Genomic DNA, 406,442 nt, shown 5'->3' on the forward strand with positions numbered 1-406,442 from the left:
GTGGCCCCCACGGGAGTGGGGGCCACCGCCCTGCGGTGTCTTACGCTCGTGCGATCGGCTCCGCTGAAAAGAATCCGCCGCAACGGCGCGCAGCCGCAACGTTGCGGACCGGCGGTGCCGTACCCGCACGAGCCGTAAATCCGCACGACAAGCGTCAGTGATCTCCGTACCGTGCGCAGGATGAGCGATCATCCGCGACCGGGCGTCGTCGAGCGCCTGAGCAGCACCCCTACCGAAGCCGAGACCGACGCCTGGCACGCCGTCGTCACCGCCGCCCACCGCCACGACATGCCGGCGGGGGTGCCCGGGCCGGGGCGGGTGGAGACGGCCGGGCAGCTGCGGGTGCCCGCGGCACGCAGCCGGATCGTCAAGCTGGCCGTCCCGTCACTGGACGGGGACGGCCCCGGATACGCCGGCGTCGCCCTCCTCCGGCTCTTCGACGACGAGGTGAACCGCAGGACCGCCTGGATCGGGCGGTTCGCCGTCCGGCCCGACCAGCGGCGCCGCGGCGTCGGAACCCTGCTGTGGCGGGAGATACAGGCGGTCCTGGAGCGCGAGCAGCGGGAGTCGGTGAGCCTGGAGCTGGAAATCGGCAGCGTGGGCGAGCAGTTCGCCAAGGACCGCGGGTTCACGTGCGGGCTGCAGCTCGTGCTGTACGTCCAGCGGATCGCCGACGAGACCGCCGCGCCCGAGCTCCCCGCCGGCTACCGCTTCGTGGCGTGGACCGGGGCCGTTCCCGCCGCCAACGCCGCCCTCTTCGCCGGGGTCCGCAACGCCATGGCCGACGCCCCCATGGGCGAACTCGACCAGCAGCCCATGCGGTGGGACGCGGAGAGCATCGCCGCCGCCCAGCGCGGGTTCGTGGAGCGCGGCGGGTTGCTGTACACCGTCACGGTCGCCGCGCCCGACGGCACGTACGCCGCCCTCACCGAGGTGGGCGTGCGCTCGCCCGGCGACCTGCGCGCCCAGCAGTACGAGACCGCCGTGGCCCCCGCCCACCGCGGCCTCGGCCTCGGACGGGCCGTCAAGCTCCGCATGCTGCAGCTGCTGCGCGCGCAGGAGGAGCCCGTACGGGAGATCTGCACGCACGTCGCCGACGACAACGGCCCGATGCGGTCGGTCAACAAGCTGCTCGGCTACCGGCCGGAGCGGTCCGTGGGGATCTTCCAGGCGCGGATGCCGTAGTTCCGGGTTTCCGGCACGGATGCCGTAGGAGCGCCTTCAGGCGCCGCGCGGGGCGGGCCCCGTGCCGAACGGGTTGTCCACGACGTAGCGCCAGCGGCCGTCCGGCCCGCGGCGCGCGATGTCCGTGGCCGTGGCCGCGACGCGCAGCGGCTGCCCGTCGGGGCCGGTGCCGTCGATCTCCCAGTCCACGACGAGCAGGGCGATGTCGCCGGCCGCGTAGACGTGGCGCGGCCGGACCGTGATCGGCAGGCCGAGGCCGAGGAAGCGGGCGTTGGCGCGGGCGATGCCCTCCGCCGTGGTCACCGGGCCGCCGGGCTCCGGAACGAACGTCGCGCCCCGTTCGTACACCTCTTGGACGGCCGCGGCGTCGCGCCCGTTGAAGCGCGCCGCGAAGACGTGCGGCAGCCGGTCGGGAGTGGTGGGGAGCGGTGGGTGGCTGCGGTCGGCGGTCGTGATCATGTGCGGGGTCGCCTCCTGGGTGGGCCGGTGATCCGGTGACGACCGTAGGAGACGCCTCCGTGACTCACCGAACGGAAAGCCGCGGGGCGGCCGCGCCCCGGCCCGGGCTGCCGGACGCGCCCCTGGCCGCCGTCACCGAGCCCACGCCCGGCTGCCCCGTGGAGATCGCCCTGGACGCCCTGCGCGGCCGCTGGACCACCCTCGTCGTCCGCGAGCTGCTGCGCGGCCCCGGGCCCCGCAGCTACTCCGAGCTCGCCGCCGCCCTCCCCGCGCTCTCCGACAAGGTCCTCGCCGACCGGCTGGCCCGCCTCGTGGACCGCGGAGTCGCCGAGCGGATCCGTACGGGCGGGTGGCCGCCGGCCGTCCGGTACGAACTCACGGCGCGCGGGTGGGCGCTGGGCCCGGTGCTGCAGGCCCTGTGGGACTGGGGTGAGGGATCGTGCCGGGAGGCGCCCGGGAGCTCCGCCCAAGGTTCGTCCGGAGGTTCCTCCGGGGGTTCGTCCGGAGGCTCCCCCCGACAGCCCGCGGAATGGTAGCCTCCGCCCGCTGACCTGGGCGGTAACCCCTGGTGCAGCAGGCGTCACGGACAATGGACCGTACCGGCGCCGCACCGGCACCGCATCGCGGTGATCCCGTCCGACGCGGTGATCCGTCATGCGTCATGCAAGGAAGAGAGTCCCGTGGCCGAACGCAGCAATCAGCAGAGCCGCCGGCAGGACCGGCAGGATCAGCAGGTCCGGCACGAGGACGCCGCCCTGCTGGAGACCGTCGAGGAGGCGCTCGCCTCCCTCCGCGCGCACGGCCCGGACACCCTCGACGACGCCCTCTACGCCGCCGCCTCCGCCCTGGCCGCCGCGCCCGCCGGCTGGGAGTCCCTCAGCCGCGCCGTCGTGCGCACCGCCTCGGCGACCGTACGGGGCTGCTGGGAGCGCGGCTGGCAGCCCGCCGACGTCATCCGGCTCGCCCGGCGGGAACTCGGCCCCGCCGAGGTGCGGTTCGCCGTCGCGGCGGTGGCCGCCGAGGCACGGCGGTACGCCTCCGACACCCTCGGCGCGCGCTGGACCGCGCAGCTGCGCGACCTCCAGGCGCGGGTGTGGTGGGACGACGACGAGGCCTTCCTGGAGGGCTTCGCGCAGCGCGAGCGCCTCAGCCGCTTCGAGACGGTCGCGTGCGCGCTCGCGGCACTGCGGCTGGCCGCCCGGCTGCCCCGGACGGGCGCGGTCGGGCCCCTGCCCGGCGCCGCGTACGCCCGGCCCGGCGCGCACGTCGAGCCGCGCGTCCTGGGCCGGATCCGCGGGCTGCTGGCCAAGGCCGAGTCCACGGACTTCCCCGAGGAGGCCGAGGCCCTCTCCGCCAAGGCCCAGGAGCTCATGGCCCGCCACTCCATGGACGAGGCGCTGCTGGCCGCCCACGCGGACGGGGCCGTCGGCGACGGGCCCGGAGCCTGCCGGATCGGCGTCGAGGGTCCGTACGAGTCGGCGAAGGCGCTGCTGCTGGACGCGGTGGCCGGTGCGAACCACTGCCAGGCGGTCTGGTCCGCCGACCACTGCTTCTCCACCGTCGTCGGCTTCGACGCCGACCTGGAGCTGGTGGAGCTCATGTACACGTCCCTGCTGGTCCAGGCCACCACCGCGATGAACCGGGCCGCCGACGCGCACCACGCGGGCGGGCGCTCGCGCCGCACCCGCGACTTCCGCGAGTCCTTCCTGATCGCCTACGCGTCCCGGATCAGCGAACGGCTCGCGGCGGCGGTGCGGGACGCGACCGCGGAGGCCGTCGCGCAGGAGGCGCGGCCCGAGGTGCTGCCGGTGCTCGCCGCGCGCGACCTCGCGGTCGGCGAGACCGCCGAGCGGCTCTTCCCGGAGACCACGTCGCACCGGCTGAGGGGGCGCGACGCGGACGGCTGGGCGCGGGGTGCGGAGGCGGCGGACGCGGCGGAGCTGGGCTGACGGGCGGAGCGGGGCTGACGGGGCGGGGGCCGGGCGGACGGGGCCGGGCTGACACCGGTTCACGGCCGGGGTTCCGCGGGCTTACGGCCGGGGTCCCGCCGGTTCACGGTTGGGGTTCCGCGGGGGCGAAGTAGGTGCCCGGCGGGACGCCCACGCCCCTGCGGAAGGCGGCCACGAACGCGCTCGGCGACCCGTAGCCGACGCGCCGCGCCACCGCCGAGACCGTCGCGCCCGCCGCCAGCATCGGCATCGCCGCCTGCAGCCGCAGCTGCGTGCGCCACTGCCCGAACGTCATGCCCGTACCGGCGGTGAAGGCCCGCGCGAGCGTCCGCGCGCTCGCGCCCACGACCGCGCCCCACTCCGCGAGCGTGCGCCCGTCCGAGGGGTCCGTACGGAGGGCCTCCGCGATGCGGCGGGCGCGGGGGTCGGCGGGCAGCGGCGCGCGGACGGTCGTCACGGAGACCGGGCGGAGGAGGTCGAGGACGACGTCCTCGGCGCGCTGCCGGGGCTCCGCGGTGAGGGAGGCGGTGTCCTGCGCCAGGTAGTTGATCAGCTCCCGCAAGAGGCCGGAGACGGGCACGACTTGGGGCTCGTCCCAGCTCAACGGGCAGCGTTCCGGCCAGAAGTAGAGGCTGCGCAGAAGCGCGGACGAGGTCGCGCCGGTGGAGTGCGGGAGGCCCGCCGGGATCCAGAGCGCGACCGTGGACGGCAGCACCCACGTACGGCCGGAGGCACGTACGGCGAGGACGCCGTGGGGCGCCCAGGCGAGCTGGTGGGCCGCGTGCTCGTGACGGCCGAACCACTCGCCGTCGTCGAGGGCGAAGCTGGCGACGGCGACGGCGGCGCCGGGAGGGGAGACGAGGTGGGGGAGCGGCCCTCGCCCCGCGAGCGGTCCGTTCCGCCGACCGCTCGGCTGTCTGCTCTCCTGCCCGTTCTTCTGTCCGTTCGGCGACATGAGTTGACCTCCTGGCCCGTATACGACACCACCACCCCCTTCCTAGCCTCGGTGCATGCCGATGAACCTCATCCACCGCCGCCTCTGCTCCTCCGACCGATGGTTCCGCGCGATCCGGGACGAACTCCTGCCCTGGGTCCTGGAGAACGTCCCGCTGGGCGAGGACTGCCTGGAGATCGGGCCGGGTTACGGGGCGACCACGCGGGTCCTGGTGCGCAAGGTGGAGAAGCTGAGCGTCGTGGAGTCGGACGCGTCGTACGCGGCCCGGCTGCGGCTGCTGTTCGGCGACCGCGTCGACGTCGTCTACGGGGACGGCGCCGACATCCCGCTGCCGGACGGGCGCTTCGACTCGGTCGCCTGCTTCACGATGCTCCACCACGTCCCGACGCTCACCGCACAGGACCGCCTCTTCGCCGAGGCCCACCGCGTGCTGCGCCCCGGCGGCGTCTTCACCGGCAGCGACGCCCTCAGCAACTGGGGCTTCCGGCTGATCCACGTCGGTGACACGTGCGTCCCGGTGCCGCCGGAGACGCTGGAGGCGCGGCTGCGGATGGCGGGGTTCGAGGAGTGCACGGTGACGGTGGGGAAGGGGAGTTTCCGCTTCGTGGCGCGGAAGTGAGGCGGCTGCGGGGCTAAGGTCGGTACGTGAGCGCCGCCATAGCCGCCATGGTCACCGCTGTCGTCGGTGTCCTCGGCACCCTCTTCGCCCCCTTGCTGTCCCAGCGGCTGGCGGAGCGTCAGCGCCACGTGGAGGCCGTGGCCGAGGCGGAGCGGCGCCGCTTCGAGGAGCGCCGGGCCGCTTACACGGCCATGAACCGCGCCTCACGGCAGTTCCACACCCTCCTCAAGGACACGCTGCACCGCCTGCGCGACGGCGTCTACGCCGACCAGGACCGCGCTCAACTGGAAGATGCCCGGCTCGACCACCGCGACCGGTACGCCGAGGCGCTGATGATCGTCCCGGAAGCGGTCATGATCGCGTCGCGCGACGTCAACCGCGTCCTCGCGGCGGCGGATGCGGCGGCGAAGCGGATCGACCGCGGCCGCGCCCTGGAGGGCGAGACTCCGGACAGTGTCCTCGTCGCGCTCAAGGAGGCGAAGCCCCGGCTGACGGAGATGCAGCAGGTGATGAGGCGGGACTTGGGCGTGGAGGACTGAGGACGATGACCTGCCGGGTGGTCGACGGGGGCGGGCGGAGACCGTAGAGCCGGCTCATGAGCTGCCCTGCGCGTGCCGCACAGGGGACGGCGCGCGCAGGGCCGCTGGTGGGGGGCTGCGGATGGGAGGCCACACTGGCGGGATGCCTCATGACGCCGACTTCGCCGCCCGCCTGACCGCCGCCACCGACTGGCTGGACGCCGCGATAGGGGCCCAGCAGGACGGCGACTGGAAGATGGACGACACGGAGCGGCGCGTCCTCGCCGACCTGATCGCCGCGACCAACGCGCTGCACGGCGGCAGCCTGCCGCCCCACACCGGGGACTCCCTGTACGTCCGCATCGGCCGCATCACCAACTGGGCCGGAGCCCTCCGCCTCGCCGCACGCGCCGGCGGCTGGGAGCTCTCCCCGGTGACGGGCCGGGACCCGTCGGCCCTCACCCGCCCCGCCGGCATGGCCGACCTGCTGTCCGGCATCTACGCGCTCGCCGAACAGGGCGAACGGTGGCAGGAACTCCTCCTGACCACGGTGCGCACCCTGCAGCGGGGGCAGCCGCTGATGCAGGAGATCAGGTCACGTCACCCGCGCCTTGAGAGCGAACTGGCGGCGGCCGAGGCCTTCTTCACGGGCCCGGGCTCGCTGGAGGACCTGCACCTCTTCTTCTACTGATTCTTCTCCTGATTCTTCTCCTGACTTCTCCTGAGCACGTCGTAAGGTTCCCGATCATGAACAACCTCACCTTCCGCCGCGCGGACGAGGACGACCTGACCGAACTGACCCGCCTCCGCGACGACGCCGCACGCTGGCAGATCGGCCGCGGCATCGACCAGTGGAAGCCGGGACAGCTCGGCGAGGACCACTTCCGGGCGCGCCTGGAGGACGGCGAGGTCTGGATGGCCACCGACGGCCCCGGCGGCCCCGTCGCCGGAGCGTGGGAGCTGTGGTGGGACGACCCGGCGGCCTGGGGTCCCCAGCCCCCGGTCGCCGGCTACGTCCACCGCCTCATGACCGACCGCCGCACCGCCCCGCCCGGCACCGGCCGCCACCTGCTCACCGAGGCCGAACGCCGCATCGCCGCCGCCGGCCGGGCCCTGTGCCGGCTGGACTGCCTGAGCAGCAACGCGCGGCTGCGCGACTACTACGAGGCGGCGGGCTACACGGTCGTCGGCGAACAGCGGGCGAAGAACGGCGGCCCGGGCAGCCCGTACGCGGTCACCCTCCTGGAGAAGCAGCTCTAGCCTGCGGCCGAGGACGGTCCGCCTGCCGCCTCCAGCACCCGCGTGCCGGGAGCGCACCGCCGGCGGAGCGCGGCGAGTTCAGCGGGCGGGAGCCGCAGCGAGGCGCCCCGGAGGCTTCCGTCGAGCATCGCGCACCCCGTGTCCAGCCATTGCGGCAGCGGCTCGACGCCGAAGAACGCCGCAATGCGGCTCAGCTGCCGGCGCGGTGCGTCGAGCAGCTCCTCGTACGCGAGCGGAATCCACTGTTCCTGGGGCAACCGGCCGAGGTGCGCCGCCGCCTCGGTGACGATCTGCGACCACAGGGCGCCGAACTCCACCACGGGAAGGGGCCGGTCCAGGACCAGCGCCGGATCGAACGGGACGCTCAGCAGGCCCGCCAGCTCCGGGGGCAGGGACCGCACCTGCTCCTCGGTCAGCACGTCGTCGGCATGCGCCGCACCCGTACGGGCCTGGATCTCGCGCCGCAGGAGGATGAGCCGGAAGCCCGGATGCCGGCTCATGGACAGCGCGCAGTCCGGCCCGTCGCGGAACATGTGCACGAACTTCGCCGCGGGGAACGCGGCGTGCAACTGCGGCACCCTGTGCCCCGAATAGCCGGAACGCTCGACCACGGCCGTCCGGCCGAACCGCGCGCACAGCACGTCGAACAACTCCTCATGGTGCTCGGGGGCCGTACGGCGCGGCCACGTGACGACCACCCCCTTGAGCTCCTCGAACAACCCGTCCGGGTCGTCCGTGAGATGAGGCAGCACCATGAGCGACAGCGCGGGGATCCCCGCGCCCTCATCCCGCCTCGCCGCGCGCGGGTGCAGGAACTCGGCCATCGGCATCCCGCTGCGGACCATGGAGTCGAAGGCGGGATGCGGATCCGCGACCAGCCGCCAGAACTCCGCCCCGTCGACGGGCCGGCCGGGCAACGCCCGTGTGCCGACCGACGCCCAGAACTCGTTGAGGCTGAGCACGTCCGGATGAGCCCGCACGATCCGGGACAGGACGGTGGAACCACTCCGCCCCGAACCGACGACAAACGTCACGCTGCGCATACCCCCGCCTACCCCCGATCCTCTCCGGGCACACGCCTGCCGGTCCTCGACCCCACCAGCGACCTGAGCCTCCTCCGCTGCCACTGACCGCCGGGGCGTCAGCGTCAGCGGCAGCCTTCTTGCGGTGGCGTTGCCTCCGCCGAGAGCGCAGTGCTGCGTTCAGCCAGAAGCTCGACACACTCCCGGAGCCCGGGTACCGGCGTGCCGGCGAGCTCCCGCATCGACACGATCGCCTGAATGTTCCGGCAACTGGTGATCAAGTCGTCGACCTCGGCACGCGCTTCGTCCGAGAGCCTGCCCCACAGAGATTCCGTCATCCCCGGATTGAACCAGCCGCCTCACCTCGGGCGCCGAACGGGGACAGGCGGGGTGCGGTTCCACTAGTCGAACTGCGCTGCCGGCGGGAGGCCGGACGCCGTACTGCCGCCGTCACGGATGCGCGAGCGTGAGGAGACCGTATCCGTAGACCGGGGGCCGCGTGAGAGCGGGCGACCGCCGTGACGCGGCTGAGCCAAGTGTCCGGCCGGCCCCGGTCGGTGGCGTCGCGGGCGCGGTCGAGACCGCGTACGGCAATCGGTCCACCGCATGGCGCAGGACCGCGTCGTCCCAGTACGAGCAGCAGCTCGGCACCCGGCTCAAGAAGACGGCCCCGGTCATTGCGGCCGGAGGGACGGGAACCGGTTGCCATCGCCGGGCGTTCCGCCGGCACGGTGATCCCGGCACCGGTGACGCCCTGTCCGAGAACGCCCAGGATCGTCCAAAAGGCTCCTCGCCCCATGCCGGACCATCCGGGACTTTGGCACCGGAGACCGCAGCCGGTCTCTCCGAGCACCACACCATGGGCATCAGCGAAGGAGCATCACATCATGGCGCGGAATCACGGCAAGCGTCTGTCCGCTCTCGCGGTCGGCGTCGTCTTCCTCATCGGGGGCGGCCTCGCAACGGCCGTCCCGGCCGAGGCCGAAGCCAGGCCCGGCGGCCAGTCCCTTGCCGCGAGCGGTGGCTACTTCGTCAACGTGGACAGCGCCAAGTGCCTGGACGCCGTGTGGAGCCACAGCAACGGCACCTCCGTGACCCAGTGGGACTGCTACGGCGGCGCGACCCAGCAATGGAGATGGAACGGCCAGGAGATAGTGAACATCGACAGCGGCAAGTGCCTGGACGCCGTGTGGAGCCACAACAACGGCACTGCCGTGACCCAGTGGGACTGCTACGGCGGCGCGACCCAGCTGTGGACGCTGCGGCAGGTGAACAACGGGTACGAAGTCGTGAACGTGGACAGCGGCAAGTGCCTGGACGCCGTGTGGAGCCGCACCAACGGCACCGTCGTGAACCAGTGGGACTGCTACGGCGGTGCCACCCAGCTCTGGCACGGCTGAAAATCCGCGTAGCGGCCGCCACCGGCCTGCAACCGGTGACGGCCGCCGCACGTGTCGCCCGACCCGGCCGTCACCTCTCCACCCCAGGAGCCGGCGGTGCCGAACCGGGCGTGCGGGTCGGCGAGGTGCCGTACGGGGAGGTCAGCCTTCGGCCTTCGCCACGCCGATCGGGCACGAGACGCCCGTGCCGCCGATGCCGCAGTAGCCCGACGGGTTCTTGTCCAAGTACTGCTGGTGGTAGGGCTCCGCAAAGTGGAACGGGCCCGCCGGGAGGATTTCCGTGGTGATGGGGCCGTAGCCCGAGCCCGTCAGGACCTGCTGGTAGGCGTCCCGGGAGGACTCGGCCGCCGACTGCTGGGCGGCGGAGTGGGTGTAGATCGCCGAGCGGTACTGCGTTCCGCGGTCGTTGCCCTGGCGGAAGCCCTGGGTGGGGTTGTGGGATTCCCAGAAGAGCTTCAGGAGCGTTCCGTACGAGACCTTCGCCGGGTCGAAGACCACGCGGACGGCCTCCGTGTGGCCCGTCAGGCCGCTGCAGACCTCCTCGTACGACGGGTGCGGCGTGTGGCCGCCCTGGTAGCCGACGAGGGTGGTCCAGACGCCCTCCGTCTGCCAGAACTTGCGTTCCGCGCCCCAGAAGCAGCCCAGGGCGAAGTCCGCCACCTCCAGGCCCGCGGGGTAGGGGCCGCCCAGGGGCGTGCCCAGGACCGTGTGGCGTTCCTGGAGGGGGAATTCCGGCTCCGGGCGGCCCTTCAGGGCCTCCTCCGGCGTGGGGAGGCGGGGTTCTCGGGTGGGGAAGAGCATGTTCAGGCCTCCGAATGTCGGTAGCAGCGCGGTTTTACAGCCAACGGTTCGCCGCTCCCGGCGATTCCCCGCCCGCCAGCGCCACCGCCCGGTACGCCGCGTACGCCGCGACCGGATCCGCCTCGTACGACCACGGGACCGCCCCGATGTGCCCGTCCACCCGGCGGAGCTGCTCGATCGCCTCCGGGTAGCGCTCGGCGTTGACCAGGAACCACACGAGCAGGTGGCGCACGTGCGGCAGGACGGGGTGGTCGGACGGGGCGTGGACGGCGGCGAACTGGGCCGCCTCGATCGCCCGGGTGACCACCTCGCTGCGGTAGAGGCCCTGGACGAGGTTCACGTCGGGCAGGTGGTCGTGGACGGCGAACAGCGGCAGCGCCGGCAGCAGGCTGCCCTTCGCCGCGCCCGCGGCCGCCCGCTGCGCGAAGGCGTCGGCCTGCTCGCGGGAGCCGTGCCACTTCGCGCTCCAGTAGCGCAGCGCGGCCAGGTGGGCGCCCATGTGCTGGGGGGCGCGGGAGGCGACCCGCTCCCACGCCGACTGGAACTCGGCCGCTCCCACGCCCATGCCGCGCGCCACGCCCAGCTCGACGATCAGCGGCACCACGTCCTCCGGGGCCAGCCGGGCGGCCTCCGCGCAGACCGTACGGGCCTCCTCCAGGATCATGCGGTAGTCCTGCGAGGACGGGTCGCGCAGGGCCTGCTGGACCAGGAACTCGGCCTGCACGGCCGCGCCGCCCGCGTCCTCCGGGGCGACCACCCGCCAGTGCCGCAGCCACAGGCCGCCCGTGCCCGGCGCGTCGGCCAGCTCGCGGACCGCCGCGCCCGCCAGCGTCTGCACGCGCTGCCAGCGCTGCTCCGGGTCGCGGGTGCGGGAGAGCAGCTCGGCGGCGGGCTTCCAGTCCTGCGTGCGGCGGGCCTCCTCGACGGCGCCCAGCAGCTCGGGGTCGGGGCCGGGCAGGCGGACGTCCAGCTGCTCGGGCGGCAGGAAGCCGTACGCGGCGGCAGCGTCGGCCGGGCCGGGGCCGGCAGGTCCGCCGGCCGGCACGGCGCGCGCCCGCCGGCGGCGCAGCGCGGGCCCGGCGAGGACGGCGCCGATCGCGACGACGGCCAGCATGATGAGCAGAAACTCCATGAGCGGTCCTGAACGTGGATGGGGCAGCGTACGGCTATGTGAGGAACAACGCGCGGGATCCGCGGATCGTTCATCCTGCGGTTACAAGTGAACACGGGTGTTCGGGTGTGCGGAGTACTAGGCTCGGGAAAATGAGCGATCAGCATGCCTTCGAAACCCTGGCCATCCACGCCGGGCAGGAGCCGGACCCGCTGACCGGGGCCGTCGTGCCGCCGATCTACCAGGTGTCCACGTACAAGCAGGACGGGGTCGGCGGCCTGCGCGGCGGCTACGAGTACAGCCGCAGCGCCAACCCGACCCGTACCGCTCTCGAGGAGAACCTGGCGGCGCTGGAGGGCGGTGTCCGCGGCCTGGCGTTCGCGTCCGGCCTGGCCGCCGAGGACACCCTGCTGCGTACGCTCCTGGCGCCCGGTGACCACGTGGTCATCCCGAACGACGCCTACGGCGGCACGTTCCGCCTCTTCGCCAAGGTGATCAGCCGCTGGGGCGTGGAGTGGTCGGTCGCCGACACCTCCGACCCGGCCGCCGTGCGCGCGGCCCTGCGGCCCTCGACCAAGGCGATCTGGGTCGAGACCCCGTCGAACCCGCTGCTGGGCATCAGCGACATCGCCGCCCTCGCCGAGGTCGCGCACTCGGCCGGGGTCCGCCTGGTCATCGACAACACCTTCGCGAGCCCGTACCTGCAGCAGCCGCTCGCGCTCGGCGCGGACGTCGTCGTGCACTCCACGACCAAGTACATGGGCGGCCACTCCGACGTCGTGGGCGGCGCGCTGATCACCGCGGACGCGGGCCTCGCCGAGGAGCTCGCCTACCACCAGAACGCGATGGGCGCCGTCGCCGGCCCCTTCGACTCCTGGCTGACGCTGCGCGGCATCAAGACCCTCGCCGTGCGCATGGACCGGCACAGCGCCAACGCCGAGCGCGTGGCCGAGCTGCTCGTCTCCCACCCCAAGGTCACCCAGGTCTACTACCCGGGCCTGCCCGAGCACCCGCTGCACGAGGTCGCCGCCAAGCAGATGAAGGCCTTCGGCGGCATGGTGTCGTTCCGCGTGGCCGGCGGCCAGGAGCAGGCCGTCGAGATCTGCAACCGCACCGAGGTGTTCACCCTCGGCGAGTCCCTCGGCGGCGTGGAGTCGCTGATCGAGCACCCGGGCCTGATGACGCACGCGTCGACCGCCGGGTCCCAGCTGGAGGTCCCCGCGGACCTGGTCCGCCTGTCGGTGGGCATCGAGTCCGTCGACGACCTGCTCGCCGACCTCACGCAGGCGCTGGGCTAGCCGCCAGCCCTTCGCTTTTCCCCTGCGCCGGGCAGGCCGCATATCGCGGCCCGCCCGGCGCAGTGCGTTTCAGTGCGTTTCAGCCGTTTCGGTGCCTGCGGTCAGGCCGTCGGCGTCACCGGCGGCAGGGCGTTGTGCACCTCGGACAGCGCGGTGTTGAAGCGCGTGAGCAGCGAGCAGAACGCGTCCCGCTCGTCCTCGCTCCAGCCGTCCGTCACCAGCGCCATCAGCGCGCGCCGCGAGGCCCGCACCTCCTCCAGGCGCGCCTTGCCGCGCGGGGAGAGCTGGAGGACCACGGCACGGCCGTCCTCGGGGTGCGAGGTGCGCTTGACCAGGCCGGTGTCGACCAGCGGCGCCACCTGGCGGGTGACGGTCGAGGAGTCGATGCCCATGCCGGCGGCGAGCGCCTTGACGCCCATCGGGCCTTCCTGGTCGAGGCGGTTGAGCAGCAGATAAGCGGCGCGGTCCATCGAGTTGCGGACCTGTCCCACGCCGCCGAGCCGCGTCTGCTCGGCGCGGCGTGCGAAGACGGCAACCTGGTGCTGGAGCGCGTCGAGGACACCTGGGGCGATGTCGGTCGTCATGTCCGAAGGGGTGGGCATGGCCTGGGGCTCACTTCGTGCGTCGGGCAGGGAAGATTGGGGGACAGAGTACGCGGCCCGGAGGGCCCCTGGGCCGGTGGCGGACAATCCGCTGGAGCGGTGCCTGACAATCCGCTCGGTATGCATGGATATGCACTGCGATGCGCACCGGAATCGGCCGGACGATATGCGTCGGCCACGACGGTCGTTACGTAAGGTCGTTACGTAAACGAGCCGCAAGCGAGCTGAAACCGGGTCCGAGGCGATCTCCGCAACGAGCCGCGGAGGCCCGGTGGAGCCGGGCGCCCGGGGCCGTACGCGGGCCGCCCGCCCGGCTGCCACACTGGCCTCATGGCCGTACGCGCGGCGGACCGGCCCGTCCTGCCCGCCGTCCCCGCTGTCACCCTCGACGACGTCCTGCGCGCCCGGAAGGTCCTCGCGGGCGTCACCCGCGTCACGGCCCTGGAAGGCAGCCGCCACCTCTCCGGCCTGATCGGCGCCCCCGTCCACCTCAAGTGCGAGAACCTCCAGCGGACCGGTTCCTTCAAGGTCCGCGGCGCGTACACCCGCATCGCCGGGCTGCCGGAGGGGGAGCGCGCGGCGGGGGTCGTGGCCGCCAGCGCGGGCAACCATGCGCAGGGCGTGGCCCTGGCGGCCGCGCTCCTGGGCGTGCGCGCCACGGTGTTCATGCCGGTGAGCGCGCCCCTGCCGAAGGCCGCCGCGACCCGCGCGTACGGCGCCGAGGTGCGCCTGCACGGGCAGGTCCTGGACGAGGCGCTGTCCGCGGCCCGGCAGTACGCCCGCGCGACGGGCGCGGTCTTCGTTCACCCTTTCGACCACCCGGACGTCATCGCCGGTCAGGGCACCGTCGGCCTGGAGATCCTGGAGCAGTGCCCCGAGGTGCGCACGATCGTGGTGGCCATGGGCGGCGGCGGGCTCGCGGCCGGGATCGCGACCGCGGTCAAGGCGCTGCGGCCGGACGTCCGGATCGTGGGCGTGCAGGCGGCGGGCGCGGCCGCGTACCCGCCGTCGCTGGCCGCCGGCCGGCCCGTGGCGGTCGCGGAGCCGGTGACGATGGCCGACGGCATCCGGGTAGGCCGCCCCGGGGACGTGCCCTTCGGCATCGTCCGGGAGCTGGTCGAGGGGGTCCGTACGGTCTCCGAGGACGCCCTCGCCGGGGCGCTGCTGCTCTGCCTGGAGCGGGCCAAGATGGTCGTGGAACCGGCCGGCGCGGGCCCGGTGGCGGCGCTGCTGAGCGAACCCGACTCGTTCGAGGGACCCCTGGTCGCCGTGTTGTCGGGCGGCAACGTCGACCCTCTGCTGCTGCAGCGCGTCCTGCGGCACGGGATGGCGGCGGCGGGCCGCTACCTGAGCCTGCGGCTGCGGCTGACCGACCGGCCGGGGGCGCTCGCCGCGCTGCTGGAAGTGCTCTCCGCGGCCGACGCGAACGTGCTGGACGTCGGCCACGTCCGCACCGACCCGAGGCTCGGCCTGGCCGAGGCGGAGGTGGAGCTGCACCTGGAGACGAAGGGGCCCGCGCACTGCGACGAGGTGGCGGCGGCGCTGCGGGAGGCGGGGTACCGGGTGGCCGGGTGAGAGTGCTGCGCCGCCACCGGCTTCGACGGCCCTACGCGGTTCGACTGCCCCGCGGGAAAAGGGGGTTGCCTTTCCGTGCCCTGCGCGAATTGACTGCCTTGCCCGTGTTTCCCTCCACAAGTGGGGAACCGCATTCACAGGGCGGGATCACACCACCGAACGTAAAATCAGGTAATACGTCACCCAGCGGGGAGAACTTCCATGCCAGGCGCCATTTACGCCGAAGGCCTGGTGAAGACCTTCGGCGACGTCAGAGCTCTGGACGGCGTCGATCTCGACGTACCGGAAGGAACCGTTCTAGGACTGCTCGGCCCCAACGGCGCCGGCAAGACCACGGCGGTACGCGTCCTCACCACGCTCATCAAACCCGACAGCGGCTCCGCCTCCGTGGCGGGCATCGACGTCCTCAGAAAGCCCGACGAGGTCCGGCGCTCCATCGGCCTCTCGGGGCAGTTCGCCGCCGTCGACGAATACCTGACGGGGCGTGAGAACCTGCGGATGGTCGGCCAGCTCTACCAGATGTCCGCCCGTGACGCGAAGGCGCGGGCCGGCGAGCTGCTGGAGCGCTTCGACCTCGCCGACGCCGCCGACCGCATCGCCAAGACCTACTCCGGCGGCATGCGCCGCCGCCTCGACCTCGCCGCCGCCCTCGTCGTCAGCCCGCCCGTGATGTTCATGGACGAGCCCACCACCGGCCTCGACCCGCGCAACCGGCAGGCCCTGTGGGAGGTCATCCAGGAGCTGGTGGCCGGCGGCACCACCCTCCTGCTCACCACGCAGTACCTGGAGGAGGCCGACCACCTCGCGCACGACATCTGCGTGGTCGACCACGGCCGGGTCATCGCCCGCGGCACCTCCGACCAGCTCAAGGCCCGCACGGGCGGCGAGCGCGTCGAGGTCGTCGTGCGCAGCCCCGAGCACATCGCCTCCGCCGACGCGGTCCTGCGCGGCTTCGGCAAGGGCGCGTCCTCGGTCGAGCAGCACACCCGCAGGGTGACCGTGCCGGTCTCCGGCGGCGCGAAGCTGCTCGCCGAGGTCATCCGGGAGCTCGACGGCCGCGGGATCGAGATCGACGACATCGCCCTGCGCCGCCCGACCCTGGACGACGTCTTCATCTCGCTCACCGGGCACGCCGCGGAGGCGGGCGCCGACGAGGCGGCCGGGCCGGCCGGGGAATCCGGCGCGCAGCAGGAGGTCACGGCATGAGCGTCATCGGAAGCCCCGCCTCCAGGGCCGCCGCCCTCCGTGTCCACGGCGGCATCGGCCGCTCCGTGCGCGACTCCCTCGTGGTCGCCAAGCGCAACCTGATCCGGATGATCCGCATCCCCGAGGTGGTCATCTTCGGGCTGATCCAGCCGATCATGTTCGTGGTGCTGTTCAGCTACGTCTTCGGCGGCTCGATCACCGTCGGCGGCAGCACGGACCCGAGCACCTACCGCGAGTTCCTGATGGCGGGCATCTTCGCCCAGACGGTCACCTTCGCCACGGCCGGCGCCGGGGCGGGCATCGCCGACGACATGCACAAGGGGCTCATCGACCGCTTCCGGTCCCTGCCCATGGCCCGCGGCGCCGTCCTCACCGGCCGCACGCTCGCCGACCTCGTCCAGACCACGCTCACGCTCGTGGTGCTGGCGATCGTGGCCGTGATCGTCGGCTGGCGGATCCACGAGGGCGTCCTGGCGGCCCTCGGCGGCTTCGCGCTGCTGCTCCTGCTCGGCTACGCCTTCTCCTGGATCGGCGCGCTGATCGGGCTGTCGGTGCGCACCCCGGAGGCGGCCACCTCGGGCGGGCTGATCTGGCTCTTCCCGCTCACCTTCATCTCCAACGCCTTCGTGCCCGCTGACAACATGCCCACCGTGCTGCGCACCATCGCCGAGTGGAACCCCTTCAGCGCGACCGTGCAGGCGGCCCGGGAGCTCTTCGGCAACCTGCCGGCGGGCTATCCCGTGCCGTCGGCGTGGCCGATGCAGCACCCGGTGTGGGCGTCGCTGATCTGGTCGGTGCTGATCATCGGGCTGTTCCGGACGCTGGCGGTGCGGAAGTTCCGGTCGGCGACGGCCTGAGCGCGGCGGACGGCCCCGGGCACGGCGAAGGCCCTCCCGCCCCTGGAGAGGGGCGGGAGGGCCTTCGTGCGGCGCGTGCGGCGCGACCCGGCCGGTCAGCCTCCGAAGCTGGCCGTGAAGCCGCCCGTGAAGCCGGTCAGCCGGTGTACGGCTTGGCCTCCAGGATGCGGACCATGGCCTTCTTGCCGTTCGGCAGCTCGTACTCGGCGTCCTCGCCGATCTTCTTGCCGTTGACGCCGGAGCCCAGCGGGGACTGCGGCGAGTACGTCTCGATGTCCGAGCTGGCGTACTCGCGGGAGGCGAGGAGGAAGTCCAGGGTGTCGTCCACGTCGCCGTCGAAGGCGATGGTCACGACCATGCCGGGCGCGACGACGCCGGTGGCCGCCGGGGCCTCGCCGACCTTCGCGTTCTCCAGCAGCTGGGTGAGCTGGCGCACGCGGAGCTCCTGCTTGCCCTGCTCCTCCTTGGCCGCGTGGTACCCGCCGTTCTCTCGCAGGTCACCCTCCTCGCGGGCGGCCGCGATCTTGGCCGCGATCTCGGTGCGAGCGGGACCAGACAGGTACTCCAGCTCGGCCTTGAGCTGGTCGTACGCCTCCTGAGTCAGCCAGGTGACGTTGTCGCTGGTCTGGGTCACAGGTGCTCCTCGTCGGTACTGGGGGAATGCTTGGGGATACATCGCGATAACAAATGAACGCCCTACTCAGAAGGGTGCACCTTCAAAGCGGGGCGAAACCACGAGCCTAACAATTGGGTCCGGAGAGGGGGAAGAAGTAAACGGGAGAAATCACGCAAGAATCGCGTCAATGCAGGTCAGGCAGGTGACTGCATGGCGTATCCGATCAGCTGCGGCGCGTGGCGCCCGGCCTTGCGGAACCCCCGCTTCAGGGCACCCGCGCCGCCCGTGCGGTGTCAGCGCCCCGCGGCCCGTGCCTGTCAGCGCCCCGACGCCGCCCGGCAGCCTTCGAGCTCCGTGGCCGCCGCGTGCTGCGTCGTCCGCATGACGATGAACTCGGTGAAGTGCTCCTCGCGGCGGTCCACCGTGACGTCCTTGCGGCCGACCTCGGAGCCGTCCGCGCCGAGCGAGCGCAGCGTGCACACGCCGGTCTGGTCCTTGCCCTTGCGGATCTCCACGACGGCCTGCACGGTGTCGTCCGAGACCGGCTGCGAGCGGAGGAGCTGGCCGGTCACGTCCGACTTGGTGATGTAGTGGATCCCGGACCAGGCGACCACGCCGAGCAGTCCGGCGCCCAGCACCGCACCGACGATCTTGAGCTTGCGGTCCGCGCGTGCGTCCGCCGAGCGGCCGTAGCGACCCTCGGGCAGCCCTTCGCGTGCCGCAGCCATGATCTTTCCTCCGGGTCGGTGCCGCTCGGGAGAACAGGAATGAAACGCCCTCCCGCTTCGGTCACTATAGGAGGCGCCCCGACACACCGATAAGACGGGCCATGACCAGTGACTGAGGATCGAGCCTTGACTGAGCAGCTGCGACTGATGGCCGTGCATGCCCACCCCGACGACGAGTCGAGCAAGGGCGCGGCCACGATGGCCAAGTACGTGTCCGAGGGGGTGGACGTGCTGGTGGCCACCTGCACGGGCGGCGAGCGCGGCTCCATCCTCAACCCCAAGCTCCAGGGCGACCCCTACATCGAGGAGCACATCCACGAGGTCCGCGCCAAGGAGATGGCCGAGGCGCGCGACATCCTGGGCGTCAAGCAGGAGTGGCTGGGCTTCGTCGACTCCGGCCTGCCGGAGGGCGACCCGCTGCCGCCGCTGCCGGAGGGCTGCTTCGCCCTGCAGGACGTGGAGGAGGCGGCCGGGCGGCTGGTGAAGCTCATCCGCGAGTTCCGTCCGCACGTGGTCACCACGTACGACGAGAACGGCGGCTACCCGCACCCCGACCACATCATGACGCACAAGATCTCGATGGTGGCCTTCGAGGCGGCCGGCGACGCGTCCCGCTACCCCGAGGCCGGCGAGCCGTGGCAGCCGCTGAAGCTCTACTACAACCAGGGCTTCAACCGGCCGCGCACCCAGGCGCTGCACGACGCGCTGCTGGAGCGCGGCATGGAGTCCCCGTACGGGGAGTGGCTGGAGCGCTGGCACACCATGGGCCGCGAGCGCACCCTGACCACCTACGTGCCCTGCGGCGACTTCTTCGAGATCCGCGACAAGGCGCTGATCGCGCACGCCACGCAGATCGACCCGGACGGCGGCTGGTTCCGCGTCCCGCTGGACCTCCAGCGGGAGGTCTGGCCGACGGAGGAGTACGAGCTGGCGAAGTCTCTCGTCGGCACGTCCCTCCCCGAGGACGACCTCTTCGCGGGCATCCGCAACAATTGACCCCATGATGAGCTCCCTCGCCGCCACGCAGCTGGTGCCGCTCGCCGAAGAACTCGACAAGAACAAGGTCACCCCCGGTGTCCTCGGCTTCATCGTCTTCGCCGTCATCGGCGTGGCGGTGTGGTTCCTGATGAAGAGCATGAACCGGCACATGAAGCGGGTGGACTTCGTCGAGGATCCGGCGGCCGACGCGGCGCCGGCGTCCTCGGCTCAGGCGCCGAAGACGTCCTGACGGCGAAGACTTCCTGACGGCTCAGGCCGGTCCGGCACCGCCGGGACGCACCGCTGCGGCTGTTCTCCGCCGCGGAGAAGAGGGTGCGCGCTCGCATGCCTTTCCGCCGCAGCGGTGCGCAGCCACTGACCGGCCGGTCCGGCGGTGCCGGACCGCGCCTGCCACCGGATGGTGCACCGGGCCCACCCGGCCGCACGGCGGACGCCCGCGCCGGGCCGCCCAGCCCTGCCCGGCCGCACCGCCGCCGGCCCGTGCCGGGCCGGCCGGGCCTCACCGCGGGCCGGACACGGCCCCGCGGCCACCCGCCCGGGAGGGCGCCCCGTGCGCAAGGATGGGCCCATGCCCAACCGCCTGGCGCACGAGACGTCCCCCTACCTCCTCCAGCACGCCGAGAACCCGGTCGACTGGTGGCCGTGGTCGGCCGAGGCCTTCGCCGAGGCCCGGCGCCGGAACGTGCCGGTGCTGCTGAGCGTCGGCTATTCCAGCTGCCACTGGTGCCACGTGATGGCGCACGAGTCCTTCGAGGACGAGGGCACGGCCGCGCTCCTCAACGAGCACTTCGTCGCCGTCAAGGTCGACCGCGAGGAGCGGCCCGACGTCGACGCCGTGTACATGGAGGCCGTCCAGGCCGCGACCGGCCAGGGCGGCTGGCCCATGACGGTGTTCCTCACGCCCGAGGCCGAGCCGTTCTACTTCGGCACGTACTTCCCGCCCGCGCCCCGGCACGGCATGCCCGGCTTCCCGCAGGTCCTGGAGGGCGTGCGGGCGGCGTGGCGGGACCGCCGCGACGAGGTCGGGCAGGTCGCGGGCCGCATCGTGCGCGACCTCTCCGAGCGCACGCTCGCCCTCGGCGTCCCGGCGGAGAAGGACGCGCCCGCGCAGCCGCCCAGTGCCGCGGACCTGGGCGCCGCCCTGCTGGGGCTGACCCGCGAGTTCGACGCGGTGCGCGGAGGCTTCGGCGGGGCCCCGAAGTTCCCGCCGTCCATGACGCTGGAGTTCCTGCTGCGCCACCACGCCCGCACGGGCTCCGAGGGCGCCCTGGAGATGGCGCAGGCGACCTGCGAGGCGATGGCCCGGGGCGGCATCTACGACCAGCTGGGCGGCGGCTTCGCGCGCTACTCCGTCGACGCGGAGTGGGTGGTGCCGCACTTCGAGAAGATGCTCTACGACAACGCCCTGCTGTGCCGCGCCTACGCGCACCTGTGGCGGGCCACGGGCTCCGAGCTCGCCCGCCGCATCGCGCTGGAGACGGCGGACTTCCTGGTCCGCGAGCTGCGCACCGACCAGGGCGGCTTCGCCTCGGCCCTGGACGCGGACAGCGACGACGGGAGCGGCCGGCACGTGGAGGGCGCCTACTACGTGTGGACGCCGCAGCAGCTGCGCGAGGTGCTCGGCGAGGAGGACGCGCTGCTCGCGGCGGCCCACTTCGGCGTCACCGAGGAGGGCACCTTCGAGGAGGGCGCCTCCGTCCTCCAGCTCCCCGACTCCGAGCGGCTCCTGGACGCCGGCAAGCTCGACTCGGTGCGCCGCAGGCTCCTCGCGGCGCGCGAGCAGCGGCCCGGGCCCGGCCGCGACGACAAGGTGGTGGCCGCCTGGAACGGCCTGGCGATCGCCGCGCTGGCCGAGACGGGCGCCTACTTCGACCGGCCGGACCTCGTCCAGGCCGCCACCGACGCCGCCGACCTGCTCGTCCGTACGCACATGGACTGGCACGCCCGGCTCTTCCGCACCTCCCTCGACGGCACGGCCGGCGCCCACGCGGGCGTCCTGGAGGACTACGCGGACGTCGCCGAGGGCTTCCTCGCGCTCGGCGCCGTCACCGGCGAGGGCGTGTGGGTGGACTTCGCGGGCCTCCTCCTGGACACCGTCCTCGCCCGCTTCACCGGCCCGGACGGCGCCCTCTTCGACACCGCCGACGACGCCGAGACCCTCATCCGGCGCCCCCAGGACCCGACGGACAACGCCACGCCGTCGGGCTGGACCGCCGCGTGCGGCGCGCTGCTGACGTACGCCGCGTACACCGGCAGCACCGTGCACCGCGAGGCCGCCGAGCGGGCGCTCGGCGTGGTCCGCGCGCTGGGCCCGCGGGCGCCGCGCTTCATCAGCTGGGGCCTGGCGGTGGCCGAGGCGCTGCTCGACGGGCCGCGCGAGGTCGCGGTCGTCGGCCTGCCCGACGACCCGGCCACGGCCGCCCTCCACCGCACGGCCCTGCTGTCCACGGCACCCGGCCTCGCCGTCGCCGTCGGCGCGCCGCCGCCGGAGGGCGAGCCCACCGCCGTGGAGGTGCCCCTGCTGGCGAACCGGCCCCTGGCGGACGGCCGCGCGGTCGCGTACGTCTGCCGGGGCTTCGTCTGCGACGCCCCGACGACGGACCCGGGAACGCTCACGCTGCGCTTGAGCTGAGTGAATCCCGTACGGGCCGAGGTGAGTCCGGCACCGCCGGATACCGCCGTCCGGGCCGGTCGCCGCCGCGGCGGAAGGAAGGGTAGGGCTGGTTCGCGGCGCCCCCGGATGGGTCAAGGGCTCGCCGGCCCCTGAATCCGCCGCCGCGGTGAGCAACCACGACCATGGAGTCCGGCGGTGCCGTGCGGGCCGTGGGCGGCAGGCCGCAAGGCCGTGGGTGGTGCGCACGAAAACGGCCGCGACCTTGCGGTCGCGGCCGTCCTGTGCGGCGGGGCGGGGTCAGGCGTGGGAGTACGCCACCAGCGAGATGCCGACGTAGTGCACGATGAACGCCGCCAGCGTGAGCGAGTGGAAGACCTCGTGGAAGCCGAACCAGCGCGGTGACGGGTTCGGCCGCTTGATGCCGTAGATGACGCCGCCCGCGCTGTAGAGCAGCCCGCCGATGACCACCAGGACGAGGACGGCGATGCCGCCCTTGCGCAGGAAGTCGGGCAGGAAGAACACCGCGGCCCAGCCCATCGCGATGTAGCACGGGGTGTAGAGCCAGCGCGGGGCTCCCACCCAGAAGACGCGGAAGGCGATGCCCGCCGCCGCGGCCGCCCATACGGCCCACAGGAGCACCTGCCCCCGGCCGCCGGGGATCAGCAGCATCGTCAGCGGAGTGTACGTACCGGCGATGATCAGAAAGATGTTCGCGTGGTCGAGGCGGCGCAGCACGGCGTTGACGCGCGGGCTCCAGTCGCCCCGGTGGTAGAGGGCGCTGATGCCGAAGAGGGACCCCGCGGTGAGGACGTAGACCGCGCAGGCGATCCGGCCGCGGGTGCTGTCGGCGAGGGCGGTCAGGAAGACGCCGGCGATCAGCACGGCGGGGAACATCCCCGCGTGCAGCCAGCCGCGCAGGCGCGGTTTGGCCGGGATCGGCGGCTCGGCGAGCGGGGTGGCGGCGGAGTGGGCAGCATCGGTGGGGAGGGCAGCTGCGGCCGCGGCGCCGGCGGGCGCGGGGAGCGCGGGAGGCGCTGCGTCGGGCGCGGGAGTCATGGCCGACATGCTACCTACGCCACCGTAAGTTACGGATCAGTATCACGTGGCGATGGTCACGGGAGCGCCCCCTGGACAGAATGTAAACGGAGTCGGATGATCAAATGAGTGCGGGCGGCACCGGATGAGCGGTCACGAAGCGTCTGGGTCGCAGCCCCCAAGGGGCAGACAACGACGAAGCGGGCTTCCTGGTGCGCCGAGCGCCGGGCAGGCCCGTTCAACCCTCAAATCTCTACGCCGGGGCAGCGTGGTTTCCGGCGGGACGGAGCGATCGTGGCGCGCATCAGTGCGGCTCCCACCACCCCCACCCAGCACCAGGAGCTGATCTCCTGGGTCGACGAGATCGCCGCCCTCACCCAGCCGGACCGCGTGGTCTGGTGCGACGGCTCCGAGGCCGAGTACGAGCGCCTGTGCGAGGAGCTCGTCGCCAAGGGCACCTTCAGGAAACTCGACCCGGTCAAGCGCCCCAACTCGTACTACGCGGCCTCCGACCCCAGCGACGTGGCGCGCGTCGAGGACCGCACGTTCATCTGTTCCGAGAAGGAGGAGGACGCCGGCCCGACCAACCACTGGAAGGCCCCCGCCGAGATGCGGGAGGTCTTCCGGGGCAAGGACGACGAGGGCGGCATCTTCCGCGGCTCCATGCGCGGCCGCACCATGTACGTCGTGCCCTTCTGCATGGGCCCGGTCGGCTCCCCGCTGTCCGCCATCGGCGTCGAGATCACCGACTCGGCCTACGTCGCCGTCTCCATGCGCACCATGACCCGCATGGGTCAGGCCGTCCTCGACGAGCTCGGCACCGACGGCTTCTTCGTCAAGGCCGTCCACACCCTCGGCGCGCCGCTCGCCGAGGGCGAGGCCGACGTCCCCTGGCCCTGCAACACCACCAAGTACATCTCGCACTTCCCCGAGGACCGCGAGATCTGGTCCTACGGCTCCGGCTACGGCGGCAACGCCCTGCTCGGCAAGAAGTGCTACGCCCTGCGCATCGCGTCCGTGATGGCCCGCGACGAGGGCTGGCTCGCCGAGCACATGCTCATCCTGAAGCTCACCCCGCCCCAGGGCGATTCCAAGTACGTCGCCGCCGCCTTCCCGTCCGCCTGCGGCAAGACCAACCTCGCCATGCTGGAGCCCACCGTCTCCGGCTGGACCGTCGAGACCATCGGCGACGACATCGCCTGGATGCGCTTCGGCGAGGACGGCCGCCTCTACGCCATCAACCCCGAGGCCGGCTTCTTCGGCGTCGCCCCCGGCACCGGCGAGCACACCAACGCCAACGCCATGAAGACCCTCTGGGGCAACTCCGTCTTCACCAACGTCGCCCTCACCGACGACGGCGACGTGTGGTGGGAGGGCATGACCGAGGAGCAGCCCGCCCACCTCACGGACTGGAAGGGCAACGACTGGACCCCGGCCTCGGAGACCCCGGCCGCCCACCCGAACGCCCGCTTCACCGTGCCCGCCTCGCAGTGCCCGATCATCGCGCCCGAGTGGGAGGACCCCAAGGGCGTGCCGATCTCGGCGATCCTCTTCGGCGGCCGCCGCGCCTCCGCCGTCCCGCTGGTGACCGAGTCCTTCGACTGGCAGCACGGCGTCTTCCTCGGCGCCAACGTCGCCTCCGAGAAGACCGCCGCCGCCGAGGGCAAGGTCGGCGAGCTGCGCCGCGACCCCTTCGCCATGCTGCCGTTCTGCGGCTACAACATGGGCGACTACATGGGCCACTGGATCAAGGTCGGTCAGGGTCGCGACCAGTCCGCGCTCCCGAAGATCTTCTACGTCAACTGGTTCCGCAAGGACGCGGACGGCCGGTTCGTGTGGCCGGGCTTCGGCGACAACAGCCGCGTCCTGAAGTGGATCGTCGACCGCCTCGACGGCCGCGCCGAGGGCGTCGAGACCCCCATCGGCATCCTGCCGACCCGCGAGGCGCTCGACACCCGGGGTCTGGACATCTCCGACGACGACCTCGACCTGCTGCTCACGGTCGACGAGGAGGTGTGGCGCGAGGAGGCCGCGCTCATCCCCGGGCACCTGGACACCTTCGGCGAGCACACGCCGAAGGAGCTGTGGGACGAGTACCGGGCGCTGGTGCGGCGCCTCGGATGACGGAGGACGGCCCCCGGCTTCGGTCCGGGGGCCGTGCGTGGACGCTCCCGCTGGTGAACGCTTCCGCTAGGGGGCGGGAACGATGCCCTGCGGGTACGTGAACAGCCTGTCGGGGTCGACGGTCCTCTTGACCCTCTGCAGCCCCGCGTAGTTCCGGCCGTAGTAGGCGGCCTGCCAGCCCTGGAGATCGGGATCGGGGAAGTTCTGGTAGGCGCCGGTGCCGAGCGGGGCGCTGAGCATGCCGTAGAGCCGCTGGAGCGCCTGCTTGTTGCCGGCGGCCGCCTGGTCCGGGTCCCCGTCCGACCAGTACGTGGCCAGGTCCACGATGAACGTGGCGTCACGGTGGACGTACGCCGTATCGGTGGGGCGCAGCGCCGTGTCCGCGCCTCCCATGGCGAAGAAGGACACGGTCGCCCGGGAGGCGGGAGTGACGGACTTCCAGCCGCTGAACGCGTCAACCAGCTGTTCGATCACAGGGGTGGCGAGATTTTGCTTGGCCACGATCGAACCGGACGCGTAGGGGTCGCCCGACGAGGTCTCGTAGAAGCGGCTCATGCCCTCCCAGACACCGGCCCGCTTGACGGCCCGGCTCTTCGGCCTCGGCAGCCGGCCGATGAGCGACATCAGCGTCTCCTGGGGGCCGAAGTACAGCCCCTGGGCGTAGACCCGTGCGTTGCCGCTGGTGCGGAGGCCGAACTGGCAGGCGAGGGTCTTTCGGTGACGGGACTCCGCGATCAGGCCCGCGAGCGCCTTCAGAGCGGACTTCGCGTCCTTCCAGTCCCATGACAGGTCGTAGGTCACGACCCCTTGGACCCGGTGCAGGCGGAACGTGTAGGAGGTGTTGATGCCGAAGTTGCCGCCCGCGCCTCCACGGCACGCCCAGAACAGCTCGGAGTTGCTGTTCTCGTGGCAGGTGGCGGTGTAGCCGTCGGCCAGGACGGCGGTCGTTCCCGTGAGGCTGTCGCAGGTGAGTCCGAGGTTCCGGGTGGCCAGGCCGATGCCACCGCCCAGTACCAGGCCGCTGACGCCGACGTCCGGACAGCGTCCACCGGGCAGCAGCAGATCGGTGTCCTTGAGCGCCGCGTACACGTCGGCGTTGCGGGCGCCGGCCCCTACCGTGAGGGTCGTGCCGTTCACCTTCACGTCGCGCATGCCGCCCAGGTGGACCAGGAGCCCCCCGTCGGTCGTGGAGTAGCCCGCGTAGTTGTGCCCGCCGCTCCTCGGGACGACTTTGACGCCGTTCTCCCCGGCCCAGTTGACGGCCGTGGCCACGTCGTCGGGGGTCTGCGGGTAGGCGATTCCTCCCGGGACCCGGTCTGCGTAGAAGGGGTTGGCCGGCAGGTTCAGGGGCCAGAACTGCCGGTCACCCGGGCGGAACAGCCGGCCACCGAGCAGCTTCTTCAGGCCTGCCCAGTCGGCGTCTTTCCGTGCCGCCGCCGCTTGCCCCACCGGCGCCCACAACCCCGCCGCGAGCCCCGCCCCCGCTCCCGCGCGCAGCACGGTGCGTCTGTCCATGGCCTTCACGATCGTGCCCCTCTCGTGTTGGAGACGGGGCAGCACCGTACGCATGCGGAAAGAGGGCCGGAAGGTGGATTTCCGGCCCCCGACCGCCTTTTGGTCAGCGGGAGTTGACCGGGACGGTCCTAGTGGCCGGGCCCGGCGATGCCCAGTGCCGCCGCGTGTGCGGCCAGCCGCTCCGCGGCGAGGTCCTCGCCCGCCGTGTCCCCGGCGGTGGTCGCGACGACGAGCGCCTGCCCGGCCAGTTGGTGGGCGCGCTGGTGGAGGGCGGTGATGTGGGCGGGCGTGGCGCGGCCCGCCGTGGGGGCCGCGCGGAGCGGGGCGTGGCCGCGCATGCGGGTGATGCGGTCGGCGAGCCGGTCCGCCGCGTCGTCCAGGGCGCGGGACGGCGTGAGGGCGCGGAGCTCGTCGGTCATGGTCAGCAGGGCGGTGAGGTGCCCCGCGAGCCGGATGTCCAGCTCTTCCCCGCGGGAGCGGTGCAGGCCGCGCATGCTGCAGGTCTGTGCGGCCATGGTGTGGACCGATTGCGTCCGGATCGGCTCGTACATGGATGGCCTCCTGGGAATGCCTCAGAAGGCCATCCTAACTTAGACGGCGTCTAAAGTTGTCCTGTCTACAGGGATGGTCGGTCAGGTCGGTGCGTCAGGCCGGTGCGCCTACGGCTGGCCGTAGCCGTCCAGGAAGTTCCCGATGCGCGTCACCGCGTCCGCCAGGTCCTTGGCGCCGGGCAGTGTGACCAGGCGGAAGTGGTCCGGCTCCGGCCAGTTGAAGCCCGTGCCGTGGACGACCATGATCTTCTCGGCGCGGAGCAGGTCCAGCACCATCTGCCGGTCGTCCTTGATCTTGTAGACCTTGGGGTCGAGGCGCGGGAAGGCGTACAGCGCGCCCTTGGGCTTCACGCAGCTCACGCCCGGGATCTGCGTCAGCAGCTCGTGCGCGACGTCGCGCTGCTCCAGCAGCCGGCCGCCCGGCAGCACCAGGTCGTTGATCGACTGCCGGCCGCCGAGGGCGGTGGCCACCGCGTACTGCGCCGGCATGTTGGCGCACAGGCGCATGTTGGCGAGGATCGTCAGGCCCTCGATGTAGCTGTCGGCGTGGGCCTTGGGGCCGCAGACCGCCATCCAGCCGCTGCGGTAGCCGGCCACCCGGTAGGCCTTGGAGAGGCCGTTGAAGGTGAGCGTCAGCAGGTCGGGGGCGATGGCGGCGGTCGGGGTGTGCGTGACGCCGTCGTAGAGGATCTTGTCGTAGATCTCGTCGGAGCAGACGATCAGGTTGTGGCGGCGGGCGATCTCGGTCAGGCCGCGCAGCATCTCGTCGTCGTAGACCGCACCCGTGGGGTTGTTCGGGTTGATGATGACGAGGGCCTTGGTGCGGTCGGTGACCTTGCGCTCGATGTCGGCGAGGTCCGGCATCCAGTCCGACTGCTCGTCGCAGCGGTAGTGCACGGCGGTGCCGCCGGCGAGGGAGACCGAGGCCGTCCACAGCGGGTAGTCCGGCGCGGGGACGAGCACCTCGTCGCCGTCGTCGAGCAGCGCCTGCATCGACATCTGGATCAGCTCGGAGACGCCGTTGCCGAGGTAGACGTCCTCGACGGACAGCTCGACGCCCTTCGTCTCGTAGTGCTGGACCACCGCGCGGCGGGCGGAGAGCAGGCCCTTGGCGTCGCCGTAGCCGTGCGCGTCGCCGACGTTGCGCACCATGTCCTCGAGGATCTCCGGCGGGCACTCGAAGCCGAAGATCGCCGGGTTGCCGGTGTTCAGCTTGAGGATGCGCTCACCCGCCGCCTCCAGCCGCATGGCCTCCTCGAGCACCGGGCCACGGATTTCGTAGCAGACGTTGGCGAGCTTCGTTGACTGGATCACCTGCATGACGGCCACCATACGGGGGTGCGGGACGGGGTGCGCGCCGATTGCGCAGGCGCCGGCGCCGCCGCGAAGCCGCTGATCACGGCCGTGCGGAGCGCCGGACGGACCGGCCGGCGAGGACGGCCGTCCGGCGGCCGTCTTCCATCACAAAGCGTCCGGCAATCAGGACATAAGGAATGCCGGTCGGAAGGGTTCGCGGGGCTTCGAAAGTGGCACCGGCGGCCACCGTCTCCGGATCGAAGAGGACGAGGTCCGCACGGTGCCCGACCCGTACGAGACCCCGGTCGGGGAGCCTCAGCCGGGCCGCGGGGCGGGACGTGAGATGCGCCACGCACTCCTCCAGGGAGAGCACGCCCAGCTCGCGCACGTACCGGCCGAGGTAGTGCGGGAACGTTCCGTGGGCGCGCGGATGGGGCTTCGCGCCCTGCAGGATGCCGTCGCTGCCGCCCGTGTGCACCCGGTGCCGCATGATCGTGCGGACGTTCTCCTCGTGGCCCACGTGCTGCAGGATCGCCGTCCCCAGCCGGTCCGCGATCAGCAGGCGGCGGGCCGTCGCCCACGGCTCCTCGCCGCGCTCGCGGGCCGCGCGGGCGATCGTCCTGCCGACGTGGGAGGAGGCGAGGGCCGGATCGGCCACGCCCGAGACCTCGATCGCCTCCCAGTCGATCGGCACGCCGTGGCAGCCGTCCGCGCCCTCGGTCTCCATTGCGTACCGGATGCGCCCGGCCGTCGCGTCGTCGCGCAGGCGCGCCAGCACCGCCTCCGGGCCGCCCTCGCCCGCCCAGCTCGGCAGCATCGCGGCGAGCGTCGTGCAGCCGGGGGTGTACGGGTACGTGTCGAGGGAGATGTCCGCGCCCGCGGCGAGCGCCGCGTCGAGCAGGGCCAGCAGCTCGGGGGCGCGGCCCTCGTTCACCCCGAAGTTCATGGTGGCGTGGGCCAGGTGCAGGGCGCAGCCGGCGCGGCGGGTCAGGGCGATCATCTCCTCGTACGCGGCGAGGGCGCCCTTCCCGTACGAACGGTGGTGCGGGCAGTAGTAGCCGCCGTACGCGGCGACGACGCGGCAGAGCTCCGTGAGCTCGGCGTCGGTCGCGTACATGCCGGGGGTGTACGTGAGCCCGGAGGACAGGCCGACGGCGCCCTGCTCCAAGCCGTCGGCGACGAGTCGCCTCATCCGCTGCGTCTCGGCCGGTGTCGCCGGCCGGTCCTCCCAGCCGACGGCCAGCGCGCGGATCGTTCCCTGGGGGAGGAGGTAGGCGGCGTTGACGGCGATTCCCTCGCCGGCGAAGCCGTGGTCGAGGCGGTCCAGGTACTCGCCGGTGGTCCGCCAGGTGAAGTCGATGGACGCGTCTTCGGGGGCGCCGCCGTTCCAGCCCGCGATCTGGGTGCGGACGCCGGCGAGGGTGCGGTCGTCGACCGGCGCGTACGACAGGCCGTCCTGGCCGATGACCTCCAGGGTGACGCCCTGGGCGGCCTTCGCGGTGTGGGCGGGGTCGCGGAGGAGGGCGAGGTCGCTGTGCGCGTGCATGTCGATGAAGCCGGGGGAGAGGGCGAGGCCGCTCGCCTCCACGACGCGGCGGGCGGTGGGGCGGGGGCCGGTGCCGGGGCGCCGGATCTCGGCGATGCGGCCTCCGGCCAGGGCGACGTCGGCCCGGTAGGAGGGCCCGCCGGAGCCGTCGATGACGCGGGCGTCGCGGAACACGGTGTCCATTGACTGCACTCCCGGAGTCGAGGACGGCCCGGCACCGCCGGGTGCGTCCGGTGGGGGTTGCGCGCCGCCGCGGCGGGGTCTTTCTGCCCGGTGGCGGGCTGTGTCGAGAGGCCGGGCCTCTCACTCCCGCCGCGGCGGGAGTCAGCCAGGGCGGTGCGCTCCGGCGGTTGCCGTACGGGCCTTGGCCGGGTCGGGCACCGCCGGTTTCCGCCGTCGGGGTTGCTCGCCGTTGCGGCGGGAGGTTACGCCTGACGGCGGGGCATGTGGAGAGGCCGGGCCTCCGGACTCCGCCGCGGGGCCGGGGCCACCGCCGTGGCGGGATCCGTCCGCCTGACGGCGGGCTGTGTCGAGAGGCTGAGCCTCTCACCCCCGCCGCCGCGGCGATCCGCCACGACGGCGCGCTCCGGCGGTGCCGTACAAGCCGTCTTGGTGGCCGCCGCGGCCCGCTCGTGGCGCGGGACCCGTCGCCGGGCGGCCGGCCGTCAGAAGAACGTGCGGATGTAATCCGTGACCGTGCCGTCCTCCGCGGCCAGCGGAATCAGCTGCCACTTGTCGAACACCGTGCACGGGTGCGACAGGCCCAGGCCCACCCAGTCGCCGACCTCGATCTCCGTGCCCTCCGCGAGCTCCACGAACGCGTGCTGGTCGGCGAGGCCGATCACGGTCATGCCGTCGCCGCCCCGCACGGAGCCGTCCCGTGCCGACCGCACGGCCCGTACGACCGGCAGGTCCAGGTCGTACGGCACGTCCCGCTTGCCGGCGTTGAGGTAGGCGCGGCCCGGTTCCGGGCGGGAGACGACCTGGGCCCAGAGGCGGAACGCGGGGCGGAGTTCGCCCTCCTCGGGGTGGCGGTTGAAGGGGGTCTTCTTCCGGTACGCCCCGTCGTCGTGGGTGATGTACGCACCCGACCGCAGCAGCTTCAGCACCGGCACCGACAGCGCCGGCAGTTCCGCGAAGACCTCGGCGACCGCGTCGAACCACGCGCTGCCGCCCGCGCTGACGACGACCTCCTCCACACCGGCGAACCGGCCCTCCTCGTCGAACCCGGCGGCCAGCGCGGTCAGCCGGCGCAGCCACGCGCGGACGAGCTCGCCGTCCGCGCCCGGGATCTCCGCCTCGTAGCCGCCGACGCCCGCCAGCCGCAGGGTGCTCACGGCGGCCACCGCGTCGGCCACGGCCGTGCAGTCGGCTTCGGTGCGGGCGCCGGTACGGCCGCCCGCGGCGCCCAGTTCGACGACGACGTCGAGGGGGCGGCGGGCCCCGGCCGCGCGCAGGGCGGCGTCCATCAGCTCGACGCCGCGGACGGAGTCGACGTAGGTGAAGAGCCGGAAGTCCGGGTCGGCGTCCAGCTCGGCGGCGAGCCAGCGCAGGGCCGCGGCGTCCACGACCTCGTTGGCGAGGAAGACGCGGCGGATCCCGTGGGCGCGGTAGACGCGGACCTGGGAGACGGTCGCCGCGGTGATCCCCCACGCGCCGTGCGCGATCTGCCGCTCCAGCAGCTGCGGCGCCATCGTGGTCTTGCCGTGCGGGGCGAAGGCCAGGCCGTGCCCGGCGGACCAGCGCTCCATGAGGGCGAGGTTGTGGTCGAGCGCCTCCGCCGACAGGGCGAGCACAGGCGTGGTGAAGCCGCCCGTGAAGAGCGAGCGGCGCTCGGCGGCCAGGGCGCCGACGGTCAGGCCGTCGGCGTCCGGGGGCAGGCCCTTGAAGCGGTGGTCGACGCGGGTGTCCGCGAGCCGGGCGACGGCATCGGCGGTCCTGTCGGTGCCGGCGATGCCGGCGGTGCCGGTGGTCGCGTCGGCGGTGGCCATGAAGCCTCCCGGGGTGTCTGAAGTGTGGCGCCGTTGCGCTCTGTGCAACAGCCGTTGCGCATTGCGCTGAATGCTGTCTAACATCCCGCCAAGTACCGGGTCAACGGTCGTCTCACGCCCCGGCCGCGACCGTGACAGGACGCGTACAAACCCCGACCGAGGAGCGAGGGCCGACCGTGACCGCAGCCGACCCGAGCACCCCGGACGCCGCCCCCGCCCCCGGCCCCGCCCCCGAGGCCGTGTGCCTCGGCGAGTCGATGGTCGCCTTCCGCCCGGCGGCGGAGCGCGCGCCGCTCGCCGACGCGGCGACCTTCGCCCGGGGCATCGGCGGCGCCGAGTCCAACGTCGCCTGCGCCCTGGCCGCCGCCGGGCACCGTACGCAATGGGTCGGCCGCGTCGGCGCGGACGCCTTCGGCGACCACCTGGTGGCCGCGATCGCCGCGTACGGCGTGGACGTCTCCGCCGTCCAGCGCGACCCCGGCCGGCCGACGGGCGTGTACTTCCGCACGGCCGGGGAGCGGTCCGTGGGCCTCCCCGCCCCGCCCGGCCCCTTTGGGCCGCCCCTCTCCGAAGTCCTCTACTACCGCGCCGGATCCGCCGCCTCCGCCATGTCGCCGGACCTGGTCCCCCGCGCCACCGCCTGGTCCGGCCGCGTCCTGCACCTCACCGGCATCACCGCCGCCCTCTCCGCCGGCTGCCTCGCCCTCCTCCGCGCCCTCACCGAGCCCCGCCCCGGCCGCCCCCTCGTCTCCTTCGACGTCAACTACCGCGTGGCGCTGTGGCGGAACGCCCCCGACGGGCCCGCCGTCCTGGCCTCCCTCGCCCGCCGCAGCGACATCGTCTTCGTCGGCGAGGACGAGGCCCGGGCCGCCTGGGGCCTCCACGGCGCCGCCGCGATCCGCTCCGCCCTGCCCGAGCCGCGGGTCCTCGTCGTGAAGCGGGGCGCGGCGGGGGCGACGGTGTACGTGCGCGCTGCCGCGGACGGGTCCGGGACGGGGGCCGTGCTCGCCGCCGCGGGCGGGCCGGCTACGGACGACGCACTCGCCGCCGCGGACCGGCCCGACCGCCGCCTCCGTGCCGGCCTCCCGCCCGGCGGGCCTGCGCCCGGCGGTGCCTCAGGCACCGTCGGTGCCCCGGACGCCGCCCCCGCCCCCGCCCCCCTCGCCGACGCCGTCGTCTCCGTCCCCGCCCTCTCCGTCGACGTCGTCGCCCCCGTCGGCGCCGGAGACGCCTTCGCCGCCGGCTTCCTCTCCGGCACGCTCCGCGGGCTGACCCCCGGACAGTGCCTGCGCCACGGCCACCTCATGGCCGCCGCCGCCCTCACCGCCCCCGGCGACCTCGCCGCCCCGCCCCGCCGCGACCACGCCGACCGGCTCGCCGCCCTCGGCCCCGAGGCGTGGGGGAGACTGCGACTCGGCCCCGGCTGGACCACGGACCCCGCCCCCGGCACGGGAAACCCCACGGACCCCGCCCCCGCCAGCGCGAAGGAACGCACCCCATGAGCCAGACCGTCGACCGCGCCCTGCGGATCCTGCCGCTCCTCGCCGAGGGGCCGGCCAACCTGGAGCAGGTGGCGGCCCGCCTCGGCGTCCACAAGTCGACCGCGCTGCGCCTGCTGCGCACCCTCCACGAGCACGGCATGGTCTACCGGCAGCAGGACCAGCGCTACCGCCTCGGCACCCGCCTGTTCGCCCTCGCCCAGCAGGCCGCCGAGAACCTCGACGTCCGCGAGATCGCCCACCCGCACCTCGCCGCGCTCAACGAGCGCTGCGGGCACACCGTGCACCTCGCCGTGTACGAGGACGGCGAGGTCCTCTACATCGACAAGGTCGAGAGCCGCTACCCCGTACGGATGTACTCGCGCATCGGCAAGCCCGTCGCGATCACCGTCGCCGCCGTCGCCAAGCTGCTCCTCGCCGACCTGCCCGAACCCGAGCGGCGCGCCGTAGCCGAGCGGCTCGACTACCCCGCCTACACGGCCCGTTCGACGCCGAACGCCGCCGCGTACCTCGACGAGCTCGCGACCGTGCGGGAACAGGGCTGGGCCACCGACTTCGGCGGCCACGAGGAGTCCATCAACTGCATCGGCGCGCCCGTCCGCGGCACCGACGGCCGCACCGTCGCCGCCTGCTCGGTCTCCGCGCCGAACGTCGTCGTCGGCACGTCCGAGCTCCTCGAACTCCTCCCGCTGCTGCGCCGCACCGCGGACGCCATCAGCGCGGAGTACTCCGGTACGACACCGCCACCCGCGCAGAAAGCGAAGCCATGACCGAGAAGACCGCCGTCACGCCGCCCACCCACACCACCCCGCCCGCGAAGTTCTCGCACGGCGTGAAGAAGGGCAACATCCTGCAGGTCGCCGGGCAGGTCGGCTTCCTGCCGGCGGTGGAGGGACAGCCGCCGACGCCCGCCGGGGACACCCTGCGCGCCCAGACCCTGCAGACCCTCGCCAACGTCGCGGCGGTCCTTGAGGAGGGCGGCGCCGCCTGGGAGGACGTGATCATGATGCGGATCTACCTCACCGACACCGCCCACTTCGCCGAGTTCAACGAGATCTACGACGCCTACTTCGCCGATCTGAAGTCCGTCCCCGCCGCCCGTACGACCGTCTACGTCGGCCTGCCCGCCGGCCTGCTCGTCGAGATCGACGCGCTCGCCGTCCTCGGCTGACGGCCGTCCCGGGGCCGGGGGTGGACGTCGTGTCCGGCGTGCCCGTCGCATCCGTCGCATCCGTCACGTACGCGGCCGAGCGCCGCACCGGAGGGCTGCTCGCCCTCGTCCCGGGCACCGGCGGTCTGCTGACCGTCGCCGCCCTCGGAATCGCCCTGCTCCTCTTCCTCATCATCAAGGCCCGGCTGCAGCCCTTCGTGGCCTTGCTGGCCGTCTCCGTCGCCGTCGGCCTCGGCGCCGGGCTGCCGGTGACCGAGCTCTTCGGCACGGTCCAGAAGTCCGGCGCCGTCTCGCTCGTCGAGGCCGGCATGGGCGGCACCCTCGGCCACATCGCCGTCATCGTCGGGCTCGGCACGATGCTCGGCTCGGTCCTGGAGGTCTCCGGCGGCGCGGAGGCCCTCAGCGGCCGGCTCCTCGCCCTCTTCGGCGAGCGGCGCGAACCCCTCGCGATGGGCGTGACCGGTGTGCTCTTCGGGATACCGGTCTTCTTCGACGTCGGCATCTTCGTCCTGGCGCCGATCGTGTACGCGGCCGCCCGGCGCAGTGGGAAATCGATTCTGCTGTACGCGCTGCCGCTGCTGGCCGGCCTCTCCATGACCCATGCCTTCCTGCCGCCGCACCCGGGCCCGGTGGCCGCGGCCGGGCTGCTGCACGTGGACCTCGGCCGGGTGATCCTCATGGGCGCCGCGGCCGGCCTGCCGGCGGTCCTGGCGGCGTGGGCGTACGCGGCCTGGATCGGCCGCCGCGTCTTCGTCCCCGTCCCCGAGGAGATGGCGGCCGCGGCAGAGGAGGCGAAACGGGCCCAGGAGGTGAAGCGGGCCGAGGAGGTGAAGCGGGCCGAGGAGGCGGAGCGGGCGGCGACGGCGCCGCAGGGCCCGGCCCCGGAGAAGCCGGTGGCGCTCGGCACCCTCCTCGCCGTCATCGGCACGCCCCTGCTGCTCATCCTCCTCGCGACGTTCTCCTCGGTGGCGTTCGCGCCGAGCACGGGCCGCTCGGTGGCGGAGTTCTTCGGTCACCCGTTCGTGGCCCTGACGATCGCCCTGCTGCTGGCGTACTGGCTGCTGGGCGTGCGGCGCGGCTGGTCCCGCGCGTCGCTGGAGGCCGTCTCGACCGCCTCGCTCAAGCCCGTCGGCAACATCCTGCTCGTCGTCGGCGCGGGCGGCGTCTTCGGCGCGGTCCTCAAGGGCAGCGGGGTGGCCCGGGCGCTGGCCGACGCGTTCGCCGGCGCCGGGCTGCCGGTCATCGTCCTGGCGTGGCTGATCGCGGTCGCCCTGCGGGTGGCGCAGGGCTCGGCGACGGTCGCGATCGTGACGACGGCGGGCATCGTCTCCCCGCTGCTGGCCGGCGGCGGCCACTCGCAGACGCAACTGGCCCTGGTCGTCGTGGCGGTCTCGGCGGGCTCGGTCTTCGCCTCGCACGTCAACGACGGCGGCTTCTGGATGGTGGCCACGTACTTCGGCATCCCGGAGCGGGAGACGCTGGCGTCGTGGACGGTCCTGGAGTCGGTGCTGTCGGTGACGGGGTTCGCGGTGGCGGCGGCCCTGAGCGCGGTGGTCCCGTGAGGCGGTCCCGGCGGCTCTCCGCCGGGACCGCTCGTGCGGCGGGCTACTGCTGCTTGCAGTACTGCGCGCGGACTACTGCTGCTTGCAGTACTGCGCCTCCTTGCCGATGACCCGGTACATGCAGTCCGAGGCCTCCAGCAGCTGCAGCACCGCGTCGCGGTTGCGCGCGGTCTCCCGGTCGATCACCTCGTCGGGCGGGTAGAAGCCGCCGCCGGAGCCGCTCTCGTTCGGGTACATCTCGAAGGTGTACGAGAAGATGCGCTGGTCGCCCCAGAGCCAGTCGTCGATGGTCCCGTCGGTGGTGTAGAGGTCGCTCGACTGCTCGGGCTTGTAGCCGTTGCTGGCGGCCATGGACTTGCCGAGGGTCGCGTAGACGTCGTGCTCGTCCTGGCTCATCCCGGGGCCGGTGTCGTCGTAGGTGTAGCCGAAGGGCCACAGGACCAGCTCGCTGTACGTGTGGAAGTCGATGCCCGACTTGATCTGCTGCTTGCCGCCGACGATCCGGCTGCGGACGAAGTCGGCGACGACCTTCACCTCGGGCGCGGACTCGCCCGCCGCGCCGCGGTAGGTCTCGGAGCCCGGGCTGCCGGAGGAGCCGCCGCAGCAGCCCCACTTGTAGTTCCAGTTGCGGTTGAGGTCGGTGCCGCGGTAGGCGGAGTTCGCGTTGGGCTGGCGGTTCTTGCGCCAGCTGCGGTACGAGCCGGTGGCGATGTCGTATTCGCCGCCGTCGGGGTTGACGTCGGGCACGACCCAGATCTCGCGGGAGTCGACCATCTTGGTGACGCGCGGGTCGGTGCCGTACGTGGAGCCGAACTCCTTGAGCAGGTAGAGGGCCATCTCGACGGTGAGGTGCTCGCGCGCGTGCTGGTGCGCGGTGAAGAGGACCTCGGGCTCGTCCTCGTCCGTGCCGACGTTGTCGCTGATCTTGACGGCGACGATGTCGCGGCCCTCGAAGGACTTGCCGATGACCTTCTTGCTCATGATGGCCGGGTGGGCGGCCACGTCGGCGTCGATCTCCGCCATGGCCTCCTTGTAGTTGTGGTACTTCGCGTCCTCCGGCGGGAAGTCGTACGGCTCGGTGGCCCGGCCGCCCGAGCGGTCCGGCGGGCCGGGCAGCCGGCTGACCTTGTAGCCCATCCGGCGGATGCGCTCGGCCTGGGCCGTGTCGCCCGTGACGACGATCGAGCCGCCGCGCACGGCGTCGACGGAGACGCCGGTCGCGGCGACGGCGGTGCGCTGGGCGGCGGTACGAGGGCCGGTGACCTCGTACTCGTGGGTGGTCCCACGGGCCTCCTCGGCGCCGCGGGAGGCGGCGGGGACGGCCAGGGCCAGGGTGAGCGCGGCGGCGAGGGCGGTGGTCGCCCATCTGCCGCGCGAACGGGGTCGCATGCGGTCTCCTGGGGGGTTCCGGTCGTGCGACGGGTGGGGGGTGTCGCGGGGGGTGGTATAGCCGTTGCGTGGCCAGTGTCGAGCGCTGTCATGAACGGGTCAACGTAAGAGAGGAGAGGGATTCCGGCCAAGTTGCCCTTCACTCCGGCGACTTCGGTCCGGCTGATTGCGCCCACTCCCACCGGCACCAACAATGCGCATGTCAAAACCGAACAGGGCTTCGGCTCGGCTCAGAGAGGAACCACCCCCCATGAGAAGACCTCTCGTCGGTGCGCTCGCCACGCTGCTCCTCACGGGAGCGACCGTGGCCGGTGCGGGCACTGCCACCGCGGCTTCCCCGGACGGCGCCGCGGGCGCCAAGGCCGGACCCAAGGGCGGATCCAAGGCGGTCGACTTCGCGGGCACCGTGGCGCTCAGCAACTGTTCAGGCTCCCTGATCCGCTTCCCGGGCTCGTCGGACAACGACCCCGGCCTCGTCATGACCAACGGCCACTGCCTGGAGACCGGCATGCCGGGGCCCGGTGAGGTCATCACCGACCGGCCGTCCACCCGGACCTTCAGCCTGCTGAACTCCAGTGCGGGCAAGGTTGCCACACTGCGCGCCACAAAAGTCTCATACGCCACGATGACGGACACGGATGTCACCCTCTACGAGCTGAACACGACGTACGCGCAGATCAAGCTGCGCTACAAGATCGACGCGCTGAGCCTCTCCCCGGACCACCCGGTGGCCGGCACGCCCATCAAGGTCGTCTCCGGCTTCTGGAAGAAGATCTACAGCTGCAACGCCGACGGGTTCGTCTACCGCCTCCGCGAGGCCGACTGGACCTGGAAGGACTCGCTCCGCTACACCTCGTCGTGCAACACGATAGGCGGCACCTCCGGCTCCCCGGTGGTCGACGCGAACACCGGCAAGGTCGTCGCGATCAACAACACCGGCAACGAGAGCGGCGAGCAGTGCACGATGAACAACCCGTGCGAGGTCGACGAGAACGGCCAGGTGACCGTGCGGCAGGGCATCAACTACGCCCAGGAGACGTACGGCATAGCCAAGTGCTTCACCACCGGCAACAAGCTGGACCTGGGTCTCCCGGACTGTGAGCTGCCCAAGCCGTGAGGCTTCCCCGCCCCGCCCCGCCTCGCTGCCGGACCGGCCGGAAGGAAGGCCGGCCCGGCAGCGGGCGATGGGGTGACGGGCGCGGGGCGGCCCTGCGGCGGCCCTACGGCAGCCCGTGCACGTGCGGCCCGACCGCACCCGACCAGGAACTGCCGCTCGCGGCGTCCCAGTTCGTCGACCACGTCATCGCGCCGCGGATCCCGGGATACGTCCGCGGCGGCTTGAAGGAGCCGCAGCCGGTGCCCTTCGCCAGGCAGTCCAGCGCGCTGTTGACCACCGAGGGGGACACGTAGCCGCTGCCCGCCGCCCGCGGCGAGGCCGGCAGACCCAGGCCGACCTGCGAGGGGTCGAGCCCGCCTTCGAGCTGGATGCAGGCGAGCGCGGTGAGGAAGTCGACCGACCCCTGCGCGTACACCTTTCCGTCACAGCCGTTCATGGAACCCGAGTTGTAATACTGCATGTTGACGACCGTCAGGATGTCCTTGATGTTGAGCGCGGTCTTGAAGTAGCCCGCCGACGCCGACTGCATGTCGATCGTCTGCGGCGCCATGGTGATGACGAGCTTGCTGCCGGCCTTCGCCGACAGGGCGCGCAGCGCCTGCGTCATGTACGTCGGGTTCAGCCCGTTCTCCAGGTCGATGTCGACGCCGTCGAACCCGTACTTCTGCATCAGGGCGTAGACGCTGTCCGCGAAGTGCGCCGCGGAGGAGGCGTCGTTGACGGCGACCGTGCCGCGCTCACCGCCGATGGAGATGACGACACTCTTTCCGGCCGCCCGTTTGGCGGCTATGTCGGTTGTGAACTGCGCTTCGGTGTAGTTCAGGGCCGGGTCGAGCCGGAAGTCGACCGCGCCGGGTGTCGCGGTGGCGTCGGCGAAGGCGACGGCGATGATGTCGTACTGGCTCTGCACGTCGCTGATCTTCTGGACCGTGGCGCCGTTGTCGAAATTCTGCCAGTAGCCCGTCACCGCGTGCTTGGGCACCGACGGGCCGGGTCCCGGATCGCCGCCGGGGCCCGTCGTGGCCGTCACCGCCGCCGACTTCGGGGACTCGCCGGCGGCGTTGGTGGCCGTGACCTCGAAGCGGTACGAGGCCGAGGCCGCGAGGCCGGTCACGGTCGCCGAAGGACCCTCCGCCGAGAGTGCCTTGGCGCCGTCGCGGTAGACGTTGTAGCCCGTGGCGCCGGGCACCGCGTCCCAGGTCAGGGCCACGGACGAGGCGGTCACGGCCCCTGCCGTGAGCCCGCCCGGAGCGCCGGGCACCGGCTCCCCGGGGTCACCGCCGCCCGGCCCCGTCAGGGTGACGTCGTCGGCGAAGTAGGCGGGCTGCCCGTACCACCCATGGGTGTAGATGGTGACGGAGGTGGTGCCGGGGCCCGTGGTGAAGGTGGTGGTGAGCTGCTGCCATGCCGTCGCGGACGGCGTCCAGGTGGAGACGTCCGTCGTCCCCGTGCCGTCGGCGCCGAGGTGGACGTACGAGCCCTGCACCCACGCGCTCAGCGTGTACGAGGAGCCGGGCCGCACGGTGACGGTCTGCGCGCACCGGGCGTTGTCCGCTCCGGCGGGTGCCGCCTTGAGCGCGCCGCTCCCGGTGCGCACGGGAGAGGGGACGACGGCGCCGCTGCCGCCGGAACACGTCCAGCCGGCCAGGCCCGACTCGAAGCCGGGATTCCTGGCCAGGTTGCCGTCGGAGACCGTCCGGGCCGGAGCCCCGCCGCCGGCCGCGTGCGCGGCGGGCCCGGAACCCAGGGCGGGGAGCGCGGCCAGGGCGAGGCAGGCCGCGGCGAGGGCGGGGATGCGGCGTCTGCCGCGGTGAAGTGCGGGTTGCCGATGGGGAATCACTGCTTCCTCCGGTGGGTCGTCGGGTTTCGGGGAAACCCGGAGAGGCCTCTGGTGGGAGAGGAGTTGAAGCCGTGCCGGTGGGTAGGGATGGGGGGTACGGAAGCCACCGTGTGGCGTAAAGATGGTCTAGGCCAATACATCCGTCAAGGGTTCTCCGCGGTTCGGTTCTCAGCCGCTCCGTTCATGGATAAAGTGCGGAGGCGCCGGCACAGGGCAGCCAGTGTCGAGCTGCATCCGCCGCAGCCCCGCGGCACCGGAGGGAACGGGAAGCCGACGTGCCCCTTGCGATAGCAGTCACCAGCCCCGACCTGGTGATCTCACCGACCGACGGGCCGGTTCCCGACGCCGCCGTCCTCCGGCCGCCCGCCGAGGAGCCGCTGGAGACCGCCGTCGCCCGGGCGTCCGTCCTGCTCGACCGGTGCGGCCACGTCGTCGTCCTCTACCCCGACTCGCTCCCCGCGCCCTACGTGCGGCGGCTGCACGCCGTGCGGGCCGTGCTGGAGAGCGAGCGGATCGCACTGCTGCCCGTCGCGCTGCCGCCGCTCGCCGTGGGGGTACTGGCCCGGCAGTTACGGCAGTTGTCGGTGTCCGACCTCAGCCCCGGCGTGCTCGCCTCCGCCGCCCGGCTGCTCGCCCACTACATCCACGCGGGCGCCCTCCTCTCCAGCGTCACCCGGCTCGACCGCGTCGAGGTGGGGCTCGGCGCGCACGTCGCGTCCGCGCTGCCCGGCGCGCGGTTCGCCGTCTTCCTCAACCCCGGCCCGCGGCTCGTCCGCGTCGGCGGGGGCGAGGTCCCGGCCGGCCCCGGCTTCGCCACGTGGATGACCGTCGCCCGCGGCAAGCCCGTCCGCGGGGACGACTGGGTGCTGGGCACCCTCGCCCCCCGCTGGCAGGTCCGGGGCGCCCAGGAGACCGTGCTGCCCGAGGAGTCCCGGCGCTGGTGGGGCACCTGGCGGGCCGTCGAGTTCGCGGCGGCGATCCCGGACCCGTCCGTGCTCTACCAGCTCGTGGCGTCCGTCAGGCGGGAGGAGTGCCACTGGTGCGGTCTCGAACTCATCGGCGACCGCTGCGCGTTCTGCACCGGGCCCCTGCCGCGCGCCGACGGCGGCGGCCGGGGGCAGGCCCCGCCGCCACCGGGCCGCGCCCGCCCGGCGGCCTCCGCCGTCCCGGCCCGCCGCTGAGCACCGTCCTCGGCGCCGCCCGGTCCGCCGCGCCCGCCCGGTCACGTCCCCGAACGAGGTTCGCCGCCCCATGAATTCACGTCAGCGACGCGGGATCATCCTCCTGCTCCTGTCGGTGCTCTGCGCCCTCGGCGCGTTCGCCGGAGTCTTCGCGGTCGTCCACGACGCCGAGTCCAAGCTCGGCCCCGAGGCCACCGCGTACCGGCTGAAGGCCGACATCCCGGCCTACCAGCACCTGGAGGACGCCAAGGACCGCTTCGAGAAGGTCTCGATGCCCCGCCGCTGGCTGCCGTCCACGGCCGTCACCGACCTGCGCTACCTCGACGGCAAGATTTCCGTCACTCCCCTCCGCAGGGGATCGCTGCTCCAGCAGGACATGGCCGTCGCCCGGCCGGCGCTGCGGCCCGGCCAGCAGGAGATCGCCATCATGATCGACGCGGCGACGGGCGTCGCGGGCAAGATCTACGCCGGAGCGAAGGTCAACGTCTACGCCACCTTCGACGGCAAGGACCAGGGCGGCAAGCCGGTCTCCAAGGTGATCGTCACCAACGCCCAGGTCATCCAGGTCGGCAAGCTGACCCCCTTCGACCGCGACAGCGGCAGCGGCACGGCCGGTGTGCGGCGCGGCGGGGAGGCCGTGCCGATCACCTTCGCGCTGGACACCAAGGACGCCCAGCGGGTGGCGTACGCGGAGTCCTTCGCCTCCCACGTCCGGCTCGCGCTGGTCGCCCCCGGCGGCGACGACGCGGTCAGCGGCAGCGACCGCACCTACACGCTCGACGGCGACAAGTAGAGCAGGGGAGAACGGTGACCATCAGGATCCTCCCGGCCGTCGGCGACCCGGACGCCGCCCGCGCCATCGGCGGCCTGCTCGGCCAGCTGCCCGGCGTCGAACCGCTGCAGCCCGTCGGGGACTCGGCCCGCCTGCTCGACACGCTCGCCGTGCTGGCGGCGGCCTCCGTGGACGAGCTCCCCGAGGTCGTGCTCGTCCACGAGCGGCTCGGCCCCCTGCCCGCGCTGGAGGTCATCCGCGAAGTGGCCCTGCGCTTCCCGGCGACCGGCGTCGTGCTCGTGACCGCCGACCAGGGGCCCGCGCTCTACGCCGCGGCCATGGACGTGGGCGCGCGCGGCCTCGCCGGGCTGCCGCTGTCGTACGAGGAGGTCGGCGCCCGCGTCCAGGCCGCCGCCCACTGGGCGACCGGCGTCCGCCGCCACCTGGGCAGCGGCGGCGAGGGGTCCGGCGGCGGGCCGGGCGGGACGCTCCTCGCGGTGGTCGGCGCCAAGGGCGGCGTCGGGACGACCGTCACCGCCGTCCAGCTCGCCCTCGCCGCGTGCGCCGCCGGGCGGAGCGTGGCACTGGTCGACCTGGACCTGCAGTCGGGCGACATCGCCTCGTACCTGGACGTGCAGTTCCGCCGGTCGATCGCCGACCTGGCGGGCATCAGCGACATCTCGCCGCGGGTCCTGCAGGACGCCGTCTTCCCGCACCCCACGGGCCTCGGGCTGCTGCTGGCGCCCGCCGAGGGGGAGCGCGGCGAGGAGGTCGGCGACCTCGCCGCCCGGCAGATCGCGGCCGCGCTGCGCAGCCGCTACGAGCTGGTCATCGCCGACTGCGGCACGCAGATGACGGCCGCGGGCGCCGCCGTCGTGGAGACGGCCGACGTGGCGCTGCTGGTGACGACGCCGGACGTGGTGTCCGTACGGGCCGCGAAGCGGATGGTGCGGCTGTGGGACCGGCTGCAGGTCCGCAAGGCCGCCGACACCGTGACCGTCCTCAACCGGCACACCCGGCACAGCGAGATCCAGCCCGCCCTGGTGGAGCGGACGACGGGCACGCGGGCCGCCCGGACGACGGTCCCGGCGGGCTACAAGGAGCTGCAGCCCGCCGTCGACTCGGGGCGGATGCAGGACCTCGACGCCCGCTCGGGGGTGCGGCAGGCCCTGTGGGCCCTCGCGGGGGAGCTCGGCCTGATCACCGCCCCGGGCGCGGGTGCCGGGCCCTTACGCGGCGCCGCCGCCCATGCGAGCCGGTCGCTCACCGGTGGCGCACGGCGCAGGCGGGCCATAGGGAGCGGCGGCGGTACCGGGGCGGATCAGCTCTCCCCCGTGCCGATGGGCCGCTTCCGGCGGCGCGGGGGCGGCGACCGGGGGCAGGTCGCCGTGGAGTTCCTGGGCATCCTGCCGCTGATCCTCGTGGTGCTGGCGGTGGTGTGGCAGTGCGTGCTGGTCGGCTACACGTACGCGCTCGCGGGGAACGCGGCGGACAAGGGCGCGCGGGCGGCCGCGGCCGGGGGCGACTGCGCGGCGGCCGCGCGGGCGGACCTGCCGGGAGCGTGGCGCGGCGGCCCGGAGTGCGGCGGGCGCGGCACGGGCGTCGTCCGCGCGGAGGTCTCCCTGCAGGTGCCCGCCCTGTTCCCGGGCCTGGTGAACTGGCCGTGGACGGTGACGGGTTCGGCGGGCGCGGCGGAGGAGGAGCGGTGAGCCTGGCGCGGCGCGCGGGACGCGACGCGAGGGGCCGGATCGCGGCCGGGCGGGCTGTGGCGGGGCCTGCGGCGGCCGGGCGGCGTGCTGCAGGGCGGGCCGGGGCGGCGCGTCCTTCCGGTGTCGTCCGCCGCCGTGACCGCGGGTCGATGTCCATCGAGCTCATCGGGTTCCTGCCGGTGCTCCTGCTCGTCGGGCTCGCCGCGATCCAGCTGGGGCTCGCCGCGTACGCCGCGCAGCAGGCCGGCAGCGCGGCCCGGGCGGCGGCGCGGACCGCGTCGCTGGACGACCCGCGCGTGTCGCCGGCCGCGGCCGGGCGGGCCGCCATGAGCGGGTGGCTGCGGACGTCCGGGGCGCCGGCCGCGGCGCCGTGCGGGGGCGGCGCCCCGCAGACCACGGCCGAGGTCACGGTCGTGATCCCGGCCGTACTGCCGCTGCTCGGCGAGCGGTCCGTGACGCGCCGGGCCACGATGCCCTGCCCGGCGGCCCCCGGCGCCGGCACCTACCCGCCCCCGAGGAGCGCGCCATGAGCCTGCGGGCCCGCATCACCGCCCCCGAACCGGCCGCCGAAGGCCGGGAGCCGGGCCATCTCGTCCCCGTCTACCGGGCCAAGCTGCTCGAAGAGATCGACCTGGCCGAGATGTCGGCGCTCGCCGCCTCCGAGCGCCGCACGCGGCTGGAGCGCGTCCTGGGCCACATCATCAGCCGCGAGGGCCCGGTCCTGTCCACCGCGGAGCGGGACCGGCTCATCCGCCGCGTCGTCGACGAGGCGCTCGGCCTAGGCGTCCTCGAACCGCTCCTGGAGGACCCCTCCATCACCGAGATCATGGTCAACGGGCCCGACCAGATCTTCATCGAGCGCGCGGGCCGCGTCGAGCCCGTACCCGTGCGCTTCGCGTCGAACGAACAGCTGATGCAGACCATCGAGCGCATCGTCTCCACCGTCAACCGCCGCGTGGACGAGTCGAACCCGATGGTCGACGCCCGGCTGCCCAGCGGCGAGCGCGTCAACGTCATCATCCCGCCGCTGGCCCTCAACGGCGCGACGCTGACCATCCGCCGCTTCCCGCGCGCGTACACCCTGACCGAGCTCATCGGCATGGGCACGCTGGACGAGCGGATGCTGATGCTGCTCTCCGCGCTCGTCCGGGCGAAGTTCAACGTGGTGGTGTCGGGCCCGACCGGCTCCGGCAAGACGACGCTGCTCAACGCCCTCTCGGGGCTGATCCCGGAGGGGGAGCGCATCATCACCGTCGAGGACGCCGCCGAACTGCAGCTGCAGCAGGCGCACGTCATCCGCCTCGAATCGCGGCCGCCCAACGTGGAGGGCAAGGGCCGGATCACCATCCGCGACCTCGTGCGCAACTCGCTGCGCATGCGCCCCGACCGCATCATCGTCGGCGAGGTGCGCGGCGGCGAGACCCTCGACATGCTCCAGGCGATGTCCACCGGCCACGACGGCTCCCTCGCCACCGTGCACGCCAACAGCGCGGAGGACGCGCTGATGCGGCTCCAGACGCTCGCCTCGATGTCGGAGGTCAAGGTCCCCTACGAGGCGCTGCGCGACCAGATCAACAGCGCCGTGGACTGCGTCATCCAGCTCACCCGGCAGGCCGACGGCTCCCGCCGCGTCGCGGAGGTCGCCCTGCTCGACTCCCGCGGCCACGAGGACTACCGCCTGGCCACCGTCAGCCGCTTCGAGGCCCTGCCGGTGGACGCGGACAGGGTCGTGCGCGGCGCCTTCCGCTGCTTCCCGGTGCCGGAGCGGGTCGCGGACCGGCTGCGGCTCGCCGGGGAGTCCGTGCCGCCGGCCTTCGGCGTCGCCGCGTTCCCCGCCGAGCTGACGGTCCGCGAAGCGGGACAGAGGTAGGGGGAGGGGGACCATGGACGATCTCGGGCAGCTCGTCGCGCTGACCGTCGGGGCCACCCTGCTGGCCGGGGTCCTGGGCATCGCGGGCCTGCAGCTGTACGCGTCGGGGAAGGCGCAGCGCCGCGCCCTGGCCGAGCGGCTCGCCGACGCGCCCGCCCTGCCGCCGGCCGGGCGCCCCCGGCGCTTCGCGCGCCTGGACCGGCGGCTGCGCGCCACGCGGGCGGGGCGCCGGCTGGAGCGCCGGCTCGCCGCGACCGGCCTGGACGTCACCCCCGCCGAGTTCGCCGCCGGCACGCTGGGCGCGGCGGCCGGGCTGTGGCTGGTCGCGGCCGGCGCCCTCGCGCCGTTCTTCGGGCCCCTGGCCGCCGCGGTCACCGTCTGGAGCGCGTCCGGCTTCCTCGCCCGCCAGCGCCGCAAACGCATCGAGAAGTTCATCAACCAGCTCCCCGAGCTCTCGCGCATCCTCGCCAACGCCACCCAGGCCGGGCTCGCGCTGCGCACCGCCCTCGGCATGGCCGCCGAGGAGATGGACGCCCCGGCCGGCGAGGAGCTCGGCAAGGTCGCCGACCGGCTCGCCGTCGGGCACTCGGTCGACGACGCCCTCGGCGAGCTGGCCGACCGGCTGCCCTCCCGCGAGCTGGTCGTGCTCGTGACCACCCTCGTGCTGTCCAACCGGGCCGGCGGCACGGTCGTCAGCTCGCTGCGCAACCTCACGCGGACGCTGGAGGAGCGCAAGGAGACCCGGCGCGAGGTCCGCACCCAGCTGTCCCAGGTGACCGTCACGGCGTACGTCGTCCCGCTGATGGGCCTCGGCACGCTGCTGCTCACGGACCGCATCGCGCCCGGCTCGATCGACCGGATGACCTCGTCGTTCCTGGGCCAGGCGGCCGTGGTCACCGCCTTCGTGCTCTACGGGCTCGGGTTCTTCGTCATCCGCCGCCTGTCCAGGATCGACGTCTGAGGAGCGGGGCGCAACGGACATGGGACTGCTGGGAATCCTGCTGGGCCTGCTGGCCGCGCTGTCCGTGGCGGGCGTCGTTGCGGGCGTCGTCCTCTGCCGCAGCGAGGCCAGGCTGCCGGACGACCTGGCGCTGGCCCTGGAGGTCGGCTCGACCCGTACGACGGTCGTCGGCTCGGCCGTGGACCGGCTCGGGATGCGCTACGCGCCGCTGGTGCTGCGGATGATGGGCGGCAAGCGGGTGGCGAGGGTCCGCAGCCGGATCGACCGGGCGGGCAACCCCGGCGGCCTCACCGTCGACCGGTACGCGGCCCGCCGGGCCGTCTACGGCGCCCTCGGCTTCGGCGGCGCGCTGGTGATGGCCGCGGACGGGCAGCTCCTCCTCGCCCTCCTGCTCGTGGCCTTCGGGCTCTTCTGGAACGAGGTCGGCATCTGGGCGGCCGTCCGCGAGCGCAAGGCCGCGATCGACCGCACGCTGCCGGACTTCCTCGACGTCCTCGCGGTGGTGGTCAGCGCCGGCCTCGGGTTCCGGCAGGCCCTGGAACGCGTCGCCGAGCGCTACGAGGGGCCCTGGGCGGACGAACTGCGCATCACGCTGCGCCAGATGGACATGGGTGTGAGCCGCCGGCAGGCGTTCGAGGAGCTGCGCCGGCGCAACGACTCGGAGCAGGTGGCCCAGTTCGTCACGGCGCTGCAGCAGGGCGAGGAGCTGGGCGCCCCCATCGTCGACACCCTGATCGCCATCGCCGGCGACATGCGCCGCGTCGACGCCCAGCTGGCCCGCCGCCGCGCGGCGCGCGCGGTGCCGAAGGCGACCGTGGTGATCACGACGTTCATGGTCCCGGCCACGATGATCCTCCTGGTGGCGGGGTTCTTCCTGGGGTCGGGCACGGACCTCGGGGACCTGGTGGGGAGGTGACCTCGGTGCGGGTGGGGCTGCAGGGGCTGCGGCGGGGGGTGCTGCGGAGGTTGCGGCAGGGGTTGCCGCAGGGGTCTCAACTCCCTTTAACAGAGGGTGAATGGTGGCGGATGGTCTGTTCCGCTACGGCTGTTCCGGCGTACTTTTCTTGTGCTCGCCCGCCTGCCCGTACGGGGCCGGCCGCCGACGGAGGGAAACGTGATGGGAAAGCGCTTCTTGGGAAACGACCGGGGGCAGACCGCGATCGAGTACCTCGGCATCATCGCCGTGGTGGTGGCGATCGTCCTGGTGCTGACCCGGACGGACTTCGGGAGCGCGATCGCGAGCGCCATCTCCGACAAGATCACCGAGGTGACGGGCGGCTGACCGGGGAGCCGGTCCGGGGGCTGACGAGGCGGCGGTCCGGGGTGCGGGCGGGGCGGTGGCCCCGGGTGTCCGCGGGCCGGTCGGCCCGGGTGCCGGCCGGGCGGTGGAGCGGCTGCGGGCGCGACCGGGGGCAGGCGTTCCCTATCTACCTCACCGCCGTGGCCGCGCTCCTCTTCCTCGCCCTGGCGTTCTTCGCCGTCGGCCGGGCGGGTGCCACGAAGAACGGCGCCCAGACCGCCGCCGACGCCGCGGCCCTGGCCGCCGCGCAGACGTACCGGGACCAGCTCCGTACGGGCCTGCTGACGGCCGTCGGCACGGGCGGCCCGTGGGCCGACTGGCTGGCCGGCCGCCTGGGCGATCCGGAGGCGGCCTGCGGCCGGGCCGAGCCCTACGCCCAGGCCAACGGAGCGCACGTCCAAGGGCGTTGCACGGCCTCCGGGGGCCCGCTTCCGGCCTCGTTCACGGTCACGGTCGAGTCCGCCGCCGCGGTCGGGAAGTCCGTCGTCCCGGGGACGGAGGACCGGCACGCGACCGCGACGGCGCGGGCCGTCGTCGAGCCGCGCTGCTGGGGGCCGCCGCCCGCCCCGCAGACCCCGCCCGCCCCGTCGCCCTCCGGCGGCCCGCAGCCGTCCGCGAGCCCGGGCACCGGAGCGCCGGCGCAGGGGAAGCCCGCCGTCGAGATCGTCTGCGACGGCGAGACCGTACGCATCGAGCCCGACCGGCCCGGAGCCCTGGTGAGGGCGGCGACGCTCTTCACCGTACGGCTGGCGGACGGCGCGTGAACCCGGCGACCGGAGCCGGCCCGGTCCGGGCCCGCCCGACGAACGGGAGCCGGGCCGACCGGAGCCCGCCCGACGAACGAAGGATCACGACCATGAGGATGCGGCACACGACGAAGGCCCGCAGGGGCGCCGCGGCGGCCGTGCTCGCGGCCGTCATGGCCCTGACCGCGGCGGGCTGCGGGGACGACGGCGGAGGGGGCGGGAAGGCGGACGGCGACGGGGCCGGTGCCCGCGCCTCCGGGAAGGCGTCCGCGCAGCGCGGCGAGGCCAAGAACCGCCCCCGGGACCAGGCGCCGTCCGACGCCGTCGGGGAGATGAAGGGACCGGACGGGATAGCCCTGGCCATCACCTCCGTCGTCCGGGACGAGGGCGGCTTCGTGACGGTCAACGGCACGCTCACCAACCGCGGTTCCCGGTCGTTCAACGCGATCCACTGGCTGTCGAAGGAGACGGAGATGAAGTCCCGCTCCTCCATTTCGGGCGCCTCGCTCGTCGACGCCTCGGGCAAGAAGCGCTACCTGGTGCTCCGCGACACCGACGGCGAGTGCCTGTGCAGCACGGGCCTGACCAACATCAAGCCCAGCGAGAGCCGCCCGGTCTTCGCGCAGTTCCCCGCGCCCCCGGCCGAGGTCACCGAGGTGGACTTCCAGCTGCCCACGATGCCGTCCGTCCACGTGAAGATCTCGGGGTGAGCGCGCCGTGCCGACGCTCCGGGCCCGCTGCGCCACCGTTCTGGCCGCCGCGCTGACCGTGCTCCTCGCGGTGGCCTCGCCGCCCGCCGCCCCGCCCGCGGCCGCCCAGGGGCGCTCCGGTCCCGGCGGCCCGGCGAACACCACCCCGCCCGTGAAGATCAACGGCGCCGACCCGGACCTGAAGCTGCGCTCCGGCGCGAAGCTCGCCGCCGGGCGGGTCCTCGACATCAAGTCCGTGGTCGAGACGGAGGGCGGCGACGAGCGGCGCGAGGACACCAACGTGGACGTCACCTTCGCCCTCCAGGCCGAGGTCCTCTTCGACAAGGACAGCGCGCGGCTCAGCCGCGAGGCCGGCAAGCGCATCAGCGCGATCGCGGCGGAGGCGAAGAAGCAGAAGGCGGGCACCCTGCGCGTCTTCGGCTTCACCGACAACCTCGGCTCCGCCGAGCACGGCCTCGCTCTGTCGAAGGAGCGGGCCGACGCGGTGCAGCGTCAGCTCGCCGAGGAGATCGGCTCGTCCTCGGTCGCGTACCAGATCCGGGGGTACGGCGAGCAGTTCCCGATCGCGGACAACTCCACGGAGGAAGGGCGCACGAAGAACCGGAGGGTGGAGGTCAGCTTCCCGCGGCGGGGGTAGCGGCGGGAGCAGTGGCGGGAGTGGCGGCGGGGGTGGGGGATACGGGACCCACCGGTCTTCCGGCCTCGCCGCCGGGTTATCCACAGGGGTCGCCGTACGGGCGGTGATCGGCTGTCCTTGATGCATGAAGGCCGATGACCGATGCGTGAAGTCCGACCATCCGCGCATGAAGGGCGATCACCGATGCGTGAAGGCTGACCACCCGCGCGCTTGCGGGGCCCAACCGCGCCCGCACGGTCCTCACGCGCGCCTGCGTGAACTGGCCGCCGTGCAGGGCGGAGTCGTGCTGACGTCGCAGGCCGTGGCCGTCGGCCTCTCCCGCGGTGCGGCCGCCCGCTCGCTGCGCCGGGCGGGCTGGTCCCGGCTGCACGCGGGCGCGTGGGCGGAGCCGGGCCGGGAGGCCGGTCTGCGGCTGCGCCTGCGGGCCGCGCAGCTGCACCACCCCGAGCTGGTCGCCAGCCACAGCGCTGCCGCCGCCGCGCACGGGATCGTGCTGATACGGCCGTGCAGGCCCGAGTTCACGTCCGTCCGGGGGCGCAAGCGCGGGGCCGGGGCCGTCGTCCACCGGATCCCGCTCGCGGACAGCGAGGTCACCATCGTCTCGGGCGTCCGCGTCACCACGGCCGTGCGGACGCTGTGCGACCTGCTGCGGGCCCTGCCCGAGGACGAGGCCGTCATCGCCGCCGACTCCGCGCTCTCCCGCGGCCTGGTGCACCGCGAGGAGGTCGCGCGGGCACTGGAGGAGGCGCCGCGCCGGCCGGGCACCCGGGCGGCACGGCGGGCGCTCGCCCTCGCCGACCCGGCCAGCGGCTCCCCGGCGGAGACCAAGGCCCGCCTGGAGATGGCCGCGGCGGGCCTGCGCCCGGAGTCCCAGGCGGAAGTGACGACGGACCGCGGGCGTACGGCGCGGCTGGACTTCCTCTTCCGGGCGGAGGGCCTCGGCATCGAGATCGAGGGCTTCACCTGGCACGGCACGAGGGCCGCCCACCAGAACGACACGATGCGCTTCAACGACCTCGCGGGCTGCGCCGGGATCCGCCGCATCCTCCGCTTCACCAGGGACGACGTCTTCCACCGCCCCCGGCTCATGGTCCGCACCGTCCGGCGGGCGCTCGACGACCTGCGCGGGTGGGACCGGACGGTCGCGAACTCCCGGGCGGGCACGGCAGGATGGGGCGGCGCGGATGCCGGGGGAGTGGTGAGGGAGGCGTGGGATGAGGGGCCGCGGGAAGGCGAGGGGCGGGGTCGTCGGGGTGACGGTGCTGGGGCTGCTGATGGCGGTGACCGGAAGGGCGGGGGCGGCCGGCGAGGCCGGGGCCCTCACCGGGTACGCGATGGCCCCGGGCGCCCAGGTGATCGAAGGAGCGCTCGCCAGGGACGGCGGGCCGTTGCTGAGACCGGGCCCGCACACCTACAAGGACTCCGTCCGGCCCGGTGAGCGCAAGCACTACACGGTCGAGCTGGACGGCACGTCGAACGCGTACGTCTCCGCCGTGGCCGCCCCGAAGCCCGGCAGTGCCATGGGGCCCAGGGACGGCATCGACGTGACCCTGGAGACGCCGGACGGGACGCCGTGCGGCGCGGGCCGGCACCGCACGTTCCTGTCGGCCGGGGGCGCCTACCCCGTCGCCGACTACGCGGAGCGCGTGCCCCGGGCGGGCAGCGCCTGCGCGGCCGCGGGCACGTACCGGTTCGTGCTGGAGCGGGGTGACGCGGCGGGCGGTGACGGCGCGGCGGTGCCGGTGGAGCTGCAGTACGTCACGGCTCCGCCGGGGGAGGAGGACCCGGGCGGTCAGGGCGGCCCGTCGTCCCAGGGCGGCACCTGGGCCTCGCAGGCGCCGCGGATGCCGGACGGGCCGGGCAAGGCCGTCACCGGCGGGTCCGGCTTCAACGACGCGGCGGAGGTGGGCGCAGGCTCCTGGAAGGACGAGCTCCGCCCCGGCGAGACCCGCTTCTACCGCGTCGCCGTCACGGCGGGCCGCCAGCTCTTCGCCCGCGCCCGGTTCGGCGCGGCCCCGAGCGGCGGCGCATCCCCGTACGTGTCCGGCGGGGTCCGCCTCGGGCTGAACAACACCGCGCGGGGCTACGTGATGAACCGGACCACCGGGTACCAGGGCAAGGCCGCGGTGGTCTCCCTGGCCACGCCCCCGGCCGCGTACGGCGGCGGCGTGGCGGTGGGGGACGCCGTGCGCGGCATGCGGTTCGCCGGGTGGTACTACCTCCAGGCCAGCCTGAGCCCCAGGGCGGGCTCGGGAACGGGGGCGTCCGCGGCGGCGGCCGTGCCCGTGACGCTCGACGTCGACGTGGCCGCGGCCCGGCCGGCCGCCCTCGCCCCGAAGCCGGTCTCCGGCGGCGTCCCGGCCGGGGAAAAGGGGCGGGACGTGCGGCTGCGCGTCATCGGCTACACGGGCGTGGGCACGGGCTCGGCCCTCCTGGCCGGCCTGGCGGGCTGGACGCTGGTGGCCCGGCGGCGGTCGCGTCGGCAGGGGGAGTGACGTACGGCTCGTCCCCTCCTCTTCTTTCCGCCGCAGCGGTGATCCGCCACGGCGGCGCAGCCCCGGCGGTGCCGGACCCGCATCAGGCCGTCGCGTCCTCGAAGCGCCCCCGCCTCAGGCCGAGGCGTCCTCGAAGCGCGCGCCCCCCTGCCTCAGGCTGACGCGTCCTCGAAAAGAACCCTCGCGCCGGGGCGCAGGCCCCAGCCCTCCATGGAGCCCGCCGCGGACTCCAGCACGTGCCGCGCGCGGAGCCGCGGCAGGCCGAGCCGGCCCGGCCGCATGGTGCGGACCGCGAGGACCGTCAAGTGGCGGTCCAGATAGGCCACGTCGATGGCGAAGCGCATCCGGAACGTGTGCACGCTCGCGGCCGGTGTGAGGAGCAGGGCGCCGTCGACGGCGTCGCGGCCCAGGAGCCCCCGGGTGCGGGCGCGGTAGGACGCGGCGATCTCCAGGGGGACCGGCGGGCCTTCCGGGACGCGCAGCCGGGCCGTGCCGTCCTGTCTGCGGGGCATGCCCGGACTTTATCCACAGGCCCGGGCGGGGACGTGCGGATGTCCGTAATCTCGGGGCATGGATCTCGGGGGCGGGGAAGGGCTGTTGACCGGGGCCGCGGTCGTCTACGGGGCCGTGGCCGGGCAGTTGGTGCCCCGCGCCGGGTACAGGCTGAGCGTGGAGCCCGAGGAGCCCTGGCGGTCGGCGGGCCCGTGCGGGCACGCGGTCGCGGGGTGGCTGGGCCGGGCGCGGTGCGGGGTGTGCGAGGAGGGGTACGGCCCGGGGGCGCTGCTGCCCGTGGTGGTGACGGCCCTGGTGTGCGGGGCGCTCGCGGCGGCGGTCGGGGCCCGGCCCGAGCTCGCGGTGTGGCTGCTGGCCGCGCCGGTGGCCGTACTGCTGGCCGTGGTCGACCGCTCGGTGCGGCGGCTGCCGGACGTCCTGACGCTGCCGCTGGCCGCGGGGACGGCGGTCCTGCTCGGCGCGGCCGCCCTCATACCCGGCGCGGCCGGGTCGTGGCCGGGGGCGCTGCTCGGCGGGGCGGCCCTGGGCGGCGGGTACTTCACGCTGTTCCTGATCCACCCGGCCGGGATGGGGTTCGGTGACGTGAAGCTGGCGGTGGGGCTCGGCTGCGCGCTGGGCTGGTACGGCTGGCAGGTGCTGTTCCTGGGGGCCTTCGCGGGACTGCTGCTGGGGTCCTTGTACGGGGTGGCGCTGCTGGCGGCCCGGCGGGCGGGGAGCGGGACGGCGCTGGCCTTCGGGCCGTTCATGATCGCGGGTGCGTGGCTGGGGGTGCTGACCGGAGGGGCGGCGGCCGGCTGAGGGGGCGAGATGCGGCGGATACGGACGCAGCAGATGCAGACGCAGCGGATACGGACGCAGCAGATACATCAAGTACGACCCCGCCCGAACTATTGGATCGATCAATCCAAAACTGCTACGGTCGGATCATGGCCCGACCGAGGAAGTTCGACGAGGAGCGGGCGGTCGACGCCGCGCTTGAGGCGTTCTGGACCGCCGGGTACGAGGCGACCTCGACCCAGGACCTGTGCGAGGCCACGGGCCTGGGCCGGAGCAGCATCTACAACACCTTCAAGAGCAAGCACGACCTCTTCCGGCGCGCCCTGCTCCGCTATATGGAGCGCAAGAACGCGAACATCGACGCCGTCCTGGAGAGCGGGCTGCCCGCCCGGGAGAAGCTCCGGGCGCTCCTCGACGTCATCGTCGAGGAGGAGGGGCTCTACGCGGAGGACGGCCGAGGCTGTCTGGTCGTCAACTCCTGCGTCGAGCTCGCGGCCAGGGACGCCGAGGTGGCCCGGGTGCTGGAGCGCGACTACCGGCGGCGGTTCGAGGCGCTGAAGGCCGCGATCGAGTCCGGGCAGCGGGACGGCGACATCGACCGGGCCAAGGACGCCGGCGCGCTCGCGCACTTCGTCATCGCGGCCATCGGCGGCATGCGCGTCTCGGCGCGGGCCGGTGTCGGGCGCGAGGCGCTGGAGGGCATCGTGCGCACGACGCTCGACGCCGTCTGACGGCTTCCCCGCTCCGGGTGACACCCGTTCGGCACTCGGGTGCGCCTTTGCGTGCCCCAATTTTGTACCGATCAATCCAAAACCAGCTGATCCAAACCAGCTGATCCAAACCAGCCGACCCAAAACCGGCCGAGCCAAACCGGCCGGTCCATCCCCCTGCAAGGAGCACCCCACCATGCCCCGCGCCGTCCACCTCCTGGCCCTCGGCATCTTCGCCATGGTGACCAGCGAATTCGTCGTAGCCGGACTGATGCCGCAGATGGCCGAAGGGCTCGGCGCCACCATCCCGGAGATCGGCTACCTCATCACCGCCTTCGCGCTCGCCATGGCCTTCGGCGGCCCCGTCCTGACCGTGGCCGTGATGCGGCTGCGGCCGAAGACCGCGCTGCTGGTGCTGTTCGCCGTCTTCCTCGCCGGCAACGTGCTGGCCGCGACCGCGACCACGTACGGAGCCATGCTGGCGGCGCGGATCGTCACGGGGGTCGCCTCGCAGGCCTTCTTCGGCGTCGCCCTGTCCCTGTGCGCCCAGCTCACCCGCCCCGAGCTGCGCGGCCGGGCCGCCGCCGTCGCCCTGAACGGCCTGATGCTCGGCACGCTGCTGGGCCTCCCGCTGTCCACGCTGGTCGGCGAGCGCTTCGGCTGGCGCGCCGCCTTCTGGGCCATCTCCGCGCTCGCCGCCCTCGCCGCGCTGTGCACCGCCGCCGGCATTCCTGCCGTGGAGCGCGCCGCCGAGGGCGGGAGCCTCCGCAAGGAACTGGCCGTCTTCAAGCGCCGCAAGCTCTGGCTCGCGCTCTCGACCAGCACGTTCGTGATCGGGGCGACGTTCTCCGCGTTCAGCTACCTCAACCCGGTCCTCACCGGGCTCACCGGCTTCTCCACGGGCGCCGTCCCCCTGCTGCTCATCGCCTACGGGGCCGCCACCGTCGCCGGCAACTGGGTCGTGGGCCGCCTCGCCGACCGCCACGCCGTCCCCGTCCTGCTGTGCGGACTGGCGCTCAACGCCCTCTTCCTCGCGGGCTTCGCCCTGACCGCGCACCTGCCCGTCCCGGCGGTGGCGTTCACGGTGGGCATGGGGCTGGTCGGCGTCACCATGAACCCGGCGATGGTCACCCGCGTCCAGCGCGCCGGCAACGCCCGCCCGCTGGTCAACACCATCCACTCCTCCTGCATCACCCTCGGGATCGTCATCGGCTCGTCGGCCGGCGGCCTGGCCGTCGACGCCTCCGGCCTGCGCGCCCCGCTGTGGCTCGGCGCCGCCCTGGCCGTCGTGGGGCTCCTCACCCTCGTCCCCGAGCTCACCCGCGCCCGCCGGAAGCCGGCCGCGGCCGGCCCGGCTCCCGCGGCCGCCCCCGTCGCTGCCGCCGCCCCGGAGTCCCCGGCCGCGTCCCCCGAACGGCTCTCCGACGCGCCCGGGACCGTCGCCGCGTCAAGTCGGCCGTGATTTTTCCGGACGTTATCGAAGTGTGCCCAAGAGGCTGCCGGGGTTGTCCGCGGAATGGCTGGTTCTACGCCGTAGGCCCAGTACTGGCGGGCCCCCGGGGCCTCCGGCCGCACCGGGCCGGACCCGCCCATCCATGATCAAAAAGTCACCGAGTGTCAGCATCCCGAGGGTCGTCACCCTTGTCGGTGCAACGAGCACGGCCTCAGACCGGTTAAGGTGGAAACCCCCCCTCGGGCCGGTCCGTATCCCCCCCACGGACCGGCCCGTTTTCTTTCCCCGTCATCACCCTGGGTGACGATCCGTGCGACCCGGGCCCTCCGGACCCGGGGTCAGCCGCGGCGGGCCCAGATGTTGACGCCCTCGGTGCTCACCGCGAGGGCATCGATCTCGGCCAGCTCTCTTTCGGTCAGCTTCGGCGCCCCCAGCGCGGCCACGTTCGCCTCCAGCTGGGCCACGCTCGACGCGCCGATCAGCGCCGAGGTCATCCGCGGGTCGCGCAGCACCCAGCTCAGGGCGAGCTGCGCGAGCGACTGCCCGCGCCGCCCGGCGATCTCGTTCAGGCCCCGCAGCCGGCCCACCACGTCCTCGGTCAGCAGCGCCGGGTCCAGGGACTTGCCCTGCGAGGCGCGCGAGCCCTCCGGGACGCCGTGCAGGTACTTGTCGGTCAGCAGGCCCTGCGCCAGCGGCGCGAAGGCGATGCAGCCCATGCCCTCCGCCTCCAGCGCGTCCAGGAGGGCGTCGTCCTCGGTCCAGCGGTTGATCATCGAGTACGACGGCTGGTGGATGAGGGCCGGCACGCCCATCTCGCGCAGCAGCCGGGCCGCCTCGGCGGTCTGCTCGGCGCTGTAGGAGGACACGCCCGCGTAGAGCGCCTTGCCCTGCCGGACGGCGGACGCGAGCGCGCCCATCGTCTCCTCCAGCGGGGTCTCCGGGTCGAACCGGTGCGAATAGAAGATGTCGACATAGTCGACACCCATCCGGCGCAGCGACGCGTCCAGCGAGGACAGCAGGTATTTCCGCGAGCCCCACTCGCCGTACGGCCCGGGGTGCATCAGATAGCCCGCCTTCGTCGAGACGAGGATCTCGTCGCGGTACGGCCGGAAGTCCTGTGCGAAGATCTTGCCGAAGTTCAGCTCGGCGGAGCCGGGCGGCGGGCCGTAGTTGTTGGCCAGGTCGAAGTGCGTGATCCCGAGGTCGAAGGCGCGGCGCAGAATGGCGCGCTGCGACTCCAGGCTGCGGTCGTCACCGAAGTTGTGCCACAGTCCCAGGGAGATGGCCGGCAGCTTCAGGCCGCTGCGGCCCGTGCGCCGGTACTCCATCGTGTCGTAGCGGTTATCGGCCGCTCGATAGTGAGCGGAATGTGTGGAATCGGTCATGTGCATCTGACTATCACGGTCTTGTGACAGACCGAGTTGGGTTCCCGTGACACGCGGGCAGTAATGTGGCGCCCTCGGGGCGACCGCCGTGGCTTGGAGGGGCTGGAAACGTGAAGTTGCGCGACCTGGTGTACAGGCTCTACGCACGCCGGGTGGAAGGCCGCCTCGACCATGCGCAGGTGCCCAAGCACATCGGTGTCATCCTCGACGGCAACCGCCGCTGGGCGCGGGCCGACGGCCGCACGACCGAGCAGGGCCATCAGGCGGGCGCCGACAAGATCTCGGAGCTGCTCGGCTGGTGCGCCGAGACCGACGTCGAGGTCGTCACCCTCTGGATGCTCTCCACCGACAACCTCGACCGCCCGGCCGTGGAGCTCAACCCGCTGCTCGGCATCATCGAGAACACGGTGCGCGGCCTGGCCGCGGACGGCCGCTGGCGCGTCCACCACGTGGGCACGATGGACCTGCTGCCGGCCCGTACGCAGCAGGTGCTCAAGGAGGCCGAGCAGGACACGATCGGCACCCGCGGAATACTGGTCAACGTGGCCGTCGGCTACGGCGGCCGGCAGGAGATCGCGGACGCGGTGCGGTCGCTGGTGCTCGAAGCGGCCGAAAACGGCACGTCCTACGAGGAACTGGCCGAGCAGGTCGACGTCGACCACATCACCAAGCACCTCTACACGCGCGGCCAGCCCGACCCGGACCTCATCATCCGCACCAGCGGTGAACAGCGCCTGTCCGGGTTCATGCTCTGGCAGAGCGCGCACTCGGAGTATTACTTCTGCGAAGTCTTCTGGCCGGCTTTCCGGAAGGTCGACTTCCTGCGCGCATTGCGGGATTACGCGGCGCGGCACCGGCGGTACGGTTCCTGAGGCGTTTGCTGCGCGAACGGATCCGGCTGGGGGCGCGGGGGTTATCCCCCGCATGGCGCTGTGCGGCGCGGCACCGGCGGTACGGTTCCCGACCTTTGCGGCCGTAGGGCTCCCGGAGCCGTACCACAGTAGGTTCCGGCACCACGGGTACGGCTCCTGACGGACCGGCGGCTCACCACGCCGCCGCATATGCCGTTGCATGGTCAAGCGGTCCAGCGGGAATATCCCCTCCAGGCCGACGGTCTGTCCTAAGACCGTCGCTCTGCCAGCGGGCGGCATGGGGCCGCCCGCCCGGGAGGCCCTTTGCACACGGACGACGACCGTGCGGACCGAGCGGCCCTGTCAGGCCGCGCGGCCGCCCGCGGAGGGCCGCAGCCGGGCCCTCGAAGGGCTCCGATCCCGGCCCATTCCCCGGCGACGCCGTCGCGCCCCGACCTCCCTGAGGGGGTTCGTCCACCCGTGGTGACCAGCAAGAAGCGCCGTGAGAACGACCGGCGCACCTATGTCCTCGACACCAGCGTCCTGCTGGCCGATCCAGGCGCCATGTCCCGCTTCGAGGAGCACGAGGTCGTGCTGCCCGTGGTGGTGGTCACGGAGTTGGAGGCCAAGAGGCACCATCCGGAGCTCGGTTACTTCGCGCGGCAGGCGCTGCGTCTGCTGGACGCGTACCGGGTGCAATTCGGCCGACTGGATTCCCCGATTCCGATCGGTGATCTGGGCGGGACGCTCAGGGTCGAGCTCAACCACTCGGATACGGGCATACTGCCCGCCGGCTTCCGCCTCGGCGACAACGACTCGCGCATCCTCGCGGTCGCCCGCAACCTCCAGGCCGAGGGGTACGACGTCACGGTCGTCTCCAAGGACCTGCCGCTGCGGATCAAGGCGTCGGCGGTCGGCCTGCTCGCGGAGGAGTACCGCGCGGAGCTCGCCATCACCGACTCCGGGTGGACCGGCATGGCGGAGCTCACCATCACCGCCGAGCAGGTCGACGAGCTCTACGCCGCCGAGCTCATCCACGTCGCGGAGGCGGCGGAACTGCCCGTGCACACCGGCCTGGTGCTGCAGTCCGAGCGCGGCAAGGCCCTCGGGCGGGTGGGCGCCGACGGCTCGGTGCGCCTGGTGCGCGGCGACCGCGAGGCGTTCGGCATCCACGGCCGCAGCGCCGAGCAGCGCGTGGCGCTCGACCTGCTGCTCGACCCCGAGATCGGGATCGTGTCGATGGGCGGCCGGGCCGGCACGGGCAAGTCCGCGCTGGCGCTGTGCGCCGGCCTGGAGGCCGTCCTGGAGCGCCGGCAGCACCGCAAGGTGATGGTCTTCCGGCCGCTGTACGCGGTCGGCGGGCAGGAGTTGGGCTATCTGCCGGGCAGCGAGGCGGAGAAGATGAGCCCGTGGGCCCAGGCCGTCTTCGACACCCTCTCGGCGGTGACGAGCTCCGAGGTCATCGACGAGGTCGTCGAGCGCGGCATGCTGGAGGTGCTGCCGCTCACCCACATCCGCGGCCGCTCCCTCCACGACGCCTTCGTGATCGTGGACGAGGCGCAGTCGCTCGAACGGAACGTGCTGCTGACCGTTCTGTCCCGGATCGGCGCCAACTCCCGGGTGGTGCTCACCCATGACGTGGCCCAGCGCGACAACCTGCGCGTGGGGCGGTACGACGGCGTGGTCGCCGTCGTCGAGAAGCTGAAGGGGCACCCGCTCTTCTCGCACGTCACGCTCACGCGTTCGGAGCGTTCGCCCATTGCGGCGCTGGTGACCGAAATGCTGGAGGACGGAAGGATCTGACGCCTTCCGTTCCCTCGCGGCGGCGCGCGGCAAAGCCAAGGAGCCTAGCCCCGCGCCGCTGTTGTGCGCCGGGCTTTCCGTAAATGCCCGGCCATAAACGAGGTGTGACCTTTCCCACGTAACCCGGAATTGCCTCGGGGCATCCCGTTCGGGCAGAGTCTGCTTCCTGTCAGGCCCCGCATACGGCACTTCGGCCCCTCGTGGGTCAGTGCACCACCAGCTCGAAGAACTGAACAGCGCCGCCGTATGCCGCCCGAGCGTCACGCGGACCTCCCTCGCGGGAGGCCCCACGGGCCCGTGCCTCCCGTGACCGTTACGGAGGCCAGCGCCAGGGGCACGATCGCGCTCGCGTAGGTCACCCGTGCGGGCGATGCTGGAAGGAAAACGTGTGAGCCGGATTTCGGTCCGGGGATTCGCCGTGGCATCCGCCACCGCGGTCACCACCGTCGGCGCCGTCGTAGGTGTCGCTGCAGGCCATGACCAGGGCGCGACCGACCGGGTCGAGGCGACCGCAGCGGACACGACGCTCCTCGCGGACATCCCCGCAGGACAGAACGTCCGGGCACAGGCCGCTTCCCTGACCCAGCAGGCGGACACGCAGTCCGAGGCCGCCGAGACCGCCGCCAAGAAGGGTGCCGAGGAGGCCGCGCGCAAGCAGGCCGCCGAGGACGCCACGGCGAAGAAGGAAGCCGCGGACGAGGCCGCCAAGAAGAAGGAGGCCGAGGAGAAGGCCAAGGAGCGCGAGAAGGAGGAGAAGGAGCAGATCAGCTCCCGCTCCGCCACCCGCGACGCCTCGTCCTTCCCCGCCAAGAGCTCCTACTCCGTCGCCGAGGTCCAGGCGATGGCCCGCTCCATGGTCCCCGGCGACCAGTTCCAGTGCTTCAGCAACATCGTGAACAACGAGAGCACCTGGGACTACACCGCGACCAACGCCTCCTCCGGCGCCTACGGTCTCGTCCAGGCGCTGCCCGGCACGAAGATGGCCTCGGCCGGCGCCGACTGGCGGACCAACCCCGCCACCCAGATCAAGTGGGGCCTCGGCTACATGAACGAGCGCTACGGCAGCCCCTGCGGCGCCTGGTCGTTCTGGCAGGCCAACCAGTGGTACTAGGGCGCGGCGACCAGCGGTAACGCCGGTCACTTCCCCGTACGGACGAGCCCCCGGTCTCAACCAGACCGGGGGCTCGCGCCGTCTTCCCCGGCAACGCGGCCCGGGTAACGTTCACCCTGGCCACGGGGGAGTGGGGGTAGAGGAAGAGAAATGTCCAGATTGCCACGATGGGTCGGTGGTGCGGGGGCGGGTCTGACCCGCCTCGCCCGTCGGCTCGAGGAGCGCTCGGCCGAGGCGGACGCCTCCGGCGCTCCCGGGACCGACGCCGCCGGCCCCGCACGCACCTCCCCGCCGAATCGTTCCGGCTGGTCCGGGGCGGCGTCCGCCCCGGACCCGGAAACCGCCGGAGGATTGTCCTCCGCCGCGCCTCCCGCAGGCGACCCCGCATCCGCCGGCGGTCCCGCGGACGACGCGGCCGGCAGCCGCGCTCACAGCGGCCCGCCCGCCGTGGGCGACCACGTGCCGCCGCCGCCCGGCTACGCACCGGCCGTCCCGGCGCGGCCCGACCCCGTCGCCGCCGTCCCCTGGGGCGTGCGGGTCGCGGCCGAGGTCGCCTGGCGGCTGCTGATCCTGGCCGGCAGCCTCTGGGTGCTGATGCGGGTGATCAGCTCCGTCCGCCTGGTGGTGCTGTCCTTCGTCGTCGGCCTGCTGATCACCGCCCTGCTGCAGCCCACCGTCGCCTGGCTGAAGAGACGCGGCGTGCCCCGGGGGCTCGCCACGGTCATGACCTTCATCTCCGGCTTCGTCGTCATGGGCCTGGTCGGCTGGTTCGTGGTGTGGCAGGTGACGGACAACCTCGACGACCTGTCCGGGCAGGTGCAGCAGGGCATCAAGGACCTGAAGCACTGGCTGCTGACCAGCCCGTTCCACGTCACCGAGAAGCAGATCAACAACATCGCCGACAACCTCAGCACGGCCATCGGCGCCAACACCAAGGACATCACCTCCGCCGGCATAGAGGGCGTACAGGTGATCCTGGAGGTGCTGACCGGCATCCTGCTGGCGATGTTCAGCACGCTGTTCCTGCTCTACGACGGGCCGCGCATCTGGGAGTGGCTGCTGAAGCTGTTCCCGGCGGCGGCGCGCGAGGGCGTGGCGGGCGCGGGTCCGCGGGCGTGGGCGACGCTGACGGCCTACGTGCGGGGCACGGTGATAGTGGCCCTGATCGACGCGATCTTCATCGGCATAGGGCTGTTCTTCCTGAAGGTGCCGCTCGCGGTGCCGCTGGCCGTCTTCATCTTCCTGTTCGCCTTCGTCCCGCTCGTCGGCGCCGTGGTCTCCGGCGCGCTCGCGGTGGTCGTGGCGCTGGTGACGAAGGACGTGTTCACGGCCCTGATGGTGCTGATCGTGGTGCTCGCGGTGCAGCAGATCGAGGGCCACGTCCTGCAGCCGTTCATCCTCGGCCGCGCCGTGCGCGTCCACCCGCTCGCGGTGGTCCTGTCGGTGGTCGCGGGCTCCCTGATCGCGGGCATCGGCGGTGCCGTGGTCGCCGTCCCGCTGGTCGCCGTCACCAACACCGTCGTCGGCTACCTCCGCGCCTACACCAGGGACAAGGCCCTGGCCGCGGCGCCGCCGGACGGGCCGCCGCCCCCGGGAGAACCGGGAAGCTGAGCACAGACGAGTGGGGCCCCGGCGGCGGGGGGGGGGGGGGGCCCCCGGCGGGGGGTCCGGGCCGGGCCCCACTCGTCGTGCGAGGTGCGGATCAGGCGTTGTCCGCCAGGACCTGCTCGGCGTCCAGGGTGGCGCCGGCGGCCTGCAGGACCGCGGCGATCTTGAACGCCTCCTGGATCGTCTCGCGCGAGACGCCCGCCTTGCGGAGGACCTGCTCGTGCGAGTCGAGGCACAGGCCGCAGCCGTTGATGGCCGAGACGGCCAGCGACCACAGCTCGAAGTCGACCTTCTCCACGCCCGGGTTGCCGATGACGTTCATCCGCAGGCCCGCGCGCAGGTTGCCGTACTCCGGGTCCGACAGCAGGTGCCGGGTGCGGTAGTAGACGTTGTTCATCGCCATGATCGCGGCGGCGGCCTTGGCGGCCGTGTACGCCTCGGGCGACAGGTTGGCCTTGGCGACCGGCTCCAGCTCGCGCAGCACGATCGGCGAGCGGGTCGCGATCGCGCAGGAGAGGACGGTGCCCCACAGCTGCTGCTGCGGCAGGTCGGAGTTGCCGATGACCGAGCCGAGGTTCAGCTTCAGGTCCTTGGCGTAGTCCGGTATGGCGGACTTCAGTTCATCGAGCGCCATGGGAGATCAGCTCACTCGCCCGCGAGGAGCTTGACGGCGTCGAGGGTCTCCTCGCCCTTCGACCAGTTGCAGGGGCACAGCTCGTCCGTCTGCAGGGCGTCGAGGACCCGGAGGACCTCCTTGGGGTTACGGCCGACGGAGCCGGCGGTCACCATGACGAACTGGATCTCGTTGTTCGGGTCCACGATGAAGACGGCGCGCTGGGCGTAGCCGTCCTCGCCCTCGACGCCGCAGGCCTGCATGAGCTCGTGCTTGGCGTCGGCCAGCATCGGGAAGGGCAGGTCGCGGAGGTCCTTGTGGTCCTTGCGCCAGGCGTGGTGGACGAACTCGGAGTCGCCGGAGACGCCGAGGATCTGGGCGTCACGGTCGGCGAACTCGTCGTTCAGCTGGCCGAACGCGGCGATCTCGGTCGGGCAGACGAAGGTGAAGTCCTTGGGCCAGAAGAAGACGACCTTCCACTTGCCCTCGTGGGTCTTGTTGTCGATCTGCGCGAAGGCCTTGTCCGCGTCGAGGTCCACACAAGCGGTCAGGTCGAACTCGGGGAACTTGTCACCAACAGTGAGCACGCGCTCTCCTTGCAGCGAGCAGGAAGCTCCGTGACAGGAGTTTCCTTCGGGGTTGGACATGAGCAACCCTGCCACAGGAGCCATTGATAACGGAAATAGCTAGACTGGGTGATGTTGATCGGAGGTGCTTATCAAATGTCATCCGCACCGGCAGTCGCTGCCGCCATGGGCCCGGGGAGCGGGCGTCCCCGCCAGCCCAGCATCGCCCAGCTCCGGGCCTTCGCCGCCGTCGCCGAGCACCTGCACTTCCGCGACGCCGCCACGGCCCTCGGCATGAGCCAGCCCGCGCTCTCCGGGGCCGTCTCCGCCCTGGAGGAGATCCTCGACGTCCAGCTCGTCGAGCGTACGACGAGGAAAGTGCTGCTCAGTCCCGCGGGCGAGCGGCTCGCCGTCCGCGCCCGCACCGTCCTCGACGCCGTCGCCGCGCTCATGGAGGAGGCCGACGCGGCCCGCGCGCCCTTCACCGGCGTCCTGCGCCTCGGGGTGATCCCGACCGTCGCGCCGTACCTCCTGCCGACCGTCCTGCGCCTGGTCCACGACGCCTACCCGGACCTCGACCTGCAGGTCCACGAGGAGCAGACGTCCTCGCTGCTCGACGGGCTCACCCAGGGCCGGCTCGACCTGCTGCTGCTCGCCGTGCCGCTCGGTGTGCCCGGCATCACCGAACTGCCCCTCTTCGACGAGGACTTCGTGCTCGTCATGCCCCGCGACCACTGGCTGGCCGGACGCGGTGACATCCCGCGCGAGGCGCTGCGCGAGCTCGACCTGCTCCTCCTCGACGAGGGCCACTGCCTGCGCGACCAGGCCCTCGACATCTGCCGCGAAGTGGGCCGCACGCCCGGCGCGTTGGGCACGACCAGTGCGGCCGGGCTGTCCACGCTCGTCCAGCTCGTCGGCGGCGGCATGGGCGTCACCCTGCTGCCGCGCACGGCCCTGCGTGTGGAGACCGAGCGCAACGCCCAGCTCGCCACGGGCTCGTTCGCGGATCCGGTGCCCTCGCGCAGGATCGCCCTGGCGATGCGGGCGGGCGCCGCGCGGCAGGAGGAGTTCGGGCAGTTCGCGGAGGCGCTCCGCAAGGCGCTGCGGAAACTGCCGGTGCGCGTCACGGCGCAGTGAACGGGCGGCCCCCGGGGCCCGGTTGAGTGCCGGGCCCCGGGGGAGGCGGGGGGCTATTCCGTCCGCAGGCCCTCCGGCCGCGTCAGCCGCCACAGCGCGGGCAGGCACGCCACGGTGACCAGGACGATCATGCCCGCTCCCGCGCCGATCAGGGGGACGAACGCGAACCAGTCCCGTACCCGCTCGCCGAGCAGGGCGAGCAGCAGCCGCCCCAGACCGAGGCCGAACCCGACGGCCAGTGCCATGCCCAGTGCCACGGGGACCGCGGTCTGCCACAGCACCGACCAGCCGATCGTCGCGCGGCCGGTCCCGCAGGCGACGAGCACGGACAACGCGCGCCTGCGCTCGCGCAGTTGCTCCAGTGTACCGACGAGCATGCTCAGCGCGATCAGCGCGAGCACGCAGAAGGCGCCGATCGTCAGACCCTCCTCGACGGCCGCGAGGTGGTTCTCCTTGACCACGCCGCCCAGGCGCCACACCCGCATGCCCGGGTCGATGGCGGCGGCGGTGTTGCGGAACCGCTCGACGGAGTCGTCGCGGTCACCGGGGTCGACCCGGGCCAGCACGGTCGTCCTGGCGTCCGGGATCGCCCGGACGTCGATGGCGGAGGGGGTGGCCAGCACGCCGTACTGGTGGTCGCCGGTAGGCCCGGGGCGCGTCTCCACGACCCGCGCGGACGCCGGAACCGTCCACCGGTAGGCGGGAGTTCCCCGCTCCTTCGCCCGCTCGAAGCCGTCCATCTCCAGCGCGGTTCCCGGCGGGAAGCGCCCCGCGGTGTTGACCTCTCCGTCCTTCTCCGTGGCCACGAAGACGTCGCCCTCGCGGCACGAGTCGATCCTGGCCAGCGTGCGCAGCACGGAGCAGTCGGCGACGTGCACCGTGGTGACGTCGTGCTCCTTGCCCGGGACGGTCGCGTACTGCTCCACGAACGCGACGGCGTCCCGCACGCCCGGCGTGGCCCGGAACGCCTTCGTGTACGCGACGATCTCCTCGGGCGAGCCCGGGCGGTACGAGGCCTTCACGTGGGACCAGCTCGCTTCGCTCCCGCCGGGCCTGTCGTGACCGCTCTGCATGCCGGAGAGCACCATCTGCACGGCGATCGCCCCGGCCACGGCGACGGTGATGCCGCTGACCGCCCGCGCGGCCGTGCCGCTGCCGGCCTGCAGCCGCCGCGTCGCCAGCTGCCAGGGCAGCGGCCCGCCCCGGAGCCGGGCGACGCACGCCTCGACCAGCCACGGCAGGACCGCGGCGACGCCGATCAGCAGCAGCGCCGCGCCCGCGGCCACCATGGCCGTCTCCACCGGCCCGTAGAAGGGGCTCCGGACGACCGCCACCGTGCTCGGGACCAGCAGCGCCAGGCCCACGGCGGGGATCAGCAGCCGCCACCACAGCCTGCGCCGCCGGGTGGGCGCGCCGCGGACGACCCCGAGCGGCTCGATGGCGACGCGGCGCAGCGCGGACAGGGTCACCACGACGGTCAGTACGGGCACGGCGACGGCGATCAGCGCGGCCGGCGCGGGGCCCGGGGTGACGTCCGACGGGAAGAGGGTGACGTCGCGGACCGTGACGTGCGGGGCGAACCCGCGGGCGAAGAGGAAGATCCCGGCGCCGGCGAGCAGGCCGGGCAGCGCGCCGCACAGGGCCTCGCCGGCCGCGATCCGCCGGGCCGTGGCGCCGTCCGCGCCGACCAGCCGCAGGGCCGCGAGCCTCCGGTCCCGGACCTCGCCGCCGAACCGGACGGCGGCCGAGATGAAGACGCCGGCCGGCAGCAGCAGGATCACGCACCCGAGCGTGATCAGGACGACCAGCGCGCCGTCCGCGGGCAGGCCGGGCTCGTCGCCGCCGAAGCGGTCGATGCGCACCGCGCCGTCGCCCGGTGCGAGCCGGCCGTCGCCCGCGTAGAAGAAGAGCTCGCTGGGGCCGATGAGGCCCGCGGGCGCGATGGTGCCCACGGTCCGGTAGGGGAGCCGCTCGCGCAGGAGCTTGCCGGCCTCGGAGTCCAGGAGCCTGCCGAGGGCGGGGGAGACGACCATCTCGCCCGGCCGGGGCAGGGCCGTCACGCCGGGCGGCACCGGGGCGCCGTCCCCTTCGGGGCGCAGCAGCGCGCCGCCGACCTTCTTGTCGCGGAAGTCGGTGCCGGCGTCGCGGTACACGAGGGTGCTGCCGCTCCTGCGCAGTTCGTGGCCCGGCTGCTCGAACTCCAGCGGCGTGTCCACCTGCCGGGCCGCGGCGCGCCGGTCGCGCTCGTCCAGCAGCGTCGGCACGGACGCCGCGATCGCCAGGACGGCCACGCCGAGGCCGACGGCCAGCGCGGTGAGCGCCGCGCGCAGCAGCCCCTCGCGGCCGCCGGCGACCGCGAAGCGCGCGCCCATGCGCAGGTCGCGGAGCCAGGCGGCGGCGCCGGTGGGCCCGGCGGGCCGGTCGGCGGGGCCGCGGCCGGGGCGGGGGGCGCCGTGCTCGTCGTTCCGTGCGGTCACGAGCGCCCCACCCCCGCCATGTCGCGCGCCCGCCCGTCCCGTACGACGACCTCGCGGTCCGAGTACGCGGCGACGCGCGCCTCGTGGGTGACCAGGACGACCGCGGCGCGGGTCTCACGCGCGGCCTCGGTCAGCAGCCGCATGACGCGCTCGCCGTTGAGGGAGTCCAGGGCGCCGGTCGGCTCGTCCGCGAAGATCACGCGCGGGGTGGTCACCAGGGCGCGGGCCACGGCGACGCGCTGGCTCTGGCCGCCGGATATCTCGCCGGGCCGCTTGCCGCGGGCGTCGGCGACCTCCAGCTGCTCCAGCCGGTGCAGGGCCCGCTGCTCGGCCTCCTTGCGCTTGACGCCGTTCAGCCGGAGCGGCAGCGCCGCGTTCTCCAGGCAGGTCAGCTCCGGCACCAGCCGGCCGAACTGGAAGACGAAGCCGAACTCGGTGCGCCGCAGGGCGCTGCGCTCGGCGTCCGGAAGCTCCGACAGGTCGCGCGCGCCGTAGCGGACCGTGCCGGCGTCGGGGCGGACGATTCCGGCCAGGCAGTGCAGCAGGGTCGACTTGCCGGAGCCCGACGGGCCCATGACGGCGACGACTTCGCCCGGGTGGATCGAGAAGTCCGCGCCGGCCAGTGCGGTCGTGGGGCCGTACGCCTTGTGCAGCCCGGCCGCGGCGAGCAGGGAGCCGGACGGGGCTGCGGGGGAGCGGTTCACGACCGCACCGTTTCGGCCAGCTGGTCCAGGCGGGCGGCGGTGATTTCCAGCCACCGCAGATCGGCCTCCAGATGGAAGAGGGCGTGGTCGCAGATCAGCTGGTCCGCGAGGTCGCCGCTCACCTTGCGCCGGGTGAGCTCGCGCATCAGCCGCAGGTGCTCGGTGCGCTGGGCGTCCAGCAGGGAGTCCGCGTCGCGCCCGGTCAGCAGGGCCACGACGACCTTGGTGTAGAGGACGGACTGCAGGTACGGCTCGGGCTTCTCGGGTTCGGAGAGCCAGCGCCCCACGTCGGTGATGCCGGCGTCCGTGATGGCGTAGCGCTTGCGCTCGGGACCGTCGCCGTGCTCGATCCCGTCGACCTCCACGAGGCCGTTCTTCAGCAGGCGCGACATGGTCGCGTACACCTGGCCGTAGTGGAGCGGGCGGTCGTGGCCGAAACGGGCGTCGAAGGCGCGCTTGAGGTCGTAGCCGTGGCGCGGGCCGGACTCCAGGAGCGCGAGCAGAGTGTGACCGATGGACATGCCGGGACTGTACATCGTGCGTATACATCGTGTGTATACCTACGGTGTACAGATGGCGTGATCTTGATGGAACCGGCGCCCTGTACGGTTTCCCGCACTGCGCCGCGCCCGGTTCCCGCCAGCCGGGGTGCTGTATGTCACGTGCCCCAAAGCCTTGATCAATGGGCGTTTGGTGACAGTTGCGGTGTTAGCTTCATGAGCTGGGTTGGGGGCGGAAAGACTGGAGCTACGGGAGAGATGGGCCGAGCGGAAGCGCGACGGGCGCAGAAGAGCACCCGCACAGCAAAGGGCAAGAAAGCCAAGAAGAGCGGCATACGACGCTTCTTCACGTGGAAGAAGCTGCTCGCCTACTTCGTGGCGCTCATCGCTCTCGGGGCGGCGGCCTGTGTGGCGCTCTACATGTACGTGGACGTGCCCAAGGGCAACAGCCAGGCCAAGCTGCAGAGCAACGTCTTCAAGGACGCCGACGGCAAGATCATCGCGCGTAGCGGTGACGTCAACCGCCAGGAAGTCCCGATCGACAAGATCCCGCTCGACGTCCAGCACGCCGTCGTCGCCGCCGAGAACAAGAACTTCTACACGGACCCCGGCGTCGACCTCATGGGCACCGCCCGAGGCATCTTCAACACCGTCATGGGCCGCGGCAAGCAGGGTGGTTCGACCATCACCCAGCAGTACGTGAAGAACTACTACCTGGACCAGCGGCAGACCGTCACCCGCAAGGTCAAGGAACTCGTCATCTCCCTCAAGGTGCAGAAGGAGACCGACAAGAACGAGATCCTCGCGGGCTACCTCAACACCAGCTTCTACGGCCGCGGCGCCTACGGCATCCAGGCCGCCTCCCGCGCGTACTACAACAAGGACGTCGACAAGCTCACCCTGGAGGAGGGCGCCTACCTCGCCGCGCTGCTCCAGGCCCCCAGCCAGTACGACTGGTCGGTGGCCACCCCGGCGGGCAAGGAGAACGCCAAGGCCCGCTGGAACTACGTCCTGGACAAGATGGTCGAGCAGAAGTGGCTCGACAAGGACAAGCGCGCCGGCATGCAGTTCAAGGAGCCCGGCAAGCCGCCCGCCCAGAAGGGCCTCACCGGCCAGAACGGCTACCTGGTCGAGGCCGCCAAGGCCGAGATGCGCCGGAAGCTGATCAAGGACGGCCGTCCCGAGAGCGACCTCGACGCCGGCGGCTGGACGATCACCCTCAGCGTCGACAACAAGAAGCAGAAGGCCCTGGAGAAGGCCGTCAAGGACAAGCTCCTCGACGACCTCGACCCCAAGGCCCGCGCGGTCGACAAGAACGTCCAGGTCGGCGCCGCCTCCGTCGACCCCAAGACCGGCAAGGTCGTCGCCCTCTACGGCGGCACCGACGCCCTCCAGCACTGGACGAACAACGCCACCCGCGAGGACTACCAGGTCGCCTCGACCTTCAAGCCGCTGATCTTCGCGTCGGCGCTGGAGAACAAGTCCACCACCCAGAACAAGGTGCGCATCAACGCCGGCACCCTGTACGACTCCACCTCCGAGCGCCCCGTCACCGGCACCGAGGAGCACTTCGCCCCGGAGAACGAGGACGGCTACTCGCACGGCATGATCCCCGTGCAGAAGGCCATGAACGACTCGGTCAACTCCGTCTTCGCGCAGATGGCCATCGACGTCGGCCTGCCCGAGGTCAAGAAGACCGCCGTCGACATGGGCATGAACGGCAAGGTCAAGGACTTCGTGGAGAAGCCCGCCATGTCGCTCGGCTCCATGGGCAACAGCCCGCTGCACATGGCCGGCGTCTACGCGACCCTCGCCCACCACGGCAAGAAGGTCACGCCCTCGATCATCAAGTCGGCCTCCCAGAACGGCAAGGAGCTGTCGCTCGACAACCCCATCGGCGGCGACGCGATCTCGCGCAACACCGCCGACGGCGTCACCACCGTCCTCAAGGGCGTGGTCGACGACGGTACGGCCTCCGTCGTGCAGAGCGTCGGCCGCCAGGTCGCGGGCAAGACCGGCACCTCCGACGACAACAAGTCCGCCTGGTTCACCGGCTACACCCCCGACCTGGTCACCGCCGTCGGCCTGTTCGGCGAGGGCGAGGGCGGCAAGCAGGTCACCCTCAAGGGCACCGGCGGCAACGGCCGCGTCAACGGTGGCACCTACCCGGCGCGGATCTGGGCGGCCTACACCGCCGACGCGCTCCAGGGCTCGGACGCCGAGGAGTTCGACCTCGACACCAACATGAGCACGACGGTCCCGGCGATCCCCGGCCCGCCCGCCTCGGCCACCCCCTCCGCGCCCGCGTCGCACAGCCCGTCGCCGTCGCCCTCGCGGCCCTCGCAGTCGCCGGCGCCCTCGACCTCGCGGAGCCCGTCCCGCGAGCCGTCGTCGCCGCCCCCGTCCTCGCGGCCGCCGGTCCCGCCGGTCACCCCGAGCAGCAAGCCGCCGTCCCCGCCGGTCCCGCCGACCGGCGGCGGCGGGCTCCAGCCCAACGGCAGCCGCGCACCGCTCCGCGACTGAGGACCCGTCAGCCCCGCGCCCCGGCCGCTCACCCTCTGTGTAGGGTGAGCGGCCGGGGTTTCTGGTACCTCGGTACCTGAGTTGTCCGGGGGGACTCGAAGCATGGCCGTGCTGGAACCGCTGCGGGAGACGACGCCGCCGCGGATCGGACCCTACGAGCTCCTCGCCCGGCTCGGCTCCGGCGGCATGGGCGAGGTCCACCTCGCCCGCGGCCCCGAGGGCACCGTCGCCCTCAAGACCGTCCGCGCCGCCCTCGCCGGCGAACCCGGCTTCCGCGCCCGCTTCCGGCGCGAGATCGCCGTCGCCCGCGCCGTCGACAGCCCCCACGTCGCCCGGCTGACCGGCGGCGACGCCGACGCCGACCCGCCGTGGCTCGCCACCGAGTACGTGCCAGGCCCCACGCTCGCCGAAGCCGTACGCCTCGCCGGGCCCCTCCCCGCCGAGACCGTCCGGGCCCTGGGCGCCCACCTCGTACGGGCCCTCCACGCCGTCCACGCCGCGCCCGCGCTCCACCGCGACCTCAAGCCCGCCAACGTCCTGCTGGCCGCCGACGGCCCCCGCCTCATCGACTTCGGCGTCGCCCGCGCCCCCGACGCCACCACCCTCACCGGCACCGGGCTGATGGTCGGCACGCCCGGCTTCATGTCCCCCGAGCACCTCAGGGGCGGCCGGCACGTCGTCGCCGCCTCCGACGTCTTCTGCCTCGCCTCCGTGCTCTGCTACGCCGCGACCGGCGAGGACCCCTTCGGCGACGGGCCCCTCGCCGCCGTCCTCCACCGCGTCTCGCAGGCGAAGGCCGACCTGTCGTCCGTCCCGGACCCCCTCCGCGGCATCCTCGCGGACTGCCTCCGCCCCGACCCCGCCGAACGCCCCGGCACGGAGGCGCTGACGGCCCGCTTCGGCACCCCGCGCGAGGGCGCCTTCGGCTGGCCGCGCACGATCCGCGACCGCATCGCGAGCGATCGCGCGGCGGCGGAGTTCACGACGGCACGGGGCCTCGCGGCGGCGCGGGGGCCTGCGGCGGCGCCGGGCACTTCCTCCCGCCGCGACGGCGATCAGCCCCTGCCGGGGTATCCGGCGGTGCCGGGCGGGCCTGATGTGCGTACGGCACCGCCGGGCTCCGCCGCGGGGGTTGAGCGCCGTGGCGGCGGGCTTGAGGCGGCGGACCTTGCAGGGTCGGCGCCGGCGCCGGGCGGGCCTGATCGGCGTACGGTGCAGCTGGGCTCGGCTGCCGGGGGTGCGGGCCATGGCGGCGCACATGGATCGGCGGGGTCCGCCACCTCCCCCCGCCGCGACGGCGATCAGCCCCTGCCGGCGTATCCGGCGGTGCCCGCCGGGCGCGGGGCGGGTGCCGTACCGCCGGTGCCCGCCGCGGCGTACCCGTACGACCTGCCCACGATGGGCGGCGCCCCGCACCCCCGTGCGGCCCAGGCGTCGCCCTCAAGCCGCCCCCGTGCCGCGGTCAAGCTCGGGCTCGCCGGGCTGGCCGCCTGTGCCGTCGGTGCCGCGGTCGTTTTCGGGGTCTACCAGGGCACCCGCTCCGACGACGGCGGGACCGGCGGGAAGCCGGACGCCGCCACCGCCGGCAAGGCCCCCGCGGCCGGGCCGGACGGTGTCGACGAGGAGGGCGGCCCCGACAGGGCGGGCACGCTCCCGGGGCCGGACGGCGCCGCCCGCCCCGCGGGCTGGCACGCGTGGTCCGGCAACCTGTCCAAGGGCCCGCTCGGCTGCGCCGCCGACGCCACGGCCCTCGTCTGCCAGCTCGTGGACGGCTCCTACGAGGCCGTCGCGGTCAAGGACGGCAAGCAGCTCTGGCGGTACGACCCCGTCGAGAGGCCGGAGGAGAAGGGGACCACGGCCATGATCAGCCCCACCGGCCTGGTCATGATCCCCGCCGGCGGCCTGCCGCCCGCAGTGGGCAGCGGCACGGCCGTCGTCGCGGCCGGGGGCCGGATCCAGGCCCGGGACGCGGCGAGCGGCAAGGTGCGCTGGGAGAAGAGCCCTGAAGGCGCCGGCGCCTTCAGAGGCAAGCCCCTCGTCGTGGACGGCCGTGCCTTCGTCGGCGCGGAAGTCTCCGGCCAGGGCTACGACCTGCACGCCTACGACCTCTCCGACGGCCGCGAACTGTGGCACAAGCGCCTCGCCAGCGTGCAGCTCGCCCGCGCCTTCCGGCAGGACTTCGCACCCGTCGCCGCCAAGGACGGGATCGTCTACGCCCGCTCCGAGCGCGGCGTGAGCGCCTACGACGCGGCGACCGGCGCCGAGCGCGGTGAGAGCGAGCCCGTCGCGGGCGGTTGCAGCGAGATCCTCGTCCAGGGCGGCTCCGTGCTGTGCGGCGAGCACGACGGCGGCCACCTGACCATGCACCGCCTCGACGCCCGCACGCTCGCCCCGGGCGCGGACACGCCCCTGAAGGGCGTGACCAGCGCGCAGGCCCTGCACGTCACGGCGGTGAACGACAAGGTGTTCGTCGGGACGGACGACAAGGGTCCGGCAGTGGTCGTCAACGACCGCACCGGCGGCGCCCTGACCGCGTTCCGCCCGGTCCCGGTGTCGCCGGGGCTGCCCGCCAGGGTCCTGGTGTCCGCGCCGCTGATCGTGGGCGACCAGCTGCTGTACGCCTCCAACGACGCCCTCCACCAGTTGCCCTTCGGTGGCAAGAAGGTGCTCAGGACACCGGTCGAGGGAGCCCCCGGCGACCGTTCCGAGCCCGCCTACGACAAGAAGAACGGCATCGACATCGCCAAGTCCGTCCGGGCCCCCATCGCCCTGCCCGCCGGCGGCGTCGTCCACATCGTCTACGACCAGGGCGCCGTCCGCTCGGTCGAGCTGCCGCACTAGGGGAAGACCGTGCTGGAACCACTCTCCGGGCCGCCGCGCACGGCGGGCCCGTACCGCCTGCTGGGCATGCTGGGCGCGGGAGGCATGGGCGAGGTGTACCTCGCGCGCCGCACGGACGCCGCCGCCTCCGGGCTCGTCGCCGTCAAGACGGTCCGTCAGGACCTCGATCTGACGGCGGAGTTCCGGACCCGCTTCCGCCGGGAGATCGACGCGGCACGGTCCGTCCGCAGCCCGTACGCGGCCGCCCTCGTGGACGGCGACGCCGGCGCCGCCCTGCCCTGGCTCGCGACCGAGTACGTCGCGGGCCCCTCGCTGGCCGAGGCCGTCGCCCGGACGGGCCCGCTCCCCGCCGGCGCCGTGCGCGCCCTGGGCGCCGGCCTCGCGCAGGCGCTGGCCGACGTGCACACCGCCCGCGTCCTGCACCGCGACCTCAAGCCGGGCAACGTCCTGCTCGCCGCGGACGGCCCCCGGCTCATCGACTTCGGCATCGCCCAGGCCTTCGACGCCACCGCCCTGACCACTACCGGGCTCGTCGTCGGCACGCCGGGCTTCATGGCACCCGAACACCTCGAAGGCAGCCGCGCCGTGGTCGCCGCGACCGACGTCTTCTGCCTCGGCGCCGTGCTGTGCTTCGCCGCGACGGGCCGCGGCCCGTTCGACGACGACGAGCTCGGCGCCGTCATCTACCGCATCTCGCGCGCCGAGGCCGACCCGGCCACGCTCGCGGCCCTCCCCGGCGGCCTGCGCGAAACCGTCACCGCCTGCCTCGCCCTCGACCCCGCCGACCGGCCCGCGCCGCAGGAGCTGATCGGACGGCTGTCCGGCGGGCCCTGCGTGTGGCCGGACGGCGTACGGGCCCTGATCGCCGGACACGAGAACGCGGCGGCCGCTGCCGTACGGGCCGAGGCGGGTTCGGCACCGCCGGAGACCGGCAGCCCGGGCCCCGGGGCCCGGGCTGCCGGAGCCCCGTCCGCAGGCGCCGCGCCCTCCACGCCGCAGCGGCCCGCGCACCCGCCGGCCGTCCCGCACGTTCCCACCCAGCTGGGGCACGCGTCCGCCGCGCCCGTGCGGCCCGCTCCCCGGCGCTCACGCCGCAAGGCCGTGTGGGCAGGTGCGGCCGTGTTCCTCGCTGCCGCGGCGATCGGGGCGGCGGTGGCGTTTCCCCGGCTCACCGGGGGTAAGAGCGCTTCCGGGGACGCCGCGGCGGCGGAGGCCGCCCCGGCCGCTCCGGGGGCGAAGGCCGCGCGCGTCGTCCCGGCCTACGGCAACGCCGGGCACAGCGGCGAGTTCGGCCGGGCCGCGCAGGACCGGTCGGCCCGGCCGGCCGGGTGGGCGCCGTGGAACACCCGGCTGGACGTGGGGGCGACCGCCTGCGCCCTCAGCGGCCCCGTCCTGGTCTGCGGCACCGCCGCCGGCGGCGCCGCGGGGCTGGACGCGGCGACGGGCAAGCGGCTGTGGAGCATCCCCGCCGAGGGAGGGGCGAAGGGCGCGATGCCCGCTCCCGCCGTCGCCGACGGCATCGCGTACGTTCCCCAGGGCCGCGGCGTCACCGCCGTCGACGCCGCCGGCGGCCGGCCGCGCTGGACGATCGCGGCACCGGCCGGCACCTTCCTCAGCACCATGGAGCTGTCGGGCGGCGTCCTCTACGCCGTCTGGAGCGCCGACGGCGACGAGCCCGGCACCCGCATGACGGCCCACCGCGCCGACGCCGGCCACCAGCAGCTGTGGCAGACGGAGCAGAAGACCGATCTCGGGGGCACCCTGCTCGTGCACGGCGACAGGCTCTACCTGTCGTCGACCACCACCACGTACGCCTTCGCCACCCGCGACGGGAAGGAAGCCGCCCGCCGCCCGGGCCTCATGTGCGCCATGTCCCTCGCGCACAAGGACGCCCTGCTCTGTTCCCTCAACGGCGACCTCGGCGTGAAGGTCCTCGACGCGCGCACCCTGGAGCCGCGCACGGTGCTGGCCCCCGGCGTCCGCGTCTCCGCGGCCCCCGCGGTCGGGGACCGCGGTGTGCTCGTCGTCCAGGGCGACCGGGAACTCGCCGGCTACGACCTCGCCTCCGGGGAGCGGCTGTGGTCCGACGCCTTCAAGGGCGGCCGGCCGGTGCTCGGCGGGGACCGCGCCCTGATCGTCACGGACGACGAGCTCTACCCGCACGGCCTCGACGGCGGGGCGCAGCTCGGGGAGGGCAAGAGGTACGGCGGCCACGACTGGTCGAAGGCCCGGCAGGTGCCGCAGGCCCTGGCCGTGGGGCAGGCGGTCTTCCTGGCCTACCCCGACGGCACCGTCGTCTCCGGCTACGCCCCCTAGTCCGCGGGCCGGTCAGCCGCCGTTGACCTTGGTGGCGATGCGGTCGCCGACCTCCTTGTCGATGTTGCGCCAGTACTGCAGGGCCCGTTCCCGCACCGGCGCGCTCACGCCGTTGCTGACGTGGCCGGCCACGTTGGAGACGAGGCGGTCGCGCGCGGCGTCGTCGAGGACCTTGCGGACCATCGTGCCCGCCTGGCCCCAGTCGTCGTCCTCGCGGTGCAGCTTGTAGGCCTCGCGGACCATCTCGCCCGCCGCGTACCAGCCAGCGACGTCGCCGAAGCGCTGCGTGTCGGCCGCCGGGCCGCCGTAGGAGTTGGGGGCGTACGGGCGGGCGACGTTCGCCGCCTCGTAGCGCATCGGGCCGTCCTTCGCGTACGAGCGGACGGACGAGTGGGCGCGGTTCGGCGGGAGCTGCGCGTAGTTCGGGCCGATGCGGTAGCGGTGCGTGTCGGGGTAGGAGAAGAGCCGGCCCAGCAGCATCTTGTCGGGCGACGGTCCGATGCCCGGCACCAGGTTCGACGGCTCGAAGGCGGCCTGCTCGATGTGGACGAAGAAGTCGTCGGGGTTGCGGTCGAGCGTCATCCGGCCGACCTCGATCAGCGGGTAGTCGCCGTGCGGCCACACCTTCGTGAGGTCGAAGGGGTTGAAGCGGTAGTCCGCGGCGTCGTCGAACGGCATCACCTGGACGTACATCGTCCACGTCGGCGCGTTGCCGCCCCTGATCGCGTCGAAGAGGTCGCGCCGGTGGAAGTCGGCGTCCTCGGCCGCCATCCGGTCGGCCTCCGCCTGGGTGAAGAACTCGATGCCCTGGTCCGTCTTGATGTGGTACTTGATCCAGAACTTCTCGCCGCCGCCGTTGACCCACAGGTAGGTGTGCGAGCCGTAGCCGTTCATGTGCCGCCAGGTGCGCGGGACGCCGCGGTCACCCATCAGCCAGGTGACCATGTGGGCGGACTCGGGGGAGAGGGTCCAGAAGTCCCACTGCATGTCGTTGTCGCGGAGGCCGTTGTCGGGGCGGCGCTTCTGCGAGCGGATGAAGTCCTGGAACTTCTGCGGGTCGCGGACGAAGAAGACCGGGGTGTTGTTGCCGACCAGGTCGTAGTTGCCGTGCTCGGTGTAGAACTTCAGGGCGAAGCCGCGCGGGTCGCGCCAGGTGTCGGGGCTGCCCTGCTCGCCCGCGACCGTGGAGAAGCGGGCCAGCATCTCCGTGCTGCGGCCCGGCTGGAAGAGGTCCGCCTTGGTGAACTGGCTGACGTCGTTGGTCACGCGGAAGGTGCCGTACGCGCCGCCGCCCTTGGCGTGGACCACCCGTTCGGGGACCCGCTCCCGGTTGAACTGGGCCATCTTCTCGATCAGATAGTGATCCTGGAGCAGGATGGGGCCGGTGTCACCGATGGTGAGCGAGTGCTCGTCGCTCTCCACGGGGATGCCGGAGTTGTTCGTGGTGTACGGGGTCTGCTGCGCCGAATCGGTCATGGGACGCCTCCCGGTACGGGGATGGTGAGGGCGCGCGGCAGTGCTGCCCTCCACCTCGCCAGTCAACTCCGCCGACGTGGCGTCGGCAACAGCAGTCTGGACACTGTCCAGATTTTCACGGCGTACGAGTGACGCCCCGGGCGAATCGCCGAGGCGTCACCGGAGGGCGTCGCGCGGTGTCACCGCGCGTGCGACGGCAGCGCCAGCTCGAACCACACCACCTTGCCCGTGCTCAGCCGGGTCGCGCCCCACCGCCGGGCCAGCCGGTTGACCAGGTACAGCCCGCGGCCGCCCTCGTCCGACGGCCGGGCCTGGCGCAGCCGCGGCAGCTGCGGCACGTCGTCGCCGACCTCGCAGCGCAGCACGTCCGTGCGCAGCAGGCGCAGCGTGATCGGCCGCTCGGCGTACCGCACGGCGTTCGTGATCACCTCGCTGACCAGCAGCTCCACGGCGTCCGTGAGCTCCTCCAAGCCCCAGCGGGTCAGCGCGCGGCGGGCCAGTCGGCGCGCCTGGCGGGCCGTCTGCGGGCGCGGGTCCAGGAACCAGTACGCGACGTCGCTGGGTGCGATGCCCTCGAAGCGGGCCGCGAGCAGGGCGATGTCGTCGTCCCGGTCGCCCGGGCCGAGCATGCCCAGCACCTCGTCGCACAGGGGCTCCAGGGGCGGCGGGTTCGGGCCGGTCAGCCGGGCGGTCTCGATCAGCCGCTCGCGCAGCTGCTCTATGCCCGTCCACACGTCCCGCAGCCGCGACTCCACCAGGCCGTCCGTGTAGAGCAGCAGCGTCGCCCCGGCGGGGGCGTCCAGCTCCACGGCCTCGAAGTCGACCCCGCCCACGCCGATCGGCGCGCCCGGCGGGACGCGCAGGACCTCCGCGCGGCCGCCGCGGTGCAGCAGTATCGGCGGCGGATGCCCCGCGTTGGCGATCACGATGCGGTGCGCGACCGGGTCGTACACCGCGTACATGCAGGTGGCCATGCGGTCCGAGCCGAGGCGCTGGGCCTGCTCGTCCAGGTGGTGCAGCACCTCGGCCGGGGGCAGGTCCAGGCCCGCCAGGGTCTGCGCGGTCGTGCGCAGCTGGCCCATGATCGCGGCGGAGGTCATGGAGTGGCCCATGACGTCGCCGACGACGAGGGCGACGCGGTTGCCCGGCAGGGGGATCGCGTCGTACCAGTCGCCGCCGACGCGGGCGGTCTCGGCGGCCGGCAGGTAGCGGCTGGCGAGCCGGACGCCGGTCGGCTGGGGGAGGGAGTCGGGCAGCATCGTGCGCTGCAGCTCGTCCGCGATGTACACCTCGCGGCCGTAGAGCACGGCTTTGTCGACTCCCAGGGCGGTGTGGGTGGCCAGCTGCGCCGCCACCAGGAGGTCGTCGTTCTCGAACGCGGCCCGGTCCGGGCGGCGGACGAACACCGCGGCGCCGATCACCCGGCGCCGCCCCCGCAGCGGCGCCAGGATCGTGCGGTGCCGGTCCGGGACCGGACGCTCGTCGCCCAGCAGCTCGGGAAGGGCCGCCCGCGCGGCGGAGGAGTCCCCGAAGACGGGTCTGACGCCCCGCAGCACTTCCGCGAGCGGCCCCCCTATGCGCACCTCGCACCGCTCGGCGGCACAGCCGGCGAGATCCGGTACGGGCTCGGGGCGCTCGGCGCCGGGGTCCGCGGCGTCGCCCTCGCCCGCGCCGCGGACGTGCTCGGGCAGCTGGTCGGTGCGGCGCAGCCGCAGCACGACGGGGCCGACGGGCCGCTCGTCGCCGACCGGCAGCGGGTCGCGCAGGTAGACGAGGATGGCGTCGGCGAACGTCGGCACGGTGGCCCGGCACAGGCCGAGCACGATCTCGTCCAGGTCGATCCCGCGGGCGATCCGCCGCGTGGCGGCCCCGACGAACCGCAGCCGCTCGCCTCCGGCGGGGTGGCCGGCGCCCTCGGGCCCTGCCGGGACCGGGTGACCGGCGGCCTCCGTGGCCGGGTGGTGAGCGGTGTCCGTGGTGGCGGGGGAGGTGCCCTTCGACCGCGGGTCCGGGCCGCTTCCGCCGTCCGGGCCGCCGGCCGTGACGGCTGGGCGGCCGGTGGCTTCCGCCGGCGCGGTGGCCCGCGCACCGGTGCCCTCCCGCCCCGGGTGACCGGCGGCCTCGGCGTCCGGGCCGCTCGCCGCGGCGGCCGACGCGCCGCCGGTGCCTTCCGGCCCGGCCCGGTGAGCGGTGGGCGCGGTGGCCGGGGCACCGTCGTCGCTGTTCGCGGCTCCGGCGGCTCCTTCCGGCTGCGGGGCGCCTGCGGCGGGCTCGCGGGCATCGTTGTCAGAGGCCACCGCGGGCGCGCGCTCGGCCGTGGCGGCGGGCAGCGCAGCGGAGGCCGCCTCGGGCGTACGGGCACGGGATCCGCCGCCGCGGGGGCCTGCGGCCGGGACCGCACCGGCCTGAGGCCGGGTGGCCCGCGACCCGTCGGGCAGCGACTCTTCGGCCGGGGATCCGGCGGCCCGCGAACGGGTGCCCCGGCGGGACCGGGCGGCCTGAGGCTCCTCGGCCCCGGACCCGGCGGCCCGCGACCTGCTGGTGCGGGATCCGGCGGGCCGGGGCTCTCCGGCCGGTGAGCCGGTGGTCCCGGAGGCCGGGGCGGGGGACCGGGTGGCCCCGGGCTGCGCGGCCTCGGACCCGGTGCTCCGGGATCCCGTGGGCGCGGGCGCCGGGCCCGGCGCCACCGGGGCGCCCCCGTCCGGGAGGCCCTCCGGCTCCGGGTGCGAGCTCGCGCGTGTGCGGGCGCGGTCGGCAGGGCCGCCCGCCGGGTCGTCCGCGGCCGGGCGCGTGCCCGCGTGGGCGTCCTCGCGCCGCTGGGGCGGCACGCCCTGCGGCCCCGGCCCGGAGGCCGGTCGCGGACGACCCGGTTCCGGATCCGGGGCAGAGGCAGCGGCGGGTGCGGCGGCCTGCCGCACCGCGGCGATCCGCTGGTTTCCGTGGGAGTCGGTGTGCTCCGTCACGCGTGGGGTTCCATCCGTCGGGGCCGTGCGCCCGCTCGCGCGGGTGCACCGTGGGTCAGGCGCGTCGCAGATTGAGGAAGAGCTGGATCTCGGGTGGCACGTCCGTACTCGCCGGGGCGTACGCCAGCGAGTGCTCCCCGGCGACTTCGAAACCCGCTTCGCGCACGACCTGGCGCAGTTCGTCCCGCAGGTATCCGGATACCCGGATCGTGTTGCCCAGGAACGGGATCGCGTAGTCGTCCACGTCGGCCTCGACCATCGACAGGGCGAGCAACCCGCCGGGTCTCAGCAGCCCGTGGAGCATCCGCAGCGCGTGCGGGATCTCCGCGCGGGGCAGCATCAGCAGCGAGAAGAACGCGGCCACGCCGTCGAAGACGCCGAGGCGGCCGTCCCGCAGCTCCGCGAGGTCCGCCTGGTGGAACTCGGCCTTGGGGACGTTGTCCCGGGCCAGTTCCAGCATGCCGGGCGAGAGGTCGACGCCCACGACGCGGTGGCCCGCGTCGGCCAGCTGCCGCGCGGTCGGCAGTCCGGTGCCGCAGCCGACGTCCAGGACGCGGGAGCCGGGCGGCAGGGCGGCCGCGAGCCAGGCGCCCGCGCCGAGCTGGCCCTCCTTGTGCGGGAAGGCCTCGTCGTAGCGGTGGCCGATCGCGTCGAACGCCTCCGCCTGCCCGCTCCGGTCGAGCCCCGGGCGGGCGTAGCCGTCGTAGTCCTGCCGGTTCCCGTCACCGCTCACGGCGCCCGCCCTCCCTGTGACCGTTGACCGTATTCCCTGAACAAGCGTCACATGCCGTGCTCTGTTCGTGCCGTGCTCGTGCCGTGCTGCTGTGCAGTACCGCGGAGGCCGATCCTACGGTTGCCCGGCGGGCCGGTGCCAAGCGGTTGGCCGCCTTGCCGTCGAATCCGTGCGGATCATGCCCGGATCCGGGCCGGAGAACGGTCCCAGTCGGCTGGCAGGGCGGGTACGGGCCAGGCCGGGTCCGGCCGCCAGTCCTCCCAGCCCGCGGCGAACGGCGCGGCCCAGGCCTCGATCCGCTCGACCGCGGACCGGCCTGCGGCGCGCACCCGCTCGGCCTGCCCGGCGGACATCAGGCCCGCCTGCTGCGCCTGCGCGAACTCGTCCTCGTCCTTCCACTGCCAGCTGCGGTCCGGGTAGACGGCGATGTCGAGGAAGTGGTCCTCGGAGTCCACGCCGCCCGCCCAGCGGGTCAGCGGCTCCTCGAGGTTGACGTACCAGTTCTTGAAGCGCCAGTCACGGTCCCAGAACAGCCAGACGGACCACGGCTCGCCGGGCCGGGCGAGCTTCAGCACCCCGGTGCCGGACCACGGGGCGACCTGCGTGGTGCGGGGCTTGGTGTAGCGCGTGGCGAGGGGCTCCTGGTGGACCGGGGTGCCGTCGGCGAGCAGCGGCCGCACGCACGCGGTGCCCGGAGCGACCCAGACGGCGAGCAGGTCGGCGGTGTCCTGCACGACGGTGACGGGGCGGCAGATGTGGACGCGGTCGGTGGCATTGCCCCGGTAGCGCCAGAGGATCTGTTCCCCCGGCGCCCAGGAAGGTGCGCTTCCGCTCGCGCTTGCCGTCTCGACCGTCTCCGCGTCCGCATCCGCTGTCATGCGGAGATCCTAGGTGGCGGTGGTGAGGGCGCGCCGTGATGTGTGCCATGCCCTTCGGCCGGACTGCCCTTCGGCACGTGGTCGCGCCCGCCGGCCCTTCCCCCGGACCCTCGCCGCGGGGGTTTCCCGCCGCGGCGGCGGAGCAGTTCAGCCGGTGGCCGGCGTCTCCTCCCGCCGCGACGGCGCGGCACCACGACGTGGCGCACCGGCGGTGCCGTGCAGGGCCGCGGCCCGGATGACGCCCGCCGCACGGACGGCGGCTACGGCCGCGTCATCCGCAGCACGTCCAGCGCCTCGTCCAGCTGCTCCAAGGTCAGCAGACCCCGCTCCACGTACCCCGATTCGAGAACGACCTGGCGGATCGTCTTCCGCTCCGCAAGGGACTTCTTCGCCACCTTCGCCGCCTCCTCGTAGCCGATGTAGCGGTTGAGGGGCGTGACGACGGACGGGGACGACTCCGCGTACTCGCGGGCGCGCTCCACGTCGGCGGTGATGCCGTCGACCGTGCGGTCGGCCAGCAGCCGGGAGGCGTTGGCGAGCAGCCGCACCGACTCCAGGACGTTCTTCGCCATGACCGGGAGCATCACGTTGAGCTCGAAGTTCCCGGCGGCGCCCGCGGTCGCGACCGTCGCGTCGTTGCCGGTGACCTGGGCGGCCACCATCAGCACGGCCTCGCAGATGACCGGGTTGACCTTGCCCGGCATGATCGAGGAGCCGGGCTGCAGGTCCGGCAGGCTGATCTCGGCCAGCCCGGCCCGCGGGCCCGAGCCCATCCAGCGCAGATCGTTGGCGATCTTGGTGAGGCCGACGGCGATCGTGCGCAGCTGGCCGCTGGTCTCCACCAGACCGTCGCGGGCGCCCTGCGCCTCGAAGTGGTTCCGGGCCTCGGTCAGCGGCAGCCCGGTCGTGCGGGCGACCTCGGCGATGACGGCTCCGGAGAAGCCGGGCGGCGTGTTGATGCCGGTGCCGACCGCCGTGCCGCCCAGGGGGAGTTCGGCCAGGCGCGGCAGGGAGGCGCGCAGCCGCTCGACGCCGTAGCGGACCTGCGCGGCGTAGCCGCCGAACTCCTGGCCCAGCGTCACCGGTGTGGCGTCCATCAGGTGCGTACGGCCGGACTTGACGACCTCGGCGAACTCCTCCGCCTTGCGCTCCAGGGCCGCCGCGAGGTGCTCCAGCGCGGGGACGAGGTCGCCGGTGACGGCGGCCGTCGCCGCGATGTGGATGCTGGACGGGAAGACGTCGTTGGAGCTCTGCGACGCGTTCACGTGGTCGTTGGGGTGCACCGGGCTGCCCAGGCGCTCGCTCGCCAGGGTGGCGATGACCTCGTTGGCGTTCATGTTGGAGGAGGTGCCGGAGCCGGTCTGGAAGACGTCCACGGGGAAGTGGTCGTCCCAGCGCCCCTCGGCGACCTCGCCCGCCGCGGCCTCGATCGCCTCGGCCACGTCCTTGCCGACCACGCCGAGCTCGGCGTTGACCCTGGCCGCGGCGGCCTTGATCCGGGCCAGCGCCTCGATGTGCGCCCGCTCCAGCCGCTGCCCGCTCACCGGGAAGTTCTCCACCGCGCGCTGGGTCTGCGCCCGCCACTTGGCGTCCGCCGGCACCCGCACCTCGCCCATCGAGTCGTGCTCGATCCGGTACTGCTCACCATCGGTCATCGTCACTTACCTCCTGACAGAGCAAGCGTTTGTCCGGTTCACCGTGTTCCCAAAGGGCACTACCGCCTAGTAAATACCGCGGGTAACAACTGAAATCGGGGAGGCCACCTTGACACGCAGACCCACCCTGCGCTGTTCACTCGCCGCCGTCGCCGCGCTCGCCGCGGCGTTCGGCGGCCTTGCCGTCACCGGACCCGCCGCCCACGCGGCCCACGCCCCGCACGCACCCCACCCCGCGGCCCGTACCGCCGCCGCGGCGCCCCTGTCGCCCGAGCTGGAGAAGATCCGCGCCGCCGAGGCCGTCAAGCTCTACGGTGACGCCGCCGTGCGGCCCCTGGAGCAGCGCAAGTCCGCACTGCTCTCGCTCGGCGACAGCGAGATCTCCGGCGAGGGCGTCGGCAGCTACGAGCCGGGCACCAACGGCCCGGACAACTGGTGCCACCGCTCGCCCGACGCCGCCATCCACCGCACCGGCATCCCCGCGGACGTCACCTACAACGTCGCCTGCTCCGGGGCCTACACGGGCAACATCCGCATCGGCGGCTCCAAGCAGTACGCGGACGAGCTCGTCCAGAGCGACAGCCTCGCGATCAAGGCCCGCAACACCCGCGTGAAGCTGGTCCTGCTCGTCGCCGGCGCCAACGACGACCTGCAGTTCGGGCCCGTCATCACCGACTGCGTCACCCGCTACCTGACCCTCCAGGGCGCCTGTCAGCCCAAGTACGCGCCCGGCTGGCAGGCCCGCGTCGACGGCCTCGTGCCCAAGGTCGAGCAGACCGTACGGGACCTGCGCACGGTCATGAAGGACGCCGGCTACGCCGACGGCGACTACAAACTCGTCCTCATGGGCTACCCCAGCCCCATCGGCCCCGACTTCGAGGACAACCCGTCCTTCCCCGGCAAGCTCCCCGGCGGCTGCGTCGGCTACACCTCCGACGCCGCGTGGGGCCGCAACGCCGCCGTGCCCGCCTTCGAGCGCGGCATGCGCAGGGCCGCCCGCGACACCGGAGCCCTCTACCTCGACAACTCCCGCCTCTTCCACGGCCACGAGGTGTGCACGGACAACACCTGGGCCCGCGGGCTCTACGTCGACGTGACCAACCCCTTCCCGCCGAACGAGAACTCCGTCCGGCAGTCCTTCCACCCCAACCAGCGCGGCCACGGCGCGTTCGCGTCCTGCCTGACCCAGCTCTACCGCTCCGGCTGGCAGGAGGCCGGCTGCGCCGACCCCGCGAGCACGGGCACGCCGGTGCTGACCAAGGGCGCGTGGGACGACGCCTTCCGGCCCCTGAAGAACGAGGCCACGGGCACGTGCGTCGACGCCTACGCGGCAAGCAGCCGCAACGGCACCACCGTCGGCGGCTGGGACTGCACGGGCAACCGCAACCAGGAGTGGGCCTACGACTCCGGCACCAAGGCGCTGCGGACGGCGCTGTCGCACGACCGGTGCGTGGACGTTCCCGGCGGGAAGTACGCGGCGGGGACGGCCGTGGTGTTGTGGGACTGCCACGGGGGTGCGAACCAGCAGTTCGTACGGAACGGTGCCACGGTGCGGCCCGTCGCGGCGGGTGGGCTGTGCCTGACGCTGGGGGCGGCCAAGGACCCGGTGCGGCTGCAGGCGTGTGACGGGTCGGGGTCACAGCGGTTCGCGTAGCGGCTGACCCGCCGTGGGGCCGGGTTGTGCCCACCCGTTCCGCCCTGCGGAACGACTGCCCACAACCCGGCTTGCGGGACTACTTCGTACGGACCGGAATGCTGGTGAACGTCGGCGCCGGGGCCGGGTCGACGAAGAAGTCGTTGCCCTTGTCGTCCACGACGATGAACGCCGGGAAGTCCTCGACCTCGATCTTCCAGACCGCCTCCATGCCGAGCTCCTCGTACTCCAGGACCTCGACCTTCTTGATGCAGTCCTGCGCGAGGCGGGCCGCCGGGCCGCCGATCGAGCCGAGGTAGAAGCCGCCGTGGCTGCCGCACGCGTCGGTGACCTGCTTGCTGCGGTTGCCCTTGGCGAGCATCACCTTGGAGCCGCCCGCGGCCTGGAACTGCTCGACGTAGGAGTCCATGCGGCCGGCCGTCGTCGGGCCGAAGGAGCCGGACGCGTAGCCCTCGGGGGTCTTGGCCGGGCCGGCGTAGTAGACCGGGTGGTCCTTGAGGTACTGCGGCATCTCCTCGCCCGCGTCCAGCCGCTCCTTGATCTTCGCATGTGCGATGTCGCGGGCCACGACGAGCGGTCCGGTCAGCGAGAGCCGGGTCTTCACGGGGTACTTGGTCAGCTCCGCGAGGATCTCGTCCATGGGGCGGTTGAGGTCGATCCGGACGACGTCGCCCTCGGACTCGAGGTGCTCGTCGGTGGTCTCGGGGAGGAAGCGCGCCGGGTCGGTCTCCAGCTGCTCCAGGAAGACGCCTTCGGGCGTGATCTTCGCGAGCGCCTGGCGGTCGGCGGAGCAGGAGACGGCGATGGCGACCGGGCAGGACGCGCCGTGCCGCGGCAGGCGGACGACGCGCACGTCGTGGCAGAAGTACTTGCCGCCGAACTGGGCGCCGATGCCGATCTTCTGCGTCAGCTCGAAGACCTTGTCCTCCAGCTCCTTGTCGCGGAAGCCGTGGCCGAGCGCGGAGCCCTCCTCCGGCAGCTCGTCCAGGTAGTGCGCGGAGGCGTACTTGGCGGTCTTCAGCGCGTACTCGGCGGAGGTGCCGCCGACGACGATCGCCAGGTGGTACGGGGGGCAGGCCGCCGTGCCGAGCGAGCGGATCTTCTCCTCCAGGAACTTCATCATGCTCGCCTCGTTGAGCACGGCCTTCGTCTCCTGGAAGAGGAAGGACTTGTTGGCCGAGCCGCCGCCCTTGGCCATGAAGAGGAACTTGTAGGCGCCGCCGTCGGTCGCGTACAGCTCGATCTGCGCGGGCAGGTTGGAGCCGGTGTTCTTCTCGTCCCACATGGTCAGCGGGGCCATCTGCGAATAGCGCAGGTTGAGCTCGGTGTAGGCGTCGAAGATGCCGTGCGAGAGGGCCTTCTCGTCCTCGCCCCCGGTCAGCACGTTCTGACCGCGCTTGCCCATGACGATGGCCGTGCCGGTGTCCTGGCACATCGGCAGCACGCCGGCCGCGGCGATGTTGGCGTTCTTGAGCAGGTCGAGGGCGACGAAGCGGTCGTTGGGGGACGCCTCCGGGTCGTCGAGGATCTTCCGCAGCTGCGCGAGGTGGGCCGGGCGCAGGTAGTGGGAGATGTCGTGCATCGCCTCGGCGGCCAGCTTGCGCAGCGCCTCGGGCTCCACCTTGAGGAAGGTGCGGCCGTCGGCCTCGAAGGTCGACACGCCCTCGGAGGTGACCAGGCGGTACGGAGTGGTGTCCTCGCCCAGGGGCAGGAGGTCCGTATAGGCGAACTCAGAGGCAGACATGTGCGGCACGTTCCTCACTCGGCAGGCAGTGGTGGCTGGCGTCCTCGACAGCGCCTACCAGCGTAGGCCGCGCGCGGGGGAGTGGTCTTGTGAGGTAAGGCTCACCCGCGCTCCGTCCACCCTCTATCGCGATCTATCGCGATTGGCTACCCTGCTTGCCGTGGAAGAGCCATCGTTCGAAAAGCACTCCCTTGAGAAGCGCCCCCAGCAGGGGGCGCCCGCGCCCGCTCCGGCCCCCGCGCCGCCCGCGCTGCGCGCCTCCGACGCCGACCGCGACCGGTTCGCGGACATCCTGCGCAATGCCATGGCGGAGGGGCGGATCACCGCCGAGGAGCACTCCGAGCGGATCGGCGAGGTCTACCGCGCCAAGACGCTCGGCGAGCTGGAGCCGCTGGTGAGCGACCTGCCGGAGGCCGGCCGGGCCGGGCCGGCGGCGCCCGCGCGCCCCTACGAGGCCTCGGCGTACTCCCCCGGCGCGGCCCCCGCCGAGAACCTCGTCGCGGTCTTCGGCGGCGCGGCGCGCAAGGGGCGCTGGCGGGTGAGCCGGCGCACGAACGCGTTCGCGCTCTTCGGCGGCATCGAGATCGACCTGACCGAGGCGGTCTTCGAGCAGCAGGAGATCGTCATCAACGCCACCGCCGTCTTCGGCGGCATCGAGATCAGGGTCCCGGAGAACGTGACCCTGCGCTCCACGGGCACCGGGATCTTCGGCGGCTTCGACGTGACGGCGGTCGAGGCGCCGGACTCCGACGCACCGGTCGTCTCCCTCACCGGGTTCGCGGTCTTCGGCGGTGTGGACGCGAAGCCGAAGCGGGGCAAGCGGCTCAAGAACCTTCGCGCGGGCGGCTGATGGCGGTCCGCGCGGCGGCCTCTCGGGGGCCCCGCGCGGCCTGTTGCCGGAAACTTACTGCGGGTTACCGCGTTCCGCTCATGGCAACGGTGTGAATAAGCACGCGCACAGCGGGTAAAGCTTGGTGCATCGTCTCTCGTACGGCTGCCGGTGCGAATGGCCGTGCGCAGTGGAGGCGGGCAAGGGTGACTCAACCGGCCAAGCAAAAGCCGTCGTCAGGAGTAGACCGTGCTGCTACCGCATCAGCCCCTGCAGGAAGCCGCCGTACCGTCCCCGCGGATTTCTTCCGCGCGGGATCAGGCCGGCCCCTGGCATTCGGAGGCGGTGTGCCGCCGGGATGAAGCCGGGCTCTTCTTCGCACCATCCAAGGAACCGACGGCTGCCCGGTTGTCGCGCGAAGAGGCGGCCAAGCGCGTGTGCGCGCGATGCCCCGTGATGGTCGAGTGCCGTGAGCACGCCTTGCTGCAGCCGGAGCCTTACGGGGTGTGGGGCGGTCTCACCGCCGCCGAGCGCCGGGTGGTGCTGGCCCGCCGGCGCCGCCGCGAGGCGGAGCTGGCCCGCGCCACGCGGGTCGCCGCGGCGGGCTGAAGCGCACCCCTCGGCCGCGGGGCGGTCTCCGCTGGGCGCCCGCCCCGCGGCCGAGGGGTTCTCGGGCCGAAGGCCCGGGAAGCCCTAGCTGGGGCGCTCGAAGTCCACCGTGCTGTAGGCGCGAAGCTTCGACAGGCGGTGCGTCGAGTCGATCTGCCGGATCGTGCCCGACTTCGACCGCATCACCAGCGACTGCGTGGTCGCCGTCTCCGCGCGGTACCGCACCCCGCGCAGCAGCTCGCCGTCGGTGATGCCGGTCGCCACGAAGAACACGTTCTCGCCGCTGACCAGGTCGTCCGTCTGCAGGACGCGGTCGAGGTCGTGGCCCGCGTCGATCGCGCGCTGCCGCTCCTCGTCGTCCTTCGGCCACAGCCGGGCCTGGATGGTGCCGCCCATGCACTTCATCGCGCAGGCCGCGATGATGCCCTCCGGCGTGCCGCCGACGCCCAGCAGCAGGTCCACGCCGGTGCCCTCGCGGGCCGCCATGATCGCGCCGGCGACGTCGCCGTCGGCGATGAACTTGATGCGGGCGCCCGCCTCGCGGATCTCCTTGACCAGGCCGTCGTGGCGGGGGCGGTCCAGGACGACGACGGTGACGTCCTCGGGCGAGGAGTGCTTCGCCTTGGCGATCCGGCGGATGTTGACCGCGACCGGCGCGGTGATGTCGACGAAGTCCGCCGCCTCGGGGCCGGTGACCAGCTTGTCCATGTAGAACACGGCGGACGGGTCGAACATGGTGCCGCGGTCGGCGACGGCCATCACGGACACGGCGTTGGCCATGCCCTTGGCGGTGAGGGTCGTGCCGTCCACCGGGTCGACGGCGACGTCGCACTCGGCACCGGTGCCGTCGCCCACGCGCTCGCCGTTGTAGAGCATGGGGGCGTTGTCCTTCTCGCCCTCGCCGATGACGACGACGCCGTTCATCGAGACGGTGCCGATCAGCGCGCGCATGGCCTTGACCGCGGCGCCGTCCGCGCCGTTCTTGTCACCCCGGCCGACCCAGCGGCCCGATGCCATGGCGCCTGCCTCGGTGACCCGGACGAGCTCCAGGGCGAGGTTGCGGTCGGGGGCCTCGGGGCTGACCTCGAGCTGGGACGGCAGATGATGCTCGGTCATCGGAGCGCAACCTTTCTGTACGGCGACGGCCGCAGGGACCCCTCTCCCCCGAAAGGGGCAGAAGGTGAGGGTGCTGATGACTTTATCTGCTCACTGCGAGTGTGAGCAGGGGGCCCCACGCATGAGCGGCGTCAAGGTCTCCCGGAGGGGCCGCGGGAAGATCGGTCCGGCCATGGGGGACGATGGGGGCGTGGCAGGTAGGAATCCCAAGGCGCAGACCGTCCGGAACATGGTGCTCGCGATGGCGGCGGTGATCCCCGTGGCCTTCGTCAGCTATGTCTTCATCCCGCACGACGACAGCAAGGACCCGGTGCGCACCGTCGACTACCGCGTCGAGCTCGACACGGCGCGGCGCGCGGCGCCGTACCCGGTCGCGGCCCCCGACGGGCTCGGCGGCGACTGGCGCGCCACCTCCGTCTCCTACAAGGCGGGCGGCAAGGACGGTTCCGTCTGGCACCTGGGCTTCCTCGACCCGGACACCGAGTACGTGGCCGTGGAGCAGAGCGACGGGCCGGCCGGGGCCTTCATCGACGACGCGAGCCGGCGCGCGGTGAAGACGCCGAAGACGCAGCGCGTCGGCGACGTCACGTGGCGGCAGTACGAGGGCCAGAAGTACAACGCGCTCGTGCGGGAGGAGAAGGGTGTGACCACGGTCGTCACCGGGACCGCCTCGCACGAGCGGCTCATGCAGATGGCCGCCGCGCTCAAGGCCGAGAAGGGCGCCGTGAAGGGCGCCGGGAACGGCTAGAGCGCGACGGCCGGGTGCCGCCGGTGTCCCGTGCGGGACCGGGCGCGGGGCTCAGACGGTGGTGACGACCTGCTCGTAGGACAGGCGCGGCGAGCGCGGGCGGTAGGAGCCCTCCTCGGCCGGCTTGCCGATGTTGACGATCATCAGCGGGGTGTGGTCGTCGTCCAGGAACTCCTTCTGGACGCCCGCGAAGTCGAAGCCGGTCATCGGGCCGGCGGCCAGGCCGGCGGCGCGGATGCCGAGGATGAAGTAGGCGGCCTGGAGGGCGCCGTTGGACGCGGCGGACTTCTCCCGGACCGGGCGCTCCGCGAAGAAGACGTCCTTGGCCTGCGGGAAGGCCGGGAACAGCGTCGGCAGCTCCTCGTGGAACTCGTTGTCCGCGGCGAGGATCGCGACGAGCGGGGCGCTCACGGTCTTGTCGCGGTTGCCCTCGGCCATGAGGGGCGCGAGGCGCTCACGGGCCTCCTCCGAGCGGATCAGCACGATGCGCAGCGGCGACTGGTTGAACGCGGTGGGGGCGTACTTCACCAGGTCGTAGATCGCCTGGATCTGCTCGTCGGTCACCGGCTCGGCGGAGAAGGCGTTGGCCGTGTGGGCCTCGCGGAAGAGCAGGTCCTGGGCGGCGGAGTCGAGGGCGAGGGACATGGGGCACCTACTTGCGTGTGAAACGGGGGAGGCTTGCGCTACCCACTGTACGACAAGTGGATGAAAATTCAACTGAAACTTCAACAAGCGATGCCGGGCGCGGCCGGGCCCGCCTGCTCCTGGTGACGTACGGCCTGGTCAGGCCCGCTCTTCGGAGCCCTCCGGGCCGCCCTCGGCCGCTGCTGCCGCTGCTGCCTCTTCCGAATCCTCCGAGGCCAGCGCCGCGTCCAGCCGGGCCCGCGCGCCCTCCAGCCAGCGCCGGCACGTCTTTGCCAGCTCCTCGCCGCGCTCCCACAGGGCCAGCGACTCCTCCAGCGTCGTGCCGCCCGCCTCCAGGCGGCGCACGACCTCGATCAGCTCGTCGCGAGCCTGCTCGTACCCCAGCGCGTTCGCCGCCGCATCCGTTGTCGTCGCCATGGTCACCAGCCTATGCGGGGGGTCCGACAGCGGGCCCCGCGACGGAGCCGGGGACGGGCCGCACCGCGAACTCGCCCTCCGCGACCCGGGCCCGCAGCTCCTCCTCCGCGCTCACCTCCGCCGCGGCCCGCACCACCGAGCCGTCCGCGTGCTGCAGCACGGCATAGCCCCGGCGCAGCGTCGCCGCCGGGGAGAGGGCCACCACGCGCGCGTGGGTGTGCGACAGCTCCGAGTCGGCGCGGTCCAGCAGGTGGCCGAGGGTGCGGCGGGCCCGGTCGGTGAGCGCCTCGACCTGCGCCTCGCGCTCCTCCACCATCCGCTGCGGGCGCTGCACGCACGGCCGGGCCCGCACGGACGCCAGGCCGCGCTCCTCGCGGTCCAGGTGCGCGGTGACGCAGCGCAGGGCCCGCTCGCGCAGCTGGCGGACCCGGGCCAGCTCCTCGCCGACGTCCGGCACGACGCGCTTCGCCGCGTCCGTCGGCGTCGACGCGCGCAGGTCGGCGACCAGGTCCAGCAGCGGCGAGTCCGGCTCGTGGCCGATCGCCGACACCACCGGGGTGCGGCACGCGGCCACGGACCGCACCAGGCGCTCGTCCGAGAACGGCAGCAGGTCCTCCACGCTGCCGCCGCCGCGCGCCACGATGATCACGTCCACGTCCGGGGCCTTGTCGAGCTCCTCGACGGCCTCGATGACGCGCGGCACCGCGTGCACGCCCTGCACGGGCACGTTGCGGATCTCGAAGCGGACCGCGGGCCAGCGGTGCCGGGCGTTCTCCAGGACGTCCCGCTCGGCGGCCGAGGCCCGGCCGCAGACCAGGCCGATCAGCTGCGGCAGGAACGGCAGCGGCCGCTTGCGGTCCGCCGCGAACAGGCCCTCCGCGGTGAGGGACCGCTTCAGCTGCTCCAGCCGCGCCAGCAGCTCCCCGACGCCCACCGGCCGGATCTCCGCCGCCCGCAGGGACAGCTGACCGCGCGGCGCGTACCACTCCGGCTTGGCGTGCACGACGACGCGCGCGCCCTCCGCGACGACGTCGGCCACCCGGTCGAAGACCGCGCGGTAGCAGGTGACGGACAGCGAGATGTCGTGCGCCGGGTCGCGCAGCGTCAGGAAGACGACGCCGGCGCCCGGGCGGCGGGAGATCTGCGTGATCTGTCCCTCGACCCACACCGCGCCGAGCCGGTCGATCCAGCCGCCGATGAGCCGCGACACCTGCCCCACGGGGACGGGGGCTTCGGGGGACGTGTTGAGGGCCATGGAGCCGAGCGTAGTGGTGGGGGCTGACACGTACGGGTCGCGGTCGCCGCGTATCCGCCGGACCCTCGCCGCGGGGGCGTGCCGCCGTTGCGGCGGTCATGAGAGGCGCGGCCTCTCGACCGGTGAGACCGGCGCGCTGGAGAACGCCGGGCTGCTCAAGAAGAGCCCGCCGCCGCGGCGTGCAACCACCGCGGCGCGGTCCGGCGGTGCCGGGATCCGCTCGGCCCCGCACTGGCGATCCCGGCGGTTCGGCGGTGCCGGAATCCGCCGGCTCCGGTCGCCGCGCATTCCGCTGGGCCCTCGCCGCGGTGGTCGCTCGCCGCTGTGGCGGGCGCTTTCCTGAGAGGCGCGGCCTCTCGACCGGTGAGACCGGCGCGCTGGAGAATGCCGGGCTGCTCAGGAAGGGCCCGCCGCCATGGCGTGCAACCACCGCGGCGCGGCTCGGCGGTGCCGGGATCCGCGCAGGACCGGTCCTACGCCGGGCCCCTGCGGAGCACCTCCGCTCCGAGCACCCCCAGCCCCGCCACCAGCCACAGCCCGCCCACGAGCTGGGCCGTGGGCGACGCCTTGACGATCACTGCGACGACCACCGCCAGCCCCAGCAGGGGCGCCACCACATGCCGTACGGGCTTCAGCTCCCGGCCCCGTCTGCGGACCGCGAACCAGCCGATCACCGACAGGTGCAGCAGCGCGAAGGCCACCAGCGCCCCCACGTCCACGACCGACACCAGCCGGTCCAGGCCGTCGTCCCGCCGTGCCGCCCACACCGCCGCCACCAGGTTGACCACCGCCGCCCCCAGCACCGCGACGCGCGGGACGCCGGATCCCCGGTCCACCTTCGACAGCACGCCCGGCAGCCTCCGGTCGCGCGCCATCGCGAACAGCAGCCGCCCCGACGCGGCCTGCCCGGCCAGCGCCGCGAACGCCGCCCCGACGGCCTTGCTGACCGCCACCAGGTCGTGCAGCCAGGGGCCCGTCGCCGAGTCCACCGTGTCGTAGAACGCCGAGCCCTGCGCGGCCGGCTTCGCCGCCAGCTCCGCCGGCGACATGGGGGCCAGCAGCGCCGCCAGGTACGTCTGGACGACGAAGAGCACGCCCGCCACCGCCAGGCACGTCACCACCGCCCGCGCCACCCGCTCCGACCCTCCGGCCGCCTCCTCCGCGAAGGCGGCGATCGCGTCGAAGCCCAGGTACGACAGCACCGCCACCGACACCGCCGCGACCACCGCCCCCGTGGTGAAGCCGGCCTCGCCGGTCAGCGGCGACAGCCAGCCCCGCTGCGCGCCCCGGTCCGAGAGCGCGAAGATCGCGCACGCCACGAAGACCAGCAGGACGGCGATCTCCATCGCCAGCACCAGGAAGCCGACGAGGGCGGCCGTCCGCACGCCCGCGAGGTTCAGCGCGGTCGTCACCGCCACCGCGACGGCCGTCCACACCCACTGCGAGACCGACGGCACCAGCGCGTGCAGGGCGATGCCCGAGAAGAGGTAGGCCACCGCCGGGATCAGGAGGTAGTCCAGCAGCGCCATCCAGCCCGCGATGAACCCGGGGCCCTCACCCAGGCCCACGCGCGCGTAGGTGTAGACCGACCCGGCCTGCGGGGCGACCCGCACCATCTGCGCGTACGAGAAGGCCGTGAAGGCCATCGCGACGGTCGCGACGACGTAGACCAGCGCCACCGCCCCGTGCGACTTCGTGTCCAGCGTGCCGAAGATGCCCACCGGCGCCATGGGGGCGATGAAGAGCATCCCGTAGACGACCAGGTCGCGGAGGGTGAGGGTGCGATGGAGCTTTCCGCCGGTGCCGCCGGGGGCTGCGGTCACGGGTGCGGTCATGGGCTGCCCCCAGGGCTGACGGGATCCGGAGCCGGTGGAGCCGACGGATCCGGAGTGTGCGGAATCGCGGCTTCCGTCATCGTGCCCCAACCGGCCGCCCGCCGCCGGTCGGCACCGCGGGCCCTTACGATGGACGGCATGACTGCACCCACCGCCCGCAAGGTCCTCCTCGCCGCCCCCCGTGGCTACTGCGCGGGTGTGGACCGCGCCGTCATCGCCGTCGAGAAGGCCCTGGAGCAGTACGGCGCCCCCGTCTACGTGCGTCATGAGATCGTCCACAACAAATACGTGGTGAAGACCCTGGAGAAGAAGGGCGCGATCTTCGTCGACGAGACGGCGGAGGTGCCCGAGGGCAACATCGTCATCTTCTCCGCGCACGGCGTCGCCCCGGTCGTGCACGAGGAGGCCGAGCGCGGCAAGCTCGCCACGATCGACGCCACGTGCCCGCTGGTCACCAAGGTCCACAAGGAAGCCGTCCGCTTCGCCAAGGAGGACTACGACATCCTCCTGATCGGCCACGAGGGCCACGAGGAGGTCATCGGCACCAGCGGCGAGGCGCCCGAGCACATCACCCTGGTCGACGGCCCCGGCGACGTGGCGGGCGTCGAGGTGCGCGACCCGGACAAGGTCGTCTGGCTCTCCCAGACCACCCTCTCGGTCGACGAGACCATGGAGACCGTCGGCGCGCTGCAGCAGAAGTTCCCCAACCTGCTCTCCCCGCCGTCGGACGACATCTGCTACGCCACGCAGAACCGGCAGACCGCGGTCAAGCAGATGGGCGCCGACGCCGACCTGGTGATCGTCGTCGGCTCGAAGAACTCCTCGAACTCCGTCCGCCTGGTCGAGGTCGCCCTCGGCGCCGGCGCCAAGGACGCCCACCTCGTGGACTACGCCGACGAGATCGACGAGGCGTGGCTGGACGGCGTCTCCACGGTCGGCGTGACCTCGGGCGCCTCCGTCCCGGAGATCCTCGTCGAGGGCGTCCTGGAGTGGCTCGCCCAGCGCGGCTACGGCGACGTCGAGACCATCACCTCCGCCCAGGAGAGCATCACCTTCTCCCTGCCCAAGGAGCTGCGCCGCGACCTGCGCGCGGAGGCGGCTGCGAAGACGGCAGGGGACGACCGGGCCTGAGCCCCGGTCGACGGACGGAGTCCGGCGCAGCCGTCCGAAGCCTGCGAGGCCCTCCGGGGCCGAGCAGTGCGAGGGCGGCGTTCGGGATGGTGCGCATCACCTTCTCCCTGCCCAAGGAGCTGCGCCGCGACCTGCGCGCGGAGGCGGCCGGGAAGCTGGCCGGGGGCGAGTCCGCCTAGGAACTCCGCTCGGGGCCCCTGCCCGGGCCCCGCTCGAAGACCCCACCGCACGCCCGCGCAGGGACCCCTGCGCACATGGCCACCACGCCGTAGCGTGGTGGCCATGAACGTATTCGGCGTGGACATCGGCGGATCGGGCATCAAGGGCGCGCCGGTCGACGTGACGCGGGGCGAGCTCATCGAGGAGCGCTTCAAGGTGCTCACCCCCCGCCCGGCCACCCCGGACGCGGTCGCGGCCTGCGTCCGGCAGGTCGTGGAGCACTTCGGGCAGCCCTCCGGGACGGTCGGGGCGACGTTCCCCGGCGTGGTCGTCGGCGGTACGACCCGCACGGCCGCCAACGTCGACAAGGCCTGGGTCGGCTGGGACGCCGCCTGGCTGCTCGGCGAGCAGCTCGGCGTTCCGGTCACCGTGATCAACGACGCCGACGCGGCCGGGCTGGCGGAGATGACCCACGGCGCCGGCCGGGGCCGCAAGGGCACCGTGATCATGCTGACCTTCGGGACCGGCATCGGCAGCGCCGTCTTCAGCGACGGCAAGCTCGTGCCCAACACCGAGCTGGGCCACCTGGAGCTGCAGGGCCACGACGCGGAGACCCGCGCCTCGACCCGGGCCAAGGAGGAGGAGGGCCTGAAGTGGCACCACTGGGCCCGGCGCGTGGAGCGCTACCTCGCCCACGTGGAGATGCTGTTCTCGCCCGAGCTGTTCATCATCGGCGGCGGGGTGAGCCGCAAGGCGAACAAGTTCCTGCCGCTGATCGAGGGCGTCAGCGCCGAGATCGTGCCTGCTGAGCTGGAGAACAACGCGGGGATCGTGGGTGCCGCGATGGCCGCTGCCGCTGCAGCCGGCGCAGCCGTGCCGCTCTCCGCCGCCTGACGAGCGCGATCCGGCGGGCGAGCGCGACGAGCGCGGTCAGCAGCGTGCCCGCGTAGAGCCAGCCCGCGTTGAGCGACAGCAGGGTGACCAGGCCCATGACCCTGCTGCCCGCGCCGCCCCCGGCGTCCACCAGGGGCACCGCCCCCACCGCGAAGGCGATGGGGGCGGCGACGGGCGCGGTGGCCAGGTCGGCCGGGCGCACCCACAGGGCGCACACCGTGCCCGCCAGCAGGAAGCAGACCCCGTAGAAGGCGGGGGAGCCGCCCGCCCGGGAGTCCAGCCAGCCGGTCGCGAGCATCCACACGGTGGTCAGCAGACCGCTGCCGAGCCCGGTCAGCCGGGGCGCCGGCAGCCGCCCCAGGCCCCGCAGCTGCGGGCCGGAGGGCCCGCCGCGGGGCCGGCGGAGGCCGGCGGCCCCGCCCTGTCCCACGGGTGCCGCCGGCCGCGGCACGGGAGGGACACGGCGGGCCTTGCCCCGGGGCGTGCGCGTGCTGGGTTGCTCCACCCGACCAAATTAGGTCGGCGGGCGGGAGGAATCCGGCGCGGGACACGCGGTTTGAGCCACCTTGGCCGTGCGTTCGACTGATAGTCCGCACGGGGCCGCCGGGCGGGTGGACCCGTAGACTGGATGACCGGCCCGGCAGTGGGCCATGACCGGCCCCCACCGGGGCGCGGACCCTTTGGAACCTACGGGAAGTCGCCACGTGTCGCTCACGATCGGAATCGTCGGTCTGCCGAATGTCGGCAAGTCGACCCTGTTTAACGCCCTGACCAAGAACGACGTGCTGGCGGCCAACTACCCGTTCGCCACCATCGAGCCGAACGTGGGCGTCGTCGGCGTCCCCGACGCCCGGCTGCAGAAGCTGGCGGAGATCTTCGGCTCGCAGAAGATCCTGCCCGCCACGGTCGACTTCGTCGACATCGCGGGCATCGTCCGCGGCGCCTCCGAGGGCGAGGGCCTGGGCAACAAGTTCCTCGCGAACATCCGTGAGTCCGATGCGATCTGCCAGGTCATCCGCGCCTTCAAGGACGAGAACGTCGTCCACGTCGACGGCAAGGTCTCGCCCAAGGACGACATCGAGACGATCAACACCGAGCTGATCCTCGCCGACCTGCAGACCATCGAGAAGGTCCTGCCGCGCCTGGTGAAGGAGTCGCGGATCAAGAAGGACGTCGCGCCCAAGGTCGCGGCGGTCGAGGCGGCGAAGGAGATCCTGGAGCGGGGCGAGACGCTCTTCTCGGCGGGCATCGTCCAGGGCTCGGGCAAGGAGGAGCTGCTGCACGACCTCCACCTGCTCACCACCAAGCCCTTCCTCTACGTCTTCAACGTCGACGAGGACGAGCTGACCGACGACGCCTTCAAGGACGCGCAGCGCGCCCTGGTCGCCCCGGCCGAGGCCATCTTCCTCAACGCCAAGCTGGAGGCCGACCTGGCCGAGCTGGACGAGGAGGACGCCATGGAGCTCCTCGCGTCCGTCGGCGCCGAGGAGCCGGGCCTGGCCACCCTCGCCCGCGTCGGCTTCGACACCCTGGGCCTGCAGACCTACCTGACGGCCGGTCCCAAGGAGTCCCGCGCCTGGACGATCAAGAAGGGCGCCACGGCCCCCGAGGCGGCCGGTGTCATTCACACCGACTTCCAGAAGGGCTTCATCAAGGCCGAGGTGATCTCCTTCGCCGACCTGGTCGAGACCGGCTCGGTCGCCGACGCCCGCGCCGCCGGCAAGGCGCGCATGGAGGGCAAGGAGTACGTGATGGTGGACGGCGATGTCGTTGAATTCAGGTTCAATGTCTGATCTGTCCTAATTTGCCCCACTCTCAAAAGAGGCCGGCCCCGCGGGGCCGGCCTCTTTCGTTGCCAATTTGAGTAACGCAGAGTGTTTTGCCGCGCGGCCTGGGTATGCATCGCCCGGTGCATATTTGCGGATGTGCCGGGGGGTAGTGCTCGCCGCATGTGTGGGTGCCGCCGCCAACTAAGCGTCCCTGAGCTGCAATTCACTACATCTAGTGAATCCATGGCCTTGAGTTGCGGATCGCAACCATGGGTTGCCAAGCTGTTGCGGACTGTCAACCTGTTGGGAGTGGCCGTGGCCTTCGGTGACCAGCCCGCGTACCTTCGAGTGGCCGGCGATCTGCGTCAGAAGATCGTCGCCGGCGAGTTGCCGCCGCATACCCGGCTGCCCTCCCAGGCGCGCATCCGGGAGCAGTACGGCGTCTCGGACACCGTGGCCCTGGAGGCCCGCAAGGTGCTGATGGCGGAGGGCCTGGTGGAGGGCCGGTCCGGTTCCGGCACCTACGTGCGCGAGCAGCCCGTCCCGCGCACCCTCGTCCGCACGGGGTACCGCCCGGCCGGCGAGTCGACGCCCTTCCGCCAGGAGCAGGCGGACAGCCGGGTCAAGGGCACCTGGGAGTCGCGCAGCGAGCAGGTCCCGGCGGATGCCGTCGTGGCCCGCCGCCTCCGCATCGCCACGGGCGACCGCACGATGCGCACCGACTACGTCTTCCGGGCCCAGGGGGAGCCCGTCATGCTCTCCACCTCCTGGGAGCCCCTGTCCGTCACCGGGCGCACGCCGGTGATGCTCCCCGAGGAGGGGCCGCTGGCCGGCCGCGGCGTGGTCGAGCGCATGGCCGCCATCGACCTCGTCGTGGACAACGTCGCGGAGGAGGTCAGCGCCCGGCCGGGGCTCGCGGAGGAGGTCCTGGCGCTGGGCGGGGTCCCCGGCCACTGCGTCGTCGTCGTCACGCGGACGTTCTTCGCGGGGGGCTGCCCCGTCGAGACGGCCGAGATCGTCGTCCTGGCCGATCGCTACCGCGTCGCGTACCACCTGCCGGTGAAGTAGCCGTGACGGGACTGTGAAGCCGTCATGACGCGGCTGTGACGTACGGACGGTGCCGTTGTCCCGGCGCCGTCCGTACGTTCTTTACTCGCGGGTAAGTAGCGCATGGTATGTCCAACTTTGACCCGGTTACTCCGGGTCAATTTTTGTGTTGCAAAACTCACATACGCCCAGGTCAGAGGCTTTTCGCGGAATCAAGACGTCCAAATCGCTCGTACGATGGCGCGGTTTGTGTCCTGCCGTGGGGGAGTAGAGAGAAAAGGAGATCCGGGGCTTGAGTACCGAACAGGGTTCCCACTCGAATTACCGCCGGACCTTGGGCACGACGGCCCTGACGGCCGTCGGTCTCGGGTCGATCATCGGCTCCGGCTGGCTTTTCGGTGCCGAGCGCGCCGCCGTTCTGGCCGGGCCGGCTGCCATCTTCGCCTGGGTCATCGGTGCCGTCGTGGCGCTGACCATCGCCCTCACCTACACCGAGCTCGGCTCGATGTTCCCGAAGGCCGGCGGCATGGTGCGCTACGGCCAGTACTCGCACGGCTCGCTGGCCGGCTACATGGCGGCCTGGGCCAACTGGATCGCCATCGTCTCCGTGATCCCGGGTGAGGCGACCGCCTCGATCCAGTACATGAGCTCGTGGAAGTTCGACTGGGCGGGCAAGCTCTTCGACGGCAAGGAGCTCACGGGCACCGGCCTCGCCGCCGCCAGCGTCCTGGTCGTCTTCTACTTCTTCCTGAACTGGTTCGCGATCACCCTGTTCGCCAAGACGAACAACGCGATCACCGTGTTCAAGGTCGTGGTGCCGGCGCTGACCGCGGGCGCGCTGATCTTCGCGCACTTCGACACCAGCAACGTCGGCTCCGCCCACGGCGGCTTCGCCCCCAACGGCTGGAGCGCCGTCTTCAGCGCCGTCGCCGTCGCGGGCATCGTCTGGGCCTTCAACGGCTTCCAGTCGCCGCTGAACATGGCCGCCGAGGCCCGTAACCCCGGCAAGTCGCTGCCCAAGGCCGTCGTCGGCTCCATCCTGATCGCGCTGGTCATCTACATCGCGCTGCAGGTCGCCTTCCTGATGGCCGTCCCGGCCGCGGACCTCTCCGGTGGCTGGAACACGCTGGCCTACAAGTCGCCGCTGGCCGACCTCTCCATCACCTGGGGCCTGAACTGGCTCGCGCTGCTGCTGTACGCGGACGCCTTCATCTCCCCGTCCGGCACCGGCATGATCTACGCGGCCACCACCTCGCGCATGATCAACGGTGTCCAGGAGAACGGCCACCTGCCGAAGGTCTTCGGCAAGGTCGACCCCAAGACCGGTGTGCCGAAGCCGGCCCTGCTGCTCAACCTCGTGATCTCCTTCGTCTTCCTGGCCGTCTTCCGCGGCTGGGGCTCGATCGCCGAGATCGTCGGTGTCGCCACGGTCATCTCGTACATCACCGGCCCCGTCGCCGTGATGTCGCTGCGCCGCATCGCGCCGGACATGAAGCGCCCGGTCAAGCTGAAGGCCATGCCGGTCATCGCCCCCATCGCGATGATCTTCGGCTCCCTGGTCATGTACTGGGCCCGCTGGCCGCTGACGGGCAAGGTCATCTTCATCATGGCCATCGGTCTGCCGATCTGGGCCTGGTACGAGCTGCGCAAGCCGTGGGCCGAGCTCAAGCCGCACCTGCAGGCCGGTGCCTGGATGGTCACGTACCTGCTGGTCATGGCCTTCGTCTCGTGGGCCGGCGGCACCGAGTTCGGCGGCAAGGGCTACCTGGCCGAGGGCTGGGACATCGTGGTCGTCGTCCTGATCGCGCTCGCCTTCTACGCCTGGGGTGTGAACAGCGCCTGGCGCAACCCGACCCTCGTCGCGACCGAGAAGGAGATGGCCGCCGCGGAGGCCGCCGAGGCCGCTGCGGGCTCGGGCGACGCGGAGGGGTCCTCCGAGCCCTCCATGGCGAAGTCGTAGCCGGTACGACCTTCCGTGCCGCGCAGGGGCGGCCGAGGGCCCGCAAGGGTCCCCGGCCGCCCCTTCTCGCATCCGCGCCCCCGGGACCCGGTGGCCGAATGCGTGCCTCTTCGTAAAAAACCGTATCCGCTGCGTAAAGGTCGGGCGTACGCTCGGGCATATGCGTACTGCGGTTTCTCCGGGAAAAGCCAAGGGGTGTGCGCCGGCGCTCGTGGCGGCGGGAAGGCAGGGGCGATGACAGACAGCGGACCGGTCCTGCCGTGGCTGGTGATCCGCCAGGACGAGAACGGCAACCGCTACCGCGTGGGCCGCTACGCGACCAGGACCGAGGCGGAGAAGGTCGTCGGCCGCCTGGACGGCGACGGCGGCCGCCGCCGGCTCTACATAGTCGAACGGGTGGGACGCGCGGCGTCCTGACGGCGGGCCCTGACGGCCGGCGTGCCGGTTCGCCCGACCGGGCATTCCGCCGGGCCCGCGCGGTCGCCCTCCCGCTCCGGGGCTGCGGACCTTCGTGCCGGTTCTGGTAACCAGGCATTCCGCCGGACCCTCGCCGTCGTGGTCCCTCGCCGTGACGGCGGACCCTGGGGCTGCGGACCGGCGGTGCCGCGCCGTGTCCGGAGCAGCCGGAAGCACTGCCCGTCGCGGGGGCATCGCACCATTGTGGCGAGGTGATTCCTCCGGCCGCCGCGGCAGGTGGTCCCGCCGTAGCGGCGAAGTGCCGCGATGCTGCGGACCGGCCGCCGTACTGCGCGCCGGCCCGGTGCCGCGCCGCCGCAGGCGCCCCGCGCCAAACGCCCCCGGTGAAGCGCCCGCCGCGAGGCGCCTACGCTGCTCTGCATGACGAACGTACGCGTAGTGGTGGGAGCGGCCCTGCTCCACGAGGGCCGCCTGCTCGCCGCACGGCGGAGCGCTCCGCCCGAGCTCGCCGGCCGCTGGGAGCTGCCCGGCGGCAAGCTGGAGCCCGGCGAGAGCGCCGAGCAGGCGCTCGTCCGCGAGCTGCGCGAGGAGCTCGGCGTGGAGGCCGAGCCGCTGGAGCGCGTCGGCGGCGAGTGGCCGCTGCGCCCGCCGTACGTGCTGCACGTGTGGACGGCCCGGCTGCTCGCGGGCGAGGCGCGCCCGCTCCAGGACCACGACGAGCTGCGCTGGCTCGCCCCCGACGAGGTCGGCGACGTGGACTGGCTCGATCAGGACCGCCCCGCCGTGGCGCTCGCGGCGGGGCTGCTCCGGCGCGCGGAGACGTGAGCGGGGCGCACTCCGCTACGCCATCTGCCGCACTGGTGACCAGCTCGGACCGCCGGAGAAGGTAGTCACCACCCCATACCGGGTATGTGCTGATTATTCACCCTGAACCGGGTAAACCCGGCGGGTCCGCAGCGGTCTGGGAAGTGGTCGGCGTGAATGACAGCGCAGGGACCTTGGCGTCGACGCCCGGCTTCGCCGAATGGAGCTTCCCTGCCGAGCCCGGGGCCGTCCGCACCGCCCGCACCCTCGTCCGCGACACCCTGCACGACTGGGGCATGGACGGCGTCAAGGACGTGACGGTGCTGCTGGTCAGCGAGCTCGTCACCAACTCCCTGCGGTACGCGAGCGGACCGATCGGGGTAAGGATGTACTCCCACGCGGGGCCCACCCTTCTGGTGGAGGTCTCCGACCCGCTCCCCGACCCGCCCCGCGAGCGCGTGGCCGACCCCGACGACGAGGGCGGACGCGGTCTGCAGCTCGTTGCATGCGCCTCCCGCCGGTGGGGAACCCGACGGGGCAGGACCGGCAAGACCGTATGGTTCGAACTGGGCTTGCCCGGCCACCCGCACGGGGATGACCCCTAGCGGGTTGAGACCGTGCTGTGATCGTGAAGTCCGTGTTCCGAAGGGCCCCTGTGCTGGATACTCGGCCTTCTGATGCCGGTGCGAGCACAAGAGCCGGAGGGGACGGGCACGTGAGCGAAAAGCCAGCGGGTGCGGCGGGTGGTTCGGCGCAGGGATCGCGCGCCGCGGAGATGTGGCAGAACAACCCGCCCGGATCCCTCTACGACTACATCCGCGTCGCCTCCTTCTCCCTCGGGCCCGACGGACGGATCGAGCAGTGGAGCGAGCGCGCGGCCGAGCTCTTCGGGATAACGGCCCGGCACGCCGTCGGCAAGGACCCGCTGGAGGTGCTGGCCCCGGCCGGAGCGCACGGCCGCGGCCGGCGCCCCACCGCGCCCTTCATCGCCGAGGGCGGTCTCGACGGGCGCGAGTGGACGGGCCTGATCCCGTATCAGCGGGGCGGCGGTCACGACGCCCATGACGGGCAGTCAGCGCACGGCGCCGGTGAACCGTCCGGGTCCGGCCTCGCCGAGATCTACGTGATGCCCACGCAGAACGAGCGCGGGGAGCGCGCCGCGCTCTGCGTCGCCGTCGACGTCCGGGCGCTGCGCGGAATAGAGACCGACATCGCGGCCTCCGAAGCCGTTTTCGGCCAATCTCCGCTGGGATTCTTCTTCTTCGGCACCGACCTCACGCTGCTGCGCGTCAACGAGAGCTTCGCCCAGACCTTCGGCCGCCCCGCTGACTGGCACCGCGGCCGCACCCCGCACGACTTCCTGCCCCGCGGCGAGGCCGAGCGGCTCACCGCCGCACTGCGCCAAGTCCTCGACACCGGAAAGCCGGTGTCGGACCTTCAGCTGGTCGGGCCCGTGCCCGGGCACGCCGAGCGCCGCCGCTGGTCGGTCTCGCTCTACCGGTTGCACAGCGGCAGCGGGCGCCCCATCGGCGTCGCCGCGCTCGCCACCGACGTCACCGGCCGCCGCCGCGCCGAGCGCGAGGCCGCCGGCGTCCGCCGCAACCTGGCCCTGCTCAACGAGGCCGGCGCCCGCATCGGCAACTCCCTGGACTTGGAGACCACCGCCCGCGAGCTGCTGGACGTCGCCGTCCCCCAGTTCTGCGACCTCGCCTCCGTCGACCTCTACCAGGGCCTCCTCGCCGGCGACGAGGCCCCGCCCGGCCTCGCCGACGGCAGCGCCGAGCTGCGCCGCGTCGCCTACGCCAGCGCGGTCTCCGGGGCGCCCGTGGCCGGCGGCGAGAAGCCCGTCCAGGTCGGCGAGGTGCACCGCTACGCCTTCCACTCGCCGTGCGCCGCCGCGCTGCGCACCGCGCAGGTGCAGGTCATCCCGCGGCAGGAGGGCGAGGACGGCCCCGAGCTCGGCGCCGTCGTGCAGTCCACCCTCGCCGTGCCGATGGTCGCCCGCGACACGGTGGTGGGGCTCGCGCAGTTCTCCCGCACGAAGGGCAGCGAGCCGTTCGGCGAACGCGACACCGCCCTCGCCGTCGAGCTGGCCGCCCGCGCAGCCGTCTGCATCGACAACGCCCGCCTCTACCGGCGCGAGCACGAGCGCGCCGTCATCCTCCAGCGCAGCCTGCTGCCCCCCGGCGACCCCGAGGCCGCCGGCCTGGAGATCGCCTGCCGCTACCTGCCCGCCAACGCCGCCACCGAGGTCGGCGGCGACTGGTTCGACGTCATCGAGCTGCCCGGGCACCGCACGGCCCTGGTCGTCGGCGACGTCATGGGCCGCGGCCTGCGCGCCGCCGTCGCCATGGGCGAGCTGCGCACCGCCGTCCGCACCCTGGCCATGCTCGACCTGGAGCCTGCCGAGGTCCTCTCCGCCCTCGACGAGATCGCCCACGGCCTCGGCCGCCCCGGCGGCGGGCAGTCCTCCACGCGCGGCGTACGCGGCGGGGTGCGGGCCGCCGACCTCTCCGAGGTCTACCTGGCCACCTGCGTCTACGCCGTCTACGACCCCGTCACCCGGCGCTGCACCATCGCCAACGCCGGCCACCTGCCGCCCGTCCTCGTCCAGGCCGGCCGCCCCGCCGAGCTGCTCGACGTCCAGCCCGGCATGCCGCTCGGCGTCGGCGGCGAGCTCTTCGAGGAAACGGTCGTCGAACTGCCCGACGGCGCGCTGCTGGCCCTCTACACGGACGGCCTCGTCGAATCCCGCGAGCACGCCCTGGACGAGGGCCTGGAAGCCTTCCGCGAGGCCCTCACGGGCCCCTCCCGCCCCCTGGAGGAGGTCTGCGAGCACGTCCTCGGCGCGCTCGACACCCACCACGGCGAGGACGACATCGCCCTCCTCATGGCCCGCCTGCGCGGCCTCCCCGACGAGAACGTCGGCGACTGGACCCTCCCCGCCGAACCCCGCTCCGTCGCCCGCGCCCGCGAACTCGCCCGCGAACAGCTCCCGCAATGGGGCCTGGACAACCTCGTCGACACCACCGAACTGCTGGTCAGCGAGCTCGTCACCAACGCCCTCCGCTACGGCGAGGGAGAAATCCGGCTGCGGTTGCTGCTGGACCGCACCCTCGTCTGCGAGGTCTGGGACGGCGGCCTCGTCCAGCCCCGGCGGCGGCGCGCCCGCGACACCGACGAGGGCGGGCGGGGCCTGCAGCTCGTCGGCATGCTCAGCGCGGCGTGGGGCAGCCGCCGCACCCCCCACGGCAAGACGGTGTGGTTCGAGCTGGCCCTCCCGGACGGCGAGTTCCCGGCCCCGGACGCGGTGGAGGCGCTGCTGAGCCTGTACTGACGGGTGAGTTCGTACCGGCCGGGGCGTGATGGGATGACGAGGTGAACCGCACCGCCGCCGAAGACAGCAACCGCCGCATGCTGCGGGCCCGGGACGCGATGGACCGCGCGTACGCGCAGCCGCTGGACGTCCCGGCCCTGGCCCGCATCGCCCACGTCTCGGAGGCGCACTTCACCCGCACCTTCCGGGCCGTGTTCGGCGAGACCCCGCACCGGTACCTGCAGCGCCGCCGCGTCGAGCGGGCCATGTTCCTGCTGCGCGAGACCGACCGCAGCGTGACGGACATCTGCTTCGAGGTCGGCTTCGGCAGCCCGGGGACCTTCAGCCGCACGTTCCGCGACATCGTCGGCCGGTCGCCGAGGACGTACCGCAAGGAGGCGGTGTCCGCGGCCGTACCGACGTGCTTCGCGATGGCGTGGACGCGGCCGGCCGAGCGCTTGACCGCCGGCTGAGCAGTTTCGGATAAGTTTCCGGGGCGGTCCGTCGGTAGCGTGATCCCCATGTTCAACGCCATCACGCAATCGCAGATATACGTCCTCGACCAGGACGAGGCCCTCGACTTCTACGTCGGCAAGCTCGGCCTGGAGGTCGCCGCCGACGTCGAGCTGGGCTTCATGCGCTGGCTGACCGTCAGCGTCCCCGGTCACCCGGAGCGGCAGATCCTGCTGGAGAAGCCGGGAGCCCCGGCGATGTCCGAGGAGACGGCGCGGCAGGTCCGCGAACTGGTGACCAAGGGCGCGATGGGCGGCTGGCTCATCCTCACCACGGACGACTGCCGCGGCACGTACGAGACGCTGGTGGCCCGGGGCGTCGAGTTCACCGAGGAGCCGACCGAGCGCCCGTACGGCATCGACTGCGGCCTCCGCGACCCCTTCGGCAACCGCATCCGCTTCACGCAGCCGCGCGCCGCCTAGCGGCGCTTAGCAGCGCCGGGGAGGGGGAGGCGGGCCCAGACCCGGGTGCCCTCGGTGGCGGCGCCGCTCTTGCTGATGCCCCAGCTGCCGCCGCACTCGTGGACGAGTGCGGCGAGGAGGAGCAGGGTGCGCTTGCGCTGCGCTGTGCAGACGGCGGCTTGGTGGGGGTCGGAGTGGGCGTGGTGGGCGTCCCAGTTGACGATGCGGAGTGCGCCGTCGCACCAGCGGAGGGAGTGGTAGAGGTCCTGTCCGGGTGCGAACTGTGTGGCGCAGGCGACGAGTTCTCCTGCGATGGAGAGGGCGGGTTCTTCGATCGCGGTGAGGCCGTGGGCGCGCAGGACGGTGCGGGTGGTGGTCCGTACGACGGTGGCGGAGAGCGGGTCGCCGGGGACGGTGAAGCTGTAGGAGAGGGCGGAGGGGTCGGAGGAGCGGGGGTTGTAGGCGGGGCGGTGGGTGGTGGCGAGGGTGGAGGGGTTGGCGGGGGTGGGGGTGATGAGGGGGCAGAGGGCGTCGGGGGTGGTGTCGGTGGAGGGCAGCATGGGGCGGCTCCCGGGTGGGGTGTAGGGGTGCGAGCCGGTGGCCTGTCTCAGGGCAGGGGCTGTACGTCGCCCGTCCGATGCGCTTCCGGCTGCGGCGCGGTTGGCACTGAAGCTAGCCACGCGATGGCACCTGTGCCACATCATGCGTGGCTATTGCCTCGAACGGGTGAAGTGTGGCCAGCGCTTTATGAACGGGCCACGCGGAAGCGGTAGGAAGGGGCGCATGCCACCCAGGACAACGCCCAGCGAACGGCAGAAACGGCTCGGTGCCGAGCTGCGCAAGATGCGCTTAGCAGCAGGGGTTACGACCGAGCACGCCGCCGGGCTGCTCGGTATCGACCGCACGAAGATCTCCAACATCGAGTCCGGCGTCCGCGTCATCACGCCCGACCGGCTCCGTACCCTGGCATGCCACTACGCGTGCGCGGACGCCGACTACGTCGACGCGCTCGCCGCCATGGCCGAGAAGCGCGAGCGCGGCTGGTGGGAGCAGTTCCGGGGGACCCTCCCCGTAGGGCTGCTGGACATCGCGGAGTTGGAGTGGCACGCGACCCGGCTGCGCACTACACAGGTGTTGCACCTCCCAGGGCTTCTCCAGACGGAGGAGTATGCCCGTGCGATCTTCGCTGGAGCGCTTCCCACACTGCCCCGGCTGGAAGTTGAGCTCCGGGTGGCGCACCGGATGCAACGTCAGCAAGTCCTCGACGGGGCCGAGCCTCTGGAATACACAGGGTTCATCCACGAGGCCGCCCTGCGCATGCAGTTCGGTGGCAGTGTGGTGATGCGGGAACAGCTCGAACATCTTCTGCTCATGTCCGAGCGCGAGAACGTTGTGTTGCGGGTAGTACCTGTGGAAACCGGGGTGTTTCCCGGTGCAGGGAACACGATGGCATACGCCGAAGGGCCGGTACCTCAACTCGACACCGTGCAACTCGATGTGGCGGGTGGGCCGATCTTCCTGTCCGCGGAGGCGCAGATCGCCCGCTACCGCGCCCACCTGGACTGGATGGAACAATCTGCCCTCGACGTAGAGCAATCGCGTGCCTTCATCCACACAATCGCATCCGATCTCTGAAAGAAGGCAGCCATGTCGCACATCCACTGGGAAGACCCGTTCTGCGGCGACGGAAACAACTGCTTCCGAATAGGCACCGACTCCGCCGGCAACGCCTACATCGCCGTGAGCGGCGCCGAGGACCAGTACGTCACCGACACCCGTGACGCCTTGCGCGCGCTGATCCTGGACATCAAGGCCGGCAAGGCCGATCACCTGCTCTGACCGCGGCCGACTGTCCCTTCGTAGGTGCGGAGGTCAAGACAGGCTGGCGGCAGGGGAGGGGTGGGGCGGCCGCCGTACTCGCGCCGTCACGGATGCGGGCGCGTAAGGAGACCTCCCCATCAGCCCGGACTGATGGGGAGCGGGCTGCTGCCGCGATGTGGTTTCTCCCGTCGTGGGCGTTCCACTAGGCGCGCCTACGTTGTGGCCGTGCGGTCGGCTGACCCATGGAGGGGGGTTGCTCAATGGGGCCGTTGAGGCGCGCGGCTGGCGTCCTTGGCGCACTTGCACGCCGCGCAGCCCGGTCGGCCGGTGGATTTCCGCGCTGAGAGGGCACTAACCCCCGTGGACCTGCACCTGACCTCTGAAGGAGGGCACTATGTCTCACATCCGCTGGGAAGAGCCGTTCTGCGGCGCAGGAAACAACTGCTTCCGAATAGGCACCGACTCCGTCGGCAACGCGTACATCGCCGTGAGCGGCGCCGAGGACCAGTACGTCGCCGACACCCGCGAAGCACTCCGCGCGCTGATCCTGGACATCAAGGCCGGCAAGGCCGATCACCTCCTCTGACCGCGGCCGACTGCCCACCCCGCGGAGCGAAGAGGCGCCGCGCCGCCGCTTGAGTGCGGGGGCGCGGCGTCGGGCTGGTGCACGTGAAAATGAGAAGCGAAATGGTTGCTAAAAGAAATCAGCCGGCCAACGGATGCCGTTTTCAATTCCAATTCGAGCGGTCGGTTTCGGGCCTGCGGGGGTTCCCTTTTTCTGGCGTGACAAGGGTCACGCCGCGGGCGATGGAAGGCGATAATTGATAGGCATACGATCGTGGCGTCGCCGGGGCCGTTAATTTCCTGCCCGGCGGAGTCAATCGGAAAGTCGCAGGGGGCGGGGACGTGCCGTGCCGGATCAGGTGTGGAAATCTCTCCGGCACGTAATGAGGCCCCGCCCCCCTTGCGCGCGAACGCAAGGAAGAATTGTACGTGAACCGCAATGCGATGCGCATCAGCGCCGCCACGATCATTGCCGCCGTCGCCGTCGGAGTCGCCGGAACCGCCGCTGACGCCGCGACCTCCACGCCCGAGGCGCCCCGGGCGGGTGCCGCCGCCCTCTCCGAGCGCGCGGCCGCCCAGCTCCTCGCCGGAAACCTCCTGAAGTACGAGGGCAGCCGCTTCAACGCCCAGGACAAGGCGGAACTCCAGGCCATCGCATCGGGCGAATTCGCGGAGACGAGGGGTGCGCTCGGCGCCCTGGTCAAGGCCCTGAAGAAGGTGAAGGGCTTCTCCGGGGCCGTCGCCAAGAGCTACGGCGAGTTCAAGAAGTGGGCGGACGGCCTGCCCTGGTACATCAAGGGTCCGCTGGCCGCCGCCGGCCTCTACAGCAACCTCAACGACGTCTGGCAGCTGTTTCACTGACCCGTTCGGGCCGGCAACGTCCTGACCTGAGCCTGCCCCCGACGTACCCGCGCCGGGGGCTTCGGCCGAGACGACCTGGGAGTCATCATGACGCCTTCCGCGAGCGGTACACAGAAATCGAAGATCCCGGTTCTGCCGATCTGGGTCATGATGCCCGTCAGTTTTGCTGTGGCCTTTTATCTGGGCGAATCGTATGGCTTCGTGTGGTGGCAACGCGCACTCGGCGTCGGGATCGTTGCCTTTGTTCTTGAAGCGGCCAACCAGGCCGTACGGCGCGTAGCACGACGCAGCGGCAAGGCCGATCACCTGCTCTGACCAATCGTGGGCGCCCGGGCCCAAAAAATCTTGGGCGGCGATGTCGAGAAGCCGCGCCCCGCTCCGTCCCCGGGGTGAACGCGGCCACAATGGGTCGCACCCGCACCGAGGAGACGCACCATGGCCAAGTACCTGCTGCTCAAGCACTACCGCGGCGCCCCGGCTCCGGTGAACGACGTGCCCATGGATCAGTGGACGCCGGAGGAGGTCTCGGCGCACGTGCAGTACATGAACGACTTCGCGGCCCGGCTGGAGAAGAGCGGCGAGTTCGTCGACGGGCAGGCGCTCGCCCCCGAGGGAGCGTGGGTCCGGTACGACGGTGAGGGACGGCCGCCGGTCACCGACGGGCCGTTCGCCGAGACCAAGGACCTGATCGCCGGCTGGATGATCATCGACGTCGACAGTTACGAGCGCGCCGTCGAGCTGGCCGGGGAGCTGTCGGCCGCCCCCGGGGCGGGCGGGAAGCCGATCCACGAGTGGCTGGAGGTGCGCCCGTTCCTGGCCTGCCCGCCCACCATCACGGAGTGACCCCGTCCATGGACGAGGCCCTGCTCCGGAGCCTCACGCCGAGCGTGCTCGGCATCCTCGTCCGCCGCGGAGCCGACTTCGCGGCGGCCGAGGACGCCGTACAGGAGGCGCTGGTCGAGGCGGTCCGCGTCTGGCCGACGGACATACCGAGGGACCCCAAGGGCTGGCTCGTCACCGTGGCCTGGCGGCGGTTCCTCGACGCGGCCCGGGCGGACGCCTCCCGCCGCCGGCGGGAGGACCTCGTCGACGAGGAGCCCGCGCCCGGGCCCGCGCCCGCCGTGGACGACACGCTGCAGCTCTACTTCCTGTGCGCCCACCCCTCGCTGACGCCCTCGTCCGCCGTCGCGCTCACGCTGCGCGCCGTCGGCGGGCTCACCACCCGCCAGATCGCGCGGGCCTACCTGGTGCCCGAGGCGACCATGGCGCAAAGGATCAGCCGGGCCAAGCGCACGGTCTCGGGCGTTCGCCTCGACCGGCCCGGTGACGTCGCCACCGTGCTGCGCGTCCTCTACCTGGTCTTCAACGAGGGCTACTCCGGCGACGTCGACCTCGCCGCCGAGGCCATCCGGCTCACCCGGCAGCTCGCGGCCGTGATCGACCACCCCGAGGTGGCGGGGCTGCTCGCCCTCATGCTGCTCCACCACGCCCGGCGCGCCACCCGGACCGCGCCGGACGGCAGCCTGGTGCCGCTCGCCGAGCAGGACCGCGGCCGGTGGGACACGGCGCTGATCGCCGAGGGCGTCGGGATCCTGCAGGCGGCCCTCGCCCGCGACCGGCTGGGCGAGTTCCAGGCCCAGGCCGCCATCGCGGCCCTCCACGCCGACGCGCCCACCGCCGCGGAGACCGACTGGGCGCAGATCGTCGAGTGGTACGACGAGCTCGTGCGCCTGACCGGCAGCCCGGTCGTCCGGCTCAACCGCGCGGTGGCCGTCTGCGAGGCCGACGGCCCGCGCGCCGGGCTGGCCGCGCTCGCGGAACTGGACGACGCGAAGCCCGGCTCGAAGCCCGGCTCACTGCCCCGCCGCGCCGCGGTGGCCGCCTACCTCCATGAGCGCAACGGCGACCTGGCGACCGCGGCGCGGCTGTACGCCGAGGCCGCCCGCGAAGCACCCAGCCTCGCGGAGCGCGACCACCTGACGCGTCAGGCCGCCCGGCTCAACGCCCGCCGGTCCCGCTGACGGGTCCCCCGAACGGGCCGGCTCACTTACGCCGGAACCCGATGTCCTGGTAGCGCGGCGTCGCCAGACCGAACGCGCCGGCGTTGACCACCGTCTTCCTCGCCGCCACCAGCTGGGGGCGCTGGTACAGGGGGATCGAGCCGGCCAGGGACCAGATGCGGGCGTCCGCGCGGCTCGCCAGGTCGCGGGAGGCCTCCTCGTCGAGTTCCGTGGAGGCCTGGTCGAAGAGCTGGTCGATGCGGTCCGTGCCGACGCGGGTGTAGTTCTGCTCCACCACAAGAGAGCCGTCGGCCGCGGGCTGGGGCTTGGCGTAGAGGGGGCGGGCGTCGGTTGCGGGGTAGGGGGTGGCGGGCCAGGAGTAGAGGGCGAGGTCGTAGCTGCCGGCGGCGATGTGGTCCTTGAAGAAGCCGGCGTCGCCGACCTTGGTCACTTCGGTGCCGATGCCGACCGCGTCGAGGCGGCGGGCGATGCGGTCGGCCACGGACCGCAGCGAGTCCGTGCCGGCGCTCACCGGCACCACGAAGCGGAGGGTGAGCTTCTTGCCGTTCTTCATGCGGACCGGGGCGGCGGCCGCGCGGTTGCCGTCGGCGGCGGGCTTGCCGTCGGGGCCGGTGCCGTCGTCCAGGCTGTCGTCGGCGGCGAACGCCGCGTCGTCGGCGAGGGAGTCGGCGGCCTCCTCCGGGTCCGCGGAGTCGTCCGAGGGCACCGGGCCCGCCGCCGGCCCGGGCCGCAGCCCCAGCGTCCGGCCCGCCCCGGGCCGTCCGTCCGCCGCCGTCTTGCGGCCGTCGCCCTCGGCGCGCTTCCAGCCCGCCTCGGCGAGGAGGGCCTGGGCGGCCTTGGGGTCGGGGCCGCCGATGGCGTCGCTGTTGTCCTCGTAGCCCTCCTGGCCGGAGAGGAAGAGGTGGCTGCCGAGCGGGTCGACGGGCAGGCCCAGCGGGCCGAGGACGGACTTGGCGATGGCGCGGCGGTCGATGGCCCGGGCGACGGCCCGGCGGACGCGCTCGTCGGCGAGCGGGCCGCTCGCGCCGTTGAGGGCGAGCTGGGTGTACGCGGGCTCCAGGGACTTGCGGACGACGATGCCGCGCAGCGCGGCCGGGCGGGCGGCCGCGGCGGCCGGCGGCTTGTCGCCCCTGTCCTGCTTCGCGGGCTTGTTGGCGCTGGCGATGCGGCCGGCGTCGGCCGCGCCCACGTCGGCGAGGTCGAGCTTGCCGGCGGCCAGGGCCGCGGCCCGCTCGGTGCGCGGCAGGGCCCGGAGCACGAGCCGGTCGAGCTTGGCGGGCTCGCCCCACCACTTGGGGGAGCGGGCGAGGGTGAGCGTGCCCTGCTTCTCGTCGCGGTCGGCGACGCGGAAGGGGCCCGCGGAGAGCTTGAGGTCGTTGCGGGCGCCGTCGTTGAAGTCGTCCGCGCTGCCCGTGACGGCCTTGGGGTAGAGCGGGGTGAAGAGGGCGGGCCAGTCGGCGCAGCCGCGGGCGAAGGTGACCTTGACCTCGTGGTCGTCGGCGCCGCGCTCGACGTGGTCGATGCGGTCGTAGCCGGTGTTGTGGGCCGCCCAGTAGGCGCTGTCCTTGCCGCGCAGGGCCTTCCACTGGGCCTCGAAGTCGGCGGCGGTCAGCGGTTTGCCGTTGCTCCAGACGGCCCTGGGGTTGAGCTTGTAGACGACGACCTGGTGGGGCTCGCGCTGGACGACCTCGGCGGAGCGCAGGTAGTCGGGGTTGCGCTGCGGGCGGCCGCGCCCGTCGGTGGTGAAGAGGGAGGGCAGGACGGCCCCGGTGACCCGCTGCGTGGCGGAGTCGGCGTCGGTCTGGAAGGCGTTGAGGGTGCTGGGCAGGGCGTCGACGGCCCAGGTGAGGGTGCCGCCGTCGGCGACCCGGGGGCGGGCGGCGGCGCCGATGTCCTGCGGGGTGATGCGGCCGCCGCCGTCGTGGTCGCCGCCGCAGCCGCCGAGGAGGGGCAGCGGGAGCAGGAGCCCGGCGGCCAGCAGGGCGGCACGGCGGCGCGTACGGGACCGCGTGGGAGTGAGAGGGGCCATGCTGCTACCTCCGCAGGACTCACCGGACTCGTTCGGCGTAATGAGCCGCTGATCGCATCTACTGCTCACCACTGAATGCGACAGTCGGTCCGGCCGCGCGCCGACACGGCGCCGCCCGGGTGTACGCCACCCGCGTGGACGAACGATTCCGCGGCCCCCGGGCGGGCGGGCCGATTCCCGCGACCCTCATGAACGAACGTTTCTGCAGCCCCGCGGCGCGCGCCGCACCCGTTCCGGCGAAGGCGCGATCGCTATCTTCCCCCGGAGGGGTGTGACGCGCGACACTCTTGAGTCGCATCACCGTCGCCACCCGCAACCGCCGACTGCGGAAGTGAGGGTCAGACAGACATGTCCCTGCAAGACGAAGTGACCGCGGTCCAGCGCTGCCTGGACGATCTCGGCCGGGCGCTCGCACGGCTGGAGAAGCACCTGGGCAGCCAGGACCTCGAACTGCGCCGGGTGCGCACGGACGCCGCCCACCTGCGCGAGAGCGTCACCCTCCTGCGCTCCGTCCACCCCGGGGACCGGCTGCCCCCCGAGACGGTGCCGGTGCCCGACGCCCCGTACGACGCGTCCCTGTGGAAGGACGTTGACGACGAGGGGCTCGGCGCGCGGGACCGGCACGCGCCCTGACCGGCCCGGGCAGCGCGACAGCACCGGCTTCCTCCCCCTCCGTTCCTTCCGCTCCTCCCCGGAGTCCCTCTTGGCCACTGGTACCGACCCCCGATCCGCGACCGCCGCCGGGGTGCCCGCCCAGGGCGGGGTCCATCACCCCTCCCGGGCCGCGATCCCCGCACGCCACCTGCGCGCCGACCGCTGGTGGCTCGCGCCCGCGGCGACCGCCGCAGGCCTGTTCGCCTTCGTCGTCTACTCCACCTGGCGGGCCTTCGCGGGCGACGACTACTACGCGGCGCCCTACGTCTCCCCGTTCTACTCGCCCTGCATCGCGCAGAACTGCGTCCCGATGAAGGGCGGCGCCGACTGGCACGTCTTCGGCGCCTGGTGGGGCCTCTCGCCGGCCCTGCTGATCCTGATCTTCCCGCTGGGCTTCCGGCTGACCTGCTACTACTACCGCAAGGCCTACTACCGGGGCTTCTGGGCCTCGCCCCCGGCCTGCGCCGTCGCCGAGCCGCACGCGAAGTACACCGGCGAGACGCGCTTCCCGCTGATCCTGCAGAACATCCACCGCTACTTCTTCTACTTCGCGGTGATCGTCGCGGGCATCCTCACGTACGACACGGCGCTCGGCTTCCGCAACGCCCGCGGAGAATGGGGCCACATGGGCCTCGGCACCCTGGTGCTCCTCGCGAACATCGCGCTGATCTGGGCGTACACCCTCTCCTGCCACTCGTGCCGGCACATCGTCGGCGGCCGGATCCGCACCTTCTCCCGGCATCCCGTGCGCTACCGCATGTGGGGCTGGGTCAGTGCGCTCAACGCCCGCCACATGCAGCTCGCCTGGGCCTCGCTGATCAGCGTGGCGGCCGCCGACTTCTACGTCTACCTGGTGGCGAGCGGCGTGTTCGACGACCCGCGGTTCTTCTAGCCGGCCCGCTCCACCCCACGCCTTCACGCTCAAAAGGAGAGGTGCTTTCTGATGTCGCGTACGGCCCGAGAAGCCTGGGACGTGGTCGTGGTCGGCGCCGGCGGCGCCGGGCTGCGTGCCGCCATCGAGGCCCGCGAGCGGGGCATGCGCTGTGCGGTGATCTGCAAGTCGCTCTTCGGCAAGGCCCACACCGTGATGGCGGAGGGCGGCATCGCCGCGAGCATGGGCAACGTCAACGAGGGCGACAACTGGCAGGTCCACTTCCGCGACACCATGCGCGGCGGCAAGTTCCTCAACCACTGGCGGATGGCCGAGCTGCACGCCCGCGAGGCCCCCGACCGCGTCTGGGAGCTGGAGACCTGGGGCGCCGTCTTCGACCGCACCCGGGACGGGAAGATCTCGCAGCGCAACTTCGGCGGCCACGAGTACCCGCGGCTGGCGCACGTCGGCGACCGCACCGGCCTGGAGCTGATCCGCACCCTCCAGCAGAAGGTCGTCTCGCTGCAGCAGGAGGACCACCGCGAGACCGGCGACTACGAGTCCCGGCTCAAGGTCTTCCAGGAGTGCACGGTCACCCGCCTCCTGAAAGACGGCGACCGCATCGCGGGCGTCTTCGGCTACGACCGCGAGTCCGGCCGGTTCTTCGCCATGGAGTCCCCGGCCGTCGTGCTGGCCACCGGCGGGATCGGCAAGTCCTTCAAGGTGACGTCGAACTCCTGGGAGTACACCGGCGACGGGCACGCCCTCGCGCTGCTCGCCGGGGCGTCCCTGATCAACATGGAGTTCGTGCAGTTCCACCCGACGGGCATGGTCTGGCCGCCGTCCGTCAAGGGCATCCTGGTCACCGAGTCCGTCCGCGGCGACGGCGGCGTGCTGCGCAACAGCGACGGCCGGCGGTTCATGTTCGACTACGTCCCGGACGTCTTCAAGGAGAAGTACGCCGAGTCCGAGGCCGAGGGCGACCGCTGGTACCGGGACCCCGACAACAACCGCCGCCCGCCCGAGCTGCTCCCGCGCGACGAGGTCGCCCGCGCCATCAACTCCGAGGTCAAGGCGGGCCGCGGCTCCCCGCACGGCGGGGTCTTCCTCGACGTCTCGACCCGCCTCCCCGCCGAGGACATCAAGCGCAAACTGCCCTCCATGCACCACCAGTTCAAGGAGCTGGCGGACGTCGACATCACGGCCGAGCCGATGGAGGTCGGCCCCACCTGCCACTACGTGATGGGCGGCGTCGACGTCGACCCGGACACGGCCGCGGCGGTGGGCGTCCCCGGGCTGTTCGCGGCGGGCGAGGTCGCGGGCGGCATGCACGGCTCGAACCGGCTCGGCGGCAACTCCCTCTCCGACCTGCTCGTCTTCGGCCGGCGGGCCGGGCTGTACGCGGCCGAGCACGCCGCCTCCTTCCCCGGCGCGGGCCGGCCCGTCGTCTCCGAGGCCGACCTGGAGGCGGCGGAGGCGGAGGCGCTGCGCCCGTTCGGCGCGGAGGGCGGCGACACGGCCGTCTCCGAGGGGCCGGCCGAGAATCCGTACGCCCTGCACCAAGAGCTCCAGCAGGCCATGAACGACCTGGTCGGCATCATCCGCAAGGGCCCGGAGATGGAGGAGGCGCTGCGCCGGCTGACCGAGCTGCGGGCCCGCTCCCGGCGGGCCGGGGTGGAGGGCCACCGGCAGTTCAACCCCGGCTGGCACCTGGCGCTCGACCTGCGGAACATGCTGCTGGTCAGCGAGTGCGTGGCCCGGGCGGCGCTGGAGCGCACCGAGAGCCGCGGCGGCCACACCCGCGACGACCACCCGGCGATGGACCGGCGGTGGCGCCGGCTGAACCTGGTGTGCCGGCTCAACGGGGACAGCACGGAACCGGGCGCGGACCCGCTGCTGGGCCGGGTGCGCCTGGAGCGGCGCGAGATGCCGCCGATCCGTGACGACCTGCTCGCGCTCTTCGACAAGGAGGAGCTGGTGAAGTACCTGACGGACGAGGAGCTGACCTCTTGAGTTACGAGGCCCACTTCAAGGTGTGGCGGGGCGATGCGGACGGCGGCTCCCTCGTCGACTACACCGTGACCGTCAACGAGGGCGAGGTCGTCCTCGACATCATCCACCGGCTCCAGGCCACCGAGGCCGCCGATCTCGCCGTGCGCTGGAACTGCAAGGCGGGCAAGTGCGGTTCGTGCAGCGCGGAGATCAACGGCAGGCCGCGGCTGATGTGCATGACGCGGATGTCGCTGCTCGACCCGGCCGAGCCCGTCGTGGTCACCCCGATGCGGGCGTTCCCCGTGGTGCGGGACCTGGTGACGGACGTGTCCTTCAACTACGCCAAGGCCCGCGAGGTCCCCTCGTTCGTCCCGCCGGCCGGGGTCGGGCCCGGGGAGTACCGGATGCAGCAGGAGGACGTGGGGCGCTCCCAGGAGTTCCGCAAGTGCATCGAGTGCTTCCTGTGCCAGAACACCTGCCACGTGGTGCGGGACCACGAGGAGAACAAGCCGGTCTTCGCCGGGCCCCGCTTCCTGATGCGCGTGGCCGAGCTGGACATGCACCCGCTGGACGGGGCAGCCGAGGCGGGCATCGACCGCAAGCGCGGCGCGCAGGAGGAGCACGGGCTCGGCTACTGCAACATCACCAAGTGCTGCACGGAGGTCTGCCCGGAGCACATCAAGATCACCGACAATGCGCTGATCCCGCTGAAGGAGCGGGCCGTGGACCGGAAATACGATCCGCTGGTCTGGCTCGGGAGCAAGATCCGGCGCCGGACGTGAGCACCCCGCCCGGCGCGCGCCGGGCGCACGACGGAGCGTGAACACGCTCCGTATTCAACTCCTTGCTCCCAGTAGCGGAACGGGCATTGCCGCCATACGCTCACAAGTGTGACGCGGCTTTCGAGGCGGTACGGGACGGGGGCGCCGGGCTGGGCCATCGCCGGCGCCCTCCTCGCGCTGTGCGCCCTGCTGCTCCCGCTGCTTCCCGCGCCCCCCTCCCGCGCGGACACCCCCCTCGACCTCGACGCCGGCGGCCGCATCACCGACACCGTCGGCGCGCTCGGCCAGCGCCGCGCGCAGGTGATCACCGCGATCGAGCGCCTGCGCACCACCCAGCGCGTCCAGCTGTACGTCACCTACGTACGGGACTTCTCCGGCCGCTCCGGCCGCGCCTGGGCCGACGCCACCGCCGACCGCAACGGCCTCGGCGAGCGCGACGTCCTCCTCGCCGTCGCCACCCACGGCCGGCAGTACGCCGTCTCCGCCGACAAGCTCTCCGGCTTCCGCGCCGACCAGCTCAAGGCCGTCGCCGCCACCGCGATCGCGCCCGCCGTCGCCCAGCACGACTGGGCCGGGGCGGCCATCGGCGCCGCCGACGGCTACGGAGCCGTCCTCCGCGGCGAGCCCGTACGGCCCCCCGCGATCTCGCCCGGCAGTCCCGACCCCGGCGGCGAGGGCCTCGTCCCCGGCCACCGCCGGGTCTGGGCGCCCGTCGCCATGGGCGGCGCGCTCTGCCTCCTCGGCCTCTACCTGTGCGCCCGGCGCGCCTCCCGCAGGCGGCGCGCCGCGATGGCGCCCTCGCCGGAGCACGGGCCCGCGGCGGGCGCCCCGCCCGGCCCCGCGCGCATGGCCAGGCCCCTGACCCCGCTCCCCGAGCTCGACGCCGAGGCCGCCCGGGCCCTCGTCGAGACCGACGACGCCGTCCGCACCAGTGCCGAGGAACTCCACCTCGCCGCCGCCCAGTTGGGCGACGCCGCCGTCCGGCCCTTCGCCGAGGCCGTCGCCTACGCCCGAGGAGAGCTCGCGAACGCCTTCCGGCTGCGCCAGGCCCTCGACGACGCGCCCTACGAGGACGAGGAGATCCGCCGCCGCACGCTCGACGAGATCTGCTCGCACTGCACCAGCGCCAACCGGCGCCTCGACGCCGAATCCGAGTCCTTCGACGTGCTGCGCGGCCTCAGGACCAACGCGGCGGGCATCCTGGCCCGGGCCGAGGCCGCCGCGGAGGACCTCGCCCCGCGCGTCACCACCGCCGAGGGAGCGCTGCACGTCCTCGCCGGGCACTGCACCGCGACCGCCCTCGCCGCCGTCGCCCGCCACCCCGCCGAGGCCCGCGACCGGCTCTCCTTCGCCACGGCCGCCCTCGCCGAGGCCCGCCGCGCCCTCGCCGCCGGGGACGGCGACGCCGCCGCGATCTCGCTGCGCGCGGGCGAGGCCGCCCTGTCCCAGGCCCGGGTCCTCACCCTCGCCGCCCTGCGCCGCGCCCATGAGCTCAGCGGCGCCACCGCACGGCTGCCCGTCGCCCTCGCCGACGCCGAGGCGCGCGCCCCGCGCGGCAGTCCGCAGGCCCGCGCCCTCGCCTGCGCCCGCCGGGAGGTCGAGAGCGGGCGGTACGACCCGCGGGCCGTCCTGCGGCACGTGGAGGAGACGGCCGCGGCCCTGGACGCCGCGCCCGCCGCCGGCTCCGACGCCGGCCACGAGGACCGGGCCCGGGCGCGCGCCGAGCGGGCCCTGCGGCGGGTGCGGGGCGAGGTGGCCGCCGCGCGGGACTTCGTCACCACCCACCGGGGGGCCGTCGGGTGCCGGGCCCGCACGCGCCTCGCCGAGGCCGAACGGCACCTGGGGCTCGCGCGCGGCGCCCGCGACCTGCGCACCCTGCGCTCCGAGACCGGGCACGCGGACTCCCTGGCCCGGCAGGCCCGCGCCCTCGCCGAACACGACGTGGGCACGTACGGCACCCGGTACGACCCGGGCACCCCGCCCCCCACCCGTGCCCTCGGCGGCGCGCTCCTCGGCGGCATCATCCTGGCCGGCCTGCTGCCGGCGCGGTTCGGAGGCGGCGCGACCCGCGGCCGTCTGGCCGCGGGCTGAGCACGTACGGCTCCCCGTACCGGGGTCTTCCGCCGGACCCTCGGCGCGGGGGTTGCTCCCCCAGCTACCGCTCGGAGGTGCCCCAGCCGTGGCGGCGGGCTCAATTCCGGTTTCCGGCGAGTGCCGGCGCTCGTCTCCGCCGCCGCGGCGGGCACTTTGTGGCGGGCGTCGGCCCCTTTCTCCGCCGCCTGGGGGCACCTCCCGGCGGTAGCTGGGGGAGATCGCCGCCGCGGCGGGCATTTTCTGGCGGGCGCCGACCCCGCTCTTCTCCGCCGCCGCGGCGCGCGGCCACCGTGGCGGAATCCGGCGGTGCCCGGCCCGCAGGAGGCCGTCCGGCGCCGCCGGGCTCCCCGTCAGGGGTTCTCGCCGCCACCGCGGCGATCGGCCCTGCCACGGCAGGATCTCCCCCCGCCCGGAAGGGTAAAAGCCCAGGTCAGCGCCCCCACCACAGGCCTGCGGCAGCCGAACGCGGCGCGGGCCCGTACCATGGAAGTGGCCGCGGCGTGATTCTGCCCGGCGGGCGCGCGTGCCGGACCGTACGCGCCGCCATCCACGATTCCGGGAGAAGCGCCGCAAGTATGCCCACCCGCCACGACATTCGTAACGTCGCCATCGTCGCCCACGTCGACCACGGCAAGACGACCATCGTCGACGCCATGCTCAAGCAGGCCGGCGCCTTCGCCGCGCACCAGCTCGACTCCGTCGACGACCGCGTCATGGACTCGAACGACCTGGAGCGTGAGAAGGGCATCACGATCCTCGCCAAGAACACGGCGGTGAAGTACCACCCCAAGGACGGCGGGGACCCGATCACGATCAACATCATCGACACCCCCGGCCACGCCGACTTCGGTGGCGAGGTCGAGCGCGGTCTGTCGATGGTGGACGCGGTCGTGCTGCTGGTGGACGCCTCCGAGGGCCCGCTGCCGCAGACCCGCTTCGTGCTCCGCAAGGCGCTCCAGCAGCGGAAGCCGGTCATCCTCTGCATCAACAAGACGGACCGCCCGGACTCCCGCATCGACGAGGTCGTCAACGAGACGTACGACCTCTTCCTGGACCTGGACGCGGACGAGGACCAGATCGAGTTCCCGATCGTCTACGCCTGCGGCCGTGACGGCATCGCCTCGCTGACCAAGCCGGAGGACGGCACCGTCCCCGCGGACAGCACCAACCTGGAGCCGTTCTTCTCCACGATCCTGGAGCACGTCCCGGCCCCGTCGTACGAGGAGGACGCGCCGCTCCAGGCCCACGTCACCAACCTCGACGCCGACAACTTCCTCGGCCGCATCGCGCTGCTCCGCGTCGAGCAGGGCGAGCTGCGCAAGGGCCAGACGGTCGCGTGGATCAAGCGCGACGGTTCGATCTCCAACGTCCGCATCACCGAGCTGATGATGACCGAGGCGCTCACCCGCAAGCCCGCCGAGGTCGCCGGCCCCGGTGACATCTGCGCCGTCGCCGGCATCCCCGACATCATGATCGGCGAGACCCTGGCCGACCCGGAGAACCCGGTCGCGCTGCCCCTGATCACGGTCGACGAGCCCGCGATCTCCATGACCATCGGCACCAACACCTCGCCGCTGGTCGGCCGCGGCGGCACGGGCAAGGGCGCGGACGCCAAGTCCGCGGTCAAGGACCGCAAGGTCACCGCCCGCCAGGTCAAGGACCGTCTGGACCGCGAGCTGGTCGGTAACGTCTCGCTGCGCGTCCTGGACACCGAGCGCCCCGACGCCTGGGAGGTGCAGGGCCGCGGTGAGCTGGCGCTGGCCATCCTGGTCGAGCAGATGCGCCGCGAGGGCTTCGAGATGACCATCGGCAAGCCGCAGGTCGTCACGAAGGAGGTCGACGGCAAGACCCACGAGCCGGTCGAGCGCCTCACGGTCGACGTGCCCGAGGAGCACATGGGCGCGGTCACGCAGCTCATGGGCACCCGCAAGGGCCGCATGGACAACATGTCCAACCACGGCTCCGGCTGGGTCCGCATGGAGTTCGTCGTCCCGTCCCGCGGTCTGATCGGCTTCCGCACGGAGTTCCTGACGAACACCCGCGGCACCGGCATCGCCCACTCCATCCACGAGGGCCACGAGCCGTGGTTCGGCGAGCTGAAGACCCGTAACAACGGCTCCCTGGTCGCCGACCGCGCCGGTGCCGTCACCGCCTTCGCGATGACGAACCTGCAGGAGCGCGGTGTGCTCTTCACGGACCCGGGCACCGAGGTGTACGAGGGCATGATCGTCGGCGAGAACTCGCGCGCCGACGACATGGACGTGAACATCACCAAGGAGAAGAAGCTCACCAACATGCGCTCCTCCTCCGCCGACTCCTTCGAGGCGATCGTCCCGCCGCGCAAGCTGTCGCTGGAGCAGTCCCTGGAGTTCTGCCGCGACGACGAGTGCGTCGAGGTGACCCCGGAGGCCGTGCGCATCCGCAAGGTCGTCCTGGACCAGAAGGAGCGCGGCCGCACGGCTTCCCGTGCGAAGCGCTAAGCGCTGAGGGCTGACCACCCAAAAGCCCGAAGAATCCGAGAGGCCCGGTTCCGCCGCAGTTTTCCTGCGGCGGAACCGGGCCTCCGGCGTTTCCGAGTGACGCGGAATCAGTCAGTCCGTATTGATGCACGCCTGCAAAGGTTGTCCGGATAGCGGCCGGTGGACGCCGGAAGTTGTGTTAACAGTCCGTTTCGCGCCTGTCTGTCTGTGCTGGCTTTGTCCGGTTTTCGAACCTCTGAGGGGGCTCGATGTGACCAAAGCGAGACCCTTTAAGTGTGGTTTACAAGGCGGACGTACTTAATAGTTGGGTTCATTGAGCTCGGGTCAATGGGTCACGCGCTGTGGGGAGCGCCGACTCACGAGCACACTCGAGGTGCCGGTTCCGTCTCCGCTGTCAGGGGTGTCAGCGTGGGGCCGGCGCCTCTCTCGTAGTGAAAAGTGGACTCTTGAGGAGGCATACCCATGCGCGGTGCCAAGAGCGCCAAGTGGGTCGTGGGCGCGATAGTCGTGGCGATGGCCGCGACCGCCTGTGGCGGCGGCAGCAACGACAGCGGTAAGGGAGGCGGCGCGACCTTCCGGCTCGGCATCACCGAGCCGAAGTCGATCGATCCCGTCAACGCCCAGGAGTCCGAGGGCACGCTGGTGGCCCGTCAGCTCTTCGTGGGCCTCTACGACGTGAAGGACGACGGCACCCTCGCGCCGAAGCTGGCGGAGTCCGCCAAGCCGAACGACGCCGGTGACGAGTGGACCTTCCAGATCAAGAAGGACACCAAGTTCTCCAACGGCGAGCCGGTGAACGCCGAGGCGTTCATCCGCGGCTGGACCCGCGTCGCCACCAAGGCGTCCGCCTCCGACGTGGCCTACCACATGAACGGCATCGCCGGTTACAAGGAGCTCAACGGCGGTTCGAGCGACAAGTTCTCCGGCCTGTCCGCCGAGGGTGACTACACGCTCAAGGTCAAGCTCTCCGCCCCGGACTTCGAGTTCGACAAGAAGACCGCCCACCCGGCCTTCAGCCCGATGCCGAAGGTCGCCGGCGCCGGTGACAACAAGTCGTTCAACGACGCCCCCATCGGCAACGGCCCCTTCAAGATGTCGGGTTCGTGGGAGCACAACAAGAAGATCACCCTCGTCCGCAACGACGACTACGGTCTGACCAAGGCCAAGCTGGACAAGGTCGAGCTGTCGATCCTCAACCCGGCCAACGGCGTGACCCTGGAGTACAAGGGCTTCGAGTCGGGCCAGTTCGACTGGGCCCGCATGCCCGTCCCGCAGATGCCGGGCGCCAAGAAGAAGTACGAGCCCCAGGGCGAGTGGGTCAAGGCCGACGTCGCCGGCATCAACTACATCTCGCCGTTCAACGAGACCAGCCCGATGAACTCGGCCGACGCCCGTAAGGCCATCTCCTACGCGATCGACCGCGCGGAGATCGCCAAGGGTGTCTTCCAGGGTCTGCAGGAGCCGGCGACGGCCCTGCTGCCGCCGAACTTCAAGGAGGTCTACAAGGCCGACGTGTGCTCCTCCTGCGCCAAGCAGGACAAGGCGAAGGCCAAGGAGTACGCGGAGAAGGCCGGCCTCAAGCCGGGCGACACCCTCGACTTCGGCTACAACACCGGTGCCGGGCACGAGGAGTGGGTGCAGGCCGTCGCCAAGCAGGTCGAGGACGTGCTCGGTGTGAAGGTCAAGCTCAACGGCCTGCCGTTCAAGGAGGCCCTGGAGAAGCAGCAGGAGAAGGGCGCCAAGGGCATCTGGCGTCAGGCGTGGTCCGCCGACTACCCGACCGCCGACAACTTCTTCTCGCCGCTGCTCTCCACCGGCGGCATCAACCCGGACGCCAACGGCAAGGCGCTGGGCGACAACCGCGGCCGTTACAGCAACCCGAAGTTCGACGAGCTGCTGGTGAAGGCCCGTCAGACCAAGGACGCCGCCGAGCGCGCCAAGATCTACAACGAGGCCGAGAAGCTCGCGATCGACGAGGACCAGGCCGTCATCCCGACCTGGAAGCGCACCCAGTACCGCCTGGTGAACACCAAGAAGTTCACCGACGCGAAAATCGACTTCTACGAGGACCCGAACCTCGCCGAGATCGGCGTCAAGTAACCATCACCCTCCAGCCAGTCCCGTGAAGACCGTGGAGCCCCGAGCGACGGCTTGAGGCTCCGCGGCCTTCGCCTGCGGCACGTCCCGGCCCGTGCGGCCGGGGCGTGCGCGGCCGCCTCCCCACCTTCCCCCCTGGCGAGGCGACGGCGAACGCCCCACGGCGGCAGTAAGTCAAGGAGACATCGTGGGCAAATATGTGATCCGGCGGATCGGGCAGATGGTGGTCGTCCTCTTCGGCGCGACGCTCATCCTCTTCGCCTGTCTGTTCGTCCTCCCCGGAGACCCGGTCGGCTCGCTGGGCGGCGACAAGGCGCGTGACCCCGCCGTCGTCGAGCAACTGCGCGAGCGCTACGGCCTGGACAAGCCCCTTGCCGTGCAGTACGGCAACTACGTGACCAATCTGGTCAAGGGCGATCTCGGCGAGGACTACACCCAGCGGCGCCAGGTGACGGAGGTGCTCGGCCCGAAGCTGGGCAACACCGCCAAGCTGGCCGTGGCGGCGATCCTCATCGACGTGGTGATCGGCGTCCTCGCGGGCCTGGTGGCGGCCCTGTTCAGATACTCGTTCTGGGACGTCTTGGTCACCTTGCTCACGACCTTCGCCATCGGCTTCCCCAGCTTCGTCATCGGCATGGTCCTGCAGAGCACCTTCTCGGTGAACCTCGGCTGGTTCCCGCTGATCTCCGACGGCTCGTTCAACTCGATGATCATGCCGGCGTTCACGCTGGCCATCATCGACGCGGCCCTCGTCGCGCGGCTGATGCGCGGCACGATGCTGGAGGTGCTGCGCGCGGACTACGTCAAGACGGCCATCGCCAAGGGCCTTCCGCGCCGCACGGTGCTCCTCAAGCACGTCATGCGCAACTCGATCATCCCCGTGGTCACCTACATCGGCATCTCCTTCGGCGGCCTGCTCGGCGGCGCCCTCATCACCGAGGCGATCTTCAACTGGGACGGCATGGGCTACGCGCTGGTCACCTCGATCCAGCAGGGCAACAACCCGATCATCGTCGGCGTGGTCACCTACGGCGTCGCCGTCTTCGTCGTGCTCAACCTGCTGGTCGATCTGCTCTACGCGGTGCTCGACCCGCGGATCCGCCTCAGCTGACCGCCAGGTCACACCCGTTCTAGGAGTCACCCATGACTGAGCTCGCTAAGAGCGCCAAGGGGCCGGACGCCGCGACCGCACCGACCGCCGCCGCGAACAACACCGCCGAGCCCGCACCGGCCCGCATCACCCAGTGGGGCGAGATCCGCCACCGCTTCATGGCCAACAAGCTGGCCGTGGTCGGCCTCGTGCTGGTCGCCCTGCTCTTCATCGTCGCCGCCGCGGCGCCCCTGATCGCGACCCACGACCCGTACGCGCAGAACCTGTCCAACACGCTGCAGGAGCCCAGCGGCGAGCACTGGTTCGGCACCGACGCCCTGGGCCGCGACCAGTTCTCCCGCATCATCTACGGCAGCCGCATCGCCGTGATCGTCGGCCTGGCCTCGATCTTCCTGGCCTGTGTGATCGGCTGCATCCTCGGCGCCCTGTCCGGCTACTTCGGCAAGGCCGTCGACAGCGTCATCATGCGCATCGCCGACATCTTCTTCGCCTTCCCGCTGCTCATCGGCGCGATCGTGATCATCCTGGTGATGGGCCGCGGCGTGCTGCCCGTCATCGTCTCGCTGGCCGTCTTCAGCTGGGCCACGGTCGCCCGCCTGCTGCGCTCCAGCATCCTGTCCGTCCGCGAGATGGACTACGTGACGGCCGCGAAGGCCCTGGGCGCGAGCACCACCCGCATCATCCTGCGGCACATCATGCCCAACTCGATCGCGGCCGTGATGTCGTACGTGTCCTTCAGCGTCGGCACCGCCGTCGTGGCCGAGGCGTCGCTGTCCTTCCTCGGCATCGGCGTGAGCCCCGAGGTGCCGGAGTGGGGCAACATGATCTCCGCCGGCAAGGACTCCCTCGGCGTCAGCGACTTCCTGTGGGTCTACCCCAGCTCCGCGATCGTGCTGACGGTGCTCGGATTTGTCTTTGTCGGTGACGGGCTGCGCGACGCCCTCGACCCGAAGCTGCGTTGAGGAGAACGTCCCGATGACCACGATCGAAAAGACCGAAGGGGCGGCCGGTTCCGCGCCGCAGGACGCCAAGCAGTCCGCGCCCCTGCTCGACGTGCGCGACCTGCACGTCGAGTTCAAGACCCGCGACGGCATCGCCAAGGCCGTCAACGGTGTCAGCTACAGCGTCAACGCCGGCGAGACCCTCGCCGTGCTCGGCGAGTCGGGCTCCGGCAAGTCCGTCACCGCCCAGGCCATCATGGGCATCCTGGACTCGCCCCCCGGCCGGGTGGCCGGCGGTGAGATCCTCTTCCACGGCCAGGACATCCTGAAGCTGCCGGAGAGCGAGCGGCGCAAGCTGCGCGGCCCGAAGATGGCGATGATCTTCCAGGACGCGCTGTCCGCCCTCAACCCCGTCTTCTCCGTCGGCAACCAGCTCGGCGAGATGTTCCGGGTGCACCAGGGCCTGTCGAAGAAGGACGCCAAGGCCAAGGCGATCGAGCTGATGGACCGGGTGCGCATCCCGGCCGCCAAGCAGCGCGTGGGCGACTACCCGCACCAGTTCTCGGGCGGCATGCGCCAGCGCATCATGATCGCGATGGCGATGGCCCTGGAGCCGGACCTGATCATCGCCGACGAGCCGACCACGGCCCTCGACGTGACCGTCCAGGCCCAGGTCATGGACCTGCTCGCGGAGCTGCAGCGCGAGTACAACATGGGCCTGATCCTCATCACCCACGACCTGGGCGTCGTCGCGGACGTCGCCGACAAGATCGCCGTGATGTACGCGGGCCGGATCGTGGAGACCGCGCCCGTGCACGAGCTCTACAAGCGCCCCGCCCACCCGTACACCCGAGGCCTGCTGGATTCGATCCCGCGCCTGGACCACAAGGGCCAGGAGCTCTACGCGATCAAGGGTCTGCCGCCCAACCTCCTGCGGATCCCCACCGGCTGCGCCTTCAACCCGCGCTGCCCCAAGGCGCAGGACGTCTGCCGCGCGGACATCCCCGCCCTCCTCCCGGTGACGGAGCAGGACGGCACCGAGCTCGACGGCCGCGGCAGCGCGTGCCACTTCTGGAAGGAAACGATCCATGGCTGACCTGAGCAAGCAGGCCGGGGCGGCCGGTCAGCGGGAGCCGATCCTCCAGGTGCGCAACCTCGTCAAGCACTTCCCGCTGACGCAGGGCCTGGTCCTCAAGAAGCAGGTCGGCGCGGTCAAGGCCGTGGACGGGATCTCCTTCGACCTCTACCAGGGCGAGACGCTGGGCATCGTCGGCGAGTCCGGCTGCGGCAAGTCCACGGTCGCCAAGCTGCTGATGACCCTGGAGACGGCCACCTCCGGCGAGGTCCTCTACAAGGGCCAGGACATCACCAAGCTGTCCGGGCGCGCGCTGAAGGCCGTCCGCCGCAACATCCAGATGGTCTTCCAGGACCCGTACACCTCGCTGAACCCGCGGATGACGGTCGGCGACATCATCGGCGAGCCCTTCGAGATCCACCCCGAGGTGGCGCCCAAGGGCGACCGGCGCAAGCGCGTCCAGGAGCTGCTGGACGTCGTCGGCCTCAACCCGGAGTACGTCAACCGCTACCCGCACCAGTTCTCCGGCGGTCAGCGGCAGCGCATCGGCATCGCCCGCGGCCTGGCGCTCAACCCCGAGATCATCATCTGCGACGAGCCGGTCTCGGCGCTGGACGTCTCGGTGCAGGCGCAGGTCATCAACCTGATGGAGCGGCTCCAGGACGAGTTCAACCTCTCCTACGTCTTCATCGCGCACGACCTGTCCATCGTCCGGCACATCTCCGACCGCGTCGGCGTGATGTACCTGGGCAAGATGGCGGAGATCGGCACGGACGCCGAGATCTACGAGCACCCGACGCACCCGTACACGCAGGCGCTGCTGTCGGCCGTCCCGGTGCCCGACCCGGAGGCCCGCGAGGGCCGCGAGCGCATCATCCTCACCGGTGACGTGCCCTCCCCGGCCAACCCGCCGTCCGGCTGCCGCTTCCGCACCCGCTGCTGGAAGGCGGAGGACAAGTGCGCCGAGGAGGTGCCGCTGCTGGCCGTGCCCACGCTCTACCAGGGCAAGGACACCCCGGCGGCGCACGCGTCGGCGTGCCACTTCGCGGAGGAGAAGCCGAGCGTGGTGGGTGCGGGGGCCTAGCCGGCCGACCGCTCGCACGGAAGGGCTCCCCCGGTGATCCGGGGGAGCCCTTTCGTGTGGTTCGTGCGGGGGAGGCCTCGCGGAGGCGCCGTGTGCGGCCATATCGGGTGTTATCTGGTCCTAAGTGATACTTAGGACCAGGAGGCACTCCATGCGTGGAGCCACGCGCGCCAGGTGGGCCGTCTGCGCCCTGTCGGCGGCGCTCGTCGCGGCTGCGGCCGGGTGCGGCGGTGGTGGCGGCGGCTCCGGCGTCGTCCGCGCCTCCTGGGGCGACCCGCAGAACCAGCTGGAGCCCGCCAACACCAACGAGGTCCAGGGCGGCAAGGTGCTCGCGATGATCTTCCGCGGGCTCAAGCGCTACGACCCCCGCAGCGGCGCCGCCGAGAACATGCTGGCCGACAAGATCGAGACCTCCGACCAGCAGAACTTCACCATCACCCTCAAGGACGGCTGGACCTTCTCCAACGGCGAGAAGGTCACCTCCAAGTCCTTCGTGGACGCCTGGAACTACGCGGCCCTCGTCGACAACAAGCAGAAGAACGCCTCCTTCTTCGAATACGTCGACGGCTACGACAAGGTCCACCCGTCCAGCGGACGCGCCACCGCCAAGACCCTCTCCGGGCTCGCCGTCAAGGACGACAAGACCTTCACGGTCAGGCTGCGCACCAAGTTCTCCACGTGGCCCGACACCCTCGGCTACGCCGCCTACGCCCCGCTGCCCCGCGCCTTCTTCGACGACCACGCGGCCTGGCTGCGCAAGCCGGTGGGCAACGGCCCGTACACGGTCGACTCGTACGCCAAGGGCTCGGCGATGAAGCTCACCCGCTGGGACGGCTACCCGGGTGACGACAAGGCCCGGAACAGCGGCGTGGAGCTGCGGGTCTACACCGACAACAACACCGCGTACACCGACCTGCAGGCCGGCAACCTCGACCTCGTCGACGACATCCCGAGCGCCCAGCTCAAGAACGCCAAGACCGACCTCGGCGACCGCTACATCAACCAGCCGGCCGGCATCATCCAGACCCTCGTCTTCCCCATGTACGACCCGAACTGGTCGAAGAGCGGCATGGAGAAGGTCCGCCGCGGCCTGTCCATGGCCATCAACCGCCAGCAGATCACCGACCAGATCTACCAGAAGACCCGCACCCCGGCCACGGACTGGACCTCACCGGCCCTCGGCGACCAGGGCGGCTACAAGGCCGGCCTGTGCGGCGACGCGTGCACCTTCGACGCCGCCTCCGCCAAGGCGCTCATCCAGGACGGCGGCGGCCTGCCCGGCGGCCGGATCACCCTCACCTCGAACGTGGACACCGGCTCCCACCGGGTGTGGATGGACGCCGTCTGCAACAGCATCAACAGCGCCCTCGGCAACGACAACGCCTGCGTCGTCAACCCGGTCGGCACCTTCGCGGACTTCCGCAACCAGATCACCGAGCAGCGCCTCAGCAACCCCTTCCGTTCCGGCTGGCAGATGGACTACCCGCTGATCCAGAACTTCCTCCAGCCGCTCTACTACACGGACGCCTCCTCCAACTACGGCAAGTTCAGCGACCCGCAGTTCGACAAGCTGGTCGACGAGGCCAACGCCGAGGGCTCCCAGAACGCGGCCAACGCCAAGTTCCACGACGCGGAGAGGATCCTCGCCCGCGAGATGCCCGCCATCCCGCTCTGGTACCAGAACGGCAGCGCCGGCTACTCCGAGCGGGTCTCCGACGTCACGCTCAACCCCTTCAGCGTGCCCGTCTACGAGCAGATCAAGGTCGGCTGACGCGTCCATGGGACGGTACGTGATCCGGCGCCTGCTCCAGATGGTCCCGGTGTTCATCGGCAGCACGTTCCTGATCTTCTTCATGGTCTACGCCCTGGGCGACCCCGTGGCCGCCCTCTTCGGCGACAAGGCGCCCGACCCCGCGACCGCCGCCCGCATCCGCCAGGAGCTCTACCTCGACGAGCCCCTGTGGAAGCAGTACGGGCACTACATGGGGCAGATCCTCTCGGGCGAGTTCGGCACGGCCTTCAACGGTCAGCCGGTCACCGAGCTGATGGCCGACGCCTTCCCGGTCACCCTGCGCCTCACCCTCGTCGCGATCCTCTTCGAGATCGTCTTCGGCATCACCCTCGGCGTCCTCAGCGGGCTGCGCCGCGGCCGCTCGATCGACACCACCGTGCTCCTGCTGACCCTGATCGTCGTCTCCATCCCGACCTTCGTCAGCGGCTACGTGCTGCAGTACCTCTTCGGCGTCAAATGGGGGATCGTCTCGCCGTCCGTGTCCCCCGAGGCCCCCTTCGACGAGCTGCTGCTGCCCGGCATCGTCCTCGCCCTCACCTCCCTCGCCTACGTCACCCGCCTCTCGCGCACCTCCATCGCCGAGAACTCCCGCGCCGACTACGTCCGCACGGCCGTGGCCAAAGGCCTGCCGCGCCGCCGCGTCGTCACCCGGCACCTGCTGCGCAACTCCCTCATCCCCGTCGTCACCTTCATCGGCACGGACATCGGCGCGCTCATGGGCGGCGCCATCGTCACCGAGCGGATCTTCAACATCCACGGCGTCGGCTACCAGCTCTACCAGGGCATCCTGCGGCAGAACTCGCCCACCGTCGTCGGCTTCGTGACCATCCTCGTCATCGTCTTCCTGCTGGCGAACCTGCTCGTCGACCTCCTCTACGCCGTGCTCGACCCGAGGATCCGCTATGCCTGAGCTCGATCCTTCCGACCCCGACGCGGCCGTCGTGCCCGCCGACGGCGCCGCGTCGTCCCTGGCCACCAGCGACGCGGCGACGCTCGAAGGCGGCCCGCTCCCCGGTGTCCCCACCAGCGGCAAGGCCCGCAGCCTGTGGTCCGACGCCTGGCACGACCTGCGCCGCAACCCCGTCTTCGTGGTCTCCGCGCTGATCATCCTCTTCCTGGTCCTGATCGCCCTGTGGCCCGGCCTGATCGCGAGCGGGAACCCGCTCCAGTGCGACCTCGCCAAGGCCCAGGAGGGCTCCCAGCCCGGCCACCCCTTCGGCTTCGACACCCAGGGCTGCGACGTCTACACCCGCACCGTCCACGGCGCCCGCGCCTCCATCACCGTCGGCATCTGCGCCACCGCCGGCGCCGCCCTCCTCGGCAGCGTGCTCGGCGGGCTGGCCGGCTTCTTCGGCGGCTGGTGGGACGCCCTGCTCTCACGGATCGCCGACGTCTTCTTCGGCATCCCCATCATCCTGGGCGGCCTCGTCTTCCTCTCCGTCGTCACCGGCGGCTCCCTGTGGCCCGTCGTCGGCTTCATCGTGCTGCTCGGCTGGCCGCAGATCTCCCGCATCGCCCGCGGCTCCGTCGTCACCGCCCGGCAGCACGACTACGTGCAGGCCGCGCGGGCCCTCGGCGCGGGCAACACCCGGCTGCTGCTGCGGCACATCGCCCCCAACGCCGTCGCCCCCGTCATCGTCGTCGCGACCATCGCCCTCGGCACGTACATCGCCCTGGAGGCCACGCTGTCCTTCCTGGGCGTCGGCCTCAAACCGCCCACCGTGTCCTGGGGCATCGACATCTCCAACGCCTCCACCCAGATCCGCAACGCCCCCCACATGCTGCTGTGGCCCGCGGGCGCCCTGAGCATCACGGTGCTGGCGTTCATCATGCTCGGCGACGCGGTCCGCGACGCCCTCGACCCCAAACTGCGCTGAGGAGCGGGCGGATGCACGAGGCACAGGAGGCGACGGCCGCCGCCGCACCCCTGCTGGACGTACGCGACCTGCACGTGGAGTTCCGCACCCGGGACGGCGTCGCCAAGGCCGTCAACGGCGTCAGCTACAGCGTCCGCGCCGGGGAGACGCTCGCCGTGCTCGGCGAGTCCGGCTCCGGCAAGTCCGTCACCGCCCAGGCCGTCATGGGCATCCTCGACTCCCCGCCCGGCCACGTCACCGGCGGCGAAGTGCTCTTCCGCGGGCAGGACCTGCTCACCATGGGCGGCGAGCGGCGCCGCCGGCTCCGCGGCGCCAAACTCTCCATGATCTTCCAGGACGCGCTGTCCGCCCTCAACCCCGTGATGAGCGTCGGCGCCCAGCTCGGCGAGATGTTCTCCGTCCACGACGGCATGACCCGCCAGGACTCCCGGGCCAAGGCCGTCCAGATGATGGAACGCGTCCGCATCCCCGCCGCCAAGGAGCGCGCCGGCGACTACCCCCACCAGTTCTCCGGCGGCATGCGCCAGCGCATCATGATCGCCATGGCGCTGGCGCTCGAACCCGACCTCGTCATCGCCGACGAACCCACGACGGCCCTCGACGTCACCGTCCAGGCCCAGGTCATGGACCTCCTCGCCGAACTGCAGCGCGAGTACCACATGGGCCTGATCCTCATCACCCACGACCTGGGCGTCGTCGCGGACGTCGCCGACAGGATCGCCGTCATGTACGCCGGGCGGATCGTCGAGACCGCACCCGTCCACGACCTCTACGCCGCGCCCGCCCACCCGTACACCGCCGGCCTGCTCGGCTCCATCCCCCGCCTCGACCACAAGGGCAAGGAACTCCACGCCATCAAGGGCCTGCCGCCCAGCCTCACCGACATCCCCGCCGGCTGCCCCTTCAACCCGCGCTGCCCGCGCGCCCAGGCGATCTGCCGCACCGACCGGCCGCCCCTCTTCGACGTCGCGCCCGGCCGCGCCAGCGCCTGCCACTTCTGGAAGGAGACCCTCGACGATGCCGGGTAACGGCGAGGCCATTCTGGAAGTGCGGGACCTGGTCAAGCACTACCCCCTCACCCAGGGAATCCTCTTCAAGAAGCAGATCGGGGCCGTGCACGCCGTCGACGGCGTCTCCTTCGACCTGCACCGCGGCGAGACGCTCGGCATCGTGGGCGAGTCCGGGTGCGGCAAGTCGACGGTGGCCAAGCTGTTGGTCCATCTGGAGCGGCCCACGTCCGGCCGGATCCTGTACAAGGGCGAGGACATCACGAGACTGTCGGGACGGGCGCTCAAGGCCGTCCGCCGCAACATCCAGATGGTCTTCCAGGACCCCTACACCTCGCTCAACCCGCGGATGACCGTCGGCGACATCATCGGCGAGCCCTACGACATCCACCCCGAGGTCGCGCCCAAAGGCGACCGGCGCGCCAGGGTCCGCGAGCTCCTCGACGTCGTCGGCCTCAACCCCGAACACATCAACCGCTACCCGCACCAGTTCTCCGGCGGGCAGCGGCAGCGGATCGGCATCGCGCGGGGGCTCGCCCTGCGGCCCGAGATCATCGTCGCCGACGAGCCGGTCTCCGCGCTCGACGTCTCCGTCCAGGCCCAGGTCGTCAACCTGATGGAGCGGCTCCAGGACGAGTTCGACCTCGCGTACGTCTTCATCGCCCACGACCTGTCGGTCGTCCGGCACATCTCCGACCGGGTGGCGGTCATGTACCTCGGGCGGTTCGCCGAAGCGGGCACGGACACCCAGATCTACGAACACGCCACGCACCCCTACACGCAGGCCCTGCTCTCCGCCGTGCCGGTCCCGGACCCGCGGGCGCGGGAGGCCCGCGACCGGATCATCCTGACGGGGGACGTGCCCTCACCGGCACACCCGCCGTCGGGGTGCCGGTTCCGCACGCGGTGCTGGAAGGCGCGGGAGAAGTGCGCCCGGGTGGTGCCGCCGCTGGAGATCCCGGACTGGTTCCTGGAGGGCGGCGGCCCGGAGGCGCACGCGTCGGCGTGCCATTACGCGGTGGAACGGCCGTCACCTGAGTGACGGCCGTTCCGGCACGGCCGGGGGTGCGCCTTGCCTGCGGCAGAGTGGCCGGGGCTCGCGCCTTCGTGGTTGCCTCGCGACAGCCCTCCGCCGCGGCGGGATTGTCCTGCCTGCGGCAGGAAGGCCGGGGGCTCGCGTCTTGGTCGTCGCTCGCGACAACCCTCCGCCGCGGTGGCGCTCAGCCCCCACCGGGGTGTCCGGCGGTGCCGTACGGCCTGGGCCGGCCGGGCACCGCCGGGCTGAGCCGTTGTGGCTGATCGCCGTCGCGGCGGGATTGCTTTGCCTGCGGCAGGAAGGCCGGGCGCTCGCGCCTTCGTCGTCGCCCGGCGACAAGCCTCCGCCGCGGTGGCGCTCAGTCCCCGCCGGGCTGCGTCGTTGTGGCTGATCGCCGTCGCGGCGGGGACTACTTACGGGCTGCCGTCGTCGGCGGCTCCGGGAAGTGGCATGCCGACAGGTGTCCTTCCCGCGAGCCGTCCGCACGGACGAGCGCGGGCGGCTCGGTCGCGCACTTCTCCCGCGCCTTCCAGCAGCGGGTGCGGAACCGGCACCCCGACGGCGGGGCGATCGGCGACGGAACGTCCCCGGTGAGCCGGATGCTCCCCCAGCTACCGCTGGGAGGTGCCCCCACGCGCGGCGGCGCCGAGCCGTCGCTCAGGACCGGCTCCGGCACCGCCGACAGCAGCGCGTGGGTGTACGGATGCCGCGGCCGCCCGTAGATGTCGTCCCGCGTGCCGGTCTCCACGATCCTGCCGAGGTACATGACCGCGACCCGGTGCGAGACGTGCCGGACGACCGCCAGGTCGTGGGCGATGAAGAGGAAGGCGATCCCCAGCTCCCGCTGCAGTCGCTGCAGCAGGTTGACGACCTGGGCCTGGATGGAGACGTCCAGCGCGGACACCGGCTCGTCGGCGACGACGACCTTCGGTTCGAGGGCGAGGGCCCGCGCGATGCCGATCCGCTGCCGCTGCCCGCCGGAGAACTCGTGCGGGAAGCGGTTGTAGTGCTCGGGGTTCAGGCCCACGGTCTCCAGGAGCTCCCGCACGCGCGCCTCGCGCCCGCCCCGCGGTTCGATGCCGTTGATCTCCATGGGCCCGGAGACGATCCGCCCGACGGTCTGCCGGGGGTTCAGCGACGAGTACGGGTCCTGGAAGATCATCTGGATCTCGGAGCGGACGGGGGCGAGCTGCTTGCGGCCGGCGCGGGTGATGTCCCGGCCCCGGTAGAGGATCCGCCCGGCGGACGGTTCCAGGAGCCGGGTGAGCAGCCGCCCCGTCGTGGACTTGCCGCAGCCGGACTCGCCGACGAGGCCGAAGCTCTCCCCGGCCCGTACGGTCAGGTCGATGCCGTCGACGGCCCGGACGGCGCCGACGGTCCTCCGGACGGGGAATCCGCCGCGCAGCGGGAAGTGCTTGGCGAGGCCCTCGGCGACGAGCAGCGGCTCGCCGGTCGCCCCGGCCTCGCGCGGGCCGGGCGGGGAAACCTTGTCGCTCATGCTGATGCCCTCTCCTCCGTGCCTCCGTGCCTCCGTCGTCCCGGGCGCCCGGGGGTGCCCGGGGCCCGCCCGTGCCGGGCGGACCCGCCCGGCGCTCAGCCCAGCCGGGGGCGGACCCGTTCCGCGAACAGGCTCCGCTGCCGTTCCTCCGGGAGGTGGCAGGCGGCTCCCCGCCCCGGCGGCAGCCCGGGCCGTTCCGTGCCGCACCGGTCCCCGCCCACGTCGGAGACGTACCCGCATCGCGGGTGGAAGGGGCAGCCCGGCGGCGGGGCGAGCAGGCTCGGAGGCGTGCCCGGGATGGGGGTGAGCGGCTCGTCGACGGAGGCGGAGAGCCGTGGCACGGAGCCCAGCAGCCCCCAGGTGTACGGGTGCCGGGGCGCCCGCAGGACCTCCCGTACGGGGCCCTGTTCGACGGCCCTCCCCGCGTACATCACGAGCAGGTCGTCGACGGTGCCGGCGACGACGCCCAGGTCGTGGGTGATGAGGATGATCGCCGCGCCGGTCTCCTGCTGGAGCTCCCCCAGCAGGTCGAGGATCTGCGCCTGCACGGTGACGTCGAGCGCGGTGGTCGGCTCGTCGGCTATGAGGAGTTCGGGGTCGCAGACCAGCGCCATCGCGATCATCGCCCGCTGCCGCATGCCGCCGGAGAACTGGTGCGGGTAGTCGTCCACGCGCAGCTCCGGCTGCGGGATGCCGACCCGCCGCAGCATCTCGACGGCCCGCAGCCGGGCCTCCCGGCGGGACGCGCCGGTGTGCTTGCGGTACGGCTCGGCGATCTGCCGGCCGACCGTGTAGTAGGGGGAGAGTGCGGTGAGGGAGTCCTGGAAGACCATCGCCGCCTTGTTCCCGCGCAGCTTCTCCAGGACGGACTCGGGCGCGCCGGTCAGCTCCTGCCCGTCCAGCAGGATCTCGCCGTCGATCTCGGTGGTGCGCGGGTCGTGCAGGCCGAGCACGGCGAGGTTGGCGACGGACTTCCCGGAGCCGGACTCGCCGACGATGCCGAGCGTGCGGCCGCGCTCCAGGGTGAAGGACAGGCCGTCGACGGCCCGTACGGTGCCGTCCTCGGTGGAGAAGCGGACGCTCAGGTCCCGTACGGAGAGAAATGCGGTCACGTCAGTCCCCCTAGGCGAGCCGCACGCGCGGGTCGATGACGGCGTACGCGGCGTCCACCACGATGTTGGCGACGACGATCGCCGTGCAGCCGACGAGCATCACGGCCATCAGCGTGGGCAGGTCGGTCTCGCTCACCGAGGACACCGCGAGCCGCCCCAGCCCGTGCAGGCTGAAGGTGAACTCGGTGATGATCGCCCCGCCGAACAGCGACCCGAGGTCGATGCCGAAGATGGTGACGATGGGCGCGAGCGCGCCCCGCCACGCGTAGCGGAAGAAGACCGTGCGCCGCCCGAGCCCCTTGGCGCGGGCGGTGCGCACGTGGTCCTCGCCGAGCTGTTCGATCATCTGGGAGCGCGTCATCCGGCTGTAGTTGGCGATGAAGATGATCGACAGCACCAGCCAGGGGATGAGCATCCCGGTGAACCACTTCACGGGGTTCTCGGTGATCGGGTAGTAGGCCGGGTTGTCCATCCAGTGCAGCCCGCTGACGAGCACGGCCAGCGCGATGACGCCGACGAAGTAGATCTGCAGGGAGTTGCCGACGAGCGACAGGGAGCTGAAGAACTTGTCGATCCAGGTGCCCCGGAAGGCCGCGGCGGTCATGCCGATGCCCACGCCGACGACGAGGAAGACGACGGCGCCGCCGAGCGTGATGGACAGGGTGGTGGGGAAGCGGTCCACGATGGTGCCCCAGACCGGCTGCTGGTTGGAGAAGGAGTAGCCGAAGCAGGGGGCCGGGCAGTGGCCGACGGTGAAGTCGCGGCCGGTGAAGATGCCCGCCATGTAGTGCCAGTACTGCACGGGGACGGGCTGGTCGAGGCCCAGGTTCTTGTTGATCAGGGCGACGGCGTCCGGGGTGCAGTTCTTGCCGCAGGACATCAGGGCCGGCTGGGAGGGCAGCGCGAAGAAGAGGGCGAAGGTGATCGCGCTGATGAGCACGATGATGACGAGGGCGCCGAGCGAGCGGCGGGCGAGGAAGCGCAGCACGGCCGGCTACTTCACGTAGACGCCGGTCGGGTCGACCGTCCCGTAGACCGGCTGGTAGCGGATGCCGCCCAGGTTCGAGCCCCACAGGGAGAACTGGGTGTTGTAGAAGGTCGGCACGCCCGGCACGTCCTCGGTGAAGATCTTGTCGGCGAGCTTCTGCCACTCGGGGGCGGCCTTCTTCACGTCCGGGATCGCGCTGATGCGGTCGATCTCGGTGTTGACGGCGGGGTTGTTGAGGTGGCCGTAGTTCTGGGCGCCGTCGGCGATCTGCCGGCCGTCGAACAGCGGCGGCACGACGGTCGAGGAGACGGGCCAGTCCGCGCCCCACGAGGTGCGGTAGATGTCGAACTTGTTCTTGACCTCGGCGATCGCGGTCCGCCAGGTGTTGGCGTCGATCTCCTTCTTCTGCACCTTGAAGCCGGCCCGCTCCAGGGCCTGGGTGACGACCACGGAGACCTTCTGCTGGAGGTCGGTGTTGGGGTAGGCGTAGACGATCTCCTGGCCCTCCTTGCCGGCCTGCCCCAGCAGCTCGCGGGCCTTGTCGGGGTCGCCGGCGGGCTTGGCCTTCTTCCCGAACGGGTCGGTCGGCCGGTAGCCGTCCATGGCGGGGGAGAGGTAGTTGGTGGCGAGCACCCCGGCGGTGGCGCCGCCCATCTGCTGGAGGATCTGCCCGTTGGGCATCGCGTACGCGAGGGCCTTGCGGACGCTGACGTCCTTGATCCGGTCCATGTTGAAGCTGATGTAGTCCACGTACGGCTGGATCTCCACGAACCGGCGCGCCTTGGTGCCGGCCTGGCCGAGGACCTTCTCGGTCATCTCCGGGGCGACGGCGTTGGTGAACGAGAGGGTGTTCTTGTCGGCGCCCTGGTCGGCGAGGAAGCGCCGGGTGGAGTCCGCGTACTGGTGGCCGAAGCTGATCTCGAACCGGTCGGCGTACTGGTGCCGGATGGGGTCCGTCTTGGCGTCCCAGTTCTCGTTGCGGACGAGAGTGAGGGATTTGCCCACCTTGTAGTCGCCGACCTTGTAGGGGCCGGAGGAGAAGGGGGCGTTGTCGTACTTGCGCTGGGTGTCCTTCTCGGCCTTGACGGGCCCGATGTTCGGCATGGCGGTCGCGAACGGGGCGTCGGCGTGCGGCTGGCGGAAGTGGAAGACGATCGTCTTGTCGTCCGGGGTGTCCAGCACGGACGCCGGCAGGTGGGCGCCCTTGTACGGGCCGTCGGGCAGCGCCTTGCGGAAGTCGGTGCCGTCGCCGGAGAGCCACTGGGGGACGTACAGCGGGCCGTCGGTCTCGAAGGCCGCGTACAGCCGCTCGACGCCCCAGCGCACGTCCTTGGACGTGATCGGCGAGCCGTCCTCGAACTTCAGCCCGTCCTTGAGGGTGAACTTCCAGGTCTTCCCGCCGTCGGAGGCGGTGCCCGCGTCGGTCGCGAGGTCGCCGACGACCTTGGCGCGGCCCTTGTCGTCCATCTTGTACGAGGTGAGCGTGCGGTTGTAGAGCAGCTGGTTGGCGAGCATGTCGCTGTAGTAGATCTGCCCGGGGTCCAGGTGCACGAAGGCGTCGCGCTGCAGGACGCCGACCGTGCCGCCCTTCTTCGCACCCGGCACCTCGGGGGCGGGCCCGGCCGAGTCCTCCTTGGTGCCGATCGAGTAGTTGGAGGAGGTGGTCTTGTCCTTGCCGGGGCCCTCGCTCTTGTCCCCGCTCCCGCCCCCGCCGCCTCCGCTGCTGCACGCGGAGAGCACGAGGGCGCCGGCGGCGAGGGCGGCGGCGGAGGCGGCGAGCCGGCCTCTGCTCCTGTGGGATCGCGTCGTGGGCTTCATGGCTCGATGCACCTGCCTGTCCGTCGCTAGCCGGTTCTTGTGTGCACGTCCTCAGCGTCCGGTCCGCGGGTCGAAGGCGTCCCGGACCGAGTCCCCGAGCAGGTTGAAGGCGACCACGAAAACGATCATGGCGAGGCCGGGGAAGAAGATGTAGGTGATGTCGCTCTCGTAGTAGTGGGCGCCGTTGGCGAACATCCGGCCCCAGTCGGGCGTGGGCTCCACGATGCCGACGCCGATGAAGGACAGCCCCGCCTCGACGGTCACGAAGCCCGGGAGCATCAGCGTGGACTGCACCAGGATCGGCGTCCAGAGGTTGGGCAGCAGCTCCTTGGTGATGATCCGCCAGGGAGAGGCGCCCGTGACCTTGGCCGCCTCGACGAACTCCCGCTCCCGCAGGCTCAGCACCTGCCCGCGCAGCAGTCGCGCCAGCCCCATCCAGCCCAGCACCCACAGCACGAGAATCAGCGTCAGGACCCGGAGATAGGTGGGCGTCTCCTTCTCCGGGCTCACGAAGAGGGAGTAGACGACCGGAGTGAAGGCGATGAACGACAGCTGGCTGGGGAAGGCCAGCAGCAAGTCGATGAAGCGGCCGAGCAGATAATCGGTCCGGCCGCCCAGATAGCCGGCCGTCACCCCGATGAGCACGCCCGTCACCACGCACAGGACGGTGGCCGCCGCGGCGATGAGCAGCGAGGTACGGATGCCGTAGACGAGCTGCGTCAGGACGTCCCGGCCGAGGGTGGGTTCGAGACCGAACCAGAAGCTCCCGGACATCCCCCCGTTGGGCTTGACCGGATAGCCGTACTCGTTGAGCAGACCGGGCTCGTCGAGCCCGTACGTCTCCGTCGGGTTCTTCCCGTAGAGCTTCGAGATGAGCGGCGCCGCCAGGGCGACGAGGAAGAAGAACGTCACCACGTAGGCCGACACGACACCCGGACGGTCGCGTTTGAAGCGCCGCCACATCAGCTGTCCGGGTGATCTGCCGGCCGGCCCCGGTGGTGCCACCGGGGCCGGGGAAGGACTCGTCATCGCGTTCGATCCCCCGCACTGTCGTCGTGTCGATCCCTCGCGGATGCCGTTCCCGCGCGGAGGGTTGAGCGGACTTTGACAACGGATTCGGGGTCGGGTCAAGAGGGCTGCGCGACAGCGGCCGGGCGGGCCGCACTTCTTGAGCGAACGATGAGCGGATCGACGACGCGGCGTGCTTGACAGGGAGCCGGGCACGCCGCGCGGAGTCACTTCATGCGGGGGCGTTCCGCGTAGGGGTCACTCCATGCCGAGGGACCGCTTCAGGAAGGCGACCTGGAGCAGCAGGAGGTTCTCGGCGACCTGCTCCTGCGGGGTCATGTGCGTCACGCCCGACAGCGGCAGCACCTCGTGCGGCCGGCCCGCCGCGAGGAGCGCCGACGACAGCCGCAGGGTGTGCGCCGCGACCACGTTGTCGTCGGCCAGGCCGTGCACGATCATCAGCGGGCGGACCTGGTCCGCCGCCTCCGCCAGCCCCTCCGCGGTGACCAGCGAGTTGCGGTCGTACACCTTCGGGTGCTCTTCCGGGTGGCCGAGGTAGCGCTCGGTGTAGTGCGTGTCGTACAGCCGCCAGTCGGTCACCGGGGCGCCCGCGACGCCCGCGTGGAAGACGTCCGGGCGGCGGAGCACGGCGAGCGCCGCGAGGTAGCCGCCGTAGGACCAGCCCCGGATGCCGACCCGGCCCAGGTCCAGCGGGAACTCCCCGGCCAGCGCTTGCAGGGCCTCGACCTGGTCGTCCAGGGTGACGCCCGCGAAGTCGTGGTGGACCGACTTCTCCCAGGCGGGGGAGCGGTGCGGGGTGCCCCGGCCGTCGGCGACGACCACGGCGAAGCCCTGGTCGGCGAACCACTGCGAGGTCAGGTGGGCGTTGTGCCCGGCCACCACGCGCGGGCCGTGCGGACCGCCGTAGGGGTCCATCAGCACCGGAAGCGGACCGTCACCCTCCTGGTAGTGCGTCGGCAGGACGACGGCGCACGGGATCCGGCGCGCGCCCGCCTCGGTGAGCCGTGCGCGCGAGGTGAGCACCGGCGCTTCGGCATACGAGGCCACGACCGCCGCTTCCGCGCCGTCGCGCAGGACCCGGGCGGTGGACCCGGCGCGCTCCGGTACCGCCGACACCAGGACGGAGACCGCCCCCGAGCGCACGGCCGAGTGCCAGCCGCGCCCCTGCGAGACGCGCTCGGCGCCCTGCTCGTCCACGCGGTAGACGTGCGCTTCTCCCGTCTCCGGAGCGGTCGCGTCCGGCCCTGCGGAGGCGGAGACCAGCACGTCGCCGTCGCCCACGTCGAGCACGGCGCGCACATGCAGCCGGCCGTCGGTCAGCTTCCGGTCGCCCACGACCAGCACCCGGGCGCCGTCCTCGTCGGCGATGCGCACCAGGCGCCCGTCCGGGGTCCAGGCGGGAACACCGGGGAACAATTCAAGCCACTTTGCGTCGTCCTCTTCATGGAGCACGCTCGTGGCACCGGTCTCCGTGTCCACGGACAGATACGCCTGATGACGCTGGTCGCGCGACTGCACCAGCAGCAGCGGCGGACCGCCCGCCGACCAGTGCGCCTGCGCGAGATACGGGTAGCGCCCGCGGTCCCACCGGACGTCCGTGCGGCTGCCGTCCAGACCCAGGAGGGCCAGCGTCACCTCGGCGTTCGGGGTGCCCGCCGCCGGGTAGGCCACCTCGGCCGGCTGCCGGTCGGGGTTGGCCGGGTCGGCGATCCACCAGCGCTGCACCGGCGCCTCGTCCACCCGCGCGGCCAGCAGCGACTCGCCGTCCGGCGCCCACCAGAACCCGCGGTGGCGGTGCATCTCCTCGGCCGCGATGAACTCCGCGAGACCCCAGGTCACCGACGGGCCGTCGGGCTCGGCCAGGGCCCGGTCGGCGGTCTCCCCCGCCGCCGCTCCGGCCGCCGGCTCCACATCGGCCACCCGCAGCGCGCCGCCCGCGACATAGGCCACCCGGCGGCCGTCGGGGGAGGGGCGCGGGTCGACCACGGGGCCGGGAACCGCCAGTTCACGGGCGGTGCCGCCGCGCAGCTCCGCCACGAACAGCCGCCCGGAGAGCGCGAACGCCGCCAACTCCGCCGCGCCGTCCACGGCGTACGCGACGACGCCCGCGGAACCCTCGCGCAGCCGCTCGCGGCGCGCCCGCTCCTCGGCCGACAGCTCCTCGGCGGCGCCGGACAGCAGCACGGCCGGGTCGGCGGCCGGGAACTCCCCTCCGCCGGCGGGGTCGAGGACCCACAGGACACCCGTGCGATCGGTTCCGGAACGGGAGCGGAGGAAGACGACACGGGTTCCGTCAGGTGACACCGTGAACGCACGCGGCGCGCCGAGCGAGAACCGTTGCGTACGGGCGTACTGTCGCGGGAACGAGACTTGTCTGGTCATGGCGCCGAGCCTACGGCGGAGCGGCGAGAATCCGCCGTGCGCCCCGGAATTGCCCCCGTGCACCCAGTGCCGGTCACGCTCCGGAAAGTTATGATCACGGACGCATAGCCGATAAGTCCCGCGTGTCATCCGTCAACCGTCATTCCGTCTCATGCGTCTCAACCGCGCGTATCTGGAGGTGAACCGCCGTGGCACTCTCGATTTCGGCGGTGGTGCTGCTGGCGATCGTCGTCTTCATGCTGTGCCGGAAGTCCGGACTGAAGGCCGGCCACGCCGCGGTCTGCGTCCTGCTGGGCTTCTATCTGGCGAGCTCGTCACTCGGGCCGACGATCCACCAGGTGACCAAGAGCGCCACCGATGTGATCAGCAACATCAAGTTCTGAGGGTGTGCGCCCCGGGTCCGCGGGCGGGGGTCCGCCGGGCCCGCAGGACTCGTAGGCTGGTCCCATGACCGACAGCTCCTTCCTGCCGGGCCGCCGGCTCCTCCTGGTGCACGCGCACCCGGACGACGAATCCATCAACAACGGCGCGACCATGGCCAAGTACGCGGCCGAAGGGGCCCACGTCACCCTCGTGACCTGCACACTCGGCGAAGAGGGCGAGGTGATCCCCGCGGAGCTGGCGCACCTCACGGCCGACCGGGACGACCGCCTGGGCCCCTTCCGCGCCGGGGAGCTCGCCGCCGCCATGAAGGAGCTCGGCGTCACCGACCACCGCCTCCTGGGCGGCGCGGGCCGCTACCGCGACTCGGGGATGATGGGCGCCCCCCAGAACGACCGCCCCGACTGCTTCTGGCGCGCCGACGTGGACGAGGCCGCCGCGTCCCTCGTTGAGGTGATTCGCGAGGTGCGTCCGCAGGTGCTCGTCACCTACGACCCGAACGGCGGCTACGGCCACCCCGACCACATCCAGGCGCACCGCGTCGCCATGCGCGCCGCCGAGCTCGCCGGCGAGCCCGCCTTCCGCCGCGACCTCGGCGATCCCCACGAGATCGCGAAGGTCTACTGGAACTGCGTGCCCCTGTCCGTCGTCGAGGAGGGCTTCGCGCGGCTGCGCGCCGCGGGCCGCGAGATCCCGTTCCCGGGCATCGCCTCCGCGGCCGACGTCCCGGGCGTCGTCCCCGACGACGAGGTCACCGCGGCCGTCCCGACCGCCGGCCACGCGGAGGCCAAGGCCGCGGCGATGCGTGCCCACGCCACGCAGATCGCCGTGGACGGCCCGTTCTTCGCGCTCTCCAACGACCTGGGGCAGCCGATCCTCGCCGACGAGTACTACAAGCTGGTCCGCGGTCAGGCCGCCGCCCCGCGCGAGGACGACCTGTTCGCCGGGGTGGACGCATGAGCGGCATGACCACCCCCGTGACCGTCGCGCGCCTCGCCGCGTACCTCGGCCTGTTCGTCCTCGGTGCCGCCACCGGCTTCGCCGGGGCGCTCACCCAGGGCGGCTGGTTCCCCGGCGGCCTGTCGCTCGCCCTGCTCGCCGTCGCGGGCCTCAGCTACGGCGCGGTGGCCGCCACGGGCACCCGCACCGGCGGTGCCGTGGCCGCCGGCGGCTGGCTCGTCGCGGTCATGCTGATGACCTCCAGCCGCCCCGAGGGCGACTTCTTCTTCGGCGCCGGAATCAGCTCGTGGGTCTTCCTGCTGGGCGGGATGGCCCTCGCTGTGATGTGCGCCACTGTCCCGAAACTGCCGCAACCGGACGGACCTTCGGTCCGACTTGGCAAGTGACGTGACGATTTCCGCCTGAGTGTCGTCCGGCCCGTGCGCAGGTCAACCGGCTTCTGCCGGACTTGTCCCGTGACGGGCCGACGGCGTGCGGGCACGCAGCGCGCTCCCTCCCGCCGGTGCGAACCGGCGGTCGTCAAGTGCGTGTGCGCGGTGCCCAGTATGGTGGTGCGCGCCGCCGAGCCGCCCGAGCGAGGTCATGACGGGCGGCGGAGCTAACCGGGAGAACCTGCTTTGAGCCGTGAATCTGACAGTTCGTCCTCCGGGCCCCAGGGCCGCGGTGGCGCCGCCTACCCGTCCGGGAACCCTCCGTACGGCAGTGAGGACCAGGCCCGTGGGGCCGCGGCCTCCAGGCCCGAAGAGCCCAAGACCGAGACCACGCTGACGACGCGGATCCGCATCAACATCCCGGGCTCGCGGCCCATCCCGCCGGTCATCATGCGCACGCCCGTCGACGGCGAGGCCGCCCCCGCGAGCGCGCCCGGCACCGGGTCCGCGTCCGGGGCCGCCTCCGCGCCCGCCAAGCAGCCTCCGGCCGCGGGCGGCGGCGCGCCGTCCGGCGAGCGCAAGGCCCAACTGCCGCGCCGCCCCGCCGCGACGACGCCCCCCGGCCGCAAGCAGCAGGGCCAGCCCGGCTCCACGGAGCAGGGCGGCGGCAAGGGCGAGAAGGCCAGCGACTGGTTCGCGCCCCGCAAGGCGGGCGGTCCCACGCCTCCTCCGGCAGGCGCGCGCAAGGCCGAACTGCCGCGCCGTGCGCCGGGCGCCGGTGCCGCGGGCGCGGGTGCCCCGCAGCACTCCGGCCCCCGCGACGCTCCTCCGGCCCCCTCCGCGGGGCAGACCATGGGCGGTGCGCCGTGGCCGGGCGATGCCCATGCCACCGGCGCCGGCCCCGTGCCGCAGCCGTCCCGCACGCCCAACCCGGGCAACGGCTGGCAGCGCGACACCACGCACGGCGCCGCCGCCCCGCAGGCGGGCGCCGCGGCGCCGCGGCGCGGCGCCGCGGACGACTGGCCCGGCGGCTCCTCGACCACGGGTGCCCCCCCGTGGGACGCGGGTATGAACGCGGGTATGAACGACATTCCGGGCGCCGGTGTGCCCGGTGGCGGGCCCGGCAGCGGCGCCCCCGCCGGCGGCGCGGCGCAGCGGCGCGGCGCGCAGGACGACTGGCCGGGCGGCCCGTCGGCCTCCGCCGCCCCCTCGGCCCCGGGCGCGCCCGTGGACGACTGGCCCGGCAGCCCCTCCACCACGGCCTCGACGCCGTGGCCGGGCGACCCCTCGACGACCGGCTCGATGCCGCAGCCGCCCGCCCCGGGCGGCGGCGCGCCCTGGCCCGACGACCCGATGAGCACCGGGTCCATGGGCATCATGCAGCCCCCGGCGCCGGGTGCGCCCGTGGGCGGTGGCGCGCAGTGGACCGAGCCGGAGAGCACCCAGCAGTTCCCCGCGCCCGCCATGGGCGGCGCCGCGGATCCGTTCGCCCCCGCCGGCGGCGCGTTCGGCCGCACGGACACCCCGCACGAAGGCGTGCCCCGCGTGCCCGCGCCGCCCGCCGGCGCGCAGTCCGCCGCGGCCGCCGCTCCTCCGGCGGCGCCCGGCAAGGCCCCCCAGCAGCCCAAGGGCGGCAAGGGAGCCAAGGGCGCGAAGGGCGGCAAGAAGGGCGGGGCCAAGGCCCCCGCCGCCGGTGCCCAGGCCGCCGGTGAGACGCTCGTCAGCGGCGGCGTGCCCGTCGTGCCGCCGCCCGGCCCGGGCGCCCCCCAGGCCGGGAAGCCCGTGGACAGCGGCGCGCCGCGCATCGCCGTGCCCAAGCCCAAGGTGCCCGGGCCCGGCGCGGTGCCCCCGCCGCCGGCCAAGGGTGCGCCCGCGGGCGCCGCGAAGGGCGCGCCGAAGAGCGCGCCCGCGAAGGCGCAGCCCAAGAAGAAGGGCCGTTCCAAGGTCGTCCTGCTGGGCGGCGCGGTCGTCGGCCTCGTCGGCGCCGCGTACGTGGCCGGGCTGGTGCTCGACCACGCGGACGTGCCGAACGGCACCACCGTCCTCGGCGTCAACATCGGCGGCTCCTCCAAGGAGCAGGCCGTCCAGAAGCTCGACTCCGCGCTCGGCGACCGGGCGACCAAGCCGCTCAAGGTCTCCATCGGCGGCAAGGAAGCCGAGCTCAAGCCGTCCGTGGCGGGCCTGTCCATCGACACCCAGGCCACGGTGCGCGGCGCGGCCGGCCGCGACTACAACCCGCTGACCGTCATCCCCTCGCTCATCGGCGGCACCCGCACGGCCGAGCCCGTGATCGTCGCCGACGAGGAGAAGATCGCGAACGCGCTCAAGACGCTGGCGGGCGAGTCGGGCGGGGCCAAGGACGGCACGATCAAGTTCGAGCCGGGCAAGGCCGTACCCGTCTACGGCAAGCCGTACCAGGGCATCGACGGCGACAAGGGCGTCGCCGCCGTCGCCAAGGCGTACAAGGACCGCGCCGCCACCGGCCAGGAGACCCCGGTCGAGCTGCCGAGCGCGAGCCAGCAGCCGAAGGTGACCAACGCCGAGGTCGACCGGATGATGAAGGAGTTCGCGCAGCCCGCGATGTCCGGTCTCGTCACCGTGCAGACCGACCCGCTCCACAAGATCCAGTTCGGTCCGGAGCGCTCGCTGCCGAAGATCCTGGGCGTCAAGGAGGTCGGCGGCAAGCTCGTCGAGAACTACGACCTCGAAGCGATCAAGGAGCTGTACGGCACGGCCTTCAAGGGCGTCCTCATCCAGCGCGGCAACGGCACCAAGACCGAGGTCACCCCGCAGGACGTCGTCGGCGCCCTGCGCAAGGCGCTCGTGGGCAAGACGCCCGCCGAGCGCGTCGGGACGATCCCGCTGAGCTGACCGCCCGGTCCCTTCAGCGGCCGAGAGCCCCCGTGCCCCACCGGCACGGGGGCTCTTCGCTCTCCCGGCAGCCGCTTGACTCCGTGCTTCCGTCATCCGCGGACATGACATCTGTCATCGTCAGGACCGTACTCCTGACACTGCCGCCGACCCCGCTGACCAGGGAACATGGTCAGCATGACCACCACAGGAACGTACACGGGGGAAGGGCGCCGCACCGGCGCCCCCGTGGTCAGCTTCGAGAACGTGAGCAAGAGCTACGGCGCGGTGCGCGCCGTGGCGGATCTCGACCTTCAGCTGTACCCGGGCGAGACCGTCGCCCTCCTCGGCCCCAACGGCGCCGGCAAGTCGTCCACCCTCGACCTGCTGCTGGGCCTGCGCAACCCCGACGCGGGCCGCGTCGAGCTGTTCGGGACCACCCCGCAGCAGGCCATCGCCCAGGGCAAGGTCGGCGCGATGCTGCAGTCCGGCGGCCTGATGGAGGACGTCTCCGTCCGCGAGCTGGTGAAGCTCGGCTGCGACCTGCACCCGCGCCGCTTCCCCGTCGACCAGGTGCTCGCCGCTGCCGATCTGACCGAGATAGCCGACCGCAAGGTCAACAAGCTCTCCGGCGGCCAGGAGCAGCGCGTGCGCTTCGCCCTCGCGACCGCCGGCGCCAACGAGCTCATCGTGCTCGACGAGCCCACCACCGGCATGGACGTCTCGGCCCGGCAGGCCTTCTGGGGCGTGATGCGCGAGCAGGCGCAGAACGGCCGCGCGATCCTCTTCGCCACGCACTACCTCGAAGAGGCCGACGCCATCGCCGACCGCGTCATCGTGCTCCACCGCGGACGCGTCCTCGCCGACGGCTCGGCCGCCGAGATCAAGGCGAAGGCCGGCGCCCGCCGCATCGTCTTCGACCTGGACGGGCACATCGGCGAGGCCGCCCTGCGCGAGCTGCCGTTCCTGTCCTCCCTGGAGGTCTCCGGCCGCACCGTGCGCATCCAGTCGCACGACGCCGACGCGACCGTCCACGCCCTCTACGGCCTCGGTCTCTACCCGCGCAACCTGGAGGTCGCGGGCCTCGGCCTGGAGCAGGCCTTCATCGCCATCACCGACGCTGCCACCGCCGAGGAGGCGGCCCTGTGAACACCCTGATCAAGCTCGAGATCGCGCGCACCCTGCGCAACAAGAAGTTCATGTTCTTCTCGTTGCTCTACCCCGCGGGCCTGTACCTGATGATCGCGGGCGGCGCGAGCAGCACCGAGATCATCGGGGACACCGGGCTCACCCTGCCGCTGCTGATGATGGTCTCCATGGCCTCCTTCGGCGCCATCACCGCCGTCCTCGTCGGCAACAGCGAGCGGATAGCCAAGGAGCGGGAGAAGGGCTGGGTGCGCCAGCTGCGCCTCACCGCCCTGCCCGGCCGCGGCTACGTGACCGCCAAGGTCGCCTCCGCCGCCGTGGTCTCGCTCCCCTCGATCCTCGTGGTCTTCGTGATCGCCGCCGCCGTCAAGGGCGTCCGGATGGACGCCGCCTGGCAGTGGTTCGCGCTGGTCGGCGCCATCTGGGCGGGCAGCATCGTCTTCGCCGCGCTCGGCGTGGCCGTCGGCTACCTCGCCACGGGCGACGCCGTCCGCCCCATCACGATGATCATCTACTTCGGTCTGTCGATGCTCGGCGGCCTGTGGATGCCGACCACGACGTTCCCGACGTGGCTGCAGAAGGTCGCGGAGTGGACCCCCACCTACGCGTACGCCGGCCTCGGCCGCTCCATCGAGCAGGCCCACGCCCCCGAGCTGAAGCACGTGGCGCTCCTCGTCGTCTACCTCGCACTGTTCGCGGGCATGGCAGCCTGGCTGTACCGCAAGGACACCCGCAAGGGCTGACGCCCCGAGGGACCGGATCCGGAAGACAGGACAGGGCGAGGGACATGGCCGGAGGACCGCGGCGCTGGAACCCATGGCGGGCCGCCATGGAAGTCCACGACGACCCGTCGTACACCATCGGCATCGGCACGGAGCCCGAGAACCGGCGCCAGGCGGTCGTGAAGATCATCTGGATCTCCATCTGGTTCGCCTACATGGCGGCCCCGGTGGAGGACGTCCTCGGCGACCACCACGCCCTGGTGGGCGACCTCCTCGGCGGCGCGGGGCTCGTCGCCTTCGTCGCCGGCTACCTCGCCCTGGTCTTCCGGCACACCTCCCGCCCCCTGGAGCGCGCCCGCGTGCTCGCCGCGCTCGGCCTGCAGATGGCCCTCGCGACCGCGCTCACCCTCACACTCGGGGGCGCCTGGCTCGTCCTCTTCGTCTACGTCTGCGTCGCTGCCGGCGCGGTCCTGCCGACGAAGCTGTCCCGTGTCGTGATTCCGCTGGTCACGGGGGTACTGGCGGGACTCGGCGCGATGACACCGGGCGCTCCCGAATACCTCGCCGCCCTCATCATCCCGGCGCTGCTCGGCGGCTTCGCGATGAACGGCGTGCGGCAGATGGCCCTGACGGCCCGAGCGCTGCGCGAGGCCCGCGCCACCGTCGCCCACCTCGCCGCCAACGAGGAGCGGCTGCGCCTCGCCCGCGACCTGCACGACCTCCTCGGGCACTCCCTGTCGCTCATCACGCTCAAGAGCGAGCTGGCCGGGCGCATGCTCCCCGGCAAGCCCGAACAGGCGGCCCAGCAGGTCGCCGACATCGAACGGGTCAGCCGCCAGGCCCTGGTGGACGTCCGGGAGGCGGTGAGCGGCTTTCGCCGCCCCACCCTGGAGGCCGAGCTGGCCGGCGCCCGCACCGCCCTCGCGGCGGCCGGCGTCGTCGCCGACTTCTCCCGCGCCGCCACCACCCACCCCGACCTCGCGCCCGACGAGGAGGGCGCGCTGGCCTGGGCGCTCCGGGAAGCCGTGACCAACGTGGTGCGGCACAGCGACGCCCGCCGCTGCGAGATCGCGCTCACCGAGGAGGGCGACGAGCTCTGCCTGACCGTCAGCGACGACGGCCGCGGCCCCCAGGGCACCCACGGCAACGGCCTCACGGGCCTCTCCGAACGCCTCGCCCTCGCCGACGGCCGCCTGGAGACCGGCCCCGGCCCGCGCTGCGGCTTCCGCTTGCGTGCATTCGTCCCGCTGGCACGCGCCTCCGCCCGGGAGCGGCCTACCCTGTCGCTGTGACAGACCAGCACCACCCGGCGGACGCCGCGGGCCGACGCATCATCAGAGTCCTTCTCGCGGAGGACCAGTCCATGGTCCGGGAGGCGCTGGCGGCGCTGCTCGGGCTGGAGGGCGACATCGAGGTCGTCGCCCAGGTCGCCCGGGGGGACGAGGTGCTCGGCGCCGCGCGCGCCCACGACCTGGACGTGGTGCTGCTCGACATCGAGATGCCGGGGATGACCGGGCTCGACGCGGCCGCCCTCGTGCGCCGCGAGCTGCCCGCCCTCAAGGTCGTCATCCTCACGACCTTCGGGCGCCCGGGCTACCTGCGCCGCGCGATGGAGTCCGGGGCGGAGGCCTTTCTCGTCAAGGACGCCCCCGCGTCCCAGCTCGCGGACGCCCTGCGCCGGGTGCTGCGCGGCGAGCGCGTCATCGACCCGACGCTCGCGGCGGCCGCCCTCGCCGAGGGCGCCAACCCGCTGACCGACCGCGAGCGGGTGGTGCTGCGCGCGTCCGCCGACGGTTCGACCAACGCGGAGCTGGCGAGGACGCTGCACCTGTCCAACGGGACCGTCCGCAACTACCTCTCGACGGCCATCCAGAAGACGGGCGCCCGCAACCGCGCCGAGGCCGTCCGCATCGCGAGGGACAAGGGCTGGCTGTGACGCCGGCAGGCGCGCCGCCCCGGGCGGTCAGTTGAGCATCGCCCGGGCCGCCCGCGCCTGCCGCCGCACCGTCTCCGCGACCGTCGGCTCCAGCGCGTCGATGACCTCCGCGTACTCCTCCATCTCGTGCGCGCCGCCCACGAAGTCGCCCCGCTCCACAAGCAGCTCGGCGCGTTCGTAGCGGAGCCTGGCCGGGTGGCTGGGCAGCAGCAGGGACAGCTCCACGGCCCACAGCTGGACGTCGCTGCGCTCGGGCCGCGCCGCGGCCCAGGCCCGGATGTTGTTCAGCACCCGCAGCACGATCTCCGCCGGCTCCGCGGGGGAGAACATCGACGGGGCGAGCGGGGCGCCCGTGGCGCCCGCGACCAGCAGGCCCGCCTCCTCCTCGGACAGGATCCGGCCGCCGTCGAAGGGGTCGGCCAGCACGTGCTGCCCGTACGGCTCGCCGAAGCCGACGACGAAGTGGCCCGGCAGCGCCACCCCGTACACCGGCGCGCCGGCCCGCCGCGCGACCTCCATCCACACCACGGACAGCAGGATCGGCAGCCCGCGGCGGCGCCGGAGCACCTCGGTGAGCAGCGAGGACTCCAGCCGCCGGTAGTCGGCGGGGGAGCCGTGGAAGCCGCAGCGCTCGCCGAGGAGCTCCGCGAGCGCCTCCGCCCACCGCCGCGGGTTCGCCTGCCGGCCCAGGGCGGGGAGCAGCCCGGCGAGCCGGTCCAGCTCTATCTGCGCGGTGTCGACCGGCTCCTCGCCCGCATCGGGGTCGGCCTCGCCCGCGATCAGCAGGCACAGCAGGGCGAGGTCGGGCCGCGCTTCGCGTGCCGCCTCCGCGAATCGCGCCCGCCGTCCGGTGGTGTCGTACATGGCTGCCTCCGCAGTTTCTATGGTGCGCTCCGGTTCCGGTGCCTGCGTGTTCCGCCGGACCCTCGCCGTCGTGGTGCCCCGCCGTGGCGACGGGACTCTCCTGCCCGCGCACGGCAGGGTGAGGCCCGGCCTCTCGATCCCGCCGCGACGGTGACACGCCACGACGGCGAGGGGCGGGCGGGATGCGGGATCACCGCGAGCAGTGCTCCGCGGTGCTACGGGCGCCGCGCCTCGCGGCGATAGTGATACGCGTGGTGCGTCGTGAAGCCCAGCTCGTCGTAGAGGGCCTCCGCCGCGCCGTTGTCCGTCTCCACCTGCAGGTACGCCGCCGACGCGCCCTCGCTCAGGGCCTGCTCCGCGAGGCGCGCCATGACCTGCGTGGCGAGTCCCCGGCGGCGGTGGTCCGGGTGCACGGCGACCGCCGAGAAGCCCGCCCACCGGCCGTCGACGACGCACCGCCCCACGGCGAGCGGGGCGCCGGACGCGCCCGGCACGGCCGCGAACCACACCGACGGCCCGCCGCCCAGCACGGCCAGGGCGTCCTCCGCGCTCGCGCCGGTCCGCCCGTACGCGTGCAGCCACGCCTCGTCGGCGGTGCGCGACAGCCGCACGCCTTCCGTGGGGGCCCCGGTGTCGGCGACCGGGGCGAGCGGGGCCGTCCGCACCAGGGCGTGGCGCTCCGCCGTCCAGCCGCGCCCGGCCAGCTCCGCGTCCAGCAGGGCGTCCTGCTCCGGGTCGCCGGTCGTGATCTGGATCGCCGCGGGCAGGGAGCGCTCGGCGTACCAGGCGGCCACGCGGTCCACGGCCTCCGGCAGGGGCAGCCCGCAAGCGCCGAGCGGCAGGGCCGAGTTGGCGCGGGTGGTGAAGCCGCCCGCCGCGCGCAGGGTCCAGTCGCCGAGGCGCGCGGTCTCCCGGGCCGGCCAGCCGCGGGCGGCGGTCTCCTGGAGCTCGCGCACGGTGGCGGCGGGGCCGCGCCGCCGGGGCGGGGGATCAAAGGGGCGCGAAGCGCTTCCATGAGGGGTGGCGGTCGGGTGGCGGGTGGGAACGACCTTGCCGGCGACGAGGGCGGTCTCGTCGAAAGTGACAATCTCTCCGGTCCGTCGTGTGATCCGCAGCACGCCGCCCTCCCAGGAGGTGAGGACGCCGACGGTGTCCGTGAACCGCTCGGCGGACCCCCCGGACGACCCTCCTGAAGGGTTCAGACGGCGTACGGATACCCTTTTTCCCACATCAGCGGTACTGATCCTGATTTCCAGACGTCCGCCCGTGGTGAATTCCACAGCTCTCCTCGCCCCTCTTGTTCGTCAAGTGCCCGGGAACGGAGATACTAGGTGTGGGCATCGACGACGCCGCGCTCCCGCGCGAGATGAGCCCTACCGAGGAGGAACGACAGCGTGACCTACGTCATCGCGCAGCCTTGTGTCGACGTGAAGGACAAGGCGTGCATCGAGGAGTGCCCCGTCGACTGCATCTACGAGGGTTCCCGGTCCTTGTACATCCACCCGGACGAATGTGTCGACTGTGGTGCCTGTGAGCCGGTCTGCCCCGTCGAGGCGATCTTCTACGAGGACGACACTCCCGAGGAGTGGAAGGACTACTACAAGGCGAACGTCGAGTTCTTCGACGAGCTCGGCTCGCCCGGTGGCGCCTCGAAGCTCGGCCTGATCGAGCGCGACCACCCCTTCATCGCCGCGCTGCCCGCGGACATCAACCCGGAGCACTGACCCGAGCGGCCCCCCGGCCCCGTACGGCCGCAGCCGTGCGGGGCCGCGGCGTATCGCCGGTCACCCCCAGAGCAAGAGAGCGAACACCGTGAGCGCAGTCTCCTCCCGCCTCCCCGTCTTCCCCTGGGACCGGCTCGCCCCGTACAAGGCGAAAGCCGCCGCCCACCCCGACGGCATCGTGGACCTCTCGGTCGGCACCCCCGTCGACCCCGTACCGGCGCTGATCCGGCGGGCGCTCACCGACGCGGCCGACAGCCCCGGCTATCCCACGGTGTGGGGCACGCCCGAGCTGCGCGACGCGCTGACCGGCTGGGTGGAGCGCCGGCTGGGGGCCCGCGACGTGACGCACGCCCACGTGCTGCCGATCGTCGGTTCCAAGGAGCTGGTGGCCTGGCTGCCGACGCAGCTCGGCCTCGGCGCGGGCGACAAGGTCGCCTACCCGCGGCTGGCCTACCCGACCTACGAGGTGGGCGCGCGCCTCGCGGGCGCCGAGCCCGTCGTCTACGACGACCCGACGGAGCTCGACCCCACGGGCCTGAAGCTGCTCTGGCTCAACTCCCCGTCCAACCCCACCGGCCGCGTGCTGACCGCCGACGAGATGCGCCGCACCGTCGCGTGGGCCCGGGAGCACGGGGTGCTGCTCTTCAGCGACGAGTGCTACCTGGAGCTGGGCTGGGAGGCCGAGCCGGTCTCCGTCCTGCACCCGGACGTCTGCGGCGGCTCGTACGAGGGCGTCGTCGCGGTGCACTCGCTCTCCAAGCGCTCGAACCTGGCCGGCTACCGCGCGGCCTTCCTCGCCGGTGACCCCGCCGTGCTGGGCGAGCTGCTCCAGGTCCGCAAGCACAGCGGAATGATGGTCTCCGCCCCGGTGCAGGCCGCCACGGTCGCCGCCCTGGGGGACACGGCGCACGTGACGGAGCAGCGGGCGCGCTACGCCCGCCGGCGGGAGGCCCTGCGGGCCGCCTTCGATGCGGCGGGCTTCCGGATCGAGCACAGCGAGGCGTCGCTGTACCTGTGGGCCACGCGGGACGAGCCCTGCTGGGACACCGTCGCCGCCCTGGCCGAGCGCGGCATCCTCGTGGCGCCGGGCGTGTTCTACGGGGAGGCGGGTGAGCGGTTCGTACGGATCGCGTTCACCGCGACCGACGAGCGGGTGGAGGCCGCGGTCCGCCGCCTGACCGCATGAGGCGCGCCGCATGAGCACGCGGAAGGGCCCGGGAGGAGATCTCCCGGGCCCTCTCGCGTGCCGGTGCGTGCGCTGTGTCAGCCGCCGATCGGGAGCTGCCCGCCCACGGGCAGGCCCTGGGCGTTGAGACCGCCGGCGGCCTTGGTGGCCTGGCCTGCGAGGCCGGAGGTGGCGCCCGCGGCCTCGCCGGCGACCTTCTGGACGGCGGGGGCGGCGGTCTTGGCGGCCTTGCCGGTGGCGTCGGCGGCGCCGGGGACGGTGGTCTTGATGGCGCTGGTACCGACGCCCGTCACCGTGTCCCCGGCCTTGTGGGCGGCAGCGTCCACGTTGGTGCCGAGGTTCGCGCCGTCCACCGCGGTCAGGCCGCTCGTCAGGTCGGGAGCCTGCGGGGCGGCGCTCGCCGCTCCGGCCGCGCCGATGACGGGTGCCGCACCGGCGGCTACCAGCAGGGCGGCCCGGGCGATCCGACGCGTCAGGGGGAGGGACATGATGCTCCTTTGGCGGAGTTGAGGACGTTGGCTGTCCGGCGAGCGGACGCAGTGACTACCGCGTGAATCCGCGGAAGGTTGCGGTGCGCCACGGTAAAGAATTGGTAATGCGTCGCATTATCTGTCCCCCTAAAAGCGGGGCAAAACGGGCGTGCGGTATGGCCGTCAGAAAGGCTTACAAGCCTTTGGTCACAACGAATTTCCGGTAAAGCCGGACGCCTGGGACGGACGGTGCCCGGCAATCGCGCGGGGCTGTTGTGCATACCCCCGGTGGGGGGTCCGCTCGCACTCCTGAGCGTCTACGGGGCGGTCGTGATCCGTACCTCGGGCGAGGAGTTCCCCGCCGAATTCCCCGGCTCCGCAGGGCCCTTGGCGCCCTTGTCCGCGCGCCAGCCGTCCCGGGAATCCGCCGCCGTCCACACCCGGCCGCCGAAGGACACCCGCTCGATCCGCAGCTCCGTCGCGTGCGCCACCGCCCACGAGGCCAGCTGCCAGCCGCGCCGCTCCCGGCCGCCCTCGGCCGGCTCGCCCGGACCGGGCGACTTCTCCGGCACGGGCACCGACAGCGTCCGCGCCGCGGCACCCCCGGCCGCGCCCGCACCACCGCCGCTCCCGGCCGCGAGCGTGTCCGCCGCGGGGACGGCCGCCGTGCCGAACTCCCGGCGCAGCTTGGCCCGCACCGCCGTGACGTCGCCCTTCTTGCCGTCGCTCGGGCTCGTCGTGCAGGTGAACGCCGCCGCCTCCCGGCCCGTCAGCGCGGACGACAGCAGCGACGCGTCCGGCTCGTGCTTGGCGTACGCCTGCGGGAAGCCGCTGCGCTGCACCTTCTGCGCGGCCACCGTCAGCGGCAGCCGCGAGTAGCCCGGCACCTCCACCAGGTGGTCGTAGAACTTCCCCGCCGCGTACACCGGGTCCGTGATCTGCCGCGCGCTGCCCCAGCCCTGCGTCGGCCGCTGCTGGAACAGCCCCAGCGAATCCCGGTCGCCGTGGTGGATGTTGCGCAGGCCCGACTCCTGCATGGCCGTGGCCAGGGCGATCGTCACAGCCCGCTCCGGCAGCCCGCGCTCGGCCCCCACGGCCGAGATCGTCGCCGCGTTCACCGCCTGCTCGGGCGAGAGGGTGTACGACGCGCCGTCCGCGCGCACCGTGCAGCGCGGCGCCCCCGGTCCGCCCGTCACCAGCTGGGCGATCCCGTAGCCGATCAGCGCGAGCAGCACGGCACAGGCGGCCACGATGCGCAACATTCGGCCACGTCGGGTGACGAAGATCCGGGACATGCCGCCCACGTTACTGGAGAGTGCCGACGGCGCCCGGGCCCCACCCACCGGCCCGGCCCCGCCCGCACCGGCCGGGCTAGAGTCGCCGCATGGATGACGCCGTACTCGATCTGTCCCTCGACGCCGCCGCCCTCACCGCCCAGCTCGTCGACGTCCCGTCGGTCAGCGGGAGCGAGAAGATGCTCGCCGACGCCATCGAGGCCGCCCTGCGCGCGCTGCCGCACCTGACGGTGGACCGCCACGGCAACAACGTCGTGGCCCGCACGAACCTGGGCCGCTCCGAGCGCGTCGTGCTCGCCGGCCACATCGACACCGTCCCCATCGCCGGCAACGTCCCCTCACGGCTGGACGAGGACGGCTTCCTGTGGGGCTGCGGCACCAGCGACATGAAGTCCGGCGTCGCCGTCCAGCTGCGCGTCGCCGCGACCGTGCCGGAGCCCAACCGCGACCTGACCTTCGTCTTCTACGACAACGAGGAGGTCGCCGCCCACCTCAACGGCCTCGGCCACATCGCCGACGCCCACCCGGACTGGCTCGCCGCCGACTTCGCCGTCCTCCTGGAGCCCTCCGACGCCCAGGTCGAGGGCGGCTGCCAGGGCACCCTCCGGGTGCACCTGCGCACCACCGGCGAGCGCGCCCACTCCGCGCGCAGCTGGATGGGCAGCAACGCCGTCCACGCCGCCGCGCCCATCCTGGCCAGGCTCGCGGCCTACGAGCCGCGCCGCCACGTCATCGACGGCCTGGAGTACCGGGAGGGCCTCAACGCCGTCCGCATCGAGGGCGGCGTCGCCGGCAACGTCATCCCCGACGCGTGCACCGTGACCGTCAACTTCCGCTACGCGCCCGACCGCAGCCCCGCGGAGGCCCTGGAGCACGTGCGCGAGGTCTTCGCGGACTGCGGCGTCGCCGAGCTCGTCGTGGACGACGAGTCGCCCGGCGCGCTGCCCGGGCTGTCCCACCCCGCTGCGGCCGCGTTCATCGAGGCCGTCGGGGGCACGCCCAAGCCCAAGTTCGGCTGGACCGACGTCTCCCGCTTCAGCGCGCTCGGGGTGCCGGCCGTCAACTACGGCCCCGGCGAGCCGACCCTCGCCCACAAGCGGGACGAACGCGTCCGGGCCTCTCTCATCAACGACTGCGAGGCGCGGCTGCGGGCCTGGCTGGCCGGCTGACCTTCCGGTGACCTGCCGGAAAGCCATCCGTGTGGGCCTACGCTGAACAGCAACGATCTGCAGCGGAGGGAGCACGGCATGGCACATCCCGAAGGATCGCGCGCGCAGCGGGAGCAGCGCCGGGGGCCGGTGGTACGCCGGTACGGCCAGATGCAGGCGGGCACCACGGACCAGCACCTGCTGGACACCAGAGGAGCCGCGGACTGGGTCCACGAGGACCCCTTCCGGGTGATGCGCATCCAGTCCGAGTTCGTCGAGGGCTTCGGGGCGCTCGCCGAACTGCCACCCGCCATCAGCGTCTTCGGCTCCGCCCGCACGCCGCGGAACTCTCCCGAGTACGAGGCCGGCGTCGCCATCGGGCGCGGGCTCGTCGAGTCGGGCTTCGCGGTCATCACCGGCGGCGGGCCCGGCGCGATGGAGGCCGCGAACAAGGGCGCGACGGAGGCCGGCGGCGTCTCCGTCGGCCTCGGCATCGAACTGCCCTTCGAGCAGGGGCTCAACCCGTACGTCAACCTGGGCGTCGACTTCCGCTACTTCTTCGTGCGGAAGACGATGTTCGTGAAGTACGCGAGCGGGTTCGTGGTCCTGCCCGGCGGACTCGGCACGCTGGACGAGCTGTTCGAGGCCCTCACCCTCGTCCAGACCAAGAAGGTCACGCGCTTCCCGATCGTGCTCTTCGGCTCCGCGTACTGGAGCGGACTGGTCGGCTGGTTCCGCGACACCATCGTCGCCGAGGGCAAGGCCGGCCCGCACGACCTGCACCTCTTCCACGTCACGGACGACGTGGAAGAGGCGGTGCGGCTGGTGACGAAGGAAGCGGGGATGTAACCCGCCGCCTCCGGCGGCCCCGGTGGCGTGCCGCCGTTGCGGCGGGCATCTTTGCTCCGCCGCAGCGGCGCCGTCAGGCCAGACCGCGGCGGGCGACCGCCGGCGGGCGATGGCCCGCGATGGACGCCACCATGTCCAGTACCTGCTTCGTCTCCGCCACCTCGTGCACGCGGTAGACCTGCGCGCCCAGCCATGCCGAGACCGCCGTCGTCGCGAGCGTGCCCAGGACGCGCTCCTTCACCGGCTTGTCCAGCGTCTCGCCGACGAAGTCCTTGTTCGACAGCGAGACCAGCACCGGCCAGCCCGTCTCCGCCATCTCGCCGAGCCGCCGGGTCGCCTCCAGCGAGTGCCGGGTGTTCTTCCCGAAGTCGTGCCCCGGGTCGATCATGATGCCGTCGCGCCGGACGCCCAGCGCCACCGCGCGCTCCGCCAGCCCCAGCGTCACCCGCAGGACGTCCGCCATCACGTCCTCGTACTCCACCCGGTGCGGGCGCGTGCGCGGCTCCGCGCCGCCCGCGTGCGTGCACACCAGGCCCGCGCCGTAGCGGGCCGCGACCTCGGCCAGCTTGGGGTCCACCCCGCCCCACGCGTCGTTGAGCAGGTCGGCGCCCGCCTCGCACACCGCCTCGCCCACGTCGTGCCGCCAGGTGTCGACGCTGATCACCACGTCCGGGTGGCGCCTGCGGACCTCGGCCACGAAGCCGACCGTGCGCCGCGCCTCCTCCTCGGCGGTCACCTCCTCGCCCGGCCCCGCCTTCACCCCGCCGATGTCGACGATGGCGGCGCCCTCCGCGACGGCCTGCTCCACCCTGGCCAGGGCGGGCTCGTCGCCGAACGTCGCACCCTGGTCGTAGAAGGAGTCCGGCGTCCGGTTGACGATCGCCATGATCACCGGCTCGTGCGCATCGAACTCGCGTCGTCCCAGCCGCAGCATGTCCCTACTCCCTCTCGGTGGTCCGCCAGTGACCTTAACCGTCAGTGCGGCATGGCACGATCGGGGTGGACCGAATCGCAGTCCGCGTTCCCGGGGAGATGGTCGTGTTCTGGTTCCTGCTCATCGCGCTGGTCGTGGTGGTCGCCGCGGTCGCGCTGTTCGTCGCCGGCGGCGGGAGCGGCGCGGCGCTGCCCGAGGCCGCCGCCGACCGGACGGTCTGGCCGCTCCCCGCCGACCGCCCCATGGCCCGCGCCGACGTCGACACCCTGCGCCTGCCGGCCGCCCTGCGCGGCTACCGCATGGCGGAGACGGACGAGGCGCTGGACCGCCTGGGTGCCGAGCTCGCCGAGCGCGACGCCCGCATCGCCGAGCTGGAGGCGGCGCTGGCCGGGGCGCAGGCCGCGGCCATGGGCGGCGGCGCGCAGGCCAAGGGCAGGGCGGCCGGGCGCGGCGACAGCGGCGACGAGGGGGAGAAGACGGCATGAGCGGCACCCTGATCACCGGCCCGGACGGCCTGCGGCGCTGCCCGTGGGGCGGCATGGAAGCCGAGTCCGCGGCGGACTACCGCGTCTACCACGACACGGAGTGGGGCCGCCCCGTGCGCGGCGACGACGCCCTCTACGAGCGGATATGCCTGGAGGCCTTCCAGTCCGGGCTTTCCTGGCTGACGATCCTGCGCCGCCGCGAGGGTTTCCGGGCCGCCTTCGCCGGCTTCTCCATCGAGAAGGTGGCCGCCTTCACCGATGCCGACGCCGAGCGGCTGCTGGCCGACCCCGGCATCATCCGCAACCGCGCGAAGATCACGGCCGCGATCGCCAACGCCCGGGTGGCGGCGGAGTGGGCGCCCGGCGAGCTGGACGCCCTCATCTGGTCCTACGCCCCGGAGCCGGCCGCCGCCGCGCCGCGCACGGCCGCGGACGTCCCGGCGACGACACCGGAGTCGACGGCCCTGGCCAAGGACCTCAAGAAGCGGGGCTTCCGCTTCATCGGGCCGACGACGGCGTACGCGCTGATGCAGGCGTGCGGCCTGGTGAACGACCACGTGGCGGGCTGTCACGCGAGGGGGGCCTGAGCACCGCTGCCGCCCGGGCCGCCCGGCCCGTACGGTTCAGCGCCCCACGAACCGCGGCTTCTCCTTCTTCAGGAACGCGTCCACCGCAATGGCGTGATCCTCCGACGCGCCCGCACGGCCCTGCAGCTCGTCCTCCTTGGCCAGGGCCTCGGCCAGCGGCCGGCCCGCGCCGTACGCGAGGGACTCCTTGATCGCGGCGTACGCCGCGGTCGGCCCCTCGGCGAGCCGCCGGGCCACGGCCTCCGCCTCCGCGGCCAGCTCCGCCGCCGGGACGACCCGGTTGGCGATGCCCAGCTCGTATGCCTCCTGGGCGGGCACGGTGCGCGGGAAGAGCAGCAGGTCGGAGGCGCGGCTGTGGCCGACGAGGCGGGGGAGCGTCCAGGAGACGCCCGAGTCGGCGGTCAGGGCGACGCCCGCGAAGGAGGTGTTGAAGGCGGCGGTGTCGGCGACCACGCGGTAGTCGGCGGCGAAGGCGAAGCCCGCGCCCGCGCCCGCGGCGACGCCGTTGACGCCCGCGACCACCGGCTTCGGCATGCCGGCGATGGCGGTGACGATGGGGTTGTAGTGCTCCTCGACCGTCCTCATCGTCAGCTGCGTGCCGTTCCTGCGGTCGGCGGCGAGCGATTCGACGTGTTCCTTGAGGTCCTGTCCGACGCAGAAGGCGCGCCCGGTGCCGGTCAGCAGCACCGCCCGGACGGCGGGGTCCGCGCCGGCCCGCTGCAGGGCGTCGCGCAGGGCGGCCTTGGTGTCGGTGTTCAGCGCGTTCATCGCATCGGGACGGTTCAGCGTGATCGTCGCGAGTCCGTCCGTCACCTCGTACAGCACGGAGTCGGCCATGGTGCGTTCCCTCCCTCGTCGCAAGCCCTGCGGGCGGCGTTCAGGGCTCAGCATGCCGGAGATCATCGGCCGCCGATATGTGACCTGCGTCAAAGAATCCGGCCATGGATTCCCGGCCGGGGTGGCGCAGTATCGCAGTCCGATCGCCGAATTGGGTGGTTTTGCGCGAGCGCGTTGCCGAAGGGATGCGGACCGATGTTGGTCATTGGGTCACGCGATGCGAGATAATGGCCTGGAAGCAATGTGTTCGATGCCGGTGACGCGGGCCTGTCGTGGGGCCGTCGGCTGACGATGAGCTGGTTTCAGGAAGGGGAACGAGCATGGCGGCCATGAAGCCGCGGACGGGCGATGGCCCGCTCGAGGTGACCAAGGAGGGGCGGGGCATCGTCATGCGGGTTCCGCTCGAAGGCGGCGGTCGGCTCGTCGTCGAGCTGACCCCGGATGAGGCCGAGGCCCTCGGAGACGCCCTGAAGAAGGTTGTCGGCTGACACACGCCGAACCACCGTTCTTACGCTGCCCCGGCAGCCGGTCCGCACCGGCTGCCGGGGCAGCGGTGCGTCCGGGGCCGGATCCGGGCGCACGCCAGGGGCCGGTGACCGTCCGAGCCTCGCGCGGGCTCAGCCGCGCCGCGCGGCGCACAGCAGCCCGTCGCCCACCGGCAGCAGCGACGGCACCAGCACCCGGGACTCCCGCACGGCCCGCAGCAGCTCGCGCAGCCGCTGCACCTCGGCGGGCTGGACGGCCGCGTCCACCGTGCGGCCGTCGGCGAAGACGCCCTCGAAGCAGACGAGGCCGCCCGGCCGCAGCAGGCGCAACGATTCGGCTAGGTAGTCCAGGCACTCCAGCCGGTCGCCGTCGCAGAACACCAGGTCGTATCCGCCGTCGGCCAGGCGCGGTAGCACCTCCAGGGCGCGGCCGGGGATGAAGCGCGCGCGGTTGCCCGCGAAGCCCGCGGCGCGGAACGCCTGCCGGGCGAACTGCTGGCACTCGGGGTCCGCGTCCACCGTGGTCAGCACGCCGTCGGGCCGCATGCCGTGCAGGAGGTGGATGCCGGAGACGCCGGTGCCGGTGCCGATCTCGGCCACCGCCTTGGCGTCCACGGCCGCCGCGAGCAGGCGCAGCGCCGCGCCGGTGCCGGACGACACCGAGCGCAGGCCTGCCTCCACGGCCCGGTCACGGGCCCAGCGCAGCGCCTCGTCCTCGGCGACGAACGCATCGGCGAACGCCCAGCTCGTCTGCCGGTTGCCGGTAATGGCCCTCTCCTGTCCCCGTAGTCGACGCAACCGTGACTGTATCCGCTGACCACGGGAACCCGCAGATGGGACCGCGCGTTGAGGAGAAGGGGCGGCGGAGCGAGGGCCCCCGGGAGGAGATGCCGGGAAGGGCGGGGGGATCAAGGCCAAATGCAGGTCAAAATTCCTTATCCGGAGCTAACGGGCGGGATGGATATGGTAGGGGCTCTACTGGACACCACCAGAGCCGACAGGGGAGGTGCGGCTGCGGCCGACGACCGTCGGGGAGTGCTGAGGCGCTTTCGCAGGTCCGCCGGCGAGCCGAAATCCGTGACCAAGACCGCTGACCGTTCGCGCGCCACCGATTCCGCACAGACCGCGACCTTCGCCACCGATGCGGACTCGCAGGCGTGGACGCCTCCCACCTGGGAGGAGATCGTCAGCACGCACAGTGCCCGCGTCTACCGCCTGGCCTACCGCCTCACCGGCAACCAGCACGACGCCGAGGACCTCACGCAGGAGGTCTTCGTCAGGGTCTTCCGGTCGCTCTCCACGTACACCCCCGGCACGTTCGAGGGGTGGCTGCACCGCATCACCACCAATCTCTTCCTGGACATGGTCCGGCGCCGCCAGCGCATCCGCTTCGACGCGCTCGGCGAGGACGCCGCGGAGCGGCTCCCCAGCCGCGAACCCTCCCCCCAGCAGCACTTCAACGACACGCACTTCGACGCGGACATCCAGCAGGCCCTGGACACCCTCGCCCCGGAGTTCCGCGCCGCCGTCGTCCTGTGCGACATCGAAGGACTCTCGTACGAGGAGATCGCCGCGACGCTCGGCGTGAAGCTCGGTACGGTCCGCAGCCGCATCCACCGCGGCCGCTCCCACCTGCGCAAGGCGCTCCAGCACCGCTCGCCCGCCGCCCGGGCCGAGCAGCGCGCCGTGGCGAGCGTGGCCGCCGGCGTTCCGCTCGGTGGGGAGGTCGGGATCGCGTGACCGGTTCAGGCGGTCAGTCCCCCGCCGAGCTTCATCTCGGCGACCGCCTCGCGGCCCTGGTCGACGGGGAGTTGGGACACGACTCTCGGGAGCGGGTGCTGGCGCACCTCGCCACCTGTTGGACCTGCAAAGCGGAAGCCGACGCTCAGCGCCGGCTCAAAAGCGTGTTCGCGGAGGCGGCGCCCCCGCCGCTCTCCGAGAACTTCCTGGCCCGGCTCCAGGGCCTGGCGGGCGGCGATCCCCACGCCCCCCTCGACGCCGACCGCGACGGCCCGCAGGGCCGTGAGGGCGCCGGAGGGCCGGGAAAAGCCGGCCCTGCCGCCAGGGCTGAGGCCCTGGCGCCCCTCGGGCTGCTCCCCGGCGGCGTCCGGTCCGGAGCCGCCCGGCCCCGCGAGGGAGGCTTCCGGATCCATGAGATGCCCGAGCCGCCCCGCGGCGGCATACGGGGGCGCCGGATCGCCTTCGCCGCCGCCGGAGCCGTCTCGCTGGCCGCGTTCGCCCTCGGCGGCGCGTCGCCGCTGACCTCGGTCACCGGGCCCCAGGGCCCGCGCGCCGAGAACCCCCGCACGGCGACCACCCCGCTGTCGGCCCCGTCCGGCGGCGCCCGCGACGAGCGCAGGCGCCTCGCCCGCACCGCCTCCCAGGGCGGCTCGTCGGCAGGTCCCGGCTCATCCGCCGCCGTGCCGGTGCGGGAGGTCTCCCTGCTGCGCCCGTCCGCCGCGCCCCCGCTGCCCCCGCTGATACGCACGGGCCACTCGGCACCGGGCGCGCCCCCGGCGGACACCGCCCGGCGCTGATCCCCCGCGCGGGCCCCCTGCGCACGCCCGCGCAGACCTGGTTGAATTCCAGTGGGCCGCGCATCCCTCCGGCGATGCCGTGCGCCCTCCGGCGAACGGTGGGGAGAAGATGGACGACGGGAAGACGCGGGCCGCCGCGCCCAGGCCGCAGTGGTGGAGCCGCCCGCGCCCTCCCGCTGCCGCGGAGGAGCACGAGGGCCCGCAGTTCCTGGACGAGGCCCCGGCCCCCGGCCCGGCGACCCCGCCGGAAGCGGAGACGCGCCCCTTGCCCGCGTACGGCCAGGAGGCTGCGGCCTTCGGCGCGCCCGTCTCCGGTCCGGATGCGGTCTCGGGCACCGCACCCGCGTCCGGCTCCTCCGCTGAGGACGCCATTCGCCCGCTGCCGGCGTACGGGGAGGATGCCCCGGCTGCCGGCGTGCCCGCCGCTGGGCCGGACTCTGCACCCGCGTCCGGCTCCTCCGCTCAGGACGTCACACGCCCGCTGCCGGCGTACGACCAGGAGCCTGCGCCCTTCGGCGCGCCCGCCGCCGGGCCGGACACCGCCCCCGCGTCCGGCTCCTCCCCCCAAGACACCACCCGCCCCCTGCCCGCCTACGGCCAGGAGCCTGCGGCATCCGGTGGGCCCGGGCCGGAGGCCGCCCCGCTGCACGCTCCTGATCCCTACGGCACGCCTCCGTACGGGCGGCCCGGGCCGTGGGCGCCCGCGCCGCCGGTGCAGCGGCCGGTCACGCCGCCGCAGGGCACAGCGCTGCCGCCCGTACCGCCGCCGGGCATGACCCCGCCCCACGGCACCCCGGCGCCCCCCGCGGGCCCGCCGCCCTACCCGCACGGGGCGCATCCCACGCCGCCGCCCGCCGGGCCGTGGCAGTACGACCCCTGGACCGCGCGCCCCGCCGGGCCGGCCGGCGAGCCCGGCCGGGAGGGCGCGCCGCGCCGCGGGCGGCTCGTCGCCGGGGCCCTGCTCGTCGCGCTCGTCGCCGGCGGCATCGGCGGCGGAGTCGGCGCGTTCCTGGAGCGGGACGGCACCATCGGGCGCCACGTGGAGCTGCCCCAGGCCGGCGCCGACCGCTCGGCCCGCGCGCCGGGCAGCATCGCGGGCATCGCCGCCCGCACCCTGCCGGGCGTGGTGACGATCCACGTCCGCGGCGGCAGCGACCAGGGCACCGGCACCGGCTTCGTCCTCGACAAGGACGGCCGGATCCTCACCAACAACCACGTCGTGGAGCCCGCCGGGTCCTCCGGCGACATATCGGTGACCTTCAGCAGCGGCCAGACCGCGAAGGCCACCGTCGTCGGCCGGGACAGCAGCTACGACCTCGCGGTGATCAAGGTGTCGGGCGTGTCCGGGCTGACCCCGCTCGCCCTCGGCAACTCCGACTCCGTGCGCGTCGGGGACTCGGTGATCGCCATCGGCGCCCCGTACGACCTCGCGGGCACGGTCACGACGGGCATCATCAGCGCCAAGGAGCGCCCGATCACGGCCGGCGGTCAGAAGGGCGACGGCAGCGACGTCAGCTACGTCGACGCCCTGCAGACCGACGCCCCGATCAACCCGGGCAACTCGGGCGGCCCGCTGGTGGACTCGGAGGCCCGGGTCATCGGCATCAACAGCGCCATCCGCTCCGCCGGCGACAGCGGCGAGCTCGGCGGCGGCCAGGGCGGCAGCATCGGCCTGGGCTTCGCCATACCGATCAACCAGGCCAAGCGGGTCGCCGAGGAGCTCATCAACACCGGCAGGGCCACGCACCCGGTCATCGGCGTCACCCTGGACATGTCGTATTCGGGTGACGGCGCGCGGGTGAACACGAAGAACGGCGACGGCCCGGCGGTCACCCCCGGCGGCCCCGGCGACAAGGCGGGTCTCCAGCCGCGCGACGTGATCAAGAAGGTGGACGGCGTGGCCGTGCACAGCGGCCAGGAGCTCATCGTCAAGATCCGCAGCCACCGGCCGGGCGACCGGCTCACCCTGACCGTGGAGCGGGACGGCACGGAGCGGGCGGTCGACCTGACCCTCGGCTCCGCGAGCGCCCGCTGAGCACCACGGGGCCCCGCGGAGTTCCGTACGGTTCCGCGGGGTTTCCCCCTGACATCGCCTTTGGCCTGATGTTGGCCCAGGTGTATCCCTCTGGCCCCGCCGGGCCAGGTACCGTGATAGGTGGCCTGGACCGTCGGCCATTGACGCATCAAGGAGCTTCAACGTGCTCGACATAGGACCCCTCGAGCTGGTCGCGCTCGTGGTGCTCGCTGTGCTCATCTTCGGACCGGACAAGCTGCCGAAGATGATCCAGGACGTGTCGCGCACGCTGCGCAAGATCCGGCAGTTCTCCGAGAGCGCCAAGGAGGACATCCGTTCCGAGCTGGGCCCCGAGTTCAAGGACTTCGAGTTCGAGGACCTCAACCCGAAGACCTTCGTCCGCAAGCACGTGCTGGACAAGGACGAGCTCGGCCTGAAGGAGATCCGGAACGGCTTCGACCTCAAGGCGGAGATGACCGACGTCGCCGACGCCGTGCACGGCCGTACGGGCGATGCCGCCGCCTCCGGCCCCGCCCCGTCCGCCGCGAGCGACGGCGCGCCCGCCCGCCCGGACCTGCTCAAGAAGCGCGACAAGCCCGAGCCGGGGGAGCGCCCTCCGTTCGACTCCGACGCCACCTGAGTTCCGCGCATCCCGTGCGCCATTGACGGGGGTGGCTATCCTCCCTGTGTTTGGGGTGAAGTCGTCCGAGGGGGGCGGGCTCGCCCAGGACACCGGGCAACGAGGAGGCGCCGCGCAGATGGAGACGACGAGTCGGGTTGGGGCTCAAGGGGCCGGCACGGGCGACGCGGCCGCGGACGCCGCGGGACAGAACGCGGAGGGCGCGCCCGGCACCCGGCGGACGGTCGACGGCTATCTGCTGGCCTCCTTCCCCTGGTACGGCCTCGACGAGGCCTACACCGGGCCGCGCTGGCTGATGCAGGTCGGCGCCGCCGCCGACGGGACCGTGGAGCACGGTTCGACGGGCCACGGCGAGGAGCCCACGCTGCGCAGCGAGCGGGCCGATCCGCATGCCGCCAAGCAGCGCTTCGCGGTCGTCGTGACCGTGGCCAGCCGCCCCGGCCGGCGCAGCGCCGACGGCACGGGCGTCCTGGAGGCCACCTCGGTCTCCTCGGCGGCCTGGCTGGCCGGCTCCGGGCTGCTGTCGTGCACGTGGCCCGCGCAGATGGAGCGCGCCCTGCGGCAGGACTGGCTCGACCAGCAGACGGCCCTCGCGTGGGAGCTGGCGGACCACCTGGACGACTCCGCGTGGTCGACGCTCTCGCTCCCGGTGGACGGCGTGCCGACGGACTTCCGCTACCGCGAGTCGGAGTACGGCTGGGTGCTGGCCGGCTCGGCGGAGGGGGTCCACATCGGGGCGTACGGCCGGGGCATGAGCGCGTACGGCATGGGCTTCGCGGTGATCAAGGACATCACGGCGTACAGGGAATGACCGGCCGGGTCCCCGTCACCCGCCGGGCCCACCCCGGCTGCGCGCGCCGCCGAGCCGGGCTTGAATTCCGGCAGGGGGCAGCACACGGAGAGGTGAGTGCGTCATGGCGGGCAAGTTCGAGATGTACGAGGACAAGAGCGGCAAGTACCGCTACCGGCTGAAGGCGGGCAACGGCGAGATCATCGCCGTCGGCGAGTCCTACAACAGCCGGGCGGCCTGCGAGAAGGGCATCGAGTCCGTCAAGCAGAACGCGGCCTCGGCGCCGGTGAAGGACCTGGGGCACCAGGAGAAGTAGCCGGCGTGCCGCCGGCGGGACCCGTGGCGGACCCGCCGGCGCGCGCCCGTCAGAACTTGTTGCGCGGCGTGATGCCCAGCGACATCCCGGACAGGCCCCGCTGACGGCCGCCGAGCTTGCCCGCGATCGCGCGCAGTGCCGCGCCCGCCGGGGACTCGGGGTCCGTCAGGACCACCGGCTTGCCCTCGTCGCCGCCCTCGCGCAGGCGGACGTCGATGGGGATCGCGCCCAGCACCGGCACGTTCGTGCCCGTCGTGCGGGTGAGGCCGTCGGCGACCAGCTGGCCGCCGCCCGTGCCGAAGACGTCGACCATCTCGTCGCAGTGCGGGCACGGCAGCCCGGACATGTTCTCCACGACGCCGACGATCTTCTGGTGGGTCTGCACGGCGATCGAGCCGGCCCGCTCGGCGACCTCGGCGGCCGCCTGCTGGGGCGTCGTCACGACGAGGATCTCGGCGTTCGGCACGAGCTGCGCGACGGAGATCGCGATGTCGCCGGTGCCCGGCGGCAGGTCGAGCAGGAGGACGTCCAGGTCGCCCCAGTAGACGTCCGCGAGGAACTGCTGGAGCGCGCGGTGCAGCATCGGGCCGCGCCACACCACCGGGGCGTTGCCCGGGGTGAACATGCCGATCGAGATGACCTTCACGCCGTTCGCCGACGGCGGCATGATCATGTTCTCGACCTGGGTGGGGCGGCCGTCCGCGCCGAGCATGCGCGGGACGGAGTGGCCGTAGATGTCCGCGTCGACGACGCCGACCTTCAGGCCGTCGGCGGCCATGGCCGCCGCCAGGTTGACCGTCACGGAGGACTTGCCGACGCCGCCCTTGCCGGACGCCACCGCGTACACCCGGGTCAGCGAGCCGGGCTTGGCGAAGGGCACCTCGCGCTCGGCCGTGCCGCCGCGCAGGGAGGCCGCGAGCTCGCGGCGCTGCTCGTCGCTCATCACGTCGAGCCCGACCGTCACGCCCGTGACGCCCTCGACGCGTGCGACGGCGTCCGTCACACGGCTGATGATCGTCTCGCGCATGGGGCAGCCGGAGACCGTCAGGTAGACCTCGACCGCCACGGAACCGTCCGCCGCGATCTCCACCGATTTGACCATCCCCAGTTCGGTGATGGGTCGCTGGATCTCGGGGTCGTTCACCGTCGCGAGCGCGGCGCGGACCGCGTCCTCGCTCGGGGACGTTCCGTTCGTGTCGGTAGCCATACGGAGATGGTACGGCGCGTGAGGGGGCCTCCGGAAAGAGCCGTCAGCGGTCGCGTTCCTCACTCTCCGCCGGGAATACCCGGCGCTGTTCGAGTTCCTTGACGAGCTCCTGGAACTCGGAGCGGATCCAGTCGCGGGTGGCAACCTCGCCGAGGCCCATCCGCAGCGAGGCGATCTCCCGGGTCAGGTACTCCGTGTCCGCGATCGACCGCTCGTTCTGCTTGCGGTCCTGCTCCAGGTTGACCCGGTCGCGGTCGTCCTGGCGGTTCTGCGCGAGGAGGATCAGCGGCGCCGCGTAGGAGGCCTGCAGCGACAGCATCAGGGTCAGGAAGATGAAGGGATAGTTGTCGAACCGCAGGTGCCCGGGGACCGTGGTGTTCCACACCACCCACAGCACGATGACGACCGTCATCCAGACGATGAACCGGCCCGTCCCCAGGAAGCGCGCGATCCGCTCCGACGTCCGCCCGAACGCCTCCGGGTCGTACTCCGGCAGCCACGCGCGCCGCCGGACCCGCGGCAGGTCCAGGCGGACGCGCGGCCGCGGGTGGGGGTGCGGGTGCACCGCCTCCGACTGCGCCCGCACGCGCTCGGCGCGGTCGGGCCGGTGCCCGGGCCGGTCGGTCTCGCGCCCGCGGTCGTTACCGGCCATCGGCGGCCTCCGGCAGCTCGGTCATGCCCGGCGCGCCGTAGTGCAGCTCGGTCTCGCGCCAGTCGTCGGGCAGCAGGTGGTCCAGGACGTCGTCGACGGTGACCGCGCCCAGCAGGGAGCCGCTCTCGTCGACCACGGGCGCGGCGACCATGTTGTACGTGGCGAGGTAGCTGGTGACGGCCGGCAGGGGGGTGCCCGGCGGGAGGGGCCGCAGGTCGGTGTCCACGATCGAGCCGACGAGGGTGAAGGGCGGGTCGCGCAGCAGCCGCTGGAAGTGGACCGTGCCCAGGTACTTGCCGGTGGGGGTCTCGTCCGGCGGCCGGCATACGTACACCTGTGCGGCCAGGGCGGGGGAGAGGTCGCGGTTGCGCACCCGCGCGAGGGCGTCGGCGACGGTCGCGTCCGGGCGCAGCACGATCGGCTCGGTGGTCATCAGGCCGCCCGCGGTCCGCTCCTCGTAGGCCAGGAGCCGGCGCACGTCCGCCGCCTCGTCCGGCTGCATGAGGGTCAGCAGCCGCTCCTTGTCGTCCTCCGGGAGCTCGGAGAGCAGGTCGGCCGCGTCGTCCGGGTCCATGGCCTCCAGGACGTCCGCGGCGCGCTCCTCCTTGAGTTTGCCGAGGATCTCGATCTGGTCGTCCTCCGGAAGCTCCTCCAGGACGTCCGCGAGCCGGTCGTCGTCGAGCGCCGCCGCGACCTCGCCGCGGCGCTTGGGGGAGAGGTGGTGCAGCACGCTCGCGAGGTCGGCGGGGCGCAGCCGCTCGAAGGTCGCGAGGAGGCTGGCGGCGCCCTGCCCGTGCTCCTCCAGGGAGAAGCCGGTGACCGCCGACCACTCGACCGTGAGCGTCTCTCCCTTGCGGCGCAGCGCCCCGCCCTTGCCGCGGCGCACGAAGACCTTGTCGATCTCCCAGTCGCGGCGGGCCGGGAGCTGGGTGATCGCCACGTCCAGGACGGTCACCTCCTCGTCCCCGTCGACCAGGCGCACGCGCCGGTCCAGGAGCTCCCCGAGGACCAGCGTCTCGGTGGTGCGCTGCTCGAAGCGGCGCATGTTGATCACCCCTGTGGTGATCACCTGGCCGGACTCCACGCCCGTCACCCGGGTCATGGGCAGGAAGATGCGGCGGCGGCTGACGACCTCCACGACGAGGCCGAGGACGCGGGGCGGGCGGCCGCCGACGCGCAGCATCGCGACGAGGTCCTGGACGCGGCCGACCTGGTCGCCGTTGGGGTCGAAGACCGCCACGCCCGAGAGGTGCGACACGAAGACCCGGTGGGCGCCTGCCGCCATGCCGCACACCTCCTCCGTGGTCCGGTGTCCGGTTCAGGCTAACGTGACCGGCTTCTCCCCGGCGCGGGAGAGAGGGCCGTCCGGACTGCTGGCTTCCGCCTGTGCCGTGCACGGGTACGCTGCCCCCTGTTCCCCGGCTGAACAGGAGGCAGGAGCGACGTGCGTACCCGGAAGGCTGCTCTCGTGGGAGCGCTCTGCGCCGGCCTGTCCGTGGCGCTCACCGCCTGCGGCGGCACCGCGGAGGACCCCGACGCCGGCACCAACGGCGTCGGCAAGCTGGAGCCCGCGAAGATCCAGGACAAGGCGCGGACCGCGGCGCGGGACGCCTCGGCCGTCCACCTCTCCGGCAACGTCGTCAGCCAAGGGCGCACGTACAAGCTCGACATGCGGCTGAAGCGGGACGGGGGGACCGGCCGGGTCGCCTCCGACGCCAGCGCGTTCGAGCTGCTGCGGGTCGGCGAAGAGCTCTTCCTGAAGGCGCCGGCGGCGTTCTGGGCGCGGGGCGACAAGGGGGACGGCGCCGCGGCCGCGGGCAAGCTGGAGAAGAAGTACGTCAAGGTGCCGGCCGGGGACCCGGCCTACGAGCAGTTCAAGGGCTTCACCGACAAGAACGTCCTGCTGGACGGCCTCCTCGGCCTGCACGGCAAGCTCGCGCGGGGCGACCACGGCACGGTGGCCGGCGCCCGGACCATCCGGGTCGACGGCGCGGGGGGCTCGGGCGGGACGCTCGACGTCTCGCTGATGGGCGAGCCGTACCCCCTGCGTGTCCAGCGCGCGGGCGGCGCGGGGCAGCTCGAACTGTCCGACTGGGGCAAGGACTTCGCCCTGGCGGCCCCGCCGAAGCAGGACGTCGTCGACTACGGGAAGCGGCTCCCGTCCACGGGCGAGGGCGCGGCGTTGCCGCCGGCGACGAAGTAGCACCGCGGGGGCCCCTTCGGGGCGAGGCCGGTCCGGCTGAGCCGGGCCTTTCCTCCCGCCGCGACAGAGAGACGCCCGACGGCGGTGTCCGGTGGTGTGGTGCGTGTTGCGGCGCCCTTGGCGCCCTGGCCGCGCCGGTTGTCTTCCGCCGCGACGGCGAGACGCCCGGCGGCGGCCTTCGGCGGTGCCGTGCGTGCGCGACTGATCGGCCGCAAGCCCGGTCCGGCACCGCCGGGCAGGCGCGTTCCGGCTGGGCGCCGTGGCTAGCGCGTCCCCCGGCGCCCCCTCCGGAGAAGCTTCGGCAAGGCCGCCGGCATCGGGCGCCGTGTCGTGGCCGGGGTCGGGAGGGGGACCGCGGTCAGGGCCGTGTCCGGGAGGGGCGCCGTCGCCCCCGACGGCTCCAGGCGCAGGACGCGGCAGTCCTTCGCCCACCGCTCGGCGACCCGCTCCGCATCGGGCGCGTTCAGCCGCTTCGCCTTCAGCTCGCCGACCGCCGCCTCCCACGCCTCGCCGCCCGCCGGCAGCTCCGTGACGCGCGCGGCCCAGGACACCAGGCGCCCGCCCTTGTCCTTGCTGCGGACGGTCACCGTGGCCTCGCCGCCGTCGGCGAGCCCGAGCCCGTCCAGCGGCTGCTCGCCGGGCCCGCCCACGACGTGGACGGCACCCTCGTGCCACACGTGCCACAGCGCACGGCTCGGTCCCGCCGGGCCCTGCACCCAGATGAGGCCGGACTTCTTCGTGGCCTCCTCGATGAGCGCCTGGTCGAGCAGCTCCTGCGTCTGTGTCATGGGCCCACTTTATTCGGCTGCCCGTGCGACCAGGAGATCTACCCTGGACGGGTGACCAGTGCCCGTACGTGCCGTGAAGCCTTGCCCAAGGCGAATGAGGCGACCTCCCGCCCCCGTCCCACCGTCCGCACGGACCTCCTCCTGCTCGCGGTGGCCATCTCCGGCATCTCCCTCTCGGCCCCTCTGATCGCGGCGACCGCCGCCCCCGCACTGGCCATCGCCTTCTGGCGCAACGCCATGGCCGTGGGCGCCCTCACCCCCTTCGCCCTCACCCGGCACCGCGCCGAGCTGTTCTCCCTGGGCCGCCGGAACCTGCTCCTGGCCGTGGCCGCCGGCGCGCTGCTGGCCGTGCACTTCGGGGTGTGGCTGCCGAGCCTGCAGATGACGTCGGTCGCGTCCTCGACCGCCCTGGTCACCACGACCCCGATCTGGACGACGCTCCTGATGCGCCTGCGCGGCCACCGCCCGCCCGCGCTGGTGTGGGCGGGCACCGCCCTCGCGTTCCTGGGCGTGGTGCTCCTGACCGGCGTCGATTTGTCCCTGTCCTCGCTCGCCCTCGCCGGGGACGCGCTCGCCCTCTCCGGCGGCATGGCGGCCGCCGGCTACGTGCTGCTGGGCGCGGAGGTGCGCCGCACGGTCGGCACGGTCACGTACAGCTACGTCTGCTACGGCACGACGACCGTCCTGCTGCTCGCCACGTGCCTGGTCTCCGGCGCGTCCCTCGGCGGCTACAGCGGCGGCACCTGGCTGAAGCTGGCCGTGCTGACGGTGACCGCGCAGCTGCTCGGACACTCGCTGATCAACCGCGTGGTCAAGGGCCTCGGCCCGTCCGTCACCTCGACGGCGATCCTCCTGGAGACCCCGGGGGCGGCCCTGATCGCGGCGCTGTGGCTGGGGCAGACCCCGCCGGTCGCCTCCTACCCTGCGCTGGCGGTGATCATGGCGGGCCTGGGCCTCGTCATCATGGCCGACCGCGTCGCGAAGAAGAGCTGAAGAAGAGCTGACGCAGGGCTGAGGGCGGGCCGGGGAACGGCCGCGGAACGGCCGGCTAGAGCCAGCCGTTCCGCTTGAAGCCGCGGTGGATCGTCACACAGATGGCGACCGTGACGACCATGACCGCCGGATAGCCGTACTTCCAGTGCAGCTCCGGCATGTGGTCGAAGTTCATGCCGTAGATCCCGGCGATCATCGTCGGCACCGCGAAGATCGCCGCCCACGACGTGATCTTCCGCATGTCCTCGTTCTGCGCGACGGACGCCTGCGCGAGGTTGGCCTGGAGGATGGAGTTCAGCAGGTCGTCGAAGGACAGGACCTGCTCGTGGACGCGGGCGAGGTGGTCGGCCACGTCCCGGAAGTACTTCTGGATGTCCGGGTCGACCAGCCGCATCGGCCGCTCGCTGAGCTGCTGCATCGGCCGCAGCAGCGGGGCGACGGCCCGCTTGAACTCCAGCACCTCGCGCTTGAGCTGGTAGATCCGGCCCGCGTCGCCGCCGCGCGAGGCGCCCTTGCCGGCGGGCGAGAAGACGTCGATCTCCACCTCGTCGATGTCGTCCTGCACGGCGTCGGCGACGGCGATGTAGCCGTCCACGACCTGGTCGGCGATGGCGTGCAGGACGGCGGACGGGCCCTTGGCCAGCAGCTCCGGGTCGTCCTGGAGGCGGTGGCGCAGCGCACGCAGCGAGCCCTGGCCGCCGTGCCGGACGGTGATGATGAAGTCCGGCCCGGTGAAGCACATGACCTCGCCGGTCTCGACGACCTCGCTGGTGGCGGTGAGCTCGGCGTGCTCGACGTAGTGGATGGTCTTGAAGACGGTGAACAGCGTGTCGTCGTAACGTTCCAGCTTGGGCCGCTGGTGGGCGTGGACGGCGTCCTCCACGGCGAGCGGGTGCAGCCCGAACTCGGCGGCGATGCCGGAGAACTCACGCTCCGTCGGCTCGTGCAGCCCGATCCAGGCGAAGCCGCCGCCGGCCCGCACCCGGCGCATCGCCTCGGCGGGGCTGACGTGGTCGCTGAGCCGCTTGCCGTCGCGGTAGACGGCACAGTCGACGACGGCGCTGCTGACCGAGGGGTCCCGGGTGGTGTCGTACTCGTACGGGGCGGTGCTCCGGCGCAGGGCGGGGCGGACGGCGGCGCGCAGGTCGCGGATCATCGACATGGCAGGGCTCCTTCACGGGCCGGCCGTCAGCCCGGTGCGGAGTGCGCGCGCAACGCTGTCCGGAACGTGGACGTGCATCCATGACCGGGAACACATCCGCAAATCGGACGGCGCTTCGTGCAGTGCGGGAAGGCTGACGGCAGTTCGCGGAGTACTTCGCGGAGAAGCGGGGAACTTCGAAGCAGAGGACTACGCAGAGAACACGGAACAAAGCGGGACGAAGGCGCTCTTCCGTCGGGCACTGCGGGCGCGAAAGAACTTCCGGGAAAGCGTCGGCGGCACGGCCGGGGTCGGAAGATCTCAGATCACAGGGTGGTGTGCGTCCGGAGCGAAGGGACGGGAGAACTGTCGGTACTGCACGGTCGACTAGGATCCACCGCAGCCCCACCTCCTCCGGCCGGTCCCCGCTGAGGGACGAACGTAACTCCCTGACCAGAGGTCAAGGCTAGCAGCCACTTGACGCGTCAATACCCTCCTTTGCCCGTTCGATACGCGTTCTATGCTCACTGCATGTCAGACGTTCTCGCACTGGTCGAGGCCCGGCTCCGGACAGCCCTGGGCGAACCGGACGCGCGCGCAGCGGTGACCTTCCTCGGCACGGACCGGATCGAGGTCCTCCGATTCCATGACGGGGACGTCGTCCGCTACGCCACCCTCGGCATGTCCGCCCAGCCGATGACCGACCCGGCCGGCCCCTCGCCCGACCACCACCCCTCAACGAGCCGCTTCGCGGCGCCCCTCTCGATCGTGGTCGCCGATCCCCTGCGCGGCCCGCGCGCCGAGCTCCTCCTCTCCGTACGCGCCGGCCGCGCCGATACGGACAAGGTGCTGCGCCCGCTGGCCGTCCTCGCCGCCTCCCCCCAGGTGGAGGGCCTCGTCGTGGCGCCCGGCGCCTCGCTCGACACCGGCGAACCGCTGTGGCCCGGGGCACCCTTCACCTCGGTCCTCGTCGCCGAGTCCGGCGGCCTGGTCGAGGACCTGGAACTGGACGAGCCCATGGACCCCGTCCGCTTCCTCCCCCTGCTGCCCATGACCCCCAATGAAGCGGCCTGGAAGCGAGTGCAGGGAGCGGAGGCGCTGCAGGAGCGGTGGCTGAGGAACGGCACCGACCTGCGTGACCCGACGCGCTCCGGGGTACCCCTGGGGTGACCCTCCGGGCCCGCGCCGTCCGGACGGGTGATCGTCCTTGACGCGGCGGCGGCCTGGGAGGACCGTTGGAGGCTATGAGGGGCGAACCCAGTTGCCCGAAGTGCGGTGGCCGGGTGCGAGCGCCCGGTCTCTTCGCCGACTCCTGGCAGTGCGACGTCCACGGCACGGTGCACCCTCTGCAGCCCGTCGTCCCGCCGAGCGTGGACGCCCTGGCCGTCGTCGTCAACCGCGCCGAGGTGCCCGTGTGGATGCCCTGGCCGCTGCCCGTCGGCTGGCTGTTCACGGGCGTGGTCTGCGCGGGGGACGACCGCAGCGGCGGGCGGGCCACCGCCGTCGCCTGCTCCGGCCCCAGCCCTCTCGGCGGCCCCGGCGAGCTGCTCCTGGTGGCCGAGGAGCTCGGCGTCGGCCTCGGCGCGCGCTACGCCGGAGTCGACGGCCCCGACCCCGGCCCCTACCTCCGCGTCGACCGCTCCCCGCACGCCAAGGTGCACGCGGCCGGCCGCCCCACGCCCCTCTGGCACGTCGAGGGCGCGCCCGAGGACCGGGCCGTCTTCGCGGGCGAGGCGCGGGGGCTGTGGCTGTGGGCCGTGGTCTGGCCGGAGCGGTCGGGACTGCTGATGTACGACGAACTGGTCCTGACGGACCTGCGGGACGCGGGCGCGGAGGTCGACCTCCTCCCCTGCGGGGCGCTGTCGCCCCGCCTGCTGCCGCCGGCGGGCCGCTAGCCGTTCCGGCCGGCCGGGCGGCCCGGCCGTCTTTCCCCGCCGCGACGGCGATCCGCCGCAGTGGAGGTGACCGGCGGTGCCGTACGGGCTCAGGCGGACCGGGTACCGCCCGGGATCCGCCGCCGTGGTTGCCCGCCGCCGCTGCGGATGGACCGGGCGGCCGGGCCGCGGCCTGCGGGTGCGGCGAACGGGCAGGGCGGCGCCCCCTGGGGCCGGACCGGCGGGCGGGCCGTGTCCTGGTCGCGGGCCCTACGGGCCCGGCGCCCCGCTCCGGGCCGGTTATCCTGAACCGGTCCCGTTTCGTCTGCCGCCGTGAGGAGCCGTGTCGTGCGCATCGACCTGCACACCCACTCCACGGCCTCCGACGGCACGGACACCCCCGCCGAGCTGGTCCGCAACGCGGCCGCGGCCGGGCTGGACGTCGTGGCGCTCACCGACCACGACGGCGTCGGCGGACACGCCGAGGCCATCGCGGCGCTCCCCGCGGGGCTCACCCTGGTCACCGGTGCGGAGCTGTCCTGCCGGCTCCCGGGCCCGGACGGCTTCAGCGTGCACATGCTGGCCTACCTCTTCGACCCGCTGGAGCCCGGCCTGGCCCGCGAGCGGGACCTCGTCCGCGACGACCGCGTCCCGCGCGCCCGCGCCATGGTCACCAAGCTCAACGAGCTCGGCGTGCCCGTCACATGGGAGCGCGTCGCGCAGATCGCCGGCGACGGCGCCGTCGGGCGGCCGCACGTGGCCACCGCCATGGTCGAGCTGGGCGTCGTGCCCAGCGTGTCCGACGCCTTCACCTCCGAGTGGCTCGCCGGCGACGGCCGCGCCTTCGTCGAGAAGCACGAGCTGGATCCGTTCGACGCGATCCGCCTGGTCAAGGCGGCCGGCGGCGTCACCGTCCTCGCGCACCCGTTCGCGCTGAAGCGCGGCAACTGCGTCTCCGAGAGCGCGATAGCCGAGCTGGCCTCGGCCGGGCTCGACGGCATCGAGGTCGACCACATGGACCACGACGCCCCCACCCGTGCCCGGCTGCGCGGCCTCGCCGCGGACCTCTCCCTGCTGACCACCGGTTCCAGCGACTACCACGGCAGCCGCAAGACCTGTTCGCTCGGCGAGTTCACGACCGATCCGGAAATCTACGGCGAGATCACGCGCCGGGCCACGGGCGCGTTCCCCGTCCCCGGCGCCGGCGGCTGACCGCACCCCTCTTCCGGGTCCGGTCGCGTCCGCACGTTCCCATCCCTCGTGATGCCGTGCGCGGGTGACCGCGCCCGTACGCCCCCGCCCGCGCCGCCGTACGCCCGTACGCACCGGCGGGCGTTCCGCACCTGCTCGCACCACCACTCCCGCAAGGCTCACCTGTGTTCGACTTCGCCGTCTTCGGCTCCCTCTTCCTCACCCTGTTCGTGATCATGGACCCGCCCGGGATCACGCCGATCTTCCTCGCGCTCACCTCGGGCCGCCCGGCCAAGGTCCAGCGCCGCATGGCCTGGCAGGCGGCCGCGGTCGCCTTCGGCGTGATCACCGTCTTCGGCATCTGCGGCCAGCAGATCCTGGACTACCTGCACATCACCACGCCGGCGCTGATGATCGCGGGCGGTCTGCTCCTGCTGCTGATCGCGCTGGACCTGCTCACGGGCAAGTCGGAGGAGCCGACGCAGACCAAGGACGTCAACGTGGCGCTCGTGCCGCTCGGCATGCCGCTGCTGGCCGGGCCGGGAGCGATCGTCTCGGTGATCCTCGCCGTGCAGCACGCGGACTCGGTGGGCGCGCAGGTCTCGGTGTGGGCGGCGATCGCCGCGATGCACGTCGTGCTGTGGCTCGTGATGCGCTACTCGCTGCTGATCATCCGGGTCATCAAGGACGGCGGCGTGGTGCTGGTGACGCGGCTCGCGGGCATGATGCTCTCGGCGCTGGCCGTCCAGCAGATCATCAACGGCATCACGCAGGTGATCGAGGCCAGGTGACCCGGGCCGCGCAGACGCGGTCGCACATGCGACGACACCCCCGTACGGACAGTCCGTACGGGGGTGTCGCTGTTCGCGAAGGAGCGTCGGCGCTACTGTGCCGCGGAGGCGGCCGGGCGGATGTAGATGCGCTGACCCGTCGAAGCGGCCTGCTGCACGATCCGGCTCACGGAGGCGGCGTCCACGACGGTGCTGTCCACGGCGGTGCCGTTGACGTCGTCCAGGCGCATGATTTCGAAGCGCACGGCTTCTCCCTTCGTCTGATCCTCCTGAGGAGAACTTCATGGCTGACGGAACCCGCCGCGTCCGTGGGGCGCGTTCCGTAGGGGTACAACGAGGTTACCCCTGCAAACATTCCCTACGCTAAGGAAATTTTTAACATGACTAAGAATTGTTAAATCCGTGTAACGGAACGCGTTGCCGATGTAACCGCCTGTGCGCAACTGAACGAGACGACACCATGACGGATCCTTATCAGCAGTCCCCGGAGCGCAAGCAGCCTCCCGAGCAGTCACCCGAACACCTGCACGCGATCGCCGCCGCCGTCGAGCGCACCAACGATCTCCTCACGCGCGTGCTGGCCGAGGTCGCGACCACGCCGTCCACTCACGCGATCTTCGTCGACGCCGGCTACGTGTACGCGGCCGCCGGGCGCCTCGTCGCCGGCACCGAGGACCGGCGCTCCTTCGACCTCGACGCCGAAGGGCTGATCGACGCCTTCATCGACAAGGCGCGCACGATCTTCCCCGACAGCCGGCTGCTGCGCGTCTACTGGTACGACGGCGCCCGCCGCCGCATCCACACCACCGAGCAGCAGCGCATCGCCGAGCTCCCCGACGTCAAGGTCCGCCTCGGCAACCTCAACGCCAACAACCAGCAGAAGGGCGTCGACTCCCTCATCCGCACCGACCTCGAATCGCTCGCCCGCCACCGGGCTATCAGCGACGCCGCGCTCATCGGCGGCGACGAGGACCTCGTCTCGGCCGTCGAGGCCGCCCAGGGCTACGGCGCCCGCGTCCACCTGTGGGGCATCGAGGCGGCCGGCGGGCGCAACCAGGCCGAGCCGCTGCTGTGGGAGGTCGACAGCCAGCGCACCTTCGACCTCGACTTCTGCAAGCCGTACGTCACCCGGCGCACCGTGCACGAGGCGCACGCCGACGGCCCCCTCGCCGGCCGGCCCGCGCCCGGCCGCGACGACGTGCGGTTCGTCGGCGCCCAGGTCGCGGCCCAGTGGCTGGCCTCGCGCGGCCGCGACACCGTCGCCGAACTGCTGCCCGGCCACCCCATCCTGCCCGGCGCCGTCGACCAGGAGCTCCTCGTCGAGGCCGAGGCGCTGCTCGGGTTGTCCCTGCGCGGGCACGCGGACCTGCGGCGGGCCCTCCGGGACGGCTTCTGGGACCACTTGCACACCCAGCTCTGATCCGCACCCGATCCGGCCCGGCTTCCCTCGGACGGGATCAACTGCGGGCGGAACGCGCGTGCCGGAATGCATACGGGGAAGCCGAGTGGAACCCTGGCAGGGGGCCGTGAACCACCGGCCCGGCCACCCCCGTCGGGGACTCCTGACTCGCAATCCGGAACAGAAACGAGGCGATCGGCCCATGTCGCTCACTGACCGTGCCGTGCCCGGAGCACCGTGCTGGGTGAGCCTGCTGACCGGCGACCTCGCCGGAGCACAGGCCTTCTACGGCTCCGTCATGGGCTGGACCTTCCGCCGCGGCAGCCTGGGGGAGGACTTCTCCGTCGCGCTCTCCGACGGCAGGCCCGTCGCCGGCATCAGCAACGTCGCCCGCCGCATGGGCGTCCCCGTCGCCGTTTCCTGGACCTCCTACTTCGCCGTCGAGAACGCCGACGTGACCGCCTCGCGCATCCGTGAGCGCGGCGCCACCGTCGCCGTCGGCCCCCTCACCGTCGGGCCCGGCCGCGCCGCGCTGGCCGCCGACCCCGCCGGAGCCGTCTTCGGCTTCTGGGAGGGCAAGACCCTGCGGGAGTGGCAGATCGGCCGGCAGGGCGCCCCCGCCTGGCTGGAGCTGCGCACCCGCGACGCGTTCGCCTCCGCCATCTTCTACGGCGAGGTCTTCGAATGGGCCACGGGGCGGCCCGACCGCTGCGAGGTCCGCTACGAGGACGAGGCCGTCATGGTGCGGTCCGGCGGCCACACCGTGGCCAGCCTGCGCGGCGGCGCCATCGAAGCCGCCCCCGACCCGCAGATCCGGCCGCGCTGGCACGTCTACTTCTACGTCGACGACGTCGAGAAGGCCGCCGAGTCCGCGCTCGCGGCCGGCGGCACGGTGGCCGCCGGGCCGGGGGAGTCGGAGATGGGGCGCGAAGCGACCCTGCGCGACCCGGACGGCGGGCTCTTCACGGTCACGACCGGCTCCCGGAGCTGACGGGCTCAGCCCCGGCCGGACAGCTCCCAGAAACGGGCCAGCGCCTCGGCCGTGGGGCCCGGCCGTTCGGCGTTCGGCGAGTGCTCGGCGCCCGCCACGACCGTACGGACCGCGGACAGCTCCTTCGCCATCGCGTCCATCGACGGCACGGGCCACGCGTAGTCCACGGCCCCGGAGAGCACGTGCTTGGGCAGCGGCACCGCGGCCAGCTCCGCCGTACGGTCCGGCTCGGACGTCAACTGCCTGCCTGTCGCCATCAGTTGCTCGGGCACCGTCGCCATCCACCGGTGGCGGAGGAACGCGTCCAGCTCCGGCGGGGCGGGCGCCGCCGGGGCGCTCTCCGCGTCCGCCCTGCGCATCTCCAGCCACACCGCGCCCATGTCGTACGCCCCGAGCGCTGCGATCAGCCGCCGCGTGCGCTCCTGCTGCGGTGCGGAGATCGCGGCCGGGCCGCAGCTCATGAGGGTCAGCGACCGGAACGCGGACGCGTCGGCCAGCACCGCGGCGCGGGAGATCAGCCCTCCGAGCGAATGCCCCAGCAGGTGCACGCCGCCGCCCAGGGCCGCCGCCTGGGCGAGCACGTCCTCGGCCAACTCGGCCTGGGCGTACGCCGCCTCGTCGCGCGGCCCGTCGGTCTCGTGCTGCCCGCGCCCGTCCACGGCCACGGCCCGGTACCCCGCTGCCGCGATCGGCTCCAGCAGCGCGATGAAGTCCTCCTTGCTGCCGGTGAAGCCCGGCACGAGCAGGACGGTGCCGCGCGGGGGAGCGGCGGGGAGGGCGTCGTGCACCGCGAACTCCCCGCGGGGGGTGGAGAGGCGGTGGGCGCGGGCGCACGGGGGCAAGGTGAGGAAGGGGGGCCTGCTCATGGCACGAGGCTAACGGTTCGCTGTCGCGGGGTTCCGGGCAGCGCGGGTCCGGCACCGCCGGGCTCCCCGGTGACGGCGAAGGCCGGTCACCCCACGCTCGTGGGGTGACCGGCCTTCATCGCTCAGCGGACCTGCCGTCAGGCCTCCGTCGCGGCCTTCGCCTTGGGGGCGGCGGCCTTGCGGGTGCGCTTGGGCTTCTCCGCGACCTCGGCGGCGTCGGCAGCCTCGGCAACCTTCTTGGCAGCCGTCTTGCGCGTGCGCTTCGGCTTGACCTCGGCCTCGGCCTCGACGGCCTCAGCCTTGGGGGCGGCGGCCTTCCGCGTGCGCTTGGGCTTCTCCGCGACCTCGGCGGCGTCGGCAGCCTCGGCTACCTTCTTGGCCGCGGTCTTGCGGGTGCGCTTGGGCTTCTCGGCGGCCTCGGTCCCGGCGGCGACGGTCTCCACCGCGGCCTCGGCCTTCTTGGCAGCCGCGGTCTTGCGGGTGCGCTTCGGCTTCTCCGCGACCTCGGCCTCGGCCACAGCCTCGACGGCCTCCGCCTTGGGAGCGGCGGCCTTCCGCGTGCGCTTCGGCTTCACCTCGACGGCCTCGGCCGTGTCGACGGCTTCCACGGCCTTCTTGGCTGCGGTCTTGCGGGTGCGCTTGGGCTTCTCGGCGGCCTCGGTCCCGGCGGCAGCGGTCTCCACCGCGGCCTCGGCGACCTTCTTGGCAGCCGTCTTGCGGGTGCGCTTCGGCTTCTCTGCGACCTCGGTCTCGGAGACGGCCTCCACGACCTCGGCCTTGGGGGCGGCGGCCTTGCGGGTGCGCTTCGGCTTCGTCTCCACGGCCTCCGCCGTGTCGACCGCGGCCTCGGCGGGGGCGGCCGCGGCCTTCTTGGCGCGGGTCCGGCGGGCCGGCTTGGCCGGAGCCTCGGCCTCGGCCGGCTCCTGGGCGGGAACCACCGGCGCGGCCTCGACGACCGGAGCCGTCTCGACGACCGGCACGGTCTCGGCAGCCACCACCGCGGCAGCGGCCTCCGGCTTCGCCGCACGGGTGCGGCGGCGGCGCGGCTGGGCCGGGACCTCCGCGGCGGGCGCCGGGGCGGCCGGGGCGGCAGCCTCGGCGGGAGCCACGGGCTCGGCGGTCACCACGGCCTCGGCGGCGACGGACGCCACCGCGGCCGAGCCGGCCCCGCCGCGCGTACGACGCCGGCGGCGCGGCTTGGCGGGCGTGGCGGGAGCCCCCTCCGTCACGGGAGCCGCGGCCGCGGGCGCTGCCGCGGCCTGCTCCGTGCCGAGCGCGGCCCCGCCGCGGGTGCGGCGGCGCTGGCGCGGCGTGCGCGTACGGGCCGGACGCTCCTCGGTCTCCTGACGCGGGCCGCGGCCCCCGTCGCGGCCCCGGTCGCGACCGCCGCGGCCACCGCGGCCGCCGGTCTCGCCGAGGTCCTCGATCTCCTCCGCGGCGAGCCCGGCGAGGGTCCGCTCGGAGCGCGGCAGTATGCCCTTCGTGCCGGCGGGGATGCCGAGAGCCTCGTACAGGTGCGGGGACGTGGAGTACGTCTCCTCGGGCTCGTCGAAGGGCAGTTCCAGCGCCTTGTTGATGAGCTTCCAGCGCGGGATGTCGTCCCAGTCGACGAGGGTGACGGCCGTACCCGACTTGCCGGCGCGGCCGGTGCGGCCGATGCGGTGCAGGTAGGTCTTCTCGTCCTCGGGGGCCTGGTAGTTGATGACGTGGGTGACGTCGTCGACGTCGATGCCGCGGGCGGCGACGTCGGTGCAGACCAGGACGTCGACCTTGCCGTTGCGGAAGGCGCGCAGCGCCTGCTCGCGGGCGCCCTGGCCGAGGTCGCCGTGGACCGCGCCGGCGGCGAAGCCGCGGCGGATCAGCTGGTCGGAGATGTCCGCGGCGGTCCGCTTCGTGCGGCAGAAGATCATCGCGCGGTTGCGGCCCTCGGCCTGCAGGATGCGGGCGACCATCTCCGGCTTGTCCATGTTGTGGGCGCGGAAGATGTGCTGCGCGATGTTCGCGTGGGTCTGGCCCTCGTCGTCCGGCGAGGTGGCGCGGATGTGCGTGGGCTGGGACATGTAGCGACGGGCCAGGGAGATGACCGCGCCGGGCATGGTGGCCGAGAAGAGCATGGTCTGGCGCTTGGCCGGAAGCATCGTGATGATGCGCTCGACGTCGGGCAGGAAGCCGAGGTCGAGCATCTCGTCGGCCTCGTCCAGGACGAGGGCCTTGACGTGCGCGAGGCTGAGCTTCTTCTGGCCGGCGAGGTCGAGCAGGCGGCCGGGCGTGCCGACGACGACGTCGACGCCCTTCTTGAGGGCCTCGACCTGCGGCTCGTAGGCGCGGCCGCCGTAGATGGCCTGGACGCGGACGTTGCGCACCTTGCCGGCGGTCAGGAGGTCGTTGGTGACCTGCTGGCACAGCTCGCGGGTGGGGACGACGACGAGCGCCTGCGGGGCGTCGGTCAGCTGCTCGGGCTTCGCCCGGCCCGCCTCGACGTCCGCGGGGACGACGACGCGCTCCAGGAGGGGGAGGCCGAAGCCCAGCGTCTTGCCGGTGCCGGTCTTGGCCTGGCCGATGACATCGGAGCCGGAGAGGGCGACCGGGAGCGTCATCTCCTGGATCGGAAAGGGGTGCACGATGCCGACGGCCTCAAGGGCTTCGGCGGTCTCGGGGAGGATTCCCAGGTCTCGGAAGGTCGAGGGGTTCGAGAGAGTGGACAGGATCTTGCCTCTTCTGTGAGACGCGGCGCTGGGCGGCGAAGGGGGTCGTACAGGTCGTACGGACCGCGCCGGGGTACTGTCCGGCCTGGGGACGCCGGTCGGCGCGGGACCACTGCCTTCGCTCGAGCACACGTGCCGCGAGCGGATCCCTCCTGGTGCGTACGTCTCGTGCGCACCGCGCGGAGGGCGGTCGGTTTTGGAAGCCGATCGGGCCACCGACCGGGCATCCGCTGGAGTCCAGGGGCTGGGGCGAGAAGATGCCCCCGGAGGACACAGCATGGGACAGCCTGCCGACACACTCGACAGGCGCATTACCACTGTACCCCGGAAAGGCGCATGTGTGTCCGGACAATCCTCCGGACAATCCTTGGGACAGATCCGGATGAAGTAGCTGACCTGGGGCTTCCCCGGGTTGCGAAGCGGGCTATTGTGCGCTCCATGGAGACGTCCGACAACGCTGAGAACGCCAACGAGCCCGCCGAGGCGCTCACCGGGATCGCCGCCCAGGACTGGGACCGGGCATCCGCCGACCCGCAGTACCGCGCGGCGGTCGTGGACCTGCTGGGCGCGCTCGCCTACGGCGAGCTGGCCGCCTTCGAGCGGCTCGCCGAGGACGCCAAGCTGGCGCCGTCGCTCGACGACAAGGCCGAGCTGGCGAAGATGGCCGCGGCGGAATTCGGCCACTTCCAGCGGCTGCGCGACCGGCTGACCGCGATCGACGTGGAGCCGACCGGCGCCATGGAGCCCTTCGCGGCCGCGCTGGACGAGTTCCACCGCCAGACGGCGCCCTCGGACTGGCTGGAGGGCCTGGTCAAGGCCTACGTGGGCGACTCGATCGCCAGTGACTTCTACCGCGAGGTGGCGGCCCGCCTGGACTCCGACACGCGCGCCCTGGTGCTGACCGTGCTCGACGACACGGGCCACGCGACGTTCGCGGTCGAGAAGGTGCGCGCCGCGATCGAGGCCGAGCCGCGCGTGGGCGGCCGCCTCGCGCTGTGGGCGCGCCGGCTGATGGGCGAGGCGCTCTCGCAGGCGCAGCGCGTCGTCGCCGACCGTGACGCCCTCTCGACGATGCTCGTGGGCGGCGTGGCCGACGGCTTCGACCTCGCGGAGGTCGGGAAGATGTTCTCCCGGATCACCGAGGCGCACACCAAGCGCATGGCCGCGCTGGGCCTCGCGGCCTGACCGCCCGGGCCCGGGCTCCGGCCCGGGCTGTTCCGGCTTGGTCCAGGCCCCTTCAGGCCGTGGCTGATCGGCGGGCCGGGTGGTCCCCCTGGCGCAGCAGCAGGGACAGCAGCGCGACGGCCACCCCCAGCGAGACCGCGAGGACGGCCGGGGTCTGCCCCGGGCCGAGGACCGAGTGGGCGAGCAGGGCGCCGAAGAGCGCCGCGACGGGACCGGTGGCCAGTGTCAGGGCCCGGGAGCGGAACTGCCCGTACCGCTCGGGGAGCCAGTGCAGGGCGCCGTAGGACACGGCCAGCCCGATGAGGAGCGAGCCCAGCACTTCCCAGAGGATCATCGTCACTTCCCTCCCGATACCGGAGCGAGGGGCGGGTGCAAACCGGTCGAAGCCGTACTACCCCACGAGGGTGTCCGGCAACCTCCCCGGCGTACATCCGTAACGACAACGGCGGGGCCCCGGTGATTCCTCACCGGGGCCCCGCCGCTGGAAGCGCTCTCAGAGCGCGCCGAAGCCGACCTTGCGGGCCGCCGGCTCGCCGATCTCCACGTACGCCAGGCGCTCGGACGGGACCAGGACCTTGCGGCCGCGGCTGTCCTCAAGGCTGAGCAGGGGTGCCTTGCCGGCCAGGGCGTCGGAGATCACCCGCTCGACCTCCTCGGCACTCTGGGTGCTCTCGATGACGATCTCGCGCGGCGCGTGCTGCACGCCGATCTTGACCTCCACGGCTTACGTCCCTCCGAAGATGTGGGTTGATGTCCACACATTAGCCCGGGACGGTGCCGGTCAGTGCTGCTCGGGGGCGTTCTTCGGGAAGCCCGCGATGCCGCGCCAGGCGAGCGAGGTCAGCAGCTGGACGGCGGTGGCGCGGGGCACCGTGCTCTCGCTGGAGAGCCAGTAGCGCGCGACCACCTGGGAGACGCCGCCCAGGCCCACGGCCAGCAGCATCGCCTCGTCCTTCGACAGGCCCGTGTCCTCGGCGATGACGTCGCTGATCGCCTCGGCGCACTGCAGCGAGACCTTGTCGACGCGCTCGCGCACGGCCGGCTCGTTGGTCAGGTCCGACTCGAAGACCAGGCGGAAGGCGCCGCCCTCGTCCTCCACGTAGGCGAAGTAGGCGTCCATGGTGGCCGCCACCCGCTGCTTGTTGTCGGACGTGGAGGCGAGCGCGGTGCGCACCGCGTGCAGCAGGTTCTCGCAGTGCTGGTCCAGCAGGGCCAGGTAGAGGTCCAGCTTGCCGGGGAAGTGCTGGTAGAGCACCGGCTTGCTGACGCCGGCCCGCTCGGCGATGTCGTCCATCGCCGCGGCGTGGTACCCCTGGGCGACGAAGACTTCCTGGGCCGCGCCCAGCAGCTGGTTGCGTCGGGCTCGGCGCGGCAGGCGCGTGCCCCGCGGCCGCGCCTCGGTCTGCTCGATGGCTGTCACGCCGCCTCCCAAGATCGTTCACTGCACGGTGTGCACCGCGCCCGCCATCGTACTTTTGGGTAACCCGGGCGTGCGTGGTCGGAGCGGAGAATTTCACGGACCGGACGCTGTGGGAAGCTGACAAAAACCTGACAATTGGCGCAGCTCAGCCCAGGACTCCGCGGTCACGCGCGATCAGCGGTAGTCGTCCTCGTCCAGGTCGACGACGCGCGCCTGCTCGGCGGCGTCGGCCACATTGGCCGTGGCGGGGTCCAGAAGGGCGAGCGGATCGTCGCGGTGCTGGGCGAGGTCGGCGTGCTGCTCCGCGGCGTCGGCCTCCGGGGCCTCGGCGTCGTATTCCGTCACGTCGGCGTCCTCCTCGTCGAAGTCTTCGAACGTATCGGGGTCGCTCGGGTCGACAGGCATGCGGAACCTCTTTCCGGTATCCGGGATGTGCGCCCTCGTACTCCTTGTGGTCGAGCCTAGGAGACGAGGCCCCGGGCCGCCAGGTGATCTGTGACCCCCGCCACAACCGGCCCGGCGTGATCGTCTCGTAACATTGCCCGCATGTCTTCGACCGAGTCACCGGATGCCCGCATCGTCCCCGTGGTGCCTCCCGGTCGGCCCTCGCGCGTCAGCGAGGGCGAGGAGGTCCGCACGGTGACCCTGCCCGGGGTCACGCTGGCCGTGCGCTCCCGCCCGCCCCGGACGCCGGGGCTGCCGCCCGTGCTGTGCGTCCACGGCCTCGGCGGCTCCTCGCAGAACTGGTCCGCGCTCATGGAGCTGCTCGCCGGCGACGCCGCGTGCGAGGCGCTCGACCTGCCCGGCTTCGGCGACTCCCCGCCCCCGGACGACGGCGACTTCTCGGTCACCGGCTTCGCCCGGTCGGTCATCCGCTACCTCGACGCGAGCGACCGCGGCCCCGTCCACCTCATCGGCAATTCGCTGGGCGGCGCCATAGCGGTCCGCGTGGCCGCCGTCCGCCCGGACCTGGTCCGCACGCTCACCCTGGTCTCCCCGGCGCTGCCCGAGCTGCGCCCGCAGCGCACCGCGGTGCCCACGGCCCTGCTCGCGCTGCCCGGCGTGGCCTCCCTCTTCGCCCGGATGACGAAGGACTGGTCACCCGAGCGCCGTACGCGTGACGTCCTCGCGCTCTGTTACGGAGACCCCGGAAGAGTGACATCCGAGGGCTTCGCGCTGGCCGTCGCGGAGTACGAGCGCCGCCTGGAGCTCCCCTACTTCTGGGACGTCATGGCCCGCTCCGCACGCGGAGTGGTCGACGCGTACACCCTTGGGGGCCAGCATTCGCTGTGGCGGCAGGCGGAGCGCGTCCTTGCCCCTACTCTTCTGGTCTACGGAATGCGCGACCAGCTCGTCTCCATCCGGATGGCCCGCCGTGCCAGCAGGACTTTCCGCGACTCGCGGCTGCTGACGCTGGTGGAATCGGGACATGTCGCCATGATGGAGGACCCGGACGCGGTGGCTCGTGCCTTCCGCGACCTCGTAGCGGACACCGTCACTGCCGATCGGAGCGCCTCGCCTCGTGGGTAAACACAGCGCACGCGCCCCCCGCGCCGTCTCCCGGCCCGCCGCGCCCGCCGCCTCCGGCGCGGGCGGCGGACCGGGCGCGGGCGGTCACGACGCCACGGCCGCCCCGCAGGGCGAAAGCGAGGGCGAGCCACTCGGCGGGCCCTTCGGCCCGGCGGGTTCCCCGGGCGCGGCCGGCCGGCCCGGCTCCTCCGATCCCGCCGGCCCCTTCGATTTCGCCGGGTCGTTCGACCCTTCTGACGATCCCTCCGACGCGTTCGACGCCTTCGGGCGGCAGGGCGTCGGCGTCGGCTGGGGCGTCATCGGTGTGCAGCGCGTCCACGGCGCGGACGCCGGGGCGTACGGGCCGGGGAGCGTTCCCGGCGGCGACGCGCGGCTGTCCGGCTACCTCGGCGGGTACGGCGGCGAGCAGGAGCCCGTCTCCTGCCAGCAGGCCGCCGAGTACCGGGCGGTTCCCGAGCCGGCCCACGGCTCCCCGTACGACATGTCCTACGAAGCGGCCTCCGGCAGACAGCCGGCGCAGTCCCCCTCCCCGTACTGGCTGGGCGGAGCCCCTTCCGGCCCCGTCTCCGGGCCCGTTCCCGCCTCCGTCCTGGCCGAGGGCTCCGCGCCTGCCGCTCCGCCCGCTCCCGCGCGGGTGCCCGCCCCCCGCCCCGGTGCGGCCCGCCCCCGCACCGGCGGATCCCGCGGGGCCTCCCGCGACGCCGGCTCGAAGTCCGGCGGCGGCATCGCGCGGACGGCCACGGGCGTGGCCGCGGCCGTCGTGACGGCCGTGCTCGCCGTCGTCGTCGCCGGGCAGGTCGAGGACGGCACGGACACCCAGGCGCAGGCGCGGCCCGCCGACGTCGAGCGGACCGGGCCGGACGCCGCCTCCCGCTCCGACAGCCGCCCCACGCCCAACGGCGGCGCCGCCCAGCAGCTCACGTACGAGCAGAAGATGGACCGCAGGTACCCGCTGGACGAGAAGGCGAAGGGCAGCGGTGACTTCGGCACCGTCGGCGGTCACGAGGCGGCCCCGGGCCGCGGCGAGGTACTGCGCTACCGCGTCGACGTGGAGAAGGGGCTGCCGCTCGACGGCGAGCTCTTCGCCACCGCCGTGCACCGCACGCTCAACGACGAGCGCAGCTGGGGCCACGGCGGCACCCGCACGTTCGAGCGGGTCTCCTCCGGGCACGCGGACTTCGTCATCACGCTGGCCACGCCGGGCACCACGGCCGCGTGGTGCGCCAAGTCGGGGCTGGACACCACGCAGGACAACGTCTCCTGCGACTCCGCCGCGACCGACCGCGTCATGATCAACGCCTACCGGTGGGCGCAGGGCGCGCGCACGTACGGCGACAAGATGTACGCCTACCGGCAGATGCTCATCAACCACGAGGTCGGCCACCGCCTCGGGCACGACCACGAGACGTGCAGCAAGGAGGGCGCGCTCGCCCCGGTGATGATGCAGCAGACCAAGTTCCTGACGACGGACGGCGTCACCTGCCGGCCGAACCCCTGGCCCCACCCGTGATCAAATGTCTCACCATCCGGGAGATTTCATCTCCGGATATGAGACACCTTGGACAGGGACCGAAAATTCGTTCAGTCTTCTGCGCATGTCGTACCGCCACGCCTCCGAGAACGCCGCCTTCGTGCTGGCGCTGATCGGCGTGGCCGCGCACAGCGTCGCCGACATCCACTGTCGCTGAGACCGCCCTTTTCCCTCGCCGTCCCGCGCTGCCCCGTCAGCGTCGCGTCCGCCGGGGGCGGTCCGGTGCTCCCGTGCGCTCCTTCCCACCGCCTTCCGCGGGTGCTTCCTGCTCCCCTTCCTCCGGTCCACCCCCCGTCCCCGGTGCACCGTCGCATTCCCGCGAAAGGCCTTACCTGTCATGCGTCACATGTCCGTCATATCCCGTCGGGTGGCCGCTGCCGCCGTCAGTGTGGTCCTGGTCGGCGGCGCGGCAGCGGCGTGCGGCCCGAAGGAGGGCGGCGACGCCAAGGGCGGCGGTGCCGAGGGCGCGCCCAAGAAGGGCGGCACGCTCACGGTGCTCAACGGCGCGCCGCAGAAGCAGTTCGACCCGGCCCGCCTCTACACCTCCGGCGGCGGCAACATCCCCTCGCTCGTCTACCGCACCCTCACCACCCGCCACCGCGCGAACGGCGCCGAGGGCACCAAGGTCGTCCCCGACCTCGCCACGGACACCGGCACGCCCAGCGACGACGCCAAGACCTGGACGTACAAGCTGAAGGACGGCCTCAAGTACGAGGACGGCTCGCCCATCACCTCCGCCGACATCAAGTACGGCGTCGAGCGCTCCTTCGCCGCCGAACTCTCCGGCGGCGCCCCCTACTTGCGCGACTGGCTCATCGGCGGCGACAGCTACCAGGGCCCGTACAAGGAGAAGAAGGGCCTCGACTCCATCGAGACGCCCGACGACAAGACGATCGTCTTCAAGCTGAAGAAGTCCGAGGGCGACTTCCCCTACTTCGCGACCTCCACCCAGTTCGCCCCCGTCCCCAAGGCCAAGGACACCGGCGCCAAGTACGCGGAGCACCCGGTCTCCTCCGGCCCGTACAAGGTCGTCAAGAACGCGGGCGACGGCGAGCAGATGACGCTGGAGCGCAACGACAACTGGTCCGAGGAGACGGACAAGGAGCGGCACGCCTACCCCGACCGGATCGAGGTCAAGTCCGGCCTGTCCGCCGCGGTCATCAACCAGCGCCTGTCCACCGGCTCCGGCCCCGACGCCGCCGCGGTGACCACCGACACCAACCTCGGCCCGGCCGAACTCGCCCAGGTCACCGGCGACAAGAACCTCGCCGCCCGGGTCGGCACCGGCCACTTCGGCCAGACCTCCTACCTGGCGTTCAACCCGGCGGTCAAGCCCTTCGACGACCCGAAGGTCCGCCAGGCGATCTCGTACGCGATCAACCGCACGAGCGTCGTCAACGCCGCCGGCGGCTCCTCGCTCGCCGAGCCCACGACCACCTTCCTGCCCCGCCAGAAGCCCCTCGGCTACACGCCGTACGACCACTTCCCGGCGGGCGGCAAGGGCGACCCGGCCAAGGCCAGGGAGCTGCTGAAGGAGGCCGGTCACGAGAACGGCCTGGAGATCACCCTCACCCACTCCACCGCCCAGAACCGGGAGACCAGCCCCGAGATCGCGACCGCCGTCCAGGCCGCGCTCAAGGAGGCCGGGATCACCGTCAAGCTGGAGGGCCTGGAGGACAACGACTACGACGAGAAGATCCACAGCTTCGAGAAGCAGCCGGGCCTCTTCATCGCCCACTGGGGTGCCGACTGGCCCTCCGGCGGCCCCTTCCTCGCCCCGATCTTCGACGGCCGGCAGATCGTGAAGGACGGTGCCAACTTCAACACCGCCCGCCTCGACGACCCGAAGGTCAACGACGAGATCGACGCCATCAACAAGATCACCGACCATGACGCGGCCGCGCAGCGCTGGGGCGCCCTCGACAAGCGGATCGGCGAGCAGGCCCTGACCGTGCCGCTGTTCAACCCGGTCTACAAGCGCCTCTTCGGCAAGGACGTCAAGAACGTCGTCATCAGCAACTGGACCGGTGTCCTCGACGTCTCGCAGGTCGCGGTCAAGTGACCACCGAACTGCTCACCACCGCGGAACCGGAGGCGGGAACCGCTCCCGCCTCCGGCCCCCGGCAGGTCTGGCGGCGGCTGAGAGCGCGCAAGTCCGCGCTCGCGGCCGCCGCCGTGCTGGGCCTGCTCGTCCTCCTCGCCCTCGCCGCGCCCCTGCTGGCCGCGATCGAGGGACAGGACCCGAACACGTACCACGACGCCCTCGTCGACTCCGCCCGCGGCGGCGTCCCCTTCGGCGACTTCGGCGGCATCAGCGCCGAGCACTGGCTGGGCGTCGAACCGGGCACCGGGCGCGACCTGTTCGTGCGCCTGGTCTACGGCGCCCGGGTCTCGCTGCTCGTCGCCGTCGGCGCCACCGCCGTCCAGATCCTCATCGGCGTCGGCATCGGCCTGGCGGCCGCGCTCGGCAACCGCCTTGTGGAAAGCCTGCTCACCCACGTCACCGACGTGATGGTGGCCATGCCCCTGCTGGTCTTCGCCATCGCCCTGATGGCCGTCGTCCCGGCCGACTTCCCCCGGCCCGTGCTGCTCGTCATCGCCATCGGCCTGCTCGCCTGGGGAGGCATGGCCCGCCTCGTGCGCGCCCAGACCCTGAGCCTGATGAAGCTCGACTTCGTCTCCGCCGCCCGGCTCACCGGCGGCTCCACCCTGCGCCTGGCCCGGCGCGAGCTGCTGCCCTCGCTCGCCGCCCCCGTGATCACCTACGCGGCCGTCCTGCTGCCGTCGAACATCGTGCTCGAAGCGAGCATGTCCTTCCTCGGAGTCGGCGTGAAGCCCCCGACCCCCTCCTGGGGCCACATGCTCTCGACGGCCACCACGTGGTTCCGCGCGGACCCCGTGTACGTGCTGCTGCCGGCCCTCATGCTGTTCGTCACCACGCTCGCCTTCACCGTCCTCGGTGACGGGGTGCGCGCGGCGCTCGACCCGCGCGAGGCGTCCCGGCTGCGCGTCGGCCGCAGCCGGCGCAAGGCGCGCACGAGCGGCGCGGGAGGCGCGGCATGACCGGATACCTCCTGCGGCGCGCCGCGGGCGCGCTCGCCGTCCTCCTCGTCCTCTCGGCCGTCGTCTACGCGACCTTCTACATCGCGCCCGGCGACCCCGCCCGCCTGGCCTGCGGCCCGCGCTGCAACCCCGAACAGATCGCCCAGGTCCGCGCGCAGCTCTCCCTCGGCGACCCCGTCTACGTCCAGTACTGGCACTTCCTGCAGGGCATCGTCGCCGGGCACGACTACTCCACCGGCACCGCCGTCCTCCACTGCGACGCACCGTGCTTCGGATTGTCGTACCAGAACAACCAGCAGGTCACCGACATGCTGATCGAGCGGCTGCCCGCAACCGCCTCGCTCGCCGTCGGCGCCATGGCCGTCGCCCTGCTCCTGGGCACCGGCACCGGCCTGCTCTCCGCGCTGCGCCGCGGCGGGATCACCGAACGGGTGCTGACCTGGCTCACCCTCGCCGGGACCGCCACGCCCGTCTTCATCAGCGGCCTCGGCCTGCTGATGCTCTTCTGCGCCTACCTGGCCTGGCTACCCTTCCCGACCTACGTGCCGCTCACGGACGACCCCGAGCAGTGGGCCTGGAACATGCTGCTGCCGTGGGCCGCGCTCGGCCTGCTGGAGTCGGCGAAGTACGCCCGGCTGATGCGCAGTTCCATGCTGGAGACGCTGGCCGAGGACCACATCCGCACCTTCCGCGCCTACGGGGTCGCCGAGCGCAAGCTCGTCACGCGGCACGCCCTGCGCGGCGCCGTCGCCCCCGTCGTCTCCCTGTCGGCCGCCGACTTCGGGTCGATGTTCGGCGGTGCGGTCCTCACCGAGATGATGTTCGGCCTGCCCGGGATCGGGGCGCTGCTGGTGCACGCCACCACGACCCTCGACCTGCCCGTGGTCGTCGCCGTGGTCATGGTCACCGGCACCGCCGTCGTCGTCGCCAACATCGTGGCGGACGTGCTCTACGCCGCCGCGGACCGAAGGGTGGCCCTGCGATGACCGCACAGCACACGAGCGGCGGGCCGGCGGCCGGCCCGCGCGGCACCGGGCCCCTGGTGGCCGTCTCCGGCCTCTCCGTGGCCTTCCCGGCCGGGCCGCACGGCGGCTCGGCCGGGGCCGTACGGGCCGTGGACGCCCTCTCCTTCGAGCTCGCGCCCGGCGGAGCGCTCGGCATCGTCGGCGAGTCCGGCTCCGGCAAGTCCACGGCCGCCTACGCGCTGCTGGGCCTGCACCGGGACACCGGCGCCGACGTCACCGGCGCGGTGACCGTCGCCGGGCACGACGTGCAGGCCGCGGACGACGCCGCCCTGCGGCGGCTGCGCGGCGGCGTCGCCGCCATGGTCTTCCAGGACCCGCTCTCCTCCCTCGACCCCTACCAGGCCGTCGGCGACCAGATCGCCGAGGTCTACCGCGTCCACCACCGCGACGCCTCCCGCCGGCAGGCCCGGGCCCGCGCGGCCGAGGTGCTGGACCGCGTGGGCATCCCGGACGCGGCCCGCCGCGCCCGCTCCCGCCCGCACGAGTTCAGCGGCGGCATGCGCCAGCGCGCGCTCATCGCGATGGCCCTCGCCTGCCGGCCGAAGCTGCTCGTCGCGGACGAGCCCACCACCGCCCTCGACGTCACCGTCCAGGACCAGATCCTCGGCCTGCTGCGCGAACTGCGCGCGGAGACCGGCATGGGCCTGATCCTGGTCACCCACGACCTGGGTGTCGCGGCCGGCAGCGTCGACGACCTGCTCGTGATGAAGGACGGGCGGGCCGTCGAGCACGGACCCGTCCACGAGGTGCTCCACGCGCCCCGCGAGGACTACACCCGCGACCTGTTGGCGGCCGTCCCGCGCGTAAACGTCCGGCGGGAGACCCGTAAGGACGGACTGTCCGAAGCCGGAGGTGACGACTCCGTCCTCCTGGAAGCAACCGCCCTGCGGCGGGAGTTCGGGCGCGGCAAGCGCGCCGTGACCGCCGTGGACGACGTGTCGCTGACCGTACGGGCCGGCGAGACCGTCGGCATCGTCGGCGAGTCCGGCAGCGGCAAGACCACGCTCGGGCGGATGCTGGTGCGCCTGCTGGAGCCCACCGCCGGCGAGCTGCGCTACCGCGGGCGCGACATCGGCGGCATGAAGGAGCGCGAGCTGCGCGCCTTCCGCAGCGAGCTGCAGATGGTCTTCCAGGACCCCGTCTCCTCCCTCAACCCCCGCCGCAGCATCGGGGAGTCGATCGCCGACCCGCTGCGCGCCGCCGGGAAGCTGGACGACGCCGCGATCGTCGCGCGCGTGCGGGAACTGCTGGAGCGGGTCGGGCTCGACCCCGCCTCCTACCACCGCTACCCGCACGAGTTCAGCGGCGGCCAGCGGCAGCGCGTCGGCATCGCGCGGGCCCTCGCCCCCGAGCCGAAGCTGATCGTCTGCGACGAGCCCGTCTCCGCCCTGGACGTCACCACCCAGGCACAGGTCGTGCGGCTGCTCGGCGAGTTGCAGCGCGACCTCGGCCTCGCGCTCGTCTTCGTCGCCCACGACCTCGCCGTCGTACGGCAGGTCAGCGACCGGCTCGTCGTCATGCGCGGCGGCCGGATCGTGGAGGAGGGACCGGCCGACACCGTCTACGAGCGGCCCGCGCACGCCTACACCAAGGGCCTGCTCGCGGCGGTCCCGCGGCTCGAAGCGGCCGAAGCCCCCGCATAGCGCGGGGCAACGCCTCATCTCCGGGAAAGTCACCTCTGTTCACCCCTTCCGGTGGGGGGGGGGGGCCCCCCCCCCCCCCCCCCCCCCCCCCCCACGGGCGAGCCCGCATAGCGTGCTTCCGCTGCCGTTGCCGTTCGGCGGCCGCAGGTCAGGCGAGGGCGACCACAAGGGACAGACGGGGGTGCGTGCGTGCGCGTGGGACTCCTTACGGAGGGTGGGTATCCGTACGCCTCGGGTGAGGGCGGTCAGTGGTGCGACCGGCTCGTGCGGGGCCTGCCCGGGCACGACTTCGAGATCTGCGCCCTGAGCCGCCGCGCCCGGCAGGACGCGGGCGGCTGGTGCGACCTGCCGGAGCACGTGCGGCGGGTGCGCACGGCCCCCCTGTGGGGCGATCCGGCCGGGGCCACGGGGCGTGCCCATCGCGCCTACGGCCGACGCGAGCGCCGCCGCTTCGGCGCGTACTTCGCCGGCCTCGCCGAGGCCCTCACCGCCACCGTCGAGCCCGGCCCCGAGGACCGCAAGACCCAGGCGTACCGTTTCGCCGACGCCCTGAACGGCCTTGCCGACCTCGCCCGCGACGCCGGCGGCCTCGGCTCCGCCCTCCGCTCCGAGCAGGCCCTGCGCATCCTGGAGTCCGCCTGCCGCGCCCCCGGCTCCCACCCCGCCGCCTACGGCATCCGCGTCGCCGACCTCCTCGCCGTCACCGCCCTCCTGGAGCGCGCCCTGCGCCCCCTCTCCCTCGACTGGTACGGCACCGCGGGCGACCGCGGCCTCGCCGGCGTCGACCTGTGCCACGCCACCTCCGCGGGCCTCGCCGCCCTCCCGGGACTCCTGGCCAAACGCTTCTTCGACACCCCCTTCCTCGTCACCGAGTACGAGGTCCGCCTGCGCGCCTACTACCTCAACAGCGCCGCCAGCGCCGCCGGCCTCTCCCTGCCCGTACGGACCCTGCTCTCCGCCTTCCACCGGCAGCTCACCGCCGAGATCTACGCCCGCGCCGACATCATCACCCCCGGCGACGCCCAGGTGCGGCGCTGGCAGGAGCGCTGCGGCGCGGACCCCGGCCGGCTGCGCACCGTCCACCCCGGCCTCGACCCCGGTCCGTACGAGGCGGTGGGGGAGCGGGCCGAGGCCGGCGGGAGGTCGGACGACGGCCTCACCGTGCTCTGGGCGGGCGGCAAGGCCGAGCCCTTTCTGTGGGAGACCCTCGCGGCCCTGCGCCAGGCCGAGCCCGAGGTGCGGATGCGCATCGTCGGCGAGCCGCTGCCCGGGGTCCAGCCCGTCGGCGTCTCCTACGCCCCCGCGGCCACCCCCTCCACGTACGCCGCGGGGAGCGTCGTCGTCCTCGCCGGCAGCGCCGAGACGTTCCCGGGACCGCTCGTGGAGGCGATGCTGTGCGGCCGCGCCACCGTCTCGCCGGACTCCGCCACCGTCCGCGAAGTCATCGGCGGCACGGGCCTCGTCGTCCCCCCGCGCGACGCCGGCGCCCTCGCCACGGCCTGCCTGGAACTGCTCCACGACGCGGGCCGAAGAGCCAGGCTCGGTGCCGCCGCCCGCGCCCGCGCGCTCGAACTCTTCACCACCGAAAGGCATGTGACGGACTTCCACGGCCTCTACCTCGAACTCATCTCCCGGGCACCCGCCGGGCGGGACCCCGCCGCCTCCGACCCCGCCGTCCCCTTCTCCCGCGCCGCCGAATCCCGCGCCCCGTTCGACCTGACGCCCCGCCAGTCCTCCCCGACCTGGGCAGGCCGCCCATGACCACACCGCTCAGGGACGGCAGCGCGCCCGCCGCCGCTGCCGGCATAGCCGTGGCCCACGCCGCCACGGGGGAGAGCGGTCCCGCGCAGGCCGACCCCGCACAGGCCGATCCCGTGAAGGCCCTCCTGCAGCGCCATCGCGGACTGTGCGCCCGCGCCGTGGACCCCCTGGAGATCGCCGCCGTCCTGGAGGACGGGGGCCTCACGGACCACGCGGCCGCGGAGTGCCGGCACCGGGACGTGTTCTCGCTCGCCGACGAGCTGTACGCACGCACCGAGCGCGACGAGCCCGCGCGGCCCGCTCCCGGCCCCCGCGTGCCGTGCGACCCGGCGGCGCCCGCGCACGGGCCGGGCGCCCCATGGCGGCTCGCCTGCCTGCTCGCCGCCGCCTGGCTCGTCGCGTACGCCCTCCTCGGCGGGCCCGTCCTCACCGCGCTGCTCTCCGGCCGCGCGGTGCTGCCGGACGCCGTCAGGGCCGCCGCCCCGGCCGTCGCCCTCATGTGCGGCCTCGCCCCCGCCCTGTGGTGCGCCCGGTGGTTCACCGGACGGGTGCGGCACGCCCTGGTGGTGAGCCGCTCCCGCGCCGAGTTCCGGGCCCGCGCCTGGCCCCTGCTCCTCACGGCCGCGGGGCTGTTCACGGCCGCCCTGGCCGCACTCCTGTGGTCCGTAGGGGCAGCCTCGGGAGCGCCCGCCGCCCGCCCCGCCGAGCTCGCCGCCGTCACCGCCCTCGGCGGGCTGCTCTTCCTGGCCCGGCTGCTCACCGCCCGCGGCTCCGGACGGGCCGCAGCCGTCGCCGCACTGGCCGCCTGCGGCCTGGAAGCGGCAGCGCTCGCCGTCGAGGCGGTGGGGGCGGGAACACCGGGGCGGTTCGCCGCGCCCGCCGTCGCCTGGGCGACCGGCGCCTACGGCCCCGCCGCCATACCCCTCGTGGCCTGCGCGCTCCCCGCGCTCGCCCTCCTCGCCCACGCCCTGACCGCGCTCTCCCGGGCCTCCGCCCACCGCCACGGCCCGCACGCACCCGTCCCCGCCGACCCCGGAGAAGCCCCGGCCCGGGCCCGGTGACCGCACGTCCCAGCCGCACACCCCCTTCAGAGGAGCAAGGAAGATGACCGTTCACCCCATCCGCACCGCCGGGCGAGAGCGAGGGCGCGACCGATGAGGGTTCTGCTGCTCGGTGCCAACGGCTACCTCGGCCGCTACGTGGCCGACCGCCTGCTCGCCGACCCCGCCGTCCAGCTCACCGCGCTCGGCCGCGGCGACGACGCGGACGTCCGCTTCGACCTCGCCACCGGCAGCCCCGGAGCGCTCACCCGCTTCCTCAACGCCGTCCACCCCGGCGTCGTGATCAACTGCGCGGGGGCCACCCGCGGCGGGGCCCGCGACCTCACCCGCCACAACACCGTCGCCGTCGCCACCGTCTGCGAGTCGCTGCGCCGCAGCGGCTGCGGCGCCCGGCTCGTCCAGCTCGGCTGCTCCTCCGAGTACGGGCCCTCCCAGCCCGGCTCGTCCACCGCCGAGGACGCCGTGCCGCGCCCCGGCGGCCCGTACGGGGTGAGCAAGCTCGCCGCCACCGAGCTCGTCCTCGGCTCCGGCCTCGACGCGATCGTCCTGCGCGTCTTCTCGCCCGTCGGCCCCGGCACCCCGGCCGGCTCACCCCTCGGCCGGCTCGCCGACGCCCTGCGGCGCGCCATGCAGAACGGCGACAGCGAGCTGAAGCTCAGCGGCCTCGGCGTCCAGCGCGACTTCGTCGACGTCCGCGACGTGGCCCGCGCCGTGCACGCCGCCTCCCTCTCCGCCGCCCAGGGCGCCGTCAACATCGGCACCGGCCGCGCGGTCCGGCTGCGCGAGGCCGCGGCCACGCTCGCCCGCGTCGCCGGCTACGGCGGCTCCCTCCACGAGCTCGACGACCCCCACCTGGGCACCCCGCCCGCCTACCCCTACCCCGACGGCTGCGGCAGCTGGCAGCAGGCCGACGTCCGCACCGCCCGCGACCGGCTCGGCTGGCGCCCCCGCATCGGCCTGGAGGAGTCCCTGGCCGACATCTGGATGGAGGCCGCGTGTCGCATCTGAGCCCGCCCGGGCAGCGGCGGTCCCGGGTGCGCGAGGCCCCCCTGCGCTTCGGCGTGCCGGGCTTCGCGCACCCCCTGCTCGCCCCCGCCGAGTGGGGCGAACTCCTGCGCGCCGACGTCCCCGTGGAGTGGGTCGTGCTCGGCAGCGGCCCCATGGCCGCCCCGGGGGGCACCGCCTCCGGCGGCCCCGGCGACCGCCCGGACCCGTATCGCGTGGCCGCCGCCGCCCGGCTGCGCGAGGCGGGCGTCCGGGTCCTCGGCCACCTGGACCTGAGGTTCGGCGAGCGCCCCCTCGGCGAGGTGCTCTCCGAGGCCCAGCGCTATCTGAACTGGTACCGGGTGGACGGATTCGCCCTCGACGCCACCCCCGCCGACCCGGCCGCCCTGCCCGGCACCCGGCGCACGGTCGCCTCGCTGCGCACCGTGCTCGACCGCGCGTACGTCGTCCTCGTCCACGGCACCCACCCCTCGCCCGGCTACGCCGACCTCGCCGACCAGCTCGTCACCTTCCACGGCCCGTGGTCGGCGTACCGCTGGTCGCAGGTGGCCGAGTGGACCGCCGACTTCCCGCCCGCCCGCTTCTGCCACCTCGTGCACGGCATCCCCCGCGCCCACCTGGAGGAGGCGCTGCGCCTCGCCCGCTGGCAGGGCGCCGGCACGATCTACTTCACCGACCGGACGGACCGGGACGAAGCGGACCCCTGGGAGGTGATGCCCGGCTACTGGGACGAGATCGTCTCGCGCATCGGACCTGGTGTCTCGGAATGAGGCGGGGCGTGGCAGTGTTACGGGGGAAGGACCGAACGCCGCCTGTATGTTCCCCGCCCCGGCGGGGAGGACCCTGGAGTCCCCGTGTCGCTGCCACCCCTGGTCGAGCCGGCTGCCGAGCTCACCGTAGACGAGGTTCGTCGGTACTCCCGCCACCTGATCATCCCCGATGTCGGTATGGACGGGCAGAAGCGCCTGAAGAACGCCAAGGTGCTCTGCGTGGGTGCCGGCGGTCTCGGCTCCCCCGCCCTGATGTACCTGGCCGCGGCCGGCGTCGGCACCCTGGGCATCGTGGAGTTCGACGAGGTCGACGAGTCCAACCTGCAGCGTCAGATCATCCACAGCCAGGCGGACATCGGCCGCTCCAAGGCGGAGTCCGCGCGCGACACGGTGCTGGGCATCAACCCGTACGTGAACGTCGTCCTGCACGAGGGCCGCCTCGAAGCCGACAACGTGATGGAGATCTTCTCCCAGTACGACCTGATCGTCGACGGCACGGACAACTTCGCCACGCGCTACCTCGTCAACGACGCCTGCGTGCTGCTGAACAAGCCGTACGTGTGGGGCTCGATCTACCGCTTCGACGGCCAGGCGTCCGTCTTCTGGAGCGAGCACGGCCCCTGCTACCGCTGCCTGTACCCCGAGCCCCCGCCGCCGGGCATGGTCCCCTCCTGCGCCGAGGGCGGCGTGCTGGGCGTGCTGTGCGCCTCGATCGGCTCCATCCAGGTCAACGAGGCGATCAAGCTGCTGGCCGGCATCGGGGAGCCGCTGGTCGGCCGCCTGATGATCTACGACGCCCTGGAGATGACCTACCGCCAGGTCAAGGTCCGCAAGGACCCCGACTGCGCGGTCTGCGGCGCGAACCCGACCGTCACGGAGCTCATCGACTACGAGGCGTTCTGCGGCGTGGTCTCGGAGGAGGCCCAGGAGGCTGCGGCCGGCTCCACGATCACTCCCAAGCAGCTCAAGGAGTGGCTGGACGACGGCGAGAACATCGACGTCATCGACGTCCGCGAGCCGAACGAGTACGAGATCGTCTCCATTCCGGGCGCGCGGCTGATCCCGAAGAACGAGTTCCTGATGGGCACGGCCCTGCAGGACCTGCCGCAGGACAAGCGCATCGTCCTGCACTGCAAGACGGGTGTCCGGTCCGCGGAAGTGCTGGCGGTGCTCAAGGCGGCCGGGTTCGCCGACGCGGTGCACGTGGGCGGCGGCGTGATCGGCTGGGTCCACCAGGTGGAGCCGGACAAGCCGGTCTACTGATTTTGTTCCCGTGAGGGGGCGATCCGCGGCAGCGGATCACCCCCTCACAGCTTTACGAGCAGGTCGTGCCCTGCGCCGGGACCTTGCCGTCCAGCAGGTACGTGTCGACCGTGCGGACCATGCACGCGTTGCCGCTGTTGTACGCCCCGTGCCCCTCGCCCTTGTACGTGACCTCCGCGGCGACGCCCTTGCCCAGGCCCTCGGCCATCCGGTGCGCGCCCGCGTAAGGCGTCGCCGGATCCCCCGTGTTGCCGATGACGACGATGGGCGCCGAGCCCTCCGCGCTGACGTCGATCGTCTTCCACTTGCCCTCGACGGGCCACCCCGTGCAGCTGAGGAGCGACCAGGCGGCGGCCTCCCCGAAGACCGGGGACGCCGCCCGGAACTGCGGCAGCCGGCCCTTCACGTCGTCGGCGGTGTAGCGCTGCCGGGAGTCGGCGCAGGAGATCGCCCGGTTGGCCGGCTGGAGGTTGCTGTAGCGGCCGTCGGGGCCGCGCCCGCTCAGGAGGTCGTAGAGCACCAGCAGGGTGTCGCCCGTGCCCTTGTTCATGGCCTCCTGCAGGCCCTGCGTCAGGTACTTCCAGGTGTCCTTCGAGTACAGCGCGGACGCGATGCCGTTGACGGCCTCGTCCTGGGTCAGCTTGCGGCCCTGGCGGGTCGGCAGGGGCTGCCCGTCGAGCTTCTTGAGCAGCGAGACGATCCGGTCCTGGGTGGGGCAGGCGGCGGCCTGGGCGGAAGCGGCGCAGTCCTTGAGGTAGTCGCCCAGGGCGAGCTGGAAGCCCTTGGTCTGGCCGAGGTTGCCCTCGGCGGGGTCCTGCGTGGGGTCGACCACGGCGTCGAGCACGGCGCGGCCCACGTTCTTCGGGAAGAGGTGGGCGTAGACGGCGCCCAGCTCGGTGCCGTAGGAGATGCCGAAGTAGTTGAGCTTCGCGTCGCCCAGAGCGGCCCGCAGCCGGTCCATGTCGCGGGCCGCGCTCAGCGTGTCGACGTGGGGCAGGAGCTTCGCGGAGTTCTTGGCGCAGGCGTCCACGTACGCCTTGTTGGCCGCGAGGGCGGCCCGCTCCTCCTCCGCGTCGTCCGGGGTGCCGTCGATCTCGTTGGCGGCGTCGGTCTCCTTGTCGCCCAGGCAGCGCACGGCCGCGCTGTCGCCCACGCCCCGCGGGTCGAAGCTGACCAGGTCGTAGCGGTCGCGCAGCTTGTCGTAGCTGGTCGCCAGGCCCGGCAGGGTGGCCACGCCCGAGCCGCCGGGGCCGCCGAAGTTGAAGACGAGCGAGCCGAGGCGCTTGCCCTTGTCCCGCGCCTTCGCACGGATCAGGGCGAGCTCGATCTGCTCGCCGCCGGGCTTCGCGTAGTCGAGGGGGACGGGGAGCTTCGCGCACTCCCATTCCTTGCCGGGCGCCTTGCCGTCGAGGGAGGTGCCCTGCGCGACGCTGGGCGGGGGACAGGCCGTCCAGCGCAGCGGGGCGGCCGACGCGCCGCCGCCGTCCTCGCCGCTGCTCCTGCTGCTCTTGGCGTCCCCGGCGTCCGGGGGACCGGAGTCGCCGCAGCCGGAGGCGGCGAGGGCCGTCACGAGCGCGATGCCGGCGCCGAGGAGGGCGGTGGTGGCCCGAGGCCGAGAGGAGCTCATTCCCCCGACTGTACGGAGGTGAAGGCGGTGGAGTCGCCGCCGCGCGGAGGCGTCACCCGGCGCGCAGGGGCGCACAACCCATATGAGCGGCCACCGCGTCCACGTAGAGCGGGAAGACCTCGCGCGGGTCGTCCAGCCGGGTGTGGGTGCGGGCCGGGCCGCTGCGCATGGCGAAGACGGTGGGCCTGCCACCGCAATCCGCCCGGACCAGGGCACCCGCCGCGTCGATGCTGCCGTGCGCCCGCCAGCCGGGGGCGGGAGGACGGTCGCCGGTGAGGCCGTCGAAGAGGGCGACCAGGCGGGGCATGGCGGTGGTGGTGAAGCGGGCGGCCCAGGGGGCGGGTCCGGCGGCTGCGGCTGTGCCTGCGCCTGTGCCTGTTATGGCGCAGCTGTGGAAGTCGCTGTTCTTGAGGGATCCGGTGCTGGTACCGGTGCCGCGTGCGTTGGGCAGGCCTGCAATGGCGCAGCTCTCGTGGCCGGCGGTGGAGGGGGACGGCCGGCGGCTCAGGCGGAGCGGGGGGAGCGTCGTGCAACTCGTGGCCCTCGTGGCCTTGTTGGCCGCCCGGACCAGCAACTCCCCTGCGGTGGCGGGCGGGAGCGCCTTGGTGCTCTTGAGCATCACCACGGACGGGTGGCCGTCCACGTCGCAGCTCTCCGGCAGCACGATGGCGCCCGTGCCGGAGGCGGCCGCGGTGAAGCCCGGTAGGCCGTCGGGGAGCGGGATGTCGCCACCGCCGAATAACTCGCCCAGCCACGAACGGCGTTCACCCGCTTCCCGGGGGCCCGTGCCCAGGTGGAGGTCCAGCCGCTGCTCGTACGCGCCGGAGCCCTGACCTCCGTGCCAGCGGAGCGAGCACTGGCCGGTGGGGCGGCCGGGGCCGGGCGGGACCTCGTCGGCGACGCGGTCGCGATCACCGCGGCGGAACGGTGCCTCGTCCTCGGGCCAGGCGCCCCAGCAGTACGCGCGCCCGCCGAGCGGCGTGGACTGCGTCTGCCAGAGCGCGACGAGGGCGGCCACCAGGGCGGCGATGGCCAGGGCGCCGGTGAGGGCCCTGACCCTGCGGTGGTCGGGCTGATCGCCGGTGGTGTGCGGGTGTGTTGCATCCGGTGTTGTGCGTGGTGTCCTGTGCGGCACTTCGTCCCCCCGAACTCCGTTCACGTCCGCGGAACTGCTGTGCGGGCGATCGTAGTGCGAGCCACTGACATTCGACCCGGTTGATCGCGTCTCGTGCCCGTCACCAGTGATATGTGCTATGTGTGCTATGAGCAGATCTTGTCTGGTTCCGGCACCGTACCGTCCAGCAGGTAGGCGTCGACCGCCCCCTTGACACATGCATTGCCGCTGTCGTAAGCGCCGTGCCCTTCGCCCCGGTAGGTCAGCTCGACGGCGACGCCCGGCCCCAGCTCCTGCGCCATGTGCTTCGCTCCCCCGTAAGGGGTGGCGGGGTCGCCGGTGTTGCCGACGACGAGGATCGGCGCCGAGCCCTTCGCGCTCACGTCCGGCGTCTGCCACCCGCCCTTCACCGGCCACCCCGTGCACTGGGTGAGGCTCCAGGCCATGAAGTCCCCGAAGACGGGGGAGGCCTTGCGGAACTCCGGCACGCGCTGCTCGATCTCGGCCGCGGTGTAGCGCTGCGCGAAGTCCGCGCAGGTGATGGCGTTGAGGGAGGCCTGGAGGGTGCTGTAGTGGCCGTCCTGGCCGCGGCCGTTCATGGCGTCGCCGAGGGAGAGCAGGAGCCGGCCGTCGCCGTTCTCGGCGTCCTCGATGCCCTCGGTCAGGTAGTCCCAGAAGTCCTTCGAGTAGAGGGACTGCGCGATGCCGCTCGTCGCGAGGGAACGGGTCAGGTCACGGCCCGCCGCACCGGGGATCGGCTTGTCCCCCAGGCGCTGGAGGAGCGCACGGATCTGGGGTTCCGTCGGGCAGTTGTCCGAGGTCTTCGCGCAGGCCCCCATGTAGTTGGTGAGGGCCAGCTCGAAGCCCTGGGCCTGGGCGAGGGCGCTCTGCACGGGGTCCGCGGACGGGTCCACGACGCCGTCGAAAAGTGCGCGGCCGACTTTGTCCGGGAACAAGTGGGCGTAGACGCCGCCGAGTTCCGTCCCGTACGACACGCCGAAGTAGTGCAGCTCGGCGTCGCCCAGGACCTCGCGCATCAGGTCCATGTCGCGGGCTGCGTTCTCCGTGCCCACGTGGGGGAGGACCTTGCCGGAGTTGCGCTCGCAGCCGGCGGCGTAGGCGGCCACCCGCTCCACCAGGGCCTTCTCCCGGGCCGGAGTGGCCGGGGTGGCGTCCGCGGCGTAGTACGCATCGAGTTGCCTGTCGTCCAGGCAGGTGACGCCACTGCTGCGGCCCACGCCCCGCGGGTCGAAGCTGACCAGGTCATAGCGGGTGCGGAGCTTCTTGTAGTCGTCGGCGAAGGCCGGGAGCGTGGTGATGCCGGAGCCGCCGGGGCCGCCGAAGTTGAAGACGAGCGAGCCGATGCGGTGGGCCTGGTCCGTGGCCCTGGCCCGGATCAGGGCGATGTCGATGCTGTTGGTGTTGCTCCTGGGCTTCGCGTAGTCGAGGGGCGCGTGGAGCGTTGCGCACTCCCAGTCGGGGCCCGGGGCCCGGCCGGAGGACCCGCCCTCCGCGGGGGTGGGAGGCGGGCAGGCCTTCCAGGAGAGTGTCTGGCGGGCGGCGTCCGCGTTCCGGGAGGGGGCGGTGGAGGGGGCGGTGCGGGTGTTCTGCGTCTGTCTTTGCGTATTGCTGCTCTTGCCCGCCGTGCATCCCGTCGCCGTGACCGCCAGGAGTGCGGCGGCGAGCATGCCTCCTGCCCGTGCGGATCTGATCACTCGTTCATCGTCCGGGCGGGGCGGTTGAGGTGCGCGCGGGATGGGGCGTACGGGTTACTCGGGGAGTTTGTGGTTAACCCCCTACAGGGGGACGAAAGTGATCTCCGTGGCCTTGACGCTCACCCACACCGGTGTGCCCTCCGACAGCTTCAGCTCCGCCGCGGCGGCCGGAGTGATCTCCGCGACGACGTCCGGCTCACCCGACACGAGGACCCGCAGGCGGCCGCCGTGCGCGGTGATCTCACGGATCGTTCCCTGCCAGACGTTGCGGGGGCTTCCTGCGGTGGGGGGCACGGTGTGGAGTGAGACCGCTTCCGGGCCCACCACGGCCAGGCCTGCCGGTGCCTCGTGCGGGTCGCCTCCGCGGCGGGCGTCGGCCGTGACCAGGCTCGCGCCGTCGTCCAAGAGCAGGGTTCCCTCTGCCGTGGACTTGCCCGGCCACGCGTTCCGGCCCAGCATGCGGGCCACCCACGGGGAACGGGGGTGGCGGGTCAGCTCGGCGGGCGTCGCGTACTGGACGGTCGCGCCGTCCTCCAGCACGAGGACGTGATCCGCCAGGGAGACCGCCTCCACGGGATCGTGCGTGACGATCAGGCAGACGCCGGGGAAGTCCGCCAGGTGGGTGCGGAGGGTGTGCCGGACCGCGGAGCGGGTCGACTGGTCGAGGGCGGCCAGGGGCTCGTCCAGGAGGAGCAGGCGGGGGCGGGCCGCCAGGGCTCTGGCGAGGGCCACGCGCTGGGCCTGGCCGCCGCTGAGGCTGCCGGGCTTGCGGTGGGCCAGATCGCCTACGTCCAGGCGGGCCAGCCAGTGGTGGGCCTGGTGGTGGGCTTCCTTCTTGGGGATGCCCTGGGAGCGGAGGCCGTAGGCGGTGTTGGCTACGGCCGTGAGGTGGGGGAACAGGGCGGTGTCCTGGGGGACCCAGGAGATGTGGCGCTGGTGCGGGGGGCTTGCCGCCACGTCCTTGTCGCCGAGCGTCAGGGTTGTTGTCGTGGCGCGGTCCGTCAGGCCCAGGAGGGCTCGGAGCAGGGTTGTTTTGCCCGCGCCGTTCGGGCCTACTACGGCGATGGTGGTGCCGGGCTGTGCGGTGAGGGTGGTGGTTGTTGCGCCCGTGACCGTGGTGCGCAGGGGGTGCGGGGTGGGGGCGGGGGGGGGGGGGGGGGGGGGGGGGGGGGGGGGGCCGGGGGTGGTCCAGGGCCTCCGGGGCTGCATGATTTACGGTCCCCGTTCGTCGTTCCGGGTGCCCCGAACGCTTCCGCAAATCACGCTTTACGCCCCTTACCGGCCCCGGACCACCCCGGCCCCGCCCCTCGGCCGTCCGCGTCTGCAGCCAGTGGCCCCTGAGGGCGAGCAACACCGCCGTGGCGATCAGGAGCAACAGCAGGGACACCGCTGTGGCGCCCTCCGGGTCGTCCTGAAGGAGGAGGTAGACCTGGAGGGGGAGGGTTTGGGTTTCGCCCGGGAGGTTTCCCGCGAAGGTGATCGTCGCGCCGAATTCGCCCAGCGCCCTGGCCCATGTGAGGGCCGCCCCTGCGACCAGGCCCGGTGCCACCATCGGGAGCGTGATCGTGCGGAACACGCGGAGGGGGGTTGCTCCCAGGGACGTTGCGGTTTCTTCGTAGCGCGGGTGCAGGCCTGCCAGCGCTCCTTCCAGGCTGATCACCAGGAAGGGCATTGCCACGAAGGATGACGCTACGACTGCGCCCGCTGTGGAGAAGGGGAGCGTGATGCCCAGTGACTCCAGGGGCGGGCCCAGGACGCCCCTGCGGCCGTAGCCCTGGAGCAGTGCCACGCCCGCGACCGTGGGCGGCAGCACCATCGGCAGCATCACCAGGCAGCGGACGAGCGATTTACCCGGGAAGTCCACCCTGGCCAGGAGCCAGGCCAGGGGGACGCCCAGGAGGAGCGAGATCGCCAGGGCCCAGGCCGAGACCAGCAGGGACAGTCCCAGGGCCTCTGTCGCCTCGTGCGAGGTCAGGCGTGCCGGGAGCGTGCTCCACGGCGTGCGGGCCAGGATGCCCACCAGGGGCAGGAACAGGAACGCCACTGCCGCTGTTGCGGGCAGCGCCAGCGTCAGCGGCGTTCTCCTCACGGCTGCTGGAAGCCTGCGGTGCGGAGGAGCTTCTGGGCTTCGTCCGTGCTGAGCCACTTCACGAAGTCCGCCGCCTCGGTGGTGTGCTTGGAGCTCTTGAGGGTCGCTGCGGGGTACGACGCCACCGCGTTCTGGTCGTCGGGGATCGCCGTGGTGGCGACCTTGCCCTTGGCCGTGGTGGCGTCCGTCACGTAGACGATTCCCGCGTCCGCCTCGCCCATGCTCACCTTGCTCAGCACCGCCCGCACGTTGGGCTCCTGGGAGACCGGCTTCACCGTGACGTGCTGCTGGTCCAGGACCTTCTTGCTGTAGCGGCCCACCGGGACCTCGGGTGCCGCCAGGACGACCTTGAGGTCATCGCGGGAGAGGTCCGAGAGGGACTTGACGCTCTTGGGGTTGTCCTTCGCCGTGGCGATCGTCAGCCGGTTCTTCGCGATGACGGTGGGGGAGCCCGTGTCCTTCTCGAGGTCCTGCATCGTCTTCGTGTCCGCCGTGACCAGAGCGTCCGCCGGTGCGCCCTGGCGCACCTGCGCCGCCAGTTCCTGGGAGCCCGCGAAGGAGAACGTGACCTTGGTGCCCGGGTGCTCCTTCTCGTAGGCAGCGCCCGCCTGCTTGAAGACGTCGGTCAGGGACGCCGCCGCCAGGACGGTGAGGTTGGTGGGTTCCTTGGCGTCGGACTTGCCCTCGCCGCCGCAGGCCGCGAGGAGCGGGACGAGCAGGGCGCCGGCGAGGAACGGCAGGGAGCGGCGAATGTGCATCGGTTCTCCGTGGTCAGGTGCGGTCGATGTGCACGTTCGTCGCCTTCACCCGGGCCACCGCTTCCATCCCGACCGCCAGGCCGAGCTCCTCGACGGCCTCGCGCGTCAGGAGGGAGACCAGCCGGTGCGGGCCGGCCTGGATCTCGACCTGGGCTGCCACGTCGCCGAGCTTGACCGCGGTGATGATGCCGGGGAAGGCGTTGCGGGCACTGGTGTACGCGTCCTCGCCGTCGGCCGCCTCCGCCGCGAGGGACACCGAGAACGCGGCCAGGTCGGCCCCGTCGATGTGCCGCTTCCCCGCTTCGTCGCGGCGCGTCGGCATCCGGCCCGCGTCGGCCCACCGCCGGACGGTGTCGGCGCTGACTCCGAGCAGCTTGGCAGCCCGGCCGATGGTGTAGGAACGCATATGCGGCACGTTAAGGGGGTGCAGCTCGCATGTGCAAGGCTTCTTTGGGGACGAGGCTGGTAGATGCCTCACCCGGCTCGGGCTTAGATCGCTCCCTTGCGGGTCAGGTGCGTGAACGACAGCCACCCCGGCAGCACCGGCAGCCACAGCGTCATGAGGCGGAAGAGCAGCACCGCCGGCGTGCCCTGTTCCGCGGGGAGCCCGGCCACCGTCAGCGCCGCCGTCAGGGCCAGTTCCACCGCGCCCACGCCGCCCGGCGTCGGCGCCGCCGACCCCAGCGCGTTCGCGGTCAGGAACACCACCGCGATGCTCGCGTAGCTCAGCTCGCCCCCGAACGCGCGGATCGCCGCGTCCAGGCACATGACGTTCGCCGCCGTCAGCAGCAGCATGCCGCCGATGCCCGAGACCAGCTTCTGCGGGCGCTGCATGACGTCCAGCATGCGCGGGATCACGCCCGCGAAGAGCGACCGGAGGCGGGTCGACACGAACTTCCGCAGGACGGGGATCGCCGCCACGACGAGCACCAGCACGGCGGCCGTCAGCAGGCCGCCGATGACCGTGCGGGAGGGGCCGAGCGACGAGCTGCGCTCCGTGCCGGTGACGTAGCCGAAGGAGAGCAGCAGCAGGATGTGGCACGCCAGGCTGAACAGCTGGGACGCGCCCACGCTCGCCACCGCGAGGCCCGGGCGGACGCCCGAGCGCTGCAGGAAGCGGGTGTTCAGGGCCACGCCGCCGACCGCCGCGGGAGCCACGAGCTTGACGAACGAGCCGGCCACCTGGGCCAGCACCGTGCGGCCGAAGCCCACCTTCTCGGGCACGAAGCCCAGCAGGCTCATCGCGGCGGCGACGTACGTCAGCGCCTGGAAGGCCACCGCGACCGCCACCCACGCCCAGTTCGCCTTGTCGACGAGGTCGCCGAACTGCACGTGGGTCAGCTGCGACAGCAGGAAGTACGCGGCGAAGGCGCCCGCGACGAAGCTGAGGAGGGTGCGCAGCCTGATGCGCTCCAGACGGACGGGCTCTATCGGGGCCTGGGGCCGGATGAGCAGGACCTGGCGGCGGATCTGGGCCAGCAGGTCCTCTTCGCGGGCCTCCTCCAGAGCCTCGTCCAAGGCGCGCTTCTCGGCCTGCCGTTCCGCCTTGAGCGTCTTGCGGTCGCTGACGGCCTCCTTGGCGGCCTCCGCCGCCTCCAGGACCTTCTCGCGCTCGCGCTGGGCCCGCTCGCGGGCGAGCTGGCGCAGGGTCGCGCGGCTGACGCGGGTCAGGGCGATGGGCTGCAGGAGCGGGAGGCTGTCGGCGATGGCGTCGGGGCCGAGCACGGCCACGCCGGTGGCCACGGCGCGCTCGGCGCCGACCCGCAGGCCGAGCGTGACGAGGAGCTGTGCCACGTCCATGCGCAGGACCACGTCGCCGGCCGCGATCTCGCCGCCGCGCAGGTCGGTCAGGACCACATTGCCGGAACGATCCACCAGCAGGGCGTCCCCGTCGAGCCTGCGGTGCGCGATGCGCCGCGACTGCAGGGCCTGCACCTGGCGCCACGCGCCCGCCATCAGCTCGTCGGTGATCTCCTCGGCGGGCACCTGGCCCAGGGGACGGCCGCCGATGTGCTCGTAGACGAGCATCACGGCGTCCGGGCCCAGCTCGGAGGTGGCGATCAGCTTGGGGGCGTTGGCGCCGGCCGCGATGGCCGCGTAGGCCAGCAGCGCCTCCTGCTCCAGGGCCTGGCGCAGGGACTGCAGGCTGCGGCGCTGGGTGATGCCCCGCAGGGCCAGCCGCTGCCAGACGCGGTAGAAGAAGCCCTGCGCCTGTTGCTCGCGGTCGACGACCGTGACGTCCAGGGGCGGACCGTCCTCCAGGGTGACGATGTAGCGGCGGCCCCGCTCGTGCGGCTCGGTGTCGTCGGCGCCGTCCTCGGTGCGCAGCGCGGTGACCGGCTTGAAGCCGACGCGGCGCAGGCCCGTCAGCAGGTGACGGCCCGTGGGGCGGACGTTGGGGGAGCCGACGGCGTACAGCGTGCCGTAGGCGACCGTCCAGCCGATCAGGACGGTGGTGACGATCGAGAACGGCGTGGTGTAGCCGTTGACCAGGACGGCGAAGGCGTCCAGGAGGAGGACCGCCCACATGGCGACGCGCCAGCGGGGGCGGTGGGACATGCCCACGGCCGTCATGTAGGCGATGACCGGCGCCAGATAGCCGTGCACGGGGTCTGTGAGGCCGCCCGTGGGGGCGGGCTGGGTGAGGGCGTCCCGGATCGAGCCGGGCGCCGACCGGGCGACCCACAGGTCGGTGGCCAGGGACACGCCGTGCGCGAGCACGGCGGCCAGCACGCCGTCGGCGATGCGCAGCCCGTCCCGTTTGATCAGCCGCTCGACGGCGAAGGCCACGGGGACGATGAAGATGGCGATGTTGGCCGCGAGGCCCGCGAAGCTCGCCAGCAGCTGCGGGGCGCGCCCCGTGCTCTCCTTGATGTCCTGTTCGAGGCCCGTGGTGGTGCCGTGGGCGAAGGCCGCGAGGGCCAGGACGAGGGCGATGCCGACGATGCCGAGGAAGAGCCGCACCAGGTCGGCCGGGCGGTGCACGCGGGCGGGCAGCAGGGGCTCGTCGCCGGAGACCCGGTCGATGTGCGCCTCGCCGTCCGCGCAGTCGTAGCCGGGCTCCCCGGACGCGGGCAGCGCTCGGGGAGCGCGGTCCTTTTCAGGAGGCCCCGCGCCCTGCTGCCGGTCCTTCTCTTCTTCTTGGTCTCGTATCACCTGTCACCGCCCGGAAGATGGTGGCATGGCCCCACCGGGCGAGGGGGCATCAGGGTGCAATTCGGGGGCGCGGACTCCGGATCGTACGCCCTGTGCTGCGGATGTGCACTCTGAGTCACCGGGGGCTTGTGCTGTCGGCGGGGTACGGCACCATGGACCGGATGAGCGAGGACGATGAGCTCCCCGAGTACGCGGAGCGGGTGCTGGAGGTCGCCGAGCGGATCCCACCCGGCCGGGTGATGACCTACGGGGACGTCGCCGAGTGGCTGGGTGAGGGCGGGCCGCGGCAGGTCGGGCGCGTCATGGCGCTCTACGGCGGCGCCGTGCCCTGGTGGCGGGTCGTCCGCGCGGACGGCGTCCTGCTGCCCGGCAGCGAGCTGCGGGCCCTCGCCCACTACCGCGACGAGGGCACGCCGCTGCGCGAGGCCGGGCGCGCGGCCGAGGGACACGTGCCCCGGCTCGCCATGGCCCGCGCCCGCTGGGACGGCCGCGACGCCGGGAGTGTGACTCCGCACACCTGACGGTTTCCCCCGGCCACTGTGTGACCGGTGCGGGACCGGTCTCACCCGAACGGGTGAGACCGTGGAAGCCGTGCGCCGACTCCCGGGACGCCCTGCGCCCCGGACGCCGCCTGGCGTAGCGTCGGGAACCGCCGTCACTCCCCGGCCCCCGCGCCCGTACGGCCGCACGACTCCCCGCACTCCCACCAGGACCGGCAACCCACGTGAGCTCCTCCCCGCCTTCCGGCTCGACCCGGCCGCAGCGCCCGCAGGCACGGCAGCCCTCCCCGGGCGCCTACCGCCTCGTGCGCACCCGGCCGGGCCCCACGGCCCTTCCTGAGCTGGACGCGCGCCAGCGCGCCGTGGTTGAGCACGCCGGCGGTCCCCTGCTCGTCCTCGCGGGGCCGGGCACGGGGAAGACCACCACGCTGGTCGAGGCCGTCGCGGAGCGGGTGCGCCGGGGCACCCCGCCCGAGCGGATCCTCGTCCTCACCTTCAGCCGCAAGGCCGCCGTCGAGCTCCGCGACCGGATGGCCGCCCGGCTCGGCGCCGGAGCCGGCGCGCCCCGGGCCACGACCTTCCACTCGTACTGCTACGCCCTGGTCCGCGCCCACCAGGACGCCGACCTGTTCATCGACCCGCTGCGGCTGCTGTCCGGCCCCGAGCAGGACGCCGTCGTGCGCGAGCTGCTGGCCGGCCAGGCCGACCTGGAGCGCACCGGCCGCGCCCGCGTGCGCTGGCCCGACGAACTGCGCGCCTGCCTGACCACCCGCGGCTTCGCCGACGAAGTGCGCGCCGTCCTCGCCCGCAGCCGCGAGCTCGGGCTCGGCCCCGGCGCCCTCGGCGACTTCGCCGGCCGCACCGGCCGGCCCGACTGGGCGGCCGCCGCGTCCTTCCTCGCCGAGTACCTGGACCTGCTCGACATGCGCGGCGTGCTCGACTACGCCGAACTCGTCCACCGCGCGGTCCTCCTCGCCGAACGGCAGGACACCGCCGCCGAGCCGGCCGGCCGCTACGACGCCGTCTTCGTCGACGAGTACCAGGACACCGACGCCTCCCAGGTGCGGCTCCTGCGGGCCCTCGCCGGCGACGGCCGCACCCTCGTCGCCTTCGGCGACCCCGACCAGTCGATCTACGCCTTCCGGGGCGCCGACATCAACGGCATCCTCGAATTCCCGCACGCCTTCCCGCGCCGGGACGGCTCGCCCGCGCCCGTCGAGGTCCTCACCACCTCGCGCCGCTCCGCCGCGCGGCTGCTCGAAGCCACCCGGCTGCTCACCCGCCGGATGCCCCTCACCCGCCTCCCCGCGGACGCCGTCCGCGCGCACCGGGACCTCGCCGCCGTGCGCGAGGGCGGCAGCGTGGAGGCGTACACGTACCCCACCGCGGGCGCCGAGACCGACAACATCGCCGACATCCTGCGCCGCGCCCACCTGGAGGACGGCGTCCCCTGGCACGAGATGGCCGTCCTCGTCCGCGCCGGCGCCCGCTCCATACCGTCGCTGCGCCGCGCCCTGACGTCGGCGGGCGTCCCCGTGGAGGTCGACGGGGACGACATCCCCCTGCGCCAGGAACCGGCGGTCGCCCCGCTGCTGACGGCGCTGAGGGTGGTGGCGGAGGACGCGGCGGAGCCTGCGGCGTCCTCCGGGGCGTCCGCCGCTCCGGCTCCGGTCGGCACGGGGGCCTCTGCCGGGGTGCCTGCCGCTTCAACAGCCATGGGCGGGCGGGCGGGCGAAGACGCCGCGCCGCAGGCGCCCCGCATCGCCCCCGAGACCGCGCTCACCCTCCTCACCTCCCCCCTCGGCGGCATGGACGCCGCAGACCTCCGCCGCCTCGGCCGGGCCCTCAGAGACGAGGAGCGCGCCGCGGGCGAAGCCGTACCGCGCCCCTCCGACACCCTCATCGCCGAAGCCCTGGCGCAGCCCGAACGGCTGGCCGTCCACGACCCCGCCTACGCCCGCGGCGCCCAGCGCCTCGGCGCCCTCCTGCGCGAGGCGCGCGAGCTCCTCGCGGCCGGCGGCACCGCCGAAGAGGCCCTCTGGGCCCTCTGGGACGGCACCCCCTGGCCCACCCGCCTGGAGCGCACCGCCCACCGCGGCGGCGCCGCCGGCCGCAACGCCGACCGCGACCTGGACGCGATCTGCGCCCTCTTCGAGACCGCCGCCCGCGCCGAGGAACGCACCGGCGGCCGCGGTGCCCTGAACTTCCTCGACGAGCTCGAAGCGCAGGACATCGCCGCCGACACCCTCACCCGCAGGGCCGTCCGCCCCGACGCCGTGCGCCTGATGACCGCCCACCGCTCCAAGGGCCTCGAATGGCGGCTCGTGGTCGTCGCGGGCGTCCAGGAGGGCCTCTGGCCCGACCTACGGCGCCGCGGCTCGCTCCTGGAGGCCGACCGGATCGGCCGCGACGGCCTCGCCGAGCCGCTCAGCCCCGGCGCGCTGCTCGCCGAGGAGCGCCGCCTGTTCTACGTGGCGGCCACGCGTGCGCGCGAGCGCGTGGTCGTCACCGCGGTCAAGGCGGCCGCCGAGGACGGCGACCAGCCCTCCCGGTTCCTGGCCGAGCTGGGCGCCGAGCCCGTCGACGTCAGCCAGCGCCCCCGGCGCCCCCTGGCCGTCTCCGCGCTCGTGGCGGAGCTGCGCGCCACCACCGTCGACCCTGCCGCCTCGGACGCCCTGCGCGCCGCCGCCGCGCAGCGCCTCGCCCGGCTCGCGGCCCTGCGCGACGACGAGGGCCAGCCGCTCGTCCCGGCGGCACACCCGTACCGCTGGTGGGGCCTGCACGAGCCGACGCACAGCGAGGTGCCGCTGCGCGACCGCACGCGCCCCGTGGCCCTGTCCGGCTCGGCCCTCGGCCAGCTGGGCACCTGCTCCCTGCAGTGGTACCTGGGACGCGAGGTGAAGGCCGACGCGCCCGCCACCGCCGCCCAGGGGTTCGGCAACGTGGTGCACGTCCTCGCCGACGAGGTCGCCTCCGGCCGGACCCCCGCCGACCTCGCCGTGCTCATGGAACGGCTCGACTCCGTGTGGGACGCGCTCGCCTTCGACGCCCCCTGGAAGTCCGCGCAGGAGAAGGAGAACGCCCGCGCGGCCCTGGAGCGCTTCCTGCGCTGGCACGTGATGGAGCGCGGCGGCCGGGCCCCCGTCGCGACCGAGCACCCCTTCGACGTCACCCTGAAGGCCGAGGACTACCTGGTCCGCATCCGCGGCTCCATGGACCGCGTCGAGGCGGACGAGCACGGCCGCGCCTACGTCGTCGACTTCAAGACCGGCAAGGGCACCGTCTCCGCCAAGGAGGTCGAGCGCCACCCCCAGCTCGCCGTCTACCAGCTCGCCGTCGAGCACGGCGCCGTCGACGACGCCTTCGAGGGCGCCCGGCCGCGGCCCGGGGGCGCCGAGCTCGTCCAGCTGCGCCAGGGCGCGGCGAAGAAGGACGGCGGCGACTCCGTGCCGAAGGTGCAGGCCCAGGAGCCGCTGGGCGAGGGCGAGTGGATCGGCGGGCTGCTCGCCGAGGCCGCGGGCCGCGTCCTGGAGGAGCGGTTCGCGCCCCGCCCCGGCCAGCACTGCTCGCACTGCTCCTTCCGCGCCTCCTGCACCGCCCGCCCCGAGGGCCGGCAGGTCGTCGAGTAGCCCGGCCGTCACGGAACCCCTCTGACCTGCGGCGATGCGGGGCTGTCAGTGGCGGCCGTTAGCGTGGTGTGCCGTGACCCCGCGCCTGACCGACCCCGAGCAGCTCAAGGAGCTCCTCGGCATCCCCTTCACCCCGGAGCAGACGGCCTGCATCACCGCGCCGCCCGCCCCGCAGGTCATCGTGGCCGGCGCCGGCTCCGGCAAGACCACGGTGATGGCCGCGCGCGTGGTCTGGCTGGTCGGGACCGGGCAGGTCGCCCCCGAGCAGGTCCTCGGCCTCACGTTCACCAACAAGGCCGCGGGCGAGCTGTCCGAGCGCGTCCGCAAGGCGCTCGTCGCCGCCGGCGTCACTGACCCCGAGCCCTCGGCCGCCGACCCCGGACAGGCCCCGGGCGAGCCGCTGATCTCCACGTACCACGCCTTCGCCGGACGGCTCCTGAAGGAGCACGGCCTGCGCATCGGCCTGGAGCCCGGCGCCCGCCTCCTCGCCGACGCCACCCGCTTCCAGCTCGCCGCCCGCGTCCTGCGCACCTCGCCGGGCCCGTACCCCGCCCTCACCCGCTCCTTCGGCGACCTCGTCGCCGACCTCCTGGCCCTCGACGGCGAGCTCTCCGAGCACCTCGTGCCGGCCGCGCGGCTCCGCGCCCACGACCGCGAGCTGCTCGCCGCGCTGGAAGGCGCCCGGCTCACCAACGCCGATCTGCGCAAGGTCCCCGAGACCGCCCGCGCCCGCCTCGAACTGCTGGAGCTCACCGGCGCCTACCGCGAGGAGAAGCGCAAGCGCGACCTCCTGGACTTCGGCGATCAGATCGCCCTCTCCGCCGAGCTCGCCCGCACCCGCCCCGAAGTGGGCCGGATCCTGCGCGAGCAGTTCGCCGTCGTCCTCCTCGACGAGTACCAGGACACCTCCGTCGCCCAGCGCCTCCTGCTCTCCGGCCTCTTCGGCGGCGGCACCGGCCACGCCGTCACCGCCGTCGGCGACCCCTGCCAGGCCATCTACGGCTGGCGCGGCGCCTCCGTCGCCAACCTGGACGACTTCCCCGAGCACTTCCCCTTCGCCGACGGAAGCCCCGCCCGGCGCTTCGCCCTCAGCGAGAACCGGCGCAGCGGCGGCCGCCTCCTCGACCTCGCCAACGGCCTCGCCGCCGAGCTCCGCGAGCGCCACGAAGGCGTCGAGGCCCTGCGCCCCGCCCCCGGCGCCGAGCGGGACGGCGTGGTGCGCTGCGCCCTGCTGCCCACCCACGCCGAGGAGCTCGACTGGCTCGCCGACTCCCTCGCCCACCTCGTGCGCACCGGCACCCGCCCCGGCGACATCGCCGTCCTGTGCCGCACCGCCGCCGACTTCGCGCAGATCCAGGGCGCCCTCGTGCGGCGCGACATCCCCGTCGAGGTCGTCGGCCTGTCCGGGCTGCTGCACCTGCCGGAGATCGCCGACCTCGTCGCCGTCTGCGAGGTCCTCCAGGACCCCGCCGCCAACGCCTCCCTCGTCCGGCTGCTGATCGGGCCCCGCTGGCGCATCGGCGCCCGCGACCTCGCCCTCCTCGGCCGCCGCGCCCGCACCCTCGTCCCCTACGGCAGCGCCGGCGACGACCCCGGGCGGCGCCTCGCCGAAGCCGTCGAAGGCGTCGACCCGGCCGAGACGGTCTCCCTCGCCGACGCCCTCGACACCTTCCTCGCCGCCGACGCCTCCGGCACCCCCGATGACGGCCTGCCCTTCTCCGCCGAGGCCCGCGTCCGCTTCGCCCGCCTCGCCGCCGAACTGCGCGACCTGCGGCGCTCCCTGGCCGACCCCCTCATGGACGTCCTCCACCGCGTCCTCGCCGTCACCGGCCTGGAGGTCGAGCTGTCCGCCTCGCCGCACGCCCTGGCCGCCCGCCGCCGCGAGACCCTCTCCCACTTCCTGGACATCGCCGCGGGCTTCGCCGCCCTCGACGGCGAGACCACCGTGCTCTCCTTCCTCGGCTTCCTGCGCACCGCCGCGCAGTACGAGAAGGGCCTCGACAGCTCCCTCCCCGGAGGGGAGGACACCGTCAAGATCCTCACGGCGCACAAGTCCAAGGGCCTGGAGTGGGACGTCGTCGCCGTCCCCGGCCTCGTCGACCGGTCGTTCCCCAGCGAGCAGTCCCGCGACTCCTGGACCGCCCAGGCCAAGGTCCTCCCGCACGCCCTGCGCGGCGACGCCGACACCCTGCCCGACGTGGAGGCGTGGGACAGCAAGGGCATGGCCGCCTTCAAGGCCGCCATGAAGGAACACCAGCGCATCGAGGAACTCCGGCTCGGCTACGTCACCTTCACCCGGCCCCGCTCCCTCCTCCTCGGCTCCGGCCACTGGTGGGGTCCCAGCCAGAAGAAGCCCCGTGGGCCGTCCGCCTTCCTCGACGCCCTCCGCGCGCACTGCGAGGCCGGCCACGGCGAGATCGAGGCCTGGGCCGAGGCTCCCGAGGAGGGCGCCGAGAACCCCGCCCTGGAGGAGGCCGCCACCGACCGCTCCTGGCCCCTGCCCCTGGACCCGGACTCCCTCGCCCGCCGCCGCGCCGCGGCGGACGCGGTGAACGCGCACCTGGCCCGGCTGGACGCCGTGCCGGCGGAGGCCGCGGAGCCCGGCCCCGCCGACGATCCCGACTGGCCGCCTCCGCCGGAGGACGAGGAGTACGACGCGTTCGAGGCGTACGAGGACGAGCACCTCGGCCCCGACGAGTGGGACGCCCTGCCGACGGCCCGCCCGGAGCCGGACGCGGGCGCCGACCGCCGTCCCCCGGGCATGCCTGCCCCGCTCACGGGCCGGGACGGAGCCCCGGGAAACGGTGAAGGGGCGGGACCGGGGCACCCCGCTCCGCCGCAGCGGCGCGCCACCACCGGGGAGCCCGGCGGTGCCGGGCCTCACCGCACCCCGTCGCTGCCCGGCCCCCGCCGCGAGGCCGGCGACCTTGTGCCCGTGCGGGTCGACCACGCCCCCGCACGCCCCGGGCCTGTGGGCGGCCTGCCCCACCCGGCTCCGCACCCGGAGGAGTTCCCCTCCGGGGAGCCCTCCGCGACACGGGAGCCGGCGCCCGCGGCGTCCCCGCTCCTGCCCGAAGAGGCCAGGCTCGCCGCCTCCTGGGACCGTGACCTCGACGCCCTGGCGGGCGAGCTCCGCCGGGCGCGTGCGCGCGAGCGCGACGTCCCCCTGCCCGCCGCGCTCAGCGCGTGGCAGCTGGTCAGGCTCGCCGGCGACCCCGAAGGGTTCGCGCGCGAGCTCGCCCGGCCCATGCCGCGCCCGCCCCAGCCCGCGGCCCGCCGCGGCACCCGCTTCCACGCCTGGATCGAGTCCCGCTTCGAGCCGCTGCCCCTGCCGCTGCTCGGCCCCGACGAGCTGCCCGGCGGCGCGGACGACGACGGCCCCGGCCCCGAGATCGCCGACGAGCAGGACCTCGCCGCCCTCAAGGAGGCCTTCGAGCGCACCCCGTACGCCCACCGCGTCCCCCACCGGATCGAGGTGCCCGTCCAGCTCACCCTCGCGGGCCGCGTCGTCCGCGGCCGCATCGACGCGGTCTACCGCGAGCGCGGCCCCGAGGGCGACACGTACGAGATCGTCGACTGGAAGACCGGCCGCGCCCACGACGCCGACCCCCTGCAGCTCGCGATCTACCGCGTGGCCTGGGCCGAGCAGCACGGCCTGCCGCTGTCCTCCGTGACGGCCGCGTTCGTGTACGTGCGCGACGGCGAGACCGTCCGCCCGCCCGGCCTCCCCGACCGCGCCGGCCTCGAACGGCTCCTCCTGGGGGAGCAGGTGTGACCAGGGCGGACGCCGGGCCGGTCATGGTCACGATGCGTGTCCGGATAGGCTCGATGTCATGAGCGAGACTCCGGACAGCGCCGTCCGCGCGTTTATCGAAGGCCACCGCGCCGCGTTCCTCGACGACCTCGTCGAGTGGCTCCGCATCCCCTCCGTCTCGGCCGACCCCGGCCGCGCCGGGGACGTGCGCCGCAGCGCCGAATGGCTGGCCGCGAAGCTCAGCGAGACGGGCTTCCCGACCGCGGAGGTCTGGGAGACCGACGGCGCCCCGGCGGTGTTCGCCGAGTGGCCCTCGGGCGACGAGGGCGCCCCGACCGTCCTGGTCTACGGGCACCACGACGTCCAGCCCGCCGCCCGCGAGGACGGCTGGCACACCGAGCCCTTCGAGCCCGTCGTCAAGGACGGCAGGCTGTACGCCCGCGGCGCCGCCGACGACAAGGGCCAGGTGTTCTTCCACACCCTCGGCGTCCGCGCCCACCTCGCCGCCACCGGCCGCACGGCGCCCGCGGTCAACCTCAAGCTGCTCATCGAGGGCGAGGAGGAGTCCGGCTCGGAGCACTTCGCCGGCCTCGTCCGCGCCCGCGCCGACCGCCTCGCCTGCGACACGGTGATCGTCTCGGACACCGGCATGTGGTCCGAGGACACCCCCACGGTCTGCACCGGCATGCGTGGCCTCGCCGACTGCCAGATCGACCTTTACGGCCCCGACCAGGACATCCACTCCGGCTCCTTCGGCGGCGCGGTGCCCAACCCCGCCATGGAGGCCGCCCGGCTCGCCGCCGCCCTCCACGACGAGGACCTCCGCGTCGCGATCCCCGGCTTCTACGACGGCGTCGTCGAGCTCACCGACCGCGAGCGCGAGCTCTTCGCCGAGCTGCCCTTCGACGAGCAGCACTGGCTGCGCGCCTCCCACTCGTACGCCTCCCGGGGCGAGGCCGGCTACAGCACCCTGGAGCGCATCTGGGCCCGCCCCACCGCCGAGGTCAACGGCATCGGCGGCGGCTACCAGGGCCCCGGCGGCAAGACCATCGTCCCCTCCACCGCCCAGCTGAAGCTGTCCTTCCGGCTCGTGGCGGGCCAGGACACCGGCCGCGTCCAGCAGGCCGTGCGCCAGTGGGTCGCCGACACCCTGCCGGACGGCATCCGCCACGAGCTCACCTTCTGGGGCGCCACCCGCCCCTGCCTGACCCCCCTGGACCACCCGTACCTGAAGTCGGTCGTACGGGCCATGGAGCGCGCCTTCGGCAAGAAGGTCCGCTTCACCCGCGAGGGCGGCTCCGGCCCCGCCGCCGACCTGCAGGACGTGCTCGGCGTCCCGGTGCTCTTCCTGGGCATCTCGGTGCCCTCGGACGGCTGGCACGCCCCGAACGAGAAGGTCGAGCTCGACCTCCTGATGAAGGGCGTCGAGACCGCCGCCCACCTGTGGAGCGACCTCGCGGAAGCGGGCGCCTCCGCGACGGCGCCCGGGGGAGGGAGCGCCGGCTAGCCCGCGCACCGCACAGACGACCAATCGCAGGGATTCGTAGGGGGAGTTGGAAGCAGCAGTGACCACCTGGACCGATCGCACGGCCGGACGGCCGATCACCCTCACCGGCGTGAGCGGCATCGACCGCGCCGCCCACCACCGCCTGGACGAGGCGTGGCTCGCCGCGGCCTGGAGCCACCCCTCCACGAGAGTCTTCGTGGTCTCCGGCGGGCAGGCGCTGATCGACGACACCCCCGACGGCCGCACCGAGCTCGTCATGACGCCGGCCTTCGAGGCGCCCGTCACCGAGACCCACCGCTACTTCCTCGGCCAGGACGCGGACGGCATCGCCTACTTCGCGCTGCAGAAGGACGCCCTGCCCGGGCGGATGGACCAGTCCGCGCGCCCCGCCGGGCTGCGCGAGGCGGGCCTGCTGCTCTCGCCGCGCGACGCCGGGCTGCTGGTCCACGCGGTCGCCCTGGAGAACTGGCAGCGGCTGCACCGCTTCTGCTCGCGCTGCGGCGAGCGCACGGTCGTCGCCGCCGCCGGCCACATCCGCCGCTGCCCGGCCTGCGGCGCCGAGCACTACCCGCGCACCGACCCGGCCGTGATCATGCTCGTCACCGACGAGGACGACCGCGCGCTGCTCGGCCGCCAGATGCACTGGCCGGAGGGCCGCTTCTCCACCCTCGCGGGCTTCGTCGAGCCGGGGGAGTCCCTGGAGCAGGCGGTGCGGCGCGAGGTCGCCGAGGAGGCCGGCGTCGTCGTGGGGGACGTGGAGTACGTCGCGAGCCAGCCCTGGCCGTTCCCGTCCAGCCTGATGCTGGGCTTCATGGCGCGGGCCGTCTCCCGCGACATCCAGGTGGACGGGGAGGAGATCCACGAGGCGCGCTGGTTCTCGCGGGAGGAGCTGCGGGAGGCCTTCGCCTCGGGCGAGGTCCTGCCCCCGACCGGCATCTCCATCGCCGCCCGGCTGCTGGAGCTCTGGTACGGCGAGCCGCTGCCGCAGGGCCAGCCCTGACGGGCAGACGGTGCTGCATGGCCTGCTCTGACGGGCAGACGGTGCTGGAAGGCCTGCCCTGCCGGGCAAGACGTGGCGAAGGCCCCGGTCCGCGGACCGGGGCCTTTCTGCTCGCGTGCCCGCCGCGAGCGCGCGTCAGGACGCGAGGGCCTGCTTGACCTGGGCCAGGGACGGGTTGGTCATGGTGACCGGCGCCGCACCGCTGAGCGGGTTCACCAGGACCGTCGGGACCGTCTGGTTGCCGTCGTTCGCCTTCTCCACGAAGGCCGCCGACTCGGCGTCGAGCTCGATGTTGATCTCGTTGTAGGTGATTCCCTCGCGGTCCAGCTGGCTCTTCAGCCGGCGGCAGTAGCCGCACCACGTGGTGCTGTACATCGTCACGGTGCCCGACATGCGACCTCGTGCCCTTCTCTCGGTGGTGGTCCGGTCCGCCCCCTGGTCGTGCCGTGGGTACCGATCCCGGTGTTGTTCCGGTGGTAGAACGTGCACCTGTCCACGGCCATTCCCGTATTCGTACGACTAGCGGGTCACGCCTGTGGACGACATTCCCGGTCGCCCCGCCGGACCTGGCAGCATGGCGGGGTGACAGCAGCAACGCACTCCACCCTCTTCCCGCCGGTTCCGGACTCCCCGGACGCGGTGCTCGACGGGCTCGACCCCGAGCAGCGCGAGGTGGCGACCGCCCTCGGCGGCCCGGTGTGCGTGCTGGCCGGCGCCGGCACGGGCAAGACCCGCGCGATCACCCACCGCATCGCCTACGGCGTCCGCTCCGGCGTGCTCCAGCCCTCCAGCGTGCTCGCCGTCACGTTCACCAACCGCGCCGCGGGAGAGATGCGCGGCCGGCTCCGCCAGCTCGGCGCCGGCGGCGTCCAGGCCCGCACGTTCCACTCGGCCGCCCTGCGCCAGCTGCAGTACTTCTGGCCCAAGGCCGTCGGCGGGGAGCTGCCGCGGCTGGCCGAGCGGAAGGTCCAGATCGTCGCGGAGGCCGCGGCCCGCTGCAAGCTCCGCCTCGACCGCACCGAGCTGCGCGACGTGACCGGCGAGATCGAGTGGGCGAAGGTCACCCAGACCGTCCCCGAGGACTATCCGGCGGCCAGGGCCAAGGCCGGCCGCGAGGCCCCCCGCGACCCCGCCGAGACCGCCCGGATCTACGCCGGCTACGAGCAGCTCAAGCGCGACCGCGGCGTGATCGACTTCGAGGACGTCCTGCTGCTGACCGTCGGCGTCCTGCAGGACCGGCACGACATCGCCGAGACCGTCCGCCGCCAGTACCAGCACTTCGTCGTCGACGAGTACCAGGACGTCAGCCCCCTCCAGCAGCGCCTCCTGGAGCTGTGGCTCGGCGACCGCGACAGCCTCTGCGTCGTCGGCGACGCCAGCCAGACGATCTATTCGTTCACCGGTGCCACCCCCGACCACCTGCTGAACTTCCGCATCCGCCACCCCCACGCCACGGTCGTCAAGCTCGTCCGGGACTACCGCTCGACCCCCCAGGTCGTCCACCTCGCCAACGGCCTGCTCTCCCAGGCCCGCGGCCGCGCCGCGGAGCACCGCCTGGCGCTGGTCTCCCAGCGCGACCCCGGCCCCGAGCCCGTCTACGGCGAGTACGCGGACGAGCCCGCCGAGGCCGAGGGCACCGCCCGCCGCGTCCGGGACCTCATCGACTCCGGGGTGCCCGCGAGCGAGATCGCGATCCTCTTCCGCATCAACGCCCAGTCCGAGGTCTACGAACAGGCCCTCGCCGACGCCGGGGTGCCCTACCAGCTGCGCGGCGCCGAGCGGTTCTTCGAGCGGCCCGAGGTGCGCGAGGCCGGGCTGCTGCTGCGCGGCGCCGCCCGCGCCGGCGGCTCCGACTCCCAGCTCGACGGCGCCGATGACGTCCCGTCCCAGGTGCGGGCCGTCCTGGGCACCCGCGGCTGGACGCCCGAGCCGCCCGCCGGCTCCGGCGCGGTCCGGGACCGCTGGGAGTCCCTCGCGGCCCTCGTGCGCCTCGCCGAGGACTTCGTCCGGGCCAGACCGGAGGCGACCCTCGCCGATCTCGTGGCCGAGCTCGACGAGCGGGCGAGCGCCCAGCACGCCCCCACCGTCGAGGGTGTGACTCTCGCCTCACTTCACGCCGCCAAGGGCCTGGAGTGGGACGCCGTGTTCCTCGTCGGCCTCGCCGAGGGCATGATGCCGATCACATACGCCAGGACGGACGAGCAGATCGAGGAGGAGCGCCGCCTCCTCTATGTGGGGGTCACCCGGGCCCGCCGCCACCTCTCCCTCTCCTGGGCGCTCTCCCGGACGCCGGGCGGCCGGCCCTCCCGGCGGCCCACCCGCTTCCTGAACGGCCTGCGCCCGGGCTCCGCGGCCGTCCGCCCCGGCACCGCCTCCCGCGGCGGCCCGGGAGGCGTCGAGCGCGGCCCCGACCGCCGCCGGAAGCGGGGCTCCGCCCGCTGCCGCGTCTGCGGCCGCACCCTGACCGACGCGGGCGAGATCAAGCTCATGCGCTGCGAGGACTGCCCCTCCGAGCTCGACGAGGCGCTCTACGAGCGGCTGCGCGACTGGCGCGCGGACCAGGCCGGCCGGCTGGGCCAGCCCGCCTACTGCGTCTTCACCGACAAGACGCTCCTCGCGATCGCGGAGGCCGTTCCGGGAACCGAAGCGGAGCTCTCGCGCATCTCAGGGGTGGGAGGACGCAAGCTCGACTCGTTCGGCGCCGATGTCCTCGCGCTGTGTGCAGGACACGACCTGACGTCGGAAGATGCGTCCCACGACGCATCCGGAGAATCTCCGGAAAAATAGTTTGCGCACGCGGACGGCATACCCATAGCCTTCCGAGCACGGAGACAACGGCTCTTCCGGGAGCCGTCGGATCCGTGCTGTACTGAACCAGCTGTACTGAACTCAAAAGCCCGGACCCGTTCCGACAGGTCCCCGAAGACGCCGAGAGGAGGCGAGACCAATGATCAGCTTCAAGACCAGCAACAAAATGACCGATCGCCAGGTCATCGCCGCCCGTCCGCTCGGCTTCTCCTTCGTCTCTCTCCGGGGCACCGGTCTGTCCGGCGCCGGTTTCGCTCCGATCAACGGCTCCGCCCTGATCAACGAAACCTCCCTGATCAATGAGCGACCGACCAAGGCGTCCGCGGTAGAGGCAGCAGCAACGGCACAGGCCCAGGCCTATGCCCTTGCGACGACGACCAACGGCGCCGGATCCGGCAGCACGCAGCACCAGCACCAGACGATGTGGGCCTTCCGTGGGCTCGAACCCTGGAGAGATCCAGCCTGATCGGCATGATCAGGTCGGCACCTTCCAGGGCCGCGGAACCCACACCGGGATCCGCGGCCCTTTTGTTTGCCCCCTCACCGAGGGGAACCAGCCCGGCCACGAGCCGGAAGACAGACGAGGAAAAAGACACCGTGCAACTCAAGGCGCACACCCCGTCAGTAGCGACCGACCTGATCCCCCCGCCCGTCCCCACGGAGGACACCTTGACCCCCCTCACCGCCCTGACCGACCTCGACGACGCGATCGAGAACCTGGGCACCCCCGTCCCCTGCCGCAGCTACGACCCGGAGGTCTTCTTCGCCGAGTCCCCCGCGGACGTGGAGTACGCCAAGTCGCTCTGCCGGACCTGCCCGCTGCGTGAGGCCTGCCTCGCCGGCGCCATGGACCGCCGCGAGCCGTGGGGCGTCTGGGGCGGCGAGCTCTTCGTCCAGGGCGTCGTGGTGGCCCGCAAGCGCCCCCGTGGCCGTCCGCGCAAGAACCCGGTCGCCGCATGAGCGTCTTCGGCACCATCGACCGCCCCACCACGCACGACCCCAAGAAGCAGGATCCGACCATGCACCGCCCCTCCGCCGAGCCGTTCGGCCCCGAGTTCCCCCTCCGTGACACTGCCCGCGCGACCGCCTCGCGCCAGAACAGGAACCTCGAAATGCAACTCATCCCAGAAGCCCTGGCCCGTGCCCATATGCACGAGCGACTGAGGGAGGCCGACTCCGAGAGGAGGGCCAACCGGCTGGCCGCCGCCCGGCGCATGCAGCGCCGCGCCGAGCGCGCCTCGATGCGCGCCCGCCGGGCCCTGGCCATGGCGGTCATGAACTGACCCGGCCGCCCCGGGCGGGCCTCGCCCGCCCCTGCTCCCACCCCCGCGGGGCCGGATCCGCACGGACCGGCCCCGCGGGGCGTTCGGGTGCGTTGTGCCCTCCCGGCACCTCTACGGGGATATCGTCTGGGAGTGGACCAGAAGACGCATGAATCAGTGCAGTTGGACCCTGAGGCCACCGAGACCGACGAGACCATCGCCTGCGCTCGCTGTGGCACCCCCGCCGACGGTGCGCCGCCGACCTGGACCTGCTCCTTCGAGAACGGCCGCCGCCGCTACTTCTGCGACGACTGCGCCCGGGCCAACATCAGATCGATCGAGGGCCGCCTCGACTCGTCCTGGTGGTGAGGCCGGGCGCCCGGCCCCTCAGGCCGGCGTCTCCCTGCTCTCCGCGGCCGGGCCGCCCCCCGCCGCCGCGAAGCCGGGCACCCACGCCTCCATCTCGTCCCGCAGCCGCACGGTCGCGCCCAGCTGGCACAGCACCCCGATCGTGCTCATCGTCACGCGGTGTATCAGCAGATACGCCGGCGGGAGGTTGAGCTGCCGGGCCAGCTGGTACGCGGGGGAACGGGGGTCGGCGATCCGCGTCGCCTGCGCGCGCATCCAGCCGCGGGTGAAGGTGAACTCCGCCGCCTGCGCCGGCTCGATGATCGGCAGCAGATAGTCGAGCACGGCACCCGGATCCAGCTCGATCTCCGGCTTGACGAACCCCTCGTCCCGCAGCAGCTCGTGGACCGCCTCGGCCTCGCCGTCCAGCGTCAGCCGCAGCGCCGTGCCGATCTCCGGCGGGAGGCCCTGCGGCAGCCGGTCGACCGTGCCGAAGTCCAGCACGCCCAGCCGCCACTTCTCCGGCGGGCCGTCGGGGGCGTCCCCGGTCAGCAGCCGGAAATTGCCCGGATGCGGGTCCGCGTGCAGCAGGCCCGTGCGCGCCGCACCGGAGAAGAGGAAGCGCGCCAGCAACTGCCCGGCCCGGTCCCGCTGCTCCTGGGTGCCGTCCGCTATCACCTCCGACAGCGGCAGCCCCTCCAGCCACTCGGTGACCAGCACCTGATCGCTCTGGTGCACCACCTGCGGGACGATCACATCCGGATCGCCCGCGAACTCCTCGGCGTGCGTGCTCTGCGCCCGGGCCTCCAGGCCGTAGTCCAGCTCCTCGGAGACCCGGTCCTTCAACTCCGAGATCAAGGGCTTGATGTCCATGCCCGGCACCAGCGGCCCCAGCAGTCTCGCGAACCGGCCCAGCTGGGTCAGGTCCGAGAGCAGGGCCTCGCCCGCGCCGGGGTACTGCACCTTCACCGCGACCTTCCGGCCGTCGTGCCAGACCGCCCGGTGCACCTGGCCGATCGAGGCGGCCGCCGCGGGACGGTCGTCGAACTCCTCGAACAGCTCCCGCCAGTCCTCGCCGAGCCGCTCCGCCAGCGCCGCGTGCACCGTCTTCACCGGCATCGGCGGGGCCGCTTCCTGAAGCTTGGTCAGGGCGGCCCGGTAGGGCCCGGCGATCTGCTCGGGAAGGGCCGACTCGAACACCGACAGCGCCTGACCCAGCTTCATCGCACCCCCCTTGAGCTGCCCGAGCGTCGCGAAGAGCTGCTCCGCAGTGCGCTGCTGCAGCTCCGTCGCGATCAGCTCCGCCGGCCGCCCCCCGATGCGCTTGCCGAGCCCCAGGGCCGTGCGCCCCGCGAACCCCAGTGGCAACGCGGCCAACTTGGCGGTACGCGTGACCGCCTTGCGGGGTAGATCAGACATTCGCCCCTCCAACTAGCTGAGCTGAACAGCCACGCCGCGGACGGCGGTTACCTGCTCATTGTCCCGTGCGGTGACCCCGTGGCCGCGGCACACCCGGGTTCCGGGGAGCGCGCCGCGCCGCAGGGGCACCGCGGATGCGGCTCGACGGGCCGCGGGGACCAGGCGGGACCCGGCAGCGCCAGCTCCAGCCGCACCCCCGCGCTCGCCGGGGACCCACCGTCGAGGAAGGCCAGCGCCCGCGCCACGGTCAGCCCCGCCACAACCGTGGCCAGTGCCATGTCGCACGACGGTACCCCCGAGCCCCGGCCGGACCGCCACTGGGCGAGCATCCGCGGCCAGGCCGGGTCGCGGCCGGCCCGCCCCAGCTCGATGCAGCCGGCACAGGCCGTCGCGCCGGGCAGTACCAACGGCCCCACCAGACCGGTGGCTTCCAGCACGCCCGCGTACATGTGCGCGGTGCCGGACAGGACGAGCTCCTGCGCGGCGCCGGGATCGGGTGCGTACGCGGCAAGCCCGTCCCTCGGGGCGAACACCACCAGTGCCAGCGGCGGCTCCGGCTCACCGCCCCGCCGGGACCGCCGCCGCGGCTCGGGCGCCGCCTCCCGCACGACTCGCCGCGCCGCGGTCTCCCGCCGCTCCCCGGTCCGTGGGGCACCCAGCCCGCCCGGCCCCGTGTCCCACGGCTCCACACAGCCGCCGTCCATCACATCGACCTGCCCCACGCCCGAGGCCGACAGCAGTGCCGCCACGGCCGCACCCACCCGGCCGGCGCCCCGCACCTGCACCCGCATCGCCTGCCGCGCGCCCATCAGCCGCATCGCCTCGCCCGGCCCCGGGTGCAGCACGGACAGCGAGGCCAGGTCGGGCCGCAGCCGCTCCAGTGCGGCCCCCGTCTCCCGCAGGGCCGCCGCCCCCTCGCCGCCCCCGAGCGGGTCGTCGAGCAGTCCGGCCGAGGACAGCCGCTCCACCAGGGCGTCCGCCCGCCCCTCCGGCAGGCCCACGGCTCTCGCCTCCTCCCGCAGGAGCGGCATCCCGCGCGTGCCGTCGAGCAGGCCCAGGAAGCTGCCCGTCGCCGTGTCCACCGGCCCCACCGTGACCGCGTGCGCCGGGGCCACCCCGAACTGAACGGTGTCCCGATTGCGCCAACTGCGGCGCAGTGCTGGCTTGAGCATGGGATGGGCGGATTGCGTTGAGTGCACTGATTGGGCTGACTGAGCTGATCGGGCGCGCTCTGCGGTCTTCTGCATGGTTCCCCCCTCGACGTGGACCTCAGCATGGACCTTCCGTGCCGTCCGCGTGAGCAGTTGTCCACAGGCACGGTGTGATCGTCGTACGAACGCTGTTTCCGCGGGGTCTTTGCCTCCGACAAGGAGCGATGGGCGGGACTTCACGCGCCGGCAGCCGGTAACGTCGGGGCGTGCCCGTCGACCCTCTGCACAGTGCCGCACGACCACCGCGCAGCGCTCCCGGCCCGCTCACCGGCGGCGCCGAGCCCGGTGCGGTCGAGGTCCGACGGAGCGCGCGCCGCCGCAGAACGGTCTCCGCGTACCGGGAGGGCGACCGCACCGTGGTCCTCATCCCCGCGCGCATGTCGGAGGCCGAGGAACAGCGCTGGGTCACGACGATGCTCGACAAGCTCGCCGCCCAGGAGAGCAAGCGCATGCTCGGCGACACCGAGCTCGCCGAGCGTGCCGCCCGCCTGTCCGCGCAGTACCTCGGCGGCAGGGCCCGCCCCGCGACCGTCCGCTGGGTCACCAACCAGAACACCCGCTGGGGCTCGTGCACCCCCGCCGAGGGCAGCATCCGCCTCTCGCACCGGCTGCAGGGCATGCCCGAATACGTCCTCGACTACGTCCTCCTGCACGAGCTGGCCCACCTGCTCGTCCCCGGCCACGGCCCCGGCTTCTGGCGGCTCCTCGACGCCTACCCGCGCACCGAGCGCGCCCGCGGCTACCTCGAGGGCGTGGTGGCCGCCGACCGGCTGCCCCACCTCCCCGCAGCGCGCAGCGAATGAACCGGACCCGGCGCCGCCGCGTCCCCTAAGGGGACGCGACCGGTCCTGAGTCGGATGATCCAGCCCTCAGCCGTTAGCCTGACGCAACGCATTCATCACACGTTTTCATCGCACGTTCGGATGGGGGACGGTCGTAACGCATGGCCAGGGAATTCCAGCGCGGCCACAAGGCCAAGATCAGTGACCTGACGGCGGGGACCGATCTGTACGTGGGAGTGCAGATCGCGGGTCCCGGCCTGACCTTCGACATCAGCTGTTTCGGCCTCGACGCCGCGGAGCGGCTCTCGGACGACCGGTACTTCGTCTTCTTCAACCAGCCCAAGTCGCCCGAGGGCGCCATCCAGCAGCTCGGCGCGCAGGCCGGTGACACGGACTCCTTCCGCGTCACCCTCGACCAGATCCCTCCGCACATCCAGCGCCTCAGCTTCACGGCCACCCTCGACGGCGCCGGCCAGATGTCGCAGATCGGCCCCGGCTACCTGCGCATCGTCGCGGGCGGCCAGGAAGTCGCGCGCTACTCCTTCACCGGGACCGAATTCAGCACCGAACGCGCGGTGATGCTCGGCGACGTCTACCTCAAGGACGTCTGGCGGTTCGCGGCCGTCGGCCAGGGCTTCGACGGCGGTCTGGAAGCGCTGCTCAGAAACTTCGGCGGCGAGGTGCTGGAGGAGGAGGAACCCGGAAGCCAGGCGGCCCAGACGCCCCAGGCGGCGCCCGCCCAGGCACCGGCCGCGGCGCCCGCGTTCGCCCCTCCGCAGCAGACGACCCCGCCCCCGGCCTTCGCCGCGCCCGCGGCACCGGCCCCCGCGCCCGTACCGCACCCGGCGCCCGCGCCCGCCCACCAGGCCCACACGCCGCCGCCCCACCAGGGCTTCCCGCCCCCGCCCGGCAGCACCCCGCCCCCGGCACCGCCCGCCGGGCAGATGCACGCCGCGCCGACCCTGGCCGCGGGGATCGCCCCTCCGGGCTTCTTCAACGACCCGGGCGCCTCGTCCGGAGGCCACCTCCCGCCGCCGCCCGGCCCGCCCGGCGTCCCCGGCCAGCCGGCCCCTTACGGCCAGCAGCCCGCCCCCTACGGCCAGCCCGGTCAGCAGCAGCCCTACGGCCAGCAGCCCCAGGCACCGCACCAGCAGCACGCGCCCTACCCGGGTCAGCCCCACCCCGGGGCCCCGCAGCACGGCCAGCCCTACCCGGGCCAGCCCGCCCCGTACGGCCAGCAGGCCGGCGCCGCCGGTGCGGCAGGCGTCCAGGCGGCCCTGCAGAAGTACCGCGAAGTGCCCACCGGACAGCGCTGGACCCTGCAGAACCCCAGGCTCATCCGCGCCGACCTCGGCGTCGACGGCCAGCCCGTGCTCGCCCGCCAGGGCAGCATGGTGCTCTACCAGGGCAAGGTCGAGTTCGGCTACAAGGGCGCCGGCTTCGCCGGCCGCATCGTGGGCAACGCCACCGGCCAGGAGCTGCAGCTGATGCGCTGCACCGGCCGCGGTCAGGTCTTCCTCGCCGAGAACGCCGCCCACGTGCACCCGATCGAGCTCCAGGGCGACGCCATCTGCGTCTCCGCGGAGTCGGTGCTCGCCTTCGACGAGACGCTGCAGCACGAGGTCCGCCGGATCGAGGGCCACGGCATCCCCGGCGGCGCCCTGTTCACCATGCAGTTCCAGGGCCACGGCACCGTCGTCGTCAAGACCCACGGCACGCCCGTCGTCCTGCCGGTCACCCCCTCGACCTACGTGGACAGCAACGCCATCGTCGCCTGGTCCGCCGGCGCCCAGGTGATCATCTCCAGCCAGGTGAGGCTGCGCCGCAGCTCCTTCCCGGGCCACAGCGGAGAAGCCGTGAACCTCCAATTCCGGGGTGCTCCCGGCAATTTCGTCGTCGTCCAGCCCTACGAGGTCTGAGGGAGCCCGCGAAGACCATGAACCAGACACCGATCCAGGGCTATGCCCCGACCCCCGTCACCGCCCGCATGGAGAACCACGGCAGCAGCATGCTGAAGGTCGCCATGCAGACCGGTCAGGACCTCTTCGCCCGCACCGGCTCGATGGTCGCCTACGAGGGATTCGTCCAGTACGACCCGAACCCGCCCGCGGTCCGGCAGATGGCCTCCCAGTGGCTCACCGGTGAGGGCATGCCCCTCATGCGCTGCCACGGCGACGGCCTGCTCTACCTCGCCGACTACGGCGCCGACGTCGTCTGCCTCCAGCTCAACGGCGACTCCCTGTCCGTCAACGGCACCAACGTCCTCGCCTTCGACGCCCACCTCCAGTGGGGCGTCGAGCGCGTCAAGGGCATGGCCAAGTTCGCCGGACAGGGCCTGTTCAACGTCGGCATCAGCGGCACCGGCTGGGTCGCCCTCACCTCCCGCGGCACCCCGATCGTCGTGGACTGCGGGCGCGGCGACGACGAGACCTACGTCGACCCCGACGCGCTCGTCGCCTGGTCCAGCAACCTCAGGATGAAGGGCAAGCGCAGCTTCAAGGCCTCCTCCCTGATCGGCCGGGGCAGCGGAGAGGCCTATCAACTGGGCTTCTCCGGCGAGGGCTTCGTCGTCGTACAGCCCAGCGAGGACAGCACCGACCGGCTCCGGGCGCGGGGCTGAGGGGGAACGAGGACACCATGCAGAGCCCGCTTTTCGGCTTCACCGAGGCCCAGACGCAGGACCGCTACGCCCTGCAGAACCCGCAGATGCTGCGCGTCTCCCTCACCGGCCACGACGACGTCCTCGCCCGCAAGGGCTCGATGGTCGCCTACCAGGGCCTGATCGAGTTCGACGGCGAGTACCAGACCCGCGGCCAGCAGCACTCCCGCGCCCACACGGGCGAGGGCCTGGACCTGATGCGCTGCTCGGGCCAGGGCACCGTCTACTTCGCCAACCTGGCCCAGCACGTCCACGTCGTCGACGTCGACCGCGACGGCCTGACCGTGGACGGCGCCTACGTCCTCGCGCTGGACTCCACGCTGCACTGGGAGACCATCGCCGTCGACAGCCAGTACGGGATCTCCGGCACCGGCGCGTACCAGCTCAACATCAGCGGTCAGGGCAAGGTGGCCCTGATGACCTCCGGGCAGCCCCTCATGCTGCAGGTCACCCCCGACCGGTACGTCAGTGCCGACGCGGACGCCGTGATCGCCTGGTCGACGTCCCTGCGCGTGCAGATGCAGGCCCAGACGTCGTCCTCCGGCGTGTGGCGGCGCCGCGGCAGCACGGGGGAGGGCTGGGAGCTGAACTTCGCCGGCAACGGCTACGCCCTCGTCCAGCCCAGCGAGCTGCTGCCGCCCCAGGGCGCCGAGATCGGCCAGGGGCTCATGGCCCAGTACGGCCTCGGCCAGCAGGGCGCGCACGGGCAGAACCAGGGCAACATCTGGTCGAACTGAGCACCGGCGGTACGCCGCAGGGGCACAGGTAAGGGGCGGTCACCACGGGTGACCGCCCCTTACGCGTCAAGCTCCTACAGCCGCTCCAGCGTCCTGTTCATGAGCTGCACCACCGAGTCGTCGGCGACGTCGCCGACCTCGGCGTACGGGAACCAGCGCAGGTCCAGCGACTCGTCGCTGATGGCCGCCGTCGCGCCCGCCGGCACCAGCGCCGCGTACTGCACGTCCAGGTGCCAGTTGCAGGGCGCCGGGATCGGGTGCCGGTCCAGCCGCACGGGGCCGCCCGGCAGCAGCGTCAGGCCGGCGATCCCGGACTCCTCCGTGGCCTCCCGCAGCGCGGCGGCCTCGACCGTCGCGTCACCGGGCTCGCAGTGGCCGCCCATCTGCAGCCACATCCGCAGCTTGCGGTGGAGCGTGAGCAGCACCTGCCCGCGCGAGGGGTCGATCACCAGGGCGCTCGCCGTGACGTGCCCGGCCTCGCACGGCTTCCACATGCCGTCCGGGTGGGCCGCCAGGTGGTCCAGATAGAGCCCGCGCAGCTCCTCCTGGTCCGCGTACTCCTTCAGCACGCGGACCGCGTCGTCGTGAAGGCTCACTTCTTGTCGTCGTCCTCGCCCTCGGGCTTGCCCTTCTCGCCCTTGGCCGCCTCGCCGAGCATCTTGTCGATCTCGGAGAAGTCCAGGTGCTCGCGGTGGACGAAGCCGTCCGGGTCGTCCAGGTCGGCCGCCGTCGGGAGCATGTCCGGGTGCTCCCAGAGGGCGTCACGGCCCTCCGGGCCGCGCGCGTCCGCCAGCGAGGCCCACAGCCGGGAGGCGTCCCGCAGCCGGCGCGGCCGCAGCTCCAGGCCGATCAGCGTCGCGAAGGTCTGCTCCGCCGGGCCGCCGGAGGCGCGGCGCCTGCGCAGCGTCTCGCGCAGGGCGCCGGCCGACGGCAGGTGCGGGGCGGCGGCCGCGTGCACGACGGCGTCCACCCAGCCCTCGACGAGTGCCAGGGCGGTCTCCAGCCGGGCCAGGGCCGCCTTCTGCTCCGGGGAGTCCTCCGGCTGGAACATGCCCTGCTGGAGGGCTTCCTGCAGCTGCTCGGGGTGGGTCGGGTCGAGCTGGCCGACCACGTCCTCCAGCTTGGCCGTGTCGACCTTGATGCCGCGGGCGTAGCCCTCGACGGCGCCGAAGAGGTGCGAGCGCAGCCACGGCACGTGCGCGAAGAGCCGCTGGTGGGCCGCCTCGCGCAGGGCCAGGTACAGCCGGACCTCGTCCAGCGGGACGCCCAGGCCCTCGCCCAGCGCCGCGATGTTCACCGGAAGCAGCGCGGCCTTGCCCGCGGGGCCCAGCGGCAGGCCGATGTCGGTGGAACCGACGACCTCGCCCGCCAGCACGCCCACGGCCTGGCCGATCTGCGTGCCGAACATGGCGCCGCCCATGGAGCGCATCATGCCGAGCAGCGGCCCCGCCATGGCCTGCATCTCCTCGGGCAGCACGCCGCCCATCGCCGCGCCCACGCGCTCGGCGACCGGGTCCACGAGCTCCTTCCACACCGGGAGGGTCGCCTCGACCCACTCGGCGCGGCTCCAGGCCACCGCCGTGCCCGAGCCCTGCGGCAGGGACGTCACGCCGTCCAGCCACAGGTCGGCCAGGCGCACGGCCTCCTCGACCGCGGCCCGCTCGCCGGAGGTGACGCTCGCGTCCTTGGTGCCGTCGGCGGTGCCCTGCGCGACGGTCTTGCGGGCGATGTCCTTGGCCATGTCCCAGTTCACCGGGCCGCCCTCGTAGGAGAGCATCTGCCCGAGCTGCTGGAAGGCCGCCCCGAGATCACCGGGGTTCATCGACCCGAACATCGCGGCGAAGGGGTTGTCCCCGGCGCCCGGCCCGCCGAACCCGAACGGATTCGCAGGCCCCTGGCCGCCCTGGCCCTCGCCCTTCTTCTTGCCGTCGCCGCCGTTCTCGGGCTCCTCCGGCGGAAGACTGAATCCGAATGGGGTGTCACTCACGGGTTTCCTCGGCTCGTAGGGCCGCCGGCACCTGGACCGGCGGCGAATGCCCGACATCACCACCAGCCTAGACACCTCACCGGTATCCGGGCTTGGTGCTTCGCCGACCCGGGGCCTGCGGCAGGATGGACGTCACCTGGTCCGTACGCGTCATCTCTCGTACGTACTGAAGACAACCGCTGGAGACGCCCGGTGAGTTCCCCCGACCCAGAAGTTCGCGCAGCGCGAAACGGTTCCGCGCGAGACAGTACGAGCCCGCACGGCGGCCGACGGCCCGTCGTCGCGGTCACCGGTGCCGCGCGCGGCGTCGGCGCCCTGCTCACGCAGCGGCTCGCCGTGTCCGAGCACATCAAGCAGGTCGTGGCGATCGACGAGCGCCGCGGCGACGTGACCGAGGCGCAGTGGCACGTGCTCGACGTCCGCGACCCGGCGATCGCCGAGAAGCTGCGCGGCGCCGACGTCGTGGTGCACCTCGCGCTGGACCTCGACCTGGAGACCGACCCCGCCGCCCGCACCGCCTACAACGTGCGCGGCACCCAGACCGTCCTGACCGCCGCCGCGGCCGCCGGGGTGCACCGCGTCGTGCTGTGCACCTCCGCGATGGTCTACGGGGCCCTGCCCGACAACGACGTGCCGCTCGCCGAGGACGCCGAGCTGCGCGCCACCGCCGAGGCCACCGGCGTCGGCGACCTGCTGGAGATCGAGCGGCTCGCCCGCCGGGCGCCGCGCGCCCATCCCGGCCTGAACGTCACCGTCCTGCGTCCCGCGGTCCTCGTCGGCGGCACCGACACCGCCCTGACCCGCTACTTCGAGTCGCCCCGCCTCCTCGTCGTCGCCGGGTCGCGGCCGACCTGGCAGTTCTGCCACGTGGAGGACCTGGTCAGCGCCCTGGAGTTCGCCGCGCTGGAGAAGGCCGAGGGCGAGCTCGCGGTCGGCTGCGACGGCTGGCTGGAGCAGGAGGAGGTCGAGGAGCTCTCCGGCATCCGCCGCATGGAGCTGCCCTCCGCCGTCGCCCTCGGGGCGGCCTCCCGGCTGCACCGCCTCGGCCTGACGCCGTCGCCCGCCGGCGACCTCGAGTACACGATGCACCCGTGGGTGGTCAGCGGGAGCCGGCTGCACGAGGCCGGCTGGCGGCCGCGCTGGACGAACGAGGAGGTCCTCGCCGAGCTGCTGGAGGAGGTCTCCGGCCGGCACACGGTGGCGGGGCGCCGCCTCGGCCGCAAGGACGCCACCGCCGCGGGCGCCGCGGGGGCGACCGTGGCACTGCTGGGCACCGCCGCGCTCGTCCGCCGGGCCCGCAAGGCGCGCCGCCGGCTCTAGGAGCCTCCGGGCCCTCCAGGGGCTCGGGGCCCGCACCGGCCCGCGCAGGGCCCGTAGGACCGTCCAGGAGCCGTCTCGTACGGCTGTTTGAAAGGCCGGTCCTCGCCCGCGCCCTCCGTACGGCACGATGGGGCCATGGCCCGTACGTACGATCACCCCGGCGAGCTCGCCGCGGCGGACCCGGTCCGCCTGCTGGCGGTGCGCGACTCCCCCCTGTCCGTGGACGAGGTCTTCTCGGCCGTCGGCGACCACGCCGCGGGAGGCACCGCGCTCTTCGTGGGCACGGTGCGCGACCACGACGGGGGCGCGGGCGTCCGCGGCCTCGGCTACTCCGCGCACCCCACCGCGGAGGCGGAGCTGCGCCGCGTCGCGGAGAAGGTCGCGGCGGACTTCCCGGTGCGGGCGCTGGCGGCGGTGCACCGCGTGGGCGACCTGGAGATCGGCGACCTGGCCGTCGTGGTGGCCGTCTCGTGCCCGCACCGCGCGGAGGCGTTCGAGGCCTGCCGCAGGCTCATCGACGACCTCAAGCGAGAGGTCCCGATCTGGAAGCACCAGGTGTTCCAGGACGGCACGGAAGAGTGGGTGGGCGCTTAGGGCTGGGGGCACCTCCCAGCGGTAGCTGGGGGCGGGTGGGTGCTTAGGAGTGGGGGCACCTCCCGGCGGTAGCCGGGGGAGGGCGGGCGCGTAGGCCCGACCGTCCTGAAGGATCACTTCCGGTTGCGTAACCGGCCCCCTGACGTGAGCGTTGAGTGTGCGAAAGACTAATCTGCTCATCGGTCTTTTCAGTGGCGGTGTCCGGGGGTCGGGAGGTCGGTATGTCGGCACTCGTGTGGTTGCTGATTCCGGTTGCCGCGGCCGTCGTTGCTCTGTTGTGGGGCACCTGGGCCGCCCGTAACCGCAAGGCCGGGGACATCTCCGAGCTCGCCGGCTACGCACGGTTCCGCGAGGCGATGGAGCGCTCGGATTCCGGTACCGGAGTCTCCTGACGCGCCCCCCGGCTCGCGCCGGAGCGCGGGTCCGGATGCGGGAGCCCCCGAGCGGCCTCTCTGCCCGCTCCCCGGACGGACCGCCCCGCGGGTGGACTGTCAGACCCGTCCCGTACTGTCGTTCCATGCCCCGCCGCACCGCGACGATGCTCGCCTCCCTCTTGATGCTGATCGCGCTCCTCTGCGCGGGCGTGCTGATCCCCGTGCCCTACGCGGAGATGTCGCCCGGGCCGACGGTCAACACGCTCGGTGAGCACGGCGGGGAGCCGGTCCTGCAGATCTCCGGCCACAAGACGTATCCGACGACCGGCAACCTCAACATGACGACGGTCCGCGTCACCGGCTCCCAGTACCGGATGAACCTGGTGGAGGCGGTCTACGGCTGGATCGCGCACGACAACCTGGTCGTCCCGCACTCCACGCTCTACCCGGACGACAAGACGCCCGACGAGCTCAACCAGGAGACGGCGGAGGAGTTCAGCCAGTCGCAGGAGAGCGCGAAGGTGGCGGCGCTCAAGCAGCTGGACATCCCGGTCGGCACGCGCACGGTGGTGGCGTCGGTCGTCAAGAACAGCCCGGCCGAGGGGCAGCTCCACGCCGGCGACGTGATCAAGTCCGTCGACGGCACGGAGATCAAGCAGCCCGGTGACGTCGCCAAGCTGGTCACCAAGCACCAGCCCGGCCAGAAGGTCGCCTTCCGGATCATTCCGGCCAAGGAGGCCGCGGCGGCCGAGAAGGAGAAGCGGCAGCCCGCCGGCGAGCAGGACGTCACCCTCACCACGGCCAAGGCGCCCGACGACAAGCGGGCCGTCGTCGGCATCCAGGCCGGGACGGACCACACCTTCCCGTTCACGATCAACATCAAGCTGGCGGACGTCGGCGGCCCGAGCGCCGGGCTGATGTTCGCCCTCGGGATAGTCGACAAGCTCACGCCCGGGGACCTCACCGGCGGCAAGTTCATCGCCGGCACCGGGACCATAGACGACAACGGCAAGGTCGGCCCGATCGGCGGCGTCGAGATGAAGACGGTGGGCGCGCGCAACAAGGGCGCCCAGTACTTCCTGACGCCGAAGGACAACTGCGCGGCCGCGGCGAAGGACAAGCCGGCGGGGCTCACCCTGGTCAAGGTCGACACCATCGGCGAAGCGGTCGGCGCCCTGGAGAAGATCCGCAAGGGCGATTCGGCGGGGCTGCCCCTCTGCTCGGCAGGCTGACACCCCGCCGTCGGGGCTCCGCCCCGGACCCCGGTCCTCGAACGCCGGGCGGGCTGATTCCTCAGCGCGCCCGGCGCTCAAGGCGTACGGTGCCGGCGGACTAGTCCTCGAACGTCGCCGCCAGCGCCTCCGCCAGGCCCGGCACCAGATCCGGGCCGGTGAGGACCTCGGTCGGCGAGTCCTTCTCGCGCAGCCGCACCGCGGTCTCCCGCGCGCCGTCCCGCAGCACGGCGACCGTCATCCGGACCTCCTGCCGCTCGGGGTGGGCGGCGACCCACTTGGCGAGCTGCTTCTCGCTCATGCCGTTGGGCACGGTGCCCTCGGCGGACGGCGGCAGCATCAGCCGCTCCACGGTCAGGGCGCAGCCCGTCACCGCGTCGGGCCACGCGATGGTGCCGAGGAACTTGTCCAGGGGGGTGCCCGCCGGGATCTCGTCCTGCTCGATCGGGGTCAGGGAGCCGGCCTGAGCGGTGTCGTCGAGCCCGAGCTGGTCGGCGAGGCCGGGCTCCTGGGCGCGCAGCTTGCCCGTGTCGACCAGGGCGAACAGCCGCGCGGGCTGGTCCCAGCCGAGGCCGGAGGCGTACTGGTCGATCTCGAGAACGGCGCGGGTCAGCGGGCTGGCCGCCATGGGGACGTCGCCGCCCGGGCCGCCGGGGCCGGACGGGAGGGAGGGGTCGGGGGTGCTGGAAGTGCTGGACATGAGCAATATCGTGCCCTGAGAGGGACCGAAAACGGGAACTGAGTAAAGCCTCGGTAAGTTGCCACCTTGGGCCCTAGTATCGCTGGGCCCTGATCGACAGCTCCACTCACAGCGAACTTCGAGGTGCGCACCTTGGCTTTCCAGATGCCGGACCGCGGCGGAGGCCCGACAGGGCCACGGATCAGAGTCGGCCGGCCGTCCCGGCGGATCCGGACCCTGCTCACGACGCTGGGCGTGCTGGCCGCACTGGCCATGCTCTTCGTGATGTTCGCGGGGTTCTGGACGGACTGGCTCTGGTACCGCTCGGTGGACTACTCCTCGGTCTTCACCACCACCCTCGGCACCAAGATCGGCTTGTTCGCGGTCTTCGGCCTGCTGATGGCGCTGGCGGTGGGGACCAACATCTGGCTGGCGCACCGGCTGCGGCCGCCGCTGGCCGCGATGTCGATGGAACAGCAGAGCCTCGACCGCTACCGGATGAGCATCGCGCCCTACAAGAAGTGGGCGCTGCTCGCGGTGACCGCGCTCGTGGGCCTGGTCGCGGGCGCCTCGGCGGCCGGCCAGTGGCGCACGTGGCTGCAGTGGGTCAACGGCGTCTCCTTCCACCAGAAGGACCCGCAGTTCCACAAGGACATCTCGTTCTACACCTTCGACCTGCCCTGGTACCGCTTCCTGCTGAGCTTCGGCTTCGCCGCCGCGGTGCTGTCGCTGATCGCCGCGGCCCTGGTGCACTACCTCTACGGCGGCCTGCGGCTGACCAGTCCGGGCCACCGGGCGACGGCCGCGGCCACGGGGCACCTGTCGGTGCTGCTGGGCATCTTCGTCGGTCTGAAGGCCATCGCGTACTGGCTGGACCGCTACGGCCTGGCGGTGAAGTCCAGCGGCCTGAAGTCCACCGACGGCTGGACGGGGCTGCGCTACGTCGACGCCAACGCGTATCTGCCGGCCAAGACGATCCTCTTCATCATCGCGCTGATCTGCGCGGTGCTGTTCTTCGCCACGCTGTGGCGGCGCACCTGGCAGCTGCCGGTGATCGGCTTCGGGCTGATGGTGCTGTCGGCCGTGCTGATCGGCGGGCTCTACCCGGCGATCGTGCAGAAGTTCCAGGTCCAGCCGAACGAGCAGGCCAAGGAAGCGCCGTACATCAAGAAGAACATCACGGCGACGCGTGAGGCGTACGGGATCGGTGACGCGGACGTCCAGAACTACAAGGGCAACAGCGACCTGACGGGCAAGGACCCCGAGAAGGTGCGTGCTGCGGTGAACTCCACGGCCAGCCTCCGCCTCCTCGACCCGAATCTCGTCTCGCCCGCCTTCCAGCAGGAGCAGCAGGTCAAGGGGTACTACCAGTTCCCCTCCACGCTGGACGTCGACCGCTACAAGGTGGACGGCAAGGAGCAGGACACGGTCATCGGCCTGCGCGAGCTCAACCTCAAGGGAATTCCCGAGCGCAACTGGATCAACGACCACTTCAAGTACACCCACGGCTACGGCGCCATCGCCGCCAAGGGCTCCACGACGGACAAGGCCGGTGCGCCGGACTTCACCGCCAAGAGCCTGCCGACCGAGGGCCTGTTCGGTCCATACGAGCAGCGCGTCTACTACGGCGAGAAGACGACGCAGTATTCGATCGTCGGCGGCCCGCAGGAGGAGTTGGACTACTCCTCGGACAAGGGCGAGCGAAGCTACTCGTACAAGGGCAAGAGCGGGGTCAGCCTCTCCAATCCCGTCAGCCGGGCCGCTTATGCGGTGGCCTTCGGCGAGCCGCAGATCCTCTACTCGGGCGCCATCGGCGAGGGTTCGCGGATCCTCTACAACCGCACGCCCAAGGAGCGCGTCGAGGCGGTCGCCCCCTGGCTGACCATCGACGGCGACGCCTATCCGGCGGTGATCGACGGCCGCATCCAGTGGATCGTGGACGCCTATACGACCACGAACGGCTATCCGTACGCCTCCCGTACGACGCTCGGCGACACCACGGCCGACTCGCTGACCACCGGGCAGCGTGCCGTGGTCGCGCAGCAGAACCAGGTCAACTACATCCGCAATTCCGTCAAGGCGACCGTGGACGCCTACGACGGCACGGTGAAGCTCTACCAGTGGGACACCAAGGACCCGGTCCTCAAGACCTGGATGAAGGCCTTCCCGGGCACCGTGAAGGCGAAGAGCACGATCAGCTCCGGCCTGATGGACCACCTGCGCTACCCGCAGGACCTCTTCAAGGTCCAGCGCGAACTGCTCTCCCGCTACCACGTCACCGACTCGGAGACGTTCTACACCGGCAGTGAGCGCTGGGAGGTGCCGGACGACCCGACCAACACCAAGGGCAACGCCGTCCCGCCGTACTACCTGAGCATGAAGATGCCCCGCCAGGAGAAGCAGACCTTCTCGCTGACGACGACCTTCACGCCCAAGAACCGGACGAATCTCGGCGCCTTCATGGCCGTGGACGCCGATGCCAAGAGCCCGGACTACGGGAAGATCCGGATCCTGAAACTCCCGTCCGAGACCTCGGTGTGGGGCCCCCGTCTGGCGCAGGGCAAATTCAACAGCCACACACCCGTCGCCGACCAGATCAACATCTGGAAGAAGGGCGATTCCGAGGTCGAGTACGGAAACCTGCTGACCGTGCCCCTGGACGGCGGGCTGCTGTACGTGGAACCGGTCTATCTGCGGGGTGCGGGTTCCAATTACCCGCTCCTGAAGAAGGTGCTGGTGAACTACGGCGAGAAGATCGCTTTCCGGGACACTCTCGACGAGGCCCTGGACGAGATCTTCGGGAGCAAGGGTGAGGTCACGAAGCCCCCGGGCGAGGGCACCCAGAAGCCGGCACCGCCCCAGGACCCCACCGTCAAGCAAGCCCTGAAGGACGCCCAGGACGCGTTCGCGGCGAGCCAGAAGGCCCTGGAGAACAAGAACTGGGCGGAGTACGGCAAGGCCCAGGACGCCCTGAAGGACGCCCTGGACCGGGCCGCCAAGGCCGAGGCCAAGGCCGCCGAGAAGAGTGGCGGCAAGCCGGGAAGTTGATCAAGCCCCACCCCGCGCCGTGGTACGGTTGTTCCACAACAGCGCGGGGTGGAGCAGCTCGGTAGCTCGCTGGGCTCATAACCCAGAGGTCGCAGGTTCAAATCCTGTCCCCGCTACTTCATGACAAGGCCCGGAGTCCGGCTACGGACTCCGGGCCTTGTCGTTCCCGGACCTCGCCGGCCACCCCGGCCGTGCGGTGTCCGGGTGACGCGGACTGTGCGGGTTGTGTGCGGGGCTTCTGTGGAGAGTTTGGAGCCCCGTCGTGTCGGGAAGTCGGGAAGTCGACAAAACGCTGAAGTGACCTCACTGGCTGCGGTATACCAGGTGTACGCGGGTTGCGGGTGGTGCGACGATGGGGCTTATGGGGGACAGGACGACGCTGTGGGAGACAGGGCGGCTTGTAGAGGCTCCCGGTGACGGGAGCGAACAGGAAATGCCGGGCGGGCCGGGATTCCGCCCCGGCACGGCGGACTCCGCCGACGCCGGCGACGCCGCCGACCTCGAGCTGGAGACCGCCCGCCGCCGCGCCGCGGAGGGCGGTGACCCCGCCGCTCTGAGCATGCTCGGTGCCCTGCTGCTGCGCCGTGGAGACCTCGACGGGGCGGAGCGTCACCTGCGCGCCGCCACGGCCGAGGGCGACCGCTCCGCCGCCAACAACCTGGGCGTCCTGCTGCATCAGCGGGGCTACGCCGACGAGGCCGCGGGGTGGTGGCGCATCGCCGCCGTCGCCGGGTCCCCGGCCGCCGCGCACGCCCTCGGCCGCTACCACCGCGAGCGCGGGGACGAGCCCGCCGCCGAGTACTGGCTACGCCAATCGGCTGAAACCGGGCACGCTCTCGGCGCCTACGCCCTCGCCGACCTCCTGGAGCACCGCAGCGACGTCGGCGCCGAGCGCTGGTTCCGGGCCGCGGCGGAGCGGGGCCACCGCGAGGCGGCCTACCGCCTCGCCCGCATCCTGGACGGCCGCGCGCCGCGCTCCCGCGCCGAGGTCCTCGGCCCGGGCGGCGTCGAGACCTCCGTCCGCGAGCTGCGCGCCGCCGCGGCGGGCGGCCGCGACAGCAGCGGCCCGGCCCGCGAGGCCGAGCAGTGGTACCGCCAGGCGGCCGCCCGCGGCCACCGCCGGGCCGCCCTCCACCTGGGCACCTTGCTGGAGGCCCGCGGCGAGTCCCAGGAGGCCGCCCGCTGGTACCTCACGTCCGCCAAGGACGGCGAGCCCCGCGCCGCCTGCGCCCTCGGCTTCCTCCTGCGCGACGCCGGGGATACCGACAGCGCCGCCGTGTGGTGGCGCCGCGCCGCCCAGGAGGGCGACGGCAACGCCGCCAACGCCCTGGGCGCCCTGCACGCCGACCGCGGCGAGTCCCAGGAGGCCGAGCGCTGGTACCGCACGGCGCTCGACCACGGCGACGTCAACGGCGCGTACAACCTCGGCCTGCTCTGCGCCGAGCAGGGCCGCACCGCCCAGGCCGAGCAGTGGTACCGCCGCGCCGCCTACGCGGGCCACAAGGAGGCCGCCAACGCCCTGGCCGTGCTGCTCCTCCAGGGCGGCGACGCGGCCGGCGCCGAGCCGTGGTTCTCCAAGGCCGCCGAGGCGGGCAGCGTCGACGCGGCCTTCAACCTCGGCATCCTCTACGCCGGGCGGGACGAGGACCGCACGGCCTTCCAGTGGTACGAGCGGGCCGCTTCGGCCGGGCACACCGACGCCGCCCTCCAGGTCGCCATGGCCCTCCTGCGCGACGGCGACGAGGAGGCCGCCGAGCGTCACCTCCGGGTGGCCGTACGGGGCGGCAGCGCGGAGGCCGCCTTCCGGCTGGGCGCGCTCCTCGACCGGGACGAGGAGGCGCGCGAGGAGTGCGAGGAGTGGTACGGCCGGGCCGCCCGGCAGGGCCACCGCCGCGCCCAGGTGCGGCTCGGGATGCTCGTCGCCGAGCGGGGCGACGTGGTCGAGGCCGCGCACTGGTACCGCGAGGCGGCCGAGGCCGGCAGCCGCAACGGCGCCTTCAACCTGGGGCTGCTGCTGGCCCGCGAGGGCAGCGAGCCGGAGGCCGCCCTGTGGTGGGCCCGCGCGGCCGAGGCCGGGCACGGACGGGCCGCCCTGCGGCTCGCCCTGCTGGCGGCGCGGCGGGGCGACCTCACGGAGGGGCGGCACTGGTGCGACCGGGCCGTCGCGCTCGGGCCTCCCGAGGTGGCCGAGCGCGCGGCGCGCCTGCGGGACGCGCTGCAGCAGGAGCTGACCGCGTAGGGCCGCCCGGTCCGGCGGGGCGGCCCGGTCCCGCCGGCGTACCTCATTTGCCTCAGCAGTCGTCGCCGGGTTAGAGTCGTCCTACCGACGCGGGGTGGAGCAGCTCGGTAGCTCGCTGGGCTCATAACCCAGAGGTCGCAGGTTCAAATCCTGTCCCCGCTACTGAAGGCAAAGGCCCGGATCCCAGGATCCGGGCCTTTTCTCATGCCGTGGAGCAGCCGGGGCACAGGCCGCGGTAGGTGACCTCGACCGCCGCCACCTGGAAGCCGAAGCGCTCCTCGGCGGGCAGCCCGGCCAGCAGGTCGCCCGTGGGGTGGACGTCCCGGATGGTGCCGCACTGCGAGCACACCAGGTGCTGGTGCGCGTGGTGGGCGTTGGGGTCGTAGCGCTTGGCGCGCCCGTCCGTGCTCACTTCCATGATCTCGCCCAGGGAGACCAGCTCCCCGAGGGTGTTGTACACGGTCGCGCGCGAGATCTCCGGCAGCAGTTCGGCAGCCCTGGCGTGCACCTCGTCCGCGGTGTAGTGCACGTGGTCCCCGTCGAGGACCTCGGCGACGACGCGTCGCTGCGAGGTCAGCCGCCAGCCGCGTCCCCGGAGCCGTTCCAGCAGGTCACTCATGCCATTCACCTATCAGTCAGATAGGACCAGCGTAGCAGCGGCCCTCGTCCACCATTGGATCTCATATCTATGTCATGTCTATCTTGACTTAGACAACGTCTAATGTAGGATCGAGCTCGGCTCAAGGCCAGGCGATCGATTCACAGACCGGTCGGCCGGTTCGGGGCCGAGTGACGGACGAGATGACGGATGACGGAGGCACACGTGCCGGTTCAGGGCGAGGACATCTACACGACGGGCCCGCTGACCACGGAGTCCGGAGCTCCGGTCGCGGACAACCAGAACGGTGAGACCGCGGGCGTCGGCGGCCCCGTCCTGATCCAGGACCAGTCGCTGATCGAGAAGCTCGCGCACTTCAACCGCGAGCGCATCCCGGAGCGCGTGGTGCACGCCCGCGGCGCCGGTGCGTACGGCACGTTCACCGTGACCGCCGACGTCACGAAGTACACCCGGGCCGCGTTCCTCTCCGAGGTGGGCAAGCAGACCGAGACGTTCCTGCGGTTCTCGACCGTCGCCGGCAGCCTCGGCTCCGCCGACACGGTGCGCGACCCCCGCGGCTTCTCCCTCAAGTTCTACACCGAGGAGGGCAATTACGACCTCGTCGGCAACAACACCCCGGTGTTCTTCATCAAGGACGCCATCAAGTTCCCCGACTTCATCCACACCCAGAAGCGCGACCCGTACACCGGCTCGCAGGAGGCGGACAACGTCTGGGACTTCTGGGGGCTCTCGCCGGAGGCCACCCACCAGGTGACCTGGCTGTTCGGCGACCGCGGCATCCCCGCCTCGTACCGCCACATGAACGGCTACGGCTCGCACACCTTCCAGTGGAACAACGCCGCCGGCGAGGTCTTCTGGGTCAAGTACCACTTCAAGACCGACCAGGGCATCAAGAACCTCACCCAGGCCGAGGGCGACCGGATCGCCGGCGAGGACCCGGACTTCCACCAGCGCGACCTGCGCGAGTCCATCGAGCGAGGCGAGTTCCCGACCTGGACCGTCCAGGTGCAGATCATGCCGGCGGACGAGGCGGCGAACTACCGCTTCAACCCGTTCGACCTCACCAAGGTGTGGCCGCACGAGGACTACCCGCCGATCGAGATCGGCAAGCTGGAGCTCAACCGCAACCCCGACAACATCTTCGCCGAGGTGGAGCAGGCGATCTTCTCGCCGGCGCACTTCGTGCCGGGCATCGGCCCCTCCCCGGACAAGATGCTGCAGGGCCGGCTCTTCGCCTACGGCGACGCCCACCGCTACCGCGTCGGCATCAACGCCGACCACCTGCCGGTGAACCGCCCGCGCGCCACCGTGGCGCGCACCTACGGCCGGGACGGCCACGCCTACGACGGCCGCCACGGCCGCGCCAAGAACTACGAGCCCAACAGCTTCGGCGGCCCGGAGCAGACCGGGGCGGCGCTGTGGCAGCCCACCGCGGTCGCCGGCGCCACCGGCACCCACGAGGCGCCCTCGCACGCCGAGGACAACGACTTCGTGCAGGCGGGCAACCTCTACCGGCTGATGTCGGAGGAGGAGAAGGACCGCCTGATCGCCAACCTCGCGGGCTTCATCGCGAAGGTCTCGCGCGACGACATCGCCGAGCGGGCCATCGACAACTTCCGCCAGGCGGACGCGGACTACGGCAAGCGGCTCGACGCCGCGGTCCAGGCTCTTCGCGGCTGAGAAGCCACTGGACGCTTGCCGTACACACCGGAGGGGCCGGACGCCATGGGGCTTCGGCCCCTCCGGGCTGCCCGGAACCCGTCAGCCCGCCAGCACGCCGGCGCCCTCCCGGGCCCCGCGCGTCCGCGCGCGCACCCAGCAGCGGATGATGTCGCGCACCGACACCACCCCCACCGGCCCGTGGCCGTCGAGGACGATCAGGTGCCGGAAGCCGCCGCGCGACATGGCCGCGGCGGCCTCGTCGAGGGTCCACTCCGGGGCCGCGAAGACGACGTCCGTCGTGGTGTGGGCGTGGGCCGTCTCCCGGTCCGGGTCCTGCCCGGCGCCCACCGAGTTGAGGATGTCCCGCTCGGTGAGGATGCCGAGCCCGCTGGTATCGGGGTCGAGGACGACCGCGGCCCCTATCCTGCGCGCGGACATCAGCCGGGCCGCCTGGCGGAGGGTGTGGGCGGGGCCGATGGTGAGGACCACCGTGCTCATGGCGTCGCGGACGAGCATGGCTGGAGCCACCTCCTTGGTGGACCGTGAACTCCCCGTAGGGATTCACAAGTTCACAAGCGTGGGTCCTTCATCGTCACACGACGCGGCCCGCCCAACAAGGGGCGCGTGGGGCCGTAACCGCGCTCGGGGGCGCCGCCGGGCCCGCCCCGGGCGCCGTACGTCCCGGGGCCGGAGGCCGGCCCCGTACGCCTACGTCCGGAGGTAGCCCAGCAGCTCGTCGTGGAGCAGGCCGTTGGACGCCGCGGCGTTGCCGCTGTGCGGCCCGGGGCGGCCGTCCAGGCCCGTGAAGCGGCCGCCGGCCTCCTCCACGATGACCACGTTCGCCGCCATGTCCCACAGCGACAGCTCCGGCTCGGCGCAGATGTCCACCGACCCCTCGGCGACCATCATGTACGGCCAGAAGTCGCCGTAGCCGCGGGTCCGCCAGCAGTCGCGCGTGAGGTCGAGGAAGCCCGGCAGCAGGCCGCGCTCCTCCCAGCCGCTGAGCGAGGAGTAGGCGAACGACGCGTCCTCGATGCGGCCCACCCGCGACACGTTCAGGCGGGTCGCCGACGTCAGGCTGCGGCCGGTGTACGCGCCCGAGCCCCGGGCGGCCCACCACCGGCGGCCCAGCGCCGGTGCCGACACCACGCCCACGACGGGCTCGAAACCGACCGACCCGCCTTGCTCGACCTGCACCATGAGTGAGATCAGGGTGGCCCAGACCGGCACGCCGCGCACGTAGTTCTTGGTGCCGTCGATGGGGTCGATCACCCAGCGGCGCGGGCCCGTGCCCTCGCTGCCGAACTCCTCGCCCAGCACCGCGTCACGCGGCCGCGCGCGCTGCAGATGGCCGCGGATCAGCTCCTCGGCGGCCTTGTCCGCCTCGCTCACCGGGGTCATGTCCGGTTTGGTCTCGACCTTCAGGTCGAGGGCCTTGAACCGGTCCATGGTGGCCGCGTCCGCGGCATCCGCGAGGACGTGGGCCAGACGCAGATCATCGTGGTAGTCGGACATGGCTGAACAGTACCTGTGGCGTCCGCTTCGGGCCTCGCGGCCCGCCCACGGCTCTTGACACCGTATGGCGGCACGTCAATTCTGTGGCCACAGCCGTAGTGCGGCCGGACGGCCGGGGAGGCGACCATGCCCGCGGCACGAGAGCTCTTGCTGGACGCGGCCTTCGCGGCGCTGCGCACCCGGCCCTGGAACGGGGTCCGGATGGTGGACGTCGCAGCCGCCGCCGGGGTGTCCCGGCAGACGCTCTACAACGAGTTCGGCAGCAAGGACGGCCTGGCCAGGGCCCTGGTGCGGCGGGAGGCGGAGGCCTTCCTGGCCGGGGTCGAGCGGGCCCTGGCGGCCTCGCACCCCACCGCCGCGGCTGCCGCCGGCGGAGCCGATGCAGGGGCCCGCTGCGCGGCCGCCGCCTGCTGGATCCTGCGCACGGCGCGGGCCAACCCCCTCGTCCGGGCCGCGCTCACCGGCTGCCGCGGGGAGCGGCTCCCGGCCGCCGCGGCCCCGGTCCTGCCGGCCCCGCGCGGCCCGTTCGCCCGGGCCGTGCCGCGCTCCGCGCCCGGCGCCGCGCCGCTCGCCGACGCCATACGGGACCGCGCCGTCCGCGCGGTCTCCGGCACCGCCGGGGAGCGGCCGCCGGAGGTCACGCTGTGGGCCTGCGAGGCGGCCGTACGGCTGACGTTGTCCTACGTCGTCGCCCCGGGCGCGTCGGACGAGGAGGCCGCCGCGCAAGTCGCCCGTCTGGTCCGCACCCTTGTGGGCGAGCAGGTGGCGGAAGGGCCCTGTCCGGAGCCGTGACCGGTCAGGGTGCCGGTTCCTCCGGCAAGGGTGAGCCGGACCTGCCGTTCCGGAGCGCCGGGCGGTTCCCGGCCGCCACCTGTGATATTCCTGAGGTCGAACTCGACGTCGGCGCGGAGGAGTTCCCCGGCCGGGCCTGAGGCCGGGTCAGTGCGCCGAGCCCGACAGCTGCAAGCCCATCACTCCCAGGATCACCAGGCCGATCGACACCAGCTTCAGCGTCGACACCAGGTCGCCCAGGAACACCATGCCGTAGATCGCCGTTCCGGCCGCGCCGATGCCCGTCCACACGGCGTAGGCCGGGCCCACGTCCAGCTTCTTCAGGGAGAGCGTCAGCAGGCCGAAGCTCCCGAGTGCGAAGCACGCGAACGCGATCGTCGGCCAGAGCCGGGTGAAACCGTGGGAGAGCTTGAGACAGACCGCGAAGCCGGTTTCCAGCAGTCCGGCGACCACGACCAGCAGCCACGCCATCAGTTTGCCTCCCGTGTCTCGGTGACCGCCGTCCGCCCCGGTGTGCTGATGCCCTTGCCACTGGCGGTCACTCGCAAACGTAGGCGATCAATCGCCTTCGCGTCGCTCCCGTGTGGAAAGCAGTCGCCGTAGCGAATACAGCCGTTGCGGATCGGCGTGGCCGTCGGCGACCCACGCGTCCAGCGCGCAGTCCGGCTCGTCGTGGCTGCAGGCGCGCGGGCAGCCTTCCGTGCCCGGTTCCAGGTCGGGGAAGGCGTGGATGACGCGCGAGGGGTCGATGTGGTTCAGGCCGAAGGAGCGCACGCCCGGGGTGTCGATGACCCAGCCCGAGCCGGTCGGCAGGGGCAGGGCCAGCGCGGACGTGGTGGTGTGACGGCCGCGGCCGGTGACGGCGTTGACGTGGCCGGTGGCCCGCTGCCGGTCCGGGACCAGGGCGTTGACCAGCGTGGTCTTGCCGACGCCGGAGTGGCCGACGAAGGCGGTGATCCGGTCCTCCAGTTGCTCCCGGACCCGGTCGGCGGCCCCGCCGTCCGCGAGCTCCTCGCGGCTGGTGACCACGTAGCGCACGCCGAGCGCGCCGTAGGACTCCAGGAGCTTGTCCGGGGAGGCGAGGTCCGACTTCGTCAGGACGAGCAGCGGCTCCAGGCCCGCGTCGAAGGCCGCGACGAGGCAGCGGTCGATGAGCCGGGGCCGCGGCTCGGGGTCCGCGAGGGCGGTGACGATCGCGAGCTGGTCGGCGTTGGCGACCACCACGCGCTCGTACGGATCGTCGTCGTCGGCGGTGCGGCGCAGCACCGACGAGCGCTCCTCGACCCGCACGATGCGCGCGAGGGTGTCCTTGGCGCCGCTGAGATCCCCGACGACGGCGACCCGGTCACCGACCACGACCCCCTTGCGGCCCAGCTCGCGGGCCTTCATGGCGACCACCTTGCGGTCGTCGACCAGGCAGGTCAGCCGGCCGCGGTCGACCGTGAGGACGAAGCCCTCGGCGGCGTCCTCGTGCTTGGGGCGGATGTTGGTGCGGGGGCGGTTGCCCTTGCGGTTGGGGCGGACGCGGACGTCGTCCTCGTCGGGGTTCTTGCCGTAGCGGCGCATTGCTGGCTTTCCTGGATCTCTCAGACTCTCGGCGCCGTCGCCGCCCCCGCGACGGTGCCCAGCATCCCGGTCCACAGCTCCGGGAAGTCGGGCAGGGTCTTGGCGGTCGTCGCGACGTTCTCCACCTGGACGCCGTCGACGGCGAGGCCGATGACGGCGGCCGCGGTGGCGAGCCGGTGGTCCTCGTAGGTGTGGAAGACGCCGCCGTGCAGGGGACGCGGGCTGATGCGCAGCCCGTCTTCGGTCTCGGTGACGTCGCCGCCGAGCTCGTTGATCTCCTTGGCCAGGGCGGCCAGCCGGTCCGTCTCGTGCAGCCGCAGGTGGGCGATGCCGCGCAGGACGGACTCGGAGTCGGCGAGCGCCGCGACGGCAGCGATCACCGGGGTGAGCTCGCCGACCTCGTGCAGGTCGGCGTCGATGCCCGTGATGCGGCCGGTGCCGGTGAAGGTCAGGCCGGCCTCGGTCAGCTCGCAGGAGCCGCCCATGGCGGTGAAGATCTCCCGCAGGGCGTCGCCGGGCTGGGTGGTGCGCTCCGGCCAGTCGGGGATGGTGACCCGGCCGCCGGTGATCAGGGCGGCGGCCAGGAACGGCGCCGCGTTGGACAGGTCCGGCTCCACGACGACGTCGCGGCCGAGCAGGGCGCTGGGGGAGACCCGCCACACGTTCGGCTCGCCGCCGGACTCGGGGGTGTCCACCTGCGCGCCGGCCTGGCGCAGCATGTCGACGGTCATCCGGATGTGCGGCATCGACGGCAGGACGGAGCCGGTGTGCCGGACCTCGACGCCCTGGTTGAAGCGCGGCCCGGACAGCAGCAGCGCGCTCACGAACTGGGAGGAGGACGAGGCGTCGATCTCGACGGTGCCGCCCTCCAGGGCGCCCCCGCCGTGCACGGTCAGCGGCAGGGCCCCGCGCTCGTTGTCGTCTATGCGGGCGCCCAGGGCGCGCAGCGCGTCGATCACGCCGTGCAGGGGGCGCTCGTAGCTGCGCGGGTCGCCGTCGAAACGGATCGGGCCGTCGGCCAGGCTCGCCACGGGCGGCAGGAAGCGCATCACGGTGCCGGCGTTGCCGACGTCGACGGTGGCGGGGCCGCGCAGCCGGGCCGGGATCACTCGCCACGCCTCGCCGGAGCCGGCCGGGCCGTCCGCGTCGGTGGAGCTGGAGGAGACGGTCTCCTCGATGCCGACGCCCATGGCGCGCAGCGCCTCGGCCATCAGCAGGGTGTCGCGGGACCGGAGGGGACGGCGCAGCCAGCCGGGCTCGGAGGCGAGCGCGGCCAGCACCAGGGCGCGGTTGGTGACCGACTTGGAACCGGGCACGGTCACGGTCGCGTCGACCGCTCCTGTGGCGAGGGGGGCGGGCCAGAGGTCGGAGTGCGCGGGGTTCTCGGTCATGCCTTTACCTTACTGACGTTCTCCCCGTGGTCCCGTCTCCGCAGTGCTCGGGCCCGAGGTCGCGGGCCCGGGCCTGTCAGGTCGGGAGCGCCCGGCCGCCGCCGCGCCCGCTAGAGGCCGAGCAGCCAGCGGCCGCCGCCCGTCAGCGCGCACAGCGAGATCACATGGAAGAAAACCAGCCACACCACGGCCGGCAGGTTGGTGAGCCGGGCGAGCTGGTCCGCGTCCGAGTCGGGGGCTCCGCCCGCCCGTCGCCCGACCACCACCCCTGATCGAGGCGCTGCCGCGCCGCCCCACTGCTTTCGCTTGGCCTGCAGTTCGAACGCCGGCCGCACGCCGCCGAGCAGCAGGAACCACACCACCCCGTACGCGAACAGCGCCTGCACCGCCGGCCCCGCCAGCCAGGAGACCAGCACGAACAGGGAGCCGGAGAGCACGACGGTCAGTACCCCGTAGGCGTTCCGGATCATCAGCAGCATCGCGGCCAGCAGCGCCGTCGCGAGCCACAGCAGCGCCGTGATGTGACCGGTGGACAGCAGCCACGCGCCGCCGAGGCCCAGCAGCGACGCCGCGGGGTAGCCGGCGGCGGCGGTGAGGATCATGCCGAGGCCCGAGGGCTTGCCGCGCGACACCGTCAGCCCGGAGGTGTCCGAGTGCAGCCGGATGCCCTCCAGCCGCCGCCCGGCCAGCAGGGCCACCAGCCCGTGGCCGCCTTCGTGGGCGATGGTGACGGCGTTGCGGGTCACCAGCCATATCCCGCGGGGTGCCACCGCCGCGAGCGCGACGATCCCGGTGGCGGCCACGAGCCACGCGGAGGGTGCGGGCTGGGTCCCCACCACGCGGTCCCACAGGGCGGTGGCTTCGGTGGTGTCCATTTGTGCGCGGCTCCTCGTGGGTCCGTGGCAGGGTGGCCAATATGTGTGGTCGATATGCGGCGAGCCGTAAGCCCGAGGATCTCGTGGGGCTCTTCGGCGTCGAGAAGTGGGAGCCGTCCGAGGCCCTCGCCCCGGACTGGAACGTGGCCCCGACGAAGAGCGTGTACGCGGTGCTCGAGCGTCCCCTTAAAGACGCAGGCGACCGGCGTCCGGTTCGCCAGCTGCGGCCCCTGCGCTGGGGACTCGTGCCGTCGTGGGCGAAATCCCCCGAGGGCGCCGCGAAGATGATCAACGCCCGGTCGGAGACGGTCCACGAGAAGCCGTCCTACCGGAGGGCCTTCGAGGCGCGCCGCTGCCTCATACCCGCCGACGGCTACTACGAGTGGGTCACCGGTGCGGCGGAGCGGGAGCTGGAGGAGAAGGGCCGCAAGAAGCGTCCCCGCAAGCAGCCCTATTTCGTCACCCCGGCCGACGGGTCGGTCATGGCGATGGCCGGGCTGTACGAGTTCTGGCGCGACCCCACGCTGCCGCCCGACCATCCCCAGGCCTGGTGGGCGACCTGCACGGTGCTCACGACGGAGGCCGAGCACGAGCCCTTCGCCCTCCCGGAGGGCGGGCCGGCGCCGGAGGGCGGGCCGCGGTCCCTGGCCGAGATCCACCCCCGGATGCCGCTCGTGCTGCCGCCGGACCGGTGGGCCGCCTGGCTGGACCCCGGCCGCACCGGCACCGAGGAGCTGCGCGGCCTGCTGGCCCCGCCGCCCGCCGGGTCCGTGCGCGCCTACCCGGTCACGACGGCGGTCAGCGACGTCCGCAACAACGGCCCGGAGCTCGTGAAGGAGCTGGAGGCGCCGGAGGAGGCGACGCTGTTCTGAACGCGCCCCCTCTGAGCGCGTCGCCGGCTCCGGCGCGCGGGTGGACGATGATGGACCGGTGACCGAGACCGTTCCCACCCCCGCCGGCGACGCCCGCATCCACTGGCACCCGGCCTCCCGGGCCCGCCTCGTGCTCGCCCTCGGCCACGGCGCCGGCGGCGGCGTCGAGGCCCGCGACCTGCAGGCCCTCGCCGCCGCGCTGCCCGCGCACGGCGTCACCGTGGCCCTGGTGGAGCAGCCCTGGCGGGTCGCCGGCAAGAAGGTCGCCCCCGCGCCGAAGACCCTGGACGCGGCGTGGACCGCTCTGTGGCCGGCGCTGCAGGAGCCCGGCCTGCCGGTCGTGGCCGGCGGCCGCAGCGCGGGTGCCCGGGTCGCCTGCCGCACCGCGGCCGGCCTCGGTGCCGCCGCCGTGCTGGCCCTGAGCTTCCCGCTGCACCCGCCGGGCAAGCCGGAGAAGTCCCGCGCGGACGAGCTGACCGGCACCGGCCTGCCCACCCTGGTCGTCCAGGGCGCGAAGGACCCGTTCGGCCGCCCCGAGGAGTTCCCGTCCGGAACGCACCTGGTGCCCGTGCCGCACGGCGACCACGGCTTCGCCGTGCCGAAGAAGGCGGACATCGGGCAGGAGGCGGCACTGGCCGGGCTGACCGGGGCCGTTGCCGAGTGGCTGGAGGGCATCGGCCGCTGACCGGCCCGCGCCCCGCGCTGGCCCGGTGCGCGCCTGCCGGCACCTGCGGACCTCTTGCGGAATTCCACATTCCGAAAGTTCTGTTGAATTCCGGAGGATTCCGGGAATGCCGCGTGCCCCGGCGCTGTTGTGCCAGTCGTCATCAGTCACTGGCCCGACCGAGGAATGGGAGCTCGCCGCATGGGTTCGATCGCATGCCTGTCCCGCCCGCAGACCGCTGACCTGGGATGGTCCGCACTGCATGTGGCGCAGCCCGCCCCGTCTGGAGCGGCGGACGGGCGGGATCGTCGTCTATTCTCCGATTCGAGCGGGTCCGCATCCGGTCCTGCCGTCGTGTTGGAGGAGGTGGGTCCGGTCACTGGGACCGACGAGGGGACCGAAGACACCGGGGCCACGGGCATGAGCGCCACCGAGAGCGCCGCGAACGGCGTCGCACGCACCGCTGCGGAGAGTGCCGTGGAGGCCGCGGCCGAAGCGGCGGAGAGCGCTGCCGAGCGCAACGCCCGGTTCGAGCGGGACGCCCTCACCTTCCTCGACCAGATGTACTCCGCCGCCCTGCGGATGACGCGGAACCCCGCCGACGCGGAGGACCTGGTGCAGGAGACCTACGCCAAGGCGTACGCGTCCTTCCACCAGTTCCGGGACGGCACGAACCTCAAGGCGTGGCTGTACCGCATCCTGACCAACACCTTCATCAACTCCTACCGCAAGAAGCAGCGCGAGCCGCTGCGCAGCGCGTCGGAGGAGATCGAGGACTGGCAGCTGGCCCGCGCCGAGTCGCACATGTCGACCGGTCTGCGCTCCGCCGAGTCCCAGGCCCTGGACCACCTTCCGGACTCCGATGTCAAGGAGGCCCTCCAGGCCATCCCCGAGGAATTCCGGATAGCGGTCTACCTCGCGGACGTCGAGGGCTTTGCGTACAAGGAGATCGCGGACATCATGGGTACGCCCATCGGCACGGTCATGTCCCGGCTCCACCGGGGCCGCCGCCAGCTGCGCGGAATGCTGGAGGACTACGCCCGCGAGCGGGGACTGGTCCCCGCCGGGGCGGCCCCTGCTGCGCCGAACGGCTCCGACGAGTCGCACAACCGGAAAGGCTCGGACTCATGAGCTGCGGAGACCCGCACGAGACGGACTGCTCCGAGGTTCTCGACCACCTCTACGAGTTCCTCGACCACGAGATGCCCGACGGGGACTGCGCCAAGTTCGAGGTGCACATCGACGAGTGCTCCCCGTGCCTGGAGAAGTACGGTCTGGAACAGGCCGTGAAGAAGCTGGTCAAGCGCTGCTGCGGCCATGACGACGTGCCGGCCGACCTGCGCTCGAAGGTGATGGGCCGGATCGAGCTCATCCGCGCCGGGCAGTCGGTGCCCGAGCAGGACGTCGTGGCCGAGGCCCGCGCGGCGGAGGCCGCCGCGCGCACGGCCAAGAGCGCCGAGAGCGCGCCGGGCACCAAGAGCGCCCGCAGCGCCTCGGGCGGCCCCGCGCGGCCGGGCCCGCTGGGCGCCACGACCCAGGAGTAGCCGGTCCCCGCGCCCGCAGCGCGGTCATCCTGCGCGTCTCGCATCGCCCACGGCATCGCTTATTGCTTACGGCCTTATGCGGCCCGGCTCGCGCATGCCGTCCGGCGGCGATAATCACCCGAAGGTGTGCATCTGGTCGGTTCGCACGGGGCAATCCCCGAATGCGGCGATCCCCGGCTCCGCCGGACCCTATTCTCCCCATCCTGACGGCAAGCATGCCGGCACCTCACGGGACGGGGAGGACGCGTCATGGGGGCACTACCGGCGGCAGCGCGCCTGTGCGTGCTGTGCGCCGTCCTCGCCGCCGCCGCGTGCGCCGCCCCCGCCCTGCGGGCGGGACCCGGCGTCCCGTGGTGCGCCGTGGCCCTCCTGGCCGCGGTCTGTGCCGTCTGCGAGCGCCTGCCCCGCCGCACCCTGACCCTGCCCGTCCTGCTCGCCGGGGCGTTCCTGCTGCCGCCCGCCGCCGCGGGCCTCGTGGCCGTGCCGGGCGCCCTCGTCGGCCGGGTCGAGCAGCGTCCCGCCTGGGTCCGGCGGCTGTGGCACGCCGCCCAGCTCTCGCTGGCCTCCTGCGCCGCCTCCCACGTCTTCGCCCTCGCGGCCCCGGCCATGGCCACGGACGCGGGCCTCTCCCCGCTCGCCCCCGCGGACTTCCCCGCCGCCCTGCCGCCCGCCCTCGCCGCGGCCCTCGTCCTGTCCCTCGTGGCCGCCGCCCTCGACGGCGCCGTCCGCGTCGCCGCCGAGCACCGCCGTCCGCGCGCCGCCTGGAGCGGCCTCCTGCTGCCCGGCCCGCTGCTGCCGGCCCTCGTGCACGGCCCCACCGGCCTGCTCACCGCGGCCCTGTGGCACAGCGCCTACGGCCCGCCCGCGGCGCTGCTCGTCCTGCTGCCGATGTCCGTCTCCTCCTGGTTCCTCGACCGCTGCGAGCGCGAGCGCGCCGCCCACCAGGCGACCATCCGGGCGCTGGTCCAGGCCGTCGACCTCAAGGACCGCTACACCCGCGGCCACAGCGAGCGCGTGGGGCGCGCCTCCGTGCTCATCGGCCGCGAGCTCGGCATGGCCGGCGAGCGGCTGGAGGCGCTGCGCTTCGCCGGCATCCTGCACGACGTCGGCAAACTCGGCGTCCCCACGCGCCTGTTGCGCAAGGACGGCCCGCTCACCCCGGAGGAGCGCCGCGTCATCGAGCTGCACCCCGAATACGGGCACGAGATGGTGCGCGGCATCGGCTTCCTCGACGAGGCGCGGGCCGCGATCCTCCACCACCACGAGCGACTGGACGGCAGCGGCTACCCCTACGGGCTGATGGGGAATCAGATCCCGTTCTTCGCCCGGGTCGTGGCCGTCGCCGACGCCTTCGACGCGATGACCTCCACGCGCAGTTACAGCCGGGCCCGCCCCGTAGCGGCCGCCCTCGCCGAGCTCCACCGCTGTGCGGGAAGCCAGTTCGACCCTCGCATGGTCGCCGCCCTGTGCGCCGCCCTCGACCGTCACGGATGGCATTCGACAGTGACCTCGGAGGCTACGGAGAGTGCAACTCCACCCAGCGGAAACGTCCCTTCATCCCACCGGCCGGTCACCGGAGCCGGCCAACCGGGAGGTGAGGGGTGACGGGAGGGTGTGACGGACTCCTGGTACGGAGCGTGCACGGGGCGGCCGTGGCGCTCGCCCTGGCCGCCCTGGCCCGCACCGCCTGGCACGGTGTCGCCCAGCCCCGCGTGGCCCTCGCCTACGGCCTCCTCATCGCCGTCGGGGAGGCCGCCCGGCGCCGCCGCCCCACCGCCGGCCCCGGCGACCGCCAGACCGCGCCCGTAGGAGCCGCCGGAGCCCTCTCGTACGCCCTGCTCGGCGAGATCGGCGGACAGCCCACCGCACACGGCGCCCCCCAGGTCGTCGCCGTGGTCCTCGCCGCCACCCTCGCCGGCGCGATCGGCCGCCCGCCCGCCCGCGACCACCTCGCGCGCCGCCTGCTCACCACCGCCTTCGCGGCCGTCTGCTTCCAGCCCCTGCACCACTCCGGCGTCCTCGACCGCTGGCCCGGCCACGGCCCCGCCTACGCCTTCGTCCTGCTCCTCGTGCTCGCCCTGACCACCCTTTTCGACGCGGTCCTCGCCGCGGCCCTCACCCTGCTCCGCACGGGCGGCCCCTACGGCCCCGCCCTGCGCGACGAACTGCGCGCCCTCGCCGGCATCGGCACCGCGATCTGCGCCACCGGCATCGTCATGGCCCTCGCCGTGGGCGTCGCCGGGCTGTGGGCCCTGCCGGTCTTCTGCCTGCCCCTGCTCCTCACCCAGCTCTCCTTCCACCGCTACACCGCCGTGCGGGCCACGTACCACCAGACCATCGCCTCCCTCGCCCGCTCCACGGAGATCGCCGGCCACACCCGGGCCGGGCACGCCCGGCGCGTCGCCGCCCTCAGCCGGGCCACCGGACGCGAGCTCGGCCTGTCCGAGGCCGGGCTCACCGTTCTGGAGTACGCCGCACTGATGCACGACATCGGGCAGCTCTCCCTCCTCGACCCGGTGCCCGCCGGGGCCACCGAGCCCCTGCCGCCCGAGCAGCGCCGCCGCATCGCCCTCCTCGGCGGGGCCGTCGTCCGCCGGACCGGTGTCCCCTCCGACGTCGCCGTCGTGGTCGAGCGCCAGGCCGACCCGTACCGCGAGCAGCCGCTCGCCGCCCGCATCGTCCGCACCGTCAACGCCTACGAGGACCTCGTCGGCGAGAGGGGCTGCGGGCCGCTGTGCGCCCTGGAGCGGCTCCGGCTCGACACGGCCCGCGAACACGACCCGCAGGTGGTGGCGGCCCTGGCCGGAGTGCTCGCGCGCGGGGGCGGACCGAGGGTGCCCGACCAGCGGCAGGACCAGAGGTAAGAGTCCGGTCAAAGCGGGAGTACCGCGGTGAACCCACGGGTAATGAGCGGGCGTCCAAAGGGGCATGGTTGGATGCGAAGAGGAGAGCAGAGGAAAGAAGGCGAGAGAACCGCGGAGACGACGGGGGGCGTCGGGCGCGTCGCCGCCTCCGGCACGGAGGTGTGACGGGCGCGACTTCCCGGAGCGAGTGAGATGTGGCAGGTTGTCGTCAGGGAGGACGGCGGCCTTCACCTGGGTCATCCGGCGTGGTCGCACGCAGAAACCGGCAGGCGGGAATCGTGAGGATCTTCGGCAAGGTACGGCACCGGCCTTCCGCCTCGTGGCGGCAGGCCACCGACCGTGCCTTCACGCTCATCGGCGACGGCCGGTACGAGGACGCGGGCGCGCTCCTGACCCGCGCGGCCGACATGGAGCCCTGGCTCTCCGAGTCGTGGTTCAACCTGGCGCTGCTGCACAAGTTCCGCCACGACTGGGAGCAGGCCCGCGCCGCCGGGCTGCGCGCCGTGGCCCTCCTGGACCGCGAGGCCGGCGCCCCGGACTGGTGGAACGTGGGCATCGCCGCCACCGCCCTGCAGGACTGGCCGCTGGCCCGCCGCGCCTGGCAGGCGTACGGCCTGCGCGTGCCCGGCGAGGGCACCCCGGCCGGCGAGCCCGTCGGCATGGAGCTGGGCAGCGCGGCCGTCAGACTCTCGCCCGAGGGCGAGGCCGAGGTCGTCTGGGGCCGCCGGCTCGACCCGGCCCGGATGGAGGTCCTCTCCATCCCGCTGCCGTCCTCGGGCCGCCGCTGGGGCGAGGTCGTGCTGCACGACGGCGTCCCGCACGGCGAGCGCGTCACCGCCGCCGGGCCCGCCTACCCCGTCTTCGACGAGATCGAGCTGTGGGCCCCCTCGCCCGTGCCCACGTGGGTCGTCCTGCTGGAGGCCGCCACCGAGGCCGACCGGGACGCCCTGGAGCGGCTCGCGGCCGACGCGGGCTTCGCCGCCGAGGACTGGTCCTCGTCCGTGCGGCTCCTGTGCCGCACGTGCTCGGAGAGCCGCATGCCCAGCGACGAGGGCAACGGCGAGCACCTCGACCCCCACGACCACAGCGAGCCCGGCCACCCCGGCCCCCTCGGCCACCGCACGGCCGGCTCCGGCTCCCTGTGGGTGCCCGAGCGCGAGTGCGGCATCGCCGCCCCCGCCGGGCTGGTGCGCGGCCTGCTGGACGGCTGGGTGGCCGACAGCCCGGACAGCCGGGAGTGGCGCGACCTGGAAGAGGTCTGCTGAGCACTTCCGAGGACCCCGGCGCCGCGGGCGGGGACCCGTACCCTGTACAGGACATCCTTTTGGGTTCTGAGAGAGGCACGACGGCGGACATGTCGCAGCAGTCGCAGCAAGAGACCGACCAGCAGGTGGACGGCGAGTTCATCGTGGACACCGAGGACTGCGAGGCGCGCGAGCTCGCGCACCGCGAGCGCGGCACGTCCCGCCCGATCACCGTCGTCGGCAACCCCGTCCTGCACCGCGAGTGCAAGGACGTCACCTCCTTCGACGACGAGCTGGCGCAGCTGATCGACGACATGTTCGCGAGCCAGCGCACCGCGGAGGGCGTCGGCCTCGCCGCCAACCAGATCGGTGTCGACCTCAAGGTCTTCGTCTACGACTGCATGGACGACGAGGGCGTCCGCCACGTGGGCACCGTGTGCAACCCCGTCCTGGAGGACCTCCCGGCCGACCGCCGGGTCCTGGACGACTCCAACGAGGGCTGCCTCTCCGTCCCCACCGCCTACGCCTCCCTCGCCCGCCCGGACTACGCCGTCGTCCGCGGCCAGGACGCGAAGGGCAACCCCATCCGCGTCCAGGGCACCGGCTACTTCGCGCGCTGCCTCCAGCACGAGACCGACCACCTCTACGGCCGGCTCTACATCGACCGCCTCTCCAAGCGCGACCGCAAGGACGCGCTGCGGCAGATGGAAGAGGGCACCCCGCGCTACGCGGTCGTCGCGAACGACTGACCTCGCGCACGACGCAGCACGTGTGGCGGGGGGCCCCCCGGGGGCGCCCCCCCCCACCCGCGACATCGCGCCCGCCCCACCACCAGCACCCGCACCACCGGCGCCCCCGGCTCCTGCGCCCCCGGCTCCAGCACCTCCTCCCGCGCCCCCGGCCCCCGCTCCCGCACCCCCTGCCCAACGCCCGCCCGCGCCCGTGCCTGTTGTCAACGCGCCGCCACCTCCCGCCCGGCCGCCTGCCCCCGCCGCCCCGGCTCCGCCGGCTTCGACGGCTCCCCGGCCCCCCACCCGCCCGAACCCGCCTTCAGCCCGCCGTCCCCTCTACAGAAACGCCATCAAGTCCGTCGGCAAGAAGAAGACCAGCAGCGTGTCACTGGTCGAGCTCACCCTGCTGCTCACCGTCCCGGCCGTACTGGCGGCCGCACTGCTGCGACCGCGCTCACTCACCCGGCGAAACCGATAGCCGGTGAGCCGGCCCTTGTTCGGTTCCCGACGGCGGGCAGGGCGTAGAGTCGGATCTCATGGGCCCTGTGGGACGCTACGCCTGCGACCATCTCGTCAGCTGGTACCACCGGCTGCCTGAGCGCCGTCTCGACGCCGTCACCGCGGTGGTGCTGCACGCCACCGAGCTTCCCGGCTTCGAAGAGGCGCTGCAGGTCGCCGAGGAGACCGCGCGGGAGAGCGAGAGCGGGCGCGGGGTGTGCGGGCATCTGTACATCGACCGGGACGGTACGGTGCACCAACTCGTCCCGGTCGAACGCGTCGCCCAGCATGTCCAGGGACACAACACCCCGTCGATCGGCATCGAGTTGATCAACCGCGGGCGGTACCCCCGGTGGTTCGACGCCGGCCACCAGACCCCGACGGAGCCGTTCCCGCCCGCACAGGTGCGGGCCCTCATGGACGTCCTGAGAACGCTCCGCACCGACTGTCCCCGCCTCACCGACCTGTACCGGCACAGCGATCTCGACACGGCGCTGGTCCCGGCGGAGGACCGTCCCGAGGTCAAGGTGCACCGTCGCATCGACCCCGGCCCGCTCTTCCCCTGGGCCGACGTCTCGGAGTTCTGGGCCGGGCTCGGCCGCCGGCCCTGACCGGCGGTCGCCCGCGCTCGGACAGCCGCCGGTGCCGTAGCGCTTGGACAGCCGCCCCGATCGGCGGCCCCCGCCCTGCGGCGGCCCGCCGCCAATGGCACGGTGGCGGTGAAGGCGAAGGACACGCTGAATCCTGAAGGAAGTCCTGAAGGGAAGCCTTGACGGGAAGTCTTGATGGAAAGTCGTGATGGGAGAGAGATGACGACATGACCTCCCGCAAGTCGGAGGCGTCGGCCGAGGCACTCACCGCATACCGCCGCAAACGCGACTTCGCCAAGACCGCCGAGCCGAGCGGCGCGGGCAAGGCGGGCGGCCGCCGCCACGCCGCCGGCGGCCGGCCGTCCTTCGTCGTCCAGATCCACGACGCCACCACCACGCACTTCGACTTCCGGCTGGAGGCCGACGGCGTCCTGAAGTCCTGGGCCGTCCCCAAGGGCCCCTCCCGGGACCCGCAGGAGAAGCGATTGGCCATGCCCACCGAGGACCACCCGCTATCGTACCGCACCTTCGAAGGCGTGATCGCGGAAGGCGGCTACGGCGCGGGCACGGTCATCGTCTGGGACGAGGGCACCTACCGCAACGAGACCACCGGCCGTGACGGGAGCGAGCTCCCGATGGCCGAGGCCCTGCGGCGCGGCCACGCGTCGTTCTGGATGGACGGGCGCAAGCTGCACGGCGGCTACGCGCTCACCAGGATCCGTGAAGGCCGTGACGAGGCATGGGTGCTGGTCAAGCGGAAGGACAAGCACGCCGCCGCTGCGCACGGCACACCCGACCCGCTACGGGCCCGCTCGGCCCTTACGGGGCGCACTCTGCGGCAGGTCGCCCGGCAGGAGGCAGCAGCGGAATCCGGCCGACCAGGACCTGCGAGCGGCTGAGCAGCACGAGAGAAGGCGCAGCAAGGCGAGGCAGACAAGGACAGGGAAGGCAAGCGAACGCCATGGAGATCCGTACCGGCCGCCGCACCGTGGAGATCAGCCGCCCCGGCAAGGTGCTCTTCCCCGCCGGACCGGCCGACGCCGATGCCGCCCGCGAGGACGGGTCCGGCGGTGGCGCTCTCACCAAGGCCGATCTCGCCGAGTTCTACCGGAAGGCCGCCCGGCGGATGCTGCCGCACCTGCGCGGGCGGCCGCTGATGCTGGAGCGCTGCCCGGACGGAACCGACGGCGAATGCTTCATGCAGAAGGACGTCCCCGACCACTTCCCCGGCTGGGTGCACCGTGCGGAACTCGCGAAGGAGGACGGCACGGTCACCCACGTCGTCTGCGACGACACCGCCACCCTCGTCTACCTCGCGGGCCAGGCGTGCATCACGCCGCACCGCTGGCTCGCCCGGGCCGACCGCCCGGACTGCCCCGACCGGCTGGTCGTCGACCTCGACCCGCCGGGCGCTTCCCGTGACGACTTCACCGCCGTACGCGAATCCGCCCTGCTGCTGCGGGAACTGCTGGACGAACTCCGCCTCCCCTCCATGGTCATGACCACCGGGTCGCGCGGGCTCCACGTCCTCGTCCCCCTGGACCGGCGTGCCCCGTTCGACGAGGTCCGCGCGTTCGCCCGTGACCTCGCGGACGTCCTCGCCGCCCGCAACCCCGCCGGGCTGACCACCGAGCCGCGCAAGGCGGCCCGCAAGGGCCGGCTCTACCTCGACGTCCAGCGCAACGCCTACGCCCAGACGGCCGTCGCGCCCTACGCCGTCCGGGCCCGTCCCGGAGCCCCCGTGGCGACCCCGCTGAGCTGGGACGAGGTCGACGACCCGGAGCTGACTTCCGGCCGCTGGACCCTCACCACGGTCGGCAGCCGCCTCGGCCGCGACCCCTGGCAGGACGGCGGAGCGGCACCGCGCGGCCGGTCGCTGGGCCCGGCCCGCCGCAGGCTCGACGCCCTGCGCGCACGCGCCTGAGCGCGCTACCGCGCCGGTCGTCCGCACGCGCCTGAGCGCGTTACGCCCTGCTGCCCTGCTGCCCTGCTGCCCTGCCGCCCTGCCGTTCTTCTGCGCTGCCGCCTCGCCGGTCAGTCCCCCTTCCCGGCGCGGGCGGCTTCCTTCACCTCACCGGCGATCTCCTTGTCCAGTGCGGCCCGCACCAGTGCGGCCGCGAACGCCGGAGCGTCCGCACGTGCGACCAGCCGTGCCAGCGCGCCGGGATCGCGCGGCAGCCCGAGCAGGGCGGCGCCCTCACCGGCCTTGCCGTCGAAACACGGATGCACCTCCGGCCACACGCCTTGCACTTCCCGCAGGAAGATGGCCACACCCGCGGGCCCGAGCCCCGGGAGCTCCTGCAACAGCTTCCGCAACCGCCCCGGGTCGCCGTCCGCCTCCTCACGCATCCGCCGGACGTCGCCCCGGTAGCGGTCGAGCAGCAGGTGCGCGCCGTCGCCGAGCTGCGTGGCGGTGCGCTCGTCGTAGCGGCGGTAGCCGCCCTTGCCCAGTGCGTCCACCCGCTGCTGCCAGGTCGCCCCGGCCATGCGCCGGGGGTCCTTCATCCCGGCCTCCGCCAGGCAGCGCGCGGCTTCGACCGGGACGGATGCCCGGATCCGCGCACTGAGCAGACAGGCCAGCACGAGGAGCCGGTACAGCGGCTGCGGCGTGTCCCGCAGCCGGATGCCCGCTTCCTCGGCGTACGTCCTGCCGTACATCCGCAGCAGCGCGGCCGCGGTCCGCTCGTTGCTGGTGCCCATGGAACGAGTGTGTCCCGACGGAACGAGTGTGTCCTGACGAACCCGGCCCCACCCGGCGCGATCACGCTATTCGGCCGTTCTCCGCTCCGGCTGCATGACAGGGGAGAAGGGGGTAGATGTGTACGCGAGCTGCGAACCGATCTTCATATCATCCCTCTCGGCCACCCCTTTTCTCCCCGGAGGCTTCCATGGCTCGCTCCGGCACGTCCCTCGTCCGCACCTGGCAGCACTGGCGCCGCGGACGCGACCTCTCCCTCCCCGCCCGCTCCACCACCGTCGAAGACGCCAACCGGCGGTTCCTGCTCTACGGGGTCCTCCCGCTGTGGGTGGTGCCCGCGGTCGCCGACTGGTGGATGCACAAGAAGACGCGCATCGAGCACACGAGCGGCGTGAAGGAATCCGCCGTCCACGCCCTGATGATGACCGAGGCCGGTGTCCCCGTCGCGATGGGCCTCCTGGCCAGGATCAACCCGCTCGTCCTCTCCGTGATGGGAGGAGCCGCCGTCGCCCACGGCGCCACGGCCCTCTACGACGTCAGCCTGGCCACGGCGGAGCGCGAAGTGCGCCCCGTGGAGCAGCACATCCACAGCTTTCTGGAGGTGCTGCCCCTGTCGGCGATGGCGTTCACCGCGTGCCTGCACGCCGACGAGGTCCGCGCGACGCTGCGCGGCGGCCCCGGCCCCCGCGACTGGGCCCTCCTCCCCAAGGACAGGCCGCTGCCCGCGAAGTACCTTGCCGGGCTCGCCGCGGTGATCTGCGCCGGGGTGATCCTGCCGTACGCCGAGGAGTTCTCCCGGTGCCTGCGCGCCCGGCGTCCGGTGCCCGTCTCATGAAGCGCGCTCCCGCTCCCGCTCCCGCCCGTGTCACGCAGCCCCGGCAGCTGCCGCCCCTGCGCCTGCTCCGCATCGGGGGATCGGGGCCGGAGGACGTCGTCGTCGACGCCGCCGGGCGGGTGCTCACCGGCACCGACGACGGCCGGATCCGGCGGATCACCCTGCCCGGCCCGCGCGGCGGCGCGCGGGTGGAGGAGATCGCCCGGACGGGCGGCAGGCCGCTCGGCCTGGAAGCACTGCCCGACGGGCGGCTGCTCGTCTGCGACGCGGAACGGGGGTTGCTGCGCATCACCCCTGGGACCGAAGAGGGCGCACGAGCCAGGACCGAGGTGCTCGTCGGCTCGGTGGCAGGCGTCCCACTGCGGTTCTGCAGCAACGTGACCGCCGCCGCGGACGGCACCCTCTACTTCACCGCCGCCAGCCGGCGGTACGGGCTGCGCGACTGGCAGGCCGACATCGTCGAGCACTCCGGCACCGGCCGGCTGCTCCGACTCCGGCCGGGCGGCGAGCCCGAAGTGCTCCTCGACGACCTGCAGTTTGCGAACGGCGTCGCCCTGGCGGCCGACGAGACCTACGTCGCCGTGGCCGAAACCGGCGCGTACCGCCTCACCCGCCTCTGGCTCACCGGCCCCCGGTCCGGCGTGCGCGACACCCTCATCGGCAATCTGCCGGGCTTCCCCGACAACCTCTCCCGCAGCGCCGACGGGACCCTCTGGACCGCCCTGGCCGCGCCCCGCACCGCGCCCCTCGAACGCCTCCACCGCGCCCCCGCGCCGGTGCGACGCGCGGCGGCTGCCGCGGCGGTCCACCTGCGCCTGCCCCCGCGCCGTGTCGCGCGCGTCATCGGTGTCGACGCCGGCGGCCGCATCACCCACGACCTGGGACGCCACGGCACCGGCTACCGGATGATCACCAGCGTGTACGAGCACAGGGGCACCCTCGTCCTCGGCAGCCTCCTGGAGCCGGGCATCGCCGTGTGCGAACTCCAGGCCCCCTCTCCCTGAACAGGGGCAGGAGCGCTGCTGCTGCCGCGGACCTCGGGCTCGCTCAGGCGGCGTGCCTGCCCCTGCCCCTTGTGCCCCTCGCGAACGGCCTGGCAGGCGACGACCGGCCCACCGGCGAGGCCGGCGCTTGACGCGAGAGCGCCTCCTGACGCGAAAGCGCCTCCCGACGCGCGACCGGCTCCTGACCGGTGACATCGGGCACCGCCCGTAGGCGGAGATGCCGGGGCCGGGGCTGCGCCGGGCGTTCAGGGGAGCGACCGCTCAGCAGTCGCTCCTCGTAGCGGCCCAGCGCGAGCACCACGCACAACATAAAAGGGGGCAGGAGCAGAGCGACGGCGACCACGGGGGCCCCTTTCGCAGTGGCGGTGGTTTCCCTTGTCGCGTTGCCGTGCGTGGTCGGTGCAAACACCGCGTTCCGCCGAATGGGGAACCCGGCCACGACTTCAGCCCGTGGCCAATTCCGCCCGCACCTCCTCGGCCGACGTGTCCCGAAGTTCCCCGTCCAGTCTCAGCCAGCGCGTTATCGCGATGGATTCCAGAAAGCGGATGTCGTGACTGGCCACGATCAGCGCGCCTTCGTACGAATCCAGGGCCGTGGCCAGCCGGCGGACGCTCGCCATGTCCAGGTTGTTCGTCGGTTCGTCCAGCATGAGCAGCTGCGGGGCGGGCTCGGCGAGCATCAGGGCCGCCAGAGCGGCCCGGAAGCGCTCTCCGCCCGACAGCGTCCCGGCGTACTGGTCGGCCCGTGCCCCCTTGAACAGGAAGCGGGCCAGCTGCGCCCTGATCCGGTTGCCGGTGGCTCCGGGAGCGAACCGCGCCACGTTGCCGGCGACCGTCAGCTCCTCGTCGAGGATGTCGAGCCGCTGCGGCAGGAAGCGCAGCGGCACGTGGACCTCGGCGTCCCCGGCGAGCGCCTCCAGCTCACCGGCGATCGTCCGCAGGAGCGTCGTCTTGCCCGCGCCGTTGCGGCCGACGAGGGCGACCCTCTCGGGGCCGCGCAGCTCGAACCCGCCATCGACCCGCGCCCCGTACGCGAGGCGGAGGTCGCGCAGCGTGAGGACGGAGCGGCCCGGCGGCACCGCCGTGTGCGGGAGGTCGACGCGGATCTCGTCGTCGTCGCGCACGGCCTCCTCCGCCTTGTCGAGCCGTTCCTTCGCCTCGGCCAGTTTCTCCTCGTGCATGATGCGGTGCTTGCCCGCGGAGACCTGGGCCTGCCGCTTGCGGTCGCCCATGACGATCTTGGGCTCGCGCTTGCTGTCCCACATCTTCTGGCCGTACCGCTTGCGGCGGGCGAGCTTGACGTGGGCGTCGGCCAGCTCGCGCTTCTGCTTGCGCAGATCGGACTCGGCGACCCTCACCAGCCGTCCGGCCGCCTCCTGTTCGGCGGCGAGCGCCTCCTCGTACGCCGAGAAGTTGCCTCCGTACCAGGAGACCTCACCCGCCCGCAGGTCGGCGATCTGATCGACCCGGTCGAGGAGCTCGCGGTCGTGACTGACCACGACCATGACGCCGGACCACGCCTCGACGGCCGTGTACAGGCGCCGGCGCGCGTACAGATCGAGGTTGTTGGTGGGCTCGTCGAGGACGAGGACGTCGGGGCGGCGCAGCAGCAGCGCGGCCAGGCGCAGCAGGACCGACTCCCCGCCCGACACCTCGCCGATGGTGCGGTCCAGGCCGATGCCGCCCAGACCCAGGCCGGCGAGCGTCGCCGTGGCGCGCTCCTCGACGTCCCAGTCGTCGCCGACCGCCGTGAAGTGCTCCTCGCGCACGTCGCCCGCCTCGATGGCGTGCAGCGCGGCGCGGGTGCCGGCGATGCCGAGGACGTCCTCGACGCGGAGCGCCGTGTCGAGCGTGGCGTTCTGCGGCAGGTACCCGATCTCGCCCGCGACGCGCACCGTGCCGCCGGTGGGTGTGAGCTCCCCGGCGATCAGTTTCACCAGGGTCGATTTTCCGGAGCCGTTGAGGCCGATGAGGCCGGACCTTCCTGTCCCGAAGGCGACTTGAAGACCGTCGAAGACGGTGGTGCCGTCCGGCCAGGTATAGGAGAGGGACGTGCACGTGATGGAAGCTGAAGAAGCAGAAGAAGCAGACAAGAAAGCCTCGTAATCGTTGCGGGGAAGGTGGCCGGGGAACCGCCGTAAGGGCGGCGCGGGGCGGACACCGCCGGGCGACCAGGAGGGGCCGACGAGAATGCGGGAAAGAGAATCCCGCGTCGGCGGAGGGACGGCTCAATGCGTCGAGGTCGCACACGGAACGCGGGCAGCGGCGGCGTCATGGCGCTGCTGCATAGCGCGGTGTCTCAAGACCTCAGACGAGCAACGTCCTGCTCCGATCGACGACAACAAAGGCGTGATGAAACGTAAAGGAGCGGTGGTGACGGCGTCAACGCAATAAAATCCCGCTCCGTGGAGATCGCTGAGACGCATCGTGCTCTGCTCGGCAGACTGCTGCCGGACGACGGACCGGGGGACCGGACCGTCCGGCGGGGGCAGTTCCACCACGTGGTGATCGGCTCCGATCGTGTGGTGTGCCTGCCCCGCACCGAGGCGGTGGCCGCCCGGCTGCCCGCGCGGGCGGCGGTGCTGCGGGCGCTCGCGGGACTCGATCTCGGCTTCCGTACGCCCGAGCCGCTGTCCGAGGGCGGAGGCCGTGGCTCACGCGAGGGCCATGACTCGTACGAGGTGCCGTACCTGGTGCTGACCCGCATCCCGGGGGAGCCTCTGGAAGCCGGTGCGCTCGCGGACCCGGCCGTGGCCGATGCGGTGGCGGGGCAGTACGCGTCACTACTGGCCGGACTGGCCCGGGCCGGCGCCGACAGGGAGGTACGAGCCGCTCTGCCCGTGGCGCCGGAAGGCCGGTGGCGGCAGTTCGCGGCGGACGTGCGCGCAGAGCTGTTCCCCCTGATGTCCGGCAGCGGACGCCGGCGGGCCGAACGGGAACTCACGGCCGTCAGCGACCTCCCCCACATCACGAGCGCGGTGGTGCACGGTGACCTCGGCGCGGAGAACGTCCTGTGGGAACGCACCGGCGGAATGCCGCGGCTCAGCGGAATCGTCGACTGGGACGAGGCGGCGATCGGAGACCCTGCCGAGGACCTCGCAGCCATCGGCGCCAGTTGTGGCGAGGACGTCCTGGGGCGGGTACTCGCCCGGGGAGACCGGCTGTGGCCGGCGGACCGGCTGGGGCCGGCCGGTGAACTCGCCGCCCGCATCACCGCGATCCGCGGCACGTTCGCCCTGCAGCAGGCGCTCTCCGGGCATCTCGACGGCGACGAGGAGGAACGGGCGGAGGGCCTGATGGGCTACTGAGGGCCGTTCCGGACCGAGCTGTACAGGCCAGGACCATTGCAAGGAAACGTGTTCAGGCTCATCATGCCTGGGTGCGTTTCTCGATGAATGTCCCCAATTTCGGAGACTTTGCCGATGCCAGGAACGTGGCGGCACTGGCCAAAGCGGCCGAAGCGGCGGGCTGGGACGGCCTGTTCCTGTGGGACCACGTGGTCCACGACAAGCACTCCTCCCGCCCGGTCGGCGATCCGTGGATGCTCCTGACGGCGGCGGCACTGGCGACCACGTCCATCAAGCTGGGCACGCTGGTCACACCCGTACCCCGGCGCCGTCCGCACCAACTGGCCCGCCAGGTCACGACACTGGACCGCATCAGCGGTGGCCGCGTGGTCTTCGCGGCGGGCCTGGGCGGGCCCGTCGAGGACGAGTACGGCAGCTTCGGCGAACCCACCGACGAAGTCCTGCTCGCCGAGCGCCTGGACGAAGGGCTGAGCCTGTTGGAGCAGTACTGGACGGGGGCGCGGATCACACACCGCGGCCGGCACTTCCAGGCGCAGGACGTGGCCCTGCTGCCCCGGCCCGTCCAGCGCCCGCGTCCGCCGGTGTGGATCGCCGGCTACTGGCCGAACCGCAGGCCGATGCGGCGCGCGGCCCGCTGGGACGGCGTCGTTCCGCTGTTCGCCTCCGCCGGGCACGGCCGTACCCCGCCGGTGGAGGAGGTGCGTGACCTGGTGGCCTACGTCGGCCGGCACCGCCCGGACGACCGCCGCGGTGCGCGTTTCGAGGTGGTGGCCGGAGGCGTCAGCCCCGCGAACGACGTGACCGCCGCCCGCGACCTGATCGGACCGCTCCGTGACGCGGGCGTCACCTGGTGGGATGAGCGGCTTCCTCTGGACGACCCCGGGCTCGCCCGCCTCGACACGCTCCTCCACCGCGCCGGACAGGGCCCGCCCCGGCTCTGACGTCTCGGCTCAGCGGGCCGGCTCGTCCGGGGAGGTGCGTGCAACCCGCTCGTCACCGGTGTTCACCGGATCCGTCGGTGCGGCTTGGGCGGGCAGGCGCGCGCCGCCGGTGCGGGACGCGGCCGTGAGGACCCGTACGAGGGGATTGACGGATGTCGTGGCCAGGAGTGCGGTCAGCAGCATTGCGGTGAAGACTTCGCCGGTGATGATTCCGGCATTGCGTCCGATGGTGAGCATGATGACCTCACTGAGCCCTTTGGTGTTGAGAAGAGCGGCCAGCACCGAGGCTTCTTGGTGAGGAAGGCCGATCAGACGGGCTCCGGACAGCGTTCCCGCGTATTTCCCGGCGCAGGCCACGAAGAGAAAGGCCGCGAGCTCGATCGCACCCGCCGGTCCCAGCTCGGTGATGTCGACGGAGAGCCCCGTGAGGGCGAAGAAGACGGGGATGAGCAGGGCGCCGGTGTGCTGGAACGGGGCTTCGAGGGACAGGCGCAGCTCGGGCGGGAGGTCACGGGGCATGGCCAGGCCGAAGGCGAAGGCGCCCAGGACGGCGTGGATCCCGATCCACGCGGTGGCGCAGGAGGAGAGGAGGACGCCGCTGCTGATCACCAGGATGAGCAGGAGCGGGTGACCGCCCTGGCTGTCACGGTGCGGGAACCGGTGCAGGAACCGGCGCAGAAGAGGGCGGACCCCGAACGCCATGACGAGTGCGTAGAGCAGGACTTGCGCCACGGTCTGCAGGCAGTGGGAGAGGCCGTGCCCCCGGGTCGTGGTGAGCAGCACGACCAAGGAGCACCAGGCGATGGTCTCGGTGATGGCTCCGCAGGCGGTGGCCAATGGCCCCACCCGGCCGTGCTGCAGGCCGTTCTCCTTGATGATGCGGACGAGAACGGACAGCGCGCCGATCGACAGGACGATGCCCATGAAGACGGCGAAGACACCGGCGGGGGTGCCGGGGGAGGTGGCGGCCGGGCGTTGGGCGAGCAGTGCCGCCGAGACGGCCACCGCCAGGGTGAAGGGGATGGCCAAAGACGCCGTCGTGACGGTGAGGACGGAACGCAAACGGCCGCGCAGCGGGCGGAAGTCCAGCTCCCAGCCCGTGACGAACATGAAGAGGGCGATGCCCACCTGGGCGACGGTGGCAAGGTGCGGCCGCGCCTGCGGTGGGAAGAGGAGACCGGGAAGGTCGCCGGGCAGGAGGCCGAGGAGGCTCGGTCCCAGGAGGAGACCCGCGGCGATCTCACCGACGACGACCGGCTGCCGGAGGCGGGTGCGCAGCGGGCTGATCACGACACCGATGAGCAGGATGACGGCGATATCCGCCAGGATCATCGCGTCCAGTGAAGAGTCCTTCAAGGTTCTGATGCCTCTCCCCGGCCTGGCGTTACGGTTTTAATCCTAGATGCCGGAATTCTTCCCCGGGGAGGAGTCCGTGGCCCCTCCACCCGAATGAGTGGAGGGGCCATCGGTGTTGTGGTCCTATGGAACGCTGAGTTCCTGGGAGCGCTGTGTTTCCGGGAACGCTGTGTTTCCGGAGACGTTGTCTTAGGGAACGCGGCGGGGACGGGCCACGAGTTCGCCGCCGCAGTTGGGGCAGACGTCGTGCATGGCGTCACTGCAGGGCACGCAGAACGTGCACTCGTGCGAGCAGATGCGGGCGGCCGAGTCCGGCGGCAGCATCGCACTCTCGCATCGCTCGCAGCGTTCACGCATTTCCAGTGCCATGGCTTCTCTCCTGACGGGTTCGGGTATCCGCCACCTGATTCGCCGGCACCGGATGAGGTCGGAGCCCATTCTTGGCAGGAGGAACGTGGCCGGAAAGCGCCCGCAGGGCCAGCTTTGCGTAGGATCGGGCCAGCACCGGAGCCCGCGTTGACCAGGTCGGACCGGTCGTCAGCCGGTATCCGCAGCGCGCGGTACCTGGGACAGGAACAAGACACGCACTCGCGCTAGTGTGCGTACGTGAGTCTTTGTGTCGTAGTGGGATTCGGGGCCGCCGGGGCGGCCACCGCTCGGACGCTGGCCGAGCAGGGGTACGCGGTACGGGTCGTCACCAGGTCGGGCCGGAGCCCGGAGCCCGGCATCGAGCACGTCGCGCTGGATGCGGCGGACGGCAGGCAGCTGATCGAGGCGGCGCGGGGCGCGGTCGCGATCTACGGCTGCGCCGCACCGCCCTACCACCGCTGGGCCGCCGAGTGGCCGCCGCTGGCCTCGTCGCTCTGCGCGGCGGCCGAGGCCACCGGTGCCGTTCTGGTGATGCTGGGCAACCTCTACGGCTACGGCCCCGTGGACGGTCCCATGACGGAGGACCTTCCCCTCGCTGCGACGGGCCCCAAGGGGCGGGTGCGCGCCGCCGTCTGGGAGCAGGCGCGAGACCTGCACGAACAGGGCCGCATCAAGGCGGTCGAGGTGCGTGCCTCGGACTTCTTCGGCCCCGGCGTCACCGACGGCGGACACCTGGCCGCCCGGGTCATGCCGCGCCTGCTGCGCGGCAAGTCCGTCTCCGCGCTCGGCGACCCGGACGCCCCGCACAGCTGGACCTATCTCCCCGATGTGGCCAGGGCCCTGGTCGAGGTGGCGGGCGAGGAGCGCGCCTGGGGGAGGGCCTGGCACCTCCCGACGGCGCCCGCGCTATCCGCCCGCCGGATGGTGGACCGCCTTGCCGCTCAGGCCGGAACGGGGCCGGTCGCGGTGCGCAGGCTCTCGCCGGCCGTGCTGGGCGTCGCGTCGGTGTTCTCGCCGCTGATCCGCGAACTGAAGGAGATCCGCCACCAGTTCGACCGTCCCTTCGTGGTCGACTCCAGCGCGTACGAGACCGAGTTCGCCGTACGCGCCACCCCTGTCGACGAGCAGGTCGAGGCGACGGTCGACTGGTGGCGCGGGCGGTCGTAAACGGTTGTGGGCGTCGTAGCGGTCGCAGCGGTTGCAGCAGCCCTGTCCAGGCCTTCATGCACGCCGCATGAAGGCCTGCAGGTACTGCCGCGCCGGCGGTCGCTCAAGAGACGCGCCGGCGGTCGCTCAGGAGACGAGGGGACCCTCTTCCAGTTCGGTCAGCTGTACGGTGCACAGACCGCCGCGCTCGACCTTCACGTCCTCCACCTTGAGCTGGGTGCCCGGCAGGAGGATGTACTCCTCCTCGCCGGTGAACGCCGAGAAGCGCTGGATGCCCACGGCCCGCACCGGCCGCACCTCGAAGAGCGTCCGCTTGCCGCGGCCGCCGAGGAACCCCTGCGCCACGCCCAGGTTGGGCGTGCAGGACGAGACGCCCCACCAGGTCACGGTCTTGCCGACCGGGTACTGCGCGCGCAGGTCCAGCGACACCCCGCGCCACAACGGCTCCGTACGGGCGGGAAGCCCCGACACCGCCGAGAACAGCAGCCGCAGGTACGGGAGGTACGGGATGACCTTGGACCGGTCCGGCGAGCGCAGAATGGCGTTGATCTCCCGGTAGAACGCGGACTCGCAGGTGTAGAGGTAGAGGGCGGCGATCGCGTCGGCGGACAGACTGCCGGCCGCAGCCGGCTCGGCCACCCGGCTCCTGCCGAACTCGTGCGACAGGCCGACGTGTCGGTCGAGGCCCGCCAGCCGCTTCGCGACCGGGCCGACGGCGTCGCGGAAGTCCATGAGCGGGGTGTCGAACACACCCGTGATCGCGGGGAGGGCGAGGCCCTCGTCCTTGACGTTGGCGAGCCGCTCCAGGTACAGCTGGTGCAGCTCCATGGTGGACGTGATGAACGCGCCCATGCGTTCGGCGACACCGCCGTCCGCCCCGCCGCCGGCCTCCGCCGCGGCCTTGTCCCACCCCTTGCTCGGCAGCCAGTCGATCGGGTCGGCGCCCAGCGACGCGAGGGCGTCGTTCACGACCGCGAAGTGGTCGCCGTCGCAGAAGATGTCGCCCTGCGCCGCGGGGTTGGGGTGGTCGATGTGCCGGACCTCGACCCCGGGGTACTTCTCCTGGAGCCGGAGGACGACCTTCTTCAGGCTGCGCGCGTGCGCCCCCCACCACGCGAAGACGACACCACGGTCCTCCTCGTCGGCGTCCTGCTTGGCCTTGAGGATCTCCTCGACGATCCGCTCGGCGACCGGACGCCAGAAAGCGGTGTGCCGGTCGGCGTCGGTGCCCCTTCCCCCGTTACTGGTGGCGGTGAGCGCCGTGTTCAGCAGCAGTACGCCCTGCGTGAGCATCGCCTGGAACCACTCCGGCGGCTGGACGGTCTCCCGCTCCTTCAGCAGCGCCCGGATGTCGGCGATCGGGGTCTTCTTGGGTATGCCGTACTTCCACATTGCCGCCGCCTTGATGATGCAGCGGATGCTGACGACCCTGCCGAACTGGCTGTCCTTCCAGTCGTGGAAGGTGTTGTCGAACATCGCGATGCCCGTGGCGCTCTCCGGCCGCGGGTACGGATTCTGACCGAAGGCGACGACCTTCCACTTGTGCGGTGGATTGGGCTTGAGCGCCTGAAAGGTCAGTTCACGGACGGGGACGATTTCCGGGCCGCGACCCGAGCCGATGAACGCAGCCGCTTCCGGCTGCTCCTCGATGACCGGCTTCAGCAGCGGAAGCCACGGTTCGCCGCCGCCTTTGAAGAGTTCGGCGAGGGCGAGCGGGTCATTCGCGTCGGGCTCGGCCGGGGCAGGGGATTCGCTCATTGTGGAGGGCTCCGAATATCAAAACGTGCTGATAGGGCATGTTCGGCAAGGTAGGCACGGCAGGTGAAATCGCCGCGCGAGGGCCGAACGCGGCGACAAGAACCCAAAACGCCACTACGGGACTTCGGGTCCGCCTCGCGGGGTCTGCCTCGCGGAAACTGCCTGCAGGCTAGCACCGGGCTCCGACACCGGCCGCAATCGTGACGAGAGGTCATGAACCGCAGGTCGCAGCAGCGTTGTCAGTGAGGCGCGGTAACGTCATGAGCGCTGGAACGACCGGCTTTCCGATGGGAGTGGACCATGACCGTGGACCGTGTGCAGCCGCCGCTGCGAGTAGTGCTGACCGATATCAACACGAAGGTGGTGGAGGCGTGGCGGGCGGCGTTCGCCGACACTCCCGGGATCGAGATCCGCAAGGGGTCGATCCTCGATGAGGACGTCGACGCCTGGGTTTCCCCGACCAACTCCCGGGGCCGGATGGACGGCGGCGTCGACGCGGCCATCAAGCGACACCTCGGAGCGGGAATCCAACTGCGCGTGCAGCGCGCAATACGCGACCAGTACGAGGGAAATCTCCCGGTGGGAAGCGCGGTATGCGTGCCGTCCGGGGCGGTCAATCCGAAATTCCTGATCTCGGCGCCCACGATGGAATATTCCGCGCAGAACGTGAGCGAGACGCTGAACGTGGCCCTGGCGTGCGCCGCCGCCTTCCAGGCGATCCACCGGCAGAACGAACAGGCACCGGGCAGCATCGCGTCGGTGGCCCTGGTCGGCATGGGCGCCCAGACCGGCCGGGTGCCGGCACGGGTGTGCGCCAATCTGATGTGGACGGGCCACACGCTGTTCAACGACCACCGCTTCGACGACTACGACGACCTGCGCGCCACGATCACCGCCCAGCTCGACGACATCGAGAACGCGCCCGAAGAGAAGTGCGTACGCATCGCGCCGCCCGCGCGTGCCACCTCCCGCCGCTGACGGGGTCCGTGGAGCATGTGATCCATCCACCGGTATGCGGGTCAACGGCATGTGATCCAATGGACAGATGAGCGACACGGGCGTTTCTCTGGGGCCGTTGGAAAGGATCGACGGCCGCTGGATGGTGGGCGATTCCCGAAGGCCTGGCGGCACCTGGCTCGAGTTCCGTGCGGAGGGGCTTCACCAGCACGCACGGGACTCCGAGGAGCGGCTGATCCCCTGGTCCAGGATCATGATCCTCGGGCGCTGCACACTGGGGGCCAAGTACCCGAAGGACTCGTACGGCGCGAAGGCGCTGCTCGATGCCCTGCCGGGCCCGTGGAGGGGACGCGGACGCGGCTACCTGCACATGACGCTGCGCCACCCCTACGAGGACTGGCTTGCCCCCTTCGGTCTCCACCCTCGTTGGTACAGCCCCATCGAACACGAGCTGTTCCAGGAACTGCTCGCACAGACCTGCGCCGCGGACGAGACGCACAAGCTCGGCGACGCGGACTGGCTGGGCCGCGCGGTCGAACAGCTGGCAGGGCAAAGGCCCTGGTCGGCCTGGAAGATACGCGACGCCGTGAAAGAGGCTCGCGTGGCGTGACGCGCACCTGTTTGATTTTGTGGACAGGACGGTTCGAAAACCCGAGAATCACCTTCATGACGTCTCCTGAGTTCCGTACGCGCGTGACACGGCCTTCCGAGGCCGACCGGGAGAGGGCCCTGGCGATCCTGCGCGACGGCACCGGCGACGGCAGGCTCTCCCACGACACGTTCATGCGCCGCATGGACCTCGTCCTGACCGCCCGCACCAGCGCCGAGATCGAGCTCGCCATGGCCGACCTCCCGGCCCGCGGGCGGTTCTCGGACTTCCTCCTGCGCGTGGTGGGCCGCGTGTCCTCCTTCGGCGCGAGCGTTCGCGGAGCCTGGCGGGCCGCGCGGCTCCCCGGCCTCCGGCTCCCCGAGCCCGGCACGAAGCCGCTGACCGTCGGCCGGGCTCCGGTCTCCGACCTGCGCCTCGAAGACGACACGGTCTCCCGCCGGCACGCGGAACTGCGCTGGCTCGACCACGGCTGGCGCCTGACGGACCTCGGCTCCCGCAACGGCACCTACGTCAACGGCCTGCGCATAGCCGGCTCCGTCCGCGTCGGCCCCGGCGACCACGTCGCCTTCGGCGACCTCGGCTTCCGCTTGTCGGTCTGACGGTCTGACGGTCTGACAGCCTGGCGGCGGGCGGCCTGCGATCCGGCAGCGGCTGCCGGCGTCCGATCCGACAGCAGACCGGCCTTCAAGGCTCCGTCAACGATGGACCGGAGCTCACCTGAATGGGTGATTCCGATCTGGAGTGAAGCGAGAGCACACTCCCGAGTGGAGGCCGTGTACCTCCGACGTCCGTGAAGACCGGAGGAGGGCTTCTCATGCTCCCGTTCCGCACCCGCAGACTCATCGCCGCCGCAGCTGCCGTCGCCGGGGCGATCCCGCTGGCAACAACCGGAACCGCCCCGGCCGCCGCCGCGGGCGACGCCATGGCCCAAACCCTGAACTGCTCCGGTTCGATCAGGGTGGACATCACCAATACCGGAGCCGTCGACGGCAAAGGCACTCTCCGCTGTGCGACACCCAGCACCTCCTACGACGGTCAGCTGAAGCTCTCGGGATCCGTGACGAACGTCAGCGGGCTGGTCTATCAGACCAGGACGACCGACCAGCTCAGCATCTTCAGCGGCAGCACCGGCGAGATCATCGACCTCTCGGTGAACCGGACCCTGCGCAAGCTCTCTGACGCCCCCTCCGGCAACGCCACCGAAGAAGGCTCGGGACTGGTCATCGGAGGCGGCCCCTTCGGCGGCTCCACGGAGACCGAGTCCGGCGCGGGCACGTTCGGCGCGGGGGTGGTGACGACCTTCCTCATCACCAACGAATACATCCTCGACCTGCACGGCTGACCCGGTCGGAGCGCCCAGGCCCCCAGGGCCCGGGCCGAACGCACCGCACGGGCCTGCGAAACGTCAGCTGCCGTCTGTGCAGATGCCCTTGATCCTGCCGTCCGTGGCCCCGACGGTGCCGAAGGCCGCCCTGCCGGCGGACGGTCCAGTGGGTCCGGTGCCAGGCGTCCAACTGCTCCGGGGCGGCCGGGAAGTGCCCGGCGTCCGGGTCCCGGGGATCGGCGCCGAGTGCCTCAGGCCGGCCGTCCCCGGTGGTCAACGCGATGAGGCCCGAGGCGTCGGCCTCGGCAGCAGCCGGATACGTCGGGCTGAGGTAAGCCGCGGAGGCTTCGGACCGGACACGGTCAGCCTCGGCCGGACGCCGCACCAGGACGTGCAGAGGCTGCGGCAGATCCTCATGGTGATCCTCCGGCTCGGTGACCTCGTCGCGCGGGCAGACGCCGTAGTGGTCGGTGACCCGGCGCTCCGGCGCAACCGGGCACCCTGCTGACCCGCTGGCGGGCTCGCGCGGCCTCGTTTCCTCGAAACGACGTCGGCAGGGAATCCGGAAGGAATTTGGAGCGTAATCCTCCGAACGGAATCCGAGCATCCGATATGCCGCGCCTTTGATATGCGACGCCTTTGAGTTGAACTTATCGGTCATATTCGGTCGACCGTGAGACGCCGTGGTTGACGCCGTCGGTGCCGTCGTGCCTACGCTGCCGGAGCAAGATCAACAGGCTCACTGTCTCTGCGAAATGGCCGCATCATGACGAACCCGACCAGTCTCGACAGCCGCACGCCGAACGCGAGAGATGCTCCCGTAAGACCCCGACGCGTCCTGACAGTTGCCTGTCTGGGCTACGGAATGCTCGTCATCGACATCAGCATCGTCAATGTGGCGATCCCGGCGATGCGCGACAGCCTGCACGCGAGCCTCGCGACGATGCAGCTCGTGGTCGACGCGTACGTCATCGTTCTCGCCAGCCTCGTGCTGGCCGGAGCCGCGGCGGTCGGACGGTTCGGCTCCGTTCCCGCGTTCCGGCTCGGCATCGGCATTTTCGGGCTGGCGTCCGTGCTCTGCGGAGCCGCCCCCGACGGTTCCGTACTCGTCGCCATGCGGGTTCTGCAAGGGCTCGGTGCGGTCCTGCTCGTGCCCGCCACTCTGGTGCTGATCACCGACGCCTACAAGGACCCGGGCAAGCGCGCCAAAGCCATCGCCGTCTGGGCGACGGTCGCCGGAAGCCCGGTCGCGTTCGGCCCCATTCTCGGGGGCGCCCTCGTCTCCGCCGTCGGCTGGCGGAGCATCTTCCTCATCAACATACCGGTCGTCGTGGCCATCCTGTGGCTCTCGGCGCGTCACATGCCCCGCGGCGAACCGGAGGCGAAGAAGGAGCCGCAGGACATCGCGGGCCAGCTCCTCGGCATCGTCTTCCTCGGAAGCGTCGCGCTGGCGCTCACCGAAGGCCGCGAACTGGGCTGGACCCGCCCACTGCCCGTCGCCGCAGCCGTGACCGCCCTCGTAGCGCTCGCGGCGTTCGTCGTCAGACAGCGCACCTGTTCCTTCCCCATGATTCCCAAGGACCTGCGCCGGGCCCCGGGATTCGGCGGTCTCGTCATGGTGGGCCTGCTGCTCTTCCTCGGCTACTACGGGCTCGTGTTCTCCATCAGCGTCTTCCTCCAGCAAGTGCGCGGCTACGGCCCGGTCACCACCGGCCTGTGCTTCCTGCCGTCCGCCTTGCCGATCACGTTCATGCCGCTGGTCGCCGGGCGCGTCAACGCCAAGCACGGTCCTCTGAAAGTCCTGGTCACCGCCGTCGCCCTGACGCTGGCCGGCGGGCTGCTGCTGGTCTTCCTGGGCGGCGAGGCCCCGATCGGCACCTGCGTCGGGCTCGTCTTCATCGGACTCGGCTTCGGCCTCGCCACCGTGCCCCAGATCTCCCTGGTCATGGCGACGGCCCCGCCGCACCGCTCCGCGATCGCCAGCGGACTGCTGTCGGCGGCCCGGCAGTCGGGAACCACGATCGGCATCGCCCTGCTCGGCGGTCTCCAGACCGGGGACAGCATCGTCGCTCCGGCGCTCGCGGCCGTGGCGGCGTACCTGCTGATGGCGGCGGCCGTCGGCCTCGCCGCCCGGAAGCAGGCCGCGCAGACGCAGTCCCAGACGTCGCCTCGGACCACCTAGCGAGGGGGACCAGCCGGCGAGAGCAAGGCCTTCGCGATGTCCGCGCCCCGGTGCCCCGAAGTACCGGCTCCATCACCAACGGAGGACATTCATGAGTGAGCACCAAGCCACGCACCAAGCCACGCACGAAGCCACGCACCAAGCCGATTTCCGGAACGAGCAGCACCAAGACGAGCACGAAGCGAGCCGTAGCCGTAGCCGTGCCATAGCCTCCCGCGTCGAGGCGCTCCACACCAGCGACCCCGAATTCGCCCGCGCGGCCCCGGCGCCGAGCGTCGCCGAGGCCGTCCACCGAGCCGACGGCAGCCTCATCAAAACCATCTCGGCCGCCATGAACGGCTACGCCGACCGGCCCGCGCTCGGACGCAGAGCCGAGCGCATCGTCGAAGACCCCGCCACCGGCCGCCGCACCACCGAACTCCTCCCTCACTTCGAGACCGTGACCTACGCCGAACTGTGGCAGGAGGTGGGCAGCCTCGCCGCCGCCTGGGCCGACCCCGCCTCGGGCGGCCTGCGCGCCGGCGACTTCATCGGAGTGCTCGGATTCACCAGCACCGACTACGCCACGATCGACCTCGCCTGCATGTACCTGGGAGCGGTGTCGGTCCCCCTTCCCACGGGATGGACCGCGGCACGGCTGGCACCCATCCTCGCCGAGACGGAGCCGCGGATCCTCGCGGCCGACCTCGGCTCGATCGACGCCGCGGTCGAAGCCGTCCTCGCCACCGGCTCCGTCGAACGCCTCGTCGTCTTCGACTACGACCCGCGCGTGGACGACCACCGCGAGGCCCTTCAAACGGCCGTCGGCAAGCTGAGCGGGCGCGCCCCCGTCGTGCCGCTCCAGGAGGAACTGGCCCGCGGAAGGCGGCTGCCCGCCCTGGAGCCCCGTGACGACGGCGACCCGGACCGCCTGGTCGGCCTGATCTACACGTCCGGAAGCACCGGCGCGCCCAAAGGCGCGATGTACACCGCATCCATGATCACGAGGATGTGGCAGAACAGCCGCACCGGCATGCCGAACGCCGCGCCGGGCAGCGACAGGCCGGTGCCGACGATCGTCCTGCACTACATGCCCATGAGCCACGTCAACGGCCGTGCCCGGCTGATCTCCGGGCTCGCTTCCGGCGGCATCGGCTTCTTCACAGCTCGCAGCGACATGTCGACGCTGTTCGACGACATCGGCCTGGCGCGCCCCACGGTGCTGAGCCTGGTCCCCAGGATCTGCGACATGGTCCACCAGCGGTACCTCCTCGAAGCCGACCGCCTCTCCCGCACCGGCACTCCCCGGATCACCCGGGCGGACGCCGAGGCGGCCGCACGCACCCGGGTCCGCGACGACATGCTCGGCGGCCGGATCGTCAGCGCCCTGTGCGGCAGCGCGCCGCTGTCGTCGCAGATGCACACCTTCATGGCAGAGGTCCTCGGCACGAAGGTCGTCGACTGCTACGGGTCGACGGAGACGACCCGGCCGGTCGTCGTCGACCAGCAGGTGCGCCGCCCCCCGGTGATCGACTACCGGCTGGCGGACGTACCCGAGCTCGGATACTTCGCGACCGACAAGCCGCACCCCCGGGGCGAACTCCGCCTGAAGTCGGTCGGGCTGGTGCAGGGTTACTACAAGCAGCCCGAGGTCACCGCACGCGCCTTCGACGAGGACGGCTACTACAAGACCGGTGACGTGGTCGCCGAGATCGCACCCGACCGGCTGGTCTACGTCGACCGGATCAACAACGTCGTGAAGCTCTCCCAGGGCGAGTTCGTCGCCGTGTCCCGGCTGGAAGCGCTGTACTCGACCAGCCCGTACATCGCGCAGATCTACGTCTACGGCAGCAGCGAGCAGGCGTTCCTGCTGGCCGTGGTCGTCGCCGACCGCGAGCAGCTCGACCAGGAGCGCCTCGGCCGCGAACAGCCCGACGGCAGGCGGCGCGACGGCGAGCAGTCGCCGCCGGACGATGCGTACGACGACGCCGCGACCCGGGCGAAGATCCTCGACTCGATGCGGGAACTCGCCCGCGACGCCGGCCTCAACCCGTACGAGGTCCCCTACGACGTCGTCCTCGAACCGCACCCCTTCACGATCGAGAACGGCCTCCTCTCAGGAGTCGGCAAGATCCTGCGGCCCGCCCTCAAGGACCGCTACGGCGCACAGCTGGAGCAGTTGTACGCGGACATCGCCGGCGGCAGGGCCGGGCGGATCGCGGCGCTGCGGGCCGCGGGCCGCAGCGCCGAGCCGCTGGAAGCGGTCCTCGCCGCGGTCCAGATCACCCTCGGATACCCCGCTTCGATGGTCGTGCCGGAGGCAGCCTTCACCGACCTGGGCGGCGACTCCCTGTCGGCGCTCACCTTCTCGACGGTCCTTGAGCAGATCTTCGACACCGAGGTCCCGGTCCAGGTCGTCCTCAGCCCCACGTCGACCCTCGCCGGCATCGCCGGCCACCTCGCCGCGACACCCGGGACATCTGCTGCGCCCCGGCCCACGTTCGCCTCGGTCCACGGCCGCGGGGCCACCGAGGTGAGGGCCGGCGATCTGACTCTCGACCGGTTCGTCGACGAGCAGGTTCTCGCGCGGGCGCCGAAAGCACCGGACGGGACCGAGCTGTCGGCGCACCGGACCGATACGTCAGCGGATCGGACCGAACCGCCGCCCACCGGGAACGTCCTGCTCACCGGGGCGACCGGGTACCTCGGCAGGTTCCTGGCCGTCGAGTGGCTCGAACGCGTCGCAGCATCGGGCGGCCGGCTGACCGTTCTCGCCCGCGGCGCCGACGACACGGCCGCCGGGCAGCGCGTCCTGGAGTGCCTGCGCGGCGCGTGCGGAGACCGGACCGACTGGTTCGACGCGGCCGCGGCGCAGCACCTGGAGGTCCTGGCCGCAGACGTCTCCGCGCCGAAGCTGGGCCTCGACGGTACGACCTGGGAGCGGCTGGCCTCCGGGACCGACCGGATCGTGCACTCCGCGGCGCTGGTCAACCACGTCCTCCCGTACAGCCGGCTGTTCGAGCCGAACGTCGTCGCGACGGCCCAGCTGATCGAACTCGCGCTCACACACCGGATGAAGAAGTTCGCCTACGTCTCGACCATCGCGGCCGCGATGATGCCCGACGGGACGTTCCTCGACGAGACGGCCGACGTCCGTACGGTCTCGCCGGCACGGCAGCTGAACGACTCCGACGCCAACGGATACGCCACCAGCAAGTGGGCGGGCGAGGTCCTCCTCCGGGACGCGCACGACAGAACAGGGTTGCCGGTCGCGGTGTTCCGCCCCGACATGGTCCTCGCCCACAGCCGCCTGACCGGACAGCTGAACCTCCCCGACCGCTTCACGCGGCTGCTCCTGAGCGTCGTCGCGACGGGCATGGCGCCGCGCTCCTTCCACCGGCTCGACGCGGACGGCAACCGCCGGCGGGCCCACTACAGCGGGCTGCCCGTGGACTTCACGGCCGACGCGATCGCCACGCTCAGCGCTCGGAGCCGGGACGGCTACGTCACGTACAACACCGTCAACGCGAACGACGACGACGTCTCGCTGGACGAGATCGTGGACTGGCTCATCCGCGCGGGCCACCCGATCGCCCGGATCGACGATTACGAACAGTGGCGCGTACGGTTCGAGGCGGCCCTGAGAGGCCTCCCCGAACACCAGCGCCGGCTGTCGATGCTGCCGCTGATGCGGGCTTACGCCCGCCCGACCGAGCCGAGAACGAGCTCCATGGTGCCGGCCGGACGGTTCACCACGGCCGTCGCCGGCTCCGGCGCCGGCGGGGGCGCCATACCGTCCCTCTCGGCGGATTTCATCGACAAGTACGTAGCGGACTTGAGGACGCTCGGCATTCTCTGACACGCGGGGGGCCGGAGGGGAGGACCGGAAAGGGAGGGGGAGTGAGTTGTCCCGGGCACCGTTTGACCTTCAAGCCGCTTGAAGGCCGACAATCGCGGTCATGGACGAGAACGACGCGCTGATGAACATAGGCGCCTTCGCACGCAGGGTGGGGCTGGCGCCGAGCGCCCTGCGGTTCTACGACGACTGCGACGTGCTGCGCCCCGCCTACGTGGACGACGCGACCGGCTACCGCTACTACGCCGCGGACCAGGAACCCCGAGCGGTCCTGGTCCGGCGGCTGCGCGAGGCCGGAATGCCGCTCACCGACGCCTCGGTGGTGCTCGACGGCACCCGCGAGGAAGCCCGCGCCGTTCTGGAAGGGCACGCCCGGCGGGCGCGAGAGACCGCGGCGTCGGCCCGGTCGGCGATCGAGGAGATCCTCCGCGACCTGACGGGAGGCGCGCGCCGCGCCTCGGTGCGGCTCGGAGGGGCGGAGCTGGCCAGCGCTGTGCGCCAGGTCGCCCCGGCGGTGGCGTCCGCTTCCGTACGGGACGAGTTCCCGGTGCTCGGGTGCGTTCTGATCGAACTCGACCGTCAGGAAACGCGCCTCGTGGCCACGGACCGCTACCGCCTGGCGGTCCGCGCGCTGCGGGCCTCCTCGGCCGAGGGCGTTGCGGGTGACCCGTGCCGCGTCCTGGTCGACGCCGCGGAGCTGAAGGAGGCCGCGTCCTGGGCCCTGCGCATGCCGGACATCCGCATCGAGGCAGACCCGGGCCGGCAGGGCGTACGGCTGTACGGCGACACGGTCGTACGGGACCTTTCGACCGTCGACGGAGCGTTCCCGGACTACCGGATGATCCTGGACGACCTGCCGGCCGCCCGGCACCGGATCATCACGGACCGGACCGCCCTGCGCGAGACGATCGCCGCTGCCGGCCACGCCGGGCCACTGACCCTGCTCACCGGCGACCAGCAGCTCACCCTCGCCACGCGCGGCTCGGTGGCCGCCACGGCGCCCGCCATCTGCACAGGGCCGCCGGTGCGCATCGCCTTCGACCCGCACGTGCTCCTCCCGGCGCTCGACGCCGGGGTCGGCCCCGACGTACTGCTGGAGATCTCCTCTCCGTCCCAGCCCGTGATCGTCCGCTCCGCGGACCAGGGAAGCTTCACCACGTTGGTCATGCCGGTCCACGACGCGTCGGAGGACGAGTGACGAGAGGTGCCCCTGCCCTTCCACCGTTGAGAGAGCGAGCCGTGAACCCCGGCAACCCCGCGGCGGTACATCAGCCACCTGGAACCTGGAACGGCTGACTGCCCCGCCCCCTGCAGATCGGGCACACCCGCTTGGTGAAGCATTCCGGGCACCGGCCCAGGCGGCCGGGATCGGGGGACCCGCCGCCCCAGCCGGGCCGGCCGCCCAGGACCCAGCCCCGGCCCTCGCAGCCGGGGCACCAGCCCAGGCCGTCGCACTCGTAACACAGGGTGTGCCCGGGCTGCAGTGTCTCCGGAGTGACCACCGGGTCGGGGCGGACGTGCGGCACGTGCTCGTACAGGGCGACGGCCGGAGTCCGGCCCTGGTACATCACCTCGTCGCGGCGTCGCGACACGGACACCACGATCTCCATGCCGTTGCGGAGGCCGGTCACGACGACACCCCATACTCCAGGGCGGGGTTCGCGGATCTTCTCGGTGGTCTCCCAGCCGTCGGCGGCGAGCAGAGCGGCCGCGCGGGCGGCGAGCCCGGGTTCGTAAGCCTCGCGCTCGGGCCGTGCGTCCCGGACGTGCACACGGGTGCAGATGGTGTACGCGTACGTGGGGGGCTCCGTGCCGGTGTCCACGGACGGATCGCCGGACACGGCGAACTCCGGCACCCGGCCCGGCGTCAGCCGCTCGGCCAGGGACGTCAGAGACGTGCAGAGTGCCTCAGCAGCCTCCACGAGCCGAGCCCGCGCCCCGGGTATCTCCGTCTTCCCCATCCCTCATCACCTCTCGTGCCAGTCGTCCCCGTCGCCCGAGCGTAGACAGGCCCCAAGCCCGGCCGCGACCGCCCCTTCCCGGCACCGCCCGCCCGCGCCGCGGCCGCGGGCGGTGCTCCTGACGTCAGCCTCCGGCGGTGAGGCAGAAAGGGTGCCCGGCCGGGTCGGTGAGGACGCGCCACCGGTCCGCGCCCGGCTGATACTCCGGCTTGGTCGCCCCCCACTCCATACAGTCGAGGGTGATCGCCGTCAGCTTCATCTGCAGTGGCATGGCACCTCCGTGACGGCCGTCAAGCCGTGGGTTCGAACATGGGCGTGCATCACGATCCTCTGTGGCTGTTCCGCGGGGTGGTGCGGCCGGTGACGACCAACGCGGGGCGAGCCGGAGTCAGGGCGTGGGAGCCGTGACCTGTACCCGGACGCCGGCGGTGGCTTCGGCGGCCGTACGCATCGCCTCCGCAGGGGTTTCGGCGAGGGCGATGGCGTAGCCGATGCGGTCGTGCGAGCTGTGGAGCTCGCTGAGGTCGGCGCCCGGCGCGCGGTCGAACTGCCAGCGGAGGACGCCGTTCGTGGGGGTGAGGGAGAGGGCGGTGAGGGCGCCCGGGGCGGGGGGCGTGACGAAGCTGATGGCTGCTGCCGGTGCGGCCGGGGCCGGGGACCGGGCGGGGTCCGTGCCGAGCAGAGCGGCGATCGCGTGGTCGTACTGGTCCCGGCCGGTGGCGAGCTTGACGAGTTCGGGAATGCAGTCGCCGCCGACCCGGGTGTGCGTCTCGATGACGACGGGGCCGTGCACCGGGTCCAGCCGCAGTTCGGTGTGGCTGGCGCCGTTGCGGATCCCGAGCCGGTCCAGGACGCAGCGCACCGCGTCCTTCAGGCGTTCGCCGTCGTCTTCCGGCAGGGGAGCGGGGACGACGTGTCCGGTTTCGATGAAATTGGGGCTGCCGGTGGTCTGTTTCGCGGTGATGGCCAGGATGGTGTGCCGTCCGGCCGTGCTGACTGCCTCGACGCTGAATTCGGGGCCGTTCGCGGCGTGTTCGGCGATGTAGCGGGCGGCGCCGGCCTGCTCGCCGGCGGTTCCCCGCGTACGGGGCTCCTGCCCGGCCGTGACCTTCGCGTGCCAGCGTTCGAGGTCGGCGTGCGACTCCAGCGCCGTGACCCCGGCGCTGCCGGCTCCGTCGGCCGGCTTGACGATCCAGGCGACGCCGTCGGGTTCGGCGCGCACGGCATCGACGATTTCGCCGGCGGTGCCGGCCGCGTACGGCCACGCATAGGGGGTGTCGGCGAGGAGCCGGCGCATGGTCGCCTTGTCGCGGGCGTGGGCGGCCGCGGCGGGGGAGACGGAGGGGAGTCCCAGGTCGGTGGCGATCCGGGCGCTGACTTCCTGGGCGTGCTCGGTGAAGGAGACGACCAGGTGCGGAGGCCCGAGTTCGGCGGTCAGCCGGTCGACGGCGGTTCTGGTCGCGTCGTGGTCGGTGATGTCGCAGAAGACGACGCGTTCGGCGTGGGCCGTGACCTCGCGGGGTATCGCCTCGCCCGGTGGCGCGAGCACCACGGGCCGGTGCCCGTGCAGGGCGATGGCCTGGGATCCGGTGGTGCTAGGGCCGAGCAGGCATATCCACGTCATGGGAGTTCCTTTCGTGACCGCTGGGCGGGGTGTCGGGCGTATGGCCGGCAGGTGCACGGCGGTCTGTCGTACGGCGGCCGTTCCAGGACATGGCGAGGCCGGTGAGCAGGGCCAGCGCGGCGGCACCCCAGTACGGTGCCGCCGCCGGCGACAGCGCTCCCGGCTCGGCGGGACGGACCGCAAGAAGCGTGCCGAGCCAGGCACCGGCCGACTCGGCGGCGCCCCATGCCACGCCCGCGAGGGCGTAGGCCGCCGTGGTGGACAGGCTGCCGCGGCGCTCGCCCACCTGGGCGTCGTAGAGGGGGCTCCACACCAGTTCGGAGAGGGTGAAGAGCACCATGGCCGCGAGGAGCAGCCCGAGGCCGCCCGTGCGGCCGAAGGCGAAGAGCACGACGGCGGCGGCGAGGATCACGTTGGCCGCGGTGCACAGGAGGCCGAAGCCCGCGCGCGGGCGGTTCAGGACCCGGCGGGACAGCGCGGACACGGGGACCTGCAGGGCCACCACCAGGACGGCGTTGAGGGTGAACACGAGGCCCAGGTCGCGCGTGCTGATGGTGTCGCCGAGGTAGGCGGGGAGGACGTCGAAGACCTGGGCGTAGGCCACCCATGTGCCGCACACCAGCAGGGAGAAGGCGACGAAGGGGCGCTGCGGCAGCCACCGGCCCCGGCCCTTCTCTCCGTCGTCGTTGCCGGCGGCCTGTTGCGGAGGCTCGGAGGCCCGCCACGTGCCCGGCAGCGCGGGCACCGCGGCCAGCGCCACCAGATCGAGCGCCGCCGCCGCGAGCGGCAGCCAGCCGGCGTGCCACTCCAGGAGGGCGCCGCCGATGACCGGGCCGACCGCGGAGCCCGCGTTGACGGCCATGTTGAGGTAGCTGAACCCGCGCAGCCGCTGATCGGGCGGGAACGCCGCGACCTGGGCCTTCATCGCCGTCGTCGCCATCGCCAGGGACAGGCCGGCCAGCGCGGCGACCACCAGCCAGCCGTAGGCCGGCAGGCGCAGACCCGCCCCGAGCACGGCGAACGCGAGGGCCGCACCCAGGTATCCGGCGCCGACCGAGGCCTTGAGCCCGAGCCGGTGGATCAGCGGCACCAGCAGCACCCCGCCGGCCCGGTTGGCCAGGATCGCCGCGCCCACCACCAGGCCGGCGTCGGCCCCGCTCAGGCCACGGGAGTCCACCAGCCACAGCCCGAGGTAGGGCAGCACGGCGAAGAAGCCCGCGCAACTCGTCGCCCGCGCCACCACCAGCGCGGTGAGCTGCCGGGCGCTCAATCCCCTCGTGTTCACCACCGCGCCGACTCCCCGCGACCGGCGGCCAGGGCAGGCAGCGCACGCGGCACACACAGCACACACAGCACATTCAGCGCCCGTGCACCGGGCACTTCGCTGCCGGTGGGGAGGCCATCGCGGCCCGAGGCGACGAGACGGTCTGTCATGTGTGCCCTTCCGTACGGTCCGGGCACCCGGAATACGGGGCCAAGACGCCAGCGAACCAGCGACCGCTGCAGGCCCTGTGCTTCGTGCGGCAGCGAACAGACGTCATGACGACTGGACGAGGAAACGAGCGATGAGCGACGCATACGAAAACGGACCCAGCGGTCCGTTCTTTCTACCCCCGGTTCGGCGGCGGTGACCTATGAAGATGATCACGCCCTGACGGGTGGAGACGGCAGCGGCAGCCCACTAGCGTCAGGAGGTTCCGGGCCGGACCCGGCTCATCCGGGCGGTGGCGCCGTCGGGCGGTGTGGTTGGCTACGCCGTATGAGTCGTGGACGAGTGTCCCTCGGGGGCACGTATATGCAGGTCGGCTGTGTCGGCAGGTATGACGGGCGCCGTCCCGCCCTCCCGGGGAGCGGGTCATGACCGTCCCCGGCGCGCGGTCGGAGCGCGGCAGCGCCCCGGCACCGAAGGCGGTGCCCCCTTTCGACCCCGAACTGGATGCCGTGCTGACGGCCTTGGGCAGCGGGCCGAGGGAGCCCCTCACGCCGGACAACCTCCGTGCTCGGCAAGAGCGGGATGCCGCGGGCCGGCCGAGGCCGACGGCCGATGACCTCCGCGCCGGCGGCCGCTTCGAAGTGACGGAGCTTCATATTCCGGGACCGCCGGACGCGCCGGACGTCACGCTCGTCAGCGCGCGGCCGGCCGGGCTCACCGGGCCACTGCCTCTGCTGTACTACCTGCACGGAGGCGCGATGATCATGGGTAACGCCTGGTCGGTGCTTCCGCGGATCCTCCGCGAATGGGCCGCCCCGCTGGGACTGGCCGTCATCTCGGTCGAGTACCGGCTGGCGCCGCACGCGCAGTATCCGCAACCACTGGAGGACTGCTACGCCGGACTCGCCTGGGCGGCCGGGCACGCCGACGAACTGGACATCGACCCGGACCGCATCGTCATCGGAGGCAAGAGCGCCGGCGGCGGACTCGCCGCGGCCCTCGCCCTGCTGGCCCGCGACCGCGGCGGCCCCCGGGCCCTCGGGCAACTGCTGCTGTGCCCGATGCTCGACGACCGCAACAGCACCTTCTCCAGCCACCAGATGACGGGCCGGGGCACCTGGGACCTCACCTCGAACGCGACCGCGTGGAAGGCACTGCTGGGCGCCCGCCACGGCGCCGCGGACCTGCCGCCCTACGCGGCCCCCTCCCGCGCCACGGACCTCTCCGGACTCCCTCCGGCCTACATCGACGTCGGGTCGGCCGACATGTTCCGGGACGAGGACGTGGCCTACGCCGACGCCATCTGGCAGGCCGGCGGCCGGGCCGAACTGCACGTATGGCCCGGCGCCTACCACGGCTTCGACAGCCTGGCCCCACAAGCAGCCCTCAGCCAGGACGCCCGCAACACCCGCACCCGCTGGCTCCAGCGCCTCCTGACGCCTGCGCACGCGCGGATGGACACGGCGACGACCCCCTCACCCACCGCGAGCAGGACAACGTCCGCCCCGTCGCGCGCGGTCGTACGAACACGCAGATCGCCGACGAGCTCTTCATCTCTCCGGGAACGGTGAAGACCCACGTCGCCGACGTCCGGACCAAGCCCGGCGCCGCCTCGGGATCCAGCCACCGCTACCGCATCCCGGCCCCTGTCCTGACGTGGTGTTTTACAGTAGCTACGATCAGTTCTGGCGATAGGACCTGTGAGGTATTCGCGAACATGTCGACTGAGACGTTTGAGTTTCAGGTAGAGGCCCGTCAGCTGCTGCAGCTGATGATCCACTCGGTCTACTCGAACAAAGATGTCTTCTTGCGGGAGCTCGTCTCCAACGCCTCCGACGCACTGGACAAGCTGCGCCTCGAGAAGCTGTGGGACGACTCGCTCGACGCCGACGTGTCCGATCTGCACATCGAGATCGACGTCGACAAGGACGCCCGCACCCTCACCGTGCGGGACAACGGCATCGGCATGTCGTACGACGAGGTCGGACGGCTCATCGGAACGATCGCCAACTCGGGCACCGCGAAGTTCCTCCAGGAGCTCAAGGAGGCCAAGGATGCGGCCGGGGAGGAAGGGCTCATCGGCCAGTTCGGCGTCGGCTTCTACTCCGGCTTCATGGTGGCGGACGAGGTCACCCTGCTGACCCGGCGCGCCGGCGAGAGCCAGGGCACCCGCTGGTCCTCGCGCGGCGAGGGCACGTACACGCTGGAGACGGTCGACGAGGCGCCGCAGGGCACCTCCGTCACGCTCCACCTCAAGCCGGCCGACCCGGAGAACCAGCTCCACGACTACACCTCCCCGTGGAAGATCAGGGAGATCATCAAGCGGTACTCGGACTTCATCACCTGGCCCGTCCGGATGATGCCCGAGGTCTCCGCCACAGCCGCCGCAGCCGACGAGGGCAGCGAGAACGGCGAGAGCGCCGAGGCGCCCGAGCCCGAGACGCTCAACTCCATGAAGGCGCTGTGGGCGCGGCCGCGCGACGAGGTGTCCGACGACGAGTACCACGAGCTGTACAAGCACATCGCCCACGACTGGCGCGACCCGCTGGAGACGATCCGGCTCCAGGCGGAGGGCACCTTCGAGTACCAGTCCCTGCTGTTCCTCCCCGCCCACGCCCCGCACGACCTGTTCACGCGGGACTTCAAGCGCGGCGTGCAGCTGTACGTCAAGCGCGTGTTCATCATGGACGACTGCGAGGCGCTGCTGCCGCCGTACCTCCGCTTCGTCAAGGGCGTCGTCGACGCGGCGGACCTCTCGCTCAACGTGTCCCGCGAGATCCTCCAGCAGGACCGTCACATCGAGCTGATGCGGCGACGGCTGACGAAGAAGGTCCTGTCCACGGTCAAGGAGATGAAGGCCAAGGACCAGGACCGCTACGACACGTTCTGGCGCGAGTTCGGCACCGTCCTGAAGGAGGGACTGGTCACCGACCCGGAGAACCGCGACGCCGTCCTCGCCGTCGCGTCGTTCGCGAGCACGCACCACGACACCGAGCCGACCACGCTCAAGCAGTACGTGGAGCGGATGAAGGACGGCCAGGAAGACATCTACTACCTGACCGGCGAGTCCCGGCAGAGCATCGAGAACTCCCCGCACATGGAGGCGTTCCGCGACCGGGGCATCGAGGTGCTGCTGCTCACCGACGCGGTCGACGAGGTGTGGGCCGACGCCGTCGGCGAGTACGAGGGCAAGAAGCTGCGGTCCGTGGCCAAGGGGCAGATCGACCTCGACGCCAAGGACGAGGAGACCCCCGACGCCGATCGGGAGAAGCGGGCCGAGGAGTACGCCGGGCTGCTCGGCTGGATGAAGGAGCAGCTGGGCGAGGACATCAAGGAGGTACGCCTCTCCTCCCGCCTCACCGTCTCCCCGGCCTGTGTCGTCTCCGACGCGCACGATCTGACCCCGGCCCTGGAGAACATGTACCGCGCCATGGGCCAGGAGGTGCCCCGCGCCAAGCGGATCCTGGAGCTCAACCCGGACCACCAGCTGGTGAAGGGCCTCAACCAGGCGTACAAGGAGCGCGAGGACCGTACGGAGCTCGCCGACACCGCCGAGCTCCTGCACGGCCTGGCCGTACTCGCCGAGGGCGGCCAGCCGAAGGAACCGGCCCGCTTCGTCAAGCTGATGGCGGACCGCCTGGAGCGCGCGCTGTAATCCGGTCTCCGCCGGACACCGGCGGCCTGCCCCGCGTCACCCGGGCGGGCCGCCGGCGGCAGGGCCCCGTCCTGCCGCCGGGGCCACGAGCCGCCCCCTCAGCAGGGGTCGGGCCCGGCGTCGTTCACTGCTCCGCGATGAGGCGCGGCAGGTTGCGCATGTCGTGGAAGACGACGGTTCCGGGGCCTTCGAGCCGCTCGGCCGGGGTCAGGCCGCCGGCGTAGCCGAAGGCGCGCATGCCGGCGGCGCGGGCGGCCTGGACGCCGGGCCGGCTGTCCTCGACGACCACGCAGGCGGCCGGGTCGACGCCCATCCGCTGCGCGGCGTGCAGGAACAGATCAGGGGCCGGCTTGCCGCGGGCGACCTCGGTGGCACTGAAGATGCGGTCCACGAAGCGTTCGTAGAGGCCGGTGCGGCCGAGGGTGTGGCGCATCTTGGCGTGGGAGCCGCTGGAGGCGATGCACGTCGGCAGAGTGATCGCGTCCAGCGCCTCGGGCAGGCCGTCGACGGGGGCGAGCCCGGCGTCCACGGCCTCCCGGTGGAGGTGTTCGAACTGCTCCTGCCACTTCGTGGCCGTCTCCTCGCCGAGCCGCGCGGACAGCAGTTCGTGGACGGAGGCGTTGGAGCGGCCGACGAACCGGGCGATGACCTCGTCCTCCGTGAGCGGCCAGCCCAGCTGCGCACCGAGGGCGATCTGGACGCGTACGGCGATGCGTTCGCTGTCGACCAGCACCCCGTCGCAGTCGAATATGACGAGTTCAGTCGGCTTGATCATCCCCGCAGCATAGGGGGCCGCCGCCCTTGCCCGGGCCGGGTTCTCCCCTTCCCGGACACGTGTCGGTGCCCGCGCAGAGCTGCAGGCCGAGAGAGGTCCAGGACACTCCCGGGCGTCCGTGCGGGTCCTCGCGCCGGGCGTGGTGAACGACGTGCAGCCCGGACCGCCGGGCGAGTTCGACGGTCTCCCGCGCGGTGACGGGGAACATGCGGCGGCCGGCCGGGACCGGGCCGTGGCGCAGGGAGAGGATCACCCGTCCTCCGGCTTCGAGGAGGCCGGCCAGGTGAGCCATGGCGGCAGAGCGTTGCTGTTCGTCCAAGTGCATCCAGACCGCGGTCAGCAGGATCAGGTCGAAGCGGAGCTGCCGCGCGCTCAGGCGTGGCAGTCCGGGCAGCGCGTCGTCGACCCATTCGATGGCCTGGCCGGCATGGAGGCGCCGGCCCGAAGCGCGCATCTCGGCGGTGGGTTCGACGGCGACGACGCGGTGCCCCCGGGCGGCCAGCGCTGCCGCGTCGCGACCGCTGCCCGCACCGATGTCCAGGACCGAGCTCGGCTCGGTGGGGAACAGGTGCAGCACCTCGCGGTGCACCTCGTCGAAGGTCACGCTCTCGTACTGTTCCACGAGGGCCTCGGCAGCCTCGCCGTACCCGGCGGTGCTGGGCATGGCCTGCAGCCGCCCGTAGGCGGGGTCGTCCGGGTTCACTCTGTCCGCTCTGTCCACGACGCGGGACTCTATTCCCGGGACGGTCCCGGACACCGCGATGAAGATCACTCGTGCCGGCGTCCCCCGAGTCCCCCGAGTCCGCCAAGTCCCCCGAGTCACCCGAGGGGCGGAACGCGGGCTCGCCCCTCGGCGGGTCCGGCAAGGATCGGCACGGAGACGTTCTGTCGGTGAATGCCCGGGTGTGGTCTCATGGCGTCGGCGACCGCTGCCGCATTGCCACCGCATTGCCACATCCTGCCGGAGACGACCCGCTTGTCGTGGAGGCGCGCGTGCTGATCGACGGAACCGCATCTGCCGGAGCGGAATCCGGCCTCCTGACCGAGGCGCGGAGCCTGCTGCCCGATGTCGTGGCGTTGCGGCGCCGCATCCACCGCCTTCCGGAAGTGGGCACGTACCTGCCCCGTACGCAGCGGGCGGTTGTGGAGGCCCTCGACGGGCTGGGCCTGACGGTGACGCTCGGCAGGAGGCTGAGCTCGGTCGTGGCCGTGCTCGACAGCGGCCGGCCCGGGCGGACCCTGCTGCTGCGCGCGGACATGGATGCCCTGCCGCAGCAGGAGAACACCGGCCTCGACTTCGCCTCCGAGGTGCCCGGAGTCATGCACGCGTGCGGGCACGACGCGCATGCCGCCATGCTCGTGGGCGCCGCGCGGCTGCTCAGCGCCCGCAAGGGGCGGCTGGCGGGGCGGGTGGTCTTCATGTTCCAGCCCGCCGAGGAGACCGCCGGCGGGGCCCTGCCCATGATCGAGGAGGGGCTGCTCACCCCGGCCGGCGGCACGGCGGTCGATGCCGCGTTCGCCCTGCACATCAACGCCCGCAACGAGACGTGCACCGTCCACGTCCGGCCGGGCACGCAGTACGCCGCCGCCGACGTGGTGCGGGTCAGCGTCAGGGGCCGGAGCGGACACGCGGCCGGCCCGCACCGGGTGCTCGACCCCGTACCGGTCGCCTGCGAGATCGTCCAGGCCCTGCAGACCATGATCACTCGGACTGTCGGCATCTTCGAGCCCGCGGTGCTGACGATCACCACGATCCGGGCAGGGAGCGCGTTCAACATCATCCCGGAGACGGCGGAGCTGAGCGGCACGTACCGCACTCTCTCCGAAGCGACCCGCAGCAAGGTGCGCGAGGGCATCGCGCGCGTCGCCGCGGGGGTGGCCGCCGCCCATGGCATGACCGTCGACGTCGAACTCCCCGAGGGCTATCCCACCGTGCAGAACGACCCTGCCTTCACCGCGCTGGTACGCCGCGCGGCGGCTTCTGCCCTCGGCCCCTCCCGCGTGCACGAGCTTCCCCACCCCACGATGGGCGGCGAGGACTTCTCGTACGTCCTGCAGCGCGTGCCCGGCGCGATGGTGTTCCTGGGCGCCTGCCCGCCCGGCAGCGTGCCGGGAACGGTACCGGACAACCACTCCGACCGCGTGCTCTACGACGAGCGGGCGCTGGCCGCCGGAGTCGCCCTGCACTGCGCGGTCGCCGAGGAGTTCCTGCGCGGCGGCGGAAGCGGGGGCGAGGAGGGCGAGTGCGGCGCGACCATCGGCGTGGCCCGCACGGATGAGAGCGGCTGAGGCACCGGCGCGGCTGCGTCCGTCCCGGGGCGGATGAGTGCGCCGGGCGAGGAGCGGAGGCTGGAGTACGTCTTCCTCTCGTACTACGGCTGCGGCGCGGCGACCGCGACCGTTCCGAACACCTCGTCGAAGGCGAGGGCCCGCGCCACGGGAACCAGGAAGTAGGCGGATCCGGATCCCTTCGTGGTGAGGGGGCCGGTGCGTCCGGACAGCAGGACGTCCCAGGGAGTGAGCACACCGAGGTCGTCGAAGACATACGCGACAGGGAGCTGCGTCCACGCCGTCAGATGGAGGTGGGCCATGACGGCGGACCGCTCCACCGCGTGGCGGTGCGACGTACGACTGGTCATCCGGCCCTTGCAGTCGATCAGGACGACGCGCCGGTCCTGGGCGGCCGCCAGGTCGGGCGTCCAGCGCAGGAAGCTGTCGGTGCGGCGCAGGGCCGCGCGTACCGCTTGGGTCAGTACGGCCTGCCCCCAAGGCGAGACGTCCCACCCGCGTTCGGCCAGCTCGTGTGCGACATGGGCCTCGTGCGCGTCCCCTACGGCTTTCCTCTGCTGAAAGCTCGGCATACGGGCAAGTGTCGCGCGACGGTCCCGGGCCGGAACGATCAACGAATCCGTACCGGCCACCTCTGGGCAGGAACCCGGGAGACCCGTGATGTCCACTGGTCTCCGTGAGTGTCCGCCTGTGTCCATGACGCCTCAACTCCACGCGTACGGAGTCGACCGAAAAACGCGGACCGCCCACTGCACGTCGGCGGACGGCGTGGCGCCGAACGACACCTCCGGTCCGTGCGGTCGCCGTCCGAATCCCCGGACCTCGCCACGCCGGCGGCTCAGGCAACATCCCTCTCCAAGACCGAACGGCAAGCGGCCTAAGCTGCCCAAGGGGGACGAAATCCCAGCTATGCGCCTATTCTTGGATGTCGTGGGGCGACATGTTGCGGCACAGACGGCGGCGTCCGGTACGGGGCGATGGCGGACCACTTCCTTGCTCGGTGTGTGCGGTGCGGTGGCCCTGGCCGCCGCCCTGCCGCTGGCCATGGCCTCGGGCAGTCCCGGCGGCGGCGCGCCGGCGAAGCCCACCCGCCGTCAGGCGGGCGCCCGGCCGGGCTGGGGCTTTACCCACACGCAGTACAGCGCGGAACACGGCACGCCGGAGGCCACGCGCAAGGCCGGTGCCCTGCTCTCCGCGCGCTCGCTGCCGCAGAACCAGCACATCATGGGCTGGGGCGCGGAGAATCCCGAACCGGCGCCCGGGCGGTACGACTTCCAGGCACTCGACGAGCGCGTCGCCCTGATGCGGGCCACCGGCGCCACCCCCGTCCTCACCCTGTGCGGCGCCCCTGACTGGATGAAGGGCGGGCGGCGGGGACGGACCGACTGGTCCCGGCTGGAAGCCGCTCCCGACCGCCGGCACTACAAGGACTTCGCCCGGCTCGCGGGCGCGATCGCCCACCGCTACCCGGACATCAGGCACTTCCTCGTGTGGAACGAGCTGAAGGGCTTCTACGACGAGGACAAGCGCCGGTGGAACTACGAGGGGTACACCCAGCTGTACAACCTCGTCTACGCGGAACTGAAGAAGCAGAACCCGCACAACCTGGTCGGCGGCCCCTACGTGGTGGCCGACCACGACCCGCCCGCCGACGACCCGGAGGACCGCTCGCCCGAACTCCGCGGCCCCTGGGGCGAACTCGACCAGCGCTCCGCCGACGTCATCCACTACTGGAACGAGCACAAAGCGGGCGCCGACTTCGCCGTCGTCGACGGGTCCAGCTACACCCGCGAGGGGCACGAGACGGTTCCCGACGAGTTCGCCGCCACCGAGAAGTTCGCCGCCGTCACCCACTGGCTGAGGAACGTCACCGGGCTTCCCGTGTGGTGGGCCGAGTGGTACGTGGAGCCGCCCGCCGCGGACGACCGGCCGGGTGGCCGGGACGGCTGGAACGAACACCACCGCACCGCCGTGCACGCCACCGCGATGATGCATCTGGCCGCGAGCGGCGCGTCGGCGGCCTTCTACTGGAACCCCCAGCGAACCGGGGACGACTGCCCCGGCTGCCTGTGGAGGAGCACCCACCTGCCCGACGGTGGCCAAGGACTGCCCATGGCCCGGCTGCTGAACCGGTTCGCCCACGAGTTCCCGCCGGGCAGCGCCTTCCGGCCGGTGGACGCCAGGGCGGAGCCGGGCGCCAGGATCCAGGTCCTCGCCGACGACTCAGCCGTTCTCGTCGTCAATACCGAGCGCCGACCGGTGGCGGCCCGGGTGGACGGTCAGGCACTGTCCCTCGCCCCGTACGAGGTGCGCTGGCTGGCACGCTGAGCTGCCGCGTCGCGACGGTACGGGGCTGGCCCGGCCTGGGGGCCGGAGGCTGAGCCGGGCCACCGGCCGCGCCTGTCCGGACAGGCCGGACCCGTCCGCCCCGGCCCGCCCCGACATCGGTTGGATGACCGATGTGCGCTCACACCCCCTGCATGCACAGTGCTGTCAGCTTCCCCGTCGGCCGTCGCGGACTCGCGGAAGCCCCCAGTCACCAGCCCCTGGCAGATAGGACATCACTGTGCCCGGCACTCCGGCAGATCTCGTCTTCGTCAACGGTTCGGTCCTCACCGTCGACTCCCGCTTCACCGTCGCCTCCGCCCTCGCCGTCACCGACGGCCTCGTCAGCGCGGTCGGTGACCAGGCCGAGGTCATGGCACACGCCGGCCCCGCCACCCGGATCGTCGACCTCGAAGGCGGGACGCTCCTGCCCGGCATCAACGACACGCACCTGCACGGCTGCGCCTTCGGACTGACCAGGCCCCCGCTGTCCGTCGACGTCTCCCACCCCGCCGTACGGTCGCTGGCCGACGTGGCCGAAGCCGTACGGAAGGCCGCCGCGACGACGCCCGCGGGGGAGTGGATCACCGGTCACGGGTGGGACGCGGGCTACCTCGCCGAGTGCGTCGCCGACCCCTCCCGGCTGCCTTCCCGGCAGGACCTGGACGCCGTCAGCCCGTACCACCCCGTCCTGCTGTACTCCGCCACCGGACACGCCACGTGGGTCAACTCCATGGCGCTCTCGTGGGCCGGAGTGAACCGTGACACCCCCGTCCCGCCCGGAGGGGTCATCGTCACCGACGAGGCGGGCGAGCCCACCGGCCTCCTCCAGGAGGGCGCCCAGGACCTGGTCCACCGGGAGCTGCCCGCCCTCTCGCAGGAGGTGCGTGCCGACGCGATCCGGGCCACCCTGCGCACCCTGGCCCGGCTCGGCATCACCAGCTACACCGAGCCCGGCCTCGGCCCGGGCGGCGACGCCCTGATGCGCGGCGCCATGGCCCACAGCACCCTCGACGTCTACCGGCGCCTGCTCGCCGACGGCGAACTGACCGCGCGGGTGGGCGTACTGCTGCTGCCGACCGGGATGACCGGCACGGCCGAGGAGTTCGTGCGGACGCTGGCGGCCATGGACGAGCCGCCGTCCACCGACCCCCGCCGCCTCGCCGTCCTGGGCGTCAAACTGTTCGCCGACGGCATCCCGGTCAACAAGACGGCCTGGATGCACGAACCGTACGTCGGTGGCGGCTGCGGCTCGCTGTGCGTCGGCGGGGACACCGACGACGAGCGCGCCGCCCAGATCACGGAGATGATCCAGTACACCCACGCCGCCGGGTACCAGGCAGGTGTGCACGTCACCGGCGACCGGGCCATCGACACCGTCGCCGACGCCTTCGCCGCGGCCGCCGCCGGGAAGCCCCGGCCCGACGCCCGGCACTACGTCATCCACGGCGACTTCCTCACCGCCCGCAGCATGCGGACGCTCGCGCGGCACGGCTTCGGCGTCAACATGAACCCCACCATCAAATGGACCGTCGCCGACCTCGAAGAGGAGTTCGTCGGCCCGCAGCGGGCGGCGTACGAATGGCCCTACCGGGACGCGATCGACGCCGGAGTGATCGTCACCAGCGGCTCCGACGCCCCCGTCACCCTCCCCGACTGGCGGCAGGGCGTCTCCACGATGATGCTCCGCGAGTCCAGGGCCAGCGGTCGCGTCAGCGGCCCCGACCAGCGCATCAGGCTCGCCGAGGCCCTCCGCACCTACACCTCCGACGCGGCCTGGCAGGACTTCGCCGAGGACTGGAAAGGCACCCTGGAAGTGGGCAAGGTCGCCGACCTGTGCGTGCTCGCGGGCGACTTGCTGACCGCCGACCCGCACGACATCCCGGCCATGCCGGTGGTGTTCACTGCCGTCGGCGGCGACGTCGTGCACGACGAACTGACCGAACTGACCGAACTCGGTGAGCTGACTGAGCTCACCGAACTCACCGAACTCACCGATTGACGCCCGTTTGACGCCCTGACACCGGATGATCATTCTGAGCGGATGAAAGCCGAGCCGACGCCCATGACAGCAGCGCAGCCGGGCACGACGGACGTCCTGAGCGCCGCCCTGGACGTACGCGAGGCCGCGCGCCACGCCGCGCGGGGAAAGGGCGGCGCCGACGCCGTCCTGACGGCGCTGTCCGCAGTGATCGACCACGACCACGCGTCGCTGTCCCGCTGGGACCCGTTGCTCCGCCGCCACGTCACACTGGCGGGCAGCTACCCGGCGGGCACCACCCGCTACATCGAGACCCGCCTGCACGACGACCCGGCCTTCGCGCTCATCAGGCACGCGCCGGGCACCACGAGCTGGTGGCACGACGTACCCGATCCGGTACGGGGAGCCTCCACCGGGTTCCAGGAGGTCCTCGAACCCCTGGGCGTCCGGGACGGCGTGGCACAGTGCCTGTTCTCCGCGGACGGCCGGTACGTGGGCATCCTCAACCTCAGTACGACACGGGCACGGTGCGACCAGCCGGCCGTCCGGGCCGTGATGACCCTGCTCGGCGAGTGCCTCGCGGCCGTCGCCGACCCGCTCGCCGGCCACCGCTCCCCGGGACCCGGCGGCTCCGGCCACGCCTGCGCCGTGCTCCTGCCGGGCACCGGCGAGGACGACGACGCGGTCCCGGTGACCGTGAGCGGGGAGCCCTTGCCCGGCCTCACCGAGCCCGGCTCCCCGCTCGTGGCCCTGCTCCGGCGCACGGCCGCGCGGCGAACGCTGCCGGCCACGGTCCTGGTGCCGTACCGGCAGCGGATGCTCGAACTCCACCTGACCCGCCAGGGGGACTGCACGGTCGCCGTATGCCGTGCGGTCGCCCGCCCAGCGGCGCTCTCCCCGCGCGAACTGGAGGTGCTGGCGGAACTCACCCAGGGGCGGACCAACCGCGAGATCGCCGACCGCCTCTACGTGAGCCCGCGCACCGTCGCCACCCACATCGAGCACATCCTCGCCAAACTCGGCGTCCCCAACCGTGTGGCCGCCGCGGGCCGAGCCGTCGCCTGGGGCCTGGAGCCGGCACCTTGACCGGCCGGAGCCGGTGAGGTGACGGGACGGACGAAAAAATGCCAGGACCCATGTGCGCAGGCCTGGCTGCTCGCCACCCGGACCACGTTCCTCTCCTTCGCCGGCCCCACGGAGCGCCTCGACGGGCCTGGCCGGTCGTGACGTCGAGCTGAGCACTGCGGCCTCGCCGCTCGCCGCTCAGCCGCTCAGCGATGCCACGCCTGGTACAGCGAGCTGGGACCGCCCCACGTCCTGACGGCGTCGCCGAGCCCCCCGCGTCTGCAACAGGGTGAGCCGGTCGTCCGTGTGCGCACCCCGACACCGCCCGGTATCGTCCGCAATGCGCGATCCGCCCGAATCGCTACGGCGTCGTCCGGCCGGGCAGCCGTAGAGGTCGGCAGAGGAACGGGTTCACATGGCAGAGCACGGCAGCAGTACTCCGGCAGGCAGCCCGTCACCCGCACTGGAGGCTCTGGCGCAAGAGGAGCGGCGGGGGCAGGAGGGGCCGCAGAGGCAGCCGGGCAAGTGGTGCAAGCCGCTACCCCTCGGAGCGGAGGGCCGGTGCGCCCTGCGCCGCTCCGGCCGCGCGCCCGTCCGCCGCTCCGGCCGTGCGTTCGCCACCGTGGCGACTTCCGCCGCCGCCCTGGCCTTCCTGACGGCGGTCGGCCCGGCACCGAGCAGTGCCGTATCACCACCTTCCGGGCCGTCCACCGAGTCCCGCCCGGCAACTCCGTCACGCTTCGTGCCCGGCCCCTGTCCGGCGACGCCCGAGCCGATCGCCGCACTGGGCCACGCACGGTGCGGTTTCCTGGAGGTCCCCGAGAACCGTGCCCACCCCGGCCGGCGGACCATCCGTCTGGCCGTAGCGGTCATTCCGGCCACCCCGGCGAGGCCGGCGCACCCGGCCGGGGCCGCCGAGGACCCGGTGGTGTTCATGGCGGGCGGCCCCGGAGGCGACACCTTCGATGACATCCCCTTCCTGACGGCCTCCGGCCTGAACCGGGATCGCGAACTGATCATCATGGCCCAGCGCGGCAATCGCTACTCGCAGCCGAACCTCGCCTGCCCCGAGGTGGACCGGTTCAACGCGAAGGCCGTAGGGCTGCGCTACGACGCGCCGTCGACGGGACGACTCCTGGTGCGCGCGGTGAAGGAGTGCCGGAACCGCTTGGCGGCATCCGGCAGGATCGACCTGAGCGCCTACAACACCACCGAGAACGCGGCAGACTTCGCCGACCTGCGGAAGGCACTGCGGATCGACCGGTGGAACGTCTACGGATACTCCTACGGCAGCAACCTGGCCCTGACCTACCTGCGCGAGCACCCCCAGGGGATCCGCGCGGTGGCGCTCGACTCGGTCGCGCCTCCGCGGGTCGTGAGCCTGCCGTGGACGTGGAGCAGCGCCCGCGAGGGGATCGCCGCCGTCCTCGCGGCGTGCGCGGCCGAGCCCCGCTGCAAGAGCCGCTACCCGGACCTGCCCCGTACGCTGACGCAGCAGGTGCGCAGGCTGGAGGCCCGGCCCCTGACCCTGAACGCGCGGCCGCCGCGCGGGGGAGACCCGGTGAAGGTCGTCCTCGACGGGGGCGCGCTCGTGGACCTGCTGGTCGCCAACACCGTCCGTCCCCCGGACGTCCCGGCGGCGGTCGAGGAGCTCGCCCACGGACGCCCGGAGCGCTTCGCGCAGGCCCGCGCGGCCAGCTCGGTTCCCGTCGTCGGCGAGGTCGCCCACGGCCTGATCGAATCGGTGGCGTGCAGCGAGTGGGTCCCGGGACATCCGGCGTCCGACCTGCTCCGCGCCGGGCGCCGGGCCTTCCCCGGGTGGCCGGACACGGTCCTGGCCCAGGCACCGCAGCTGCCCTTCCAGCACCAGGTGTGCCGCGCCTGGGACGTGCCGGACCGCACCCGCTCCCAGCGGGTGGCGACCTCCAGCTCCGTGCCGGCGCTCATCGTCTCAGGGACGTTCGACACGAAGACCGGGGCGAGCTGGGGACGCTACGCGGCCCGTACGCTGTCCCGCTCGACCACCGTGCGGATCCCCGGAATCGGCCACTGGGTGGTCCCCCAGTCGCCCTGCGCGCAGCGCGTGCTGGCCTCGTTCCTCGCTCGTCCGACCGCGCCCGACACCGGTTGCGCAGCCGGTCTCACACCGAAACCGTTCACGATCAGCCCGAAGTGACCGGGAGGGCCGGATGGCACTCGACCAGACAACGCCCCGTCGCCGCCGCACCGTGCGACGGCTCCGAGCCACGTCGGCCGGGCTGGCGATCGGGGCCTTCCTCACCAGCCTGCCGGCAACCCCCGCCCATGCCGGGCACGGCACCGGCGCCGGAGCGGCGCTCGGCACGGCCGCCCGCACGGTGGGCCGTGCCCGCTTCGTACCCGGCCCCTGCCCGAAGACGGCGGACCCCGTCCCCGCGCTCGAAGGGGCCCGCTGCGGAACGCTGACCGTGCCCGAGAACCGCGCCAGGCGCAACAGCCGGACGATCACCCTCGGGGTCGCCATCGTGCGGGCGGCCACGAGCAGGCCGAAACCCGACCCCGTCGTGTGGCTCGCCGGCGGTCCCGGCGACGACGCGGCCGGCGAGGCGCAGATGGCGATCGACGGCGGCCTGAACCGCGACCGGGACGTCATCTTCATGTCCCAGCGGGGGACGTACTCGGCCGACCCGGTGCTCACCTGCCCGAACATCGACGAGTTCAACGCCCGCGCGGTCGGCCTCGTCTACGACGCGCCGTCCACCGGGCGCCTGCACGTCAAGGCGACGCGCACGTGCCGCGAGCGGCTGGCGAGCCGCGGGGCCGACCTCAGCGCCTACAACGACACCGAGAGCGCCGCCGACTACGCGGACCTGCGCGTGGCGCTGGGCATCGACCGGTGGAACGTGTTCGGCATCTCCTACGGCACTCACCTGGCGCTCATCTACATGCGCCGGCACCCGCAGGGAATCCGGTCGGTCGGCATCGACGGCATCCTGCCGCCGTCCAAGGCGGGATCGGCACTGACCTGGAGCAGCGCCCGGCAGGGCTTCGACGGCCTGTTCAAGGCCTGCGCGGAGCAGCCCGCGTGCAACCGCCGCTATCCGCACCTGCCGGCGACCTTCGAGCGCCTCGTCCGTAGACTCGAAGCGCACCCGGTCACGACCACCGTCACGGTCCCCGGCAGATCGGCACCGGTGAAGGTCGTGCTGGACGGCGGCGCCCTGGTGAACTGGATGACCTCCGCCACCCACGTGGCGCCGGGCGTACCCCGCTCCCTCGACGAACTGGCCCACGGCAAACCGCAGCGGATCGCCGAGCAGTGGGCGGGCGGAAAGCTCAGCCCCCAGGCCTTCGGCAGGGTCGCCCACGGGCTCGCCTACGGCATCTTCTGCAGCGAGTGGGTGCCGTACGAGAGCCGGGCCGAAGCGATCCGGGGCGGGCAGGACGCGTTCCCGTCGTTCCCCCGCCCGGTACTGGCCCAGGCTCCGCAGCTCACCTTCCTCCGCCCGGACTGCGGCGTCTGGAACGTACCCGCGGCGCCGCGCTCGATCCGGAACGTCACGCGCAGCGACATCCCCACCCTCGCCCTGTCGGGCGGCTTCGACTCCCAGACCGGGGCGGCCAACGGGCCGTACGTCGCCCGTACGCTGAGCCGCGCCACCGTCGTCACGGTTCCCTACGAGCCCCACGTGGTGTTCGCCACGTCACGGTGCGCGCAGGAGATCACCGCCTCCTTCTTCGACCATCCGACCGCCCCGAGAACCGGATGCCTCACCGGCCTCAAGCCGCCCCGGTTCGAGACCGGACCGTAAAGACGGTCGTGGCGACAGTGCGGGCAACGGCGCCACCCGGAACCGCCCAGCCCGCGGCTGCCCCGGCCCCGGCCCTGGCACCTGGTCAGGGCCAGGGACAAGGCCAGGGCCAAGGCCTCCAGGCGCCCCCGAGAGAGAGGGGCGCGGGGCCCACCGATGAGCCCGGGAGGAGCGTCAGAGCGGCTTGATGCGGGCCTTGAGCAGGCAGAACTCATTGCCCTCGGGGTCGGCCAGGACATGCCACTGCTCGTCCCCGGTCTGGCCGATATCGGCCCGGCGGGCACCGAGCTTCAGGAGGCGTTCGAGTTCGGCGTCCTGGTCGCGGTCGGTGGGGTTGACGTCGATGTGCAGCCGGGACTTCCCCGGCTCCGGCTCGTCCCGGACGCTGAAGAAGATCGTGGGCTGCGGACCGCCGAACCCTTCCGGCGTCCCGATCTCCACGCAGCCCTCCTCGCGGCCGACCACGACGTAGCCCAGGACCTCGCACCAGAACTGCGCCAGCAGTTCGGGATCGCGGCAACCGAGCACAAGCTCACCGATACGACATGCCATGAAGACACCTGCTCCCAGTCGGCGGGCCACCGGGGCCACGCGCGCAGCTCATGGGCACCCAGCAGCGAAAACAACTCCGCGACCGTACCGGACGAGGCGTGCACGGGAAAGATCTTTTCCGTGCACGGGGAGCCCGGCCGGTCGTTCCGTTCGCAGGCCGAGGTGGACGACGGCAGTGACACCGCCGGGTGATCAACGGGATCCTGTTCCGGCAACGGCCGGGCCTGCACGGCGGGATCTGCCGTCCCGGTCCGGGAGGCGGAAGACAGTTCATGACCGGCAGCGCACGGGGGAGCATGTTCTCGGCCATGGAGGACAGCGAGCGGCAACTGAAGTAGGTTCGGTCACCTGCCCCGACGGCGAGGGGAGCCGCCATGCGGACCGGCATCGTCATGACAGCAGGGCCGGGTGTGGAGCACCTGGCCGCCCGCGCGGAGGAACTCGGTTTCGACAGTTTCTGGGTGTACGACACGCCGATGGTCCACGGCGATCCGTTCGTGAGTCTCGCACTGTGCGCCAAGTCCACCCACCGGATCAGGCTCGGTATCGGTGTCACCTCACCGGCGCTGCGCTCCGCGCCCGCCGCAGCAGCGGCCGTCAGCAGCCTCAACGCCCTCGCCCCCGGCCGCATCGTCTGCGGGGTGGGCACCGGCAACACGGCGCGCCGTTCGCTGGGCATGCGGCCTGTGAAGACGGCGGAGCTGGAGTCGTTCACGGCCGCCCTGCAGGATCTGACCGCGGGCCGGGAGTCGGACTACCGCGAGGGGAGCAGGTCCAGCAGGGTGCGGTTCCTGCATGCCGAGCCGTACGTCAACACCGGGGCTCCCGTGGAGTTCGTCGTGGCCGCGTCCGGCTTGAAGGCTGCCGCGGTCGCCGGCCGGCTCGGCGCGGGAGTGATCTCCTTCGCCATGCACGACCCCGCGGCCTGGTCCGCCCTCGGCCGGGCCCGGCAGGCAGCGGCACGGGACGCGGGCAGCGCCGGGAAGACCCGCTCCTATCTCATGTCTTCCCTGTACGTCCTCGCCGACGGCGAGGACCGCTACGGCGATCCCGTCAAGGACTCAATAGGGCACATCGCACTGAGCGCACTGATCCTCGGCGCGGAGAACCCCGCTTTCCGTGCGACCCTCCCTCCGCAAGAGGCCGCGGCGGTCGACCGCCTGCTCCAGTTGCGCGGCACCACCCCCACCGATCCCAGACTTCACCAGGCGCTCTACCGCAACTACCTGGGCCGGCTGTCCCCCGAGGACCGCGAGCTCATCGTGCCCTCCCTGATGGACACCTTCGGCCTGGTCGGCACCAGGAGCGAGATCACCGAACGGATCAACGCGCTGGAGAAGGCGGGGGTCGACGAACTGGTCATCCAGCCCGTTGTGGACCCGGAGACCGAAATGACGAAGCTCGCACAGATGCTGGCCTGACACTCGGCGAAGGACCACACGTTGGTGATGGTGTCGCGCCGCCACGGCCGGGTACGGGCCTAGGTCCGCGCCCCGGAGCCGAGGATGAGGAGGCGGGGGAAGAGCCCGCGGCTGCGTGAGGGCTGAAAAGCAGCGGGCGTGTGCGTGTTCTTAACGTTGTGTGATGTGGTCGCTCTTGACTGTAGTTGGCTCTCGGCGATTGACTTCAGTTCGCTTACGTTCAGCAGCGCAGTCCCGGGTCCCTGGCCCAGTCGGACGCGTGAGCGCACCCCTTCCCCTGTGACCTCGGAGACTCCGTGACTTGTGAAGTGGCTCCTGAACTACTTGCTCCGCTTGACCTTGCTTTCTGGAACATCGAGTCTTCCGGTCATCCCTTGCACATGGGTGGGCTCTTCGTCTTCGACGCCGACACCCCGAACGCCGCGCGGCGCGCCGCCGGGCTGCTCGTGGCCCGCGCCGCCCGGATACCGGGACTGAACACCCGTATCCGCCCCGTCCTGTTCCCCTTCGGCTCCGCTGCCCGCCGCGTGGACCCTGACTTCGATCCGTCGGACCACGTGCACCTCGCCGAGCCGGTGCGGGACTTCCACACAGCCGCCGGGGTCCTGATGCAGCAGCCTCTGGAGCGGGAGCGGCCGCCGTGGGCCGCGCACGTGCTGCCCGGCGCGGACGGTACGTCCTTCGCCGTCCTCTTCACCTTCCACCACGCCCACGCGGACGGCATGCGTGCGGCGTCGTACGTCCTGTCGCTCCTGGACCCCATCACCGTCGACGCAGTACCCGCCTCGTCCGATGCGCCCCGGCGGCGCGAGACGGGATCCGTGCTGCGCCTGCCTGATCCGCGTAAGCTGCCCGATCTGGTGCGCGGTGCCGTCACCGATGCCGGGCGGGCCGTGTCGATCAGTTCCGCGATGGCCCGCGCCGCCTGGGGCGTGCGTTCCTCGCCCGCCCTGACCTCTCGCGCCACCGGTTCTCGCCGTGCCGATGGTGCGGTCGTCGGTCTGCGTGAGGTGAACCGTATCCGCGAGGCCACGGGCGGCACCGTCAACGACATCCTCCTCGCTGTGGTCGCGGGTGGTCTGCGGCGGTGGCTCGACAAGCGCGGTGACGGCAGCGACGGCGTACAGCCCCGTGCTCTCGTCCCCGTGTCGCTGCGCGACCCGGCGGACCCGGGCGCGTCGGGTAACCGGCTCTCCGGCTACCTGGCCCGCCTCCCCGTCGACGAGCCCGAACCCCTTGCCCGCCTGCGTGCGGTGCGCGAGGTCATGGAGCGCAACAAGCAGGCCGGCCCCGCCGACGGCCCGGGCGCCGCGGCGCTGCTCGCCGACGCCATTCCGCCCCTCGGTCACCGCTTCGGCGGCGGCCTGATCGCCCGTTCGGGCCGCCTCTTCTACGACCTGCTCATCTCCAGCGTCCCGCTGCGCGGTGCCGACGGCCTGAGGCTCGCGGGCAGTCCCGTCCGCGAGGCCTACCCTCTCGCCCCGCTCGCGCCCGGGCAGGCCCTGGCGGTGGGGATCACCACGTACGAGGACCGCGTCTGCTACGGCCTGCTCGCCGACGCCGTCGCCGTGCCCGACCTGGACGTGCTCGCCCGGTCGATCGCGGAAGAGGCCGACGAGCTGGTCGCGGTCTGCGGGACCTGACCCCTTCCCGCTTCCGGCGCCGGCCGCTCCGCGCCTTCGGCCGGGGCGGCCGGTTCAGCGAGGGGTTCGGTCCTTCGTGATGGGCTCTGCGCACTTCCGCTTGCCGGAAGCCGGCGTGGTCCGGGCGCCCCGGCCGGGGAACCGGGCCCCTCCAACGGCAACTTCCGTGCCCCGGCCCGGGCAAGTGCGGCAGACCCGCCCCTCGGGTCAGGGAGTGGCGATGAGCTCACTGAGCCGCACGGCGAGCCACGGCCTGCGACCGCCGGCCCGCATCCGGCCGCGCGCGATCGCCTGCCGGATCGGCGTGCGCCGGAAGGCGACCAGCAGGAACGCGGTGGGCGTCGCCGTGATCCTGCAGTCGTAGGCGCGCGGCGGAGCGTCCCGGGTGACCGTCACCGTCCCGTCGTCGATGACGACCGCCAGCCGCGGACCGCCTTTGATTGCGAGGTCGAACGCGATGCTGACACCCTGCGCCTTCGCTGTGTTCAGGGCCGGCGGCATCATCGTCGGCATCGACTGCCCGAGCACCAGTCGCGCCTCGTCCGGGCCGATCCGCCACGGAAGGCCGGCGCCGCGCGCGATGTCCAGGCCGTGCACGAGGCTCTCACTGAGCATCAGGCCGGTCGCCGCCGCCAGCGTGAGCGTCAGCTCCTGCCCGTACCAGGGCGTGGCGAGAGGGGTGTCCGGGGCGAGACCCTCGGTGCACCGCAAGAACCTCTCGCCCCGCTCGGCGAGGAAGTCGCCCGGACGGGCGCGTTCGTCGCCGCTGAGGAGGCCGATGGACATGGCGTTCACAGCCGTGATCCGCTCGACGAACGGCCCGTCGCCCCGCGGTAGGACCTCGTCCCACTCCACGGATTCGTCGGCGGAGACGGCGGAGCAGTACGCGAGATACACGGCCGCGAGGTGCGCGCCGACGTCGCCCACCGTCCACACCGGGACACCGGAGGCCGCGTCCAGGTCGCGGACGTCGCGCAGCAGCCGAACCAGCCGCGGGATCGCGGCCCCTAACGCGGCGCGGGTCTTCTCGTGCTCGGCGACGGGATCGAATCTCGTGATGGTGCCCATGCCACCCCCCGTACCGCGGACGGGCTCGCACATTACCGTCGGGTACAGCGGTCGCGATAGCGCTCTGCACGATCGCGAAGTGCCCGTGGGGGCTGATCCCGGAGCCGAAGCCCACCCCCGGGCGGCCGGAGACGGTTCTTGACGAAGCGGCTGGAAGCGGAAATCAGGTGCACGGGGCCTGTCCGACGAGCCGCACAGAGGGCATTCAGCGGGTGCCGAGGGGAGATCGCGTGGGGCGTTTGAGCTCGTCGCGCGTGTACGCGAGGGTGTCCGACAGAGGTGTTTCCCACGGTGCGTGCCACCCTCGCGTTCTATCCGCGCGTTCCAGGCGGCTCACCTCTGCCCTGGTCATCGCCCGTTTTCGCGTTCCAGCGTCCCGAAGTGCCGGGATTTCCTTGCGGCGGGGACGGATCTCCTTGCAGGCTCGGGTCGTTCGGGCGCCGCGTGCACCGAGCTGGAGAGCGGGCCGGAGACCGGGGCGCGCCGGTGTGTGTCCGCATCCTCACCTCAGTGAGGCCGGACTGCAGTCGGGGATTGCGGTCGGCCGTGGCCGGGGCGGTGTCGCTCCGGGAGCTGCTCCGGGAGACAACTGTCCGTTTTGAGGACACCAACATAAGGAGTGCCTGTCTTGATCACTCATCTTCGACGTGGTGCCGGCCCGCGGAGGGTGGTGGCGCTGATGGCGGCGGTGTGCGGGATCATCGGTGCCGCTGCGTTCGGTGCGGCCCCGGCGGTGGCAGCCGATCAGCGTCATGCGATCTACGCGATCGCGCACCGGGTCGACACGCTGGAGGGTGTGGATGCCGCGCTCAGTCATGGTGCCAACGGCATCGAGATCGACGTCTGCGCCTGGTGGAATCCGAACGAATGGCGCGCCTATCACGACTGTTCCTCGGCCGGTGAGAACCGGCGGGGGCCCAGCTTCGACAGCATGATCGACCGCATCGTCTCCCACGCCAGGGCAGGGCGCCGGCTGAGCCTGGTCTGGCTGGACATCAAGGATCCGAACTACTGCGGGGAAGCGCAGAACCGCGGGTGCAGCGTCGCCGGGCTGCGGGACAAGGCCCAGAGGCTGACGGCTGCCGGGATTCAGGTGCTCTACGGTTTCTACGAGTACCACGGTGGCAGCACTCCGGATGTCGGGGGCAGGGGCTGGAAGAGCCTGGAGGGCAGGCTCGGCGCGCTGGAGGGCATCACGACGACCGGCACCCGTGATCAGGCCCGGGACGCCTTCAACCGGTCCGGTTCCGGATTCCCGGCCGGCCGCCGGGCGATGGACTACGGCGACTCCGATATCACCAAGGGGTTCGGCAACTGCACGGAGGCCGCCCGCACTACGTGTGCGGAGCTGAAGAAGGGCGCCGCGGACCGGGCTGCCGGCCGGCTCGCGGCCACGCTGTCCTGGACGACCACCTACAACGACCCGTGGTACGTCGACAAACTGCTGGGCGATGCGCGCGTGGACGGCATCATCGCGGGCTACGGCGCTTTCACCGGAGTCCGTGAGTACGACAACAGCTGGCAGTGCGCCAATGCCGTCAACCTCATCCGTGACTGGGTGAACCGCCACAGCGGCACCCACCGCATGGCCACCAGCGGCGACCGCCTGTTCAAGTAGCGGGGGCCCTCGGGCCGGGGCCGTCGCCCCGGCCCCATGGGATCCCCCGTGACCGTCGGCAGGAACCCCGGCCGACGGCTTTCCCCAGGGGACAACGGCCTGGACATTCGTGAGACACCGTTCGCGCAGGGCCGCCGGGCAGGACCAGGCGCAGTGCGGCTCGGTCCGTACAGGCGTGACAGCGGGACAGGCGGGACAGGCGGGATGCGGCCTGTGGGCCGACAGCCTTCGACCAGGCCGTGCGGATCTTCGGGGGCCGCGAAGGCCGTGACGTTCCTCGCCGTGAAAGGGCAGACCCTCCGCGTCAACGGGGAGGGGATGGTCTGACGGCCGCCGTGCGGAGCCGGGCCGGTGCCGGCGGCCTTTGACTGGCACGCACGGCCGACTGCTCCGATCGTGGAAGGGGATGCCCCTGGTGCGGGGTCTGCCCCTCGCTGCCAGGGCCGGACGGCGGACCTCCGGGGAGGCGAGTCCGATGCAGGTCAAGTACGCGATGAGCCCGTGGCCGGCCGACGTGTCGCCCGAGGCCGCAGTGGAGGAGACGGCGCGGCGGAGGACTGGTGCCGGAGTGGCACCACTCCTGGTGGTGGACGGTGACGATGCGATCGGCATGGTCACCGACCGTGACCTGGTGGTCCGCGCCATGGCCCGCGGGTTCCCTTCCCGGCTGAAGGCCGAGGGGGCCGGGTCGGTCGGCCCGCCCGTCGTGGAGGCCGCACGCTGGTGATCACCCGAGCACGGCTGTCCCGCAGCCATCGCATGCCGCCGGCCCAGCCGGGCCCACCGGGCGAACCCCCGCCGGCGCCGCCTACGCCCTCGTCGCCGTCCCCGCCTCCGTGGCAGCGGTGGCTGCTGCCCTTGGCACTGCTGGGCTTCTTCCTGGTGCTGATACTGGCCCGCGGTATGTCGGGGTCTGTCCCGCCCCGGCTCTCCTACAGCGACTTCGTCGGCAAGGTGGATGCCGGCCAGGTACGGACGGTGGACATCGGGGACAAGGGGACCGTCGAGGGCACGCTCGACAACGGGAAGAAGTTCACCACCCAGCTTCCTACGGCCTTGGGCGACGGCGGGCTCGAACGGCGGCTGCAGGCACACCACGTGGTGATCTCTGCGACGCGCAGCAGCGGTGGCGGCAGCGTCTGGACGTCCCTGCTCGTGGGCGTTCTGCCCTTCGTCCTCCTGATGGGGTTCCTGCTGTGGAGCCTGCGCAGGACGGCAGGCTCTCTCACCGGCGGCATCAGCGCCATCGGCCGGTCACGAGCGAAGATCATCGAAGCCGAGCGGCCCACCACGCGCTTCGGCGACATCGCCGGCTACGACGGCGTCAAGCAGGAGATCAGCGAAGTGGTGGACTTCCTGCGCAACCCCGGCCGCTACGCCGCCGCCGGGGCCAAGGGACCGCGCGGCGTCATCATGGTCGGTCCCCCCGGCACCGGAAAGACGCTCTTCGCCCGAGCGGTGGCGGGCGAGGCGGACGTGCCCTTCCTGTCGGTGACCGGCTCGGCCTTCGTCGAGATGTTCGTCGGGGTCGGCGCCTCCCGCGTGCGCGACCTCTTCGAAGAAGCCCGCAGAAGGGCACCGTCGATCATCTTCATCGACGAGATCGACGCGGTCGGCGGGCGCCGCGGCGGGGGAACCCGGCTCGGCGGCAACGACGAGCGGGAACAGACCCTCAACCAGCTCCTCGCCGAGATGGACGGCTTCGATCAGAGCAGCGGCATCGTCGTCCTGGCGGCCACCAACCGTCCCGACGCCCTCGATCCCGCCCTGCTGCGTCCTGGTCGTTTCGACCGGCAGGTGACCGTCCCCCTGCCCAACCAGAACGAACGCGCGGCGATCCTCGAGGTGCACGCCCGCGACAAGACGCTCGCACAGGACGTCGACCTCGATGCCACGGCCCGCGCGACCCCCGGGTTCTCCGGCGCGGACCTGGCCAACCTCGTCAACGAGGCGGCCATCAACGCCGTACGCGCCGGCCGTTCCACCATCACGGCCGGTGACCTCGGCAGCGCGCGGGACCGGGTGCTGCTGGGCCGCCGCGAGACGTCCAACGCGCTGCTCCCCGAAGAACGGCACGCCGTGGCCGTCCACGAGTCCGGGCACGCCCTTGTCGCCGCCCTGTGCGAACACGCCGACCCGGTGGCCAAGGTGACCATCCTGCCCGCCGGTGTGACGCTGGGCGTCACCGAGCAGTTGCCCGAGGCCGAGCGGCATCTGTACAGCGAGGGATACCTCACGGACCTCCTGACCGTCCGGCTCGGTGGGCGGGCCGCGGAACTGGTCGTTTTCGGGGAGGGGTCGACGGGAGCGGCCGATGACCTGACCGGTGCCACCCGGATCGCCACCCGCATGGTCAGGGAGTTCGGTCTGTCCCAGGCGCTCGGCCCCGTCGGCTACGCATCGGGCGCACCACAGTTCTCCGGCGAATCCGCGCCGGAGGAGCTCGCTGGACGGCCCTACTCGGAACAGACGCAGCGGATCATCGACGAGGAGGTCGCCCGGCTCGTGCGGCGCTCCGAGGAGCGGGCGCTGGCCCTGCTGCGTGACCACCGGAACGCCCTGGACCGGCTCGCCGCGCTCCTCGTCACGCAGGAGACGGTCGACGGCTCGGTGGTGCTGGACGTGCTCCGCGCCGAGGCCCACCCTCAGGAAGGCCGTTGACCCGGTAGGAGCACTGCGCGTGCCCGGTGCCCAAGGACGCGGCCGCCGGGACCGCCGAACCCGCCGGGCCGCCGCAGCACGGAGAGAGTTCCCGCCGGCCGGACTCGATCGCCTCCCTTCCCGGTGCCCTGGCGCTCAGTGACGTGGCACGAGGTGCACCGGAACGGATCGGTAGCACCGGTCGATCAGCGAGCCCCGGCGGCTCAACTCGGAAAGCGGCACTGCTGGTCGGAGCCGGGGAAACCGGCGGAACAGCGATCTCAGCGCGACAGCGGCCACCAGCCGGGCCAGGTGGGAGCCGGGGCAGTAGTGCCGGCCGTTACCGAAGGCGAGGTGGGAGTGGCGCCGGTGCTCCGGGCGGAGGGCGTCGGGGCAGGCGTATGCCGACGGGTCGCGGTTGGCGGCGGCGAGTGAGATCAGCACAGGAGTACCCTGCGGGATCGTCGTGCCGCCCATCGTCACCTCCTCCAGAGCGAATCGCCAGGCGGCGAAGGGGAACGGGCTGGTGAGACGCAGGAGTTCCGCGATGAGGGCGTGTGTCTGCCGGGGAGTCCGCAGCATGGCTTGATGCCGCGGGGAGTTCATGAGCTCCACGGCGCCGGAGGCGAGGAAAGCGGTGGTGGAGGTGATGCCGCCGGAGAAGACGCCCCACGCGGTGGAGACGAGTTCCTGCCGGGACAACGCGCCGTTCTCCTCGGCTCTGATGAGCTGCGAGAGCAGGTCCTGCCGAGGCGTGCGACGCCTTCGTCCGATGATGCGGGCCCAGAGCCTGGTCAGGGCGATGCGGTCGCGCCGGACCTCACACAGTTCGGGGTCGCGTCCGCTCACCATGGCGAGGGTGAGAGCCGTCAGTTCGGCGATGTCTTCGGTAGGGATACCCATGAGCTGCGCCGTCACGTGAACGGTCAGCGGTCTGGCGAAATGCGCTACGAGTTCCGGAGTGTCGTGCCGTGCCATCCGGGTGAGGACAGCGTCACAGGCACCATCGATCATGTGGTGCTGGTGTGCCGCCGTGGTGCGGGTGAAGAGCGGGGCGAGGACGTTGCGCAGGCGCTGGTGCTCGGCGCCGTCGCTGTTGAGCGGGTGGCGTCCTTCCACGGCGAAGATGTCGTCGGGACAGCGGCGGCCGCCGAAGCCGTGTTCCCGGTGGTGGAGGCGGCGGATGTCGTGGACGAACACGGGGTCGGTGAGAGCGTGGCGTGCCTCGTCATGGCCGGTGACCAGACTGATGTGGTGTCCAGTGGGGGCGATGACCTGCTGAACGGGGTCGTGGCGGTGCGGGGGACGTTGGGCCGGGTGCGGATCCCAGCCGGTGGCGCGGGGTGTTGCCAGCAGGTGCGGGGGCGGGTCCGCGCCTGCGCGGGCGGGCCGTTTCACGGCGGGGGGCCTTTCCGGGAGTGCGGTCAGTGGAGCAGGGGGGTGACGGGCAGGGCGTGCAGGCCGCGAATGGCGGCGGTGATGTTCTTGTGCCGCGGTGTGTCGGTGGCCGCTTCCAGATGACGGGTCCGGGTGAGCAGGCGGCTGAGGGCGATGTCCGCTTCGAGCCGGGCCAGGGGTGCTCCCAGGCAGTAGTGGATGCCCGCGCCGAAGGACATGTGGGGGTTGGGGGTGCGGCCGAGGTCGAGACGGTCCGGATGCCTAAGGACTCGGGGGTCGTGGTTGGCCGATCCCAGGAGCAGGGCCACCGGGGTCCCCGCCTGCAATCGGGTGCCCGCGATGACGGCCTCGGAGGTGACTGTGCGAAAGGTGATCTGGATGGGCGAGTCGTAGCGCGCGAGTTCATTGACCGCAGCCGGCGTGAGCGTGCCCCGCTGTGCGAACCGGCGGGCCTGGTCGAGCGCACCGGGGTGCGTGAGAAGGGCCAGGAGCCCGTTGCCGATGAGGTTGGCGGTGGTCTCGTAGCCGGCCATGATCAGAAGCGCGCACAGAGGGATGAGGTCCCGGGAGGTCACGGAGCCTTCCGCGTCCGCGAGGGCGATCAACTCGCTGAGCAGGTCGGGGCCGGGGGAGTGGCGCTTGCGGGAGATCTGGTCACGGAGGTAGGCGATGAATCCGGCCGTGGCGTGACGCGCTCGGGCCATGTCGCCGGCGCTGATGGTGAACGGCGGGTCCAGCAGCCGCCCGATGGGCGGTGTCTGCTCACGGATCCACGCGTGGTCCTCTTCCGGCAGGCCGAAGATGTCGCAGATCACACGGAGCGAGACAGGGTAGGCGAAATCTGCGAGCAGGTCTGTCACCGCGGCATGGGCCAGAGCTCCGTCGAGTACGGCATCGGCGATCCGGGCGGTGTGTGCTCCGAGGGCCTGTATGGCCTTTGGTGTGAAGGCGTGTGCGGCCAGGCGGCGCAGGGGACCGTGCCGCGGAGGGTCGAGCCCCAGGAAGGAGAAGACGCGATTCGGCGAGGTGGCGTCCCCGTGGCCCAGCCGCGGGTCGCGCAGCGCGGCCGATACAGCGGCATGGCGAGTGATCACTGCCATGCCGTACGGCCCCCCGCAGACTGCCGCCCGTTCCCGGGCGTGTGCGTAACGCGTGTAGGGGTCGTCGTTGAGGGACGGGTCGAAGGGGTCGAAGTAGGGGAGGAGTTCGGTGCCGGGCGGATCGGCGGCCTGCGCCATGCGTTCCACGTGTTGTCCGGTCCTCCCGCATGAGCAGCGGGCGAAGGGGATGCTCGTGACGGCGGCCCCCTGATGCTGCCGCCGCCCTGCCGGGACGTCCGGATCAGATGCTGGAGAAGGTCACCACCGTGTCCTGGGATTTCGATGTCTCCCCGGATGCTGTTCCACAGCCGGAGCCGATGGAGAGACCGGCGATGGAGGCCTTGTACCCCGGGAATTTCGTGCTGCCGGCATCCGTGACACCGCTGATGGTGAGCACACTCGCGCCTTTGAGGCTGCGTTCTTCGAACGTGGTGTAGGTGCCGGTGGTGGACGTCCCGTCGCTCCAGTTCACCGTCCCGGTGTAGGAGGCCCGGGTCATGTCACCAGTGCATCTGTCGGCGGGGATGGTGACGCTGAAAGTCGTGGTGCCGCTGGCGAGGAGTGAACCCACGAGGTCGAGGCAGTTGATCGTTCCCTTGCCGGTGAAGGTGACGGTCTCCGGTTCGTTGTTGTTGTCGCCGGGGTCGAGAGGAGCGCTGCTCACGTCCGTCGATCTGGAGGCGCAGGCCGCGATCACGGTAGCGGCGGAAGCGGGCTGGGCTGCCGCCACCGGGCCTGCGACGAGCAGAGCGGCCATGCAGGCGGCGCACGCCGGGCGGGAGCGGTGGAGAGGCCTACGCAGGGTGGAGCGCACGGATCCTCCTTGTCTGGGAGCGGCTGGACACCGGGCGGGGTGACCCGGCCGGGCGTCCGGTGTGAAATCCGAAAGCCTTATTGCTGCGGGATTTGAAGGTGCTCACGGCCGTGAATTGCCTTCACAGAGGGAAGGCGACGTGCTCTTGCGGCGATGCAGGCTGATCAATACCCCGGCCTTCGCACGGTTAACCCGGACTTCTTCTGACGCTGCGTCTGATACGTGGCCGTACTTGCGAGGCTGAGGTGGCGATAGCGCGATGGAGCGCATTGGCGGGAAAATCGGGTCGCCGGAGATCCTGCTGAATCCGCCCTGTGCGGTCGATGGAACAAAGGACCGGCTTTTCCGCATGCGGAGGGGGCGTTTTCACAGGTGGAGAGCTGGGGACGATTGCGCTTGCTCACACGGGGGCCGGCTGATGGAGAAGGTGCGCCGGGTGCCGGACCGGCAGGGGAGGGAGCGGCCGTGACGCGACGGGGCAGACGTGAAGTTGCGGTGACCGGGTTGGGAGCGACGACTCCGTTGGGAGGGAGTGCGGTCACCACGTGGGCCGGGCTGCTGGCGGGCCGGTCGGGGGTGGCTGCCCTTCGGGAGGACTGGGCCGCTGCGTTGCCGGTGCGGATCGCCGCACGGGTCGCGGTCGAGCCGGGTGAGGTGCTGTCCCGGTCCGAGGCCCGTCGGCTGGACCGCGCCGGTCAGCTCGCGCTGATCGCCGCGCGTGAGGCGTGGGCCGATGCGCGCGCCCCCGAGGTGGACCCCTACCGCCTGGGGGTCTCGGTGGCCACCGGCATGGGCGGAGTCACCACCCTGCTGTCGGCGTACGACGTACTGCGCGAGCACGGGCCGCGCAAGGTGTCCCCCTTCGCCGTGCCCATGTTGATGCCCAATGGACCGGCCGCGGCGCTCGGCATCGAGTTCGGGGCCCGGGCGGGTACCCACGCGCCGGCAGCGGCCTGTGCGTCAGGAGCCGAAGCCCTGGTCCAGGGGTTCGAAATGATCCGCAGGGGCCGGGCCGACGTCGTGATCGCCGGTGGCGCGGAAGCGGCGGTGCACCCGCTGCCGCTCGCCGCCTTCTCCAACATGAGGGCGTTGTCACGGCGCAACGACGCCCCGGAAAGCGCCTCACGCCCGTACGACCGGCAGCGGGACGGGTTCGTGATGGGGGAGGGTGCCGGCGTCCTGGTGCTGGAGTCCACCGAGCACGCCTCCGCGCGCGGCAGGGCCCCGTATGCGCACCTGGCAGGAGTGGGCCTGTCGAGCGACGCCCACCATGTGGCCGAGCCCGCGGCGGACGGGAGCCCGCTGGCCCGGGCCGTCACCGACGCCCTCGACTGCGCGGGGCTCAGCCCCTGCGAGATCCGCCACCTCAACGCTCACGCAAGCTCGACCGTAAAAGGGGACCTTGCCGAACTGGAAGCGATGAAGAAGGCGCTGGGATCCACTGCCGGCGACGTGGCCATCACCGCGACCAAGTCGATGACAGGACACCTCCTGGGTGCCGCTGGTGCGGTCGAAGCCATCGCCACGGTCCTCGCCCTGCATCATCGTGCGGCGCCGTACACGCTCAACGTCGACGCCCTCGACGAACGCGTCGATCTCGATGTCGTACGGGACGCCGCACGGCCCCTGCCCCGCGGGCCGGTCGCCGCACTGAGCAGCTCCGTCGGCTTCGGAGGCCACAACAGTGTCCTTGCCTTCTGCGCCGTCTGACGTCCGGGAACGACTGCTGCGAGGGTTGTTCTCCTCCGCCGGCAGGGCTGATCCGTACCCCTGGTACGCGAGGCTCCGGAACGGCCCTTCTGTATGGCGCAGCAACTCGGGCGCCGTGATCGTCAGTTGCTTCGAGGGGGCCGCCGCCGTCGCACAGAGCCCCGCCTTCGCCGTCAAGGACGCGGAGTGGTTCGACGTGAACCGCCCTGGGTGGCGTACGAGGCCGGGAACCAGGCTGTTCTGCTCCTCCATGCTCTTCGTCGACGGACCCGGGCACCAGCGGGTGAGGAGAGTCGTATCGGCGGCTCTGGCACCGAACAGGATGAGGGACCTGGAACGGCGGATCCGTGACCTGACGGTACGGCAGCTGGACGCCCTCGCCGGCCATTCCGCGCACGAGGTCGTGGACCTGCGCCGGCACTTCACCCTGTCCGTTCCCCTGCAGGTGGCCTGCGCTCTGATCGGGGTGCCGCCCGAGGACGGCGAGCTCCTGCACTCCTGGGTGCGGCCGCTGCTCGGGCTGCTCGACCCGGTGGGGAACGTCCGGTCGTTGCGCCACTGCGACGCGGCCGCGGTGTCGCTTGCCGCGTACCTGTCCGACCTGCTCGAGGCACGGTGTGCCCGGGGCCGCCCGGACCTGGCCACCGACGTGGCCCGGGCCCGGTCCGAAGGCCGTCTGGGGCGCGATGAGGCCGAGGCGGCCTTGGTTCTTGCCGCTGCGGCGGCCTTCGAGACCACGGCGGTACTGCTCGAAAACGCTGTCAGCGCCTTGTGCGGTCTCCCGGAGCAGATCCCGGAGATCACGTACAGCACTGGGGCAGCTGTCGCCGCTGTGAACGAAACGCTGCGCTACGACCCTCCCGTCCAGTTGTTCACGCGCGTGGCCCGCAAGGAGGCCGTCATCGGCGGCCTCCGCCTCCTGCCGGGCGAGGAGGTCCTCGTCCTGCTCGCCGCCGCCCAGCGCGATCCGGCACGCTTTGCCCACCCCGACGACTTTGACCTGCACCGTCCGCCTTGCGGCGTGCTCAGCTTCGGCGGGGGCGCCCACTACTGCCTGGGTGCGGCCCTGGCCCGGCTCGAGGCACGGATCCTCCTGCCCGCTCTGCTCCGCCGTTTCCCCCGGCTGAGGCCTGCCGGAACGCCCACGGGCAATGGCCGCATCACTATGCGTGGTTGGACCGATTTCCCGGTCACCCTCGCTCCGTGATCCGCCCGTTCCGGTCCCCTCCGGCGGCACTGCTGTCCGGAGCCGCCCCGGGTTCGAACCGGAGGGTGTTGTCGTCATCGAGTTCGGAGGCCTGACAGGGCCGGCCGAGGTGATGGCCGATGTTACCGGAGCCGTAGAAGAGGTCCACCAGCAGTGGCTCGCCGGCGTGCGGGCCCCGATGCCCGCGGGCGGACGTCGTGGCGGCGCGCCGAGGACGGGTGGCGAGGTGCCGGGTGTGTGCGCCGGGTGAGGATTCGTCGGGGACAGCGTGGCGTCGGCGCCGTCCCCGGAGGGCTGTGGAGAGAATGGCACATTGTCCTCTTCGTCACTTCCATCCCTGGGAGCAACGCTATGGCCATGACGGCGCCCTTCCGCCCGATTGCCCTTGCCGCCCTGACGACCCTGTCGTTGTGGGCAACTCCGGTACCGCCCGCTGCCGCGGCGCCGGCACCGGCGGCCGCCGGCGAGCAGCGTTGCGTCGCAGGTGCCGTGCTCGGCGGAGGGAAGAGCCGGAGGGCGGACATGCGGCTGTGCGGCTCCCTGGACAACAGCTTCCTGACCCTCTCGGCGCCCGCCCGGTGCGGCCGGTCAACGTGCGACGTGACCGGCACCTACCGGATGGCCACGCGGGACGGACGCCAGGTCGCGTCCGGGAAGCTGGGTACCCGGACGGGCTACCCGGGGCCGGGCACGTACCGGGTCACGGTCACCGCGCGCGTGCGGTCCGCGGTCTCGGGGACGGACGTACGGGGCACGTGGGCGCGGACGATCACGTTCGCCTGGCCCAGGCCGGAGCCGGTCCACACCATCACCGTCACCCCGGCCGTCCTCCGTCCCGGCCGTACCACGGCCGTGACCTACACGGTCACCCGCCGGGACCTGCGCGGCGACAGCAACGCGCGCCTCGGCATGATCGGCGAGGAGGGAAAGGGCGTACGGATCTCCTCCTCCGACCGCCAGTGCAGCAACCCGCTGGCCGGCGCCTACCCGTCCACGGAGCGGCGGCCGCACGTGCTGGACTGCGCCTTGGTCGACCTGCAGCCGGGACGCCCCGTAGAGGTGAAAGTGCGCGTGAGCCTGGGGAAGGACTGCTCGACGATCATCTCGAAGATGGGCTACTGGCTTCCCGAGGGCCAGGCGACGTACAACGGCGGCATGCTGCAGGGGCCCGCGCTGAGGTGTGAGAAGAGCTGAGGAGAGGCGTGGCGCGTCCCCGGTCGGAGGGTGACGGGCGACAGTCAGGGAGACATGCGGAATCTATCGGTGGAAACCGGTGGAAATCGGAAATCGTTCGAGACCGGAACCCCCTCCGGCAGGCCGGGGCGGTTCCGGCGGACTCAATCCCACTCGTTTGTGTCTGGACGTTCGCGGTACTCGCGGTCGGGGAAGGGCCACCGCCCCCTCGCCGATCGCTTGGTCCCTATGCTGACCACATGATCAACATCCCTCTTTCGGCGCTGGAAGTCGCCATGGTCCAAAACGGCACCCGAGCCGTGGACACCCTGCGCGACACCGCAGCCTTCGCGCAGGCGTTGGAGCGGCTGGGCTACCACCGGCTCTGGTACGCCGAGCATCACCACTCGCCCGCGATCGGCGCGTTCCCGCCGGTCATTCTGACCGCACACGCTGCGGCTCTGACCTCGTCCATCCGTCTCGGTTCGGGCGGAGTGCTGGCCCCCAACCATGCCCCCATCACGATGGCGGAGCAGTTCGGAACGCTGGCAGCCCTGCATGAGAATCGCATCGACCTGGGGATCGGCCGTGGCCCCGGCACCTTCGACGAGGCCACGGCACGGGCACTGCGCCGGGGAGCCGGACCGGCGACGGACGAGGAGTACCGGGGCGACATTGCCGCGACCTTGTCCTTCCTGGTCGACGAGGTCGCACTCGGCCCGCTGCCGGAGCCGTGGTTGCTGGCATCCAGCACCGCAGGTGCCGCCCTGGCCGCCGAGCTCGGTCTGCCGATAGCCGTCGCGCACCACATCCGGCCGCAGAACACCCTCGCGGTCCTGGAACGCTACCGGGCGGCGTTCAGCCCGTCCCGTTGGTGCGAGGAACCCCGGGTGCTCGTCTGCGTCGAGGCGGTGTGTGCCGAGACGGAAGAAGAGGCCGCACGGCGAGTCGGACCGATGGCGGTCGTCAAAGCCGGGCTCCTCAAAGGACAGAGTGAGATCCCGTTCCCCACACCGGAAGACGCAGCCGCCCACCCCTTCACGGCGGAAGAACGGCAAGCGCTCGACGACTTCCGAGGACAGCAAGCCATCGGGACGCCCGGGACCGTCGTGCGTCGGCTCGCACGGCTGGCCGGCGAGACAGGTGCAGACGAGCTCATGCTGACTGCACCTGTCTACGACCTCCACGACCGCATTCGTTCGTACGAACTCATCAAGCAGTACATCGAGAGCACGGCCACACCATCCACACCATAAAAAGAGCCGCCCTTCCGGGCCGTCGCGGTCGGCGGACCGGAAGGGCCTTGGGCGCACGCGGCGAGCTGTTCGCGCTCAATTGCCGGCGCAGACGTCCTCCACGTAGCGGCCGGCGGCGATCAGGTCCTGCAGCCATGCCGTGGCCGAGACCTCGTCGCCGCCCCCGTACTGCACGTGCAGCTGCTGGAACGCCTCCCGCACACCCGGCGCCATCCGCCTGCCGTCACCGCAGACGTAGATCCGGGCGCCGGCTTCGAGCGCTCGCCACACCCGAAGCGGTCGGGGCCGAACTCCTCGGGGTTGTCGCCCCACAGCGCGTCGGTCTCGGCCTGCGCGAGATGCAGGGCCACCGGGTGCTTGAGCAGGTGGTAGAGGGCGAAGGACAGGGTGCCGGAGGTGGTCTCGTGTCCGGCGATCAGGAAAGTGACCACCTGGTTGCGGATGTTGGCGTCGTCGAGCGGTTCGCCGGACCCGGGGTGCGGGGCGCCCAGCATCAGCCCCAGCAGATCGTCGGTGGAGGTGTCCCCGGCGGCCTTGCGCCGCTCGATCACGTCGTCGACGATCCGGGCCAGGAAGGCGGCGTCGGTGGCGAACGCCTCGTCCTCGGCGGTGTGGTCCTCGCCGGGTACGCGGCCGAGTTCGGCCTGGCTGTGGGCGAGAGCGCGGACGAGGGCCTGCACGAAGGGGTGCGGATCCTCGCGGCGGCAGGACTCGAAGTCGTACCCGAAGCCGGACAGGCCGATGGTGTCCAGCGTCATCCTGGTCATGTCTTCGGGGACGTCCACCGGCGCGGAGCCCTCCGCCCCCTCGGCGAATCGCGCACCTACCACCCCCACATGCTGCGGGTGGCCAAGCGGCTCATAGCCTCCTGGGACCGGTCCGGTCCGGCGGTTCCGGGAACGCGCGGACGCCGGCGGTGCGGGATTCGCTCGCCGCGCCGGCCACGTGACGGTGGAGTCGGCGCCCGCCCGCCGGGCGCGGTCCCGGTCCCCGTTGCGATCAGCGATGCGTACGGCAACATCACCGGCGTCAACCCCGCCTTCGCCGCCCTCTGGAACCTGTAGCCGGGCACAGTGGAGGGCCGGACGCCGCTGGACCTGTTCACGCCCACCAACGAAAAACAGCTGCGCAGGCTCGACGAGGCGCTGCGCGCCGGCCGCAGGTCCCGTTACCCGGTCGAGGTGTGCTGGGCGGTGCGGGGAGCGATCCACCACGGGCAGGTCACCGTCGAGCCGGTGTCGGACCCCCTGGACGGTCACCCGCACTTGCTGGTGACCCTCCGCCCGGAAGGGGCTGAGCCGGCTGTGCCGCCGGCTGGAGGTGCCCAACCGGTCGGCGCCGGTGGCCGGGCGTATGTGCTGGGGCTGCTGGACCCGGCGGCGTGGCCGCCCCGGGTCGTGCCACCGGCCGCGCCGCGGGGCGGTCCCGCAGCCGGGCAGCTCCACCAGGCAGATCCATCAGGACGTAAGCTCGTGATCATGGGAGTGGACATCACGGCCGTCATAGTGGACTGGACCGAACTGGAGAACATCCCCGTCCTCGAACGCGAGCGCGCGCTCATCGAGGCCGCGGATCCGGACGACTACGACGGATCACTCGACGAGGGCTGGGCCTGGCTGCCTCCCGCTCCCGAACCGTTCCCGGCCTGGTGCGCACGGTACGAGTTCGCTCGCACGCTGGGATCGTTCAAGCCGCACTTTTGGGCGGGCGAGCGGTGGGAGGCCGTTCGTGAGCACGTCCCGGCCGACCTGCGCACGGCACTGGACACCTTCCTCGCCGGACTGACCTGGGTCCTGCCGGGCACTGAAAGCGATCCGCAGGACGAGGACGACGCCGAATTCTGGTACGAATCCATGTGGGTCTACTGCCCGCCTCCCGGCGTACCGGCCCTGGCGCAGGCGTGGACGGCAGCCGGCCCTCGGCTCCAAGCGCTGCGCGAACCGTTCGACACCCATGCGGCCGCCCCTGGGAAGTGGGTCGGTACGTTCGAGGAGTTCACCGCCCTTCTCCACGGATGGGCCGAGGTCGTCGCGGAAGCCCGCCACCGCGGGTGGGGGATCATCGGGCTGCCGATCTGAACGGCCCCCGAGCACTCAGGCGGCGCGCGACGTGCAGACGTATGTGCGTACGTAGGATCTCGGCGTGACAGAGATCGACTACGGATGCTTCCACGAGTGGCTGGAAGAGGCACGGAGCGCGGCCGCCGACGGCGGTGCGGATGGCGGCGCTGAGGGTGGCGCCGCGCGCTGGGACCTGCTGCGGCGGTTCCAGCGGGAGTGGGGGTACGAACCCACCGGCGGCCCGCGGTGGGAGCGGGAGGAACCTGACGCTCACATGGAGTACGTGTCCGGGCTGAGGGAAGCCGGGCTCTCCGACGCCCCGGCCGGCGACGCACCCGGCGACGTCGATGCTTCGCTCGCGATACCAGCCGCACTGGACGAGTGGTGGGACCTGCCGTTCAACTCCTTCGCCGACCGGGCGGAGCTGTACGAGACCAATCCGGTCCGGCCCCCCACGGTCCGCCCGGATCCCACCGGCTACGGCGTCTCCGGCGCCCTGCCGAAGGCGAACCCCTTCGTCGGCCCGGACGAGGACCTGCGGGTGTGCGTGTTCATGGCGGAGAACCAGTACTGCAACGAGTGGGGCTACCCCGCGGCGCGCAGCGGTCTGACCGACCCGCCGGTTCTGGTCTCGGCGCGGGATGAAGACGGGCAGGAGGCATGGCTGCTGCAGAGCCGCTCGGTCTCCGAGTTCTTCCTGCATCTGGCCGTGACGCGGCTGCCCGCCCACTACGGATGGACGGTCGAGGAGGGCGAGGCCGGTCCGCAGCTCGTGGCCGGGCTGCGGGAGAACCTCCGCCCGCTGGGCCTGCTGCCGTGGCGCGAGCTGGGCGCCCGTACCGAGTTCTTCGGCGGGCCGGATGTCATCGTGGCCCACAACACCGGTCACGGCGACTCCGAGCTCGTCGCGTACGGACGCACCGAGCAGGCTCTGCAACGGCTCGCCGAGAAGCTGGGGGCCGACTGGTCGGAGTGGATCTGCGAACCGGAAAGCGACGACGAGGAAGGCTGAGCGGGTTCCCCCACCCGCACCGCGGCAACGCGGCGATCAGGAGCCCACGGGCTTGAGTTCGCCGGTGCCGAAGGGCAGCCAGGACAGGAGGTGCCGGCTCGGTGCGGTGCCCGACCGGCCGATCGTCACCCGGGCTCCCCGGGGGACGACGGCCGTCAGCCGGGAGCCCGGGAACCTCGGATCCTCGGGGTCCGGCGGCGCGTGCCGTGACTGGACGCTGGTGAGCCGGTTCGTGCCGGCGGCCGAGACCGTGACCGTGAGCGTGGGGGCGTCGTCGCCCGGTGCGTCCTCCTCGGTGACGAGCTGCCCGGTGAGGAGGCCGTCCGTCTCCGCCGTGTACGTGAGCTCGTCCGCCTCACCCAGGCCGAACTCCGTGGGCAGGTGGGTGAGCGTGGTCTTCCCGTGGACGGTGAGGTCGCCGATGGTCAGGTCGGGGCGGGCGACCGTGACGGCCGTCGTCAGGGCGTACTCGGCGACGCTGCCGTCCACGTCCACCTCCACCGCGAGCACGAACACGCTGTCGCGGTGCAGGTTCGGCGTGGGCCAGTTGCGGATGCCGGTGACGTCTTCGGGCTCTCCGTCGTGCAGCATCGTGTACGTGGCCCCGGGCCGGCTGCTGCCCCGCCAGGTCAGCTCGGTCGGCGAACCGCTCTGGACGAGGATGTACGCGGGGCGGAAGTCGCTCACGCTGAAACCCGCCGGGACCTTCGCCAAGGGCCATTCCTCCTGCTGGGGCTCACTCCCGTCCTGGAGGGTCTCGGTGATGGTCAGTTTGCTGGTGCCGACCGCCGAGTTGACCTCGATGCCGGTGATCGACGGCTCCACCTGGTCCCCGGGCGGGAACGGCCGGCTCGGGCGCCTCGGCCGGAGGACGAACTCCGAGGTCTCGGAGTCCCGCTCGAACACCCATTTCTGGCTGTCGTCGATGCCGGGGACTCCGCTGTCAGGTTTCGCAGTCAGCTCGCAGGGCCCGCTTCCGATCGGGTAGGAGAAGCGGACCTCCTCGACGTAGACCGGGGTCTGCTGGTGATTGGTGACGGTGATGCACAGCGCGGCCGTCGCCGGTGCCTTGCCCTGGGAGACCTGGATCGGTGCCGGATCGGTCTCCACGATGTAGGTCAGCACAGTCGTGCTGTCTTCGGGTCGTCGTACGCCCATGGCGCGGTTCGCCTCCGCTCTCAGGTCTTCTCCGGTCTCCGCTGTCTCCTCAGCCCCAGGCCGGGCCGACGGCGAGGTACGCGGCGAGGTCCAGGGCTGAACCCAGCGGGAATTCCCCGACCTGCTCGCCGTCGGAGATCCGCACCTTCTGCACGGAGCTGACGCGCTCACTGGTGACGAAGAGGTGCTCCCCGTCAGGTGAGAGCGCGATCGCGTTCGAACGGTCGCGTACGCGGATGGGCGTCACCTCACGGACGGCGGCGACGTCGATCACCTTCACTTCCGCACCGCGGTTGGCGACGTACACGAACCGGGAGTCCGGTGACGCCACGAGCTGTTCCGGGGACTGCCCGACCGGGACCAGCGGGGGTTCGCCGCCGCCGGAGGTACCGGCGACGGCCACCATGTTCACGGGCGGGATGCCGAAGGCCAGGGTGGCGCCGTCGGGGGTGAGGGCCATGCACGTCGCGGTCGTCCACCCGCCGAGGCCCCCGGTGACCTCCTGCCGCGCCGTGTCCACGATCGCCACGGCGGGGTCGTCGTCGCAGCCGACGTAGACGCGGTCGCCGTCCGGAGACGCCACGATGCCGTCGGGCCGGGGCCCGGTGGCGATGCGGTGCTTCTCCCCGGTGACGAGGTCGATCGCGTGCGCGGCCTCGTCCAGCGGGTTGGTGACGTAGGCGGCGGAGCCGTCCGGCAGGGCCGTCACCCCGTACGGCCAGGTACCCGCTGCCACCGTCTTGAGGGCTCCGGCCGTGATGTCCAGGAGGGCCAGAGTGCCCTCGCCCCCGCCGGACCCCTTGGCGGTCGCCAGGACGCGGAAGCCGTCGGGGGAGATCACGACGCCGCCGGCATCGCGGCCGGTCTGGCTCTGCCGGATCGGCTGCCCGCTGTCGGCGTCGAACACCCACAACCGGCCGTCGAACCCGTCGAGCACGGTCAGGAACGTGCGGTACGGCCACCGGTCCCGGAGCGTCTTGACGCCGGAGGTGATGCGGTGCCGGACGGGGTCGGTGTCGCACTCGACGTAGCGCTTGCCGTCCCGGGTGACGAGGTAGCCGTTGCTGGTGGCCGGGTGGTTGAAGGCCGCCGCGACGCCGTCGGCGATGCCCGGGTCGGGGTAGTCGGGATTGTGCCAGAACTCGGCGATCGCGCCCTGCTCCAGGACCTCGTCGCCGTCGATGTCGTAGTTGACGCACCGGCCGCCGCGGAAGAAGTAGACCGTTCCGTCGGGCGCGGGCAGACCGGCGTCGATGCCCTCGGCGAAGTCCGGCGCGTCCTTGCGGAGCCCGGGGAACCTGTCGCCGATCTGTGCCGGGGAGGCGTTCGGCGGCACCGTCGCGTTCTGCACGGCGTCGTAGAGCACGCAGGTGGAGCCCTTGAACAGGTACACGCGTGCGCTGTCCGTCGAGCAGGCGGCGTCGAAGCCGTTGCGGTACGTGCTGGGCAGACCGGGCCACAGGTCGCGCACGGCGGCCCCCTCGGCCGGCGGGGCCACCGCCGCCGCCTCGTGCCGGACGGCCCAGCCGCCGCGGACCATGAAGACGGACGCCCGGGCCTCGCCCGAGTCCGGGGTGCTGAACGCCGCGTTGATGCCCGGGGGCGTGAGGTCGCTGCTGTCGGTGCTCTCGGTCATGACGGGAACTCCAGGGGTCGCCGGGCAGGGACGGAACGGTGCACTGAGGTCGGAACAGATCACTGAGAGGGAGGGGGAGGGGCCAGGGAGCCCGCGCCGAAGGGGAACCAGGTCAGGGCCGCGGTGAAGTTCGTGTCGCCCTTCTGGACCACCCGCACGCGAGAGCCCTTGGGCACCGGGACGAACAGGCTCGCCTCCTGGTTGAGCGTGCCGCCCGTGGCGTCCCACGACTGCGTCGCGAACTGCTGCCGCCTCAGCCCCGGAGGAGTGACGAAGACCTTGAGCTCGGCAGGCACCTGGTCCTGCGTGGTCTTGATGTAGCCGGTGATCACGCCGTCGGTGTCGGCCACGTACTCCGCCGGGCTGCTCTCCGTGCCCCCGGCGATCTCCGCGGCCTGTCCGAACAGGCTGACGGAGCCGTTGGCGTCGAGGTCGCCGACCTCGAGGTCGGGCACGTTGACGGTCACGGCGGTGGTGAGCCCGTAGGTGACCTGGTCGTTACGGCCCAGGAGCATGAACGCGGTGGCGCTGGTGAGGGAGGGCGACGTCCATGCGCCGTTGCCGTCGGCGTCGATGCAATCGTTGACCATGCGGCGCTGGTCGCCGTAGAAGATCTCGTAGTCGGGTCCCACCTCGCACTTCCAGGTCAGCCTCACCGGCTCGCCGTTGGGGACGTCGACCCGGTCCGGGCGGAAGTCCTCCAGCATCGCGGTCGGCGACGCCTTGGCCAGCCGCAGGTCACCGGGCACGCGCCGGAGCTTCTCCGCGCCGTCACCCGTGCCCCGGCTCTCGCTGATGCCGATGGTGACCGCGCCGACGGCGTGGTTCACCGTGACGTCCGCGAGGGTGACCATGATTCGGGCACCCGGCTTCAGTTCGGTGCCGGGCGCGGCCGGGCGCACGTGAACGACACCGCCGCCCTGGTGCCCGGCCGACCAGCCGGCGTCATCGGTGGCCGCCCTGATGGTGTCCGGTGCGGCCGTGAGCGCGTCAGGTCCGCTGCCGACCGGGAGGGTGAAGGCGATCGTGTCGCAGGGGACGGGATCCGGGCCGGAGTTGGTGAGAGTGATGCGTACGGTGGCGCGGGCGGGGGCCTCCTCCGTGCCGACGCGCAGCGGGGCAGGGCTGGTGTGGACGCTGTAGGACAGCGCGGTGGCCGCGGAGGTCATGAGGTGCTCCTGGTGGTCGGGGCCGGGCCGCCCTGCGCGGGCGGGCGCCGCCGGATCTCGTCGGTCTCGCCCAGCGCGCCGCTGAGCTGCAGGAATCCGGTACGGGCGGCCGGGGTGGCGTCCGACAGGGAGAGAGCCGCGTCGGGGGTGGTGAGGGGGCGGACGGTCCACGCTCCGGGGCCTTCGGCCGGAACCGCCGGGCCGTCGGGCGCCGGCACGGACCGGCTCGCGGCCACCGGTTCGGCCCAGGCCCACGTGCCGCGCCAACCGGAGGGGCCGGGCATGACGACGTGCGCGGTGGGCGTACCGCCTTGCTCGTCCGTCACCATGCGGGTCCCCGCCAGCAGCGGGCTCATCCGGAACGACAACTTCATCCGGGCCAGGGGCTCGCGCACCCAGGTAGGCGGCAGCAGGAGCCGGCCCACGGGCAGGATGTCGGTCACGGCGTGGACGGCCGCCCAAGGGTCGGCGAGCAGCGTCACCCAGGCGGCGGTCTCCTCGTCCCGGGTACGGGACTCCGGCGAGGGAGCGGCCGCCGGCCGCGCGGGCAGCGCGATTTCGCTGCCGTCGATGGGGACCGCGTACTCCGCGTCCGTGGCCTGCGGCTCCGGCTCCGGGACGGCGTGCAGTCGCGTGTAGTCGGTGCCGCGGAAGAATCCGGCCAGCCCGTCGCCGAGCATGTCCCCGGCCCCCAGCCGGACGTTCCACAGGTAGCCGGTGAACTCCGGTACGGGCGGCGGGCTGATGACGTCGTCCCAGGACGAGGGCGTCATCGCGGGACCGTTGAGCTCGAACCGCAGCCGCGAACGGAGCAGCGCCATCGGGCGCCCCGCCAAGGCGGCGAGGCTGTCGTCGTCCCCGCCGTGCGCGGTCGCCGACATGGCCCTGTCGATGACGGAGAACAGCTGGGTGAAGGCGGGAGCCCCGCCGCGCAGGAGCTCGGTGACGAATCCGTGCAGGTGGGGCAGGGCCGCGGCGAAGGCACGCCCCGACTCCGTCTCCGGGTCGGGATCGGGGTAGGCGGAGCCGGGCAGCGGATACCACGTCGGCACCGGCCGGTGCGCGGTGTCGAGCACGATCCGGATCTCCCCGAGCCCGCCGCCGTCCGGGTCGTGGACGAGGAGGGACCCGGACAGGTGGTTGGCGATCAGCCATCCGCACACCGGGCTTTCGCCCGCGGCCTCCCGGGGGCCGGCGTCGACGTCGATGCGGTGGTGGTCGTCGCGGGCCGAGACGTAGTCGAAGCGCAGCCGGGCGGGCTGGAGCAGGCGCGGGGGCAGCTCGATGCACCGGTACGCGTTGTCGGGGATCACGGGGATGCCCGGGGTGACGCTGTCGGCGCGATCCACCCTGAACTGTTCCACGTTGTCCGGGCTGATGACGGCCAGCGACTGGCCGAACCGGTCGATCACGTGGAGCTCTTCGAAGGCGATCTGCCCGGCCCTGACGGGGCGGAACTCGCGGGGAGAACCGGATCCGGACGCCGGACCGGGGTCCGGTACCTCGCTCAGCGAGACCCGGGTACGGCTGTTGTCGACCAGCGGCACGAGCTCGCGCTCGTCATCCGAGTCCGGAGAGGGGGCGATGCCGGTCGCCGGAGAGTGCTGGGCCAGCCAGTGGTTGACGCCGAGGATGCGCTGGGACAACTGGTCCCAGTCCCCGGCCCCGGCACGCAGTGCGTTGAGCTCGGCCACGGGCCCGCTGCGGTACGTGCGGGCGTGCTGCGCCAGGCGGGAGCGCGTGTTGAAGGAGGGCAGCGGGTTGAGCAGGGCACGCCCGTTGACGAAACCGTCGGGACCGACGGGCCTGTCCCGGAGCCAGCGGTAGCGGGTGCCGTCGAAGTACCAGTTGTCCTCGTCCCCGCTGCGGTACGGGGTGGGGTAGCACTTCATCCGCCAGATGAGGTGCAACGGCGACCAGGGCTGCGCCCAGAGCCGCATCCACCGGGCGACTTCCCCGTCAACGTGGGTTTCCTTGTGGGCGAGGGCTTCTTCCAGGGCCGTCGTGCCGGGCTCCGAGCCGGGTGTGACGGCGGCGCGGTCGAGGAGGAAGAACTCCCCGAGGAGCGCGGGCAGCACACCGGACTCCGGCAGCGGCGGCAACGGAGGAGCAGGTACGTCGTCGGGCGGCCGGACCATGTCCCCGCCGATGCGGATGCCGGTCACGGTCTCACCGGGGGCCCGGCAGGGCAGGGCGTTCTCGTCGGTGAGCTGCCGGTCCAGCTTGGCGCCGCGCACGATCACCGACGGGTCGGGGGTGCTGTGGAACGCCGGGTCGGCGCACCGCTGCAGCTCTCGGCCCGGTGCGAGGCCGTGCTTCTCGGCGTAGGCCCGGACCGTGGCTTCGAGGTCCTCGGCGGTGTCGCCCCAGGGGATGCGGGAGCGCAGGCCGCCCGCGCCGAAGAGGGTGTCGATCTGCTGCTCGACCTGCCAGGCCAGCGTGCCTTCCACCCCCGGCCTGATCTCGGCTTCGTACGCTGCGTCCCAGCCGGCGGGCCGGCTGGGACGGCCGTGCAGCCACCACAGGCCGTACAAGCGGCGCTGAGTGTGGGCGAGCTCGCGGGAGGCGGCGTCGTGCTCCTCCTGCACCTGGTTCAGCTCGGCCAGCCAGCGCCGCTCCTCGGCGATCTGCTGCGGTGTCCGCTGCGGCCACGCGTCGCCCTCCGGGGCGGGGCGGTCGACGATGCGCCAGGAGTAGCCGCCCGGCTCGGCGTCGAACCAGGTGCGGCGGGTGGCCTGGTCGAGGGCCGTTTCGTCGCCGTCGTCGAGGACGTCGAGCAGGTCGTAGGTGAACGCCTCCCACAGCAGGGCCGCCTCGGGGTCGTTCAGCGCGGGCGGGACCAGGGCGGTCTCGGCGTCGGTGACGATGTGCCCGACGGCGACGTCGACATCGCGCACGTCCGGTTTGCCCGGGGTCGGAGGGTCGCCCTTGAGGTTCCAGTGGAGGCCGAGGGCGGTGCCCGCGTAGAACGACCGGGCGGGAGTTGCCGCGGAGCCGGTCGTGGACCACCGCAGGGACGCCAGCAGTTCCCGGACGTCGCCGTCCGGCGGCGCGTGCAGCACGTCCCACGTGGGGTCGGAGTACCAGCCGACGACGGCGTAGCCCAGCAGGGCGGGGCCGGGGAGGCCGGTGAGCGGGTCGTGGAGGGAGAAGACGTTCTCGCTGTACGGCTGGTACGTGGCGAAGGTCGGCAGGCCGGGCCCGACCGCCGTGAGGAACTTCCGGCGCCCTTCGGGCTCGGTCCAGGGGCCGTCGGCCAGGTCGTGGGCCCTGCCGATGTAGGTGGGCGTCGGCCGTTCCTCGAAGGGGTCGAGGAACGCGCTCGTGCCCTCGTCGTAGTCGAGGTAGTCGCTGTCGACGACCCAGCCGGCCACGGCCGGCGTCTCTTCGGGCCGGTCCGCCGGTCGGCTGTAGCGGACGACGAGCCAGCGGTTGGGAACGACCGGGAACTCCACCTTGCCGGCAGGGCCGTCCTGCCGGCCGCGCCGCAGGGCGTCGGGCAGCAGCCACTGCACGTGAACGCCGAGCCCCGGTTTTCCGGGCGCTTCGTCGAACGGGTCGGGCTCGGGCTGCTGCCGCTTGTCCAGCTGCTCGAAGTCGGCGTACCAGCGGTGGTGGGGCTGGTTGTTGCGCACGCGCTCGTTCACCAGGAACGCGTCCACCTGGACAGGGACGATCAGGGGCGGCTGGGAGCTCATCGTGCGGGTCCTCACTGTCGGCCGGGCTGATCGAAGGAGGGAGCGGAGGCGGAGGAGGGGGAGAAGGTGATGCACTGCGGGGCGTTGACGAGCTCCACGGCGAACGCGCCGGGGGAGAGGGGGTCGTCCGGGCCTAGCTGCCCGGCCGCCCGCAGTGCCACGGTCATGGCGGGGACCAGGGGGTCCGAGTCCGCGGCGAGGCCGAGGACCTCTGCCTCTTCCCCGCCGTCGACGGCACGCAGGAAGCGAGTGATGCCCTCCTCGCCCTCGGGCGGGAACGTGCCTCCTTCCAGTGACGCGCCGACCGGCTCGGTGAGCCTGCGCAGCCCGATGCGCTCGCCCTCGTCGACGCCGAAGTGGATGCCCTCGTGCGGTTCGCGGAACCGCACCTCGTCGGGAACACCCTCGAAAAGGCACAGCAGCAGGTCCGGACCGATGACCACGCGGTGGGCAACGGTCAGTGGCTCCGGCTCGCCGTCGGCGCCGGTGACGCGCGGCTCGACGACGACGTCGGGCCAGTTCCGTACGAGCGCGGACCGCATGAGCAGCCCGGTGAGCGGTTGCGGCTCGTCCAGCGCCTCGTGGGCGAGCCGGTTGACCGCGGCGTCGAGCGACGTGCCGATGCCCGTGCTCAGCACGCCGTCGCGCAGGGCGGTACACCACTGCGGGTCGACGTGGAAGAAGCGCAGGCTCTCGGGGGGCAGCATGCGCGCGTCGGGCACCAGGTGGCTCAGAGGCGTCGCCGCCAGCAGCTTCACCTGGTCGACCGCGCTGATCAGCGGGGTGAGGTGGGCGGACAGCGCCGCCCGGAGCCCCTGCCGTGCCCGGTCGTCGCGCAACCGGTCCAGGAGGGCTGCGACGGCCGGGGGCCGGGGGACGCCGCCGGCCCGGATCCGTGGCGCCGTCGCGCCGCGCGTACGCGCCTCCGCGGCCGTGGTGGTGGCCGCGGTGTGCAGCCGGTGCCCCAGCCCACCGGCCATCAGCTCGTGGAAGCGCTCATGCGCCCGGCCCGGCGCCGTGGCCAGCGGTGTCCGCGTCCGCATCAGCGCACGCCCGGCGATGTGGCGCGCCCGGGACCGGAACGCCGACAGCGCGGCCGCCAGGGTGTCGTCGGAGAGGGCGAGGGAACGCCCGAGGGTGAAGGCCGCGGCGTAGCTGACGTCGAAGACGCCGGTGTCCGTGAGGTAGACGAGCGCCTCGTCGGCCTGCCGGTAGCCCTCCGCGGGGCGGGGGACGGCCGGGGCCACGACCGGGGTGAAGGGACCCCGGTACCAGCCGAAGGTCCGCTCCCCGGACGGCAGGACGTAGTCCACGGGCGCGTAGCCCAGATCAAGGCGGTCGGTGGCGGCGGTCCGCGCGCCGGCGGGCTGCCGGGGGCGCAGGCGCAGTCCGAGCCCTGCCGGGTCCTCGGCCATGTGCCGGATCAGCGCGTCGAAGTGGCCGGTGGGGTCGGGCCGCGCTTCGAAGGACCACGACCACAGGGAGACCATGCGCACGACCGGCCGGCCGGGCTGCTGTCCGTCGAGGTGGTCGGCGAATCCCTCCAGCGAGACGAGGTGGGCGGCGTAGCGCCCGGCGGTGCGGGGGAAGCGGTTGGCGACCACGACCGCGTAGTCGCCGATTTCCAGGGTCTCGCCGGAGGCCGCGGCCGCCCCGGGCGGCTGCCACGGCCGGACCTTGCGCACGTGGCACAGGAACGGCAGGTCGGCCCGGCGCGGTACGAGGTCTTTGAAGACGGCGGCCGGGACGTCGATGGTGGTGCACGTGCTGTCCCACAGCTCGGGCGGGACGTCGTCGAGGTCGACGCGGGGGAGGAGGACGTCGCTGTCCGTGGTGGAGAGGAACTCGCGTACGGTCCTCGTGTCGGCGCGTCCCTGGGCCTTGGGGTCGCCGGGCAGCTCCTCCTCGGCGAAGAGGAGCAGGGCCGTCCAGGGCAGGCCCGTCAGGTCCGGGCTGACGGCGCGCTCCCAGGGGAGGATGAGCCGGTTGAGCGTGATGTGGGGCAGGACGCGCTCGAAGGAGCCGACTGCCGCGGGGGCGGGGTGGAGGGCGTGGACGAAGGACGCGTCGATGGTGAACTGCGGCGTCCGGATCTCGAATTCCTGCTCGACGGCCGGCAGTTTGTCGCTGCCGATCTTGTCGCCGGACATCTCGTGTTCGAGCGTGAGCCGGTAGAGGCCCCCGGGAGCGGGCGCGACGTGGTCGTCGTGGAAGAAGACGTCGAACCGGGGAGTCTCGGTCTCGTCCCCGGCGGTTCCGGCGGCGTCGGGCTGCGTCATGGCGGATTCCCTCGCGCGGTTGGGGGTGTCAGAGCGTTGCGGGGCCGAGCGTCATGGGTTCGGCGGTGAACGTGTTGTCCGCGAGGGCGGCGAAGTCGTCCAGGCGGTCGTGCGAGGGCGGCGCGACGCCGAGCGCGGTCAGCTCGGCGTAGAGCGCGTCGCGGGCGGGCACGGTGGTCGTGGCGATGCCGGCGGCGATCGTGCCGATGCTGGTGGGGTCGTCGCCCGGTTGCCAGGGCCGGGGCACGGGGCCGGTGGGCCGGTCCGCGGGGCTGATCGGCAGGGCGTCGCTGGGGTCCAGCCTCTCGAAGCCGAGGGAGACGTCGGTCATCCGGCCCGGCGTCGGCCCGTCCACGGGCTTGGGCACGGTGACGCCGAGCCCGGTGAGCTGGTCCTCGATGATCGGGGCCGGCCTGAAGTCCTCGTCCGCAGGGTCGCCCGTGCCCCACAGGGCCTCCGGGACATTGTCCTTGACAGGGTCGAGCCGCCAGCGGCGCTGCTCCGGGATCTCCGGGTCGAAGGGGTCGAACGGGTCGCCGCCGAGGAACACCTTGAGGCTATGGACGGACGACTGCCCGGTGGCCTCCATGGGCCGGATGTCGAGGGCCTTGCCGTTCACCTGCCGTGACCCCGCCGTGGCCCGCGATGCCGGCAGGGCGGTGGACGTGGCGAAGGAGAAGCCGTCGGCGGAGACGACCCAGCGGTCGTCACCGGCCTGCATCCGGCGGGCACGCGTGCCCTCGTCCTCGGGCAGGATGCCGGTCAGCGGAGTGATGCGCAGCATCTGGTCGCGCGCGGGCAGCTGCTCCTGGAACTCGCTCCAGGGGACGGGGTCGGGCTTGTCCTTGCCGCCCGCACCGAACGCCACGTCGAAGTCGATGCACCACAGGTGCACGGTCGCGATGCCGCCCACCGGCGGGCCCCACACGTCGAGGTCGACGCCGACCTCGCCGCGCACGGTGAACAGCCACAGGTCGACCGCGAAGCCGATGCGGACGCCGATGCCGAGCCGGAAGTAGAAGGGCTTCCACTGGACCAGCGCGTCCACCCTGGCGACCAGCCAGGCCTCGACGATGCCGGAGTGGAACGACACCTCCAGCCGGCCGCCGGCCATGAGCGCCGACGGGGTCAGCGCGCAGTACGCCTCGCCGCGTACGGTGACGACGCTGGAGATGCCCCACGTGTAGCCGAGCCTCGGCACGACCGGATAGTGATCGGGCCGGTCGAACGCCGGGTGATAGCCGCCGAGGGAGAACACGAAGTCGCCCTTGTGCGGTCCGCCGAACCAGGTGCGGTAGGCCAGGCCGCCCGTCAGCCGGCACTCGGGGTCCAGGACGTACGACTCGGGCGTGAGCTCCGCCGCCAGCGCGAGCATGCCGTCGCGCGAGGTGTACAGCGCCTGCATCGCGAGCTGGACCTGGGCGTACGCCTTTCCGCCGGAGCCGCGCCGCCGGACGGGGAACGCGGCCGTGGCCAGGCCCAGGACGGCGACGGTGAAGTCGTCGCCGAACTCGACGATCGCCAGCGCCTGGCCGTCCACCAGCTGGAAGACGGTGAAGTCGATGCCGAGGGCGAACCACACCTGCCCGTCCGCCGGGGTCAGCCACGGGGGCCGGTCCCCGTGGCCGTCGAGCAGGTCGTCCAGCACCTCCAGGGGCGGGCGCTGCACACCGCCGTGACCGAGTTCGGAGATGAACGGGAACTCCGGCGTCTGGACCGGTGCGGGGAGCCGGACGGAGCTGTTGTAGCCGAAGCCGGCGGCGATCCCGCGGACCTGGAACGGGGGCGGGCCGAGCCCCTTGCGGCCCGCGAGGACCCCGTACAGGAACAGCGACGGGTAGCCGCCCTCGGCCCGGGCGTACGCGCCGAGGACCTTGACGGCGGCGAACCGCGCCTCGATCACGGCCATGCCCGCGAACAGCATGTCGTAGGGAGGATCGGACTCCTTGACGAGGAAGGCGCCCCCGATCCTGACCGGCGGCCGGTCGTAGGACAGCCCCAGGCCGCTGAGGGTGGCTCGGAAGGTCCAGTCGCCGTGGTCCAGGCCGACGGCGAAACCGAGTTCGGACGCGCTCAGCTCGATCCCGCCGGCGTCGACCGTGGCGTCGATGGTGATCCGCGCCGTGCCGTTCGCGTAGGACAGGCCGATCTCGGACACCCGCAGCGGGCCGAACGTCGCGCCGACCGGGATGCTGGCCTGCGCGGGAACGTCGTCCGGATCCTCCTGCACGGTGGCCGGCAGGCTGGGTGGTGGCGTCGGGACGGGCCCCGGTCCCGGTGCCGGCGGCTTGCGGCGCAGCGGGTAGACGAGGGCGTAGTTCTTGACCGTGGTGGCGATGCCCGCGGTGACGGCCAGTGAGGCGCCTGCGGTGAGGTTGCGGCTGGGCAGTCCCAGGTTGACACCGGTGTTGGCCATCAGGTCGTTGAGGGCCTTGACCTTGCGGGCCTTCAGCGCGGCGGAGAGGTGGAAGGCCTGGAGCCCGGCGAAGACCAGGTCGTCCTCGACCGGGGCGTGGTCACCGATCGAGGGCAGGTCGGCGAGGCCCGCTTCGTACTTCCCCTGCAGCAGCACGACGCGGATCCGGGGCCCGGCGGCGCCCGTACCGGCCCGGTGCGGCAGCGACGCGAAGGCGAGCTGCACGTACTCGGTGGCGGCCGAGAACACGAACGCCTTCTTGCGCTTGTCGTAGGCGAACGCGACCTGCTTGAGCACGGGGACCAGCTGATCGGGCAGGTCGGCGGGGGCGGAGCCGATCGCGTGCGCGACGTCGTTCCAGGACAGGCCGTCGTCGGACGACCAGTCGCCGATCACCGTGGTGCCGTCCAGGGTGGCGGTGAACGCCATCTCCTTGGGCTTGCCGTCCGCGTCGGAGAACTTCAGCACGAGCGCGGCGGACAGCCCCTGGCCGGTCGCGGACAGCACCAGGTGCGGGGCGAAGGAGTCCTCTTCGCCGGCGTCGTCCTCCGTCGCCGGGAGGGTGAAGTCCAGGGCCATCCCCGTGACCAGCATGGCGGCGTCCACGGTGAAGGAGACGAGGACGGGGCAGGGACCTTCGACCACGGTGAAGGAGTACGTGCCCTGGACGGTCACTTCGCCGCGGTTGGGAACGGCGCCGCCCACGGTCAGGTCGGACGACGCCAGCCAGGTCTCCAGGAGCGGGCCGATGCCGGGGATGTCCCCGAGCCGGTCGACGGGCAGGAGGAAGTCCTCACCGGAGTCGGGGAACAGGCCGAGCAGCTCGTCGAGCGATAACGCCATGGGTTCTTCTCCCCGGACATGGGCGACGAGTGGGCGTGGAACCGGGCGGCATCATGGCATGCGCGGCACGGGTCAGCATGAATATGCCGACAACAACTGAACTGAAGTGATTACATCCGGCCAATGGGTAAATCGGCATATAAAGGGCGATAGTGCGAGAGGGAGGCTCATGCCCCACCGCGAATTCCTTCGGGGGCGCGAAGGGGCGAGGCCCCTGGGGAACGGGACGGCCGTCCGTGGACGTCGCGATATCGCCCCCGGCGGGCTGAGGCGGCTGCGGCTGCCGGGCGTGCAGGGGTGAAAGGGGAGGCGCGGATGAACCGCGCCCTCATGGTGATCGCGGCGGCGGCCGCCGCCGCGTGCAGCACGTCGCTCACGAAGCCGACGACAGCTCCTTGCCCAGGAACCGGAGGACGCGCTCGTTGTACTCGACGGGCTTCTCCGCAGGTACGAGGTGACCCGCGCCCTGGACGAAAGCGGCTTCGGACCCGGGCGACAGCGACGCGCCGACGGCCGCCAGGCCTTCCGCGTCCATGACGACGCTCTTGTCCTCCGTACCGTGCAGATACAGCGTCGGCTGGGTCGGCACCTCGCCCCAGAGCTCGGCATGACGGGCCGACCATTCCGGCGTTCCCATTTCGTGCGGGGCGAAATTCATCCGGTAGAGATTGATAGCGGCACGGAGCCGCGCCGGCTCCCCAAGGGCTTTCTTGACCGCCTCGAAGTCCTCCGTGGCGTCGTAATCGGCCGCCGTCCACTTGTCCTGCATGACCTGGCGCACCCACGCCATGTCGTTCGCGGCGAGTACCTCGTCGGCCATGGCCGTCTGGAAGAACCAGAAGTGGTTCAGCCGCTCGATGCCCTCGTAGGTGCTCGCGTACTCCCCGAAGAACGCGAGCGGCGGTACGTCGCTGACCACCACCCGCGACCAGCGCTCCGGCTCGGTGTGAGCCGCGCCCCAGGTGGTCGCCGCGCCCCAGTCGTGGCCGATGATGACGGCGTTTCCATCGCCGCCCAGCTGCTCGTGCAGGCCGTTCGCGTCGGCCACGAGGTCGGTCAGCCGCATACTGCCGTCGGCCGGCAGGGCGGACGGGGCGAACCCGCGGATGTTCGGGGCGACGGCCCGGTATCCGGCCTCGGCGAGCGCAGGAATCAGGTGCCGGTAGGTGGATTCCCCGGATTCCGGGAATCCGTGGAGCAGGAGTGCCAGCGGGCCGTCGCCCTCCTCCACATAGGAGATGTCCACACCGTTGGCGACAACGTGCCCGTGCTTCATGTCAGTTCCTTGCCTGTGAGCCGTGCTTCGTATGCGTCCCGCTTCTCTGTCGGGCCTGCACCAGACTCGCTCGGCGACTCAGGCGCCACAAGTACCCACTAATTTGTCAGTGCTTACCTTGTGGCAACCGGCTGTGTTGTGACCGGGACCGGGACCGGGACCGGGATCGGGATCGGCCGAGAGTGAGGTTACGTATGCGGGCCACTGCCTGGACGGCGCGGTGATGGCCGGCACCCCTTGCCGGCGTCGCGGCGGCTGACGCGTCAGGGCGGCTTCTCCGGGAGCGGCCCGCTCCGATCGACAGCCCCGACTCGCCGCCGGAGAATAAAAGGTGTATGTGAGGAGGCAGCATGAGTATCCGCATCGCCACCTTCAACGCCGAGAACCTCTTCCGGCGGCCCGTCGTCTTCGGTATCGGGAACGACGGCGTACGTAATACCGTGCTCAACGAATTCAGAGAGCTCGTCGGCATCCTCGACCACCCGACGTACTCGTCCGGCGACAAGGACAGAATCATCGAGATTCTCCTGGCCCACAGCGTCGATGCCCCCGAGGAGACATCCACCCGGACGATCTTGGTGAACGAGACCCGGGGACATGCGAGGCTGCTCAAGGGTGAGGGCAAGAACATCGAGGTCAGGCCCGAGGTGGTGGGGCGGCCCTCCTGGGTCGGTTGGGCCGAGCTCAAGACGGACGACCTCAGCTTGCCCGCTGTCAAGAACACCGCCAGAGTGGTCGCCGCGGTGGAGGCCGACGTCCTGCTGATGGTCGAGATCGAGGACCGGCTCACCCTGGACCGCTTTAACACACAGGTGCTGCACGGCCAGATCGGCGCGGAAGCGTATCCCTTCAACATGCTGATCGACGGCAACGACGAGCGTGGCATCGACGTCGGGCTGTTCAGCCGCCGCCCCATCACCTCGATACGCTCGCACATCTTCGACAAGAAGAATTCCCGGCTCGTCTTCAGCCGGGACTGCCCGGAATTCGAGATCGACATCGGCGGCGAGCCGCTGTGGCTGCTCGGGAACCACTTCAAGAGCAAGCGTGGCGACGGTGGCGCCGACAAGCGCAAGCTCCAGGGCGAGCGCGTCGCCGAGATCTACCAGGCCGCCCTCGAGCGCTCGGCCCATGTCGTGGTCGCCGGGGACCTCAATGACACCCCGGACAGCGTGCCGCTGTCGTTCCTCCTGGCCACAGGACTGCAGGACGCGATGACCCATGCCAGCTACGAGGGACCGCCCGGCACCCACGGGAAGTGCACGGCAGACGAGAAGATCGACTATTTGATGTTCTCGCCGGAGCTGTTCGCCAAGGTGACCGAGGTGGAGGTGGAGCGGCGCGGCATCTTCGAGTTCGGCAGCCCGTTCCCCGACGTGCACGGACCGGGCGACCAGGCCTCCGATCACGGCGCCCTTGTCGCCGAACTCGATCTGTGAGGCGGACGCGGCGCTCGCGCGCAGAGCGCGTGGACGAGGAGAGGCTCAAGGCGTGCCGGGACGGGGAGTGGGGCAACTGCGGGGCCGCGAATCCGTGTTGTCACCCACGACTGGCTGGTCAGGAAGGCGTAGACGCGTGCCGGGAGTCGGGAGCCTCCGCCGGAGCCCGTTGCCGAGGGCCCGGGCGGGGGGCTCACGTGGTGATGGACGCGCGGACGAGGTTGTGGTCTGAGAGTCCGTCCGTGCTCTCGACCACCGCGCCGCTGACACCAGCGCCTCGTACGACCACGTGGTCGATCCACGGTGACGCCGAGCCTGACGTGTGCGGCCTTGTCGGCAGGGCGTCTGGCGGGAGGTCCGCGACGGTGAAGCCAGTGCCCAGTGCCGACGCCACGGTGGCACGGTCGGTGTTGAAGTCACCGAGGAGAACTGCCGCGTGTCCCGGGGGAGCGGCGGCCAGTTCGGCCAGGCGCGCCAGCTGGCGGGTGCGCCGCTGATCCCCGCTCACGTGGGTGGCGACGACGAGCGTCCCGGCGACCTCCACGGCGAGCGTTCCCTTCCCCCGGTCGTCCTCGAAGGACTCAGTGACGTTTTCCCGGCTCGGCCCGTTGACCAGGAGCACGAGGTACTCCCCGGGGTCGCGTAGTGAGCAGCGGCCCTGGCGTGGTGCTGGGACGCGCGGATACCGCAACGAGTGGACAGTCCGGCCGGTCAGCGCAAGGCGGAGGCTGGCCAGTTGGTCACCGCTGACCTCCTGCAGAGCGATGACCTGCTCGGCTCGTCCCACCAGCCGCGCCGTGACGGCGGCGATCCGCTCCGACTCGTCCGGCCAGTACTTCAGGACATCCTCGCCCCAGTTCTCGGCGTGGACGCGGTGGAGAACGTTCCAGGTGGCTACCGTGATCACGCAGTGTGATGCTAGCCCATTTGTTGCCTGGCCTGTGGTCGTGTTCGACGACTGAACGGCAGTGGCCACAAGCCTACTGGCCGCCCCGTTCGGTTCGGTACGCGGAGGGATGCCTACCAGCCCCACCCGCTCTCTGGGTGCACCTACTCACCTCCGAAGTGGTGCGGCGTTGGAACATCGGCCTGGTACGCGGTCACGGCGGTCTTCTGGGCATGCTCTGCGGTGCCCGACCTCTTCGAGGATCTCGCGGGCGGCCCGGCACGGTCCGCGCTCCTCTGGAGGGGCGTGCCCTCTCCCTCCCGTGCCCGGCCCCGCGCGCCGTCCCCCCTAGAGCGGAGCGGATCGGGACATGAGGGAGAATCTCTCTGTTCAATTGCGTATCAGGAGATTCATGCACAAGCGTCTGCCTCTGCTCGCTGTCTGTCTTGCGGTCGCCGCTCTCGGTGTATCGGCGTGCGGCCCGTCCGGTGACAGCGGCTCAAGCGCCCCGGCGACATCGGCATCCACACCCACACCCATACCGACACCCGCATCCACGTCCGCCTCGGATGCCCCGTCCAAGAGCCCGTCAGCCGCCCCCGAGGAAGTGCGCGGGCTGACGGCGCTGTCGGCCAAGCTCTATCTGAAGACGATCCGGGAGCACTATCCGGACCTGGACCGCATCAGCGACGACGTGCTCGTGACGCACGGCAACGCACTCTGCCTCGCTCGCGGGCAGGCCCTCGTCGACCAGGTCAAGAAGACCAAGCAGGAACTCGAGCTCTCCGGAAAGCAGGCTTCGGCGGTCCTCGGGACCGCGCACGGTCTCTGCGGCAGGAACGTATTCGGATAACGGCGGAGGCCTGAACCAGGCAAAGGCGGACGGCGAGTACGCACTCCTCAAGGCCGCGAAGGCCGTCCTCGTCGCCACGTACCGCCGGAGCGGATCCGGGAGCCGGCTACTGAGCCGGCGTGCGTCGGCCGATGGCAGCCGGTAGTGATGCTCAAGGCTCGTGGGTGAGTGATTCGCTGCCGCCGGCCGATGAGCTTGAGTCTCCAGTAGGGGGAGACCCGAAGATGGGGACATGAACGGCGACACGCTCTCCACGATCGGCGACCTGGCCCGGCGGACCGGGCTGACGGTCAAGACCATCCGGTTCTATTCCGATCGCGGGATCGTGGTGCCGGTCGAACGCAGCCCCGCCGGCTACCGGCTTTACGACATCACCGCTGCTGCACGCCTGGACCTCGTGCGTACGTTGCGCGACCTGGGACTGGACCTTCCCACGATCCGCAAGGTCGTGGATCAGGAGGTTTCGCTTCCCGAGGTGGCGGCGGCGCACGCCGAGGCCCTGGCGGTGCAGATCAGCACCCTGCGCCTGCGGCGAGCGGTGCTGACCGCGGTGGCCGAGCGCGGGTCCACCCCTGAGGAGACGGATCTCATGCACAAGCTGGCCAAGCTCTCCGAGGACGAACGCCGACGTCTGATCAGCGACTTCCTCGACGCCGTCTTCGGCGGCCCCGGCACCGACCCCCGGTTCGCAGGGATCAGAAACTCGATGACCCCTGAGCTGCCCGACAACCCGGAGACCGAGCAGGTCCAGGCATGGGTGGAGCTGGCCGAACTGTCCCAGGACCCGGACTTTCGCGCCGGCATGCGCCGGATAGCCGAGGACCGGTCGGCCGAGCATGCCCAGGGCGACGTCGCGGTCGTGCGCCGCGACCTGATCGCGGCCGTCCGCGACCAGGTCGGCCCAGCACTGGCGGCCGGCCTAGCACCCACGTCACCTCAGGCCGATCCGACTGTCGCGGCACTGACGGCTCAGTACGCGCGCTGCGTCGGCCGCCCAGACGACATGGAGCTCCGCAGGCAGCTGCTGGCCCGTTTGGAGAATGCGAACGAACCCCGCAGGCAGAGGTATGCGGAACTGCTCGCCGTGGTCAACGGCTGGCCCGCTCCGGAGAACCTGGCCCCCGTACTTGACTGGCCCATCCAGGCCCTGCGTGCCCGAATTCCGGGATGGTGCGCCGATCAGAACGTACCGGCGTCGGGAAGGGCATAGCTCAGTACCCCAGCACTGCTGCGGGCAGGCGCGGGCCGGAGCCGGCTCCTCCTTGTTGACCACGGGCCTCGCGAGGCTGTTGGCTTCCCTCGGCTCGTACACCATCCGTTGCTTCAGCAGGGAGAGTCGCATGCGCTATCTCAGACGGACGGCCGTCGTGGCGGCGGTCTTAGGGACCTGTGTGACGGTGCTGCCGGCGGCCGCCGCAACGGGAGGGCACCGGGCGCGCACCGAGCGGGTCAGCGTCGCCGCCGACGGCGCGGAGGCGAACGGCGAGTCGGGGCAGGGGAAGATCAGCGGCGATGGTCGCGTCGTCGTCTTCAGCTCGGGGGCTGGCAATCTGATCCCCGGCGACCCCCGCAAGGGCGGCCTGTTCGTGAAGGAGTTGCGTACCGGCAGGGTCGAGCGGGTCGGCGTGGCCACCGACGGCACACTTGCCGACGGCGCGACGCGGGACGCGGCGGTCAGCGGCAACGGCCGGTATGTCGTCTTCAGCTCGGACGCCACCAACCTCGTGCCGGGTGGCAATCCCACCGGCAGTACCGAGGTGTACGTGCGCGACCGCTGGACCCGGCGCACCGAAATCCTCATCGGGGATCCGAAGCAGATCCGCGTCGACAACAGCGAACCATCGATCAGCGCGGACGGTCGCTACGTCGCTTTCCTCTCCACTCGCAGCGACCTGGTGCCCGGGGACACCAACGACGCGCGGGACGTGTTCGTGAAGGACCGGTGGCGGGGGACCGTCAAGCGTGTCAGCGTCGCCTCCGACGGCACGCAGGCGGACGGCGACTCCATCTCCCCGGTGATCAGCGCGGACGGTAGCCGCATCGGGTTCAAGAGCAGGGCCTCCAACCTGGTCCCCCAAGCGGGTGCCGACGAGGGCCTGCGGGCACGGCCGCGGGCCCGCGTGTTCTACGCGCATGAGCTGCGCACAGGCCGCACCGAACTGGCTGCGCACACCCTCACCGGGGCGAAGTCAGCGGTTCTCACCGACATCGGTCTGAGCCCGGACGGGCGCTACGCGCTGTTCATGAGCGCCAACAGCGACATCGTCGCCGGCGACACCAACGACACCGCGGATGCCTTCGCCACGGATCTGCGCACCGGCGTCACCCGGCGGCTCAGCGTGGCGGCCGACGGGGCCGAGGCGAATGGCATGTCCTACGGGCACGTGGCTATGAGCGCCGACAACCGGTACGCGTTCTTCACGTCCGGCGCGTCCAACCTGGTTCCGGGCGACACCAACGGCAAGGAGGACGTATTCGCGCGCGACCTGCGGACCGGCGCGATGGAGCGCGTCAATGTCGCGTCGGACGGGACTCAGGCGAACGAGTTCACGTTGAATTTCGGTGTCGATCTGTCCGGCCGCACGGTGGTGTTCGACAGCGGGGCCGGCAATCTCGTGCCCAAGGACACCAACGGGGGGAGTGACGTCTTCCTCCGGCACCTGCGGTGAGCTGAGCGGCTACGACGAAGTGTGTGCTGTTTCTTGCGCCGCACCAGCGAGGATCGGGCGGTCACCCCGGGGGAGAGGGGTGACCCGGGGCGGCCGGGGCAACGTGGCCTGCTGGCCCCGCCGGTCCGGCGCGCCGGGGTCGCACTTCGGGCGGTGGTACGGACTCCCTGTGCGCCCCTCTCACCACTATGTGCCCATTGAATCCACCGTCTGTCGCGTAAGCGCTCTCGTAGGCGCTCGCCCGGATCTCTATCCTTACAGATAGTAATTGCCCTGCTGCAAAAGGTAACCAATGGAGTCTGATGGCGAAGCCCCGCCGGGGGGATCCGCGGACAGCGCCGATCCCGTCCGCGCCGGTCGGACACTCCAGATCGCGGAGGTGACCGCCCGGCCGGTCGCCATCCGGTGCATGGGCCGCTCCTATCGCGTCAGCGCACAGGGCGACACCGTCGTCTTCCACGATGTCACCGACATCACCCGCCCCGTCGTTCTGGGTACGGCTCACCGCACCGACGACGGCACCTGGGACATCGTCACGGCGCGTGGCCGACACCTGCCGCCGGCCACGGAGCTGCTGCCCGTCCTGGTCGCCCTCCGCCACGCCTACTGGCCCTGAGCACGTCCCGGCCCCACCCGGCCCGCGCTACGACCTTGCGGCGTCGGCGAGCAGCCGGGCCAGATGCCGGTGACCCGCCCGGTTGGCGTCGTCCAGGGGCGTCCCTCCCCAGCGGTCCACCGGCTTCGGGTCGACCCCCACGGACAGCAGGAATTCCACGGTCTCCCGGTGCCCCTCCGCCGCGGCCAGGTGCAGGGCGGTGCGTCCGTCGTAGTCGGTGGCCCCAAGGGGGACATTGCAGGCGGCGAGGCGGCGGATCTCGTTGAGGTCACCCTGGCTGGCGGCGAAACACAGTCCCACGATGCCTTCGATGGCACTCTGCTGGCGCTTGCGGCGGGGGTCACGCTTGCCGGTCCCGGTCCCGGTCCCGGTCCCGGCAGCGGCGCCGGGACCGGTGCCGGTGAGCAAGTCGTAGGTGTGGATGTTGTAGCAGTCGACCAGGTGCCGGCAGACCTCGATCCCCCGCACCGAATTCCCCTGGGCGTCCAGACGGGGCGACCAGATGGCGATGCCCATCAGCTGTGGCACGACCAGCATCAAGGCACCGGATACCCCGCTCTTCGCGGGCAGTCCGATGGTGAAGGCGAACTCGCCCGAGAAGTCGTACATGCCGCACGAGGACATCAGTGACAGGCAGTGACGCACCGTCTGGGCGGAGAACACGGGATCCTCCGTCAACGGGCACACCCCGGCATTGGCCAGGGAAGCCGCCGCAACGGCCAGTTGCTGTGCGTCCACCTCGATCGAGCAGCACTGGAAGTAGAACTCCAGGGTGGCCAAGAGGTCCGTGCCGGGCGGGAAGGCGCCGCGTTCCCGCATCGAGTAGCCGAGGGCGAAGTTACGGTCCGCGGTACTGCGCTCGGACAGGTAGACGGAGTTGTTGAAACCGACGCTGCGCCCGCCCGCGAGGCGTTTCCAGGTCTCAGCCACGTAGTCGAAGCGATCCGCGGCATCCAGGCCGCGCCGGATGAGCGCGCAGCTCATGATGGCCCCGGCATTTATCATCGGGTTGTGCGGTAGCCCCGCCTTGTTGAAGGTCAGCTCGTTGAAGCCCTGCCCGCTCGGCTCCCGTCCCACATGACGGTGGACGGTGTCAGGGCCGTGCTCCTCCAAGGTGAGGCAGTAGCTGACGGTCTTGGACACCGACTGCAGGCAGAAGTTCACGTCCGCATCCCCGATCGAGAAACGCTGCCCGTCCACCGTGCACACCGAAATCGCGAACTGGTCCGGATCCACCCGCGCGAGCTGGGGAATGTACGCGGCGACCGCGCCCCTCCGGTCGGCACGGACCTCCTGGTGGATGCGCCGGAGATCGTCCACGAGCGCAGGGAAGTCAGGAACCGCGAGCTCCCCGCGGGCCGCCCGTTCGATGAGGCCGCGGTTGAGCTGGGTGATGGCGGAGAACTCCTCCCCGGTCAGCAGTAGCGGCTGGGCCGGCGACTGAGCGGAGCCCGAGCTCGCGCGATCCAGATTGGAGATGGTCTCGGCGATCCTGGGGTCGTCGGGCAGAATGCCCGCCTCATGCAGTACCTGCAGCAGCAGATCGGGAGAGAGCCGACCGGACGAGTCCTGCTCGAAGCAGCCGAGAACACCTGGATAAGTTCCTCCACCCCGGCAACGAACGGTACTGGGCGCGGAGGGGCGGTCCGCAGGCCGCTTCCCAGGCCTCGCAGCGGGCAAAGAACTCCTCCGATCAGCTGCAGCAGGCAGGCCGTTGCGTCTGCGCCTTTCCGGGAACCGACCGGTGGGCGTCCCAGGCCGAACCGGTGGGGCGGACGGGAAGCACTGTCCCAGCAATCCCCACCGCACCGACGATTCCCGGCCACCGGAGGCGAAAACCAGCCCCACCGGAGCAGGCGCACTCGGCCGGGTAGTGCAGTGGCGAAGCCCGGGGCACTCCACTCCCTACGCGCCGCACATCCCCGATGCGCTCCGCCGTGGACCGTCGATGCCCATGCAACGATGTGTGCTGCGGTGGCGAGTTGATGGCGGCGTGCTGACTTGCGCGCGCCGGCAGAAGCGGCACCGGATCCTCTACCGCCTCGGCGATCTCAAGCGCTGGGTTCTCAACCGTCGTTACGCTGCTGCCGCCATCACCGGTGTGCCGTGCGCCCAGGTGCTCGCGCGAGATGGCGAAGTCTCAGCGGCGGCCGGAGTTCTACACGTTCGCTGATGACCGGATTCCGCCTGTGAACTCGATTGCCCATTAAGTAAGTTAACGCCGTCCGCTTAAGTGATTGAATGCGCAAGAAGCTTGGCGGCTGCCGCCCGATGACCGTTTCACCGGGCCGCAGGCTGCTCCGATGACGTCGTTCACAAGGGAGTACACCCATGGCTATACGCCGGAAGAAGCGCCTGGCAAGCGGCGCGCTCGCCGCTGCCGGTGCCGCGTTACTGGTGGGCGCTGTCGTCACCCAGCCCGCTGCCGCAGTCGACCTGCCCCACAACTCCGTCGCGTACTTCTCCGCAGGAAAAGACCTGGCCGGCAGACAGGCCCCGGTCGACATCAGCAACACCGACTGCCAGAACCTTTCGGAGCCCGCCCTCTCCGCCGTCAACTTCACCGCTTCAAATATCGAGGTCTACTACAACCACGACTGCAGGACCGGCCTGCCCGACAAGCCCGGCGACTGGGCCTACGGGCTCGGCAGCCTGCATTGGGCCAACTTCGCCTACCCGGCCCTCAGCTACAGGGTCGTCCGTTAGGAAGAGTCCTGCGCATCCCCGGCCCGGAGGCTGGCCCGGCGGCATTGACCTGTCGGCGAGGCGCTCCGTAACAGACCTCATAGGCGCTCACGGCCGACAGGATCGCCGGATCGCAGGATCGCCAGCAGGTGGCGGCTGACCGGCACGCGGCTTTGCCGGTCAGCGCCGGAAACTCCTCCGGGACGAAGGCTGCCGGCGCGGTCCAGGCGGCGGCCTGGCTGGGCGAGGAAGCCGTGGAGCCGCTGAGAGATGGGCACGCAGGTGCGCCCTGAGGTGTCCGAAGGTGACGGGCCACGACTGCCGGAGCCGCATCCTGAGCGCCCGGCAGGTCGCCCATCCGTCACCTGCCGCAGGCCACTGCGGCGGCTCTCCACCTCGGCTGGCGAACCAACCGGCCCGTGCCGCTGTCCGCACGCGAGGCGTCTGCAGGACCGGAGCGCAGGTCAAGTGCCATACCGGACACTGACGATGTTCACCCGTCGGAGGGAAGGCCCCCGTACGGCTCGTCGGCCGGCGGTCCGCGGGTGACACGCTCTCGTGCATGACCGACATCATCAAGAACGCTCAGCTCGTGCCCGCCCAGGAGTTCCGGCGCATGGACGCGGACGGCGACGGGACTGTCGACCGGAACGATTTCCTGCGGGCGCCGCACCGGCTCATGGCCGAGCTCGGCATCCCGGAGGAGTCGGAGAAGGGGAAGGCCCTCCTGGCCGCCAACGAGAACCAGTGGCAGTTCCTGCTCTCCCTCGGGGACGCGGACGGCGACGGGTCCCTGTCGGAGGAGGAGTACGTGGCCGCCCGCACTTCCCCCGCCTTCCGCTCCAAGGACCGGCCCGGCAAGGGCGAGGTGTGCCGGACCCTGTTCGACCTGCTCGACCGCGACGACGACGGCTCGCTCGACCGTGACGAGTTCCTGCGGGCCGCCGACTTCCTGGACATGTCGGCCGAAGAGGCAGGGGCGTACTTCACCGAACTCGACACCGACGGCAGCGGGCGGCTCGACTCCAAGGAGTTCCTGAAGGCGGTGAAGCGCTTCTACACCAGCTGAGACCCGGCCCGGCCGGGGCTGGGTGGCTGACGGCCGACAGCCACCACCGAGGCGCGTGTTCGCGTCGTTGATGACCGGTAGGTTCGCTCCGGTCACGGGTGTGACCAGGGGCCCGCCCGTGACCGGCACCGTGGCCGCACCGCAGTCACGGCCGCGGCCGTAGAACTGAAGACCGAAAGACATCCGAAACCTTACGAGGCGCGCTCCCGGAAGATCCGGTCCAGTTGCCGCTCCAGGACCGTGACCGCCGACTCCGGGCTGCGCTGGCCGACGAGGATGCTCGTGCCCAGTCCCGCCGCGAGGGCGAGCAGGGTGGTCGCTTCCAGGCGGGGATCCGTTCCGGGGTGGGTGAGGTTCGCGTCCCGGGCCCTGCTCAGGAGGTCGGTGAGCTGATCCTCGGCCGCTTCGGGGCTGCGGATGAAGGGCTGGGCGGCGAGGGCTTCGTCGGTCACGGCCAGGATGGCGTAGGAGGTGAAGACGAGGTGGAAGGTGCGGCCGGCCTCGTCGGTGGGAAGCGACGTCGTCAGGATCGCCTCGATCACCGCACGCGGGCCCGGGTCGTCACCGGCCGCGCGGAGCCGGGCGGCGACCCGTTCGCCGAATCGCTCGCTGAGGTGCTCCAGCCCGTAGAGGAGCAGCTTCTCCTTCGTCTCGAAGTAGTACTGCACCAGCCGCAGTGACACGCCCGCCTCCGCCGCCACGTCGCGCATCCGCGCGGCGTGCAGCCCACGGCGTCCGGCGACGCGGAGAAGCGCCTCGGCGATCTCGGCCGCAGCGTGCAGCGCGGACCCCTGCACCGGCCCGAGGACGCCGCGCGGTGGCTGGAGGAGACGCTCGCCGGGCTCGGCCTCGACCGGCGCGCTGGCTGGAGCAGCCGGTCCTCGTCGAGCCCGAGCTGCGCGCGATGGTCAGGGCGGGAGTCCGTGCCTATCGCATCCGCCGCCCGGCTCCGCTGCCCCTGTCCGAGGGGGAGTTGGTCACCATCCGCACCCCGCTCTACCTGGTGCTCGGCAGGCGCAGCCTGCTCGTGCACCCGCGGCGGCAGCTGGAGCGCGTTCCGCGCCTGATACCGGGGGCCCGCGCCGAGATCGTCTCGGACACCGGCCACGGGCCCCAGATCGACCACGCGGAGGAGATCAACCGCCGGATGCTCCGCTTCATGGACTCCGTCGACTGACACACGTACACACGCCGACACGTACACAGGCCGACAGGTACACACGCCGACACGCAATCCGACGGCGTCCGGCACGTCCCACCGAGCCGGAACCCCGGCCCGGGAGGGTCAGGGATACGACCGGCAGCCGAAGCCGCCTCATCCGGCAGTGCATGATCAGCACGTTGGCCATCAACTGCTACCCGTGCTGCCGGCAGGGCGGCTTGCGCATCAGCTGCCCTGGGCCGACCGGGTTCGTCCACGCATCGAAGAGCGGCGGCCTGATCACCGTCGGATGGTGGACGCGGTCGGTGATTCCCGGCCCGGCATTAAATGCGTTGGGCCGAACGATCCCTGCTGATAACGTTCGGGCAGCCGTGAGAGAACGCGAGGAGGTGAGACCCATGAAGGCTGTATCTGTGTGGGTGCTCCCCCTTGTCGTCACGGTGGGCGATTGACGTAGGTGTCGCCGGGAGCGCCTCAAGCAAGGCACTCCTGAGAGGCAACACCAATGAACTCTGAACATTCCATTTTGGGTACGGGCAACCACGCGATTGCGGTCACGCGCATTTCGGACACGCAGTGGCACGCTGTGGAGGAAGACCGGGTGCTCGGCTGCGGCGACACGTCGCGCCGGCCCGACGGGCGGCTCTTCATCAGCATCGACGCGTGGCACGGCGCGGCCTTCGCCGGCATCGCCGACGCCATGCTGGCGGACCTGCCGACACCGCTGTACACCGTCGTCGACGAAGCCGACCACGCCACGAGGTCCGCCTGGGAGCGGGCCGGCTTCGCCGCCGCTCGCCGCGAGTGGGGCTATCTCGTGCCCACCGATCCGCAGGTCACCGGGCTCGGCTCGCTGCAGCCACCGTCAGACGTGACGATCGTCCCCGCCGGTGAGGCACAGGAGGACCCGCTGCGCGCTCTGGACCGCGTCATCCGCGATGAGGTCGAGGCCGCCGTCGGATGGCAGACGATGCCGGCCGAGGTGCTGCCCCGTCCGGCGGGTACCACCGTGGTCGACCCGTCGAAGTACGCGGTGGCGCGGCACTTCGACCAGTACGTGGGACTTCTCCGGGTGGTGCCGCTGCCCCGGCAGCCACGTATCGGGCTGATCGCCGTCCGGGCCGACAGGCACCGCCGCGGCATCGCCCGGGCGCTGCTGGCCCACACGCTGGGTTCGCTGCACCGCTCCGGGAAAGCCTCGGCATGGGCCGAGGTGGACGAGGCCAATGCGGCGGCTACCGCCCTGTTCGAGAGCATCGGTGCCCGGCGCACGGCCGGCACGCTGGAGCTCATCCGCCGCTGACGCTCCGCCACACCGCACCGCGCCCGACCGCGCACCGCATCGCACCGCGCCGGACTGCGCACCGCATTCGTTTCCAAGTCCGTTTCCTGCGAACACCCGCCACAAAACGAGAGAGTCGATAGAGCATGACGAAAACAGCAAAGGGCATAGAAGTCGAAGGCATCGTCAAGGAGTGCCTGCGCAATGCCACCTTCACGGTGGAGCTCCAGAACGGGCACACGGTGCTCGCCCACATCAGCGGGAAGATCCGGAAGAACTACATCAAGATCCTCCCGTACGACCGGGTACTCGTAGAACTCAGCCCCTACGACCTCACCCGCGGCCGGATCCGCTACCGGTACAGGGCCTCGTAGCGGTAGCGCCTATCGGCCCGTCCCGGCAGGCCGCTGCACCCGGCGGTCGACGCCGCCAAGCGGCAGGCCGGGGGCCTGGAGCGCAGAATCGTCATGGGCAGATCAAGTGTTGATCGCTTACAGTGCCAAAGATCATCAACTTCCCCCAGGGAACAGGGTGTTTCATGGCGATCACGCGTAGATCTGTACTCAAGGGCTCCTCGGCCGCGGCCGCCGTCCCGTTCGTCGCCGGTGCCGCCGGGGAGGCCACCGCTTCCTCTTCGCCGGCGGCACCGGCACCCGGGCCGCTGTTGCAGAGCCGGCCGCACCGGCTGGGCGCGCCCGGGGTGCTGGGCGTCCACCTGCAGTTCGGTTCGGATCCGTCCTCGGAGATGACCGTTTCCTGGATCACTCCGCAGTCGGTGCGCCGGCCGCAGGTGCGGCTCGGTTCTCCCGCGGGCGGACACGACGGCCGGGTTGTCGAGGCCGAGACGCGCACCTACCAGGACGGGCTGTCGAAGGAGGAGGTGTATGTCCATCATGCCCGGATCACCGGCCTGCACCCCTCGACCACGTACCTGTACGCGGCCGGGCACGACGGCGCGACCCCGGAGACCGGTTCGTTCACCACGGCACCGCGCGGCCGCGCCGCGTTCACCTTCACCAGCTTCGGTGACCAGGCGACGCCCAACCTGCGCCGGGTCATCCATCTCCCGGACGGCGTCCCTTCCCCCGTCAACCGCTACCCGCTGCACACCAGCAGCCAGGTCGGCTCGCCCGCCTCGGCGGACATCGTCTCCGCCGTCGAGCGGGTCGCCCCGCTGTTCAACTTCGTCAACGGCGACCTGTGCTACGCCGCGATCGCCGGCGCGTGGGGCACGAGCCGGGTGGCGACCTGGGCGGACTGGTTCATCAACAACAGCCGCTCGACCCGGTTGCGCCCGTGGATGCCCTGCGCGGGGAACCACGAGAACGAGAAGGGCAACGGCCCCATCGGCGCCGCCGGCTACCAGACCTACTTCGCACTGCCCTCCTCGTCGGCCTCCTCCGATGAGGAGACCCGAGGCATGTGGTACGCGTTCACGGTCGGCGCGGTCCGCTTCATCAGCCTCGCCAACGACGACGTGGCGCTCCAGGACGGCGGGGACACCTACATCAGCGGCTACTCCGGCGGCGCCCAGCACCGCTGGCTGGAGCGCGAGCTCAAGGCCGCGCGGGCGGACCGGGGCATCGACTGGGTCGTGGTGTGCATGCACCAGCCGATGATCTCCAGCCACCGGAGCGCCGGCAGTGACCTGGGGGTGCGCCGGGCCTGGGGCCCGCTGTTCGACGCGTACGGCGTCGACCTGGTGGTCAGCGGGCACGAGCACCACTACGAGCGGTCCCACCCGGTGCGCGGCACTCTCCCCAACGAGGCCCGCACCCCCGTCCCGGTCTCCACCCGCACCGACCTTGTCGACACGGGAAAGGGCACCGTCCATATGGTCATCGGCGCGGGCGGCAACATCGCCACGAGCCAGGACGACCTCTTCGACACGCCGCGGGCCCGGGTCCTGGTCGGCCTCAAGGACGACAAGACCTCCTCCGGCCACCGCGAGCCGGTGTGGATCCCCGAGGAGGCGCCCTGGGCTGCCGTCCAGGACCGCAAGTACAACCGCGGCTTCGCCGCGTTCGACGTCGATCCCGGCGACCGCCGCGAGGGCCTGACGCGGATGCGGGTCACCTACTACACGTTCGACGGGCCCCACGGCGACCTGACGCCCGTCGACACCTTCACCTTGCAGCGCCCGCGTTCGGACGCGCCACTGAACTGACCAGCACGGGCGGGCCCAACCAGCGGCCGAGGGCCTCCCAGAGGGGCCCCGGCCGGGCACATCGCAGCGATGACCGTCCAGGCCGCATGGCCGGACTGTCAGAGCAGCCGCAAGTGGAAACCGGCGTGGGCCTTTCAAGGCGTCACTTCATGATCAGCAGGCGTGTGTGGGGGATGAGCTTCCGATTGACGCTGGTGCTCTGCACGAAGATGGTGAAGTCGTCGTTGTGGTCGGGCTTGACGCGGGCTTCCACGTCCGGCAGGCCGATGAGGGCACGGGCCTGAGGTCCCGTGTACACGCGGTCGGTTTTCTTCTCCAGTACAGCGATCTGCTTCCGCGCCTGGATCTTTTCCGTCTTGCTCAGCTGGTAGAACGCACAGCCGGTGCGGTAGGCGTGTCCGGATTCGGTGACCCAGTCCCGGATGGCTGTTTCACGGGTCACTGGAACCAGCTGGTATTCCGAGGGGTTCGCCGGGGTGAGTCCGGCGGCCTTGATGGTGTCCTTGTTGACCGTCTCTGCTCCCGTGGAGAACACCGCTCGCGATCCTCGGATGCCTTGGGTACGGCCCACCATGAACTTCTCGGTGGCCTGCTGGATGACCTGCCCGGCCTCTTCCAGGCCTTGTGTGCTCGTGGCGTCCCAGACAGCGATGTTTTCTTTCGGGAATCCGTACTGCATGGCCTCGCGCTTGCCCATCTGGTCCGGTACGAGGACGGCCAGGGTCCAGTTGTCCTCCTGCGTGGCGATCATCTCGGCCACGGCCTGTACCAGTGCACGCTGGTCCCTGGCAGGGGCATCCGGGCAGTGGTGACTTGCGTTCTCCTGCCCGTCGGTCAGCACGAACGTCAGGAAGCTGTGGTCGCCGTACAGCTGAGCTGTCTGTGCCAGCTCCCGCTGCGATTTGAGCGTGGCCGCCAGCAGGGCCGTCATTCCCCCTACTCGGTACAACTGCTTCAGGGACGGCATCCGCAGTACGTCCTTGTCGTAAATGACGCACTCCACGTTGTCCGCGAAGACGTACACCGTCACGCGGGTCTCCTGGTCCAGCTCCTCCGACCGGCGCGCCAGATAGGCGATCTGCTGGTCGGCGACTTCGACGACCTTCCGGCTCAGGTGCGACATGGATGAACTGGCATCCAGTACAAGAGCAACGTGGTTGATGTAGTTCTGGTTTCCGGACACGTCCGTTCCCCCTCTTTCTGACTCGGTGCCCTCACCTTCTCACCCACCACTGACAATCGACCCCGGCTCCGCTCCCGGGCCGGACGCCGACGAGCGGGGGAGGACGGTCTGCCGGGGGCGGTGGTGGTGGTTCGCCGGCTTCGAGCGGTGGACCGTGCCCGGCGCAGGCCGGGGCCGGCGAGGGCCTTCCTCCTATCGACGGCCCCTGGGCCGTTCCCTCCGGCCGGCTTCGACTGTCCTGGTCCCCGTGTATGCGGGGATGGACCCGCAGTGGTGCTCAGGACCCGTGCGTGCCCGCGGACAGCGTCCCTCCACCGGCCGGCGAACTCGGCTGAAATCGCGGAAGCCTGTGGGGCACGCGCCGTTGTGCGGCGTGATGGCCGGTTCTGATTTGTGGGGGTGAGGGGGCGTGCAACCTCTTTGGGGTGTGGAGGGTCTGTTCGGGCACGGAGACGGCCGTCCCCTGTACGCCCATCGACCGGCACCATGCGACTACTACGGAGGACACAGTGAAACGTGCTGCACGTGCCCGTATTGCGGGAGCTGCACTGCTCGTCACTGCCACGACCGTCACCGCGCTGGCGGCGGGCAGCGGGATGTCCGTTGCCGCTCCGGCCCGCACCGCCGCGTACAACCAGGAGTGCGGCACCGGCTACACCCAGGTCAATGAGATCCCGATCCCCGGCCGCGGGACGGTCTTCCTGGCCTACAACAAGGCCGCCGGCAAGAACTGCGTGGTGACCAAGCGGAACAGCTCGGCCGGCTCGCGGCTGTGGGTCGGTTCCTGGCTCCAGCGCAACCAGGAACTGAAGTCGAAGCAGGAACAGTACGGCTTCTTCACCTCGTACTCCGGACCGGTCTACCTGGACGCCAAGGGCAAGTGCGTTGACTGGGGCGGCGAGATCGACGGCTATGTCGTGGCCCGCTACAAGACAAACTGCGGCACCCTGACGTAGACGGAGCGGCAGCTCCGCTGACCGCGGGCTGAGACGGTGAGCGGAGCGGTGAACGGCGAGACCTGCAGCCTTACCCATCGCTCCGCTCACCGTCACCCCCAGCAGCAACGCTTCCGGGCCCGCTACTACACCGACGTCGCCACCGCCCTCGCACGCTGGAACCGCCGGGACGACTGCATTTCGCGCACTCCTGGCCGCCGAAGTTCACGCCCCCGAGGAGACACACGCCCGCCCGGCGGTGAAGTCCCTGGTTTCCGGGCCACTGGTCTCAGGGCGGACGACCACCGAGCTACGTGGGCTCGCTGTCCGCGTCGGTGTCCGCGCCTGACGGAGAGCTCGCGGTGCAGGACGGGCAATCATCCCCGACAGGCCGAACGGACCTGTCTCATCCGGCGGTTTCGCGCTCGATAACAGGACTCCGCGTTGCATCCGGTGCAGGCCGGGGATCACCGCGTTCTCACTTCCGGCCGACGCAGGACGGCGGAGGGCCGCAGGTCCACCTCCGGGGTGGCGACCGTGGGGCGTCCGCCGATGCGGCCGCGGGCGCGGGAGGCGACCAGGCCTTGGCGCACGTCGACTTCGCCGGCCTCCAGGCTGGCGAAGTTCCCGGTCCGCGGGCAGCAGATCCCGTTGACACCCAGGACACGCAGCGCTTCGCTGCCCAGAGCGGCGTGCGGGCCTGGATTGAAGAGGTGCCCCTGGAAGAGGCTGCCGCTGCCGTCGAGAAGATGACCAGGGGCAGGTCCCGCTTCCGCATGGTCCTCACCACTGGCCGCTGAACCGCCGGTCTTTACCCGGCGCGCCCCCTTCGAACCGCCCCCTGCAAGTCGCAAGCACAACCGCAACCGCACTGCAATCGCAATCGCCCCGTCGTACCGCCAGGGAGCACTGCCCATGACCGACCGCACTGAACTGGGCCGCTTCCTGCGCGGCCGGCGCGAGGCCCTGCGCCCTGCCGATGTCGGCCTGATCCCGGGCGGTCGGCGCGGTACTCCGGGCCTGCGCCGCGAGGAGGTGGCGATACTCGCCAACATCTCCACCGACTACTACGGGCGCCTCGAACAAGCCCGCGGTGTCAGCCCCTCCGAGTCCACGCTCGCTTCCCTCGTCCGGGTGCTGCGCCTGTCCACCGACGAGGGGGTCGACCTGTACGCGGTCGCCGGCTACCAGCCCCCGCAACACCGCTTCGCCGGCGGCTACGCGGAGCCTGGGCTGATGCACATCGTCGACGCCCTCGCCGGCACGCCCGCGCAGATCGTCGACGACCTGGGAACGGTGATCGTGCAGAACGCGGCGGCCGTCGCACTCCCCGGCCCGCTGGCCGGCAGGCTGGGGCACCAGGGCAACGGCGCCTCGCAATGGTTCACCGAACCGGACGCACGCCGCCTCTACCCCGAGGAGGACCACGAGGCGCTCGGCCGCTCATCGTCGCCGACCTGCGCTCGGCCGTCTACCGGCACGGTCCTTACCCCGCGGGCGAATCCCTGGTGCACGACCTGCTGGAGCGCAGCGAGAGTTCGCGGCCCTGTGCGAGCTCGGCGAGGTCGACACCGTCCGCTCCGCCCGCAAGACCATCCTCCACCCGCACGCCGGCCGCCTCGACCTCCAGTGCGACGCCGTACTGAGCCCCGGTACCGGCAACCGGCTCTTCCTCTACCGTCCGCAGCCCGGCACCGGCACCGCCGAACGACTGGAGTCTCTGCGCGTCCTGGGCAACGAGACCTTCACCGGCTGACCGGATGCCCCGCCCCGGCGACCGGCTCCACGCTCACCGGTGCAGGAGGCATGAGGAAACGCCACAGAAGACCGTAGGGGAGAACACGGTGCAGCATCCCCGGCAAGCAGCACACCTCAGAGCCCCCGACGACACTGCCGCCGTCATCAGAGGCATCCGTCGGCGCTGCCGACCGTACGGATTCAGGAGCCTCGCAGGGCCAGGCGGGATTCGCTCACCAGGTCTTCGAGCTGGGCTTTCCCACTCTGCATGGCCATGCACTGGGGGAGGGAGGAACGGAACCCCCTCCCCGAGGGCCAGGTCGCCCGGGCGCCGACGCGCCGGCCAAGCAGATTGAACGGCTGAACGGGTCAATGCCGAGCGAGGCACACAGGCCCGAGCAAAAGAACCAGAGACACGCCTTCGTCCGGGACCAGCCAGGAGGTGGGCGCGGGGAGGTTCGGCGAGCGGCATGCGTATCCTGCCCTGACCGCGCCGGCAGGCACCGACGGCTCATGACGTCATGCGGGCCGCTGGACCCGGGCGGGCACCCGGACGGCCGCAGGCACGGCGACCAAAGCCGACCCGGATCGTTGCCCAGGCCATGACGGACTTCACTGAATGGATGACCGAGGTAGCAGCGCAGCCCGGCCCTGGCGAGGAACGCCTCGACCAGCTGCGCGCCGGCGGTAACCTGACGGACGCCGAGGCTGCGGCATGGCTGGTGCAGATCATGGCCGACTACCGTCAGCAGCCCGTCGGCTGGAAAGTGCACGTGGCAGCAGGGCGCACCAGCCCGGAACGAACCGGTCCGGAGCGCACCCGGTCCACCTCGGTCAACAGCGGGCTCACACAGATCGTCGCCGCCGTCATGAGCCAGGCGCAGACCCTTGCCAACACGACCCGAAGGCCTGTGAAGGTGATCCATGGTGTGGACGGCAAGCCGGAGAACTTCCTGCGCACGCTGGCCGAGCACGGCGCCGACATGAGCACCTTCACCTCGCCGGCCTGGGTAGCGCTCCCCGAACCACTGCGCCACGACGACAAGCACAACAGCACACCGGCTTTCCGAGGACCGGCCCCGGCAGCGGAATAGCCGGCCGCAGACCGATCCTCGGACGCGGCAGCCGGCCGCACGTGTTCCCCGCGCCCGCGGGGATGGCTCCAAAGCGTTGTTCACGGGCTCCAGCGCACGCTCCTGCCCCCCCCGTGTCCGCGAGGAGGGTCCCCGCGCCAGCTGCTGAGTGCTGTGCTCAGCAGCTGTTGTGCCCATTGGCGCAGGTCAGTGCAGTCCAGGCCGCTGAGAGGCGGCTGACCAGTGTTGCCGCGGTCTCCGGGGCGAAGGAGTAGGGGAGGCGGATGTAGTTGTCGTGGGCGCCGGTCGTATCCGTCGTAGCGCCCGGGATGACCTCCGCGCCGTGGCGCAATGCCACCTGTGCGTAGACCCGGGCGTCCGTGCCGGCGGGCAGTCGGATCCACAGAACGGAGCCGCCTTGCGGTGCCTGCCAGCGCCATTCCGGGAGCTGCTCGGTCAGGAGCCGGGTCATGGTGGCGAGTTGCTCGCGAAGGATGCGGGTCCGCTCGGGCGCGAGGGCCGGGAGCGTGGGAAGAAGCCGGGCGGCCAGGGCCTGGTCGAGGAGCGGGCTGCCGAGGTCGTTGAGTGCCTTGATCCGGGCCAGGCGGGCCACGGTGTCGTGCGGCGCGCGGATCCAGCCGATCCGCAGGCCGCCCCATACGGCCTTGGTCAGTGAACCCACTGTCAGCACGGCCGCTCCGGCAGGGTTCGCGGCGATGGGAGGCGGGGCCTGCCCGGGGGCGAGGGCGGCCGCGTGGGCGCTGTCTTCAAGGATGGTGACGCCGTGTTCGGCGGCGAGTTCGGCCACCCGGCGTCGGCGTCCGGCGGACATCAGGGTGCCGGTGGGGTTGTGGTAGGTCGGCATGAGGTAGAGCAGCGCGGGCCGGTGTTCGGCGAGCGCGGTGGCGAGACGGTCGATCCGGATGCCGTCGGAGTCGAGTTCGACGCCGACCAGCCGCGAGCCGACGGCTCTGAGAACGTCGAGACAGCCCGGCCATCCGGGGGATTCCACGATGGTGGTGGACCCCCGCCCGAGGCAGAGCTGGGCGCTCAGGGTGACGGCCTGTGTGGCGCCGGTGGTCACCACCACTTGGTCGGGCGTGGTCGGCAGGCCGTGTGCGGTGTGGTGGGCGGCGATCGCTGCGCGCAGTGCGGGGAGCCCGGCCGGGTGGTATCCCGCCTCACAGAGCAGCCCGGGTAGGTCCTCGCGGACAAGGTGGAGCAGTGCTTGGGCCAGGTCCGGACCGCCGGCCTCGGCCGTCCGCCCCAGCGAGATGAGGTCCGGCGGTTGTGTGATCAGCCGTTGGATCACCGCGGTGGCCTGGCCGCCGCGCACGCGCCCGTCCACCGGAACCCGGTGGCCGGCGGCGTCTCCCGACACCTGTGTGCCGCTGCCGCGGCGGGTCTCCACCAGACCCGACCCGCGCAGTGCGTCGTACGCGGCGACAACCGTCGCCCGGCTGACCGAGAGGGCGCCGGCGAGCCGCCGCTCGGACGGCAGACGGTCACCGGTGCGCAGGTCCCCGGACCGGACGGCCTGGTCGAAGGCATCGGTGAGCCGCTGGTACAGCGGCCCCTCACCCGCACTCCAGTCGCCCAGCAGGTCGACCAGCTCGTCCAGTTCGGGCGTCCTACTGTTCCGGTCCACTTTCCCCTCCATTGGCACGGGAGTACGAGCCTCCGCGACGAGAGGCTAACGGCATGACATCCGCATCGCCCCTTGATCCCCGGCTGGCAGCCATCTGCGACCTTTCCGTCTTCGCGGCGAGAGACGGCGCGGGACGACATGAGTACGACGGAGTCGTCCAAGACCTGTCGCCGGACGGAGTACGACGCGGCCTCGCCGCCCTCGGTGGCCCCGCCGGCACCAAGCCCTATCCGGACCCGCACGACGAAGCGCACGCAGCGGCCGCGGAGGAAGCCCTCCGGGCCCGCTTCGGCGAGCTCGAACTGCATCGCAGCAACCCCCTGTGGCACATCGAGAACCTGGACCTGACCGGCTACGACCGCCCCTACGCGCCCCGGCCCGAGCGGGACGCCGCCCGGTCGGCCCAGTTGCGCCGGTGGCCGGACGCCGTGGACGCAGCAGTGGAGGCACTGGACCGCGTCCCCGCGGCACTGGCCGCCGCCACGCTGCCGCTCGCCCGCGGTCTGGCCACCTTTCTCAACCCCCGGACCGGTGGCCCCGTCCACGCCGCCGCCGGCCGGGCACACGCCCGGCTCATCGCCCACCTGGAGCACGCCGCCGCCGAAGGCCCGCCGTCCGCGGCACTCGGCGGCCCCGCGCTCGCCCGGCTCCTGGGCGCGGCCGAAGCCTGCACCGTCGACCTTGCCGCGATGTCCGCTCGGGTGGACGCGGAACGGGACCGCCTGCGTGCCCTGCTCGACGACTCCCTGCGCCGCATCGACCCCGAGGCCGCGCCCGCCGACACCGTACGGGCCCTGCAGGCCGATCATCCCGGCGCCGACAGCCTGCTGGAGGAGTTCGCAGCGCTCGTCGAGGAGACGGTCACCTGGACCGCCCGGCACGATCTGGTGCCCCACCACGATGTCGAGGTGGACGTCCTGCCCATGCCCGACTCCCAGCGCCGGGCGCTGGCCGGCCTCTTCGCGTCCGCGCCCCATGAGACCGACGCACCCGGCACTTTCCGCATCACCCTCCCCGACGCCGCCTGGAGCAGGGCGGAGAACAACCAGTGGCTGTCGACCGGCTTCAACCGGACGCTGATGCCCAACATGGCCATCCACGAAGTGGCACCCGGGCACGCCAGCCACGGCAGGGCGCTGCGCCGGGCGGCGAGTGATGTCCGCCGCACGCTCCACTCCGATGCCTTCATCGAGGGCTGGGCCCATTACTGCGAGGAGCTGGCCCTGGAGCAGGGCTTCCGCGACGGTGACCCGCGCGTGGCCGTCGCGGTCGCCCAGGACGGCTTGCGCAGAGTCACCCGCTTCGCCTGCGCCATCGGACTCCACACCGGAGCCATGACCCTGACGGACGCGGCGGCGCGGTTCACCGAGGACGTCTCGCTGGCCGGTCCCGCAGCTCTGCACGAGGCCGAGCGCGGACTGTTCGACCCCACTTACGGCCGGTACACCTGGGGCAAGTTCGCCATTCTCGACCTGCGCGAGCAGGCCAGGCAACGCTGGGGCAGCGCCTTCACACTCCGTCGTTTCCACAGCGCCTTGTTCGACCTCGGTGCTCCGCCCCTCGGCCTGCTGCACACGGCACTGGAACGCGGATGACCTCACTCGCCGCCTTCGCCCTCGCCTCACTGATCCTGATCGCTGTGCCGGGCCCGAACCTGATCTACATCATCACGCGCAGCGTCCAGGACGGGCGCACGGCCGGCATCGTCTCGGCCCTCGGCGTGGAAACCGGCACGCTCGTCCATGTCACCGCCGCCGTCTGCGGCCTGGCTGCCTTCATCGCCGACCACCCGCTCGCCTTCACCGCCCTGCGCTACGCGGGCGCCGGCTACCTCGCCTACCTGGGCGCACGTGCCCTGCTCCACCACCAGCCCGCCGCCTCCGCCGATGCCGGCGGCGTTGCCGGCCCTCCCGCCCGCCGCCGACTGCTCCGGCTCTACCGCGATGCCGTTCTCGTCAACCTTTTCAATCCCAAAGTCGCCCTCTTCTTCCTGGCCTTCCTCCCGCAATTCCTGCCCACCGGCCTGCCCCCTGGGGAAACCCGGGCCCGCATGCTCGAACTCGGCGCGGTCTTCCTGGCCATCGCCCTCACCTTCGACCTCTGCTACGCACTCGCCGGCGCCGCGCTCACCAGCCGTCTCCGCGGGACCCCGCGCCGTGACCGCCGTCTGTCCCGCCTGACCGGTGGCATCTACCTCGGGCTGACTGCCCTGGTGTTCCTGTGAAACCCGCATGACGGTTCCCGATGAGCCGCGCATGCTCCTGGCGCAGTGCGAGACCTGCGTATAGATCCTCGCCCCCGGTGAGCATCCCTTCGCCGGAGAGCCGGCCGCGGGGCGGAGTGCCGGATGCGTGGCTACGGCCGGGCCTGCGTCAGGCGCCCCGGTCGCCTCATGGCGCCCTTCGGTCTCGGTGAGCCGTACACCGAAACCTTCCGCCGGCGGACCTCCATGTGCTGGCCTTTGCTACCCCTATACGGTCGGCCGACATGCTCGGCTGGTGGCTCACCTCTTCACTAGGCTCTTTCATCCGGCCAAGGCCGTGCTAGTGGTTCGCGATTGGGCGGCGGTGGTCAGTGTCTGGCGGGCCGGGGCAGTTGTGGACCTTCCTCACGGTCGAAGCAGCGGGCGTCCGCCGCAGCGTCAGCGATCTGCACCAGCGAGCAATCCAGCAGTGCCTCCCAGCAGGACTGCCGCGGGATCCCGCTGGCCAAGCGAGGGCGCCATGCCCCCCGGCCCTTTGTTGGCCCTCGGCGTGCACCCCTCCTGGGTCCGTCTCACCCTCGGCGGTGGGCCGTTGGTCCGGACGCAGTGCGGCTCATCCCAACGCTCGGCGCCACCCCGAGGGGGAGGAGGCGCTCATCTGCTCGCCAGAAGGACCGGGCAGTCCTTGGTGTGGACGACGAACCCGCCGAGGTAGGGGGTGTAGTCGTCCTCCGGCACCCAGGCCTTCCCGCATCCTCCGCAGCGGCCGCCGTCCGGTTCCTCGTGAGTGGCTCGCGCCTCCATCAGCGGAGCACACCGGCCGTAGGAGAGCACCGAGCAGACATCGAACTGGTCGTCGCTGTTGAGGGAGCTGCGCCAGCGGTAGTGGTGGCAGGATTCATCCGGGCCTTCCTGCGGGATCCGGCGCAGGGCCCAGCTGATCCTTTTACGCGCTTGCGCGAGTGTGCCGGGCACCGACAGGTCCTGCAGGAGTTCCGCGGCGTCCAGGAGCGCGTCGCATCCCTGGACGACGGCGGGGAAGTCGCTCGTCGGCACCGGTATTTCCTGCCGTGTGTCTTCAGCATCCGCTGCGATGCGCCACTGTTCGAAATCCCTGGTGTCCACTGCTCTCCCCGTCTTCCAGCTGATCCGCAGCGTAATACGTTGGCCAAATCCTGATGTGGGGAGGCACGCCGGCTGAACGGTGCCGGGTGCCCGGCGCGGGAGCGTGACGGCGCTTGCCCCGGACAACCGGCCTCCTCTGCGTCACGGCGCCGATGCGCTCCCCGCGTCGCGCACGGCCCGTACGGCACGGCGGATGTCGAGGACCATCACACCGTCGATCTTCTCGATGCTGGCGACCTGTGCGGTCACGGCATCCGTCACAGGTGGAGAACCTGTGCCGCCATGTTCCGGATGGTGTCGGCCAGAGCGTCGGGAGCGGTGAGGTGGGCGACGTGTCCCTGGCCGGTAAGCGTGACGATCCGCCCATTCGGCAGGACTGCCGCCAGGTCGGCTAGACGTTCGCGCAGGTGGGCGGGGCTGCGGTCCCCCTCGATGAGGACTGCCGGTGTTTCGAGCGTCGCGAAGCGATCAATGCCGACGCCGAGCGCGTCGATCGCTTCGTTGTCTGCGATCTGTGCCGCTGCGTACAGGGACAGCGCTGCGCGCATGTGCTGGTCGGCGAACATGGCATCGACCACGGTCGTGGGCATGCGGACGATGTCCCGCATATGGATCCGCATTGCCTCGACCGCATCGCCGTTGTCGAGCTCGGCACGGGCACGTGCTCCCGTTGACCCAGCGATCAATTCCTTGGTGGGCAACGGGGGTTCGTAGAGGCACAGGCCGGCGTACGCCGACTGGCCGAGCAAGGCGGCTTCCAACGCGGCGACGGCACCGGAGGAGTGCCCTACGAGCAGCACCGGTGGCTCCAGGAGATCCGCGACGGCGGCAATGTCGGCGGCCTCGACAGCCATTGAGTGAGGCAGCGTGATGTCTGCTTCGGAAACGTAGATCCGTCGACAGATCCTGACGACGCGGAAGTCGTCGACGAGGTGGTGGGTAACGCCATCCCAGGTCGTCGCATTGCCACCACCGGGATGGACCACCAGCAAGGTCGGCCCGGATCCGTCGTCGAGAGCGGTGACGGGGCGGCCGTTATCAGATAGCGCGAGAAGCTCAGTCATGCGCACAAGCTTGTACCAGTGCGCCTACATCGCACCGGCAGACTGCCGACAGCGGACGGCAACCCGAGCCCAACCGGGCGCCCGGTCCCGAAAGCGAACAGCGACCCGGTGAACCTTTCCAGCCGCAGCATTACCTGTACGAGGAGCCCGGCCAGAGCCTCCAACCGCACTGGGTCGTGGAACGACACCGGAATACAGGCCGGCTCGGAGCTGAACGAACCGCCGTCCTCAAGGCTCTCGATATGCGTCGGATCCCCGCTCTCCCTACCAAAGCGGCCTGAACTGGACCATCAACTGTGCGGGCGTGCGCCGCTATCGGCGCGTACGCACGGGGGGGCTGCTTCACAGGGTGGCGCGGTCCCCGGGGCCGGTGGGGGGCACGCCGTAACTGGGCAGCCATTGGAGGTCCAATGCGCCGCACGAATTCCATCCGGCGCGGTCGGGGGGCAGCACGGGATGCCTGCGCGTCCCGTACTGCTGGAGTCGGCATGGGCAGGGCCGCCCGCCATCGAGGTGGTGCAGGTTCGGCTCGGGTGTTCCTTTCGGATGACATCGGTCATGGTGCTGCCGCGCGGCATATCGAGGCACTTCCCGGCATCGTCTCCCGGCCTGGCCTGGGGGCTGGCTGGCGGAGGCGGAAGCCTTCGCGACCTGGCCGCGTCGGGCCGGGGAGAGCGGGGAGGGCGAGAAAACCCTGGAGAACGGGTGGCAGGGGTGCCCCGTTCGCGTTCCTGGCCCGTCGCCCCTCCTTGCTGCACCCGGCATTCTGGGCGGTCCGCACAGGGAACTGAGGCGAGCTGTTTCGAAGGCATTACTGCGCTCCGGCGTCTGCGTTTCGAAGGCCGTTTGATGATCTTGTCGTGTTTTCCTGGGTTCGGGTGCGGTAGACAGGGTCGCTGGCGCACAGCGGAGCGGTCTGGCATCCGATGCAAGGCAGGGTTTGCTGCTCATGTGCCGCGGATGTGCCGCGGCGGGAACCTCGCCGCACACCGGGAGTACGGTGCCGGGCCATCCGCTCACCTCGGCTCACGGGCCGTTCTTTGCCGATTGCATGGTCCGTTCTGGCCGTCGGCCGGAGCCCAGTGAAGGGAGAACGGCGCGTGTCCGCACAGTGGGATTACGAGGCGCTGGTCTACGAGCGCACGTTGAAGCGCTGCGACTACGGCCAAGTCGAGGCTGACCTCAAGGACCTCAAGCTCGAGGGGGCAGCGGAGGGAGACGCACAGGATCGTGATCGCTACACCGCGCGCGTGCGCTCGCCGGCCTCACCGCCTGGGGACATGACGTCCGGGACCGTCAGATCCCCGCTGACGTTCATGCAATCGCCGAACTCATGCCTACCGACGGCCCGGATCCTTGGGCCTAGGGGTGACTCAACACCAAACGTGGCACCACCGCCTGGTGAGCATGTAGCCGCATACCGTGCTGTGCAATTCACGCGAACGCCGTCACTCGGTGCCGCCACGGCGCTGATGTCCAGCCTGCTCTGAGCCGCTGGTGGTGGACTTCTTCGGGCCGTGCCGAGTGGTGGTCGAGCGGGCCTTGCGCGGCCGTCTGACTACCTCCTATAGAGCCCTGAGTGAGGGCTCTATAGGAGTACAGACGCGTGGGTGTTGCGGTCAGGGTGGTTCGCGCGGGTAAGGGCACGCATGTCGTCGTCAAGAAGCGCCGAGCTCCATCCGAGGTGCCCTGTCCGGGTTGCGGCGTGGCGAAGGTGTCCGAGTCTGCGCCGCTGATCGGCCCTCGGAGCGGGCGAGAAGAAGGTCTCCGTCGGCCTGGACGCCGGCAAGGGGCTTCCCGGGGGAGGGGCATCGGTGCCACGGGTCGCTTCGGGTCTCCCTGTGCGCCCGCGATTCAAGAGTTTTGACGTGGCAATGTCAGAATCTCGATCATGGACGACCGTCGGCCCGAGCAGCCCCCGCCTCCCCAGGAAGCCCCGCCCCCCGAGCCCGTCGACGCCCCGGATCCGACGAAGGCGGCGGATGCGGATACGGACTCCGGCACAGGCCCGACGGACGCGCCGGAACCTACGGGCTCCCGCGATACGGGCGCAGAGCGCGCGGACGACGCTCCGGAACCGGCGGCTGAAGATGAAGGCGACAGCGCACCTGAGGACAGTGACGCCCCGGAACCGGAAGCCGGGCAGCCTGACGTCGAGGTTCCGGAACCGCAGAGGGCCGAGGGTTCGGACTCCGGCCCAATCCGGCGGACGCGTCGGAACCGACGGACGTACGCGACGCGGACACCGAGCAGACAGACGACGCTCCGGAACCGGCGACTGCAGAGGAAGCTGACAGCGCACCGGAGAAGACCGACACCCCGGAACCGGGGGCCGAGCGGCCCGGCGGTGATGCCTCGGAGCCGACGGACGCGGAGGACTCGCAGGAAGCGGGTGCCGAGCAAGCGGAGGACGCCCCGGAGTCGGAGGCCGTAGAGGAAACCGACAGCGCGCCCGAGGAAAGCGACACTCCGAAGCCGGAAGCCGAGCAACTGGATGCTGACGCCCCGGAACCGGCGACTGCTGAGGACGCAGACTCCGAAATAGGACCGGCAGACACACGCGAGGCGGATGCCGAGCGGGCAGACGACGCCCCGGAACCGGCGGATGCAGAGGAGAGCGACGCTCCGGAGCCGGAGGCTGAGCAGGTCGACGCCGACGCCGATGCTGGCGCACAGGAACACCTGGACGCGGCGCATACAGGCTCCGAAACTGGCTCTGCAATCGCGCAGGACGTGGATGCCGAGCAGGCGGACGAGGCTCCGGAGCTGGTAGATGAGTCGCGGGAGTCGCCTACGGATGCGGATGCCTTGGACCTGGCTGATGAGGCTCCGGATCCGGCGGCGCCGCTCGACGCTCCGGAGCGGGCCGACGATGCTCTGGAGCCGCCCGCTCCGGTGGACGTTTCGGACCGGCCGACTGACGTTTCGGATACGGACGATGATGCTCCGGAGCCGGCTGTGGGCGGTTCGGACCAGGCTGATGAGGCGCGGGAGCCGCTTGCGGATGCCGTGGGCTCGGTTGATGAGGCTTCGGAACTGTACGGCAACGACGCCCTGCGCGATGGCCCCAGCTACCAGGAGGAGATCGATGATCAGCTGGGGGCACGCGGTCTGGACCGCTCCGAGCATGACAAGCTTCGGCTCAGCCGGACCAACGAGCTGAGCGAGGCACAGGCCCGCGAGATCGTCGGGGTCCGTGACACGATCAAGCTTGACGAGGGCCGTATGGTGACCAAGGTCATTCAGCCCAAGGTTGCGCTGGCATATCTGGAGAATGTCACCAAGCTCGGCATGGAGGAGTTCAATCCCGGTGAGTTCCGTGGCTCCATCGCGCGTGGCTGCGACACGGCCGACCTGCGCAGCATGGACCAATTGCGCGACGGGCTCGCTCTTGACGATGGAGGGGCGGGCTGGACCCCCGTCCCTCGCGGCGCGTCCGAGGCGTACCAACTGCGCTTCCCGGCACCTCACGACATGAGCGCTGATCCGACCCTCGGTGCCGTCGGGGACAAGGAGCTGGCCGACCGCGTCGCCGGCATGGCCGGCCTGAGCCGCGGACGGGATTGGGATGACCCGTTCCTCGGCACCGGCTACACCGGCGGAGGGGTCCCGGAGTGGTATGCCGAGTCCACCAGCCTCCCTCACCATGCTGAGATCTGGCTTATGCATGCCGACGGCACCGAAGAGGCTGTCGGCTTCTTCGACAAGAACGAAAGGCTGTGGAATTACTATGACTGACCTTGCGGGCCAACCCTTCCCGGTCAAGGGCGAGGTAGCGGCCTTCCACGGCGACCTCTACCCGGCCCGCCCCGCCGTGGGTCTATGGCCGTGCGTCGAGCTGCTGCCCGAGCCCGGCCGTCCCGCGCCCGAAGGGCTTGCGCCGCGCGAGGCCTCTGACGGGTCGGTGGGGTACCCGGTTGCGCCGGAGCGCCTGGAGGCTTGGTACGCCGTGACGTGGACGTTCCGCTGGCGCGGTGAGCTTTTCGAATGCACCGCAGCCACGCCTGCCACGCTCTCGGGCAACTATCTCGGCTCCGACGAACACTTCGCCAAGGAGTATCTCAAGCGCCGGGTCATCGGCTACCGCGGCGTTTTCCCGCGTGACGAGGTCACCGATCTGGAGGAGCATCGCGAGGATCTGCTGCAGCCTCTGCACGCCCTGGTGCGGCGTCTGGCCGAGGCTGACCATTTCCGTCCCAAGGCTTACGCGGTTTACCGTGGCCGGACGTATCCGGCTGCTGCCGAGGCCGACGCGTCGGGCCTCATCGCGCTGGACACCGGGGATGACCGGCCTGAGGATCTCGTCGCCGATTCCCGGGACCCGGGCTCCGGGCACTTTTTGGCCACCCCGGAGCAGTTGGATGCTTGGTACCGGACCTACTGGACCTTCCGATCGCACGGTGAGCCCTTCGACGCCGTCGGGACGGTGGACGGCTGGATCAAGGGCATCTACACAGGCCGCAACTATGGCTTCATCGCGCACAGCGCCACTCTGACCCCGGAGACAGGTACCGACGGAGTGCCCCGATACACGGTCAAGGTGGACCTCGACGGCGTCACCGACCTCGAACAGCACCGCACCGACCTGCTGGCCGACCAGTAGCCGAGGCCTTGGAGACCTGGGGGCGCAGGTTCACGCTGCAGTTGATCTCTCGCAGCGAAGGTTGAGCGGTTCCCAGCGAAGGCTGGTGACCGGGGTGCCCTGTCCCAGGCCTCGACCGGTCGCGATCTCCATGGGTGAGTACGCGTTGTCGGCCCGCTCCCGTTCGTACGGCGCGCGCCCCGGCATCAGCGGCGGCGGGCCTGACTGCTGTCATCCAGCCTGGCGGAACCGGCCGCATCCGGCAGTCGGCCGCCCCGGCGCTCCGTACCTCTGTGAAAGAAGTTTCTGACCGCAGTGCCGCAGGTTGGATGAGAGCCCCGCAGGTGTGTGGAGAGTTCCAGCATCGGGAGGCCGAGCGTGAGGCACGGCGGTTTATGTGTGCCCGATGTGGCCAGGGACGTAAGGTCAGCGGTCGGGGTGGTCCACGCGCGTGCGGGTCCCGGCTGCTGGGCCGGTCCGGTGATGGCGCGGCACCGATGACATGTGCCGGGGCCCGGCCGTCTGCTGTCGGAGACGGGGCCCGCGGTCGGGCCCGCCGAGCCGCTTCTGTTCCGAGCACTGCCGCCCGGCCGGTGTGTCATCGACCCGGTCCGCGCAGTGGGCGTAGCGAAGTGCAGGTCCCACGTAATCTCTTCCTATGCCAGCTTCCCACCTGCATCGTGTCGCCGTCCTTGTGCTTGAGGGTGCGAAGCCGCTCGATGTCGGCATTCCTGCGCAGGTTTTCACGACGCGCGCGAGCATGCCGTACGAGGTGCGGGTGTGCGGGGCGGCACCCGGTCTTGTGGCCGGTGGTGATGGCCTGTCGTACGACGTCGCCCACGGTCTTGACGCGCTTGCGTGGGCCGACATCGTCTTCGTCCCCGGCTACCGGTTCCCGGACCGAGACGACCCGCCGCAGGCGGTCATCGAGGCACTGATTGCCGCCCATGACCGTGGTGCGCGGCTCGCTGCCATCTCGACGGGCGCCTTCGCCCTCGCTGCCACGGGCCTGCTCGACGGCAAGCGCGCCACGACGCACTGGCACTACACGCGGGCACTCGTGGCCAGGTATCCGCGCATCCGGCTCGACGAGAACGTGCTGTTCGTCGACGAGGGCAGCGTGCTCACCTCGGCCGGCGCCGCCTCCGGGCTCGACCTGTGCCTGCACATCCTGCGCGGCGACCTCGGAGTGGCCGCGTCCAACCATGCGGCCCGCCGCCTGGTCGCGGCCCCCTACCGCAGCGGCGGCCAGGCCCAGTACGTGCCGCGCAGTGTCCCCGAGCCGCTCGGCGAGCACTTCGCCGCCACCCGCGAGTGGGCGCTGCACCGGCTTGCCGAGCCCCTCACCCTCGACATACTGGCGCGGCAGGCCGGGGTCTCGCCGCGCACGTTCTCCCGGCGCTTCGTCGAGGAGACCGGCTGCACGCCGATGCAGTGGGTGATGCGCGCCCGCATCGACCTGGCCCGCGAACTGCTCGAGCGCTCGCAGCGCAGCGTCGAACAGATCGCCGCCGACACCGGGCTCGGCACCGGCGCGAACCTGCGCCTGCACTTCCAGCGCATCCTCGGCACCACACCGAGCGAGTACCGGCGCACTTTCACTCGGGGCGAATAGCCCCGCCGCCTGGCACCGCATGGCGGGATCCTTTTGAACCCTGGCGATCCCGCCACTGTCAGCGGTGCGAGCCGCGAACGAGCATGGTGGCAAAGAGAAAGGAACATCACTCATGACTCGCATCGCCATCAACGGATTCGGCCGCATCGGACGCAATGTGCTGCGCGCACTGCTGGAGCGCGACAGCGCCCTCGAGATCGTCGCCGTCAACGACCTCACCGAGCCTGCCTCTCTCGCCCGGCTTCTCGCCTACGACAGCACCGCCGGCCGGCTCGGGCGCCCGGTGACCGTCGACGGGAACGCCCTCGTCGTTGACGGTCACCGGATCACGGTGCTGGCCGAGCGCGAACCGGCGCAGCTGCCGTGGGCCGAACTCGGCGTCGACATCGTCCTGGAAGCCACCGGCCGCTTCACCTCGGCCAAGGCCGCCCGGGCCCACCTCGACGCGGGTGCGCGCAAGGTGCTCGTCAGCGCGCCGTCGGACGGCGCCGACGTCACGCTCGCGTTCGGTGTCAACACCGACGCCTACGACCCGGCCGTGCACACGATCGTCTCGAACGCCTCCTGCACCACCAACGCGCTCGCGCCGCTGGCCAAGGTGCTCGACGAACTCGCCGGCATCGAGCACGGCTTCATGACGACGGTCCACGCCTACACACAGGAGCAGAACCTGCAGGACGGTCCGCACCGCGACCCGCGCCGCGCCCGGGCCGCCGGCGTGAACATCGTGCCGACCACGACCGGCGCCGCCAAGGCGATCGGCCTGGTGCTGCCGAACCTCGACGGCAAGCTGTCGGGTGACTCGATCCGCGTACCGGTGCCGGTCGGCTCGATCGTCGAACTCAACACCACCGTCACCCGCGACGTGACGCGCGACGACGTACTGGCGGCCTACCGCGCGGCAGCCGAGGGGCCGCTCGCCGGCATCCTGGAGTACTCGGACGACCCGCTCGTATCGTCCGACATCACGGGCAATCCCGCCTCGTCGATCTTCGACTCGGCCCTCACCCGCGTCGACGGCCGCCACGTCAAGGTGGTCGCGTGGTACGACAACGAGTGGGGCTTCTCGAACCGCGTGATCGACACGCTCGAACTCCTCGCCGCTCACTGACCGCACGCCGAGGCTGCCCCGCCTCCGGCGAGGGCGCCGGCCGGAACTTCCTTTGGGCGCTCTGGCTGAATCGCCGCCGCGTCCCACCGACTCGAATCCTTGCCCCGCCCGCCCGGCCTTCACGACTCAACGACGCATGAGACGGGCAACTGCCTGGCGGCATAGCTGGCATAGCGGTACGGCGGCCAGGCTCGCGGCACATGTGCCGGTTCGCGCATTGCTCCCTGAACCAGGCTGACCGATCCCGCTGCCCTCCGTTACGGAAGCTGCGGGACGGTTCGGCTGGAGTCCCACGGGCCGGGCCCCGCGGGCCACCCGCCGCCGCACTCTCGGGCGCGGCGTAACCGACCTGATCCGCGCCGAACCCCGGACACCCGGTGCCTGCGCCGCCCCGGCAGCCGTCCACTCACCCCGCACCGTTGCTCCCACTGGAGGGCGTGGTCGGCTTCCTGGACGAGCTCGCCGGCCCGGGCCGGAGCCGATGAGGCTCCCCGGCACGCCGCCGCCGAGGCTCCGGCCTGCCTCCGCGGGGCGAGCAGATCGAAGTGATCGCTCCGAATAGCTCCGGCAGCAGGGGGACGGCGCGTGGTTTGGCCGAGCTACGGAGCCGGCTCGGGCTCGGGCATGGACGCGTCACGCCCAGCCCGGCGCCGGCCCGGCATGCCCGCCTGGCCTTGAACAGCGCCGTGGCAGTGCGGAGTTCTGGCTCGGCACCTGGCAGGACCATGTGATCGGGGTCAGCGCACATCGGGCCTGCCAACTTCCCAGCCGGACAGGTGCCGGGCCATTGCCCACGTGCGGCGACTGGGGATGGTGCTCCCGCGTTCGCGGGGCTGTGCCACCGCCGGCCGCCGTCGATGCCGTCGTGGCTGGCTTGGTACGCGTGGCATATCCGTACCCACGTTCCTGGGGGTTTGGCGGGGCACCGGCGGCGATCGTCATTGGAGCACCGGCAGGGGATCGGGCGGTGGGAGTGTGCGTGGCTGTCAGCAGAGCAACGGCGTACGGGGGCATGTCAGGGAGCGTGCGGGTGCGGGTGCGGCATGCCACGCATCAGCGCGCTGGCTGCCGGGCGTTCGTCTGGTCACGATACGGATAGACACCTTCCGGATCTCTGATGCGCGCCTGGCCGTCCGGGACCCCGTCACCGGGCGCCCGCCGTGGTGGCGCTCTTCCACTGGGAAGGCTCAGCCATGAACCGGTTCCACCGTGCCTTAGGCACGCTCACAGCGGCCATCCTGCTCAGCGGGGCAGGCGCCGTGCTCGCCTCGCCCGCCCATGCTGACACCACCGACGACAGTCCGCAGGTGCTGGTCAGCGCACAGCAGTGCGTCGACAGCGGTGGCCGCATCCGGCAGATCTTCTGGGTTCCCCCGATGTACATGTGCGTCGGTGGCCCGCACAACGGAGAGGCCATCACCAGCTGGTGACAGCCAGCCCGCCACCAGCCGCCGCTCCGCGCCCTCGTGTCTCCTTGAGGAGCACTGGCCCGGGCTCAGCGCGGTGCTGGCAAAGAGTCTCCCAGGTGCGCTGTAGCCGAACTGGGCCAACACAGCCGAAGGCGGCCGCTGGGACAATGCCGGGACTTGGACGAGCACCGGGACCAGGAACCGGCGCGGCCGGTACGCCCGCGGCCCGCAGAGTGCCGCAGGTGCCATGTGCTTGGCCGATACCGGTCACGGTCCTGGTCGACGCCGTGCTGCTCCTGGCTGCGGGTGGTCTGGCCGTAGTGCCCGCTGGCGTTGCAGCGATGCCCGCGCCAGGCGGGGACGTGCGACCCTCCGATGCCCGGACCCGGTAGGGCCCGGCACGCGCGGCATGTCAGTGCCCGCGTCTGTGCTGCCTGACGGGGTGCCGGAGGCGATCGTCTCCGGCACCCCGGTCGCGGATGCTGTGCCCGTCCCGTCCCATACCGTCCCGCCGACCGTGGGCCTGGCACCTCGGTCCATCACGGACCAGGACCCGGACTACGTTGACGCGTCGGCGGGCCAGGGCGAACACGGCCTGGATGTGCCGCTTCCCTTCGGCCCTCTTGCGGTCCTATACCTGTCGGCAGTCGGGGTCGCTGTTCATCCACTCCAGTGGCCGCATCGGCTCGCCGATGACCCTCATCAACCCGCGGCTGCCAGCGAGCCGTCCGCACCGGCACCGGGTGTCTCTATGAAGATCTCCTCGGTCACGTCAGGATCGACCAGGTGGCTCACCTGGCCCAGGACGGCGTCCGCAACCTCGTGAAGGTCCGGCGGCCACGGCGGGGACGCTTGCGAAGACGGTTAACCGGTGACGTATGCGCGGACCCCGTCGATCTGCCTTGCCCCGCATCCGGGCGAGGCGCTCGACTCCTGGCGGGAGGCGATGGCCCGCCGGCTGGGAACCACTACGGGCGACGTCCTGACGTCGGTCGGGCTGCTGCCTCGCGGCCCGTCCAGGCCGGTGGACGGCTTGCCTGGTCACCCTGCTCGATGCGGACCAGGCGGCGGCCCTCGCCCGGTCCGCCGGCACCACGGAGAAGGAGGCGTACGCCATGACCCTGGCTCGCTACGACCGGCGGGTCCTCGTGGTCGGCCCCCGGCGGCGTCGGGTCCGGGCGAGGCATCTGTGCAGACGGGCCCGCGGCTCCCGCTACTGGCTTGCCTGGCCGAGGGCGGCGGCAGGCGGCTGCTGAGCTGGAGACTCGGCTGGTCCCTCGCCTGCGCCGAGCATCGCCTGCCGCTGGACGACGCCTGCCCGCAGTGCAACCGCACGCTGCGGCACTTCCCGACGACCGTACGGCATCCGCTCACTCCGGGCCGCTGCCACAGCCCATTGGAGGACGACTCCCATCGGACGGCGCGTTGCGGTCAGCCGTTCGAAGCCGATACAGCTCTGGCCTGCCTGGCCTGCCCGGCTGACTCCCCAATCGGGCCCGGCGGCACGGCATGCCCGGCCGCGCTCGTGAAGCCGGCAGTCTTCGAAGCAGCCGATGCTCCATCAGTAGGCCATGTCGGGGAGTCCCCCGGGGTCGGCCGACTCGGCCTTGCCCGTCGGGTCGAATCGGCGCCAACCCGTCTCGCCTGTCGTCCTCAGCTGCGGCGACGCAAACACGCCGGAGAGTCGGCCGCACCTCCACTCCACTTCAAGGCGCCAGGTGATATCCCATGACCGGGCCCGCGCCATCAGCGTGAAGAGCTTCTTCTCGCCGCGTGGCAGAGTTCCGAGCGCCCGGATGCCGAGATCGGAGCCGTCAGCGGTCCGGACGGTCAGCGGCTCCTCGTCGAGGTCAACCTCGAAATGCACCTCCAGTGGCCCCGGCCGGCAAACCATCGAGTCGGCGACGGTCATCGGATTCCGGGCCTCGACCGCAATACGCAGCGCCACGATGGTGACCTCGCTGTGCTGCGGTGCCTCGATGACCACTTCCACTGCGTGTGTGCGAGCCGGAATGACCTTTGGCGCCGGTCCTGTCCGGGTACCCGGGGCGTTCGTCAACGCCGATGCGAACGCCGACGTCATCCTGCACATGACCGGTGATGCCTCGGACGCTGTCCACTCCGCGACGGGCAGGCGTATCGGCCCATTGAACGTGTGAAGGATTCCGATGGGAGCGATCACGTCCCGATCACCCAGCCCACCACTCTTCATCCCGCGCTGGGTCTGTACCACCAAGGGCATACGCGCATCGGCCTTCTGATATGCCGGCGATCCCGGGGCAGCCAGTTCCAGAACCAGACAGCTCAACTCATGGGCCCGGTCGTACTCGGCCGACCGACGCGAGTCTCCGTACCGGGCCCAGTGGCAGTCCGCCAGGTCATTCATCAGCCCTGGCCGGGATGGATGCGAGGGGGCAATCCGATCCAGGCACCATTCGCCGAAGTCGATGGCCTCGTCGAAGTGGCCCATATCGTGATCTCGGGTGTACTCCCAGTGGAGGACCCACATGATCGTGCCTGCCACAGCACCCAGCCGTCCGTCCGCGCTGCCATCCTGCTCCTCCAGAGCGCGAAGCCGGCCGAGCCGTTCGAGTGCCTCGCGCCGCAGTCCGTCGTCCGCGGCCTCGTAGTGGATTTGGAGCAGCCCCAGGGCCAGCTCGGCCAGGTCTCCGACGGACGCGGCGCCGACCTGGTCGGCGAGCCTTCGCCAGAAGAAGATCCCTCTTCGGATCAGGTCGGGATTCTTCTGCCGCGAGCCGAGCGTGTGCCAGCCGTCCGCCGCGGCGCGGACAACGGTCGCTGCTGCCGGGCCTTCGCGGTACCAGACCGCGGCTTGCTCGGCGGCTTCCGCCATGGCGAGGATGTCCGGTTCAGCTTGGGTGATCTGCGCCTTCCAGCCCAAGGCGACCGACAGTTCCCGAAGGACGATGGCCTGCTCGCCCAGGCGGGCGAGGAGCTGCCGGTTCAGGGCGATGAACCAGTCTGCGTCTTCGACCACAGCGGGATCGAGGACACCGTGCACCGTCCGGAGCACCAGGTCCATGCGTTCTCCGAACGCCTCGCCTCCGCCGGCGGACCTGGACCGAAGGAACGCTTCGATCATCAGACAGTAGGCGTCGGCGAGTGCCTCGCGACTACCGCGCCGCTCATGGATGGCGAGGTCGAACGCGGCAATCTCCGACAGGCACTCGGGGACTGCCGAAGGCTCTTTCCGGGCAGCGAGGTCGAGCGCCTGGCGAAGGCAGCTGTCCGCCGTGTCGCCGTCATCCTCCGAACCCTCCTGCCGGTACCTCTCGGCGGCCTCGGACCCTACGCGGAGAAGCTCAGCGAGATCCGGCCCCTGCTCGTGCTCCAGTTCGGCGGACAACGCGGTCACGCTCCCCGGGGAAGCCCGGCGGTCCGGAACGGCTCGCTATCAACTCCGGCCGCGCCGATGACCGTCTCACCAGCGCTTCCGTCCGGCCCGATCCACTGCAACGTGAGGCGCCATCGCACGTCATGACCAACGGTGTGGGCGCGGATCGCCAGGACCTCGGGCTCGGTCGACGTGATCTTGAACGGGAAGTCCCAGGCCCCACTCGGCCTGAGCCTCAGTCGCCTCTTGTCGAGCCGCAGATCGAAGGGGCGCACGTCGATCACGCCCTGATGGGTCATCCGCGCTGCACCAGGGTCGATCACCTGGCGGGACACGATCTCCGGGACCGCGTTCGACAGCACCACGGCTCCGGTGGACGAGGTCTGCACAGTGACGCGCACGACGTGGCCGCTTTCCGGAACCAGATCGGTCGTTCCCCGCCCAGGGTCGGGGATCACGATGTAGTCAGTTGCCACCGTCTCGACGGACGCGGTCAACAGCGGAGGCGAGCGCCGCACGTGATCGGCTGCCTTTACCAGCAGATTCGTCGCAATTGTGGTCCCGGCAGCCACGACTACGCCGCCCGCCCACGCCACGACGCTGCTCGTCATGAGCACTGCTGTAGCGGCTACCGCCAAACCGGCACCGATACCCCCGGCGCGTACCAGGTTCCGGCGCCGCATCATTATCGAGCCCAACATCGCCCTCCCGACCCAGATATGACGCATCATTACATCGGCTACCGTGATGGGCTACTGCATGACAGGCTCACGTCGGGGATGTGTCCAGGCCGCCCGTATCACTGGCAGGCGCGCGACAGCCACCCCGAGGTCGTGAACGCCGATCCGGTCTCCCTCTTGGCAGAGTTCCGCCGGAAGGCCGTACTGCCGGGTGAGCAACCCGACTTGCCCGCCAGGGCCCGTGCGTTCGCCGGACGTGCGCAGGCACGGGTCCCGCAGGGCCGACGGCTCGCTTCTCCAGGGCCTCGGCAAGGGCGACCGGCTGGCCGCTCAGGCCGCACTCACCCGTCTGCGGTCGGGTGGGAGCCGTGGCGGGCGAGCTGATCTTGTCCCGTGTGGGGGAGTGGTCCATGACCGCTCAGTTGCTGAATGCCCTGGTCGTCGAGTGCTCCCCGCACCCGCGGGGATGGCCCCGCTTCGGCCGGGTCAGGCCGACCATGGGGGTTGCTCCCCGCACAGCACGCCTTCTCAGGCCATGGGGCAAGTGCTTCCCGTGCTTGCTGGGGATGGTCCCCATGGTGAACGCTCGTGCCGGTACGTGGGGGCGGTGTCCGCTCCGGTCAAGGTGACGACAGCCGCGGCGGCGAGGAGGGGAGCCAGCTGCCGGAGAAAGGTTCGGGGCCGCATGGTGTCTCCATGGTCTGTTCGAGGAGCGCGGTGATGTGCCGGGCGGTGTCGCGGAGCCTTCGGGGAACATGCCGGCCGCGTTCCAGGTGCCGTAGGGCGATTGCCAGTGATCCGGTGGCTCTCGCGGAGCCGATGAACGGGACGGAGTCGGCCAGGCCGAACAGGCTGGCTTCGGTTTCCTGCCAGGCGCCGGCCTGCGCGAGGACACGGGCCAGTTCGGTGGCGAAGAGTACGCGGTAGGCGGGGCCCGGCCCGGGGAGCGCCGCCTCGTGCAGGAAGGCCGCTGCGTCCTCGAGATCACCCAGGGCGGCGAGCGTCATGCCTTGATGGCCCAGCAGCTCCGCGCGGTCGAACCACCAGGCCCACTGCGGGTCCCGCGTGGTGGGACCGTCCTGGAACAGTTCTTCGGCCTGGCACAGTGAGCGCAGTGCGGGCGAACGCTGGTGGAGCCGGGCATGCGCCCTTGCCTCGCGTACGTGGAAGATCGCTCGCACACGCGGTGGGAGGTCCGTACGGGCCAGCACGGACGACGAGATGCGCAGGGCCTCGTCGGGTCGGCCGAGATGCTCCTCCTGCATGCTCATCACGGAGAGGATGAGCAGCTCGACCGACTCGACGGAGGTGCGGTCGGGGTGCCGGCGGGACAGAGCGAGTGCCTGCCGGTGCAGCAGGCGGGCCTGGGCGTGGTGTTCGGCGTCGAACAGTGTCCACGCGGCGACCTGGAGCAACTCGGCCAGTGCAGCGGACGCTTCGCCGCCCTCAGGGCGTGGGCGGTCTTCGACTTCCCTGAGGATCCGCATCGCGGTGCGGGCGGCACGGCGCGCTCCGACGGTGATGTCCAGATCGATGATGCGGCGTGTCAAGGCAGTGACGTCCGGCACCATGAGGGGCGGCGGTGGGGCATCGCTCGCCGGGGGAGTGTCCGCCGTCCGTTTCATGTATATCGCCGCAGTTCCTAAGCTGGGAAAGCCCACCAAGTTGCCACCACGGTAGGCGACAACGGCTTCATCGTAGGAGCGAACCCCGTATGGGCCATCTGGACGAACTTCATCACCTCCTCGTGCGCGCCGGAGGCGCAGACCATTCGCCCCTGTACATGTCGGATGCCGGACCTGACGCGGACCTCGGCGATTTCACCAGCGTTGTCCCGATCGACGAGCCTGACCTGGACCTTCCCAAGACGCTGGCACACGGCCTGGCTGTCTGGACTGCAGCCCGCCCACCAGAAGGACGTGCCTCCCGGACCGAGCTGCGCAAGCACGTCAAGAAGGGCTTGCAGCTCGCTCAGACGATGGCGAAGCACCTGGGACCCACGTGGGTCGTACGCTACTGGGACGAACAGCACCGCACGGCGAAGTTCGTGTGCTGGGGATGCCGGCGACTGCACTGGACTGGTGACGCACACAGCAGTGCATCACACCCCGTCCACCTCACCGCGGAGGGCGAATACAAGTGGTATCCGCTCCGTTCAGAGGGCTTCGGAGACTTCGCTCCGGACGACCCCGCCGCCGGCCTCGGCCTGTCCGATGACCTTGTAGCCGATCTGTACCAGTGGTCGAAGGACATCGACGCCAGCATGGATCTATACCTGAATGAGCGTGACAAGGACAAAGACGACGCCAGACGGCGGAAGCTGGATCAGCGAGGTCAGGAACTGGCCGAACGCACCGCCCGCGAGCTCGGCCAGGGAAGAACCGTGACCTATGGAGGACTCGCTTAGCGAATCCCTCTTCGCAGGGGCGGGGTTGCTCCCGCCTTAGGATGTCAGTCTGTCGGCGGGAGAGAAATGCTGCCTGATCTGAGCCCACTCCGCGTCGGATGGATCACCCTGCCCGCGGGCGGCGGAACGGCGTAGAGGACAGCCGGGCACCGCACCCGTCGGACACCAGGACGTGGTCTGGTGGGGCCTGCCCGGGATCTGTTGCTGCCGTTTCAGGGTCCGGGACAGAGGACGATCACGTGTCTCTCTCGATGGGGGGATGGGCCAAGCGGCCGAGCAAGGCAACTGCGTCATCGCGTACCACCGGTTCGAAGAAGTGTGCGTCGACTTGCTCGACGGCGGCGATCGCACGGGGAGCCAGCTCGGCGCCGGCGCTGGTCACGTGCAGCCGTTTGGCGCGCGTGTCGGCGGGGTCGGTCTTGCGCTCGATCAAGCCCTTGGCTTCCAGAGCGCGTAGGACCTGCGAGGTCATCTTGACGTCCGTGCCGGCCTGGCGGGCCAGGGCCAGCTGGTTGGGCTGCTCGTCGTGCGTGTTCAGCCACCAGGTGCAGGCGAGCAGGACGAACTGGACGTGGGTGAGGCCGAGGGGGCCGAGGGCCGTGGCGATGTCGCGTTGCCAGCGCAGCGTGGCATGCCAGAGCAGGAATCCGGGGCTCTCGCCGGGTTCGAGGGTCATCAGTCCTGCGCTGCCTTGACCAGGGCGGCCACGGTGACGGGCCAGTCCGCGGTGACGGCCGGACCGATCTGCGGGCCGAGTTCGTCGGCGCCGGTGCCGGTGATCTCCATGCGGTACGTCACCCGGGTGCGCAGGCGCTCGCCCTGGTCGAGCCGGTGGATGGTGCGCAGGAGCAGTCCGTCGATGCGGGCCTCGTCCACGAACAGTTCGCCGGCGGTGGCCTCGGAGATGAGCAGGTGTACCGGGTCCTGGCCGGGCGGGGTCATGACGATCTCGGTGCCCGCCGCGAAGGGGCCGCTGATCTCGATGTTCGCGATGTCGGCGTTCCAGTCCGCCCAGTTCTCAACGTCGGCCCACAGGCGCCAGATCGCCTCGGGCGCGGCGTCGGTCTCGGTGCTGTGCTCGTACGTCCACATCAGGGGCCTCCCGGTTCGGTTGATCATCTGTGCAGAGATTATCTCTGCACAGATGACCTGTCCAGGAGGTGGAGTCCCTCGTGCGCCCGACGGCGAAAGTGCCCCACCCCGGCCGGAAGCGGGAGCTGGATCGGGGGCGTGACCCGGTCTCCGGAAGGCGGGGTGCAACAGCTCCTGACAACTGGCGTGTTCCGTGGCCCGGTCAGCGACGGCCGTCTCGTTCAGCCCCAGCACCGGGTCGTCGCTCAGGGCGGCCGCAGCCTGGGGGCAGAGCCTCGGCGATGTCTACAGCGTCCTGAGGGGTAAGAACGGCGGGGCTAGTGGCTTCGTCGACAAGTGCGTGCTGGTCCGTCCCGCCTACCGCCTTTACCGGGCGGCTGAGATGTTCCGCGACCAGGGCTGCGAAGTGCTCGCTGATGTATGCAGTCACGCCGCGGGTGAACGCACCCGGTAGATCGCTGTCACAGGTCTCGGCGGGATCACCTGCTGGAGATGGGTCGCTTCCATTCCACGGGGCGCATTTTCCGAGATGTCCTCGACATCCAAGGCGACTTCCTTCACCTGGGCTTGCGGGAGCGTCCGCTATACGCGGACGGCCACGGAAATCGGCGACGACGTGAATACGCTGCAGAACTTGGGGCGGTCCACGGCACGGAACGGGCGTGTGTGATGTCACAGTTCACGGGGATGGGCAGGGTCGCTTCCGGGTATATGGGAAAATCACTCACCCACAGCAGATTGCGGACCTCGTCCGGGAGAAGCCGTACTACGGTAGCTCTGTCCAGCCGGTGACATGCAGACAAAGATAGATGAGTTACGGAGGACGGATGATGCGTCGAGTTTCTCCCTTGGGCGTGTTTGGGTGTATCGCAAGCCAATCACGCTTCGCCCTGCGTGCTGCCGACCTGGAGGCTCTGGGCGGGGAAATCGCCCTGGCAGAACGCACCGTCATCGGATCCTACCTGCGTAACTGCCCTGTAATAATTGCTCTTATGGGGTACTCCGAGGACGTGCTGGGGGATGAATTTTTGGTAACTGGTGGAACGGCCATCCTCAGTGATGGAGTGTTCTTCTGGCGCAGGGATGCAGCGGAATATGTAGAGACTTATGGCACAGGGCTCCCAGAGGATTTCCTTTTGCGTGGACGCAAAGAAGGGTGGCAGGTTCCTATCCTGTCCAGGGATGAACTCATTGACATCGATGACTACTTCATGTGGTTGCGAACCCAGGAGAGGTGACGTCTCGAACGTGTGCAAGAAGGCCTGTCGCCGAACCTGGCTGCGACGTGGCGGATCAGGCATCCCTGCCGATGCAGGGTGGGTCTGAGCGTTCTGCCGTAGTTCTGAAACCGGGCCGATCCACCCCGCTTGCTCAATGGGATTCCTTCGCCTTCGGGTAGGTGATGAATTCGGGTAGGTGGTGAAGGGGCGGGTTCCGGTCAGCTCGTCTCAGATGGACAGCGGTCGGCAAGAGCAACGCTCAGGGCTTGTGGATCGGTTCCGGGAGGAACACGAAGGGGCGTACATTCCCGAATGATCCTGTGATGGTCATCGAGTAGGCCCGCGTTGCAGCGCAGGTCGGGAAGGCACGCCCATGCTCAGCGTAGTCACCTCCGACGGTTCCACCGGGTCCGGCTCCTTGATCGACGAGATCATGCGCGAGGGTGCACGCTGGATGCTCGCCGCCGCGCTGGAAGCGGAAGTCAACCAGTACATAGCCGAGTTGGCGGCCGAGAATGACGGGCATGGGCGGCGCCTGGTGGTCCGCCACGGTCCCCACCGGCGCCGGACCGTGGTCACCGCCGCCGGCCCGATCGAGGTCATCGCGCCCCGTGTGAATGACCGCCGTGTCGACGACGAGACCGGCGAGCGAAAGCGGTCTCCTCGAAGATCCTTCCGCCGTGGTGCCGCCAGTCCCCGAAGATCTCGGAGGTGCTGCTGCTCTACCTGCACGGGCTGTCGTCCGGAGACTTCGTACTCGCGCTGGAGCAGTTCCTCGGCGGCGCTGCCGGCCGGTCACCCGCGACGGTGACCCGGCTGACGCGGCAGTGGAGCGACGACCATGGCGCCTTCCAACGCCGCGACCTGTCGGGCCGTGACTTCGACTGCGCGTGGGCCGACGGTGTGCACCCCAAGGTCCGGCTCGGGTAGGTGCACTCGTGCGTCCTGGTGTTGCTGGGAGTCCGGCTGGATGGCACGAAGGAGCTGATCGCCCTGGCCGAGGGGCTGCGCGAGAGCACCGAGTCGTGGGCCGACCTGCTCCGTGATTGCCGCCGCCGCGGCATGCGAGCCCCCGAGCTGGTAATCGGCGACGGCGGGATGGGCCTGTGGAAGGCCCTGGCCGAAGTGTTCCCGCATTGCGGACGGCAACGCCGCGGAGCGGTTCGGCGCCCACTTCACGGTGGGAACGTGCCTGGGCGACAACGTGGCCCAGGAGGTCTTCGCGGCCGTCGACAGGCACACCCCGGCCTCACCGCGTGGCAGGAACCCCAGTGGTTCTTTCACTGTGGCGACGGCGCCGCGTTCCTGGGCGTGGTCGGGGAGCCGAACTCGCTGCTCACCCCGATGCACTGGAGACGCTTCGGGAGGAGACAGCCGGTTGGGGCTGGCTGCCGGACCAAGCCGAGCTCTACCTCAGCTCGCTGGACAAGGACGATCAGCCGACGGCGTATCTTCCGGTGCTGGTCCTCTGCGGCCCGCTTTGCCCACTCCGGCTGCCCGTAAGCGCACAGTCAGTCGAATGTGTCGCTCATCCGGGAGTTCGGTGCACAAGGTCGGCGCCCCGAGTTCACCTTGAACATCAACACCGGCGGGTGGACCGACATCCTCCTCTACGGCCTGCTGACCCGCCACTGGCGGAACCCGGTGTCCGACTCACAGTCGAGAGCAATGCCCGCCAGGCAATGCCCGCCAGGCTTCAGTAGCGTCCCTGCCGCGGGCGCCCGCCCCGCTGCGAGGGATCATCTGAACAACCGGCCGGGGATGGGCGGGCCGCCTTCCTCGCCGGCCACGCATGGGCCTGACGGGGAGGACGACGGCCGCTGCACCCGACCGAGTCGTATGGCATGTACGGGACGATCGACAATGAGATCGTGGGCGTACGGCAGAGGTGACGGCGGCGAAGGGACGGGGCGTTGGCGGGGGAACGGACGCTGGCCGGGCGGTATGAACTGGTGAGGTTCGTCGGCCGGGGCGGGATGGGCGAGGTATGGGAAGCCCGGGATCGGCTGATCGAGCGCCGGGTGGCCGTCAAACTCCTGCTGCACCGAGGGGGCGACGCCCACGAGGCCGAGCTGTTCTTCCGTGAGGCCCGCACCGCCGGCGCGCTGCACCATCCGGGCGTGGTGACGGTGCACGACCTGGGCCAGGACCCGGTGGACGGGACGCTCTTCCTGGTGATGGAGTACGTCCAGGGCCGGGATCTGGGAAGACGGCTGGTGGAGGACGGCATGCCGCCAGTGGCCGTGGCCGTGGAGTGGGCCGAGCGGGTGGCCACCGCGCTGGCGGCCGCCCACGACGCGGGGGTCGTGCACCGGGACTTGAAACCGTCCAACCTCATGCTGACCCCTGAGGGCCGGCTGGTCGTACTGGACTTCGGGATCGCCCGGTTCGTCGGGTCGGCGCATAAGCCCAGCAAGGTCATGGGGACCTTCGCCTACATGGCTCCCGAGCGCTTCCGCGAAGAGCCCGGCGACGGGCGCAGTGACCTCTACGCGCTCGGCTGCGTCCTGTACGAACTGCTCACCGGTGACGTGCCCTTCCGCGCCGACGGGCCGCTCGCCGTGATGAACGCCCACCTGCACATGCCTCCCACCCGGCCCGGTGCCCGCCGCCAGGGTGTCCCACCCGCGCTCGACGCACTCGTACTGGCCCTGCTCGCCAAGGAGCCCCGCGACCGGCCGGACACCGCCCGCGAGGTCCGGCGGCGTCTGCGCGCCCTGCTCGCCGCGGGCCCGGCGGGCCCCGCCCCCGGGCTGGCCGACCTGCCGACGCAGACGGCCCCCGTCCCGCGCCCTGTGGCGGATCCGCCCCCGCCAGGCCCGATCGACCCGGCACCGTCGGGCGGGGACGGCGGCCAGGACGACCACGGGAGCACTTCGCGGCGGCGGTTTCTCTGGATCGCGGCCGGCGCCGTCGCCGCGGTCGGCACAGGCGGTGGTATCGCCGCCGTGGCGTACCGGAACCGGAAGCAATGGCCGTTCCACGCGCCCGGCGTGCTGTACGGCGGGCCGACGGTGGTCGACGGGGTCGTGTACGTCGGCTCCGCCTCCGGCGACAACACCCTGTACGCGCTCGATGCCGCGACCTGCGCCACGAAGTGGACCTTCGCCCCTGGTGGTGGCTTCGCGGCAGCTCCCGCAGTCGTCGCCGGGACGGTGTACGCAGCGAGCACGGACGGCAGCCTGTACGCGCTCGACGCGGCCACCGGCACGAGGAATTGGACCTACACCGCGGGCGGTGCTCTCCACACGTCGCCGTTCGTGGCCCATGGCGTCGTATACGTCAACAGCTGGGACTCCAAGATCCACGCTGTGAACGCCGCCGACGGAACCGGCAAGTGGACCCATTCGTTCAACGGTCGCCGATCGGCTCCTGTTGTCGCCGGAGGGGTGGTGTACGTGGCCGGCATAATGCCGGGCATGGGCATCCGCGCCCTCGACGCCGCCGACGGAACCGAGAAGTGGACCTACCGCACCACCGAGCTCGCGACTTTCGATTCGGCCCCCTCTGTGGTCGACGGGATGGTCTACATCGGCGATTCGGAGGGCCACTTCCACGCTCTCGACGCGGCCAGCGGCAGCAAGAAGTGGGACTCCCTCATCGACCGGGCCATATTCTCGTCCCCTGTCGTGGCCAACGGTGTGGCGTACGCGTACGGAGGGAACAACCAGCTCTACGCGATCAACACCGCAAACGGTGTCGCGAAGTGGACCGCCGCCACCGTCCCCACGAATGACAACACATCGAGCCCTGCGGTGGCCGACGGACTCGTGTACTTCGGCAGCGGCACGGACTTCTACGCGTTCAACGCCGTCACCGGGGCCAAGAAATGGAGCATCACCAGCAAAGACGCCTCCTTCGCCGTGCCCACGGTAGCCGGCAGGGTGGTCTACGTGGCCGGCGGCAGCGACCGGACCCTCTACGCCCTCGACGCCAGCACCGGTGAAACCGCCGCTTGACTTGTCCGTACTGGTCCGGCCTCGAACGAGGTCCCGAACGTGATCGCCCGTACGAGGATTCTGCCGTCAGGCTCACAGGAGCGCGAGGGCGTATCGCGCGGTGGGCTGAATCCGCTGGGCGTGACCGTAGGGCAGGCCGGCACGTGGTGTCGCGGCCTGCCCGCTGGCACCCTCATTCTCCGGCTTGATGCGCAGGTCACCAGGCCAGCGCCGTTGGCCGCTCACGATACGGCAGGCACTGTACGGGCCGGTCCAGTCGTGTCTCCGCGGCTTGGGCTGTGCCGTGGTGGCCAAGCCGGTGGTCGTGGGCTACTGGAAGTGGAGCCAGGTGCTCTTGGGCGGACCGGGAGCCTGGCGCAGCGCATTTCCGGGACGTGCCAGCAGCCACTACCGGCACGAAGGGGTCCTACGCAGCGTAGGGCTGATCATGGTGTGCGGCCGCTGGGCGGTGGCCAGTACGTTCTCCGGGAACGCGGGGCCCGCCACGAAGTAGCGGCCTTGGTCTGTCCCGCCGGGTTCAGCAGTCCTGCCCGGTCAGGGCCTGGATGGCCTGCGTTGCCTGGTGCGTTGAGCCCTTCGGCCTTCTGGTGGTGCGAGCGCCGGACCCGGCCCGTCATGGCCACCTCGTGCAGGGCCGTCACCTGCCGCTCAGTGAGCCCGTCGGCCTCGGCGGCGTCCATCGGCTGCATCCAGCACTCGTTGGACCGGTCGACGCGGTGCGAGCCCGCCGCAGCGAGCGGTCCGGTGAACGCCTTCCGGTACGAGGCAGCTGCCCGCACCGCGCAGACGATCCTGCAGCAGGCCGCCGAGCGGGCCCCGCCGGCCAACCACTGCCTGATGCCTTCCCTCGCCGCTACCGCGCGGTGGATGCACACCGAACTCGGTCCGGGCGATGCCGTTCCTGTCCACCTCGATGGCCTCCCCGGGGGCGGGTTCCCGCCCCCGGGCGTATCGGCTGTATCGGTGTGGACATCGCCCGTGCCGAGCGGGGCGGGCAGTTCTACGTCGCCACCAGTTCCAGCCCTGACTCTGTGGACCGGCACTGAGCTCGGTGAGGCCGACGACTTCCTCCCCGGCACCCCCGTAGCCTCCCGCATGCTGATGCTTACGCCGAAGCCCCTCCTCCGTGGACGAGCCGAGCTGGGCGGATGCCCTGCCGAGAACCCGGTGGGTAACCGAAGCCCCAGCAGGTACGGCCTTCGCCTAAGGAGCCCAGCTCATGCACGGCGTCGTCCCGGTCACCCAGGGAACGCTGCGCAAATTTGTCACCGTCTCCTGGACAGCCCGCCCGCCTGAATCCAGGCACCGCGTCACTGGCACCACGCCAGGAAGACGGCGCCCGAGGGAACCGCGGCCAAGGGACCGGCGGGTAACCCGCCGGCAACCGGCGGGCTGAGCGCGCGAGGCAGCCGGGCCGTTTCGTTCGGCTCCTGCGGGACTTGTCATACTTTCCGAATGGAGAGGCAAGCTGTGGAGACGGCGCGGCGTTGGCTGGCAGATCAGGGCGTTCGCCAGGTGCGCGACGGGTGGGTGAGCGACGAGAAGCCGGGCGAGTTGCTCACCGCTGCCCAAGTGGCGCAGTCCTGGGCAGGCGACGTGTTCGCCGAAGACCTGGACACAGCCGACCAGCTGCGGCTGGCCTTCGGGCTGCTCGACCTCCTCGACGAGTACTGGGTCACCTGCGAGATCCGGTTCGCGCATGATGGCTCGGAGGGTTCCCTGCCGGCTGACGTGCTGTGGGACGGCTACCGTCGGCGATTGGAGGTGGACAGGGACGCCGAGGCCGTCACCTACTCGCTATGGGTGGACTGGTTCGAGGACCACACCACTTCCGCGACGGCCTTCGCCGAAGTGCTCGGTAACGACATCGACCGCGTGGTGGCCGATCCATCGGAAGCCCTGCTCCGCCGGGCCTGTCGGGTCCTGGAGTGCTCGGGCCCGGTGCGCTGGCCTGTGAAGGTACCAACGTACCGCATCGCCCTGCGACTCCCCGCCCTGCACCCAGCCCTCTTCCGCGGCCTCCGGGCGAGCTTCCACGACGTCTACGGCGACCTGGAACCTGCCGCCGCCCTGACCCTCCTCGACCAGCTGGATATCCCGATGAACACCCAGCACCGTGCGGAACTGCGCCATGTGCTCGCCGCAGGGCACAAGAACCACTACCGCAGCCCCGGCGCCTGGGACGACGCGGTCCGCGCCTGCTCCTGAGGCGCCGGACCGGCAGACCAAAGAACGATGCCGGCGAAATTGCCTACGACCTGCCCATCCGGTCATGCGGCTGATCCGAGTACCGGTCCGGTCCGGGAGGGCGGGAAACGAAGAAGTGCCGGCCCGGGGGATTCTTGGCGCGCCGGCCCTGGTAGAACAATGACCGGTGGGTACCCGGGAGCGTGAACGTAAGGTGTACCGGCCGCTGCGGCGGGCCGGCCTTGAGGTGATTCCGAATGCTGTGCCGGACGGCACGATGCCGTTCGTCTCCGGATACCGTACCGAGGACATTGTCGGCGGCTTCTCCCACCGCTACGACACCCCACGGCTCGTTGAGCGCCTCAACGAGGATTGGTACGAGCTCGCGGTCTCATCGGGTCTTCTCGGTCACCGGCGCGAGTTCCTCGTCCAACTGCCACAGGGCATCCGCACGCACCGTGCCTTCCTGCAGGACATGCACAGCGGTCGCCGTGCCGCACCGGTGGTCTGGACCCGGGTCCGGCTCCTGGACCACTGGGACATCATGGGCCGGGGTGCGGAATCGGCGTTCCTCGGCATACACGCGGGCCACCCGGGCTTCGGCATGATGGCTCTCGACAGCAGTGTGTACATCAGCGCCTCGACGGGCGAGACCGGCGTTGATGTGCTCGCGGTGCACCAACCGGACCGCTCGGAGAACATCCTGCGGGCCCTGGAATGGTTCGCGCTCTGGGACGATCCCTACGCCGACCGCGAGTTGCAGGAGCGGATCGCTGTCTGGCTCGCGGGACGCACACCGAGTGTTGTCTCAGGCCCTTGACGAGGTAGCCCGCCCGACCGCTTCCCCGTCGGGGCGTGGTTCCTGCCGCCCCTGCGTCGTACCGCCCTGGGCCATCGGGCAGCCTGGCGCCGCTGTAGCGCCTGCCGATGGCTCGACGCCGAGCTGCCCGGCGGTGACCAGCAGGTGTGGTGGCTGCTGTTCCGTGTACGACCAGGCCCCGCTTTCGTGCTGTGCAACGCGTAATGCGGGGCCTCGCTCGGCCTTGCGCCTGGCATCGTCGTCCGATGCGGTCATCCGGCTGGTGGCAGTGATGGCCTCGCATCGTCCCGGAGCCTGACGTCGTCCATCGGGCCTGGCCAACACCACCACCGCACGCCGCCACACCGAGCCCGCCACCCAGCCTCCCACACCTGTGTTGGGTTGCCAGGAAAGCCGCCGTGGAACTCGTCTTGTTGAGACGCCATGGTGACAAGGGCCTCTCCACTGCTACATGGCCTCTGGGTCTTTCTGACCTCATCGCTTTTCAGGCAGTGGGCTGGGTGATTCAAGGTCGCGTACGGATGGTGGCAGGGCCGGAATGTAGCCAATTTTGGTGTGGGAACGGCGGATGCGGCGAGCCCGTAGCCGCATTCCGCCGGACACCAATGTACGTACGGGGGCTGGGGGACGGGGACTCCCGAAGGCATGGCGCAGCGGCTCGTCAAGGAGCGCGTCGGCTGCCGCGCGGATGAAAGGGCCCAGGGAGGAAGGGAATCGGTTGGTGAGGAGGTCCCGGGTGGCAGCCCACAGTGCAGCTGCATCGGAGGTGGCTGTGAATCGGACCTGCTCGAAATGGTCCATCCACGTCGCGAACTCACCCCATGTAGGTGGCACGCCGCGGATCCCCATCCGGTCGGCGAGAGCGCGGTAGAAAGTGTGGGAAGCCTCCTTCTCGTCTTGGGTCGTAGGCCGCCATCCGTAGGCGTCGCACCAGCGCATCGGGGCGATGTCGAAGCAGGCCAGAACGTAGAGGAATACGTCATTGCTGATGTGCCAGCGGGCGTGTATCCGGTTGAGGGCGGCCACTGTCTCAGCCCCGCGGGCACTGTCCAGACCGTCGCGGAACAGTAGGTACATCATCTGTCCGGTCGCCTTGGCGCGGAGTTCTGTTCGCTGTGTCATCTTCCCGGTGGAGACCAGAACCTGGGCTATCTCGGGCACGGCGAAGGTGCGGTAGAAGCCGATATTGAGTCCTAACGCAAGATCCTCACTGAAATCATGGAAGGCAAGGCTCCGGTAGGTGGATTCAGCGTGCGCCAACGCTGTGACTGTCTCAGGTGCGGGTTTCATGCCAGGTTTCCCCTTTCCAAGAGTTTTCGTTCCGGGCTACGGACAGTCCCGGAAAGCGCCGGGCGACCAGGATCACGTGTCGGTGTTCGTCTCCCGGGCAACATGTTGGCCTGGTGCGGTGAGTGCAGCGTGGTGCCTTCGCGCGAGGCGGAGCTCTCTGTGAGGCCGGAGCTCTCGCAGACGGGCACCGGGCATCGTAGAGGTACGTCGACGGGTCACTGTGCCGCCCGCTGCTCGCGCGCCGACCGGATGGCCAGCGCGTTGTCGACCAGTCGTACGGCGTCCGTCGCCGGGTCCATCGGTATGGACAGCAACGCGCGCACGTAGGCCGGGGCCAGGACCAGCTCGAAGATGTCCGTCCAGGTCAGTGCGGTAACGCCAGCGGCATCCAGGGCGGCCTGGACTTCGCGGATCCGGGGCTCGGCGAAGCTCCGTGCGTCCTGCCCCTCGTCACCGGCCCGGAGCAGGGCCCGGAGCAGGGCCCGGAGCAAGGCCAGGTGGCCGGGACGGGCCAGGCCGGTGAGCAGGGTGGTGACCCAGGTCTGCGGGTCGGCCCGCAGGTCGCCGGTGGCAGGGAGCGGTGAACGGCTGTCCAGTTCGTCCACGACCGCGTCGGTGATCAGGCCGTCGGCGGTGCGCCAGCGCCGGTAGATGATGGTGAGATGGACGCCCGAGCGGCCGCCACCTCCGCGATCTCGACGGTGCCGTCGGTGGTGGATTCGGCCAGCAGCTCGCGGGTGGCCGCCCGCACGGCCTCGCGGGTGCGGGCGGTACGGCCTCCGGGGCGGGCTATCCCTGATGCTTGCGTCACCACCTCAACCTACTGCGAATCCCTCGCATTAACCCGGTCGGCGGGTCTGTGGGGACGCAGAGATACAGACGTGCCTCGCAGAGGCGAAGCAGAACCGGAGGCTCTCATGGCTCATGTACTCGTCGTCGGCGGCGGAATCGCGGGTGACACACTCGCGCTGCTTATGGAAAGGGACGGCTGGACGGTCACTGATCGATGCGCGGGAGCGGCGCCTCGCCGAGATGCCGATGGAGGCGTTCGCCGGGCGCGGCTACGTCTCCCGCGAAGAGCTGCTGCGTACCGACTTCGCCCGGATCTTCCATGAGGCGGCCGGGCCGGGCGTGACGCACCGGTTCGGCGAGAGCGCGGACGCGCCTGGAGGACACCGCAACCGGCGTGCTCGCCCGCTTCCGCAGCGGCACGGAAGAGACGTTCGCCGGGAGGGGGGGGCGGCTCCTACGGCACGCACTCGTGGATCCGCGCGCTGCGGTTCACTGTCGGGCATGGGGTGGGTGGCCCTGCCGGAGGGGTCGCCCTCCAGGGCATTCCGGACGCTGTCAATGGCGGCCCGTTCGGGTCCTTCACAGCAGCGGCGGGCTTCTGCCGGTGTGAATATAGGGTGCCTCCGTGTTCCTTCTCCGTACCCGCGCCGCTTGCGCTGCCATGGTCCTGTCCACATTCTTTATCGCGGCTTGTTCTGCCACGGGAACGGACCAGGACGACGACCCGCAGGAAACCACGTATCCCACTGCCGAAGGCCCAGACGCCGATGCCCCGGCGAACGTGCGGCGACCGAGCCCGGATGCCGTCTTCGACTACCAGCTCGGCGGCGCGTACCCGCCTGCCGGCAAGGTGCGGGCTGTCTCCCGTGACCGTGAGGCCAGGCCTGCCGACGGGCTTTACAACATTTGCTACGTCAACGCCTTCCAGACGCAACCGGGCGAAGCCGTCAGCTGGTGGAAGAAGGAGCATCCGGACCTGCTCCTGAAAAACGACGACGGCCACCTGATCGTCGACAAGGACTGGGACGAACCCCTCCTGGACATCTCGACCCCGGCCAAGCGCGAGGCCCTGATGAACGTCATCGGCCCATGGATCGACGGCTGCGCCGCGGCGCATTACGACGCGGTGGAACCGGACAACCTCGACTCCTACGAGCGCTCCGACGGCAAGCTCACCTCCCAGCACGCGATCGCCTTCGCTCGCCTCCTGGCCGCCCGCGCACACAAGCAGAACCTGGCGATCGCCCAGAAGAACACCACTGACCTGCTTCCCCAGCACACACGCATCGGGTTCGACTTCGCCGTCGTCGAAGAATGCGCACGGTACAAGGAATGTCCCGAATTCGGCCGCGCCTACGGTGGCAGGGTCTTCGACATCGAGTACGGGAGGAAGGACTTCACCACTGCTTGCCAGGCGTGGGGGAAGGAGCTGTCCATCACCCTGCGCGATCGAGAGGTCAGCCCTGCCGGTAAGCGCGGCTACGTGTACGAGTCCTGCTGAACGCCCTTGCGATGCGGTGCGCAGGGAATGCCGCCCCCGTCATGCACTGAGCCACCCGGTCCCCCAATGACCAGCCGGCCGAGCTGCTCTCGTACGCGGTGACCAGGACGTTCCCGGCGCGAGGGGGCCCGGTGCGGGGGAGTGGAAGACAGGCCCCATCGGGCTCTTTGACCGCGACTTGGCGTGGCGGCACCAGGCCCGGGTTGTCCCGATCGGGGGGGGCGGGAACAACGCCCGGCACGGTCTCCTGCTCGGGGAACGTTACGGTGGCTGAGCCCGCGCTGGGTGGCGTGAACGGCTTCGAGCAGGTCCTGCTGTGGTGGACCAAGAGCGGGCCGGCTTGGTGATGACGGCCGCCGTCGGAGCCCCCGCGCCGGGGGCCCCGACAACGAGTCGAGTGACGTCAGGCGGACCGGCTGACGTCGTCGCAGTCGGTGGAGGCCGACAACTCGGCCCATGCCAGCATGTCGCGCTCGAAGGCGTCGCGTCCGGCCCGGACGAGCCGAAGCGCGTCGGTGCCCAGCAGCAGGCGCGCCGGCGGCTGGCCGGCCGCCACCATGCGCAGCACCGCGGCCGCGGCCTTGTCCGGGTCGCCCGGCTGGGTCCCTCGGCCGTGGATGCGCCGGGCGCGCAGCGGCTCGAAGAACTCGTCGTAGTCGGCGATCACACGGGGCGCGCGGATCATCGAGCGGCCGGACCAGTCGGTCCGGAAACTGCCCGGCTCGACGGCGGTGACATGGATGCCGAAACCGGCGACCTCCTTGCCGAGCGCCTCGAGGATGCCCTCCACCGCGAACTTGCTGCCGTGGTAGAAGCTGAGACCCGGCATGGTGACCAGCCCGCCCATCGAGGTGACGGCGATGATGTGACCCGAACGGCGCTCCCGCATGTGCGGCAGCACGGCCTTGATCACCGCCACGGTTCCGTAGACGTTCACCTCGAACTGACGGCGCAGGTCATCCATCGACGACTCCTCGAAGAGGCCCTCATGGCCGTACCCGGCGTTGGCGACGAGTACGTCGACCGCCCCCAGGTCGCGCTCGGTCTCGTCCACGACCGTCTCCACCGTGTCATGATCGGTCACGTCCAGGACGCGGGCGTGCGCGTCACCGGCGAGCGCCTCGAAGGCCCGTGCGTCGGCGGGTGTGCGCACCGTGCCCACCACCCGGTGGCCCGCGGCCAACGCCGCGCGCGCCAGTGCGCGGCCCAGGCCGGTGCTGACGCCGGTGATCAGGAATGTCTTGGAGTCCGACACAGGATTTCCCTTCATACGATGCGAACAGAGGCCGCAGGCCAGGGCGGTTGGGCCCCGGTCGGCTGCGACCCGTTCCACTTCAGCACCGGAATCGGACGCCGACCGGCTTCTTGGGGGGCCGCTTCACCCCGGGGACAGGCGGACCGGGGGACTGCCAGTCCCCCTTTCGCGGGCCGCCAGGGCGATCTCGGGCCCTATCGTGAACGGCATGGACCGCAACACAGCTCTCGGTGAGTTCCTCCGCTCCCGGCGGGCACGGATCACCCCGCGCCAGGCGGGCCTGTCCGACGACGGCGGCGCCCGGCGCGTGCCAGGACTGCGCCGCGAAGAGATCGCCCAATTGGCCGGCGTGAGCGTCGACTACTACGTACGCCTGGAACGCGGACGCCGGCTGAACGTCTCCGAGACCGTACTGGACGCCATCTCCCGCGCACTACGCCTCGACCCCGTCGAACACGCCCATCTGATCCAGCTCGCCAAGCCCACCGCAGGCAGGCCCCGCCGCACGGCGACACGTCCGCAGCCGGTCCGCCCGGGGCTGCGCGACCTGCTCCGGATCCTCGAGCACACCCCCGCCCTCGTGCTGGGGCGGCGACTGGACGTGCTTGCGTCCAACCAGATGGCACGTGCGCTGCTCACCGACTTCGACGCGCTGCCGCACCGCGAGCGAAACCTGGTGCGGTTCATGTTCCGCGACGAGACCGCCCGCTCGCTGTACACCCACTGGGACACCCACGCCCAGGACATCGTCTCCTCGCTCCGGCGCGACGCCGGACGCCATCCCCACGATCCCCTGCTGGCCGAACTCGTCGGCGAACTCTCGATCGCGGATGAGGACTTCCGTCGCTGGTGGGCCGACCAGAACGTGTACCGGCACACGCACGGCAGCAAACACTTCCACCACCCGATCGCCGGCCCGCTCACCCTCAACTACGAGTCCCTCACCCTGCCCGCCGACCCGGACCAGCGGCTGAGCGTCTACACCGCAGAGGCAGGCTCCAGCTCCGAAGAGGCGCTTCGGCTACTGGCCTCGTGGATACGGCAACCCGAGACCTCGCACGGGCAGCACACAGATCATGAGACGCCCGCCGGCCAGCGAGGAGCGGTCGGCCATAGTGGCTGCGCCCCATGAGCCGGGACGGGCGTGAGGGAACATAGAGGGAAGAACCGGGACGGATACCAATACGGCCGGCCCATTCGTGCCGCGCATCCACCCTCAATACGTAGTCAGGGGTTAAAACTCAAGCGTATGTCCAGCAGCTCGGGCATTGTCCCAGCCCATAGGGGGTGAAGCGATGTAACCGGGCGCCAAGTCCAGGGCAGCCAGCCGGTGGAAGTCAGGCCCGGGGAGACACCAGGGTCCGTCCTTCCTGCAGAGGTCGGCCAAGTGCTGTCCGACGGGCATCATCGTCTCGTCCTCGCGCCACACGGCGTCGTGGCGGGGGGCGAGGCGACCCGGTGGCGCGCCGACAGGGCCGGAGGGCGGCGAGCTTGTTCTCCCAGGCTTCCTCGCCTTGGCCGGCCCCGCCTCTGTCTTGGGGCTGGTGACCGGATCGGGGTGGTGTTGTGGCGGTCGGATGTGCAGATGGGCGGTCGTGTCATGCCCGGGATGTGAAGGCTGGCGCGGGGCGGAGGAAGTCAGTAAGGTCGCGCTCTTCGGTGGGCCGGCGCCCGCGGGAGTCCTGAGAGCTGTACCTGAAAACATGAGCTGTGACACGGCTGCCGTGCGCTTGCGTCTCGATGCCGCTCTGGCACGTGTGGCCACGTCCTTCCGCGGGATGACCGCACGACCCGACGAGTCGAACTGCGTGTGCCACTGGGGCAGCGCGGAAGAGCTCGCGCTGCTGAAGACGCCGGATACGGAGCTCGATCCGGACCTCCTGTACAGGACGTGGTCCGCGGGCGACTGGAAAGACCATGCAGCGGTGCTACGTCGCATCCTGCCCCAGTTCACCCGCGCCTTGGTCCGCGGTCATGTCGACGCCGGCCCCTTCGCGGAGGAAGTGGGACGCTCCTTCGCCCTCGGAAGGTGGCAGCAATGGCCTGCACAGCAGAGGGCCGCCGTGCGCGAATTCCTCTGCGCATGGTGGGCGCACACCCTGGTCGAGCCGGAACCGGTGGCGCCCGCACATGGTGTCTTCGTCGTGTGCGCCGAGGCATCCGCCGGCGTCGGCCCCTGGCTCAGCATCTGGCAAGCCACCGACCATCCTGCAGCCGACCGGCACCTGGCCGAAGCGGTCGATCACTGGGAGTACGACCTGCTGTGCGACGAACTGCCGTGGAGCGCATGGGACAACAAGGACGACATGTGCCGCGAACTGGCGCAGTGGCTGGCCCGGCACGCCCCGGCCCGGCTCCGGTCGCACGGTGCCCCCAAGGAGCTGATCCACCGGATACGGCTGCTCGGCCTCTCCCACTCCGACCGCTGGGCGGACCCGCTTCTGGCCGCATACCGCTTGTGACAGGGGCGAAACGAGGACGAAAGCAGGCCAGCACACGCATGGACGGCCGTGCGGGCATCGCTGCTGCTCCTGGCCGGCGGCTTCCTTGCCGGAGAGGCCTGGGGCCCCTGGCTGACGTTCGTCGCGGCTCCTTGGTGATCATAGCGGGAAGCCGAATCACGATACTCACACGCGCACAGATGAGGGGTGGTGACGCGATGCAGGTGGACGATCAGGGGGTTCAGGTCGTCGTGACGATGTCCAGGGAGGAGTTCTTCCTCGTTCAGTCGCTGATGAGTGAAGCTGTTGAGACGGGAGACGACTGTGATTTCGATACGCGGGTGGGTGCGAGCAGAGACGAGGTGAGGGCGCTTCTGAAGCGTTTGCCGGATCTCCCGTTCCATCCATCCGCCCTGCGGAGATAGGCGCAGCCAGCGGCTCCGCGAGCAGCGGGTTTCCCATCAGGTAGATCTGACCCACGGCGAGGTAGTTCGCGGCGCGCCAGTGTGCGTCCAGTTCCCGCAGCTCCTTGTGGGTGAGAGCAGTGGCCGGGGTCGCCGTCGTACGGTTCGGCATGCGTTGTCTCCGTAACGCTGCGTCGAAGGCGGAGAGTTGTCACGTCACCGACGCTGCTCTGCTTGTACGGACCTCTCAGCGCCCCCGCCGTGTGCCGGTCCTGGCGCGGAGGGGGGCGGCCGTCTGCCCGCCGGCTCCGGCGTAGGAGATGCGCTGGTCCACCGATACGACTCCGTCCACCGAGCGGCAGAGGCGCTCGATGACGGGGACCGCACTCCCGATCTCCGGTTCCACGGTGCCGGTGAGCGAGACCTGCCCTTCGCACACCGCGACGGTCACCGCCGACGGCGCCAGGCCCATGGTCCGCTCCAGCAGGTCGCGTGCGATCTCGGAGCGGATGGCGGTGTCCTCACGCAGGTAGACCCGCAGGACGTCCGAACGACTGATGATCCCGAGGAGCCGGAAGGTCTCGTCAACAACGGGCAGGCGCTTGACATTCCGTGCCGCCATCAGCCGCGCCGTCTCCACCACGTTCCATCCGGGCCGGGCACAGACCGGGGGAGCGGTCATGAGCTCGCCGGCCCGCGCGCCCTCGGCCTTCGCCCGTTCCGCGGGACGGAGGTGCGGGAGGGGAAGGAGGCCGAACGGGTCGGGCAGGCCGGCGGGCTTGCGCAGGAGATCGGACTCGGAGACCACACCGACCACGCGGCCGTCACCGTCCACGACCGGCACGGCCGTGACGTCGTTCTCCGCGAGCTTCCTGACGATTGCCTTGAACGGTGTGTCCGGGCGCACGCGGACCACGTTCCGGGTCATGAGGTCGTCGACCGTGCGGTGCTCCACCATGTTCGGCTCCTTTGCATCCTGATGCTGCTCATCAGGCTGGCGCCCGGGGGCCGGGCGTGGCTTGGGCCGGTCGGGCCGGGGACCGGGGCCATGGGTCCCCGGTCGTACGGTGCGCCTCGCCGCGGATGACCTCGCCCTCGCAACGGCAGGCCCACGGCCGACGGGTCCTGCACGTTCGTTGCCGAGCGCCGAGCGCCGAGCGCCGAGCGCCGAGCGCCGAGCCCGGCTGGCCGGGCCACCGGGTCGTGGCCGGACGGCAGAAGCACGGGCCTTTCGGCCCATGGCCGGTACTCCGGGCCCCCGTTGTGATGGGTCCCTGACAGCGACCCTGGAGGCAGCCGATGTTCCCGTTCGCCGGTGCACCCGAACAGACCCCGGGCAACTGCCCGGCCCTCCCTGAACGCATCCGGGCAGTCGTACTCGACACGGACTCGGTCATCACCGACCTGGCCCACGTGCAGGGGGCGGCATGGACCTGTGTCCTCGACGCCTACCTGCAGGAGCGCGCACCGGGGGCAGGGATGAGAAGGCCCGACCCGGAGACGGAACTGCCATGGTTCGTCGACGGCTCTCACCTCACGAGCGCGGTGACGTCCTTCCTGGAGGCACGCGGGCTCGGGTTCGGCACCCTTGGTGAGGCCACGTCGGTCACCCACGGCCTCGCTGTCCGGCAACAGGCAATGCTCCAGCGGTATCTGCACCGCTACGGCACGGGCTTCCGACGAGGCATCAGCGACCTGCTGACGGACCTCCGGCGCCGGGGTATCCTCTGCGCCGCGGTCTCCACCACGGCGCGGGCACGGGGCCTGCTGGCTGCTCGAGGACTGCTCCCGATGCTGGACACGGTGCTCGACGGAGACGACCGGGCACGTCTGCAGGTGCCGGCCCGTCCGGACCCGGCGCTGCTGCACCAGGCGGCCCGGCTGCTGGGCGCCGACCGGCAGGACACCGCCGTGGTGGACGCCTCGCCGAACGGTGTGGAGGCCGCCGCCCGGGGCGAATTCGGCCGGATCATCGGTCTTACGCCGGCCGGACACCTTCGCCACATGACCGAGATGTTCCGCCGCGGTGCCGACCTGGTGGTGCACGACCTGGGCGAACTCCGTAACACCAGCACCCCGCCCGCGGCGGCCACGGCCGCCTGACGCCGCGCCGGGCACACCCGTGACGGCTCGAAGGCCGGCCACGTCGTCGGCCCCCGATCTCCATGACACCTCTCACCGCCATCCCGATGGACCGGAACCGGCTCGCCCCGACCGCCGCAACTGCTGCGACCGCCACCACTGCCGGCCTGCCGCGTGCGGCCAACCACCCCTGGAGCACCCATGATGCCGAGAACAGACGCCCCGCCCACCGAGCGCGTGGTGGTCGGTTTCGATGGTTCGGCCCCCACACTGCGGGCCCTCGACCGGGCCGCTGACGAGGCCGTACGGCGCGACGTGAGGCTGGAGATCCTGTGCGGCTGGCCGTGGGCCCTCGGGGCACGGAAGGCCGGAGCAGACGCATGTACCCAGCGGCAGAAGCCGGGCGAAGCGGGGGTGCCGGACCAAGGGCAGGTGCTCTACGAGGCCGCTCGCGCGGGAGTGAACGCCGCCGCCGAGCGGGTCCGTTCCCGCTGCCCCGGCCTGCGAACCGTGCCACACCTCACCACCGAACCGGCGGCACGAGCCCTCGTCCGGGCCGGGCGCAACGCCGCTCTGACGGTGGTCGGCACACGAGGGCACGGCGGCTTCACGGGACTTCTGCTGGGATCGGTCAGCTTGCGGGTGGCCGCGCACTGCACCGGCCCGCTGCTCGTGGTGCGGGGCGACGGGGACCGGTCCCGGGGCGTCGTCCTGGTCGGTCTGGCTTCGGAGGCGGACACCGACGCCGTGCGGTTCGGCTTCCAGGAGGCACGGCGGCGCGGTGCCGCACTACAGGTGCTGCACGCCTGGCAGTACGCGGCAGTGCCGGGCGTACTGCCCCCGGCGGAGTTGCACTGGGACGACCCCGGTGACCAGAAGAGGTGCGAGGCGGCGGTGCCGGGGTTCGCGACAGCCGTGCTCCGCGAGGAGTACCCGGACGTGGAGGTCCGAACCGAGTCCGTGTACCGGGGCGCCGGACGGGCACTGGTCGAGGCGAGCGCCGAAGCGGATGTCGTCGTCCTCGCCGCCCACCGGCCACGTCACCCCCTGGGTCTGCAACTCGGCCCTGTCACCCACTCGGTGCTGCACCACGCCCACTGTGCCGTGGCCTTGGTCCCCGTGACCTGACTTGCAAACGGCTGGATCGACAGGGCGGTGTCGGAAGCACGGCGGCCTTCCGAGTGATCAAGCTTTGACCTGGGCAACGAAATCTTCATTCGGTTGCTCCAGGCGTATTCACAGAGCAACGGAGCTTTGCCGGCAGTGGCACATCGGTGAGGACCAGGCGCCGCAGCTCGGCGAGGTCGGCGGTCACCTGGTGCAGTTCGAGCTGCGCCTGGCGGAGCGAAGCGGGGAAGTCATAGGTATCAGCCATTGCAGCTCAATCTTACCCTTGTGTCGTATGCATGTTCTATTTAGTGGTGGGTGGCTGGCAGGCCGGCGGGGCGGAGCGCTGCGCCTTGGACTTTCGGTGCGGGCTCCTTGGCGGGTTTGCGGACCGGTTGCCGGCTGGGAAGGGGACCGAGGGCGGCCATCGGACGTCGGGGCTGGAGCTTGGACGGTGTGGTGGGAGGGGCTCGATGCGGACGAGGGACATTCGTGTCGGTGGTACGTACGTCGTCAACGTGCCGCAGCGGATCCGGCCCGCGCTGCGGGACCGCGTGCCACGCACCCGGGAGGGGGTCGCCGCGGATATGCGGCTGCATCTGCACTGTGGCCGACGGTTCGAGGTCACGGTTACGGGTTCGAGTCGGTGACCACCAGTAAGGTCGCCCTCCCGCTGACCGCCGAGCAGGCCGAGGCCCTCGGGCTCCCGGATCGCGGGAGGCGTACACGATCGGGGGCCTGGTCCTGGATGCCGGGTGCAGGCCGGTCAAGCTGCCCACCACCCTTGCCTGCGCCGGGTTGCCCGCGCGCTGGCCGGACCCGCTGGGCACGCCGGCCGTGCTCGACGACCTGTCGGTCGCGTACTACCGCTGGCAAGCCGCCGGCATGGAGGCCGCGGTCATTGTCCAGGAGGCGGCGGAGATGCTGGAGAAGCAGCGGGAGGTGGCCGGCCGTGCCCTGGACGACTACGACGCCGAGGAGCACCTGCGGATCGTGGAGGTCCAGTGCGGGAGTGGCAGCGCATCGGACTGGTGATGCGGGTGACCGGGGCCGGGCGCTACCGCCCGCAGGGCGATCCCGGCCTGACCGAAGACGACCTCAAGAATCCCATCGCCCCCAAGGACGGACCGGGCCCGCGCACTGGCCGCCCTCAGCCTCCCGCGCCCCAGTGCCGGTCCGGGTTGCCGGCTCCGTTGCCCCGGACCGGAGCTGGTTACGCCGTGGCCGTCTCCTGCGCGGGCGCAAGAGCAGCGGGTGGGGAGCGCCGGCCTTTGCCGATGTGCGCAGGTGCGTCCAGTCGGCTTCGGGGTGTTGTTCGGGCGGGGCGTCGAGGTCTCCGGTGGAGAAGCGGGGCACGGTCACGGCGCCGGCCTTGGACGTGCCGAATGGAACTCGCCCGTAGGAGACGGGCGTGATCTACCCGAGTCGCCGCATCCATTCGTAGTCGGACCTGCGCACGCCGAGCTGGGCGGCGGCCTGCCCGGGCCCGAGCGGCGCCTCGCGCGCCAGGATCTCCGGGAGATCCGGCCGGGGGCCGTCCGTGTCGGCCTGGTCCGGGCTGAGCTGGGGTGCTTGTGGTCGTGGCTCAGGTCGAGCAGCGGCCCCGGCGCGATGGGCCGATCGCGCAGACCGGACTGATCCCCGCCTCATCGTGACGTTACCCCCGACCAGGAAGTTCGGTAGCCGTTTTCGTTCGCGCTCACTTTGGCGCGCTCGGCGGGCGGG

General features: G+C 72.0%; 345 protein-coding genes, 2 tRNA genes and 9 pseudogenes. 229 read left to right on the forward strand and 127 right to left on the reverse strand.

Annotated features, from left to right (window positions below):
• Nucleotides 1-180 precede the first annotated feature (180 nt).
• On the forward strand, nucleotides 181-1,185 hold the full coding sequence (locus tag ACOTKD_RS17370; RefSeq protein WP_424889873.1) for a GNAT family N-acetyltransferase: 1,005 nt from the start codon (nucleotides 181-183) through the stop codon (nucleotides 1,183-1,185).
• A 36-nt stretch (nucleotides 1,186-1,221) separates the two neighbouring features.
• On the opposite strand, the gene ACOTKD_RS17375 is transcribed toward ACOTKD_RS17370, so the two are convergent.
• A complete protein-coding gene (locus tag ACOTKD_RS17375) occupies nucleotides 1,222-1,644 on the reverse strand; it encodes a YybH family protein (RefSeq protein ID WP_424889874.1) in 423 nt (140 codons plus the stop codon).
• Nucleotides 1,645-1,703: 59 nt separating this feature from the next.
• Here ACOTKD_RS17375 and ACOTKD_RS17380 point away from each other — a divergent pair, with 59 nt between their 5' ends.
• Complete coding sequence (locus tag ACOTKD_RS17380) at nucleotides 1,704-2,180, forward strand: winged helix-turn-helix transcriptional regulator (RefSeq protein ID WP_424889875.1); 477 nt, start codon at nucleotides 1,704-1,706, stop codon at nucleotides 2,178-2,180.
• 144 nt (nucleotides 2,181-2,324) lie between these two features.
• The gene (locus tag ACOTKD_RS17385; protein ID WP_424889876.1) at nucleotides 2,325-3,593 is read left to right on the forward strand and encodes a DUF2786 domain-containing protein; all 1,269 of its coding nucleotides are present in this window, start codon (nucleotides 2,325-2,327) and stop codon (nucleotides 3,591-3,593) included.
• 103 nt (nucleotides 3,594-3,696) lie between these two features.
• On the opposite strand, the gene ACOTKD_RS17390 is transcribed toward ACOTKD_RS17385, so the two are convergent.
• Entirely contained in the window at nucleotides 3,697-4,548 is an 852-nt protein-coding gene (locus tag ACOTKD_RS17390; protein ID WP_424889877.1) for an AraC family transcriptional regulator, read from the reverse strand.
• Nucleotides 4,549-4,603: 55 nt separating this feature from the next.
• On the opposite strand from ACOTKD_RS17390, the gene ACOTKD_RS17395 reads away from it, so the two are divergent.
• The 4 genes from ACOTKD_RS17395 (at nucleotide 4,604) to ACOTKD_RS17410 (ending at nucleotide 6,945) form a co-directional block, all read left to right on the forward strand.
• On the forward strand, nucleotides 4,604-5,167 hold the full coding sequence (locus ACOTKD_RS17395; protein WP_424889878.1) for a class I SAM-dependent methyltransferase: 564 nt from the start codon (nucleotides 4,604-4,606) through the stop codon (nucleotides 5,165-5,167).
• Nucleotides 5,168-5,193: 26 nt separating this feature from the next.
• A complete protein-coding gene (locus ACOTKD_RS17400) occupies nucleotides 5,194-5,706 on the forward strand; it encodes a hypothetical protein (RefSeq protein ID WP_424889879.1) in 513 nt (170 codons plus the stop codon).
• 142 nt (nucleotides 5,707-5,848) lie between these two features.
• A complete protein-coding gene (locus ACOTKD_RS17405) occupies nucleotides 5,849-6,376 on the forward strand; it encodes a hypothetical protein (protein ID WP_424889880.1) in 528 nt (175 codons plus the stop codon).
• 56 nt (nucleotides 6,377-6,432) lie between these two features.
• On the forward strand, nucleotides 6,433-6,945 hold the full coding sequence (locus tag ACOTKD_RS17410) for a GNAT family N-acetyltransferase (protein WP_424889881.1): 513 nt from the start codon (nucleotides 6,433-6,435) through the stop codon (nucleotides 6,943-6,945).
• On the opposite strand, the gene ACOTKD_RS17415 is transcribed toward ACOTKD_RS17410, so the two are convergent.
• Nucleotides 6,942-7,988 (reverse strand): sulfotransferase family protein, encoded by a 1,047-nt coding sequence (locus ACOTKD_RS17415; RefSeq protein WP_424889882.1) that lies wholly within the window; start codon nucleotides 7,986-7,988, stop codon nucleotides 6,942-6,944. The genes ACOTKD_RS17410 and ACOTKD_RS17415 overlap by 4 nt on opposite strands.
• Before the next feature lie 104 nt (nucleotides 7,989-8,092).
• Entirely contained in the window at nucleotides 8,093-8,305 is a 213-nt protein-coding gene (locus ACOTKD_RS17420) for a hypothetical protein (RefSeq protein WP_424889883.1), read from the reverse strand.
• A 549-nt stretch (nucleotides 8,306-8,854) separates the two neighbouring features.
• On the opposite strand from ACOTKD_RS17420, the gene ACOTKD_RS17425 reads away from it, so the two are divergent.
• On the forward strand, nucleotides 8,855-9,367 hold the full coding sequence (locus ACOTKD_RS17425; protein WP_424889884.1) for an RICIN domain-containing protein: 513 nt from the start codon (nucleotides 8,855-8,857) through the stop codon (nucleotides 9,365-9,367).
• Between the two features lie 141 nt (nucleotides 9,368-9,508).
• On the opposite strand, the gene msrA is transcribed toward ACOTKD_RS17425, so the two are convergent.
• Together msrA and ACOTKD_RS17435 are read right to left on the reverse strand one after the other, a co-directional pair.
• Entirely contained in the window at nucleotides 9,509-10,168 is a 660-nt protein-coding gene (gene msrA / locus ACOTKD_RS17430; RefSeq protein ID WP_424889885.1) for a peptide-methionine (S)-S-oxide reductase MsrA, read from the reverse strand.
• Nucleotides 10,169-10,202: 34 nt separating this feature from the next.
• On the reverse strand, nucleotides 10,203-11,300 hold the full coding sequence (locus ACOTKD_RS17435; RefSeq protein ID WP_424889886.1) for a hypothetical protein: 1,098 nt from the start codon (nucleotides 11,298-11,300) through the stop codon (nucleotides 10,203-10,205).
• A 131-nt stretch (nucleotides 11,301-11,431) separates the two neighbouring features.
• Here ACOTKD_RS17435 and ACOTKD_RS17440 point away from each other — a divergent pair, with 131 nt between their 5' ends.
• Nucleotides 11,432-12,577: a cystathionine gamma-synthase gene (locus ACOTKD_RS17440; protein WP_106681197.1), complete on the forward strand. Its 1,146-nt coding sequence runs from the start codon at nucleotides 11,432-11,434 to the stop codon at nucleotides 12,575-12,577.
• Between the two features lie 101 nt (nucleotides 12,578-12,678).
• Here ACOTKD_RS17440 and ACOTKD_RS17445 read toward each other — a convergent pair whose 3' ends face one another.
• Complete coding sequence (locus tag ACOTKD_RS17445; protein ID WP_106677681.1) at nucleotides 12,679-13,179, reverse strand: MarR family winged helix-turn-helix transcriptional regulator; 501 nt, start codon at nucleotides 13,177-13,179, stop codon at nucleotides 12,679-12,681.
• Between the two features lie 330 nt (nucleotides 13,180-13,509).
• On the opposite strand from ACOTKD_RS17445, the gene ilvA reads away from it, so the two are divergent.
• The 3 genes from ilvA to ACOTKD_RS17460 all read left to right on the forward strand — a co-directional run bounded on the left by ilvA (nucleotide 13,510) and on the right by ACOTKD_RS17460 (nucleotide 16,817).
• A complete protein-coding gene (gene ilvA / locus ACOTKD_RS17450) occupies nucleotides 13,510-14,754 on the forward strand; it encodes a threonine ammonia-lyase (RefSeq protein ID WP_424889887.1) in 1,245 nt (414 codons plus the stop codon).
• A gap of 201 nt (nucleotides 14,755-14,955) precedes the next feature.
• Complete coding sequence (locus ACOTKD_RS17455) at nucleotides 14,956-15,960, forward strand: ATP-binding cassette domain-containing protein (protein ID WP_424889888.1); 1,005 nt, start codon at nucleotides 14,956-14,958, stop codon at nucleotides 15,958-15,960.
• The gene (locus ACOTKD_RS17460) at nucleotides 15,957-16,817 is read left to right on the forward strand and encodes an ABC transporter permease (protein WP_424889889.1); all 861 of its coding nucleotides are present in this window, start codon (nucleotides 15,957-15,959) and stop codon (nucleotides 16,815-16,817) included. Before ACOTKD_RS17455 ends, ACOTKD_RS17460 begins: the two co-directional genes overlap by 4 nt.
• A gap of 136 nt (nucleotides 16,818-16,953) precedes the next feature.
• Here the strand turns inward: ACOTKD_RS17460 and greA are convergent, their stop codons facing one another.
• Nucleotides 16,954-17,451, reverse strand: coding sequence for a transcription elongation factor GreA (gene greA / locus ACOTKD_RS17465; RefSeq protein WP_106677674.1), 498 nt, complete (start codon nucleotides 17,449-17,451; stop codon nucleotides 16,954-16,956).
• Nucleotides 17,452-17,750: 299 nt separating this feature from the next.
• Entirely contained in the window at nucleotides 17,751-18,161 is a 411-nt protein-coding gene (locus tag ACOTKD_RS17470) for a DUF4307 domain-containing protein (RefSeq protein ID WP_424889890.1), read from the reverse strand.
• A gap of 126 nt (nucleotides 18,162-18,287) precedes the next feature.
• Here ACOTKD_RS17470 and mca point away from each other — a divergent pair, with 126 nt between their 5' ends.
• From mca to ACOTKD_RS17485, 3 genes are all read left to right on the forward strand, one after another.
• The gene (mca, locus tag ACOTKD_RS17475; RefSeq protein ID WP_424889891.1) at nucleotides 18,288-19,157 is read left to right on the forward strand and encodes a mycothiol conjugate amidase Mca; all 870 of its coding nucleotides are present in this window, start codon (nucleotides 18,288-18,290) and stop codon (nucleotides 19,155-19,157) included.
• Between the two features lie 4 nt (nucleotides 19,158-19,161).
• A complete protein-coding gene (locus ACOTKD_RS17480) occupies nucleotides 19,162-19,389 on the forward strand; it encodes a hypothetical protein (RefSeq protein WP_424889892.1) in 228 nt (75 codons plus the stop codon).
• A gap of 339 nt (nucleotides 19,390-19,728) precedes the next feature.
• Nucleotides 19,729-21,792 carry a thioredoxin domain-containing protein gene (locus tag ACOTKD_RS17485; protein WP_424889893.1) on the forward strand — a complete coding sequence of 688 codons (2,064 nt, stop codon included), beginning with the start codon at nucleotides 19,729-19,731 and terminating at the stop codon, nucleotides 21,790-21,792.
• 279 nt (nucleotides 21,793-22,071) lie between these two features.
• Here ACOTKD_RS17485 and trhA read toward each other — a convergent pair whose 3' ends face one another.
• Nucleotides 22,072-22,830: a PAQR family membrane homeostasis protein TrhA gene (gene trhA, locus ACOTKD_RS17490; RefSeq protein ID WP_424889894.1), complete on the reverse strand. Its 759-nt coding sequence runs from the start codon at nucleotides 22,828-22,830 to the stop codon at nucleotides 22,072-22,074.
• A 273-nt stretch (nucleotides 22,831-23,103) separates the two neighbouring features.
• On the opposite strand from trhA, the gene ACOTKD_RS17495 reads away from it, so the two are divergent.
• The gene (locus tag ACOTKD_RS17495) at nucleotides 23,104-24,933 is read left to right on the forward strand and encodes a phosphoenolpyruvate carboxykinase (GTP) (RefSeq protein ID WP_424889895.1); all 1,830 of its coding nucleotides are present in this window, start codon (nucleotides 23,104-23,106) and stop codon (nucleotides 24,931-24,933) included.
• A 66-nt stretch (nucleotides 24,934-24,999) separates the two neighbouring features.
• Here the strand turns inward: ACOTKD_RS17495 and ACOTKD_RS17500 are convergent, their stop codons facing one another.
• From ACOTKD_RS17500 to ACOTKD_RS17520, 5 genes are all read right to left on the reverse strand, one after another.
• Nucleotides 25,000-26,448, reverse strand: a complete 1,449-nt coding sequence (locus ACOTKD_RS17500; RefSeq protein ID WP_424889896.1) for an FAD-binding oxidoreductase — start codon at nucleotides 26,446-26,448, stop codon at nucleotides 25,000-25,002.
• A gap of 128 nt (nucleotides 26,449-26,576) precedes the next feature.
• The gene (locus ACOTKD_RS17505; protein WP_424889898.1) at nucleotides 26,577-26,999 is read right to left on the reverse strand and encodes a hypothetical protein; all 423 of its coding nucleotides are present in this window, start codon (nucleotides 26,997-26,999) and stop codon (nucleotides 26,577-26,579) included.
• A 108-nt stretch (nucleotides 27,000-27,107) separates the two neighbouring features.
• Nucleotides 27,108-28,319, reverse strand: a complete 1,212-nt coding sequence (locus tag ACOTKD_RS17510) for a pyridoxal phosphate-dependent aminotransferase (RefSeq protein WP_424889899.1) — start codon at nucleotides 28,317-28,319, stop codon at nucleotides 27,108-27,110.
• Nucleotides 28,320-28,395: 76 nt separating this feature from the next.
• Nucleotides 28,396-30,024 (reverse strand): N-acyl-D-amino-acid deacylase family protein, encoded by a 1,629-nt coding sequence (locus ACOTKD_RS17515; protein ID WP_424889900.1) that lies wholly within the window; start codon nucleotides 30,022-30,024, stop codon nucleotides 28,396-28,398.
• A gap of 482 nt (nucleotides 30,025-30,506) precedes the next feature.
• The gene (locus tag ACOTKD_RS17520) at nucleotides 30,507-31,832 is read right to left on the reverse strand and encodes an amino acid deaminase (RefSeq protein ID WP_424889901.1); all 1,326 of its coding nucleotides are present in this window, start codon (nucleotides 31,830-31,832) and stop codon (nucleotides 30,507-30,509) included.
• A 176-nt stretch (nucleotides 31,833-32,008) separates the two neighbouring features.
• Between ACOTKD_RS17520 and ACOTKD_RS17525 the strand changes: the two genes are divergently transcribed.
• From ACOTKD_RS17525 to ACOTKD_RS17540, 4 genes are read left to right on the forward strand one after another with little or no spacing between them, the layout of a single operon-like run.
• A complete protein-coding gene (locus ACOTKD_RS17525) occupies nucleotides 32,009-33,334 on the forward strand; it encodes a sugar kinase (protein ID WP_424889902.1) in 1,326 nt (441 codons plus the stop codon).
• Nucleotides 33,331-34,101, forward strand: coding sequence for an IclR family transcriptional regulator (locus ACOTKD_RS17530; RefSeq protein ID WP_424889903.1), 771 nt, complete (start codon nucleotides 33,331-33,333; stop codon nucleotides 34,099-34,101). The genes ACOTKD_RS17525 and ACOTKD_RS17530 overlap by 4 nt, the downstream gene beginning before the upstream one ends.
• Entirely contained in the window at nucleotides 34,098-34,502 is a 405-nt protein-coding gene (locus tag ACOTKD_RS17535; RefSeq protein WP_424889904.1) for a RidA family protein, read from the forward strand. Before ACOTKD_RS17530 ends, ACOTKD_RS17535 begins: the two co-directional genes overlap by 4 nt.
• Before the next feature lie 38 nt (nucleotides 34,503-34,540).
• Nucleotides 34,541-36,064: a GntP family permease gene (locus ACOTKD_RS17540; protein WP_424889905.1), complete on the forward strand. Its 1,524-nt coding sequence runs from the start codon at nucleotides 34,541-34,543 to the stop codon at nucleotides 36,062-36,064.
• Nucleotides 36,065-36,136: 72 nt separating this feature from the next.
• Here ACOTKD_RS17540 and ACOTKD_RS17545 read toward each other — a convergent pair whose 3' ends face one another.
• The gene (locus ACOTKD_RS17545) at nucleotides 36,137-37,453 is read right to left on the reverse strand and encodes a M14 family metallopeptidase (RefSeq protein ID WP_424889906.1); all 1,317 of its coding nucleotides are present in this window, start codon (nucleotides 37,451-37,453) and stop codon (nucleotides 36,137-36,139) included.
• A 250-nt stretch (nucleotides 37,454-37,703) separates the two neighbouring features.
• Here ACOTKD_RS17545 and ACOTKD_RS17550 point away from each other — a divergent pair, with 250 nt between their 5' ends.
• Nucleotides 37,704-38,570: a S1 family peptidase gene (locus ACOTKD_RS17550; protein WP_424889907.1), complete on the forward strand. Its 867-nt coding sequence runs from the start codon at nucleotides 37,704-37,706 to the stop codon at nucleotides 38,568-38,570.
• A 103-nt stretch (nucleotides 38,571-38,673) separates the two neighbouring features.
• Here the strand turns inward: ACOTKD_RS17550 and ACOTKD_RS17555 are convergent, their stop codons facing one another.
• Nucleotides 38,674-40,410, reverse strand: coding sequence for a chitinase (locus ACOTKD_RS17555; protein ID WP_424889908.1), 1,737 nt, complete (start codon nucleotides 40,408-40,410; stop codon nucleotides 38,674-38,676).
• A gap of 275 nt (nucleotides 40,411-40,685) precedes the next feature.
• Between ACOTKD_RS17555 and ACOTKD_RS17560 the strand changes: the two genes are divergently transcribed.
• The 12 genes from ACOTKD_RS17560 (at nucleotide 40,686) to ACOTKD_RS17615 (ending at nucleotide 52,791) form a co-directional block, all read left to right on the forward strand.
• On the forward strand, nucleotides 40,686-41,591 hold the full coding sequence (locus tag ACOTKD_RS17560; RefSeq protein WP_424889909.1) for a hypothetical protein: 906 nt from the start codon (nucleotides 40,686-40,688) through the stop codon (nucleotides 41,589-41,591).
• A 70-nt stretch (nucleotides 41,592-41,661) separates the two neighbouring features.
• Nucleotides 41,662-42,384 carry a Flp pilus assembly protein CpaB gene (gene cpaB, locus ACOTKD_RS17565; RefSeq protein ID WP_189383287.1) on the forward strand — a complete coding sequence of 241 codons (723 nt, stop codon included), beginning with the start codon at nucleotides 41,662-41,664 and terminating at the stop codon, nucleotides 42,382-42,384.
• Nucleotides 42,385-42,398: 14 nt separating this feature from the next.
• Nucleotides 42,399-44,072, forward strand: a complete 1,674-nt coding sequence (locus ACOTKD_RS17570) for an AAA family ATPase (RefSeq protein WP_424889910.1) — start codon at nucleotides 42,399-42,401, stop codon at nucleotides 44,070-44,072.
• Between the two features lie 149 nt (nucleotides 44,073-44,221).
• The gene (locus ACOTKD_RS17575) at nucleotides 44,222-44,602 is read left to right on the forward strand and encodes a TadE/TadG family type IV pilus assembly protein (RefSeq protein ID WP_424889911.1); all 381 of its coding nucleotides are present in this window, start codon (nucleotides 44,222-44,224) and stop codon (nucleotides 44,600-44,602) included.
• The gene (locus ACOTKD_RS17580; RefSeq protein ID WP_424889912.1) at nucleotides 44,599-45,942 is read left to right on the forward strand and encodes a CpaF family protein; all 1,344 of its coding nucleotides are present in this window, start codon (nucleotides 44,599-44,601) and stop codon (nucleotides 45,940-45,942) included. The genes ACOTKD_RS17575 and ACOTKD_RS17580 overlap by 4 nt, the downstream gene beginning before the upstream one ends.
• Before the next feature lie 13 nt (nucleotides 45,943-45,955).
• On the forward strand, nucleotides 45,956-46,903 hold the full coding sequence (locus ACOTKD_RS17585; RefSeq protein WP_424889913.1) for a type II secretion system F family protein: 948 nt from the start codon (nucleotides 45,956-45,958) through the stop codon (nucleotides 46,901-46,903).
• Between the two features lie 19 nt (nucleotides 46,904-46,922).
• Complete coding sequence (locus tag ACOTKD_RS17590; protein ID WP_424889914.1) at nucleotides 46,923-47,819, forward strand: DUF5936 domain-containing protein; 897 nt, start codon at nucleotides 46,923-46,925, stop codon at nucleotides 47,817-47,819.
• A gap of 201 nt (nucleotides 47,820-48,020) precedes the next feature.
• On the forward strand, nucleotides 48,021-48,185 hold the full coding sequence (locus tag ACOTKD_RS17595; protein WP_030367499.1) for a Flp family type IVb pilin: 165 nt from the start codon (nucleotides 48,021-48,023) through the stop codon (nucleotides 48,183-48,185).
• 158 nt (nucleotides 48,186-48,343) lie between these two features.
• The gene (locus ACOTKD_RS17600) at nucleotides 48,344-48,967 is read left to right on the forward strand and encodes a pilus assembly protein TadG-related protein (RefSeq protein WP_424889915.1); all 624 of its coding nucleotides are present in this window, start codon (nucleotides 48,344-48,346) and stop codon (nucleotides 48,965-48,967) included.
• A gap of 92 nt (nucleotides 48,968-49,059) precedes the next feature.
• The gene (locus ACOTKD_RS17605) at nucleotides 49,060-49,659 is read left to right on the forward strand and encodes a hypothetical protein (protein ID WP_424889916.1); all 600 of its coding nucleotides are present in this window, start codon (nucleotides 49,060-49,062) and stop codon (nucleotides 49,657-49,659) included.
• 7 nt (nucleotides 49,660-49,666) lie between these two features.
• Entirely contained in the window at nucleotides 49,667-50,296 is a 630-nt protein-coding gene (locus ACOTKD_RS17610; RefSeq protein WP_424889917.1) for an OmpA family protein, read from the forward strand.
• 1,274 nt (nucleotides 50,297-51,570) lie between these two features.
• Nucleotides 51,571-52,791: a hypothetical protein gene (locus ACOTKD_RS17615; protein WP_424889918.1), complete on the forward strand. Its 1,221-nt coding sequence runs from the start codon at nucleotides 51,571-51,573 to the stop codon at nucleotides 52,789-52,791.
• 152 nt (nucleotides 52,792-52,943) lie between these two features.
• Here ACOTKD_RS17615 and ACOTKD_RS17620 read toward each other — a convergent pair whose 3' ends face one another.
• Nucleotides 52,944-53,303 carry a DUF192 domain-containing protein gene (locus ACOTKD_RS17620; protein WP_424889919.1) on the reverse strand — a complete coding sequence of 120 codons (360 nt, stop codon included), beginning with the start codon at nucleotides 53,301-53,303 and terminating at the stop codon, nucleotides 52,944-52,946.
• A gap of 58 nt (nucleotides 53,304-53,361) precedes the next feature.
• Between ACOTKD_RS17620 and ACOTKD_RS17625 the strand changes: the two genes are divergently transcribed.
• From ACOTKD_RS17625 to ACOTKD_RS17635, 3 genes are all read left to right on the forward strand, one after another.
• Nucleotides 53,362-54,102, forward strand: coding sequence for a prepilin peptidase (locus ACOTKD_RS17625; RefSeq protein ID WP_424889920.1), 741 nt, complete (start codon nucleotides 53,362-53,364; stop codon nucleotides 54,100-54,102).
• A gap of 128 nt (nucleotides 54,103-54,230) precedes the next feature.
• The gene (locus tag ACOTKD_RS17630; protein WP_424889921.1) at nucleotides 54,231-54,812 is read left to right on the forward strand and encodes a TetR/AcrR family transcriptional regulator; all 582 of its coding nucleotides are present in this window, start codon (nucleotides 54,231-54,233) and stop codon (nucleotides 54,810-54,812) included.
• 175 nt (nucleotides 54,813-54,987) lie between these two features.
• On the forward strand, nucleotides 54,988-56,253 hold the full coding sequence (locus ACOTKD_RS17635) for an MFS transporter (protein WP_424889922.1): 1,266 nt from the start codon (nucleotides 54,988-54,990) through the stop codon (nucleotides 56,251-56,253).
• A 329-nt stretch (nucleotides 56,254-56,582) separates the two neighbouring features.
• Here ACOTKD_RS17635 and mgrA read toward each other — a convergent pair whose 3' ends face one another.
• Nucleotides 56,583-57,629, reverse strand: a complete 1,047-nt coding sequence (mgrA, locus tag ACOTKD_RS17640) for an L-glyceraldehyde 3-phosphate reductase (RefSeq protein WP_424889923.1) — start codon at nucleotides 57,627-57,629, stop codon at nucleotides 56,583-56,585.
• A 110-nt stretch (nucleotides 57,630-57,739) separates the two neighbouring features.
• Here mgrA and ACOTKD_RS17645 point away from each other — a divergent pair, with 110 nt between their 5' ends.
• The 4 genes from ACOTKD_RS17645 (at nucleotide 57,740) to ACOTKD_RS17660 (ending at nucleotide 63,005) form a co-directional block, all read left to right on the forward strand.
• Nucleotides 57,740-58,501, forward strand: a complete 762-nt coding sequence (locus tag ACOTKD_RS17645) for an isoprenyl transferase (protein WP_424889924.1) — start codon at nucleotides 57,740-57,742, stop codon at nucleotides 58,499-58,501.
• Nucleotides 58,502-58,960: 459 nt separating this feature from the next.
• Nucleotides 58,961-60,283, forward strand: a complete 1,323-nt coding sequence (locus ACOTKD_RS17650) for a PhoH family protein (RefSeq protein WP_424889925.1) — start codon at nucleotides 58,961-58,963, stop codon at nucleotides 60,281-60,283.
• 370 nt (nucleotides 60,284-60,653) lie between these two features.
• Nucleotides 60,654-61,394, forward strand: coding sequence for a transglycosylase SLT domain-containing protein (locus tag ACOTKD_RS17655; RefSeq protein WP_424889926.1), 741 nt, complete (start codon nucleotides 60,654-60,656; stop codon nucleotides 61,392-61,394).
• A 150-nt stretch (nucleotides 61,395-61,544) separates the two neighbouring features.
• On the forward strand, nucleotides 61,545-63,005 hold the full coding sequence (locus ACOTKD_RS17660; RefSeq protein WP_424889927.1) for an AI-2E family transporter: 1,461 nt from the start codon (nucleotides 61,545-61,547) through the stop codon (nucleotides 63,003-63,005).
• Nucleotides 63,006-63,096: 91 nt separating this feature from the next.
• On the opposite strand, the gene ACOTKD_RS17665 is transcribed toward ACOTKD_RS17660, so the two are convergent.
• Entirely contained in the window at nucleotides 63,097-63,636 is a 540-nt protein-coding gene (locus ACOTKD_RS17665; RefSeq protein ID WP_106679065.1) for an alkyl hydroperoxide reductase, read from the reverse strand.
• An 11-nt stretch (nucleotides 63,637-63,647) separates the two neighbouring features.
• Nucleotides 63,648-64,202 (reverse strand): peroxiredoxin, encoded by a 555-nt coding sequence (locus ACOTKD_RS17670; RefSeq protein ID WP_030367520.1) that lies wholly within the window; start codon nucleotides 64,200-64,202, stop codon nucleotides 63,648-63,650.
• A 135-nt stretch (nucleotides 64,203-64,337) separates the two neighbouring features.
• Between ACOTKD_RS17670 and ACOTKD_RS17675 the strand changes: the two genes are divergently transcribed.
• Nucleotides 64,338-65,318, forward strand: a complete 981-nt coding sequence (locus ACOTKD_RS17675) for a hydrogen peroxide-inducible genes activator (protein WP_424889928.1) — start codon at nucleotides 64,338-64,340, stop codon at nucleotides 65,316-65,318.
• A 53-nt stretch (nucleotides 65,319-65,371) separates the two neighbouring features.
• On the opposite strand, the gene ACOTKD_RS17680 is transcribed toward ACOTKD_RS17675, so the two are convergent.
• Genes ACOTKD_RS17680 through ACOTKD_RS17690 form a run of 3 tightly spaced genes read right to left on the reverse strand, consistent with a single transcriptional unit; the run spans nucleotide 65,372 to nucleotide 69,020 of the window.
• A complete protein-coding gene (locus ACOTKD_RS17680) occupies nucleotides 65,372-67,795 on the reverse strand; it encodes an FtsX-like permease family protein (RefSeq protein WP_424889929.1) in 2,424 nt (807 codons plus the stop codon).
• Complete coding sequence (locus ACOTKD_RS17685; protein ID WP_424889930.1) at nucleotides 67,792-68,499, reverse strand: ABC transporter ATP-binding protein; 708 nt, start codon at nucleotides 68,497-68,499, stop codon at nucleotides 67,792-67,794. The genes ACOTKD_RS17680 and ACOTKD_RS17685 overlap by 4 nt, the downstream gene beginning before the upstream one ends.
• A complete protein-coding gene (locus ACOTKD_RS17690; protein WP_424889931.1) occupies nucleotides 68,496-69,020 on the reverse strand; it encodes a PadR family transcriptional regulator in 525 nt (174 codons plus the stop codon). The genes ACOTKD_RS17685 and ACOTKD_RS17690 overlap by 4 nt, the downstream gene beginning before the upstream one ends.
• Nucleotides 69,021-69,257: 237 nt before the next feature.
• Here ACOTKD_RS17690 and ACOTKD_RS17695 point away from each other — a divergent pair, with 237 nt between their 5' ends.
• The 3 genes from ACOTKD_RS17695 to ACOTKD_RS17705 all read left to right on the forward strand — a co-directional run bounded on the left by ACOTKD_RS17695 (nucleotide 69,258) and on the right by ACOTKD_RS17705 (nucleotide 76,679).
• Nucleotides 69,258-71,522: a transglycosylase domain-containing protein gene (locus ACOTKD_RS17695; RefSeq protein WP_424889932.1), complete on the forward strand. Its 2,265-nt coding sequence runs from the start codon at nucleotides 69,258-69,260 to the stop codon at nucleotides 71,520-71,522.
• A gap of 102 nt (nucleotides 71,523-71,624) precedes the next feature.
• Nucleotides 71,625-74,363 (forward strand): protein kinase domain-containing protein, encoded by a 2,739-nt coding sequence (locus ACOTKD_RS17700; RefSeq protein ID WP_424889933.1) that lies wholly within the window; start codon nucleotides 71,625-71,627, stop codon nucleotides 74,361-74,363.
• Nucleotides 74,364-74,372: 9 nt separating this feature from the next.
• Entirely contained in the window at nucleotides 74,373-76,679 is a 2,307-nt protein-coding gene (locus tag ACOTKD_RS17705) for a protein kinase domain-containing protein (RefSeq protein WP_424889934.1), read from the forward strand.
• 12 nt (nucleotides 76,680-76,691) lie between these two features.
• On the opposite strand, the gene ACOTKD_RS17710 is transcribed toward ACOTKD_RS17705, so the two are convergent.
• The 5 genes from ACOTKD_RS17710 to ACOTKD_RS17730 form a co-directional block, all read right to left on the reverse strand.
• Nucleotides 76,692-78,155, reverse strand: a complete 1,464-nt coding sequence (locus ACOTKD_RS17710) for a catalase (protein ID WP_424889935.1) — start codon at nucleotides 78,153-78,155, stop codon at nucleotides 76,692-76,694.
• 179 nt (nucleotides 78,156-78,334) lie between these two features.
• Entirely contained in the window at nucleotides 78,335-80,452 is a 2,118-nt protein-coding gene (locus ACOTKD_RS17715) for a SpoIIE family protein phosphatase (protein WP_424890175.1), read from the reverse strand.
• Between the two features lie 721 nt (nucleotides 80,453-81,173).
• On the reverse strand, nucleotides 81,174-81,851 hold the full coding sequence (locus tag ACOTKD_RS17720; protein ID WP_424889936.1) for a class I SAM-dependent DNA methyltransferase: 678 nt from the start codon (nucleotides 81,849-81,851) through the stop codon (nucleotides 81,174-81,176).
• A 176-nt stretch (nucleotides 81,852-82,027) separates the two neighbouring features.
• Complete coding sequence (gene fomD, locus ACOTKD_RS17725; RefSeq protein ID WP_424889937.1) at nucleotides 82,028-82,729, reverse strand: cytidylyl-2-hydroxypropylphosphonate hydrolase; 702 nt, start codon at nucleotides 82,727-82,729, stop codon at nucleotides 82,028-82,030.
• 260 nt (nucleotides 82,730-82,989) lie between these two features.
• Nucleotides 82,990-84,384, reverse strand: a complete 1,395-nt coding sequence (locus tag ACOTKD_RS17730; RefSeq protein WP_424889938.1) for a class II fumarate hydratase — start codon at nucleotides 84,382-84,384, stop codon at nucleotides 82,990-82,992.
• A 109-nt stretch (nucleotides 84,385-84,493) separates the two neighbouring features.
• Between ACOTKD_RS17730 and ACOTKD_RS17735 the strand changes: the two genes are divergently transcribed.
• The gene (locus ACOTKD_RS17735) at nucleotides 84,494-86,038 is read left to right on the forward strand and encodes a ricin-type beta-trefoil lectin domain protein (protein ID WP_424889939.1); all 1,545 of its coding nucleotides are present in this window, start codon (nucleotides 84,494-84,496) and stop codon (nucleotides 86,036-86,038) included.
• Nucleotides 86,039-86,117: 79 nt separating this feature from the next.
• On the opposite strand, the gene ACOTKD_RS17740 is transcribed toward ACOTKD_RS17735, so the two are convergent.
• Nucleotides 86,118-87,782, reverse strand: a complete 1,665-nt coding sequence (locus ACOTKD_RS17740) for a fumarate hydratase (RefSeq protein ID WP_424889940.1) — start codon at nucleotides 87,780-87,782, stop codon at nucleotides 86,118-86,120.
• Nucleotides 87,783-87,942: 160 nt separating this feature from the next.
• Here ACOTKD_RS17740 and ACOTKD_RS17745 point away from each other — a divergent pair, with 160 nt between their 5' ends.
• Nucleotides 87,943-88,632, forward strand: a complete 690-nt coding sequence (locus ACOTKD_RS17745) for a DUF1707 SHOCT-like domain-containing protein (protein ID WP_424889941.1) — start codon at nucleotides 87,943-87,945, stop codon at nucleotides 88,630-88,632.
• Between the two features lie 228 nt (nucleotides 88,633-88,860).
• Nucleotides 88,861-89,220 carry a WhiB family transcriptional regulator gene (locus ACOTKD_RS17750; RefSeq protein WP_030367536.1) on the forward strand — a complete coding sequence of 120 codons (360 nt, stop codon included), beginning with the start codon at nucleotides 88,861-88,863 and terminating at the stop codon, nucleotides 89,218-89,220.
• Nucleotides 89,221-89,304: 84 nt separating this feature from the next.
• Here the strand turns inward: ACOTKD_RS17750 and glpX are convergent, their stop codons facing one another.
• The gene (gene glpX / locus ACOTKD_RS17755) at nucleotides 89,305-90,336 is read right to left on the reverse strand and encodes a class II fructose-bisphosphatase (RefSeq protein ID WP_424889942.1); all 1,032 of its coding nucleotides are present in this window, start codon (nucleotides 90,334-90,336) and stop codon (nucleotides 89,305-89,307) included.
• 190 nt (nucleotides 90,337-90,526) lie between these two features.
• On the opposite strand from glpX, the gene ACOTKD_RS17760 reads away from it, so the two are divergent.
• A complete protein-coding gene (locus tag ACOTKD_RS17760) occupies nucleotides 90,527-91,084 on the forward strand; it encodes a DUF4245 domain-containing protein (RefSeq protein ID WP_424889943.1) in 558 nt (185 codons plus the stop codon).
• Between the two features lie 51 nt (nucleotides 91,085-91,135).
• Here the strand turns inward: ACOTKD_RS17760 and ACOTKD_RS17765 are convergent, their stop codons facing one another.
• The 4 genes from ACOTKD_RS17765 to ACOTKD_RS17780 form a co-directional block, all read right to left on the reverse strand.
• Nucleotides 91,136-91,729, reverse strand: coding sequence for a malonic semialdehyde reductase (locus ACOTKD_RS17765; protein ID WP_424889944.1), 594 nt, complete (start codon nucleotides 91,727-91,729; stop codon nucleotides 91,136-91,138).
• A 138-nt stretch (nucleotides 91,730-91,867) separates the two neighbouring features.
• Nucleotides 91,868-92,146: an exodeoxyribonuclease VII small subunit gene (locus ACOTKD_RS17770; protein WP_424889945.1), complete on the reverse strand. Its 279-nt coding sequence runs from the start codon at nucleotides 92,144-92,146 to the stop codon at nucleotides 91,868-91,870.
• A 10-nt stretch (nucleotides 92,147-92,156) separates the two neighbouring features.
• Nucleotides 92,157-93,401 carry an exodeoxyribonuclease VII large subunit gene (gene xseA, locus ACOTKD_RS17775; RefSeq protein WP_424889946.1) on the reverse strand — a complete coding sequence of 415 codons (1,245 nt, stop codon included), beginning with the start codon at nucleotides 93,399-93,401 and terminating at the stop codon, nucleotides 92,157-92,159.
• 473 nt (nucleotides 93,402-93,874) lie between these two features.
• Entirely contained in the window at nucleotides 93,875-95,236 is a 1,362-nt protein-coding gene (locus tag ACOTKD_RS17780) for an APC family permease (RefSeq protein WP_424889947.1), read from the reverse strand.
• Nucleotides 95,237-95,365: 129 nt separating this feature from the next.
• Between ACOTKD_RS17780 and ACOTKD_RS17785 the strand changes: the two genes are divergently transcribed.
• Entirely contained in the window at nucleotides 95,366-96,367 is a 1,002-nt protein-coding gene (locus ACOTKD_RS17785; RefSeq protein ID WP_424889948.1) for a 4-hydroxy-3-methylbut-2-enyl diphosphate reductase, read from the forward strand.
• A 282-nt stretch (nucleotides 96,368-96,649) separates the two neighbouring features.
• Entirely contained in the window at nucleotides 96,650-97,420 is a 771-nt protein-coding gene (gene ppgK / locus ACOTKD_RS17790) for a polyphosphate--glucose phosphotransferase (protein ID WP_424889949.1), read from the forward strand.
• On the opposite strand, the gene ACOTKD_RS17795 is transcribed toward ppgK, so the two are convergent.
• Nucleotides 97,311-97,925: a DUF6542 domain-containing protein gene (locus ACOTKD_RS17795; protein ID WP_424889950.1), complete on the reverse strand. Its 615-nt coding sequence runs from the start codon at nucleotides 97,923-97,925 to the stop codon at nucleotides 97,311-97,313. The two genes, ppgK and ACOTKD_RS17795, sit on opposite strands and share 110 nt — an antisense overlap.
• A 199-nt stretch (nucleotides 97,926-98,124) precedes the next feature.
• On the opposite strand from ACOTKD_RS17795, the gene ychF reads away from it, so the two are divergent.
• The 9 genes from ychF to ACOTKD_RS17840 all read left to right on the forward strand — a co-directional run bounded on the left by ychF (nucleotide 98,125) and on the right by ACOTKD_RS17840 (nucleotide 107,668).
• Nucleotides 98,125-99,213, forward strand: a complete 1,089-nt coding sequence (gene ychF, locus ACOTKD_RS17800; RefSeq protein ID WP_424889951.1) for a redox-regulated ATPase YchF — start codon at nucleotides 98,125-98,127, stop codon at nucleotides 99,211-99,213.
• 291 nt (nucleotides 99,214-99,504) lie between these two features.
• Entirely contained in the window at nucleotides 99,505-100,257 is a 753-nt protein-coding gene (locus ACOTKD_RS17805) for a GntR family transcriptional regulator (RefSeq protein WP_424889952.1), read from the forward strand.
• 271 nt (nucleotides 100,258-100,528) lie between these two features.
• Complete coding sequence (locus ACOTKD_RS17810) at nucleotides 100,529-102,196, forward strand: APC family permease (RefSeq protein WP_424889953.1); 1,668 nt, start codon at nucleotides 100,529-100,531, stop codon at nucleotides 102,194-102,196.
• A gap of 234 nt (nucleotides 102,197-102,430) precedes the next feature.
• Complete coding sequence (locus tag ACOTKD_RS17815) at nucleotides 102,431-102,613, forward strand: hypothetical protein (protein WP_058046052.1); 183 nt, start codon at nucleotides 102,431-102,433, stop codon at nucleotides 102,611-102,613.
• 420 nt (nucleotides 102,614-103,033) lie between these two features.
• Nucleotides 103,034-103,438 carry a (deoxy)nucleoside triphosphate pyrophosphohydrolase gene (locus ACOTKD_RS17820; protein ID WP_424889954.1) on the forward strand — a complete coding sequence of 135 codons (405 nt, stop codon included), beginning with the start codon at nucleotides 103,034-103,036 and terminating at the stop codon, nucleotides 103,436-103,438.
• A gap of 143 nt (nucleotides 103,439-103,581) precedes the next feature.
• Nucleotides 103,582-104,022: an ATP-binding protein gene (locus ACOTKD_RS17825; protein ID WP_424889955.1), complete on the forward strand. Its 441-nt coding sequence runs from the start codon at nucleotides 103,582-103,584 to the stop codon at nucleotides 104,020-104,022.
• A 170-nt stretch (nucleotides 104,023-104,192) separates the two neighbouring features.
• On the forward strand, nucleotides 104,193-106,754 hold the full coding sequence (locus tag ACOTKD_RS17830) for a SpoIIE family protein phosphatase (RefSeq protein ID WP_424890176.1): 2,562 nt from the start codon (nucleotides 104,193-104,195) through the stop codon (nucleotides 106,752-106,754).
• A gap of 77 nt (nucleotides 106,755-106,831) precedes the next feature.
• Nucleotides 106,832-107,206 carry a helix-turn-helix domain-containing protein gene (locus ACOTKD_RS17835; protein WP_424890177.1) on the forward strand — a complete coding sequence of 125 codons (375 nt, stop codon included), beginning with the start codon at nucleotides 106,832-106,834 and terminating at the stop codon, nucleotides 107,204-107,206.
• Nucleotides 107,207-107,254: 48 nt separating this feature from the next.
• Nucleotides 107,255-107,668, forward strand: a complete 414-nt coding sequence (locus ACOTKD_RS17840) for a VOC family protein (RefSeq protein ID WP_424889956.1) — start codon at nucleotides 107,255-107,257, stop codon at nucleotides 107,666-107,668.
• Here the strand turns inward: ACOTKD_RS17840 and ACOTKD_RS17845 are convergent.
• Entirely contained in the window at nucleotides 107,665-108,207 is a 543-nt protein-coding gene (locus ACOTKD_RS17845; protein ID WP_424889957.1) for an ATP-binding protein, read from the reverse strand. The genes ACOTKD_RS17840 and ACOTKD_RS17845 overlap by 4 nt on opposite strands.
• A 223-nt stretch (nucleotides 108,208-108,430) precedes the next feature.
• On the opposite strand from ACOTKD_RS17845, the gene ACOTKD_RS17850 reads away from it, so the two are divergent.
• The 7 genes from ACOTKD_RS17850 to ACOTKD_RS17880 all read left to right on the forward strand — a co-directional run bounded on the left by ACOTKD_RS17850 (nucleotide 108,431) and on the right by ACOTKD_RS17880 (nucleotide 112,914).
• Nucleotides 108,431-109,282 carry a helix-turn-helix domain-containing protein gene (locus ACOTKD_RS17850; protein ID WP_424889958.1) on the forward strand — a complete coding sequence of 284 codons (852 nt, stop codon included), beginning with the start codon at nucleotides 108,431-108,433 and terminating at the stop codon, nucleotides 109,280-109,282.
• 12 nt (nucleotides 109,283-109,294) lie between these two features.
• Entirely contained in the window at nucleotides 109,295-109,486 is a 192-nt protein-coding gene (locus ACOTKD_RS17855; RefSeq protein WP_424889959.1) for a hypothetical protein, read from the forward strand.
• A gap of 376 nt (nucleotides 109,487-109,862) precedes the next feature.
• The gene (locus tag ACOTKD_RS17860; RefSeq protein WP_424889960.1) at nucleotides 109,863-110,054 is read left to right on the forward strand and encodes a hypothetical protein; all 192 of its coding nucleotides are present in this window, start codon (nucleotides 109,863-109,865) and stop codon (nucleotides 110,052-110,054) included.
• Nucleotides 110,055-110,461: 407 nt separating this feature from the next.
• On the forward strand, nucleotides 110,462-110,893 hold the full coding sequence (locus tag ACOTKD_RS17865; protein ID WP_424889961.1) for a hypothetical protein: 432 nt from the start codon (nucleotides 110,462-110,464) through the stop codon (nucleotides 110,891-110,893).
• 87 nt (nucleotides 110,894-110,980) lie between these two features.
• Nucleotides 110,981-111,208 (forward strand): hypothetical protein, encoded by a 228-nt coding sequence (locus ACOTKD_RS17870; RefSeq protein ID WP_424889962.1) that lies wholly within the window; start codon nucleotides 110,981-110,983, stop codon nucleotides 111,206-111,208.
• Between the two features lie 120 nt (nucleotides 111,209-111,328).
• A complete protein-coding gene (locus ACOTKD_RS17875; protein ID WP_424889963.1) occupies nucleotides 111,329-111,736 on the forward strand; it encodes a YciI family protein in 408 nt (135 codons plus the stop codon).
• Nucleotides 111,737-111,744: 8 nt separating this feature from the next.
• On the forward strand, nucleotides 111,745-112,914 hold the full coding sequence (locus ACOTKD_RS17880; protein ID WP_424890178.1) for an RNA polymerase sigma factor: 1,170 nt from the start codon (nucleotides 111,745-111,747) through the stop codon (nucleotides 112,912-112,914).
• Nucleotides 112,915-112,936: 22 nt separating this feature from the next.
• Here ACOTKD_RS17880 and ACOTKD_RS17885 read toward each other — a convergent pair whose 3' ends face one another.
• Nucleotides 112,937-114,943, reverse strand: coding sequence for an ABC transporter family substrate-binding protein (locus ACOTKD_RS17885; RefSeq protein ID WP_424889964.1), 2,007 nt, complete (start codon nucleotides 114,941-114,943; stop codon nucleotides 112,937-112,939).
• Nucleotides 114,944-115,291: 348 nt separating this feature from the next.
• Here ACOTKD_RS17885 and ACOTKD_RS17890 point away from each other — a divergent pair, with 348 nt between their 5' ends.
• The 16 genes from ACOTKD_RS17890 (at nucleotide 115,292) to ACOTKD_RS17965 (ending at nucleotide 135,842) form a co-directional block, all read left to right on the forward strand.
• Nucleotides 115,292-115,576 (forward strand): hypothetical protein, encoded by a 285-nt coding sequence (locus ACOTKD_RS17890; RefSeq protein ID WP_424889965.1) that lies wholly within the window; start codon nucleotides 115,292-115,294, stop codon nucleotides 115,574-115,576.
• A gap of 70 nt (nucleotides 115,577-115,646) precedes the next feature.
• Entirely contained in the window at nucleotides 115,647-116,489 is an 843-nt protein-coding gene (locus ACOTKD_RS17895) for a hypothetical protein (protein ID WP_424889966.1), read from the forward strand.
• A 51-nt stretch (nucleotides 116,490-116,540) separates the two neighbouring features.
• Nucleotides 116,541-118,481 (forward strand): fumarate reductase/succinate dehydrogenase flavoprotein subunit, encoded by a 1,941-nt coding sequence (locus ACOTKD_RS17900; protein ID WP_424889967.1) that lies wholly within the window; start codon nucleotides 116,541-116,543, stop codon nucleotides 118,479-118,481.
• Nucleotides 118,478-119,242 (forward strand): succinate dehydrogenase/fumarate reductase iron-sulfur subunit, encoded by a 765-nt coding sequence (locus ACOTKD_RS17905; protein WP_424889968.1) that lies wholly within the window; start codon nucleotides 118,478-118,480, stop codon nucleotides 119,240-119,242. Before ACOTKD_RS17900 ends, ACOTKD_RS17905 begins: the two co-directional genes overlap by 4 nt.
• A gap of 108 nt (nucleotides 119,243-119,350) precedes the next feature.
• The gene (locus ACOTKD_RS17910; RefSeq protein WP_424889969.1) at nucleotides 119,351-121,333 is read left to right on the forward strand and encodes a TPM domain-containing protein; all 1,983 of its coding nucleotides are present in this window, start codon (nucleotides 119,351-119,353) and stop codon (nucleotides 121,331-121,333) included.
• Nucleotides 121,334-121,911: 578 nt separating this feature from the next.
• Nucleotides 121,912-123,816 carry a translational GTPase TypA gene (typA, locus tag ACOTKD_RS17915; protein WP_424889970.1) on the forward strand — a complete coding sequence of 635 codons (1,905 nt, stop codon included), beginning with the start codon at nucleotides 121,912-121,914 and terminating at the stop codon, nucleotides 123,814-123,816.
• A 462-nt stretch (nucleotides 123,817-124,278) separates the two neighbouring features.
• Nucleotides 124,279-125,916, forward strand: a complete 1,638-nt coding sequence (locus ACOTKD_RS17920) for a peptide ABC transporter substrate-binding protein (RefSeq protein ID WP_424889971.1) — start codon at nucleotides 124,279-124,281, stop codon at nucleotides 125,914-125,916.
• 184 nt (nucleotides 125,917-126,100) lie between these two features.
• The gene (locus ACOTKD_RS17925) at nucleotides 126,101-127,024 is read left to right on the forward strand and encodes an ABC transporter permease (RefSeq protein ID WP_424889972.1); all 924 of its coding nucleotides are present in this window, start codon (nucleotides 126,101-126,103) and stop codon (nucleotides 127,022-127,024) included.
• Nucleotides 127,025-127,056: 32 nt separating this feature from the next.
• Nucleotides 127,057-127,986 carry an ABC transporter permease gene (locus ACOTKD_RS17930; protein WP_424889973.1) on the forward strand — a complete coding sequence of 310 codons (930 nt, stop codon included), beginning with the start codon at nucleotides 127,057-127,059 and terminating at the stop codon, nucleotides 127,984-127,986.
• Nucleotides 127,987-127,999: 13 nt separating this feature from the next.
• The gene (locus ACOTKD_RS17935; protein ID WP_424889974.1) at nucleotides 128,000-129,061 is read left to right on the forward strand and encodes an ABC transporter ATP-binding protein; all 1,062 of its coding nucleotides are present in this window, start codon (nucleotides 128,000-128,002) and stop codon (nucleotides 129,059-129,061) included.
• Nucleotides 129,054-130,124, forward strand: a complete 1,071-nt coding sequence (locus ACOTKD_RS17940) for an ABC transporter ATP-binding protein (RefSeq protein WP_424889975.1) — start codon at nucleotides 129,054-129,056, stop codon at nucleotides 130,122-130,124. Before ACOTKD_RS17935 ends, ACOTKD_RS17940 begins: the two co-directional genes overlap by 8 nt.
• Nucleotides 130,125-130,275: 151 nt before the next feature.
• Nucleotides 130,276-131,895 (forward strand): peptide ABC transporter substrate-binding protein, encoded by a 1,620-nt coding sequence (locus ACOTKD_RS17945; protein ID WP_424889976.1) that lies wholly within the window; start codon nucleotides 130,276-130,278, stop codon nucleotides 131,893-131,895.
• Between the two features lie 7 nt (nucleotides 131,896-131,902).
• Entirely contained in the window at nucleotides 131,903-132,826 is a 924-nt protein-coding gene (locus tag ACOTKD_RS17950; protein WP_424889977.1) for an ABC transporter permease, read from the forward strand.
• On the forward strand, nucleotides 132,819-133,793 hold the full coding sequence (locus tag ACOTKD_RS17955) for an ABC transporter permease (protein ID WP_424889978.1): 975 nt from the start codon (nucleotides 132,819-132,821) through the stop codon (nucleotides 133,791-133,793). The genes ACOTKD_RS17950 and ACOTKD_RS17955 overlap by 8 nt, the downstream gene beginning before the upstream one ends.
• An 11-nt stretch (nucleotides 133,794-133,804) precedes the next feature.
• Nucleotides 133,805-134,821, forward strand: a complete 1,017-nt coding sequence (locus ACOTKD_RS17960; RefSeq protein ID WP_424889979.1) for an ABC transporter ATP-binding protein — start codon at nucleotides 133,805-133,807, stop codon at nucleotides 134,819-134,821.
• On the forward strand, nucleotides 134,811-135,842 hold the full coding sequence (locus ACOTKD_RS17965) for an ABC transporter ATP-binding protein (protein WP_424889980.1): 1,032 nt from the start codon (nucleotides 134,811-134,813) through the stop codon (nucleotides 135,840-135,842). The genes ACOTKD_RS17960 and ACOTKD_RS17965 overlap by 11 nt, the downstream gene beginning before the upstream one ends.
• Nucleotides 135,843-136,245: 403 nt before the next feature.
• On the opposite strand, the gene ACOTKD_RS17970 is transcribed toward ACOTKD_RS17965, so the two are convergent.
• The 6 genes from ACOTKD_RS17970 to ACOTKD_RS17995 all read right to left on the reverse strand — a co-directional run bounded on the left by ACOTKD_RS17970 (nucleotide 136,246) and on the right by ACOTKD_RS17995 (nucleotide 144,663).
• A complete protein-coding gene (locus ACOTKD_RS17970; RefSeq protein WP_424889981.1) occupies nucleotides 136,246-137,334 on the reverse strand; it encodes an ABC transporter ATP-binding protein in 1,089 nt (362 codons plus the stop codon).
• Nucleotides 137,335-137,429: 95 nt separating this feature from the next.
• Complete coding sequence (locus tag ACOTKD_RS17975; protein WP_424889982.1) at nucleotides 137,430-138,446, reverse strand: ABC transporter ATP-binding protein; 1,017 nt, start codon at nucleotides 138,444-138,446, stop codon at nucleotides 137,430-137,432.
• Nucleotides 138,447-138,456: 10 nt separating this feature from the next.
• The gene (locus tag ACOTKD_RS17980) at nucleotides 138,457-139,434 is read right to left on the reverse strand and encodes an ABC transporter permease (RefSeq protein WP_424889983.1); all 978 of its coding nucleotides are present in this window, start codon (nucleotides 139,432-139,434) and stop codon (nucleotides 138,457-138,459) included.
• A gap of 6 nt (nucleotides 139,435-139,440) precedes the next feature.
• Nucleotides 139,441-141,252, reverse strand: coding sequence for an ABC transporter substrate-binding protein (locus ACOTKD_RS17985; protein WP_424889984.1), 1,812 nt, complete (start codon nucleotides 141,250-141,252; stop codon nucleotides 139,441-139,443).
• 51 nt (nucleotides 141,253-141,303) lie between these two features.
• Entirely contained in the window at nucleotides 141,304-142,281 is a 978-nt protein-coding gene (locus tag ACOTKD_RS17990) for an ABC transporter permease (RefSeq protein WP_424889985.1), read from the reverse strand.
• Between the two features lie 237 nt (nucleotides 142,282-142,518).
• Nucleotides 142,519-144,663 (reverse strand): prolyl oligopeptidase family serine peptidase, encoded by a 2,145-nt coding sequence (locus ACOTKD_RS17995; protein WP_424889986.1) that lies wholly within the window; start codon nucleotides 144,661-144,663, stop codon nucleotides 142,519-142,521.
• Nucleotides 144,664-144,851: 188 nt separating this feature from the next.
• Between ACOTKD_RS17995 and ACOTKD_RS18000 the strand changes: the two genes are divergently transcribed.
• The 8 genes from ACOTKD_RS18000 (at nucleotide 144,852) to ACOTKD_RS18035 (ending at nucleotide 153,029) form a co-directional block, all read left to right on the forward strand.
• A complete protein-coding gene (locus ACOTKD_RS18000; protein WP_030366139.1) occupies nucleotides 144,852-145,046 on the forward strand; it encodes a hypothetical protein in 195 nt (64 codons plus the stop codon).
• A 64-nt stretch (nucleotides 145,047-145,110) separates the two neighbouring features.
• Nucleotides 145,111-146,004 carry an N-acetyl-1-D-myo-inositol-2-amino-2-deoxy-alpha-D-glucopyranoside deacetylase gene (gene mshB / locus ACOTKD_RS18005; RefSeq protein WP_424889987.1) on the forward strand — a complete coding sequence of 298 codons (894 nt, stop codon included), beginning with the start codon at nucleotides 145,111-145,113 and terminating at the stop codon, nucleotides 146,002-146,004.
• Nucleotides 146,001-146,390, forward strand: a complete 390-nt coding sequence (locus ACOTKD_RS18010; protein ID WP_424889988.1) for a DUF6113 family protein — start codon at nucleotides 146,001-146,003, stop codon at nucleotides 146,388-146,390. Before mshB ends, ACOTKD_RS18010 begins: the two co-directional genes overlap by 4 nt.
• A gap of 231 nt (nucleotides 146,391-146,621) precedes the next feature.
• Nucleotides 146,622-149,246, forward strand: coding sequence for a hypothetical protein (locus ACOTKD_RS18015; RefSeq protein ID WP_424889989.1), 2,625 nt, complete (start codon nucleotides 146,622-146,624; stop codon nucleotides 149,244-149,246).
• 177 nt (nucleotides 149,247-149,423) lie between these two features.
• Complete coding sequence (locus tag ACOTKD_RS18020; protein WP_424889990.1) at nucleotides 149,424-150,374, forward strand: ABC transporter ATP-binding protein; 951 nt, start codon at nucleotides 149,424-149,426, stop codon at nucleotides 150,372-150,374.
• Nucleotides 150,371-151,114, forward strand: coding sequence for an ABC transporter permease (locus ACOTKD_RS18025; RefSeq protein WP_424889991.1), 744 nt, complete (start codon nucleotides 150,371-150,373; stop codon nucleotides 151,112-151,114). The genes ACOTKD_RS18020 and ACOTKD_RS18025 overlap by 4 nt, the downstream gene beginning before the upstream one ends.
• 44 nt (nucleotides 151,115-151,158) lie before the next feature.
• Complete coding sequence (locus ACOTKD_RS18030; RefSeq protein ID WP_424889992.1) at nucleotides 151,159-152,385, forward strand: sensor histidine kinase; 1,227 nt, start codon at nucleotides 151,159-151,161, stop codon at nucleotides 152,383-152,385.
• Nucleotides 152,386-152,423: 38 nt separating this feature from the next.
• Nucleotides 152,424-153,029 (forward strand): response regulator, encoded by a 606-nt coding sequence (locus ACOTKD_RS18035; protein ID WP_424890179.1) that lies wholly within the window; start codon nucleotides 152,424-152,426, stop codon nucleotides 153,027-153,029.
• Nucleotides 153,030-153,056: 27 nt separating this feature from the next.
• On the opposite strand, the gene ACOTKD_RS18040 is transcribed toward ACOTKD_RS18035, so the two are convergent.
• Together ACOTKD_RS18040 and ACOTKD_RS18045 are read right to left on the reverse strand one after the other, a co-directional pair.
• Nucleotides 153,057-153,893 (reverse strand): tetratricopeptide repeat protein, encoded by an 837-nt coding sequence (locus tag ACOTKD_RS18040; RefSeq protein ID WP_424889993.1) that lies wholly within the window; start codon nucleotides 153,891-153,893, stop codon nucleotides 153,057-153,059.
• Nucleotides 153,894-154,108: 215 nt separating this feature from the next.
• Nucleotides 154,109-155,173, reverse strand: a complete 1,065-nt coding sequence (locus ACOTKD_RS18045) for a GNAT family N-acetyltransferase (protein ID WP_424889994.1) — start codon at nucleotides 155,171-155,173, stop codon at nucleotides 154,109-154,111.
• A 114-nt stretch (nucleotides 155,174-155,287) separates the two neighbouring features.
• Here ACOTKD_RS18045 and fdxA point away from each other — a divergent pair, with 114 nt between their 5' ends.
• Together fdxA and dapC are read left to right on the forward strand one after the other, a co-directional pair.
• Complete coding sequence (gene fdxA / locus ACOTKD_RS18050; protein ID WP_030366150.1) at nucleotides 155,288-155,617, forward strand: ferredoxin; 330 nt, start codon at nucleotides 155,288-155,290, stop codon at nucleotides 155,615-155,617.
• An 88-nt stretch (nucleotides 155,618-155,705) separates the two neighbouring features.
• On the forward strand, nucleotides 155,706-156,803 hold the full coding sequence (gene dapC, locus ACOTKD_RS18055; protein WP_424889995.1) for a succinyldiaminopimelate transaminase: 1,098 nt from the start codon (nucleotides 155,706-155,708) through the stop codon (nucleotides 156,801-156,803).
• Between the two features lie 77 nt (nucleotides 156,804-156,880).
• Here dapC and ACOTKD_RS18060 read toward each other — a convergent pair whose 3' ends face one another.
• Nucleotides 156,881-157,291 (reverse strand): ATP-binding protein, encoded by a 411-nt coding sequence (locus tag ACOTKD_RS18060; RefSeq protein WP_424889996.1) that lies wholly within the window; start codon nucleotides 157,289-157,291, stop codon nucleotides 156,881-156,883.
• A gap of 299 nt (nucleotides 157,292-157,590) precedes the next feature.
• Complete coding sequence (locus ACOTKD_RS18065) at nucleotides 157,591-158,568, reverse strand: hypothetical protein (RefSeq protein WP_424889997.1); 978 nt, start codon at nucleotides 158,566-158,568, stop codon at nucleotides 157,591-157,593.
• Between the two features lie 89 nt (nucleotides 158,569-158,657).
• Between ACOTKD_RS18065 and dapE the strand changes: the two genes are divergently transcribed.
• Entirely contained in the window at nucleotides 158,658-159,737 is a 1,080-nt protein-coding gene (gene dapE / locus ACOTKD_RS18070) for a succinyl-diaminopimelate desuccinylase (RefSeq protein WP_424889998.1), read from the forward strand.
• A 78-nt stretch (nucleotides 159,738-159,815) separates the two neighbouring features.
• A complete protein-coding gene (locus ACOTKD_RS18075) occupies nucleotides 159,816-160,565 on the forward strand; it encodes a TIGR00730 family Rossman fold protein (protein ID WP_424889999.1) in 750 nt (249 codons plus the stop codon).
• Nucleotides 160,566-160,638: 73 nt separating this feature from the next.
• On the opposite strand, the gene folP is transcribed toward ACOTKD_RS18075, so the two are convergent.
• Nucleotides 160,639-161,499, reverse strand: a complete 861-nt coding sequence (gene folP, locus ACOTKD_RS18080; RefSeq protein WP_424890000.1) for a dihydropteroate synthase — start codon at nucleotides 161,497-161,499, stop codon at nucleotides 160,639-160,641.
• Between the two features lie 98 nt (nucleotides 161,500-161,597).
• On the opposite strand from folP, the gene ACOTKD_RS18085 reads away from it, so the two are divergent.
• On the forward strand, nucleotides 161,598-161,984 hold the full coding sequence (locus ACOTKD_RS18085) for a hypothetical protein (RefSeq protein WP_424890180.1): 387 nt from the start codon (nucleotides 161,598-161,600) through the stop codon (nucleotides 161,982-161,984).
• Nucleotides 161,981-162,571, forward strand: a complete 591-nt coding sequence (locus ACOTKD_RS18090) for a DNA-3-methyladenine glycosylase I (RefSeq protein WP_424890001.1) — start codon at nucleotides 161,981-161,983, stop codon at nucleotides 162,569-162,571. Before ACOTKD_RS18085 ends, ACOTKD_RS18090 begins: the two co-directional genes overlap by 4 nt.
• A gap of 36 nt (nucleotides 162,572-162,607) precedes the next feature.
• Here the strand turns inward: ACOTKD_RS18090 and ACOTKD_RS18095 are convergent, their stop codons facing one another.
• Nucleotides 162,608-163,408: an enoyl-CoA hydratase/isomerase family protein gene (locus ACOTKD_RS18095; protein ID WP_424890002.1), complete on the reverse strand. Its 801-nt coding sequence runs from the start codon at nucleotides 163,406-163,408 to the stop codon at nucleotides 162,608-162,610.
• Between the two features lie 320 nt (nucleotides 163,409-163,728).
• On the opposite strand from ACOTKD_RS18095, the gene ACOTKD_RS18100 reads away from it, so the two are divergent.
• A complete protein-coding gene (locus ACOTKD_RS18100; RefSeq protein ID WP_009997451.1) occupies nucleotides 163,729-163,896 on the forward strand; it encodes a DUF3117 domain-containing protein in 168 nt (55 codons plus the stop codon).
• Between the two features lie 129 nt (nucleotides 163,897-164,025).
• Here the strand turns inward: ACOTKD_RS18100 and ACOTKD_RS18105 are convergent, their stop codons facing one another.
• Nucleotides 164,026-164,691, reverse strand: coding sequence for an O-methyltransferase (locus ACOTKD_RS18105; protein ID WP_078660131.1), 666 nt, complete (start codon nucleotides 164,689-164,691; stop codon nucleotides 164,026-164,028).
• A gap of 165 nt (nucleotides 164,692-164,856) precedes the next feature.
• On the opposite strand from ACOTKD_RS18105, the gene sigE reads away from it, so the two are divergent.
• From sigE to ACOTKD_RS18135, 6 genes are all read left to right on the forward strand, one after another.
• Nucleotides 164,857-165,633 (forward strand): RNA polymerase sigma factor SigE, encoded by a 777-nt coding sequence (gene sigE / locus ACOTKD_RS18110; protein WP_424890181.1) that lies wholly within the window; start codon nucleotides 164,857-164,859, stop codon nucleotides 165,631-165,633.
• The gene (locus ACOTKD_RS18115; protein WP_424890003.1) at nucleotides 165,630-166,430 is read left to right on the forward strand and encodes a zf-HC2 domain-containing protein; all 801 of its coding nucleotides are present in this window, start codon (nucleotides 165,630-165,632) and stop codon (nucleotides 166,428-166,430) included. Before sigE ends, ACOTKD_RS18115 begins: the two co-directional genes overlap by 4 nt.
• Nucleotides 166,431-166,539: 109 nt before the next feature.
• A complete protein-coding gene (locus tag ACOTKD_RS18120) occupies nucleotides 166,540-168,465 on the forward strand; it encodes a trypsin-like peptidase domain-containing protein (protein ID WP_424890004.1) in 1,926 nt (641 codons plus the stop codon).
• A gap of 163 nt (nucleotides 168,466-168,628) precedes the next feature.
• Nucleotides 168,629-169,084 carry a sec-independent translocase gene (locus tag ACOTKD_RS18125; RefSeq protein WP_424890005.1) on the forward strand — a complete coding sequence of 152 codons (456 nt, stop codon included), beginning with the start codon at nucleotides 168,629-168,631 and terminating at the stop codon, nucleotides 169,082-169,084.
• A 118-nt stretch (nucleotides 169,085-169,202) separates the two neighbouring features.
• On the forward strand, nucleotides 169,203-169,895 hold the full coding sequence (locus tag ACOTKD_RS18130) for a hypothetical protein (RefSeq protein WP_424890006.1): 693 nt from the start codon (nucleotides 169,203-169,205) through the stop codon (nucleotides 169,893-169,895).
• A gap of 103 nt (nucleotides 169,896-169,998) precedes the next feature.
• Complete coding sequence (locus tag ACOTKD_RS18135) at nucleotides 169,999-170,190, forward strand: YegP family protein (protein WP_398383267.1); 192 nt, start codon at nucleotides 169,999-170,001, stop codon at nucleotides 170,188-170,190.
• Nucleotides 170,191-170,239: 49 nt separating this feature from the next.
• Here ACOTKD_RS18135 and ACOTKD_RS18140 read toward each other — a convergent pair whose 3' ends face one another.
• The 3 genes from ACOTKD_RS18140 to ACOTKD_RS18150 are packed head-to-tail and all read right to left on the reverse strand — an operon-like array spanning nucleotide 170,240 to nucleotide 173,334.
• Complete coding sequence (locus ACOTKD_RS18140) at nucleotides 170,240-171,397, reverse strand: Mrp/NBP35 family ATP-binding protein (RefSeq protein WP_424890007.1); 1,158 nt, start codon at nucleotides 171,395-171,397, stop codon at nucleotides 170,240-170,242.
• Between the two features lie 43 nt (nucleotides 171,398-171,440).
• Nucleotides 171,441-172,049: a DUF1003 domain-containing protein gene (locus ACOTKD_RS18145; protein ID WP_424890008.1), complete on the reverse strand. Its 609-nt coding sequence runs from the start codon at nucleotides 172,047-172,049 to the stop codon at nucleotides 171,441-171,443.
• On the reverse strand, nucleotides 172,039-173,334 hold the full coding sequence (locus ACOTKD_RS18150; RefSeq protein ID WP_424890009.1) for a magnesium transporter MgtE N-terminal domain-containing protein: 1,296 nt from the start codon (nucleotides 173,332-173,334) through the stop codon (nucleotides 172,039-172,041). Before ACOTKD_RS18150 ends, ACOTKD_RS18145 begins: the two co-directional genes overlap by 11 nt.
• A gap of 159 nt (nucleotides 173,335-173,493) precedes the next feature.
• Between ACOTKD_RS18150 and ACOTKD_RS18155 the strand changes: the two genes are divergently transcribed.
• Nucleotides 173,494-174,252 (forward strand): hypothetical protein, encoded by a 759-nt coding sequence (locus tag ACOTKD_RS18155; protein ID WP_424890010.1) that lies wholly within the window; start codon nucleotides 173,494-173,496, stop codon nucleotides 174,250-174,252.
• A gap of 263 nt (nucleotides 174,253-174,515) precedes the next feature.
• On the opposite strand, the gene ACOTKD_RS18160 is transcribed toward ACOTKD_RS18155, so the two are convergent.
• Nucleotides 174,516-175,040, reverse strand: coding sequence for a hypothetical protein (locus tag ACOTKD_RS18160; RefSeq protein WP_424890011.1), 525 nt, complete (start codon nucleotides 175,038-175,040; stop codon nucleotides 174,516-174,518).
• Between the two features lie 81 nt (nucleotides 175,041-175,121).
• Between ACOTKD_RS18160 and ACOTKD_RS18165 the strand changes: the two genes are divergently transcribed.
• Nucleotides 175,122-176,033 (forward strand): DMT family transporter, encoded by a 912-nt coding sequence (locus ACOTKD_RS18165; protein ID WP_424890012.1) that lies wholly within the window; start codon nucleotides 175,122-175,124, stop codon nucleotides 176,031-176,033.
• A 55-nt stretch (nucleotides 176,034-176,088) separates the two neighbouring features.
• Here ACOTKD_RS18165 and ACOTKD_RS18170 read toward each other — a convergent pair whose 3' ends face one another.
• Nucleotides 176,089-177,195: a magnesium and cobalt transport protein CorA gene (locus tag ACOTKD_RS18170; protein WP_424890013.1), complete on the reverse strand. Its 1,107-nt coding sequence runs from the start codon at nucleotides 177,193-177,195 to the stop codon at nucleotides 176,089-176,091.
• A gap of 510 nt (nucleotides 177,196-177,705) precedes the next feature.
• Here ACOTKD_RS18170 and ACOTKD_RS18175 point away from each other — a divergent pair.
• The 4 genes from ACOTKD_RS18175 (at nucleotide 177,706) to ACOTKD_RS18190 (ending at nucleotide 181,030) form a co-directional block, all read left to right on the forward strand.
• Nucleotides 177,706-178,344, forward strand: a complete 639-nt coding sequence (locus ACOTKD_RS18175) for a suppressor of fused domain protein (protein WP_424890014.1) — start codon at nucleotides 177,706-177,708, stop codon at nucleotides 178,342-178,344.
• 74 nt (nucleotides 178,345-178,418) lie between these two features.
• On the forward strand, nucleotides 178,419-179,069 hold the full coding sequence (locus ACOTKD_RS18180) for a DUF6758 family protein (protein ID WP_424890015.1): 651 nt from the start codon (nucleotides 178,419-178,421) through the stop codon (nucleotides 179,067-179,069).
• A 327-nt stretch (nucleotides 179,070-179,396) separates the two neighbouring features.
• Nucleotides 179,397-180,260 carry a PHP domain-containing protein gene (locus tag ACOTKD_RS18185; RefSeq protein WP_424890016.1) on the forward strand — a complete coding sequence of 288 codons (864 nt, stop codon included), beginning with the start codon at nucleotides 179,397-179,399 and terminating at the stop codon, nucleotides 180,258-180,260.
• Nucleotides 180,261-180,424: 164 nt separating this feature from the next.
• The gene (locus tag ACOTKD_RS18190; RefSeq protein ID WP_359105642.1) at nucleotides 180,425-181,030 is read left to right on the forward strand and encodes a MarC family protein; all 606 of its coding nucleotides are present in this window, start codon (nucleotides 180,425-180,427) and stop codon (nucleotides 181,028-181,030) included.
• A 92-nt stretch (nucleotides 181,031-181,122) separates the two neighbouring features.
• On the opposite strand, the gene ACOTKD_RS18195 is transcribed toward ACOTKD_RS18190, so the two are convergent.
• A complete protein-coding gene (locus tag ACOTKD_RS18195) occupies nucleotides 181,123-181,275 on the reverse strand; it encodes a hypothetical protein (RefSeq protein WP_424890017.1) in 153 nt (50 codons plus the stop codon).
• 215 nt (nucleotides 181,276-181,490) lie between these two features.
• Here ACOTKD_RS18195 and ACOTKD_RS18200 point away from each other — a divergent pair, with 215 nt between their 5' ends.
• On the forward strand, nucleotides 181,491-182,450 hold the full coding sequence (locus ACOTKD_RS18200; protein ID WP_424890018.1) for an NYN domain-containing protein: 960 nt from the start codon (nucleotides 181,491-181,493) through the stop codon (nucleotides 182,448-182,450).
• A gap of 181 nt (nucleotides 182,451-182,631) precedes the next feature.
• Nucleotides 182,632-183,420, forward strand: a complete 789-nt coding sequence (locus ACOTKD_RS18205) for a VOC family protein (RefSeq protein ID WP_424890019.1) — start codon at nucleotides 182,632-182,634, stop codon at nucleotides 183,418-183,420.
• A gap of 5 nt (nucleotides 183,421-183,425) precedes the next feature.
• On the opposite strand, the gene ACOTKD_RS18210 is transcribed toward ACOTKD_RS18205, so the two are convergent.
• Together ACOTKD_RS18210 and ACOTKD_RS18215 are read right to left on the reverse strand one after the other, a co-directional pair.
• Nucleotides 183,426-184,286, reverse strand: coding sequence for an alpha/beta fold hydrolase (locus ACOTKD_RS18210; RefSeq protein WP_424890020.1), 861 nt, complete (start codon nucleotides 184,284-184,286; stop codon nucleotides 183,426-183,428).
• Between the two features lie 137 nt (nucleotides 184,287-184,423).
• Nucleotides 184,424-186,883 carry a DEAD/DEAH box helicase gene (locus tag ACOTKD_RS18215; RefSeq protein ID WP_424890021.1) on the reverse strand — a complete coding sequence of 820 codons (2,460 nt, stop codon included), beginning with the start codon at nucleotides 186,881-186,883 and terminating at the stop codon, nucleotides 184,424-184,426.
• A 546-nt stretch (nucleotides 186,884-187,429) separates the two neighbouring features.
• Here ACOTKD_RS18215 and ACOTKD_RS18220 point away from each other — a divergent pair.
• Complete coding sequence (locus ACOTKD_RS18220) at nucleotides 187,430-188,176, forward strand: ferritin-like fold-containing protein (RefSeq protein WP_030366181.1); 747 nt, start codon at nucleotides 187,430-187,432, stop codon at nucleotides 188,174-188,176.
• A 52-nt stretch (nucleotides 188,177-188,228) separates the two neighbouring features.
• Here the strand turns inward: ACOTKD_RS18220 and ACOTKD_RS18225 are convergent, their stop codons facing one another.
• The 4 genes from ACOTKD_RS18225 to ACOTKD_RS18240 form a co-directional block, all read right to left on the reverse strand.
• On the reverse strand, nucleotides 188,229-188,510 hold the full coding sequence (locus ACOTKD_RS18225; RefSeq protein WP_235484161.1) for a hypothetical protein: 282 nt from the start codon (nucleotides 188,508-188,510) through the stop codon (nucleotides 188,229-188,231).
• Nucleotides 188,511-188,669: 159 nt separating this feature from the next.
• Nucleotides 188,670-188,897 carry a DUF3107 domain-containing protein gene (locus ACOTKD_RS18230; RefSeq protein ID WP_106682111.1) on the reverse strand — a complete coding sequence of 76 codons (228 nt, stop codon included), beginning with the start codon at nucleotides 188,895-188,897 and terminating at the stop codon, nucleotides 188,670-188,672.
• A 60-nt stretch (nucleotides 188,898-188,957) separates the two neighbouring features.
• A complete protein-coding gene (locus tag ACOTKD_RS18235; protein ID WP_030366183.1) occupies nucleotides 188,958-189,596 on the reverse strand; it encodes a TetR/AcrR family transcriptional regulator in 639 nt (212 codons plus the stop codon).
• A 174-nt stretch (nucleotides 189,597-189,770) separates the two neighbouring features.
• Nucleotides 189,771-190,001, reverse strand: a complete 231-nt coding sequence (locus ACOTKD_RS18240; RefSeq protein ID WP_424890022.1) for a hypothetical protein — start codon at nucleotides 189,999-190,001, stop codon at nucleotides 189,771-189,773.
• Nucleotides 190,002-190,142: 141 nt separating this feature from the next.
• On the opposite strand from ACOTKD_RS18240, the gene ACOTKD_RS18245 reads away from it, so the two are divergent.
• The 12 genes from ACOTKD_RS18245 (at nucleotide 190,143) to moeZ (ending at nucleotide 204,248) form a co-directional block, all read left to right on the forward strand.
• On the forward strand, nucleotides 190,143-191,126 hold the full coding sequence (locus tag ACOTKD_RS18245; RefSeq protein ID WP_424890023.1) for an alpha/beta hydrolase: 984 nt from the start codon (nucleotides 190,143-190,145) through the stop codon (nucleotides 191,124-191,126).
• The gene (locus ACOTKD_RS18250) at nucleotides 191,119-192,636 is read left to right on the forward strand and encodes a DUF3152 domain-containing protein (protein WP_424890024.1); all 1,518 of its coding nucleotides are present in this window, start codon (nucleotides 191,119-191,121) and stop codon (nucleotides 192,634-192,636) included. Before ACOTKD_RS18245 ends, ACOTKD_RS18250 begins: the two co-directional genes overlap by 8 nt.
• 85 nt (nucleotides 192,637-192,721) lie before the next feature.
• Nucleotides 192,722-192,814 carry an Ms4533A family Cys-rich leader peptide gene (locus tag ACOTKD_RS18255; RefSeq protein WP_324197103.1) on the forward strand — a complete coding sequence of 31 codons (93 nt, stop codon included), beginning with the start codon at nucleotides 192,722-192,724 and terminating at the stop codon, nucleotides 192,812-192,814.
• Between the two features lie 180 nt (nucleotides 192,815-192,994).
• A complete protein-coding gene (locus ACOTKD_RS18260; protein WP_424890025.1) occupies nucleotides 192,995-194,719 on the forward strand; it encodes an ABC transporter substrate-binding protein in 1,725 nt (574 codons plus the stop codon).
• Nucleotides 194,716-195,720: an ABC transporter permease gene (locus ACOTKD_RS18265; protein ID WP_424890026.1), complete on the forward strand. Its 1,005-nt coding sequence runs from the start codon at nucleotides 194,716-194,718 to the stop codon at nucleotides 195,718-195,720. The genes ACOTKD_RS18260 and ACOTKD_RS18265 overlap by 4 nt, the downstream gene beginning before the upstream one ends.
• The gene (locus ACOTKD_RS18270) at nucleotides 195,717-196,706 is read left to right on the forward strand and encodes an ABC transporter permease (protein ID WP_424890027.1); all 990 of its coding nucleotides are present in this window, start codon (nucleotides 195,717-195,719) and stop codon (nucleotides 196,704-196,706) included. Before ACOTKD_RS18265 ends, ACOTKD_RS18270 begins: the two co-directional genes overlap by 4 nt.
• Entirely contained in the window at nucleotides 196,703-198,388 is a 1,686-nt protein-coding gene (locus ACOTKD_RS18275; RefSeq protein ID WP_424890028.1) for a dipeptide ABC transporter ATP-binding protein, read from the forward strand. Before ACOTKD_RS18270 ends, ACOTKD_RS18275 begins: the two co-directional genes overlap by 4 nt.
• A 195-nt stretch (nucleotides 198,389-198,583) precedes the next feature.
• Nucleotides 198,584-200,149: a DUF3492 domain-containing protein gene (locus tag ACOTKD_RS18280; protein WP_424890029.1), complete on the forward strand. Its 1,566-nt coding sequence runs from the start codon at nucleotides 198,584-198,586 to the stop codon at nucleotides 200,147-200,149.
• Nucleotides 200,146-201,210 (forward strand): hypothetical protein, encoded by a 1,065-nt coding sequence (locus ACOTKD_RS18285; RefSeq protein WP_424890030.1) that lies wholly within the window; start codon nucleotides 200,146-200,148, stop codon nucleotides 201,208-201,210. Before ACOTKD_RS18280 ends, ACOTKD_RS18285 begins: the two co-directional genes overlap by 4 nt.
• 93 nt (nucleotides 201,211-201,303) lie before the next feature.
• Complete coding sequence (locus ACOTKD_RS18290; protein ID WP_030366193.1) at nucleotides 201,304-202,218, forward strand: NAD-dependent epimerase/dehydratase family protein; 915 nt, start codon at nucleotides 201,304-201,306, stop codon at nucleotides 202,216-202,218.
• Nucleotides 202,206-202,985, forward strand: a complete 780-nt coding sequence (locus ACOTKD_RS18295) for a spherulation-specific family 4 protein (protein WP_424890031.1) — start codon at nucleotides 202,206-202,208, stop codon at nucleotides 202,983-202,985. Before ACOTKD_RS18290 ends, ACOTKD_RS18295 begins: the two co-directional genes overlap by 13 nt.
• Before the next feature lie 84 nt (nucleotides 202,986-203,069).
• Nucleotides 203,070-204,248, forward strand: coding sequence for an adenylyltransferase/sulfurtransferase MoeZ (gene moeZ / locus ACOTKD_RS18300; protein ID WP_424890032.1), 1,179 nt, complete (start codon nucleotides 203,070-203,072; stop codon nucleotides 204,246-204,248).
• A 52-nt stretch (nucleotides 204,249-204,300) separates the two neighbouring features.
• On the opposite strand, the gene ACOTKD_RS18305 is transcribed toward moeZ, so the two are convergent.
• The 7 genes and pseudogenes from ACOTKD_RS18305 to ACOTKD_RS18335 all read right to left on the reverse strand — a co-directional run bounded on the left by ACOTKD_RS18305 (nucleotide 204,301) and on the right by ACOTKD_RS18335 (nucleotide 214,629).
• Nucleotides 204,301-205,875 (reverse strand): alpha/beta hydrolase, encoded by a 1,575-nt coding sequence (locus ACOTKD_RS18305; RefSeq protein WP_424890033.1) that lies wholly within the window; start codon nucleotides 205,873-205,875, stop codon nucleotides 204,301-204,303.
• Between the two features lie 52 nt (nucleotides 205,876-205,927).
• Nucleotides 205,928-207,034 (reverse strand): hypothetical protein, encoded by a 1,107-nt coding sequence (locus tag ACOTKD_RS18310; protein ID WP_424890034.1) that lies wholly within the window; start codon nucleotides 207,032-207,034, stop codon nucleotides 205,928-205,930.
• Nucleotides 207,035-207,135: 101 nt separating this feature from the next.
• A complete protein-coding gene (locus tag ACOTKD_RS18315) occupies nucleotides 207,136-208,677 on the reverse strand; it encodes an alpha/beta hydrolase (RefSeq protein ID WP_424890035.1) in 1,542 nt (513 codons plus the stop codon).
• A 108-nt stretch (nucleotides 208,678-208,785) separates the two neighbouring features.
• Nucleotides 208,786-210,793, reverse strand: a pseudogene (locus ACOTKD_RS18320) (ABC transporter permease).
• The gene (modA, locus tag ACOTKD_RS18325) at nucleotides 210,790-211,551 is read right to left on the reverse strand and encodes a molybdate ABC transporter substrate-binding protein (protein WP_424890036.1); all 762 of its coding nucleotides are present in this window, start codon (nucleotides 211,549-211,551) and stop codon (nucleotides 210,790-210,792) included. The pseudogene ACOTKD_RS18320 and the gene modA overlap by 4 nt, the downstream one beginning before the upstream one ends.
• A 13-nt stretch (nucleotides 211,552-211,564) precedes the next feature.
• The gene (locus ACOTKD_RS18330; protein WP_424890037.1) at nucleotides 211,565-211,957 is read right to left on the reverse strand and encodes a TOBE domain-containing protein; all 393 of its coding nucleotides are present in this window, start codon (nucleotides 211,955-211,957) and stop codon (nucleotides 211,565-211,567) included.
• Between the two features lie 83 nt (nucleotides 211,958-212,040).
• The gene (locus ACOTKD_RS18335; protein WP_424890182.1) at nucleotides 212,041-214,629 is read right to left on the reverse strand and encodes a lysylphosphatidylglycerol synthase transmembrane domain-containing protein; all 2,589 of its coding nucleotides are present in this window, start codon (nucleotides 214,627-214,629) and stop codon (nucleotides 212,041-212,043) included.
• A 239-nt stretch (nucleotides 214,630-214,868) separates the two neighbouring features.
• Between ACOTKD_RS18335 and ACOTKD_RS18340 the strand changes: the two genes are divergently transcribed.
• The 5 genes from ACOTKD_RS18340 to nudC all read left to right on the forward strand — a co-directional run bounded on the left by ACOTKD_RS18340 (nucleotide 214,869) and on the right by nudC (nucleotide 225,097).
• Complete coding sequence (locus ACOTKD_RS18340; protein ID WP_424890038.1) at nucleotides 214,869-215,228, forward strand: MGMT family protein; 360 nt, start codon at nucleotides 214,869-214,871, stop codon at nucleotides 215,226-215,228.
• Nucleotides 215,229-215,431: 203 nt separating this feature from the next.
• Nucleotides 215,432-218,836 carry an ATP-dependent helicase gene (locus ACOTKD_RS18345; protein WP_424890039.1) on the forward strand — a complete coding sequence of 1,135 codons (3,405 nt, stop codon included), beginning with the start codon at nucleotides 215,432-215,434 and terminating at the stop codon, nucleotides 218,834-218,836.
• Nucleotides 218,837-218,909: 73 nt separating this feature from the next.
• Nucleotides 218,910-222,611 carry a UvrD-helicase domain-containing protein gene (locus ACOTKD_RS18350; RefSeq protein ID WP_424890040.1) on the forward strand — a complete coding sequence of 1,234 codons (3,702 nt, stop codon included), beginning with the start codon at nucleotides 218,910-218,912 and terminating at the stop codon, nucleotides 222,609-222,611.
• Between the two features lie 58 nt (nucleotides 222,612-222,669).
• Complete coding sequence (locus ACOTKD_RS18355) at nucleotides 222,670-224,097, forward strand: dipeptidase (RefSeq protein ID WP_424890041.1); 1,428 nt, start codon at nucleotides 222,670-222,672, stop codon at nucleotides 224,095-224,097.
• A gap of 58 nt (nucleotides 224,098-224,155) precedes the next feature.
• On the forward strand, nucleotides 224,156-225,097 hold the full coding sequence (gene nudC / locus ACOTKD_RS18360; protein ID WP_424890042.1) for an NAD(+) diphosphatase: 942 nt from the start codon (nucleotides 224,156-224,158) through the stop codon (nucleotides 225,095-225,097).
• Between the two features lie 135 nt (nucleotides 225,098-225,232).
• Here nudC and ACOTKD_RS18365 read toward each other — a convergent pair whose 3' ends face one another.
• Complete coding sequence (locus tag ACOTKD_RS18365; protein ID WP_424890043.1) at nucleotides 225,233-225,490, reverse strand: glutaredoxin domain-containing protein; 258 nt, start codon at nucleotides 225,488-225,490, stop codon at nucleotides 225,233-225,235.
• A gap of 189 nt (nucleotides 225,491-225,679) precedes the next feature.
• Here ACOTKD_RS18365 and ACOTKD_RS18370 point away from each other — a divergent pair, with 189 nt between their 5' ends.
• The 5 genes from ACOTKD_RS18370 (at nucleotide 225,680) to ACOTKD_RS18390 (ending at nucleotide 229,536) form a co-directional block, all read left to right on the forward strand.
• Nucleotides 225,680-227,884, forward strand: a complete 2,205-nt coding sequence (locus ACOTKD_RS18370; RefSeq protein WP_424890044.1) for an ATP-dependent DNA helicase UvrD2 — start codon at nucleotides 225,680-225,682, stop codon at nucleotides 227,882-227,884.
• A 160-nt stretch (nucleotides 227,885-228,044) separates the two neighbouring features.
• Nucleotides 228,045-228,371: a hypothetical protein gene (locus ACOTKD_RS18375; RefSeq protein ID WP_424890045.1), complete on the forward strand. Its 327-nt coding sequence runs from the start codon at nucleotides 228,045-228,047 to the stop codon at nucleotides 228,369-228,371.
• A 131-nt stretch (nucleotides 228,372-228,502) separates the two neighbouring features.
• Nucleotides 228,503-228,865, forward strand: a complete 363-nt coding sequence (locus ACOTKD_RS18380; protein WP_030366211.1) for a WhiB family transcriptional regulator — start codon at nucleotides 228,503-228,505, stop codon at nucleotides 228,863-228,865.
• Nucleotides 228,862-229,188, forward strand: coding sequence for a hypothetical protein (locus tag ACOTKD_RS18385; protein ID WP_424890046.1), 327 nt, complete (start codon nucleotides 228,862-228,864; stop codon nucleotides 229,186-229,188). Before ACOTKD_RS18380 ends, ACOTKD_RS18385 begins: the two co-directional genes overlap by 4 nt.
• Nucleotides 229,189-229,320: 132 nt before the next feature.
• A complete protein-coding gene (locus ACOTKD_RS18390; protein ID WP_424890047.1) occupies nucleotides 229,321-229,536 on the forward strand; it encodes a hypothetical protein in 216 nt (71 codons plus the stop codon).
• Nucleotides 229,537-229,554: 18 nt separating this feature from the next.
• Here ACOTKD_RS18390 and ACOTKD_RS18395 read toward each other — a convergent pair whose 3' ends face one another.
• Together ACOTKD_RS18395 and ACOTKD_RS18400 are read right to left on the reverse strand one after the other, a co-directional pair.
• Complete coding sequence (locus tag ACOTKD_RS18395; protein WP_424890048.1) at nucleotides 229,555-230,934, reverse strand: ABC1 kinase family protein; 1,380 nt, start codon at nucleotides 230,932-230,934, stop codon at nucleotides 229,555-229,557.
• Between the two features lie 47 nt (nucleotides 230,935-230,981).
• Entirely contained in the window at nucleotides 230,982-232,106 is a 1,125-nt protein-coding gene (locus ACOTKD_RS18400; protein ID WP_424890049.1) for a ThiF family adenylyltransferase, read from the reverse strand.
• A 245-nt stretch (nucleotides 232,107-232,351) separates the two neighbouring features.
• Between ACOTKD_RS18400 and ACOTKD_RS18405 the strand changes: the two genes are divergently transcribed.
• From ACOTKD_RS18405 to ACOTKD_RS18420, 4 genes are all read left to right on the forward strand, one after another.
• Nucleotides 232,352-232,948, forward strand: coding sequence for a M48 family metallopeptidase (locus ACOTKD_RS18405; protein WP_424890050.1), 597 nt, complete (start codon nucleotides 232,352-232,354; stop codon nucleotides 232,946-232,948).
• Between the two features lie 140 nt (nucleotides 232,949-233,088).
• Complete coding sequence (locus ACOTKD_RS18410; protein WP_424890051.1) at nucleotides 233,089-234,846, forward strand: TerD family protein; 1,758 nt, start codon at nucleotides 233,089-233,091, stop codon at nucleotides 234,844-234,846.
• A gap of 17 nt (nucleotides 234,847-234,863) precedes the next feature.
• Nucleotides 234,864-235,547 carry an AIM24 family protein gene (locus ACOTKD_RS18415; protein WP_190023131.1) on the forward strand — a complete coding sequence of 228 codons (684 nt, stop codon included), beginning with the start codon at nucleotides 234,864-234,866 and terminating at the stop codon, nucleotides 235,545-235,547.
• A 17-nt stretch (nucleotides 235,548-235,564) separates the two neighbouring features.
• The gene (locus tag ACOTKD_RS18420; protein ID WP_424890052.1) at nucleotides 235,565-236,323 is read left to right on the forward strand and encodes an AIM24 family protein; all 759 of its coding nucleotides are present in this window, start codon (nucleotides 235,565-235,567) and stop codon (nucleotides 236,321-236,323) included.
• Nucleotides 236,324-236,397: 74 nt separating this feature from the next.
• Here ACOTKD_RS18420 and ACOTKD_RS18425 read toward each other — a convergent pair whose 3' ends face one another.
• Both ACOTKD_RS18425 and ACOTKD_RS18430 read right to left on the reverse strand, forming a co-directional pair.
• Nucleotides 236,398-236,919, reverse strand: a complete 522-nt coding sequence (locus ACOTKD_RS18425; protein ID WP_424890053.1) for an NUDIX hydrolase — start codon at nucleotides 236,917-236,919, stop codon at nucleotides 236,398-236,400.
• Entirely contained in the window at nucleotides 236,916-238,310 is a 1,395-nt protein-coding gene (locus tag ACOTKD_RS18430) for a zinc-dependent metalloprotease (RefSeq protein WP_424890054.1), read from the reverse strand. The genes ACOTKD_RS18425 and ACOTKD_RS18430 overlap by 4 nt, the downstream gene beginning before the upstream one ends.
• A 192-nt stretch (nucleotides 238,311-238,502) precedes the next feature.
• Between ACOTKD_RS18430 and ACOTKD_RS18435 the strand changes: the two genes are divergently transcribed.
• From ACOTKD_RS18435 to ACOTKD_RS18450, 4 genes are all read left to right on the forward strand, one after another.
• Nucleotides 238,503-239,630 carry an SDR family oxidoreductase gene (locus ACOTKD_RS18435; protein ID WP_030366222.1) on the forward strand — a complete coding sequence of 376 codons (1,128 nt, stop codon included), beginning with the start codon at nucleotides 238,503-238,505 and terminating at the stop codon, nucleotides 239,628-239,630.
• Nucleotides 239,631-239,765: 135 nt separating this feature from the next.
• Nucleotides 239,766-240,224: a molybdenum cofactor biosynthesis protein MoaE gene (locus ACOTKD_RS18440; protein ID WP_424890055.1), complete on the forward strand. Its 459-nt coding sequence runs from the start codon at nucleotides 239,766-239,768 to the stop codon at nucleotides 240,222-240,224.
• A gap of 221 nt (nucleotides 240,225-240,445) precedes the next feature.
• Complete coding sequence (locus tag ACOTKD_RS18445) at nucleotides 240,446-240,616, forward strand: hypothetical protein (protein WP_169748815.1); 171 nt, start codon at nucleotides 240,446-240,448, stop codon at nucleotides 240,614-240,616.
• Between the two features lie 125 nt (nucleotides 240,617-240,741).
• Complete coding sequence (locus ACOTKD_RS18450) at nucleotides 240,742-241,830, forward strand: YlbL family protein (RefSeq protein WP_424890056.1); 1,089 nt, start codon at nucleotides 240,742-240,744, stop codon at nucleotides 241,828-241,830.
• A gap of 100 nt (nucleotides 241,831-241,930) precedes the next feature.
• Here ACOTKD_RS18450 and ACOTKD_RS18455 read toward each other — a convergent pair whose 3' ends face one another.
• Entirely contained in the window at nucleotides 241,931-242,530 is a 600-nt protein-coding gene (locus ACOTKD_RS18455) for a PPA1309 family protein (RefSeq protein WP_424890057.1), read from the reverse strand.
• A gap of 144 nt (nucleotides 242,531-242,674) precedes the next feature.
• Between ACOTKD_RS18455 and ACOTKD_RS18460 the strand changes: the two genes are divergently transcribed.
• The 4 genes from ACOTKD_RS18460 (at nucleotide 242,675) to ACOTKD_RS18475 (ending at nucleotide 247,958) form a co-directional block, all read left to right on the forward strand.
• Entirely contained in the window at nucleotides 242,675-245,557 is a 2,883-nt protein-coding gene (locus ACOTKD_RS18460; RefSeq protein ID WP_424890183.1) for a UPF0182 family protein, read from the forward strand.
• A 42-nt stretch (nucleotides 245,558-245,599) separates the two neighbouring features.
• Nucleotides 245,600-245,673 (forward strand) — tRNA-Met (locus ACOTKD_RS18465).
• Nucleotides 245,674-245,909: 236 nt separating this feature from the next.
• Nucleotides 245,910-247,796 carry a tetratricopeptide repeat protein gene (locus ACOTKD_RS18470; protein ID WP_424890058.1) on the forward strand — a complete coding sequence of 629 codons (1,887 nt, stop codon included), beginning with the start codon at nucleotides 245,910-245,912 and terminating at the stop codon, nucleotides 247,794-247,796.
• 88 nt (nucleotides 247,797-247,884) lie between these two features.
• Nucleotides 247,885-247,958, forward strand: a tRNA-Met gene (locus ACOTKD_RS18475).
• A 40-nt stretch (nucleotides 247,959-247,998) separates the two neighbouring features.
• On the opposite strand, the gene ACOTKD_RS18480 is transcribed toward ACOTKD_RS18475, so the two are convergent.
• Nucleotides 247,999-248,415, reverse strand: coding sequence for a Fur family transcriptional regulator (locus tag ACOTKD_RS18480; RefSeq protein ID WP_424890059.1), 417 nt, complete (start codon nucleotides 248,413-248,415; stop codon nucleotides 247,999-248,001).
• Nucleotides 248,416-248,604: 189 nt separating this feature from the next.
• On the opposite strand from ACOTKD_RS18480, the gene ACOTKD_RS18485 reads away from it, so the two are divergent.
• Nucleotides 248,605-250,095, forward strand: a complete 1,491-nt coding sequence (locus tag ACOTKD_RS18485) for a catalase (protein WP_424890060.1) — start codon at nucleotides 248,605-248,607, stop codon at nucleotides 250,093-250,095.
• An 81-nt stretch (nucleotides 250,096-250,176) separates the two neighbouring features.
• Here ACOTKD_RS18485 and ACOTKD_RS18490 read toward each other — a convergent pair whose 3' ends face one another.
• Nucleotides 250,177-250,593 carry a CBS domain-containing protein gene (locus tag ACOTKD_RS18490; RefSeq protein WP_302864477.1) on the reverse strand — a complete coding sequence of 139 codons (417 nt, stop codon included), beginning with the start codon at nucleotides 250,591-250,593 and terminating at the stop codon, nucleotides 250,177-250,179.
• Between the two features lie 192 nt (nucleotides 250,594-250,785).
• A complete protein-coding gene (gene hisN, locus ACOTKD_RS18495; protein WP_424890061.1) occupies nucleotides 250,786-251,592 on the reverse strand; it encodes a histidinol-phosphatase in 807 nt (268 codons plus the stop codon).
• 126 nt (nucleotides 251,593-251,718) lie between these two features.
• Here hisN and ACOTKD_RS18500 point away from each other — a divergent pair, with 126 nt between their 5' ends.
• Complete coding sequence (locus ACOTKD_RS18500; RefSeq protein WP_424890062.1) at nucleotides 251,719-252,384, forward strand: TetR family transcriptional regulator; 666 nt, start codon at nucleotides 251,719-251,721, stop codon at nucleotides 252,382-252,384.
• The gene (locus ACOTKD_RS18505; RefSeq protein ID WP_424890063.1) at nucleotides 252,381-252,524 is read left to right on the forward strand and encodes a hypothetical protein; all 144 of its coding nucleotides are present in this window, start codon (nucleotides 252,381-252,383) and stop codon (nucleotides 252,522-252,524) included. Before ACOTKD_RS18500 ends, ACOTKD_RS18505 begins: the two co-directional genes overlap by 4 nt.
• Before the next feature lie 7 nt (nucleotides 252,525-252,531).
• On the opposite strand, the gene ACOTKD_RS18510 is transcribed toward ACOTKD_RS18505, so the two are convergent.
• The 4 genes from ACOTKD_RS18510 to ACOTKD_RS18525 form a co-directional block, all read right to left on the reverse strand.
• Complete coding sequence (locus ACOTKD_RS18510; protein WP_030366234.1) at nucleotides 252,532-252,855, reverse strand: DMT family transporter; 324 nt, start codon at nucleotides 252,853-252,855, stop codon at nucleotides 252,532-252,534.
• An 87-nt stretch (nucleotides 252,856-252,942) separates the two neighbouring features.
• Nucleotides 252,943-253,950, reverse strand: coding sequence for a ribosome small subunit-dependent GTPase A (rsgA, locus tag ACOTKD_RS18515; protein ID WP_424890064.1), 1,008 nt, complete (start codon nucleotides 253,948-253,950; stop codon nucleotides 252,943-252,945).
• A gap of 20 nt (nucleotides 253,951-253,970) precedes the next feature.
• Complete coding sequence (aroA, locus tag ACOTKD_RS18520; protein WP_424890065.1) at nucleotides 253,971-255,341, reverse strand: 3-phosphoshikimate 1-carboxyvinyltransferase; 1,371 nt, start codon at nucleotides 255,339-255,341, stop codon at nucleotides 253,971-253,973.
• Nucleotides 255,342-255,451: 110 nt separating this feature from the next.
• The gene (locus tag ACOTKD_RS18525; RefSeq protein WP_424890066.1) at nucleotides 255,452-256,216 is read right to left on the reverse strand and encodes a M50 family metallopeptidase; all 765 of its coding nucleotides are present in this window, start codon (nucleotides 256,214-256,216) and stop codon (nucleotides 255,452-255,454) included.
• Between the two features lie 41 nt (nucleotides 256,217-256,257).
• Here ACOTKD_RS18525 and ACOTKD_RS18530 point away from each other — a divergent pair, with 41 nt between their 5' ends.
• The 11 genes from ACOTKD_RS18530 to ligD all read left to right on the forward strand — a co-directional run bounded on the left by ACOTKD_RS18530 (nucleotide 256,258) and on the right by ligD (nucleotide 267,147).
• On the forward strand, nucleotides 256,258-257,088 hold the full coding sequence (locus ACOTKD_RS18530; protein WP_424890067.1) for an SOS response-associated peptidase: 831 nt from the start codon (nucleotides 256,258-256,260) through the stop codon (nucleotides 257,086-257,088).
• A gap of 58 nt (nucleotides 257,089-257,146) precedes the next feature.
• Complete coding sequence (locus ACOTKD_RS18535; protein WP_424890068.1) at nucleotides 257,147-257,773, forward strand: alpha/beta family hydrolase; 627 nt, start codon at nucleotides 257,147-257,149, stop codon at nucleotides 257,771-257,773.
• 180 nt (nucleotides 257,774-257,953) lie between these two features.
• Nucleotides 257,954-258,883: a sigma-70 family RNA polymerase sigma factor gene (locus ACOTKD_RS18540; protein ID WP_424890069.1), complete on the forward strand. Its 930-nt coding sequence runs from the start codon at nucleotides 257,954-257,956 to the stop codon at nucleotides 258,881-258,883.
• On the forward strand, nucleotides 258,880-259,296 hold the full coding sequence (gene rsrA, locus ACOTKD_RS18545; protein WP_424890070.1) for a mycothiol system anti-sigma-R factor: 417 nt from the start codon (nucleotides 258,880-258,882) through the stop codon (nucleotides 259,294-259,296). The genes ACOTKD_RS18540 and rsrA overlap by 4 nt, the downstream gene beginning before the upstream one ends.
• Nucleotides 259,297-259,545: 249 nt before the next feature.
• Entirely contained in the window at nucleotides 259,546-260,901 is a 1,356-nt protein-coding gene (locus tag ACOTKD_RS18550; RefSeq protein ID WP_424890071.1) for an HD-GYP domain-containing protein, read from the forward strand.
• Entirely contained in the window at nucleotides 260,898-262,160 is a 1,263-nt protein-coding gene (locus tag ACOTKD_RS18555) for an HD-GYP domain-containing protein (RefSeq protein ID WP_424890072.1), read from the forward strand. The genes ACOTKD_RS18550 and ACOTKD_RS18555 overlap by 4 nt, the downstream gene beginning before the upstream one ends.
• Before the next feature lie 278 nt (nucleotides 262,161-262,438).
• On the forward strand, nucleotides 262,439-263,425 hold the full coding sequence (locus tag ACOTKD_RS18560) for a tetratricopeptide repeat protein (protein WP_030366244.1): 987 nt from the start codon (nucleotides 262,439-262,441) through the stop codon (nucleotides 263,423-263,425).
• Between the two features lie 89 nt (nucleotides 263,426-263,514).
• Nucleotides 263,515-264,153 carry a peptide deformylase gene (gene def / locus ACOTKD_RS18565; RefSeq protein WP_424890073.1) on the forward strand — a complete coding sequence of 213 codons (639 nt, stop codon included), beginning with the start codon at nucleotides 263,515-263,517 and terminating at the stop codon, nucleotides 264,151-264,153.
• Nucleotides 264,154-264,671: 518 nt separating this feature from the next.
• Nucleotides 264,672-265,244 (forward strand): N-acetylmuramoyl-L-alanine amidase, encoded by a 573-nt coding sequence (locus ACOTKD_RS18570; protein WP_424890074.1) that lies wholly within the window; start codon nucleotides 264,672-264,674, stop codon nucleotides 265,242-265,244.
• Nucleotides 265,245-265,450: 206 nt separating this feature from the next.
• Entirely contained in the window at nucleotides 265,451-266,122 is a 672-nt protein-coding gene (locus tag ACOTKD_RS18575; protein WP_424890075.1) for a DNA polymerase ligase N-terminal domain-containing protein, read from the forward strand.
• A 62-nt stretch (nucleotides 266,123-266,184) separates the two neighbouring features.
• The gene (gene ligD / locus ACOTKD_RS18580) at nucleotides 266,185-267,147 is read left to right on the forward strand and encodes a non-homologous end-joining DNA ligase (protein ID WP_424890076.1); all 963 of its coding nucleotides are present in this window, start codon (nucleotides 266,185-266,187) and stop codon (nucleotides 267,145-267,147) included.
• Between the two features lie 110 nt (nucleotides 267,148-267,257).
• On the opposite strand, the gene ACOTKD_RS18585 is transcribed toward ligD, so the two are convergent.
• On the reverse strand, nucleotides 267,258-267,923 hold the full coding sequence (locus ACOTKD_RS18585; protein WP_424890077.1) for an endonuclease: 666 nt from the start codon (nucleotides 267,921-267,923) through the stop codon (nucleotides 267,258-267,260).
• A 188-nt stretch (nucleotides 267,924-268,111) separates the two neighbouring features.
• Between ACOTKD_RS18585 and ACOTKD_RS18590 the strand changes: the two genes are divergently transcribed.
• Both ACOTKD_RS18590 and ACOTKD_RS18595 read left to right on the forward strand, forming a co-directional pair.
• Entirely contained in the window at nucleotides 268,112-268,756 is a 645-nt protein-coding gene (locus ACOTKD_RS18590) for a diguanylate cyclase (RefSeq protein ID WP_424890078.1), read from the forward strand.
• Nucleotides 268,753-269,760 carry an SMP-30/gluconolactonase/LRE family protein gene (locus ACOTKD_RS18595; RefSeq protein WP_424890079.1) on the forward strand — a complete coding sequence of 336 codons (1,008 nt, stop codon included), beginning with the start codon at nucleotides 268,753-268,755 and terminating at the stop codon, nucleotides 269,758-269,760. Before ACOTKD_RS18590 ends, ACOTKD_RS18595 begins: the two co-directional genes overlap by 4 nt.
• Nucleotides 269,761-270,203: 443 nt before the next feature.
• Here the strand turns inward: ACOTKD_RS18595 and ACOTKD_RS18600 are convergent, their stop codons facing one another.
• Nucleotides 270,204-271,853, reverse strand: a complete 1,650-nt coding sequence (locus ACOTKD_RS18600; protein WP_424890080.1) for an ABC-F family ATP-binding cassette domain-containing protein — start codon at nucleotides 271,851-271,853, stop codon at nucleotides 270,204-270,206.
• 312 nt (nucleotides 271,854-272,165) lie between these two features.
• Here ACOTKD_RS18600 and ACOTKD_RS18605 point away from each other — a divergent pair, with 312 nt between their 5' ends.
• Complete coding sequence (locus ACOTKD_RS18605; RefSeq protein WP_424890081.1) at nucleotides 272,166-273,068, forward strand: aminoglycoside phosphotransferase family protein; 903 nt, start codon at nucleotides 272,166-272,168, stop codon at nucleotides 273,066-273,068.
• 71 nt (nucleotides 273,069-273,139) lie between these two features.
• On the forward strand, nucleotides 273,140-274,009 hold the full coding sequence (locus ACOTKD_RS18610) for an LLM class flavin-dependent oxidoreductase (RefSeq protein ID WP_424890082.1): 870 nt from the start codon (nucleotides 273,140-273,142) through the stop codon (nucleotides 274,007-274,009).
• A gap of 9 nt (nucleotides 274,010-274,018) precedes the next feature.
• On the opposite strand, the gene ACOTKD_RS18615 is transcribed toward ACOTKD_RS18610, so the two are convergent.
• Complete coding sequence (locus ACOTKD_RS18615; RefSeq protein ID WP_424890083.1) at nucleotides 274,019-275,365, reverse strand: cation:proton antiporter; 1,347 nt, start codon at nucleotides 275,363-275,365, stop codon at nucleotides 274,019-274,021.
• Between the two features lie 189 nt (nucleotides 275,366-275,554).
• Nucleotides 275,555-275,734, reverse strand: coding sequence for a DUF1272 domain-containing protein (locus tag ACOTKD_RS18620; protein WP_424890084.1), 180 nt, complete (start codon nucleotides 275,732-275,734; stop codon nucleotides 275,555-275,557).
• A 237-nt stretch (nucleotides 275,735-275,971) separates the two neighbouring features.
• Here ACOTKD_RS18620 and ACOTKD_RS18625 point away from each other — a divergent pair, with 237 nt between their 5' ends.
• A complete protein-coding gene (locus tag ACOTKD_RS18625; RefSeq protein ID WP_424890085.1) occupies nucleotides 275,972-276,901 on the forward strand; it encodes an NAD-dependent epimerase/dehydratase family protein in 930 nt (309 codons plus the stop codon).
• Nucleotides 276,902-277,027: 126 nt separating this feature from the next.
• On the opposite strand, the gene ACOTKD_RS18630 is transcribed toward ACOTKD_RS18625, so the two are convergent.
• Complete coding sequence (locus tag ACOTKD_RS18630) at nucleotides 277,028-278,659, reverse strand: ADP-ribosyltransferase domain-containing protein (protein WP_424890086.1); 1,632 nt, start codon at nucleotides 278,657-278,659, stop codon at nucleotides 277,028-277,030.
• Between the two features lie 300 nt (nucleotides 278,660-278,959).
• On the opposite strand from ACOTKD_RS18630, the gene ACOTKD_RS18635 reads away from it, so the two are divergent.
• The 7 genes from ACOTKD_RS18635 to ACOTKD_RS18665 all read left to right on the forward strand — a co-directional run bounded on the left by ACOTKD_RS18635 (nucleotide 278,960) and on the right by ACOTKD_RS18665 (nucleotide 288,765).
• Nucleotides 278,960-279,637, forward strand: a complete 678-nt coding sequence (locus ACOTKD_RS18635; protein WP_424890087.1) for a macro domain-containing protein — start codon at nucleotides 278,960-278,962, stop codon at nucleotides 279,635-279,637.
• 67 nt (nucleotides 279,638-279,704) lie between these two features.
• Complete coding sequence (locus tag ACOTKD_RS18640) at nucleotides 279,705-280,226, forward strand: hypothetical protein (RefSeq protein ID WP_424890088.1); 522 nt, start codon at nucleotides 279,705-279,707, stop codon at nucleotides 280,224-280,226.
• 56 nt (nucleotides 280,227-280,282) lie between these two features.
• Nucleotides 280,283-280,825 carry an FHA domain-containing protein gene (locus ACOTKD_RS18645; protein ID WP_424890089.1) on the forward strand — a complete coding sequence of 181 codons (543 nt, stop codon included), beginning with the start codon at nucleotides 280,283-280,285 and terminating at the stop codon, nucleotides 280,823-280,825.
• 215 nt (nucleotides 280,826-281,040) lie between these two features.
• Entirely contained in the window at nucleotides 281,041-281,568 is a 528-nt protein-coding gene (locus tag ACOTKD_RS18650; RefSeq protein WP_424890090.1) for a hypothetical protein, read from the forward strand.
• 748 nt (nucleotides 281,569-282,316) lie between these two features.
• Nucleotides 282,317-283,732, forward strand: coding sequence for an MFS transporter (locus ACOTKD_RS18655; RefSeq protein WP_424890091.1), 1,416 nt, complete (start codon nucleotides 282,317-282,319; stop codon nucleotides 283,730-283,732).
• Between the two features lie 91 nt (nucleotides 283,733-283,823).
• Nucleotides 283,824-287,570 (forward strand): carboxylic acid reductase, encoded by a 3,747-nt coding sequence (gene car, locus ACOTKD_RS18660; protein WP_424890092.1) that lies wholly within the window; start codon nucleotides 283,824-283,826, stop codon nucleotides 287,568-287,570.
• Between the two features lie 100 nt (nucleotides 287,571-287,670).
• Complete coding sequence (locus ACOTKD_RS18665; RefSeq protein WP_424890093.1) at nucleotides 287,671-288,765, forward strand: MerR family transcriptional regulator; 1,095 nt, start codon at nucleotides 287,671-287,673, stop codon at nucleotides 288,763-288,765.
• 70 nt (nucleotides 288,766-288,835) lie between these two features.
• On the opposite strand, the gene ACOTKD_RS18670 is transcribed toward ACOTKD_RS18665, so the two are convergent.
• From ACOTKD_RS18670 to ACOTKD_RS18685, 4 genes and pseudogenes are all read right to left on the reverse strand, one after another.
• Nucleotides 288,836-289,528, reverse strand: a complete 693-nt coding sequence (locus ACOTKD_RS18670; protein ID WP_424890094.1) for a hypothetical protein — start codon at nucleotides 289,526-289,528, stop codon at nucleotides 288,836-288,838.
• A 124-nt stretch (nucleotides 289,529-289,652) separates the two neighbouring features.
• A pseudogene (locus tag ACOTKD_RS18675) lies at nucleotides 289,653-289,757 on the reverse strand (VOC family protein); the annotation flags it as partial.
• A 159-nt stretch (nucleotides 289,758-289,916) separates the two neighbouring features.
• Nucleotides 289,917-291,152 carry an ATP-grasp domain-containing protein gene (locus ACOTKD_RS18680; protein WP_424890095.1) on the reverse strand — a complete coding sequence of 412 codons (1,236 nt, stop codon included), beginning with the start codon at nucleotides 291,150-291,152 and terminating at the stop codon, nucleotides 289,917-289,919.
• A complete protein-coding gene (locus ACOTKD_RS18685) occupies nucleotides 291,124-292,440 on the reverse strand; it encodes an MFS transporter (protein WP_424890096.1) in 1,317 nt (438 codons plus the stop codon). Before ACOTKD_RS18685 ends, ACOTKD_RS18680 begins: the two co-directional genes overlap by 29 nt.
• Nucleotides 292,441-293,009: 569 nt before the next feature.
• Between ACOTKD_RS18685 and ACOTKD_RS18690 the strand changes: the two are divergent.
• The 3 genes and pseudogenes from ACOTKD_RS18690 to htpG form a co-directional block, all read left to right on the forward strand.
• Nucleotides 293,010-293,933 (forward strand): annotated as a pseudogene (locus tag ACOTKD_RS18690) (alpha/beta hydrolase); the annotation flags it as partial.
• Nucleotides 293,921-294,139: pseudogene (locus ACOTKD_RS18695) on the forward strand (hypothetical protein); the annotation flags it as partial. The pseudogenes ACOTKD_RS18690 and ACOTKD_RS18695, both read left to right, overlap by 13 nt.
• Nucleotides 294,140-294,301: 162 nt before the next feature.
• Nucleotides 294,302-296,239, forward strand: coding sequence for a molecular chaperone HtpG (gene htpG, locus ACOTKD_RS18700; RefSeq protein ID WP_424890184.1), 1,938 nt, complete (start codon nucleotides 294,302-294,304; stop codon nucleotides 296,237-296,239).
• 124 nt (nucleotides 296,240-296,363) lie between these two features.
• Here htpG and ACOTKD_RS18705 read toward each other — a convergent pair whose 3' ends face one another.
• Nucleotides 296,364-297,014, reverse strand: a complete 651-nt coding sequence (locus tag ACOTKD_RS18705) for an HAD family hydrolase (RefSeq protein ID WP_424890097.1) — start codon at nucleotides 297,012-297,014, stop codon at nucleotides 296,364-296,366.
• Nucleotides 296,998-297,735 (reverse strand): class I SAM-dependent methyltransferase, encoded by a 738-nt coding sequence (locus tag ACOTKD_RS18710; protein ID WP_424890098.1) that lies wholly within the window; start codon nucleotides 297,733-297,735, stop codon nucleotides 296,998-297,000. The genes ACOTKD_RS18705 and ACOTKD_RS18710 overlap by 17 nt, the downstream gene beginning before the upstream one ends.
• A gap of 272 nt (nucleotides 297,736-298,007) precedes the next feature.
• Between ACOTKD_RS18710 and ACOTKD_RS18715 the strand changes: the two genes are divergently transcribed.
• Nucleotides 298,008-299,303: a M20 metallopeptidase family protein gene (locus ACOTKD_RS18715; protein ID WP_424890099.1), complete on the forward strand. Its 1,296-nt coding sequence runs from the start codon at nucleotides 298,008-298,010 to the stop codon at nucleotides 299,301-299,303.
• A gap of 83 nt (nucleotides 299,304-299,386) precedes the next feature.
• On the opposite strand, the gene ACOTKD_RS18720 is transcribed toward ACOTKD_RS18715, so the two are convergent.
• A complete protein-coding gene (locus ACOTKD_RS18720; RefSeq protein ID WP_424890100.1) occupies nucleotides 299,387-299,875 on the reverse strand; it encodes a hypothetical protein in 489 nt (162 codons plus the stop codon).
• Nucleotides 299,876-300,347: 472 nt separating this feature from the next.
• Between ACOTKD_RS18720 and ACOTKD_RS18725 the strand changes: the two genes are divergently transcribed.
• From ACOTKD_RS18725 to ACOTKD_RS18745, 5 genes are all read left to right on the forward strand, one after another.
• Nucleotides 300,348-301,631, forward strand: a complete 1,284-nt coding sequence (locus ACOTKD_RS18725) for a xylan 1,4-beta-xylosidase (RefSeq protein ID WP_424890185.1) — start codon at nucleotides 300,348-300,350, stop codon at nucleotides 301,629-301,631.
• A 238-nt stretch (nucleotides 301,632-301,869) separates the two neighbouring features.
• A complete protein-coding gene (locus tag ACOTKD_RS18730) occupies nucleotides 301,870-303,630 on the forward strand; it encodes an amidohydrolase (protein ID WP_424890101.1) in 1,761 nt (586 codons plus the stop codon).
• Nucleotides 303,631-303,672: 42 nt separating this feature from the next.
• Nucleotides 303,673-304,695, forward strand: coding sequence for a LuxR C-terminal-related transcriptional regulator (locus ACOTKD_RS18735; RefSeq protein ID WP_424890102.1), 1,023 nt, complete (start codon nucleotides 303,673-303,675; stop codon nucleotides 304,693-304,695).
• A gap of 394 nt (nucleotides 304,696-305,089) precedes the next feature.
• Complete coding sequence (locus ACOTKD_RS18740) at nucleotides 305,090-306,850, forward strand: alpha/beta fold hydrolase (RefSeq protein WP_424890103.1); 1,761 nt, start codon at nucleotides 305,090-305,092, stop codon at nucleotides 306,848-306,850.
• A gap of 13 nt (nucleotides 306,851-306,863) precedes the next feature.
• Nucleotides 306,864-308,465, forward strand: a complete 1,602-nt coding sequence (locus ACOTKD_RS18745; RefSeq protein ID WP_424890104.1) for an alpha/beta fold hydrolase — start codon at nucleotides 306,864-306,866, stop codon at nucleotides 308,463-308,465.
• A gap of 174 nt (nucleotides 308,466-308,639) precedes the next feature.
• Here ACOTKD_RS18745 and ACOTKD_RS18750 read toward each other — a convergent pair whose 3' ends face one another.
• Nucleotides 308,640-309,017 carry a VOC family protein gene (locus ACOTKD_RS18750; protein WP_054228059.1) on the reverse strand — a complete coding sequence of 126 codons (378 nt, stop codon included), beginning with the start codon at nucleotides 309,015-309,017 and terminating at the stop codon, nucleotides 308,640-308,642.
• A gap of 374 nt (nucleotides 309,018-309,391) precedes the next feature.
• Between ACOTKD_RS18750 and ACOTKD_RS18755 the strand changes: the two genes are divergently transcribed.
• Both ACOTKD_RS18755 and ACOTKD_RS18760 read left to right on the forward strand, forming a co-directional pair.
• Nucleotides 309,392-310,438 carry an LLM class flavin-dependent oxidoreductase gene (locus ACOTKD_RS18755; protein ID WP_424890105.1) on the forward strand — a complete coding sequence of 349 codons (1,047 nt, stop codon included), beginning with the start codon at nucleotides 309,392-309,394 and terminating at the stop codon, nucleotides 310,436-310,438.
• A gap of 308 nt (nucleotides 310,439-310,746) precedes the next feature.
• The gene (locus ACOTKD_RS18760) at nucleotides 310,747-312,081 is read left to right on the forward strand and encodes a wax ester/triacylglycerol synthase family O-acyltransferase (RefSeq protein ID WP_424890186.1); all 1,335 of its coding nucleotides are present in this window, start codon (nucleotides 310,747-310,749) and stop codon (nucleotides 312,079-312,081) included.
• 207 nt (nucleotides 312,082-312,288) lie between these two features.
• Here ACOTKD_RS18760 and ACOTKD_RS18765 read toward each other — a convergent pair whose 3' ends face one another.
• Complete coding sequence (locus ACOTKD_RS18765; RefSeq protein ID WP_424890106.1) at nucleotides 312,289-313,149, reverse strand: maleylpyruvate isomerase N-terminal domain-containing protein; 861 nt, start codon at nucleotides 313,147-313,149, stop codon at nucleotides 312,289-312,291.
• A 619-nt stretch (nucleotides 313,150-313,768) separates the two neighbouring features.
• Here ACOTKD_RS18765 and ACOTKD_RS18770 point away from each other — a divergent pair.
• The 3 genes from ACOTKD_RS18770 (at nucleotide 313,769) to ftsH (ending at nucleotide 317,428) form a co-directional block, all read left to right on the forward strand.
• On the forward strand, nucleotides 313,769-314,767 hold the full coding sequence (locus tag ACOTKD_RS18770; RefSeq protein WP_424890107.1) for a phospholipase: 999 nt from the start codon (nucleotides 313,769-313,771) through the stop codon (nucleotides 314,765-314,767).
• Between the two features lie 475 nt (nucleotides 314,768-315,242).
• Entirely contained in the window at nucleotides 315,243-315,494 is a 252-nt protein-coding gene (locus ACOTKD_RS18775) for a hypothetical protein (RefSeq protein WP_424890108.1), read from the forward strand.
• Between the two features lie 131 nt (nucleotides 315,495-315,625).
• On the forward strand, nucleotides 315,626-317,428 hold the full coding sequence (gene ftsH, locus ACOTKD_RS18780) for an ATP-dependent zinc metalloprotease FtsH (protein ID WP_424890109.1): 1,803 nt from the start codon (nucleotides 315,626-315,628) through the stop codon (nucleotides 317,426-317,428).
• Between the two features lie 135 nt (nucleotides 317,429-317,563).
• Here ftsH and ACOTKD_RS18785 read toward each other — a convergent pair whose 3' ends face one another.
• The 3 genes from ACOTKD_RS18785 to ACOTKD_RS18795 form a co-directional block, all read right to left on the reverse strand.
• A complete protein-coding gene (locus ACOTKD_RS18785; protein ID WP_424890110.1) occupies nucleotides 317,564-318,805 on the reverse strand; it encodes a cytochrome P450 in 1,242 nt (413 codons plus the stop codon).
• Between the two features lie 26 nt (nucleotides 318,806-318,831).
• Nucleotides 318,832-320,043 (reverse strand): cytochrome P450, encoded by a 1,212-nt coding sequence (locus ACOTKD_RS18790; RefSeq protein WP_424890187.1) that lies wholly within the window; start codon nucleotides 320,041-320,043, stop codon nucleotides 318,832-318,834.
• Between the two features lie 103 nt (nucleotides 320,044-320,146).
• Entirely contained in the window at nucleotides 320,147-320,719 is a 573-nt protein-coding gene (locus ACOTKD_RS18795; RefSeq protein ID WP_424890111.1) for a hypothetical protein, read from the reverse strand.
• 465 nt (nucleotides 320,720-321,184) lie between these two features.
• Here ACOTKD_RS18795 and ACOTKD_RS18800 point away from each other — a divergent pair, with 465 nt between their 5' ends.
• From ACOTKD_RS18800 to ACOTKD_RS18815, 4 genes are all read left to right on the forward strand, one after another.
• Complete coding sequence (locus tag ACOTKD_RS18800; protein ID WP_424890112.1) at nucleotides 321,185-322,429, forward strand: beta-ketoacyl-[acyl-carrier-protein] synthase family protein; 1,245 nt, start codon at nucleotides 321,185-321,187, stop codon at nucleotides 322,427-322,429.
• Nucleotides 322,430-322,544: 115 nt separating this feature from the next.
• Nucleotides 322,545-323,636, forward strand: a complete 1,092-nt coding sequence (locus ACOTKD_RS18805) for a cytochrome P450 (protein WP_424890113.1) — start codon at nucleotides 322,545-322,547, stop codon at nucleotides 323,634-323,636.
• A 357-nt stretch (nucleotides 323,637-323,993) separates the two neighbouring features.
• Entirely contained in the window at nucleotides 323,994-324,830 is an 837-nt protein-coding gene (locus tag ACOTKD_RS18810) for a hypothetical protein (RefSeq protein WP_424890114.1), read from the forward strand.
• A gap of 239 nt (nucleotides 324,831-325,069) precedes the next feature.
• Nucleotides 325,070-326,065 (forward strand): LLM class flavin-dependent oxidoreductase, encoded by a 996-nt coding sequence (locus tag ACOTKD_RS18815; protein WP_424890115.1) that lies wholly within the window; start codon nucleotides 325,070-325,072, stop codon nucleotides 326,063-326,065.
• A 293-nt stretch (nucleotides 326,066-326,358) separates the two neighbouring features.
• On the opposite strand, the pseudogene ACOTKD_RS18820 reads toward ACOTKD_RS18815, so the two are convergent.
• Nucleotides 326,359-326,868, reverse strand: a pseudogene (locus ACOTKD_RS18820) (cytochrome P450); the annotation flags it as partial.
• A 270-nt stretch (nucleotides 326,869-327,138) separates the two neighbouring features.
• Between ACOTKD_RS18820 and ACOTKD_RS18825 the strand changes: the two are divergent.
• Nucleotides 327,139-328,143 carry a hypothetical protein gene (locus tag ACOTKD_RS18825; protein WP_424890116.1) on the forward strand — a complete coding sequence of 335 codons (1,005 nt, stop codon included), beginning with the start codon at nucleotides 327,139-327,141 and terminating at the stop codon, nucleotides 328,141-328,143.
• A gap of 64 nt (nucleotides 328,144-328,207) precedes the next feature.
• Nucleotides 328,208-329,137 (forward strand): hypothetical protein, encoded by a 930-nt coding sequence (locus ACOTKD_RS18830; protein ID WP_424890117.1) that lies wholly within the window; start codon nucleotides 328,208-328,210, stop codon nucleotides 329,135-329,137.
• Between the two features lie 36 nt (nucleotides 329,138-329,173).
• Here the strand turns inward: ACOTKD_RS18830 and ACOTKD_RS18835 are convergent, their stop codons facing one another.
• The 7 genes from ACOTKD_RS18835 to ACOTKD_RS18865 all read right to left on the reverse strand — a co-directional run bounded on the left by ACOTKD_RS18835 (nucleotide 329,174) and on the right by ACOTKD_RS18865 (nucleotide 343,612).
• Nucleotides 329,174-330,295, reverse strand: a complete 1,122-nt coding sequence (locus ACOTKD_RS18835) for a hypothetical protein (protein ID WP_424890118.1) — start codon at nucleotides 330,293-330,295, stop codon at nucleotides 329,174-329,176.
• 49 nt (nucleotides 330,296-330,344) lie between these two features.
• Complete coding sequence (locus ACOTKD_RS18840) at nucleotides 330,345-331,931, reverse strand: cell surface protein (RefSeq protein ID WP_424890119.1); 1,587 nt, start codon at nucleotides 331,929-331,931, stop codon at nucleotides 330,345-330,347.
• A gap of 59 nt (nucleotides 331,932-331,990) precedes the next feature.
• A complete protein-coding gene (locus ACOTKD_RS18845) occupies nucleotides 331,991-333,100 on the reverse strand; it encodes a hypothetical protein (RefSeq protein WP_424890120.1) in 1,110 nt (369 codons plus the stop codon).
• Nucleotides 333,097-336,798 carry a hypothetical protein gene (locus ACOTKD_RS18850; RefSeq protein WP_424890121.1) on the reverse strand — a complete coding sequence of 1,234 codons (3,702 nt, stop codon included), beginning with the start codon at nucleotides 336,796-336,798 and terminating at the stop codon, nucleotides 333,097-333,099. Before ACOTKD_RS18850 ends, ACOTKD_RS18845 begins: the two co-directional genes overlap by 4 nt.
• A gap of 11 nt (nucleotides 336,799-336,809) precedes the next feature.
• Nucleotides 336,810-339,077, reverse strand: a complete 2,268-nt coding sequence (locus tag ACOTKD_RS18855) for a hypothetical protein (protein WP_424890122.1) — start codon at nucleotides 339,075-339,077, stop codon at nucleotides 336,810-336,812.
• A gap of 28 nt (nucleotides 339,078-339,105) precedes the next feature.
• Entirely contained in the window at nucleotides 339,106-342,336 is a 3,231-nt protein-coding gene (locus tag ACOTKD_RS18860; protein ID WP_424890123.1) for a DUF6603 domain-containing protein, read from the reverse strand.
• A gap of 373 nt (nucleotides 342,337-342,709) precedes the next feature.
• A complete protein-coding gene (locus ACOTKD_RS18865; protein WP_424890124.1) occupies nucleotides 342,710-343,612 on the reverse strand; it encodes an alpha/beta fold hydrolase in 903 nt (300 codons plus the stop codon).
• 350 nt (nucleotides 343,613-343,962) lie between these two features.
• Here ACOTKD_RS18865 and ACOTKD_RS18870 point away from each other — a divergent pair, with 350 nt between their 5' ends.
• Nucleotides 343,963-345,051, forward strand: a complete 1,089-nt coding sequence (locus ACOTKD_RS18870) for an endonuclease/exonuclease/phosphatase family protein (protein WP_424890125.1) — start codon at nucleotides 343,963-343,965, stop codon at nucleotides 345,049-345,051.
• 193 nt (nucleotides 345,052-345,244) lie between these two features.
• Here ACOTKD_RS18870 and ACOTKD_RS18875 read toward each other — a convergent pair whose 3' ends face one another.
• Complete coding sequence (locus ACOTKD_RS18875) at nucleotides 345,245-345,958, reverse strand: endonuclease/exonuclease/phosphatase family protein (protein ID WP_424890126.1); 714 nt, start codon at nucleotides 345,956-345,958, stop codon at nucleotides 345,245-345,247.
• 391 nt (nucleotides 345,959-346,349) lie between these two features.
• Between ACOTKD_RS18875 and ACOTKD_RS18880 the strand changes: the two genes are divergently transcribed.
• The 4 genes from ACOTKD_RS18880 (at nucleotide 346,350) to ACOTKD_RS18895 (ending at nucleotide 350,075) form a co-directional block, all read left to right on the forward strand.
• Nucleotides 346,350-346,790, forward strand: coding sequence for a hypothetical protein (locus tag ACOTKD_RS18880; RefSeq protein WP_424890127.1), 441 nt, complete (start codon nucleotides 346,350-346,352; stop codon nucleotides 346,788-346,790).
• 232 nt (nucleotides 346,791-347,022) lie between these two features.
• On the forward strand, nucleotides 347,023-348,000 hold the full coding sequence (locus ACOTKD_RS18885) for a MerR family transcriptional regulator (RefSeq protein ID WP_424890128.1): 978 nt from the start codon (nucleotides 347,023-347,025) through the stop codon (nucleotides 347,998-348,000).
• 181 nt (nucleotides 348,001-348,181) lie between these two features.
• Entirely contained in the window at nucleotides 348,182-349,459 is a 1,278-nt protein-coding gene (locus ACOTKD_RS18890; protein WP_424890129.1) for a hypothetical protein, read from the forward strand.
• Between the two features lie 409 nt (nucleotides 349,460-349,868).
• Entirely contained in the window at nucleotides 349,869-350,075 is a 207-nt protein-coding gene (locus ACOTKD_RS18895) for a hypothetical protein (RefSeq protein WP_424890130.1), read from the forward strand.
• A gap of 27 nt (nucleotides 350,076-350,102) precedes the next feature.
• Here the strand turns inward: ACOTKD_RS18895 and glsA are convergent, their stop codons facing one another.
• Complete coding sequence (glsA, locus tag ACOTKD_RS18900) at nucleotides 350,103-351,755, reverse strand: glutaminase A (protein WP_424890131.1); 1,653 nt, start codon at nucleotides 351,753-351,755, stop codon at nucleotides 350,103-350,105.
• A 651-nt stretch (nucleotides 351,756-352,406) separates the two neighbouring features.
• Here glsA and ACOTKD_RS18905 point away from each other — a divergent pair.
• Both ACOTKD_RS18905 and ACOTKD_RS18910 read left to right on the forward strand, forming a co-directional pair.
• Nucleotides 352,407-352,781, forward strand: a complete 375-nt coding sequence (locus ACOTKD_RS18905; protein WP_424890132.1) for a hypothetical protein — start codon at nucleotides 352,407-352,409, stop codon at nucleotides 352,779-352,781.
• A gap of 541 nt (nucleotides 352,782-353,322) precedes the next feature.
• Complete coding sequence (locus tag ACOTKD_RS18910) at nucleotides 353,323-353,829, forward strand: EF-hand domain-containing protein (RefSeq protein WP_424890133.1); 507 nt, start codon at nucleotides 353,323-353,325, stop codon at nucleotides 353,827-353,829.
• Nucleotides 353,830-354,020: 191 nt separating this feature from the next.
• Here the strand turns inward: ACOTKD_RS18910 and ACOTKD_RS18915 are convergent, their stop codons facing one another.
• On the reverse strand, nucleotides 354,021-354,626 hold the full coding sequence (locus ACOTKD_RS18915; protein WP_424890134.1) for a TetR/AcrR family transcriptional regulator: 606 nt from the start codon (nucleotides 354,624-354,626) through the stop codon (nucleotides 354,021-354,023).
• Here ACOTKD_RS18915 and ACOTKD_RS18920 point away from each other — a divergent pair.
• The 4 genes and pseudogenes from ACOTKD_RS18920 to ACOTKD_RS18935 all read left to right on the forward strand — a co-directional run.
• Nucleotides 354,588-355,006 (forward strand): annotated as a pseudogene (locus ACOTKD_RS18920) (alpha/beta fold hydrolase); the annotation flags it as partial. The gene ACOTKD_RS18915 and the pseudogene ACOTKD_RS18920 overlap by 39 nt on opposite strands.
• A 490-nt stretch (nucleotides 355,007-355,496) precedes the next feature.
• Complete coding sequence (locus ACOTKD_RS18925; protein WP_424890135.1) at nucleotides 355,497-356,294, forward strand: GNAT family N-acetyltransferase; 798 nt, start codon at nucleotides 355,497-355,499, stop codon at nucleotides 356,292-356,294.
• 125 nt (nucleotides 356,295-356,419) lie between these two features.
• Complete coding sequence (gene infA / locus ACOTKD_RS18930; protein WP_424890136.1) at nucleotides 356,420-356,647, forward strand: translation initiation factor IF-1; 228 nt, start codon at nucleotides 356,420-356,422, stop codon at nucleotides 356,645-356,647.
• Nucleotides 356,648-356,811: 164 nt separating this feature from the next.
• Nucleotides 356,812-358,440, forward strand: coding sequence for a purple acid phosphatase family protein (locus tag ACOTKD_RS18935; RefSeq protein WP_424890137.1), 1,629 nt, complete (start codon nucleotides 356,812-356,814; stop codon nucleotides 358,438-358,440).
• A 142-nt stretch (nucleotides 358,441-358,582) separates the two neighbouring features.
• Here the strand turns inward: ACOTKD_RS18935 and ACOTKD_RS18940 are convergent, their stop codons facing one another.
• On the reverse strand, nucleotides 358,583-359,623 hold the full coding sequence (locus tag ACOTKD_RS18940) for a vWA domain-containing protein (protein WP_424890138.1): 1,041 nt from the start codon (nucleotides 359,621-359,623) through the stop codon (nucleotides 358,583-358,585).
• Between the two features lie 509 nt (nucleotides 359,624-360,132).
• On the opposite strand from ACOTKD_RS18940, the gene ACOTKD_RS18945 reads away from it, so the two are divergent.
• The 5 genes and pseudogenes from ACOTKD_RS18945 (at nucleotide 360,133) to ACOTKD_RS18965 (ending at nucleotide 363,389) form a co-directional block, all read left to right on the forward strand.
• A complete protein-coding gene (locus ACOTKD_RS18945; RefSeq protein ID WP_424890139.1) occupies nucleotides 360,133-360,579 on the forward strand; it encodes a spore-associated protein A in 447 nt (148 codons plus the stop codon).
• A 563-nt stretch (nucleotides 360,580-361,142) separates the two neighbouring features.
• Nucleotides 361,143-361,358 carry a hypothetical protein gene (locus tag ACOTKD_RS18950; RefSeq protein ID WP_424890140.1) on the forward strand — a complete coding sequence of 72 codons (216 nt, stop codon included), beginning with the start codon at nucleotides 361,143-361,145 and terminating at the stop codon, nucleotides 361,356-361,358.
• 115 nt (nucleotides 361,359-361,473) lie between these two features.
• Nucleotides 361,474-361,932: pseudogene (locus ACOTKD_RS18955) on the forward strand (helix-turn-helix domain-containing protein); the annotation flags it as partial.
• Between the two features lie 172 nt (nucleotides 361,933-362,104).
• Nucleotides 362,105-362,314, forward strand: coding sequence for a hypothetical protein (locus tag ACOTKD_RS18960; protein ID WP_424890188.1), 210 nt, complete (start codon nucleotides 362,105-362,107; stop codon nucleotides 362,312-362,314).
• A gap of 583 nt (nucleotides 362,315-362,897) precedes the next feature.
• On the forward strand, nucleotides 362,898-363,389 hold the full coding sequence (locus ACOTKD_RS18965; RefSeq protein WP_424890141.1) for a hypothetical protein: 492 nt from the start codon (nucleotides 362,898-362,900) through the stop codon (nucleotides 363,387-363,389).
• A gap of 157 nt (nucleotides 363,390-363,546) precedes the next feature.
• Here ACOTKD_RS18965 and ACOTKD_RS18970 read toward each other — a convergent pair whose 3' ends face one another.
• Nucleotides 363,547-365,016: a PLP-dependent aminotransferase family protein gene (locus tag ACOTKD_RS18970; RefSeq protein ID WP_424890142.1), complete on the reverse strand. Its 1,470-nt coding sequence runs from the start codon at nucleotides 365,014-365,016 to the stop codon at nucleotides 363,547-363,549.
• A 53-nt stretch (nucleotides 365,017-365,069) separates the two neighbouring features.
• Between ACOTKD_RS18970 and ACOTKD_RS18975 the strand changes: the two genes are divergently transcribed.
• Together ACOTKD_RS18975 and ACOTKD_RS18980 are read left to right on the forward strand one after the other, a co-directional pair.
• The gene (locus tag ACOTKD_RS18975) at nucleotides 365,070-366,611 is read left to right on the forward strand and encodes a DUF885 family protein (protein ID WP_424890143.1); all 1,542 of its coding nucleotides are present in this window, start codon (nucleotides 365,070-365,072) and stop codon (nucleotides 366,609-366,611) included.
• Nucleotides 366,608-367,240, forward strand: a complete 633-nt coding sequence (locus ACOTKD_RS18980) for a LysE family translocator (protein WP_424890144.1) — start codon at nucleotides 366,608-366,610, stop codon at nucleotides 367,238-367,240. Before ACOTKD_RS18975 ends, ACOTKD_RS18980 begins: the two co-directional genes overlap by 4 nt.
• 633 nt (nucleotides 367,241-367,873) lie before the next feature.
• Here the strand turns inward: ACOTKD_RS18980 and ACOTKD_RS18985 are convergent.
• Both ACOTKD_RS18985 and ACOTKD_RS18990 read right to left on the reverse strand, forming a co-directional pair.
• Nucleotides 367,874-368,275: a hypothetical protein gene (locus ACOTKD_RS18985; protein WP_424890145.1), complete on the reverse strand. Its 402-nt coding sequence runs from the start codon at nucleotides 368,273-368,275 to the stop codon at nucleotides 367,874-367,876.
• A gap of 326 nt (nucleotides 368,276-368,601) precedes the next feature.
• On the reverse strand, nucleotides 368,602-369,408 hold the full coding sequence (locus ACOTKD_RS18990) for an alpha/beta fold hydrolase (RefSeq protein ID WP_424890146.1): 807 nt from the start codon (nucleotides 369,406-369,408) through the stop codon (nucleotides 368,602-368,604).
• A 2,733-nt stretch (nucleotides 369,409-372,141) separates the two neighbouring features.
• Between ACOTKD_RS18990 and ACOTKD_RS18995 the strand changes: the two genes are divergently transcribed.
• The 6 genes from ACOTKD_RS18995 (at nucleotide 372,142) to ACOTKD_RS19020 (ending at nucleotide 378,146) form a co-directional block, all read left to right on the forward strand.
• Complete coding sequence (locus tag ACOTKD_RS18995; protein WP_424890147.1) at nucleotides 372,142-373,146, forward strand: hypothetical protein; 1,005 nt, start codon at nucleotides 372,142-372,144, stop codon at nucleotides 373,144-373,146.
• Complete coding sequence (locus ACOTKD_RS19000; RefSeq protein ID WP_424890148.1) at nucleotides 373,139-374,011, forward strand: hypothetical protein; 873 nt, start codon at nucleotides 373,139-373,141, stop codon at nucleotides 374,009-374,011. The genes ACOTKD_RS18995 and ACOTKD_RS19000 overlap by 8 nt, the downstream gene beginning before the upstream one ends.
• Before the next feature lie 637 nt (nucleotides 374,012-374,648).
• Nucleotides 374,649-375,605, forward strand: a complete 957-nt coding sequence (locus tag ACOTKD_RS19005) for a GlxA family transcriptional regulator (protein ID WP_424890149.1) — start codon at nucleotides 374,649-374,651, stop codon at nucleotides 375,603-375,605.
• A 112-nt stretch (nucleotides 375,606-375,717) separates the two neighbouring features.
• Nucleotides 375,718-376,716: a type I glyceraldehyde-3-phosphate dehydrogenase gene (gap, locus tag ACOTKD_RS19010; protein ID WP_424890150.1), complete on the forward strand. Its 999-nt coding sequence runs from the start codon at nucleotides 375,718-375,720 to the stop codon at nucleotides 376,714-376,716.
• 545 nt (nucleotides 376,717-377,261) lie between these two features.
• Complete coding sequence (locus ACOTKD_RS19015; RefSeq protein ID WP_424890151.1) at nucleotides 377,262-377,447, forward strand: abortive infection family protein; 186 nt, start codon at nucleotides 377,262-377,264, stop codon at nucleotides 377,445-377,447.
• Between the two features lie 462 nt (nucleotides 377,448-377,909).
• On the forward strand, nucleotides 377,910-378,146 hold the full coding sequence (locus ACOTKD_RS19020) for a hypothetical protein (protein ID WP_424890152.1): 237 nt from the start codon (nucleotides 377,910-377,912) through the stop codon (nucleotides 378,144-378,146).
• 1,540 nt (nucleotides 378,147-379,686) lie between these two features.
• On the opposite strand, the gene ACOTKD_RS19025 is transcribed toward ACOTKD_RS19020, so the two are convergent.
• The 3 genes from ACOTKD_RS19025 to ACOTKD_RS19035 all read right to left on the reverse strand — a co-directional run bounded on the left by ACOTKD_RS19025 (nucleotide 379,687) and on the right by ACOTKD_RS19035 (nucleotide 383,710).
• Complete coding sequence (locus ACOTKD_RS19025) at nucleotides 379,687-381,492, reverse strand: hypothetical protein (RefSeq protein ID WP_424890153.1); 1,806 nt, start codon at nucleotides 381,490-381,492, stop codon at nucleotides 379,687-379,689.
• 5 nt (nucleotides 381,493-381,497) lie between these two features.
• On the reverse strand, nucleotides 381,498-382,091 hold the full coding sequence (locus ACOTKD_RS19030; RefSeq protein ID WP_424890154.1) for a hypothetical protein: 594 nt from the start codon (nucleotides 382,089-382,091) through the stop codon (nucleotides 381,498-381,500).
• A 689-nt stretch (nucleotides 382,092-382,780) separates the two neighbouring features.
• Nucleotides 382,781-383,710: a hypothetical protein gene (locus tag ACOTKD_RS19035; protein ID WP_424890155.1), complete on the reverse strand. Its 930-nt coding sequence runs from the start codon at nucleotides 383,708-383,710 to the stop codon at nucleotides 382,781-382,783.
• Nucleotides 383,711-383,874: 164 nt separating this feature from the next.
• Here ACOTKD_RS19035 and ACOTKD_RS19040 point away from each other — a divergent pair, with 164 nt between their 5' ends.
• A complete protein-coding gene (locus tag ACOTKD_RS19040; protein WP_424890156.1) occupies nucleotides 383,875-384,567 on the forward strand; it encodes a hypothetical protein in 693 nt (230 codons plus the stop codon).
• A gap of 235 nt (nucleotides 384,568-384,802) precedes the next feature.
• On the opposite strand, the gene ACOTKD_RS19045 is transcribed toward ACOTKD_RS19040, so the two are convergent.
• Together ACOTKD_RS19045 and ACOTKD_RS19050 are read right to left on the reverse strand one after the other, a co-directional pair.
• Complete coding sequence (locus ACOTKD_RS19045; RefSeq protein ID WP_424890157.1) at nucleotides 384,803-385,243, reverse strand: MarR family winged helix-turn-helix transcriptional regulator; 441 nt, start codon at nucleotides 385,241-385,243, stop codon at nucleotides 384,803-384,805.
• Nucleotides 385,243-385,686, reverse strand: coding sequence for a polyketide cyclase (locus ACOTKD_RS19050; protein ID WP_424890158.1), 444 nt, complete (start codon nucleotides 385,684-385,686; stop codon nucleotides 385,243-385,245). The genes ACOTKD_RS19045 and ACOTKD_RS19050 overlap by 1 nt, the downstream gene beginning before the upstream one ends.
• A 782-nt stretch (nucleotides 385,687-386,468) precedes the next feature.
• On the opposite strand from ACOTKD_RS19050, the gene ACOTKD_RS19055 reads away from it, so the two are divergent.
• From ACOTKD_RS19055 to ACOTKD_RS19080, 6 genes and pseudogenes are all read left to right on the forward strand, one after another.
• The gene (locus ACOTKD_RS19055) at nucleotides 386,469-386,897 is read left to right on the forward strand and encodes a hypothetical protein (RefSeq protein WP_424890159.1); all 429 of its coding nucleotides are present in this window, start codon (nucleotides 386,469-386,471) and stop codon (nucleotides 386,895-386,897) included.
• 355 nt (nucleotides 386,898-387,252) lie between these two features.
• A pseudogene (locus ACOTKD_RS19060) lies at nucleotides 387,253-388,031 on the forward strand (transposase); the annotation flags it as partial.
• A gap of 36 nt (nucleotides 388,032-388,067) precedes the next feature.
• The gene (locus tag ACOTKD_RS19065) at nucleotides 388,068-388,382 is read left to right on the forward strand and encodes a CbrC family protein (protein ID WP_424890189.1); all 315 of its coding nucleotides are present in this window, start codon (nucleotides 388,068-388,070) and stop codon (nucleotides 388,380-388,382) included.
• Nucleotides 388,383-388,792: 410 nt separating this feature from the next.
• Entirely contained in the window at nucleotides 388,793-390,838 is a 2,046-nt protein-coding gene (locus ACOTKD_RS19070; RefSeq protein ID WP_424890160.1) for a PQQ-binding-like beta-propeller repeat protein, read from the forward strand.
• Between the two features lie 1,455 nt (nucleotides 390,839-392,293).
• Nucleotides 392,294-393,046: a hypothetical protein gene (locus ACOTKD_RS19075; protein ID WP_424890161.1), complete on the forward strand. Its 753-nt coding sequence runs from the start codon at nucleotides 392,294-392,296 to the stop codon at nucleotides 393,044-393,046.
• Nucleotides 393,047-393,212: 166 nt separating this feature from the next.
• The gene (locus ACOTKD_RS19080) at nucleotides 393,213-393,845 is read left to right on the forward strand and encodes a hypothetical protein (protein ID WP_424890162.1); all 633 of its coding nucleotides are present in this window, start codon (nucleotides 393,213-393,215) and stop codon (nucleotides 393,843-393,845) included.
• Nucleotides 393,846-394,319: 474 nt separating this feature from the next.
• Here the strand turns inward: ACOTKD_RS19080 and ACOTKD_RS19085 are convergent, their stop codons facing one another.
• From ACOTKD_RS19085 to ACOTKD_RS19095, 3 genes are all read right to left on the reverse strand, one after another.
• Nucleotides 394,320-395,105, reverse strand: coding sequence for an oxygenase MpaB family protein (locus tag ACOTKD_RS19085; RefSeq protein ID WP_424890163.1), 786 nt, complete (start codon nucleotides 395,103-395,105; stop codon nucleotides 394,320-394,322).
• 245 nt (nucleotides 395,106-395,350) lie between these two features.
• The gene (locus ACOTKD_RS19090) at nucleotides 395,351-395,740 is read right to left on the reverse strand and encodes a TetR/AcrR family transcriptional regulator C-terminal ligand-binding domain-containing protein (protein WP_424890164.1); all 390 of its coding nucleotides are present in this window, start codon (nucleotides 395,738-395,740) and stop codon (nucleotides 395,351-395,353) included.
• 14 nt (nucleotides 395,741-395,754) lie between these two features.
• On the reverse strand, nucleotides 395,755-395,946 hold the full coding sequence (locus ACOTKD_RS19095) for a hypothetical protein (protein WP_424890165.1): 192 nt from the start codon (nucleotides 395,944-395,946) through the stop codon (nucleotides 395,755-395,757).
• A 606-nt stretch (nucleotides 395,947-396,552) separates the two neighbouring features.
• On the opposite strand from ACOTKD_RS19095, the gene ACOTKD_RS19100 reads away from it, so the two are divergent.
• Nucleotides 396,553-397,428 carry an endo alpha-1,4 polygalactosaminidase gene (locus ACOTKD_RS19100; protein WP_424890166.1) on the forward strand — a complete coding sequence of 292 codons (876 nt, stop codon included), beginning with the start codon at nucleotides 396,553-396,555 and terminating at the stop codon, nucleotides 397,426-397,428.
• Nucleotides 397,429-397,831: 403 nt separating this feature from the next.
• Here ACOTKD_RS19100 and ACOTKD_RS19105 read toward each other — a convergent pair whose 3' ends face one another.
• On the reverse strand, nucleotides 397,832-398,683 hold the full coding sequence (locus ACOTKD_RS19105) for an oxidoreductase (protein ID WP_424890167.1): 852 nt from the start codon (nucleotides 398,681-398,683) through the stop codon (nucleotides 397,832-397,834).
• Nucleotides 398,684-398,891: 208 nt separating this feature from the next.
• Between ACOTKD_RS19105 and ACOTKD_RS19110 the strand changes: the two genes are divergently transcribed.
• Both ACOTKD_RS19110 and ACOTKD_RS19115 read left to right on the forward strand, forming a co-directional pair.
• Complete coding sequence (locus tag ACOTKD_RS19110) at nucleotides 398,892-399,815, forward strand: helix-turn-helix transcriptional regulator (protein ID WP_424890168.1); 924 nt, start codon at nucleotides 398,892-398,894, stop codon at nucleotides 399,813-399,815.
• A gap of 646 nt (nucleotides 399,816-400,461) precedes the next feature.
• Complete coding sequence (locus tag ACOTKD_RS19115) at nucleotides 400,462-401,145, forward strand: hypothetical protein (RefSeq protein ID WP_424890169.1); 684 nt, start codon at nucleotides 400,462-400,464, stop codon at nucleotides 401,143-401,145.
• Nucleotides 401,146-401,556: 411 nt separating this feature from the next.
• Here the strand turns inward: ACOTKD_RS19115 and ACOTKD_RS19120 are convergent.
• Both ACOTKD_RS19120 and ACOTKD_RS19125 read right to left on the reverse strand, forming a co-directional pair.
• A pseudogene (locus ACOTKD_RS19120) lies at nucleotides 401,557-401,700 on the reverse strand (hypothetical protein); the annotation flags it as partial.
• Between the two features lie 75 nt (nucleotides 401,701-401,775).
• Nucleotides 401,776-402,483 (reverse strand): CBS domain-containing protein, encoded by a 708-nt coding sequence (locus ACOTKD_RS19125; RefSeq protein ID WP_424890190.1) that lies wholly within the window; start codon nucleotides 402,481-402,483, stop codon nucleotides 401,776-401,778.
• Between the two features lie 344 nt (nucleotides 402,484-402,827).
• Between ACOTKD_RS19125 and ACOTKD_RS19130 the strand changes: the two genes are divergently transcribed.
• Nucleotides 402,828-403,631 carry an HAD family hydrolase gene (locus tag ACOTKD_RS19130; RefSeq protein WP_424890170.1) on the forward strand — a complete coding sequence of 268 codons (804 nt, stop codon included), beginning with the start codon at nucleotides 402,828-402,830 and terminating at the stop codon, nucleotides 403,629-403,631.
• 180 nt (nucleotides 403,632-403,811) lie between these two features.
• Nucleotides 403,812-404,738 (forward strand): universal stress protein, encoded by a 927-nt coding sequence (locus ACOTKD_RS19135; RefSeq protein WP_424890171.1) that lies wholly within the window; start codon nucleotides 403,812-403,814, stop codon nucleotides 404,736-404,738.
• 85 nt (nucleotides 404,739-404,823) lie between these two features.
• Here ACOTKD_RS19135 and ACOTKD_RS19140 read toward each other — a convergent pair whose 3' ends face one another.
• Nucleotides 404,824-404,985 (reverse strand): hypothetical protein, encoded by a 162-nt coding sequence (locus ACOTKD_RS19140; protein ID WP_424890172.1) that lies wholly within the window; start codon nucleotides 404,983-404,985, stop codon nucleotides 404,824-404,826.
• Between the two features lie 530 nt (nucleotides 404,986-405,515).
• Between ACOTKD_RS19140 and ACOTKD_RS19145 the strand changes: the two genes are divergently transcribed.
• A complete protein-coding gene (locus ACOTKD_RS19145; protein ID WP_424890173.1) occupies nucleotides 405,516-405,752 on the forward strand; it encodes a hypothetical protein in 237 nt (78 codons plus the stop codon).
• The last annotated feature ends 690 nt before the right edge of the window (nucleotides 405,753-406,442 follow it).

This window comes from Streptomyces sp. XH2 (genome assembly GCF_049725035.1).
Classification (GTDB): Bacteria; Actinomycetota; Actinomycetes; order Streptomycetales; family Streptomycetaceae; genus Streptomyces; species Streptomyces roseoverticillatus.

What these genes read in the sequence shown, in the direction of transcription:
- ACOTKD_RS17370 (WP_424889873.1), top strand. Translation starts at nt 181, where the DNA reads ATGAGCGATCATCCGCGACCGGGCGTCGTCGAGCGCCTGAGCAGCACC.
- ACOTKD_RS17375 (WP_424889874.1), bottom strand. Translation starts at nt 1,644, where the DNA reads ATGATCACGACCGCCGACCGCAGCCACCCACCGCTCCCCACCACTCCC.
- ACOTKD_RS17390 (WP_424889877.1), bottom strand. Translation starts at nt 4,548, where the DNA reads ATGTCGCCGAACGGACAGAAGAACGGGCAGGAGAGCAGACAGCCGAGC.
- ACOTKD_RS17395 (WP_424889878.1), top strand. Translation starts at nt 4,604, where the DNA reads ATGCCGATGAACCTCATCCACCGCCGCCTCTGCTCCTCCGACCGATGG.
- ACOTKD_RS17405 (WP_424889880.1), top strand. Translation starts at nt 5,849, where the DNA reads ATGCCTCATGACGCCGACTTCGCCGCCCGCCTGACCGCCGCCACCGAC.
- ACOTKD_RS17410 (WP_424889881.1), top strand. Translation starts at nt 6,433, where the DNA reads ATGAACAACCTCACCTTCCGCCGCGCGGACGAGGACGACCTGACCGAA.
- ACOTKD_RS17415 (WP_424889882.1), bottom strand. Translation starts at nt 7,988, where the DNA reads ATGCGCAGCGTGACGTTTGTCGTCGGTTCGGGGCGGAGTGGTTCCACC.
- ACOTKD_RS17420 (WP_424889883.1), bottom strand. Translation starts at nt 8,305, where the DNA reads ATGACGGAATCTCTGTGGGGCAGGCTCTCGGACGAAGCGCGTGCCGAG.
- ACOTKD_RS17425 (WP_424889884.1), top strand. Translation starts at nt 8,855, where the DNA reads ATGGCGCGGAATCACGGCAAGCGTCTGTCCGCTCTCGCGGTCGGCGTC.
- msrA (WP_424889885.1), bottom strand. Translation starts at nt 10,168, where the DNA reads ATGCTCTTCCCCACCCGAGAACCCCGCCTCCCCACGCCGGAGGAGGCC.
- ACOTKD_RS17435 (WP_424889886.1), bottom strand. Translation starts at nt 11,300, where the DNA reads ATGGAGTTTCTGCTCATCATGCTGGCCGTCGTCGCGATCGGCGCCGTC.
- ACOTKD_RS17440 (WP_106681197.1), top strand. Translation starts at nt 11,432, where the DNA reads ATGAGCGATCAGCATGCCTTCGAAACCCTGGCCATCCACGCCGGGCAG.
- ACOTKD_RS17445 (WP_106677681.1), bottom strand. Translation starts at nt 13,179, where the DNA reads ATGCCCACCCCTTCGGACATGACGACCGACATCGCCCCAGGTGTCCTC.
- ilvA (WP_424889887.1), top strand. Translation starts at nt 13,510, where the DNA reads ATGGCCGTACGCGCGGCGGACCGGCCCGTCCTGCCCGCCGTCCCCGCT.
- ACOTKD_RS17455 (WP_424889888.1), top strand. Translation starts at nt 14,956, where the DNA reads ATGCCAGGCGCCATTTACGCCGAAGGCCTGGTGAAGACCTTCGGCGAC.
- ACOTKD_RS17460 (WP_424889889.1), top strand. Translation starts at nt 15,957, where the DNA reads ATGAGCGTCATCGGAAGCCCCGCCTCCAGGGCCGCCGCCCTCCGTGTC.
- ACOTKD_RS17470 (WP_424889890.1), bottom strand. Translation starts at nt 18,161, where the DNA reads ATGGCTGCGGCACGCGAAGGGCTGCCCGAGGGTCGCTACGGCCGCTCG.
- ACOTKD_RS17480 (WP_424889892.1), top strand. Translation starts at nt 19,162, where the DNA reads ATGATGAGCTCCCTCGCCGCCACGCAGCTGGTGCCGCTCGCCGAAGAA.
- ACOTKD_RS17485 (WP_424889893.1), top strand. Translation starts at nt 19,729, where the DNA reads ATGCCCAACCGCCTGGCGCACGAGACGTCCCCCTACCTCCTCCAGCAC.
- trhA (WP_424889894.1), bottom strand. Translation starts at nt 22,830, where the DNA reads ATGACTCCCGCGCCCGACGCAGCGCCTCCCGCGCTCCCCGCGCCCGCC.
- ACOTKD_RS17500 (WP_424889896.1), bottom strand. Translation starts at nt 26,448, where the DNA reads ATGGACAGACGCACCGTGCTGCGCGCGGGAGCGGGGGCGGGGCTCGCG.
- ACOTKD_RS17505 (WP_424889898.1), bottom strand. Translation starts at nt 26,999, where the DNA reads ATGTACGAGCCGATCCGGACGCAATCGGTCCACACCATGGCCGCACAG.
- ACOTKD_RS17510 (WP_424889899.1), bottom strand. Translation starts at nt 28,319, where the DNA reads ATGCAGGTGATCCAGTCAACGAAGCTCGCCAACGTCTGCTACGAAATC.
- ACOTKD_RS17515 (WP_424889900.1), bottom strand. Translation starts at nt 30,024, where the DNA reads ATGGACACCGTGTTCCGCGACGCCCGCGTCATCGACGGCTCCGGCGGG.
- ACOTKD_RS17520 (WP_424889901.1), bottom strand. Translation starts at nt 31,832, where the DNA reads ATGGCCACCGCCGACGCGACCACCGGCACCGCCGGCATCGCCGGCACC.
- ACOTKD_RS17530 (WP_424889903.1), top strand. Translation starts at nt 33,331, where the DNA reads ATGAGCCAGACCGTCGACCGCGCCCTGCGGATCCTGCCGCTCCTCGCC.
- ACOTKD_RS17535 (WP_424889904.1), top strand. Translation starts at nt 34,098, where the DNA reads ATGACCGAGAAGACCGCCGTCACGCCGCCCACCCACACCACCCCGCCC.
- ACOTKD_RS17545 (WP_424889906.1), bottom strand. Translation starts at nt 37,453, where the DNA reads ATGCGACCCCGTTCGCGCGGCAGATGGGCGACCACCGCCCTCGCCGCC.
- ACOTKD_RS17550 (WP_424889907.1), top strand. Translation starts at nt 37,704, where the DNA reads ATGAGAAGACCTCTCGTCGGTGCGCTCGCCACGCTGCTCCTCACGGGA.
- cpaB (WP_189383287.1), top strand. Translation starts at nt 41,662, where the DNA reads ATGAATTCACGTCAGCGACGCGGGATCATCCTCCTGCTCCTGTCGGTG.
- ACOTKD_RS17575 (WP_424889911.1), top strand. Translation starts at nt 44,222, where the DNA reads ATGTCCATCGAGCTCATCGGGTTCCTGCCGGTGCTCCTGCTCGTCGGG.
- ACOTKD_RS17580 (WP_424889912.1), top strand. Translation starts at nt 44,599, where the DNA reads ATGAGCCTGCGGGCCCGCATCACCGCCCCCGAACCGGCCGCCGAAGGC.
- ACOTKD_RS17585 (WP_424889913.1), top strand. Translation starts at nt 45,956, where the DNA reads ATGGACGATCTCGGGCAGCTCGTCGCGCTGACCGTCGGGGCCACCCTG.
- ACOTKD_RS17590 (WP_424889914.1), top strand. Translation starts at nt 46,923, where the DNA reads ATGGGACTGCTGGGAATCCTGCTGGGCCTGCTGGCCGCGCTGTCCGTG.
- ACOTKD_RS17595 (WP_030367499.1), top strand. Translation starts at nt 48,021, where the DNA reads ATGGGAAAGCGCTTCTTGGGAAACGACCGGGGGCAGACCGCGATCGAG.
- ACOTKD_RS17605 (WP_424889916.1), top strand. Translation starts at nt 49,060, where the DNA reads ATGAGGATGCGGCACACGACGAAGGCCCGCAGGGGCGCCGCGGCGGCC.
- ACOTKD_RS17615 (WP_424889918.1), top strand. Translation starts at nt 51,571, where the DNA reads ATGGCGGTGACCGGAAGGGCGGGGGCGGCCGGCGAGGCCGGGGCCCTC.
- ACOTKD_RS17620 (WP_424889919.1), bottom strand. Translation starts at nt 53,303, where the DNA reads ATGCCCCGCAGACAGGACGGCACGGCCCGGCTGCGCGTCCCGGAAGGC.
- ACOTKD_RS17625 (WP_424889920.1), top strand. Translation starts at nt 53,362, where the DNA reads ATGGATCTCGGGGGCGGGGAAGGGCTGTTGACCGGGGCCGCGGTCGTC.
- ACOTKD_RS17630 (WP_424889921.1), top strand. Translation starts at nt 54,231, where the DNA reads ATGGCCCGACCGAGGAAGTTCGACGAGGAGCGGGCGGTCGACGCCGCG.
- ACOTKD_RS17635 (WP_424889922.1), top strand. Translation starts at nt 54,988, where the DNA reads ATGCCCCGCGCCGTCCACCTCCTGGCCCTCGGCATCTTCGCCATGGTG.
- mgrA (WP_424889923.1), bottom strand. Translation starts at nt 57,629, where the DNA reads ATGACCGATTCCACACATTCCGCTCACTATCGAGCGGCCGATAACCGC.
- ACOTKD_RS17655 (WP_424889926.1), top strand. Translation starts at nt 60,654, where the DNA reads ATGCTGGAAGGAAAACGTGTGAGCCGGATTTCGGTCCGGGGATTCGCC.
- ACOTKD_RS17660 (WP_424889927.1), top strand. Translation starts at nt 61,545, where the DNA reads ATGTCCAGATTGCCACGATGGGTCGGTGGTGCGGGGGCGGGTCTGACC.
- ACOTKD_RS17665 (WP_106679065.1), bottom strand. Translation starts at nt 63,636, where the DNA reads ATGGCGCTCGATGAACTGAAGTCCGCCATACCGGACTACGCCAAGGAC.
- ACOTKD_RS17675 (WP_424889928.1), top strand. Translation starts at nt 64,338, where the DNA reads ATGTCATCCGCACCGGCAGTCGCTGCCGCCATGGGCCCGGGGAGCGGG.
- ACOTKD_RS17690 (WP_424889931.1), bottom strand. Translation starts at nt 69,020, where the DNA reads ATGTCCATCGGTCACACTCTGCTCGCGCTCCTGGAGTCCGGCCCGCGC.
- ACOTKD_RS17695 (WP_424889932.1), top strand. Translation starts at nt 69,258, where the DNA reads ATGGGCCGAGCGGAAGCGCGACGGGCGCAGAAGAGCACCCGCACAGCA.
- ACOTKD_RS17700 (WP_424889933.1), top strand. Translation starts at nt 71,625, where the DNA reads ATGGCCGTGCTGGAACCGCTGCGGGAGACGACGCCGCCGCGGATCGGA.
- ACOTKD_RS17710 (WP_424889935.1), bottom strand. Translation starts at nt 78,155, where the DNA reads ATGACCGATTCGGCGCAGCAGACCCCGTACACCACGAACAACTCCGGC.
- fomD (WP_424889937.1), bottom strand. Translation starts at nt 82,729, where the DNA reads ATGACAGCGGATGCGGACGCGGAGACGGTCGAGACGGCAAGCGCGAGC.
- ACOTKD_RS17730 (WP_424889938.1), bottom strand. Translation starts at nt 84,384, where the DNA reads ATGACCGATGGTGAGCAGTACCGGATCGAGCACGACTCGATGGGCGAG.
- ACOTKD_RS17740 (WP_424889940.1), bottom strand. Translation starts at nt 87,782, where the DNA reads ATGTCTGCCTCTGAGTTCGCCTATACGGACCTCCTGCCCCTGGGCGAG.
- glpX (WP_424889942.1), bottom strand. Translation starts at nt 90,336, where the DNA reads ATGACCGAGCATCATCTGCCGTCCCAGCTCGAGGTCAGCCCCGAGGCC.
- ACOTKD_RS17765 (WP_424889944.1), bottom strand. Translation starts at nt 91,729, where the DNA reads ATGTCCCTCGCCCTCGACTCCGCCGCCCAGGACCTGCTCTTCCGCGAG.
- ACOTKD_RS17770 (WP_424889945.1), bottom strand. Translation starts at nt 92,146, where the DNA reads ATGGCGACGACAACGGATGCGGCGGCGAACGCGCTGGGGTACGAGCAG.
- xseA (WP_424889946.1), bottom strand. Translation starts at nt 93,401, where the DNA reads ATGGCCCTCAACACGTCCCCCGAAGCCCCCGTCCCCGTGGGGCAGGTG.
- ACOTKD_RS17780 (WP_424889947.1), bottom strand. Translation starts at nt 95,236, where the DNA reads ATGACCGCACCCGTGACCGCAGCCCCCGGCGGCACCGGCGGAAAGCTC.
- ACOTKD_RS17785 (WP_424889948.1), top strand. Translation starts at nt 95,366, where the DNA reads ATGGACGGCATGACTGCACCCACCGCCCGCAAGGTCCTCCTCGCCGCC.
- ppgK (WP_424889949.1), top strand. Translation starts at nt 96,650, where the DNA reads ATGAACGTATTCGGCGTGGACATCGGCGGATCGGGCATCAAGGGCGCG.
- ACOTKD_RS17815 (WP_058046052.1), top strand. Translation starts at nt 102,431, where the DNA reads ATGACAGACAGCGGACCGGTCCTGCCGTGGCTGGTGATCCGCCAGGAC.
- ACOTKD_RS17820 (WP_424889954.1), top strand. Translation starts at nt 103,034, where the DNA reads ATGACGAACGTACGCGTAGTGGTGGGAGCGGCCCTGCTCCACGAGGGC.
- ACOTKD_RS17830 (WP_424890176.1), top strand. Translation starts at nt 104,193, where the DNA reads ATGTGGCAGAACAACCCGCCCGGATCCCTCTACGACTACATCCGCGTC.
- ACOTKD_RS17835 (WP_424890177.1), top strand. Translation starts at nt 106,832, where the DNA reads ATGCTGCGGGCCCGGGACGCGATGGACCGCGCGTACGCGCAGCCGCTG.
- ACOTKD_RS17840 (WP_424889956.1), top strand. Translation starts at nt 107,255, where the DNA reads ATGTTCAACGCCATCACGCAATCGCAGATATACGTCCTCGACCAGGAC.
- ACOTKD_RS17845 (WP_424889957.1), bottom strand. Translation starts at nt 108,207, where the DNA reads ATGCTGCCCTCCACCGACACCACCCCCGACGCCCTCTGCCCCCTCATC.
- ACOTKD_RS17850 (WP_424889958.1), top strand. Translation starts at nt 108,431, where the DNA reads ATGCCACCCAGGACAACGCCCAGCGAACGGCAGAAACGGCTCGGTGCC.
- ACOTKD_RS17855 (WP_424889959.1), top strand. Translation starts at nt 109,295, where the DNA reads ATGTCGCACATCCACTGGGAAGACCCGTTCTGCGGCGACGGAAACAAC.
- ACOTKD_RS17860 (WP_424889960.1), top strand. Translation starts at nt 109,863, where the DNA reads ATGTCTCACATCCGCTGGGAAGAGCCGTTCTGCGGCGCAGGAAACAAC.
- ACOTKD_RS17870 (WP_424889962.1), top strand. Translation starts at nt 110,981, where the DNA reads ATGACGCCTTCCGCGAGCGGTACACAGAAATCGAAGATCCCGGTTCTG.
- ACOTKD_RS17875 (WP_424889963.1), top strand. Translation starts at nt 111,329, where the DNA reads ATGGCCAAGTACCTGCTGCTCAAGCACTACCGCGGCGCCCCGGCTCCG.
- ACOTKD_RS17880 (WP_424890178.1), top strand. Translation starts at nt 111,745, where the DNA reads ATGGACGAGGCCCTGCTCCGGAGCCTCACGCCGAGCGTGCTCGGCATC.
- ACOTKD_RS17885 (WP_424889964.1), bottom strand. Translation starts at nt 114,943, where the DNA reads ATGGCCCCTCTCACTCCCACGCGGTCCCGTACGCGCCGCCGTGCCGCC.
- ACOTKD_RS17890 (WP_424889965.1), top strand. Translation starts at nt 115,292, where the DNA reads ATGTCCCTGCAAGACGAAGTGACCGCGGTCCAGCGCTGCCTGGACGAT.
- ACOTKD_RS17900 (WP_424889967.1), top strand. Translation starts at nt 116,541, where the DNA reads ATGTCGCGTACGGCCCGAGAAGCCTGGGACGTGGTCGTGGTCGGCGCC.
- typA (WP_424889970.1), top strand. Translation starts at nt 121,912, where the DNA reads ATGCCCACCCGCCACGACATTCGTAACGTCGCCATCGTCGCCCACGTC.
- ACOTKD_RS17920 (WP_424889971.1), top strand. Translation starts at nt 124,279, where the DNA reads ATGCGCGGTGCCAAGAGCGCCAAGTGGGTCGTGGGCGCGATAGTCGTG.
- ACOTKD_RS17930 (WP_424889973.1), top strand. Translation starts at nt 127,057, where the DNA reads ATGACTGAGCTCGCTAAGAGCGCCAAGGGGCCGGACGCCGCGACCGCA.
- ACOTKD_RS17935 (WP_424889974.1), top strand. Translation starts at nt 128,000, where the DNA reads ATGACCACGATCGAAAAGACCGAAGGGGCGGCCGGTTCCGCGCCGCAG.
- ACOTKD_RS17940 (WP_424889975.1), top strand. Translation starts at nt 129,054, where the DNA reads ATGGCTGACCTGAGCAAGCAGGCCGGGGCGGCCGGTCAGCGGGAGCCG.
- ACOTKD_RS17945 (WP_424889976.1), top strand. Translation starts at nt 130,276, where the DNA reads ATGCGTGGAGCCACGCGCGCCAGGTGGGCCGTCTGCGCCCTGTCGGCG.
- ACOTKD_RS17950 (WP_424889977.1), top strand. Translation starts at nt 131,903, where the DNA reads ATGGGACGGTACGTGATCCGGCGCCTGCTCCAGATGGTCCCGGTGTTC.
- ACOTKD_RS17955 (WP_424889978.1), top strand. Translation starts at nt 132,819, where the DNA reads ATGCCTGAGCTCGATCCTTCCGACCCCGACGCGGCCGTCGTGCCCGCC.
- ACOTKD_RS17960 (WP_424889979.1), top strand. Translation starts at nt 133,805, where the DNA reads ATGCACGAGGCACAGGAGGCGACGGCCGCCGCCGCACCCCTGCTGGAC.
- ACOTKD_RS17965 (WP_424889980.1), top strand. Translation starts at nt 134,811, where the DNA reads ATGCCGGGTAACGGCGAGGCCATTCTGGAAGTGCGGGACCTGGTCAAG.
- ACOTKD_RS17970 (WP_424889981.1), bottom strand. Translation starts at nt 137,334, where the DNA reads ATGAGCGACAAGGTTTCCCCGCCCGGCCCGCGCGAGGCCGGGGCGACC.
- ACOTKD_RS17985 (WP_424889984.1), bottom strand. Translation starts at nt 141,252, where the DNA reads ATGAAGCCCACGACGCGATCCCACAGGAGCAGAGGCCGGCTCGCCGCC.
- ACOTKD_RS17990 (WP_424889985.1), bottom strand. Translation starts at nt 142,281, where the DNA reads ATGACGAGTCCTTCCCCGGCCCCGGTGGCACCACCGGGGCCGGCCGGC.
- ACOTKD_RS17995 (WP_424889986.1), bottom strand. Translation starts at nt 144,663, where the DNA reads ATGACCAGACAAGTCTCGTTCCCGCGACAGTACGCCCGTACGCAACGG.
- mshB (WP_424889987.1), top strand. Translation starts at nt 145,111, where the DNA reads ATGACCGACAGCTCCTTCCTGCCGGGCCGCCGGCTCCTCCTGGTGCAC.
- ACOTKD_RS18010 (WP_424889988.1), top strand. Translation starts at nt 146,001, where the DNA reads ATGAGCGGCATGACCACCCCCGTGACCGTCGCGCGCCTCGCCGCGTAC.
- ACOTKD_RS18020 (WP_424889990.1), top strand. Translation starts at nt 149,424, where the DNA reads ATGACCACCACAGGAACGTACACGGGGGAAGGGCGCCGCACCGGCGCC.
- ACOTKD_RS18030 (WP_424889992.1), top strand. Translation starts at nt 151,159, where the DNA reads ATGGCCGGAGGACCGCGGCGCTGGAACCCATGGCGGGCCGCCATGGAA.
- ACOTKD_RS18040 (WP_424889993.1), bottom strand. Translation starts at nt 153,893, where the DNA reads ATGTACGACACCACCGGACGGCGGGCGCGATTCGCGGAGGCGGCACGC.
- ACOTKD_RS18060 (WP_424889996.1), bottom strand. Translation starts at nt 157,291, where the DNA reads ATGTCCCTCCCCCTGACGCGTCGGATCGCCCGGGCCGCCCTGCTGGTA.
- ACOTKD_RS18065 (WP_424889997.1), bottom strand. Translation starts at nt 158,568, where the DNA reads ATGTCCCGGATCTTCGTCACCCGACGTGGCCGAATGTTGCGCATCGTG.
- dapE (WP_424889998.1), top strand. Translation starts at nt 158,658, where the DNA reads ATGGATGACGCCGTACTCGATCTGTCCCTCGACGCCGCCGCCCTCACC.
- ACOTKD_RS18075 (WP_424889999.1), top strand. Translation starts at nt 159,816, where the DNA reads ATGGCACATCCCGAAGGATCGCGCGCGCAGCGGGAGCAGCGCCGGGGG.
- folP (WP_424890000.1), bottom strand. Translation starts at nt 161,499, where the DNA reads ATGCTGCGGCTGGGACGACGCGAGTTCGATGCGCACGAGCCGGTGATC.
- ACOTKD_RS18085 (WP_424890180.1), top strand. Translation starts at nt 161,598, where the DNA reads ATGGTCGTGTTCTGGTTCCTGCTCATCGCGCTGGTCGTGGTGGTCGCC.
- ACOTKD_RS18090 (WP_424890001.1), top strand. Translation starts at nt 161,981, where the DNA reads ATGAGCGGCACCCTGATCACCGGCCCGGACGGCCTGCGGCGCTGCCCG.
- ACOTKD_RS18095 (WP_424890002.1), bottom strand. Translation starts at nt 163,408, where the DNA reads ATGGCCGACTCCGTGCTGTACGAGGTGACGGACGGACTCGCGACGATC.
- ACOTKD_RS18100 (WP_009997451.1), top strand. Translation starts at nt 163,729, where the DNA reads ATGGCGGCCATGAAGCCGCGGACGGGCGATGGCCCGCTCGAGGTGACC.
- sigE (WP_424890181.1), top strand. Translation starts at nt 164,857, where the DNA reads ATGGTAGGGGCTCTACTGGACACCACCAGAGCCGACAGGGGAGGTGCG.
- ACOTKD_RS18120 (WP_424890004.1), top strand. Translation starts at nt 166,540, where the DNA reads ATGGACGACGGGAAGACGCGGGCCGCCGCGCCCAGGCCGCAGTGGTGG.
- ACOTKD_RS18130 (WP_424890006.1), top strand. Translation starts at nt 169,203, where the DNA reads ATGGAGACGACGAGTCGGGTTGGGGCTCAAGGGGCCGGCACGGGCGAC.
- ACOTKD_RS18135 (WP_398383267.1), top strand. Translation starts at nt 169,999, where the DNA reads ATGGCGGGCAAGTTCGAGATGTACGAGGACAAGAGCGGCAAGTACCGC.
- ACOTKD_RS18140 (WP_424890007.1), bottom strand. Translation starts at nt 171,397, where the DNA reads ATGGCTACCGACACGAACGGAACGTCCCCGAGCGAGGACGCGGTCCGC.
- ACOTKD_RS18145 (WP_424890008.1), bottom strand. Translation starts at nt 172,049, where the DNA reads ATGGCCGGTAACGACCGCGGGCGCGAGACCGACCGGCCCGGGCACCGG.
- ACOTKD_RS18150 (WP_424890009.1), bottom strand. Translation starts at nt 173,334, where the DNA reads ATGGCGGCAGGCGCCCACCGGGTCTTCGTGTCGCACCTCTCGGGCGTG.
- ACOTKD_RS18160 (WP_424890011.1), bottom strand. Translation starts at nt 175,040, where the DNA reads ATGACACAGACGCAGGAGCTGCTCGACCAGGCGCTCATCGAGGAGGCC.
- ACOTKD_RS18170 (WP_424890013.1), bottom strand. Translation starts at nt 177,195, where the DNA reads ATGTCGATGATCCGCGACCTGCGCGCCGCCGTCCGCCCCGCCCTGCGC.
- ACOTKD_RS18175 (WP_424890014.1), top strand. Translation starts at nt 177,706, where the DNA reads ATGTCAGACGTTCTCGCACTGGTCGAGGCCCGGCTCCGGACAGCCCTG.
- ACOTKD_RS18180 (WP_424890015.1), top strand. Translation starts at nt 178,419, where the DNA reads ATGAGGGGCGAACCCAGTTGCCCGAAGTGCGGTGGCCGGGTGCGAGCG.
- ACOTKD_RS18200 (WP_424890018.1), top strand. Translation starts at nt 181,491, where the DNA reads ATGACGGATCCTTATCAGCAGTCCCCGGAGCGCAAGCAGCCTCCCGAG.
- ACOTKD_RS18205 (WP_424890019.1), top strand. Translation starts at nt 182,632, where the DNA reads ATGTCGCTCACTGACCGTGCCGTGCCCGGAGCACCGTGCTGGGTGAGC.
- ACOTKD_RS18210 (WP_424890020.1), bottom strand. Translation starts at nt 184,286, where the DNA reads ATGAGCAGGCCCCCCTTCCTCACCTTGCCCCCGTGCGCCCGCGCCCAC.
- ACOTKD_RS18215 (WP_424890021.1), bottom strand. Translation starts at nt 186,883, where the DNA reads ATGACGCTCCCGGTCGCCCTCTCCGGCTCCGATGTCATCGGCCAGGCC.
- ACOTKD_RS18220 (WP_030366181.1), top strand. Translation starts at nt 187,430, where the DNA reads ATGGAGACGTCCGACAACGCTGAGAACGCCAACGAGCCCGCCGAGGCG.
- ACOTKD_RS18225 (WP_235484161.1), bottom strand. Translation starts at nt 188,510, where the DNA reads ATGATCCTCTGGGAAGTGCTGGGCTCGCTCCTCATCGGGCTGGCCGTG.
- ACOTKD_RS18240 (WP_424890022.1), bottom strand. Translation starts at nt 190,001, where the DNA reads ATGCCTGTCGACCCGAGCGACCCCGATACGTTCGAAGACTTCGACGAG.
- ACOTKD_RS18245 (WP_424890023.1), top strand. Translation starts at nt 190,143, where the DNA reads ATGTCTTCGACCGAGTCACCGGATGCCCGCATCGTCCCCGTGGTGCCT.
- ACOTKD_RS18255 (WP_324197103.1), top strand. Translation starts at nt 192,722, where the DNA reads ATGTCGTACCGCCACGCCTCCGAGAACGCCGCCTTCGTGCTGGCGCTG.
- ACOTKD_RS18260 (WP_424890025.1), top strand. Translation starts at nt 192,995, where the DNA reads ATGCGTCACATGTCCGTCATATCCCGTCGGGTGGCCGCTGCCGCCGTC.
- ACOTKD_RS18270 (WP_424890027.1), top strand. Translation starts at nt 195,717, where the DNA reads ATGACCGGATACCTCCTGCGGCGCGCCGCGGGCGCGCTCGCCGTCCTC.
- ACOTKD_RS18275 (WP_424890028.1), top strand. Translation starts at nt 196,703, where the DNA reads ATGACCGCACAGCACACGAGCGGCGGGCCGGCGGCCGGCCCGCGCGGC.
- ACOTKD_RS18285 (WP_424890030.1), top strand. Translation starts at nt 200,146, where the DNA reads ATGACCACACCGCTCAGGGACGGCAGCGCGCCCGCCGCCGCTGCCGGC.
- ACOTKD_RS18290 (WP_030366193.1), top strand. Translation starts at nt 201,304, where the DNA reads ATGAGGGTTCTGCTGCTCGGTGCCAACGGCTACCTCGGCCGCTACGTG.
- ACOTKD_RS18305 (WP_424890033.1), bottom strand. Translation starts at nt 205,875, where the DNA reads ATGAGCTCCTCTCGGCCTCGGGCCACCACCGCCCTCCTCGGCGCCGGC.
- ACOTKD_RS18315 (WP_424890035.1), bottom strand. Translation starts at nt 208,677, where the DNA reads ATGCTCGCCGCCGCACTCCTGGCGGTCACGGCGACGGGATGCACGGCG.
- modA (WP_424890036.1), bottom strand. Translation starts at nt 211,551, where the DNA reads ATGCACATTCGCCGCTCCCTGCCGTTCCTCGCCGGCGCCCTGCTCGTC.
- ACOTKD_RS18330 (WP_424890037.1), bottom strand. Translation starts at nt 211,957, where the DNA reads ATGCGTTCCTACACCATCGGCCGGGCTGCCAAGCTGCTCGGAGTCAGC.
- ACOTKD_RS18340 (WP_424890038.1), top strand. Translation starts at nt 214,869, where the DNA reads ATGAGCGAGGACGATGAGCTCCCCGAGTACGCGGAGCGGGTGCTGGAG.
- ACOTKD_RS18355 (WP_424890041.1), top strand. Translation starts at nt 222,670, where the DNA reads ATGAGCGAGACTCCGGACAGCGCCGTCCGCGCGTTTATCGAAGGCCAC.
- ACOTKD_RS18365 (WP_424890043.1), bottom strand. Translation starts at nt 225,490, where the DNA reads ATGTCGGGCACCGTGACGATGTACAGCACCACGTGGTGCGGCTACTGC.
- ACOTKD_RS18375 (WP_424890045.1), top strand. Translation starts at nt 228,045, where the DNA reads ATGATCAGCTTCAAGACCAGCAACAAAATGACCGATCGCCAGGTCATC.
- ACOTKD_RS18385 (WP_424890046.1), top strand. Translation starts at nt 228,862, where the DNA reads ATGAGCGTCTTCGGCACCATCGACCGCCCCACCACGCACGACCCCAAG.
- ACOTKD_RS18395 (WP_424890048.1), bottom strand. Translation starts at nt 230,934, where the DNA reads ATGTCTGATCTACCCCGCAAGGCGGTCACGCGTACCGCCAAGTTGGCC.
- ACOTKD_RS18400 (WP_424890049.1), bottom strand. Translation starts at nt 232,106, where the DNA reads ATGCTCAAGCCAGCACTGCGCCGCAGTTGGCGCAATCGGGACACCGTT.
- ACOTKD_RS18410 (WP_424890051.1), top strand. Translation starts at nt 233,089, where the DNA reads ATGGCCAGGGAATTCCAGCGCGGCCACAAGGCCAAGATCAGTGACCTG.
- ACOTKD_RS18415 (WP_190023131.1), top strand. Translation starts at nt 234,864, where the DNA reads ATGAACCAGACACCGATCCAGGGCTATGCCCCGACCCCCGTCACCGCC.
- ACOTKD_RS18420 (WP_424890052.1), top strand. Translation starts at nt 235,565, where the DNA reads ATGCAGAGCCCGCTTTTCGGCTTCACCGAGGCCCAGACGCAGGACCGC.
- ACOTKD_RS18440 (WP_424890055.1), top strand. Translation starts at nt 239,766, where the DNA reads ATGGCCCGTACGTACGATCACCCCGGCGAGCTCGCCGCGGCGGACCCG.
- ACOTKD_RS18445 (WP_169748815.1), top strand. Translation starts at nt 240,446, where the DNA reads ATGTCGGCACTCGTGTGGTTGCTGATTCCGGTTGCCGCGGCCGTCGTT.
- ACOTKD_RS18450 (WP_424890056.1), top strand. Translation starts at nt 240,742, where the DNA reads ATGCCCCGCCGCACCGCGACGATGCTCGCCTCCCTCTTGATGCTGATC.
- ACOTKD_RS18455 (WP_424890057.1), bottom strand. Translation starts at nt 242,530, where the DNA reads ATGTCCAGCACTTCCAGCACCCCCGACCCCTCCCTCCCGTCCGGCCCC.
- ACOTKD_RS18460 (WP_424890183.1), top strand. Translation starts at nt 242,675, where the DNA reads ATGCCGGACCGCGGCGGAGGCCCGACAGGGCCACGGATCAGAGTCGGC.
- ACOTKD_RS18470 (WP_424890058.1), top strand. Translation starts at nt 245,910, where the DNA reads ATGGGGCTTATGGGGGACAGGACGACGCTGTGGGAGACAGGGCGGCTT.
- ACOTKD_RS18480 (WP_424890059.1), bottom strand. Translation starts at nt 248,415, where the DNA reads ATGAGTGACCTGCTGGAACGGCTCCGGGGACGCGGCTGGCGGCTGACC.
- ACOTKD_RS18485 (WP_424890060.1), top strand. Translation starts at nt 248,605, where the DNA reads ATGACGGAGGCACACGTGCCGGTTCAGGGCGAGGACATCTACACGACG.
- ACOTKD_RS18490 (WP_302864477.1), bottom strand. Translation starts at nt 250,593, where the DNA reads ATGCTCGTCCGCGACGCCATGAGCACGGTGGTCCTCACCATCGGCCCC.
- hisN (WP_424890061.1), bottom strand. Translation starts at nt 251,592, where the DNA reads ATGTCCGACTACCACGATGATCTGCGTCTGGCCCACGTCCTCGCGGAT.
- ACOTKD_RS18500 (WP_424890062.1), top strand. Translation starts at nt 251,719, where the DNA reads ATGCCCGCGGCACGAGAGCTCTTGCTGGACGCGGCCTTCGCGGCGCTG.
- ACOTKD_RS18510 (WP_030366234.1), bottom strand. Translation starts at nt 252,855, where the DNA reads ATGGCGTGGCTGCTGGTCGTGGTCGCCGGACTGCTGGAAACCGGCTTC.
- rsgA (WP_424890064.1), bottom strand. Translation starts at nt 253,950, where the DNA reads ATGCGCCGCTACGGCAAGAACCCCGACGAGGACGACGTCCGCGTCCGC.
- aroA (WP_424890065.1), bottom strand. Translation starts at nt 255,341, where the DNA reads ATGACCGAGAACCCCGCGCACTCCGACCTCTGGCCCGCCCCCCTCGCC.
- ACOTKD_RS18525 (WP_424890066.1), bottom strand. Translation starts at nt 256,216, where the DNA reads ATGGACACCACCGAAGCCACCGCCCTGTGGGACCGCGTGGTGGGGACC.
- ACOTKD_RS18530 (WP_424890067.1), top strand. Translation starts at nt 256,258, where the DNA reads ATGTGTGGTCGATATGCGGCGAGCCGTAAGCCCGAGGATCTCGTGGGG.
- ACOTKD_RS18540 (WP_424890069.1), top strand. Translation starts at nt 257,954, where the DNA reads ATGGGTTCGATCGCATGCCTGTCCCGCCCGCAGACCGCTGACCTGGGA.
- rsrA (WP_424890070.1), top strand. Translation starts at nt 258,880, where the DNA reads ATGAGCTGCGGAGACCCGCACGAGACGGACTGCTCCGAGGTTCTCGAC.
- ACOTKD_RS18550 (WP_424890071.1), top strand. Translation starts at nt 259,546, where the DNA reads ATGGGGGCACTACCGGCGGCAGCGCGCCTGTGCGTGCTGTGCGCCGTC.
- def (WP_424890073.1), top strand. Translation starts at nt 263,515, where the DNA reads ATGTCGCAGCAGTCGCAGCAAGAGACCGACCAGCAGGTGGACGGCGAG.
- ACOTKD_RS18570 (WP_424890074.1), top strand. Translation starts at nt 264,672, where the DNA reads ATGGGCCCTGTGGGACGCTACGCCTGCGACCATCTCGTCAGCTGGTAC.
- ACOTKD_RS18575 (WP_424890075.1), top strand. Translation starts at nt 265,451, where the DNA reads ATGACCTCCCGCAAGTCGGAGGCGTCGGCCGAGGCACTCACCGCATAC.
- ligD (WP_424890076.1), top strand. Translation starts at nt 266,185, where the DNA reads ATGGAGATCCGTACCGGCCGCCGCACCGTGGAGATCAGCCGCCCCGGC.
- ACOTKD_RS18585 (WP_424890077.1), bottom strand. Translation starts at nt 267,923, where the DNA reads ATGGGCACCAGCAACGAGCGGACCGCGGCCGCGCTGCTGCGGATGTAC.
- ACOTKD_RS18590 (WP_424890078.1), top strand. Translation starts at nt 268,112, where the DNA reads ATGGCTCGCTCCGGCACGTCCCTCGTCCGCACCTGGCAGCACTGGCGC.
- ACOTKD_RS18595 (WP_424890079.1), top strand. Translation starts at nt 268,753, where the DNA reads ATGAAGCGCGCTCCCGCTCCCGCTCCCGCCCGTGTCACGCAGCCCCGG.
- ACOTKD_RS18620 (WP_424890084.1), bottom strand. Translation starts at nt 275,734, where the DNA reads ATGGCACTGGAAATGCGTGAACGCTGCGAGCGATGCGAGAGTGCGATG.
- ACOTKD_RS18630 (WP_424890086.1), bottom strand. Translation starts at nt 278,659, where the DNA reads ATGAGCGAATCCCCTGCCCCGGCCGAGCCCGACGCGAATGACCCGCTC.
- ACOTKD_RS18635 (WP_424890087.1), top strand. Translation starts at nt 278,960, where the DNA reads ATGACCGTGGACCGTGTGCAGCCGCCGCTGCGAGTAGTGCTGACCGAT.
- ACOTKD_RS18640 (WP_424890088.1), top strand. Translation starts at nt 279,705, where the DNA reads ATGAGCGACACGGGCGTTTCTCTGGGGCCGTTGGAAAGGATCGACGGC.
- ACOTKD_RS18645 (WP_424890089.1), top strand. Translation starts at nt 280,283, where the DNA reads ATGACGTCTCCTGAGTTCCGTACGCGCGTGACACGGCCTTCCGAGGCC.
- ACOTKD_RS18650 (WP_424890090.1), top strand. Translation starts at nt 281,041, where the DNA reads ATGCTCCCGTTCCGCACCCGCAGACTCATCGCCGCCGCAGCTGCCGTC.
- ACOTKD_RS18655 (WP_424890091.1), top strand. Translation starts at nt 282,317, where the DNA reads ATGACGAACCCGACCAGTCTCGACAGCCGCACGCCGAACGCGAGAGAT.
- car (WP_424890092.1), top strand. Translation starts at nt 283,824, where the DNA reads ATGAGTGAGCACCAAGCCACGCACCAAGCCACGCACGAAGCCACGCAC.
- ACOTKD_RS18665 (WP_424890093.1), top strand. Translation starts at nt 287,671, where the DNA reads ATGGACGAGAACGACGCGCTGATGAACATAGGCGCCTTCGCACGCAGG.
- ACOTKD_RS18670 (WP_424890094.1), bottom strand. Translation starts at nt 289,528, where the DNA reads ATGGGGAAGACGGAGATACCCGGGGCGCGGGCTCGGCTCGTGGAGGCT.
- ACOTKD_RS18680 (WP_424890095.1), bottom strand. Translation starts at nt 291,152, where the DNA reads ATGACGTGGATATGCCTGCTCGGCCCTAGCACCACCGGATCCCAGGCC.
- htpG (WP_424890184.1), top strand. Translation starts at nt 294,302, where the DNA reads ATGTCGACTGAGACGTTTGAGTTTCAGGTAGAGGCCCGTCAGCTGCTG.
- ACOTKD_RS18705 (WP_424890097.1), bottom strand. Translation starts at nt 297,014, where the DNA reads ATGATCAAGCCGACTGAACTCGTCATATTCGACTGCGACGGGGTGCTG.
- ACOTKD_RS18720 (WP_424890100.1), bottom strand. Translation starts at nt 299,875, where the DNA reads ATGCCGAGCTTTCAGCAGAGGAAAGCCGTAGGGGACGCGCACGAGGCC.
- ACOTKD_RS18725 (WP_424890185.1), top strand. Translation starts at nt 300,348, where the DNA reads ATGGCCTCGGGCAGTCCCGGCGGCGGCGCGCCGGCGAAGCCCACCCGC.
- ACOTKD_RS18735 (WP_424890102.1), top strand. Translation starts at nt 303,673, where the DNA reads ATGAAAGCCGAGCCGACGCCCATGACAGCAGCGCAGCCGGGCACGACG.
- ACOTKD_RS18740 (WP_424890103.1), top strand. Translation starts at nt 305,090, where the DNA reads ATGGCAGAGCACGGCAGCAGTACTCCGGCAGGCAGCCCGTCACCCGCA.
- ACOTKD_RS18745 (WP_424890104.1), top strand. Translation starts at nt 306,864, where the DNA reads ATGGCACTCGACCAGACAACGCCCCGTCGCCGCCGCACCGTGCGACGG.
- ACOTKD_RS18750 (WP_054228059.1), bottom strand. Translation starts at nt 309,017, where the DNA reads ATGGCATGTCGTATCGGTGAGCTTGTGCTCGGTTGCCGCGATCCCGAA.
- ACOTKD_RS18755 (WP_424890105.1), top strand. Translation starts at nt 309,392, where the DNA reads ATGCGGACCGGCATCGTCATGACAGCAGGGCCGGGTGTGGAGCACCTG.
- ACOTKD_RS18765 (WP_424890106.1), bottom strand. Translation starts at nt 313,149, where the DNA reads ATGGGCACCATCACGAGATTCGATCCCGTCGCCGAGCACGAGAAGACC.
- ACOTKD_RS18775 (WP_424890108.1), top strand. Translation starts at nt 315,243, where the DNA reads ATGCAGGTCAAGTACGCGATGAGCCCGTGGCCGGCCGACGTGTCGCCC.
- ACOTKD_RS18790 (WP_424890187.1), bottom strand. Translation starts at nt 320,043, where the DNA reads ATGGCGCAGGCCGCCGATCCGCCCGGCACCGAACTCCTCCCCTACTTC.
- ACOTKD_RS18810 (WP_424890114.1), top strand. Translation starts at nt 323,994, where the DNA reads ATGACGGCGCCCTTCCGCCCGATTGCCCTTGCCGCCCTGACGACCCTG.
- ACOTKD_RS18815 (WP_424890115.1), top strand. Translation starts at nt 325,070, where the DNA reads ATGATCAACATCCCTCTTTCGGCGCTGGAAGTCGCCATGGTCCAAAAC.
- ACOTKD_RS18835 (WP_424890118.1), bottom strand. Translation starts at nt 330,295, where the DNA reads ATGGGCGTACGACGACCCGAAGACAGCACGACTGTGCTGACCTACATC.
- ACOTKD_RS18840 (WP_424890119.1), bottom strand. Translation starts at nt 331,931, where the DNA reads ATGACCGAGAGCACCGACAGCAGCGACCTCACGCCCCCGGGCATCAAC.
- ACOTKD_RS18845 (WP_424890120.1), bottom strand. Translation starts at nt 333,100, where the DNA reads ATGACCTCCGCGGCCACCGCGCTGTCCTACAGCGTCCACACCAGCCCT.
- ACOTKD_RS18850 (WP_424890121.1), bottom strand. Translation starts at nt 336,798, where the DNA reads ATGAGCTCCCAGCCGCCCCTGATCGTCCCTGTCCAGGTGGACGCGTTC.
- ACOTKD_RS18855 (WP_424890122.1), bottom strand. Translation starts at nt 339,077, where the DNA reads ATGACGCAGCCCGACGCCGCCGGAACCGCCGGGGACGAGACCGAGACT.
- ACOTKD_RS18860 (WP_424890123.1), bottom strand. Translation starts at nt 342,336, where the DNA reads ATGGCGTTATCGCTCGACGAGCTGCTCGGCCTGTTCCCCGACTCCGGT.
- ACOTKD_RS18865 (WP_424890124.1), bottom strand. Translation starts at nt 343,612, where the DNA reads ATGAAGCACGGGCACGTTGTCGCCAACGGTGTGGACATCTCCTATGTG.
- ACOTKD_RS18870 (WP_424890125.1), top strand. Translation starts at nt 343,963, where the DNA reads ATGAGTATCCGCATCGCCACCTTCAACGCCGAGAACCTCTTCCGGCGG.
- ACOTKD_RS18880 (WP_424890127.1), top strand. Translation starts at nt 346,350, where the DNA reads ATGCACAAGCGTCTGCCTCTGCTCGCTGTCTGTCTTGCGGTCGCCGCT.
- ACOTKD_RS18885 (WP_424890128.1), top strand. Translation starts at nt 347,023, where the DNA reads ATGAACGGCGACACGCTCTCCACGATCGGCGACCTGGCCCGGCGGACC.
- ACOTKD_RS18895 (WP_424890130.1), top strand. Translation starts at nt 349,869, where the DNA reads ATGGGCCGCTCCTATCGCGTCAGCGCACAGGGCGACACCGTCGTCTTC.
- ACOTKD_RS18905 (WP_424890132.1), top strand. Translation starts at nt 352,407, where the DNA reads ATGGCTATACGCCGGAAGAAGCGCCTGGCAAGCGGCGCGCTCGCCGCT.
- ACOTKD_RS18910 (WP_424890133.1), top strand. Translation starts at nt 353,323, where the DNA reads ATGACCGACATCATCAAGAACGCTCAGCTCGTGCCCGCCCAGGAGTTC.
- ACOTKD_RS18925 (WP_424890135.1), top strand. Translation starts at nt 355,497, where the DNA reads ATGAACTCTGAACATTCCATTTTGGGTACGGGCAACCACGCGATTGCG.
- infA (WP_424890136.1), top strand. Translation starts at nt 356,420, where the DNA reads ATGACGAAAACAGCAAAGGGCATAGAAGTCGAAGGCATCGTCAAGGAG.
- ACOTKD_RS18935 (WP_424890137.1), top strand. Translation starts at nt 356,812, where the DNA reads ATGGCGATCACGCGTAGATCTGTACTCAAGGGCTCCTCGGCCGCGGCC.
- ACOTKD_RS18965 (WP_424890141.1), top strand. Translation starts at nt 362,898, where the DNA reads ATGACGGACTTCACTGAATGGATGACCGAGGTAGCAGCGCAGCCCGGC.
- ACOTKD_RS18975 (WP_424890143.1), top strand. Translation starts at nt 365,070, where the DNA reads ATGACATCCGCATCGCCCCTTGATCCCCGGCTGGCAGCCATCTGCGAC.
- ACOTKD_RS18980 (WP_424890144.1), top strand. Translation starts at nt 366,608, where the DNA reads ATGACCTCACTCGCCGCCTTCGCCCTCGCCTCACTGATCCTGATCGCT.
- ACOTKD_RS18990 (WP_424890146.1), bottom strand. Translation starts at nt 369,408, where the DNA reads ATGACTGAGCTTCTCGCGCTATCTGATAACGGCCGCCCCGTCACCGCT.
- ACOTKD_RS19000 (WP_424890148.1), top strand. Translation starts at nt 373,139, where the DNA reads ATGACTGACCTTGCGGGCCAACCCTTCCCGGTCAAGGGCGAGGTAGCG.
- ACOTKD_RS19005 (WP_424890149.1), top strand. Translation starts at nt 374,649, where the DNA reads ATGCCAGCTTCCCACCTGCATCGTGTCGCCGTCCTTGTGCTTGAGGGT.
- gap (WP_424890150.1), top strand. Translation starts at nt 375,718, where the DNA reads ATGACTCGCATCGCCATCAACGGATTCGGCCGCATCGGACGCAATGTG.
- ACOTKD_RS19020 (WP_424890152.1), top strand. Translation starts at nt 377,910, where the DNA reads ATGAACCGGTTCCACCGTGCCTTAGGCACGCTCACAGCGGCCATCCTG.
- ACOTKD_RS19030 (WP_424890154.1), bottom strand. Translation starts at nt 382,091, where the DNA reads ATGACGAGCAGCGTCGTGGCGTGGGCGGGCGGCGTAGTCGTGGCTGCC.
- ACOTKD_RS19040 (WP_424890156.1), top strand. Translation starts at nt 383,875, where the DNA reads ATGGGCCATCTGGACGAACTTCATCACCTCCTCGTGCGCGCCGGAGGC.
- ACOTKD_RS19045 (WP_424890157.1), bottom strand. Translation starts at nt 385,243, where the DNA reads ATGACCCTCGAACCCGGCGAGAGCCCCGGATTCCTGCTCTGGCATGCC.
- ACOTKD_RS19050 (WP_424890158.1), bottom strand. Translation starts at nt 385,686, where the DNA reads ATGATCAACCGAACCGGGAGGCCCCTGATGTGGACGTACGAGCACAGC.
- ACOTKD_RS19055 (WP_424890159.1), top strand. Translation starts at nt 386,469, where the DNA reads ATGAGTTACGGAGGACGGATGATGCGTCGAGTTTCTCCCTTGGGCGTG.
- ACOTKD_RS19075 (WP_424890161.1), top strand. Translation starts at nt 392,294, where the DNA reads ATGGAGAGGCAAGCTGTGGAGACGGCGCGGCGTTGGCTGGCAGATCAG.
- ACOTKD_RS19110 (WP_424890168.1), top strand. Translation starts at nt 398,892, where the DNA reads ATGGACCGCAACACAGCTCTCGGTGAGTTCCTCCGCTCCCGGCGGGCA.
- ACOTKD_RS19115 (WP_424890169.1), top strand. Translation starts at nt 400,462, where the DNA reads ATGACCGCACGACCCGACGAGTCGAACTGCGTGTGCCACTGGGGCAGC.
- ACOTKD_RS19130 (WP_424890170.1), top strand. Translation starts at nt 402,828, where the DNA reads ATGTTCCCGTTCGCCGGTGCACCCGAACAGACCCCGGGCAACTGCCCG.
- ACOTKD_RS19135 (WP_424890171.1), top strand. Translation starts at nt 403,812, where the DNA reads ATGATGCCGAGAACAGACGCCCCGCCCACCGAGCGCGTGGTGGTCGGT.
- ACOTKD_RS19140 (WP_424890172.1), bottom strand. Translation starts at nt 404,985, where the DNA reads ATGGCTGATACCTATGACTTCCCCGCTTCGCTCCGCCAGGCGCAGCTC.